This is a genomic window from Roseomonas sp. TF40 (assembly GCF_057219975.1).
On sequence record NZ_JBXVVR010000004.1, the window covers coordinates 1 to 377,981 of the forward strand.

Consider the following 377,981-nt stretch of genomic DNA (forward strand, 5'->3'; position numbering starts at 1 on the left):
ATCAACCCTTCGGGCCAATAACCAAAAGATCAGAAGAACAACCTTCTTCCCTCAATCAGATGCACAGCTTGAATGAACACCGGGGACAAAAATCACCGTGACCCTTGGAGGCCTCGGTGTGTTTGATCCCGAACCCGCTACTCGGCGGGCCAAAGAACCTAGCGACTGTCTCGCTTCGGATCAAGTGGCCACCGCGTCTCGGTGGCGGGTTTCTATGCGGGGACGGCCCCCCTGTCAAACCCCCCGCCGCACCGCGTGACAGACGCGTGAAACTGCTCGAAATCGCCTTGTTTCTCAGAGCCTTGATGAAAACCGGGGCGGCAAAGGCGTCGCCGCCCCGGCAAAAATCTTCGACAAAATCCTGTGGATAAGCCGCGATCAGCTGTCCGCCCGGATGTTGTTCTGCCGGATCACGTTGCCCCAGCGCTCGATCTCATTGGCGACGAAGCTGCGCGCCACCTCGGGCGTCGAGGCGACGATGTCGCAGCCCTGCTCCTCGATCCGCGACTTCACCTCGGGCTCGCGCAGCACCTGGGTGATGGCGGCGTGCATCCGGTCCAGGATCGGCTGGGGCGTGCCGGCGCGGCCGAACAGCGCCCACCAGGTGGGTGCCTCGAAATCGCCGAAGCCCTGCTGCGCGAAGCTCGGCGCGCCCGGCACGTGCCGGCTCTCCGTCCGCGTGGTGACACCGAGCGGGCGCAGCGTGCCGGCCCGGATGTGCTGGGAGACGATGACCACATTCGTCATGAACAGCGGTACTTCATTCGCCACCGCCGCCGTCACGGCCGGCCCGCCGCCGCGATAGGGCACATGGGTCAGGCGGAAATTGTTCTGCTGCTGCAGGAGCGTGGTCGCGATATGCGCGAGGCCGCCGGTGCCTGAGGTCGCGTAGTTCCAGCGGTCGGGCTCGCGCCGTGCGGCCTCGACCACGTCGCGGAAGGAGCGGAAGGGGGTCGAGCTGTGCGCCACCATGGCCAGCGGGCCCGTCGCGGCCAGCGTCACCGGCACGAAGGCGTCCAGCGTGCGGTAGCTCAGGCGCATCAGCGTCTGGTTCGGACCCTCATTGTCGTACTGGAACATCCAGGTGTAGCCGTCGGGCGCCGCGCGCGCCGCCTCGGCCGCGCCGATGGCGCCCGAGGCGCCGCCGCGGTTCTCGATCACGATGGGCTGGCCCAGCGTGGCGCCAAGCCGCTGCTGGAAGAGTCGCGCGATGGTGTCGGTCGAGCCCCCCGGCGCCCAGGGCACAATGAGGCGCACCGGCCTCTCCGGCCAGGCAGTCTGCGCCCGCAGGATCGAGGGCGCGGCGATCCCGGCCGCGGCCAGGCCGAGCAGAAGGCGGCGTTCCATGTGTATCTCCCCTTGTCTTGGTGCGGCGAGCAAGTGCCTTCACCCCACCAGGCCTGCAAGGCCCCTGTCCGCCCCGCCCCCCGTTCAGCTCTCGGCGCGGATGTTGTTGTCGCGAATCACCGCGCCCCATTTCTCGATCTCGGCCCGCACGAAGGCCTCGGTCTGGGCGGGGGTCGAGGCGACGATGTCCGCCCCCTGGTCGTTCATCCGGGCCTGCACGGCGGGGTCCTGCAGGGCGAGCGCCACCGCCTGCTGCATGCGCGCCACGATCGGCGCCGGGGTGCGGGCGGGGGCGGCGAGCAGCCAATAGGTCAGCGCCTCGAAATCCGCGAAACCTTGCTGCGCGAAGGGCACAACGCCCGGCAGGAAACGGCTTTCGGTCTTCTGCGTGATGCCGAGCGGACGCAGGCTGCCCGCCCGGATGTGGTTGAGGATGATGACGATGTTCGACATGAACAGCGGCACATGGCCGGCCAGCGCATCCTGCAGCGCCGGTCCGCCGCCGCGATAAGGCACGTGTTCGAGCTGGAAACCGCCGCGCTGCTGCAACAGCACGGTGGCGATGTGCGCCCCGCTTCCTGCCCCCGTGGTGGCGTAGGTCAGGGCGTTCGGCCGCGCCCGGGCGGCGGCGACCATCTGCTGGAAGTTCTGGAAGGGCTGCTGCGGATGCGCGACCAGCGCATAAGGACAGGTGCCGATCACGGTGCAGAAGGCGAAGGCCTCCATCACCCGATAGGGCAATTGCATCAGCGTCTCGTTGGTCGCCAGCGCGTCATTGGCCAGCAGCCACGTATAGCCATCCGGCGCCGCGCGCGCGACTTCCGTGGAGCCGACCGAGCCCGAAGCGCCACCGCGATTGTCGACCACGACGGTGCGGCCCAGCAACTCGCTCAAGCGCGGCTGGAGGATGCGCGCCACGGTGTCGTTGGAGCCACCGGGCGGGAAGTTCACGACAATGCGGACGGAGCGATCGGGCCAGGTACCCTGTGCCCGGGCGATCCCTGGCATCGCGAGTCCGGCCAAGCCGGCGCCGAGCAGTGACCTGCGTTCCATCGCGTGATCCTCCTTGTCCGTTTGGTGCCATTGCGGCACGGCGCGGGCGCAGGATCAAGCAGCTTGCGACAGGCCCTCCGCGGCGCGGGCGAAACCTTCCGCGATGTGGCTCGCCAGGGCATCGGCCGCGGGCACGCCCAGCGCGGCTTCGTGGCGCAGCAGCAGGATGCCCATCTCCGGCAAGGGCGGCAGGCCCTCGGCCTCGCCGAGCCAGGCCAGCCCCTGCGGCAAGGTGGTGGGCGTGCTGACGGTGAGCGCGAGGCCGGCCAGCGCCACCGTGAAGCAGCCGGTCTGGGTCGCCGAATTATAGGTGACGCGCCAGGCCCGCCCGGCCCCACGCAGCGCGCCGAGGGCCGCGTTGCGCCAGGGGCAGGCGGAATCGGGCAAGGCGAGGGCGAGCGGCAGCGGGTCACGCCGGTGCAACCCGTGGCGCGGGCTGCCCACCCAGCGCAGCGGGCCGCGCCAGATTCGCTGCGCCAGCACGCCCGGCGCCTCATGCCCCTCGGTCATGAGCGTCATGTCGAGCCGCCCGTCGCGGAAGCGATCGGCCAGGGCGTCGGAGTTGAGGCAGGTGACGTCGAGCTCCACAGCCGGATGCGTCTCGGCGAAGCGGGCCAGGATGCCGGGCAGCCAGTTCAGCGCGTAGTCGTCCGGCGTGCCGAGCCGCACCGTGCCGACCATGGGTGGGGCACGGAAATTGGCGATGATCTCGTCATTGATCGCCAGCAGCGCGCGCGCGCGCTCGAGCAGCCAGGCGCCCTGCGGCGTGGTCTGCACGCCCTTGGGGGTGCGCGTCAGCAGCGGGTGTCCCAGCACCTCCTCGAGCCGTCGGATCTGCATGGAAATGGCCGATTGCGTGCGACCGACGCGTTCGGCGGCGCGGGTGAAGGACCCGCCCTCGACGATCAGGACGAAGCTGCGGAGCAGATCGGCATCGAGGCCGGGGGGAAGCGGCAGGGGCATGGCGCCGAACATCAGTGATGTTGATGCCCAACGTCAATACAACTCGTTTTACTGATGCCACACACTCGGCGAAGCTGCGTGCGTTCCCACAGACGAAAGGATTGGAACCCATGTCCGGATTCACCCTCACCCCCGGCTCCCTGCGGCGCAGCATCGGCGCCACGGCGCCGCGCGGCCGTGTCGAGGGCGCGCAGATCGGCGGCTGGCTGGCCTGGATGGCCACGGCGCTGCGGACCATCAGCACCCGCCGGGCCCTGGCGGAGATGGATGAGCGCATGCTGAAGGACATCGGCGTGTCGCGTGGCGATGCCCTGGTCGAGGCCTCCCGCGCCCCCTGGGATCTCGGCCAGCCCTGCCACCGGCGATAGGGCAATAGCGTTCAGATGGGTCGCGGCGCTGCCGCGACGCTGAACGCATTTCTCGCCCTAAATTCAATAACTTATAGAGCACGAGCTGCGTTCATCAGAACGCAGCGTGCTCTAGAGCAATATGCGTTCAGATGGGTCGCGGCGCTGCCGCGACGCTGAACGCATTTCTTGCTCTAGATTCAATAACTTCTAGAGCACGGGCTGCGTTCATCAGAACGCAGCGTGCTCTGGGGGCTGTCCGCCCCGTCGGACGGATCTCGCGCCCCGTGGCCTGCTGTTTCCAGCAGGCTGCGGGCAAAGCGGGATGGCGAGGATGGGCGAGCGAATGTTCGGGGAAGACAGGTCGGCGCGCCGCCACGATGTGGTTCATCGTGGCAAGTCGCCGGACGCCTCTTGCGCGGAAAGGCGCCGCGAAGCCGACCCATCCCGCCTTTCCGCAGCCTGCACGAGCTCGGACGATCCGGCCGGATCGATCTCGTGCTCTGGAGGCCGTTGATTCTACGGCATGACATCAGCAGTCACGGCATCGATGCCTGCTGATGGCGCTGCCGGCCGGCCTCAGCCGCCGATCTCACCCCCGTCGCGCTTGACGATGGCGATGATGGAGGGCCGGGGCGGCTGGCCGGCGATGAAATCCGGCCAGCGGGTCGAGGGCCGCTCATAGGTGCTGCCGGGATCCTCGCCGGGGTGCTGGATCGCCAGGAACAGCGTGCGGTCATCGGGCGTGAAGCAGGGACCGCAGACCTCCGCCCCGGTCGGCGCCTGGTAGAACAGCCGCGTCAGCCCCCGCCCATAGCCGGCCGTATCCGCCGCCCAGATGCCATCCGCGATGCCGGCCGCCGCCGGCGCGCCGTCCGTCGAGATCCAGGCGCGGCCCTTGCTGTCGAAGGCCACGTTGTCGGGGCAGGAGAGCCAGCCGCCGGTCTCGCTGGTGGCGCGGTGATAGCGCGTGCCCGGATCGATGCCGGGCTTGCCGGCGGCGATGAAGACCTCCCACCGCGCCTCGGTCGCGGCGTGGTCGACCTGCGCGGTGCCCGCGCCGGGCGGGATCACCTCCACCACATGGCCGTGGATGTTGGCCGCCCGCGGATTGGCCGGGCCGGCCTGCGCGGCCGTGCGGGAGGAATTGTTGGTGAGCATGACATAGACGCGCCCGTTCACCTTATTGGTCTCGACATCCTCGGGCCGGTCCATCGGCGTCGCGCCCAGCAGCGTTGCGGCCCGCCGCGCCTCGATCACCACATCGGCCTGGCTGGCAAAGTTGTTCTCCGGCGTCAGCGGGCCCTGGCCGAAGACCAGCGGCAGCCAGCGCATCCGCCCCTGCTCGGCGAATTGCGCGACATAGAGCGTGCCCTCATCCATCAGGTCGCGGTTGGCCGCACGGTCATTGGGGTTCCAGGGCCGGGCGGTGACGAATTTGTAGAGGAACTCCATCCGCTCATCATCGCCCATGTAGAACACGACGCGGCCATCGGCGCTGATCGCATGCGTCGCGCCCTCATGCTTGAAGCGGCCCAGCGCGGTGCGCTTCACCGGCACGCTGTTGGGGTCATAGGGGTCGAACTCCACCACCCAGCCGAAGCGGTTGGGCTCATTCGGTTCGCTGTCCAGGTTGAAGCGCGCGAAGTGGCGGTGCCAGGCATAGGTGGGTTCGGCGCGGATACCGTAGCGGCGATAATTCGGCGCCTCGGCGCCCGTCGTGGCGGCGGCGCCACCGAAATAGTTGTTGAAGTTCTCCTCGGCCGTGATGACCGTGCCCCAGGGCGTGTTGCCGCCGGCGCAGTTGTTCAGCGTGCCGAGCACGCGCGTGCCGGTCGGGTCGGCATTGGTGCGCAGGCGCGGATGGCCGGCGGCCGGGCCGGAGATGCGCATCGGCGTCTCCATGGTGATGCGCCGGTTCATCGCGCCGCCGGGCACGGCGCGCCAGGTGCCGCCCTCCTTCTTCACCTCGACCACGGTCATGCCATGGGCGGCGATCTCGATGGCGGCCTGGGCCGCGTTGGTGCGGCCACGCGAGGCGCTGCCCGAGCCGAGCCCGGGGAACATCAGGTTGGTGTTGGTGTATTCGTGGTTGACGCAGAGCAGCCCGTGCTCGCTGTTGCGGCTGCCGGCGGGCAGCGGCCAGTAGTCGAGATAGTCGTTGTTGTAGCCGAACTGCATCGCCTGGCGCTCGGCGCTCTGGGCGCTGGGGTCATAGGCGGGCGCGCCGGCCAGCACCGGGTCGCCCCAGCGGATCACGACCTGCTTCTCATAGCCCTCGGCCACCGAATCGGTCTGGCTGAGCTGGTGGCGCAGCTCGGGGAAGGTGAGGCTGGAGGGCCCGCCCGTCATCGGCACCGCCATCTGCGCCGCGGCTTCCTGCACCAGCGTCTCGGTCAGCGCGACGGCGGCCCCGGCCCCGGCCAGGCCGCGCAGGGCGGCGCGGCGGGTCAGCCGCGCCGCGATCATGCTGCCGAGGCTCGGGCCGGGATCGGGATTCACCCCGATATCCTCGAGCTCGACACCCTCCGGCAGGGGCGTGGCGGTATGGTCGGTCATCGCGTTTCCCTCCATCGCCTGACACGGAACTGTCATGGCTTTGTCACATTGCACGGCCAGCGCGCCGCGCGGTCAAGCGGATGCGTGGGGGCGCCGGCACATGTCATCGCGCCGTCACATCAGTGACCGCCGCGTGACATGGACGATTGGTAACGGTCATCCGGTACCTATTGCCTGCCAGGAAAGACGCCCATGCCCGACGACCTGAACCGCCACAGCCCCGACGACGTGTCCGGCGACGAACCGCTCTCCAACACCTCCGCCAACGCCTATTTCGGCGACATCCTGGCCAGCCGCCGCGCCCTGCTGGCGGGCAGCATCGGCACCGCCATCGCCGGCTTCCTCGGCACCGCCGACAAGGCCGAGGCCTTCACCCCCGCCCAGCCCGCCCCGGGCGGCCCGACGATGGGCTTCAAGGCCATCCCGGTGAACAACGCCGATACGGTGGTGGTGCCCGAAGGCTACCGCGTGCAGGTGATCCTGCCGCAGGGCACGCCGCTCGATGGCTCGGTGCCCGCGCGCGCCCTGCCCGACCAGACCGGCGCCGACGCCGCCCTCACCGTGGGCGCGCATCATGACGGCATGCATTTCTTCCCCATCGAGGGGCGTGAGCCCGACCAGGGCAGCAACACCGACGGGCTTCTGGTGCTGAACCACGAATACATCGAGCCGCGCTTCATGCATGCCCGCGCGCGCGGCCTGTCGCTGAACAGCGGCCGCATGCCGCTGGTCGCCGGGGCCAAGCCGGCCGATGAGGCGCTGAAGGAGATCCACGCCCATGGAGTCTCCATCGTGCGCATCGCGAAGCAGCCCTCGGGCGACTGGGCGATCGTGGCCGACCCGCGCAACCGCCGCGTCCATGGCGCGACGCCCATGGAGATCGCCGGGCCCGCCCGCGGCCATGCGCTGCTGCGCACGAAGTACAGCCCCGAGGGCACGCGCACGCGCGGCACGCTGAACAATTGCGCGCATGGCGTGACACCCTGGAACACCTACCTCACCTGCGAGGAGAACTGGGCCGGCTACTTCGTCAACCGCGACCAGCGGGAGGGCCGCCCTGCCCTGCCGCGCGAGCATGCCCGCTACGGCGTGCCCACCGGCCAGTCGCGCTACAACTGGGACCAGGTGGCCGGCGAGGAGGACCAGTTCATCCGCTTCGATGTCTCCACCAAGGCCGCCGAGGCGACGCAGGATTACCGCAACGAGGTCAACGCCTTCGGCTGGGTGGTCGAGATCGACCCCTTCAACCCGGCGGCCATGCCGGTGAAGCGCACCGCGCTCGGCCGCTTCGCGCATGAGGGCGTGGTCTTCGCCCCGGCGCGCGAGGGCCGCCCCGTGGTCGCCTATGCAGGCTGCGACAGCCAGTTCGAGTACATCTACAAATTCGTCTCCGCCCGGCCCTTCAGCCGCGCCACGGCGAATGGCAGCCTGCTGGATGAGGGCACGCTCTACGCGGCGAAGTTCAACGCCGACGGCACGGGCGAGTGGCTGCCGCTGGTACAGGGCCGCGGCCCGCTGACCGCGGCCAACGGCTTCGCCGACCAGGGCGAGGTGCTGGTGAACACGCGCCTCGCCGCCGATGCGGTGGGGGCGACGAAGATGGACCGGCCGGAATGGGGCTCGGTCGATCCGCGCAACGGCATGGTCTATTTCACCCTGACCAACAATTCGCGCCGCACGGCCGAGAATGCCGAGCCCGCCAACCCGCGCGCGCGCAACATCTTCGGCCACATCATCCGCTGGCGCGAGGCGGGCGACGACCACGCCGCCACCAGCTTCCGCTGGGACATCTTCCTCTTCGCCGGCGACGAGGCGAGCGGGCGCATCGCCGACCGCGCGCTGACGGCCGACAATATCCATGGCTGCCCCGATGGCTTGTGGTTCGACGCCGCCGGGCGCCTGTGGATCCAGACCGACATCGGCGAGGCCGAGCAGAATCGCGGCCCGCACGCGGTGTTCGGCAACAACCAGATGCTCTGCGCCAACCCCGATACGGGCGAGATGCGCCGCTTCCTGGCCGGGCCCACGGGCCAGGAGATCACGGGCGTCGTCACCACGCCGGACATGCGCACCATGTTCGTCAATGTGCAGCACCCGGGGGCGACCACGACGGCCGCGGATTGGGCGGCCGGGCGCACCAACAGCAGCTTCCCCGGCGGCGGCACGCCCCGCTCGGCGACGCTGGTCATCACCAAGGCGGATGGCGGCATCATCGGCAGCTGAGGCCGAGACGCCGGTGCGGCTGGGGCGTGGCCCTCAGCCGCCGACGGGCGGGCCCGCCGTCCGGCCCAGCACCACCACGGCGCTGCGCGGCGGCGTGCGCGGCTCGAAGGCGGGCCAGCGTGTCGCCGGGCGATCGAAGCTCGCCCCCGGCTCGGCACCCGGCGTGCGCACCACCACCAGCGCGGCGTCGCCCTCCGGCGTCAGGGCCACGCCGCCGATCCCCGCCGCGCGCGGGGCGCCATAGACCGGCATCGGCAGGCCGCGCCCCGGCCCGTCCAGGTCGCAGACGAAGAGCGCGTCCGGCTGGCTGCCCGGCTGGCCGCGCCGGTCCGTGCCGATCCACAGCCGCCCGCGCGCATCGGCCATCAGCGTCGTGGGCTGGCGCGGCAGCGTGCCGGTCACCGGCAGGTTGCGCCCGTAAAGCCCGCCCTCATTCACCTGGCCCGCCAGGAACAGCACCTCGCCGGGCAGGCGCGGCGCGGCAAGGTCGCCGCTGAACTCCAGCACGAAGCCGGGCGAGGTGCCGGCCCGCGCATGGAAGAAATCGAGCTCCCCCGGCCCGCGCTGCCCACCGCGGCTTGCCAGCAGCAGGCGCGGCCGACGCGGATCGAGGGCGAGGCCCGCGATGTTGTCGAAGGCACTCGCCCCCAGTGCCAGCGCCGCCCCCTCGGGATCCAGCGCCGCGCTGGCCGGCAGGTCGCGCCAGAGAAGGGCGTTGTCCTCAATCCGCGCGACGCTGAGCGTGCCGGAATCGAGCGCGCCGGGCTCCGCCGCCGGCCCCGCCGAGAGGAAGCGGTAGAGCCGCCCGCGCGGGCGCCCATCGGCCAGGAACACCACGGCGCGGCCGCTCGCCGTCACCCCCGCCGCCACCGCCTGCGCGCCGATGCGGCCCAGCGCCGTGCGCTTGGCGGGCACGCTCTGCGGGTCGAGCGGGTCGAGCTCCACCACCCAGCCGAAGCGCGCCGGCTCGCGGAAGCGCTGGTCGAGCGAGGCGAGGCGATCGAGCCAGGGGCCGGGGCTGGGCTCGGGCAGCAGCAGGCTGCCCCAGGGCGTGGCGCAGCCACCCGCCGGGCCGACCAGCCCCTGCACGCTGGCCCCGCCGCCGCCGCTCGCCGCCGCGATGGCGGAGACGGCCGGGCCGGTGACGCGGCAGAGCGTGTCGATGCCGATGCGCCGGCTCTGGAAGCCGCCATCCACCAGCACCCAGCGCCCGCCTTGCTGTTCGAGGTTGAGGACCGAAACCCCCGCCATCGCCGCCGCCAGGGCCGGCCGGTCGCGCCCCGGCGGGACGGCCATGGCGCCATCCACCTCGGGATGCGCGATGCCGAGCACGAGCCGCCTGACCCCATCCGCCGCCAGCGGCGGCGCCACCAGGCCCGCGAGGCGCGCATCCCAGCCGAACTGCGCGGCCGCGGCCTCGGGCGTCGGGCTGCGCGGTTCCCAGGGGGGCGCGTCGAAGGTCACGCGGTCGCCCCAGCGGATCAGCATCTCCCGCCGATGGCCGGGGGCGACCCAGTCATCCGGGCGCAGCGGCAGGACGGCCGGGCGCAAATCGAGGGTGGTGATCTGCGCCTGCGCCGGCAGCGCCAGCCCCGCGGCGCCCAGCGCCAGCAGGGCGCGGCGCGGCAGGGCGCTCACGGGGCCTGCGCGCCGGGCGGCGGCGCGTGCACGGTGACGGGCGGCAGCGGGCCTTCCCAGGCCGCGATCTCCACCAGGCAGGATTGCGCCGCCGAGCCCTGGCCGAGGCGCGAGGTGCCGACATCCTGCGTCAGCACATTCGGGTTGCCATGCAGGCAGGCGCTGTCGGTGGCGCCGGGCGCGGCCGGGTTCCACCAGGCGCCGGTCGCCATGGCGACGACGCCGGGGCGGATCTCATCGGTCACGCGCAGCCCGGCGGCGACGGCGCCGCGCGCGTTGAAGACGCGCACGACCTGCCCATCGGCAAGCCCCCGCGCGGCGGCATCGGCGGGGTTCATGCGGATCGGCTCGCGCCCGTCGATCTTGTCGGCGGCGGCGACGCGGCCCGGGTCAAGCTGCCCATGCAGGCGCGTCGCCGGCTGGAAGCTGAGCAGATGCAGCGGGTAGTCCTTGGCCAGCGGCGCGCCGAGATATTCGGTCGGCTCGTGCCAGACGGCATGGCCGGGGACCTCGGCATAGCCGAAGCTGGCGATGGTCTCGGAATAGATCTCGACCTTGCCGGAGGGCGTGTTCAGCGGGTTCGCCACCGGGTCGGCGGCGAAATCGGCGAATTGCACATAGGGCTCGGCCGGCGCGGGGATCTCGACGAAGCCGCGATCCCAGAACTCGGCGAAATCCGGCACGGCGATGTCCTGCGCCGCGCAGGCCTGTCGCCAGCGGCCATAGAGATGCTGCAGCCAGGCCATCTCGTCGCGCTGCTCGGTGAACTGGGCGCGGAAGCCCGCGGCCTCGGCGAGGTCGGCGAAGATGTCCACGTCGTTGCGCGCCTGGCCGACCGGCGCGATGGCCTGGTGCATGGCGCGCACGAAGCGATCGCGCGAGGCCGAGCCGATATCGTTGCGCTCGAGCGTGGTGGTGGCGGGCAGCACGATGTCGGCATGGCGCGCCACCGCGGTCCACCAGGGCTCCTGCACCACCACCGTATCGGCGCGGTTCCACCCCCGCAGCAGCCGCCCCAGATCCTGGTGGTGATGGAAGGGGTTGCCGCCGGCCCACCAGATCATGCGGATGTCGGGCAGCAGCAGGTCGCGGCCATTGTATTGCAGGATCTCGCCCGGGCGTTCGAGCAGCTCTGTGACGCGCGAGACGGGGATATAGGCGCCGCAGGGATTCTTCACCGAGGGCCCGCCGACCGAGGGCACCTCATGCCGTGGCGTGCCGATGCCGTTCATGCTGCCATAGCCGAAGGCGATGCCCTGCCCCGGCTTGCCGATGCCCCCCAGCATCGCCGCGAAGGCGGTGAGCGCCCACCAGGGCTGCTCGCCATGCTCGGCGCGCTGGATCGACCAGGTGGCGGTGCACATGGTGGGCTTGGCCGCGGCCTCGATGGCAAGGCGGCGGATGGTCTCGGCCGGGACCTCGGTGATGGCGGCGGCCCATTCGGGCGTCTTGGGGATGCCGTCCGTGAGGCCACGCACATACTCGGAAAAACGCTCATAGCCGACGGTGCAGCGGGCGAGGTAGGCGCGGTCCTCCAGCCCCTGCTCGATCAGCACATGGGCCATGGCGAAGACCAGCGCGGCGTCGGTGTTGGGGCGGATCGGCACCCATTCCGCGCCAAGGAACTCCGCCACATCGCCGCGGAAGGGCGAGATGTTGACGAAGCGCACGCCGGCGGCGGCGGCGGCCTTCATCAGCGGCACATATTCATGCCCGCCGGCGCCGCCCGACGTCACCAGCCCGTTCTTCAGCGGCAGGCCGCCGATGCACAGCATCAGCTTCGTGTGCTTCGCGATGCTGCCCCAATCCGTGACCGGGCCCTGGATGACCTCGTTGGTGCCCAGGATATGGGGCATCAGCGTCATGCCCGCGCCGTAGGAATAGTTCGTCACCTGCGCCGTGAAGCCGCCCGCCATGCCGAGGTAGCGGTGCAGCTGCGTGCGCGCATGGTGGTAGCGCCCGGCCGAGGACCAGCCATAGGACCCGCCCAGGACCGAGGCCGCGCCATGCTCGGCGCGTATCCGGGCGGATTCCTCGGCGACAAGCCGGATGGCGGTATCCCAGGGGAGCGGCACGAAATCATCGCCGCCGCGCGAGCTTCCGCGCCGCTCGCCGCGCAGCCAGCCGGCGCGCGCATAGGGCTGGTCCACCCGGACCTTGGCGTGCACCACATCGGGCATGGAGGAGAGCAGCGAGCCCGGGAAGGGATCGCGCGCGAAGGGACGCGCCTCGACGAAGCGGCCGCGCTCCACCACCGCCTCGAAGGCGCCCCAATGCGAACCCTGCGGCTTGATCTCGGTCATGGCTGGTATCCCGGCGAAGCAACGCGCCCATTTGACGCTTTCGCGCGCTGATCGCAACTGCGGCCGCGCCCCGCTTACATGCCCGCGAAACTGGTCTAGGCTTCGCCCGACACCCCGCCGTCGAGGAAGAGAAGCGCGCCATGACCCCCCCCCGGAATTCCAACGCCGCCCGTGACATCGCGAACGTACTGCATCCGTATACCGACCATCGCGCGCATGCGAAGAACGGTCCGCTGGTGATCAACCGCGGCGAGGGCGTGAAGGTCTGGGACGACCAGGGCAAGGAGTACATCGAGGCCGTGGCCGGGCTGTGGTGCGCCTCGCTCGGCTTCGACAACAAGCGGCTGGTCGAGGCCGCCTACGCGCAGATGAAGAAGCTGCCCTTCTACCACTCGTTCACCGCCAAATCGAACGAGCCGATGATCGACCTCAGCGAGATGCTGATCGAGCGTTCGCCCTGCCCGATGAGCAAGGTGTTCTACGCCAACAGCGGGTCGGAGGCGAACGACACCGCGATGAAGATGATCTGGTACTACAACAACGCGGTGGGGCGGCCGAACAAGAAGAAGATCATTTCGCGGCTGAAGGCCTATCACGGCATCACCATCGCCTCGGGTTCGCTCACCGGGCTGCCGGTGAACCACAAGATGTTCGACCTGCCGATCGCGGGCGTCATCCATGTCTCGACGCCGCACCACTACCACAGCGCGCTGCCCGGCGAGTCCGAGCAGGAATTCTCCACCCGCCTCGCCGCCGAGTTGGAGGAGACGATCCTTCGCGAAGGCCCCGAGACGGTGGCCGCCTTCTGGGCCGAACCCGCCATGGGCGCGGGCGGCGTCATGCTGCCGCCAGAGGGCTATTTCGAGAAGATCCAGGCGGTGCTGCGCAAGTATGACGTGCTGTTCGTGGCGGATGAGGTGATCTGCGGCTTCGGGCGCACGGGCAACTACTGGGGCTGCCAGACCTTCGGGATCACGCCCGACATCATCACCTGCGCCAAGGCGCTCTCGGCCAGCTTCCTGCCGATCAGCGCCATCATCATCAATGACCGCATCTTCCAGGGCCTGGCGGATGGCAGCGCCACCATCGGCACCTGGGGCCATGGCTTCACCTATTCGGGCCATCCCGTGGCGGCCGCCGTGGCGGTCGAGACGCTGAAGATCTACGACGAGATGGACATCGTCAGCCATGTCCGGAAGGTCGGTACGCGGATGCAGGCCGGGCTGCGCGCGCGCTTCGCGGACCATCCGCTGATCGGCGAGGTGCGCGGCATCGGCATGGTCGGCGCGATCGAGTTCGTGGCCGACAAGGCCAGCCACAAGAACTTCGACCCCGCCCTGAAGATCGGCCCGCGCATGGTGAAGGCGGGCGAGGAAGCCGGCGTGATCCTGCGCGGCCTGGCGAACGACACCATCGCCTTCTCGCCGCCGCTGATCATGACCGAGGCCGAGGTGGATGAGATGATCGATCGCACCGGCCGCGCGCTGGATGCGCTCACGGTGCAGCTGCGCCGCGAGAGCCTGACGCTGGTTTAATCCCTCGCAGGCCGCACCGCCCCTGGCCGGGGGCGGTGCGACCCGGCAGCCCTGCCTGAAGGTGCGTGCGGGCTTTCGCGCAAGGCAGGACCGCGTGCCACCAGAATCCGGCCCATCCCGACACGCCGCCGAGCCCTTCTTGAGTGGGGCCACCGCGCCGCCGGCCCCCCCTTTCTCCGAAGCCAGGCTTCCGGCCGTCCGCCGCAAGCTCGGCCACCGGCTGGTCGGCGCCGGCCTTGTCGTCCCTCGGCATGATGGTCGTTGCCAATTCCGTTCGCGCAGCGATAGGCTGCATGCCAGATCACCAAAAACGATCGGCCAATTGGGAAACATTATTTCTTTTCCTGCGACTTCACCTTCCACCCGCTCGGCTGGTCATGACGGAGACCGCGCATGCCCACCATCAGCGACATCACCGTCACGCCGCTTGGCCCGCTGGAGGGGCCGCATCACCTGCGGGTGTCCTCCAACCGCGACGGGACCCAGAACGGCAACGCGCTGGGCGGAGACATCTCGGCCGACGGGCGCTTCGTGGTGTTCATCAGCACCTCATCGAACATGGTGGCAGGCGACACCAACGGCACCGCCGACATCTTCCGCAAGGACCTGCTGACAGGCGTCGTGGAGCTGGTCTCCTGCACCGCGGCGGGCGTGATCGGCGATGGGATCAGCGGCCTCGCGGCCGGCCCGACCGGCGTGGGTGCCAGCAACTGGTCCATGCCGACCATCTCCGAGAATGGCCGCTATGTCGGCTTCGTCAGCGCCGCGCAGAACCTCCCCGGCGCCGTGGCGGGCGTCATCAGCGGCTATGTGAAGGACATGGCGCTCGGCACGGTGTTCAACCTGTCGCAGCCACTCGGCATCTCGATCGGCCAGCCGAGCCCGAGCATCAGCACGGTCAGCATGGGGGCGGATGGGCGCGCGCGGGTCCAGCTGGAGAATGTCCCCCTCGGCACGCCGGAGTTCTGGCAGCTCAACGTCGCGCCCGGCTACGCCTATACGGTCGGGCCGCTGCCGCTGAATCCGGGACTTCCGCAATTCTTCGGCAATTACGGCCATGGCCGGCCGGCGCCGACGCTGGGCGGGGCCATCGGCGTGGTGGCCGGCTGGGACGTGCCGACGGCGCATCTGCTGTCCTGGACGCTCGAAAACATTCCCGCGCTCGGCGACAGCAACGGGCTCGGCGACGTGATCCTCACCGGGCCTGCCGGCGCGCGCGTCATCTCCCGCCAGCTCAGCGGACCCGGCGGCGGCCCGCCCGCGGAGTCCGACCAGGTCTCCTATCCCGGCTTCCTCTCCATCGACGGGCGTGTCGCCACCTTCTTCACCGATGCCACCAACATCGACGCCGGCGCCGCGGCAGCGGGCGGCGGTGGCGTGATCGTGACCGCGCCGAGCACCGTCTGGGCCTATGTGGCGCCGAGCGACGCCGCCATCGCCGCGCGCGACGATGCCATCGCCGACAACCGCACCGCCGCCCTCTCCTTCGGCCTCACCGACGCCACGCGCTTCCGGGCAAGCTGGGGCGATGGCACCGTCATCACCGGCTCGACCGGCGATGCGAACCAACTCCGCCTCGAGAAGACCTACGCGGCGAATGGCAGCTACTTCGTCTCGGTGCGGCTCGACGGGCCGGGCGGCATGGTGATCGAGAGCACCCGTCTGCACCTGCTCGACCGCGCGACCGCGCAGACGCTGATCGGCACCAACCACCGCGACATCGTCTTTGCCGGCGATCAGAGCGACCAGATCGAGACCCGCAACGGCAATGATGTGATCCATGCGGGCGCAGGGAACGACACCATCATTGCCGGCGCCGGCGCGGACACGGTCTTCGGCGGCGCGGGCGACGACACCTTCGTGGATGGGCGGGGCCTCTCTTTTCCCGACCACTACATCGGCGGCCTCGGGATCAACCGCGTGACCTACGCGACCACGCGCGAGGCCATGCAGATCTACCTGGACGGGGAACCGCTCGCCCACGGGGCCGCGGTCGCCGGACGGGCCACGGTCCTCACGCCCGGCGGCCCTGTCACGGACAGGCTCTATGACATCCAGAACGTCAACGGTGGCGACGGCGAGAACCTGATCTTCGGCTCCGAGGCCGACAACGTCATCATCGGAGGGCGGCGCGGCGACTACATCGAGGGCAAGGGCGGGGATGACAGCCTCGTCGGCCTTGCTGGCAACGATGTGCTGCGCAGCGGCACGGGCAATGACACGCTGGACGGTGGCGAGGGCAACGACCTGCTGATCCTGACCGGCGGACAGTCGGTCGCGCGTGGCGGTGCGGGCGCCAACGCCCTCTTTTTCGACTATGGCGGCAGCGTGGACGACAATGCGGTCTGGGTCGTCGATCTCTCCGCCGGCACCGCGACGCGCGCAGCGGATGGCGCGCTGATCACCCTGAGCGGCACCTTCGAGGAGATCGGGGGGCACCGAGGGCTGGAGGTGCATGGGACCGCGGCGCGCGAGACCTTCCTGCTCAGCTCCTATGCCTCCGTCTTCCACGGCAATGGCGGTGTGGACACGCTCTCCGCCCGTACCATCACCAACGGGGTGCTGATCGACGCCAGCACGGCGATCGGCACGGCGGAACTCGTGTGGGGCGGTCGGGAAGGCGGCGGGCCGACGCAGTTCACGGGAATCCGGATCCTGGAAGGCGGAGATGGCGACGACACGCTGATCGGCTCGGCCGCGGGCAACCGGCTCGCCGGCGGCCTCGGCAATGACGTGCTCGAGGCACTGGGTGGTGCGGATCGGCTGGAGGGTGGATGGGGCGCCGATGCCTTCGTGCTCGGGCTCTACGCGACCCCCGACCTGATCGCGGATTTCGCCTCCGGCACCGACCAGCTCTGGCTCTACGCAGCCGATTTCGGCCTTGCGGCGGGTGGGCTGGATCCGGCCTTGCTCACCTTCGGGGCCGTGGCGGTGGGGGCGCAGGCGCAATTCGTCTTCGATGGCGCAACGCGCCTGCTCTCCTGGGACGCGGACGGAGAGGGCGCGCAGGCTGCCACCCATCTTGCTCTGCTGCAGCCTGGAGCAACCCTGGCGGTGGGCGACTTTCTCATCATCTGAGAAGGGTTTCGCCACCTGCCGCAAGCGCACCTGCCGCCGTGAGGAGGCTGCAGCGCCGCGACTGCCTCACGGTGGTTTGATCGCTTGCGCGGAGCAGCGCTGCGCGTCGGAGCGGTGCGAACCATGGGACTCATTTACAGGCGTGGCGCGGGGTAGCAGGCTCCCTCCGGCGTGGAGGCGAGCGGCGCACCCCTTCGAATGCCGCACTGCCTGTTGGAGTTGAGCCATGACATCCTTCTTCCCGTCGGATCCTCTGGCGCCGGAACAATGGCATTTGTTGCGACTGGGGAATATACAACGCATCTGGTCGGAGTTCACGGGGCTTGGCGTGCTGGTCGGCGTCTATGACGACGGCATCCAGTTCACGCATCCCGACCTCAATGAAAATTACGACCCGACGCAGCATGTGACGATCGGGGCGACCGTCTACGACGGCGTGAATGTCCTGCCCATCGACGGCCATGGCACCGCCGTGGCGGGCTTGATCGCGGCCGAGAACAATGGCGTGGGCACGGTCGGCATCGCCTTCGGCGCCAAGGTCACCGGCGTCAACATCTTCGATAACGCCAGCGATCTGTTCATCAATGCCGCCACCCCGACCGGCTTCTACGAGGCCATCGCGCAGTCCACCCGCTTCGACATCGTGAACAATTCCTGGGGTTCCCAGCCGGGCTTCGCGGCTTTTCAGAGCCTGGACGTCGCTGGCAGCTTCGCCGCGCTGACCAATGCCGGCTGGGCGAGTGCGGCCGCCACAGGGCGCGGCGGGCTTGGCACCGTCGTCGTGAAATCCGCCGGCAATGACAGCAGGGACGCGCAGGGCGATGGACTCAACGCCGGTCGCTTCACCATCACAGTCGCTGCGCTGGGCGACAGCGGCTTCGCCGCCTCCTACTCCAACCATGGCGCCAATGTGCTGGTTGCGGCACCGGGCAACGAGTTCGCCAGCAATGGCGGCCTGGGCATCGTCACCACCGACCTGCTGGGCACGGATGGCTACAATCTGCGCGCCGACAGCCTCGCGAATGCGGATTACACGGATGATTTCGGTGGCACCTCGGCCGCCGGGCCCATCGTCGCCGCCGTGGTGGCGCTGATGCTCGACGCCAACCCGAACCTGGGCTGGCGCGACGTGCAGAACATCCTGGCCGCCTCCGCCACCCATACCGGCAGTGGCTTCAACGCCGCCAGCCTCACCGGCACCTTCGAGAACGGCTTCTGGTACTTCAACAAGGCCGACACCTGGAACGGGGGGGGCATGCACGCCCATGCCAATTACGGCTACGGCGCGCTCAACGCCTACAACGCCGTGCGCATGGCGGAAGTCTGGACCCTGTTCGGCCCGGCCCAGACCTCGGCGAATGAAGTGTCCGTGACCAGCGGCCTCCTGACCGGCCCCGTCGCACTGCCAGACCTCACCTCGGTCCCCATCTCGATCGCCGTGCCGGGCGTGATCGAGATCGAGCATGTCAGCCTGACCGTCACCTTCACCCATTCGAACTTCATCGACCTCGACTTCTACCTCACCTCCGCCGAGGGCACCGTGGTGCGGCTGCTGGATGGCACGGCCGGCTCCACCACCAGCGCATCCACCGGGCTGACCTGGACCTTCGGCATCGACACGCTGCGCGGCGAGATCTCGAACGGCAGTTGGACCCTGACCGTGGACGATGTCGTGGGCGGCAATGCCGGTGTGCTGGCCTCCGTGTCCTTGACCGCCTATGGCCGCGACGTGCCGGTGCACGACGTGTTCCACTTCACAGATGAGTACGCCGCCCTCGCCTTTCTGGACGGGCAGAACACCCGGCGCACCATCACCGATGCCGATGGCGGGACCGACTGGGTGAATGCGGCGGCCGTCAGCACGGGCAGCGTCATCAACCTCAATCCGAACGCCTATTCCTCGATCGCGGGCGGCAGCGTGCGGACCGGCGCGACCGGCCTCCTCGAGAACGCGATCGGCGGCGACGGCAACGACCTGATCATCGGCAATGCCGCGGCCAACGAACTGCGCGGCATGCGCGGCAAGGACACGATGCGTGGCGGCCTGGGCAACGACATCTATGTCGTGGACGACGCCGCCGACGTGGTGACTGAGGTCGCGGGCGGCGGCAGCGACACGGTGCGCAGCAGCGTCAGCTACACCCTCGCCGCCGATACCCTCATCGAGCGGCTGGAGACCACCGATTCGCTCGGCGGCGCGCTCATCAACCTGAGCGGCAACAATTTCAACCAGACGCTGGTCGGCAACTCCGCCGGCAATACGCTGAACGGCTTCAACGGGCGTGACGTGCTGCGCGGCCTCGCGGGGGATGACAGCCTCGATGGCGGCGGCGGCAATGACGACCTCATCGGCGGCACGGGCAACGACACGCTGATCGGCGGCGCCGGCGCCGATGATCTGCGCGGCGAGGCCGGCACGCGCGACGTCGCCTCCTACGCCGGCGCGACGGCGGTGCAGATCGCCCTCGATGGCAGCCTTGCCTTCACCAATGACGCGCTTGGCGATGTCCTGACCGGTATCGAGGACCTCTGGGGCTCCGGCCTGGGCGACACGCTGGTGGGCGATGGCGGGGCGAACCTGCTTGCCGGCTTCGACGGTGCGGACCTGCTGCGCGGCCAGGCCGGCGACGACACGCTGCAGGGCGGCCTGGGTGCGGATACGCTCACCGGCGGCCTGGGCAAGGACCTTCTGGCCGGCGGCGAGGGGGCGGACCGCTTCATCTGGACTGCCGCGAGCGAGAGCGCGCCGGTGTCCACGAGCCGCGACGTGGTGGCTGATTTCACGCTGGGCGACCTGATCGATTTCTCCGCCTTCGATGCCAATGCGCTGCTGGGCGGCCTGCAATCCTTCATCTATCGCGGCGTCACTGCCAACCTCGCCAATGCCAATGCGCAGGAGCTGTGGTCCTACAGCTTCGGTGGCAGCAGCTATCTCATCGGCGGCATCGATGCGGGCGCGACCCGCGACTTCCAGATCGAGTTCAGCGGCCTGGTCAGCTTCTCCGCCGCGAGCTTTCTTGGCGTGAACGCCCAGCTTCAAGGCAGCGGCACGCGCGACACCATGCTCGGCGCGGCGGGTGCGGACACGCTGGACGGCGCGGGCGGCGACGACGTGCTGCGCGGCGGCGCGGGGGCGGATTCGCTGGTCGGCGGCTCGGGCCGGGACACGATCACAGGGGGCGAGGGCAAGGACCACATGGCCGGCGGGCTCGGCAATGACGTCTTCGTCTGGACCGCGGTGACCGAGAGCCAGCCCACCACGACGGGCCGCGACGTGATCACGGACTGGGCCCTGGGCGACCTGCTGGACCTCTCTGCCATCGACGCCGATGTGTCGTTGGCTGGCAAGCAGGATTTCGTCTTCGCCGGCACCACCAGCACGCCGAGCGCGGCCGGGGCGGGGCAGATCTTCGTCTTCCAGTTCGCCGGCAACACCTTTGCGAGTTGCGGCATCGATGGCGATGGCGTCCGCGACATGTTGATCGAGCTGACCGGCCTGCACACGCTGACCGCGGACAGCTTCATCGTCTGAGGCCCGCGCGCCACCGCGGGCGGGTGGCGCAAGCTACCGCGCGCGGCTGATGCAGAACTCGACGATGCCGGCGAGCGCGCGGCGCGGCGCGCCATCCGGGAAGAGCTCCAGCCCCGCCAGCGCCGCATCGCCATAGGCGCGCGCGCGCTTGACCGTATCGGCGAAGGCGCCGTGCTTCTGCATCAGCGCGATCGCGCGCGGCAGGTCTGCCTCGTTCTGCTCCCCCTCTTCCAGCGTGCGACGCCAGAAGGCGCGCTCCTCCTCGTCGCCACGCTGGAAGGCGAGCAGCACGGGCAGGGTGATCTTGCCCTCGCGGAAATCGTCGCCGACGGTCTTGCCCAGGCTCTCCTGCGTCGCGGAGTAGTCCAGCGCGTCGTCGATCAGCTGGAAGGCCACGCCGAGATTATGCCCATAGGCCCGCAGCGCCTTCTGCTGCGCGGGCGCGCAGCCGGCGACGATGGCGCCCACCTCGGCCGAGGCGGCGAAGAGCGCGGCGGTCTTGCCCTCGATCACCGCCAGGTACTGCTCCTCGGTGCTCGAGGTGTCGTTCTGGGTGATGAGCTGCAGCACCTCGCCTTCCGCGATGGTGGCGGAGGCGCCGGAGAGGATGCCCAGCACCTCGAGCGAGCCGTCCTCGACCATCAGCTCGAAGGCGCGGGCGAAGAGGAAATCGCCGACCAGCACGCTGGCCTGGTTGCCGAACAGCGCGTTCGCGCTGGCCTGGCCGCGGCGCAGCGCGCTTTCATCGACCACATCGTCATGCAGCAGCGTCGCGGTGTGGATGAACTCGATGCAGGAGGCGAGCGCCACATGCCGCTGGCCCTCGGTGTAGCCGCCGAGCTTGGCGGCCGCGAGGGTGAGCAACGGGCGCAGCCGCTTGCCGCCGGCGGCGACGATATGCGCGCCGATCTGCGGGATGAGCGCGACGGGGCTGTGCATGCGCGCCACGATCAGCCGGTTGCAGGCCTCCAGATCCTCCGCCACCAGCGCCATCAGCGCGGCGAGGGCATCCTCGCCAGAGGCCTGGCTGGTGGTGGCAGGGGCATTCGGCGCTTCGGACAGCGGCACGCGATCTTGACCTCGGTTCAGGGGACGGCAACTTAGCTACCGCTCCAGATGGGGACAAGCTGGCGGGGGGAAAGCGCCTGGCATGCGCGTGCTGCTCGCCACCACCAACCCGATCCGCCTGAGCTTCCTGGTCGCGCTGCTGCGCGATGCGGGCTTCGCGCCCGTGGTGCTCGACCAGCACATCAGCGCGCTGGAGGGCGGCATCGGCGCCTTCCCCCGCCGCCTCGCCGTGCCGGAGGACGAGTTCAGCCGCGCCTGCCGCGTGCTGCGGGACGCCGGCGAGTCGGAGGGGCTCCTTTGACTGGCCTTGAGTACAGCGAGGACCGGCTGCTCGGGGGCCGCGTGCGCCTGCGCCAGCCCCGGGAAGGCCTGCGCGCGGGGCATGACGCCGTGCTGCTCGCCGCCGCCGTGCCGGCGAAGCCCGGGCAGGTGGTGCTGGAACTCGGCTGCGGCAGCGGGGCGGCCTTTCTCTGCCTGATGGCGCGCGTGCCCGATCTGCGCGTGGTGGCGGTGGAGCGCGCGCCGCTTCTTGCCGCCCTCGCACGCGAGAATGCGGCGCTGAACGGCGTGGCGGAGCGGGTGCAGGTGATCGAGGGCGACATCGCGGACCCGGCGCTCCGCCGCGCCCTGCCGCGCGTCGCGCATGGTTTCGCGAACCCGCCCTATTGGCCGTCCGGCACCGCCCCACCCGAGGCGCTGCGCCGCGAGGCGACGCATGAGGGTGAGGCCGCGCTCGCGGATTGGGCGGCCTGCCTCGGCGCCACCGTGGCCCATGGCGGGAGCGCGACGCTGGTGCTGCCCGCGGCGCGCTTCGCCGAAGGGCTGGCCGCCCTGACCGCGGCGCGCTTCGGCAGCCTCGCGCTGCTGCCGCTCTGGCCCAGGCCGGGCACGCCCGCCAAGCGCGTGCTGCTGGCCGGGCGCGCCGGCGGCAAGGGGCCGGCGCGGGTGCTGCCGGGGCTGACCCTGCATGGCGATGCGCAGGCCGAGGCGGTGCTGCGCGAGGCCGCGGCGCTGGCATTTTAACTCACCCGCATCCGCCCCGCCGCATGGCGCGCAAGCCCCGGCGCGAGGCCCACGCCCGCCACCAGCAACCCCGGCGCGCGGCCGATCAACGCGGCGATCCCGCCGGCGAGGCGCATCGGTCCCGCCACCCGCGCCGCCCAGGCCGCCCCCTGCCCGGCCTCCTCGCCCGCCAGGATCGCCTCGGCCGCGCGGATGCCGGAATCGAGCGCCATGGCGATGCCGTCGCCGCAGAGCGAAGGGATCACCGCCGCCTGGTCGCCGAGCCGCATCAGGCCCGGCGGCCCGCCGCCCGGGTGGCGGTAGCCATAGGGCACCCCCGCCACCGCCAGCGGCCGCGCCAGACCCGGCACCGCCCCCGCCAGCATGCGCCGCGCCAGCGCCGAACCCGCCCGCACATGATCCAGAAATCCCGCGGAATCCCGCGCCAGACCGGCGAAGCCCGGGTCGAGCGCGGCGCAGAGATTGGCCCCGCCGCCGGGGCGCGGCTGCAGCCCGGCATAGCCCCCCGCGCAGGCCAGCAGCAGCACCGCACCCCCCGTCTCCACGCCGCGCAGCGGCAGTTTGAGGCCGAGCGCCCCGCCGCGCGGCCCGCGCGCCAGCCCGCGCAGCTCATGCTTGCCGGTGGCGAGCAGCACCCGCGCCGCCTGCATCTCCCGCCCATCGACAAGCCGCACATGCCAGCCCGGCCGCGCCGCCAGCGCCGCCACGCCGCGCCGCACCTCGGCGCCCGCGGCCTCGGCCGCCCGCAGCAGCGCGGCATCCAGGGTCAGGCGCGGCAGGCCCAGCGCGGTGAAGGGCAGCGCGAAGCCGGCCTCGCGCTGGCCCGATGCCAGCCGGCCCGCGGTGATCGGCACGCCGCCCAGCGCCGCCGCATCCAGGCCAAGCCGGGCCAGCAGCGCCTGCGCATCGCCGCCGAGGAATTCGCCGCAGACCTTCTCGCGCACCTCGGCGTCACGCTCGATGAGGCAGACAGGGTGGCCGGCGCGGGCCAGGGTGATCGCCGCCGCGCAGCCCGCCGGGCCGCCGCCGAGGATCAGCGTCGGGCTCATCCCGAGCCGGGACCCGAGACCGCCCAGCGGAAGGGGAAGGTCCAGCGCACCTCGGCGTCCATCCCCGCCGCGCCGAGCAGCCGCGCCCAATCGCCCCGCGTGAAGGCGCGGTTCACCGAGACCGGGCCGTCATGGCTCACCATCGGATGCATCCGCAAAAGCCGCGTGCCGGCCCAGACCACCGCCCAGACGAACCAGTTGCGGTGCAGGTCGAGGATCAGCCAGCCCTCCCGCGCATGGCGGCGCAGCCAGGGCAGGAAGCGCAGCATGGCCGCATCATCCAGGTGATGCGCGAAGAGCGAGCAGATCACCACGTCGAAGCGTTCCTGCTCCGGCAGGTCGAAGAGGTCGCCGGTGATCCAGCGGCCGGGCGTGCCGGCGGCCTTCGCATAGGTCTCGGCCCAGGGGCTGATGTCGAGCCCGCAGAGTTCCACCGCGATCCCGCGCCGCGCGCCCCAGGCGGCGATGCCGCGCAGCGAATCCCCCCCACCGGCGCCGACATCGAGCACGCTGAGCCGGGTCAGCCCCCGCGCCGCCACGAGCCGGTCCAGATAGGCGTCGAGCGGCCGCTGCGAGCCCGCCCAGCGATTCATGCGCGAGAGATCGGCCAGGGCCGCGGCGAAATCGGCCTCGCTGTTCGCGGGGTCGTCCATGATCTCGGGGGCCATGTTGCGCGGCATGGTCAGGCAGCCGTGAAGCGCATGGCCTCGGCCGAGAGGCCGGGGCCGAAGGCCAGGGCGCAGCCCGCGCCGGGCCGGCCCGCGCGCAGCATCCGGTCGAGCACGAAGAGCACGGTGGCAGAGGACATGTTGCCATACTCTTCGAGCACGGCCCGGCTGGTGGCAAGCATGCCCTCGGGCAGGCTCAACCCGTGCTCGACCGCATCGAGGATGCTCCGCCCGCCCGGATGCACCGCCCAATGCGCGATGTCGGCCACCGCCGCGCCGGCCAGCATCTCGTCCTGCCAATCGGGCAGCGCATGCGCGAGCGTGAAGGGCACCATGCCCGAGAGCGTCATGTCGAAGCCCTGGTCGCCGATGCGCCAGGTGATGTGCTCGGGCGTGGCGGGCAGGATGACGGAGGCGAAGCCATCGAGCCGCAGCCCCCTGGGCTCGGCGCTGACGATCGCCGCCGCGCAGCCATCGGCAAACAGCAGGAAGCCCAGCAATTGCTCCAGCGCCGCCGTGTCCTGCAGATGCAGCGTGCAGAGCTCCAGGCAGACCACCAGCACCCGCGCGCGCGGCGCGCTGCGGGCGATGTGCCAGGCGAGCTTCAGCGCGTTGAGCGCCGCCTGGCAGCCCATGAAGCCCACCATCGTGCGCTCGACGCGGGGCGAGAGGCCGAAGCGCGCGATGATGTGCCGATCGAGCCCCGGGGCGAGCAGCCCGGTGCAACTCGCCACGATCAGATGGGTGATGCGCGGGGCTTCGGCCGCGATGTCGAGCGCCAGAAGCGCGGCTTCGGCGAGGCCCGGCGCCTCGGCCTCATAGCGCTGCATCCGTGCACGCGTCGTGGGAAAGGCCCCACCCTGCCGGTAGAAGCCGCAGACCGTGCCCGAACCCTCGGGTGCGGAGGGCGCCAGCACCGAGAAGCGCGTGCGGATATCGGCGCGCCGCTCCAGCCGCGCGAAGGCCAGCGCGTCGCGCGGCGGCACCTGGGCGCGCGCGAAGGCGCTGAAGGCGCCATGCACCTGATGCCGGGGCACCGCGGTCGCGATGCGGTTGAGGAACACATCGCCCATCCGCGCAGAAGTGGGGGCCCGGCCCCGCTTGCCAAGCGCGCGCGAAGCCGCTTGAAGGCTGCCCCCTCCCCTTCCGGCATCCCCATGCGCCCCGTCATCGGCATCGACTTCGGCACGACCAACAGCGTCGTCACCGCCTTGCGGCCGGATGGCAGCACGGTGGTGCTGCGCCATGCGACGGAGGATGTGTTCCGCTCCGTGCTCTGCTTCTGGACCGACGCGCAGGGCCGCACGCGCCAGGATGCCGGGCCGCGGGGCATCGAGGCCTATCTGGAGGACCCGCTGGGCAGCCGGCTCATCATGTCGATGAAGAGCTACCTGGCGCAGCGCAGCTTCAACGAGACGCGCATCTTCGGCCGCGCCTATGCGCTGGAGCGGCTGGTCGGGCTGTTCCTGCGCGACCTGCTGGCCCCCTTCGCGGCCGAATTGGCGGAGGCACGCATCGTCGTGGGCCGGCCCGTGCGCTTCGTCGGCGAGAGCGCCGAGGACGCGCTGGGCGAGCGCCGGCTGGTCGCGGGCTTTGCCGAGGCCGGGCTGCCCGCCGTGCAACTCGCGCTGGAACCCGCCGCAGCAGGGCATCGTTTCGCACGCGACCTCGACCATCCGGCGACCGTGCTGGTCGCGGATTTCGGCGGCGGCACCAGCGATTTCTCGGTGCTGCGCTTCACCCCCGGCGCGCCCGCGCGCGTCGCCGCGCTGGGCCATGCGGGCGTGGGCGTGGCGGGGGATGCCTTCGACTACCGGATCATCGATCGCGTGGTCTCGCCGCTGCTCGGCAAGGGCGGCAGCTACCGCGTGACGGGCACGGATCTGCCCATCCCGCCCGCCTGGTACACCAGCTTCGCGCGCTGGCATCTGCTGTCGCTGATGCGCGCGCCGAAGGTCCTGCGGGATATCGAGACGGTGGCCCGCACCGCCGATCATCCCGAGCAACTGCACCGGCTGGTACGGCTGGTGAAGGATGAGGCGGGCTATGCGCTCTACCGCGCCGTCTCCGCCGCCAAGGCGGATCTCTCGCGCGCGGAGCACGCGACGCTGCGCTTCCACCACGCCGATTTCACCGTGGAGGCGGAGATCGCGCGCCACGATTTCGAGGGCTGGATCGCCCCGGAACTCGCGCGCATCGGCGCGGCGGTGGAGGCCGCGCTGGCCGACGCGGCCACCCCGGCCGAGCGCATCGACCGCGTCTTCCTCACCGGCGGCACCTCGCTCGTCCCTGCCGTGCGGCGCCTCTTCGAGCAGCGCTTCGGTGCGGCGCGCGTGACGGCGGGGGGCGAGTTCGTCTCGGTCGCGGAAGGCCTCGCCCTGATCGGCGCGGCGGAATGAGCCGGCCTCAGCCCGCCTTCTCGAGATGCCGGGCGAGGAATTCCAGCCGGTCCTGGCCCCAGAAGATCTCGCTGCCGACCACATAGCTCGGCGCGCCGAACACCCCGCGCGCCAGCGCCGCGGCACTATCCGCCGCCCGCCGCTCGGCCCAGCGCGGCTCGGCCCCCAGCGCGAGCAGCGCGGGCGCATCGAGCCCGACCTCGGCGATCAGCGCGGCCAGCGTCGCGGGCTCGCCTGGGTTCGCCCCTTCCTCCCACAGCGCGCGCAGCACGCGATGCGCCAGCGCCACGGCCGGCGCATCGCCGATCGTCTCCCGCGCCGCGATGACGCAGGCGGCGGCGAGGCCCTCATCGAAGGGCGCATAGGGCGGGGCGATGATGATCGGCACGCCGAGATGTTCGCGCCAGCGCGCCAGTTCCTGCAGCCGATAGGCCTGGCGCTGCGGGCTGCGCTGGTTCACCGGCAGGCCGCCCGAGGCCGGGAAGATCGTCGCGCGGTAGTCGCAGGGAAAGACGCGCAGCCTTGCGCCATGCTGCGCCGCAAGCGCTTCAACGCGCGCCGCGCCCAGATGCGTCCAAGGGCTGTTGAGCGTGATGTAGTAGTCGATCTCAACCATCGAGCAGCTCCGCGAGGAAGCGGCCGAGCGCCGGCGCGCCGATGCCCACGGGATTGCCCGAAGCGAGCCAATCGCCGCTGTCGAACTCATTCGTCCAGCAGCCGGCCTCCCGCGCGATGGCGAGCGCGCCGCAGGCATCCCAGGCGTTGATGTGCAGTTCGAGATAGGCGTCGAGCCGCCCGACCGCGCACTCCACCAGCCCCAGCGTGCCCGAGCCACCCACACGGATGCCCGCCCCGGCGGCCATCGCGCGCTGCGCCATGGCGTGGAAATCCTCCAGCGGAATGCGGCGCGACCAGCCGAGTTCGAGGATGGCGCGGGTGACATCGGTGGTCGCCGCCGCGCGGATCGGCTTGCCGTTCAGCGTGGCGCCACAGCCGGTGGCACCGCTGAACACCTCGGCCGTCGCGTGGCGGGCGATGGCGCCGAGCGCCGCACGGCCACCCAGCGCCATGCCGATGGAGACACACCAGCGATCGCTGCCGCGCGCGAAATTCGCCGTGCCGTCGATGGGGTCGAGGATCCAGATCGGCCCGTCGCCGGAGACTGCGCCGCCCATCTCCTCGCCCAGGATCATCTCGCCCGGAAAATGTTTTTCGAGGCGCTCCCGCAGGAAGCGTTCCGTCGCGCCATCGGCCTCGGTGAGGAAATCCTGCGCGCCCTTCATGCGCGCCACGCCCATCCCATCCTCGCGCATCTGCCAGGCCAGGCCAGCGGCTTCGCGCGCGAGGCTGGCCGCGATGTCGCGGCGGGCGGCGAGTTCGGCGGGGGTCATGTATAGGCACCCATCACGTTCTGGTCGAAATCGATCAAGGCGCCGGTCATCATCTCGGCGGCGTCGGAGAGCAGGTATGTCGCCAGCCCCGCCACGTCGCGCGGGCGGATCAGCCGGCCGAAGGGCTGCGTCGGCGCGGCGCGTTCCAGCCAATCGGGCGGGTTGCCGTCCGATTGCTGGATCGCGTGCTCGCCCGGCGTCTCGGCCCAGCCGAGATTGATGCCGTTCACGCGCAGGCGCTGCGCGCGCAACCCCAGCGCGGTGTTCTTGGTGAAGGTCGCCAGCGCGCCCTTGGAGGACGCGTAGCCGGTCAGGAAGGGCTGCCCGCCATGGCTCGACATGGTGATGATGTTGACGATGGCGCCGGGCTTTTGCGCATCGCGCAGCCTTCGCGCCACGGCCTGCGTCAGCAGGAAAGGCGCGCGCGCATTCACCGCGAAGAGCTTGTCCCAGAGTTCCACCGGCGTGTCGTGGATGGTGCCGCGATCGGTCAGCCCCGCCGCGTTCACCAGCCCATCCACCAGCCCGAGGGCGGCCTCGGCCTCGGCGACGATGCCGGCGGTGGCGGTTGCATCCGCGAGGTCGGCGGCGACGAAATGCGCCGCAGCGCCCAGCGCCCGCAGCGCCGCGACCACGGCGGCGCCGCGCGCGGCGCTGCGCCCCGTGATGCACACGGCCCGCGCGCCGGCCTCGGCGGCGGCAAGCGCGATGCCCTCCCCGATCCCCTGCGTGCCGCCGGTGACGAGGATGCAGCGCCCCGCCAGCGAAACCTTGGGAAGGTGGCTCATGCCAGCGTCACCACCCGGCCCTCCTGCATCGAGCGCAGCGCGGCGTCGGCCAGCACCAGCGCTTGGCGGCCATCCGCGGCGCCAACGGGCATCGGCGTGCCCGCCGCCACCGCCGCGATGAAGGCGTCGAGTTCGATGCGATAGGCGGCGGCGTAGCGTTCGAGGAAGAAATGCAGCGGCTTGTCGGTGCTCACCGCCTGCGCATCGGCCTGCTCCACCGTGCTGCCCACGCGGTTGCCGGCGATCAGGCGCCCGAGGCTGCCATGCACCTCCACGCGCTGGTCATAGCCATAGGCGGCGCGGCGCGAGTTGTTGATATGCGCGAGTCGCCCGCTCGCGGTCTTCAGGATCACCATGGCGGAATCGACATCCCCCGCCGCGCCGATGCCGTGGTCCACGAGGTTCGCGCCCTGCGCGAAGACGGAAACCGGCTCCTCGCCCAGCATCCAGCGCGCCATGTCGAAGTCGTGGATCGTCATGTCGCGGAACAGCCCGCCCGAGACCTTGATGTAGGAGACCGGCGGCGGGCCCGGATCGCGGCTGGTGATCACCACCTGCTCCACCGTGCCGATGGCCCCCTTGCCGATGCGCGCGTGCAGTTCGGCGAAATCGGGGTCGAAGCGGCGGTTGAAGCCGACCAGCATCGGCACGCCGGCGGCCTGCACGGCGGCGAGGCATTCATCGACGCGGGCCAGCGAAAGGTCGATCGGCTTCTCGCAGAAGATCGCCTTGCCCGCGCGCGCGGCGGCGATCACCAGATCCGCATGGGTGTCGGTGGAACTCGCGATGATCACGGCCCCCACCTGGGGATCGGCCAGGGCGGTCGCGGTGTCGGAGACCTGCGCGCCATGCTGGGCGGCAAGCGCGGCGGCGGCGGGGGCGTGCACATCCACCACATGGCGCAGCCGCGCGCCCGGATGGCGGGCGAGATTGGCCGCATGGATGGCGCCGATGCGGCCGGCGCCGAATTGAGCGAAGTGGAGCATGGCGTGTCCTGATGCTGTGCCGCTTGTGGCGCGGCTGATCCCTTCGTAACACTGCACCCGCCAGCACCCAATATCGAGGCCACAAGGCCCAGGATGATTCCCCATGGCCATGCTCCGCCTGACGGCCGCCGAGGCCACCATCCGCTACCTGAGCGCGCAGATGACCGAGATCGAGGGTCAGGCGGTGCCGCTCTTCGGCGGCGTCTTCGCCATCTTCGGGCATGGCAATGTCGCGGGGCTCGGCCCGGCGCTGCACGCCCATCGCCGCACCCTGCCCACGCTGCGCGCGCATAACGAGCAGGCCATGGCGCTGGCCGCCATCGCCTATGCCAAGACCCAGGCGCGCCGGCGAATGATGGCCTGCACCACCTCCATCGGGCCGGGGGCGACGAACATGGTCACGGCGGCGGCGGTGGCGCATGTGAACCGACTGCCGCTGCTGCTTCTCCCTGGCGATGTCTTCGCCAATCGGCGGCCGGACCCGGTCCTGCAGCAGATCGAGGCCTTCGGGGATGCCACGATCTCGGCCAATGACTGCTTCCGCCCCGTCTCGCGCTATTTCGACCGGATCATGCGGCCCGAGCAATTGCTCGCCGCCCTGCCCGCCGCCTTGCGCGTGCTGACGGACCCGGCGGAATGCGGCCCCGCCACCATCGCCTTCCCCCAGGATGTGCAGGCGGAATTCGGCGAGTTCCCGGCCGAGTTCTTCCGCAAGCGCCTGCATCGCATCCGCGCGCCGGAACCCGATGCGCAGGAATTGCGCGAGGCCGTGGCCGCGCTGCGCGCCGCGCAGCGCCCGCTGATCATCGCCGGCGGCGGCGTGAAATATGCCGGCGCGGAAGCGGCGCTGGCCGCCTTCGCGCAGCGCCATGGCGTGCCGGTGGCCGAGACGCAGGCGGGCAAGGGCAGCCTCGCCTGGGACCATCCGCGCAATGCGGGCGCGATCGGCGTGACCGGAAGTGCCGCGGCGAATGCGCTGGCGGAGAAGGCGGACCTCATCCTCGCCATCGGCACGCGGCTGCAGGATTTCACCACCGGCTCGCGCCGGCTCTTCGCGCAGGCGCCGCTGCTTGCCCTCAACGTCGCGGGCTTCGATGCGGCCAAGCACAATGCCCAGCCGCTGCTGGCGGATGCGAAGGCGGGGCTCGCCGCGCTCACCAGCGGTCTCGGCCGCTGGGCGGCGCCGCGCGCCTGGCAGGAGAAGGCCGTGACGGCGACGGCGCGCTGGCATCGCAGCGTGGAGCGCATCACCGCCGCGCCCAAGCCGAAATCCACCGCCCTGCCCTCGGATGCGCAGGTGCTCGGTGCGGTGAACCGCGCCCTGCCCGCGCAGGGCATCGTGGTGGCGGCCGCGGGCGGGCTGCCGGGCGAGTTGCACAAGCTCTGGCGCGCGACGGATGGCGCCTCCTACCACCTCGAATACGGCTATTCCTGCATGGGCTACGAGATCGCGGGCGGGCTGGGTGCGAAGCTCGCAGCACCCGAGCGCGAGGTCGTGGTGCTGGTGGGCGATGGCAGCTACCTGATGATGAACAGCGAGATCGCGACCTCCGTGGCGCTGGGCCTGCGGCTGACCATCGTTGTGGTGGATAATCGCGGCTTCGGCTGCATCGACCGGCTGCAGGGTGCGACAACCGGCCTGTCCTTCAACAATCTGCTCGCCGCCGCCGCGCCGCGCGTGGATTTCGCCGCCCATGCCAAGGCGCTCGGCGCGCAGGCGGAGAAGCTCGACAGCATCGCTGGCCTCGAGGCCGCCCTGCCGCGCGCCTTCGCGGCCAAGCGCACCACGGTGCTCGTCATCGACACCGACCCGAAGATCAGCACCGCCGAGGGCGGCGCCTGGTGGGATGTGCCAAGCGCCCCACGCACCGCGCCGCGCGCCGCGACAAAAGGAGCCTGACATGCCCATCCGCCTCGGCATCAACCCGCTGACCTGGACCAATGACGACATGCCCGAGCTGGGGGCCGAGACCCCGCTCGAGACCTGCCTCGCGGAGGCGAAGCTCGCCGGCTTCGCGGGGGTCGAGCTCGGCAACAAGTTCCCGCGCAGCGTCGCGGCGCTGCGCCCGATCCTGGAACGGCATAGCCTGGCGCTGGCCTCGGGCTGGTATGGCTCGCGCCTGCTCGAGCGCGACGTGGCCGAGGAGATGGCGGAGGCCGAGTCCCATATCGCACTCCTCGCCGGCATGGGCTGCACGGCGATGGTGTTCTGCGAGGTCACGGCCAGCGTGCATGGCGACAAGGCCACGCCGCTCTCCCGCCGCCCCGTGCTGACGGAGGAGCAGTGGCGGCGCCTGCTGCCGCGCCTGTCGGAGATGGGCAAGCGGCTGCGCGATCGGGGACTGTCGCTCGCCTATCACCACCACATGGGCACGCTGATCGAACAGGAAACCGAGGTCGACCGGCTGATGGCGGAGACGGGGCCGGAGGTCGGGCTGCTGCTCGACACCGGGCATTTGACTTTCGCCGGCGGCGACCCGGTGCGCGCGGCGAAGAACCATGCCGCGCGCGTGGTGCATTTCCATGCCAAGGACATCCGCCGCCCCGTGATGCAGGAGGTGAAGGCGCGCAACCTCTCCTTCCTCGATGCCGTGCTGGCGGGTGTGTTCACCGTGCCGGGCGATGGCTGCGTGGATTACGCGGCCGTGCTGCCGCCGCTGGCCGCCGCCGGCTATGCCGATTGGCTGGTGGTGGAGGCCGAGCAGGACCCCGCGATCGCGCATCCGCTGACCTATGCGCGGATGGGGCATGACAACCTCGCCCGCTTCGCCAAGGCGGCGTTCGGGTAGGGCACAAAGCGGGTAAGCCCACCACCTGCGGACCGCAAAGCGGTCCGAGGCGCCGAACGGCGCCCGCCGCAAGTGCGGCGAAGCCAAGGCTGCGGATGCAGCCGCCCGGCGTTTGAGGGCGCAAGAACGCCATACACTTCGTGACGCGCGGCGCGCTCCCCCCGGGAGCGTGATTCGGGTAAGGGCTGGTCGCCCGTGCCCGAACCGCCGTCCCACCTGCGCCGCCCGCGTCCGATGACCCGCTTCGCGCCCCGGCGAAGCCCGGCGGCGCGGCGCGACCCCCTGCCGCCCTCGCTGCGCCCCGCTCCCGCCGGGCGCGAGCGCATGGCGCCGGCGCGCCGTTTCGCGGGGCTGAGCCTGCGCGGCTGGATCATCGGCTCGCTGCTGCTGCATCTGGCGATGCTGGCGGTGCTGCTCTACAGCCCGGCGCGCCGCACGCCGGACCAATTGCCCGCGCCGAGCTTCGACATCGTCTTCGAGGGCGGCCAACCCGCCCGCCCGGAGGCCGAGCCGCCGCCGGGCATCGAGGCCCCGCCGACCCCACCTGCCCCGCCCCAGGCCGGCGGCGTGCCGAGCCCGCCCAGCGCGCCCAGCGCCCCGCCGCCGCCGGCTCCGGCGCCGCCCATCGCACCACCGGCCCCACCCGCGACTCCCGCGCCCCCCGCGCCGAGCCCGCCCCTGCCGGCGCCGCCGCGGCCGATCCAGCCGCCGCCGCCGCTCACCGCGCCCCCCGCCCCGACCCCACCGGCACCGCCCCGCCCGGCCGAGCCGTTGCGCGAAGTGCCGCCGATCCAGGCCGAGCCGATCCTGCCCTTGCCGCCGCGCCCCGCCCCCCCGGCGCCGCGGCCCGAGCCGGCACAGCCCGCCCCCCCGCCACCCCCCCCACGCCCGCCGACACCGCCACCGCCGCGCCCGGCGCAGCCCACCCAGCCCGCGCCCCAGCAGCCGGCCCAGCCGGCGCAACCCGCGCCGCGCCTGCCGCCGGGGACCATCTGGGCGCCGCAGGGGCTGCAACTCGGCCAGCCCTCCACCCCCACGCCGCCGGCCGGGCGGCCGCAATCGCGCGGGCTCGACCTCACCGTCGATCCGCGCATCATCGAGGGGCAGGCGCGACCGGACCCGAACCTCAACGTCACCGGCGCGCGCGTCGGCGCCGATTGGCGCGCCGCCTTCCGCGCCTGGCTCGACCAGAACATGCGCTATCCGACGCGCGCCATCGAACTCGGCGAGCAGGGCAGCGTGCGCGTGCGGGTGATGGTCGCGCCCGATGGGCGGGTGCGGGAGGCGCGGGTGATCTTCCCCTCCGGCTCGCCCTCCTTGAATCTGGGCACGGTGATGCCCTTCAACGGCGCGCAGCTGCCCGCCTTCCCGCCGCCGGTGGACCCGAACGGCGTGACCATCGACTTGACCGTGAACTACCGGCTTATTCGGCGGTAGCGGCTAACGCCCGCGCTGGCGCTGCTGCGCCGCCATGCGCGCCGGCGCGTTGGCCGCGCCGAAGCCGCCATAGCCCCCCTGGCGCTCGGCGATCTCGAAGAAGAAACGCTCCTGGAAGGCCGCCGTATAGGCGTGGCGGAAGCGCCCGCTGCCAGCATCCTGATCGTGCAGCAGATGCCGGCGCTGCAAATCCGCCAATTCCCCATCGCCCAGCGGGAAACGCGCCGCGAGGTCCTCATAGTAATTGTCCGCGATCTCCAGCAGCGGCGCGCCGCGCGCGGCCGCGGCATCGACCTCGGCCGCCGCGTCCCGCGCGGCGAAGGCGATGTGGTGCACCCCCGCCCCCGCCAGCGCCGAGACGAAGCGCCCCGTGCCGGTGCGCGTGCTCTCCGAGACATTGAGCGGCAGGCGCACATGCCCCTCGCCGTCGGTGAAGGCGCGCGAGCGCACCAGCCCGTAGGGGTCCGGCAATTCCCAAAGCGGATCGGGCGAAAGGCCGAACAGCGCGCGGTAGAACAGCACGAAGCTGTCCACCATGCCCGGCACCAGCGCCTGCGCCACATGGTCGATGCCCGTGAGGCTGCCGGCCGGCACGCCGGGCACCAGATGGAAATCGTCCTCCCAGAGCGGCGCGGCGCCGGGGGCGGGCGCGCGGACCAGATAGACCAGCGTGCCGTCGGGCGCGCGCACGGCCGGGATGCGCCGCTCCCCCGCGCCGATGCGCTCGCGCCAGGTCGGGCAGCGCAGCGCCTCCGCCCGCGCGATCACACGATCGGGGTCGTCCACGCGCAAAGCCATGGCGCAGACGGTGGGGCCGAGCTGCTCGAAGCGCTCGGAGGCCGCGCTGTCCGGCTCGCTGTTCAGGATCAGGTTGGCCGCGCCGTTGCGCCACAGCTCCACCGCCTTGGAGCGATGCCGCCCGGCGAGCCGGAAGCCCAGCGCGGCGATGAAGGCGGCCAGCTCGGCGCGCGCCATCTCATCCACCGCGAATTCCACGAATTCCACGCCATCGAGCCGCGGGGCGGCCGGCAGCGGCGCGATGCCCGCCTGCTCACCGAGCCAGACCAGGCTGCGCAACCCGTCGCGCGCGATGCGCCGGGAGGGCGCGGCGCGGAACTCATCGTTGAAGATCTCGAGCGAGAGGGGGCCCTTGTAGCCCGCCGCCAGCACATCGCGCAGGAAGCCCGCGACGGGCAGCTCGCCCTGGCCGGGGAAGCTGCGATGGTGGCGCGACCAGGAGAGCGGGTCCATCGACAGGCGCGGCGCATCGGCGAGTTGCAGGAAGAAGAGCTTCTCCGCCGGCACGGCCTGCGCGAGGCCGGTGAGGTCGTCGCCCAGGCAGAGCGTGTGGAAAGAGTCCAGGATCAGGCCGAGTGCCGGGTGGTCGGCGCGTTGCACGATGTCCCAGGCCTGGCGCCAGCGATTGGTGTGACGGCCCCAGGCCAGCGCCTCGAACCCCACGCGCAGGCCGCGCCTCGCCGCGCGCTCCGCCATCTCGCGCAGATCGGCGGCGGCGCGGGCGGGATCGTCGAGGGTCGCTTGCTGGACGTTGGAGCAGACGAGCACGAGATCCGTGCCCAGCGCCTGCATCGTGTCGAATTTCCGCTCGGCGCGGTCGAGGTTGCGCGACCGCGCGGGCTCGGGCATCGCCTCGAAATCGCGGAAGGGCTGGAAGATGGTGACGGCGAGGCCGAGATCGGCCGCCATGCGCCCGGCCTCGGCGGGCGAACCCTCGAAGGCGAGGAGATCCTGCTCGAAGATCTCCACCCCCTCGAACCCCGCCGCGGCGGCGGATTCCAGCTTGTCCGGCAGCGAGCCGGAGAGACAGACGGTGGCGATGGAACGCTGCATGTCTGCCCCTTCGATCCCGCGTAATGACCCGCTTACTGAAGGGTGATGTTGCGCGCGCGGATGATGCCGCGCCACTTCTCATTCTGCGCCGCGAAATAGGCGGGCCACTCTTCCGGCGTGCCGACCACCGGCACGACGGCGAGAGCCGCGAGGCGCTGGCGCGTCTCGGGCGCTTCCAGCGCCGCCTTCGCGATGGCGTTGGCCCGCGCGATGATCGGCTGGGGCAGGCCGGCAGGGCCCTGCAGCGCGATATGCTCGAACACCTCGAAACCGGGGAAGCCCTGCTCGTGGAAGGTCGGGATCTCCGGCGCCACCGGGCTGCGCTCGCGGGACGAAATCGCCAGCGCACGCAGCTCGCCCGACTGGATCAGCGGCAGCACGCCCGAAGCCGCCTGGATGATCATCGGCGTCTCATTCGCCAGCACGCCCTGCACCGCCGGCGCGCCGCCGCGATAGCCGATGTCGCGCAGCCGCAGCCCGGCCTCCTGCAGCCACAGCTCGGTGGCGAGGTGCGTGGAGGAACCGACGCCGGAATTGGCGAAGGTGATGTCCGCCCCCGGGCGCTTCGCGAGTTCGACGAACTCGGCCAGGGTGCGGGCCGGGAAGTTGCGGTTCACGCACAGGATCATCGGCATGGCGGCGAGCAGGCCGATGCCGACGAAATCGCGTTCGTTGTTGTAGGGCAGCTGCATCATGTGCGGCGCCATGGCGTAGGTGCTGACCGTGCTGACCAGCAGCGTGTAGCCATCCGGCCGCGCGCGCGCCACCGAGTTGAAGCCGATGGTGCCGTTCGCCCCCGTGCGGTTGTCCACCACGAAGCTGCGCCCGGTATCGGCGGACATGCGCGCCGTCATGATGCGCGCCACCGCATCGGTCGAGCCACCGGCCGCCCAGGGCACCACCATGGTGACGGGCCGGCTCGGCCAGGCCTCCTGCGCTCGCGCAAGGCCGGGCAGCAGGGGGATGCCGGCCAGGGCGGCCAGGCTGCGGCGGGTGATCATGGGGCGGCTCTCCGTGTGTTTCCTCAGGGTCGCGGCTTGGGGCGCCACGTATGCGGGCAGGTAACGGAATGGCCGGGGGGACCGCAAGGGTGGCAGGCCCCTCGACGCCACGCGCCGTGGCGGCTACGCCAGACGGGTGCAGGAGATCACGATGTCCGATCCGCTCGCGAAATTCGGCCTCGGCCAGCCGGTGCGCCGCATCGAGGACCAGCGCCTGCTGCGCGGCCTGGGCCGCTACACCGACGACATCCGCACGCCCGAGGCGCTGCACGTGGTCTTCCTGCGCGCGCCGCACGCGCATGCCCGGATCGACGGAATCGACACCACCGAGGCCGCTTCCATGCCAGGGGTCGTTGCCATCCTGACCGGGGCGGATTGGCTGGCCGACGGGCTCGGTGGCCTGCCCTGCGCCGTGCCGCGCCAGCGCCCCGATGGCAGCCCCATGCCGCGCCCGCCCTACCTGCCGCTCGCCGCCGGGGTGGCGAAGCATGTGGGCGATCCCGTCGCCGCCATCATCGCGCGCAGCAAGGCTGAGGCGCGCGACGCGGCGGAGGCCGTGCTGGTGGCGTGGGAGCCCCTGCCCGCCGTCACGGCCGCCGCCGCCGCGCTGGCCCCCGGCGCGCCCGCGGTCTGGCCCGGCCTGTGCGACGACAACATCTGCTACCGCTTCACCCAGGGCGACGAGGCCGCCGTGGCGGCCGCCTTCGCCCGGGCAGCGCATCGCGTCTCGCTCGATTTCCGCATCTCGCGCATCGCCGCCAACACGATGGAGACGCGCGGCGCCATCGCCGAATGGGATGCGCTGGAGGGGCGCTGGACGCTGCGCGCCGGATCGCAGGGCCCGCACGCGCTGCGCGACGTGCTGGTGCCGGTGCTGGGCGAGACCTCCTCCGCGCTGCGCATCGCCGCCCCCGAGATGGGCGGCGCCTTCGGCCTGCGCAGCCACCCGACCCAGGAACAGGCGGTGCTGCTCTGGGCCGCACGCAAGCTCAACCGCACGCTGCGCTGGACCGCCGACCGATCTGAGGCGCTGCAATCGGACGCTCATGCGCGCGACAATGATTCCACCGTGGAGCTGGCGCTCGATGCCGAGGGCCATTTCCTCGCGCTCAGGATCCGCACCATCGCCAATCTCGGCGCCTATCTGGCGCTCCTCGGGCCGCATTCCTCGACCAACAATCTCGGCGGGCTCGCGGGTGTCTACCGCACGCCGGCGATCTTCGCCGAGGTGCTCGGCGCCTTCACCAACACCCAGCCCACCGCGCCCTATCGCGGCGCCGGCCGGCCCGAGGCGACCTATGCGATCGAGCGCGTGATCGATGTCGCCGCGGCACGGCTCGGCCTGGATCGCGCCGAGATCCGCCAGCGCAACCTGATCGCGCCCACACAGATGCCGTTCCGCACGGGCCTCGTCTTCACCTATGACAGCGGCGACTTCCCGCGCGGCATGGCGATGGCGATGGAGGCCGCCGACTATGCCGGCTTCCCGGCGCGGCGCGCGGCCGCGGCGGCGCGCGGCAAGCGGCTCGGCCTCGGTATCGCCAATGCCATCGAGATCAGCGCCGGCCCGCCGAAGACGCCGATGGAAGAGGGCGTGGAGATCCGCTTCGCCGCCGATGGCGGCTGCACCCTGCTGCTCGGCACGCACAGCCATGGCCAGGGGCATGAGACGGTGTTCCGCCAGATGGCGGTCTCCATGCTCGGGCTCGACATGGCGAAGATCCGCGTGGTGTTCGGCGACACGGACAGCCTGCCGCATGGGCGCGGCACCTTCGGCAGCCGCTCCATCGTCGCGGGCGGGGCGGCGATGACCAAGGCCGCCGCGCGGATCATCGAGCGCGGCAAGCATGTCGCGGCCCTGATGCTCGAAGCCGCCGAGGGCGATATCGACTTCGCCGAGGGCCGCTTCAGCGTGGCCGGCACCGACCGCGGGGTGCGGATCGAGCAGGTGGCGCGCGCCTGCTACATCCCCGGCGGCCTGCCGCCCGGCGAGGAGAAGGGCTTCTATGCCTCCGCCGTCGTCTCCCCCGACGACGCGACCTTCCCGAATGGCTGCCACATCTGCGAGGCCGAGGTGGACCCGGAGACGGGTGCCGTCGCCGTCACGCGCTATATCGTCGTGGACGATGTCGGCGCGGTGGTGAACCCGCTGCTGCTCAAGGGCCAGATCCAGGGCGGCGTCGCGCAGGGGCTCGGCCAGGCGCTGATGGAAGAGGCGCGCTTCGACGCGGAAAGCGGGCAGCTTCTGGCGGCGAGCTTCATGGACTACGCCATGCCGCGCGCCAGCGACATGCCGCTCGTGGACGTGCTGGGCAACCATTGCCCGACCAAATCGAACCCGCTGGGCGCCAAGGGCGCGGGCGAGGCCGGCACGGTCGGCGCGCTGCCGGCGGTGATCTCGGCGGTGTGCGACGCGATCGGGGTCGCGCATCTCGACATGCCGGCGACAGCCGAACGCGTGTGGCGGGCAATGCGGGGGTAAGGCTGGGCCCGCCCCCGCCCCAGGGTTGCAAAAAGGACAAGGTGGCGTAGCTTCGCGCGGTCCATGCTTTCGAACCGGCGATGGTCCGGCCCGGAATGCGACGCCGGAGGATGTCTGCGTGCAGCTGATCTCGGGCCTCGCCCCATTGGTGACCTTCGCCGAGAGCGCGGTGAACGCCGCGCCACAGCTGCTGGATGCGGACATCACCTTCACCAGCAGCACGCCGCTCGACGGCTACAGCCTGGTCGTGGCGGGGCTTTCAGCCGAGGATCGCGTCTCGGTCCTGCATGACGGCGACGGCGCCGGGCAGATCGGCGTGGCGGGCGAGGCGATCAGCTTCGAGGGGGTGGTGATCGGCATCGCCGCGGGCGGCGAAGGCGGCGACTTCACCGTCACCCTTACCGCGAATGCCACCGAAGCCGCGGTCGATGCGCTGATCCAGCGCCTTGCCTATGGCACCCTCAGCGACGCGCCGGCGGCCAGCCGCACGCTGACGCTGGCGGTCACGGCGCCGGGCGTCACCAATCCCTTCTTCGGGCTCAGCACCGGCTATGCCAGCAGTCCTGTCTTCGCGGATTGGGACGGGGATGGCGATCTCGACCTCGTCTCCGGCGAGCGCTACGGCAGCCTCCTGGCGTGGCGCAATACCGGCAGCGCGGCCACACCGAGCTTCACGCCGCTCACCGATGGCACCAACCCCTTCGAGGGCATCGACGGGGGGTATTTCAGCGCCCCGGCCTTCATCGACCTCGACGGCGATGGCGATCTCGACCTCGTCGGTGGCGCCTATGGGCAGCTGCTGGCCTGGCGCAACACCGGGACGAGCACGGCGCCGAGCTTCGCGCCGCTCTCCGACAGCGAGAATCCCTTCGCGGACATCGGCGTCGTCTACCGCGCGCGGCCCAGCTTCGTGGACCTGGATGGCGATGGCGACCTGGACCTCGTCGTCGGGGCGAGCGACGGGCTGCTGCGGGCCTGGCTCAACACGGGCCCCGGCACGGCGCCGATCTTCACACCGCTCAGCGGCAGCGACGATCCTTTCGCCAGCATCGATGTCGGCGAGGAGAGCGCGCCGGCCTTCCTCGACTTCGACGGCGATGGCGACCTCGACCTCGTCTCCGGCGCGCGCTACGGCGGCATCCTCGCCTGGCGCAACACAGGCACCACGGCGGCGCCGGTCTTCAGCGCGCTGACGGGTGACGCGAATCCCTTCGCCGCGGTGAATGCCAATGCGCTCAGCACGCCCACGGCCGTGGACATCGATGCGGATGGGGATCTCGACCTCGTCGTGGGCGGGAATGACGGCGCGCTGCGCCTGCTGCGCACCGCGCCCGCGCCGACCAGCATCACCGTCGCCATCACGGCGGAGAACGACGCGCCGGTCATCACCTCGGCCGTCACGGCCGATGTGGTGGAGGGCACCACCGGCATCGCCTACCAGGCCATCGCCGTGGACCCCGATGGGACGACCAGCTTCACCTGGAGCCTGGGCGGCGCCGACGCGGCGCTGTTCACCATCGATGCGAACGGCGCCGTGCGCTTCCGCATCGCGCCGGATTTCGCGGCGCCGGGCGATGCCGGCGGCGACAATGTGCACGACATCACCATCGGCGTCTCGGACGGCACGGCCAGCGTCACGCAGGATGTCGCGATCACCGTGACGAACTTCCTGGCGGGCCCTGCCCTGTCGGGCTTCAGGGCGGCGGCGAGCTTCACCGAAGAGGCCGTCAATGGCGGCCCGCAGTTGCTCGATACCGACGTGACCTTCACCGCCGAGTCGCTCCTGGATGGCGGCCTGCTCGAGGTCAGCGGCCTGCTCGCGGAGGACCGGATCTCGGTGCTGCACCAGGGTGACGGTGCGGGCGAGATCGGCGTCTCGGGCAGCACCATCAGCTTCGGCGGCATCGCCTTCGGCACCGCGGCCGGCGGGGTGGGCAATACCTTCAGCGTCACCTTCAACGCCGATGCCACGGCCGACGCGGTCGACGCACTGATCCAGCGCCTTGCCTACGCGAATGTCAGCGACACGCCGACCAGCACGCGCAACCTGACGATCGATGTGCGGGACAGCGCCGGGGCCCGGCTTGGCGAAATCGGGCTGGTGACGCCGCTGGCGAGCAGCGCCAGCCCGCTCGATGGCGTCGATGTCGTGCTGTACGGGGCGCCGGTCTTCGTCGATTGGGACGCGGATGGCGACCAGGATCTCGTCGCCGGCACGCTCGATGGCACGCTGCTGGCCTGGCTGAACACCGGCAGCAGCGCCGCGCCGAGCTTCACCGCGCTGAGCGGCACCGCAACCCCCTTCGCGCTGGTGGATGCCGGCGACCGCAGCCGCCCGGCCTTCCTGGACCTGGATGGCGATGGCGACCTCGACCTGGTCCTGGGCGGCGCCGACGGCACGCTGCAGGCCTGGGAGAACATCGGCAGCAGCGCGGCGCCGGTCTTCTCGCTGCTCGGCGGCACGGCGAACCCCTTCGGCGGCTTTGGTCTGGGCTCGCACAGCGCGCCCGCCGCCATCGATTTCGATGGCGATGGCGACGACGACCTCGTGGCCGGGGAGCGTGACGGCCGCCTGTTCACCTGGCGCAACGAGGGCGCCGGTGCCACGCCGCGCTTCAGTGTGCTCAGCGGCTCGGCCAGCCCGTTCCACAGCCTCGATCTGGGCATCTATGCCGCGCCCGCCTTCGTGGACCTGGACGGCGATGGCGATCTCGACCTGGTCTCGGGCGAGAGCGAGGGCCTGATCCGCGCCTGGCGCAACACGGGCACCACCGCCCTGCCCGTCTTCGTGGCCCTGACCGGCCCCGCCAACCCCTTCGAGCGCCTCGATGCCGGCAAGGGCAGCGCGCCCGCCTTCCTCGACCTGGACGGGGATGGCGTGCGCGACCTCATCATCGGCGCCGATCGCGCCGCGCTGCAGGCCTGGCGCATCAACCCGCCCACCCCGCCGCCGGCCATCGCCATCACCGTCACGGCCGAGGACGACGCGCCACGCATCACCTCCACCACCACCGCGCGTTTCGTCGAGACCACGATCGGCATCGCCTACCAGGCCACCGGCATCGACCCCGACAGCCCCATCGCCTGGTCGCTCGGGGGTCTGGACGCCGCGCTGTTCAGCATCGATGCAACAGGCGCGGTGCGTTTCGTGGCCGCACCGCGCGTCGCCCTGCCGGGCGATACCGGCGGCGACAATGTCCATGACATCACCGTCAAGGCCTTCGATGGCACGACGACGGAGATGCTGGATGTCGCGATCACGGTGACGCCACTGCTGATCGGCCCTGCCCTGGCAGGCCTCACCTCGGGCTTCACCGTGGCCGAGGATGTGGTGAATGCGGCGCCGCGCTTTCTCGACACCGAGGTCGCCTTCACCGGCAGCACGCCGCTTGCCGGTGGCCTGCTGCGCGTGGCGGGGCTGCTGGCGGAAGACCGCGTCGCGATCGCGCATGAGGGCGATGGCGCCGGGCAGATCGGCGTTGCGGGCGGCGTCGTCAGCTTTGGCGGCGTGGCCTTCGGCACCGCCACGGGCGGCGAGGGCACGCCCCTTATCGTCAGCTTCACCGCCGCGGCCAGCGCGGCGGCGGTGGAGGCGCTGATCCAGCGCCTGACCTATGCCAATGTCAGTGAGACGCCGACCACCCGGCGCGACCTGACGATCAATGTCGCGGATGCCGCCGGCAACAACCTGGTCGGGTTGGGCGGCCTCACGCCCCTCACCGGCACGGCCGATCCCTTTGCCGGCTTCGACACGGGCACGGCCAGCGCGCCCGTGTTGCTGGACCTGGACGGCGATGGCGACCTCGACCTCGTCTCGGGCAGCGGCGGCGGCACGCTGCTGGCCTGGCGCAACACGGGCACCAGCCTTGCGCCGGTCTTCTCGCCGCTCAGCGGTTCAGCGGACCCCTTCGCCACCGTGATCGTCGGCAATGTCAGCGCGCCGGCCTTCGTCGATTTCGATGGCGATGGCGACCGCGACCTCGTGCTGGGCGCGGCGGATGGCCAGTTGCTGGCCTGGCGCAACACGGGCAGCGCGGCGGCACCGGTCTTCACGCGGCTCAGCGGCACCGCCAGCCCCTTCAACGGCATCGACACGGGCGATGACAGCCGGCCTGCCTTCCTCGACCTGGACAGCGATGGCGACCTCGACCTCGTCGCCGGGGCGCTGGACGGCACGCTGTGGGCCTGGCGCAACATCGGCGATGCGACGCTGCCGCGCTTCACGGCGCTGGCCGGCAGCGACAACCCCTTCGCCGGCATCGATGTGGGCGATGCGAGCAGCCCGGCCTTCCTCGATTTCGACGGCGATGGCGATCTCGATCTCGTCGCGGGCGAGTCGGAGGGCACGCTGCTCGCCTGGCGCAATGGGGGCGGCGTGGCCGCACCCGCCTTCACCGCGCTGGCCGGCACGGACAATCCCTTCCACGGGATCGATGTCGGCAAGGGCAGCACGCCGGGTGTCGCGGATCTCGATGGTGATCTCGACCTCGACCTCGTGGTGGGCGAGGTCACCGGGCCGATCTTCGCCTGGCGCAACGAGGCCGCGCTGCCGACCGTCACCGTGCTGGTCACCGCGGAGAACGACGCGCCGATCGTCACCGGCGGCCCCGACCCCAGCTTCGCCGAGAACGCGCTGGGCATCGTCTACCGCGCCCGGGCGAGCGACCCCGAGGGACTGACCGACTTCGACTGGTCGCTCGGCGGCAGCGACGCGGCGCTGTTCAGCATCGATGAGCGCGGCGATGTGCGCTTCCGCGCCGCGCCGGATTTCGAGGCGCCCGGCGATGCCGATGGCGACAATCTCTACGCTCTTACCATCCGCGCCTCCGACGGGGTGTCGGTGGGCACGCGCGACGTCGCCGTCACGGTCACGAACCGGATCGAGGGCCCTGCCCTCTCAGGTCTCGCCGCATCGGCGAGCCTGACCGAGAGCGAGGCGAATGCCGCCCCGCGCCTGCTCGACGCAGACGTGGCCTTCACCGTCGAGACGGCGCTCGCCGGCGGGCGGCTGGTGGTCGGCGGGCTGCTGGCGGAGGACCGCGTCTCCGTCCTGCACCAGGGCGATGGCGCGGGGCAGATCGGTGTCGCGGACCATCTCATCAGCTATGCGGGCGTGGTGTTCGGCACCGCGGCCGGCGGGGTGGGTGGCGATTTCAGCGTCACCTTCAACGCCGCCGCCACGGCCGAGGCGGTGGACGCGCTGATCCAGCGCCTTGCCTACGCCAATGCCAGCGACACGCCCACAACCACGCGCAGCCTGACGGTCAATGTGCTGGACGGCACCGGGCTGGGCATGGGCCGCGATGCGATCGGCGGCCTCACCGCGCCGGTCGGCACCTTCAATCCTTTCGGCATCATCGATGTCGGCGATGTCAGCCGCCCGATTTTCGTCGATCTGGACGGGGATGGCGATGGCGACCTCGTCTCCGGCCGGCAGGACGGCACGCTGTTGGCGTGGCGCAACACCGGCACCGCCGCGGTGCCCGTCTTCAGTGCCCTCACCGGCACCACCAACCCCTTCGATGGGATCGATGGCGGCACCGGCAGCGCGCCCGCCTTCCTGGATCTGGAGGGCGATGGCGATCTCGACCTCATCCTGGGCAATGCCGACGGCACGCTCGGCGTCTGGCGCAACACGGGCGGCACGGCGGCGCCTTCGTTCACGGTCGTGGGCGCCAGCGACAACCCCTTCCAGGGCATCGATTTCGGCAATTACAGCCAGCCGACGACGGTGGACCTCGACGGCGATGGCGACCTCGACCTCGTGGCTGCCTGGGCCTCCAACGCGCCGGGGTCGCCCTATGCCGTCCTGCGCGCCTGGCGCAACGACAATGAGGTCGCGCCGCAGCGTTTCACCGCGCTGACCGGCACGGCCGATCCTTTCCAGGGCATCGATTTCGGCCTGGGCATCTCGCCCGCCTTCGTGAATTTCGACGGCGATGGCGACATGGACCTCGTGCTGGGCGGCCAGGACGGCACGCTGATGGCCTGGCGCAATACCGGCACGGCCAGCGCGCCGGCCTTCACCGCGCTGACCGGCACGGCCAATCCCTTCGACGGCATCGATGCCGGCGAAAGGGCCAACCCGACCTTCGGGCATCTGGATCGCGACGGCGATCTCGACCTCGTCGTGGGCGAGTTCTTCGGCCGGCTGCGCCCCTGGCTCAACACGGCGCCGCTGCCTGGCATCACGGTCACCGTGACGGCGGTGAACGACGCGCCGGTCATCACCTCCGCCGCCACGGCCAGCTTCGTGGAGAACGACCGGGACTTCGTCTACCAGGCCAGCGCCACCGATGCGGATGGCACGACGAGCTTCACCTGGTCGCTCGGTGGCACGGATGCCGCGCTGTTCACCATCGATGCCGACGGCGCTCTGCGCTTCCGCCCGACCGCCTTCATCAGCGCGCCCGATTTCGAGCGGCCGGGCGATGCCGGTGGCGACAACATCCATGATCTGATCCTCACCGCCAGCGACGGCACCACCAGCACCAGCCAGGCGCTGACGATCACGGTGACGAATGAGGAAGAGCCGCCGACCCTGCTCACCAACGACCCGGCGCGGGTTGCCGAGAACAGCACCTTCGTCGACTACCTGCGCTACGCGAACGATCCCGAAGGTGTCGCCCTCGTCTGGTCGCTGGCCGCGGTGGGCGACCATGCGCTCTTCAGCATCGATGCCGCCACTGGCGCGCTGCACTTCCGCGACCTGCCGGATTTCGAGACGCCAGCGGACGCCGACGGCGACAACCGCTACGAGCTTCAGATCGTTGTGAATGACGGCGCGAACTGGATCCTGCCGGTGACGGTGGAGGTGACCGACCTGACCAGCCCGCTGCTGCTGGAAGGCACCGCCGCCGCTGATACCTTGCGCGGCGAAACGGGTGCGGACACGCTCAAGGGCGGCCTCGGCGCGGACATCCTCATCGGGCAGGAGGGGGACGACACCTATTGGGTGGACGATCCCGGCGACGAGACGCGTGAGTCCGTTGGCGGTGGCCATGACCGTGTGATCGCCACGCTCCACTGGGTGCTGGGCGAAGAGGTCGAGCGCCTGAGCCTGTTGGGCCGCGCCGACCTCAATGGCACCGGCAACGCGCTGGCCAACCGCATCGACGGCAATCCGGGTGCCAATACCCTCTCGGGCGGCGAAGGCAGCGACTCGCTCTACGGCGGCGATGGCCGCGACACGCTGCTGGGCGGCGCAGGCGCGGATCGTCTCGATGGCGGCACGGAGGCGGATAGCCTCGTCGGCGGTGCGGGCGACGACACCTACATCGTCGATGCGGCGGGCGACGCCGTGCTCGAACTGGCGGGCGGCGGGTACGACCGGATCGCAGCCACGCTCGACTGGACGCTGGGCGAAGAGGTCGAGCGCCTGAGCCTGTTGGGCAGCGCCGACCTCAACGGCACCGGCAACGCGCTGGCCAACCGCATCGACGGCAATGCGGGCGCCAACAGCCTCGCGGGGGCTGTGGGTGATGACACGTTGTTCGGCGGCGCTGGCCGCGACACGTTGCTGGGCGGCCAAGGCGCGGATCGTCTCGATGGCGGCACGGAGGCGGACAGCCTCGTTGGCGGTGCCGGCGACGACACCTACATCGTCGATGCGGCGGGCGACGCCGTGCTCGAACTGGCGGGCGGCGGGCATGACCGGATTGCAGCCACGCTCGACTGGACGCTGGGCGAAGAGGTCGAGCGCCTGAGCCTGTTGGGCAGCGCCGGCCTCAATGGCACGGGCAACGCGCTGGCCAACCGCATCGACGGCAATGCGGGCGCCAATATCCTCTCGGGCGGCGAAGGCAGCGACTCGCTCTACGGCGGCGAGGGCCGCGACACGCTGCTGGGCGGCGAAGGCGCGGATCGTCTCGATGGCGGCACGGAGGCGGACAGCCTCGTTGGCGGTGCCGGCGACGACACCTACATCGTCGATGCGGCGGGCGACGCCGTGCTCGAACTGGCGGGCGGCGGGCATGACCGGGTTGCGGCCACGCTCGACTGGACGCTGGGCGAAGAGGTCGAGCGCCTGAGCCTGCTGGGCAGCGCCGACCTCAACGGCACCGGCAACGCGCTGGCCAACCGGATCGACGGCAATGCGGGCGCCAATATCCTCTCGGGCGGCGAAGGCAGTGACTCGCTCTACGGCGGCGCTGGCCAGGACACCATGCTGGGCGGTGCGGGCGCTGACCTGCTGGACGGCGGGGCGGGTGCCGACAGTCTCGTGGGCGGGGATGCCGCCGATGTCTTCCTGCTGCGCAGCGCGGCCGAGGCGAATGGCGATGTGATCGCCGATTTCAGCGTGGCGCAGGGCGACAGGCTCGACCTGCGGTCCATCGATGCGAACGCCCTTGTCCTGGGCAACCAGGCTTTCAGCTGGATCGGCGCGAGCGCCTTCGGCGGCCAGGCCGGGCAGCTTCGCTTCGATAACGAGATGCTGGAGGGCGACCTGGACGGCGACGGCGGGGCCGATTTCCGGCTTGGTCTCGAAGCGCTGGGCTCGCTCAGCGCGTCCAGCATCTGGCTGTAGGGCATTATCCGATCTGACGTCGCGGCAGCGCCGCGACCAGTCAGATCGGATGTCTTGCCCCATGGACAGCGATTTGTAGCGCGAGAGGCCCGTCCAACCGGACGGATCGCGCTGCGGGATCCGGCCGTCAGGGCGGCACCACCGCCAGGGGGAAGCTGCGCGGCTCGCGGCCTGCCGCGCGGAACACGACCTCCTGCCGGTGGCCTCGTTCGGCCGCCAGTGGCGGCACGCGGCGCATCACCCATTCGCCGAGCGTCAGCGCGCTGACCCGGCCCTTGCCATCCGCACCGCCGCGCCCCGTCAGCGCCTCACGCACCGCCTCGGCGAAGGCGCCGCTGCGGTTGTCATCGCCGGCACGGCCTTCGCGCGTCGCGGTCGAGGCGGCGAGCAGGAAGCGCCCCGTCTCGTTCCCCAGCGCGGAGAGCTGGTCGACCGCCGGCTGCCCGGCATGGCTCGTGTCGAGCAGCAGGATCGCGTCGCGCGCGCGGATGCCAGCAAGGGCGGCCACCAGCGTGGTGTCCTCGATGCCCTGCTGGCGCAGGGTCGGCGCGTCGCTGGCGGTCGCGTCTTGCGGCAGGAAGGCGAAGCGCTGGTCAGGCCCGGTGCGCAGGGCCTGGCCGGCCATGTAGAGCACGAAGGTGTCGCCCGGCGCGGAGTCGCGGCCCGCCTGGGCCAGGGCGTCGAGCACGCCGCGGCGCGTCGCGTCGGCATCCTTCAGCACCGTCACGCGCACCTCACGGAACAGCGCGCCGGCCTGTTCGCGCAGCGTGCTGGCCACGAGTTCGGCGTCGGGCGTGGCGGTGGGGCGGTTGACGGCGGGCATCGCATGGCTGTCCACGCTGATCGCGAGAACCACCAGCCGCCCCGGCACGGCGGGTTCCTCCGCCCCGCCGGCACGGCCCGGCACCATGCCCGGCCCCTCGGCGAACATCGTGCGGTCCTCGGCATGGAGCCGCGTGGCGATTCGGTTCGGCCCTGGGTCGAGCGGCACTTCGACGATGCTCTCGCCGGCCGCGTTCTCGTTGCGCGCGACGAGGCGCTCATTCACCAGCACGTCGAGCGGGCCGATCCCCAGGCCGCGTTCGGCGGCGAAGAGGCCGATGCGCAACGCCGTCGCCCCCGCGGGGATCTCCGGCGCATCCCACCGCAGCGCGGCGCAGCCATGCGCGGTGACCGCGCACAGGCCGCGCGGGCTGAGCTGCGGCAGCTGCGCGATGCGGGCGCGCAGGTCACCGAACTCAGCCAGGCGCGCCTCGGCGGGCTTGGCGTCCCCGGCCAGCTGCGCGCGCACGGCCGCGGGCGAGAACAGCGCGCGATAGGCCTGCTGGAAGCTCGCCCATTCGGGCGTCTGCGCGCGGCCATGATTGACCTGGATCCCGGCCAGCTCCTGCCCGCCGCCCGGCGCATGGTCGAACAGCCCCTTCGGCGTCCAGAGCACCCAGCGCAGCGTCTCGGCATGGATGAACAGCGCCGCCTGCTCGGTGATGGTGCCGCCCGAGAGGGCGAACCAGCGGATCGTCCCGTCGCCGAGCGCGGCCACGGCGCGGTCTGGCGCCAGGGCCAGACCCCAGGCCGCGGCCGGCAAGGCCAAGGCCGCCAGCGGCGTGCCGGCGGCGTCGAACAGGCGCAGATGCGTATCGGTGCCCAGCAGCAGGCCGCGATCCTCGGCGAGGAGCGCGAGGCTGCGGGCGAACTCGCCCTCGTTGAGGCGCAGCACCGCCTGGCCCAGGCGCGGGCGGGCGGCGTTGCGCCACTCCCCCGGCTGCAGCCGCGCACTGCCCGTGCGCGCCGTGGCGTAGGCCTCGCTCGTGGCATCGGCACGGGTGAGCTGCCCGGCCTGGGCGTCGAAATGCAGCGCCGGCTCACCGGGGCGCAGGGCAAGGCGCAGCCGCATGCCGTCGGCGGAGACGGCGAGCCCTGGCCCCGTGGCGCGCAGATCACCCCCCGCCGGGCGCGGCGCGACGGCAAGGCTGCCATCAGTGGCTAGACGCCCCCAGCCCGGATCGGCCGCGGCAAAGGCCAGCCCCCCCCCAGGCAGGGCGAGGAGATGGATGATGGCGTCGCGCGCGGCCGGAATGTCCGTCGCCGGACCCAGCCCGAAATCGGCCCAGCGGCGGATCACCACCTCACGCGAGGCGGTGCCGGATCCGGGCGGCCCGCCGGGGGTCAGGCGCGCCCCCGGGACCACGCCGCGCAGGGCGCCGGAGGGTGCCCGGCGCACCGGACCCGCGGCGTGAAGCTGCATCCCGCCCCGCCCATCACCGGCCCAGGCGACCGCCGGCAGCCCCTCTCCCACCAGGCCGGCGACATCGGGGGAGAAGACGCTGCGCAGATCGGACCCGGCCAGGATCTCCACCCGCAGGCGGTCCTCGAATCCCAGGGCGAGCAGCGTGCCATCGGGCGACCAGGCCAGGCCATAGGGCCGCGCGCCCAACACCGGCGCGCGCTCCGCGATCTTGCGGCCATGGCGGTCATAGATCCGCACGCGGCCGTCGGCACCGCTGGCGGCGAGCTTCTCCGCCCCGGCCTCGCCCGGGGCAAAGGCCACCATGCGCGCGGGCGCGGTGAAGGCTGAATCGTCCCAGAGCGGCTGGCCGCTGCGCGCATCCCAGACGCGAACACCCGCCCGCCCCCCCAGCGCGGCCGCCAGGCGGGTGCCGTCAGGCGAGATGGCCAGGTGCTGCACGGGCGCCGGCAGTCCGGGCAGCCGGGCGAGCATTCGCTGCGTGCCGACGTCGAAGACGTAGATGGCAAAGCTGCGATCCCAGCTCACCGCCGTATGCCCGGCCGCGAAGGCGCGCCGCCCATCCGGAGAGAGGGCCACGGCGTAGAGCTCGCCCTCCTCCTCGGGGCCGATCGGCGGGCGCAGCACCCCGCGCGGCGTGCCATCGGCCAACGACCAGAGCCGCAACGTCTTGTCCCTGGACACCGTGGCCAGCAGCCTCGCATCGGCATCGGTCGCGAGGCGCGCGACCGGCGCCACATGCGCCGCCGGCTCGATCCGCAGGAAAGGCTGGCGCGGCGGCTCCCCCGCTCCCACCGGTCCGGCCAGGGCCAGCGCCGCCAGGACCAGGGCGGCGCAGCGGGTGATCAGGCGGCAGGGCATCGGGTCAACCCGCCTCATCGGCACCCGGGCCGGGCGGCGCGGCGCAGGGGCGAGGACGGAGGCTCTCGATCATCGACCTGGGGGGCGCCTGGACTGGTTGCGGGGGAACGGGCTGTGGCGGAAGAAAGAACCAGTGCAGGAAAGGATAGAGCCCCGAACGCCCGCCCGCCACACCGAAATGCCCCGTCGCATCGCGACGACGCCGGGCGGCGTTGCCAAAGGGCCGAACCCGACCCTATCGTGCAGTGCACCATAATGGCGTCGCGTGCCCGCCCTGCCACAGGGGATAAGGCCACGGCCCCCTGGCTGACCAGTGACCTCTGAGGAAGCAACAGCATGACCGCAACGCCGAACGGCACCGTCACCTTCACCCTCGATGGCACCAACCGCAGCACCAAGCTGCCGGTGCTCAAGGGATCCGTCGGGCCGGATGTCGTGGACATCCGCAAGCTCTACGCCGATCTGGGCGTTTTCACGTTCGACCCCGGCTATGGAGAGACGGCCAGCTGCGAGAGCCAGATCACCTACATCGATGGCGATGAGGGCGTGCTGCTCTATCGCGGCTACCCCATCGAGCAACTGGCCGAGCACAGCGACTTCATCGAGGTCTGCTACCTGCTGATGAATGGCGAGCTGCCGAACGCCAAGGAGCTCGTCGAGTTCCGCAAGGGTGTGACCTACCACACCATGGTGCATGAGCAGATCCGCCGCTTCTTCGACGGCTTCCGCCGCGACGCGCACCCGATGGCGGTGATGTGCGGCGTGGTCGGCGCGCTCGCCGCCTTCTATCACGACAACCTCGACATCAACGACGCCCGCCAGCGCGAGATCGCGGCCTTCCGCCTGATCGCGAAGGTGCCGACCATTGCGGCCATGGCCTACAAGTACTCGCTCGGCCAGCCCTTCGTGTATCCGCGCAACGACCTGAGCTACGCGGCGAACTTCCTGCACATGCTCAACGCGGTGCCGGCCGAGCCCTACAACGTCTCGCCCACCCTGGCGAAGGCGATGGACCGCATCCTGGTGCTGCATGCGGACCACGAGCAGAACGCCTCGACCTCCACGGTGCGCCTCGCCGGCTCGACGGGGGCGAACCCCTTCGCCTGCATCGCCGCCGGCATCGCCGCACTCTGGGGCCCGGCGCATGGCGGCGCGAATGAGGCCGTGCTGAAGATGCTGGCCGAGATCGGGCATGTGGACAACATCCCGGCCTTCATCGAGAAGGTGAAGGACAAGAACTCCGGCGTGAAGCTGATGGGCTTCGGCCACCGGGTCTACAAGAACTTCGACCCGCGCGCGAAGATCATGCAGCAGAGCTGCCACGAGGTCCTGGCCGAGCTCGGCATCAAGGACGAGCCGCTGCTGGACATGGCCATGGCGCTCGAGAAAGTGGCGCTGGAGGACGAGTATTTCGTCAGCCGCAAGCTCTACCCGAACGTCGATTTCTATTCGGGCATCATCCTGAAGGCGATGGGCATCCCGACCTCCATGTTCACGGTGATCTTCGCCGTGGCGCGGACCGTGGGCTGGGTCTCGCAGTGGAAGGAGATGATCGAGGATCCCTCCCAGCGCATCGGCCGTCCGCGCCAGATCTACACCGGGCCCTCGACGCGCGACTACAAGCCGCTGGGCGCCCGCGGCTGAGGCCACCCCCCTTCCCCGCAACACCCCGCGTGGCGCGAGCCCCGCGGGGTTTTTTGTGGCCCGGGCGCAGCCGCGGGCGGGCGCGGCGCGGACACATCGCCGCAAGTCCTCATCCACGAGCATGCAATTGCCGTCAGCCCGGCTGCAATTGCGGGCCGCCGGGCCTGCAATTGCGGATGGCCTGCAAGCAATTGATCTATTGGGGAAAACCTCGGTCGCGCAATTGCGGCCACCGGGAGCGGGTTGGAACGTAAGGTGATTCGGCGGATTTTCGCTCTGCGACGGCCCCGGGATTCTACAACCTATCCGCGAAATTCATGGGCCAAAGGTAAACAATCCCCTTGAATTCGCGCCTCACTCGGGGAATCAATCTACTCAGGGTTGATATCCACAGGGGGAGTTTGCACTTCATGCGAGAAGTTCAGCGAGTCATCGGCGGCAAGGTCCTGGACGAGCTGGTCCGCAACCGCCTGCGCGCCTGGCCTCAACGCCCGCCCGGCGCCGTCCGCACGCCCAAGCAGCCCGGCACATGGCTCCGCGGCAGGCCCGGCGAGCCGAGCCGCGAGGCGACACCCGCCGCCGCCCCCTTCCTCAAGCTGCCGGGCAGCGCGACCTACCGCACGCTGCCCGACGGGCTGTGGCTGCATTTCAGCCCCGACCCGGCCGACCGCTACGCCGACATCCTCTGCATCGAGGCCTGCGGCTCGGTCGCCAACCTGCAGGACAAGCGCGCGAGATTTGCACCTTCGACGACATCCTTGCTGGTGGTCTGCCCGCTGCGCTGGTTGCTCGAGCCGGTGGAGCCCAACGACCCCACCCAGCGCTGGCGGCTGATCCGCCTGCTGCGCGCCGAACCGCGGGAGGCGCTGGTGCTGCCGGTGCGCGATGTGCGCGTGCTCTACGGGCTGAAGGAGCGCGACTACCAGGGCTTCGCCCGGCACCAGATGCCCCAGCCACATGAGTATTTCTGCCCGATGGGCGCACTGACTGCCGAGCGCAGCCACGAGCATCCGGACATGACCGCCCTGATCGGTCGCGCCAGCGCCACGGCGAACTTCATGACACCGCCTTGACGGGGCACCGACACAGGAAGTTCACACTCCCCCCCTGCCCGCCGCGCCCGCGCGCCGCTAGATCGTGCGGAACGTGACATCGCCTTGAGGGGGAAGACAATGCGCAGGCGTGAGATCGGCATGGCGGCGATGGGCCTGGCGGCGGCAATGATCCGCCCCGCGGCCGCGCAGGAGGTTTCGGGCAACCTCGTGCTCTACACCTCGCAGCTCGAACCCGACGCCGCCGGCACGGTCGAGGCCTTCCGCCGCCGCCACCCTGCCGTGCAGGTGGAGTGGATCCGCGGTGGCACGGGCCAGATCATGACCCGGCTTCGGGCCGAGATCGCCGCCGGCGCCCCACGGCCGGACGTGCTGCTGCTCGCCGATACCCTCACCTTCGAGGGGCTGAAGGCGGAAGGCCGGCTGCGCGCCAGCCCCGAGGTACAGCTCGGCGGCACGCCCGCCGCGCAGGTCGATCCGGCGCGGGCGCATTTCGGCACCAAGCTGATCACCACGGGCATCATGCACCATGCCCGCGCCCCCTTCGTGCCGCGCCGCTGGGCCGACCTGGCGGAGCCCCGCGCGCGCAACCAGGTGGCCATGCCCTCGCCCGCCGTCTCCGGCGCGGCGGCCATCCACATCCTCGCCCTGGCACAGAACCCCGCCCTCGGCTGGCCCTATATCGAGCGGCTGGTCGCCAATGGCGTGCAGGCGCGCGGCGGCAACGGCCCGGTGATGCAGGCCGTGGCCGGCGCCGAGCGCGCCTTCGGCATCGCCATCGACTACCTGCCGATCCGCGAGGCGCGCAACGGCGCGCCCGTGCGCTTCGTCTTCCCCGAGGATGGCGTCTCGGCCATCACCGAGCCGGCAGGCATCCTCTCCACCGCCCGCAACGTGCCGGCGGCGATCGCCTTCGTGAACTTCCTGCTCTCGCGGGAGGGGCAGGAGCTGGCCTCCCGCCAGGGTTTCCTGCCGATCGACCCGGACGTGGCCCCCCCGCCGGGCTTCCCCGATCCGAAGTCGATCCGCGTGATGCCGCTCGATTCCGCGCGCGCGGCGGGCGAGCAGGCGGCCGCCCTGGCGCGCTTCGCGCAGCTCGCGGGCGGCTGACAGGGGCTTGATCGGCACGGCGGAGACCGGCGGCGCCGGGCCGGGCCGGCTCGTGCTGGGCCTTGGCCTGGTCTGGGTGCTGCTGATCGGCGCCCTGCCCCTGGCGCGGCTGCTGGCCGAGGCGCTGGGCGGGTCGGCGATCGCGCAGGTCCTGGCGGAGCCCGCGGTGTGGCGCGCGGCGGGGCGGACGCTGGTGGTGGCGCTCGGTGCGGCGGCGCTCGCGACGCTGATCGGCGCCGCCCTCGCCTGGGCGCTTCTGCTGCGCGGCCTGCCGGGGCGCGGCGTGCTGATCTTCGCCGCCATGCTGCCGGTGCTGATCCCGGCGCAGATCATGGCGCTGGGCTGGATCCAGGCGGGGGGCCCGGCCTCGCCGCTGCTGCTCGCCCTCGACCTCGCCCCCCCGATCGGCACGCCCAACCCGATCTACGGGCCGGGCGGGATGATTGCGCTGCTCGGCGTGCAGGGCGCGCCGCTGGTGCTGCTGGCCCTGGCCGCCCTGCTGCGGCGCGTGCCGGGCGAGGTGGTGCTGGCCGCGCGCGGCCTCGGCGCGGGGCCGGAGGCGGCGCTGCGCCGCGCGGTGTGGCCCCTGCTCGCCCCCGGGCTGCTGGCCGGGGCGGGGCTCGCCTATGTCGCCGCACTCGGCAATTTCGGCGTCGGCGCGCTGATCGGCATCCCGGCGCGTTTCACGGTGCTGACCGTGGTGATCTGGCAGCGCCTGTCCAGCGGCGGGGCGGCGGCGCTGGAGCAGGCAGCCGCGCTCGCGCTGCTGCTGGCCGTGATGGCCGCCCCGGCGCTGGTGCTGCAGGCGCTGGCGGCGCGGCGCGCGCCGGGCGGCGGGCGGCAGGCCTTCGCGCCCCTGCCGCTCGCGCGCGGGCAGGGCTTCGTGCTGGCGGGCGTGCTTGCCTATCTCTTCGTCGTGCTGGCCGTGCCGCTGCTGGCGCTGCTGGCCGCGGCGCTGGTGCCGGCGATGGGGGTGGAACTCTCGGCCGCCACCGCCACGCCCCGGCATTTCCTGGCCGCCCTGGCGCCAGGGGCGCATACGGCGCCCGCCTTCGGCAATTCGCTGCTGCTCTCCTTCGGCGCGGCGGCGCTGCTGGCGCTGGCGGCGCTGCCGCTCGCGCTCGGGATGCGCGCGCGGGCGCTGCGCGTGGCAACGACAGCGCCGGATTTGGCCTATGCGCTGCCCGGGGCGATCACCGGCGTGGCGGCGATCCTGGTGGTGCTCGCCCTGCCTGGCGGGGGGGCGATCTATGGCACGCTCGGGCTGATCCTGTTTGCCTATCTGATGCGCTTCCAGGCGCTGGCGCTGCGCCCGGTGGCCGCCGCCGCCGCGCGGCTCGACCCCACGCTGGACGACGCGGCGCGCGGCATGGGCGCGGGGCCCTGGCGGCGGCTGTTCCGCGTGCACCTGCCGCCGCTTGCCCCCGCGCTGGCGGCAGGCGGGATCCTGGTGGCGCTGACGGCGGTGAACGAGGTGACGGTCTCCGCCCTGCTCTATGGGCCGGGCACGCAGACGCTGGGCGTGCTGGTCTTCGGCCTGCAGGAGAGCGGGCAATCGCCGCTCGCCGCCGCGGTTTCCTGGCTGGCGCTGCTGCTGATGGCGGGGCTGATGGCGCTCGCCACCCTCGCCGCGCGCCGCCTGCCCGCCGGGACCCTGCCCTGGCGGCCGTGAGTCACGTTGCCAGGCTCCAGAACATCCGCAGCACCGTCAGCCCCAGGAACACCGCGAAGCAGCGCTTGAGCAGCAGCGGCGGGATGGCATGCGCCAGCTTCACGCCCCAGGGCGCGGCGAGCAGGCTGGTGGGCACGATCAGCGCGAAGCCGATCAGATTCACATAGCCCAGGCTGAGCGGCGGCAATTCAGGGTTGCCCCAGCCGCCATAGACGAAGCCGATCGTCGCCGGGATCGAGATGATGATCCCGAAGGCGCTCGCGGTCGCCACCGCGCTGCGGATCGGCGCGCCGAACATGGAGAGGATGGGCACGCCCACCGTGCCGCCGCCAATGCCCATCATCGCGCTGACCGTGCCGATGAAGCCGCCGATGCTGTGGCGGCGCTTGCCGGTGGGGAAGCTCTCCCGCAGCCGCCAATCCACCCCCGTGAAGCCCATGTTGATCGCCACCGCCAGCGCGATCACCGCGAAGACGGCGGTGTGCACGCTGCCCACCACCACTATGCCCAGCAGCGTGCCCAGCAGCACCCCTGCCGTGATCGAGGGCACGAGCGAGGTCAGGAGCGGCACATCCATCGTCCCCTTGGCGAAATGCTTGCGCGCCGACTGGATCGAGGTGGGGATGATGGTGGCGAGCGAGGTGCCCACGGCGAGCTTCATCTGCACGCTCTCCGCGATGCCGAAGAGCGGGAAGATGCTGAACAGCACCGGCACGATCACGATGCCCCCGCCCACGCCAAGCAGCCCCGCGAGCAGGCCGGAGGCGAGCCCCGTTCCGGCCATGGCGGCGGCCAGCCCAAGAAGCCACAAACTGTCAGTCATACCGGGGATGCGCCTCTGACCATGTCGTGCAATGCTGCGGTGCAATACACGCCCAGGCGCAGGATGCCAGCCCAGCATGTCGATCATTGCCGATCCCTGGTTCTGGATCCTCGCCATCCCCGCCGTGCTGCTGAGCGGAATCTCCAAGGCGGGATTCGCCTCCGGGGCGGGGAATTCCATGATGCCGCTGATGTCGCTGGTCATCCCGGCGCCGCAGGCGGCCGGCATCGCGCTCCCGCTGCTCTGCGCAATGGACATCGCCTCGCTGCGGGCCTGGTGGGGGCGATGGAGTGTCGCGGAGCTGAAGGTGATCCTGCCCGGCGGGCTGCTGGGCGTGGCACTCGGCGCGGCGGTGTTCGGGCTGATGTCGGATGCGGCGGTGAAGCTGATGGTGGGCGTGATCGCGCTGGTCTTCCTCGCGCGCAGCCTCTGGCAGGGCCGGCCCGGCCGCGCCACGCCGCCGCCGGCCCCGAGCAGCCGGGCGCGGGGCGGGTTCTGGGGCATGGTCTCGGCCCTGACGAGCACCATCGCCCATGCCGGGGGGCCGCCGCTCGCGGTCTATCTCTACCCGCTGCGGCTGGATCGCGCGGTGCTCGCGGCGACCACCGTGGTGTTCTTCGCCGTGCTGAACTACCTCAAGCTCATTCCCTATTTCCTGCTCGGGCAGCTTTCCCTGCCCAACCTGCTGACATCGCTGCTGCTGCTGCCGCTGGTGCCGCTCGGCGTGCGCATGGGCATCTGGCTGCAGGCGCGGATGAGCGACCGGATCTTCTACCGCCTGATCTATGCCATGCTGGCCGTGACCGGCACGAAGCTGGTCTATGACGGGCTGCGGGGGTTGGCGTGATGGCGGAGAAGATGCTGGGCGTGCTGGGCGGCATGGGACCGCTGGCCTCGGCGCAGTTCATGGCGCGGCTGACCCTGCTCACCCCCGCCCTGCGTGACCAGGACCACCTGCCGGCCGTGCTCTGGTCCGACCCGCGCGTGCCCGACCGCACGGCGGCACGCCTGGGCGGCGGGGCGGACCCGCTGCCGGCGCTGCTGCGCGGACTCCGCGGGCTGGAGGCCGCGGGCTGCGGCGCCATCGCCATCCCTTGCAACACGGCGCATGGCTGGTTCGACGCCATGCAGGCGGCCACGCCCCTGCCGATCCTGCACATCGTCGATGCGGCGGAGGCCGAACTCAGGCGCCTGGGCGTCGCGCCCGGCCCGATCGGGCTGATGGGCACCGCCGCCACCCTGGCGATGGAACTCTACCAGCAGCGCCTGGCCCCGCGCGGCTGGACCTGCCTGACGCCCATGCCGGCCGAGATGGCGGAATTCGTCACCCCCGCCATCGCCCGGGTGAAGGCCAATGACGTGCACGGCGCCTATCCGCCGCTGGCCGAGGTGGCGCGCCGGCTGCACGCGCGCGGCGCGCGGGCGGTGGTGCTGGGCTGCACGGAGATCCCGCTCGGCATCGCCGCCGGCCCCGCGCTGCCCTTCCCGGTCTGCGACACGATCGATGCCCTGGCCCGCGCGGCGCTGGCCTGGGCCGGCTTGCCTCAGACGCCTTCGGGGTCGAACAGGTAGCCCACGCCGCGCACCGTGCGGATCGCCATCGGCCGCGCCGGGTTGCGCTCGACCTTGCGGCGGATGCGCATGACGCGCAGGTCGATGGCGCGGTCGAAGGCCTCGGGCTCGTCCTCGCCCGAGATGCGCTCCAGCAGCCAGTCGCGGTGCAGCGCCTTGTTGGGGTTCTCGGCGAGCAGCTTCAGCAGGGTGAACTCGCCCTCGGTCAGCGTGTCCTCGCGCCCCTCATTGGTCACGAGCAGGCCGCGCTTGAGGTCGAGCACCGCCGCGCCGATGCGCACCCGCCCGGGCGGCAGGGCGGCGGGCGCGGCCGGGGCGGCGGCCGCCCCCGGCTCGGCGCCCGCGCGGCGCATCACGGCGCGGATGCGCGCGAGCAGTTCGCGCGGCTCGAAGGGCTTGATGATGTAGTCGTCGGCGCCCGATTCCAGGCCGAGCACCCGGTCCACCAGGTCGCCCGCGGCGGTCAGCATGATGATGCCCATGGTGGGCGATTGCCCGCGCAGCCAGCGCGCGAGCGCGAAGCCATCCTCCCCGCCCGGCAGCCCGACATCGAGCAGCGCCGCATGGGGCAGGCCCGCGGCGACCGCGGCGCGGCAGGCCGCGCCATTCGCGACGCCCTCCACCGCGAATCCCTGATTGGTCAGGTAGGCGCAGACCGTCTCCCGCTGGAACGGGTCGTCCTCGACCACCAGAAGGTTCGTCTGGTCCCCTGACATGCCCAAGCCACCCTTTCTGCGGGCCGGAGAGTGCCGATGGCCGCGAGTCCCGTCAAACGACATCGCGAAACAGATGAAACAATTCAGCCACGCCGTGAAATACGGAACCATCAGCAACCGTGCATGATGCCGCCATGCTCGCCCTATCTCCGGCGCCCGCCGACCTGGCGCCTGTCGACATCGCTGCCCTGCAGGCGGAGGCGCTGGCCAATCTGGCCGGCCCCTTCGCGCTGTTCGCCGCCGATGGCCGCCTGGTCTCGGCGAATCGCCAGATGGCCCGGCTGCTGCCCGCCGAGGACCCCGCCTTCGGCCCCGGCGCGACCCTGGCCGGGCTGCTCGCCGCGCTCAGCCGCCACGGCGCCGGCCAGAACCAGAGCCTGCCGGACCCGACCAGCTGGATGCCCGGCCCGATGGAGACCGAGCGCGCCGCCACCTGGCGCGGCGCCGATGGCGTGTGGTTCCGCGTGCATCTGCGCCGGATGGAGCGCGGCTTCGTGCTCTCCGGCGCCGAGGTGACGGAGTTCAAGCAGCAGGAGGAAGAGCTCTCCGCCGCGCGCACGACGCTCGAGACGGTGTTCGACCACATGACCGACGGCGTGGTCATGTGGGATGCCGAGATGAAGCTGCAGTTCTTCAACAAGGAGACGCTGCGCGTCGGCGAGTTCCCGCTGCACATGGCCTACAAGGGCGTCGATGTGCGCGAGGTCATGCGCTACCAGGACCGGCGCGGCGAATTCGGCCCGCCCCCGAAGGACGAGGCCGAGCTCGAGGCGCGGGTCGCCTACCGCGCCAACCTGCTGAACCGGCCGGGCGGCGTCTCCTACATCCGCCAGACTCCCTCGGGCATGTGGCTCGAGGTCAAGACCATCCCCGTCGCCGGCGGCGGCACGGTGCTGATGTATCGCGACGTGACCACGCTGAAGCAGCGCGAGCAGGAACTGGCAGCCGCGCGCGCCATGCAGCAGCTCATCCTCGACAGCATGACCGATGGCGTGGTGCTGCTCGACCGCGACCTCACCTTCCTGCTCGGCAACGAGGCCGCGAAGCGCTTCCATGACCTGCCGGAGGAGCTCGCCACCCCCGGCGCCTCGGCGGTGGAGGCCATGCGCTACCGCGTCCGGCGCGGCGAGTTCGGCCCGCCGCCTACGGACGAAGCGGCCTTCGACGCGCTGGTCGACCGCCTGCTGCACATCGCGCGCAACCCCGGCGGGCCGCCGCAGCAGCGCCGCGCGGCCAGCGGCGACTGGATCGAGGCCTCCTCCGTCGCCACGCCCGATGGCGGCACGCTGGTGATCTATCGCGACATCACCGCGCTGAAGCTGCGCGAGGAGGAATTGCAGGCCGCGCGCGCGACGCATGAGCTGGTGCTGGCCAGCATGAATGACGGGCTGATCCTCTGGTCGCCCGATTTGCGCGTGCGTCTCGCCAACCGTCAGCTTGCCGCCTTCTACCTCATCCCCGAATCGCTGAGCCAACCCGGCACGGATGGGCGGGATATTCTGCGCCTGATGATCCGGCGCGGCGATTACGGCCCCCCGCCCGCCGAAGGCGCGGCGCTGGAGGCGATGGTGGAAGCGAAGGCCGCCGCCATCCTCAACCCGACCGAGGAACCCGACATCCGCCGTTCCCCGGCCGGCTTCTGGATGGAGATCACGCGCCAGAAGCTGGCGGATGGTTCCGTGCTCTCCTCCTACCGCAACATCACCCGCCTGCGCGCGCGCGAGGAGGAGCTCGCCATCGCGCGCGACACGGCGAACGAGGTCAGCGCCGTGCTCTCCGCCACCATCGAGCACATGGCGCAGGGGCTGATGGTGCTGGACCCCGACCAGCGCGTGCAGGTGCTGAACCGGCGGGCCCAGGAATTGCTCCGCCTGCCGCCGCACCTCGCCCGCGTCGGGGCGACCCTGGCGGAGATCGCGACCTGGCAGCTCGCCCAGGGCGAATACAACCTCACCCCAGAGGCGCGCGCCCGGGCCGAGGCGGTGGCGCGCGGCGGGCAGATGCAATCCGCGCATTACGAGCGCGAGCGCCCGGACGGCACGGTCATCGAGATCAACGCGGTGCGGATGCCCGATGGGCGCAGCGTGCGCACCTTCACCGACGTCACCGAGCGCCGCCGCCAGCAGGCCGCCCTCGCCGCCGCGCGCGATGCGGAGAAGGCGACGGGCGATGCGCTGAGTGCGACGATCGAGCACATGGCCCAGGGGCTCGTGATGATCGCGCCGGACCGGACCGTGCGCGTCATCAACCGCCGCGCCATCGAATTGCTGAAGCTGCCGCCCGAACTGGCCCACCCGGGCGTGACCTTCGCGGACCTCGTCGCCTTCCAGCACGCCCGCGGCGACTATGAATTCTCCCCCGTGCGCATCGCCGCCGCCGAGCGCGCCATCGCCGGCCTGCCGCTGGAGGAGGAACGCTATGAGCGCCCCCGCCGCGACGGCACGGTGATCGAGGTGCACGCCCGCCACATGGAGGATGGCGGCGCGGTGCGCACCTATTCCGACATCACCGAAAGGAAGCGCCAGGAACAGGCGCTGGCCGCGACGCGCGACGCGGCGGAGGCCGCCAACCGCGCCAAATCCGCCTTCCTCGCCGCGATGAGCCACGAGATCCGCACGCCGATGAACGGCGTTCTGGGCATGATCGAGGTGCTGGAACGCACGCCCCCCGGCCCCGCCCAGGCGCGCTGCGTGGCGGTGATGCGTGAGAGCGCCGGCGCGCTGCTGCGCATCATCGACGACCTGCTCGATTTCTCGAAGATCGAGGCCGGGCGGATGGAGCTGGAATCCCTGCCCTTCTCGCTGCGCGGGCTGGTCGAGGGCGCGGTGGACACGCTGGCGGTGGAGGCCAAGCGCAAGGGCCTGCTGCTCTTCGCCGACCCGCTCGGCCCGCCCGGCCCGACTTCGCCGGACATGCTGGCGGGCGACCCGGTGCGGGTGCGCCAGATCCTGTTCAACCTGGTCGGCAACGCCATCAAGTTCACCGATATCGGCTTCGTGCGCCTGCGCGCCTCCGCCAGCCGCGAGGGCGATGCGGTGGTCGTGACGCTGATGGTCGAGGATAGCGGCGTGGGTATGACCGAGGAGCAGCTCGGTAAGCTCTTCCAGCCCTTCGTGCAGGCCGATACCTCCACGACGCGGCGCTTCGGCGGCACGGGGCTGGGCCTGTCCATCGTGCGGCGCCTCGCGCAGCTCATGGGCGGCGATGTGGGCGTGGAGAGCACGCCCGGCCGCGGCAGCCGCTTCACCGTCACGCTGCGCCTCGCCGCCGCCGAGCACCAGGAAGCGCTGCCGCCCACCCCGATGACGGTGCTGGCCGCCCCGGCCGAGGGCGAGGCCGCGCCGCGCCTGCTGGTGGTGGACGACCACCCGGTGAATCGCGAGGTGCTCGCCCGCCAGCTCGAACTGCTCGGCTGCACCGCCGAGATGGCGGAGGATGGCGCCCAGGCGCTGGCGCTGTGGCGCACGGGCCGGCACCGCGTGGCGCTGGTGGATCTGCACATGCCGGTGATGGATGGGCTCGACCTCGCCCGCGCCATCAGGCGGGAGGAAGCCGCCACGCCCGGCGCGCCGCGCACGGCCCTGATCGCGGTGACGGCCAATGCGCTGAAGGGCGAGGATGAGCGCTGCTATGCGGCGGGGATGGATGCCTTCCTGCCCAAGCCGCTGGCGCTGGAATCGCTGGCCCGCACGCTCGGCCGCTTCCTGCCGCGCGAGGCCGCCCCCGGCGAGGCGCCGGCGGCCCCCGCCGAGACCGCGGCGCTGTTCGACCCGGAGACGCTGCGCCAATTGTTCGGCGCCGACCCGGCGCGGCTCTCAGGCCTGCTGCGCAGCTTCCGTGAGGGGCTGCAGCGCGATTCGGAGGCCGTGGCCACAGCCCTATCGGTGGGCGACCTTGCGGCGGCGGCGGCGGCGGCGCATCGGCTGAAGGGGGCGGCGCGCATGGCCGGCGCCCGGCCGCTCGCTGATCTGCTCGCCCGCGTCGAGACGGCGGCGCGCGGGGGTGGCTTCGAGGAAGCGGCGCGCGTGGCCGCCGACCTGCCGGCGCTGTCGGAAAAGACGCTCGCCGCCGTCCAGGCGGCGGGCTGAGCGGTCAGTCGCAGGCGCAGCCGGGCGCGGGGCTGCGCTCGGCACGGACCACATGGTGGTCGATCCACTCCGCCACCAGGCGCCGAGCCTCATCCACCGAGGCCTCGGGGTGGTGGATCCGGTAGAGCGTGGTGCAGGCGGTGAAGGCCGGCAGATCCGCGCTGCCGCCCTCCCGCAACTCGCGATAGGCCGTGACCACGGCGCGCTCGCAACGGCGGGCGATGTGGCTGTAATCGCGACCCATGCTGTGCCGACCTCCTCGGGGATGCGTCAGTTGAGAACCGTTCTCATCTGACGCCCTGTTATACGCTGCGCCCCCTGCCCGCTTCAAGAGCGCGCGGCGGGTCAGCCCCGCGCCACGGCCTCGGCGATGGCGCGGCCCACATCCTCGGTGCCGGCATTGCCGCCCATGTCGCGGGTGCGCGGCCCGCCCTCGGCCAGCAGGCGCTCGATGGCGTCGGTGATGGCATCGGCCGCGGCCTTCTCGCCCAGATGCTCGAGCATCATCGCCCCCGACCAGATCTGGCCGATCGGGTTGCAGATGAACTTCCCCGCGATGTCGGGCGCCGAGCCATGCACCGGCTCGAACATCGAGGGCGCGGTCTTCTCGGGGTTGATGTTGGCACTCGCCGCGATGCCGATGGAACCCGCCACGGCCGGGCCGAGGTCGGAGAGGATGTCGCCGAACAGGTTGGAGCCCACCACGACGTCGAACCAGTCCGGGTGCTGCACGAAATGCGCGCAGAGGATGTCGATGTGGAACTGGTCGGTCGTGACCTCGGGATAGGACTTCGCCATCGCCGCGAAACGCTCGTCCCAATAGGGCATGGTGAAGGTGATGCCATTGGACTTGGTGGCACTCGTCAGCTTCCGGCGCGGGCGCGTCATCGCCAGGTCGAAGGCGTATTTCAGGATCCGGTCGGTGCCGATGCGCGTCAGGATCGATTGCTGGGAGACGAATTCGCGGTCCGTGCCCTCGAACATGCGCCCGCCGACGGAGCTGTACTCGCCCTCCGTGTTCTCGCGCACGACGTAGAAATCGATCTCGGCCGGGGTGCGGTTGGCGAGCGGCGTGCGCGCACCAGGCAGCAGCTTGCAGGGGCGAAGGTTCACATACTGGTCGAAGCCGCGCCGGATCGGGATCAGCAGGCCCCAGAGCGAGACATGGTCCGGCACGCCGGGCCAGCCCACGGCACCCAGGAAGACGCTGTCCGAGCGGCGAAGCTGGTCGAGCCCATCCTCGGGCATCATCCGCCCGGTCCGGGCATAGGTCTCGCAGGACCAGTCGTAATGGGTGAGTTCGAGGTCGAAGCCGAAGCGCCGCGCGGCGGCATCCAGCACGCGCAACCCTTCGGGTACGGTTTCCTTGCCGATGCCATCGCCGGGCAGGACGGCGATGCGGTGCTTGCGGGTCATGGGGCGTTCCTCTGTGGCGTGGGCCGCAGAGTGCCTTGCCCGCCTTCAGGCGGGAAGCCGGCCGGGGGGTGGAAAGCGCCCCCGGCCGGTATCCGTCAGCGCGGCGCGGCGGGCTGGCGCAGCGGCGCGGGCATGCTCTCGCGGAAGAAGCGGAAGAACTCGCTGTCCGGGGAGAGCAGCAGGCGGGTCTCGCCCCCCTCGCCGAAGGCCTCGCGATAGGCCTGCATGGTGCGCCAGAACTGGAAGAAGTCCGGGTCGCGCTGGAAGGCATCGGCGAAGATGCGGATCGCCTCCTGCTCGCCCTGGCCGCGCAGGATGTCGGCCTGGGCCTGGGCCTCGGCGATCAGCACGGTGCGTTCGCGGTCGGCACCGGCGCGCACGCGCGCGGCGACTTCCGCACCCTCGGCGCGGGCCTCGCGCGCCACGCGCTCACGCTCGGACTGCATCCGGTTGAGGATGGCCTGCGTGTTCTCATCCGGCAGGTCGGCGCGGCGGATGCGTACATCCGTCACCTCGATGCCGAAGCGCCGCGCCTCCTCGTTCACCTGCCGGCGGATCTCGGCCATGATTCGCGTGCGGTCCGTGGAGAGCACGGAGAGCAGCGGCTCATTGCCCAGCACGCGGCGGAGCGAGGAGGTGACGATGGAGTTCAGCCGCGCGCGGATGCCCGCCTCGCTCGCGCCCGCCGTCTGGAAGAACAGCAGCGGGTCGGTGATGCGGTAGCGGGTGAAGCTGTCCACGATCAGCCGGCGCTGGTCGCCGAGAATCACTTCCTCGCCCGGCGCGTCATAGTCGAGCAGGCGGCGGTCGAAGGTGATGACGGACTGGATGAAGGGCACCTTCACCTGCAGCCCCGGATCCCGCACCACGCGAATCGGCTGGCCGAACTGCGTGATCAGCACCTGCTGCGTCTGGTGCACGGTGAAGAGGGAGGAGGAGGCGATGACAAGGCCGACCGCCACCACCATCAGCGCAATCAGGGCGCGGTTCATCGAACGATCCCCTGCGGGCGGGTGGGTGCGAAATTGCTGGCCGGCGGCGGGGCCTGCGGCGCGGGCAAGGGGCGCACCGCCTGCGTGGCCGCGGCGGCCGGGCCGCGTGCGGCGTCGTTGAGGTTGAGCAGCGGGATCACGCCCTGCAGCCGGTCATCGACGATGACCTTCGGGTTGCGACGGAGGATTTCCTCCATCGTCTCGATGTAGAGGCGCCGGATCGTGACATCCTGCGCCGCCTGATAGGCGGTGAGCACCGAGACGAAGCGCTGCGCCTCACCGGTGGCGCGCGCCGTCTGGCTTTCGCGGAAGCCCTGCGCTTCCTGCACCATGCGCTCGGCCTCGCCGCGCGCGCGGGGGATGATGTCGTTGCGGTAGCTCTCGGCCTCGTTGCGGGCGCGCTCGCGGTCGGCATTGGCGCGCTGCACGTCGCGGAAGGCATCCACGACGGTTGCCGGCGGGTCCACCTTCTGCAGCTGCACCTGCGCGATCTCGATGCCCGCGCGGTACTGGTCCATGATGCCCTGCAGGCCGGTGCGCACATCCTGCTCGATCTGCGCGCGCGCCTCGGTGAGCGCGGGCTGGATCGGCGTGCGGCCGATGATCTCGCGCATCACGCTCTCGGCGGCGGATTTCACCGTCTGCTCGGGGTTGCGCGTGTTGAACAGGAACTCCCCGGCATCGCGGATGCGCCAGAAGACGGCGAAGTCGATGTCGATGATGTTCTCGTCGCCGGTCAGCATCAGGCTTTCGGCCAGCACATCGCGCGAGGCGACGACACGCTGGTTCTGCCCCGGATCGGCGGCGCCGACGAAGCCGACATCGACGCGGTTGATGCGCGTCACGCGCGGCGTGGTCACCGTCTCGATCGGCCAGGGGATGTGGTAGTTCAGGCCGGGCGGCGCCGTGCGGTCGAAGGCGCCGAAGCGCATCACCACGCCCTGCTCATCCGGGTTCACGCGGTAGAAGCCCGAAGCCGCCCAGACGCCCACCAGCACGAGGCCAATGAGGGCCAAGCCCTTGCCGCCCGCGCCGCGCGGCAGGTAGCGCCGCACCGCATCCTGCGCCTGGCGGATCATGTCATCGATATCGGGCGGCCCGCCGCGTCCACCGCCGCCACCGCCACCGCCCTGGCCACCACCGGATGGCGGCTGCGGCGACCCCCAGGGCCCACCCGGACGGGGATTACCCCATGGGCTCGGACCGCCGCTGTTGTTCCACGCCATCGGGCTGAAGGCCTCCTTGAATTCGTTCTGGTCCTTTGCCACGCCTTCTCCCGTTCGGGGAGGGGTGCAGCGCGCGTCGCAAACCGCCATATGAGCGTTCTGTCACGCGGTTGCGGCCGATGTCGGGGCCACAAGGGGATATTTCAAGCGATGAGCGAGAAGCTGGAACAGGCGGTGCGGGCCGCGCTGCAAGGGGTGCGCGACCCGGCCACGGGCCGCGATGTGGTCAGCGCCGGCATGGTGGAGGGCCTCACGGTCAAGGCTGGCATGGTGCAATTCGCCCTGCAGGTGCCGCGTGAGCGGGCGCGGGAGAGCGAATCGCTGCGCGCGGCGGCCGAGCGCGCGGCCGGCGCGGTGCCGGGCGTGCTCTCCGCCACCGTGGTGCTGACCGCGCATAACCCGGCCGCGCCCCCGCAAGCCAAGGCTGAGCCCGCCAGGAAGGGCCCGCCCGGCCAGGGGCCGATGCTGCTGCCCGACGTGACCTCCATCGTCGCCGTCGCTTCCGGCAAGGGCGGCGTCGGGAAATCCACCACCGCGGTGAACCTCGCCGTGGCGCTGGCGATGCAGGGGCTGAAGGTCGGGCTGCTCGATGCCGACATCTACGGCCCCTCCCTGCCCCAGATGCTGGGCACCAAGGAACGCCCGCGCGCCGATGGCCAGCGCATCCAGCCGCTGACCCGCTGGGGGCTCAAGGCCATGTCCATCGGCTTCCTGGTCGAGGAAGAGACGCCGATGATCTGGCGCGGGCCGATGGTGATGGGCGCGCTGGAGCAGCTGATGGGCCAGGTCGAGTGGGGCAGCCTCGACATCATGATCGTGGACATGCCGCCGGGCACGGGCGATGCGCAGCTGACCATGAGCCAGCGCGTGCCGCTCGCGGGCGCGGTCATCGTCTCCACGCCGCAGGATGTGGCGCTGCTGGATGTGCGGCGCGGGGTGAAGATGTTCGAGCGCGTCGGCGTGCCCGTGCTCGGCCTGATCGAGAATATGAGCTTCTTCTGCTGCCCCAATTGCGGCCACCGCACCGACATCTTCGGCCATGGCGGGGCGGAGGCCGATGCGGCGCGGCTCGGCGTGGAGTTCCTCGGCGCGCTGCCGCTCAAGCTGGCGATTCGCGAGCTGGCCGATGCCGGCACCCCCATCGTCGCCGCCCTGCCCGAGAGCGAGGAGGCCGCGATCTACCAGAAGATCGCCACCAGCCTGCGCGGCAAGCTCGCCGAACGGGCGGCGGCGGGGCCGAAGATCGTTATCGAGTGAGCAGGAAGGCCGCCGTCTCCGCCTTATCGGGGTAGGAGGGGGCGGCGCCCGGCCGCGTGCAGGCCAGCGCCGCCGCCGCCGCGGCGCGGCGCAGCGCGGCGGGCAGGTCCATCCCGCGATCCAGCGCACCGGCCAGCACGCCGCACCAGCAATCGCCCGCGCCGGTCGTATCCACCGCCGTGACCGCGAAGGCCGGCGCGGCGACAAGCCCCGTGGCGGTGGCGACCACCGCCCCCGCCTCCCCCATCGTCACCGCCACATCGACGCCGAGCGCGCCGCGCAGCGCCCCCGCCGCCGCCGCCACGCCGAGACGATCCGCGAGGACCCCCGCCTCATGCTCATTCACCACCAGCAGGTCGAGCGCACGCAGCGCCTCCGGCGGCAAGTCGCCCGGCGGGGCGAGGTTGAGGATCACCCGCGCCCCGCGCGCCCGGGCGCGGTGGATCAGCGCGGCGATCTCGGCAGGCGGGACCTCCATCTGCAGCAGCAGCGTGGTGCCGGGATGCAGCGCCGCGTCCTCCACCTGCGCGGCGCGGGCCTCGGCATTCGCCCCGGGCGCCACGGCGATCTGGTTGCGCCCCGCGGCATCGACGCAGATGGCAGCCGAGCCGGTGGGCTGCTCCACCTCGATCACGCGGGAGAGATCGACCTCGGCCTCGCGCAGCGCCTCGGTCGCGATGGCTGCGAGGGCGTCGCGGCCGATGCAGCCGGCGAAGGCGACCTCCGCCCCGTCGCGCGCCGCCGCCACGGCCTGATTGGCCCCCTTGCCGCCGGGCAGCGCGCGCATCCCCTGCCCCAGCACCGTCTCGCCCGGGCCGGGCAGCGCGGGGACGGCGAAGACGAGGTCGGCATTGGCCGAGCCGAAGACGAGCACGGTCATGGCGCGGGAGGCGCGAACATGTCGCCGCGCCGGGCGCGGGCGTAGAGCGCCTCGATCAGCGCGTCGAATTCGGGGGCGACGGCGCGGGCGCGGTCCATGCGGCCGCGGGTGCGCGCCTCGGCCACGCCCTGCGCCTTCCAATGCCCGCCGCTGAGGATGCCCTGGAGGAAGCCCTGGGCGCGGTCGCAGGCCATGGCGAAGCGCGCCTCGGGCGTCTCGCCGGCCTCGAATTCCTCCCACAAGGCGCGCAGCCTGGCGCCGAGATCGGGCGGCAGGGCGCCGAAGACGATGTCGGCGGCGGCCTGCTCGCGCGCCGCCTGGGTCAGCACATGCGCCTCGTCATAGGCGAAGGTGTCGCCGGCTTCGATCTCGACCAGGTCGTGCACGGCGATCATGGCCAGCACATGCGCGAGGTCCGGCTTCTCGGCCACCTCGCCCTGCAACAGCAGCGCGACGAGGGCGACGTTCCAGCAATGCTCGGCGGAATTCTCCTGCCGGCCGGTGCCGTCCGGGCCACGGGTGATGCCGCGCCGCTCGATATGCTTCAGCCGGTCGGCCAGGGCCAGGAAATCGATCATCGACTCGATGCGCGCGGGGTCCATCCGCCCTCCCTATTTCGCGGTCCAGCGGCCGAGCAGGAAGCCGAACAGCACCGCCCCGCCAAGCAGGGCGACGACCTCCCCGAACAGGGCATGGGCCAGCGGCAGGCCGATGGTGACGAGCACCACCAGCAGGGCGACCTTCCACCAGCGCTCGAGCCAGGCGAAGCGCGGGCCGGACTTGCCGCGCGCCTTGGTGCCGCGCTTGGCGGTCGCGCTAGACGGCACGCCCCAGCGTCTCCATCAATTCGCGCCATTCGCGCTTGGACAGGCCCGAGCCCTCCTGCGTCACGGCCTCGCCCGCCAGCATCCGCCGCACGATGCCGAGCATCTGGGCGGAGAGGGTGACCGCGCCCAGGCGATAGTCGCGGAAGGCGGCATAGGCGGCGGGCACCCAGGCCTCGACGGTCCTGAGCATGGCCTCGGCATAGACGCGGATCTCATATTGCGCGTGAGAGTCGGCACGCAACGATAGGAAATGAAACAGATTGTGGAGGTCGGTCTTCCAGTACCACTGGGTATAGGCGTTGAGCGTCAGGTTCATCCGCGCCAGTTCGCGCGCCAGGCCCGCACGGGTGGGGTCGGCGGGGTTGCCCTGCTCGTCCTCGTTCAACATCTCGACATAATGGTCGTAGTTGCGCGTCGCATCCTCGCGCAGCAGGTCGAGCACGCGCGCGGCCTCCGCACCTTCCAGGATGGTGCCGCGGCCCTGGCGGTTCATGGCGGATTGCGCCGCGAGGTTCTCGGGCGCGGGGATGTAGAATTCGCGGTCGAGGATCGAGTAGCGGGCCGAATACTCGTTCACATTGGCCGTGCGGTGGCGGATCCATTGCCGCGCGACGAAGATCGGCAGCTTCACGTGATACTTGATCTCGCACATCTCGAAGGGGGTCGAGTGGCGGTGGCGCATCAGGTAGCGGATCAGGCCGCGATCCTCATTCGCCGCGCGCGTGCCGCGGCCGTAAGAGACGCGCGCCGCCTGCACGATGGCGGCGTCATCGCCCATATAGTCCACCACGCGCACGAAGCCATGGTCGAGAACGGGCAGCGCCTCGAAGAGCATCGCCTCCAGCGCCGGCACGCTGGGGCGGCGCGTGCGGCCTTCGGCGGCGCGCGCGGCCTCGATCTCCTGCTGCTGCTCCGGCGTCAGAGCCATGTTCCTGCGAGTCCCCGGCGGTGGAAGGCCGGCGGTCTTACCGCGCAGCGGCACGAAAGGGCAGCCCCCTCGCAATGCCGGCCCCGATCGCCTATATCTCCGGCTGCCGGCTTGCCGGCTATGGCGATAAACACGACCTGGAATAAGCGTTGCGGACCCGGGGGCAGTGCCCGGCGCCTCCACCAACCTCTGAACGGGGTGTCATGGGGGCGAAACAGGCTCGACGTGCGTAGTAAAGGGGTCGCTTTTGCCCGGCATTGTACCGCCGTTATCGGGCTAATCTCTAAGTGCGAACGATAACAGCCGCGAGGCTGTCGCACTCGCTGCCTGAATAAGGTAAGCGCGGTTCGGGGGGCACCGGGCAACAGAAGCCCCCTACTTTCCCGGATCGGCCCGGAACCCTATTGTCCCGCCGAGCAGGGGTAGACCGCATGAGCGACGACGCCGGCCCGGCCCAAGGGCAGATCCCGTATGAACGCTGGACCGACGAGGCCCTCTACGAGGTCGTGGCCCGCGCGCTCGACCTGGCGGCGACCGAAGGCCTGCCGGGCGAGCACCACTACTACCTGAACTTCCGCACCGACCATCCGGGCACCAAGGTGCCGGGGCATCTCAAGGCGCGCTACCCGCAGGAGATGACGATCGTGCTGCAACACCAGTTCGAGGCGCTGACTGTGAACCGCGCGGCGCGGCACTTCTCGGTGCGGCTGCATTTCGGCGGCGTGCCCTCGACCCTGGTGATTCCCTTCGGCGCGCTGACCGGCTTCGCCGACCCCTCCGTGCGCTTCGGCCTGCGCTTCCAGCCCTCGATGACGGAGCCCGAGGCCCCGGCACCCGCCGCGGTCGAGGAGAAGCCCGCCAAGGCCCTGGCCCCGGAGGCGCCTGCCGCCGAGGCCCAGGCCCCCGAGGCGCCTGCCCAGGTCGTCAGCCTCGACGCCTTCCGCCGCCGCCCCGCGCGGGACTGACCCGCCGTGACACCCGACCGGCGGCCCCGCGCCGCCTGAAGAGACCACCATGACAGCGCCCCTCGCCAAGACCGCCGCCCGCCCCGAGAATTTCCGCTACAGCCCGATGTTCCCGCTGGGCGAGGACACCACGCCCTGGCGCAAGCTCGACATCGCCGGTGTCAGCACCGCCACCTGCGACGGCCAGACCGTGCTGAAGATCAAGCCCGAGGCGCTGGAGCAGCTTGCCTTCATCGCCTGCAAGGAGGTCTCACACCTGCTGCGCCCGGCGCATCTGCAGCAGCTCGCCAACATCCTCAAGGACCCCGAGGCGAGTGCGAATGACCGCTTCGTGGCCCTCGATCTGCTGAAGAACGCCTCCATCGCCGCGGGCGGCGTGCTGCCCATGTGCCAGGACACCGGCACCGCCATCGTCTTCGGCAAGAAGGGCCAGCGCGTCTGGATCGAGGGCGATGAGGAAGAGGCGCTGAGCTACGGCGTGCATCGCACCTATACCGAGACCAACCTGCGCTATTCGCAGATGGCGCCGCTCTCGATGTGGGACGAGGTGAACACCGGCAACAATTTGCCGGTCGAGTTCACCATCCTCGCCAATCCGGGCGAGCACCATGCCGATGAGCTGCATCTGATGTTCGTGCTCAAGGGCGGGGGTTCGGCCAACAAGACCTTCCTCTACCAGCAGACGCGCGCCGTGCTCAGCCCGGCCAAGCTGCTCGCCTTCCTCGAGGACAAGGTGAAGTCGCTCGGCACCTCCGCCTGCCCGCCCTATCACCTGGCGGTGGTGATCGGCGGGACGAGCGCCGAGGCCACGCTCAAGACCGTGAAGCTCGCCTCCACCAAATGGCTCGACAGCCTGCCGACCGAGGGATCGAAGGCCGGCCACGCTTTCCGCGACCTCGCCTTCGAGCGCGAGGTGCACAAGCTGACCCAGAATCTGGGCATCGGCGCGCAGTTCGGCGGCAAGTATTTCTGCCACGATGTCCGGGTCGTGCGCCTGCCGCGACATGGCGCCTCGCTCCCCATCGGCATCGGCGTGTCATGCAGCGCGGATCGCCAGATCAAGGCGAAGATCACGCCCGAGGGCATCTTCCTCGAGCAGCTCGAGCACGACCCGGCGCATTACCTGCCCGAGGCGACGGATGAGATCCTCGGCGGCGACGTGGTGAAGATCGACCTCAACCAGCCGATGAGCGCGATCCGCGCGACGCTGTCGAAATACCCGGTCAAGACGCGCGTCTCCCTGACCGGCACGGTGGTGGTCGCGCGCGACATCGCCCATGCCAAGCTGCAGGAGCGGCTCGACCGCGGTGAGGGCCTGCCCGACTACATCAAGAACCACCCGGTCTATTACGCCGGCCCCGCCAAGACCCCCACGGGCTATGCCACGGGCAGCTTTGGCCCGACCACGGCCGGGCGCATGGACAGCTATGTCGAGGCCTTCCAGAAGGCCGGTGGCTCCTTGGTGATGCTCGCCAAGGGCAACCGCAGCAAGGCGGTGCTGAACGCCTGCAAGACCTATGGCGGCTTCTACCTCGGCTCCGTCGGCGGCCCGGCCGCGCGGCTCGCGCAGGACTGCATCAAGAAGGTCGAGGTGCTGGAATACCCCGAACTCGGCATGGAGGCGGTCTGGCGGATCGAGGTCGAGGACTTCCCCGCCTTCATCGTCGTCGATGACAAGGGCAACGACTTCTACGAGGGGCTGGAATAGGCCCCCAACGGCCGCTTCCAGCGGCGCGTTGGTCTTTTTTGGCGCCCTCAAGCGCCGGGCGCGGCCATCCGGCCGCTTGGCTCGCCGCATAGGCGGCGGGCCGCATTCGCGGCCTCGGACCGCAGAGCGGTCCGCCTTGAACTACCGGGGCCGGATCTGGATCGCCTGCACTTCCTCATCCGCCCGCGCGTTGAAGCTCAGCGCCGCGGTGCCGGCATTGACCGAGCGCAGGATGCCAACGCCGATGATGATCGCATCATCGGTCATGTGCCGCACGAGATCCGCCAGCATGCGCGCCCGCGCCGTGTCGTCCATCGTGCCGCGCGCCTGCTGGATCAGCGCATCCGTCTCCGGCGTGCCCGCCCCCGTGAAGTTCAGCGCGCCCAGGCCCTGCACGACGCCCACGCGGTGCAGCTGCGAGCCCACCTGGTAGGAGGTCTCGCCGGTCAGCGAGCCGAAGACGGTGACGAAGACGCCGTAGTCGCGCCGGTTGCGGCGTGGCAGGAAGGTCGCCTGGGGCACCACCTCGACCGTCGTGCGGATGCCGATGCGCGTCCAGGCGGCGGCGATGGCCTGGCAGACGCGCGGCGTCCGATTGGGCGAGCAGAAGAGGTTCAGCCCGAAGCCCTGCCCCCAGCCGGCCTCGGCCAGCAGGGCGCGCGCGCCCTCGATGTTCTGCGCCGGCACGGGGCGGTCGGCGATGGCGCCGAAGATGAAGGGCGGCACGGCCTGGTCGGTGGGATCGGCGAAGCCTTCCAGGATCTGCCGCGCGATGCCCTCCCGGTTCAGCGCCATCGACATGGCCCGGCGCACGCGCACATCCTTCATCGGGTTGCGCCCGCCGGCCTCGATGCCCGGCGCGTTGTCACGCTCGACATCGGGATAGATGTTGATGGCGTAGATGGAGGGCCCGGCGAAGAGCGCGAAGCGGCGATCGCCCTGGATGCGGCCGGTATCCTGCAGCGGCACATTGTTGATGAAGTCCACATCCCCGGCGAGCAGGGCGGCCACGCGCGCGGCATCCTGCGGGATGGGGGTGAAGCTCACGCTCTCCCACGGCACGGCGCCCCCCCACCAGTTCTCGTTCCGCCGCAGCACCAGCGGCGCATTGGTGGACCAGGAGCCGAGGCGGAAGGGCCCGGTGCCGATCGCGGCCTCGCCCGTGTTGAAGGGCCCGTTGCCCATCCCCGCGACGGAGGCCGGCACGATGAAGATCTGCGTGAGGTTGGTCGGCAGGTTCGGCGCCGGCCCATTGGTGCGGATGCGGAAGGTGAGGTCATCCACCACCTCCACCCCCGTCACGCCGGCGAGGTAGATCGTGTACGGATTGGGATTGCCGGGCACGTTGGGCACGCGATGGAAACTCGCGGCCACATCGGCCGAGGTCAGCGCCGCGCCATTGTGGAAGCGCACGCCCGGGCGCAGCTTGAATTCCCAGGTCGAGTCATCGACCACGCGCCAGGATTCCGCGAGGCCCGGGCGCAGCGCCATGCTCTCATCGCGCATCACCAGCGTGTCGTAGATGTTGCGCAGCGCGCCGGTGTTGGAGAGGTTCAGCAGCCAGTGCGGATCGAGCGTGGAGGGCGGCGCCTGCATGCCCACCCGCAGATGCTGCGCCATCGCGGGTGCGGAGAGCAGCAGCGAGGCGCCGAGGGCGAAGCGCGCGAGAAGGCTCATCGGGCAATTTCCTTGTGCCGGACCACGGTGCAGGCCACCCATGTTGCCAGCTTCGGGCGCCCCGTCCACAGGCTTGTCGCCGATCCGCGCAAAAGAGAGCCCTTCCGGCCGTCCCGCGCCTGCGATATGGCTGCCGCGCCCACCCCCGCCAAGGAACCCTTCGCCGCATGGCCCGCCAGCGCATCTCCTCCGGCAGCACCTTCGAGGACCAGATCGGCTATGCGCGCGCGGTCGTCGATGGCGAGTGGATCTTCGTCTCCGGCACCACCGGCTATGATTACGCCACCATGTCGATCGCCACCGACGTGGCAGCGCAATGCGAGCAGGCCTTCCGCAACATCGAGGCGGCGCTGAAGCAGGGCGGCGGGCGGATGGATGACGTGGTGCGCGTCACCTACATCCTGCCGCGGCGGGAGGATTGGCCGGCCTGCTGGCCCGTGGTGAAGAAGTGGCTCGGCCGCGCGCGGCCCGCCGCCACCATGCTCGTCGCCGGGCTGCAGAGCGTCGACATGCTCATCGAAATCGAAGTGACGGCGCGCATGCGCCGGCGCGAAGGGGAAAAGTAGCGCCATGCGGTTCGTCGTCGATCGCCTCGACCACCTCGTCATCACCTGCCGCGATGTCGAGACCTCGGCCGGCTGGTACCAGCGCGTGCTCGGCATGGAGCGCGAGGAATTCGGCGAGGCCCGCCGCACCGCGCTGAAATTCGGCGGCCAGAAGATCAACCTCCGCCCGCGCGAGGCGACGCAGGAGGCCTGGTTCTCCTCCGTGGTGGCGGAACCCGGCACGCAGGATCTGTGCTTCGTCGTGACCGTCGCGGCCGAGGACATCGTCGAGCATCTGCGCGGGTGCGGCGTGAGCGTCGAGCTCGGCCCGGTCACCAAGCAGGGCGCGCTCGGGCCCATCACCTCCGTCTATTGCCGCGACCCGGACGGCAATTTGATCGAGGTGGCGACCTATGGCGACCGCTTCGGCCAGTAGGGACACCACGCCGCGGCACCTGCGCAAGCGGTCCTTCCGCCTCGCGGGGCACCGCACCTCCGTGGCGCTGGAGCCCGAATTCTGGGCGGCGCTGGAAGCCCATGCGGCACGCGAGGGAAGCAGCCTCGCCGCCCTGGTCGAGGCGGTGGACAGTGCCCGCACCGACCCGACCGCGCCACTGGCCAGCGCGCTCCGGGTCTTCGCGCTCAGGAATCGGTAGCGGAGGCCCGGAAGGGCAGCGCGATCCAGGCGCGGGCGCGAAGGGCGCCGCGCCGCGTCAGCACGCGCAGGCGCACGAAGCGGTAGAGCGGGCCCTCATAGCGGTGCAGCGCGCGCACCGCCGTGGCGTCGAGGCGCAGCACCAGCCCCCTCACCTCGCCCCTCATCACCCCCTGGGCGCGGATCAGCGTGGGATAAGGCGCGGCGCGCAGCCGCACCCGGCGATAGCCCGGCAGGCGCGCGGGGATGGCGCGGCGGTGCAGCCCGCGCCGCCCCGCCATGCGCGCCAGCACGCCCGGATCGCGGAGCGTGCCATAGACGAAGACTGGCTCAGTGCCCGGCATTCGCCCCGCTGAAATCCGGCGCGGCGAGGCCCGAGGCCTGCAATTGCCGGGCGATATCGGCCTTCAGCCGCTCGAGCCCCGCCTCGCTGCTCGCCTCCGCGCGCGCCACCAGCACCGCCTGGGTGTTGGAGGAGCGCAGCAGCCACCAGCCATCCTCGGTCAGCACGCGCACGCCATCCACATCGTCCACGCGCGCACCCTCGGCCGCGAGGCGCGCCTTCACCTCGGCCACGACCTCGAACTTGCGGGTATCGGCGCAGTCGAAGCGCAGCTCGGGCGTGTTGATCACCTGCGGCAGGGCGGCGCGCACTTCGGAGAGCTTCTGGCTCATCCGCGCGACGATGCCGAGCAGCCGGACGGCGGAATAGGGCGCGTCGTCGAAGCCGTACCATTTGTCGGCGAAGAAGATGTGGCCCGACATCTCGCCGGCCAACGGGCTGCCGGTCTCGGCCATCTTGGCCTTGATCAGGCTGTGCCCGGTCTTCCACATCAGCGGCGCACCACCGGCCTTCGCCACCTCATCGAACAGCACCTGGCTCGCCTTCACATCGGCGATGATGGTGGCACCCGGGCGCGCCTTCAGCACGTCACGCGCCAGCACCACCAGCAACTGGTCGCCGAAGAGCATGTGGCCTTCATTGTCCACCACGCCGATGCGGTCCGCATCGCCATCGAAGGCGATGCCGAGATCAGCCCCTTGCTTCGCCACCTCGGCGATCAGCTGCTCGAGGTTCTTGGGCACGGTCGGGTCGGGGTGATGGGCGGGGAAATTGCCGTCGATCGTGCCGTTGATGACGTAGTGCTGGCCCGGCAGCTTCGCCGCGAGGCGCTTCGTGATCTCGCCGCCCGAGCCATTGCCCGGATCCCAGACCACCTTCAGCGCGCGGTCGCCACCATCCCAATCGGCGAGCATGCGCGTGATGTAGTCTTCCGAGACATCGACGGCGCGATCCGTGCCCACCGCATTCGGCACCACATCGCCGGTCGCGGCCATGCGGCCGATCTGCTGGATCTGCGGGCCGAAGAAGGGCTTCTTGCCCAGCATCATCTTGAAGCCGTTGTAGTTCGGCGGGTTGTGGCTGCCGGTCACCATCACCGCGCCATCGGCCGCCAGCGCATAGGAGGCGAAGTAGAGCATCGGCGTCGGCCCGCAGCCGATGCGCAGCACCTCAAGCCCGCAGGCGCGCAAGCCCGCGACAAGCTGGGCCTCCAGCTCGGGCGAGGACAGACGCCCATCATAGCCCACCGCCACCTTGTGCCCGCCGCCGCGCACGACGATGGAGCCGAAGCAGCGGCCGATGGCGAAGGCGTCTTCCGGATGCAACGTCTGCCCGACGATGCCGCGGATGTCGTATTCGCGCAGCGAGGTCGGGTCGAAGCGGTGGTGGAAGGCGGTCATGCGGCGTCACTTTCCCTAGCATCGATTGACGGGCAACACGCCGGCGGCCCGCAAGGCGGGACGAGCGGCCGAATGGCCGGCGCGGCAAGTGCCGCGAAGCCAAGCGGCGCGGAGGCGCCGCGCCCGGCGTTTGAGGGGCATCGATGCTCCGGCATCGATGCGCAAATCAAGAATACTTCTTCAGGATCGACTGCATCGCCGGCGCCATGTCCGGGCGCGCGAGCGCGAAGGCGACCTGCGCCTCCAGATAGCCGGCCTTGTCGCCGCAATCGAAACGGCGGCCCTCATAGCGCACGCCGTGGAAGGGCTGGTGGCCGATCAGCTTCGCCATGCTGTCGGTGAGCTGGATCTCGTTGCCCGCGCCGCGCTCCATCTTCGACAGATGCGCGATCACCTCGGGCATCAGCACGTAGCGGCCGATGACGGTGAGGTTGGAGGGCGCTTCCTCCTGCTTCGGCTTCTCGACCAGGCCCTTCACCTCCACCAGGTTGCCGCTGGTGGCCCCGGGCGCGATGACGCCATAGGAGGAAACGCGCGCCATCGGCACTTCCTCGATCGCCACCACATTGCCGCCGGTCTGGTTGTAGGCGTCGGCGAGCTGCTTGGTGCAGGACACGTCGCAGAGCATCAGGTCGTCGGGCAGCAGGATGGCGAAGGGCTCATCCGCGATGAAGGCGCGCGCGCACCAGATGGCATGGCCGAGGCCGAGCGGCACCTGCTGGCGGGTCGAGACGATGGAGCCCGGCGGCAGCGCCTGGGCATGGAGCATCGCCAGCTCCTTGGTCTTGTTGCGCTCGGTCAGCGTGCGCTCAAGCTCGTAGGCGACGTCGAACTGGTCCACCAGCATGGTCTTGCCGCGGCCGGTGACGAAGCAGAACTGCTCGATCCCGGCGGAGCGGGCTTCCTCCACCGCATACTGGATCAGGGGCTTGTCCACGACGGGCAGCATTTCCTTCGCCATCTGCTTGGTGGCGGGCAGGAAACGGGTGCCGAGGCCTGCAACGGGCAGAACGGCCTTGCGGAGGGGCTTGCGCACGGGGCTGATCTTCCTGGTCGGTTACGGGCCGCAGAAGTGCCACGCCGCGCGAATCCCGTCCACCGGTCCGAGGGCGGCGCCTCAGTCTGGGATGAGAATATCCCGCGCCTCGTTCAACCGCGCCGCGAGCCAGTCGGACCCGCCCTGGTCCGGATGCGCGCTGCGCATCAGGCGGCGATAGGCGGCCTGGATCGCGGCTTCATCGGCCCCTTCGCTCAGGCCGAGGATGGCCAGCGCCTCGGCGCGCGTCATGCGCCCCTGGCCGGCGCGCGGCGTCTCGGGCGCGGCGGCGCGCCACTCCGGCAGGGCGCGGTCCAGCCAGGCCTCCAGCAGCGGCACCGAATCCGGGTCCGCCGCCGTCACCTCCGCCAGCAGGTCGAGCAGCGCCGGCAGGTCGAGATCCGCGAGGTCCCGCCCCGCGAAGCGCCCCTGCTTCACCCGCCCCGTCATCCGCCCGCTGTCATGGTCAAGCGCCATGGCGAGGAAGGCGGTCTCCACATCGCTCGCCTGTCCGGGTGAGGCCGCGCCACCGCGCGCGAAGGTCCGCGCCGCGCGCCAGGAGCGATAGGCCCGCACCACCGCCGGGCCGAAGAGAACCCCCGCCCAGAGCGCCTGCGCGCCGCGGCCGGAGATGAGCAGCGCGGCGAGCAGCACCGCGCCAAGCGCCCCCCCACCCCAGATCGCGGCCGTCTTCACCTGGGCCGGCCTGGCATCCGCGAAGGCGCGCAGCAGCCACAGCAGCAGCACCAGCCCGAGCAGGCCGAGCGCGACATAGACGATCATCGCGCGGCCGGGGCGGGCAATTGCCCGGCGATGCCGCGCGCGGCGCTGCCCGGCAGGCGGGTGAGCGCGGCGCGCCCACCGGCGGCGAAGACCGCGACGGCGCGCAGCAGCTCCGCCAGCGCCGTCGCGCTGGACGAATCGAAGGGTGCCCAGGCCCCGCCCGAAAGCTTCGCCACCTGCTGCAGCGCGTTGCGCGCGATGGGGTCCGCCCCCTCCTGGAAGCAGAAGACCGGGGTGCCGCGCAGGCCCAGTTCGCCCGCCGTATGGCAGGCGGCATCGACATCCTCCTCGAAGGCGTCGCCGATGAAGACCAGGGCATGGACACGCTCGCGGATCGTCTCGGCCAGGGCATGCTTCAGGGTGCGGCCGATCTGGGTCTGCCCGCCGAGGCAGGTGACGCCCGTCATGCGCCGCGCGACCTCCTCACCCGAGGTCAGGAAGGGGGTGGCGGCGAATTCCTGGAAGCCGCGGAAATAGGCCAGCGACACGGCCAGCCCACCGAGGTCCCGCACGGCGCGGAACATCTCGGCCTGATGGTGGCAGGCGCGGTCCCAGGTCGGCTGGCGGCTGGCCGTGGCGTCGATGGCGAAGATCAGGCGCCCGGCGCGGCCGGAGGCGGGGGTGACGGCCGGCAGGCTCGCCACCTTCTGCAGGAAGGCCGCGACGGCGGCGGAGCTGGGCTTGGCCGGCAGGTTGCTCATGATGCCGATGTGGCCCCGGATGGGGCGCACCGCCAGCCCCCCGCTTTGCGCCCCGTGCCGGCATGGCGATACTCGGACCGGACAGGCAAGGATCGACGCCGTGGCGGAGTGGCAGCAGGTGGCGCCGGAACAGGCCGAGGCGCATCCCCTCTATGGCATGCGCGGCTGGCTGCGGATCCCCTCCATCTTCTTCGTGCTGACGCTGCTGGGCAGCGCGGTGATGCTGATCCGGGGCGAGGCTCTGCCCGCGCGCTGGGGAGCCTGGGAGGTACTGGGGGGAGTCCTCGTGCTGGGCGTGCCCCTGGCCGCACTTCTGTGGTTCCGCCGCTGGCGCCATTTCCGGCCTGCCTTCCTGGCCTATGCGCTGCTCTCGGGCGCCTATGAACTGGCCGATGTGGCCAAGGCCGCGCCGCGCGCGGCCGATCCGGGCGGCGAGGTCGCATTGGTGGTGATCTCCCTGGCGCTGGACTTCGCCTTCATCCTGGCGATGCAGCGCAGCCGGCGCTTCCGCGTGACCTTCGAGCATCGGCTGCGCGCTTCGGACGCGTGAAGGGCGGCGGGGTCGCCCCCGCCGCCCAGCACCTCCCGCCCCTTGCGGTCAGAGGATGAAGTCGCTCGCCGCCAGATTGGTCACACCCATCACGGTGAGGGAGAAATCCGTGATGCCGTCGCCGTTCACGTCGCCATTCACCGTCGAGCCGAGCAGCCCCACGGAGACGGTCAGGTCGCCCGGCGAGGCGAAGAAGGGCGCGGCGCCGACGAAGCTGAAGGCCTGGTTGCCAGCCAGCGTCGTGTTGGCGTCGATCAGCGACAGGTCGATCCGGTCCACCCCCTTCACGAAGTCGTAGATGATGTCGCGGCCCATGGCGGTGTTGCTCTCGGCCGTCGAGCCGTAGATGAAGATGTCGGCCCCGGCATCGCCGTAGAGCTTGTCCGCGCCCTCGTTGCCGCGCAGCCGGTCATTGTCAGAACCACCGCGCAGGATGTCGTTGCCCGTGCCGCCATAGAGCGTGTCGTGCCCCGTGCCGCCGATCAGCGTGTCGTTGCCGGCATCGCCATAGATGATGTCCGAGAAGGCACCGCCATCGGCCAGGTCGTTGTCGTCGCCGCCATAGAGGTAGTCCATGTCGTCGCCGCCATAGAGGCTGTCATTGCCCGCCTCGCCGCGCAGCTGGTCGATGCCCCAGAGGCCCGAGAGGGAGTCGTTGCCGGTGCCGCCCAGCACCGTGTCATTGCCACCGAAGCCGTTCACCGTGTCGTTGCCGTCCAGGCCGCGGAAGAGGTCGGCGCCGGAGGTGCCGTCCATCTTGTTGTTCAGCGTGTTGCCGTTGCCGGTGATGCCGCTGCCCAGCGCGTTCAGGTTCTCGACATTGGCGCCGAGCGTGTAGCTCGTGAGGGAGGTGTAGACGGTGTCGATGCCGGCATTGGCACCCTCGACCACCCGATCGGTCGTATCGAAGACGTTGTAGTGGTCATCGCCCGCACCACCGATCATGCTGTCCGCGCCACCATTGCCGGCGAGCGTGTCATTGCCCGCGCCGCCCTGCAGCGTGTCCGCGCCATTGCCGCCGATCAGCAGGTTGTTCAGCTCATTGCCGATCAGCCGTCCATTGCCCTCGAACTGGTAGGTGGCGTTCTCGACATTGGCGTGCAGCGTGTAGGTGGCCTGGCCGAGCACCAGGACGGTGTCCGTGCCCTCGCCGGCCGATTCCTCGATCGTGTCGGCGCTGCCCAGGTGGTAGAGGTCATTGCCCTTGCCACCCGCCACGACATCGGCGCCGTTGCCGCCGATCAGGATGTCGTTGCCGTCATTGCCGACCAGCGTGTCGTCGCCCTCACCGCCGAGCAGGCTGTCATCGCCACCGCCGCCGTAGAGCGCGTCATCGCCGTTGCCACCGTCGAGCGTATCGGCATGGCCTTCGCTCTCACTGTTCCAGCGGTCGCCAATCAGCAGGTCGTCCTCATCCATGCCGATCAGGCGATCGCTGCCCAGGTTCCCGACAAGGGTGTCTTCGTTCCAGGAGGCCCCGAGGGTGTCATTGCCCCTTCCGCCCGAGAGGTGCCAGATCACCTCACCAGGAATGATCCAGTCATTGACCTCGGAGAGCCAGGTGCTGTCGTCCTTGACGAAGTACTTCTGGTCCTGTTGCGACCAGCCGAAGTCCCGGCTGAGAGTGCGGTCGATATAGCTGAAATCGATGGCGTAGGCGTGGTCACCTGGGAGGCGGGGGACGGGCATGGGAGTGTCTCCGGTTCAGATGCCGCGGCGGGATGCCGTCTGGCGTGGGGACACTCTCTCCTCGGCCCATTACCGGCCGACGTTGCGCAGGTTTCCATTGTTGCCGGATCGGCTGCAATCGTTGCACCGCCACACCCTTGCGGGCGTGGCGCGTGAAACACGGGCGCGGGGGCGGGTTCAGCCCCCCGCGCGCAGCCCGTTCGCCTGGGCGGCGGCCAGCGCGGTGAGATTGACGATGCCGCGCGCGGTCACACTCGGCACCAGCACATGGATGGGCTTGGCCATGCCGAGCAGCATCGGGCCCACCTGCAGCCCCTCACCTGCCGCCTTCAGCAGGTTGAAGGCGATGTTCGCGGCATCGAGGCTGGGCATCACCAGCAGATTCGCCGAATCGGTGAGCCGGCTGTCGGAGACGGCGCGCGCGCGGATCGCCGGCACCAGCGCGGCATCGGCATGCATCTCGCCATCCACCTCGAAATCCGGGTTGCGTTCGCGCAGCAGGCGCAGCGCCTCGCGCATCCGCCGGGCCGAGGGCGCGCCGGAGCTGCCGAAGCTCGAATGGCTCAGCAGCGCGGCCTTGGGCGTGATGCCGAAGGCGCGGATCTGCTCGGCGGCCAGCAGCGTCATGTCCACGATCTGCGCCGGCGTGGGCTCCACGGTCAGGTGCGTGTCCACGAAGAACAGATGCCCGTTGGGCACGATCAGCGCCGACAGCGCATAGACGCGCGCGACCTCGGGCCGCTTGCCGATCACGTCGAAGACCTGGTGCCAATGCGCGAACCAGTCGCCCGTGCCGCCGCACAGGCAGGCATCGGCCATCCCGGCTTCCAGCAGCAGCGCGGCGGCGACGGTCTGGCGCGTGCGGACGTTGCGCTCGGCCTGTGCGGGGGGAATGCCGCGCCGGCCGACCTTGCCCTGGTAGAGGCTGACCAGCGGCGCGAAGGCCGCCTCATCCACCGCCGGGTCCAGCACCCGCACCGATTCGGAGAAATCCATGCGCAGCCCCATCTCGGCCGCGCGGGCAAGGATCACGTCGCGCCGGCCGATCAGGATGGGCTCGGCCAGCCCCTCATCCAGCACGGTCTGGACGGCGCGCAGCGTGCGCTCATCCTCGCCCTCGCTGAACACCACGCGCTTGAGGCTGGTGCGCGCGGCCTCGAAGACCGGGCGCATGAGGTTGCCGGAGCGGAAGACGAAGCGCTCCAGCTCGTTGCGGTATTTGTGCAGATCCGCGATGGGCCGGCGCGCCACGCCGCTGTCCATCGCCGCCTTGGCGACGGCCGGCGCGACTTCCAGGATCAGCCGCGGGTCGAAGGGCTTGGGGATGATGTAGTCCGGCCCGAAGCTGAGCGAAGCCCCACCATAGGCCGCGGCCACGACCTCGCTGGCCTCCATGCGCGCAAGTGCTGCGATGGCGTCGGCAGCGGCGACCTTCATCTCCTCGTTGATCGTGGTCGCACCCACATCCAGCGCGCCGCGGAAGATGAAGGGGAAGCACAGGACATTGTTGACCTGGTTCGGGTAGTCCGTGCGCCCGGTGGCGACGATGGCGTCCGGCCGCACGGCGCGCACCGCCTCGGGCAGGATCTCGGGCTCGGGGTTGGCCAGCGCGAAGACCAGGGGCTTGGGCGCCAGCCGGGGCAGCCATTCGGCCTTGAGGATGCGCGGGGCCGAGAGGCCCAGGAAGATGTCCGCCCCCTCCAGCACCTCTTCCAGCTTCCGCGCGCTGGTGTCTTGCGCATAGGCGGCCTTGAAGGGATCGGTGTTGGGCCGGCCGGCCCAGACCACGCCGTCGATGTCGCAGATGGTGACGTTCTCGCGCTTCAGGCCCATCGCCACCAGCAGGTCGAGACAGGCGATGGCGGCGGCACCACCGCCGCTGTTCACCAGCTTCACATCCTCCAGCCGCTTGCCCTGCAGCACCAGGCCGTTGCGCACGGCGGCGGCGACGATGATGGCGGTGCCGTGCTGGTCGTCATGGAAGACGGGGATGTTCATACGCGCGCGCAGCGCACGCTCGATCTCGAAGCACTCCGGCGCCTTGATGTCCTCGAGGTTGATGGCGCCGAAGGAGGGCTCGAGCACGGCGACCGCCTCGATGAAGGCGGCCGGGTCGCGCTGCTCGATCTCAAGGTCGATGGAATCGATGCCGGCGAATTTCTTGAACAGAACCGCCTTGCCCTCCATCACCGGCTTGGAGGCCAGCGCGCCGATGGCCCCCAGGCCCAGCACCGCCGTGCCATTGGTGATGACGGCGACGAGGTTGCCCTTCGTCGTGTAGTCCCAGGCCAGGGCCGGGTCGCGCGCGATCTCCACGCAGGCGGCGGCGACGCCCGGCGAATAGGCGAGACCGAGGTCGCGCTGGGTTGCCATGCGCTTGGTCGGCTCGATCGTGAGCTTTCCCGGCCGTGGCAGGCGGTGATAGTCGAGGGCAGCCTTGCGGAAATCGTCGTCCATAGTGGGAGACTAGCAAGGCGCGCGCGTGAGCGCGATGGGGCGGGTGGATGGTGCGGTCGAGAAGATTCGAACTTCCACGGGGTTGCCCCCACCAGCACCTCAAGCTGGCGCGTCTACCATTCCGCCACGACCGCAAACCGGGTAGAGGCGGGGCGTATAACCGATGACCCCGCCCCACACAACACCACCCCGCGCGCCTTCCGGCGCGACTTCACGCCGCGCCCTGGAATGGCGCATCAGCGAGGGCCGCACCCCCTATGCCGAGGCCCTGGCCACGATGGAGGCGCGCGTGGCCGCGATTCGCGCCGGCACGGCAGCCGAGCAGGTCTGGCTGGTCGAGCATGAACCCACCTACACCGCCGGCACCTCCGCCCGGCCCGAGGATCTGCTGGAGACGCGCTTCCCCGCCGTCGCCGCCGGGCGTGGCGGGCAATGGACCTATCACGGCCCCGGCCAGCGCACCGGCTATGTCATGCTCGACCTGACCGAACCGCATGGCCAGGTGCGCCCGCGCGACGTGCGCAGCTTCGTCCAGGGGCTCGAGGAATGGCTGATCCGCGCGCTGGATCGCTTCAACATCAAGGGCGAGCGCCGTGAGGGCCGAATCGGCATCTGGGTCGTGGACCGCGCCACGGGCAGCGAGGCCAAGATCGGCGCGCTGGGGGTGCGCGTCACCCGTTGGGTAAGCTGGCACGGCGTGGCGCTGAACGTGGACCCGGATCTGAGCCACTTCGCCGGCATCGTTCCCTGCGGCATCGCGGAACACGGCGTGACGAGCCTGCACGCCCTGGGCGTGCTCGCCACGATGGAGGAGGCCGACGCAGCCCTCATGGGGGCCTGGACGGAGGTGTTCGGCTCCTCCGGCTGATCCTCAAGCGGGAGTGGCGACGCGGCCTTGGGCCGGGCCGGATGGCGTTTCGGGCGCGGCCGTCAACGGGTGGGAGGCCAGGCTTTCATGCCGCGCCGCCGGCCGCGGCCTCCGAGCCGGCCTTGCTCAGGCCGAGGGTGCCTCGGCCGAAGGCTCGCCCATCGGCTCGGCCCCATGCGGCTCATCCTGCGTTGCGCCGGATCCTTCCCGCCAGCCCTTGCGCTCTTCCCACAGGCGGCGGGCGAGCAGCGCGGCGCCCACCGTCCCGGCCGTGACCGCGAGGCCCGCGACAAGGGCGGAAGCCACGAAAACGCCGCCGACACTGCGGGCCGCACAACGGATCAGCATCACATCACTCTCCCTGGGTCCCGCCAGAGATGGGCCGAGGCGGAACTGGCACAAGGCGCGGCCGGACCGGCAGTTCCGGCAGGGCGCGCTCAGCGGCGCAGGAACACACGAGGCTGCCATCGGCAAGGCGATTGGGCAGCGTCGGCTCCTCGCAATAGGGGCAGGCGATGACCTCCGCCGCGCTCATGCCGGTGGGTCCAGCGGCAGCAGCGCGGTGATGGCCCGGACCTCGGGCATGTCGCCCGCCTCGGCCGCCGCCTCGATCGTGGCGAGGGTCACCGCCAGCGCCGCCCAGCCGGCATTGGCCGCAAGCCCGCGCAGCGCATGCGCGGTGGCACGGGCCGCGGGGGCATCGCCATCCGCGGCAGCGGCGGTCAGGCGCGGCAGGCGCGTGCGCCACTCCGCCGCAAAGGCGGCCAGCAAATCGGGGTCAGGACCGGGTCCGGGCGACGTCACGATGGGCGTGTAGAGCGTGACGAAGCCGCCACCCGGCAGGGCGGAGCGGCGCAGTTCGACAAGCGAGCCATCCGGGCGCTCCCGCCGCGACCGGGCCGTGAGCGGACCGGCACGCAGCAACGCCATCCGGCGCGCGACCTCCCTGTCGGGGTCCACCAGGCCGAATTCGCCGGCCTCGGCCTGCAGGCGCAGGATCTCCTCCATCGGCATGCCGATGCGCAGCGCCCGGCGCGGCACCCCCGCACATTCGGAGAAGCGGGCATTCCAGCCAGCCAGGCGCAGATCGCCGTCCATGACCGCGACGCCATCCGAGAGCGAGGCCAGCACCCCATCCAGCAGCCGCGCACGGCCTTCAGCCAGCGCCACGGCGTCCCGCGCGGCCGCCACCTCCCGCGCGGCCGCGGCCAGACGCGCCTGCGCATCGCGCGCCGCAGCGTGGCGCATCCATAGCAGCAGGCCCAGCGCGCCGAGCGCCACCAGGTTCAGCAGCGCCACAAGCAGCTGGGTCAGGCCAGGGGGCATGAGGACCCTTGCGGGGGGTTGCAGGCAGGCCCCGCCTTCTACGTCCGCGCGAGCCAGCGCGGCAAGGCCGGCGCCCCACGCCCCCTTGCGTTGTCCCGGAATCGCACCATGGGCTTGCCCCCGGAGGGTCCGGTTGGCATGTTCCGGCCTTCCCCGGGGTCGGGCGCGATATCGGCGTCCCGGGCCGCGCGGACGGCAAGGAATGAGGCATGGCAAAGATCAAGGTAAAGACCCCCGTCGTCGAGATGGACGGGGACGAGATGACGCGGATCATCTGGGGGTTCATCAAGGACCGCCTGATCCTGCCCTACCTCGACATCGACCTGAAGTATTACGACCTCGGCGTCGAATACCGCGACCAGACCGATGACCAGGTCACGGTCGATGCGGCGCTCGCCACCAAGAAGTACGGCGTGGGCGTGAAGTGCGCCACCATCACGCCGGACGAGGCGCGGGTGAAGGAATTCAACCTCAAGAAGATGTGGCGCAGCCCGAACGGGACCATCCGCAACATCCTCGACGGCACGATCTTCCGCGAGCCCATCATCTGCTCCAACGTGCCGCGCCTGGTGCCGCACTGGTCCAAGCCGATCGTGGTGGGCCGCCATGCCTATGGCGACATCTACCGCGCCGCCGAGACCAAGATCCCCGGCGCCGGCAAGGCGACGCTGACCTGGACGCCGGCCGATGGCTCGGCTCCGGTCGAGCTGGAGGTCACGAACTTCCCCGCCGGCGGCGGCGTGCTGATGGGCATGCACAACACCCGCGCGAGCATCGAGGGCTTCGCCCGCGCCAGCCTGAACTACGGGCTGAGCCGTGGCTATTCCGTGTACTTCAGCCACAAGAACACGATCCTCAAGGCCTATGACGGCGAGTTCAAGGACATCTTCCGCCGCGTCTACGACACGGAATTCGCCGAGCGCTTCAAGGCTGCGGGCATCACCTACGAGGATCGCCTGATCGACGACATGGTGGCCTGCGCCCTGAAGTGGGAAGGCGGCTATGTCTGGGCCTGCAAGAACTACGATGGCGACGTGCAGTCCGACATCGTGGCGCAGGGTTTTGGCAGTCTCGGCCTGATGACCTCCGTGCTGCTCTCGCCCGATGGCGCGACGGTGGAGTCCGAGGCCGCGCACGGCACGGTGACGCGCCACTACCGCGAGCACCAGAAGGGCCGCGAGACGAGCACGAACCCGATCGCCTCCATCTTCGCCTGGACGCGCGGCCTGCAGTATCGCGGCAAGTTCGACGGCACGCCCGACGTGGTGGATTTCGCCAATGCGCTCGAGCAGGTCTGCATCGAGACGGTGGAAGCCGGCGACATGACCAAGGACCTCGCCATCCTGATCAGCAAGGACCAGCCCTGGCTCAACACCCAGGCCTTCCTCGCCAAGCTGGATGAGAACCTGAAGAAGAAGATGGCCTGAGGCCTTCGGCTTCTGTAGCGAAGGGGGGCCGCCGGTGGGAACGCCGGCGGCCCTTTCTTCTTGAGGGCCCCTGACGCGCATGTACGGCTTCACCCTGTTCGACGGCCTGGCGCTGCTGGTCTTCGCCGCCTGCTGGCTCGGCTACGCCACGGTGGTGGACCGCATTCCGGCCATCCGCGCGCGCAGCGTCATCGCCGCGATGGACGAGCACCGCCGCCGCTGGACGCGCGCGATGCTGGAGCGCGAGAACCGCATCGCCGACATCGCCGCCATCGGCAACCTGATGAACAGCACGAGTTTCCTCGCCACCACCTCGATCTTCATCCTCGGCGGCCTCGTGGCGCTGCTCGGCGCGCCCGAGCTTGGCCAGCGCGTGGTCGGCGCCCTGCCCTATGCCGAGGTGCCGACGCTGGTGGGGTGGGAGGTGAAGATCGCGCTGCTGCTGGTGATCTTCGTCAACGCCTTCTTCGAGCTCACCTGGGCGCTGCGGCAGTTCAACTACACCTCGATCCTGGTCGGCGGGCTGCCCGCGGGCGCGCCGACCGAGCATGGCATCCGCCAGGCGGCGGCCGCCGCGCGGGTGCTGAACCGCGCCGCGCAGCATTTCAACACGGGTCTGCGCAGCTACTATTTCGGCCTGGCGGCGCTGGCCTGGATCATCCACCCGGTGGCGCTGATCGCGACCAGCCTCTTCGTGCTGCGCGAATTGCACCGCCGCGAGTTCAAATCCGCGGTGCGCGAAGCGATCACGCCGACGGCCTGAGCGCCATGACCCGATCGAGCGGCAGCGCGCGGCCCACCACGCGCCGGCCGCCGAGGCGGCTTTCGATGGTGGTCGCCATGGTCAGCGCGTTCAGCACCGCCTCCTCCGTCGCCTCGATGGCGGCGACGAACAGGGGCGACATCTCGGCATTGGGCAGGTCGGCGAAGCTGCGCCGGCCTTCCGTGCGGATGACCTCCGGGTGGGTGGCGAAGGCAAGCGCATAGTCGCCCGAGCCATCGCTGAACGCCGCCCCGGTGCGCGCGATGCCCGCCATGGCCCGGCGCGCGAGGCGCTGCAGGTTGCGGTCCGAGAGCGGCGCATCGGTGGCGAGCACCACCATCACGGAGCCATCCGCATCGGCCTGCTGCGCGAGGTGCTCGGCCAGGTAGTATTTGCCGAGCAACTGCCCCACCGGCAGCCCATCCATCACCAGCGCACCGCCGTAATTCGCCTGCACCAGCGCGCCGACCGTGAAGCCACCGAGTGCCGCGGGCAGCAGGCGCGAGGCGGTGCCGATGCCGCCCTTCCAGCCGAAGGCCATGGTGCCCGTGCCCGCGCCGACGCTGCCCTCCGCCACCGGGCCCTCGGTCGCACCGTCCAGCGCCGCGCGCATATGCGCCGGCGTGACGCCGCGGGCGCGGATGTCGTTGAGCCGGCCGTCATTGGTCTCGCCCACCACGGCGTTGACGCTGCGCACGGCCTCATTGCCCGGCTGCGCCAGCGTCCAATCCACCAGCGCCTCCACCGCCCGGCCGACGGCCAGCGTGTTGGTCAGCAGGATCGGCGTCTCCAGCTCGCCCAATTCCTGCACCTGCGTCACGCCCGCCATCTTGCCGAAGCCGTTCATGGCGAAGAGCCCGGCGGGCACGCGGTGGGTGAAGGGGTTGTGGGGCGTGGGCAGGATGGCGGTGACGCCGCTGCGCGTGCCCTCCCCTTCGATCACCGTCACCTGCCCGACCCGGACGCCCGCAACATCGGTGATGGCGTTGCGCGGCCCGGTGGGCAGGATCCCCGGCGCGAAGCCGAGCGCGCGGGCGCGCATCAGCCGGCCAGGAGTTGCCGCACCGCCGCCAGCGCCTCTCCTGCCTTGTCGGCTTCCGGCCCGCCGGCCTGGGCCATGTCGGGCTTGCCCCCGCCGCCCTTGCCGCCGACGGCCGCCGCGGCGGCGCGCACCAGCGCGACCGCATCGGCCTTGCCCTTCGCGGCCTCGCCGAGCGCCACGACGATGCTCGCCTTGCCCTCGGCGGTGGAGACGACGGCCACCAGATCCGCCGTGCCGCCCGCCAGGATCGCCTCGGCGATGCCCTTCAGGTCGCGCGGCGGCATCTCGCCCAATTCGCGCAGCGCCACGCGCAGGCCGGCGATCTCCTCCACCGCCGCGGCCGCACCACCGGTGGCGAGCTTCTTGCGCAGTTCCGCCACCTCGCGCTCCAGGCGCTTGCGGTCCTCGAGCAGGTTCTCGATGCGCTCGGCGAGTTCCGCCGGGCGGGCCTTCAGCACGGCGGCGGCGGCGTTGAGCTGGCCGTCGCGCTCCTCGAGCAGCTTCAGCGCGGCCTCGCCGGTCACGGCCTCGACGCGGCGGATGCCGGCCGCGACCGCGCCTTCGGAGACGATGCGGAACAGGCCGATATCGCCAGTGCGGCGCACATGCGTGCCGCCGCAGAGTTCCAGCGAATAGACGCCATGCTTCTCGACCGCGTTCGGGTCATGGCCCATGGAGACGACGCGCACCTCCTCGCCATATTTCTCGCCGAACAGCGCCATCGCGCCGATGGCGACGGCGGCGTCGGGCGTCATCAGGCGGGTGACGACCTCGGCATTCTCGCGGATGCGGGCATTCACCTCGGCCTCGACCCAGGCGAGGTCGGCGTCCGAGATGGGCGTGGGCTGGGAGACGTCGAAGCGCAGCCGGTCCGGCGCGTTCAGCGAGCCCTTCTGGGCCACATGCGTGCCGAGCTTGCGGCGCAGCGCCTCATGCAGCAGGTGCGTGGCGGAGTGGTGGGCACGGATGGTGCCGCGGCGGGCGTGATCGACCTCCGCCACCACGGGCAGGCCGAGCTTCGCCTCGCCATGCGCGACCACGCCGTAATGGACGAAGACATCGCCCAGCTTCTTCAGCGTGTCGCGCACCACGATGCGGCAGGCCTCGCCGGCGGAGATCAGGCCGGCATCGCCCACCTGGCCGCCGCTCTCGGCGTAGAAGGGCGTCTGGTTCAGCACTACCGCGACCTCGGTGCCGGCGGGCGCGCTCTCCACGGCCTTCCCGTCCACGATCAGGGCCTGGATCGCGCCCTCGGCGCTTTCGGTGGCATAGCCGAGGAACTCCGTGGCGCCGATCTTCTCGCGCAGGTCGAACCACACCGTCTCGGTCGCGGCCTCGCCGCTGCCGGCCCAGGCGGCGCGGGCGCGGCGCTTCTGCTCGGCCATGGCGGCGGCGAAGCCCTCCGTGTCCACGGTCTTGCCCTCGCCGCGCAGCGCGTCCTGCGTCAGGTCGAGGGGGAAGCCATAGGTGTCGTAGAGCCGGAAGGCGATCTCGCCGGGCAGCGTGCCGCCCTCACCCAGCTTGCCGGATTCCTCGGCGAGCAGGCCGAGGCCGCGTTCCAGCAGCGAGCGGAAGCGCGTCTCCTCCAGGCGCAGCGTTTCGATCACCAGGGCTTCAGCGCGGAGGATCTCGGGATAGGCGGCGCCCATCTGGCGGGTCAGGGCCGGCACCAGGCGGTGCAGCAGCGGCTCGCGCGCGCCCATCATGTGGGCGTGGCGCATGGCGCGGCGGAGGATGCGGCGCAGCACATAGCCGCGCCCCTCATTGGAGGGCAGCACGCCATCGGCCATCAGGAAGGTGCCAGCGCGCAGATGGTCGGCGACCACGCGGTGGCTGCTGCGCCACTTGCCGTCGGGCTCCTGGCCCGTGGCCTCGGCGCTGGCCAGGATCAGGGCGCGCAGCGTGTCGGTGTCGTAGTTGTCGTGCTTGCCCTGCAGGATGGCCGCGAACCGCTCGAGCCCCATGCCGGTGTCGATCGAGGGGCGCGGCAGGGGCACGCGCACGCCGGGCGGGCCTTCCTCGAACTGCATGAAGACCAGGTTCCAGATCTCGATGAACCGGTCGCCATTCTCGTCCGGGCTGCCGGGCGGGCCGCCGGCGATCTTGTCGCCATGGTCGAAGAAGATCTCGGAGCACGGGCCGCAGGGGCCGGTATCGCCCATGCGCCAGAAATTGTCCGAGGTCGGGATGCGGATGATCCGGCTGTCGGGCAGGCCCGCGACCTTCTTCCAGTAGACGGGCGCTTCCTCGTCTTCCGAGAACACCGTGACCAGCAGGCGCTCCTTCGGCAGGGCGAAATCGCGCGTCAGCAGCGTCCAGGCATGTTCGATCGCCTGTTCCTTGAAGTAGTCGCCGAAGGAGAAATTGCCCAGCATCTCGAAGAAGGTGTGGTGCCGGGCGGTGTAGCCGACATTGTCGAGGTCGTTGTGCTTGCCCCCGGCGCGGACGCATTTCTGCGCCGTGGTCGCGCGCTGGTAGCCGCGCTTCTCCTGGCCGGTGAAGACGTTCTTGAACTGCACCATGCCGCTGTTGGCGAACATCAGCGTGGGGTCGTTGCGCGGCACGAGGGGCGAGCTCTCCACCACCTCATGCGCGTTGCGCCGGAAGTAGTCGAGGAAGGTCGCGCGGATGTCGTTGCTGCTGGTCATCGCCTGGTCGCTGCCATTCTTGGTGCCGGAGTGGCACGGCGGCCGCACGGGCCGCCGCGAAAGGCGCGAGCCTTAGCGCGGGCGGCCAGAAGCGCCAAGAGTGGGGCGCCGGGGGGGGGCCGGGCGCTACTCGGCCGCCGCGTCATCCCCCTCGCCGGCCAGCATGGCGCTGGCCAGGCCGGAGGCCTGGGCGCGGATGCGCTTCTCCACGCTCTCGGCCATGGCCGGGTTGTCGCGCAGGAACTGCTTCGCGTTCTCGCGGCCCTGGCCGATGCGCTGGCTGTCGCAGCTGAACCAGGCGCCCGACTTCTCGATCACGCCGGCCTTCACGCCGAGGTCGATCAGCTCGCCCACCTTCGAGATGCCCTCCCCGTACATGATGTCGAACTCGACCTGCCGGAACGGCGGGGCCATCTTGTTCTTCACCACCTTCACGCGGGTCTGGTTGCCGGTGGTCGTCTCCCGGTCCTTGATGGCGCCGATCCGGCGGATCTCCATGCGGATCGAGGCGTAGAACTTCAGCGCATTGCCGCCCGTGGTGGTCTCGGGGTTGCCGAACATCACGCCGATCTTGAGGCGGATCTGGTTGAGGAAGATCAGCAGCGTGTTGGAGCGGCTGACCGAGCCGGTCAGCTTGCGCAGCGCCTGGGACATCAGACGGGCATGCAGGCCGACATGGCTGTCGCCCATCTCGCCTTCCAGCTCGGCGCGAGGCACCAGCGCCGCCACGCTGTCCACCACCAGCACGTCGACCGCGCCCGAGCGCACCAGCGTGTCGCAGATCTCGAGCGCCTGCTCGCCCGCATCGGGCTGGCTGATCAGCAGGTTGTCGATATCGACGCCGAGCTTCTTGGCGTAGCCGGGGTCGAGCGCGTGTTCGGCGTCGATGAAGGCGCAGGTGCCGCCGCGCTTCTGCGCCTCGGCGATGACATGCAGCGCCAGCGTGGTCTTGCCCGAGCTTTCCGGCCCGTAGACCTCGATGATCCGGCCCTTCGGCACGCCGCCGATGCCCAGCGCCAGGTCGAGGCCAAGCGAGCCGGTGGAGATCACCTCCACCTCATCGGTCGCGGCCTTGTTGCCCATGCGCATGATCGAGCCCTTGCCAAAGGCGCGTTCGATCTGGCTCAGCGCGGCATCAAGAGCCTTGTTCTTGTCCATCAGGCTCACTCTCCCCATTCCCGGGACACAACCCACGGGCGCAATCCCCGGCAGGACCTTCGCCTGCCGATTACCCCCGGACCCAATCTGGACCATGCGGCTGCCCGACTCCAAGCGCCACACAACCAAGGGTCAACGCCGACTCATATGCCCCAGCGCGGTCCGGACGACAAGAACATTTAGGAAACTTTTGCGGGCAGACCCGGCAGGATGGCCTGCAACTCGGCCACCAGGTCGCTCAGGCTGTAGGGCTTGGGCAACAGCCGCAGCCGCTCCGCCGCCAGGTCGCGGCCGAGCGCGGCCTCGGCATAGCCCGAGACCAGCAACACGGGCAGGTCCGGCTCGGTCGCGCGCAGCCTGGTGGCGAGTTCGAGCCCGTCCATCCCGGGCATCACCACATCCGAGACGAGCGCCTCCGGCCGCGGCCCGCCGGCCGCCATCAAGTCCAGCGCCTCTTCCGCCGAGCCGGCGGTGAGCACGGTGAAGCCCGCGCGCCTGAGGGCCCGCTCGGCCAGGCGCAGCAGCGGCACCTCATCCTCCACCAGCAGCACCAGCGGCCCGCCATCATTGGCTGTGGCAGGCGCCACCGGCGCGGTGCGGCGCTCAGCCGCCGGTGCGCGCGGCGGGGCGAGCAGGCTCGCGGGCAGTTCCGGATCCGCCGGCCCGTCATGGCGCGGCAGCCAGATGCGGAAGGTCGTGCCCTCGCCCTGCTTGCTCTCCACGGCGATGAAGCCGCCGGATTGGCGCACGATGCCATGCACGGTGGACAGGCCGAGCCCCGTGCCGCCCTGGTCGCGGCGCGTGGTGAAGAAGGGTTCGAAGATGCGCGGCACCACCTCGGCCGGGATGCCCGCGCCGCTGTCCGCCACCTCGAGCATCGCCCAGCGGCCGGGTGGCAGGAGCTCGGTGCCGATGGGCTCGGGGCGCAGCACCACGGCATGGCCGGTGCGGATGGTCAGCGTGCCGCCCTCGGCCATCGCGTCGCGCGCATTGAGCGCGAGGTTCATGATCACCTGGTCGAGCTGGGTGGGGTCGATCTTCACCCGCCGGCCGGGTTCCTCGACCTCCACGGTCAGGCGCACGCGGCTGCCGAGCAGGCGCTTCAGCAGCTCGGCCATGCCGTTCACCGCCGCGTTGAGCTCCACCACGCGCGGGCGCAGCGCCTGCTGGCGGGCGAAGGCGAGCAGCTGCTTCACCAGCGCCGCGCCGCGCCCTGCGCTTTCCAGCACCTGCTGCAGTTCCGGCGCCGCATCCCCGCCCGGCGCACGAGCCAGCGCGGCCTCCGCACTGCCGGCGATGGCGGTGAGCAGGTTGTTGAAATCATGCGCGATGCCGCCCGCCAGCGCGCCCACCGCGCGCAGCCGCGCCGCGGCCGCCTGGCCTTCTTCCTCCGGGGGCGCCTCCACCGGGCGGGTCAGGCGCAGCACGGCGCCGGTCTCGGGCGCGCGAACGGGGCGGCGCTCCATCTCCACCCGCGTCGCCTCGGGGCTCGCCAGCGGCACGGTCAGGCGATGGCCGGCGGTGAGCAGCGTGGTCAGCGTCTCCCGCGCTTCGGGGGCGACGAGGCTGACCAGCTTCAGCCCCGGCCGCAGCGGCAGGCTGGGCCCGGTGATGGCGGCGAAATCCGGGTTCCAGGCGACCAGCGCTTCCTCCGCATCGAGCAGGGCGAGGCCCGCCCCGGCGGAATCCAGCACCGTGCGCAGCGTCGCACTCGCGCCCTGGTTGCGCGGCCGCGCCCGCAGGCGGAACCAGGCTTCGATGCGGCGCCGCGCTTCAACCATTGCGTGAGTCTCCGCCATGCGGGGGGGCCTCGTCCAGTGTTCGTGCGGGGGGCAGGCCCTGGCCGCGCCGCTTCCAGACGAAGGCGATGATCTCCGCCACCGCCTGGTAGTGTTCGGCCGGGATCTCGGCATCGAGGTCGAGCCGGTGCAGCGCGCGCGCCAGGGGCGGGTTGGCGACCAGCGGCACGCCCGCCGCCTCGGCCGCCGCACGGATGCGCGCGGCCATGGCGTCCACCCCCTTCGCCACCAGCCGCGGCGCGGCCTCGCCACCGCTATAGGCCAGCGCCACGGCGTAGTGGGTCGGGTTGGTGATCACCACCGCGGCGCGCGGCACGGCGACCATCATGCGGGTGCGGGCCATGCGCTCGCGGATCTGGCGACGGCGGGCGCGAAGCATCGGGTCGCCCTCGCTTTCCTTCGCCTCGTCCTTCAGCTCCTGCTTGCTCATGCGCAGCATCTGCTGATGGCGGAAATGCACCCAGAGCAGGTCGAGCACCGCCACGCCGGCGAAGGCGATCAGCGCCGCCATCATCAGGCGCAGCCCCGCCCCCGCCGCCTGGACGATCAGCGCGCCGGCGGGCTGATGCAGGCTTCCCTGCAGGCTGCCGAGGTCGCCCACCGCCCACCACAGCGCGGCGCCCACGACCGCGATCTTCACCAGCGTGCGCAGGAACTCCGCCAGCGCCTCCGGCCCCACCAGCCGCTTGAGGCCTGCCCAGGGGCTGATCTTGTTGAGCCGGGGCGTGAGCGGCTTGGCGGAGACCAGAAAGCGCGTCTGCACCAGCGTCGCCGCCGCAGCGCCCAGCGCCGCGGCGCCGGCCACGGGCAGCACCAGCCACACCCCCGCGACCGCGAGCGCGGCCAGGACCTCCGTCATCTCGAGCCGATGCGCACTCTCCAGCGTCACGCGCATGGCGCGCATCAGCGCCACGCCCTGGGTCTGCAAGGCGATGCCGGCGGCGAGGGTGGCGAGAAGCAGCGCCACCCAGCCCGCCGCCTCCCGCGACAGGGCGACCTGCCCTTCCTGCCGCGCGCGTTCGATCCGCCTGGGTGTGGCGGCTTCCGAACGATCGGCGCCGTCCTTCGCGTCATCGCCCTCGGCCATCGCTCAGCGCGCTCCGGGCAGGGCGAGGAGGCTGGCGCGCACCGCCGCTTCGAAGGCCATCAGCATCGGCGCGGCGAGCAGCATCAGCAGCGCCAGCCCGGCCAGGATCTGCCCTGGCACCGCGATGAAGAAGGTCTGCACCTGCGGCGCGAGGCGCGCGAGCAGGCCGAGTGCGACATTCAGCACCACGGCGCCCATCACGAAGGGCGCGGCCAGGCGCAGCGCGAGGTCGAAGGAAGCCCCCCCCGCCATCGCCACCGCCTCGGCCGCCGCGCCGACGGGAAAGGGATCGCCCACCGGCAGCACCGCATAGCTCTCGGCGAGCGCGCGCAGGGCAAGGCCATGCAGGCCGGTGGCAAGCACGAGTGTGGCCGCCAGCAGCCCGAAGGCGCGGCCGAGCGCGGTGCCCTGCGGGCCGAGCGCGGGGTCCGCCACCAGCATCCCCGCCAGGCCCACCATGGCCGCGATCGCCTGCCCCGCCATGGACAGCGCGAGCACGATCAGCCGCGCCAGCGTGCCGAGCCACAGCCCGGTCGCGATCTCCATCGCGAGCAGGGCCAGCGCGTCGAGCGGCGCCTCGGGCGGGCCGGGCAGCAGGGGCGCGAGCGCCGGCAACAGCAGCACCACCAGCGCAAGCGCGATGGCCAGGCGCAAGGGGGCCGGGATCTCCGCCTCGCCCAGCCCGGGCATCAGCATCAGCGCGCTGCCGACGCGGCAGAACAGCAGCACCGCCTGGAAGGCGAGGCCGGGCAGCGCCTGCAGCAGCGCGAGGTCCGCCCCGCTCACCCGGCGCCGCCGATCGCGACCATCCGGTCGAAGAGCCGTTCGGTGAAGCCGCGCATCACCGCCAGGGTGAAGGGGCCGAGCAGCACCATCAGCAACCCGCCAACCAGCAGCTTCGGCAGGAAGGCGAGCGTCGCCTCCTGCACCTGGGTCAGCGCCTGAAGCAGCGAGATGACAAGCCCGATGGCCAGCAGCGCGACCAACGGCGGGCCCATGACCTGCAGGGAGACCCACAGCGTCTCGCGCAGGGATTGGGCGAGGGCCTCCTCGGCCGACATGGAATTCTTCCCTCTTCGCGGGGCATCCTGCCCCGTCGCCGCGCGAGCCCCCTGGCCCGCGCCTCAGATCGGCATGCGCATCACGTCCTGATAGGCGGCCACCACCCGGTCGCGCAGCGAGACAGCGGTCTGCAGCGCGAGTTCGGCGCGCGAGATGGCGAGAACCGCCTCCGTCACGCCCCCCTGCCCGGTCAGCGCCTGGGTCGAGGCGGCTTCGGCGGTGCGGCTGATCTCGATGCCGGCCTCCATGGCGCGGGCGACGAGCCCGCCGAAGCCGGCCTGCTCCGTCGCCGCGCCCGGGCGTGCACCGCCGATCGCGGCATAGGCCGCCGCAGCCCCCGCCGCCCCGACGCCGCCCATCGCCATCAGCGCAGCGCCTCGATGGCGCGGGTCAGCATGCCGCGCGTGGTCTCGAGCACCGAGAGGTTGGCGCTGTAGCTGCGCTGCGCCTCGCGCATGTCCATCACCTCGACCAGGCTGTCCACGTTGGGCGTCTTGACGTAGCCGCGCGCATCGGCGGCCGGGTGGCTGGGCTCATAGCGCGTCGGGAAGTCGCCCGGCGCGGTGCCGATGCGGCTGACGGTGACGGATTCCACCCCCATCGCGCGGTCGAGCCGATTGGCGAAGCTCACCGTGCGCCTGCGATAGGGGTCCGCCCCCGGCGCCTCACCCGTGCTGTCGCGGTTGGCGAGGTTCTCCGCCACCACGCGCAGCCGCGTCGATTGCGCCACCATGCCGGCGGCCGAGATGCGCAGGGCACGATCGAGATCCATGGCCAGCCTCCTTCAACACATGCGCGCTCAGCCACCGCGGCCGAGCGTCAGGCGGAACATCCCGGTGAAGCTGCGATGCACGGCCATGGCGAGCGCATGCGCGGTGTCGGTCTCGGCGATGCGCACCGCTTCCCGGTCCAGGGAGACGGCATTGCCATCCGGCGCGGCCTCGGCCACGGCACGATCGGGCTGCGAGCCCGCCTGCGAGGGGCGCGAGGGCGCGAGATGCCCCGGCTGGGTGCGCGCCAGCGTGGGGCCGAGCTGCCCGGCCAGATGCTGGCGGAAGCTCACGACATCGCGCGGCCGATAGCCTGGCGTGTCGGCATGCGCGACATTCTGCGCCAGCACCGATTGCCGCCGGTCCAGCCAGCCGAGCCGGCGCTCGGCCAGCGCGACGAGGCTACCCTGGGGAGCGCCCGGGGGTGCGCCCTGGGGTGCGGCGGCGCCAATCCTGTTGCGGGGGATGTCCATGCCTCCACCCTGCCGCGCCAAGGTGAACAAAGCGTTGCCGCGCGCCCCGGGGCGGATCCGTCGCGCCGCAAGGACTCTGTTAACCCCGGCTGGGCAATACCTGCCGCATGCCCGATCCCCGCCATGCCGAGGCCGTGCGCGCCGCCATCGACCAGATGGGCGGCACGGTCGCGATCGCCCGCGCCCTGGTGGAGGGCGGGCGCGACGTGGACCTCGAAGGGCTCGACCAGGACGCCAAGGCGCTCTGCGCCGCCGTGATGATGCTCGAGCGCGCGGAGGCCCGCAGCCTGCGCCCGGCGCTGGAGGCGCTGCTGCGGCAGGTCGATGCGCTGGCGGCGGAAGTCGCACGGGCCTGATGTCTTCCCTCACCGCCTCTCCAGGATGGAGCGCGCATGCAGGAACTGGCGGGCTGGACGCCCACATGGCTCACCGCGGTCGCCGCGCTGGCGGGCGTGATCGGCGCGCTGGTGCTGGTCGCCCGCGGCGCGCGCGCGGCGGGGCTGGGCCTGCGCACCGGCAAGCGGCTGGCGATGCAGGAGGTGCTGGCGCTGGATGGCCGGCGGCGGCTGGTGCTGCTGCGCTGCGACGGGCGTGAATTGCTGCTGCTGACCGGCGGCGCGCAGGATGTGGTGGTGGGCTGGCTCGGCGAAGCCCCGCCGGCGCCTGAGGCCCGGGTGGTCCGGCCATGAGGTGCGCGCTGTGGCTGCTCGCGCTGCTGGCGCTGCCAGGGGCGGCCCTGGCGCAGAGCCTGAGCCTCGATCTCGGCGGCGCGGCCGGGCCGGCGGGCACCACCTCGCGCCTCGTGCAGCTCACCGCGCTGGTGGGCCTGCTCTCGCTCGCGCCCTCGCTGCTGGTGATGATGACGGCCTTCGGGCGCATCGTCATCGTGCTGGCGCTGCTGCGCAGCGCCATCGGCGCGCCCGCCATCCCGCCCAACCCGGTGCTGATCGGCCTTGCGCTGTTCCTCACGCTCTTCGTCATGGAACCGGTGCTGATGGCGAGCTGGGAGATGGGCGTGCGCCCCATGGCCGAGGGCCGGATCGGCGAGATGGAGGGCCTGGCCGCCGCGGCCGAGCCCTTCCGCAAGTTCATGGCCGCCCAGGTGCGCGATTCCGACCTCGCCCTCTTCCTGGACCTCGGCGGGCTGCCCGCCGCCCCGGCCGAGCAGGCGCCCTGGCGTGCGCTGACGCCGGCCTTCATGGTCAGCGAGCTGCGCCGCGCCTTCGAGATCGGCTTCCTGATCTTCCTGCCCTTCCTGATCATCGACCTGGTGGCGGCGAGCCTGCTGATGTCGCTGGGCATGATGATGCTGCCGCCCACCGTGGTGGCGCTGCCCTTCAAGCTGGCCTTCTTCGTGCTGGTGGATGGCTGGCGGCTGGTCGCGGGCTCGCTGGTGCAGGGCTTCGCCGTGAGCTGACCGCCCGCGCGCGCAATCGTGACGCGAAAAACCCGCCAACCACTCTACCGTGATCGCGCAACGGGCGCGGGCGGGCATCATGTGGCGGGCAATGATCGGCGGGCTGATCTGGGTGCTGTTGGCCCTGCCCGCCTGGGCGCAGGCGCCGCCCGAACTCCCGGCCTGCACCTTCGAGGACAACAGCGCCCTCGATGCCCCGGCGCTGCTCGCGCGCAGCTTCGACAGCCGCGGCCAGGCCGGCGCCACACCGCGCCTGCTCACGCTCAGCATCGACCCCCAGGCGCGGCTGTCGGCCAATTCCGTGCATCTGCTGCTGGCGCCGGGTGAGCGCGACACCATCGAATGGGCGAAGATGCGCCTGCTGGGCGCGGCCCGCACGGTCGAGCATGTGACGCGCGAGGACGGCACGCGCGGCTCCGCCCATGCGCCGATCTTCGCGCGGCTGCACGGCCATGCGGGCGGCGTGGCGCGCATCGAGCTCGATCTGCCGCAGCGCCCGGGGCTGCGCTTCGCGGAGCTCTGGCATGGCGTCGTCGCCGTGTGCAACGGCGCGGACAACCGCATCATCGCCTATGGCGCGATCGATGTGCGGGTGCATTCGCGCCTGTGGTCGAGCGTGCTCTCAGGCGGGCTGCTGATCGGCGTCTATGTCATGCTCGCCGCGGTGGCGCTGCGCATCAACGCCCGCCGGCTGGATGCCGCCGCCGCCACCCGCGCCGCGACCCTCGAGGAGGGCCAGGCCCCGCCCGGGCCGGCCTGGCGCTGGCGCCAGGCGCTGAACCCGCTCTTCATCACGCAGGACGCGGCCGGAATCGGCAGTCTCTCCCGCCTGCAATTGCTGGTCTTCACCCTCGCCGTCGTCTTCGTCTACGCCTATGTCCTGGCGCGCACCGGAGAACTCGCGGCACTCTCACCCGATGTGCTGGCGCTGCTCGGCATCACGGTGCTGGGCTCGGGCCTGTCGCGGCTGGTGGGGGATGCGGGCTCGGTCAGCCCCGCCAACCGATCCTGGCTCAAGGCGCGGGGCTTGCTTGTGCATCGCGCGGATCGCCTGCCCAGCCTCGCCGATCTTGTCTGCGCGGATGGCGAGCTGGAGATAGCGCGCGTGCAGGCGATCATCTTCTCTTCCATCACCGTCGTCGCGCTGCTCATCAAGGGCCCGCGCGACCTGGGCGGCTTCGAGATCTCGGCCGAGACGCTCTACCTGCTCGGCCTGAGCCAGGCCGCCTTCGTCGCCGGCAAGGCGATCCCGGCCGAGGGCGTGCGCCGGCTGAATGCCGAGATCGCCGCGATGCGCACGGCCGAGCGCGACTGGCACGACGCGCAGCAGCAGCCGCCGGGCAGCCTCGGCGCCGAGGCACTGGCGCGCGCGCGCTCCACCTGGAACGGCGCGCTCGCGGCGGCCGAGGACACGCTGGTCGATGTCTTTGGCGCGACGCTGAACCGCGCCCGGCTCAGCGCGCTGCGGGCGTGAGCCGCGGCAGGTGCCGCGCGATGTAGGGCGGCAGGGTGAAGGCGCCGACATGGATCTCGGGCGACCAGTAGCGCGTCGTGTCCAGCACGCCGGCGACATCGGCGCGGCGGCGGATCTCCTCCACCCCCACCTGCCGGCAGGCGGCGTCCTTGGCCGCCCAGCCCAGCGTCATGAAGCCGCCAACATAGGTCGGCACGGCGGCGACATAGGCGAAGACGTCGGGGAAGGACTTCGCGCGGCGCAGCGAGGTCTCACGCAGCTCGTCGGCCTGCATGAAGGGCACGCCGCACTGGTTCACCACCAGGCCGCGCGCCGTCAGCAGCCGGGCGCAGTTGGCGTAGAACTCATCGGTGAACAGCACCTCGCCCACGCCGATCGGATCGGTGCTGTCCACGATCACGACATCGAAGCTGCCCTCTTCCGCCTGGCGGACATAGTCGATGCCATCGCCCACGATCACCTCGGCGCGCGGGTCGGTCCAGGCATCGGCCCCGATGCCGGGCAGGTGTTCCTTGGCGAGGCGGATGACCTCGCCATCGATCTCCACCATCACCGCCTTCTCGACCGTGCGGTGCTGCAGCACGCGCTTCAGCACGCCGCCATCGCCCGCGCCGATGATCAGCACGCGCCGCGCCTCGCCATGCGCCAGCAGCGGCACATGGGCCAGCATCTCCTGATAGACGAACTCATCCGCCTCGGTGATCTGCACCACGCCGTCGAGCAGCATGACGCGGCCATGGGTGTGGCTCTCGAAGACCAGGATGTCCTGGAAGTCGGACTTCACATGCGCGAGTTCGCGCTTCACCAGGAAGCGCTGGCCCCACTCGGCATAGAGGGTTTCGTTCACCCAGGCGTCGGTCGTCATGGCGGTTCCTTGAAGGCGTAAAAAAGGGGCGGACCCTGCGGCCCGCCCCCTACAATGTTCGGCGCGCGCCGGAAAGCTCAGCCGATCAGGCCGCGCTTGTGTTCGGCAAGCTGCACGCGCTCGGCCTGGAAGCCCTTCTTGAGCGCCGGCAGCGCCTTGTAGGGATCGCATTCGCCGCAGACGAAGATGTCCAGCGCCGCATAGTCGCGCTCGGGCCAGGTGTGGATGGAGACATGGCTCTCGGCCAGCACCAGCACACCCGACACGCCGCCATTGGGCGAAAAGTGGTGGAAATGCCCGTGCAGGATCGTCGCGCCAGTGGCGAGCGCGCCTTCCCGCAGCACGGCATCGATATGGTCGGGGTCGTCGAGATTCGTCGCCCCCCACAGATCGATGATCAGGTGGGTGCCCGCATAGCGGACGCCGTTCCGGTGGATGAAGTAATCCTTCGTGTCCGCCGAGCGGTTCTCATCATTCTGGGCGTCGCTCGGCATATCCGAGACCATCCCCAGTTGGACGAGAGCTTCCATGGTCAGGGCTCCTTCCAGCCAGCAGATGACCGGGTTGATCGAACATCGATCGGGTCAACGGGGGCGGCGTATGGGGCATGGGGGGCAAGGGCGCAAGCGAAATCGGACCCCTTTTGCCGCAAAAAACGCATGTCACCCCCCGGGGGGGTCCGGCAAAGCCGCGCGTCCCCCCCCGGGGGGGTCCGGAACTTCACCTTGCGATGGGCGCTCCCGCCCGCAAGGACTCCAGACGCTCGGGCAAGGCGCGGGCGAGTTCCAGCTCCTGGCGCAGGCGCGGCAGGTCGCTCACCTGCTCGATCCCCGCCCCGGTGATGAGCGCGAAGGCCTCATGCAGCGGGCCGTCGGCCATGCGCCCGGCCTCGGAGTCGCGCAGCAGCGCGAGGCCCGATTCCTGCCCGGCCAGCGCGAGCAGCGCCGCGGTGCGCACCACGAGGCGGCGCTCCGGCTCCTGCAGGGCAGCGGGCGGGGCAGGCAGGCGCGCGGCCAGCAATTCCTGCATCGCGCCCGCCGCCCCGGCCCAATCCTGCCGTTCGGCCAGGGCCTCGGCGAGTTCGGGCAGGCCGGCGACCCCGGCCTCCCGATAGCGCGCGGCGGCGGCCTCGTGCTGGCCCAAGCGGCTCAGCGCCCGCGCATCCACCAGCGTGCGTTCCAGATCAAGCGCCGGCGGCAGGCCGGGCACGGCGGTCTCGGCCAGCGCCTCGCGCGCCCTGGCGCCATCGCCGGCACCGAGCGCGAGATTGGCCAGCCGCAGGCCGATCCGCGCCCGCGCCTCATCCCCCGCCGCGCGGCCCAGCGCCTGGCGCAGCACGAATTGCGCCCGCTCCACCAGATCGAGCGCGGCCAGGCGATCCGCCAGCGCGGCAAGCGCCGATTCGCTGGCCGCGCCGGCCGGCAGCAGTGCGCGATGCGCATCGAACAGGGTCACCGCCGCGATCGGCGCTTCCCGCGCCAGCGCGCCGAGCAATGCCTCGGCCTGCAAGGGGCGGAGCTGCGGCGCGAGTTCCGGGAACAGCGCCTCCGCCTCCCGCAGCTGGTCGAAGGCGCCGCGCGGGTCCTCGGCCTGCAGGCGCAGCGCGGCGACGCGCAGCCGGGCCTCGCTCTCCAGCGCATCGCCGCGCCAGGCGGCGAGCGTCGCCTCCACGGCGGCCGCGGCCCCGGCAGCGTCCAGCCGCCCGGTGGCGAGGCGCAGCTCGGCCGCGCGGCGCAGCGCGATGGCCCGCGCGCGCCGGTCGCGCCCCTGGGCGACGGCGGCATAGGCGGCCAGGGCCGGCTCCACCGCACCCTGGGCTTCCTGCAGCCGCGCGCGCGCCAGGGCGAGGCTCGGCGCCTCCTCGGGCCGGGCGCCGAGCAGCCTTGCGGCGGCGGCCACCTCCCCGCCTTCGAGCAGGGCCTCCGCGGCCGGGGCGATCAGCCGGTCGCGCAACGGCTCGGGATAGGCCAGCAGCAGCGGCAGGCCGGCGGCGATGGCGGCGGCGGCGGCGGTACGGTCGCCCCCCTCGCGCACCGCATCATGCAGGCCCCGCCAGAGCAGGGCTTCGTCCGAATGGGGCAGGCCGGGCATGGCGAGGCCCTGCGCCTCCGCCACGCGGCCGGCGACCAGGGCAGCGGCGCCGTGCAACGCCTGGGCGCGGGGTTGCTCGGCCAGGCGAGGATCCTCCCGCATCGCCAGCGCCGCCATGGATTGCGCTTCCTGCGGCAGGCCCAGCGCCAGCAGCGCCTCGGCGGTGCGCAGCCGGGGCTGGCCGCGCCCGAGCGGCGGGGCGGCGGCGACGGCCATGGTCGCGTTGCGCAGGCGTTCCGAAAGCGCGGCGATGCTCTCCGCCGGCAGGTCGAAATGGCGCGACATGGCCGCCGCATCCACCGCCACCGGCCCCGCCGCATCGCCGAGCGCGAGCGCCGCGCCCGGCGCGGCCTCCAGCAGGAAGCGATCCTCGGCGATGCGCAGGCGCAGCGTGTCGGCGCGCGGCAGGATGGCGACGCCGAGGCGCGTCGGCAGGATCTCGAGCGTCGCGCTGCGCCGACCCATCGGCGTGGCGGCCCCGCCTTCGCGCTGGGTGCCAACCAGCAACACGCCGCCCGTCTCGGGGTCGAGCACCGCCAGGGTGCTGGCCGGCGCGGCACTGCGCAGGACCAGGCGCATCGGCGGGCCGGGCTCGACCTCTGGCAGGATGGAGCGCAGCGCGGCGGGCGGATTCGGCGCCTCCAGCAGCCAGGCAGGCCCGTCGCGGCGCAGGGAGGGCGCAGCGAAGGCGGCGGCGGGCAGGCGGAGCGTCGTGGCCGTGGCCCCGCGCGAGAGCTCGACCTGCCCCAGCACAGGGTGCTGCGCGATGGGCGCGAGATCGAGCGGCAACGGCGCATCGAGCACCAACAGCCAGGCATCGCCGCGCCGGAACAGGGCGGCGCCGGTCTCGGCCGGGGCCGGAATGGCGAGCCCCCCGCCGGGCAGGGATCGCACCAGCACCGGGCGCGGCGCTGGGCGCGGCACGGCGGGGGCGCCAGCGACCGGCGCGGCGGCGGGTGGGGCTGGCACAGGCGGGGCCGCGCCGGGCGGTGGCAGTGCGGCGGTCTCGACCGGGACCAGAGGCGCGGCCTGTACCGGCAAGGCCGGGCCGGGTGGCGCGGCGGGGCGTGGCACGGTGGCGTTGCGCGGTGCGGGTGCGGGCGTGGGCGGGGGTCGGGGTTCGGCACGGGCCGGCGCAGCACGCGCAGCGGGTGGCGTGGCAGCGGTGGCGGGCTGGGGGTCGGCCACATCCAGCACGATGCGGTTGCCCAGGCGATAGACCCGCGGCCGCGCGGCAGCGGCGATGGTGATTTCCGCGCTTTCGCCCGTGGCGCGCAGTGCGGTGACGTTGCGGGGCATGCGGCTGGGCATGGTCTCGAAGGCACCCGGGGCGGCGAAGCGCAGCGTCACCCGCCCTTCGGCCTGTTCCACGCGAAAGCCGACATCGCGTGGCCAGTCGAACACGACCCGCCCGAAGCCGGGATGGTCACCGACACGCACGCCCACCCTTTCCTGCGCCAGCGCCGGCACGGAGATCAGCGACAGGCAGAGCGGGAGTGCGAGGCGTCGCATCAGTCGAAATCCGCCAGCAGGCGATCGATGTCGGCCTGGCTGACGCCGGCACCGGGCAGTTGCGGTCCCTCCGCAAGGCGGCGGCCCTCGGTCACGGGCTGCGCGGGCTCGGCCTCGGGCGGGGGCGGGCCATCATTGGCGAAGCGGGCCGTCACGGCGGCGACGCGCGCCTCGATCGCCTTGAGCGCCTGCACCACCTTGCCGATGCGCTGGCCGGTGATGTCCTGGAAGCTGCAGGCCTCGTAGATGCGCGTCACCGCCTCGCCGAGCCTCTGCGCCTCCTCGCCACCCACCTTCGCGGCCACGCCTTCCAGCACCTCGCAGCAATCGAGGATCTCGTTGGTCGCCTGGGCGGTGTGGCCGACGATCGCGTCGAGTTCATCCGTGGCACTCGGGATGTGGCTCTCGGTGATGTCATCGACGCGCAGCGAGGCGATCTCCTGCTTCGCTCGCGCCACGGTGCGGCCGAGCCCTTCAAGCTCGGCCAGCAGCGCGGCCTCTGTGGCGCTGAGATCGCCCGCCATGCTGTCCAGCACGGCGCGCACGGCGGCCTGGATGCGCGCATCCTCGGCCGCCGCGGCGGGGTCGAGGACCGGGGTGACCGCGGGAGGACCGGTGAGACCGTCAGGCATGCACCATCACCTTCTCGATCTTCTCGCGCAGCGTCTCGGCGTTGAACGGCTTGACGATGTAGTTCGACACGCCCGCCTGCTTGGCCGCGACCACGTTCTCGGTCTTGCTCTCGGCGGTGATCATGATGAAGGGCGTGGATTTCAGCCGCGCATCGGCCCGCACCTCCTTCAGCAGGTCGAGCCCCGTCATCGGCGCCATGTTCCAGTCGCTGATCACCAGGCCGAAATTGCCCGCGCGCAGCTTGGCCAGCGCTTCCTGCCCATCCGTCGCTTCCTCGACATTCTCGATGTCGAGCTGCTTGAGCAGGTTGCGGATGATCCGCAGCATGGTCTTGTAGTCATCCACGATCAGAACGTTCGTGCTCTTGTCCATCGGCCTTCAGCCCCTGTCGCCATTGCGCCCGCCATCCTGGCCTGCCTCATCGCGGCGCCGGCCGTCCTGGCCGTGCCGTAGCCCCTGTGGCCGCATCAGCGGCTTGCCACCCGTTCGGCCCGCAGCCGCGCGAGCTCGGCGGTCAGTGATCGCGCGCGCTCGGGCTTCATCGCGCCGATGACGGGCGAGGCCTTGGCCTCGCGCATCCGGTCCACGATGCTGACCAGCACGGGCATGTCGAGTTCGTCGAAGATCGTCGCGGCATCGCGCGGGCGCATGCTTTCATAGAGCCGCACGAGGCCGCGCAGGCCCGCCTCCTCCCGCGCCGCGCGGTCCCTCTCCAGCGCCTCGAGCCGCTGCTGCAGCGCGGTGAGTTCGGCCACGCGCTGGCCGAGCCGTCGCTCGGCGGCGCTCACCACCTGCTCGCGCGCTGCGGCGGATTGCTCGCGTGCCTCGATCTCGGCGCGGCGGGCGCGCAGCGCTTCCAGCACCGCGCGCTCGGCCTGAGCCTCCGCGCTGGGTGCGGCGGGCGCGGGGGCCGGGGCGGCGGCGGGGGTGGCGGCGGGGGCGGGGGTGGGCGCGGGGCCTGGCGCTCCCTGGGCCTGGGCAGCCGCGACCACCGCCGCCGGCCTGCCCCCCTGCCCGCCCCCGATCGCGCCCGAGACCAGGCGCTCGACCTTCGTCACCGCAAGCAGCGCGGCAAGGCCCATCAAGGCCGGCAAGAGGCGCAGCCGGCGTGGCCATCTGGCCCAAGGCAGGGCGCGCCGGGGCATCAACGCTCACCCCGCAGCGCACGGAGCAAGTCGCGCTCGGCCTCGCTGCGCAGCGCCGCCGCCGGGCGGGGCGTGGGGGCTGCGGGCGGCGCATCGACGGCCAGGGGGCGGCTCGCGCGCACCAGGGCGTCCAGCCGGTCCGCCAGCGTCTCGGCCCGTTCGGTGAGGAAGCGCAGATCCTCGCGCAGCGGCTCGGCCACCGCCACGCGCTCGGCCACGCTGCGGCCGGCCTGCTCGGCGGTGGCGCGCAGCCGGGTGAGCGCGGCCTCCGCCGTCTCGCTGGCCTGCACCACCTGCTGCGCGCCGCGCTCCAGCGCCGCGCCCTCCTGGCGCAGGGCGGCGATCTGGCGTTCGAGCCGCCAGGCGAAGGGGATGGCCAGGGCGAGCAACAGCAGCAGCGCCCCCTGCGCCGCCCACTCCAGCAGACCCATGGCGTTCTCGCTCAGCAGCGGGCTCATGGCGTGGCTTCCGCATGGGCGCGGTTGCGAAGCATGTCCTGCTCGATCCGCACGGCCAGTCGGTTCTCCCGCCGGCCGAGTTGCGCTTCGAAAAGGTTCACCTCACCGCAGCGCAGCTTCACCGGCGCGCCGGCGGGCGAGGAGAGCAGGATGCGATCGCCCACATTCAGTCGCAGCACCTGGGAGAGCGACATCATCTGTTCATCCAGCACAACCTCGAGCGCCACGTCGGTCTGGCGCAGTTCCTCCGCGAGGTGGGTTTCCCAGATGCTGTCGCGGCCGAAGCGCTCGCCCATGAATTGCTGCAGCAGCAATTCACGCACGGGCTCGAGCGTGGCGTAGGGCAGCAGCACCTCGATCTTGCCGCCGCGGTCCTCCATGTCGATGCGCATGCGCGCCAGCACGGCGGCGTTCGACAGGCGCGAGACGGCGGCGAAGCGCGGGTTCACCTCCAGCCGGTCGAAGCGGAACTCGACGGGGCAGAGCGGCTCGAAGGCGGCGCGCAGGTCCGACAGCACCACGGCGATCAGGCGCTCGACCAGCGTGCGCTCGATGGTGGTGTAGGGCCGGCCCTCGATGCGCATCGCCGCGGTGCCGCGCCGCCCGCCCAGCAGCACGTCCACGATGGAGTAGATCAGCGAGCTGTCCACCACGATCAGCCCGTAATTGTCCCATTGCTCGGCCTTGAAGACCGCGAGCATGGCGGGCAGCGGGATGGAGTTCAGGTAGTCGCCGAAGCGCAGCGAGGTCATGGCGTCGATCGACACCTCCACATTGTCGGAGGTGAAGTTGCGCAGCGTGGTGGACATCAGCCGCACGAGCCGGTCGAAGACGATCTCGAGCATCGGCAGGCGTTCATACTGCACGAGCCCGGCGGAGATGATGCGCTCGATCCCGGTCTCGGCGCGGTCGCGTGCCGGGCCGCTCTCGAAGCCCAGCAGGCTGTCGATCTCGGCCTGGTTGAGCACGCGCGCCGCATCCACCGGGGGCGCGCCGGCCGGCGCCGCGGCCTCCTCCTCCAGCGAGGCGCCCCAGGCGGCGGCGAGGTCCTCTTCCTCCGAGCCGCTCATTGCACGAGCATCTCCAGGAAGAGCACGTCGGTGACGCGCGCCGGCGCGACGGCGACCGAGGCGCGCGCGATCAACTCCTCCCGCAGGCGATGCGTGCCCGCACTTCCACGCAGTTCCTCGGGCCGCACCTCCCGCAGATAGGTCTGGAACAGGTCGAGCAGCCGCGGCATGGCGGCCTGCACCGCGGGCTCATCCGCAGCGCGGCTGATCTCGAGCTTGGCGCGCAGCCGCACGAAGCTCGCGCGCCGGCCGGGCGCGTTCAGGTTGGAGACGATCTCGGGCAGTTCGACGAAGGCGGGCGGGCTGCGCGGCGGTGGCGCGGGCTCGGCCGCCTCGGCGGTCTGCTCGGCGGGCGGCGGGTTCATGCCGAGCAGGCCGGGCAGGATGCCGGTGAACCAAAGCCCGGCGCCACCACCACCCAGCAGCAGCACGGGCAGCAGGATGAGCAGCAGCTTCTTCTTGCCGCCGCCCTTCTTCGCTGCGTCGCCCTGCGCCTCCGCTGGTGCTTCCGCCTTGGCTGCCGCCGCCATGACCCTGTCCGCGTCCTTCTGCCGCCGGCCCCCACAACCGGGCGCCAGGGGCGAAGATGCGCCGGCAGGGCTTAAGGAAGGATTGCACCGGCGGCGGGGGACAAGGCCCGGCGCCCGCGCCGGCCGGCGGTGACTGCCGCACCCCGGCAGGGCTTGCCGCCCGCCCCGGCAAGGCGCGCCGCCTGGCCGCCCCGGGGGCTGGCATGGGGCTTGCGCTGGGCATCACGGCCCCCTTCGGCCGCTTGGAGCAGACTGGCATGGACAGCCCCGGCTACATCGTTCTCTCACGGCTGATCGCGCAGAGCCGCGCCACCGCCGTCACCGCGAACAACGTCGCCAATGCCGACACCCCCGGCTTCCGCGCCGCGCGCCCGGTCTTCGGCGCGGTGCTGGAGCGCCAGATGGGGGTCGAGGCCCCGCGCGGCGGGCGCGAGCTCGCCTTCAGCCAGGACCGCGCGACCTTCCGCGATGCCACGCCCGGCTCGCTGGCCACCACCGGCAATCCGCTCGACCTCGCGCTGTCCACGCCGGAGGGCTATTTCGCCGTCGAGACGCCGCGCGGCGAGCGCTACACCCGCGCCGGGCGCTTCTCCCTCGATGCCGAGGGGCGCGTGGTGGACCCCGACGGCCATGCGCTGCTCGGCACCGATGGCCGCCCGCTGCGCATCGCCCCGGGCGAGAGCCGGATCGAGGTGCAGGGCGATGGCACGCTGCGCACCGAAAGCGGGCCCACCGGCACGGTGCGGGTGGTGCGCTTCCCCAACATCCAGTCCCTGACCGGCGAGGGCGACCGGCTCTTCGCCGCCCCCGACACCATGCCGGCCGAGCCTGTCGCCAATCCCGGCCTGGTGCAGGGCGCGGTCGAGGGCAGCAATGTGCGCCCCGTCATCGAGCTGACGCGCATGACCGAGGAGATGCGCCAGTTCCAGTTCGTGGCCCAGATGGCCGAGCGCGAGGGCGAACGGTTGGGCAGCGCTGTCGAGCGCATCCTGAAGCGGCGCTGAGCGGAGGGATAGGACATGCGCAGCCTGCACATCGCCGGCGAGATCATGAGTTTTGTGCCGGCGACGGCGAAGGGAGGCCCTGACCATGCGTAGCCTGCACATCGCCGGCACGGGCATGATGGCCCAGCAGACCAACGTCGAGGTCATCTCCAACAACATCGCGAATATGAGCACGACGGGCTACAAGCGCCGCCGCGCCGAATTCCAGGACCTGATCTACCAGAATCTCCGCCGCGTCGGCTCGCAGAGCGCCGATACCGGCTCGGTCCTGCCCTCCGGCGCGCAGGTGGGCCTCGGCGTGAAGACCGGCGCGGTCTATCGCATCTCCGAACAGGGCAGCCTCTCGCAGACGGAGAACCGTTTCGATCTCGCGATCCGCGGCAATGGCTATTTCCAGATCACCCTGCCCTCGGGCGAGACCGCCTATACGCGCGACGGCACCTTCGCGCTGAGCCCCGAGGGGCAGCTGGTGACCGCCGATGGCTATGTGGTGCAGCCGGGCATCACCATCCCCGCCGCCGCGCGCGACGTGACCATCAACGCCACCGGCGAGGTGCTGGCCAAGCTCGACGGGCAGGTGGAGCCGCAGAATGTCGGCCAGATCCAGCTCGCCATCTTCGCCAACGAGACGGGGCTGGAGGCGATCGGCGACAATCTGCTGCTCGCCACCCCCGGCTCGGGCGCGGCCCAGGCCGCCGCCCCCGGCTCGCCCGGCTATGGCCAGGTGCTGCAGGGCTTCGTCGAGACCTCGAACGTGAACGTGGTGACCGAGATCACCAACCTCATCACCGCGCAGCGCGCCTATGAGATGAACAGCCGCGTGATCTCGGCGAGCGACGAGATGCTCTCCACCCTCTCGCGGCTGCGGTGAGCGCGATGCGCTGGCTCTTGTTGCTGCTGCTGGCAGCGCCGGTGCAGGCGCAGGACCTGCCCGGCATCCGCCCCTTCGTCACGGTGGAGGAGCCCATGGTGCGGCTCTCCGACCTCTTCGAGGGCGCGGGCCCGCGCGGATCCACCGTGCTCGGCCCCGCCCCCGCGCCCGGCCAAAGGATGGTCATCGAGGCCGCGCAACTCGCCGCCATCGCGCGCCAGCAGGGCATCGCCTGGCGCCCCGTGGGGGGGGCCGAGCGCGTGGTGCTGGAACGCCCCGGCCGGCCCGTGGCGCGGGAGGAGGTGATGGCCGCGCTCCGCGCCGCGCTGCGCCAGCAGGGGATGGAGGGCGATGCGGAGCTTGAACTCACCAGCTTCGCCCCGCCGCTGGTGCCCCTCGCCGCGCTGGTGCAGGTGGCGATCGAGCAGGCGAGCCTGGAGCCCCAGGCCAGCCGCTTCGCCGCCACCCTCGCCATCACGGCCGAAGGCATGCCCACGGCGCGGATGCGCGTGGCGGGGCGCGTGGTGGCGACCCTGCCGATGCTCGTCGCCGCGCGCCGGATGCAGGCGGGCGATGTGGTGCGGGAAGGCGATGTGCGCGTCATCCGCGTGCCAGCCGCGCGGCTGCGCCCCGGCGTGGCGGATCGTCCGGAGCAGGTGGTGGGCCTCGCCCTGCGCCGCCCCGCCGCGGCCGAGCAGCCGCTGCTGGTGGCCGACATCCAGCAGCCGGTCGTGGTCGATCGCGGCGGCACGGTCACGATGCTCTACGACATGCCCGGCCTGACGCTGACCGCGCAGGGCCGCGCGATGGAATCCGGCGCACGCGGCGCGGTGGTGCCGGTGATGAACACCGCGAGCCGCGTGGTGGTCGAGGCGCAGGTGATCGGCCCGGGCCGCGTGCGCGTCGCGGCCGCGCCGCGATGAGGAGACAGACCATGCGCCTGCCTGCCCTGCTGCTGCTGCCCGCGCTGCTCGGCGCTTGCGAGCGGCTGTCCGAACTGGGCCGCCCGCCGCAACTGGCCGCGATCGAGAACCCGACCGCCGATCCCGCCTGGCGGCCGGTCTCCATGCCCATGCCTGCACCGCAGGAACCCGCGGCGCATGGGAACAGCCTTTGGCGCGGCGGCAGCCGCACCTTCCTGCGCGACCAGCGCGCGGCCTCGGTGGGGGACCTCGTCACCGTCCTGGTCAGCATCCAGGACACGGCGCAGCTGCAGAACACGACGGAGCGCGAGCGCACGGGCAGTGACGCGCTGGGCCTGCCGCGGCTGCTGGGGCTCGATGCCTCCTGGCTGCGGATCTTCCCCAACACGCTCGATCCCTCGCGGATGGTGGAGACCTCCGGCTCGCAGAACAGCCTTGGCTCGGGCACGACGCGGCGCAATGAGACGATCACGCTGCGCGTCGCGGGCACGGTGACGCAGGTGCTGCCGAACGGGAACCTGGTGGTGGCGGGCCGGCAGCAGGTGCGGGTGAATGCCGAGCTACGGGACCTTCAGGTCAGCGGCATCATCCGCCCGCAGGACATCGCCTCCGACAACACGGTGCGGCACGACCGGCTGGCGGAGGCGCGCATCGCCTATGGCGGGCGCGGCACGATCAGCGACCTGCAGCAGCCGCGCGTGGGACAGCAATTGCTCGACATCGTGCTGCCCTTCTGAGGGCAGCGCGCCGGGGGGGTCTACGGGGGGGTATCCCCCCCGTTCCGCCATGCAGGTAGGGTTGGTGTCGCGGCTACCTGCATGGCGGACCAAGATGTGCGGACGATACTTCCTGCAACGCGACCCGGCGCGGCTGGCGAGCTATTTCGAGGCGGTGAACCCCACGCCGAACCGGCCGCCCTCCTGGAACATCGCCGTCACGCAGGACTCCCTGGTGCTGCGCCGCCACCCGGAATCAGGCGATCGGCACCTCGATTCCCTGCGCTGGGGCCTGGTGCCGCGCTGGGCCGCGGACACCAAGGACGCCGCGAAGCTCATGAACGCCCGCGCCGAGGGCCTGGCCGAGAAGCCGAGCTTCCGCGACGCCTTCGCCAAGCGCCGCTGCATCGTGCCGATGGATGGCTTCTATGAGTGGCGCAAGGCCGAGGATGGCAGCAAGCAGGCCTATGCCGTGGCGCTGGACAGCGGCGAGCCGATGGCCGTCGCAGGGCTGTGGGAGGGCTGGAAGCAGCCTGACGGGCTCTGGCTGAAGACCTTCACCGTCATCACCACCGAGGCGAATGAGAAGCAGGCGCTGGTGCATCACCGCATGCCGGTGATCCTGCCGCCCGAGGTCTGGGACGCCTGGCTCGGCGCCGAGCCCGCGACACCGGACGAATTGCTGGAGTTGCTGCTGCCCTGCCCGGCCGAGGAATTGCGCATCTGGCCGGTGGACAACCGTGTCGGCAAGGTCGCCGAGAATGACGCGAAGCTGCTGCGCCGCGACAAGCAGGCCGCGCCGCCGCCCGAGCTGGATGACCCGCCACCCGGTTGGGTGACCTGAAGGATCTGCCGGGGCGCGCCCGCCGATGCGCCCCGGCCGAAGCCGTCAGTCAGACATCCTCAATCGTCGCGGTGCACGCGCTCCATCCGCTCGTGGCGCTCCTGCGCCTCGATCGAGAGGGTCGCGATGGGCCGCGCCTCAAGCCGGCGCAACCCGATGGGCTCGCCCGTCTCCTCGCAATAGCCGTAGGTGCCGTTCTCGATACGCTCCAAGGCCTGGTCGATCTTGGAGATCAGCTTGCGCGCCCGGTCACGGGTCCGAAGCTCGAGGGCGCGGTCGGTCTCGACACTCGCCCGGTCCGTCAGATCCGCTTCCACGATGCCGCCCTGGCCCATGGAGGAGAGCGTCTCGCCCGCCTCCCGCACCAGATCGCCGCGCCACCGCAGGAGCTTCTGCCGGAAATACGCTGTTTGTAATGGATTCATGAACTCTTCGTCGCTGGTCGGACGATAGTCCGGCGGCAAAGTCACGAGCATGGCACACTTCCCCAACCCCCACCGGCCAAAGCCCGGCGCCCGGCTGGCGGAAGCGGCCGGACCATAGTGGCGCCCCCCCGGCCACCGCAAGGGGTCCTTTCACCCAAGCGCCTGATCTGCGGCACTTTTCATACCGCCGACGCAGAACGACGCCGGGCCAGTTCGATGCGCGCGCGCAGCGCCACTTCCTGAAGGATCGAGGCCAGTGCGGGATCCGCGCCTTCGGCCTCGGCCTCCGCCAGGGCCTGCAGCCGGGTGAGCCGCGCCGGGTCGGCCGCCCCGCCGAGCATCTCCATCTGCAGCCCCGTCAGCTCCCGCAGCGCGGCCGAGGCACGCCGGCGGGCCCGCGACTCGGCCGGCTCGGGCGCCATGGTTTCCTGCAGCGCCAGCAGCCCGCTGAGGCCGGCGGCCAGGGCCGGCCCGCTGACCGAGGCCGCAGCACTCTCCTCCTCCGGCAGGGCGAAGCCGCGCCCCCGCTTCACCGCACGCGGGCCGGCGATGCTGCCCGCCGACACCGGCCTGACCGGGCCCATCCGCAACCTCCTCCATCGCTTCCTGCCGGGCGCCCCGGCCAGGCCTGCCGCCCCCCGGCAGGATCTGCCGCCGCGGCCGCCCGCGGCGCTGGCACGCGCCTTGCGATGCCCAGGCCACGGACCGCCAAACCAGGATGGCCGGCGGAACGGAGGAGAGCGTGGCGACAAAACATTGCCCGAGGATGAGCGTGGCGCGGTTGTTGATCGCCGCGATGCTGCTCATCCTCCTCGCGCCCCCTGCCCTGTCGCAGGTGCGGATCAAGGACATCGCGGACCTCGAGGGGGTGCGCGACAACCAGCTCGTCGGCTACGGCCTGGTGGTCGGGCTGAACGGCACGGGCGACCGGCTGCGCAGCGCCGTCTTCACCCGCCAGTCGCTGATCGGCGTGCTGGAGCGCCTTGGCGTGAACACGCGCGACCAGGAACGCCAGCTCGATACGCGCAACGTCGCCGCCGTGGTGGTGACGGCGAACCTGCCCCCCTTCTCGCGCGCCGGCAGCCGGATCGACATCACCGTCTCCACGCTGGGCGACGCCACCAACCTCACCGGCGGCACGCTGCTGGTCACCCCGCTGCTCGGCGCGGATGGGGAGGTCTATGCGGTCGCGCAGGGCGCGGTGGTGACCGGCGCGGTCTCCGCCCGCGGCGCGGCGGGGTCCGTCACGCGCGGCGTGCCGACGGCCGGGCGCATCGCCAATGGCGCGACGGTGGAGCGCGAGGTCGCCTTCCGCTTCGCCGCCACCGAGACGCTGCGCCTGGCGCTGCGCAACCCGGACCTGACCACCGCGCGGCGCATCGCCGCCGTGATCAATCGCGCCGCGGGCGGCGCTGTCGCCACCGCGACGGATCCGCGCACCGTCTCGCTCCGCCTCGCGGGGCGTGAGCCGGTGGGCTTCCTCGCCGATATCGAGCAGCTGCGCGTCACCCCCGACCAGGTGGCGCGGGTGGTGGTGGAGGAAGCCTCGGGCACCATCGTGATGGGCGCCAATGTGCGCGTCTCCACGGTCGCCATCGCGCAGGGCAACCTCACCATCCGCGTCACCGAGACGCCGCAGGTCTCCCAGCCCAATGCGCTGGCGGGCGGCGAGACGGTGGTGGTGCCACGCACCAACATCCAGGTGGATGACCAGAATGAGCGGCGCCTCGGCGTGCTGCGCGGCGGGGTCACGCTCGATGAGCTGGTGCGCGGGCTGAACAGCCTGGGCGTGGGCCCGCGCGACCTCATCACGATCCTGCAGACCATCAAGGCAGCCGGGGCGCTGCAAGCCGAGCTGGAGGTGCGCTGACCATGCAGATACCCGCGATCAACCCCCTGGTGCAGCCGCGCGGCGATGCTGCCGCGCGCCGCACCGCCCAGGATTTCGAGGCGCAGGCGCTGGGCGCGCTGCTCGCGCCGATGTTCGAGGGGCTGGACACCAGGGGCCCCTTCACCGGCGGCAGCGGCGAGGCGCAGTGGCGCCCGATGCTGGTGGACGCCATCGCCCGCGACATTGCCCGCGGCCCCGGACTCGGCATCGCCGATGCCGTGCTGCGTGAGATCAACCGGCTGCGCGAAGCCACCCAAGGAGACAATGCCGCATGATGAAGCCCCTTCTGCTCGCCGGCCAGCGCCTGGCCGAGGCGCTGCGCGCCGAGAATGAGGCGCTGGCACGGCTCGACCTCAACCAGGCGGCCGCGCTCTCCACCGGCAAGCGCCAGGCTTCGGATGCCTTCGCCGCCGCCTTCGACGCCGCGCAGCGCACCGGAGCCAAGGCCGAGGGGCCGGAGCGCGCGACGGCGGAGGAGATCTCCGGCCGGCTGCGCGAACTCAGCGCCGAGAACCGCCGCCTGCTGGAACGCGCCATCGACCTCCAGTCGCGCGTGATCGAGACCATCGCCGGCGCGGCGAAGGCGCCCGGCCCTGGCACCTATGGCGAACGCGGCGACCGGCGCGCGGCGCGCACCAACCCGCTCTCGCTCTCCTCGCGCGCCTGAACCGCGCCTCGCTGTTGCGGGGTGACCGGGGGTTGGGCATAGCTGGCGGCGCATGGATGATGTCGCCGAAGATCCGAGCTGGGCCGCGCTGCTCGCCGCGCGCGTCGGCGGGCCCGTGCCCGCGGGCGCGCTGGGCGATCTCTTCGCGCCCCTCTTCATGCCACCGCGCGCGGCCGATGGCTGCGTGGTGGTGGGGCGGCTGGCGCAAACGCTGGACGGGCGCATCGCCACGCGCAGCGGCTCGAGCCAATGGATCGGTGGCCAGGGCGACCTGCTGCACACGCACCGGCTGCGCGCGCTGTGCGACGTGGTGCTGGTGGGCGCGGGCACGGTCGCGCATGACGATCCGCGCCTGACCACGCGGCTCGTCACCGGGCCGAACCCGCTGCGCGTGGTGCTTGACCCCGGGCGGCGTCTGGGCGCGCAGCATCGTGTCTTCACCGATGCCAGCGTGCCCACACTGCTGGTCACGGCGGTGCCGGGGCCGGCGACGCAGGGCCATGCGGAGGTGCTGCATCTGCCGCGGGAGTCGGGTGGGATCGACCTGCTGGCGCTGCTGCGCGCCCTGGCGGCGCGGGGCCTCACGCGCATTTTCGTCGAGGGCGGCGGGCGCACCGTGTCGGATTTCCTCGCCGCCGGCTGCCTGGACCGGCTGCACCTGACCGTGGCGCCGGTGATCCTGGGCTCGGGCATCCCGGCCTTCACCCTGCCCGAGGCGGCGCGCATCGATCAGGGGCTGCGCTTCCACTGGGCGGCGCATCCGCTGGGCGAGGACATGCTGTTCGACGTGGCGCTGGATCGGGCGCGGCCGGGGGTCTGTTCCGCATGAAGGCGCAAGGGTTGTGGACCGTGGCCCCGGGCCTCGCCGAGTTGCGCGCGCACGACCTGCGCGACCCCGGCCCGGAGGAGGTGCTGGTCGAGACCCGCGCCAGCGGCATCTCGCGCGGCACGGAGCGCCTGGTCTTCGAAGGCCGCGTGCCCGAGAGCCAATGGGCGGCGATGCGCGCGCCGCTGCAATATGGCGACTTTCCCGGCCCGCTTTCCTACGGCTATGCGGCGGTCGGCGTGGTGCGCGCGGGGGCCGCGCCTCTGCTGGGCAAGCGCGTCTTCGTGCTGCACCCGCATCATGACCGCTTCATCGCCCCGGCGGCGATGTGCACGCCCGTGCCCGACGCCGTGCCGGATCGCCGCGCCGTGCTCGCCGCCAACATGGAGACGGCGGTGAATGTGATGTGGGATGCCCGGCCCCTGGTGGGGGAGCGCGCGCTGGTGATCGGCGCCGGCGTGGTCGGGCTGCTCGTGGCGTATCTGCTGGCGCGGATCCCGGGGATCGACCTGCATGTCTGCGACCCGGATGCGACGCGCGGCGACTTGGTGCGCGCGTTCGGCGCGCGCTTCTGCGCGCCGGATGAGGCGCCGGGCGAGCGCGACCTGATCATCCACGCCTCCGCCAACCCGGCCGGGCTTCGGCTTGCGCTCAACTGCGCGGGCTTCGAGGGCCGCATCGTCGAAGCCAGCTGGTTTGGGGCCAAGGAGTGCGCGCTGCCGCTGGGCGAGGCCTTCCATTCCAAGCGGCTCGCGCTGATCTCGACCCAGGTGGGGCATATCGCGCCTTCCATGCGCGGGCGGCGCGTCTATGCGGATCGGCTCGCGCTTGCACTTTCGCTGCTCGCCGATCCGGCGCTCGATGCGCTGCTGGGCCCCGACACCATCTTCGCGAAGCTGCCGCAATCCATGGGCAGCCTGCTGTCGCCCCCCCCGGGCGCGGCGCAGCCGCTCTGCCCCGTCGTCACATACATATAGAGAGTGAGAGCACACCCCGCATGTTCAGCCTGACCGTCGTCGACCACATCATGATCGCGCACAGCTTCCGCGGCGCCGAATTCGGCCCCGCGCAGCGGCTGCACGGCGCGACCTTCATCGTGGAGGCCGAGTTCCGCGCCCCGCAGCTCGACCACCTGCACCTGCTGGTCGATATCGGCCTGGCGAAGGATCACCTGCGCGCCATCCTCGCCCCGCTCGACTACCGCAACCTCGACAATGAGGAGGTCTTCGCGGGCAAGAACACCACCACCGAATATCTCTGCCTGCACATCCACGGCCTGCTGGCCAAGGCCTGCCGCGAGGGCGTGCTGGGCGAGGGCGGCAAGGCGGTGACGGGCCTCAAGATCCTGCTGCGCGAGAGCCACATCGCCTGGGCGGCCTTCGAGGGGCCCGTCTGAGCTTGCTGATCCACTTCCTCGTCCCCGCGCCGTTCGACACGATCTCGGGCGGCTATGGCTATGACCGGCGCCTGGTCGCGGGGATGCGCGCGCTGGGGCATGAGGTGCAGGTGGTGGAGCTCGCCGGGCGCCACCCGCTGCCCGACGCCACCGCGCTGGCCGCCGCGCGCGCCGCGCTCGAGGCCGTGCCGGCGGGGGCACGCCTCGTCATCGACGGGCTCGGCCTGCCCGCCTTCGCGCCGCTGGTCGAGACGCTTGCGGCGCGCGGCGCGATCGGGCTGATCCATCACCCGACCGCGCTCGAGCACGGCAATCCGGGTGAGGTGCGCGACGCGCTGCGTGCCGCCGAGCAGGCGATCTTCCCGCGCCTCGCGCGGCTCATCGCCACCAGCCCGCTGACCGCGCGGCGGCTCGAACCCGAATTCGGCGCCGATCCGGCACGCATCGGCGTGGTCGAGCCGGGCACGGACCCCGCCCCGCGCAGCGCGGGCTCGGGCGGTCCCGGCTGCGCGATCCTGAGCATCGGCACGCTGGTGCCGCGCAAGGGGCATGACGTGCTGCTGCGCGCGCTCGGCACCCTGCCCGACCTGGACTGGAGCCTCACCATCGTCGGCCCGCCGCGCGACCCGGTGCATGCCGAGGGTCTGCTCGCCCTGGTCGAGCAACTGGGCCTGTGCGCGCGCGTGACCTTCGCGGGCGAGATGGTGGATGGCGCGCTGGAGGCGCTCTGGACGCAGGCGGATCTCTTCGCCCTGGCCACGCATTGGGAGGGCTATGGCATGGCCGCGGCCGAGGCGCTGGCGCGCGGCGTGCCGGTGGCGATCACCGCCGGCGGCGCCATCGCGGAGGTCGTGCCGGTGGGCGCGGGCGTGATCTCGCCGCCCGGCGACGTGGTCTCGCTGGGCAAGGCGCTGCGCCGGGCGATCTTCGATACCGAGTTGCGCGCCGAGATGGCCGAGGCCGCCTGGCAGGCCGGGCAGCGCCTGCCGCGCTGGGAGGACCGCGCCGAGAGCTTCCTGCGCGAGATCGAGAAGGCATCCGCATGACCGAGCAGTTCGAGGGCGATTGGCTGGATCTGCGCGAGCCCTTCGACGCCGCGGCACGGGATGTGCGCCTGCCGCTGCTGCTCGCCGGGCAATTGCCGGCGCGGCCGCGCATCCTCGATCTCGGCGCGGGCACGGGCTCGCTGCTGCGCTGGCTCGGCCATTTCATCGGCCGCGCCCAGGCCTGGACGCTGGTGGATGCGGATGCCGCGCTGATCGACCGCGCCTTCGGCACCATCGCCGAGCGCGCCGTCGAGAATGGCTGGGCCGCCACCTGGCCGAACCGGCGCACGCTGCTGGCCCATGCCCCGGGCGGGGCCTGGCGGGTGGAGGGGCTGGTCGCCGATCTGCGCGAGGCCCCGGACAATCTGCCGCTCGGGCAGGTCGATGCCGTGGTGAACACCGCGCTCTGCGACCTCGTCTCCGCCGATTGGGTTTTCCGAATTGCCGCGGCCTGCGCCGCGCATGGGCTGCCCTTCTATGCCGCGCTGAACGTGACGGGGCGTGAGCGCTTCATGCCCGCGCATCCGGCCGATGCGCTGGTGGCGCGCGGCTTCGCCCGCGACCAGCTGCGCGACAAGGGGTTCGGCGGCATGGCGCTGGGCGCGAAGGCGCCGGGCGTGATCGAAGCGGCCTTCCTCGCCCATGGCTACACGGTGCATCGCGCGCCGAGCGACTGGGTGATCTCCCGCCGTGATCCCGAAATGGCGGTCGCCCTGGCCGATGGCCATGCCCGCGCGGCCATGGCGCAGGAACGGCGCGGGCGCGCCAAGATCCTCAACTGGGCGGTGGACCGCCGCGCCCAGGCCGGCCTGCAGCGCCTCTCCGTGCGCGTCGGCCATCAGGATGTCCTCTGTCTCCCGCCTCTTTCTGGCGTGCGTTGATGCAGGCGCATCAACGCCCCTCAGACGCGTCGTGCCAAGGGCACGCCTCTGGCATGACGCGCCGCGCATCCACGCGGCTTGGCTTCGCGGCATCAGCCGCGGGCCGCATTCGCGGCCTCGGTCGGCGTGAAGAACGCCGACCGCCCATGAAGGATTGATCCCATGCCCCTGCTGCTCGGCTGCATCGCCGACGACTTCACCGGCGCTACCGACCTCGCCTCCATGCTCGTGCGCAACGGCATGCGCACCGTGCAGGTGATCGGCGTGCCGACCGGTCCGCTGCCAGAGGCGGACGCCATCGTCATCGCGCTGAAGTCGCGCACCATCCCGGTGGCCGAAGCGCGCGCGCAATCGCTGGCGGCGGCCGAGGCGCTGCTGGCGGCGGGCGCGAAGCAGCTCTTCTTCAAATACTGCTCGACCTTCGACAGCACCGATGAGGGCAATATCGGCCCCGTCGCGGATGCGCTGCTGAAGCGGCTCGGCGCGGGCTTCGCGCTGGCCTGCCCCGCCTTCCCGGCCAATGCGCGCAGCATCTACCAGGGCCACCTCTTCGTCGGCGGCAACCTGCTGAACGAGAGCGGGATGGAGAACCACCCGCTGACGCCGATGAAGGACGCTAATCTCGTGCGCGTGCTGGGCCGCCAGACCGAGGGCGCGGTCGGCCTCGTGCCCTTCGCCGTGGTCGCGCAGGGCGCGAACGCCATCCGCGATGCGATGACGCGCCTGGCCGAGGGCGGGCGGCGCTATGCCATCGTCGATGCGGTGACGGATGCGCATCTGATGGAGATCGGCGCCGCCGCCGCGCAGCACCCGCTGATCACGGGCGGCTCGGGCGTCGCCATGGGCCTGCCGGAGAATTTCCGCCGTGCCGGGCTGCTGCCCGAACGCGCCGATGCCGCCAGCCTGCCGCCAGTGCAGGGGATGTGCGCCGTGGTGGCGGGCAGCTGCTCGCGCGCCACGCTGGGCCAGATCGGTTTTGCCCGGGATCATGCCCCGGTATTGGAACTGGATGCACTCGCCACCCCCGATGCCGCCGCGCTGACCGCGCAGGCACTCGAATGGGCCGGCGACAAGCTCGCCGCCACCCGCCCCATCGTGATCGCGGGCAGCGGCACGCCGGAGAAGGTGGCGGCGCTGCAGGCGAAGCTCGGGCGCGATGCGGCCGGCGCGCTGGTGGAAGAGGCGATGGCCAGCATCGCCGCGGGCCTCGTCGCGCGCGGCGTGGGGCGGCTGGTGGTGGCGGGCGGCGAGACCTCGGGCGCGGTCGTCTCGCGGCTCGGCGTCGCCTCCTTGCGCATCGGGGCCGAGATCGACCCCGGCGTGCCCTGGACCTATGCCGATCCGCAAGGGCTGCACCTCGCGCTGAAGTCCGGCAATTTCGGCGCGCGCGACTTCTTCCTGAAGGCCTTCGCCGATGCATGAGGCGCAGGCGCGCGAGCAGCTCGCGCAATTGGGCGCCTCGCTGTTCGACCGCGGCTATTCGGTGGGCTCGGCCGGCAACATCAGCGTGCGCCTCGCCGATGGCTACCTGATGACACCGACCAATTCCTGTCTCGGCCGGCTCGATCCCGCGCGGATCAGCAAGCTCGGCCCGGATTGGTCGCATCTGTCGGGCGACAAGCCCTCGAAGGAGGTCTTCCTGCATCGCGCGGTGCTTACGGCACGGCCCGAGGCAGGCGCTGTGGTGCATCTGCACTCGACCTACGCCACCGCCATCTCCTGCCTTGCGGAAGAGGGCGGGGAGGCGCAGATCCCGCCGCTCACGCCCTATTTCGTCATGCGCATCGGCCGGCGCCTGCCCTGCGTGCCCTATTACCGGCCCGGCGATGCGGCGATGGAACCCGCCGTGCACGCGGCGGCGCGTGAAGCGCGCGCGCTGCTGCTCGCCAACCACGGCCCGGTGGTGAGCGGGGCGAGCCTGACGGATGCCGTCTATGCCGCCGAGGAGCTGGAGGAAGCCGCGCGCCTCGCGCTGCTGCTGCGCGGCGTGCCCGGCGTGCGCGCGCTGGATGCGGCGCGGGTGGATGATCTGCTCAAGACCTTTGCCGCATGAGTTGAGGGGGGCAAGGCGCAATGCCACCGGACGGAACGCGCCTCTTCGACCCCGACATCCTGGTTCCAGCGGCATGGCGATCGCCAGATGGCGGCGCCCTCTGCATCCGTGACGCCGCCATCCACCGCCATGGCACGTCGCTGCTGCTGGCGACGGAAGGGGCAGAGGGGCGCATCGCGCTGTGCCGGCTCGATGACCGGTTCCACCCCATTCCCGGCTCGCTGCTGTCGCTTAGCGATCACCTGACCTTTGCCGATGGTGGGCGGACGCCCGACCGGCCGAGCGCCTGTCCGGGCGAGCCGCGCTTCGTCTCCTTGGGCGAGCGGCTGTTTCTCTCCCTGCTGTGCGAGCGCCCACCATCACCCGCGCGTCTCCACCTGCTGGAACTTGACCCGGTCCGCCTGCTCCCGCTGGGCCCGGCACGGCCCCTGCGGCGGGAGGGCCCGAATGACGACCCCGCTGTGCCCTGGACCCTCTTCGCCGAGGGCGCCGATCTCTACGCGATCGCGTGCTTCGTCCCGCTTGTCATCCTCAAGGCCGCGCTCGACCAGCCGGACCATGTGCCGTGCCGGGATGGCTTCCTGCATCGCTGGGACGCGGAGGGTTATGTGCACACCTATGGCGCATTGCGCGGTGGCGCGCCCCCGGTGCGGCATGGTGCGCGCCTCTACCTGCTGCCGCAATCGGCCTTCGAGACGCGAGCCGGGCCGGTGATGGACGCGCCGGCTCGCCGGCATACGGTTGTCCCCGCTCTGGCGCTGCAGGCCCACCCGCCCTTCGCGCCCGTCGCACTCTCGGCCCATCCGGTGCTGCAGGCCTCGCCCGTGGAGGCACAGGCGCCCGTCCTGCCAGACACCCACCCGGCGGAGGAACTGCGCCCCAGTGGCGCCGTGGCGGATGGTGAGAACCTCATCGTCTCCATCACTCTGCACGGTCGAAGCGCCGGGTTGCATCGCTTTGCCTTCGCGGGACTCGACGCAGCGATGCAGCCCGCGCTCCTCATGCCGCACCTGCCAGCCATGGTGAAGGCACCGCCGGGCGAGGCTGCGCCTGCGACCAGTGCGGAGGAACTTGCCGCCTTCGAACTGCGTAGCTTCTGGTGGCTCGGCCATACTGCCTCCTGCCGCGATCCGGCACTGGAGCAGAATCGCCCGCGCGGCCATTTCGCCTTCGGCAATTTCGGCGACATCACGGCCAGGCACCTCCTCGCGCGCCTCGTTGGCGTGACGCTGCACCACCTTGCGGCGGAGGGCCGGCGATTGCTCACCGTGGGTTCCATCCTCGGCATTGCGCGGGATGGCGACGTCATCTGGGGCAGCGGCTGCAACGGGGCGCGCGCCACGCTGCGCCACGCGCCACGGCACCTGCACGTCTATGCGACGCGCGGCCCCATCTCCCTCGAACTGTTGCGCCGGCACGGCATCGACACCCGCGGCGCGACCCGCTTCCTCGATCCGGCGAGCCTGCTGCCCCACCTTTTCGCGCCCGAGATCGCGGCGATGCGTGCAGCAGCCGCTGCGGCGCCGCGCGAGCCCTTTGTCATCATCCCGCATTTCCGCGACCAGGCGGCCATGCGCCAGCGCTATCCCGAGCACCTGTCCCGGATCCAGACACCCGATTGCGCGGTACTCGACATGGTGGCGCGCATCCTTCGCAGCGAACTGGTCGTCTCCTCCTCACTGCACGGGCTGATCCTGGCGGAGGCGCTCGGTGTGCCGGCCATCTGGCATCGTCCGATGAAAGGCGAGGACGAGCTGAAGTTCACGGACTACTACCTCGGCACCGATCGCTGGCGGATCCTCCGGGTAGACACGCTGGCCGAGGCGATCCGCGCCACCCCGATGGAACTTCCCCGGCTCGATGGTCCGGCGATGCTCGCGACCTTTCCCAGCATGGCGGCGCTGCAGGCGCATGGCGTGCTGCTGCGCCGCCCTTCGGCGCCGCTGGAGGCGCCCTGCGCCATCACCACGCGCCAAGGCGCCTGGATCGGCCTTCTGATGGGCTGGGAGACGCCACGGGCAGATGGCGCCTGGACCGACGGAAGGCAGGCACGGCTCGCCCTGCATCTGGGCGAGCGGGCGCCGGAGGAGTTGGAGGCCGTGCTCACGCTGCGCCCGATGCTGCCCGGCCCAGGCCGGCCGCAGGTGGTCACCGTGCGCACGAAGAAGCGCGAACTGGCCGTGCTGCGCCTGACCGATGCCGCGATGCAAACCCTGCGCGTCCCCCTACGCGGCGCGGTGCTGGAAGCAGGCGCGCTGGAACTGATCCTCGACATTGCCGAGCCCACGAGCCCGCCCAGGCCGGGTGGCAAGCCGGTGGGCGCGCGCGCGCCGCGCGCCCTCGGCATATTCCTGAGCAGCGTGATGCTGACCCGCACACCCTCAAAGGGATGAGGCCGGGTCGAGGCGGATGATGTAGCTGCGCCACTCGGCGCGCAGGGCGATGCGTTCATAGAGCGCGATGGCGGCGGCGTCGCCCTCGGGTACGAACCAGCGCAGATGGCTCCACTGCCGCGCACGGCCGAGTTCGCAGAGCGCCTCGATCAGCGCGCGCGCGATGCCCTGGCCGCGCGCCTCCGGCAGAACGAAGAGATCGTCGAGTTGCCCGCAGCGGCGCGCGAAGACAACCTCCGGCAGGTCGAGCAGGATGGCGAAGCCGAGCCATGTGCCGTCGCGTTCCGCCACGAGCACCTCGGCCGCAGGGTGGCGCGCGAGCAGCGTGGCCTGTGCCTCGGGTGTAGCGATGGCAGCGCCTTGCAGCACCGCGCGCATCTCGGCCGCATAGGCGGCGAAGAGCGGCGCCAGGGCGAGCCGCCCCTCGGGCGGAACGGCACGGATCGACAGGGTCATCGGGGCATCCCGAACATGAAAAGGGCGCCGCCCGCCTGCGCGGACGACGCCCCTTCCGATGGACTGGCCGGGATTACGAAGACGTCTCGGTCGCGGGCGCAGCCGGAGCGGCGGCAGCGGCCTTCTTCGCGGCGCGCGTGGCGGCAGCCTTCTTCGCGGCCTCGACGCGCTTCGGATCGGCGGCCTTCTTCGCGGGCGCGGCCGGGGCGGCAGCGGCCTTCTTCGGCGCGGCCTTCTTGGGGGCAGCGGCCTTCTTGGCAGCCGGCTTCTTCGCGGCGGCAGCCTTCTTCGGCGCGGCCTTCTTGGCAGCCGGCTTCTTCGCGGCGGCGGCCTTCTTCGGCGCGGCCTTCTTGGCTACGGCCTTCTTGGGCGCAGCCTTCTTGGCAGCGGCCTTCTTCGGCGCGGCCTTCTTCGCGGCGGGCTTCTTGGCGGGCGCAGCCTTCTTGGCGGCCGGCTTCTTCGCAGCGGCAGCCTTCTTCGGCGCGGCCTTCTTGGCAGCCGGCTTCTTCGCGGCGGCAGCCTTCTTCGGCGCGGCCTTCTTCGCGGCGGGCTTGCGCCCGGCGGTGGAAGACTTGCGCGCGGCCTTGGCGCGCGGCGAGGCCATCGCCATCGCCTGGGCGCGCGGCGCGGCTTCCTCGGTCTCGGCAGTGAGCTTGGTGTCGGTCATGTTCGTCAGGATCTCCGTCTTTTCCGGTGCTTGGTGTTCCGATGGTGGCGCGCCTTCGCGGCAGTCACCGCGCAACGCACAACGCTGCGGGCGGGGGCGTGCGGATTGGCCTGGTTCGCGCGGATCCCGTCTCGCGCCGAACCGGGCCATCCGCAGTCCGTCTCACGCAGCCGCCGGAGAATTGCACGAGGCTCGCGGCGTCTCGCCGCGTCGCACGCTTCCTGGCCTCTCTCCCGCGCGCATCGGGCACCCATCCGGTGCCAGGCGGCGGTGCGGAACGCGGCGTGCGCTGCACGATCCCTCGCTCCACGAGACTGCGGTCCATGAACCGACCCTTCCCGTTGTCGCCCCGCCGGCGTGATGCGTATCGTGTGGTGTCTGTTTTCGACAACGACGATGCGCGAATCGCGTCAAGCGGTGCGAGCGATGCAACGCTATCCGTTCATGCAACGTCAGTGTCAAACATATTCGCACAGCGATGGTGCGCATTGTGCGCAGAGGATGTGCGGCTGCACAGTCCAGGCGCAGTGCCGGATGCAGGAATGCGCGTGCTGGCAAGCAGACTTCACATCCGCCCGCGCGCGCGGCGCGGGCGGATGTGCCGCGCCTCAGCGCGCGCCGATCGGTGGCACCGGGCGCTGTTCGGCGCCGACATAGTGCGACAGCGGGCGAATCAGCCGGTTGTCCGCCGCCTGTTCGAAGACATGCGCGGCCCAGCCGGTGATGCGCGAGCAGACGAAGATGGGGGTGAACATCGGGATGTCGAAACCCATCAGGTAGTAGGCAGGGCCTGCGGGGAAATCGAGGTTGGGGTGGATGTTCTTCACCCGCAGCATCTTCGCCGCCAGGACGCGCGAGGTCTCCATCCAGCGCCGGTCGCCCACCACCTCCGCCATCTTCTCGGCATATTTGGTCATCGTCGGCACGCGGGAATCGCCGTTCTTGTAGACGCGGTGGCCGAAGCCCATGACCAGCGCCTTGTGGTCGAACTTGCCCTCGAGCCAGGCTTCCGCCGCCTCCGGGCTGCCCACTTCCTTGAGCATGTGCATCACCGCCTCATTCGCCCCGCCATGCAGCGGGCCCTTCAGCGCGGCGATGGCGGCGGCGATGGCGCCGTGCAGGTCCGCCCCTGTCGAGGTCACCGTCCGCGCCGTGAAGGTCGAGGCGTTGAAGGTGTGCTCGGCGTAGAGGATCATCGAGACGTCGAAGGACTTGATGACCTCGGGCGCCGGCACCTTGCCGAAGACCAGGTGGAAGAAGTTCTCGCAGAAAGGCAGCGAGGGATCGGGCGCGATGGGGGCGAGGCCCTTCGACAGCCGGTTGGTCGCCGCCACCGCGGTCGGCAGCTTGGCCAGCAGGCGCATCGCCTTGCGCCGCTGCGCGGCGTCGGAGACATCGCCCGCTTCCGGATCCTCCGCCCCCATGAAGGAGACGGCGGTGCGGATCGCATCCATCGGGTGGGCATTGGCCGGGATCTCGGCCAGCACCCGCAGCAACGCGGGCGAGAGGGCGCGGTTCGCGCGCTCCTCCGCCTGGAAGGCGGCGAGCTGCGCCGCGTTCGGCAATTCGCCATGCCAGAGCAGGTAGGCCACCTGCTCGAAGTCGCTCTCCTCGCACAGATCCTGCACGGCATAGCCGCGATAGGTCAGGGAGTTGGTCTCCGGCATCACCTTGGAGACGGCGGAGACATCGGCGTAGACGCCAACGAGGCCCTTGTAGAGGGTGGGGGTCGCTTCGCTCATCTGCGTGCCCCTCCCTCAGAAGATGCCGGGCTTGGCGTCGGCCAGCGCGCCGGCCGGCAGCACGACGTTGAGCGCGCCCAGCTCGCCCGCCGGGATGTTGGCCAGGTCCTCGGCCGCGGCGATGAAGCGGTTCTGCTCGCGCGCCGTCAGGATGCCCTCCGTCAGGATGCGGAACTTGTTGATGTACTGCGCGCGGGCGAAGGGGCGCGCGCCGTTCGGGTGGGCATTGGCCACGCCGAGTTCATCCACCAGCTTCGTGCCATCCTTGAAGAAGATCTCGACCCGCCCGCCGAAGGCCAGCGTCTCGGGATCCTTGGAGTGGTAGCGCGCGGTCCAGGCCGGGTCCTCGCGCGTCTCGATCTTGTGCCAGAGCCGCACCGTGTCGGGCCGCGCGGCGCGCTTGGGCGCGTAGCTGTCCACATGGTGCCAGCGCCCGTCCTGCAGGGCGACCGCCAGGATGTACATGATGGAGTGGTCGAGCGTCTCGCGGCTCGCCTTCGGGTCCATCTTCTGCGGGTCGTTGGCGCCGGTGCCGATCACGTAGTGGGTGTGGTGGGAGGTGTGCAGCACGATTTTCTCGATCGCCTCGAAATCCTTGATGCTCTCGCGCATCCGGAAGGCGAGGTCGATCAGCGCCTGGGACTGGTACTCGGCCGAGTGTTCCTTGGTGTAGCTGTCGAGGATGGCGCGCTTGGGCTCGCCGGCCTCGGGCAGCGGGACCTCGTAGTACACCGGCTCGTAGACGGTCTTGCGGCCCTTGCTGTCGGCCTGCGTGCGGCCCGAGAGCACCCAGGCGATCACGCTGTCCTCGCCCTCATAGATCGGGCTCGGCGCGCCCTCGCCGCGCATGCAGCGGTCCACCGCCTCGATCGCCAGCTTGCCGGCATGGGCGGGGGCATAGGCCTTCCAGGAGCTGATCTCGCCCTTGCGCGACTGGCGGAAGCTGATCGAGGTGTGCAGCGCCTGCTGGATGGACTGGAACACCACCTCCCGCTTCAGGCCGAGCAGCGTGCCGATGCCCGCCGCCGCCGCCGGGCAGAGATGGGCGATGTGGTCCACCTTGTGCTCATGCAGGCAGATGGCGCGCACCAGGTCGATATGCAGCTCATAGGCGGTGGCGAGGCCGCGGATCAGGTCCTTGCCCGACTTGCCCATGGCCTGCGCCACGGCGAGCACGGGGGGGATGTTGTCGCCGGGGTGGGAGTAGTCGGCGGCGAGGAAGGTGTCGTGCATGTCGAGTTCACGCACCGCCGTGCCATTCGCCCAAGCCGCCCATTCGGGGGAGACGGTGGTGGCGGACTTCACGCCGAACACCGTGGCCCCGCCCGCCTTCTTCGGATGGCCCAGCGCCATGCCGCGCGCCGAGACGACAGGGCGGCGGTTGATCGCGGCGATGGCGACCGAGGCGTTGTCGATGATGCGGTTGATGATCATCGCCTGCACGTCCTTCTGGACGGCCACCTTGTCCACCGCGACGCCGGCCATCTTCCAGGCCAGCTGTTCCTCACGCGGCAGCAGCGCCTTCGAGGCGTGGACCTTCACCGGATGCAGCTTCATTCTTCTCTTCCTCACCAAAAAAAGCCGTGATGCGCTGTTTTGCGCCGCGCGCGCGTGATCGTCCATTCCGATTGGCGCGGTGGCGCGATATGGTTTTCGTATGGATTTCCGTCTGGTGCGCCGTCTCGGGCATTTTCTCGCCGTGGCCGAGGAAGGTCATTTCGGTCGCGCCGCCGCGCGGCTCGGCATCTCGCAACCGCCGCTGACCGCGCAGATCCAGGCGCTGGAGCGCGAGCTTGGCGTGCAGTTGCTGGAACGCACCGGCAAGGGCGCGCGCCCGACCCGCGCGGGGGAGGCGCTGCTGCCGCTGGCGCGACGCATGGCGGAGGATGCCGGCCAGCTCGAATCCCTCGCGCGTGACCTGCGCGCGGGGCGCAGCGCGCCGGTGGCCCTCGCCTGCGTCACCTCCGCGCTGTTCGACTACCTGCCGCCGCTGGTGCGCGCGCTGCAATCGGCGCGCCCTGCCTCCGCCATCAATGTGCGGGAGATGGACACGGCCGATGCGGTGGAGGCGCTGCGCCGCGGCGAGGTGGATCTCGCCCTGCTGCGGCTCGAGCGCGATCGCGCGCCGATTCGCCTGCGCCCCCTGGGGCGCGACGTGCTGGCCGCCGCCCTGCCGCTGGAACATCCCCTCGCGCAATCCGCCGCGCCGCTGCCGCTGGCGGCCCTGGCGGATGAGCCGATGCTGGTCTTGCCGCGCGGCATCAGCCCCGCCTATTCCGACGCCATGGTCGCCGCCTGCCGCGAGGCCGGCTTCACCCCGCGCGCGGTGCGGGAGGTGAGCAGCGCCATGGCGCAGCTCGGCTTCGTCGCGGCGGGGCTGGGCGTGGCGCTGGTCAGCACCGGCATGGCCCGGCTGCGCCCGCCCGGCGTGGCCTTCCGCGACCTCGAAGGGGCGATCCCGGCCGTGGGCGTGGCGCTGGCCTGGAACGCCGAGCGGGAAAACGAGGCCACGCGCCTGGCCCTGGAACTGACCGAGGGGCTGTTTCCCGCCGCTTGCTCCGGGGCGGAGGATTTGCCCGCCCGCCCCTGATCAGATAAACTATACGTAATTATTTGCTGGGTGTGGAGCATCGGGCGTTGAGCAACCGGGACCCGAACTGGACCGAAAGCGACGCCGCGCGCGTGCTGGCCAGCGCGGCCTGGCGCCAGCCCGAGGCGACGCTCACCTTCCGCGCCGAGCCCGCGCTGCTCATCGCCGACAATGCCGGCTTCGTGCTGGGCGATCTGGGCGAGGCCTATCGCAACGCCTTCGTCACGGTGACCCTCACCGCCGGCAATCTCTACCATTTCTGGGCCGAGACGGCGCAGAACATGCCCGGCACGCCCACCCTCGAGATCTATGACAGCGCGGGCTACCGCCTGGAGGCGATCGATGCCGACGACCTGCAGCCCGGCGCCGATGATGCCGACACGGATTCGCTGATCCTCTTCGCGCCCGAGGTCTCGGGCACCTACTACCTCAACATCCGCTACGCCACTTGGCCCTTCCTCAGCGGCTTCGCGCTGGAGGGGTGGGAGGATCTCGGCGCGGATTTCGCTAACCGGCTGCGCCCCGCGCCGAGCAGCGTCACCCTCTCCCCGGCCAGCCTCGCCCTGGTCGAGGGCGATGCGGGCAGCACGCGCTACAGCTTCACCCTTACCCGCAGCGGCGATCTCTCCCGCGAGCAGAGCGTGGGCTGGTTCGTCGCCGGCAGCGGCGAGAACCCGGCCGATGCGGCGGATTTCGCCGACCCCGCGGCGCTGTCCGGCCGGGTCACCTTCGCCGCCGGCCAGGCGAGTGCCACCATCACCATCGAGGTGCGGGGCGACACGCAGATCGAGCAGGCGGAGAGCTTCGAGCTGCGCCTGCATGCGCCGAGCCCCGGCCTCGGGATCGGCACCGGCAGCGCCACCGGGATCATCGCCACCGACGACACGGGCTATCGCCTCACCCTCTCCGCCGCCACCGTGGTCGAGCGCGCGGACGGCTCGGCGGCGCTCATGGTCACGGTGACGCGCAGCGAGGGCCTCGACTCCGTCTGGCGCGGCAGCTGGAGCGTCGGCGCGGCCGAGAGCGGGGCCAGCGCCGGGCCGGCCGATTTCACGGGCGGCGTGCAGCCCTCGGGCCGCATCGTGCTGCGCGAGGGCCAGGCCTCGGCCTTCTTCTTCATCCCCATCGCCGCGGACACGCTGGAGGAAGGGCGCGAATCCTTCACCATCTCGCTCTGGTCGGGCGAGGAACAGCAGCCGGAACAGCTGGTCGCGCGCGCCAGCGCCAGCATCCTCGATGCGCCGCCACCGGGTGGCGGCGGTGGTGACCCCGCCTGGCGCATGTGGATCGACGCGGCGAGCCTGGAAGCGCGCGAGGGCACGGGCGCGGGCGGCAGCTTCACCTTCACCCTGCGCGCCGACCTCCAGGGGGAGGAAAGCTTCTCCGCCCGCTGGCTGGTCCGCCCCGCCAGCGCCGAGCCCGGCGCGCCGGCCACGGTGGATGCGGCGGATTTCGCCAATGGCGAATTGCCCGGCGGCTTCGTGCGCTTCAGCGCCGACAGCGCGGCCTTCACCATCACCGTGACCTTCGCCGGCGATGCGGTGGAGGAGGCGAACGAGGCCTTCCGGATCCTGCTGGAGCCGGTCTTCGCCAATGCCACCCCCGCCAGCCTCACCGCCACGCTGCGCGACGACGATGCGAATGTCATCTCCATCACCGCCCCGCCCGGCCCGGTAGTGGAGGGCAGCGGCACCGGCACCACCCTCACCTTCCGCGTGGACCGCGTGAGCGCGACCACGGAGCAGGTGGTGGATTGGGTGGCGAGCGGCATGAGCGCCGCGGATTTCGCCTCCGGTCACGTCCCGAGCGGTCGCCTGGCCTTCGGCCTCGGGGAGACCAGCAAGTCCATCCATATCCAGCTGCGCGGCGACGCCGTGGTCGAGCCGACGGAGAGCCTCACCGTCACGCTCTCCGCCCCCTTCGGTGGCGTGGACTTCGCCACCCGCAGCGCCACGGTCGCGGTCACGGATGACGACGCCCTGCTCTCGCTGTCCGGCGACACCCGCATCACCGAGGGCGATGCCGGCGCGCGCCTCGTGACCTTCACCCTGACGCGCGAGGGCAACCTCGCCCCGGCCGCCAGCGTGCACTGGCGCGTGGCGACCGAGGCCGCGCTCACCGCCCCGGTGGATGGTGCCGATTTCGTCGGTGGCGCGCTGCCCAGCGGCATCGCCACCTTCGCCGCCGGCGCGGCGAGCACGACGGTGACGCTGCAGATCGCCGGTGACACGCGCTTCGAGCCCGATGAGCAACTGCTGCTGCGCCTGTTCAACCCCTCGGCCGGCCTGGGCCTGGGCATCGACACGGCGCAGGTCGTCATCGCCAACGACGACACCCAGGTCTCGCTCACCACCACCCCGCTGCACCTGCATGAAGGCCATGCAGGCGCCACCGACTTCGCCTTCACCGTGACGCGCGAAGGCGCGCTCGACCGGGTGCAGGGCGTCAGCTGGGCGACAGTGACCGCCAGCGGCCAGTCCCGCCCCTCGGATTTCGTCGGCGGCGTGATGCCCGGCGGCAGCCTCACCTTCGGTATCGGCGAGGCGAGCAAGACCATCGTCGTCCCCGTTGCCGGCGACCTTTTCCTCGAGCCGGACGAGGATTTCTGGGTTCAGCTCAGCGCCCCCACCAACGGCCTCACCCTCGGCAATGCCAGGGCCAGCGCGCGCATCCTCAGCGATGACAGCCGCATCGGCTTCACCGGCGCCCCGCTCAGCGCCGCCGAGGGCCAGACGGGTGCGACGCGGCTGACCTTCACCCTGGCGCGAGAGGGCGCGCTCGGCCTCAGCCAGACGGTGGATTGGGTGCTGGAGGGCGCCGGGCTTAATCGCGCCGATGCGGCGGATTTCCTGGGCGGCGTGCTGCCCTCGGGCCGCGTCACCTTCGCCCCCGGTGAGGCGACCGCCACCATCGGCATCGACATCGCGGGCGACCTCGCCGTGGAGACGGAGGAGGGTTTCCAGCTGCTGCTGCGCAACCCGGGCAGCGGCGTCGTGCTCGGCACCGCGTCCATGCAGGGCAGCATCCTCAACGATGATGCGCGGCTGCGCGTGACGGCGCTGGAGCCCTCGAAGGCCGAGGGCGCGGCGGGCTTCACGCCCTTCACCTTCCAGATCACGCGCGACGCCAGCACGGCGCAGGCCCAGGCGGTGGAGTGGTCGGTCTTCGCGCCGGGCGGGCGCGGCCAGGCGGGGGCGTCGGATTTCCGCGACGGCATCCTCCCCGCCGGCCGGGTGGAGTTCCTGCCCGGCGAACTGACGCAGCTGGTCACGGTGGAGGTGCGCGGCGACGCCGCGGTGGAGCCGGCCGAGACCTTCGCGCTGCGCCTCGCCAACCCCACAGGCGGGCTCAGCATCGCCACGGGCAGCGCGGGTGCGACCATCCTGAACGACGACAGCCAGGTGGCGCTGACACCGCGCGCCGCGACGCGCGCCGAGGGCGGCATCGGCGCCACCACCAATTTCCTGTTCGACCTCACGCGCACGGGCCTGCTCGCGGACGGGCAGAGCGTGGATTGGGCGGTGGTGGCCGGCGGCGATGCCCCGCGCGCCAATGCGCTTGATTTCGTCGGCGGCACGCTGCCGGCGGGGCGCATCACCTTCGCGGAAGGCCAGGCCAGCGCGATCATCAGCGTGCCCGTCGCCGGCGATGCCCTGGCCGAAGGGCAGGAGCAATTCCTGGTGCGGCTCTTCACCCCCAGCGCCGGGCTCAGCCTCGGCACGCGCGAGGCGCGGGGCACCATCCTGAACGACGATACCGCCGTGGCCATCGCCGCGCCTTCCGCCCCGCTGGCGGAGGGCGATTCGGGCAGCACCGCCTTCACCTTCACCCTCAGCCGCACCGGGCGGCTCGATGCGGCGCAGGAGGTGAGCTGGGCGGTCGCGGGCATCGGCGCCGTGCGCGCCACTGCGCAGGATTTCGTGGGCGGCGTGCTGCCGGCCGGGCGAATCGCCTTCGCGCCCGGCCAGGCGAGTGCGGAGATCAGCGTGCTCGTCGCCGGCGATACGGCCGTGGAAGGCGCGGAGCAATTCCTGGTGCGGCTTTTCGCGCCGAGCAGCGGCCTGCGCGTGGAGGTGCCGCGCGCCATCGCCACCATCGCCAATGACGACGCCCCCGCCCTGCCGATGGCGGCCTCGATCTGGGAATTCTAGGGGCGAGAGTTGGCGCGGCGCCCGGCTGGGCCTAGCCTCCCCTGGACGCCAGTTGGAGAGAGAACCCGCATGTCCGACACCGCCGCCCCCTATGATCTCGTCATCCTCGGTGATGTCGTCCTGTCGGATCGGGTGATCGCGGGCGGCTATGTCGCGGTGCGGGGAGAGACGGTCGCGGCGATCGGCGCGGGCGCGCCGCCGCCCGCCAGGCGCCTGGCCGATCATCGCGGCAAGCTGCTGATGCCGGGACTGGTGGATGGGCACATGCACACGTCCAGCAGCACCGGCTGGCCGGGGATCGAGGGGGCCACCATGTCCGCCGCCGCGGGCGGTGTGACCACCGTCTGCGACATGCCCTATGACGTGCCGAACCCCGTCACCACCGCCGCCATCTTCGCCGACAAGGTCGAGGCCGTGCATCGCTGGGCGCATGTGGATATGGCGCTCTACGCCACCATCAAGAAGACCGGCGGGGCCGACGACATCGCCGCGCTCGCCGAGGCCGGGGCCTCCGCCTTCAAGGTCTCCACCTATGAATATGACGCCCACCGCTTCCCGCGCATCGACCACCCCACCATGCTCGGCGCCTTCGCGGAGATCGCGAAGACCGGGCTGATGGTGGGCGTGCACAACGAAGACCAGGAGCTGGTGGTGAAGCTGACCGAGGCCGCCAAGGCCGCCGGCAACACCTCCCCCATCTGGCACTGCAAGACCCGCCCGCCGATCACCGAGACCATGGCCGATCTCGAGATCTTCGAGATGGCGCTGGAGACAGGGGCGCATGTGCACATCGCCCATTCCTCCCTCGCCCGCGGCTTCGAACTCGCCAAGCTCTACCGCGCGCAGGGGGCCAAGACCTCGGGCGAGGCCTGCATCCAGTATCTGTGCATGACGGAGGAGGACATCGTGCGCCTCCAGGGCTTCGGCAAATGCAACCCGCCCTTCCGCAGTGCCGAGGAGGTGGAGCGCATGTGGGGGGCGATGCGCGACGGCATCGTCGCCTATGTCTCGACCGACCACGCGCCCTGGCCGAAGCCCAGGAAGGAATATGCGGGCGACATCTTCGCGGTCGGCGCGGGGCTGACCGGCATGCAGTCCTTCGCGCCGCTGATGTACACGCTGCTGGTCGAGCGCGGCCTGCCCGCGAGCGTGATGGCGAAGCAATGCTCGGAGGATCCGGCGCGCTTCCACGGGCTCGACCCCAAGAAGGGCGGCATCCGCATCGATGGCGATGCCGATATCTGCGTGCTGGAGACGGGCGACTTCATCTTCGATGAGCGCATCATCGTGGACCGCGAGGATGCGCGCTGGTCGCCCTATCACGGCCGGCCGATGAAGGCGCGCGTGGCGGCGACCTATCTGCGCGGCGTCGAGATCTGGGACGGGGCCGAGGTGAAGGCGAAGCCCGGCAGCGGCCGCTTCGTGCCGCGCCAGCATCGCCGCTCGGCTTTGGACGCATGAGCCACGACTATTATGTGAAGCATCTGGCGGTCGACCTGCCACTGAAGGTGGCGGAGGTGATCGCGGATGCCACGCTCGCCGCCGGGCGCGGCGCGGGGCTGCTACCACTGACGGTGGTGGTGCTCGACGCCGGCGGGCATGTGGTGGTGCTGAAGCGCGAGGATGGCTCGGGCATCCTCCGGGCCGAGATCGCGCGCGGCAAGGCGCATGGCGCGCTCGGCATGGGCATCGGCAGCCGCGTGATCCGCGACCGGCTGCGCGAACGCCCGGCCTTCCAATCCGCCATCGCCGCGGCGAGTGAGGGGCGCTTCATCCCCGTCCCCGGGGGCGTGCTGATCTGCCGCGCGGATGGGGCCGTGATCGGCGCGGTCGGCGTCAGCGGCGATGCCTCCGACAAGGATGAGTATGCGGCGATCGAGGGCGTGCGCGCCGCGGGCCTGACGCCCCACCCCGAAGCCCCCGTGGAGACTTGGAAAGATGCTGGACTTTAGCGCGCCCTCAGGCGCCGGGCGCGCGCTCCGCGCGCTTGGCTTGCGCGCCGACGCGCTGGTTCACCCAGCCCAACAGCCGGTCTGCGCGCGCGGTCGCTGCGCGACCGAAGGCGCTGCGCCTTCCCTCTCTCGGCGCATGTTCCTCGCAACCGGCGCCACGCTGCTGGCCGCGCCCGCACTCGGGCAAAGCTTCCCGACCCGTCCGATCCGGCTGGTGATTCCTTTCCCCGCCGGCGGGCCGACCGATGTCTATGCGCGCTTCTACGCCGACCGCCTGGGCCGCGAGCTTGGCCAGGCGGTGGTCACCGAGAATCGCGGCGGCGCCGCGGGCGCGATCGGCGCGCAGGAAGTGCGCCGCGCGGCCCCCGATGGCACCACGCTGCTGTTCGGCACGGCCTCCACCCATGCGCTCTACAACCTCGTCACCCGCCAGCCGCAATATGACGCGGTGCGCGACTTCGTGGCGGTGGCGGAACTCGGCGGCGGGCCGCTCTGCTGGCTGGTCAATCCGAGCCAGCCGGGCACGCTGAGCCAGTTCCTGGTCGCCGCGCGCGGGGCGAACCCGCCGCTCTCCTACGGCTCGCCCGGCACGGGCACGCTGATGCATCTCGCCACCGAGATCCTCAAGCGCGAGGGCAATGCCGGGACCATCACCCATGTGCCCTATCGCGGCGCCGCGCCGGCGATGAACGACCTCGTCGCCGGCACGCTGGCCATGGCGGTGAACACGCTGGGCGCGGGGCTGCCGCTGCACCAGGCGGGACGCGCGCGGATGCTCGCCGTCGCCTCCGCTGCGCGCGCGCCCCAGGCGCCCGAGGTTCCCACCGCGGCCGAGGCGCTGGGCCGGCCGGGGTTCACCGCCGTGCTCTGGCATGCGGTCTTCGCCCCGCCCGGCATCCCGGCGCCGATCCTCGACAGGCTGTCGCAGGCGACCAACGCCGCGCTCGCCGACCCGGCCTTCCGCGCGCAACTCACGGCCGCCGGCATCGAGGCCTCGCAGCCCGGCACGCCGGCCAGTGCCGCGGCCTTCATCGCGGCCGAGACCGAGCGCTACCGCCCCATCGTGGACGCCATTCGCCCCGAACTCGAAGGCTGAGCCATGCCCAACCCGGCCATCGCCCCCCTGCCCCGCGACGAGATGACGCCGCGCTGGCGCGCCGTGGCGGAGACCGCCGAGGCGGTGCGCGGCGAATCCACCCTGATCGAGGTGCTTGCCCAGGCGCCCGAGCTGCTCGGCTGGTATTATGACGGGTTCTACGCCGAGGTTTTCTTCAAGGGGCGGGTCGAACGCCGGGTGAAGGAGCTGCTGCGCCTCAAGCTCTCGACGCTGCATGGCTGCGCCTTCTGCAACAAGGGCAACACGAAATCGGCGCGCGAGGCCGGCGTGACCGACGCCCAGATCGACGCCATCTGGGACAGCGAAAGCCCGCTCTTCGATGCGCGGGAGCGCGCGGTGCTGCGCCTCGCCGAGCAGATGGCGCTGGCCAACATGCAGGGCGAGGTGACGCCCACGCACGCGGCCGAGTTGCATGCGCATTTCTCCGCCGCCGAGGTTGTGGAACTGGCGATGGTGGCGGCCGTGCTGACCGGCATGGCGAAGATGCTCTTCACCTTCGACCTGGTGAGCCGGGAGGCGAATTGCCCGATCGGCCGCGACGCGGCATAGGGCGCGCATGAAGCCGCCCGAGATCCGCCGCGCCGAGCCGCGCCGCCCGCCGAGCCAACGCTGGATCAAGCGCCCGCCGCGCCCCTCGCGCGCCGGTGCGGCGCCGCTGGTCCTGCCCAAGCGGCGCAAGCCGGGGATGGAGCCGATCCTGATGGCGCTGGGCACGGGCATCGCCTGCGGCATCATCGCGGCGGTGCTGACCCCCTTCGTGACGCAGCGCCCGGGCATGGCCGGGCTGTTCACCGGGCTCGGCTTTTCCGGTGGCTTCATGGTGATGTGGCGCGGGCTCGGCTATCGCCTGCAGGACCTGCGCGAGGTGTTCAAATGAGCCGCAAGCTGATCATCGCCGGCGCGCAGATGGGCCCGACCCAGCGCGCCGATGCCCGCCCCGCCACGCTGGCGCGCCTGGTCGCGCTGCTGGAGCAGGCGGCCGCACGGGGCGCCAAGCTGGTGGTCTTCCCCGAACTCGCCTTCACCACCTTCTTCCCGCGCTGGCCGATGGAGCGCGACGCGCCGGAATTGCTCGGCAGTTTCGAAGCCGCCATGCCGAACCCCGCCGTGCAGCCGCTGTTCGACCGGGCGCGCGAACTCGGCGTGGGCTTCTATATCGGCTATGCGGAGCTCACGCCTGAAGGGCAGCGCTTCAACAGCGCCATCACCGTGGGGCCGGACGGGGCGATCCTGTTCAAGTACCGGAAGATCCATCTGCCCGGCTCGGATCATGTGAAGCCCGGCCAGCGCTACCAGCAGCTCGAGAAGATGTATTTCGAGTATGGCGACCTCGGCTTCCCCGTGCAGCGCGGGCCGGAGGCCTGGGGGCGCCCGGTGCTGGGCATGCTGGTCTGCAACGACCGCCGCTGGCCCGAAGGCTGGCGCTGCCTCGGCCTGCAGGGGGTGGAGCTGGTGATGGTCGGCTACAACTCCGCCGCCTATGACCCGAATGGCGGGGATGGGGAGAGTGCGGAACTGCGCACCTTCCACTCGACACTCGCCGCGCAATCCAACGCCTACATGAACGCGACCTGGGCCATCGCGGTGGCCAAGGCGGGCGTGGAGGATGGCGCGGGGCTGATCGGCGGCTCCTGCATCGTCAGCCCGAATGGCGAGATCGTGGCCCAGGCCAAGACCACGGCCGATGAGGTGATCACGGCCGAGATCGATTTCGACGCCTGCGCGCAGGGCAAGGAGAAGATGTTCAACTTCGCAGCCCACCGCCGCCCGCAGCATTACGGGCGGATCGTCGAGCAGGTCGGCGCCGTTGCGCCCGAATAGGGCCTACAGTCGCCGCCGATACCCGATCGTCAGCACGTTCGAGCCTTCCCACACCCCGTTGAAGATGCCGAAGACGCCCGAGCGGTGCGCGTAGCGGATCGCCACCTCATGCTCGAGGTGGTTGGGCAGGGCGAAGGTGATCTCGGGCGAGAGGTAGTGCAGCACCTTGCTCTGGTTGGGCTCGGGCTGCGCCGCCGTGCCGGTCTCGCTTTCAGGCAGGTTGTTCATCCAGTGGATGCCGGTCGAGAAGGCGATCGAGGTGTAGAGCCGGTTGCGCCAGGGGAAGCCGTCATAGCGGCCATAGAGCGCGACCCAGGCCTCGGGCGAGTTGGTGTCGCCGGCGCGGTAGCCGCCGCCGCCCTCGATATCCACCGCGATGTCGGTCCACAGCCGGCCAAGACGCTGGCTGAAGCTGACGCCGTAGAAGACATCCGCGCCCCAATCGGCGTTCCAGGGCTGGGTCGCGATGTCGCGCAGGATGCCATCCTTCGCCGCCGAGCCGACCCAGAAGGTGACGGCGGTGGGGCGCAGGTCGATCTGCACGCGCACATCGTCGAGGGCGAGCCCGCGGCGCTCGGCCAGCACCTCGGCCGCGCTTCGCGGCAGCACGGCGCCGGTCAGCGGGGCCGCGCCCGTCGCCACGGACAGGGGCGCATCGGCGCCGGCGAGCATCACACGGCTGGGCACGAGCGGTTGCCGATCGAGTGCCGGCAGGGCGGTGAGGTCCGGCAGGCGCTGCAAGGTCAGGCGCAGGGGCACCTGCGGCGGCGGGAGCTCCGTCGCCAGCAAGGCAGGCAGGGCGGTGGGCGGCGCCGGGTCCGCAACAGCCTCGGGCGGCGTCTCGGCAGGGGCCTGCGCGAGGCGGAGAGGCTCGGCGTCAAGCTGGTCGGGAATCTCGGCGGGAAGATCGGCGAAGGGCACCGGCATCGGCTCGGCGCTGCGTGGGAACTCCGATGTCGCCAGCAATACCGGCGCCGCAAGGATCGCGCCGAGCACCACCCCCATCGCCGTCGTCTCGCGCACCCCGGCCATACGGCGGCCCCTTTCCCTCAAATCCTTGTGTAACGGACCTAGCCTGTGCAGCGCCTGCGGGCAACGCCCCCGCCCGCCGAGGGCTGGCGCCCTGCCTCCGCCTCTGGCATCTGGCGCGCGCCACGCTTGGAGAGTGCCGCCATGTCCCGCCGCCTCGTTGTCGCCGCCGCGCAGATGGGCGCGATCCAGAAAGCCGAGGGGCGTGATGTCGCCGTCGCGCGCATGGTCGCGCTGATGGAGAAGGCGGCGCGCCGCGGCGCGGAGGTGGTGGTCTATCCCGAACTCGCGCTGACCACCTTCTTCCCGCGCTGGTACCATGAGAACCTGGCCGAGGCGGACCATTGGTACGAGCACGCCCTGCCCTCGAACGAAACGGCACCGCTGTTCGAGGCCGCGCGCCGGCTGAACATCGCCTTCCACCTCGGCTATGCCGAGAAGACGCCCGACGGGCATCGCTACAACACCGCCGTCTTCGTGCATCCCTCCGGCGAGATCGTGCTGAAGTATCGCAAGGTGCACCTGCCCGGCCACGCGGAATACGACCCGATCCGCAAGGTACAGCACCTCGAAAAGCGCTATTTCGAACCCGGCGACCTGGGCTTTCCCGTGGTGCGCGCGCCGGTCGGCAATGCGGGGCCGGTCAATGTCGGCATGATGATCTGCAATGACCGCCGCTGGCCGGAATCCTGGCGCGTGCTGGGGCTGCAGCAGGTCGAGCTGGTGATGCTCGGCTACAACACGCCCTCGCTGAACATGGAGAACCGCGGCTTCGAGGCGCATCACCTGCGCGTCGCGCACAGCCATCTCTCGATCCAGGCGGGCTGCTACCAGAATGCCTGCTTCGGCGTCGGCGTCGCCAAGGCCGGCACCGAGGACGGGCACGAGCTGTTCGGCCACTCCATCATCGTCAACCCGCAGGGCGAGATCATGGCCATGGCGACCAGCTGGGAGGATGAGGTGATCGTCGCCGAGTGCGACCTCGGCATGTGCGAATTGGGCCGCACCACCATCTTCAACTTCGCCCGGCATCGCCGGCCGGAGCACTACACCCGCATCACGGCCCAGACCGGCAGCGAGGCGCCGGCGGTCTGGACGCCGAAAGCCTGAGACCCGATTGGCGCGGCCCCCCTGCCCGCGCTACACAGCCGCGCCCCTCCTTCGAAGGCCAGCCGCATGACCGAGCCCTCCGCCTACCCTGTCCTCTACCGCGTGGCCTCCGCCACCGAGCTGCGCGAGGAGCCGAGCCTCGACCACAAGGCGGTCCGTGGCCTGCCGCTGGACCAGGTGGTGGTGCTGGTGGGCGAGGCGCCCGAGGGCTGGCTGCAGGTGGAGGCGCCTTCGGGCCAGCGCGGCTATGCGCCGGCGCGCAACCTGCGCCGCCAGGTGGCCGGGGCGAAGTCGCCGCAGCACGTCACCGAGACCTTCCCCTGGCGCAATGTGGATCGCGTGAACCGCGACCCGAAGATGCTGCACCCCGCCTTCCGCAACAAGGCGCTGCGGGTGGTCGCACGCCTCAATGCCGAGGGCATGCCCTTCGGCATCTATGAGGGCATGCGCGGCCCCTGGCGGCAGAACAACCTCTACGCCTCGGGCCGTGGCCGCATGGGCCGCATCCTGACGCCGGTGCAGGCCTGGGAAAGCCTGCACCAATACGGCCTCGCCGCGGATTTCGTGCTTTCGCTGGAGGGCCGCTGGTCCTGGGATGGCGATGACGCGCAGGCGCATATGTGGGACCGCCTTGAGGTCATCGGCCAGGAAGAAGGCCTGGTCTCGCGCCCCGGCGAGCGCCCGCATCTGCAACTCGCCGGCTTCGACGCCGCGACCTTGAAGGCGGGCGGCGTACCGCCCTGCGACGACCCGAGCTGGACCAGCGCCTTCACCTGGATGGTGGCAAGCTGGGACGGCAAGCCGGGCGCGCCCAAGCTGCCGTGACCGTCAACGCTGGCGCGCGATCTCGCGCGCCAGCGTCTCTCGCTCCGGGCAGAAGGCGCAATGCGTCGCCAGCACGGCGAGGTTCGCCTCCGCCCGGCCGCGCTGCCCCAGTTCCAGGAAAAGGCTACCCTGATAGGCCAGGGCGCCCGCATGCAGCGGGTCGCGGGCCAGGGCCTCGTTGTAGCTGTCCATCGCGGCGTCCCGGCGCCCCAGGCGGCGTTCCGCGAAGGCGATGTAGACCAGGATGTCAGGGTCGCCGGGCAGGCGTTCCAGCGCGCCGCGCAGCAGGGGCAGGCTGAGTTCGTAGCGCCCGGCCTCCTGCATCCGGGCGGCTTCCATCACCTGCGCATCGTCGCTCGCCCCCGGCGGCAGGGCGCGGGCCGCGCCGGCGAGCAGCAGAAACGCGGCCAGCGCCGCCCTCATTCAGCCGCCTGGGCCAGGGGGGCGCGCGCGGCCAGCACCGCCTGAAGCGCGAGGGCCGCGGCCGCCTGGCAGGGCTCGATCACCGGCAGGCCCACCGCCGCCTCCACCGCCGCGCGGTGCCCGGCCATGCCGGCGCAGCCCAGGATCACCGCCTCCGCCCCCGCGGCCTTGATGCGCTGCGCGGCCTCGATCAGCGGCGCGCGGGCGGCGATGGGGTCGGTCAGCGTGTCCATCGAGAGGTTCAGCGGCAGATGCCCGGCGACCCGCCCCTCCACCCCCATCGCCGCGAGGGTGCGGCGCTGGCGCTGGATCGAGGGATCGGCGAAGGCGATGATGCCGAAGCGGTCCGCCCGCGCGATGGCAGCGGCGATGGCGCTGCGCAGCGGGCCGAAGACCGGCGCGCGCGTGACCGTGCGCAGCGCATCCACGCCAGGGTCGGAGACGCAGGCGATGATCCAGGCATCGGCCCGCTCGCGCTCGGCCATCTGGCAGAGCGGCTCGGCCACGCCGGACCAGTCGCGCCAGGTGATGATGGCGGGCGGCCCGCCGTCGAGCTGCGTCACCTCGAAGCGGGGCAGGCCCGGCGCGCGGAAGCCGGCCAGGGCCATCTCGATCCCCTGCGTGCAGCTGCGCGTGCTGTTGGGGTTCACGACCAGGATGCGTTCGCTCATGCCGCTGAGCATGGGCCGGGCGGCGCCGGCATCGCAAGCCTTGATCCGTGACGGCGACAGTCTCATGATGCAGCGCACAACGGCAGCGGGACTGCCGAAAGGAACGCCTGCCATGCGCTGGGAGCCCGATCGCTCGGCACCCGCTTTGCCCTATGCCAAGCCGGAATCCTTCTGGATCGCGGCCTCTCGTGGTGCGACCAATCGCTGCCCGGCCTGCGGGGGGGGCCATGTGTTCAGCGGCTATCTCCGCGTGGTGCGGGCGTGCAGCGCCTGTGGCGCGCCGCTGGGGCGCCTGCGCGCGGATGACGCACCGCCCTATTTCACCATCTTCATCGCCGGGCACATCCTGGTGCCGCTGGTGCTGATGGTGGAGCGCCATTGGATGCCGCCGATGTGGCTGCACATGGTGCTCTGGCTGCCGCTGTTCACCATCATCTGCATCCTGCTGCTGCGCCCGATCAAGGGCGCGACCCTCGGCTGGATGATGCGGCTCGGCATCACCGGCGCCGAGCACGGGTCGGAGCCGGAGCCGCCCCTGGCGCCCGCCGTGCTGCCGGTGCGCAAGCCCGACCCCGGCCATGGCTGAGCGCGACCTGATCGGCGTGGTGCTGCCCGATGCGCAGCCCCTGCCCAGCCCCTATGCCGAGGCCGACCGCAACCAGGCGGTGGCCGATCTGCTCGCCGGCAACATGTTCCGCCCCAAGGGCCTCGCCGGGCCCTTCGTGGTCGCCATCGCGGTGCGCGACGGGCGGCTGATCCTGGACATCCGCAACGCCGAGGATCAGCCGCTGCATGCGCTGGTGCTGGCCCTGGGCCCCTTCCGACGGCTGATCAAGGACTATCACCTCGTGGTCGAAAGCCATGAGAAGGCCGTGGCCGAGGGCGGGTCCGAGGTGCGGATCCAGGCCATCGACATGGGACGGCGCGGCCTGCACAACGAGGGCGCCACCCTGCTGACCCAGCGCCTGGAAGGGCGCATCGAGATCGATTTCGAGACGGCGCGCCGGCTCTTCACCCTGGTCTGCGCGCTGCACCAGCGCATCTGAAGGCAGCACCCGCCATGAAGATCCCGCCCCTGCCCTTCACCGTCACCGACTGGTCGAAGGTCGAGCCCACGCTGCACCCCGGCGAGACCGGGGAGGCGCGCTGGCGCACGCTCAACATCGGCGAGCTGCGCGTGCGGATGGTGGAGTATTCGCCCGGCTACCTTGCCGACCATTGGTGCGACCGCGGCCATGTACTGTTCGTCGTGGCCGGGCAACTCGACACCGAGTTGCGGGACGGCCGGCGCTTCACGCTGACGCCGGGGATGAGCTACCAGGTCTCGGATTTCGGCGACGCCGCGCATCGTTCCTCGACCGCCACCGGCGCCACGCTGTTCATTGTGGATTGACGGACGGATGAAGATCGACGGCATCGCCTACCGCAGCATCTGGCTCGACAGCGATGGCTGGTCGGTGCGCATCTTCGACCAGACGAAGCTGCCCTGGCAGGTCGAGAAGCTGCGCCTGACCGATGCGGCGCAGGCGGCGCATGCCATCCGTTCCATGCAGGTGCGCGGCGCGCCGTTGATCGGCGCGGTCGCGGCCTATGGCGTGGCGCTGGAGATGCGGACCAACCCCGGCAACCTCGCCCCCATCGCCGCCATGCTGGGCGAAACCCGCCCCACCGCGATCAACCTGCGCTGGGCGCTGGAGCGCATGGTGGCGGCCCTCGCGCCGCTGCCCGAGGCCGCGCGCGAAGCGGCCGCCTATGCCGAGGCCGCGGCGATCTGCGACGACGATGCCGAGACCTGCCGCCTGATCGGCCAGCACGGCCTGCCCCTGCTGCAGGAGATCGCCGCGCGCAAGGGCCGGGTGAACATCCTCACGCATTGCAATGCCGGCTGGCTCGCCACCGTCGATTACGGCACCGCGCTCTCACCCATCTACCAGGCGCATGATGCGGGGCTGGACGTGCATGTCTGGGTGGATGAGACGCGCCCGCGCAACCAGGGGGCGGCGCTGACCGCCTTCGAACTCGGCGCGCATGGCGTGAAGCACACCGTCATCGCCGACAATGCCGGCGGGCATCTGATGCAGCATGGCGAGGTGGATATCGTCATCGTCGGCACCGATCGCGTCACGCGCACCGGCGATGTGGCGAACAAGATCGGCACCTACCTCAAGGCGCTGGCGGCGGCCGACAATGGCGTGCCCTTCTGGGTGGCGCTGCCGCATTCCACGCTCGACATGCGCGTGCGCGACGGGGTGAGGGAGATCCCGATCGAGGAACGCTCGGGGGCGGAGGTCACGGACCTCACCGGCCGCACCGCCGAGGGGCGGATCGAGACGATCCGCGTGGTCGCCGCCGGGAGTGGCGCGGCCAACCCGGCCTTCGATGTCACGCCCGCGCGCCTCGTCACCGGGCTGATCACCGAGCGCGGGCGCGCGCCCGCGACGGAAGAAGGCATCGCCGGGCTCTACCCCGAGAAGGTGTGACGCCCCGCGCTGGGCTCGATCCGCCACAGGCCCAGCACCAGCAACAGCCCGCCCAGCCCCGCGAGGCCTGCCGTCAGCAGCGGCGGCACGCGGCCCGTGAGGTTCGCATCGCCGAGCACCAGCACGACGGTGGCGAGGATGGCGAGCAGGCCGAGAAAGACGGAGAAAAGGGCAAGGCGGGGCATGGTTCCCGGTCCGGATGCGATGGCGTTGACCCGGTTGATAGGCCCGCGATGCGGCGCGGCCTTGCCCCCCGCAAGGCACAAATGTGGCAGTGCAACAGATGACACGAAGGTCTGACACAACAGAAACGCATGGCCGATTGCACCGCGCGGCCGGCGCGGCCCAAGCTGCGCCGCCCCACCCAGGTGCCCGCCCATGCCCCGCCCGCCCAACTGGACTCCCTCGCTCGGCCTGAATCTCGCCGGCAATGTCGATTGGTCGGGCGATTTCCCGCTGCTCGACCGCTTCCTCACGTCCCGCGAATGGGTGACGAACACCGAGACGCAGTGGAACAGCGGCGTGCCCGTACCGCTGGACGCCAATAACTGGCCGACCGCGGTGCCGCCCGGCACGGTGCTGACCACGGTGCTCGGCGCCGACCCGCATGGCGCCAACCCCACGGGCCGCTACCTGATGACCTGGGAGGGCACGGGCGAGGTCGATGTCATCCTCACCGCCGCCATCGTCGAAGGCGACAGCACCGGCGGCAGCGCGGTGATCATCTGCCCGGGCACGCCGGGCGAGGATTACAACCCGCTCTTCCTCTCCATCCGCGCCTCCGACCCCGATGACCCGGTGCGCCACATCCGCGTGGTGCGGGAGGACCAGGCGCATCTGCTGGCCGCCGGGGAGACCTTCAGCCCGGACTTCCTCGAGAAGATCCAGGATTTCCGCTCCCTGCGCTTCATGGATTTCGGGCTCACCAACAACTCCACCATCACCGGCTGGGAAGGCCGGCCTGAGCCCACCGACGCTTCCTGGGCGTGGTCGGGCGTGCCGATGGAGGCGATGGTCGAGCTTGCCAACCGCACCGGCACCGATCCCTGGTTCTGCATGCCGCATCTGGCGGATGCCGATTACGTGCGCCGCTTCGCGGAATATGTGCGCGACAACCTGGACCCGCGCCTGGTCGCGCATGTCGAATTCTCGAACGAGGCCTGGAACTGGCAGTTCCAGCAATCGCAGGACGCGCTGCGCCTGGCCAATGAGCGCTGGGCCGTGGATGCCGACGGCAATGGCAGCATCGAGGGTGCCGAGCATATCGGCGATGGCTGGATGCAGTGGAACGGCATGCGCGCCGCCCAGAATGCGCAGATCTGGACCGAGGTCTTCGGCGACGAGACCGCCACCCGCCTCGACCGCGTGGTGGCGACGCAGACCGCCTGGTTCGGGCTGGAGGATCCGCTGCTGAACGCCCCGCTCTGGGTGGCGGAGGGCAATGCCGCGCCGCATACCTTCTTCGACAGCTACGCCATCACCGGCTATTTCAACGGCAGCCTCTACGAGCCCGAGAACCTCGCCACCGTGCTGCAATGGGCGGGCATGGGCGCGGCGGGCATCGACCTCGCCTTCGAACAGTTGCGCCATGCCGACCTGCTGCCCGGCAGCTTCGGGCTCGACGACATCCCGATCCTCTACAATTACCACGCCGCCATCGCCGACCAGTACGGGCTGCGCCTCTACGCCTATGAGGGCGGGCAGCACCTGGTCTCGACCTCGGCGCCGGCGCTGACCGATTTCTTCACCGCGCTGGTGAACGACCCGCGCATGGGCGCGCTCTATGTCGAAAACCTCGAGCTGTTCCGCGCCGCGGGCGGGGCCTTGTTCGAGCTGTTCTCCTCTTTCGGCGGGCCTTCGGTCTTCGGCCATTGGGGGATGCTCGACACGGTCTATGAGTCGCGCTCGGCGCGCTGGGATGCGATGCAGGCCTTCAACGACGCCAACCCCGCCTGGTGGGAGGCGCGCGACCCGCTGGCCTTCGCCAATGGGCGCGTGATGCTGGGCGGGGCGGCGGGTGAAACGCTCAACGGCAGCCAGGGCGGCGACCGCATCCTGGGCGGCGCGGGCGATGATGCGCTGACCGGGCGCGCCGGCTCCGACACAATGATGGGCGGCGATGGCGCGGACCGGCTGAAGGGCGAGGCCGGGGCCGACAAGCTGGAGGGCGGCGACGGGATCGACCGCCTCTGGGGCGGGGCGGATCGCGATACGCTGGCGGGCGGCGCGGGCAATGACCATCTGCTCGGCGGCGCGGGGGCGGATCTGCTGATCGGCGGCGCGGGCGCGGACCGGCTGACCGGCGGGGCGCAGGCCGACATCTTCGCCTTCCTCGCCACCTCCGACAGCCCTTTCCAGCCCGGCGCCGCGCGCGACGTGGTGCTGGATTTCGCACGCGGGCAGGACCGGCTGCGCTTCGACTTCGACGCCAATGAGACCCTGGCCGGAATGCAGGATTTCGTGCTGGTCACGGGCCCCTTCGCCGCCAACCGGCCGGGCGAGCTGCGCGTGGTGGGGATCGACGCCACGCGCTGCCTCCTCTTCGCCAATACGGATGCCGATGCCACGGCCGAATTCGCCGTGCAGATCCGCGGCGCCGCCACGCTCGATCTTGCGGATCTGCTGTTGTAGCGCCCGCTCCGGCATCACCGGTTGCGCGCGATGGCGCCAGCCGGGCTGCCCTGCGCGCAATTTTCGACCCGCACGGGGTGGCGCCACGACGCGGAGGGTGGGAGGCTTGGGTAACGCCACCCCGAACCCGGAGACCCGCATCATGCGCTCCCTTCTCGCCGCCGCCGCCCTTCTCGCCCTCGGCGCCACCTCGGCCCAGGCGCAGGCGCCCGCGCCGCTGCGCTGCGCCGTGGACGGCACCTTCGCCCCGCATGCCTTCCCCACGCTGCAGGGCGGCGTGCAGGGCTTCAACATCGACCTCTTCCGCGAGGCCGCGAAGCGCATGGGCCGCGAGCTGACGGTGGACAGCGCGAGCTTCTCGGGCCTCATCCCCGCGATGAATGCCGGGCGCTACGACTTCCTCTGCGCGCCGGTCACCGCAACCGCCGAGCGCGCACAGAACATGCTCTTCACCGAGGGCTATCTCTACACCGCCTTCCAGTTCGGCATCCGCCGCGGCTCGGCGCCGATCCGCTCGGTCGATGACCTGCGCGGCAAGGCGATCAGCGTGAACAAGGGCAGCGCCTATGACGCCTGGGCGCAGGCCAATGCCGCGCGGCTCGGCTTCACGGTGCAGACCTATGACACCCAGACCGATGCGGTGCAGGCCGTGGTCTCGGGCCGCGCCTATGCGAATCTCGGCGGCAACACGGTGGTGCGCTACGCCGCCACGCGCACCCCGCAATTCGTGCCCGATTTGGTGATGACCGACACCCGCGCGCATTGGTCCGCCGTGCTGCCGGTGGGGGCGACGGCGCTGCGCGTGGAGCTGGAGAACGCGCTGGAATGCATGAAGCGCGACGGCACCATCGCGCGCCTTTCCCAGCAATGGTTCGGCGTGGCGCCCACGGCCGACGACGCCGAGAACACGGTGTTCCCCGGCACCGGCGTCCCCGGCCTCAATGGCTACGACCCCACCCCCCGCGCCCCGCGTTGCTGACGCTAGCCCCACAGAAATCGGCCGGCGCCCCGTCGCGCCGGCCGCTCGCCCAAAGGGCGGCCGCGCACAGAGCGCCCTTTTGCCCCCGCGATTCAGCGCGTAGGCGCGCAGCCAAGCCCGCGGATGCGGGCGCCGGCGATTGAGGCAAACACAGTGTCCGGCTGGGACGGCTTCGTCTTCTCCTTCTTCAATGCGCGCGTCGCGGCCGAATACGCGCCGAAGATCGCCGAAGGCCTGCTGCTGACCATCTGGCTGGCGCTGCTGGTCGTGGTCAGCGGGTTGTTCCTCGGCCTCGTGCTCGCCGTGCTGCGCGCGGCGGGCCTGCGCGTGCTGAACTGGGCGATCATCTTCATCGTCGACCTGTTCCGCGCCCTGCCGCCGCTGGTGCTGATCGTGCTGATCTATTTCGGCCTGCCCGCCGCGGGGGTGGATCTCTCGGGCTTCGGCGCCACCTGGCTCGCGCTCACGCTGGTGCTCATGGCCTTCGCGGAGGAGATCTTCTGGGCCGGCATCTGCGCCGTGCCCAAGGGCCAGTGGGAGGCCGGGCGCGCGCTCGGCCTGCGCTTCCTGCCCACGTTGCGGCGGATCGTGCTGCCCCAGGCGATTCGCATCGCCATCCCGCCGCTGACCAACCGCACCATCGCCATCACCAAGGGCACCGCGCTCGGCTCGGTGGTCGCCGTGTCCGAGATTCTCGGCGCGGCGCAATCGGGCATGGCCTTCTCGGGCAACCCCACGCCGCTGACGCTGGGGGCCATCGCCTACCTCATCCTGTTCCTGCCGGTGGTGGTGGCGGGGCGCTGGGTCGAGACGAAATTCGCGTGGAAAAGATGAGCGCAACCGCGCGTCTCAGGCACGCCATGCGGCATACGCCCTTCGCGTATGCCGAGGCCGCGAACGCGGCCCGCGGCAAGTGCCGCGAAGCCAAGGCCGCGGATGCGGCCGCCCGGCGCCTGAGGGCTCAGAAATGAGCGAGTTTCTGGACGCCTTCTTCAATCTGGAGATCGCGCTGGCCGCCTCGCCCATCCTCTGGATGGGCCTGGTGCAGACCATGCTGCTGGCGCTGATGACCGTCCCACTCGGCATCGCCGCGGGGCTGGTGCTGGCCATCCTCTCCGCACAGCCGAGCCGCTGGGTGCGCTGGCCGCTGATCGGCTTCGTCGATTTCTTCCGCGCGATCCCGCCGCTGGTGCTGCTGATCTTCCTCTATGCCGGCCTGCCCTTCGCGGGGCTCGACCTCGGCGCCTGGGGCGCGGTGGCGCTCGGCTTCCTGCTGAACACCGGCGCCTACTACGCCGAGATCCTGCGCGCCGGCATCGAAAGCGTGCCGAAGGGCCAGGCCGAAGCCGCGCGCGCGCTCGGGCTGCGGCGCTGGCAGGTGTGGATCTTCATCGTGCTGCCCCAGGCCGTGCGCAACGTGCTGCCCGACCTGGTGAGCAACACGCTGGAGGTGGTGAAGCTCACCTCCATCGCCTCTGTGGTGGCGCTGCCGGAATTGCTGTTCCAGGCGCGGCAGGCGCAGAGCGTGACCTTCAACGCGACCCCCATCCTGGTCGCCGCCCTCGCCTATTTCATCCTGCTCTGGCCCTGCGTGCGGCTGCTCTCGCGGCTCGAGAATCGTCAGCTCGCAGGCCGGCGCTGAAGCGCGAGCCGCTGCGGCCCCTCCTCAACCCGTGCGGCGGCGAACTGCGCCAGCGTATCCTCCGGCCAACCCGCCACGCGCCGCGTGGTGAGATCCACGCAGAGGAACAGCACCTCATTCTCCGCCGAGAGAAAGCCCTCCTCGGCGTGGTAGAGCCGGTGGCGGAGCAGCATGCGCTTCGCATCGAAGCCCAGCACCGCGCTCTCCACCGCAAGCGGCGCATCGAGCAGCACCTCCCGCCGATAGCCCTGCCAGGATTCGACCGCGAAAGTGCCAAGGCCCCGCGCCCTGAAGGCTTCGCCCAGGCCAAGCCGGGGCCACAGCTCATCGGTCGCGAGGTCGAAGGCCACCAGGTAATAGGCCAGGTTCATGTGCCCGTAATGGTCGACCCATTCCGGGCGCACGCGACACAGCGTTGGCCTCAATGAATCTCATCCATCCGCGCGATCGCCGCATGCAGCTTGGCGACGTTGAAGTCCGGATCCTTGCAGATGTCGAGGATCACCTTCTCCCGCCGCGAGAGCAGCTCGATCGCCGCCGGAATCTGGCGTACCGCGGCATGGGGCACCACCACCGCGCCGTGGCGGTCGGCGTGGATCACATCCTCATGCACCACATGCATGCCATGCACCGTCACCTCCTGCCCATAGGCCACCAGATGGCCATAGGCGTGGCTCGGGTTCACGACGCCGGCGATGAGCTGGAAGCCGGGGGCGAGCATGTCGAGGTCGCGGATCGAGCCATTCGTCACGCCGCCCTGCGCGCCCAGCGCCTTGTGGACGTTGGAATGCACCTCGCCCCAGAAGGCGCCGATGCCGGGGGTGTCGTCCAGATCCTGGATCACCACCACGGTCGGCAGCGCGGCCTTGGCGACATATTCGTACCAGCCGAGCCGGATGGCGCGGTCCACCTCCTTCGGCCGGCCGGAGGGTGCTGCGGCGCGGTAGCTGCCGGTGCGCGCCAGCCCGCAGATCGGCGGCAGCTTCGGATCGGCGGCGACCATCGGGCGCACGGTGAAGCCATGCCCGCGCCGCTGCGGCACCACGATCTCCAGCGCATTGCAGATGGTGGGCGTGTCCCATTGGCGCAGCGCCTCGAGATCCGCCGCGTTGAACGGGTGTTCGGCCATGTCGTTTCTCTTCCCTTGCAGAGGCGCGCAGTCTCACGCCGGCGCGGCCCGCCTGTCCATCCCGCGGCGCTTGTTGCGCGGGCGGGCGGCCTGTAGCCTTCAGCCCCGTCAGAAGGATGGCCGGACCCACGCATGGCAGGACAAGGCTGAACATGGCCGAGGGCGCTTCGCAGGCCGCGACCCCGCAGAATGGCGGCGGCCTAGCCGGCTGGCTGGGCCGCATCGGCGTGCGCGCCGGGCTCATCAGCCTGCTGATGCTCATGGTGGTCGGCCTGCTGGCCGGCTCGGCCATCATCATCTCCGCCCGGCAGGTCGTGATCGTCGAGCAGCTCGGCCTGCGCGACCGCGCGGCGGATGCGGCGGTGGATGAGCTCGCGCTGCATGTCTCGGATTTCTCCTCGGCCTTCGCCTCGGTCATCGCCGGCGTGCTGCAGCCCGGTCCCACCGCCCAGCGCATGGTCCGCAATGGCGAGCTGGTGCTGGAAGCCTTCACCCAGATGCAGACGCTGCTGGCCGCCAACATCGACCCCATCGTGCTCGGCGGCGCGGTCGACATGTCCCGCCGCCTGCCCGACTTCACCGAGCAGGTACGCGCCGCCTTCGCCGCCCGCCAGCGCGCGCAATTCGCCCCCCTGCATGAGGAATGGCTGGATTTCGCCACCGCTTTCCACAACGTGATCAGCGCCGCGCGCGTGGAAGTGAAGCGCCGCTCCGACGCCTCGCTGGCCGAGGCGCATGCGCTGCAGGCCCAGGCGCGCAGAATCGTGCTCGGCGCCGGTGCCGCGGGGCTGGTCGGCTGCGCCCTGGTCTGGGTGGTGCTGGTGCGCCTGATCGCGCGCCCGATCTCGCGCCTCGCCGGATCGATGGAGCGCCTCTCGCGCGGCGCTGTGGAGACCGAGGTGCCGGGCGCGGAGCGCGCCGACCAGGTGGGCGAGATGGCGCGCGCCGTGCTGGTCTTCCGCGAGAACCTGATCGCCACGCGCAACCTGACCGAGACGGCGCTGGAGAATGCGCGGCGCACCGCCATCGCCACCACCCAGGCGTCCGAGGCCATCGGCCAGGTCTCCGATGGTGCGATGACCCAGCTTGCGGAGCTGCGGCAGGTGGAGGAAGCGCTCGACCAGACCGAGGATGCGGTGCGCGAGGTGGGCCGCACCACGCAAGATAGCTCCGACCGCGCCGATGAGGCGAAGAAGCTGCTCGCCACCAGCCTTGTGCAGCTGCGCAGCCTGATCGAGCTGGTCGATGCCGTGGCCGAGGACACCGAGCGCGTGACGCGCATCGCCGGGACCATCGCGAAGATCGCGACCCAGACGAACATCCTCGCCATCAACGCCGCCATCGAGGCCGCCCGCGCCGGCGAACATGGCCGTGGCCTCGCCGTGGTGGCCGAGGAGGTGCGCGCCCTGGCCGCCAGTTCCGAGACGCTGGCGCAGGAGATCGCCGATGTCGTGCTCGTCGCCGGGCGCCGCACGCGCGAGGGCAGCGGCACCGCGGCGGCGGTGGGCGAGGCGATGGACGAGCTCGAATCCCTCGTCACCGAATCCGCGCGTCTCGCGGGCGCCATCGCGGTGGCGATGGAGGAACAGCAGGCGACCGTCGCCTCGATCGCGGATCGCGTCAGCACGCTGTCGCGCATCGGCCAGTCCAACGCCACCGCCGCCGAGGAAATCACCGTCACCATGATCGACCTGTCCAAGCTCGCCACCGAGACGCGCAGCGCGGTGGAAAGCATGGCCGGCGAGAAGGGCCGCGCATGAGCACCAGCCTGACCGACGAGAAGGTTGCGATCCTCGTCGTCGACGACAGCAGCTTCAACCGGCTCGTGCTGAAGCGCCGGCTGGGCGAACTCGGCTACGACAACGTGACCATGGCCGAGGATGGCCTGCAGGGCCTGGCCGCGCTGGAGCGCGGGCGCTTCGACGTGGTGCTGCTCGACCTCGAGATGCCCAACCTCGATGGCATCGGCGTGCTGGAGCAGTTGCACGCCACGCGCGGCGCCGCACCGCCGGTCATCGTCATCTCCGCGCTGACGGAGATGGAGAAGATCGTGCGCTGCATCGAGCTCGGCGCCGAGGACTACCTGCCGAAATCCTTCGACCCGCCGCTGCTGCGCGCCCGCCTCGGCGCGGTGCTGGAGAAAAAACGGCTGCGCGACCTTGCCGATGCGCGCCTCGCGGCCCTGGAGGCCGAGCTGGAATCGGCGCGTGCCGCGCAACTCTCCCTGGTGCCGCGGGATTTCGGCGCGGCCGCCACGGGCCGGCTCAGCGTGCATGCGGCGATGGTGCCGGCGCGGCAGGTGGGGGGCGATCTCTATGACTGCCTGCAGCTCGATGCGCGGCACCTGCTGTTCTGCGTCGCCGATGTCTCGGGCAAGGGCGCGCCCGCCGGCCTCACCATGGCGCGCACCCTCGGCCTGATGCGCGCCGCCGCCAAGCGCCTGACGCCCGAGGACGGGCCGCCCGACCCCGGCGCGATCCTGGCCATGACCAATGACGACCTTTCGGCCGACAATGAATCGCAGACCTTCGTCACCGTCGTGCTCGGCGTGCTGGATGGCTCCACCGGCCAGGGCCGCATCGCCGTCGCCGGGCATGACCTGCCCGTGGTGCTGGGCGCGGGCGCGCCCCGCCTGCTCGGCCCGATCCGCCGCCAGCCCGCGCTGGGCGTGATGGAAGGCATCGAATACCGCGCCGATGACTTCGCCCTCGGCGCCGGGGAGACCCTGTTCTGCTACTCGGACGGTGTGTCCGAGGCCGAGGACAATGCGGGCGGTTTCTTCGGCCAGCCGCGGCTGATGAGCGCCCTTGCGCAGGCTGGCAGCGAACCGCAGGCCGTGGTCGAGGCGGTGCTGCGCGCCGTGCACGGCTTCGCGGACGGCGCGCCTCAGGCGGACGACATCACGGCGCTCGCGGTGCGTTACGCAAGCTGAAACGCCGGGACAGCGCCCCCCCGTCCCGGGGCGGGCCGCCCGGCAAGCAGCGGCGCGAGGCCCGCCGGCACAACCGGATGACGCCGTTCGCGCGCAGGGCGGTTTCACCTTCGTGCCGCTCCGGCATCCGGCCGGCTGCGGATCACGCAAATGGAGAGTCTGCGGGACACCGGATCGCGGACGCCAGCCGCCCCGCACAGCCTGCACGATATGTCGAGGCGGACGCCTGCGCAGACCTGGGCTCATCACGCCCGTGATCCATGGGGCTCGGCCCGAATTCAGTCGGGTGCGGCCTGCTCGAGGGGTTGCAGCCCGAGGCGCCGGCGCACGGCATCGACCGGCGCTGGCCGACCGAAGAGGTAGCCCTGGGCGATGGTGAAGCCCTCGGCGGTAAGCCAGGAAAGCTGGGCCTCGGTCTCCACCCCCTCGACCGTCGCGGTCATGCCAAGCGCGGTGCAGAGATTGGCCACCGCCCGCACGATGGCACCGCTCGCATCCCCCCCCACCCCGGCATCGGAGACGAAACTGCGGTCGATCTTGACCAGGTTGAACGGGAAGCGACGCAGTGTCGCCAGGGAGGCATAGCCGGTGCCGAAATCGTCCAGCGCGATGGAGACACCGACCGCCCGCAGCCGATGGAGTGTCGCGAGCATCTCCGCGCTGTCGTGCAGCAGCACCGTCTCCGTGATCTCGATCTCGAGCCGCTCCGCCGGCAGGCCGGTTTCGCGCAGGATCGCGATGACGCTGTCGGCCAGCCCAGGGGCACGAAACTGCGCTGCCGAGATGTTCACCGCCACCTTGATGCCGGCCGGCCAGCCGGCCGCCTCCGTGCAGGCGGTGCGAAGCACCCATTCGCCGATCGGCACGATGAGCCCGATATTCTCCGCGAGCGGGATGAAGTCCGCAGGCGCCACCAGGCCACGCGTGGGATGACGCCAGCGCAGCAGCGCCTCGAAGCCGATGGGCTGCCGGCCTGGGATCCTGACCAGCGGCTGGTAGTGAAGCTCGAACTCCTGCGCCGTGATGGCGTGGCGCAGATCCATCTCCAGCGCGTGGCGCGCCTGCATCTGCGCGCCGATCTCGGCATCGAAGAGGCAATAGCCCCCCCGCCCATTGTCCTTCGCCCGGTAGAGGGCGAGGTCCGCGTGCTTGAGCAGGGTATCCGGGTCATCGCCATCCGCCGGCGGCATGGCGATGCCGATGCTCACGCCCACGGCCACCTGGTGGCCCCCGATGGCGTAAGGCTCCGAAATCAGCCTGACGAGACGCTCGGCAAGCGAGGTCGTATCCTCCGGCTGTCTCACGGAGGTCTGGATGATGGCGAACTCGTCGCCACCGAGGCGCGCCACCGTGTCCAATTCGCGCAGCGCCGAGCGCAGCCGCTCGGTGACGCAGCGCAACAGCGCATCGCCGATCGGGTGGCCCAGCGTGTCATTGACGGATTTGAAGTCGTCCAGGTCGAGGCACAGCACGGCGCACAGCGCGCCGCGCCGCGCGCCGGCCAGCGCCTCTTCCAGCTTCTGGCGGAACAGCACGCGGTTCGGCAGGCCCGTCATCGCGTCATGCAGCGCCATGTGGGTGATGCGGGCCTCCGCCCGCTGCAGATCCGTCACGTCCTCGAAGACCGAGACCCAGCCCCCATCCGGCAGCAATTGATGGCGGCTCGCCAGGATCACGCCCGAGGCGAGCTGGTCGAGGTGGCGCACCCCGGCCCCGGCGCGCACCTGCTCGCGCCGCCTGGCATAGACCTGCTCGGCCATCTGGGACGGGAAGTAGCCTGCATCCGCGAAGGAGGAGGCCATCTCCCGATAGGTCATCCCGCGCCAGACCATGGCAGGGCTCGCGCCCGTCAGCTCGTAGTAGCGACGGTTGACGACAACCAGCCTTTCCTTGCCATCCCACATGGTGATGCCGTGGGACATGTTGTCGAGCGCGGCGTCGAAAAGCAGGTTCTGGGTCCGCAACTCCGCATCCGCGCGCCGCAACTCGGCGATCCGCCGCTCGCTCTTCGTGACATCCTGATAGACCGCGACCCAGCCGCCCTTGGGCATGGGCCTGTAGGTCGTCTCCAGCGTGCGCCCGTCGCCGAACTGCGTGAGCAGGGAGGCCGGCTTCCCGGCGGCGAAGATGGCAAGTCGCTCGGCGAGGATGTCATCCACCGCCCGCCCCGGATGTTGCCCATGGGCGACGGCGCAGGCGATCACCTCCCGCAGGCTGACACCGGGCCGGACCGCATGCGCGGGCAGCCGCAGCATGGTCCGATAACGGCTGTTGGAGAGAATGAGGCGGACATCGCTGTCGAAGAAGGCGAGCCCGAGCGGCATGTGCTCCACCGCCGCGGCCAGATTTTCGCCGGCCAGATGCAGCGTCCCCCGCGGCACCGGGGCAGCTTCGGTGGCAGCGGCCGCGTGGTCGCAGGCGGCAGCCCCGAGGCTACCGGACAGGTCATCGCCCTGCTGGGTCATTGGGCGCGCCGGCAGGTGGTGACCAGGAGGGTGGCTGGCGGGCGCTGCGGCACCCCCCCTGCCCAGCAGGACAGCACCCGAGCCTGCTGGCCGTGCTTGTCCCTTCGACGCATAGGCCTCCTCATCGTCTTACGCCACCCGACGGTCCCGCGGCGCGGCCTTGATCCGCACAGCGTTGCGAGATCGCAAGACACCAGGGCCGGCGCCCGGGCCCTACCCAGGCCTGCGGATGGGGCGTTCGGGGCGTGAAGCCCGGCAAATTTGCGCGCGGTTGTGCTGATGCCGCCTTTCTCCATTGAATGAAGGTGCCAGGATCGTCAACACATCTTTACCCGGCAGCCGGGCGGGCTGCGACCTTCGAGGATGGAAGACAATGAGCTACATCTCACCAGTGGCGTCGCCGATCACGCTGCGTCGCGCAAGGCTGGATGACGCAAGGGCACTCGCCGACCTCCTCTGCCCCGAGATCGGCTGTTGGCTTGCCGAGTGGCCGCAAAGCATGGATGAGGCCTTCGCCCGCCAGCGCATCGGCCGCGAGTTGGCGGAAGCGGCGGACGGTTCCTCGCTGCCGATGGTCATCGAGGTCACGGATGAAGGGTGCGACCCGGTGGTCGCAGGCTGGTTCCGGCTCCGCCTGGCCCCCGATGATCGTGACCTCGCCTTGATGACCTGCTGGATCGGGACCGCGTTCCAGGGCCGCGGCGCCGCCAAGGGCGCGGTCGCCGAGGCGCTGCGCATCGCCTGGCCCGAATTGGGGGCGCACCGGGTCGGGGCCTACGCCATGCAGGGGAACAAGCGGTCGATCCGCGTTCTTGAGGAATGCGGGCTTGGCTTCGTGGGAGAGCGCGCGGTTCCCGTACCGGCCAAGGGCCGGATCGAGGTCGTCTTCCTCTTCGAATGCCTCGCTGAGATGCAGGGCCAGCCTTTGCACAAGGCGCCCCTGCCGCTTCCGATCGCGGCCTGAGACCAAGCGCAGGAAGTTCCGACCTGCGGCCAGAGGGCCGAGCGCGCGAAGGCGCGCCGCGGCCCGCGGGGTCGTGTCGCCGCCGCATGCCCGCCGAAGCCGAGGGTCGCACCCTTCATGGCAGGAACCAGGCCGCCGCCACCGGGGGCCGGTGCCGTGGGGCGGAACAGCAGCGGGTCTTGGACCCGGTCCCGCTCGCGCTCGAGGGCGTTGCGCCCGACCGCGCCGTTGGCGGTCTTGCGGAACTGGCTGTCGCAAGCCTCGGGCCGGAAGGTGCCATGGGCGATGCGGCAGACGCGCGCGATCTCGGTGATGTCGAAGCGCAGGTTCAGCGGCGGACCTTCGCTGTGGTGGGTGTTGCTGGACACCTCGATGTGGTGCGCGCCGGCCGGCAGCACGCCGGCCTCGGCCCCGCCGGTGTTCCGGCCAATGCCGGCGATGTTGCAGTTCCACGCCCACCGGTCCGGAAGGCGCTCCCCGATGAGGCTTGGCCGATGCCCCCCAGACGGCCGAGTCGGTATCCAGGGTGAAGGGGATCAGGGCAGAGGTGCCCGCCTCGACGCGGGCCTCCGGGGTGTAGCGGCGGGCGCGATGCCCCCACCGGGCGCAGGCCGGCCCCGTCATCGGCGCGCATGTTGCGCACCGGGCGCGCCGAGCAGGGCGGTCTGGGCCGCGGCGTCGCTCGGCGCGTCGGCGACGGCCTCGGCAGCGGCTACCAATGCACCATCGGCAGCCCTGCGATGGGCGAGCGGAAGCAGGGGATCCGCGTCCCGCGAAGCGAGCCGACATAGACCGTCCGCAGGTCGGGACCGCCAAAGGTCACGCTGGCGAACCAGGGTGCGATCGTTCCGCCGGCCGCGAGCATGAGGTCCGGCGTCGCCGCGTCCTGCGCGAAGGCGGCCATGAGTGCCCTGCCCGCCACGCTGCCTCGATCGTCGTCGAGCAGGATGCGCAGATCGCCATCGGGCGTGATGGCGAAGATGCGATCCGTCATCACATGCGTGCCCCAGAGATTGCCGTGCGCGTCGAAGGCGATGCCATCGATGAAGGCGCCATGATCCTCCGGACCGAAGGTCTCGCGGTCCGTCAGCTCGCCATCGGCACGCACCCTGAGGCGCGTGACGCGCCGCGCGCAGGTCTCGGCGACGTAGAGCCACTCCTCGCGCGCATCGAGGCGGATCTCGTTCGTGAAGGCGAAGCCGTCGGCCACGATGCGCAGCCGCCCCTTGTCGTACAGCGCGACGAAGCCATCGCGGATCGCGGGGCTCATCGCCCGCATCCAGTTCTTCGTCCGCGTGGAGATGGTGAGCCAGATCCGGTCCTGGCTGTCGCGGAGCACGAAATTCACCTTGCCGATCGGCTGCCCGTCCAGCGTATCGGCGATCACGCGGGTCTCGCCGGCCCGCGTCATGCGCTCAAGGCGATCCGTGCCGAAATTGGAGATGAGGAAATCGCCGTTCGATGCGAAGGCCAGCCCATTGGGCAGCGTGCCCGAGACGTAGCGCGCCGCCTCGTCGGCGGCTTCGGCGAAACCTGTTTCGGCGCGTTGGGCGACCAGACCCTGCGTGCCGTCGGGGCGGATATGCATCACCCCGCCCCGCGCATCGGCGGCCCAGAGCGACCCATCGCGCTCCGCCAGGATGCATTCGGGACGCTGCAGACCCTCCCCCACATAGCGGATCCTTGCGGGGTCAACGACGAATCCGTCGAGTGGATTGGCGGCCATGGCGCTACACGACGCTCCTGTTGTTGCCCTGCGCGACCTCGGCCCCAGAAGCGTCCCGCCTCTGCGCCGCCGCCGCGGCCCTCGCTTCACCCTCTCGGTTGCCCTGCATGCACTTGCTCTTCCCGATCCGCTGGGCGGTTCGACCCTAGAGCACGCTGCGTTCTGATGAACGCAGCTCGTGCTCTGGAAATCCTTGAATCTAGAGCGAGAAATGCGTTCAGACGATTCCATCTGAACGCATATTGCTCTAGGTCGCGGGCTTCACGATCCTGCCGCGTTCGGGCCCGGTCAAGCGCGACCGGGCGGCCCCGCCGCGAGCCCCCGCGATCACCGCGGCCTCAGGCGATGATCGTCAGGTCCGCCGCGTCGAGCGCCGGCGCGCCGGTGAGCACCGCGACCACCACGCGGCCCATGGCCCCCGTGCCGTCCCCATCCCAGGAGAGCCGGCCGAGCGCCTGCTCGTAGAGGAACTGGCCATGCGCGGCCGTCGCCGTGGCGCCGAACACCAGCAGGTTGCCGGCCGCCACATCGGCCCCGGCCACCAGCATTCCGCCGAAGCCTGCTGCCGAGACGGCGATGGTGTCGTCCGGCGCCGCGAAATCGTAGATCCGGTCGGCGGCATCCGGCAGCGCAGCGAAGCGGAAGACATCCGCCCCGGCCCCGCCATAGAGCTTGTCGGCGCCCGCGCCGCCCTCGAGCGTATCCGCGCCATTGCCGCCCTTCAGCACATCCGCCCCTGCATCGCCGAGCAGCACATCGTCGCCATCCAGGCCCGAGAGCACGTTGACCCCGGCCGTGCCATAAAGCGTGTTCGCGGCGGCATTGCCGGTGCCGTTCAGGGCGCCGCCTTCCAGGCGCAGCACCTCCAGCTCCGCGCGCAGCGTCAGGCTGATGGTGCTGATCACCGTATCGATGCCGCCCCCCGCCGCTTCCAGGATGCGGTCGAGCGCGTCATCCACCCGGTAGGTGTCGTCGCCCGCGCCGCCCGCCATGCTGTCCGCGCCAAGCCCGCCATCGAGCGTATCCGCCCCCAGCCCGCCACGCAGCGTGTCGCGCCCGTCGAGGCCTTCCAGCCAGCCGCCCGCATCCGTGGTGGCGAGCAGGTTGGCCCCGGCATGGCCGATGCCATGCACGGCACCACCGCGCAGCAGCAGCGTTTCGACCTCGGCCTCCAGGGTCCAGTCCACCCAGGCCTCAACGCGGTCATTGCCGCCGAGCGCGTCCTCGGCGATGTCGTCCCCGGCATCCTCGACGACGTAGCAATCATTGCCGGCCCCGCCGACCAGCGTATCGGCGCCCGCGCCCCCCACCAGGCTGTCATCGCCGTCCCGGCCCTCGAGCGCATTGGCGGCGTCATTGCCGCGCAGCGTGTCGGCGCCGGCCCCGCCCCAGGCATCCTCGATGCTGGTGCGCGTCACGGCGGTGAGCCCGGCCGTGATGGCGGCAACGACGTTGGAACTGTCGGCGCTGAGCGTCACCTCCGCACCCCGGCCGAGCTGCGTGACCAGGGCCTGGTAGGCCGCGTCATTGCCGCCGGCGACGCAGAAGATGGGGATAATGTTCGCCGCCTCCAGCGCCGTGCGGAGTTGCGCGATGGCAGGGTAGTCCTCGCCCGTGCCCGGCGGCGTGCCGTCGAGCACGCCATCGCCATTGTTGGGCGTGAGAATGCCCGCCGCCGCACCATCGCCCGCGCTATGGAAGGGCGCATCGGTGAACAGCACGACGAAGCGCGCGGAATTGGTGCGGAAGCCAATATCGGCGACATGCAGGGAAAGCTGCATCAGCGCCTCGATCTGCGCCTCCGGCCCGTCATTGCCATTGGCGGCGGACATGGCGGTATAGGCCGCGGTCAGCGCGGGGATATTCTTCGATAGCGCGGCATCCTGCCGATAGACCCAGTCGCCCACGGAGCCGAAGGCGCCGATGGGCTTGTCGCGGAAGGTGGAGACGCCGAAGGTGCTGTCGGGCTGCACCGTGGTCAGCGCCGTGACGATCTGTGGCACCAGCGCGCGCACCGTCGCGATGTCATCGGCGAAGGAGCCGGTGAGGTCCTGCAGGAATTGCAGGTCGAGCGGCCCGGCGGCGCTGCCGCCCTGGCCGAAATCGCAGATCTCCAGCTCGATCTCCGACTCCGTCTCACCGGAGAGATCGATGTAGCTGTTGCCCGCGGCATCCGAGGCGTCGATCGTGTCATGCCCGAGGAAATCCTCGACATGCGCGCGCCCGCCATGCACCTCGAAGCGGTCATCGCCCGCCCCGCCCGAGAGCGTGTCCGCGCCCGCGGCGCAGATCAGCACGTCCTCGCCATCGCCGCCCAGCATCACGTCGTCGCCGTCGCCGCCATCGAGCGTATCGGCGCCGGCATTGCCGCTGAGCAGGTTCGCCGCCGCATTGCCGGTGAGGTGATGGCCCGAGCCCAGCAGCTGCACGGCCTCGATATGCGTCGCCAGGGTCCAGTCGGTGGAGACGATGACGGTGTCGAAGCCGCCCGTCGCGCCTTCGATCACGCGGTCGCCGGGGTCGGTGATGACATAGGTGTCGTTGCCCGCGCCGCCGGCCATGGTGTCCGCGCCCGCGCCGCCATCGAGGGTGTCGGCGCCGGCCATGCCATCCAGCCGGTCATCGCCCGCGCCGCCGCGCAGGCTGTTGTCGCCGGCATTGCCGATGCCGCGATGCGCCGCGCCCGCAAGCTCAAGATGCTCGACCTCGGCGGCGAGCGTCCAGTCGAGCGTCGCGACCACCGTGTCGATGCCGCCGCCCGCGGTCTCGATGGTGCGCTCGCCGAGCGTATCGACCAAATAGCGGTCATCGCCCGCGCCCCCTGCCATGCTGTCCGCCCCGAGGCCGCCCTCCAGCAGGTCGTTGCCCAGGCCGCCGAGCAGCGTGTCCGCGCCATCGAGGCCCGAGAGGCTGTCATGGCCGTCGCTGCCGGTGATCCGGTTGGCCTGGGCATTGCCGGTGCCCTGCCGGGCCGCGCCGGTCAGCACCAGCGCCTCGAGCTCCGCGCCCAGGGTCATGTCGAGGGCGGAGATCACCGTGTCGCGGCCGCCACCGGCCAGCTCCACCACGACATCGCCGGCGGAATCGATGATGTAGGTGTCGTGGTTCGCGCCGCCCAGCAGCGTGTCCGCCCCGCCGGCGCCGTCCAGCGTGTCCGCACCGCTCGTGCCCTGGATGCGGTTGGCCTGCGCATTGCCCGTGCCGCGCCGGGCGGCGCCGGTCAGCACCAGCGTCTCGACCTCCGCGCCCAGCGTATGCGCGACCGAGGCGACCACGGTGTCGGCGCCGCCGCCGGCCAGTTCCGTGACGCGATCCAGCGCGTCATCCACCAGGTAGCGGTCGTCACCGGCACCGCCCAGCATCGTGTCCGCGCCAAGCGCGCCATCGAGCGTATCGTTGCCCAGCCCGCCGACCAGCAGGTTCGCGCCCGCATTGCCGGTGCCGCGGTGCGCCGTGCCGGTCAGCACCAGCGCCTCCACCTCGGCGGTGAGCGTCATGTCGATGCCGCTGAGGATGGTGTCCGCACCGCCGCCGGCGGCCTCCACCACCACGTCGCCGGCCTCGTCCACGACATAGACATCATTGCCCGCGCCGCCCAGGAGGCTGTCCGCGCCGAGACCGCCCTCCAGCCGGTCATTGCCGGCATCGCCGAGCAGCGTATCCGCCCCGCCCGCGCCGCGCAGCGTATCGGCGCCGGTGCTGCCGAGCATCGTGTTGGCGCCGTCATTGCCCGTGCCGATGCGCCCGGCGGTGGTCAGGCGCAGCGCCTCGATCTCGGCGCCGAGCGTGTAGCTGGCCCCGGACACCACCGTGTCCGCACCTTCGCCCGCAGCCTCGATGACCACATCGAGCGGCGAGTCCAAAACATAGAGGTCGTTGCCCGCGCCGCCCGCCAGCGTATCCGCGCCCTGGCCGCCATCGATCACATCGTCGCCAGCGCCGGCAAAGACGGAATCCGCGCCATCCAGGGCGTAGATGCTGTCGGCCCCCGCGCCCACGACATGCAGGCCGCCATAGCCGAGATCGATGATGTCCGGATCATTGGTGCCGTAGATGTTCGCATCCGGCTGCCAGGCGAGCGGCGCGTAGAGCACGCTCACCGTTTCGGTGCCCGCACCGGGCGCGCCGATGAGGAGATCCGCGGCCGCATCGCCGTTCATGTCCGCGACCACGGCCACGCTGGCGCCCGTGCCGCTACCGGCCGCGCCCACGATCTTCGCCCCGCCGGCGCCCATCGCCACGGCGGAGAGATCCACCCGCGCGCTCGCGCCGCCCCAGACGACATAGACGGCCCCGGCCTCGCCGCCGCCCTCGTCGTTGTGGCGCGCGCCGATGACGAGGTCGTTCACGCCATCGCGGTTCAGGTCGCCGCCGCCCGCCACCACCATGTCGAGCATGTCGCCCGGCGCCTCGGCGCGGATGTCGTAGCCGCCGATGCCGTCGCGCACCTTGGAGAGCTTGATCTCATCCGTGCCGGACTGGCCGAAGACGACGAAGGCCTCCTCGCTGGCGGTGATGAGCATGTCCGCGAGGCCATCGGCGTTGACATCGCCCAGCGCGGCGACGCGCATCCCGGCAAGGTCGCCCGCGCGCGCGCCGGTGATGCGGAAGCCGCCGACGCCGATCGCGACGTCGTCGAGATTCACCTCCGTCCCGCTGGCCTTGCCGAAGACGACATAGGCCGCGCCGGCCTCCCGCCCGCCCGCATCATTGCCCGGCGCGCCGAGCAGGATCTCGCCCAGACCGTCGCCGTTCAGGTCGGCGATGGCCAGGATCGAGGTGCCCGCGGCATCGCCCGCCGCCTCGCCACGGATGCGAAAGCCCGCGGTGCCGGCGGTGGCGGCGCTGAGCAGCACGGGGCTGTCCGTAGCCCGGCCCCAGACGACATAGGCGGCCCCGGAATCGGCGCCCCCGGCGTTGCTGCCCGCCGCGCCGACCAGGATCTCCGCCCGGCCATCGCCGTTGAGGTCGCCGATGGCCGCGAGGGCGGCGCCGGCCTTGTCGCCCGCCGCCTCGCCGCGGATCACGAAGCCCTCGCCGGAGCCGGCGCTGCCCAGGTCGTTGAGATCGACGCTCCCCGGCGTGGCGCTGGCGAAGACCACATAGGCGGCCCCGGCATCCACCAGCGTGCCGCGCTCGGCCAGCGGCACGCCGATCAGCAGATCGGGCAGGCCATCGCCATTCTGGTCGGCGATGCCGGCGACGGCGAAGCCGACATGGTCGCCCGCCACCGCACCGTCGATGCGCATCTGGCTCAGCGCGTCACCCAGGCCGATGGCACCGCCCCCGGAGGCGCTGCCGAAGGTGATGTAGACCCGCCCGCCGCCCGGCGACTGGTCCGAATTGCCGGGCACGCCGGCGACGATCTCGGCGATGCCATCCCCGTTCAGGTCACCCATCGCCGCGACGAAGACGCCCATGCCGGGCAGGGCGAAGTCGCCACCTTCCTGCGGGAGCAAGGTGTAGCCACCGACACCGGTCGCAGCAGCGGCAAGGAAGATCTTGGTCACGGGGATGGGCATCGGGCAGTCTCCAGCAGGCGGTGCGAGCGCGCCGCACCTGGTGCCGGGGTAGGCCGCCTAGCTGACGCCAGACTGACGGAAGTGTCGTGTCTGCGTTACACTTGCGCCATGGCGGGGACATGAGACGCGGATGCGTATCTTGCTGGTCGAGGATGACGCGGCGCTGGGCGGCGGGGTACAGGGGCACCTCTCCCTCGCGGGCCATGCCGTCGATCTTGTCGGCAATCTCGACGAGGCCGAGGCGGCGCTGGCCACGGTGGAATACGGGCTGCTGCTGCTCGATCTCGGGCTGCCGGATGGCTCGGGCCTGACGCTGCTGCGCGCCATGCGCGGGCGCGGCGATTGGCGGCCCACCATCGTGCTGACGGCGCGCGACCAGATCACGGACCGCATCGCCGGGCTGAAGGCGGGCGCCGATGACTATCTGGTGAAGCCCTTCGACCTTGATGAACTCGCCGCGCGCGTCGATGCCGTGGCGCGGCGCGCGCGCAGCCAGGCCGCGCCCTCCGTCATGCTGGGCGAGGTCGAACTCAACCTCGCCGACCGCCGCGCCAGCGTCGCCGGCCAGGACGTGCCGCTGACCGGGCGGGAGTGGGCGATCATGGACCGGCTGCTGCGCCGGCCCGGCGCGATCGTCTCCCGCGAGCAGATCGAGCAGGCGCTCTACGCCTATGGCGAGGAGGCGGAGAGCAACGCGGTGGAGGTGCGCATCAGCCGCATCCGCAAGAAGCTCGGCTCCGGGGTGATCGATACGCTGCGCGGCGTCGGCTATCGGGTGCGGACATGATGCCTCGGAGCATGGCGGGGCGGCTGACGCTCTCGCTCGTCGCCGGGCTCATCGCGATGTGGCTGGTCGCGGTGGTGGCGGCGATGTGGGCGGTGCGTAGCGAGGTGGATGAGGTCTTCGACTCCATCCTGCAGGAGACCGCGCAGCGCCTGATGTCCGACATCACCGCCCGGCAGTCGGAGCAGATCGCCGCCCTCCGCCCCGGCGACGGCCCGGTGGTGACCGAGGCGCTGCCGCATGACGAATACATCACCTACCGGCTGTTCGACACGTCCGGGCGGGTGCTGCTGCGCTCCCACAGCACGGCGGCGGCGCCGCTCGCCACGGCGCCCGCGCCGGGTTTCTCGGATGCGACGGGCACGCGCAGCTACACCGAGCCCTCGGTCGATGGGCGCTGGCTGCTGATGGTGGCCGAGCCGCCGGACCACCGCGACCACACCATGGAGCATACGGTCGAGCAGCTGATGCTGCCGCTGCTCGGCCTGACGCTGCTCTCGATCCTCGGCGTGCCCTGGGCGGTGCGGCGGGGCTTCGCGCCGGTGGCGAAGCTGAAGGCGGAGATCGCCGCGCGCGGGGGAGCGAACCTGGCGCCGATCGAGGATCCGGGCCTGCCGGCCGAATTGCTGCCGATCCGCGACGACGTGAACCTGCTGCTGCGCCGCCTGCGCCAGGCGCTGGAGACGGAGCGCAACTTCAGCGCCACGGCGGCGCATGAACTGCGCACGCCGATCGCCGCCGCGCTGGCGCAGGGGCAATGGCTCGCGGCCCGCCTGCCGCCGGGCCATGACGGACAAGCCCAGGCCGAGGCGATGATCCAGGGCCTGCGGCGCCTTGCCCGGCGCATCGAGAAGCTGCTGCAGCTCGCCCGGGCGGAGGCCGGCGTGGCGCTGCGGCTGGAACCGGTGGACCTGCTGGTGCCGCTGCATCTGGTGGTGGAGGAATTCGCCGCGCAGGTCGATGTCGGAGAGCGGCTCGACATCGACGATGGCGGGCTGGAGCGACTGATGGTGGCCGGGGATCTCGACACGCTGGCGATCCTGCTGCGCAACCTGGTGGAGAACGCGCTGACGCATGGCCCGGCCGATGGGCGCGTCGAGGTCTCGGTGACGGCGCAGGGCGTCCTGCGCGTCAGGAATGGCGGCCCCGTCGTGCAGGCCACGCGGCTTGCGCATCTCGCGAAACCCTTCGTCTCACATGGCGGCAGGGGATCCGGGCTTGGCCTGTCCATCGTGCAGTCCATCGCCGGGCAGGTCGGCGCGCAGCTCACGCTCCGCTCACCCGTGCCGGGGCGCGACGATGGCGTGGAGGCGGAGTTGCGCTTCAGGACGCTGGATGGGTCGCTGGGCGACGCCAGACCTCGCCTGACCTGACCGCCCGCTTCTCCCGGCGCCTCGCCCGGGCAGGCACCCGACACGCGGGCGCCGGAAGCGATTGCGGGCCTCCTCCGCGGGCGTGTCCCGGACGCCGCGGCGCCAGACGACCCGACCTGTCCCGCGCAGCCGCTTCCCCACCGGAGGCGGTCATGCCCGGGGCGCAAGGACCTGACGACCAAGGCGGGAAGCCTCTGGGCGGCGCGTGCGGGGACTCTGGACGGGTCTGGCTGGTGGGCGCTGTCGGGCTTGAACCCGCGGCCCGGCGCCCAGGCCGATCGGCGCGACGCCACCACCTGCCACCGGCATCCGGCGGCCAGGGCCACCTGGACCCGGCCCCCCTCAGCGCCCCGCCCAGGTCGCGGGGGGCAGACATGGGCCGTTCAACGCCTTCCGACGGGTAATTTATTGATAACAGGACGCCTCGGCATGTAATCTTCTGTTTCCCTGTGAAGATACCGCGATGAGCAATGCACCACCGACCAGCATCCTACTGAGCAACACGGCCCTCGCGGCCCGGGAAGGCGGGAGATTGATCGGCACCCTGTCGGGCACCGACCCGCAGGGTGATGCCCTGACCTTCTCGGTCACCGACGCGCGTTTCGCCGTGGTCGACAACAAACTCTACACCACGGCGCTGTTCGACCTTGGCAATGCGCCGCCGCCTTCCCTCAACCTCGCCATCACGGCAACGGACCCGGGCGGACTTTTCCTCACGACCAACTTCACCCTGACGGTCGCGCCGAGCGCGCTGCTGCGCGATGTCGTGCTGGGCGGCGCGCCGGCGGGGACCGGAAACCTTGCGATGGCGCCAGCCGCCTTCCCCCATGTCGACGGATCGACCCTCGCCGACAGCCTCTCCTACACGGTGCATGCCGTGGGCGCCGAGGGCGCGGGGGGCAGCTGGGGCGGCACAGGCGCAGCAGGCGGCAGGGGCGCCGACGGCGATGCCGTCACTGGTCTCATCGATGGACTGGGCTTCGATCTGCGCCAGGCGGCCAGCGACACGCTGACGCTGGTGGCAAAGGCGCAGGGCGGCCAGGGCGGCCGGGGCGGCGAAGGCGGCGAGGGGAGCTGGGGCAGCGATGGGATGGATGGAGACATCTATTACGACTTCGACTTTGATGAGTGGATCGTCTTTTCCTACCCCGAGCCGGGTGGCGATGGTGGCGATGGGGGTGACGGCGGCGACGGCGGCGACGGTGGCGGGGCAACCTCCTCGATCCTGAACACGACCATTTCGCTCGGCCACGGCAGGGTGACGCTGAAGGCCGAAGCGATCGGCGGCAATGCCGGCGCGGGAGGCTGGGGCGGCCTGGGCGGCCAGGGCGGCCGGGGCGGCTATGGCTTGGGTCCTGTCGACGATGCCCCATTTGGCTCTGACGGGGCATACGGGAACGATGGATCCGAAGGTGACGTGGGCGGGGACGCTGTCGCCTTCGTCGACGTCAACACCATCATCGCGACAGGGGCGCTCGACCTGCGCCTCGAAGCCATCGCCGTCGCCGGCACGGGCTTCTTGAGCGACGGGCGGGCCAGCGCGACCATCGCGTTCAACACCGTCCAGGGGGCACTCCTGTCCGGCGGCTTCGCGGACAAGGTGGCGATCTCCTTAGGCGTGACAGGCACGCCCTTCAACTCTGGTTCGGGCGCGATCTCCAACAACGCGATCGACCTGGGTGCGGGCGACGACCTGCTGTCGCTCACCCTGCTCACCAGTGGTTCAATCCGCATCACAGCCAACACCTTCAGCGGCGGCGCGGGCACCGACAGGTTCGATGTCTCCGGAATCGGCGACCGCGACGTGCTGATCGACCTCCGCAACGGCAAATTCGCTGTGGCGGGTGGCCTGGTGAACAGCCTCATCGGCTTCGAGGTTGCCATCGGCGGCGCCGGTGACGACACCCTCCTCGGCGGTGCCGGCAGTGAAACGCTGGATGGCGGGCTCGGCGCCGACACGATGAGCGGCGAAGCCGGTGACGACACCTACATCGTGGATAATTCCGGTGACCGCGTGATCGAGGCGAGCGGCGCCGGCACCGACCTCGTGCGATCCTCGGTGACCTTCTCCCTCGCAGGGCAGTACATCGAGAACCTGACGCTGACCGGCAGCGCGGCCATCAATGGCACTGGCAACTCCCTCGCCAACACCATCCTCGGCAATGACGCTGCCAATGCGATCAATGGCGGGCTCGGCGCCGACACCATGCGCGGCGGGGACGGCAACGACACCTACATCGTGGACGATGCCGGCGACCGCGTGATCGAGGCGACCGGGGCGGGCACCGACCATGTGCAGGCCTCGGTGACCTTCAGCCTCGCCGGGCAGCACATCGAGAACCTCACCCTCACCGGCACGGCGGCCATCAACGGCANGGGCGGGCACCGACCATGTGCAGGCCTCGGTGACCTTCAGCCTCGCCGGGCAGCACATCGAGAACCTCACCCTCACCGGCACGGCGGCCATCAACGGCACCGGCAACTCCTACGCCAACAGCATCCTCGGCAATGCCGCAGCCAATGTGATCAATGGCGGGCTCGGCGCCGACACCATGCGCGGCGGGGACGGCAACGACACCTACATCGTGGACGATGCCGGCGACCGCGTGATCGAGGCGACCGGGGCGGGCACCGACCATGTGCGCGCCTCGGTGACCTTCAGCCTCGCCGGGCAGCACATCGAGAACCTCACCCTCACCGGCACGGCGGCCATCAATGGCACGGGCAACTCCTACGCCAACAGCATCCTCGGCAATGGCGCGGCCAATGTGATCAATGGCGGGCTCGACGCCGACACGCTCAGTGGCGGGCTCGGCCATGACACGCTGACCGGCGGGGCGGGCGCGGACCGCTTCCTCTTCACCACCGCAGCCGGCGCGGCGAATATCGACCAACTCACCGACTTCACGGCGGTGGACGACACCATCGTCCTGTCCGCCGCGGTCTTCGGCGGGTTGGGTGTCGGTGTGCTGGCGGCCGCTGCCTTCGTCACCGGCTCTTCGGCCACCACTGGCGCCAGCCGCATCATCTACAACAGCGCGACCGGCGCATTGTGGCATGACGTGGACGGAACGGGCGCGATCGGGGCCGTGCAGTTCGCCACCCTCACGCCCGGCCTCGGCGTGACGGCGGCGGACTTCCTGGTGATCTAGATCCGGCCGCCAGAGGGCGTCGCCCGCCGCGCGCGCGACGGCCCCAACCCTGAACCTGACGTGCCAGTGACCCTGCCCCCTAATTGCCCTCGTTCCTAAGCAGAGCAGGTTCTGCATTTGCCTCGATGCGGGGCGGCTTGCAAAGGCTGCTGGGGTGAGCCCGTTCAGGCTCGTGTGTGGGCGGGTCGTGTTGTAGTCGCTCCTCCATGCCTTAATGATCCGGCGCGCCGCGGGCGGGCTGCCGAACAGGTGCTCGTTCAGGCACTCGTCGCGGAACCGGCCATTGAAGCTCTCGACGAAGCCGTTCTGCTGTGGCTTGCCCGGCGCGATGTAGTGCCAGCCGACGCCACGCTCCTGCTGCCAGCGCAGCATCGCGTGCGAGGTCAGCTCGGTGCCATTGTCACTGACGATCAGCGCCGGACGGCCGCGCAGCGCCATGATCCGGTCGAGCTCACGCCCGACGCGCAGCCCCGACAGCGAGGTATCCACCACCAGCGCCAGGCACTCTCGGGGGAAGTCGTCCACGACTCCCAGCACGCGGAGCCTCCGCCCGCAGGCCAGCGCATCGGAGACGAAGTCCAGCGACCAGCGTTGGTTCTTCCCCTGCGGTACTGCCATCGGCGCCCGCGTGCCCAGCGCGCGCTTGCGTCCGCCGCGCCGCCGCACCCCGAGGCGTTCCGCCCGGTACAGGCGGAACAGCTTCTTGTGGTGCAGCCGTTGTCCCTCCCGCGCCAGCAGGGTTCGATCCACTGGATCGAACCAGGCGCCGGTAGCCGAACCGTCGACGCTCATTCGCCAGCGCCCGCAGCCGAACGCGGACTTCGCCGTCGTCAGCGCGTCGCGAGACATAGCGGTACGTCTTCGGTGCCATACCGACGAGTTGGCAGGCGCGCCGCTGCGAATAGTCCTTCTCCTCGATCGCCCAGATCACGGTTTTCCTCCGCGAGCCGGGCGTCAGAAGTTTTTCGCCAACATCTCCCGCAGCGTCGACACATCGAGCATGGATTCCGCCAGCAGCTTCTTCAGCCGCGCGTTCTCCTCCTCAAGGCTCTTCAGCTTGCGGGCATCCGACACCTCCATGCCCCCGTACTTCGATCGCCAGGCGTAGAACGTCGACTCGCTGATACCGTGCTTGCGGCACAGCTCCGGCGCCGTCGCTCCCACCTGGTGCTCCTTCAGCACCGCGATGCTGTTGATCCGCTTTGCGGCTCAACCCTGCGTAAACCTCGATCGCTTCATCATCCGTCTCCATCCGACGGACCCTAGCTCATTCCGGGGGCATCCAAGGGGCAAGGTCATCACCAGCAAGACCGTCCGCTATTCCGACAGCGCGGTGGATGCTTTCGTCGCAGGTGCGGTGCGGCAGAACACATCGCAGGCCTGAGGCGAGGCGCCGGCTGAGCGTGCCACACGGCACGCTCGCCTACGCGATCACGACGATGTCGTGGTGTCCGAAGCCGCCGGTGGAACCGGATATCGTCGCGATCAAGACACCGCCAACGCCGCCGGTGCCGTCCACATCCCACCACAGGCGCTGAGCGTCGGTCACATACACGAACTGCCCAACCCCGGCGGTTACCGCCGCGCCGGTATCATTCATGAAGAAGCGACCCGTCAAACTCAACGACATGCCAAGGACCAGTCCGCCGCCGAAACCGCTGGCCGAAACCTCGATGGTATCCTCTGCCGACAGATACCCCGTGATGACATCGCCCCCTTCGGACGCCGCGCCGTAGCAGAAAATGTCGCTGCCTCCTCCCGGCCCGTCGCCGTTCAGCGTGTCCGCGCCACCGCCACCGATCACCGTGTCGTTGCCAGTGCCGCCGTTGATGACATTCGCCGCGCCATTGCCGGTGATGCGGTTGGCAAGCTCATTGCCGGTGCCGTTGATTGCCGCCGCGCCGGTCAGCGTCAGGTGCTCGATCGCCTGTCCCGCAAGGCTGAAGGTGGCGGAAGACTGCACATGATCGATGCCGGCACCCGTCGCTTCCACAACGCGGTCGCCGGCATCGTCCACGACATAGGTGTCGGCGCCCAGCCCGCCGTCGATCACATTCGCCGCGCCATTGCCGATGATGCGGTTGGCCACCGTGTTTCCGGTGCCGTTGATCGTCGCCGCGCCTGTCAACGTCAGGTGCTCGATTTCCGTTCCCGCCAAATTGCAGGCAATCGAGGACAGCACATGGTCGATCCCGGCGCCCGCTGCCTCGACCAAAACATCACCAGTGCTGTCGACGACAAAGGTGTCGTCGCCGAGCCCGCCTTCCATCGTGTCGGCGCCCTGCCCGCCATCCAGCGTATCCGCACCGTCGAAGCCCCGCAGCAGGTTATTCCCAAGGTGGCCGATGATGCGGTTCGCCAACTCGTTGCCGAAGCCGCCGAACGCCCCCACGCTGGTCAGCGTCAGGTGCTCGATGGCCTGCCCCGCAAGGGAGTAGCCAACGGAGGACAGCACATGGTCGATGCCGGCGCCCGGCGCTTCCACCACGCGGTCGAAGGCAGACTCGACGAAATAGGTGTCGTCGCCGGCGCCCCCCTCCATCGTGTCCGCGCCCGCCCCCCGTCGATCACATTGGCCGCTCCATTGCCGATGATCCGGTTGGACAGCTCATTCCCCATGCCGTTGATCGCCGCGGCGCCGGTCAGCGTCAGGTTCTCGACGGCAAGCCCCACAAGGCTGAAGGCAAGGGAGGACCGCACCTGGTCGGTCCCGGCGCCCGGCGCTTCCACCACACGGTCGCCGGCATTCTCGACGAGATAGGTATCGTCGCCCGCCCCGCCCTCCATCGTGTCGGCGCCCAGCCCGCCATCCAGCGTGTCCGCGCCGTTCAGCCCACGCAGCAGGTTCGCCGCGCCATTGCCGATGAGGCGGTTGGCGAGCCCGTTCCCCGTGCCGTTGATCGCAGACGCGCCGGTCAGCGTCAGGTGCTCGATGGCCTGCCCCGCAAGGGAGTAGCCAACGGAGGACAGCACATGGTCGGTGCCGGCGCCCGCCGCTTCAACCACGCGGTCGCCGGCATTCTCGACGACATAGGTGTCATCGCCCGTCCCGCCCTCCATCGTGTCCGCGCCCAGCCCGCCATCCAGCGTGTCCGCGCCGTCTAGGCCCTGCAGCAGGTTCGCCGCGCCATTGCCGATGACGCGGTTGGCGAACTCGTTCCCCGTGCCATTGATCACGCCCGCCCCAGTCAGCGTCAGGTGCTCGATCGCCTGTCCCACGAGGGAGAAGGCAAGCGAGGACCGCACATGGTCGGTCCCGGCGCCCGCTGCCTCGACTACGCGGTCGCCGGCATTCTCGACGATATAGAGGTCGTCGCTGAGCCCGCCCTCCATCGTATCGGCGCCGAGCCCGCCATCCAGCGTGTCCGCGCCGTCGAGGCCCTGCATCAGGTTCGCCGCGCCATTGCCGATGAGGCGATTGCCAAGCTCATTGCCCGTGCCGTTGATCGCAGACGCGCCGGTCAGCGTCAGGTGCTCGATGGCCTATCCCACAAGGCTGAAGGTCACCGAGGACTGCACAAGGTCGGTGCCGGCGCCCGCCGCATCCACCACACGGTCGCCGGCGTTCTCCACCACATAGGTGTCGTCGCCCGCCCCGCCCTCCATCGTGTCGGCGCCCAGCCCGCCATCCAGCGTGTCCGCGCCGTCGAGGCCCTGCATCAGGTTCGCCGCGCCATTGCCGATGAGGCGGTTGCCAAGCTCATTGCCCGTGCCGTTGATCGCAACCGCGCCGGTCAGCGTCAGGTGCTCGATGGCCTGCCCCACCAGCGAAAAGGCAACCGAGGACTGCACATGGTCGGTCCCGGCGCCCGTCGCCTCGACCACGCGATCGCCGGCATTCTCGACGACATAGGTGTCGTCGCCCGCGCCCCCCTCCATCGTGTCGGCGCCCAGCCCGCCATCCAGCGTGTCCGCGCCCGCGCCGCCCAGCAGGCTGTCGGCCCCATCAAACCCGGCCAGGCTGTCGGCGCCGATCGTGCCCACCAGCGTCTCCGCCTGCGCCGTGCCAAGGAAGGTATCGAGCACCGGCGTGACATTGATCGCGACCTGCCGCGTCACGGTCGTGGTGCCGTCGCTGACGCTGTAGCGGAAGGCGCCCGCAGTGCCGGAGGCATCCCGCGCGGCGATGAAGACAAGCCCGGCGACGCTGGCGGCATCGAGTCGGGCGCCGACCGCGAGCGCGGTCACGCCATCGGCGAGGAAGACCCTGCCGATGGTCGGGTCCGGGATCGCGAGGACGGTGATGGCAAGCGGCGCGTTCTCGACGTCGGTCGGCGCCCCGAGACCGAGCGGCGTGGCCGCGGCGTCCTCGGCCAGGGTGAGGGTGGCATCGTTCGACAGGACGGGCGCGTCGTTGACGGGCAGCAGATCGAGCGTGGCCGCTCTCGTCACTTCGAACTCGCCATCGCTGACGGTGTAGAGGAAGCTCACGCTGCCATCGTCGTTCGGCGCGCCGCGGAAGCTCCAGGTGCCGTTGCCGTTGTTCGTCAGCGTGCCGGGTGCGCCTGAGAGCTGGACCAGCTCCGTGACCGAGAGCGTGTCGCCATCGCTATCCGTCCAGCCCGCCAGCAGTTGGGCAGTGGTGATCTGCCCGGTCGCGTCCTCGGGCAGCGCCGGAAGGGCCGTGGTGCGGGGGCCGGTCGGTGCGTCCGTCTGCGGGAGAACGCGGACCGAGATGTCAACCGTCCGGGGTGTCGTGTTGATCCAGGTGACGAGCTGCCCTCGGCTATTGCCGATGACGACGTCATACAAGCCGTCATTGTTGATGTCGCCCAGCGCGAACTCGGAGCTGTTCCCCGCGCTGAAAGGCGTGAAAGAAATGACATCGTACAAGGGATTTTCGGCGGCTGAGAGCCTGTTGAACTGAAGTCCGTCATTCAGCCACACGCTCATCCGCGTCTGGCCTGCTTCGATACTGGAGGCGACGAAATCAATCAGGCCGTCATAGTTCACGTCATGAAAGAAAATCGGCCGGAATTCATTTGTAAGGGCTATCGTCTGCAGGATGCTGCCGGCTGTGGAGAAGGGAATGTCCAGGCCAAGACTATCACGGAGATAGCCGGATCCTGTGTTGTGATACCACACCTGACCTATCAGCGCATCCGTTCTTCCGTCCTTGTCAACGTCGAAAAGACGGGACGGGGAAGAAAAACCGATATTCGGTCCCTGAACTTCTCGGATCAGATAATCCGTTGATTCGACAAATCCCGAATCGGTCTTCAGAAAAATCCTGTTTGCTACATCAAGATCCAGCCTGCCGTCGTTGTTGAAATCCAGCGCAACGGCTCTTGTCGCGGTGAAGACAAATGGCCCCGGCAAGCCCGGAACCGGGGTGGTCAGCTCGGTGAACCCGGTGCCGGTGTTGCGGTAGATGGGCAGGTTATTGAGGCTGGTGGTATCGCCGCTGGCGAGAACGAGATCGAGCAGGCCGTCGCCTGTCACGTCGATCAAGGCCGGCCTCGCGAAGCTGTCGGCGCTGATGGCGCCGAAGGGATTCGCCGCGCTGAAGGTCGGCCGCGCGGTCGGCACGAGCCCCTCGCCCGCGCCATCCACGATGGCGAGGCTGAGCGTGCGGCTGGCCGTCGGCGTGTTGCTGACGTTGCGATAGGCGAGGTTCTCGACCAGCGCCTCGATCGCCGCCGCCGTGGCCGCGTCGTTCAGCGTGACCGTGAAGGCTTCCCCACCCCGCCCGAGGCCGTGCCAATGGCGACCCCGCCATAGCTGATCGTGCTGCCGGAGACGCCGATCTGGCCCAGCCCGTTGCCGGTGTGCAGCACAGAGACACGGTCCTCGGCCAATAGCCCGCTCAGGCTGATCCGTCCGCCAGTCCAATCGTTGCCTATGGCGGTGAAGGTCACATCGCCATCCAGTCGCTGTGGCCGCGCATTGGCCGAGTTCTCGGCGAAGGTCAGGGTCGGGCTGAAGCCGGTAAGGCGATGCATGATGCGCGTTTCCCCCTTCTGCTGCGTCCAGCAGAGGAAGCAGCGCCCTAATTGCTGAAAAAGTGATGGTAACTGGCACGCTTGATCAATGCGAGGCCAGCGCTGACCCGCCTTCAGCCTAAACCGCGCTTGCCGCGGTTTGGCGGCTGCGCAGGCCCGTTGCGATGAACCTGCAATGCGCTAGGGCCCGTCGACCGGATGGTTACGACAGGCCCGCGGTCCTCCACGAGTCTGCCATCGGTACGCACGTGATTGCGCACAACGCCGAGCGCGTGAAGAGGAAACTGTCGGCTCCGTCCGCTGGCTCCGCCCCGAGTTCCCGGCGCCGGAAGAGACCTCCCGCAAGTCCATGCAGACCGCGTTGGCGGTGGCCGAAGCCACCCTGTCCGGCGCCGCGCCCTGGTCAAAGGACGTGCCTTCCGCATCCATCCTCAGCGCTTCGCGCTCACCAGCGGCCCCGCCACTGCATAGGACGTCGCCCGCCGATTGACGGGCGCGCTACGGAGCGAGAAGATGGCCGAAATGCTCGCCGCCCTCGCCGCACTCGGCCATGCCCGGGCCGTCGGCGTCGTCGGCTTCATGGCCTGACCACTTCGGTCGCCGCTAGAGCGCGCTGCGTTCTGATGAACGCAGCTCGTGCTCTGGAAATCATTGAATCTAGAGCAAGAAATGCGTTCAGATGATTCCATCTGAACGCATATTGCTCTAGCCGGCAAGGCGCGCGTTCCCCCGGCGTCCACCGCCGGATGTCGGCGTCGAAAAAGGGGAATGGCAGGGGACGCGCGCTGCGTCTCGCCGGGCCAATTGCCAAAATCTGAAGTGTTGGATGGTGGGCGCTGTAGGGCTCGAACCTACGACCCGCTGATTAAGAGTAGGTGTTTCGGCTAGGCCCGCCGTGGCATCGGAAGCGAGAAATTGAGGCATTTCCTGGATTTATCGCCGCCAGAAGCCTCCCCAAGCCTCCCCTGACCTCCCCACACCGCGCGATATTTTTGCCCCCGACTTGCCCCCGGCGACTCTCGGGGGCAAATTCGGGGGCAACGGCAATCAGTGGATGGGCCATGAAGCACGACCTCAACGACGCCTGGCTGCGCACGGTGAAGCCCCCGGCCAAGGGGCGCATCGAGCTCCGCGACACCCGCACCAAGGGCCTGGTGCTGCGCATCACTTCGACCGGCGCCGCCACATGGAGCCTTCGGACCCAGACTGCGGACGGCAAGCACACCCGCCCCAAGCTCGGCACATGGCCCGCCATGGGCATCGCCGATGCACGCAAGGCCGCGCGGGCCGCTCTGGCGGCGGTGGAGGGCGGCGCCGATCCGATCCAGGCGAAGCAAGAGGCGCGGGCAGCGCGGAAGGCCGAGGCTGCCGCCCTGAGCGTCGCCGATGCCCTCGCCGCCTGGCAGGCGCATGGCGTGACCCGCACCAAGGAACCGTGGTCGCCGCGCTACGCCGCCGAGGTGGCGCGGATAGCACGGCGCGATATCGAGCCGGCCCTCGGCAAGCGGAAGCTCGGCGAGACGACGCGCGAGGATTGGACCGGCCTTGTTTCGGGCAAGGCGAAGCGCGCGCCTGCCATGGCGGCGCTGCTCTACCGCGTGGCCTCCTCCTTCATCGGGCACGCCGAGGCCATGGGCTGGGTGGGTGAGGCGCTGTTGCCCCGCAAGGGCTCGGCGAAGATCGCCCCGCCCCCGGCGCCGCGTGAGCGGGTGTTGAGCGATGCCGAGCTCGCCGCCGTGTGGAAGGCGGCGGATCGTGAGGCTCCGAAGCTGCGCGCCTTCATGCGGCTGTTGATCCTGACCGGCGCGCGGGAGCTTGAGGTTGCCGATATCGCCGCCGGCGAGCTCGACCTCGATGCCGGCCGATGGGCGATCCCCGGTGCGCGGACGAAGAACGGCATCGGCTATACGGTGCCACTTTCGCCGCTGGCGGTGGCCGAGCTCCGCGCCGTCTGGCCAAGCGAAGAACCGGCCGAGGATCTTCGATTGCTCGGGCGCGTGCAGGGAAGCGGGTTTCGGGGCTTCGGCAAGCTCAAGGCGCGGGTGGATGACGCCACGAAGCTCCCCGCCTGGCGCTGGCATGATCTGCGACGCACGGCGCGAACCGGCATGACCCGGCTCGGGGTGTCGCGCGACCATGCCGAGGCCGCGATCAATCACGTCTCGGGCCGCTCCAAGCTTGAGCGGACCTATGACCGCCACGACTACGCGCTGGAGGTTATCGCCGCTCTCAAGCTCTGGCAGGGGCATGTGGCGGGCCTGGTGGGGCGCGCGGCCGAGGTGGTGACGCTAGCGGGCCGCAGACGCGGCGGCGCCGGCGAGTGATCCGCGCCGGGGCGGTTTCCCCGGCATCGAAGGGCAGCGGGCGCGGGTGCTGGAACACCCGGCCCGCCTGACCCCATACACGGAAGGGTGATTCCATGTCTGAGGCTGAGACCACGATGCCGGCGCGTGTGCCGGAACTGCAACCCGATGGAGCATTGATTGCTGCTGCCGACCTGCACGCCGGGCGCATCGCCCTGGTGAACGCGGACGAACTCGACGGCGAAGGCTACTCCGCTGCAATGGAGGCATATAACGCTTCCGCCGACCTGATCAGCGATGCGCGGCCCGTGACGCTGGCCGGAGTGCTGGCGAAATGCCGCGCCGCCAAGGCCGAGGCTGTCGGGCTCCACGGCGACGATAATCCGCGTGGCAGCATGGCTGAGCCTTGGGCCTGGGACGTGGTGTGCGATCTGCTCCGGCTCTTTCCAGGTGGCGAGGCTTCGCTGAAGGCGTGACCAGATCGGCGGGGCTAGGCTGGCCCCCGAACGCCCGGACCCTCCGCGCCGGGTTGCCCCGCCGACTATCGCCGCGGAGCGTGCGGAGGCGTGATTATGGAAGAGGAAACCCCATCCGGTCTGGATCGAAAGTGGCTGCTTCCGGGCTTCGGTCTGGCCACAGAGGACGATATCCGGCGGCTGAACGAAGCTGAAGCAAGGGCAGTCGAGGCAATTCGCGCTCTTGCGGCCATATCTGCCCCCAGAGCATCAAGCCTGCTGGCTGAAGAAGCGGCGCGGCTTCCCAAGGACGAAGCTCCGCCTATCGGACGCCGCCCCATACCCGCCGCGGTAGAGCTCGATTTCCTGGTGATGCTTTTCTTGATCGATATGGCATTCCCTGATGAGCCGGCGCCAAAGGTGGCGGAGCGCATGTGGGAAATCGTCCGCGACACGTATTCACCCAACACCGATGCCCTACGGCAACGGATTGTTCGGGCACGGCGCGATGGGGGATTCGCTGGCAGCAAAACAGGCAAGTTGATTCTGCGACATGCGCTTGATGATTGCTTGAGACGGGGGGCGAGCGATGAGGCGCGAGTGATTCGCGCTCTAATCGACAAGAGATTTCGTGACCTCAGCGAGCCGGACAAAGCTCTGGCGGACCTCATCCTCAAGGGCATGATGAGCGGGCTGCGGGAATAGAACGCAGGCGCCAATGATCTGTCTCGCGAGACAGAATGCAACGCCGACTTTAGTCTCGTGCATTCCCGCAATCCATGTGGATGATCCGAAAGCACCGCAACCGCTCTGAGGTGCTTTCATGCTCCACCATGCGAACCCCGACCCGCTTTTGATTGCAGAAGATGCCGCCGCCGAGGTGGGGCTTTCCCTGCCGGCCTTCTGGCGCGCCGTCTCCTCCGGCCGGCTTCCCTCCCCGCTCTACCCGGCGCCGCGTGCGCCGCGGTGGCGCCGTTCCGAGTTGCACGTCGCGCTTGAGGCCACGCGCGCCCTGCCGGCCGAGGCCAAGGCGGCGCGACGCGCCGCGAAGAACGCCCGCGCGGCCTGACCCGCGCCATGCCCCCCCGTGCGAATCCTGCGGCGCCTAGCGCCGCAGCGATGACTTTCCGTGCCGATCTGCGCGCGCTCGCCGCTGATCTGGCCGCGACCCCTCCCCATCCCTACGAGGCGCCGCATATCCGCGCGGCGCGGCAGTTGATGGAAGCGGCCGAGGATTGGTCCCTGGAAAACCGCTCCGCGATCCGTCGCCTTGAGCGGCGGCTTGTGAAGCTGTTGTTCAAGACACTGACCAGGGGTGACGCAACCCGCAATCTGCCCCGGCAAGTGCTGGTGCGCCGATGACGGAATCGGCACGCGAGCTCGCCGAGCGGCTTGGGCTAAAGCGGGCTGCTGGTGGATGGATCGGGCCTTGCCCCGCCTGCGGCTACAGAACCGGCCTGCGGCTGTCTGAGAAGGCCGGCCGCGCCCTCTGGTGGTGCGCATCCTGCCGCGACCAGGCCGCCGTCACATCGGCGATCCTCGGCGCTGCGGCGCCGGCTCCGGTGGTGGGGCCTTCGATCCAAGGCGATGATGTGGCGGATCGGAAGGCCGCTGCGCTGCGGCTATGGGAAAGCGGCCTGCCCTGGCAGGGGACGCCGGTCGCCGCCTATCTCGCCAAGCGCCTGCCGGGTGTCGTGCTCGATGGCGTCGCCGATCTGCGCTTCATGCCGCAGGCGAAACACCCGAGCGGCGCGCGCTTCCCCGCGATGCTGGCGCTGCTGCGCGACGCCGAGGGCCGGCCGGCTTCCCTGCATCGCACCTTCCTGGCCCCCGGAGGCGCCGGCAAGGCGCGGGTGGAGCCGGCGAAGATGACCCTCGGACCGGTGCGCGGCGCCGCCCTGCGGCTGCACCAGGCCGGCGCGCGGCTGGTGATTGCCGAGGGCATCGAAAGCACCCTCGCCGCCGCTGCAATGCTGCGCGCGTCGGGTTGGGCTGCCGTCTCGGCCGGCAACATGCGCGACACGCTCACGCTGCCCCCTGCGGTGCGCGAGGTGGTGATCGCCGCGGACCACGACGCCGCAGGCATGGATGCCGCGACCAAGGCGGCGGCGCGCTGGCGTGCCGAGGGCCGCGTTGTGCGCATCGCCAAGCCGCAGCGCGAAGGCGCCGACTTCGCCGATCTGATCATGGAGCGCGCGCGCCGTGGATGACGGAGAAGGCTTCACGATGGACGATGGCGAGGCCGCCACGCCAGCCACAGGCAAGGCGCCGCAATCTCGGCGCCGGGACAAGCTGGCGCTGCTGTTGAGCGATTGTGACCTCTGGCGCTCGCCCGATGGCGTGCCACACGCAAGCGTGCCCTTCGCGCGGCACCGCGAACACATGCGGATATCCAGCCGCGACTTCCTCGCCTGGCTGGTGGCGAGGTTCTACACGCAGCACGGCGCGGGCCTGTCGGGACAGGCGAAGGGCGAGACGGTAGCGCTGGCCGAGGCGCGGGCCATGACCTCCGGGGAGGTGCGCAAGCCGTGGCGCCGCTTCGCGCTTGAGGATGGCGCGGTGTGGTGGGACCTCGGCGGCGGTGATCCTGCCGGCGAGCGGCGCGCGGTGCGCATTGATGCGCATGGCTGGCGCGTGGTGGAGGCGGCCGAGGTGCCGGTTGCCTTTCTGCGCGCGGCCGATGCGCTGGCCTTGCCGGAGCCGGAGGCCGATGCGGCAAAGGCTGCTGACCTATGCCGTTTCGTCAATGTCGAGGATGACGATGCGCTGGCGCTGCTCTGGGCTTGGCTACTCTGCGCAGCGCGGCCTTTCGCCGAGGCCGGCGCGTATCCGATCCTGCTCCTGCATGGCGAGCAAGGTTCCGGCAAGACCGGCGCGGCGCGGGCCATGCAAGCCTTGCTTGACCCTTCGACGCTGACCGGCCGCGCGTTGCCCCGCGAGGAACGCGACGTGTTCATCTCGGCAATGAACCGTCATGTTTTCGCCTGCGACAATGTGAGCTCCATCGGCGATGGATTCAGCGATGCGCTGTGCCGCATCGCCACATCTGGCGGTTTCTCGGCGCGCGCGCTGCACACAGACGGCGACGAAGTGATCTTCACGGTTACTCGGCCGCTGCTGTTGAACGGCATCCCCTCCACCATCCTCGGCCGGCCTGACCTCGCCGACCGGGCCATCAATGCCGAGCTTCGCCCGCTGCGCGTGCGGCGCGAAGATGCCGAGCTCGCCGCCGATTTCGCGCGGCTGCGGCCTGGATTGCTCGGGCTGCTCTGCGATGGCCTGGCAAGCGCGCTGCGCAATGTCGCAACCACGAAGATCCCCGATCCGCCGCGCATGATGGATGCGTGCACATGGGCCGAGGCTGCGGCGCCGGGGCTCGGCATCGAACCGGGCCGCATCGCCGCCGCATGGCGCGCGAACCGGAACCAGGCGGATCGCGCCGCGCTTGAGGTGGATGACGTGGCGCAAGCCATTGTCGCACTGCTCGCCGAGATGGAGGCCGAGGGCCGAGGCGCCGCGTGGAAGGGCTCGCCGCAAGAGCTCTATCGCAAGCTGTCCGACCAGGCCGGCGAGCGCATCGCGCGCGGCAGACTGTGGCCACAGAACCCGTCCGGCATGGGAACGAAGCTGCGGCGCATCGCGCCGGGGCTGCGCGCGGTTCACGGCATCGAAGCGGCGCACGGCAAAGGCGGCGCTGATGGCAGCCGCTGGTGGAGCGTCAGGAGACTCTAGGACCATGCACCAAGCGCAGCGCACGGGCTCGGCAACAATCGCCGGGGCAAGCGTTCCCGACTTCCCATCCGCTCCCCTTCCGGTGCTGTTGAGCGATGCGCAGGCCGACTTGATCGCCTCCGTCGCCGGTGGCGTGAGGCTGGCCGGCGCGGATGCGGCCCGGTGGCGTCTGGACCTTCGCCGCCTTGGCGACGTGGCCGTGTTCGTGCCGGTCACCCGCGGGCCGGCAACCGCCGCGCAGCGTGGCCGATGGATCGCCGCCTTGATCGAGCTCGCCGAGGCTCAGGCGGATATGGCCCGCAGGGAGGATGCGCCTCCGCCCCTTCCTGCCGTGTGGATCGACCAGGCGCGGCGCTGGTTGAGGGCACCACGCCCAGTGAACCGGACAGGCGCAGCCTTGCCGCTGGTGATCGCGGGCGAGTTGGCCGCGCTCTATTGGCGCGGCTTCGGCAGGCCGCCGAGCGGGCAGGAGAACGGGCGCGCGCTGCGCTTTGTCATGGCCTTTCACGATACGCTCGCCGATCTGCCGATATCGCCGCGCTACAACCCGCCGACGCTGGAAGCCGCGCGCCATCGGCTGCGCGCCGTGTTGCGCGGGTGGCAGAACGCACCCGATTTCTCGGGTGGTTCCGCCCAAGAATTGCCCGCAGCGGATCGCGCAAAAGGGATGGCATGAGCGCATCCCCCCTCCCGCCCACCGGCCGGCTGCTGATCCTGCACCCGGACGGAATCGAAACGGTCGAGCATGAATTGCGGGACCTTCACGGCATCGGCATTGATAGCCTCGGCCGGCTGTCCCTCTCCCTCGATGGGCGCGGGATGCGTGCCACCCTGAGCCTGGACCAGATGGCGAGCCTTGCCCTGCTGCTGGCCTATGCGGTCGAGCATCTCGGGCAGGATATGGCGAAGGCTGCCACGACCGCGGCCGACCAACTGGCGCAAATCTGCGCGTCGCAGGGCGCCGCCGATGCGTGAGCTGCGGCTTTCGGGCGAGATCACCAACGGCACGCCGAGCGAAGTTGCCAGCTTCCTGAGCGCGGCAAGGGGCGCGCCGGTGCGCCTGGTGGTCAATTCGCCGGGTGGAAGCGCCTTCGCTGGCGCCGCCATCTATGGGCAGCTTCGCGCCCATAAGGGCCAAGTTACCGCCATCATCGAAGGCGTGGCCGCGAGCGCGGCCTCGCTGATCGTCATGGCGGCTTCGGAAATCCTGATCCATCAGGGATCGTTCCTGATGGTTCACAACGCATGGTCCGAGGCGACGGGCAATGCCGAGGATCTTCGCCAGCGCGCGGACCTTCTGGAAAAAGTCTCGGCAACCTTCCGCCGCGCCTATGCCGAGCGCAGCAAACAGCCCGATGAGGTGGTCGACCGATGGATGGCCACGGAAACGTGGTTCTCGGCCGATGAGGCCGTCGCCGCCGGGCTGGCGGATCGCGTGCTGGCGCCGCTGCGCATCGCCGCCTGTCTCGACCTTTCCAAGTTTCTCAACCCCCCCGCTGCGCTGGTCGCGGCATCAACGGAGAATCGTATGTCTCAGCCTCCCGCGGACCCGAGTGGTTCCGCTGTCCCGACGATCCAGGCCGCGAGCTTGAGCGAGCTGGAACGCATCGCGGCGCGCGCCGAACTCGGGCCGGACTTCGTGCTGGACCAGCTCCGCGCTGGCGCCGGGATCGAAGCGGCGCGCGATGCCGCCATCGACATCCTCGCCGCGCGGCGCGCCCCGGTGCAGAACTCCACCGTCACCATCGGGCGGGACTACACCTCGCCGCGCTTCATCGCGGACCGCATGTCTGCCGCGGTGGTTGCCCGGTTCCACCGGCGCGAGCCGGAGCCGATGGCGCGGGACTTCGCCGACATGACCCTCGCCGGCATGGCCGAGACGCTGCTGAAGGCGCGCGGGATGGTGCCTGCAGGCCGTCGCATGTCGGACGCGCAGGCCATCAACATGGCCATGACGACCAGCGACTTCCCGCAGCTTCTGCGCAGCGCCTCGCAGCGGATGCTGAGCGAGCGGATGCAGGCCGAGCCCGGCGCGGCCCGGATGCTCTGCGTGCCCCGCACGGTGCGGGACTTCAAGAGCTTCACGATGCTGCAATTCGCCGGGGTGCAGAACCTGGACGAGACCGCCGAGGGCGGCCCGATCCGCTACGCAGCGCCGGCCGAGCGTGGCGAAGCCTCGGCCGTCAAGACCTTCACGCGCGGCATGCGCTGGACGCGGCAGGCGCTGGTGAATGACGACCTCGACGCGCTGACCCAGGTCAACCTTCTGGGTAATGCCATCATCGCCACGGAAGGCGCCGAATTCGTGAAGCTCTTCGCCGCGAATGGCGGCGGCTTCGGCCCGACGATGAGCGATGGCAACCCGCTCTTCATCGCGGCGCATGGCAACGTGGCAACGGGTGCGATGGGCACCGCGGGCCTGGGTGCGGCACGCCTGGTGATGCGCGGGCAGCTCGACGCGGCGGGAACGCTGATTGCCCCCGCGCCGCGCTACCTGCTGGTGTCGCCGGCAAACGAGACCGCGGCCGAGCAGGCGCTGAACCAGCTTTCCGTGGCCACGGCCGAGAGCTCGAGGCCGGTATTCGGCAACCGTCTCGAGATGCTGCTCGAGCCGCGCCTCTCGGGTGTCCCCTACTTCCTGTTCGCCGATCCGGTGCAAGCGCCGATCGCCGCCTTCGTCACCCTGGAAGGCGAAGGCGGCGGGACGCGCTTCAGCGAGCATGAGACGGGCGGCTTCGATGGTGTCGAGATGAAGCTGACCCATGACTTCGTGATTGCCCCGACGGGCTGGGTGGGGGCCGTGCGCTCCACCGGCGCCTAGGCACAAAGGCGCGCGGCTGCGGGCGCTGGGCCTGTCCGGCTCCCTCCGCAGTGGACCAGCCGGCGGTGTCCACAACAACACCGGCAACATGGGCTCGGCGACCTCTCCGGGCGACCATGTGCAGCCGCTCCATGGCCTTGGCGCCATGGGGCGGCTTTCGCTTTGGAGGGGCATCATGGCCTCCCGCTTCCCCTCCCGCGCCCTGCCCTGGTTGAGCGCACGCTCGCCCGCAGAGGATCGGCGCCGGCCGCTCATCCGCGCCGCCGTGGCCTCGGGTCCTTCCCCGCCTCCAGCACATACGGTGAGCGCAAGCGCTCGACATAGGTAGTGATCCGGACCTATTCGGGTGCAACGGGCGCAACGCCATTCCGGCTTCGCGCGCCCCGCGCGTCTCGGCACATCGCGGCGTGTCCCGCTCCGCGCGCCCCTCACGCAACCGCCGCAACACGCGCTCCCCTCCGGAGTGTCTGCCGCCTGCCGGCCGAGTTGCGGATCGGCCCGGCTTCGCGAGGGCTGGCGGGGACGGGCGCGGGGCTGGCGCGGGTGCCACCCTCGGCAACCCCTAGAGATCGGCCGGTTACGGTCGCGCTGGCGCGGCTGGCGCGGCTATCCTTTCAAAAAGACAGGGCGACAGAGAGGGGCGCCAGAGGGCGCCGGCCGCAAGGCGTTGTCTGGCAGTAGGGAAAACCGCGTCAGGCGCGTCAGGCGCGTCCGGAACCCGCGGAAAGCCTAGGGTGGGGGCTGGCGGGGACGGGCGCGGGCTGGCGCGGTTCTGACGGCAGGGGCGCCGATCTGTTGCCGGTCGCCTTCGGCGAGCCGGTCGAGGGGTGCGGCCCGCAATTTTGCCCCCGGCTTGCCCCCGTCGATTTTCCGGGGGCAACGGTTCGGGGTGCATTTCGGCTAAGTGATTGATCCGGATGGTGGGCGCTGTAGGGCTCGAACCTACGACCCGCTGATTAAGAGTCAGCTGCTCTACCAACTGAGCTAAGCGCCCATCCGGGAGGCGCCGTTTAGAAGGGACCGGCGCGCTTGTCCAGCCCCCCTCAGGGGCCTTCCTGCGCCGCGCCCATTTCTGCGTCGCGATGCACATGCGCCGACAACAACAGGCCGAAGCCCAGCATCGTCGTCAGCATCGCCGAACCGCCATGGCTGATCAGCGGCAACGGCACGCCACCCACCGGGATCGAGCCCGTCACCATCGCGATGTTGACGAAGACGTAGAGGAAGTAGTTCGTCGCCAGCCCCACCGCCAGCAGGCGGCCGAACTGGTGGCGGCTGCGCAGCGCCACCAGGAAGCCGAAGGCGATCACCCCCGCCAGCAGGCCCAGCACCGTCAGCGCACCGACCAGGCCGAATTCCTCGGCCAGCATGGTGAAGATGAAGTCGGTCTGCTTCTCGGGCAGGAAGTTCAGGTGCCCCTGCGTGCCCTGCAGGAAGCCCTTGCCCCAGAAACCGCCCGAGCCGAGGGCGATCTGCGACTGGATGATGTTGTAGCCCGCCCCGAGCGGGTCGCTCTCGGGATCGAGGAAGGTGGTGATGCGCGCCCGCTGGTAGTCGTGCAGGTGGTCGTAGACGATGGGCGCTGCCACCGCGGCACCGCCCAGCAGCAGCGCGAATTTCCAGAAACGCACGCCGGCGGCGAAGAACACCGCGCCGCCGATCATCAGCGTGATCAGCGCCGTGCCGAGATTTGGCTGCTTGAAGATCAGCCCTGCCGGGATCAGGACCGCGATCAAGGGCGGGATGAGGAAGAGCGGATTGCCGATCCGCTCCCAGCTTGCCTTGTGGAACCAGGACGCCAGAGCCACCACGAGCATGATTTTCATCAGCTCCGAGGGCTGCAATTGCAGCGGGCCGATGTCGATCCAACGCTGCGCGCCCTTGCCGATATTGCCGTGCATCGCAACCAGCACCAGCAGCCCGACGCCGCCCACATACCCCACCCAGGCGAAGCGGGCGATCACGCGGATATCGACCAGCGCGATCGAGAGCATCAGCACCACGCCGAAGCCGAAGCGGATGGCGTGCCGCCCCGCATAAGGCTCGGGCGAGCCGCCGCCCGCGGAATAGAGCGCCACATAGCCCACCGTCGCCACCGCGCAGAGCAGCAGGACGAAGAGCCAAGGGATCTGCCAGAGCTTCTCGAAGACGCCCGCGCCGCGCTCGCGCGTCAGCAATCGCCGCTCGAACTTCATGGCGCGCTCCTCATGGCCGGGGCGCTCCCGCGCTGCGCGGCGGTTCCGCGGCCGGGCGCGCGGCCTCGGCGATGCGCAGGCCCCCTGCCCCCGGCCGCAGCCGCTGGAAGGCCTCGGCCAGCACGTCGCGCGCCAGCGGCGCCGCCGCGCCGGAGCCGGAGGTGCCATGCTCGACGATCACCGAGACGGCGAAGATCGGGTTGTCATGCGGCGCGAAGCCGACGAAGAGCGCGTGTGGGCGCCATTCGCGCGGCAACTGCTCCACCCGGAAGCCGCGCTCACGCTGCTCGCGCGAGACGCGGCGCACCTGCGTCGTGCCGGTCTTGCCGGCCATCTGCGCCCCCACCTCGTTCGGCAGGCGGGAGGTGCGGGCCGTGCCGCCGGCCTCGTTCACCACCGCCCACATCGCCTCGCGCACCAGGCGGAGGTCGCGTTCGGGGATGCCCAGGCTCGGCCAATCCTCCGGCCGGCCACCGCGCACGGGGCGGCCGCCAATGGTGCGCGTCAGATGCGGCTGCACGGCGCGCCCGGTGGCGAGTCGCGCCGTCATGGTCGCCAGCGCCAGCGGCGTGAGCTGGTAGAAGCCCTGGCCGATGCCATGCACCACGGTGTCGCCCAGCGCCCAGGGCTTGCCCTGCGCCTGGCGCCATTCGCGCGTCGGCACCAGCCCGGCGCGCGTGCCCGGCAGCTCGATGTCGAGCGGCACGCCCAGGCCGAAGCGGCGCGACATGGCGGCGATGCGGTCCATGCCCACACGCTTGGCCATCTCGTAGAAATACACGTCGCAGGAGACCTTCAGCGCCGTGCGCATGTCCATCCCGCCATGGCCCGGGCGGTGCCAGCAATGGAAGCGCGCATCGCCCAGATCCATGTGCCCGGGGCAGTTCACGCGCTCACCCGGCGTGGTCACCCGCGCCTCGAGGGCGGCCAGCGCGACCACCATCTTGAAGGTCGAGCCCGGCGCGTAGAGCCCGTTCGTCGCCTTGTTGATCAGCGGCGTGGCGCGGTTCGCCGTCCATTGCCGCCATTGCGCGGCGGAGACGCCGGAATTGAACACGTTGGGGTCGAAGCTCGGCTGCGTCGCCATGGCCAGCACCTCGCCATTGCGCGCATCCATCAGCACCACGGAGGTGCCTTCCTCGATCTTGCCGCGGATGGATTTCTGCAGCTCGGCATCGACGCTGAGCTGCACATCCTGGCCCTGCACGCCCTCGCGCCGGTCAAGCTCGCGGATGACGCGGCCCACCGCATTGACCTCGAGCTGCACCGCGCCCGCGCGGCCGCGCAGCGCGAGGTCGTGGTGCCGCTCGATCCCCGCGCGCCCCACGCGGATGCCGGGCAGTTCCAGCAGCGGGTCGCCATCCATGTCGCGCTCGGCGGGCGGCGCCACATAGCCCACCATATGCGCGAGGTGCTCGCCCTCCGGGTAGATGCGGGTGGTGCCGACATCGACGCTGATGCCCGGCAGGTCGGGCGCGTTCAGCTCGATGCGCGCCATCTCCTCCCAGGTGAGGAATTCACGCACCACCACGGGCACGAAGCGGCGGCGGCGGCGCACCTCGCGCTCGATGCGCGTGCGCTCCTGCTCGGTGAGGGGCACGATCCGGCTGAAGGTCTCGAGCGTGGCGGCGACATCGGCCGTCTGCTCGGCCACCAGCAGGGCGCGCCAGTTGAGCTGGTTGCCCGCGATGATGCGCCCCTGGCGGTCCAGCACGCGCCCGCGCGGGGGGGCCAGCAGCCGGGCGGAGAGGCGGTTCTCCTCGGCCAGCGTGGCGTAGCGCTCGCCCTCCTCCACCTGCAGCTGGTGCAGGCGATGGGCGAGGAAGCCCAGCAGCCCCATCTGCCCGGCGCCGAGCAGCAGCGCGCGGCGGGCGAAGATGCCGCGGACGCGTTCTTCCTCGCGCTGCTTACGGGACATTTTTCTTGGCCCTCAGGCGGCCGGCGCCGGCATCCGCCGGCTTGCCTTCGCGCCGTCGTGCCGAAGGCTCGCCTTCGGCGTGACGCGCTGATGCGCCGTGGCAAGCATCCGGTCTGTGCGCGGGGGCCGCCATGCGGCCCCAAGCATTGTGTCGCGCGGGCCGCCTCACAACGTCTCCTCCGCCCGCGTCATCATCGCGTGGGCGCGGCCCAGCAGGAAGGCGAAGGCAGGGTAGAGGCCGGCGGAGAGGGCGGCGTGGTGCAGCGCCGGCGGCAGGGGCGGCACCTGCCAGGACAGCGCCGCGGTCAGGACATAGCTCAGCCCGGCCACCCCCACGGCGAAGCCGCAGAAGCCAAGCCAGACGAAGAGGAAGCTCTGCCGCGCCAGGGTGCGCCGCCAGGCCACGGCCAGGCCATGCGCGACCAGCAGCGTCACCACGCCGATGCCCAGCGGCGCCAGGGTCAGCAGATCCTGCAACGCGCCCAGCGCGAAGACCGCCGGCGGCGGCATCGCGCCGGGGCGGAAGAGCGACCAGAAGAAGACGCAGGGCAGCGCGGTGGCCGGCACCAGCGCCGGCACGCCGGTCGGCCCCGCCGCCAGCACCAGCAGCAGCGCCGTGGTGAAGGTGGGCAGCGCCGCGCGGGCCAGGGCGTCGATCCGCCGCAGCAATCCGGGCGAGGGTTCCGGCCGCCCGACCATCAGGCTCACCGCCGCGCCCGCGGCTCGGGCCGCGCGATGGCCTCCGGCGGCAGGATGCCGCCCAGGCCGAAATCGAACAGCCGCACCACGTCCAGCCGGTCCGTGCGCGCGAAGAGTTCCACCTCCGGCACGCCGGATTCCGTCCAGCGCACCACGCCGATCGGCAGGCCGGCGGGGAAGGCGATGCCCTCGGCGCTGGTCACCACGCGCTCGCCCTCCTCGGGGCGGCTGCCCTCGGACCAATGCTGCAGGCGCGGGCGTGCGCCATTGGTGCCGGCCAGCATGGCCCGCGCGCGGGAGCCCTCCAGCGTCACCGGAATGCGGCTGTTCATGTCGGTGGCGAGCAGCACCCGGGCCGAACGCGCGCCGACCTCCGTCACACGCCCGACGAAGCCGCGCTCATCGAGGGCGATCTGCCCGCGCCGCACCTGGATCTCGGGCGGGACGGCCAGCAGCACCGCGCGGGCATAGACCCCCCCGCCATCGGCGATCACGCGCGCGGTGTGGAAGGCGGGGGCGCGCTCCGGCACGTAGGACAACTGCCGGCGGAGCATGGCGTTCTCCGCCTCCAGCGACAGGGCGGCGGCCTGCCAGCGGCGCAGGCGCTCATTCTCCTCGCGCAGGCGCTGGTTCTCCTCGCGGATCACCAGCAGATCCTGCGCATCCGCGATCAGGTCGCGCACCGAGCGCGCGGGCTCGGCGAAGGCGGCGTAGAAGGGGGCGAGCGCATCGGCCAGCAGGGTGCGGGCGCGCTCGGCCAGCATCGCATCCGCCTTGCCGAGCAGCATGGTGCCGAAGGCGGCCGCGATCAGCACGGGCAGGGTCAGCCGGGCCAGGGCCTGGCGCAGGGGGATGCTGAGACGAATCACGCCGCGACCTCCCGCACCCGATCACTCCCCTGCCCGAAGCTTCCTATCAATACATGGAGGAGAGGACGTGGCGAAGGCGCTTCATCTCTTCAAGCGCCCGCCCCGTGCCGAGGGCAACGCAATCCAGCGGGTTTTCTGCCACCACAACAGGCAGGCCCGTCGCTTCGCGCAGCACCCCGTCGAGCCGGTGCAGCAGCGCGCCGCCGCCGGTCAGCACGATGCCCTTGTCCACGATGTCGGCGGCGAGTTCGGGCGGCGTGTTCTCGAGCGCCACCTTCACCGCCTCGACGATCGCGACCACGGGCTCATAGAGGCTCTCGGCCATCTGGCGCTGGCTGACGATGACCTCGCGCGGGACGCCGTTCATCAGGTCGCGGCCCTTGACCTCGGTCATCGGGCCTTCCTCGCCATCGGGCGGCGGGGCGGCGGCGCCGATCTCCATCTTGATGCGCTCGGCCGTGCTCTCGCCGATCAGCAGGTTATGCTGGCGGCGGATGTAGCTGATGATCGCCTCATCCATCTTGTCGCCGCCCACGCGCACCGAGCGCGCATAGACGATGCCACCCAGCGAGATCACCGCCACTTCCGTGGTGCCGCCGCCGACATCGACCACCATCGAGCCCGAAGGCTCGGTCACCGGCAGGCCGGCGCCGATCGCCGCCGCCATGGGTTCCTCGATCAGCAGCACCTTGCGCGCGCCGGCACTCTCGGCGCTTTCCTGGATGGCGCGGCGTTCCACGGCGGTGGAACCCGAGGGCACGCAGACGATGATCATCGGCGAGGCGAAGGAGCGGCGGTTATGCACCTTGCGGATGAAGTGCTTGATCATCTCCTCCGCCACCTCGAAATCGGCGATGACGCCGTCGCGCAGCGGGCGGATGGCGGAGATGTTGCCCGGCGTGCGGCCGAGCATGAGCTTGGCTTCCTCCCCCACCGCCAGGACCTGCTTCTTGCCCCGGAAATCGGAGATGGCGACCACCGAAGGCTCGTTCAGCACGATCCCCCGCCCCTTCACATAGACGAGCGTGTTCGCGGTGCCGAGGTCGATGGCCATGTCGGCCGACAGGAAGCCGAACAGGCGGGAGAACATGGGGCGGCGGACCTTCCGTAGGCAGGGCGTATCGCGCCCTGGCAGCACCGTTCTGCCCGGCGACATCGCGCCCGGCGAAGGGTTCGATGCTCCGTTCGGGCCGAAGGCTCCGCGAGGGGCGCGAGGGTGTGGCGCGAGGGGGGGTGCTTAGCCCTCCCCCGCCCCTGGCTCAAGCCCTGTTGGGTCTCAGGCTGCCGAGACCTCCGCCGGTGCGGTGCGGGCGCGCTTGACCAGCAGCTTGTTCAGCGCGTGCACATAGGCCCGGGCCGAGGCGACGATGGTGTCGGTATCCGCCCCCTGCCCGTCCACCAGCTTGCCTTCCTCCTCCAGCCGCACCGTCACGCGCGCCTGGGCGTCGGTGCCGCCGGTCACGCTCTGCACGGCGTAGAGCTTGAGGTTGACCTCATGCGGGAAGGCCGCCCGCAGCGCCGCGAAGGTGGCATCCACCCCGCCATCGCCCCCGGCCACCCCTTCCTTCACCTCGCCATCCACCTCGAGCGCGATGGAGGCGATGGGGCGGGTGTGCATGCCGGTGGAGACACTGAGGCCGGTCAGCTTGATGCGGTCATTGGCGCGCACGACCTCGTCATCCACCAGGGCGACGATGTCCTCGTCGTAGACCACCTTCTTGCGGTCGGCGAGGTCCTTGAAGCGCTTGAAGGCGTCGTTCATGGCGTTGTCGCCGACCTCGTAGCCCAGCGCCTTCAGCTTGTCCTTGAAGGCGGCGCGGCCGGAATGCTTGCCCAGCACCAGGGAGGACTTCGTCCAGCCCACGCTCTCGGGCGTCATGATCTCGTAGGTCGAGCTGTCCTTCAGCATCCCGTCCTGGTGGATGCCCGATTCATGCGCGAAGGCGTTGCGGCCGACGATCGCCTTGTTCGGCTGCACGTCGAAGCCCGTGATGGTCGCCAGCAGGCGCGAGGTGCGCAGGATGTTGGGCGTGGCGACGGCATTGGCATAGGGCAGCGCGTCATGGCGCGTGCGCAGCACCATCGCGATCTCCTCGAGGCTCGCATTGCCCGCGCGCTCGCCGATGCCGTTGATGGTGCACTCCACCTGCCGCGCGCCGGCGCGGATGGCGGCGATGGTGTTCGCCACCGCCAGGCCCAGGTCGTTGTGGTTGTGCGTGGAGAAGATCACGCGGTCCGCACCCGGCACGCGCTCCCGCACCGTGGCGAAGATGCGGTGCATGTCCTCGGGCACGGCGTAGCCGACCGTGTCGGGGATGTTGATGGTGGTCGCACCCGCCTTGATCGCGGCCTCCACGCAGCGGCAGAGGAAGTCGATCTCGGTGCGCGTGCCGTCCTCGGCCGACCACTCCACATCGTCGGTCGCGTTGCGCGCCGCGGTGACGGAGGAGGTCACCAGTTCCAGCACCTGCGCCGGTTCCATGCGCAGCTTCACGCGCATGTGCAGCGGGCTGGTGGAGACGAAGGTGTGGATGCGCCCGCGTGCGGCCGGCTTGATGGCCTCCGCCGCGCGCGCGATGTCGCCCGGCGCGGTGCGCGCCAGGCCGCAGACCACGGGGCCGTCCTTGCTGAACTTCTGGGCGATGGCGTGCACGCTCTCGAAATCGCCGGGGCTCGCGATCGGGAAGCCCGCTTCCAGCACGTCGGCGCCGAGTTCGGCCAGCGCCTCGGCCATGCGCAGCTTCTCCTCGAGGTTCATCGAGAAGCCGGGCGATTGCTCGCCATCACGCAGGGTGGTGTCGAACACGATGATGCGGTCGGGGTCCATTTGCCCGAAAGAGGGATGGATGATGGCCATGGGGGCGTTCCTTCGTTGTCACTGTGCCATGCGCGAGGGCAAGCCTGCCCTCAGGGTCCCCTGAGCGAGTCCGGCCTTGCGCGGCCGGGCGTTACGCCCAGGGGTGGCTAAGTCGAAGAAGGAGAAGCGCGCGCGCGGGCAGCCGGCCCCGGAGGGCGGCGGACAGCTCGATACGGGGCGCGCGGGGCGTCATGGCTGCCCCGAACCTAGCCGGGCTGCGGGCGGGCCGCAAGCACTGGTGCTGCGCGCCGTCCCTGGGCACCCTGCGCGCCTCACGAAGGAGAGATTCCGCATGGTCTGGCGCGTTGTTCTGGGCCGCAAGCTGCCCGAAGCCGGCATGTCGCTCTTCGCGGCGCGGCCGGATGTGGAAGTGGTGCAGCTCGCCGATCCGGGCGTGGCCGAATGGCACGCGGCGATCGCCAATGCCCATGCCACGCTGTGCTGGCTCGAGCGCATGGACCGCCCGGCGCTGGCCGCCGCGCCGCATCTGCGCGTCGTCTCGCGCATCGGCGTGGGCTACGACACGGTCGACATCGCCGCCTGCACGGAGCGCAACATCCCCGTGATGGTCGCGAACGGCTCGAACGACCTCTCGGTGGCCGAGCACGCCATGATGCTGCTGCTGGCGGTCGCGCGGCGCGCGGTGGACATCGACCAGCATGTGAAGGCGGGCGGCTGGTGGCCGCCGGGCGGCCTGCGCATGGTCGACCTCGCCGGGCGGCGGGCGCTGGTGGTGGGCTATGGGCGCATCGGCACGCGCGTGGCGCAGTATCTGAAGGCCTTCAAGCTCGACGTGGCGGTGATGGATCCGGGCTTCTCGCCCCAGCGGATCGCCGCCGACGGCTTCCGCCCGGCGCGCGATCTGCACGCCGCCCTGGCCGAGTCCGATGTGGTGACGCTGCACTGCCCGCTCTCGCCGGCGACGCATCATTTAATGGATGAGGCCGCCTTCGCCGCGCTCAAGCCGGGTGCGATCCTGGTCAACACGGCGCGCGGGCCGGTGGTGAAGCAATCCGCCCTGGTCACGGCGCTGGAGAGCGGGCGGCTGATGGGCGCCGGGCTCGACGTGCTGGAGGTGGAGCCCGCCACGCCCGGCAACCCGCTGCTCTCCCTGCCGAATGTGGTGATCAGCCCGCATTCGGCCGCGAGCACCGAGGAAGGGCTGAACCGCATGGCGAGCTTCGCCGCGCAGAACATCCTCGATGCGCTGGATGGCAGGCCGGATCCCTCGATGATGGTGAATCCGGAAATCCTGCGGACGAACAGACCCTAACCGCAGCCGATCTGCGCGACCCGGCCGTCCCGCACCAGCCCGGTGACGCGGTCGGGGCGCAGATCCATCGTGGCGGGCTGGTTGGGCGCAAGCAGGCGGATGGTGCGCACGCCGGGCATCGTGGCAAGCGCGGCGCGCGCCTCGGCCTCGGTCTTGCCGACCAGCGCCGCGATGGCCTCCCGGTGGTCCTCGCAGGTCGCGCGGTTCTGCGCGACGGCGGGCGTGGCGAGCAGCAGCGCGCCGAGGACCAGGCGGATCATTTGGGCGGGTGCTCCTTCCACCAATGCCGCGCGATGTCCGCGCGGCGGCAGACCCAGACCTCCTCACGATGCGCCGCGACATGGGCGAGGAAGCGCTGCAGCGCCCGCGCCCGACCCGGCCGGCCCACGAGGCGGCAATGCAGGCCGACCGACATCATCTTCGGGCTGCCCGCGCGGCCTTCTTCCAGCAGCAGGTCGAAGGCGTCCCGCAGATGCCGCTCGAACCCGTCCGGGTCGCCGAAGCCGGGGGGCACGGCGAACTTCATGTCGTTGTTGTCGAGCGTGTAGGGGATGATGAGCTGCGGCCTGCCCTCGACCTGCACGTAGTGCGGCAGGTCGTCGTCATAGCTGTCGCTGTCGTAGAGGAAGCCGCCATGCCGGGCGACGAGCCGGCGCGTGCGCGGGCTGAAGCGGCCGGTGTACCAGCCGACCGGGCGCGTGCCGGTCAGGCGCTCGATGGTCTCGACACAGCGGGCGATGTCGGCGGCTTCCTCGGCCTCCTCCATGCGGTGGTAGTCGAACCAGCGCCAGGCGTGGGAGGCGACCTCATGCCCGGCATCGGCGAAGGCGCGCGCGACATCGGGGTTGAGCTCGAGCGCCCGGCCCACGCCATAGACGGTGAGGTTGAAGCGCTGCTGCGCGAAAAGCCGCAGGACACGCCAGACGCCGGCGCGCGCGCCATAGTCGAACTGCGTCTCGACGCTGCGGTTGCGCTCGCCGAGCGTCGGGCTGCCGCCCGGCACCTCATGCAGATAGAGCTCGCTGCCGGCATCGCCGTTCAGCACGGTGTTCTCGCCGCCCTCCTCGTAGTTCAGCACGAAGGAGAGGGCGAGCTTCGCCCCGCCCGGCCAGCGCGGGTCGGGGGGGCTTGCGCCATAGCCCTTGAAGTCGCGCGGATAGCCGGAGCCGTCATCGGGGATCATCATGCGCGAAGGCTGCCCAGCCGCGCGCGCGCGGTCAACCGCGCGGCTGGACGGGTACGGCCACCTCGTTGCGGCGCAGCGCGGGGAGGGTCCAGGGCGGGTCGTAGAACCAGGAAACCGGCTCGCCCACCGGCTGCCAGGGGCCGGTGGCCAACGCGGCGAGCAAGGCCGCGCGCTGCTCGGCCACGGCGGCCGGACCGGTGGAGCCGGTGAAGCGCAGAACCGCCATGGTCTCGGCCGGCACGGTCACGATCACCACGCGCGGGTCCCGCGGCCGCGGCGGATGGCGCAGCGTGGCCGGGAGGAAGAAGCGGATGCGATGCCCCTCCCCGCTGGTCGCCTGGGCGACCGGGGCGGTCATGGCGATGCGCATCGGGTCCTGGGCCACCGGCGCCGTCATGGCAATGCGCGACGCGCCCTCATTGCCCCCGAAGATGTAGCCGGCGAGACGCGAAAAACCCTCGCTGCGGCTGGCCATCTCATCGCCCGCGACCTCGGTCTCGGCGGCGAGGCGCGCGGCGTAGCGGCGGATCTCCACCGCGCCCTGCATGGCCAGCGCCTCGAAGGCCGGCTCCTCGGTGCCGGATCTCACGCCCACCACCGAGCAGGCGCCAAGCAGCAGCGCGGAGAAGCCAGCGGCCAGGCGGTGCAGCATCGGGAACTCCTCATGCGGCACCTATCTGGGGCGGGGCGCGGCCGGTGCCAGCCCGGCACGAAAAAGGGGCGGCAGGTTGCCCCGCCGCCCCTTCCCTTCGGCGCGCTGGCGCGTGCCTCAGTTCTTCGCCTTGTCCACCAGCTGGTTCGTCTTGATCCAGGGCATCATGGCGCGCAGCTTCTCGCCCACTTCCTCGATCGGGTGCTCGGCGAGGCGGCGGCGGGTGGCCTTGAAGCTCGCCTGGTTCACCTTGTTCTCCAGCATCCAGTCGCGCGCGAAGCGGCCGGACTGGATGTCCTCGAGCACGCGCTTCATCTCGGCCTTGGTGGCGGGCGTGATGATGCGCGGACCGGTGACGTATTCGCCATACTCGGCCGTGTTGGAGATCGAGTAGTTCATGTTGGCGATGCCGCCCTCGTAGATCAGGTCCACGATCAGCTTCACCTCATGCAGGCACTCGAAATACGCCATCTCGGGGGCGTAGCCGGCCTCGCACAGCGTCTCGAAGCCCGCCTTGATCAGCTCGACCAGGCCGCCGCAGAGCACGACCTGCTCGCCGAACAGGTCGGTCTCGCACTCTTCCTTGAAGGTCGTCTCGATCACGCCCGAACGCCCGCCGCCGATGGCCGAAGCGTAGGAGAGCGCGATCTCGAGCGCATTGCCCGACGGGTTCTGGTGCACGGCGACCAGGCAGGGCACGCCGCCGCCCTTCTGGTACTCGCCGCGCACCGTGTGGCCGGGGCCCTTCGGCGCGATCATGAACACGTCGATGTCGGCGCGCGGGTCGAGCAGGTTGAAGTGCACGTTCAGGCCATGCGCGAAGGCGAGCGCCGCGCCGGGCTTGAGGTTGGCGTGCAGGTGCTCGCGGTAGAGGTCGCCCTGCAGCTCATCGGGGGTCAGCACCATGACCACATCGGCCCACTTCGCCGCGTCCGCCGGGGACATCACCTTGAAGCCGGCCGCTTCGGCCTTCTTCCAGGACCCGCCGGGGCGGAGCCCGATGACGACGTCGGTGACGCCGCTGTCGCGCATGTTCTGCGCATGGGCATGGCCCTGGCTGCCGAAGCCGATGACCGCGACCTTCTTGGCCTTGATCAGATTCACATCCGCATCGCGGTCGTAGTAAACGCGCATCGCTGGCGCACTCCCCTCGTTGGGTCTTGAAGAAAAATTCAGGCGGCGAGGCCGGCCGGCCCGCGCGCGATCGCCACTGCCCCGGTCCGGCACACTTCCGCAAGCCCGATCGGGCGCATCAGGGCACAAAAAGCGTCGATCTTGTCGGCATTGCCGGTCATCTCGAACACGAAGCTCTCGGTGGTGGCGTCCACGACCCGGGCGCGGAAGGCGTCCGCCAGGCGCAGCGCCTCCACCCGGTGCTCGCCCCGGCCGACCACCTTGATCAGGGCGAGTTCGCGCACGAGGTGCGGCCCCTCCAGCGACAGGTCGCTGACCTTGTGCACGGGCACGAGGCGGTCGAGCTGCGCCTTGATCTGCTCGATCACCATCTCGGTGCCCGAGGTGACGACCGTGATGCGGCTGATCCGGCCCGTGTCGTCCACCGGGGCGACGGTCAGGCTGTCGATGTTGTAGCCGCGGCCGGAGAAGAGGCCGATGACGCGGGCGAGCACGCCGGCCTCATTCTCCACCAGCACCGCGATGGTGGCGGTGCGGAACGCGTTTCCTGCTTCGGACATGATGTTCTGCTTTGACTGTCAGGTGACGGAAAAGGGCGAGTTCGGGTCAGGGCCTCAGACGAGGACCTTGCCCTCATCCGTCACGCCGGCGACGCCACCTTCCTGGCCGGGGGCGAGGATCATCTCATTATGCGCGGCGCCTGAGGGGATCATCGGGAAGCAGTTCTCATCCTTGGCGACGCAGATGTCGGCGATGACGGGCCGGTCGATCGCGATCATCTCGCGGATCACGCGGTCGAGGTCATCGGCCGAGGTCGCGCGCATGCCCACGCCGTGGAAGGCCTCGGCCAGCTTCACGAAATCAGGCAGCGCTTCGGAGTAGCTCTCCGAGTAGCGGCCGCCATGCAGCAATTCCTGCCACTGGCGCACCATGCCCATGTATTCGTTGTTCAGGATGAAGACCTTCACCGGCAGGCGGTACTGGCACAGCGTGGCCATCTCCTGGATGTTCATCAGGATCGAGGCCTCGCCCGCGATGTCGATGACCAGCGCGTCGGGGTGGGCGATCTGCACGCCCATCGCCGCCGGCAGGCCATAGCCCATCGTGCCGAGACCGCCCGAGGTCATCCAGCGGTTCGGCTTGTCGAAGCCGAAATACTGCGCCGCCCACATCTGGTGCTGGCCGACCTCGGTGGTGATGAAGGTGTCGCGCCCCAGCTCCTGGGTGATCTCGAACAGGCGCTTGACCGCATGCTGCGGCTTGATGATCGGCCCTCGCTGCGTGTAGGCGAGGCAATCCTTCGCGCGCCACACATCGATCTGGCGCCACCAGCCGGCCAGCGCCTCGCGGTCCTGGGCCTGGGTGTCCTCCTTCCAGGCCTCGATCATCATGGCGAGCACGCGCGCCGCATCGCCCACGATCGGCACGTCCACCTTGACGTTCTTGTTGATCGAGGAGGGATCGATATCGGCGTGGATCTTCTTCGACCCGGGCGAGAAATGGCTGAGCTTGCCGGTCACGCGGTCATCGAAGCGCGCGCCGATGTTGAACATCACGTCGCAGCCATGCATCACGAGGTTGGCCTCGTAGGTGCCGTGCATGCCGAGCATGCCGATGAACTGCGGATCGCTCGCCGGGAAGGCGCCCAGGCCCATCAGCGTGTTCGTGCAGGGGAAGCCCGTCATGCGCACGAAGTCGCCGAGCAGCTTCGAGGCCTCGGGCCCGGCATTGATCACGCCGCCGCCGGCATAGACCACCGGCTTCTTCGCCGCCTTGAGCAGCGCCACCGCCTTGCGGATCTGGCCCATCTCGGGCTCGGTGCGCGGGCGGTAGCTGCGATGCGGCTCGCTGGCCGGCGGCGCTTCGCGGTACGGCGCCTTGTTGATCAGGATGTCCTTCGGCAGGTCGATCACCACCGGGCCGGGGCGGCCCGAGCGGCAGACATGGAAGGCCTCATGCATCACGCGGGCGAGGTCGTCGCTGCGCTTCACCAGGTAGTTGTGCTTGGTGGCGGGGCGCGTGATGCCGGTGGTGTCGGCTTCCTGGAAGGCGTCATTGCCGATGAGATGCGTGGGCACCTGGCCCGTCAGGCAGAGCACCGGGATGGAATCCATCAGCGCATCCACCAGGCCCGTCACGGCGTTGGTCGCGCCGGGGCCGGAGGTCACCAGCACCACGCCCACCTTGCCGGTGGAACGCGCATAGCCCTCGGCCGCATGCACCGCGGCCTGCTCATGCCGGACCAGGATGTGGCGGATGGCGTTCTGCTGGAAGATGGCGTCGTAGATCGGCAATACCGCGCCGCCGGGATAGCCGAAGATGACCTCGACACCCTGGTCCTTCAGCGCGCGAAGGACAACCTCGGCACCCGTCATGGTCGGGGTGGCGGTGTCGGCGTGCTGGGCGGAGGCGGACATGGTTGCGAGATCTTCCCTGGAATGGACGCAATATTCCCGCCCGGAGGCCGCGCGGGGCGCCCCTCTTAGCCCCGCTGCTGCACCGCGTCAACGCGCCAGGGCAAGAAAATCCGCGCAATAATCGAACAAACTTTCTGAATATTGCTCGTTGTTGAGGTATCGCGCATCGAATCTCCGCGCCCAGGGCGCCTCCGCCAAGGCGTGATGGCGGAACCAGGTCGCCTGGCGCTTCGTGTACTGCCCCGTGTTCAGCACCGCCCGCGCCGAGGCCTCCTCCAGCCGCATCCGCCCGGCGAGATGCGCGAGCAGTTCCGGCACGCCATGCGCGCGCATCGCCGGCAAGGCAGGGTCGAGCCCCTGCGCGCCCAGCGCGCGCACCTCCTCCAGCGCGCCCGCCTGCAGCATCGCCGCCCAGCGCGCCGCGATCGCCGCGCGCAGGGTGTCGCGCGGGGGGTCGAGCCAGATGGCGGCGAAGCGCCAGGGCGCGGGCCCCTCCCCGCCCGCCGCCAGCCAGGCGCGCAGCCCCTGGCCGGTGCCGCGCAGCACCTCATAGGCGCGGGCGATGCGCTGGCTGTCGGAGGGGCGGATCGTCGCCGCCGTCTCGGCATCGAGCGCCGCATGCAGCGCCGCCGGCCCCTCGGCGGCAAGGCGCGCGCGCGCTTCCTCCCGCGCCCAGGGCGGCACGGCGGGAATGTTGGCAAGGCCCTGGGTGAGCGCCGCGAAATACATCCCCGTGCCGCCGCAGAGGATCGGCAGGCGCGCCTTCGCCATCTCGGCCAGGGCCGCGCCGCGCCACCAGGCCACCGTGCCCGCCTCGGCCGCCGGGCGCACGCCATAGAGCGCGTGCGGCACGCGCGCTTCCTCCTCGGGCGTCGGGCGCGCGGTGATGATGCGCAACTCGCGATAGACCTGCATGGAATCGGCGTTGATGACCGTGCCGCCGAAGCGCTCGGCCAGGGCCAGCGCCAGCGCGCTCTTCCCGCTCGCGGTCGGGCCGGCGATCAGGATCGCGCGCGGGCGCGGATCGGGTTGCCTATCGCTCATGCGGATGGCACAGGCCGCACACCATGCCCCATGTCCTGACGCTGATCGCGCCGCCCGGCGCGCTCGACCCCGCCCTGCCCGCCCAGATCCGCACCGCGATGGCCGCGATCGGCGCCACCCCCGGCACGCCGGACTGGCTCTCCCCGCAGGAGGCGGTGGACATCCCCTTCACCGGCGCGGCGCCGGAACTGATCCACGCCGCGATCCGGGGTGCGATCGGCGGCGCGCCGGTGGATGCCATCGCCCAGCCCGTGGCGGGCCGGCGCAAGAAGCTGCTCGTCGCCGACATGGACAGCACCATCGTCACCTCCGAGACGCTGGACGAGCTGGCCGCCTATGCCGGGCTGAAGGAGAAGATCGCCGCCATCACGAAGCGCTCGATGAATGGCGAGCTGGATTTTCGCGCCGCCCTGGTCGAGCGCGTGGGCATGCTCGCCGGCCTCGAGATCGCGGCGCTGGAGGCGACCTGGGAAGCGACCGAGATGATGCCCGGCGCGGCGACGCTGGTGGCGACCATGCGCGCGCAGGGCGCCGTCACCTGCCTGGCCTCGGGCGGCTTCACCTTCTTCACGGGCCGCGTGAAGGAGAAGCTGGGTTTCGATCACCACGTCTCGAACGAGCTCCTGGTCGCCGATGGGCGCCTGACCGGTGGCGTAGGCGAGCCGGTCTTCGACCGCAACGCCAAGCTCGCCACGCTGACGCGCCTCGCCAGCGAGAACGCCCTGCCGATGAGCGCCACCCTGGCGGTGGGGGATGGCGCCAATGACCTCGACATGATCGGCGCGGCGGGGCTCGGCGTGGCGTTCCGCGCCAAGCCGGTGGTGGCCGCCGCCGCCCGGGCGCGGGTGGATCATTGCGACCTGACCGCGCTGCTCTTCGCCCAGGGCTACCGGCGCGCCGACTTCGCCTGAACCGGAGTTACCCGGTCAGGAAGATGTCCGCGGCCGTGACGGTCGGGCGCGCGGAGAACTGCATCATCGCGACACCCGCGCCGGCCCCGCTGCCATCGGCATCGAACCAGAGCAGGCCGGAATCGGTCTCGTAGATGAATTGCGGCATGCCGGACGCCGCATTCGCCGCGCCGGTGGTGTTCGAGGTGAAGTTGGCCGCCCCCAGCGCCCCCGCCGCGAGGTTGCCGAAGCCCGTGCGGGCGAATTCCAGCCGGTCCACCAGATGCTCGAAGCCGAGCACGCGGTCGCCCTTCGCCTCCGCCACGCTCGCCCAGCGGAAGCTGTCGGCGAAGCCCGCCGCGCCCGTCAGGCGATCCTCGCCCGCGCCCCCTTCCAGCGTATCGCCGTCGCCGCCGGCCGTGAGCAGGTCATTGCCCGCGCCCCCCTGCAGCAGGTCGGCGCCGGCCTGCCCGTTCAGCACGTCATTGCCATCGCCGCCCTGCAGCGTGTCCGCCCCACCAGCGCCGTTCAGCGTGTCATTGCCGCCAAGCCCGGCAAGCAGGTTATGCCCGGCATTGCCGAGCAATTGGTTCCCGCCCGCATTGCCGGTACCGGTGAGGTTGGAACTGCCCAACAGGCGCAGGATCTCCACCTCCGCCGCCAGGGTCAGGCTCAGCGACGCGCGCATCTCATCGCGCGTACCCCCGCCCGCCACTTCCACGACGATGTCGAGCAGGTCGCGGATGACGTAGACATCGTCGTTGGCCCCGCCCACGAGGCTATCCGCCGCGCCCGTGCCGCCATCGAGCGTATCGGCGCCGATGCCGCCCAGGAGCGTATCCGCCGAATCCCCGCCAATCAGCACATCGGCGCCGCCGAGGCCGGTGATCAAATTGGCCAAGGTATTGCCCGTGATGGTGTTGCCGCCGTCATTGCCCGTGCCGTTCACGGCGCTGTCCAGCAGGACCAGCCCCTCGAAGCCATTGGCCAGGGTGAAGTCGATGCTGGAGCGCACCGTGTCCACCCCGCCACCGCCGGTCTCGCTCACCACATCGCCGGCGTCGTCAACCGTGTAGCTGTCATCGCCGAGCCCGCCGAACATGCGGTCCACGCCCGTGCCGCCATCCAGCACATCATCGCCATCGCCGCCCAGCAGCCGGTCATTGCCGGTATTGCCCTGCAGCCTGTCATTGCCGAGCCCGCCATCCAGCGTATCGGCCCCCGAATGCCCGACGATGAAGTTCCCCGCGGCATTCCCCGTGCCGGTGGCGTTCGCGCCATCGAGGAAGATCAGGTTCTCCACATCCGGAAGCGCGGCAAGGCTGTAGCTGGCGAGGAAGGTGAGCACCGCATCCACTTCGCTGCCGGGCACTTCCACCACCTGATCGCCCGGGTCGTCGACGTAGTAGAGATCGGTGCCCGCCCCACCCACGAGGCTGTCCGCGCCCGCGCCGCCATTGAGCGTGTCTGCGCCATCGAGCCCGATCAACGTGTCGGCCAGCGCCGTGCCCGTCAGGCCATCGGGGCCCGCCGTGCCGGTCCGCACCACAGCCTCCAGCACGTCGCTGACGCTGATGGTGAATCGCTCCTGCCGCGACAGGCCGCCCGCATCGGTCACGGTGATGTCGAGGGCCACGCTGGCACCGGCCTCGAAATCGAGGCTGACGCCGGGCTTCAGCCGCAGCGTGGTGCCGGAGATCTCGAAGCGCGCGTCGGAGACGGCCCAGCTATGGGTATCCCCGGCATCGGGATCGACCACGCCGAGCGTGCCGATCACGGCGCCGGCCGCGTTCTCGACCACCGTCGTGGCCGAGAGGGTGATGTCACTCGGCACGGTATTCACCGGTGGGGCGAAGCGGCCGAAGAACACGCCAAAGCCGGAACCGTCCTGCGCCCGCGACTGCCAGGCCACCACCGCATCGCCATCCGAATCCAGCGCGACGGCCGGGTTGGTCTGGGTGTCGGCCGTGGTCACGTTGACCCGGAACTCGCCCCCCAGCGCGCGCCCGTTCGCGGCGTAGCGCTGGCCATAGATGCCGCCACTCGAACCATCCTGGCCCTCGGACACCCAGGTGACCAGGAAGTCGCCATCCGCCTCCATCGCCACCGCGGCCGTGGACTGGCTGCCCCGCGTGGTGGTGTTGACGCGGAACTCTGCCCCCTGCGCCACACCCGCGGCGTTGAAGCGCTGGGCATAGACCCCCTGGCCCGAGCCATCCTGATAACCCGACTGCCAGATGACGACGAAGTCGCCATCCGCATCCATCGCCACCGCCGGGATGCGCTGCTCGCCGGCGGTGCGGGTGTTGACCAGGAACTCGCCGCCCTGCGCCACGCCGGCGGCGTTGTAGCGCTGCGCGTAGATGCCCGCGCCGTTGCCATCCTGGCCGATGGATTGCCACACCACGACGAAGTCGCCATCCGAATCCATCGCCACGGCCGGGGCAAATTGGTCGTTCGCGGTGGTGGTGTTGACGCGGAACTCCCCCCCCTGTGCCACACCGGCGGCATTGAAGCGCTGGCCATAGGTGCCCTCGCCTGAGCCATCCTGGCCACGGGACTGCCACACCACGACGAAGTCGCCATCCGAATCCATCGCCACCTGGGCCAACATCTGGGTATCGGCGGTCGTCGCGTTGACCCGGAACTCGCCCCCCTGCGCCACGCCGGCCGCGTTGTAGCGCTGTGCGTAGATCCCGTAGAGCGCGCCGTCCTGGAGCCCACCCTGCCAGACGACGACGAAGTCGCCATCCGCATCCATCGCCACCTGCACCTGGCGCTGTTCGCTCAGGATGGTCGTGTTGATCCGGAACTCGGTGCCCTGCGCCACGCCGGCCGCGTCATAGCGCTGGCCGTAGATCTCGAAGCCCTCCGATTGAACCGGGCCACGCGACTCCCAGACGACGACGAAATCACCCGACGCGTCCATCGCCACGGATGAATTCTGCTGGTCGTTCGCTGTCGTGGTGTTTGCCTGGATCTCGTCCGCCACCGCCCTGTCCCTTCCCTTTCTTGTCAGCCGATCGCCGCCCAGAAACCCTGGTCGGGCAGCGCCAGCGCGCCGCGATGCGCTGCATCCGTATGGTTGAGAATCCCGTGTCGCCCCTGGCCCGGCAGCAGCGCGAGATCCGAGATCTCCTCCGCCCCGCCCAGAAAGGTCAGCCGGCCCAGTAGCCGCCCGCTGGCGCGATCCAGCGCGCTGACGCCGCAGAGCAGCGCCTGCCCCCCGGCCTCCACCGCCAGCGGCGCCTCCCCCGCGCCGCGCCGGTCGCGCAGGCGCGAGGTGCCGACGAAGAGAATGTCGCCCATCGCGGCCAGCCCGCGCACATAGCCGGGCAGCCGTGCCAGCACCTGCGCCGTGCCGCGCGCCGCATCGACGCGCAGCACCTCGCCGGCGCCCGAATTGAGCAGGTAGAGCGCATCGCCCAGCAGGCGCGGCGAATGGGGCATGTTCAGCCCGCCCAGCACGACGCGCCCCTCGGGCACCGCGAGCAGCACGCCCCCGCTGGCGCGCCCGTCTCGCCAGCCCTCGGGCGTATCCGTCGCGCCGAGCGCGGTGGCGAAACGCGGCTGGCCGGCCCGGTCCAGTGCCATGCCGTTCAGGTGGCAGCGATCCTCGGGCACCAGGTCGGTCAGAAAGGGCGGGCGCCAGAGCGGCGTGAAGCTCGCATCGTCATCCAGCCGCGCGATGCAGCCGAAGCGCGTCGCCACGCCCAGCACGCCGGCGGGGGCGAAGGCGATGTCATGCAGGTCGATCTCGCCGGTGAAGGAGACACGGCGCGGCAGCCACAGCCGGGCATAGCGCCCCGGCGCGCGGGGATAGCCGGGGGCGAGGCTGTCCGCGGCGGCCAGCACCACCAGCTCGTTGCGCGTGGCGATGGCGAGGCGCCCGGCGGCGCAGGCCACACTCATCGGCTTGTCGAAGGCGCGCGGGAGCACGGAGACTTCGCCGCCCGCCACCGAGACAAGAATGACGCTGCCTGCCTGGTAGCTGGCCAGGGCGAGGGTCACGCCGAGCCCGCCGAGCAGGCCCGCCATCTCGCCTTCGATCCGCACGGCAAAATCGCCTTGCGGGGCGCGCCGGGGGCTGCCGTCCACCCCCGCCTTCGGCATATCCATGCCGGTACCGCCTGCTGGCCCCACGCCCCCCGACGGGGCGCAGGTTGGAACGCCTCACAATCCTGTGAAGCGTTCCTTTACATCATCGCCCTTCGGCAGCGTCAAGCGAGGCGCAGGGATCAGCCCGGCGCGCCGCGCTGGGCGGGCGGCGGGCTGAGGCGCAGCGGCACCCAGCGCTGGCCCTGCGCGCTTTCGATCAGCAGCAGCGCCGTGGCCCGGCCCTGGCGGCGCAGGCGTTCCAGCCGCTCCTGCACCTCGGCCGGCGTGCTCACCCGCTCCTGCTGCACTTCCACGATCACGTCGCCCGCGCGCAATTCGCGCTCGGCGGCGACGCTGTTCGGCGTCACCTCGGTGATGACCACGCCGCGGCTTTCCGCGCGCAGCGAGAAGCGGTCCCGCATCTCGGGCGTGATCGGGCCGACGGTGAGACCGAGGCCGGAGAGTTCAAGCGTGGAGGGCCGCGCCGCCGGGGTGGGCGTCACGGCGGCCTGCTGCGTCTCCGAGGGCAGTTCCGCCACGGTCACCGTCACCGTCTGCTCGCGCCCGTCGCGCCAGACCACGACCGGGACCGAGGTGCCGACATTGGTGTCGGCCACGATGCGCGGCAGGTTGCGCATCTCCCGCACCTCGGCGTTGTTGAAGCGCAGGATCACGTCGCCATTCTGGATGCCGCCCAGCGCCGCCGGCCCGCCTTCCTGGGCGCGGGCGACCAGCGCGCCGCGCGCGCCCCCCCGCAGGCCGAGGCTCTCGGCGATCTCGTCCGTCACCTGCTGGATGTTCACGCCGAGCCAGCCGCGCCGCACCCGGCCCTGGTCGCGCAGCTGCGCCGTGATGTTGCGCGCGAGGTTCGAGGGGATGGAGAAGCCGATGCCGATCGACCCGCCCGAGGGCGAGTAGATGGCGGTGTTGATGCCCACCACCTCGCCGGCCAGGTTGAACAGGGGCCCGCCTGAATTGCCGCGGTTGATGGCCGCGTCGGTCTGGATGAAGTCGTCATAGAGGCCCTGGCGGATGTCGCGCCCGCGCGCCGAGACGATGCCCGCGGTGACCGAGCCGCCGAGGCCGAAGGGGTTGCCGATCGCCAGCACCCAGTCGCCGACCTGGGCAGTGTCGCTGTCGCCGAAGCTCACGAAGGGCAGCGGGCGCTCGGGGGTGACGCGCAGCACGGCGATGTCGGTGCGCGGATCCGCGCCCACCAGGGTGGCGCGCAGCGTGGTGTTGTCCTGCAGCACCACGTTGATCTCGTCGGCGCCCTCGATGACGTGGTTGTTCGTCACCACGATGCCCGAGGCGTCGATGATGAAGCCCGAGCCGAGCGACTGGCCGCGGCGCGGCGCGGGCTGCTGCGGCCGGTTGGGCTGGTTGGGCTGGGCTTGGCCGGGCGGGCGGTTGCGTTCGAGGAAGTCGCGGAAGAACTCCTCGAAGGGGCTGCCGGGCGGCGCCTGGGGCACATCCGGCGCGTCCGGGCGCTGGCCGGGGCGCGGCGCGGCGGCCGGGGCGGTGGTGGTCTGGATGTTGACCACCGCCGGCAGCAGGCGCTGGGCGAGCGGCGCGAAGGAGGAAGGCGCGCCGGGCGGCGGGATCTGGGCCAGGGCCGGCGCCGGCGGCGCGAAGCTCAGCGGCGCGGCCAGGAGGGCAGCCATCAGGGCGGGGGCAAAGCGCAAGGGGGCAACCTTCTTGAGGGAGGAGGCATCGGGGTCGTGGGCGACCCTTACGCCCTACATTGGCATGGCTGGGGCCGGGGGGAAGGGTGCCGGCGCGTCACGCTGTGTCACGCCGTGCTTCGGGTTGCCTTGGCACCTGCGGGTATTCCAGGATCAAGGAGCCCCGCCGCGCTGGTCAGGGCGGGGAGTCACGGAGGCGACAGCATGGCCACTGAACCCGCGGCCGCGCCGCCCTGGCTGCGTCTCCTGCGCTTTCCGCTGACCCGGGTGATGCTGCTCGGGACGCTGATCCTGTTCCTGATGGGCTGGACCGAGAGCCGCATCCAGGCCTTCGCGGATCGCCCCGCCCTCGGGCTCGGCATCGCCATCGCCATGGCGCTGGCGGTGCTGGCGGCCTATGGCGCCTGGGCGCGCTTGATCGAAGGCCGCGCCGTGACCGAACTCGCCTTGCCGGGCGCGTGGCGCGAAGGGGCGATCGGCGCGCTGATCGGCGCGGGGCTCTACACGGGCTGCGTCGTGCTGCTGATGCTGCTCGGCATGTATCGGATCGAGGGGCTTAACCCGATCACCTACATGATCCCTGCCGCGGCGATGGCGGTGAAATCCGGGGTGTTCGAGGAATTGCTGTTCCGGGGCGTGCTGTTCCGCTCGGTCGAACAGATGGCCGGAAGCTGGATCGCGATCATCGTCTCCTCCCTGGTCTTCGGGCTGCTGCATCTGATCAACCCCGGCGCCACACTGGCCGGCGCGATCTACATCAGCATCGAGGCCGGGCTGTTGCTGGCGGCCGCCTATCTGGTCACGCGGCGGCTGTGGATCGCCATCGGCTTCCACATGGCGTGGAACTACGTGCAGTCGGCGGTGTTCTCGGGGATCGTCTCGGGCGGCGTGGCGCTGCCGGGCCTCTTCCAGGCGCGGATCGACGGGCCGGCCTTCTTCACCGGCGGCAGCTTCGGCATGGAGCAATCGGTGTTTGCGCTGGTGCTGTGCACGGGCGCGGGGGTCGTCATGCTGGCGATGGCGAAGCGCCGCGGCCACCTGCTGCCGCCGCCGTGGCAGCGCGGAGGATGAGCGGCGGTGCCTTTCGGCCCGTCACTCCCACTCGATCGTAAATTGAGCATTCAGGAATTTGATATAATTTACCTTTTTCGGTCGACATTCGCCCAATACCGTCATCGATACCGTCACCTACACTGGCTGACGACGCATGATGCCAGCGACGGTATCACACAAAGCGCCATGCCGAGGGTATCGACAAAGGAAGTCGCTCTGAAGCCCTGGACGGATAACGCGCGAGCCCGTGCCGTTCGGGTGCAGCGCACACGCCTTCGGATACAGGGTCACGATGTGTCCTATCATTCCAAGGCGTGGAACCGTCGCGCGACGATGCGCGTGGATGCCAACCCGCTTCTTCCGGCAGAGCCGAGGGCATCGTCGTCGGACCTTGAGGCTTCGCCATAAGCGATACGTCGCGCGGCCATCGGAGGAGTCCTTCACCTGCGACATTCTGCGACGCTCAGCGAAACCTTTGTCATGCGCCTGTCGCCCAGGAGCAAAGCGGGCAGGTCACCTTCCTCCCATCGCCCATGCACCGGGCGAGAAGGAGAACGCCTTGACGCAAACCCTGAACCGCAACTCCCGCTTCGCCCTTGGCGCCACGACGGCGCTCGCCATCCTCGGCGCCATCGCCACGACCGCGAAGGCGGACGGTCAGCCGGTGGTGTCGCTTGAGCCCGTCTTGCTCGGGCGGACTGGCTTCATGATCTACTCCGACCGGCCGTCCTCGGTCGTGACGCTTCCGGTCCGGCGCGTCGTCACGAACGGCGAGAACGTCGAGGTCGAATACGACACCTCGGCCGCCCCGCGCATGGTGGTGTCCCGCCCGGTCGCGCGCATCGTGGGCAGCGGCGAAAACATCAGCGTGGAATACGATGACGCTGCCGGCGCGAACATCCCGCATGCCATGCCCAACGTCGGCGGTGGGCACAACGCGGCCCTGTGGAACCTCAACTCGCTGCCGCGTTCCCTCCGGTGAAGGCGGCGATGCCCGAGCGTTGATCGCTCGGGCATCGCCGACGCGGATCACGCTGCTCCCGCAGGAGCGCGCGGATTGGTCTGGATCAACGCCCTCCGCCCATGTGCCGGAGGGCGTCGTCGCATGCGCGGCCTGGCTCAGCCTTGAACCGAGAACTCGGTCATCATGCCCGTCGCGAGATGCGGCATGTGATGGCAATGGAACATCCACCGCCCTGCCGTGGCGAATTCCATCGCGAGCGTTACGCGCTCCATCGGCGGGACCTGGACCGTGTCGCGCATCGCGCCGGCGAAGCGCTGCGAGCCCCATCCCACGACCTGGAACACCGTGCCGTGGATGTGCATCGGATGCGCCATCATCGACGCGTTGGTCATCGTCAGCTCGACGCGCTCGCCACGGCGTGCCTCCAGCACCCGGTGCCGCCCCCAGGGACGCTCGTCGATGGACCAGGCATAGGGCGCCATCCCGCCATTGAGCGAGACCGACAGGCTGCGGTCGGCGCGGCGAGAGGGCAGCGGGTTCGTGGCGTGCAGCCCGAGCTCCTGCCGCCCGTCGAAGGCCGGCGCCGATACGTCGGCATCCTTTGCGATCCGCGCGACGGAGGCGCCGGCCGTCGCGAGGATCAGCCCGGTGCGCTCGCGCGCGCCTTCCCGCAGCGCGAGGATGGGGAAGGCGCCGCCCTCGCTGGGCAAAGCGAGCAGGAGGTCGACGCGCTGCGCCATCGCGAGCGCGAAGCGCGTCGTGGACTGCGGACGGAGCGGGTGGCCATCGACCGCGATCACCGACGCCGGCAGCATCCCGGTATCGATCCAGAACACCGTCGCCGCCGCGCCGTTGATGATGCGCAGAAGCACGCGGCCGCCGCGCTCGACCCGAACAACCTGGGGATCGGACAGAGTCCGATCGTTCGCGAGGTAGGCGTCGAAATCGATGTCGTTGAGGTCGGGCGCCCCCATCGGCATGCCGGCATGCGGTGCCGGGCTGGGCTGCATCCCCGCGTGCGGCGCGCCGCCCATTGCGTGGGGCGCGGCACCGCCCGCCCCGAGCCGCGCCAGGATCTCGGCCAATGGGGCGAAGGAGAAGTCGTGCAGCATCATCACGACTTCCTGGCGGTCCGCACGGGCATCCTCGGTGCTGCGCACGATGTGCGGTGCCGCCAGGAGACGCATCTCCTGGTCCGGCACATGGGCGTGCATCCAGTGGGTGCCCGTATTCGGGACAAAGTCGAAGTCACGCGCCGCACCTGCCGCGATCAGCGGCAATGGCGCGTCGGGCACGCCGTCCTGCGCGAAAGGCGGTGTCTGGCCATGCCAGTGTATGATCGTGCGCTCCGCCAGCCTGTTCTCAAGACGTACTCGGAAGCGCTCGCCCGGCTGCTGAACGAGGCCGTGCCCGCCATCGGCGCGCAACAGGCCCAGGACCGTCGCGGCGCGGCCGTCGATGTCGAGGGTGCGGGTGGTCGCGCGGATGACCGTGGGCTCGGTGGCGGCCTGCAAGGGGCGGCCAGGCGCGCTCCAGGCGGAGAATGTGAGTGCGGCGCCTCCGCTCATCAGGGCGCGTCGGGAGAGGGTCATGTCTTGGCTCCGTTGGACAGCGGCCCCAGTGTGTCCATCGTCAGAAGACCCGCAGTTGAACGGCCTGCTACAAAGTGTTGCGCCTCGCGGCGCCGCATCGGCCGGCCGTCGGCGCCGAGCCAGCGTCCGGCACAGAGCCAGGGCCCCGAGAGCCCTCCCGGCCCTGAGGCCGAAGCCCGCCATAGAGCATCCGAAAAAGGAACTCATGCCAAGCGTCGCGTGCCTCGCGCCCGGCCTTCAGGACCTGCGTCACCGCCGCAAGCGTATCCTGCTCGGCACGCCGCATCGCCGGCGCCACATCGCGCCTGGCCCGTATGCGCCCTTGCCGCACCGCGTCCGCCACGAGGGCGAGGCCCCCCATCCAGGGTGCGAAGCGTTCCGAGAGCAAGTAGCGGCTCGTGCGCATCGGGTGCAGCCAGCGCGCCATCGCAGCGCCCGCGGGATTCGCCGCCACGCGCATCCATGGCGCGACGAAAGCGCCGTAGGCGGCGTCGCTCCATGCCGAGACCTCGCGCACGCGTTCGAAAGCTGCCGGCGGCGGATCGAAATGGAGATCCTCCACCCGGCGCTCGAGGAAGCCGACTGCGTATTGCGGCCGGCGGCAATCGGGATCGCCCGTCGGATTGTCGATCGTCAACTCGTAGCGCCCCGGGGCAAGCCGCGCCACATCGTCGAGCGCCTCAAGGATCGCGCGATGCTCGAACCGCGCCACGGCGGCGGAGACGAAGATGCCCAGATGGCCGACCTTCGGGTTGAGCAGATAGACGATGCGCTGCCCCGCTCGCTTCAGATCCCCGGTGTCGCGGTAGACGCGCGTGATCCATCCGAGTGCCTGGTGCGGCGGCGTGATGTTGTCGCCCTCCGATGCGAAGACGACCAGCGGGCTGCTCAGCGCCCGCAAGTCGAGCTGGACGCCATCACCGAGGTCGAGCACGCCGCGTTCGAGATCGTTTCCGATGAAGAGCCGCCGGACGATGGCGGTGATCTCCTCGCGGCTCAGGGCATAGAACGCGTTCCACCAGCGCTCGAAAGTCAGGAACCGGTCACGTTCGCCTTCGGGGTCGAGAAACAGCGGGAGGTACTTCTCCCACAGCGCGTTATCGGGCTTCAGCCCCTCGAAATTCTGCACGAGCCAGGCACCATCGAACTGGCCGTCGCCGAGATCGGCGAGCAGCCGCACCGGCCAGAGGCCACCGGAAAGGCCGCCCGCGAGGCGCATGGGGTTCACGCCTGGCTCCCCTGACCAGTAGGACAGCGGCGATCCGTTCAGGACGATGGGTCCGAGCGGTCCCTCGCAGTGCAGTGCCACCAGCATCGCCGCCCAGCCACCCTGGCAATTGCCGTACAGGATCGGCGCCCTGCCGGCGTGCCGCGCCGACACGGCATCCACGAAGCGGCGCAGCGCGTGCAACACGTCGATCAGGGTCTGCCCCGGACAGGGTGCGGGAAAGAAGCTCACGAAATAGACCGGGTAGCCCTCGTGCAGCGCGAGACCGAGTTCGGAGTCGCGCCGCGTCCCGCCGATGCCCGGGCCATGACCGGCGCGCGGGTCGATCACGATCAGCGGCGGCTTGGCGGGGTCGAGGCAATGGTCGGCCTCGTCCTCGCCATAGGCCGTGATGCGCAGCAGGGCGTAGTTCGCCGGGCGATCGAAGCGCCGCGCATCGAGCAGCGTCTCATGGCGGAAGGCCAGGATGTCGGGCGCGCCAGCACTCATCTGCCCGAGAATGTCGTTGGCGCGCTCGCGCAGCACGTCCCAGAACAGGATGGTTCGCTGCCACGCATCGAGCGCGTAGCCGACCGCATCCGCGAGGCTGGCGACCGTCGGCGCCTCGCTCGGGGCAGTACTGTCGAGGTCTGCCATCAACGCGCCCTTCCGTTCCTGGCGACGCCCCGCGCAGGTGGCTGCGCCGTCACCGCCCCATCGCGCCCGCCATCGGGCCGGGGCCGTTTCCCGGAATGACGAGCCAGGCGAGCGCATCCACCGTGCGCCGCTGTGCCTCGTCGAGCGCGGGCAGGAGCGCGCCGGCCGCCTCCCGGCAGGTCCGCGCCCGCTCGAGCTCGGCCGCCAGGCGCGATTCCGCCGCGGCGAGGCGCCCCTCGAGCCCGGCGGTGGGGCCGGGCATGCGCGCGATCGCTTCGCGGTAGCGAGCCGCGGCGTCGCGGATGCGCCCGCTGAAGGCGTTCCAGGCCGCTTCCTGCTCGGACCGGATTCGCAGCTCGGCGCGCAGGAACGCCAGTCCGCCCTCGACGCGTTCGGCGAGCATTTCGTGAAGCGGGCCAGCCATCGCGGCCGCACCGCCCATGCCCGCCATCCGGCCCATGGCCGGACCGCCCTGCATGCCGCCGGGCATCGCGCCGCGCATCATGCCAGGACCGGGCGCGCCGGCCGGACGATCGGCATCCTCGACCTGGAGATGTATCCCGGGTCCAACATTGATGATGACATTCATCGGCGCGCCAGAGGCGCCATGGTGACGCATCATCCCCATGGCGGGCGGACGCCCCTCGCCGCCCATCATGCCCATCATCCCCATCATGCCCGTGCCCCCGGGCGCCGCCGGCGCCGGCGCGGGGGTCGATTGCGCCGATGGCGCGGTGGCGGCGGGAGGCGAGCCCGAAGGGTGGTGGGGATCAGCGGGCGGCGCCTGTTGGGCGACAGCCGGCACGGCGAAAATCAGGGCCGTGATGGCGATGGCGGCGCGGACTGGGTGGTTGGTCATGGTGTATTCCTTCTCTCTGAAGCCGCGCGCTTTCTCTGGCGCGGGACTGGCGGACCCGGCCGATCCGGGTTCGGGCGCGTGTACAGGCTGGACGAGCGGATCATCGCCTGCCCGCCCGGCCGCCCAGCGCCCGGCGCGCGGCCAGCAGTGCGAGCGGTGGCAGGACAATCCATTGCAGCAGCGGGGCAAGGCCTGTGCCGACCACGGGCAAGCGGGGCATCGCAGCGGCATAGGCCCAGTTGCCGCGGATCTCGACGTTCAGCCATTCGCTGTAGACGGTGTAGGCGACCCCGATCACCAGAGTAGCCGCCAGAACCCGCCCGAAGCCCTGGTCCGGCCAGTTCGGTTCGCCGGCAAGTACGAGAGACGAGGACAGTGCCGCGATCACGATCAGCGCGTCCCCGGCCGTACAGTGCAGCACGGCGAAGGCGATCTCGCGCGTCGTGCCATCGCTCCAGAGCGTGTAGAGCGGCAATTGAAGCAGTTCCCACGCCAGCATTGCGGGCACGATCCGGACGAGCGTCGCGCGCATCATGGCCAGCCAGCCCGGCGCAGGCATGGCCGCTTGGTGGTTCGACATCGCCGAATGCCCGTCCGATCATGACGCCGCGGCGCCGCCACGCGCGACATCGGCCCGCAGCGCGGCCAGCCGCCGTTCCCCCTGTCGGCCCAGCAGGCGCGCATTGATGGCGACCACGACGGTCGAGAGCGACATCAGCGCCGCGCCTATCGCGGGCGTCAGCAGCACGCCCCAAGGCACGCCGATGCCGGCCGCGAGCGGGATCGCCACGACATTGTAGCCGGTCGCCCAGGCGAGGTTCTGCGCCATCCGGGCATAGGTCGCGCGCGCCAGTGCCAGGATCGCGACGACATCGCGCGGGTCGTTGCGCACCAGCACGATGTCGGCGGCCTCCGCCGCCACATCCGTGCCTGCACCGATCGCGATACCGAGGTCGGACTGCGCCAGCGCCGGCGCATCATTCACGCCATCCCCCACCATCGCGACGGTCAGGCCGCGGGCCTGGATGGACTGCACGACCTCGGACTTCTGGTGCGGCAGAACCTCGGCACGCACTTCGTCAAGGCCAAGCGCGCGGCCGACCTGCTCGGCGACAGGCCGCGCATCGCCCGTGAGCATCATGCAGCGCAGCCCGAGTGCGCGCAGCTGGCGCACTGCTTCGCGGCTCTCGGGACGAACGACGTCGGCAAGCGCGACCGCGCCGGCAAGAGCCCCGTTCGCCGTGACGAACACCACCGTCCGGCCCGCGTCCTGCTCCGCCGTAACGCGGGCATCCCCGATCTCCACGCCGCGACGGCGGAGCGTGCCGGGGCTGACAACCTCGACCTCGATGCCCTCGATCGTCGCCCGGGCGCCTTCGCCGGGCAGGTTTCGGAAATCGGTCGCTGCGGGCGGCACGATGCCGCGCGCCTCGGCGCCGCGCAGGATCCCCTTTGCAATGGGATGCTCGGATGACGATTCGAGCCCGGCCGCGAGACGCAGCACCGCAGCCTCATCGAATCCGGCAGCGAGTGGGATTACGGCCGCGACGCCGAAGCGGCCTTCCGTCAGCGTACCGGTCTTGTCGAACACAACCACCTGAAGCGCTCGGGCCCGCTCGAAGGCCGCGCGATCACGGATCAGCAGGCCGTTGCGCGCGGTGAGCTCAGTGCTCACGGCCACCACCAACGGCACCGCGAGGCCAAGCGCATGCGGGCAGGAGATGACCATCACTGTCACCATCCGCTCAAGCGCGAAGGCCAGCGGTGCGCCGAACAGCAGCCAGATGACGAAGGTTCCGCCGCCCACCCCGATCGCCACCCAGGTCAGTATGGCGGCCGCGCGGTTGGCGAGGTCCTGCGTGCGGGACCGCGTGGCCTGCGCCTGCTCGACCAGACGGATCACCTGCGCCAGATAGGTCTCCCCGCCGGTGCGCTCGATGCGCACGGTCAGGGCGCCCTCGCCATTGACCGCACCGCCGACGACACGCGCGCCCACAGCTTTCTCAACCGGGCGGGATTCGCCGGTCAGCATGCTCTCGTCCATCGAGGACCGACCCTCGGTGACGACCCCATCGGTCGGAACCTTCGCACCAGGCCTCACCAGTACGAGGTCGCCCGGCCGGAGTGCCGCAATCGGCACCTCCTCCTGTGTGCCGCCATCGCCAAGCCGTGGCGCCGTCGCCGGCATCAGGCGCACCAGGGCCTGAAGCGCACCGGAGGCGCCCAGCACCGACTTCGCCTCCAGCCAGTGACCGAGCAGCATCACCAGGATGAGGGTCGCGGTCTCCCAGAAGAAGACGTCGCCCGGCAATCCGGCGAGCACCGCGAGCGAATAGACGTAGGCGGAGACGATGGCGAGGCTGACAAGCGTCATCATGCCGGGCTTGCCGCGCCGCAACTCCCCCGACAGGCCAGCGAGGAACGGCCAACCACCGTAGAAGAAGACCGCACTTGCCAGCCCCGCCTCGACCCAGACGCTGCCAGGGAAGGCCACGATGCCAGGCAGGCCCACAAGCATCTGGATGTGCTGCGACAGCACCACGACCGCGGCGGTCAGTGGCAGGCATATCCAGAAGCGACGACGAAAATCGGCGACCATCGCGCCGTGGTCGTGACCAGCCTCGCCATGGCCGGCAAGACTGCTGTCCGACGCAGGATGCGCCGAGTGGTGGTGGTGATGCGTTGCGTGATCGTTCATGCCCGATCCACCGTTACGTCGGTTGTGCGACATCCCCGTCATGGCGCGGTCCGCGATCCGGACGCAGTGTTCTTCCACCTCGGGATCCACGCCGGGACGCGCCGCGCCCAGGCTGCGTGCTGGGCGCCAAACCGGGCTGCGGCCTGTGCCTCCTCGCGTGAAGCGAGGCGGAGGTACATGACGAGCAGCACCGGATACATCGCCAGCGTGAGGAGCGTCGGCCACTGGAGAAGGAAGCCGGTCATGATCAGGATGAAGCCCGCGTATTGCGGATGGCGAAGTCGCGCATAGGGTCCGGCGGTCGCGAGCGTGCCAGACCGGACCGCCCGGTACAGAACCGGCCAGGCCGCAGCGATCAGCCAGAACCCGAGGACGATGAGCACCGTGCTGAGCACGTGGAACGGACCGAAATGCGGGTTGATGCCGGGGCCCGCCACCATCTCGAGCAGGTGGCCGCTGTCATGGCTGAACCAGTTCACCTCCGGCCAGCGTGTCTGCAGCCAGCCCGCGAGCAGATAGATCGTCAGGGGGAAGCCGTACATCTCGGCGAACAGGGCGATGATGAAGGCCGAGAACGCGCCGAAGCCGCGCCAGTCGCGCACGTCAAGCGGGCGTGCGAAGCTGTAGGCGAAGCCGATGAACACCGCCGCATTGACGGCTGCCAGGAGCCAGAAGCCGTACTCGGTGGGCGGAACCATCACGGCTTCCCCGCACCGCCGCCACCGCCGTGGCCGCCGTGTCCCCCATGCATGAAGATGTGCATGAGAGGGCACAGCAGGATCAGCCCGAAGGGCAACCACTGCAGCACATGCGCGGTGTGGCTGAACAGCAGGTAACCGGCGACCGCGACCGCGAATATGCTGAAGGCCAGACCCGTGCGGGTGCGCCAGAACGATTCCGCGGTCGGTTGGCCGGCGGGTCCATGCGAATGCTGCGGCATCTCTCTCACTCCGATCGTTGCGCGGGCGCCGGCTGCCCGGATGCGCCGGCTGAATCGCCAGCGCGTGGCGGACGCTGCGTCACCTGCCTGTCGGTGGGGCCGGCCCGGACCGCTTGGCCCGCCGACGGCTGGACCGCCGGCGCATGACCCGGGATGCGCGCCTGCGGTTCAGGGATTCCCTGCGCCGCCGCCTTGAAGGGCGCGGCCGCGGCATTCAGCAGGCTGGCACAGCATTCCATTTGGATGGCCATGACCGCGAGTGGATGTCGCGCTTCCGCGATCTGGCTGCCGTAGGCGGCAAGCCGATCGAGCGCGCGCTGCGTCACGCCGGCCTGCGCGTCTGAGAATGCCGCAGTCATGGTCTGGAGCCGCGCGGCAATGTCCAGCGTCAGCGCAAGCGGATCGAGATGCCGGAGATCACCCGGCGCTGCTGGCAACCTCGGTTCCTGCTGCATCATGCACACTCCCTTCCATCACAGGGCCGGCAGGAGCATTGCCGGGCCACAGTGGAACAGACGGTGCCGGGACCGCTTCCTTACACGTTCCGTTCGGCAGGCGAAGGACAGGCCCAAGGGTCGAAATGTCCGTTGTCCGAACAGGCGTCGCAGTGCGCGAGGAGCGCCGCCCGCAGGGCCGCCCGCGCACGGTGCAGCCGCACACCGAGTGCATTCGTTGTCACGCCGAGACGCTTCGCCTGCGTAGCGCGGTCATCTCCGTCAAGATCGATCGCGCGCAGGAGCGTGCGGTCCTCCGGCCGCAGCCGTCCGAGGACATCGTGGAGGCAGTCGCAAGGCTCCTCACGACGAAGCGTCGGATCCTGCGGCAGCGTGTACTCGCTCCGCTGCGACAAGGTGCACGGATCATCCGACCGAAATCTACGGCGGTCAGCCGCTGCCGAGCGCCAGTGATCGGCGACCGTGTTGCGCAGAAGGGTTGCCAGCCAGCCACGCACCGCCTCGACATCGCGGAGTTGTGGTGCCCGAGCGAGCGCGCGAAGGCAGAAGGCAGCCATGATCTCGCCGGCAGACTGCGCATCGCCTTCGCAGCGACGCGCTACCCACCGGCGGATCTTCTCGAAGTCGGCAACGAGTACCTCACGCACGGCGGCGTCCGCGGTGGGCGGTGCGGCCAAGTCCGTCAGCCGATCTTCGAGGGCGTACATGGGCCGTTCGCGTCCGGTCAGCGCGCCGGCAGCCGTGCCAGCATCGCACGCATTTGGGCGATCTCGCGCTCCTGCGCGGTGACGATCTCCTGCGCCAGCTGCCGGATCTCGGGATCCTGCCCGTGCTGGAGCACGATCCGCGCCATGTCGATCGCACCCTGGTGATGCGGGATCATGCCCGCGACGAAATCGCGATCGGCGTTGCCGCTGTACTGGATCGCCATGTCGCGGTGCATCTTGTCCATGGCAGCAGCGAAGGCCTGCGAGGACGGCGCGGACGCACCCGGACCCGCCGGCTGCATGCCCTGCTGCATCGGCATCTGGCCGTGCTGCATGCCAGGCATCATCTGCCCGCCAGGCATGCGGTGGCCAGGCGGCATGCCTTGCGCGAGCACATAACCAGCGCCACCGCCGGCAAGGGCAGCGACTGCCGCCGCGGCGAGGATGGAACGACGCATCTCGAACTCCTTCATGGTCTCGGCACCTGATCGGTGACCCCCTGAAGGTCGGCCCCGCGCATGTCCTGCGCATCAACACAGTGTGACAAAACATGAATGCAGCGCGCCGGCCGACACCGGATGTTGGACGGCAGGATCGACGCCTGATCAGGGTGAGCGCGGCAGTTCCACGATGACTGTCAGCCCGCCGCTCGGTCTGTTCGCGAGCATGATCGTTCCGCCATGCTGCGAAATCACCTGGCGCGCGATCGTCAGCCCCAGCCCGGTTCCGCCCGTACCGCGATTGCGTGACGTCTCAAGCCGGCGGAACGGCTCGAAGACCACCTCCATGTCGGCTTCCGGTATTCCGGGCCCGTCGTCATCGATGCGAACGCGGATTCGCGATGGAACGTCATCGAGTTGCACACGGGCAGCCCTGCCGTATTTCACGGCATTTTCGATGAGGTTCGCGAAGGCCCTCTTGATCGCCACCGGGCGGCAGGTCAGCCGCGCCTGCCCGGGTCCCTCGTAGCTTGCCTCCGCGCCGGCATCGGCGGCCGCGTCGCACAGCGTCTCGAGCATGGCGACGATGTCCGTCGGCCGCTCGGGCTCGAGCTCCTCCTCGCCTCGCAGATAGGCGAGCGTGGCGCCGATCATGGCATCCATTTCGTCGAGATCGGCATCGATCTGGCGCTGCGCCTCGGGATCGTCGAGAAAGCCGGCGCGCAGCCTCAGCCGCGCGATCGGCGTGCGCAGGTCATGGCTGACCGCCGCAAGCGCCTGCGTGCGATCACCGATCAGCTTGTTGATACGCGCCTGCATCCGGTTGAACGCGAGCGCCGCGTGACGCACCTCATGCGGCCCTGTCTCCGGCATGCGTACGGTGATGCCCGGCATGCCGATGCGATCGGCGGCATCCGACAATTGCCGCAGCGGGCGGCCGATTAGACGCACGACGAACAGGCCGAGCAGCAGGATTCCCGCTGCCATGGCGCTGGTGGACAGCAGGCTCGCATGCTCGGCCGTGGGTGGCCGGAACAGGCCGGCGGAAAAATTCAGCCAGGACCCGTCGGGCAACTCGACGGCACCGATGATCACATGGCGAAACTGGTCGCCCCCGGGCATCGGCGAGTTTCCATCCTCCGCATAGCCCAGCCGGAGGCCGGTGGTCCGGAGTTCGGGAACCAGCTCGACAAGCCGGGCGCGCAGCGCCTCGATGCGCGGGCTTGTTTCCTCGATCAGACGGACTGTCGGTGCCGGCGTCCAGTGCATGTCGAGGCTGGCGGAAGACAGCGCATGTGCCGTCCTGTCCCGGTCGGCGACCGGAAGCTCCGCCACGGCACGCTTTGCTGCGGCGAGCCGCTCCGCAGTCTGTCGCTCGCGCGTAGAACCGATCAGGGCGTCCGTTCCAACCTGGTGAAGCCAGAGGCTGCCGACGTGGAATGTCAGCAGACCCACCAGGAGGACAAGGACGATGCGCCCGCCAAGGGTGTCGGGGATCAGGCGCAGCCGGAACCGGCCTGGTGAACCGTCGCTCACCCGCGCATGACCGCGGGCACGAACATGTAGCCGGCCCCGCGGATCGTCTTGATAATGGTCGGGCTGTCCTCGGTCGGCTCCATCTTTCGTCGCAGTCGACTCACCATCACGTCCACGGTCCGGTCAAGAGTGTCGGAGACACGGTTGCGCGCGAGATCGAGCAGTTGGTCGCGGCTCAGGACGCGCTGAGGGTGCTCGCAGAAGGCGAGCAGGAGATCGTATTCGCCGCCGGACAGATCGACCGCGACCCCATCCGGCGCGGTGAGATCCCGCCGGCGCGTGTCGAGCGCCCACCCGGCGAACAGCAGGCGATCGGCGACAAGGCCTGATGTCCGCTGCTCGTTGCCCTGCGCGCGGCGCAGTACCGCCCGGATACGTGCCAGAAGCTCGGGGCGCGAAAACGGCTTCGGGATGTAGTCATCGGCGCCGAGCTCGAGTCCAAGCACACGGTCGGTCTCGTCGCCGCGTGCCGTGACCATGATGATCGGCACCTGGGTCTTCGCACGCAGCGCACGCGTGAGGTCGAGGCCCGACTGGCCGGGCAGCATGACGTCGAGCAGGATCAGATCGACCTGCGCGTTCGCCAAGGTCTCCCACATTTCGCGCCCGTCCCGCGCGCCACTGACGCGGTAGCCGTTCTGGCGAAGGAACTTCGCGATCAGCGTGCGCATCTCGCCATCGTCCTCGACGACGAGGAGATGCGCCTCGGGTGCAAGAAGGTCCGGCGCCATTCGCTCCTCCTCCCACTCACCCCTGATCGCGCGGCGTGAAGCGCCCTTGTGCGGGGCGCTGGCCCGGCATGGTCAGGGTGACCACGACCCGCATGCCGGGTGCCGCGGCGAAATCGCCCTGTCCGCGCAGCATGTCGGTGCCCGCCGGTGCCAGAGCGACGGTGGTCTGCCGTCCGCCGGCCAGCACAACCGCCTGGCCGCTGGCGCCCTCGGCTGAGCGCGGACGATACGCGTTGTCGCTCAGGTAGAGGCGGAGTTCGTTGCCCTCGGCGACAAGCTCGGCATGGCCGCCGGCAAGGTCGATCCGCTGCCCACCATTGGGGCCGCGCGTGATGCTGGCACGTGCCCGCGGCGCTGCGATGGGCAGAAGCGCGGCTGCGGCAATGAAGATACGTCGGTTCATGCGTGGCGTCCTTTCGTCCATTCAATAGGCCTCGGCGACCTTCATTTCCTGCTGGCGGTCCATCAGGCTCACAAGCGCGGGCCGCCCGAAGCGATGAAACAGCAGCGGCGTGAGGAAGGTGTCGAGCAAGGTAGCCGTGATCAGCCCGCCGAAGATGGTGACCGCGACGGGGTGGAGGATCTCCTTGCCGGGTTCGCTTGCGCCGATCATCAGCGGAATGAGAGCGAAGCCGGCCGAGAGGGCTGTCATGAGCACTGGCGTCAGGCGTTCGAGGCTGCCGCGCACGACAAGCCCAAGACCCCAGGGTTCTCCCTCGAGCAGGGCGAGGTTCAGATAATGGCTCACCTTCAGGATACCATTCCGGGTCGCGATACCGGCAAGGGTGATGAAGCCGATCATGGAGGCGACGGACAGCGGCTGCCCCGCGATCCACAGCGCGGCGATCGCGCCCACCAGTGCCAGCGGAACATTCCCCATGATGATCAGGGCCAGGACTGCTGATTTGTAGCGGCTGTACAGCACCATGAAGATCAGTGTCAGCGAGACGAGCGACAGCAGGGCGATCAATCGGGAGGCCTCTTCCTGCGCCTGGAAGGTGCCCTCCAGCGCGAAGAAATATCCCGGCGGAAGGGGTGCATTCGCCATCTCTGACCGGATGCGTTGAACGATCGCGGCCGTGTCGCTGCCGTCCGTATTGGCCAGGACCACGATGCGACGCCGTCCATTCTCGCGCAGGATCTGATTCGGGCCGTCTGTGTCGCGGACCTCGGCGAGCAAAGAAAGGGGAACGCGCCCGCCCGGGGTCTCGATCATCAGCGACGACAGCCCGCTGCCCGTGCGGTCTTGGTCGGCGAGGCGCATCACGAGATCGAAGCGGCGCGCACCGTCGACCACCTCGCTGACGACCTGGCCCCCGGACATGTCTTGGACGGCCTGACCGATGGTTGCTGCCGAGACGCCGTGCAGCGCCGCGCGTTCGTGATTGACGGTCACCTGCAGCTGCGGCACGCGCACCTGGCGCTCGATCTGGAGGTCCCGCAGGCCGGCCACCGTTCCAAGGCGCTGCTGCATTTGATCTGCGATCGTACGCAGCGTATCGAGATCATCGCCATAGATCTTGAGGGCGATCTCGGCCCGCACGCCCGACAGCATGTGGTCGAGCCGGTGACCGATCGGCTGGCCGATATTGAGGCTTCCTGGAATGATCCCAAGGCGGGCGCGGATGTCGGCGGCGATCTCCTGCTTGCCGCGGCTGGAAGGATGCAGCGTGACGTCGATCTCCGAGGAGTGGACGCCCTCGGCATGTTCGTCGAGCTCCGCCCGGCCCGTCCGCCGGCCGACCGAGCGCACCTCGGGCACCTGCATGATCAATCGCTCCGCGGCGGTACCCAGGCGGTTCGCCTCGGCCAGGCTGATGCCTGGCTGGAACTGCAGACTGATGGTCAGCGTGCCTTCGTTGAAGGGCGGGAGGAATGCGCGCGGCAGGAAGGGCAGCGTCGAGACGGCAATGGCAACGGCACCGCCGGCCAGGACATACATCAGGCGCTCCCGCCGGAAGGCCCACAGCAGCGCACGCTGGTTGCCAGCCTTCAGCTTGCGCACCATCCAGCCGTCGCCGTGGTCCATCCGCTTCATTCGCGGCAGCAGGTAGTAGCAGAGCACTGGCGTGACGGTGATCGACACGATCAGCGACGCCATGATGGACACTATGTAGGCAACACCAAGCGGGGCGAAGAGCCGCCCCTCGATGCCGGACAGCGCGAACAGCGGCACGAAGACCAGGATGACGATCATGGTCGCATAGACGATGCCGGACCGGACCTCCTGGCTGGCCTTCGCAACGACCGTGAAGACCGGCAGTGGATTGCCTTTCTCCCGGTTCTCGCGGAGGCGCCGGAAGACGTTCTCGACATCGACGACGGCGTCGTCCACCAGCTCGCCGATCGCGATCGCAAGCCCGCCCAGGGTCATGGTGTTGATTGACAGGCCCAGCAGATGGAACACCACCACGGTGATGAGCACCGACAAGGGGATTGCCGTCAGCGAGATGAAGGTGGTCCGCACGTTCAGCAGGAACAGGAACAGCACGACTGCGACGACCGCGACAGCCTCCAGAAGCACGGTCTGGACGTTGCCGATCGACGCCTGGATGAAGTCGGCCTGGCGGAACTGCACATTGTCCGCCGTCACTCCGGCCGGCATGACCCGCTGCAGATCGCGTAGCGCTTCCTCCACCGCGCGGGTGACGACAACCGTGTCGGCATTGGGTTGCTTCTGGATGGACAGGATGACCGCCGGCCTGCCCATGCTTCCGGCCTCGCCGCGCCGCAGGCGTGCCGCAAAATCGACCTCGGCGACCTGGCGCAGCAGGATGGGCTGGCCGTTGCGCAGCGTGATCGGGGCGTTGGCGAGATCCTCCAGCCGCGTCGTGCGCCCGATGTTACGGATCAGGTATTCACGTCCGGCCTGATCCACGTAGCCACCGCCGCTGTTCGCGCCGAACTGCCGCAAGGCCGTGACGATCTGCTCATGCGTGATGTCGAGCGCATGCATCCGCGCCACGTCCGGCGTGACGCGATACTGCTTCACCTCGCCGCCGATCGGGATCACCTGGCTGACGCCTGGGATGGTCAGCAGCCGCGGTCTTACGACCCAATCGGCGAGTTCGCGCAGCTGCATTGGGCTCGCGCGGCCGTCGGTCGACATCGCCACGAGCATGATCTCGCCCATGATCGAGGAAACGGGTGCCATCTGCGGCACGACATTCGGCGGCAACTGCGAGCGTACGAGCGACAGCCGTTCACCGACCTGCTGGCGATTGATCCAGATGTCCGTACCCCAATCGAATTCCACGAAGACGATCGACAGGCCGACCCCCGAGACCGACCGAACCCGTGTCACGCCAGGCATGCCGTTCAGCGCGGTCTCGATCGGGAACGAGACCAGCAGTTCGACCTCCTCCGGCGCGAGGCCCTCGGCCTCGGTCAGCAGCGTGACGACCGGCTTGTTGAGGTCGGGAAACACATCCACGGGCAGTTGACGCAACGTGAGCGATCCATAGACGACGAGGATCGCAGCCGCGGCGAGCACGAACAGCCGGTTCCGCAGGCTTGTGGAGACAAGGAAGTTGAACATCCGCGGCGGCCCTCAGCGGATCTGTGCGATGAGGCTGGCGGCCTCGGTGACGACGCGCTTGCCGGGCTCGAGGCCAGCGACGACGAGGACGTTGCGCCCGTCAAGCGGCTGCACGCGCACGGGTCGTGGCACGAAGCGCTCGGCCGTCGTCATCTCGAAGACGATGGGCGGCCCCTCCGCGCTGCGGATCACGGCTTCGCCGGGCAGCACGATGCCTGCCGCGCGTCGGTTCGTCTGCACGGTGACGGTCACGGGCGTTCCGACCGACAGGCCGGGCGGCGCGTCGAGGATGCGGAACTGCAGCGGAACCGCCTGCTGGCGGAGGGCGAGACCCCGCCCAAGGAACGCCAGCTCCAGGCTCGTCCCTGCCGAGGTCGCCGCCCTCGCCCCGCTGATCTCCGCGACCATCCCGCCATCATAGGCGACCGCTTCGACCCAGAGCCGCGTCGGTTCGACGATCTCAAAGAGCGGCTCGCGCGCATCCACGATCTGGCCCCCGACAGCCGCAACCACGCTGATGAAGCCCGATGCGGTGGCCTGGACGGCCAGCCTGCCATTCAGCCCCTCGGCTACTGCCGCGCGACGGGCACGCAAGCCCTCCAGCTCCGCTCGGGCTTCCCCGATCTCCCGCGCCGAAACGCTGCCGGCGAGGCCCGCGAGTCGCTGCGTGCGCTGCTGCGCGATGCCGATCTGCGAGTCCAGTTCGGCGAGTGTTGCCTGCACGCCGCTGCGTTCCTGCGCGCCGAGGACCGGCACCACATACGCCAGCGTCTGGCCGCGTTCAACGCGGCTCCCGAGGGTCGGAAAGCCAGACGGCGGTGCTTCCACGCGGCCGGCCTGCGGCGCCTGCACGCGACCCGACGCGTTCGGGTCGGCGATGACCTGTCCCACCAGCTGGAGCGCGACAGGGGCGTCCGCGCGATCCGCGATGGCGGCGCGCACGCCAAGCAGCCGCTGGGTCGGCTTCGGCACGAAGACGCTGCCATCCGGCTGGCGGCGCGGCTGGTCCATCGGCTGCGCAGCAGCGGGAAGTGCCATCAGTGCGAGAACCACGGCCATTGGCGCGGCTGCCGCGCGCGCCGGCACCCGCCCGGCGGACGCCTTGTGCGAAGGCTCGGACGGGGCCTCGGCTGGCGACTTCACGGGGATCGCATCCGCCGCGACCAGGGGCGGGAGGTTGCGCGGCGCCGCAACCCGCCCGATCAGGACGCCCAGCAGCAGCAGCGCCAGGCCGGCTGCCCAGATCACCGGCTCGACGGCGGCACGCATGGCCGTTTCGCGCCAACCCGATGTTGCGACTGAAGCGGCCGCAGCGGCCGTGACCTCGATGTCCAGCGGCAGCAGGTCCATGTCTGACCCGGCCGTAACGGTCAGGATCAGGCTGCGCGGACCGGCCTGCCCGAGAAGGGGATGGGAAATGACGTAGGTCGCCTCGGCGTTCCGGGTGACAGGCACGGCCTGCCCGTCGAGGGTTGCCGTGATCTCTGCGTTGTCGACGGGCTCGGCGGACGGGTAACGGTCGAGATAAAGCCAAAGCCGCGCATCGGGGCCAAGCACGCCAACGACGTCGAAGATGTCCGAATGCGCAATGCCGCGCGGCGCCGCATTTGCAGGCGGCGGCGCTTCATCCCCGTGGCCGGGATGGGCAAGCGCTCCCGGCGCGGCAGCGAGCAAGCCGAATGCGGCGGCGAGGACGAGGCGACGGATCTTGGACGCGGGCTGCTTCACGGTTCGACCCCGATCGCTTGGTTGTAGCGGGAAATGGCCTGGCGGAGCGCCACCTGCGCACGCCGACGTTCGGCGTCCGCTGCGGTGACGATGGTACGTACCCGCAGCGTCTCCGCGAGGGTCGCCTGACCTTCGCGAAAGGCGCGCTCCCCAAGGGAAGCGGCCTCGGCAAGTGCCGCATGGCGCTGGTCAGCGAGGCGGGCGCCTGCCCGCGCGTCCGCAAGCGCCGCCCGCGCCCGATCACGCTCTGCTGCCACGAGGCGTTCGGCAGCCCCGGCTTCGGCCGTTGCGGTCGTGAGTTCCCCCTGTGCCGTCGCGCGTCGCTCCGCATTTCGCGGCGGATGCGCCAGCGGGATCCGAACACGCACTCCGAAGCGGGTATCCCACCCGGAGTCGCGGTCGTCGCGCTCCTGACGCATGAAGGCTGCGATCTCTGGGCTCTCCCGGTCCTCGACCTCAGCGATCCGGATGCCGGCACGCGCGACATCCAGGCCGAGCCGGGCCGCGACGACACGCGGATGCTCGCTGGGCGCGGCGCCGTCCCGCAGAGTTTCTTGCCATCCGGGCGCGGGGTTCCGGCCGGTCAGAGCGCGAAACGCGAGTTGAGCGTCCCGAGCGGCAGCCTCCGCTTCGCGGAGAGCGCCTTCGCTCTCCCGCGCATCCGCGGTCGCGAGCAGCTCCTCTGCTCGCGACACCTGACCTGCCCGCGCCTGGCGCGCGACATCGCGCGTCAACGCCGCGGTGCTCGACGTTCGTGCGCGGGCTGCCGCAAGGGCGGCGTCCGCCGCGGCCCAGGCCCAGTATGCGTCACGCACCTCGGCAGCCACGATGAGGCGCCGCGCCGCGATCTGCGCCGCGAGACGTGTGCCTTCGGCGTCGGCGAGACCGCGCTGGGCGCGCGACTGCCCTGGCAGCCAAACGGGGACCCCGACCTCGACCTCTGCCTCGCGGAACCCACGGTTCTGGGTGAAGCGATCGGTTGTGTAGCCAAGCCCGACGCTGGGGGCGCCTGGTGTCAGGGCGTTGGCGCCGCGAAGCCGCGCGTCTATGGCCGCACGCTGTGCCTCGAGTGTCCGCAATTCGGGACTCAGCGCAGCAGCCGCCTCGAAGGCGTCTCGCAGGGGGCCGGCATGTGCCGATGCGACGCCGCCCGCCAGGATGGCGATCAATACCAACCGGATCAGCACTGGAACCCCTTCCGCATCGCCCCTGACCGCTTGGGTATGACCATCGGACGCGAACGGGTCTTTTCCGGATCATGACAAAACATTGCAGCGGGCGGCTTGGCCGCTGACGGCGGCACGGGAAAGCGACGCGAGCTCCTTGTGGCAATGCGTGACGATCCGTGGCTTTTGCGGCGGCAAACCCATGCGGCGGGCCGATCAAATCATCGCCGTTGACCTGCCTTGGATCGCTCGCGCGGGCATCCAGGTTGAGAATTCGCTTGACCCTCCCAACGTTGGAGGGGTGACTGAAGCGTCTCCCGCAACGCTGCGACAGGAGACAGAGATGCAGCACTTCGACATTCCGGACATGACCTGCGGCCACTGCGTGAAGACGATCACGCAGGCCGTGCAGGCGATCGACGCGAAGGCGCAGGTGCAGGCGGACCTCACTGCGCACAGCATCAGCGTGACCAGCACCGCGAGCACGGCGAGCCTCTCGGCCGCCATCGCCGCCGCCGGCTACGCGAACATCGCCAAGGCCTGAGGCAGGAGCACGCGCGATGGCCCCCGACACCAACCTCAAGGAATGGATGCCAACGCTCGCGGCCTCCATCCCCGCTGCGCCGGACGCCACGCTCTCGGTCCCGATCGAGGGCATGACCTGTGCCTCCTGCGTCGGCCGCGTCGAGCGCGCGCTCAAGGCTGTGCCCGGCGTCGCCGCCGCCGCGGTGAACCTCGCGACCGAGCGCGCCGAGATCCGCTTCGACGGCGCGCCGGACCTGCCGGCTGTGATCGCCGCGGTGAACCACGCCGGCTACGGCGTCGGCACCGAGGCGACCGACCTCGCGATCGAGGGCATGACCTGCGCCTCCTGCGTCGGGCGCGTCGAGCGCGCGCTCCGTGCCGTGCCCGGCGTGACCGATGCCGCGGTGAACCTCGCGACCAACCGCGCGCGCGTCGCGCACCTGCCCTCCGTCGATGCCGCGGCGCTGATCGCGGCGGTGCTGGCCGCCGGCTACGGCGCCGAGCGCATCAGCGCGGAGGCCCCGGCCGACCGCGGCGACCGCGAGCGCGCCGCCCGCGCGGCCGAGATCCGCGGCCTGGCGCGCAGCCTCGGCCTTGCCGCGCTACTGACCCTGCCACTGGTGGTGCTGGAGATGGGCGCGCATCTGTCGATGGCGCTGCACCATGCCATCCGCGACAGCATCGGCTTCGCCATGAGTTGGAAGATCCAGTTCGTGCTGGCCGCGCTGGTGATGTTCGTCCCCGGCCTGCGTTTCCAGACCAAGGGCTGGCAGGCGCTGCTGCGCAGCGCGCCGGACATGAACTCGCTGGTCGCGATTGGCACGGGCGCCGCCTTCGCCTATTCGACCGTCGCGACCTTCGCCCCCGCCCTGCTGCCCGAGGGCGCGCGCCACGTCTTCTTCGAGGCGGCGGCGGTGATCGTCACGCTGATCCTGCTCGGCCGCTGGCTCGAGGCACGGAGCAAGGGTCGTACCTCGGAGGCCATCAGGCGGCTGATGGGCCTGCAGCCGCCGACCGCGCGCGTGCTGCGCGACGGGCAGGAGCAGGAGATCCCGGCCGCGCAACTCGTCGCTGGCGACATCGTGCTGGTCCGGCCCGGCGAGCGCATCCCCGCCGATGGCGAGGTGACCGAGGGCGCCTCCTTCGTGGACGAGGCGATGATCACCGGCGAGCCCTTGCCGGTGGAGAAGACCAACGGCGCGCAGGTAACGGGCGGCACGGTGAACGGCACCGGTGCCTTCCGCTTCCGCGCGACTGCGGTTGGCGGGGAGACGGTGCTCTCCCAGATCGTGCGCATGGTCGAGCAGGCACAGGGATCGAAGCTGCCGATCCAGGCGCTGGTGGACCAGGTGACGATGTGGTTCGTCCCGGCGGTGCTCGCCATCGCGGCGCTGACCTTCGGCGTGTGGCTGGTGTTCGGGCCGGATCCCGCGCTCGCCTTCGCGCTGGTCAACGCGGTCGCGGTGCTGATCATCGCCTGCCCCTGCGCCATGGGCCTGGCGACGCCGACTTCGATCATGGTCGGCACCGGCCGGGCGGCCGAACTCGGCGTGCTGTTCCGCAAGGGCGAGGCGCTGCAGGCCCTGCGGGACGTCGAGGTGGTCGCGCTCGACAAGACCGGCACGCTGACGGAGGGCCGTCCGACCCTGACCAACCTCGCGGTCGTGCCGGGCGAACAGGAGGAAGCGGTCCTGGCGCTGGTCGCCGCGGTCGAGGCGAAGTCCGAGCACCCCGTCGCCCAGGCGATCGTCGCCGCGGCACGGACGCGTGGCCTGATCCTGGCCGAGGCGGCTGCCTTCGAGGCCGTGCCCGGCTTCGGCGCCACGGCGCTCGTGGATGGGCAGCGCGTCTCCGTCGGCGCCGACCGCTACATGGCGCGGCTCGGTCTCGATGTCGTGCCCTTCGCCGCCACGGCGGCCGCGCTCGCCGACCGGGGCTGCACGCCGCTCTATGCCGCGGTGGATGGGCGGCTCGTTGCCGCGCTGGCGGTTGCCGATCCGGTCAAGCCGGGCACGCCGGCAGCCCTCGCCGCGCTCAGGGCACAGGGTCTGCGCATCGCTATGGTGACCGGCGACAACCGGCGCACAGCGGAAGCGATCGCCCGCAGCCTGGGCATCGAGGAGGTGGTCGCCGAGGTGCTGCCGGACGGCAAGGTCGCCGCCGTCGAGGGCCTGCGCGCGGGCGGGCGGAAGGTCGCCTTCGTGGGTGACGGCATCAACGACGCGCCGGCGCTCGCCGCCGCCGATGTCGGCCTCGCGGTCGGCACTGGCACGGACATCGCGATCGAGAGCGCCGATGTCGTGCTGATGTCGGGCGACCTCGGCGCGGTGGCGACGGCCTTCGGGATCAGCCGGGCGACGATGGCCAACATCCGGCAGAACCTGTTCTGGGCCTTCGCCTACAACGTTGCCCTGATCCCGGTCGCCGCGGGCATACTCTGGCCCTTCGGCGGCACGCTGCTCTCGCCCATGCTGGCGGCGGGGGCGATGGGGCTCAGCAGCGTCTTCGTGCTGGCGAATGCACTCCGGCTGCGGCGGTTCCAACCCGCCGCGGCCACCAGGCGGGAGGGACGGTGATGAACATTGGCGATGCGGCGAAGGCCTCGGGCGTCTCGGTGAAGATGATCCGCCACTACGAGGCGATCGGCCTGCTGCCGGCGGCGACGCGGACCGAGAGCGGATACCGCATCTATCGGCCCGAGGACGTGCACGCGCTGCGTTTCATCCGCAACGCTCGTGATCTTGGCTTCCCGCTCGCCGAGATCGAGGAATTGCTCGGACTTTGGCAAGACAAGGAACGAAGCAGCGCGGAAGTGAAGAACTTGGCCCTCGTCCATCTCGCGACGATCGAACAGAAAGCCCGGTCGCTGCAGGCGGTCGGCGACACACTGCGACATCTCGCGAATGCCTGCCATGGAGATGGCCGGCCCGAGTGTCCGATCCTGGAGGGTCTTTCCGAACAAGACCCGCCAGCGGCGCCCTCGGCGAGGCGCGCAGAACGGCGTAGAGAAGGGCTACGTCACAGAGGGATCGGCGCTGAAACGCGCGGGTGAAGATGTCGGCGGTGTTTTTTCCGAAGTTGAAATAGCGGACAGGGTTCCAGCGCTGCGGCGAGTACCGCAGCAGCGGGCCGAGAGCGGATGATCTCGGGCACGGCTATGTCATCTCGTTTGTCATTGCACGCGGGCAATTGAGTTCGGCATGCTCCCGTCATCGTAGAAGAGAGGGCCGGTCCTGCGCGCCTGGAGCGCGCTCCAAGGCTCGCGCACGACCGGGATCGGGGTCGGCCGGCATTGGAGGCTGGGCCAGGTGCCGCGACGGCTACAGCGGCCGAAACGAGGCGAACCACTTCGGGGCGAAATCGACCTGCGTGGAATGTCGCTGGCGATTTTGGTCGCACGCACCGGGAGCATCCGTTTGGCGGCACGCGAGGCGGGCAGAACTGTTTCGGCCGTCAGTCGCAGCATTCGGGCACTTGAGGACGGGCTCGGGGTGTCGCTTTTCGAGCGGCGCCCGTCAGGAATGAAGCTGACGGCCGCCGGCGACGAGTTTCTTGCTGAGGCAACCCGCGTACTCGGCGGATTGCAATCTGCCGTATTGCGTGCGCGGGAGGCTGGATCGGCTGCGACGGGCCGACTGGTGATCGGCACATATTTCTCGGCTTCAATGGGACAGTTCCGAGAGGAGTTGATGCGGTTCGTGGAGCAGAACCAGGGCATCGAGATCTGGCTTCGCGAAGGAAGCCGCGATGAGCTCCTGTTGACACTGCGCGGCGGCGAGGTGGATCTCGCACTGTTGCTAGGGCCGATGGATGAGTCGGCGCTTGACCGCTTGGCGCTTTGGCAAGAGGCCGGCATGGTCGCCTTGCCAGAACGCCATCCCCTCGCGGACGCCGACTTCGTGCAATGGCGGGACTTGGTGGACGAAACATTCATCGTCACGTCACGCGGTTCAGGACCGGAGGCCCGCGTCACGGTTCAGGGACTGCTTCCGCCTGGGGCGACAGCTCGCTTCGCAGCGCATCATGTCAGTCGGGAGGGCATGTTCAACTTGGTCGGCGCCGGGTTCGGCATCGCCGTGCTCGCGGAGTCTGCCTCAGGTGCGTCCTATCCAGGCGTCGTATTTCGGCCCGTCGGCAATGAGACCGGTCCGACGATGGTGGAGGCTGCGGCGTACTGGGACCCCAAGCGCGACAACCCGGCCCTGCGAAGGTTCCTGGCGCAGCTGCGTGCGCGTCAGGCGGCGGGTTCACGCGGCGGCGGCGCTGGGTGAGAATTTCGCGCGCGCGATCGAGGCGCGGGCCGGCGTGCCGAGCGAAAGCCCCGGTCGCTCGCGAGGAACCGCGCCAACATCGGCGCGACGAGCTTCGTGGGCTCGACCTGCTGCCCCGTCTCGCGTGAGAGCGCCTCCGCGTAGGCGACCAGGTCGCGGTGCAGCTCCGCCGGCAGTTCCACGGTGAGCTTCACCGGACGGTCATCAAGGATCGGACCGAGCTTCAGCTTCGGCATGGGTCAGCCTCCGTAGGGCTCGAGCACGAGGTCGTGGTGGACGATGACGCGCACCGGAAAGCCGGGGCGCACGGTCAGCGTCGGTGGGACGGAAAGCTGCCGGCGGACGATCTCCTCGCCGGCGCGGCCGACGGTGTCCGGGCCGCTTTCTCGGATGGCGCGGGCGATGTCGCTTTCGTCGTCGCGGCCGAGTTCCAGGCCGAGGTTCAGCAGCGTCGCGAGACCCGCGGCGAGGAAGAGCCGCCCCCAGTGGTAGTTCACGCCGTCCTCCAGCCCGGCATAGCCCGCCTCGTCCGCGCCCGGCATGCGTTCCAGCACGATGGATCGGCCATTGGGCAGGATGAGCCGGGTCCAGACAAGCAGGATGCGCCGCTGCCCAAAGCTGATGCGGCTGTCGTAGGCGCCGATCAGGCGCGCGCCCTGCGGGATGAGCAGGTGCCGCCCCGTCGGGCTGTCGAAGACGTTCGCCGTGACCTGTGCCGTGATCTGCCCCGGCAGGTCGGAGCGGAGGCCGGTCAGCAACGCCGCGGGGATGACACTGCCGGCCTGGATGACGAAGGGGCTGGCGGGCGCCTGGAGCCGATCCGGCGAGGTCGTGCGGCGGTCTGCCGGGCCACCCAGGAAGGCGAGCCGCCGGTCGGTTGCATCGGGACCGATCGGCATCGCGCCCGGATCCGCTGCCAGCGATCCGGCGGGGGCAGCACCGCGCGGCTCGCCGCGTGCCTCGACCTGCACGAAGAGCCGGCTGGTGCGGGCCGCCTCGATCTCCTGCATCCGCCGCTGCTCTGCGGGATCGGCGGTCGTGGGCGTGGCCGGCGCCACCACCGGCTGTCCACGCTCCTGTGCTCGTACGATCGGCCGGCCAAGATCGCCCGGTAGCGGCGGTCCCAGCTGCGGTATGCCAGCATAGTCACGCGGCAGCGTGGCGAGGCCATCGGCCTGCGGGTTCCGATCGGTGCTGTAGAGTTCGCGCGGCCCCTCGCCGCCGCTCCGGCCCTGGAGGGCCAGGATCAGCGCCGCCCCGATGCCGAGCCCAGCCACGACGCCGAGCCCGATCAGCACCCGACGGGAGAGTCGCACCACCCGCGGCGGATCGGGGCGCAGGCGCAGCGCCGCGGCGATGTCGCGCTCGCTCCCGCCCCGTTCCGGCGCCGTCCCGCTCATCGCGCCCGGCCATCGGTGCGCACGATGCGCACGCGCTGCTGCCGGTCGCCAAGGCGCAGTTCGGCCGCAGCAAAGAGCCGGTCGACGATCACAAAATTCTGGCGGACGCGGTAGTTGACGAGCTGCCCCTCGCCCTCCGGCCCGATCACGAAGAGCGGCGGCATCTCGCCCTGGCCGATGCCGCGCGGGAACTCGATGAAGACCTGCCGCCCGTCGTCGAAGGCGCGCAGCGGCCGCCAGGCCGGGCTGTCGCCCTCGATGTCATAGCGGAAGCGCAGCCGCGCGAGATCCAGCCCCTGCTCGACGAGTGCCGCCGCGTTCTGCCGGCGCAGTGCAATCAGCGCATCCTGAGGATACTGCCAGGAGACGGACGCCATGTACGTCTGTTCGGTCGAGCGCAGTTCCAGCAGGTAGGTGCGGCGGTCGGTGTTGATGATGAGGTTGGTGGTGAGGTCGGGCCGCGTCGGCTTGACGATGATGTGCACGCGGCGCGTGGGGCCGGTGCCGCTCTCGGTGTCGCCGATGATCCATCGCACGGTGTCGCCGGCGGCGACGGGACCGTTGCCGACCAGCGTCTCGCCCTCCTGCAGCATGATGGCGGTGACCTGCCCTGGCGCGGTATAGACCTGATAGAGCGCGCCGGGCGTGAAGGGGTAGACCTGCACCGCGTTGATGAAGCCCGCGCGGACGGGCTGCACGCGCGCAGCGGCATTGGCCTGGTTGACCCGCACGGTGGGATCGGGGGGCTCCGACGTGCGGCGCGAGGGCGGGACGCGCTGAAGCTGGCCCGGCAGGGGCAGTGGCGTCGGCACCTCCACGATCTCGACGGGGCGCGGCGGCTCGGGGAGCTGCGTCGCCTGGATCGGCTCGTCGTCGTAGCGGATCTCGGGAGGGCGGAAGGCGCAGGCCCCGAGGCCGAGCAGGACGAGCGCCACGGTGGGGTGTGCGTGCCTCATTGCCCGAGCTCCCGCGACCAGTTGATGGCGTGGACGAAGATGCCGAGGGGGTTCTTGCGAAGGCGCTCGGCGTCGCGCGCCGGCTGGACGACGATCGTCAGGATCGCGGTCCAGCGCTCGGTACGCGCGAGCTGACCGTTCTCGTAGGTCCGTTCGATCCAGGCGACGCGGAAGCTGTCTTCCGAGGCGCGGATGACGCTGGAAACCTCGACGGCGACCTGCTGGCGGCCGACGCGGCCGAAGGGATCGCTGGCGCGGGCGAAATCGTTCAGCGCCAGCGCGCCGCGGTCGGTCGCGAAGTCATAGGCGCGCAGCCAGTTCTGGCGGACGATGATCGGGTCGGCGGCGATGCCGCGCACCTGCTCGATGAAGCGCGCGAGGTGCCAGGCGATCTGCGGGTCGGTCGGGCGGAAGTTGGCGATGGCGGGGGCGACCGCCTGCGCCTCGCCGAGCCGGTCGACCTGCACGACCCAGGGCACGATGGTGCCGCGGGCGGACTGCCAGACCAGGGCGCCGGCGAGGCCGGCGATGAGGAAAAGCTCGCCCAGCGCCATGAGCCGCCAGTTGCGCGCCTGGACGCGCGCGGAGCCGATGCGCTCGTCCCAGGCCTGGGCAGCGCGCTGGTAGGGCGTCTCGGGCTCCGGCGTGCGGCCGTAGCGGACGGAGGGACGGCGGAACATCAGCGATCCTCCGAAAGGCGAATGGAGGAGCCGGCGCCACCGCCATCGCCGGAGCGGATGGCGTGGCCGAGGGTGGTGACGCCGTGGCTCAGCGCCTGGCCGCGCCGCATGCGGCGGGCCCAGGCGGGGGCACCGGAGGAGAGCGGCGGGTCAGCCGGTGGCGAGGCGCCGCCGGAGACGGCCGCACTGCCGGCGGCGTGGCTCGCGCGAAGGCTGCCCGCCGCGCTGCGCAGCGGGCTGGCCGCGGCGGAGCCCGCGGCCATCGCCACGCCAGACGCGCCGCCGCTGCGATACGCGGTGCTGGTAGCGCCGAGCGCGTAGGCGGAGCCGCGCGCGCCGGCGCCGATGGCCGAGCCGGCCGCGCCGACCGCCGCGGCACCCGTGCGCGCGGCTGCGGCGCCGGCGACCATGGCCCCGCCCGCAGCGAGACCTGTGCCGACCGCCGCGCCAGCGCCGAGCTGCGGCCCACCGGAGATCAGCCCGTTGGCGATGCCCGGCCCGAAGATCCCGAGCGCCAGCAGCGCCAGCGCCGCGAGCACGATGGACATCGCCTCGTCGATGGTCGGCTGGTTGGCGCCGAACCCCGCGGTGAACTGCGCGAAGAGCGTCGAGCCGATGCCAATGATGACGGCCAGCACCAGCACCTTCACGCCGGAGGAGACAACGTTGCCGAGCACGCGCTCGGCGAGGAAGGCGGTCTTGCCGAACAGTCCGAAGGGTACCAGCACGAAGCCGGCCAACGTCGTCAGCTTGAATTCGATCAGCGTCACGAAGAGCTGGATGGCGAGGATGAAGAAGGACAGCAGCACGACCGCCCAGGCGAACATCAGGATCGCGATCTGGACGAAGTTCGTGAAGAACGAGATGTAGCCCATCAGTCCGGAGACGGCCTGGAGCAGCGGTCGCCCGGCATCGAGGCCGACCTGCGCGACCCGGCCCGGCTGGAGCAGCTGTTGCGCCGTGATGGTCGAGCCCGAGGCGACCAGGCCGAGGCCGGCGAAGCTGTCGAAGATGACCTGGGCCAGGAAATTCCAGTTGCCGATGATCCAGGCGAAGACCCCCACGAAGAGGGTCTTCTTGATCAGCCGGGCGATGATGTCGTCGTCGGCCCCCCAGGCCCAGAAGAGCGCGGCGAGCGTGATGTCGATGACGATGAGCGTCGCGGCGAGGAAGGCGACCTCGCCGCCGAGCAGCCCGAAGCCGCTGTCGATGTAGCGGGTGAAGACGTCGAGGAAGCGGTCGATGACGCCGGTGCCGTTCATGGCACGTCCCGAGATGTGCGGAGATGCGGCGCCACGACCACCGCTCAGCGGCCATGGAACATCTGCGCCGAGCCCGGCTGGTAGCCGGCGCCCGGGGCGAGGAAGCGCTCCAGCTGCTCGCGGGCCTGCTCCTCGCCGCTGGCAACACGAGCGGCCTCGAGCGCCTGGGCGCGGCCCTGCGCGGCGAGCAGCGCGGTGAGGTCGGCGATCTGCTGGGACTGAAGGGCCAGCAGCTGGTTGCCCGCCTGCGCCGCCTGGAGCGCGCCGGTGGCACCCTGGCTCTGGCCGATCAGCGCCTCGATCTCGGCGCGCGTGCCGGTCAGGTTGCCGACCACGGTCGCCTGGGTCATCAGCGCGTCCTGGAAGCCGGCCACCGAGGTCTGCCAGCGGTCGCGGGCGTTGGCGAACATCTGCTGGCTGGAGCCGAGCGAGGCGGCGCTGCCGTAGCCTTGCGTGAAGGCGCGCTCGATGTCGGTGACCTCGTAGGCGAGGCGCTGGGCGCGGGCGATCAGCTGCTGCGTCCGCGCAAAGGACTGCTGCAGCCGCATGAGCGAGGAGTAGGGCAGGCTCGCGAGGTTGCGGGCCTGGTTGATCAGCATCTGCGCCTCGTTCTGGAGCGAGGCGATCTGGTTGTTGATCTGGTCGAGCGCGCGGGCGGCGGAGAGGATGTTCTGCGCGTAGTTCCACGGATCGAAGACGGTCCACTGCGCCTGGGCGGGCGGGATCGCGACCGGGACAGGAAGGCCGATGAGGGCGGCGCCGAGCAGCGCGGCGCGGAGCGGGCGGCGGATCATGGGGCGGTATCCTCCGGAGGGTCGGGCAGGAGCTCGGCGGCCCAGTCGAGGCCGCGGCGCAGCAGCCAGGCGCGCGCGAAGCCGGCGCGGCCGTGGGTGGCGAGCGTCTCGGCGATGGCGGCCTGGTCGGTCTTGGAGGAGGCGGCGCAGAAGGCCAGCGCGACCTCCGACAACCCCAGCTCGAAGAGCCGGTTGCCGCGGCGGGACTGGCAGTAGTAGTCGCGCTTGGGCGTCGCCCGGGCGAGGATTTCTACTTGGCGGTCATTCAGCCCGAAGCGCGCGTACATGGCGGCGATCTGCGGATCCAGCGCCCGCTCGTTCGGCAGGAAGATTCTGGTCGGGCAGCTCTCGATGATGGCCGGCGCGATGGCGGACCCGTCCACATCCGCCAGCGACTGCGTCGCGAAGACCACCGCCGCGTTCTTCTTGCGGAGCGTCTTGAGCCACTCGCGCAGTTGCGCGCCGAAGGTGGCGTCGTCCAGCGCCAGCCAGCCCTCGTCGACGATGATCAGCGTCGGCCGACCATCGAGGCGGCGGCCGATGGCGTGAAAGAGATAGGCCAGCACGGCGGGTGCGGCGGCGGTGCCGATCAGCCCCTCGGTCTCGAAGGCCTGTACCTCCGCCTCGCCGAGCCGCTCCGCCTCGGCGTCCAGCAGTCGGCCCCAGGGGCCGGCAAGGGTATAGGGCTCCAGCGCGCGCTTGAGGGCCTGGGATTGCAGCAGGACGGCGAGGCCGGTCAGCGTCCGCTCGTGGGGCGGTGCCGAGGCGAGGCTGGTGAGCGCGGACCAGAGATGATCCTTCACCGCGGGGTCGATCGCGACGCTCTCCCGGGCGAGCAGGCCCGCAATCCACTCCGCAGCCCAGGCGCGTTCCTCCGGCGCGTCAATGCGGGCCAAAGGCTGGAGCGCGACCGGCTCGGCCAATTCGCCCGCCAGCGCGCCGCCAAGGTTGTGCCAATCCCCGCCCATGGCGAGCGCGGCCGCGCGGATCGAGCCGCCGAAGTCGAAGGCGAAGACCTGCGCGCCGGCGTAGCGGCGGAACTGCAGCGCCATCAGCGCCAGCAGCACCGACTTGCCCGCCCCGGTCGGGCCGATGACCAGCGTATGCCCGACATCCCCCACATGCAGCGAGAAGCGGAACGGCGTCGCGCCCTCCGTCCGCGCATGGAAGAGCGGCGGCCCGCCGAGATGCGCGTTCCGCTCCGGCCCAGCCCAGACGGCCGAGATCGGCACGATGTGCGCGAGGTTCAGCGTCGAGATCGGCGGTTGCCGGACGTTGGCGTAGAGATGCCCCGGCAGGCTGCCGAGCCAGGCCTCGACGGCGTTCACCGCCTCGCGGATGACGGTGAAGTCGCGGGACTGGACGACTTTCTCGACCAGGCGGAGCTTGTCGTCCGCGGCGCGGGCGTCCTCGTCCCAGACCGTCACGGTTGCGGTCACATAGGCCCAGCCGGCGATGTCCTGGCCGAGCTCCTGCAGCGCCTCGTCCGCGTCGGCGGCCTTGTTTGCGGCGTCGCTGTCGAGCAGCACGCTCTGCTCGTTGGTCATCACCTCCTTGAGGATGGCGGCGATGGACTTGCGCTTGGCGAACCACTGCCGGCGGATGCGCGTGAGCAGCTTCTGCGCATCGGGCCGGTCGAGACAGATGGCGCGGGTGCACCAGCGGTATTCGAAGGCGAGCGCGTTCAGCTCGTCGAGGATCCCGGGGAAGGTCGCGCTCGGGAAGCCGATGATGGTGAGCACGCGCAGATGCGCGTCGCCGAGCCGCGGCGCGAGGCCGCCCACCAGCGGCTGGTCGGCCAGCAGCGCGTCGAGATGCATCGGCGTCTCGGGGACGCGGATGAGGTGGCGGCGGGTCGAGACCGTCGAGTGCAGGAAGGTCAGCGTCTCGGCATCGTCAAGCCAGCGCGCCTCCGGCACGAAGGCCTCGATCTGGTCGAGCACGCGGTCGGTGCGGTCGATGAAGTTTCTAAGCGCCTCGCGGCCGGTCGCGGCGTCGACGCCCTGCGTGCCCTCGTACAGCCACCCCTCGGCGCGGGCGGCGTCGTCGGCTGGCGGCAGCCAGGCGAAGGTGAGGACGTAGGCGCTCTCGAAATGCGCGCCAGCCTCTTCGAATTGGGCTCGGCGCTCGGCGTCGACCAGGGCCGAGACGGGGTCGGGAAAGGTGCTGGCGGGGTAGCCTCGGGCCGGGACCCGCTGCGCCTCCGCGAAGACCGCCCAGCCCGAGCCGAGGCGCCGCAGCGCGGCGTTGAGCCGCGCGGCGGTGGCGGCGAGCTCGGCCGGGGTGGCGCTGTCCAGGTCCGGGCCGCGGAAGCGTGCGCTGCGCTGGAAGGAGCCGTCCTTGTTCAGCACCACGCCCGGCGCCACCAGCGCCGCCCAGGGCAGGAAGTCTGCGAGCGTCTGGGACTTCCGGCGGTACTCGGCGAGGTTAAGCATGGCCGCCTCACGCGCGCAGCCAGGCCGGGTAGCGCAGGTGCCGGCGCACGACCTCGACGAACTGCGCGTCCCGCCGCGCAGCCCAGACGGCGGCGAGGTGGCCGACGAGCCAAATCAGCACGCCCGCGATCCAGAGCCGCAGCCCGAGTCCGATCGCCGCGGCGAGCGTGCCGTTGGCGATGGCGACCGCGCGCGGCGCGCCGGCGAGCAGGATCGGCTCGATCAACGCGCGGTGCACCGGTGCCGAGAAGCCCGGAACCGGATCGGCCGGCACGGCCATCAGATCAGCGCCCCGCCGCCGAACTGGAAGAAGGACAGGAAGAAGCTCGACGCCGCGAAGGCGATCGAGATCCCGAAGACGATCTGCACCAGCCGCCGGAAGCCGCCCGATGTGTCCCCGAAGGCGAGCGTCAGGCCGGTGACGATGATGATGATCACCGCGATGATCTTGGCGACCGGCCCCTCGATGGACTCCAGCACCTGCTGCAGCGGCTGCTCCCAGGGCATGTTGGAGCCGGCGGCATGGGCAGGCGCCGCGAGTACCAGGCAGAGCGCGAGGGCGGCCGCGCCGGCGAGGCGCGTGCGCAGCGTGGGCGTCATGGGGTGTCTCCTGCTGGGGTGAGGTCGTAGTCGCCGGTCGGGGTCAGGCCGCGGACCTGTGCGAGCTCGGCGAGCCGGCGGTCGGCGCCGCGGCCGGCGAGAACGGCGATGACGTCGATCGTCTCGGCGATCAGCGCGCGCGGGACGGTGACGACGGCTTCCCCGATCAGCTGCTCGAGCCGGCGCAGCGCGCCGAGGGCGGAGCCGGCATGGATGGTGCCGATGCCGCCGGGATGGCCGGTGCCCCAGGCCTTGAGGAGGTCAAGCGCCTCGGCGCCGCGCACCTCGCCGATGGGGATGCGGTCGGGGCGCAGGCGGAGCGCGCGTCGGACGAGTTCCGACAGCGAGACGACGCCGTCCTTGGTACGCAGCGCGACCAGGTTCGGTGCGCGGCACTGGAGCTCGCGCGTGTCCTCGATCAGCACGACGCGGCCGCCCTCGCGGGCCACCTCGGCGAGCAGCGCGTTGGTCAGCGTGGTCTTGCCGGTGGAGGTGCCGCCGGCGACGAGAATGTTGCGACGATCGGCGACTGCGCTGCGCAGCGTGGCGGCCTGGGCGGCCGTCATGATGCCGGCGGCGACGTAGTCCTCCAGCGTGAAGACCGCGACGGCAGGCTTGCGGATCGCGAAGGCCGGGGCCGCGACGACGGGCGGCAGCAGGCCCTCGAAGCGCTCACCCGTCTCGGGCAGCTCCGCCGAGACGCATGGGCGGTCCGCATGCACCTCGGCACCAACATGATGCGCGACGAGGCGGATGATGCGCTCACCGTCGGCGAAGGTGAGGCGCTGCTCGGTGTCAGCTAGGCCGCTTGCGAGACGGTCGATCCACAGCCGGCCGTCGGGGTTCAGCATCACCTCGACGACGGCCGGGTCCTCAAGCCATCCCGCGATGCCGGGGCCGAAGGCCGTACGCAGCATCCGCGCGCCACGCGCGGTCGTCTCGGCCTTGAGCGGATGCAGCGACATGCGGTCCCCGGGTTTGTGCCGCGGCAGAGGCGCCGCAGCGGGCGGGGACGATTAGAGAGCGGCAGATCGGGGCGCGTTCAACAAGCGAGACGGAGGCGTAGTGGCCTGGGGTGCAGAGAGAAGCGGGCGCGTCGATCCGTCCTCAGCTGGCTTCGTCGCCTTCGCTCGCAGTCGCGTCCTGCTCCCCGCCGATCATGTCGATGGATACCTCGCGCAGTAGCGTCGGACCCTTCGACAGACGGCGGCCGAGTGCTTCGAGGAACCGCTCATACCGCTCGCGCCCCTTGGCCTGCGCCGCGGCGTAGTGCGCTTCGGACGGCGCCGGCACCGCGACCAGCCAGTGCCGAATGAAGAGCGCTAGTGTCTCCAGGCTGACGCCGGCGTCACGGTTCAGGCGCTCGAGCTGTCGGCCGATTCGGTCGAGGCGCTTCGTGAGCACAGCCTCCATCCTGTCGGACGCGTCGGGTGAGAGGAACGACGCGATGGATGCTTCGGCGACCACGGAGAGTGACCGGCGCCGCTCCTTCGCGTAGGCTTCAAGCTCCTTCGCGAGCTTTGGATCGAGATAGACGGAAAGGCGGACCTTCTTCACGGCGATGCCTCAAAGGGCCATGCCATCGTCAGGATCAAGCGCCGCCTGGCGCGCCAGGCGTCCGGACCGGATGCGGTGCGCGCGAGCCCGAGTTGCGTCGTCCTCCTGCTCCTCGTCGAGCAGCGGCAGCTCCTTTTCCGCGGACGGCGAGCCCAGCTCGGGCGCGATCTGCTCGTGCTCCGGCAGCGCAGGTTCGCGCCTCACCCCTCCGTCCTGGTCGTCGCTCGCTGCCGATGTCGCCGAGGGTTCTGGTGGTGTCTGTGACGGTGGAGTCAGACTACTCCAGTCGTCGCCGTGGACGGCGATGGGCTCGCTGGGCCGCAACTCCGTCGGCGCCACCACGCGCGCGCGAAGCTGCCGGTCCTCGTAGTAGCGTGCCTTCCGCGCCCGGATCGGCGGGCAGCCCGACACCAGGACAATCTCATCGGTTGGTGGCAGCTGCATCACCTCGCCAGGCGTCAGCAGCGGCCGCGCCGTCTCCTGGCGGCTGACCATTAGATGACAGAGCCACGGGGACAGGCGATGCCCAGCGTAGTTCCGGCTGTCGCGGATCTCAGTCGCCGTGCCGAGCGCATCGGAGACGCGCTTGGCCGTACGCTCGTCATTCGTCGCGAAGGCAACGCGGACGTGGCAGTTGTCCAGGATCGCGTTGTTCGGGCCATAGGCACGCTCGATCTGGTTCAACGACTGCGCGATGAGGAAGGACCGGATGCCGTAGCCCGCCATGAAGGCGAGCTGGCTCTCGAAGAAGTCGAGCCGCCCGAGCGCGGGGAACTCATCGAGCATCAGCAGCAGCCGATGGCGCCGCCGCTCGTTCTCCAGCGCTTCGGTCAGGCGGCGGCCGATCTGGTTCAGCACGAGCCGCACCAGCGGCTTGGTTCGCACGATGTCAGAGGGTGGGACGACGAGGTAGAGCGTGACCGGCTCGCGCGCCTCGACCAGGTCGGCGATCCGCCAGTCACAACGGCGGGTGACCTGCGCGACGACGGGATCGCGATAGAGACCGAGGAAGCTCATCGCGGTCGAAAGCACACCGGACCGTTCGTTGTCCGACTTGTTGAGCAGCTCGCGCGCGGCCGAGGCGACGACGGGGTGCGGCCGATCGCCGAGATGCGGCGTGGTCATCATCGCGGCAAGAGTCCGCTCGATCGGACGCCGGGGATCGGAGAGGAAGCCCGCCACGCCGGCCAGCGTCTTGTCCTGCTCGGCGTAGAGGACGTGCAGGATGGCGCCGACCAGCAGCGAGTGGCTGGTCTTCTCCCAATGGTTTCGCCTCTCCAACGCGCCCTCCGGATCGACCAGGATGTCGGCGATGTTCTGCACGTCGCGGACCTCGCTGTCACCGCGGCGGACCTCGAGTAGCGGGTTGTAGGCAGCGCTCGCCGGATTGGTAGGGTCGAACAAGAGCACCCGGCCGAAGCGCGCCCGCCAGCCGGCGGTGAGGTGCCAGTTCTCGCCCTTGATGTCGTGGACGATGGCCGAGCCGGGCCAGGTCAGCAGCGTCGGCACGACGAGGCCCACGCCCTTGCCGGAGCGGGTGGGCGCGAAGCACAGCACATGCTCCGGCCCGTCGTGCCTGAGGTAGCGCTGCGCGAACCAGCCGAGCACGACACCATCGGGGGCGAGCAGCCCGGCGTCGCGCACTTCGCGCTCCGTCGCCCAGCGGGCCGAGCCGTAGGTGGTGACATCCCGCGCTTCGCGGGCGCGCCAGACGGACATGCCGATGGCGATGCCGATCGCCGCGAAGCCCCCGGCCGCGGCGATGATGGCGCCCTCGTAGAAGACCCGTGGCGCGTAGGCGTCGTACCAGTACCACCACAGGAAGAAGGCCGGCGGCGGGTAGACCGGCACGCCGGCCCAGACGTCCATCGGCTGCCCGAGCTGCGGTTGGTAGCCGAGGCGCCAGGCGACCCACTGCGTCGCGCCCCAAACCGCGGCCAGCACGATCAAGAAGACGACCAGGACCTGGCCCCAAAGAATCTTGGTGGCTGTCATGGGCACATGGGGAGCAAAGTGAGCATGTCGCGGGACGTGCGCGATTTCGGTTCGCGATCTCAAGGCGGGCGCGGCGCGCGGTGCAGAACCGGCGGCGATGTCGCGCAAAACGGCGGAGCGTGCGTGTTGCACGCGGCCCCACTTTGGTGCCGGCTACAGGTGGGAGCGATGGGTGCCCCTTCGCCCGCGACTGACCTGCCGCGAGCGCGCTGCAACGATCGCCGGATGCAGGCTCGTCACGAAGCCAGAGGCCTCCGCCATCATTCGAAAGCAGTCAGAGACTGGTCGGCGATGCGGGCTCCCGCCTACGGCGTCGGGCGATAGCCGCGCAGGCGCGCGTAGGCTTCGCGCTGCGACGCATCCAACGCGTCGCGCATGTCGATATGCGTCGCGAGGTGCACCTCTCTCAACCGTCCGCTTAATGCCCCCAGCGCCGTCGTGATGGCCGCCAGGCGCCCGGCGTCGGCAGCAGCGCCCGCGAATAGCTCGTCCAACTCATCCTCCAGCACAACGATGCGTGCGCCGAGCACGCGGGCTTCGGCCAGCATCCGGGCGCGCAGCATCTCGGCGGTCGCACGCTGCGCGGCGGTAAGCCCAAGCGCCTGCGCAAGCTCCAGGACGTGCATGGGACCCGGGTAGCCGTTGAGTTCCGCGGCGAGAGCAAGCGCCATGCCTCGCCCCGCGCGCAGATCGGCCTCGCGCTCCGCCGAGAGCGCCTTGATGCGCCGCTCCTGCAGTCCCGCATAGGGTCCCACGGGCGGCGCGCCATGGCCCGGCCCGTGGTGAACGGGTGGCGGAGCATGCTGCGCGGACGCGGGCGCGCCGCACAGCGCCAGGACAATCATGGCCAAGGCGAGACGCATCGGAACCTCCAGCGCAGGTTCCAGTAGCGTGCCGGGCATATGCCCGCGTATGATCTTGATCATATGTCGCCGGACCTGCTTGCCGCCTTGCCGAAGGGCCAGGACCGCCTGCTCACGGCGGGGGAGGCCCTGTTCCGTGCCGGCGATCGCCCGATCGGCCTCGCACTCGTCCGGCATGGCGCCGTCGAACTCCGCCGTGTCTCGGCCGAAGGTCGGCTGTTGATCCTGCACAGGGCCGGACCTGGCGAAAGCTTCGCCGAGGCCTCCCTGTTCGAGCCGCGCCACCATTGCGACGCCATCGCCATCGCGCCGAGCCTCGTCACGGTGCACGCCGCGACCGCGATGCGTCGTGCCGCGGCGGCGGACCCGTCGATCGGCTGGCGGCTCGCCGCGCATCTGGCGGCGCGGCTTGTCGCGGAACGGGCGCGCGCGGAACGCCTTGTGCAGCCGCGCGCCGCCGACCGCCTGCTGGACGCGCTGCATGCGCTGCCTGTGCACAACGACGGAATGCGCCATCTGGGAGGGTCCTGGAAGGCGCTCGCGGCTGAACTTGGCCTGACGCACGAGGCGACCTATCGCGCGCTCGCGCGGCTGGAGCGCGAGGGGCTGGTGCGGCGGGAGGGGCGCGGGGCCGTGCGACTCTTGGCCCGCGCGGGGTGCTGACCGGCGTCGGCGCATTGCGGCTCGCGAAAACGATGGTCGGCCGATCGCGATTGCCCGTTGGCCTGCGCAGACGATCGGCGGCGCATCGTCACCCGCGGGCCGGATCGGGCGGGCGCCGCACCGCGAAGAACGTCAGACAGGTCCGCCTTCCCCGCCATGGGTCGGGTCGTCACAATGCCCGTGCTCGAAATCGGCCAGCGTCTCGATGATCCGGCATTCTCCGATCACCCCACCGGCGCAGGTCGCGGCCATCCGATCCAGCTCGGCGCGAAGCGCTTCGAGCCGGCGCAGGCGGGCATCGATCTCGCGCATCTGTGCCGTCGCCAATCGGTGCGCCGCGCTGCAATCGGCCTCGGGGTGATCGGCGAGGTCGAGCAGGGCGCGGATCGCCATGCTGTCGAAGCCGAGCTCGCGCGCGTGTCGGATGAAGCCGAGGCGGCGCAGATGCGACTCGGAATAGGCGCGGTGGCCGCCCTCCGTGCGGGCGGGCGACGGCAGCCAGCCCTCCTGCTCGTACCATCGGATGGTGGTGGCCTTGACGCCGGTCGCGCGCGCCAGGTCGCCGATCGAGTAGGCAGCGCTCATCGGCCCTTCCTCTGTTGCCTTTCAAGAAAACGGGCGAAGGCGGCCAGCGCCTTCTCGCTGGCATGGTGCTCGAGGCCCTCGGCGTCGGCCTCGGCGGTCTCCCCATCCAGGCCCACGGCGATGAGAAAGCGCACGACAAGCTCGTGCCGCGCCTTTGCCCGTGTGGCCAGGTTCGCTCCGGCCTCTGTGAGGAACAGGCCGCGATAGGGCCTGGTCTCCACCAGACCGTCGCGCTGGAGGCGGGCGATCGTATTCGCGACGGTCGCCTGGGAGACGCCCATGCGCCGGGCGAGATCGACCGCCCGCGCCTCGCCCTCGGCGCGGAGCAGGTCGGCGATCAGCTCGACATAGTCCTCGGCGACGGCGGTCCGGTCCGCCTCGCGCTGGCGCGCGAAACGGGCGGCGTGATCATCCTCGGACGGCAGTCGCTCCAGGGCGGGCGTGCGTCGCATGCGGCGTTCGGGTCTCCGGGCTCGGCGCTCTTGATAGCCGCACAATCACTCTATAGCCTATGCTAAGTTTTGGAGGCGTGCCATGAACCCACCCCCGGATACCGCCGCCGCGCCCGCGACGGGCACGCCGAGCCTGCCGGAGGTCCATCGCAGCGTCGCCGTGCCGAACGCGGGCGGCTTCCTGCGCAAGATGTTCGCCTTCATGGGGCCGGGATACCTGGTTGCGGTCGGCTACATGGACCCGGGCAACTGGGCCACGTCGCTCGCCGGCGGATCGGCTTTCGGCTACACGCTGCTCGCCGTCGCGCTGACCTCCTCGCTCATGGCGATCCTGCTGCAGGCGCTCTGCGCGCGGATCGGCGTCGCGACGGGGCGTGACCTCGCGCAGCTCTGCCGGGACCGCTTCCCGAAGCCCGTCGCCTATCCGCTGTGGTTCTTCGCCGAGGTCGCGATCTGCGCGACCGACCTGGCCGAGCTGATCGGAACGGCGATCGCGCTCGAACTCTTGTTCGGCATTCCGCTTCTCTACGGCGTGATCCTGACCGCGCTCGACGCGTTCCTCATCCTCTGGCTGCAGAACAAGGGCGTGCGCTGGCTCGAAGCGCTCATCTTCGGCTTCATCGTGCTGATCTTCGGCTGCTTCGCGGTGCAGATCGCGCTGTCCGACCCCGAATGGGGCGCGGTGCTGCGGGGCTACGTGCCCGCCGTCTCGATCGTGACGAACGAGACGCAGCTCTACATCGCCATGGGCATCCTCGGGGCCACGGTGATGCCGCACAACCTCTACCTCCACACCGCCGTGGTCCAGTCGCGCGCCTGGACGCTCGACGAGCCGGGCAAGCGGGAAGCCATCAAGTTCGCGACCATCGACAGCACCATCGCGCTGACTCTGGCGCTGTTCATCAACTCGGCCATCCTCATCACCGCGGCGGCGACCTTCCACACCGCCGGCAACACCGAGGTCGCCGAGATCGGCGAGGCGTATCAGCTGATGGCGCCGCTGCTCGGCAGCGTCCTCGCCGCCAAGCTTTTCGCGATCGCGCTGCTGCTGTGCGGCCTCAACGCCACGGTCACCGCGACGCTGGCCGGCCAGGTGGTGATGGAGGGCTTCCTGCGCTTCCGCCTGCCGCCGGTCCTGCGCCGCCTCGTGACGCGGCTGATCGCCATCATACCGGCGATCGTCGTGACCTGGCTCTACGGCGCGTCCGGCACGGCGCAGCTGTTGATCCTGTCGCAGGTGATCCTGTCGGTGCAGCTGCCCTTCGCGGTGATCCCGCTGATGATGTTCGCATCCGACAGGAAACGCTTCGGCACCTTGGCCGCGCCCGCCTGGCAGCTGGCACTCGGCTGGCTGATCGCGGCGGTGATCGTCGGCCTCAACCTCAAGCTTCTCTTCGACGCGGCGTTCGGAGACTGACGTGCGGATCTTTTGCGGGAGATTGCAGATGACGCACCGCAGACGCCTTGTGGCCGGACTTCTTGCCGTTGCTTCGCTGATGGCCGCACGACGGGCGTCCGCGGCAGGCGATCTGTCGCGCCAGGAGCCCATCGTGGTGACGGTCGAGCTCGGCCGCCCCGACGGGCGTCATGCCTTCGAACCCAACCGGCTGCGCTTCGAGACCGGCCGGCTCTACCGGCTGGTCCTGCGCAACGTCAGCCGCGATCCGCACTACTTCACATCGGACGAATTCGCCGCGCGCGTCTTCACGCGCAAGGTCCAGGTCACGCAGCGCCAGCCCGATGGCCGGGAGGTCACGCTCGCGGAATTCAAGGGCAGCATCCGGGAAATCGAGGTCTATCCCGGCCATGCCGCGGAATGGTGGTTCGTGCCGGTCGCGACGGGACGCATCACGGACCTGCGCTGCGGCATCGTCGCCGCCGATCGTCGCACCCATGCCGAGCACGGCATGGTGGGCGAGATCGTCATCGAGTAGAAGGGCATTCCAGCGGAGGATCGGAGCGCGCCCATGACCACCCGCCGTAGCCTGCTCGCCACGATCTGCGTTGCGGTCCAGCCGATTGCGGCTTTGGCGCAGGCGGGGCCGCGCGTCAGCGTCTGGCGCGACCCGAACTGCGGCTGCTGCTCGGGCTGGGTCGCGCATCTGCGCGCCGAAGGGTTTGCGGTGCAGGATCAGGTGGTGCCCTCGGTCGCGCCGGTCCGGCGGCGGCTCGGCACACCCTCCGACCTGCTGTCCTGCCATGCGGGCGAGGTCGAGGGCTTCGTGCTCGAAGGGCATGTTCCCGCCGCCGCAATCCGGCGCCTTCTGGCGGAACGTCCTGCCGGCATCCGCGGCCTTGCCGTGCCGGAGATGCCGGTCGGCTCGCCCGGCATGGAAGTGCCCGGCGCACCGGTCGACGCCTACGACGTCATCGCCTTCGGCCCGGGTCCGCACCGGCCCTTCATGCGGTTCCGCGGACCGCATCCCGTCTGAGGCCAGCGCCGCCGCGCGCGATCCGCGCGGGGCCGGAGCCGGGTCTCACGCCATCGCGCCGGGCGTGAACAGGATGCCATGCGGCGACCGCCCGACCCGCGTCGTCTGGACCGCGCCACTGCGCGGGTCGAGCTTCGCGATACGGCCGGTCCAGCGCAGCGTCGCCCAGATCGATCCGTCCGCATCGAAGGTGAGGCAATCGGGCCCGCCGCCGATCTCGTGGACGCGCCTGACATCGAGGGTCACGGGATCAAGGGCGGTGATCCGGCTGTCGACGCGCGATGTGACATAGATCAGGCCATCCTGGGGGGATTCGAACACCGCATGGGCGCCGCGGCCGACAGGGATGCGCCGGTCGGCCTGTCGCGTCGCCGCGTCGATGACGGTGACGAAGTCCCCGCCCATCACGCCGACCAGGATGCGGCCGCGATGCCAGAGGATGCCGGCGGGCTCGCGCCCGACATCCGCGCGCCAGACCTCGGTCCGGGTTTCGAGGTCGATGGCGATCGCCGCATCGTCGCCCTGCAGCGTGACGAAGGCATGACGGGAATCCGGGGAGAAGGAGACATGGCTCGGCTTGCGGCCCGCGAGCAGCCGGCCCTCGAAACCGAGCGCCGTGCCATCCCACCGGTAGACGTCCACCTGGTTCCGCCGCAGGCTGGTAACGACCAGCCGCCGCCCGTCAGGCGTGAAGCCGAGATTGTAGGGGTTGCTGATCGCCTCCCGCCGCCGCACCTCGCCGCTGCGCGGGTCGATGAGGAACATTTCGTTTCCCCCCGAATCGCCGACCAGGATGAGGTCTCGCGCCGGCGTCAGGACGAGGTGGTGCGGCTCGCGCAGGACCGGGACTCGGCGCTGCTCGCCGGTGCCCGCAGGGTCCAGCACCTGCACGTTCGCGTCCAGCGAGTTCAGCACGAACAGCGATCCGGCCTGCCGCGGAAGCGGCAACGACGCTGGCGTCTGGCCGCCTGCTGCGCGCGATGCCGCAACCAGCGGCGCTGCGAGCGCAGCGCCGATGACGACACGGCGACGCAGTGCGGAGTCAATTGAAGCGAAGCGTGGCATGGCACATGCCCTATGCCCTGGAGGTGGGGGGAGATCAGGGGGGACATTTCTTGTCCCAAACAACGCGGCGAACGCGCAAGGGGGAAAACCCGCGCGGTCCGATGCGCCCGCCGGTCCGCTGATCGTGTGCCCCGATGATCGGAATGCCTCTTGAACCTCCAGTGGCTGGAAGTTTCATAAGTCCGGTTGGCAACGGTTTGGACGGGCATCATGGGCGCAGCGCCGAAGCTGACCTGGCGGGTGGAGGGCATGGATTGCGCCTCCTGCGTCGCCAAGGTGACCAGGGCGGTCGAGCGCCTTCCGGGCGTCTCGGGCGTCGAGGTCAACCTCATGGCCGAGCGGCTGACCCTGCAACTCGGCGTCGACGGCAGGGCGGACGCGGTCGAGGCTCAGGTTGCGGCGCTCGGCTACGCGACGACGCGGCTCGACGGCGGCGGGGCGCCAGCGCCGTCCGGCGAGCCGCAAGGCGCGTCCGGGCACGTGCATGCGCATGATCATCATCATGAGCATGACCACCAGCACGGCCACGACCGCAACGGCGCCGCCGCGGCCGCGGCCGAGGCGGCCGCACCCGCCGGGCATGCCCACAGCCATGCCGACCACGACGACCCGGCCGATGCCGAGAAGGCCTGGTGGGCCACCGGCAAGGCGCGGCTGGTCTGGATCCTGTGCGGCCTGGTGCTCGGTGCCTACGCCCTCTCACTCGCCCTGCCGGAGCGGCTGACCTACCCGCTCTTCCTCGCCGCGACGCTCGTTGCTCTCGTGCCTTTCGGGCGCCGCGCGATCGCGCTGGCCCGAGCCGGCAGCCCGTTCAGCATCGAGACGCTGATGTGCACCGCCGCGATCGGCGCCGCAATCATCGGCGCGGCCGAGGAGGCGGCCGTGGTCGTGCTGCTGTTCGCGGTGGGCGAGCTGCTGGAGAACGTCGCCGCCGGCCGCGCCCGGGCCGGCATCCGCGCACTTGCCGGCCTGATGCCGCGCAGCGCGCTTCGGCTGCGTGCCGACGGCACGACGGAACAGGTCGGGGCCGACCGGCTTGCCGTCGGTGATCTTGTTCTGGTGCGCCCCGGCGACCGCGTGCCCTGTGACGGGGTGATCGAGGAAGGCACCTCCGCCCTCGACGAAAGTCCGGTGACGGGCGAAAGCGTGCCGGTCGCGCGCGGCCCCGGTGAGGACGTGCTGGCCGGCAGCATCAACGCGGAGGGCGCGATCCGCGTGCGCGTCACGCGCGCCGCGGCCGACAACACCATCGCCCGCATCATCCGCATGGTCGAGGACGCGACCGCCTCGCGCGCGCCGACCCAGCGCTTCATCGAGCGCTTCTCGGCCTGGTGGACGCCGGGCGCGATGATCGTCGCACTGCTGGTGATCTGCATCCCGCCCTTCGCGCTGGGCTGGGACTGGTGGACGAGCCTCTATCGCGGCCTCGCGGTGCTGCTGATCGCCTGCCCGTGCGCGCTGGTGATCTCGGTACCGGCGGCGATGGCCTCCGGATTGTCGGCGGGCGCTCGGCGTGGGCTGCTGATCAAGGGCGGCGCGGCGCTGGAGGCCATCGGCAGCGCGCGGACCGTCGCCTTCGACAAGACGGGCACGCTGACCGAAGGGCGCCCGCGCGTGACCGACGTGCTTCCGGCCGAGGGACGTGGTGCGGAGGAGGTGCTGGCGCTCGCCGCCGCGGTCGAACAGGGGTCCGCCCATCCGCTGGCCAAGGCCATCCTGGCGGAAGCGGCCGCGCGCGCCGTCACCGTGCCGGCGGCCGAGGCGCAATCCGCCGTCCCCGGGCGCGCTGTCGTCGGCACCGTCGCGGGGCTGCGGGTCAGCGTCGGCAGCCCGCGCCACGCGCGCGAATCCGGCGCTGATGGCGGTGCACTCGTGCCGTCTCTCGAACGTCTCGAAGGCGAGGGCAAGACGGTCTCGGTGGTGCTGGCGGGTGGCGTGGTCGTCGGGCTCATCGCGCTGCGCGACGAGCCGCGCGCGGATGCCGCCGCGGGCGTGGCCGCGATCAGCGCGCTCGGCGTCCGGCCAGTGATGCTAACCGGCGACAATCGCCGCACCGGCGAGGCGATCGCCATCTCCCTCGGCCTCGACGCCAAGGCCGAGCTGTTGCCCGACGACAAGCTGCGCGAGATCGGCCGGCTGCGGGAACGCGGCGCCGTCGTCATGGTCGGCGACGGCATCAATGACGCGCCGGCGCTCGCCGCGGCCTCGGTTGGCGTCGCGATGGGGGGCGGCACCGACGTGGCGCTGGAGACCGCGGATGCCGCCGTCCTCAAGGACCGCGTGACGGGCGTGGCCGAGCTCGTCTCGCTCTCCCGCGCGACCATGGCCAATGTGAAGCAGAACGTCGCTGTCGCGGTCGGGCTCAAGGGCGTGTTCCTGGTGACGACGATGCTCGGCATCACCGGCCTGTGGCCGGCGATCCTGGCGGATACCGGCGCGACGGTGCTGGTGACGCTGAACGCGCTTCGGCTGCTGCGGTGGTCGCCGGCGGTGCCGAGGCCACCCGCCTGATGCCTGGAACCTGTGACGGCTCGCGACCCGGGCCGCCGGGCGATGGCGTGCCCCGCGGCGCGGGCAGGCGGACGCGGGCCGGCGCCGCCATGCGTCGGCGCTGGCTCATGCCTGCGCTGGTCCTTTCCTGGCGGCTCCTCGCATCGAACCCGTCGACGGCGCAGGACATCCAGGCCGGCGGCCTCCTCCTCACCGGTGCCTGGGCGAAGGCGGAAGCAGCCGACCAGCGCCTGTCCTTTGCGTTCCTGACGATCCGCAATCGCGGGCCCGAGGCCGATCGGCTGCTCGGCGCCTCTTCCGCAAGTGCCGCGGTGGAGTTGCGCGAACCGGATGCGTCGGCACGCGGCGGCGCCCGTGCCGTCACCGAGGGTTTCGCCATCCCGGCCGGCGGGCTGCTGGCACTGGAACCCGGCGGGCTCCATCTTCTCCTGCGTGATTCGCAGGTCCCGCTCGGACTCGGCGACGAGATCCGCGTGACGCTGCGCTTCGAGCGGGCGGGGATGGTGGTCGTCCCGTTCCGCGCGCATTGGCACTGACGATGGTCCGCAGGGAAGAGGCGCCCTGCGCTCGCGCGCCGGCATCACAGGCCGCGCCGGCGTGGCCGCCAGCGGTCGCTCGGGCGCCTATCCCGGGCTTCAAGCGACGTGCCGCCACGGGCGCCGCGGCGGTCGGGCTCGGTGCCCTCAGTGCCACGGCGCTGGCGCCGCTGCACGTCGCACCGGCGGTCCTCGTCGCCTTCGGCGTCCTGTGGCTGCTGCTGGAACGAACAGCTTCGCTGCGCGGCGCCTTCCTGCTCGGCTGGCTGTTCGGCCTCGGTTCGTTCCTGCTCGGCCTGTCCTGGATCACCGAGGCCTTCAGCGTGGACGCAGCGCGCTTCGGTGCGCTTGCGATGCCCGCACTGCTCGCGCTCAGCGCCGGCCTTGCGCTGTTCCCGGCGATCTCCCTGGCCGCCGCGCGTCTCATCGCCGGGCCGGCCGGCGGATTGCCGCTCGCTCTGGCCCTGGCAGCGGCCTGGGTGGCCGGCGAGTGGCTGCGCGGCACCATCCTGACCGGCTTTCCCTGGAACATCGCCGGCTATGCCTGGGGCGTCAGCGATTCGGGTCTGCAGGTGGCGGCGCTGATCGGCGTCCATGGCCTCGGCCTGCTGGCCGTGCTCGCGGCGGTGCTGGCCGCCGTCGCCCTGCGGCAGCGCCGCGTCGGGCCCGCCGCCGCGAGCGCGCTGATCCTCGCGCTGCCCTGGCTCTGGGGCGCAGCGCGGCTGGCGGATACCGCACCGGCGCAGGTGCCGGGCGCAAGGCTGCGCCTGGTGCAGCCGAACATCGCCCAGGACCTGAAATGGGCGGAGGGCGAGCGCGACCGCATCCTCGCCCGGCTGCTCGCGCTCAGCGCGACACCGCCGGCCGACGGCCCGGCGCCGACGCATATCGTGTGGCCCGAGAGCGCGGTGCCCTTCCTCCTCGCGGAAGCGCCGGCGATCCGCACGGCGATCGCGCGCGTCATCCCGCCCGGCGGCGTGCTGCTGACCGGCGCGGTCCGCCGCACGCGGACGGCCGATGGCACGCCGGCGCTGCTCAACAGCCTGCTCGCGCTCGACGATGCGGGCGGGATCGTCGCCGCCTACGACAAGGTGCGCCTGGTGCCGTTCGGCGAGTACCAGCCGCTGAGGGCGCTGTTCGCGAGCCTGCCGAAACTCACCGTCGGCACCGTCGACTTCATTCCGGGTCCGCCGCGCCAGCCGGTCCGGGTCGCGGGGGTGCCGTCCTTCTGGCCGCTGATCTGCTACGAGGCGGTCTTCCCGGGCCCGCTGCCCGTGGACGCGCCGGCGCCGGGCTGGATCCTGAACGTGACGAACGACGCCTGGTTCGGCACCTCCTGGGGTCCGTACCAGCATGCGCTGGCTGCCCGCCTGCGCGCCATCGAGCTCGGCCTGTCGCTGGTGCGCGTGGCGAACAGCGGCATCACGCTGGTGACGGACGCGATGGGACGCGAAGATGCGCGACTGCCGCTCGCGACCGAGGGGGTGCTCGATGTGTCGCTGCCGGCGGCGGCGGCCGGCAGCACAGTCTACGCCCGGCACGGCGACCTGCCTTTCGGCCTGGGCGTTGCGGCGCTGGCGGGGCTCGCGGTCGTCGGGCGGCGTCGCGGGTGACGCTCGACTTCACCCTGTTCGGGCTGTTCCTCGCCTTCGGCGGCGGGCTCGTGTCCTTCCTTTCGCCCTGTGTGCTGCCGCTGGTGCCGGGCTACGTCGCCTGGGTCGCGGGAACCGACCTTGCCACGGCACGCGCCGAGCGCTGGCGGGCGCTGCGCCTCGCGGCCTTTTTCGTGCTCGGCTTCGGGCTGGTCTTCGTGCTGCTCGGCCTGGGCGCCACCGCGCTGGGCGGCCTGCTGCGGCGCTGGTCGTATGAGCTGACCATCGCCGGCGGCCTGCTGATCGCGGCGATGGGTCTCGTGCAGATGGGCCTGCTGCGCCTGGCACCCCTGATGCGCGACCTGCGCTTCAGGCCCCCGGGGGAAGGCGGCGGTCCGGCCTCCGCAACGTTGATCGGCATCGCCTTCGGATTCGGCTGGACCCCGTGCATCGGACCGGTGCTGGCCGGCGTGCTGGCGGCCGCCGCGGTCACGCCTGGCGCGGGGGCGGGACTGCTCGCGGCCTATGCGCTCGGCCTCGGCGTGCCCTTCCTGCTGGCGGCCTTCTACCTGCCGGCCGCCATGGCCCGGGCGCGGCACCTGGGACGGCTCGGACGCATCCTCCAGGTCGTAAGCGGTGTGGTCATGCTCGCCGCCGGCCTCGCCATCGCAACCGGCGAGATGACGCGTCTCGCCATCTGGATCCTGGAGGCCTTCCCATGGCTGGCACGGCTCGGATGACCGCGGTCGCCGACGGCCCGGCGCGACGCTTCGGCCTCGTCGCGGCGCCGATCGCCGCGGTCATCGACCAAGCCAGCAAGGCGTGGGCCCTCGATGCGCTCTGGCCGCCCTACAGCGAGGGCGTGGTGCTGCTGCCGGTGCTGAACCTCCGGCTCGGCTTCAACACGGGCGTGACCTTCGGGATGTTCGCCGACAGCGCGGCCGGCGCGGTGTGGCTGCTGGTCGGCATCAAGGTCGCGATCGTCGCCTGGCTGCTGCACTGGCTCTGGCGCGCCACGTCGCGGATCGAAGCCTTGGGGATCGGCCTGATCATCGGCGGCGCGTTCGGCAACATCCTGGATCGGCTCCGCATTGGCGCGGTCACCGACTTCGTCGATGTTCACTACAAGGGCTGGCACTGGCCGACCTTCAATCTCGCTGATGTCGCCATCGTCGGCGGCGTCACGCTGCTGGTGCTCTTCAGCTTCCGCGCAACGGACCGGCAGCCGACACCCTCGTGATGACCATCTCAACGCAGGAGGAACCAACGATGCCCCATGCCATTCAACGCCGTACGGCCATTGCCGCCGGACTGTCCCTTCCAGGCGCGGCCGCGCTGGCGCAAGCGCCCGGAGCCCAGCCCTTCGAGCCGACCGCGCCCGGCCCGGACACGCCGCGGCCGCTGCCCGGCGAGCGCATCATCGGCCGCGCCGACGCACCGGTGGCAGTCATCGAGTACCACTCCCTCACCTGCGGAAACTGCGCGCGCTTCCACACCGAGATCTTTCCGCGCATCCGTTCGGCCTTCATCGAGCCGGGCCTGGTCCGCTTCGTGATGCGGGACTTCCCGCTCGACCGCGTGGCACTTGAGGCCGCCGCCATGGTCCATTGCGGTGGGCCCGAGCGCTACGAGGCGCTGATCTCCACGCTCTATGCAAATAAGGAGAGCTGGGCGCACAGCCCGGATGCGCGCGCCTGGCTGCGCCGTGCCGGCACCGTGGCGGGCATCCCGGCCGCCCGTATCGATGCCTGCATGACCGACCGCGGCTTCACCGACCCGATCCTGCTGATGCGGCTTCAGGGAGAGCGCGAGTTCCGCGTCGACGCCACGCCGTCCTTCGTCATCAACGGGCAAGTGCACCGCGGCGTGCAGAGCTTCGAGCGCTTCTCCGCCCTGGTGCGGCCGCTGCTGCCGGCCGGCGCCGTCCCTCGTGGCTGAGCGCCGGTGCTTGCCTCCCGCCGCTCGTCGGGGCAGAGGATCGCGCATGATCCGACACCGCATGATCCTCGGCGCCCTTGCGGGCGTGCTCGCCGCTCCGTCGGCCGTCGTCGCCGCGCCATGCCCGGCGGCGTTGCCGGTTGCGGGGGAGTTCTCCTCGGGCTTCGGGATGCGCCATGGGCGACCGCATCCGGGCGTCGACATCCGCGCGCCGATCGGCACCCCGGTCGAGGCGGCAGGCAGAGGTGCTGTCGTCTTCGCAGGTCGCTATTTCGACTATGGGTTGATGGTTGAGATCGAGCACGCCGACGGATCGCGCGCGCGCTATGCCCATCTCGCCCGCTTCGCGCCGGGAGTCGTGTCGGGCGCCGCGGTACGCGCCGGCCAGCGCCTCGGCGATGTGGGCCGCACGGGACGCACGACGGGCGCCAACCTCCATGTCGAGCTGCGCCGGGACGGGCGCGCTGTCGATCCCTGGCCCTGGCTCACCGCCATCGCCTGCGTACCCATGATGGAAGTGGCGGAGGCGCCGCCGCGCCGATGAGGTCGTTGGCGATCTTCGTGGCCGCGGCCGTGACCGAGATCGCTGGATGCTACGCGTTCTGGGCGTGGCTGCGGCTGGGAAAGCCAGCTATCTGGGCCGCCGCTGGCGTCATCTCGCTGATCGCCTTCGCCTGGTTGCTGACGCTGGTCGAGGTGGAGCACGCCGGCCGTGCCTATGCCGTCTATGGCGGGGTCTACATTGTGGCGACGCTCGCTTGGTTGCGCATGGTCGAGGATTTCGCCCCGGATCGTTGGGACCTGATCGGTGGCGCGGTGGCGCTGGCCGGTGCGGCAATCATCCTGTGGGGGCCGCGCAACGCATGAGGCGCGCCTGGACCGAGTTGCGTACGCCGGTCTCCGTGCTCGTTCTGCTCGGCCTTTTGGCGCGGCTGCTGGCGCCGCTGCCAGCACTCGCGGCGGTGGAAGGGGCGGCCTTCGACGCTGCACTCCGCGCCAGCCTGTGCCTGCCCTCGGGCCTTCCGGCGCCGGATGCGCCCAACGAGGCGCCGCAGACGGCGGCCGGCGCGCATTGCCCCCTGTGTCGGCTGCCCGATGCCGCGGATGCGCCGCCTGCACACGCGCATGTCCTGCCTGCTATCGCCTGGACCGCGCTACCCGCGCTGCGTGTCGTCATTGCCGATGCGGCGCCGCCGTTATCGCCGCGCACGCCACCGCCAGCCCGTGCCCCGCCTGCCGCTCCGAACCTCGACTGAGACGTCTCCCGCTTGTGCGGGGCTGCGCCATTCCTTGTCGGAGTTTCTTTGCATGCGTCGCAACATCCTGCGCGCGGTCCTCGCGACCGGCGTCGCCTTCATCTCGCTGCCCAGCTCTCTTGCCGCGCACGAGTTCCGTGTCGCCGACCTTCTGATCGAGCATCCCTGGACCCGGGCGGTGGGCGAGCGCGCGCAGACCGCGGCCGGCTACATGGTCATCCGCAATGCCGGTGCTGCGCCGGACCGGCTGATCGCCGCGGAGACGCCGCGCGCGTCGCGCGTCGAGCTCCATGAGATGTCCGTTACGGACGGCATCATGCGCATGCGCCCGATCACGGACGGCATCGCCCTGCCACCTGGCGCGGAGGTACGCCTGGCGCCGGGCGGCCAGCACCTCATGCTGATCGCGCCGCAGGGTGGCTTCGCTCAGGGTGCTCGCGTGCCTGTGACGCTGGTCTTCGAGCGCGCTGGACGTGTGGAGGTCGAACTTGCGGTCGAGGCTGGGGGCGCGCGCGGCCCCGCGCCGCATCAGGGCCATTGAGGCGAGCGATGCTGCGAACCATCCGCTGGCTGGCCTGGGGTGCCGTCGGCATCCTGGGCTTCGTGCTGCTGGCGACCACCGGTGGCTGGCTGGTGTCGGATGGGCCGCTGGGACCGCGGCGAGTCGCGACCGGACCGCAGTCGCTGGCCATCGGCGGCCCCTTCAGCCTGACCGATCACCGTGGCCGCGCCGTCACCGAGCGTGACTTCCGCGGCCGTCCGATGGCGGTGTTCTTCGGCTTCACCTACTGCCCCGATGTATGTCCGACGACACTGACCGAAATGGCGGGCTTCATCGAGGCGCTTGGCCCCGACGCCGACCGCATCCAGTGGGTCTTCGTCAGCGTGGACGCCGAACGGGATACGCCGCAGGCCTTGGCCAGCTACCTGGAGGCGTTCGACCACCGTATCACCGGGCTGACCGGTACCGAAGAGCAGATCGCCGCCGCTGCGCGCGCCTTCCGCGTCTATTATCGTCGCGTGCCGCTTGAGAGCGGGAGCTACACGATGGATCACGCGGCCAGCGTCTTCCTGCTGGACGCCGAGGGGCGATTCGCGGGGACGCTGGACTACAAGGAGAGTGAAAGGGTGGCGCTGGAGAAACTGCGGCTGCTTCTGGGTCGCGGCTGATGTGAATGCCGGCCGGATGGTGGGGTGGCGCCGGCCCGGCCGGCGGCGACGCCGGACCTGGACGATGCGGCACCGTCTAGATGGACAGCTTGCGGGCACGCGGTCGCTGCATGTCCGGCAGGGCGAGCGCATCGTGGCGCGCGCGCTGTCTGCGCTGCCGCTCTCGTTCCATCGACGGCTTCCAGGGCACCAACTGGAAGCCGAGCCCGTCGTCGATCATTGCGAAGCGACCCGACGCCAGGTCCAGCCGCCGGGCGAACACGCCAGAGACAGGTGCACCATCATGCCTCGGCCGCCATGTCTTCCCCGTCGCCGCCGTCACTTGTGCCGCGGCCACCGTCAGCTCGCGTTGGCGCAATGTCTCCAGGAGGTCGCGCGCGAAGGTTAGGCGCGCGCCCTCACGGCGGGCGAGGCCCTCCGAGACAAGGTGCTCGGTCCTTGCCGCCATGGCGGCGCGAACCTCGCCGCCGAAGCCGTCCCCATCGACGACACCAGTTGCTCCATCAAGAAGGCGGCGGTCGAGCCATGTTGCTCCCTGCGCCGTGACCTGCGCCTCGATCGGTAGATCGGAGCGAATTGCAAGCGCAGAACGCTGCCGGCCCCTGACGTCGGTGAAGTGCCGGAGCTCGACCACGGCGCCGGGTGCTGCGTCGCCTGTGTCATCCAGATCGCCGAAGCGAAGATGGTGTGCCCTACCGTCGACCCCATCGACGATCGCAAAGGCCGTGCCGGTGAGTTCGTCATCAAAGCCGCGTGCGACCAGCCGCCCGACGATGGTGCTGCGCTCGGCGTCAAGCACATAGCGTTCGGCGCCGCGATCCCATCCTCGACTGGTTAGCTCCCGGTGCATGCGCTTGATGATGTCTCCGCTTTCGCCGAGCGCGCGGAGGCGCGGCTCAAGGTCGTCGGCAAGGCGCCATTGCGCCGGCCCGACCGGTTCGGCGAGGCCGAGGCGTTCCAGCGTTCGAAGGCGGCCGATCCGGCGTGCGGAGTCGGCCCGACCGCTGGCGCCCGGCATGGGCCGAAGGTCGACCACGCGATCGGTCGCATATCGCGTCAGGTCGCGGTCCAGGCTCGTCCACCGCTCGGCCTGGGTCTCACGCTCCATGCTTCGACGGATATCCTGTTCCGTCCTCGGACCCAGCTCCAGGGTGGCGAGGTCCGCGGCGCGGGCGCGCAGCCCGTCGCTGATGTAGTCGCGCGAGATCACCAGGTTCTCCCCGTCGTCGGCCCGACCACGGACGAGAACGTGGATGTGGGGATGCTCCGTGTTCCAGTGGTCGACGGCGACCCAGTCGAGCTTCGTGCCGAGGTCACGCTCCGCGGTCGCCATCAGGTCGCGCGTGTAGGCTCGGAGGTCGGCCAGGTCGGCGGCATCCCCGGGTGAGACGATGAAGCGGAAGTGGTGGCGGTCACCCTCGCAGCGCTCGGCGAAGGCGCGGTGGTCGGCCTCGCCGGTTGCGTCGAACATCTGTCCTGGCGCGCCGTCGCGCGTGACGCCGTCGCGCCGGAGGTACGAGAGGTGGGCAGAGAGAGGCGCGGCGCGGGCGCCGTGCCGGACGACGCGTGCCTTGATGGCGACGACGCGGCTGTGAAGTCGCAGCCGCGCGCGGGCCTGCACGGTGGCGGCGCGGCCGCGGCCGAAGGTGCTGCGGCTGGAAGTCCGACGTTCGCCGCCGCGCTGGAACCCGCCGGCCTTCTCTGTTGCCGCGAGCGCCTGAGCGAGGAAGGTCCGTGCTCGTCGCGGTGGCTTCGCGTCGCGGATGCGGCCGGGTCGGACGTGCAGGTCATCGTCGCGGGTCATGTGCGTGTCGCCCGCACATCGCGCGAAGTCCTGGCGGCGCAGTGTCTGGGGAAATCGCGGAGGCTGCGCGTCCTAGGCGCACCTCGCGCGAGAGCGCGGTGTTCCGTGCCTCCGTTGCCCCGACCGCCGACCCGCACATCGCGGCCTTTATCTTGCGATCTGCGGTCGGGGTTCCTCGGTTCGCCGCCTCCTCCGCTCTGGTGGTCGGCCCTGGAGTAGCCGGCAGCACGAAAGAAGCACCCGAGCATGCGCGCACGTGCGACATCGGAGAGACTACAGGGCCGCGCGATGCCCTGCATCCCAACGCAGTCGCTCACGGTGCACCAGCCGAGCTGCGACGGATGGAGAAGATAGAGCCGTGATGGACCGCATGACCCTCGGCCTCGCGCGCCTCGGCTGCTCGGGTTCGGTCGACGAATGGCTGCGCGGCTGATGTATCGCCTGCGGTTGTCGCACCGGCTAACGGCATGAAGAGTGACCGCGTCGAGGCCGTATCGTCACCGCCGAGCCGCGCGAAGATGCTGTCCGCGTTGCGCGCAGTACGCACCGCAAGCTGGCTAGGCGCAGCGGTGCCGCCGTCACCGGTGAGCAGTGGCGCGAGGGCTGCGACGTAGGCCCGCGTCTCCGCCGGCAATGGCTGACCCGTCGCCAGATGCGCCTCTACCCGACGCGGCCCCGCGTTGTAGGCCGCCAGCATGACAGGCACCGATCCGAACCGGTCCAGCATCTCGCGCAGGTACGCGGTGCCCGCCAGGATGTTGTCCTGCGGCGCGAAGGGATCGGCGCCGAGGCCGTGCTGGGCGCGCAGGCCCGCCCAGGTCGTCGGCATCACCTGCATCAGCCCCATGGCGCCGCGGTGCGACACGGCATGCCGATCTCCGGCGCTCTCCGCGCGCATCACCGCCCTGATCCAGGGCTCCGGAATGCCGAAGCGCTGCGAGGCAGCTGCGATCTCGGCAGCGTGGATCGTCTGCGCCGCTACCCCGGACAGCGGAAGGCTGACTAGTAACAGCACGGTGGCGATGCAGGACCATGACCAGGACGGGAGGAAGAGTGCGTGTGGTCCGCGGCGCTCTGCCTGAGCATCGCGTGCCATCGGCGTGCCCGCGTGGATGGAACTCGTCGCGCTCATGGTCCGCGCTCCGTGATCCAGACAGGACGCAGGCGGGCGACGATGCTCGTGCGCGGTAGAGGCCCGAAGTAGCGGCCGTCGAGGCTGTCCGGCTCGGCCGCATTGAGGAGGAAGACCTCGCCAGATTCGAGCCCGTGGCACCCTTGCCAGGCGGGCAGTACTCGGCCCAGGCGGTCAGCCATGCGACGGTGTGCCACCGTCTCGCCGTCGACCATGATCGCTGTGCCCTCTGCGCACACCACCTGCGGCGGCAGGGCGGCGACATGCTTCAGCAACGGCACGCCGTGCGCGACATAGCCTCGCTCGGCGAGCAACACCGCAAGCGTCTCGGGCGGGCGGACGAGGACCAGATCGCCCAGCGAGATGTCGTTAGCCGGTGCCGCGGCATAGACGCCGAGCGGCACGCTCGCCGATGCGTTCCAGATGATGCGCGGCTGCCAACTCGTGACCGCTGAAACAGCAATCAGGCCTAGCCCGGCGAGCATCGCTACGACCGGCACCGCACTCCGTCTCCGCCGCGCCGTCATGCGTCGATCCTCCGCCGCAGCAGCCAGGCGCGGTGGCGCTCGCGTGTGTAGGTCCTAGGCTGCTCGCCGGCCGCGAGCCGGTTCATCACGTGCCGCCAGTGGTCGGGGCAGGCCTCCTCCGGCGCGACGCCGGTCTGATCGAGAGCGTCGATCGCGCGCAGTACCTCGTTGACCTTCGGCCAGCCGGAGATGCGCAGCAGGATCTCCGCCCCCGGCTCCACGAAGCCGATCGTGCTGTAAGCCTCGCCGGGCGCGACCGCGCGCAGGATGTCGATGCGGCTGACCACAGTTCCGTAGCCGTTGGACGCCCAGCGGACGAAGGCGAAGATCTCGCCGGCGGCGAAGGCGACGACGCGGCGGCGGCGGTCGAGGATCGTCTCCTCGGCGATCCGCCCGAAGCGGATCCAGCGCTCGACGCGACCCTCGAGCCACAGCAGCTCGACGCGGGTCAGAGCCGCCATGGCGCCGCCCCCCGCTCCCCGTCCCGGTCGCGTTTTCCACCGACCGGACTGGGCCTGCCTTCATTAGAATTAGACTCAATTAGAGTCTTTACGGGCCAGAATTCCGTCTGTGCTGCAACGGCTTGCGGGTGATTCGTGCGCCTGATCTGCCGTGTCGGCTGCGCCTGATCTGCCGAATCCTCTGCGCCTGATCTGCCGTGCGGCTCCACAGGCCTGCACAAGTTATCCACAGAGCCGGCGTTGCGGCTGCACGGCGTGATCCGCAACAGTTCGGTGCCGCCGGCATCGCGGCGGATGGCGAGCCGATAGCCTGGCAGGCTCTGCCGGACGGCAATCCGGCGGAGGTCGAGCGCGAAGTCGGCGAAGCGCGCCAGACTGCCGGACTTGGCGTGCAGGTGCCGGAACTCGAACGCCCAGCCGGACGGCTGATGGCCTGCGTGCTTGCGCGCAACACGGTACAGCCAGCGCTCGATGCCACCCGACAGGCGGAAGTACGCCGGGTCTATCGTCAGCAGCAGCTGGCGGTCGAGGACGCCGCGGTAGAACCAGTCCGGTAGCACGAACTCCATGCCGTCGGCGCGGCCGGAGGCGGCGACCCGCTCCTCCCATTCGTTGATCCAGGAGAATTGCTGGCGCCGCCAATGCGCGCCGTGGCGGATCGTGGTGCGGATGACGGTGGACTGGAGGCGGGCGAGCGCCGCCTTCAGCAGCAGGTACTGGTGCTGACCGGCGCCGCGCCCGATGGCAGTCAGTAGCTGGTGGGGCGCGAACCGCATGAACCGGGAGGCTGCGAGCCCGCGGTCGGCGGCCTCGACGATCTGCGAGCCGGCCCAGATCAGCACGTCGGCGTCCCAGATGGTGGCCATGCCATGCTCGGGGACGGCATGGACCTGCACCTCGATGTCGCCGGCGCGGTAGAGGATCGGCGCGACGCGACGACCCTTTGCCAGCGAGAAGAACGGCCGCTCCATGAGATCCCGCTGGTCGCGGCGCGGCGGTCCCTCGTCCGGCAGGGCGTCGAACGGGCTCAGCCTGAGCCGCTCGCTGGGGGTTCGCTCGCCGTGCATCGTCGGGTCAGCGCCGTGCTGCGCCGGCATAGGCCGGCGAGATGGCAGCATGACGCTTGGCGGGCAGCACTGTCTCGCCAGTGTCGTCGCTGGTCGAGGCCTTTGTGCCGCGGTTCACCCAGGCCTGGAGGTCGGTGACGGCATAGACGACACGGCCACCGAGCTTCGAGTAGCGCGGGCCGGTGCCGTAGGTGCGGTGCTTCTCGAGGGTGCGGCCGGAAAGGCCGAGGAAGCGCGCGGCCTCGGGCGTGCGAAGGTAGCGCGGCGGCAGGCCGGCATTCGGGTCGGGCATCGGGAGCCTCCGGTGATGCTGTCGGATGCCGCGCATGGGGCGCGGCGGTCGCATCGGAGGCTGGCGAAGCGGGGTCGCGACGGGGGAGTCCGAAGACTGCAGCGGAGAAAGCGGACCCCCTGTGCGGAGGTCAGAGCCGGACGCTTGGCCCCGCCGTCAGCAACACCCGGTAGCCGCCATCACGCAGCGCGCGGGCGGTGGCGAGGAGGCGCAGTGTGCGGCTGCGCAGGTCGTGGGCCTCCCACGCAGGGCCGTCAGGGACGCGATCGGCGCCGAACAGCCCGCGCGCCAGGTCGCGGAGGGTCGTACCCTCGGCGTGCCCATCCAGCGCGCGAAGCCGGAGGATCAACTGCCGCCGCTGGTCGCGCGTCATGCCGCGCTCTCGCTCGGGACGGCCATGCAGCGCGTGCCACAGGCGCAGCGCGGCAGCCATCCGTCTGGGCGCCAGGTCATCAAGAGGGATGAGGATGCCAAGCGGCGCGTCGGGCGGAGGATCGCCTACCTGCCAGACCGGCTGCGACTGTGTCCCAATGACGCCATGCAGGCCGTCACTCGCCTGGCGCGGCGAGTTCACAGGCGGCAGGGCAGCCGGAGAGCGTAGCGAGAATGACGGCGGCAAGGCCGAGAGCGCCACGGTGGCGGTGCAGAGCGCCGGCATCCAGACGACGCCCGCTGTGCGTGCGTCGAGTTCCGGATCGGCCGGGAAATTGCAACCCCCAGCGCTCGGCGACGGCGTCGGCCGCGTCATCGGGCCGCCGGTCGTCGAGCTGTTCCCAGTCCCGCACGTAGCGCGGGTTGCGCCGGAGGAACTCCCAGGCGAGATCGCGCGCCGAGGCGTTCTCCAGCTCTGCGTAGGCGGCGGCCGACCGCCAGTCTCGCGACGGCATGGCAAGGCTCCGGCACAGGGCGGAGCGCACGCTCCGCGCGCAGCATGCCGAGATATGCGTCTATTCGGTGTGTTATGGAGGCGCGCGCCGGGCAACACGTGTTGCCGTCGGCGCAACGCCGGTCAGCTGGTCGAGCCCTGCCGCAGCAGGTCGCGGTAGCCGGATTCGGTCATCCAGCGGGCGCGGGCGAGATGGCTGTCGTGGATTCGCCGTGCCTGGTCAGGATCGCGATCAGGGTCGAGGCCGAGGACGATGCGTGCAACTTCCCGCCAGTCGGCCCCCTCGGCCGCGGCATCCAGCAGGCGGAGGTAGAGGATCTTGTGGGCCAGGTCATAGGACGTGACGCGCGGCTCGTCGGGTGGGGTCTCGAGGATCCTCGCGGCGGTCATGCGGGCGCCCCCTCTGCCGGCGTCTCATCGCGCTGTCGCCGCAAGGTCACCCATCCGGGCCGCGAGCGCCAGACGGTGCGTTACATGGGAGCGCGGGCGTCCGATTTACACACTATAGAAGATAAACTCAAAGTATGTAACAGCCCAACCGTGCCGGCATGGACATGCGCCGGCTGGTGGGGAGGAACGTGCGTCGGATCAGGCTGGAGAAGGGCCTGACGCAGGAGGCGTTCGCCGAGCGGTCCGGATTCAGCCAGCAGTATCTGAGCAGCCTGGAACGCGGCCGCCGTAACCCGACCATCGTCACACTCTTCGAGTTGGCGTCCGCCCTGGGCGTCAGTCACGTCGCGCTCGTCGCGCCGGACGGCGAAAGCGGCGCGGCCGCACCGCTTCGCCGTGGGGGTCGCTCAAGAAAGACTACGACCGCACCTGAGTGCCCGTGACGTTCCAACATCGAAGGCGACGTGCCGCGACATAGGTTCCGCTTGACGCATCGGTGTTTCAGGAATAGCTATCTGTGAAACGTCGATGTGTGGGGTGTGCATTGGCTGCCCAGATCCTCCCTTTCCCGAAGCCCGCCGCGGTACCGTCGTCGCCCATCGCGACCTATCTTTGGGTCGGTGAGGCCCATCGGAAGCTGGCGGATCTGCACGCCGCAGGCCATTTGCCGGCCCGCCGGCTGGTCGTTGAAGCCTCCCGCCTACGTCATCAGCGAGAGATCATCGCCGCGGTCCGAGACGCTGGTGGCGAGATCGTCCTCGATACCGAGGTGGCGGAGCTTGCAAGCCTCGGGAAGCATGCCGGGCGGGCTCGGGGTGCACCGTGGGCACTGCCAGAAGGCACCGGCCCCCTCGGCCCCGATCATTTCCGGGCGGACGCGGCGACCGACGTCATCGGCCAGATCGCACGTTTGGCGGTGTCGTCCGGCGTCACCGCTGTGTTGTCCCCGGCGCATCATCTCGGTGACCCGGGGTTCCGCGACTGGCTGAGCGTCGATTCCGAAGCGTGCATCGCCCTGCGGCGCACGCTGGACCGCGAGGGCGGCCAGGGCATTCCGATCGACTACCCATTGATCGTTCCGAGCGCGATGCTGAACGACCCGAGCCAGCGGGGATTGCTGGTTGCGATGCTTGGCAGGCTACCCATCGACCACGTCTGGCTGCGGGTCGTGGGTTTGGGCGCAGATGCCGGCCCCTTGCAGATGAGCCGCTACCTCTCGGCCGTGGCAGGGCTGCACAATCTCGGCAAGCCCGTGATCGCGGATCACCTGGGCGGGCTGCCAGGCCAGGCTGCATTGGCGTTCGGCGTGGTCTCGGGAATCGCGCAGGGCATCGGCGAACGCGAGCGCTTCGATACGGGCGACTGGCACAAGCCAGTCAAACCACGGACCGACGACGCGAAGTTCGGCCGCGCCGTCCGGGTTTCGATATCCGGCCTCAACCGCACGCTCACACGCGCCGAGCTCGACGTGCTCGCCAGCGCGAAGAATGGCCGCCGCATCTGCGGGTGCGCTGATCGCGCGTGCTGCAAACATGGCTACGACAGCATGGTCGCCGATCCGCGCGGGCATGCGGCGCGACAGTTCTTCAGCAGCATCGCGAGGCTGGAGGCCGTGCCGGACCTTCGGCGCGAGACGTTTTTCCTCGGCCACGACGGTCCCATGGCGAAGGCGGACAGGACGGCGCGTGAGATCAAGGCTCTGCGGCCAGACGCCGCTGAAGCGGCGCGCCACAACGTCGACCCGAAAGCCCTGATGAAACGGCTCGCGGACCACAGCCGGACGACCGAGAAGATACGCACGACCTTGGAAACAATTCACGAGACCCGTGGCAACGACGTGCCACGCGCGCGCGTGGCCACCCTTCGAAGTGGAGGCGTACCCAAGTCGGCAACGGGGAAGCCATGAACGCACGCTCAGGGGCGATGCCCCGCTACATCGAGGATCTGAACGCGCTCGGCGGCCTGTCAGGCACCGACATCGCCAATATCGCCGATGTCTCCAAGGCCACCGTCTCTCGCTGGAAAGCCGGCACCGTCAAGCCGCAGCCGGACACGCAGCTGGTGCTGTCCGACCTGCACTTCATCGTCCAGCGTCTCACCGAGTACTACAGCGCAGATGAAATCCGCACCTGGCTCTACGCGCGTCATCCGCAGCTCGATGGCCAGCGCGCCATCGACCTGATCAACCAGAACCGGTCCGAGGACATCCTGCGCATCCTCGATCGGCTGGATTCGGACGTGTATCTCTGACGCATGGCCGCGGCTCGCTCCCCCCGCGACAACCACCTGCTCGACGCCGTCGAGGCGCTGCCGCGGGAGGCCTGGAGCGGCCCGGTCTGGCGCGTCGTGCGCGAAGGGCGCGACCCGACGCAATGCAGCGCGGTGGGCGGTCGTTGGGACGATCGCAGCTTCGAGGTTCTCTACACCTCGACGCATGAGGACGGCGCACGGGCGGAGATGTTCTTCCATCTCAGCCGCGGCCAGCCCGTGATGCCGTCGCAGGTGCGCTACGGCCTGCACGAGCTTCGCGTCACGCTCGATGCCTGCGTTCGCATCGCCTCGCTGGAGGTGCTCGCGAGCCTGGGTCTCAAGACCAACGCGTTCGGTCAGCTGTCCTACAGCGAACGGCAGCTCGAATATCCGCGCACGCAGGAGATCGCCGAGGCCGCGCATTTCCACGGCCGCGACGGCCTGTTCGTGCCGAGCGCGCGCTCCACCCATCCCAACCTAGTCGTGTTCTGCGGCGTCGCCGGACCGGAGGCGGTCGAGGCCGTGCGCGACCACGGCATCGTCGACTGGACGGCCTGGCGCAACGCGCAGCGCAACGGCTGAGCGGCGCGCCGTCAGCGCGTCAGGGGTCGCCGCCGCCCAACAGATCGCCCTGCGCCGCGACGCGGCGGCGACCGCGACGTGCAGCGGGGGCCTTCGCCGCTTCAGCCGAAACCGCGGCCTGCAGTGCCGACGCGGGCAGCGTCGGGCCGTTGCAGATGCGCTCCAGGAGGTCGGCCTGCGCGCCCTCAAGCGCCACCAGGCCGCCAAGCACGTTCAGCACGTTGAGCAGTTCCGCCGTGTATTCCGGCAGCCAGCCGAGCGGCTGGATGTCGCCGAGCGGCGACGGCTTGCGGCGGTCGCCGATGATCGGGCGCGAGCGGTCGCGGCCGCGATAGCTGAACCATTGCGTCAGCACCTGCTTGCCGGAGACTTCGTAGTCCCAGACGGCACGCGAGACATTGTCCACATGGCCCTGGCCGACATGCAGCCGGCGGGTGGCGTCGTCATAGCGGATCGCGTCCGGCATTGCCGCAGGGTCGGTCGGGATGGCGCCGTCTTCCGGGATGGTCGGGCGGTCCGCGGCGGGCAGGCGCGGCGCGCCGGCGGGGCGGCCCTCGGCCGCATCGACGAAGCGCTCGCCGAAACTGTGAAGCCAGATGACGCGGCTGCCGAGGCGTGCGGCCTCGGCAAACAGCGCGGCGTCGGTGGCGAGCGGGATGCGCAGGCCGGGCTGCACGAGGTCGGGCGCGAAGCGGGTGACATAGGCCGGGTGCGCGGCCACGGCGGCGATATAGGCGAGGAGGTCGGGTGCGGAGACGGGAGCGGCAATCGCCGAGGAGAGCGCGGCCAGCACCGTGGCATTGATGTTTGGCGTTGCCGCAGCGCTGTCGGCCCAAAAGGGAAAGGCGCGACCGCCGCGACCATTGTAGTGGTGCAAATCGGGGATGAGCGAGCAGAAGGTCACTGCCGGGCCTCCGCTCGGCGTGCGGTCATGCGGCGCGGTGAGGTAGACCTGCTTCTCCGAGTGCACGCGCCAGAGGTTCGGATTCGGCCGGTTCAACAGTCGATTGTCAGGGATGATCCACTGGCGATCGAAGGACCGAAAGCCGTAGCGCGTCGGCGGGACGACAGGCCCCTTGTCCTTCGCGATGGACAGCGGGCGATTGTCGTACCCGGGCAGCCCCTCGGTCAGAACCTTGCCGGTGTGGCGATCTCCTAGATCTTCCTCGGTCCCGTGCGGATGAAACAGCACTTCCTTCCGCTCGGGATCGCGCTCGGCAACGAGCCGCTTCCAGCGTTCCTCCAGTGACCAGCGATCCGGCGCGATCACCCAGGTGCGCCCCGGCATGACGCCCGAGCCGTTGTAGTCGAACAGCGCATCGAGCGTCGGATAGGTCGCCCACCCACCGGTCGCGGCAGGCAGGAACGCCGCACGCGCCTCCTCCGGACACTCGATCCAGCTTGCGCCGTCGAGCGTCAGCTGCGCCAGGGCCTCGAACTTCACTTCCCGCCGCCCGACGGGCAGCGCGCGATACCGCACACGGGCAGGCTTCTTCGCATCCGCCTTGCCGGTCCGCGCCACCAGCACGATGCACACAGGCTGCTGCACGCCCTGGAAAATGCGCGAGCCGACGGCGGGCTGATGCCCCTCCGGCGAGCAATCCACCACCCAGATCTCATCCCCCGTCCGGCGCAGATCGGCGCGCATCGCCTGGAAGCCCGGCCCGTTCAGAAACCCCGCCACGGTGATGAAGCACACGATGCCGCGCCGATCCGCCCGCGCCTGCGGCGCGGCCGTCGCATCGCCAAACACCTTCCACGTCGCCCAGCGCCAGAAATAGACATAGAGGTTGCGCAGATGCTTGGAATGCGCGCCGACGCCCCATTCGGGCGGCGGCATCCAGCGCGCGAGCGGCGCGGCCTCAGTCGCATTCGCGCTGCCGGCCTCGACCCAGCCGCCGCGGCCCTTCGCCTTCTCCTTGTAGGGCGGATTGCCGATGACGACGGTGATCGGCTCCTCGCGCTTCACCTTGTTCGCCTCGCGCCGGGATTCCGCGAGCGGCTTCAGGATCTGCGGGATGTACTCCTCATCGGCATAGGGATTGCCGAGGGTGTCCGTGACATAGAGGCGCAGGTGCACGTCGGACGGCACTGTGCCCTTCACCTTGAGCAGGTCGGCGACCTCGGCCAGCAGGCGCAGCTGCGCCACGGCGAAGGGGCCGAACTGCAACTCGAAGCCGATGATGCGCTTCAGCGCGGCGCGGATGACGCCCGGCACGGTACCGGCGCCGTCGGCCCGCGCGGTCTCCGCGATGCGCCGCAGGACGCCGAGCAGGTACGTGCCTGTGCCGACGGCCGGGTCCGCCAGCGTGACCTCGTTCGAGGCGAGGCCCTCCGGCTGCCCGAAGCGCACCGGGTCACGCAGCACGTCATCCACCAGGCGCACCATCGCGGTGACCACCTCGGGCGGCGTGTAGTAGGACCCGGTGAGCTTGCGCAGGTCGTTGTCGTAGGCCTCCAGGAAGTGCTCGTAGAAATACAGCCAGGCCTCCGGGTCGCCCTTGCCGATGGCGGCCCAGTCCACGGCATCGAGCACGCGCGTCAGGGTGCCGAGCGACGTCTTCAGCGCTTCCTGCCCGTCGACATCATCGGTCAGCACACGGAAGGCGCCACCGATCACGGTGTTGGTCTTGGCCAGCGCCCGGGCGACGCGGTCCAGGCCATCGGCGAGCACGATGCCCTGCGCGCGCGCCATCAGCAGGCCGAAGGTGACGGCCTGCGCGTAGCCGTCGGCGAAGTCCTCGTCACTCGCTTCGGGGAACAGCAGCCGGCGCCAATCCTCGGCGAGACCGGTTAGCGCCAGGACCTTCTGTTCGAGTTGCTCGGTGACTTCGTCCCGCAGCAGGCGACACAAGCGGGCGCTGAGCGCGGCGAGCGCGCGCGCATTGGTCGGCGGGATGGGTTCCCACCGCAGGAAGTCGCCGAACAGGCGCGTCAGCGCGTCCGGCGCGGTGAGCGCGGCGCCGGCGTTTTCCACGTCGCCGGACAGCCGCACGATCTCGCCCTGAAGCACGCCATCGCGCCAAAGCGAGAAGGCGTTGCCGTCGGTGTAGATGAGGTTCGGGAGCGACTTGAGCTTAGTCCACTGGTCCCGGTCGTGCTCGTCCTTGAAGCGGCGCGGGTCGGCACCCTTGCCAGGGGCCTTGACCTCAATGAAGCCGACAAGGGCGTTGCGCGCGCGCACGGCATAGTCGGGACGGGTCTTGAGGGAGGCGAGTGTCGTCTCGCCGATGGCAACGACATCCCCGCCCCTGAACAGCAGGATCGCCGCGAGGTCGGTGATCAGCGTCTCCAACGGCGCGCGAAGCTGGTCTTCGGGCGCGCCAACGGCGGCCTTGCCGGAGAGCTTGGCTTTCAGCGAGGCACCGAAGCGGGAAACGGCGTCGGCGAGCGTCATCACGGGCACGCGCGGGGAACCTCGGCTATTGTTGCTATCCCGCCCAGGCTAGGGGACCCGGTGGCCGATTGCCAGCACCGCAGCCGAAACTCGGCTCAGGTCGGCGCTGCGAACCGGAACAGGACGAGAGGCTGTCCACCAGGGTCGGCCGGCGACAGCCGCAGGTCCCAGTCAGTGATGGCGACATCCCCACTTCCAGTCCCGCCGGAAGTGATCTTGCCGGTTGAGATGTCGACATCGCGCGACCCCAACCGCATGCCCCCGCGCCGTCGAGGCACGCGCAGGACGACGCCGGATCGGCGGACGATCAGGCAGCCCTCGCAGCTACGGCCGGACGCCGCGAGCCGGATGCGAGGACTTGTCGGGTCGAAGTGGAAGCGGACAGCGGCGCCGAACGAGAGGACGGACGACGCCTGAAGCCCATGCGGCCAAACAAACTCGGGCAGGCCGTCTGTGCTGCTGTTCAGCAGGACGAGCAGCGCGCCGTCCGCTATGGCTCCACCCGCAGCGTCCTGCGCGCAGAAGCCCACGGCGGGTGATGGCAGGTCGACCAATAGGAATGCGTCGCCTGGGGAGAGTTCCTCGATGGGACGGAGAGTCACGGGCGGCCAGAAATGCATGCGCTGCCTTTCATGCTACCGATGGGCGTCCTACCCTCGTCACCGCCGCATATCGCGCAGGAAGAGCTCCCAGTACGCCTCGGCAGCCGCCTGCGGCATGAGACGTGCCGCATCCTGGCTGCGAATGTTCATGCCGATCGGACGCCAGAACAGGCCGTGTTCATCAGCTTCGACGTTGAGGATTTCATTGTAGCTGTTGCGAGCTTGGCTTTCTGACGACGAATAGGCAATTCCGTCCGGCAGCTTTCCAAGGAAGATGTGGCAGGATGCCGCCTTCTTTCCGCCGCGGTACAGCGCCGCCGTGAACGCTTCGGCATCAATGCGCTTGAAGCGCGCCTCGACGTCGGGGTGTCGCTGCGCCAACTCATTCAAGGAGTTTTCGAAGAAGGCGGCAAAGAACTCGAAGGTTTCGTCACGGAAGCGGTCACGATCGATATCGGTGAAGCGTCGCGGCAACCCAAGATTGCTGGATCTGGGTGCCGGGCGAACGGGCTGTTGTGGGTGCGGCTTGGTCGCCGTCCGGCTCGGCGGCGCCGGCGGCGCAGTCGGCGCGCTGGCTTGCAGGGCCCGCCGGATAGCGCGCACAACCTGGAGAAAGCCTTCGTCCATATCGGCGAACGACCGGACTGGCTTTCCGTCATCCGGTGTTGCAGCGATCTTGCCGAACGGCGTGCCGTGCCAGTCGCAAGGACGCAGGATGACAGGGATGACCCGCGCCTCCCTTGCCGCATGTCGCTCCATGGCGCGGCGCATCTCGATGTCGAAGCAGTATCTCGAAGCGAGGAAATCCGCGCTGACGAGAAGCAGGATGACATCGGCGCGCTCAAGTTCGGCACTGATCGCGTCGTCCAAAACATCGCCGGCTGGGATGCGCCGATCGTGCCAGGTTTCGACCAGGCCCTCGTGCTTGAGCGCAGACAGATGTTTCTCGAGCTGATCGCGCAGTGCCTCGTCAGCGTGGGAGTAGGAAAAGAAGATCGTCGCCATGATGTCCCAGCAGGCCGCTGGAAGGGGCGCACCGTGTGTCGACACGGGCACGCTGGGCGGCGCTTTCATGGATCGGATAGCACGATGCGGCGATTCGGGCTGGCGGTAGCGCGACTGTGGCGGGTGGGGGGCGCCCCGCCCTCCCGGGCGGGGCGCCGTTGGCCGTTCACTCCCTGCTGCGGTTGCCGTTGGGGCGGGACCAGATCAGTTCGAACTCGCCGCCCTCCATCTCGAAGAGGTTCGCCAGGATCGGCGCGGGCAGCGACGGGTCGTCGAGCTTGACCGAGAGGTAGTCGCGGCCCTCGTTCGAGGTCTTCTTCCACGCCGCCCCGATCTCGGCGCGGCCGGCGAAGATGCGGAAGTCGGGGGCCTTGTCGCTGCTCTTCTCGGCCGGCCGGACCTGGACCTTGGCGTCGAGGGTGAGCGTTGAGACGGTGCCGGTGTAGCCGTTCTCGGTGCGGGTGAAGGTGCCGATGGTCGCCATGATGGTCTCCTGTCTGTTGGCCGGGCCGCGCCCATCGCGGCCTCGGTGGCGATCGTCCGGCCGGGGGCGGGCGCCGACGCACCCGCTTGCGGGCCGCAGCGCAGCGGAGGACGGGGCTGGGAGACTTTCTTGCCTCGCGAGGAATGCGCGGCACGCGCAGGGGAAGAAAGTCGCACCGGCGCCGTTGCGGCCGAGGCGCCCGAGGCGTCAGCCGTCCGTCGGCCAGATCAGGCCATCCGAGGCAGCGTGGCAGCGCGACACCGGACGGACCACGGAGACAGCAGTCGACTGTCGCTGCGCCCGGCACAAGGGCGATGAACCAGTCATCGCGGTCCCGGCGCCCATGACGTGCACAAGGGAGGATCCGGCCGGAACGGGGGAGGCGAGATGCTGGACAGGTGACCCATCATCCCGGCTCGGTGGGACGTGGCGTGGATGTTCCCGCCGAGGGCCGCCCTGCTTCGGTTCAGCCGCGCGATTCCGATGACGGCGCGGGCAGGCGTGCCGCGGAGGGGGATGGCAGGCGAGGCTGATCCGGTCCCGCCCCTTCAGCGAACTCGGCGTCGGGACGGCCAACGGTGACCTGCCTCGGCTGGGCGCCGGCGCCCGCGAACGCAGCCAGCTGCACTGCCGCAGAGACACCCACGGCCAGGCCGCCGATCGCCGCAAACACGTGCCGCCAGGCTTCCGACGGCACGAGCATCGCCGAGATCCCCAGCACTGCGTGGTAGCCGGCGACGGCTGCCGGTGCGGCAAACAGCAGTGCGATGACGGCCCGCAGCGCAAGCGAGCGGACGGACGCGAACAGCACCTGAGCGGTGACCAGAGCGACCGCGCCGGCAACAAGCCCGACCAGCACGGCGCCGATCACGCCCGCGCCCGTCTCGAACGCCCACATGCCGACCGTCAGCCCGACGAAGAACGGCACCGCGTAGATGGCGAGCGTGAACAGCAGCACGAGCATCGTGCCGAGGCCGAACAGGCTGACGATGACACCGAGCGTCATGCGACCCTCCCCGGTCGAGGCGCGATGATGCGCCGCGATTGTAGCGGATCGCGGGCGCGCAGCGGTTCGCCTTTGCGCGAGCGCATTGTCGTGCGGGGGGCGTTACCCGCCGCCCCCGCGGAAGTCGAAGAGCGGGATGCCGAGGCGTTTCGCCTTGTCGGCCAGGTTGTCGGTGACGCCCGAGCCGGGGAAGACGATGACGCCGATCGGCAGGGTCTCGAGCAGCGCGTCGTTACGCTTGAAGGGGGCGGCCTTGGCGTGCCGGTGCCAGTCCGGCTTGAAGACGATCTGCGGAACCTTGCGCTGGTCGGCCCAGCAGGCGGCGATGCGCTCGGCGCCCTTCGGCGTGCCGCCATGCAGCAGCACCATGTCGGGGTGCTTCGCATGCACGCGGTCGAGCGCGGCCCAGATGCGCTGGTGATCGTTGCATTCGACGCCGCCAGCGAAGGCGATGCGGACGCCCGGGGGCAGCAGCGGCTCGGTCTCGGCGTGGCGCCTGGCGGCGAGGAAATCGCGGCTGTCGATCATCGCCGCAGTCATCGTGCGGCGGCTGACCATCGAGCCCGCGCGCGGGCGCCAGGCGGAGCCGGTGTGGTGCTCGAAATGCTCGGCGGCGGCATCGCGGAGGAACTCGAAGGCGTTGCGGCGCTCGATCAGAGTGAGGCCCTGGGCGAGGAGGCGTTCCAATTCGACGGAGCGGACCTCGGAGCCGTCCTGCTCGCGCTGGGAGCGCTGCTGCGCGGCCTCGTTGGTGTCGAGCTCGCGGCCGATGCGGTCGATGCCGCGATGGAAGAGGTTCACGAGCGACCAGAGCAGGTCGGGCAGATCGGGCTCGAGGCGCGTCTCGCCGAGGCTGGCGACGAAGGCGTCGACGATGTCGGCGACGGCGCCGGAGAGGCGGTCGGGATCGGGCAATGGCCGCGGGTCGGGCTCGTCGGCGAAGGGGCGGTAGCCGTGGAGCTGGAGCTCGTCGAGCAGATGCGCGGTGGCGGAGGCGGCGTGGGTGGGTTCGGCGGCGTCGAAGCGGTCGGTCATGGCCGGGTCCTCGCTGTCACGGGCCGCGCCCATCGCGGCCTTCGTGGCGATCACCCGGCCGGGGGTGGGACGGACCTGCACCCGCAGGCGAAGCCGGAGGGCCGCAGCGCAGCGGAGGACGGCGGCGCGCGGCTTTCTTGCCTCGCGAGGAAGCGGCCCGTCAGGGCCGCGGGGAAGAAATCCGCGCGACGGCGTTGCGGGGAGGGACCGGCTCCGGCCCGATCGCCGGAGAGAAGGCCGTGGACGCGGTCATGTACGAGGAGAGCCGCTTGGATGAGTTCAGCGCGCAAGAATTCCGAGTGAGCCCCAGGCATCCGAGCATGTCTATCGCGTCGACGTTCGCGCCTTGCCGCAATTGAACGGCTGCTTCTGGCGGAGACTGGACAGTCCGCCTATTCGCGCTGGGCCGCCTCTATACGGACATCGCCTCATGCGGGCGTGAGTCGGTTATGTCGCGAACAGATGACCAGGCGCTTTGCGCCGCGTGTCATCGCGACGTAGAGATGCCTGCGGTCCATCTCGGCGGGATCGAGGACAACTGCGACATCCGCCTCAAGTCCTTTGAGCAGCAGCGTGCTGCCGACGGTCCGTCGCGCCAAAGGTCGTCCGACCAGCCGCGATCGCTCGCGCTCCTGAACCGCTGCTTCGGCAGGAGCCAAGGTGGCGTCGTCGCTGCAATTCTTGAGCATGCGCAAAGCGCCGCGTAGGATTGCTGGCCGGTGGGTACGGACGCCGGCCTCCTTGCCGATTTCGACCAGAAGATCCGCAGCGGAGCGGTAGCAGGGCGCTTCCGCGAATCGCACAGCAGCGGCTTCGGCCGGCGAGGCCGGTTTACGCTCGCGGCCCTGGCGCAGGGTGGCCACGCGCGCGAGCAGGTTGGTACCCCCGGTGTTGGTCATTACATTGCTGGCAAAATTTATGACATGCTCCAGGGCCCCCGGCGAGGCAAGATCGAGCCCTTCGCCGAATGCGACGAGATCGCGCATATCGACGTTCTCGACCGCGACCGCCCCAACAATCTGGCTGGCGAACTGGCGCTGGCCAGCCGGGTTGCGCGAGTCGGCGATGATCAGAACCTTTTCGCCCTCGGCTGCCGCTATGCCGCCTGCACGCAAGCGTTCCTGATGGTCGCTGGCGCCGTCGAGACGGATCCAGGAAACATTTCGTGGTGCTGCCGCGAGATCGATGCCTTGCCCTGCGATCAGCGCGCGGCGAACATCGAGAAGATAACGGCCGAAGCCCTCCTCCCCGACATTGATCCATCGCCAAGGCGTATCGAGTTCGGCTGCAATCGGAAAATACGCGCAGACATGCTTGTCCCAGTCTGCGAGCGCATTGCCTTGAAAGCCAAAGATCGCCTGCAAAGGGTCACCGAGAACACAGGTGTCGAGACTTCGCGCCGCGAAGGCCACGATGGCGTGCTGGATGTCCGAGCAATCCTGATATTCGTCGACGATAAGCCGAGCGTACGTCGCGGCGAGCACATCGGCGACATGGCCGTCGCGCAGCACGATGGCCGCTGCGCGGCGAATTGCCGGATAATCAGTGCGCGGATTCTGAATCGACAGGATCGCCGGATCGTGCCCACCCCGCTTGGGGAACATGGTCAGCAGGCGAATGCACCAGCCGTCGATGGTCGACAGCCGGTACTGCGACGGCCTGACCCCCGCGTAGTCGAGCCGCGCGCGGAGAGCCGCCACACCGGCGTTGGTGTGCGTGAGGACAAGGATTGGCTTCGAGCTCTCGTGGCGCGCGAGCGCCTGAGCAATCAGATGTGTTTTCCCGCATCCAGCGGGCGCCGTCACGGTGCCACGGGCGATCGAGAGAAGATCGACCTCAGGCATCCGCACACCAGTTGAACACGGCCTCGATCGCTGCGCGAAACTCGGGGCGCGCATTCGGCAGGTCCGGGCCGATGATGTCGCGCGCGGCCTCTTCCATGCAGCTCACTGTCTTGAACCAGCTGTTCTTCTTGTACTTGGCGGCGTCGGCGAGGGTAGTCCTGATAAGGTCTGTCATCGGTCCGCGGCAATCCGCGAGGCTCATGATCCCAAACGAGGTGGTATCAATGTGCGCGGCGATCAGCTCCTCGCCGTGGATTTCGACCGCCCTTTCCAGCAACAGGTGGACCCCATTGTCGCTAACTCCGGCGAACAGCGCCTGTTCCAGCGCCTGCCCGTCCTGCCATTTGAACAGATCACCGCCCGCAACCTCGAAGACACCTTCCTCGCCCGCGTCGGGTTTCACGTCGTCGTCGCGTAGCACTGCAACACGGTAACCGAGCGACGCTAGCGCGTTCGCGCGGACGTAGATCTTGGTAACGCCGCCCGCGTCGACCAGCGCGACGCCATGGGCATTAAGGGATACTTGGCCTGCGGTCGTTCTGTGCAGATCGAGACCACGAAGGAGCCCGACCTCGCTGGCACCTTCACAGATGAGCACCGATCGCGCGAGAAAGGCATCAGGCTGCACACGAATCGTTCCCTGGATCGCATCCTCGGTGCCGACTAGCTGTAGGTGGTGGAAACCCGGACGCTTCCTCGCCACCCACAGTTGATCACCGCTAAGCTCTCGAAGGGCGACAGGCGAATGGGTCGTCACGAACGCTTGGATTGGCGCGGGCTTCTCCTTGGCGCCTATTGCTCCGAGCAAACGGATGATGCGATGCGGCTCAAGGCCGTGCTCGAGTTCATCGACGAGCAGAACGCTGGATTCCTTTGCAGCTTGACGCTGCAGGCCAGCGACCAAAAGACGTGTCGAACCGACACCAAGCGCGCGCAACGGCACGCCATCGTCGCCATGCAGCGCGATCGTGCCGCCGCTGAACGAAACGGAGTGGGCGTCCAGCATCGCTTTCAATTTGTCGCCGACGGGAATTCCCAGTTCGCGCGCTGTCTCGGCGACGATCTTGAGAGTCTCGCCCAACTGCTTATCGGCGAGATCACCAAATGCAGATCGCGCGTCACGCGCCGCGCTCGCCAGCGCTGCAGCAGTGTCCGCCTTCTCGTCCGTCAGGCGGTTGAGCACCGAGCCGCGCCGCCACGCGAGATTTTGGTCTGCAAGGGCGCCGATCCGCGTCGGCGAGAGGCGAACCCGGTCGCCCCAAGTCAGATTGCGCGACTGGCCCTGGGCCCGAGCGCGATCGGACACCAAGCTCCAGACCGGGTCGAGATCGCTGCCGATTCTGAGCTCGATCGTGAGCACTGTCTCCTTGCCCGCTTCAGGTTCGTCGTCGATCGTCTCGCTTGCGGCATCGAAGCTGCGGACGTAAGCGCCGTAGGTCTCCATGCTCTTGAGCGCGTCCGAGAGGTCACCGATGGTGATGCGAATTTGGATCGGCTGTGACACGTCGAGAGCGTTGAAGTCGGCATCGCTCAATTGAATGGTGCGGCGCGCGCCGAGGCATAGATCAATCGCGTCGAGGATCGATGACTTGCCGGCATCGCCGGGGCCGATCAGGCAGTTAATACCGGGAGTGGGATGCCATTCGAGTTTCTCAATACAACGAAAATGAACAATCTCGATGTGGCGAATTTGCGCCATTGTATCCTCCGATTATTCTTGGGCGAGAATAGCTAAGCGGGAATGTTCTGACCAGCGTCAGGGGGCGAGATAGTCACCGTAAAGTGCCACCGATCCGGACTGGGCAGGGACGGGCGCGAAGCAGACGAGAGCGGTCGAGCCGCTACACTGAATGCCTTGGGTTAAGTCAGGCGGTGCCGCTAGCCAACAAGTAGGCTGCATCCTCGGGTGCAAGCTGGACGCGCACCCGAGCAGCCAACTCCGTACGGGCGATCTGGCGCAGATCTTCGTTGAAGTCGTCCGAACGCGGGCTCAGCAACACGGGCTCCGTGCCGGCTCGCCCTGTCCTTTCGGCCAGCACTATGGCAGCGCGGGTTCCAGCGCGATCAGTATCTTGGGCAACGTAGATTCGGCGGAGACTAAGCGGCAGCGAGAGCGCGACGAGGTGACTCGCCGACAGCGCGGCGATCATTGGGAGCCTGGGCAGCAAGCACCGCAGCGCCAGCACCGTCTCGATGCCCTCGCCTACTGCGACGACGTCCTGCACAACGCCAAACCGCACACCATTCCCAAGGAGCCGCCCCATCGCGCGCCGCGGCGTAGCGATCGGCGCCTTGCCGCGGCCGTCGCGCGCGAGCCAAGTGCGATGCACGCCGGTGATCGTGCCGTCGAGATCCGTCACCGCGGCGAGCATCGCGGGCCACGTCTCGACCGGCGCGTTCTCGTCCGCGCGGTAGTAGCAGCGCGGGTGGAAGCGCAGCGCGGGCAGGTCGTCCACGTAGGTGATGCCGCGCGCGCGCAGATAGGTCTCGGCCAGCGTGCCCTTGATCGGCAGCCCGGCGTGGAACAGCCGGCGCGCCGCATCCGGCGAGCCGGCAGCGACAGGCGCGCGCGGCTCAGGCCGCTGCGGCGGCGGCAGGCTGAGGAACCGACGCGCTTCCTCCAGCACGTCGCGCAGGCTGTCGAGGCCGCGCGCCCGGGCGATCAGGTCCAGCAGGTCACCATGCTCGCCCGTCGCGGCGTCGGTCCACTTCCCGGCGGCGCCGCGCCCCGCCTCCGGCCCGTGCAGCCGCACGAACAGGCTGCGCCCGGGCGTATTCGCGACATCGCCAACAGTCCACCAGCGCCCCTCGCGCCGGCCGTTGGAGAGGTAGTGGCGGCAGACCGCCTCGGTGTTGCGGGCCAGGCGGCGCGCGAGCGCGGCGGCATCCTCGCGCATCGGTCCCTCCATGAAGATGCGGGCCCGCCTTGCGACGGGCCCGCGAGGTGCAGGGAGGACGGTTACTCGGCGGCGATCGCGGCGGTGGGGATCGCCGCCGCCTCAGTGTCCTCGGCCGGCGGCGCCGAGGCGATGGCCGGTTCGCCGCCATAAGCCGCCGACTCCGCTTCGCCCTCCGGCGTGGCCTCGGTCTCCGGCTCCACCGCCGCGAAGACCTGGCCCGGCGTGCGCAGCGGCTCGGGCACCCAGCCGGTGCCGGCGAGCAACTCCTCGGCGGCCGTCGCCATCTCCGCCTTCTTCAGGCTGGCGATGCGCTCCGCCGCCCGCGTGCCGCGCGCCTCCCGCACGGCGGCGAGGATGCGGCCCTTGGTGACGCGGCCGAGATAGGCCTCCGCCGTCGGCCGCCAGCCGACCGCGGCCATGTCGAGGCTGATCGCCTCGGCGATGCGGTCGGCATGCGCGATCGCCTTGGGCCGGCGGTTGTAGGCCTCGTGCACCGCGTTGACCGTCAAGCCGACGCAGTGCGCGAACAGCGCCTCGCGGCTGTCGGCGTCGAAGCCGGCGAGGACCGGCCAGAGCTCCCCAGGCTCCGTCGGCATCTGCGCCTGCCAGCGCGCGTGGCGGGCCTCGATGGCGCGCGCGGAGGCGGTGTCGGCCAGGCCCGGCGCCTGGGCGGAGAACAGCGCGCTCTTCGGCTCGATCTCCAGGCAGGAGTCGAGGCCGTAGCGGTAGAACAGCCGCAGGCAGAGCGCGTGCAGCGCGGCGAGGAAGGCCGTCTGCGGATCGGCGGCGAGCGCATCGCGCAGCGCGAGGGTGCGGTGCGCGGTGAGTTCGGTCAGCAGCCGGTCGGGCAGCGGGCGGATGCCCTCGTCCTCCTCCGGCGGCTCGGCGGGCGGGGCAGTCGGGTCGGTATCGGTCTCGGGCTCGGCCGTGGTCTCGCCCTCCGGCTCCGCACCGGCCTGGGGCTGGTCGGTCTCCACCTGCTCCTGCTCCGGCTCGCCCGCGACCGGTGGTTCGTCCTCCGGCCGGACATAGCCGCGCTCGACGCGCAGCGCGCCCGAGCCATCGATGCTGACGAAGACACCGGCGCGCGCCATCTCGTCGGGATCGTAGGCGACGGGCCGGTCCTCGAAGGCGGCGAGCGCCTCCTCGATCTCGGCGAGGCGCCGGTCGGTCTCCTCCGGCACCTCGTCGGCCTCCGCGCACTCCTGCTCCAGCCGGTCGAACTCGGCCTGGAGCGCCTCGCGCCGCGCCGTCTCCTCCTCGCTCAGCGGCTGCGCCTCGCCGGCCAGGCGGCGCAGGCCGTAGGTGTGGCCGTAGGGGAAGTCGGGCGCGGCCTCGGCCCAGCGCCAGCCCTCGGCCCGGATCGCCTCGGCCTCGCGCTCCAGCCGCTCGCGCGCGAGCCGGTCGAGCAGCCCGGCATCCTGCCACCAGCCGCCGTCGTCGGGCTGGAACAGGTCGCGCAGGATCAGCCCGCCCGCCGCCTCGTAGGCTTCGGCGCCGACGAAGCGGGCGCGCTTGTCGGAGGCGCGGACGGCGCCCTCGGTCAGCAGGCGGCGGATCTGGTAGGGCTCCTTCGTGTAGGAGCGCTGCAGCGCCTCCCACACCTGCTCCTGGCGCTCGTGGTCGGGGCTGACGGTGAAGGCCATCAGCTGCTCGAGCGTCATGCTGTCCTCGGCGTAGAGGTCGAGCAAGCGCGGAGAGACGGCGGCGAGGCGCAGCCGCTGCCGGACCACGCCGACCGAGACGAAGAAGGCCGCGGCGATCTCCTCCTCCGAGCGGCCGCGTTCGCGCAGGGCCTGGAAGGCGCGGAACTGGTCGAGCGGGTGCAGCGGCGCACGCTGCACGTTCTCGGCCAGGCTGTCCTCCTCGGCGATGCCCTCGGTGCGGATGATGCAGGGGATCGGCGCGGTGCGGGCGAGGCGCTTCTGCTTCACGAGCAGCTCGAGCGCGCGGTAGCGCCGGCCGCCCGAGGGCACCTCGAACATGCCGGTCTCGCGGCCGTCATCGTCCAGTACGCGGCGGACGGTGAGGCTCTGCAGCAGGGTGCGGCGAGCGATGTCCTCGGCCAACTGCTCGACGGCGATGCCGGCCTTGATGCGCCGGACATTCGCCTGGCTGAGCACGAGGCGGTTGAAGGGGATGTCGCGCGAGGCGGAGAGCGCGACCTTGGGGACGGACTTCGACATGGGGGTTCTCCATGACGGGCCGGCCGGGAGCCTCTCTCCCGACCCTCAACCCGTCACGAAGACCGCCTCGGCCCTCTCACTCTCTGCGCGCCGTTGGAGCCGCAGCGGGGATGTTCCACACCTCCGCGCCGGCCGCGCGATAGGCATCCGCGACAGCCGCGAGTGGCGCATAGGAGAAGGCACCCCAGGGCGGCGGGCTGGGGGGCTCGCCGACCGCGACCATCGGGCCGCGCACCGCGAAATCGCAGACGACCTCGAAGGCGAGCGCGCGGCTGTCGATGACCGGTAGGCCAGCGGCGATGCAGGCCGTCTTGATGGTCTCGCAGTCGTGCCCGCTGAGATATGCACCGCGGGCGAAGTACAGGGTGAAGCCGCCGCGGCCGATGGCGAGGTGGCCACCCTCTGTGGCCAATGCTTCGCGGATGTAGTGGCCGTAGCGCTCCTCCGCCTCTGGTGCGATGAGCGGAGCCGTGGCGTTGCTCTGACGGGTCACGACAGAGCCTCCGCTACATCAGCTTCATCGGTGACTGCTTTGGCCTCGGGCGCGAAGGCGAGCAGGAAGTCGGCCGCCCTCGACGCGGCGCTCGCCGCGCGGACGATCGCGCGATTGTCCTCGCGCAGCACCTCCAGCCAGGAGCCGATGTAGTCGGCATGGCGCACCGTCGGCACGATGCCGAGGGGGGCGCAGGTGAAGGCTGCCGTCATCTCGGCGACCAGCTCCTCCTGCGCGTATTTCTTTGAGCCGAAACTGTTGGCGATCTCGCGGCCGAGGCGCGACGCATGCCCCGTCCAGTGGCCGAGCTCATGCAGCGCGGTCCGGTGCCAGTCGATCGGCTTGAAATAGGCCTGCGGCGGCGGCACGCGGATGAAGTCGCCGAGCACGTCGTAGTAGGCGCGTTCCCCGCCAATTCGGAGGTCGGCGCCCGATCTTGCGATCAGCGCCTGCACCTGCGGCTCGATGAGCGACGTGTCAGCGGGCGGCGCCGTCGCAGCGAGCTCGGGCGGCAAGCCGTCGCACTGCTCGACGTTGAACACAGTGAAGCGCTTGAGGAAGTGGATCGCGCGGGCGTCCTTCCCCGTCTCCTTCGCGCGCTGGCGTTCCTCGCCGGGGATGAAGCGGTCGGCATAGACGACGGTCGTGCCGCGCTCGCCCTTGCGCACGCTGCCGCCGAGCGCGAGCGCCTGGCAGAAGGTGAGCCAGCTCTGGCCGGCGTAGCCGCGCTGGACGACGGCGCCCCAGAGGATCAGCACGTTGATGCCCGAGTAGCGCCGGCCGGTCGCGGCGTTCTTCGGCAGGGCGAGCGGTGCGGCGACACCTGAGGTTCCCCAGGGCTGCACCCAGGGCAGGTGGCCGGCTTCGAGTTCAGCGATGATCCTGTCGGTGATCTCGTCGTAGAGATTTGCGCGGTCACCCGAGGCTCGGCCGCTCGGGGCCGGCCGCGTCGCGGAGCGGGTCATGGCGGTTCTCCATGACGGGCCGGCCGCGAGCCTCTCTCTCGGCCCCGAAACCCGTCACGGCGACTGCCGCCAAACTCTCACTCTCGCCGGCGCGGTCAGACGCTCACCTCGCCAGCGTCACGTCATCCGATTTGCGCGCAGCGACGCGACGCAGCACTACGGCATTCACTCTCGTCTTTTCTCTGCTCGATAGATGCCGCTGCATGGCGATAGCGATCGTCACGGAGCGGCACATGTCCGGAAATCAGCCCAGCATTCCCCCCCTTCGCCGCACTCTTCGCCGGCACGAGCTAAGGGAGCTCGTCCCGCTATCGGACACGACGATCTACGAGATGGAGCAGCGGGGCGAGTTTCCACGACGCTTCCACCTGACGCCGCGTTGCGTGGCCTGGGATTACGCAGAAATCGCAGCCTGGCTCGCGGAGCGGCGGTACGGCGCTGACAGTGGCCGATCAACGCGCGCGCCCATACCCGATGTCAGGATGCGGAGGACGCGGCCTGTGAAGGTATGACGTCCTTGGGTCCAAGCTGCATCGCCGGTGGATAGAGCGTGGGCACCCGCTTCTGGCCGCTGCACCATGCGTCGATCATGTCCGCCCACTCCTGGAGCATGTGTCGACGCTGCGGCTCATACTCCGCCTTATTGTAGACACCGCGCGACGATCGATTGTCCTCGTGGGCAAGGCTTTTCTCGATCCAGTCGCTGTTGAAGCCGAGCTCGTTCAGCAACGTCGCGCCAGTCCGCCGCAGGTCGTGCACCGTGAAGGCGCCCAACGGCAGCCCGCTGGTCTTCGCACGCCCGACAACCGCGTAGATGACGCGATTGAAGGTCGCACGAGACATCGGCTGGTCGGCCTCATAGCGAGAGGGCAACACATAGGGCGAATTGCCAGCGCAGGTTTTCAGCGCGACCATGATGTCGAGTGCCTGTCGCGCGAGATAGACGTTGTGTGCACGCGAGCGCTTCATCCGCTCCTTCGGAATGGTCCAGACAGCGTTCTCGAAATCCACCTCGTCCCAGGTTGCATCGAGCAGCTCGCTCTTGCGCACCATGGTCAGGAGAATTAGGCGGAGCCCGAGCCGAATGGTCGGCAGGGTTGCGACGTGTTTGATCTGGTCGAACAGGATGCGGATTTCCGATGGCGAGAGCGCGCGATCCTTCGGCATGAAGGTGGCGATTGATGCCGGCCCCACTTCGTCGGCTGGGTTCGCAACCTTCTCGCCATGCAGGATCGCGTGGCCGTAGATCTGTTTAATGATGTCGCGGACATGGATCGCGGTCGCGGGCGCGCCGCGCTCCTTCACCTTAGCGCAGAGCCCGCGCAGATCGTCGGGCTTGATCTCCGACAGGAGCCTGTTCTTCCACGTCGGCAGGATGTCCCGGTCGAAGATCGCCTTCCGCATCGCTCGCGTGCTCTCGGCCATTCGCGCGCCCTCGAACCAGCGCTTTCCGGCCGCCGCGATGGTGAGTGCTTCTGCGGCGCGGCGCTTCGCGCGCTGCTTCTCCTGCGCGGGCGACTGTCCGCCCGCAACGGTCTTCCGAGCAACGAGGCAGCGCTCGCGGGCTTCGCCGAGCGTCAGTCCGCCAGGTCCGTAGGCGCCGAGGGTCAGCGTTTCGCGGCGCCCGTTCAGCCGATAGTCGTAGCGGAACGAGATCGCTCCTGACGGCAGGACCGCGACATACATACCGTCACGGTCAGCAACCTTGTACGATTTCTCTCTTGGTTTCAGCCGCTTGATGGCGATATCGGTGAGCATGACGCCCTCCTCAGCGCGTACGGTAAGCCCTCTTCAGAGGCTCAGATACCGTCGAACAGGATACCGTCAGTCGTGCAGAAATGACCAATCAATTCAGCGTATTGGGTGCGAAAAGCGGGATTGCCGTTGATGGACCTCCAGGCGGGCAAATCCGAGATTGCCGGCGCTGCCTGGAAGACGATACCGTCGGTTATGCCGTCAGATCAACGCGCTTGCGCGCGATAGACCGCGAAGCACTACACCAGCGATATTCAATAATTTTAGATAGTTAGTTCAGTTCGAGCAATAGATGGCGAACCATGCCGAAGCCTATCGCATCACTCCCACTCGATCGTCCCCGGCGGCTTGGAGGTGATGTCGTAGGTCACGCGGTTGATGCCGCGCACCTCGTTGACGATGCGGTTCGCGACGCGCGAGAGGAATTCCATGCTGAAGGGGTAGACATCCGCCGTCATGCCATCCGTGCTGGTCACGGCGCGCAGCGCGCAGGCCATGTCATAGGTGCGGCCATCGCCCATCACGCCCACGGTGCGCACCGGCAGCAGCACCGCGAAGGCCTGCCAGATGGCGTCGTAGAGCCCGGCGGCGCGGATTTCCTCCAGGTAGATCACATCCACCTTGCGCAGCAGGTCCGCCTTCTCGCGCGTCACCTCGCCGGGGATGCGGATGGCCAGGCCCGGCCCCGGGAAGGGATGGCGGCCGACGATCTCCTCGGGGATGCCAAGCTCACGGCCCAGCACGCGGACCTCGTCCTTGAACAGGTCGCGCAGCGGCTCCACCAGCTGCATGCGCATGCCCTCGGGCAGGCCGCCGACATTGTGGTGGCTCTTGATGGTCACGCTGGGTCCGCCGGTGGCCGACACGCTCTCGATCACATCGGGGTAGAGCGTGCCCTGGGCGAGGAAATCCGCCCCACCCAGCTTGTTCTGCTCCTCCTCGAAGACCTCGACGAAGAGCCGGCCGATGGTCTTGCGCTTGATCTCGGGGTCGGTGACGCCGCTGAGCTGGCCGAGGAACAGGTCCGACGCGTCGCGGTGGATCAGCTTGATGTTGAAACGGTCGCGGAAGGTGCGGACCACCTGCTCGGATTCATTCGCGCGCATCAGCCCGTGATCGACATAGATGCAGGTCAGCTGGTCGCCGATCGCTTCGTGCAGCAGCACCGCCGCCACCGAGGAATCGACCCCGCCCGACAACCCGCAGACCACGCGCCCGCTGCCGACCTGGGCGCGGATCTTCTGCACCATCTCGGCGCGGAAGCCGCCCATGGTCCAATCGCCGGTGCAGCCGCAGATGCCATGGGTGAAGTTGCGCAGCAGCGCCCCGCCATGCGGCGTGTGCACGACCTCGGGGTGGAACATCGTGCCGTAGTAGCGGCGCGCATCATCCGCGATCAGCGCGAAGGGCGCGCCCTCGCTGCTGGCGACCACGCGGAAGCCGGGGGGAAGCTGGGTGATGCGGTCGCCATGGCTCATCCAGACCTGCTCGCGCGCACCCTTGGCCCAGAGGCCCTGGGTGATGGCGCAGTCGCCGGTGACGTCGATGAAGGCGCGGCCGAATTCGCGCGCATGCCCGCCCTCGACGGTGCCGCCCAGCTGGTGCGCCAGCGTCTGCTGGCCGTAGCAGATGCCCAGGATCGGCAGGCCGGAGGCGAAGACGTAGTCCGGCGCGCGGGGGCTCTGCCCCTCGGTCACGCTGGCGGGCCCGCCGGAGAGGATGATGCCCTTGGGCGCGAAGGCGCGGATGCGCGCCTCGGGGGCGGCGTTGAAGGGCCAGATCTCGCAATAGACGCCGCTCTCGCGCAGCCGGCGCGCGATGAGCTGGGTCACCTGGCTGCCGAAATCGAGGATCAGGATCCGGTCATGCCGGGCGGTCGGGGCGTGCGTCATGGCGGGCTATGACCACAACGCGCCCGCCCGCACAAGTCGCAAGTCCCTGTCAGGCGGTCCGATTCAGATCTCCGGGCCCTACGGCCCTGCGATCATCGGACCTGTCAGCCGGTCCGATTCAGATCTCCGGGCCCTACGGCCCTGCGATCATCGGACCGCTCAGCTCTCCTTCACCGGCGCGGTCGCCGCCAGCAGCGTGTCGATCGGGTCCCACAGCACCGCGATCTGCTCCACCCCCTGCCCGGCCACGCGGATCGCCTCATGCATCGCGGGCCGGCCGCCGAGGTGGCGGTAGAAGAAGCGGGAAGGGTTGTCCTGCAGCACCCAGGCCATGGCCGAATTGCAGCCGATGGCGCGCAGATGCGCCGCCATGGCACGCATCAGCCGCCGGCCCACGCCGATGTCGCGGTAATCGTCCAGCACATAGAGGGTCTCGACCTCGCCCTCGCCCAGGCCGCGGCGCCGGGCGCGCCCGCCCGAGGCGAAGCCCACGATCCCGGCTTCGGGCCCCGGCTGGTCACCGGGCTGGTCCTGCCCCGCGGCGGTGGCGACGAAGACCGCATGGCCCTCCCGCCGGTCGAGGATGGCGCGCTGGTAGAAGGCGGCGAGTCGCGTCTCCGACAGGTTGGAGAGGTAGTGATCCTCCAGGATGCCCGCATAGGCGCTGCGCCAGGCGGCGACATGCACGCGCGCGATCGCCAGCGCATCGCCCGGCCGGGCGCGGCGGATGGAGATCATCGCGCGGCCCCGAGGCCTGCGGGCGTGGGCATGGTCATGCCGCCCGTCTCTCGAGCACCGCGGCGAAGAAGCCGTCCGTTCCATGCCGCGCCGGCGACAATGCCATGAAGGGCCCCTCTCCCGGCGCCGCGACGCCGGGCACAAGCCGCTCCCACAGCGCCGGCAGCGGTACCGGCGCGAAGTCGGGGTGACGCAGCAGGAAGGCTTCGACCTGCATCTCGTCCTCCTCCGGCAGGAGCGAGCAGGTAGCGTAGACCAGTCTGCCGCCGACGCGCACCAATTCTGATGCGTCCTCGAGAATCATCGCCTGCTTCGCCACCAGCTCGGCCAGGTCGCGCGGCGTGGTGCGGATGCGCGCATCTGGGTTGCGCCGCCAGGTGCCGCTGCCGGTGCAGGGGGCATCGACCAGCACGCGGTCGAACTTCCGGCCCTGGCGCTTGCGCCACTTGTCGCCGGGCTCGAGCAGGTGGCGCTCGGCATTGTTCACGCCCGCCCGGCGCAGCCGCCGCACCGCGCCTTCGAGCCGCGTGGCGGAGACATCGCAGGCGACGATATGGCCCTTGTTCTCCATCGCGGCGGCCAGGGCGAGCGTCTTGCCCGCCGCGCCGGCGCAGTAATCGGCCACGCGCATGCCGGGCCGGGCCTCGGTGAGCAGGGCGATGAGCTGGCTGCCCTCATCCTGCACCTCGATCAGGCCGGTCTCATAGGCGGCGGTGGCGGTGACGGGGCGGCGGTCGGCGACGCGCAGGCCCCAGGGCGAATAGGGCGTGGCGGTGGCCGGGATGCCCGCCGCCGTCAGCGCCGCCAGCGCCTCTTCGCGCGGCCCGCGCAGCAGATTGGCGCGCAGGTCGAGCGGCGCGGCCTCTTCCATCGCGGCCGCCTCGGCGGCGAGGTCGGCGCCGAAGCGCCTCCGCAGGCCGGGCAGCGCCCAGTCGGGCAGGTTCAGCCGCGGCCCCTCGGGCATGTCCGGATGCAGCAGCGGCCGGCCGGCCAGGCGCTCGAGCAGCGCCTTCTCGCTCGGCAGCAGGGGTGTGGGGGCGAAGCGCTCGCCCGAGTAGTTCTGCTCGACACCGGCCAGCACCCAGCCCTCGGCCAGCAGCAGATGGGCGGCGAGCAGCAGGCGCGCCGAGGGGTTGGGCTCGCCGAGCGCGGCGAAATGCCAGGCGAGGCGCAGCCGCTGGCGGATCGCGCCCCAGGCACGTTCCGAGACGTTGCGGCGGTCCGAACTGCCGATGAAGCGGCGGGCGCGGAAGAAATCATGGGCGATGGCGTCCGCCGGCCGGCGGGGCGCGGCCTCGACCGCGGCCAGGAGCTCGATCGCGGCGGCGAGCCGCGCGGCGGGGGTCATGCAGGGATCCGATTCAGGTCAAGCAGGCGGCACAGGTGGGGCGGCCGGGCGCGGGGTGCCACCGCGGCCGGCGGGGGCCTGCCATGCGTCGCATGTCGGGGTGGTCACGGCAGGCGCTGGCATGATGCGGCGAAATTCCTTATGCGGAGGGGATGCTCGCGCCGACGCTCTGGTTGCGCAAGCCGAGCCCGCGGAGCGACTGCATGGGCGTCAGCGCCATCCGACCCGGTCCGAGCCTTGGCCTCCTGGCGTTGCTGGCGGCCTGCACCGTGGACGGGCAGGCGCCGGTGCTGGGTTCGGCCGCCACGGCGCCAGTGGAACGCGGTGTGGAACGCATGGTGATGCCCCCCGCCCTGCCCGGCCGCCTCGCCGCGCTGAACCTGCCCGATCTCAGCCAGCCCCCGCCGCGCCCGGAGCCGGCGCCCCCGCCGGTGACACTGCCGGTCGCAGCGCCGCCGCCCGCGCCGGAGCCCGAGCCGATCGCGCCGCCTGCCCCCGCCCCTGCCCCGGTGGCCACTGCGGTGGCCGCTGCCCCCGTCGCCGTTCCGCCCGCGGCCAACAGCCCTGTGGCCGTCGCCCCGGTCATCGTCGCGGCTGTCGCCCAGGCCCCGCCGCCACCGGACCCGGCCCCTGTCACCGAGGCGCCCGCACCCGCGCCTGCCCCCGCGCCCGCACCGGAACCCCCGCCCGCCCCGCCCATCGTCGTCGCAGTTGCGCCGCCGCCCGAACCGGCCCCGCGCCCCCTCGCCACGCCCGTACCCGCCCCGCCGCGCGAGGCACGCGAGGGGCCGCGCGTGCAACTGGTCGCGGCCGGCAGCGAGGCCGAGGCGATGCGCCATTGGGCGCGCCTCACCCAGCAGGTGCCGGAGCTGACGGAGGGGCGCACGCCCCTTGTGCTGACGCTGGAACGGCCGGACCAGCCCACCATCTTCCGCCTGCGCCTGGGCGGCTTCGCCTCGGTCGAGGCGGCGCAGGCCTGGTGCGCGGCCCTGCGCGCCCGCGGGCCGTCCTGCTGGGTCTCGGGGTAGCGCCTACCCTTCCAGGCGGTAGTTCGGCGCCTCGCGCGTCACGGCCACATCATGCACATGGCTCTCGCGCAGCCCCGCATTGGTGATGCGGCGGAAGCGGGCGTTCTTCTGCAGGTCGGCGATGGTGGCACTGCCGGTATAGCCCATCGCCGCGCGCAGCCCGCCGACCATCTGATGGATCACCGTGCCGACCGGGCCCTTGTAGCCCACGCGGCCCTCCACACCCTCGGGCACCAGCTTCAGCTTGTCCGCGACCTCGGCCTGGAAATACCGATCCGCCGAACCCCGCGCCATCGCCCCCAGCGAGCCCATGCCGCGATAGGATTTGTAGGAGCGGCCCTGGTAGAGGAAGACCTCGCCCGGCGCCTCATCCGTGCCGGCGAAGACGCTGCCCATCATCACGCAATCAGCCCCCGCCGCGATCGCCTTGGCGACATCGCCGGAGGACCGGATGCCGCCATCGGCAATCGCCGGCACGCCGCGCTCGCGGCAGGCGGCGGCGCTCTCCATCACGGCGGTAAGCTGCGGCACGCCGACGCCCGCGACGATGCGCGTGGTGCAGATGGAGCCCGGCCCTATGCCGATCTTCACCGCATCCGCCCCGGCCTCGATCAGCGCGAGCGCGCCCTCGGGCGTGGCGACATTGCCGGCGATCACCTGCACGGCGTTGGACAGGCGCTTGATGCGCTCGATGGCGCGCAGCACGCCGCCGGAATGGCCATGCGCGGTATCGACCACGATCACGTCGATCTCGGCCTCGACCAGCAGGCTCGCGCGGCGGTAGCCATCCTCGCCCACGCCGGTGGCGGCGGCGACGCGCAGGCGGCCCATCGCATCCTTCACCGCGTTGGGGTTGGCCTGCGCCTTGTCCATGTCCTTCACCGTGACGAGGCCGACGCAGCGGAAGGCGTCATCCACCACCAGCAGCTTCTCGATCCGGTGCTTGTGCAGCAGGGCGCGCGCGGCGTCGGGCGTCACATCGGCATGGGCGGTGACCAGGTTCTCGCGCGTCATCAACTCATAGACCCGCAGATTCGGGTCGGTGGCGAAGCGCACGTCGCGGTTGGTGATGATGCCGACCAGCCGGCCCGAGCCGCGCTCGACCACCGGGATGCCGCTGATGCGCTGGCTTTCCTGCAGCGCGCGCACCTCGGCGAGCGTCTGGTCGGGATGGATGGTGAGCGGGTTCACCACCATCCCGCTCTCGAACTTCTTCACCCGGCGCACCTGGGCGGCCTGGTCCTCCGGCGAGAGGTTCTTGTGGATCACGCCGATGCCGCCCGACTGCGCCATGGCGATGGCCATGGGCCCTTCCGTCACCGTGTCCATCGCCGCGGCGATGAGCGGGATGTTGAGCGAGATTTCCCGAGTGAGGCGCGTGCGGGTCTCGGTCTCGCTCGGCAGCACGGTGGAATAGGCAGGCACCAACAGCACGTCGTCGAAGGCGAAGGCTTCCTCGAAGGTGATGCGGCTCGCCCGGGCGTCCGTGGGGGCATTCGTGGTGGCGGGGGCGATGCTGTCGGGGGCCATGGCGCGAACCTCGTCGGGGGATCGGGGCGCGCCGGGGACACGCCGCCTTGGCGGCCCTCCCTAGACCCGATGGCCCCAACCGGGCAAGCGGCGATCGCGTGAAAGGGGGCGCTGGCCTACGCCACGATCGCGATCTCGCCGATGCCGAAGCCGCTCGGCAGGGAGAAGCTCGCGATCACCACCGCCGCCGCCCCACCCGCGCCATCCGCATCCCAGCGCAGGATCCGCGCATCGGACTCGTAGATGAACTGCGCCGTGCCATCGAGCGCATTGGCCAGGCCCGTGGTGTTCTCGATATAGGTCTCGCCCATCACCAGCGCCTCGCCCGCCACCAGGCCCCCCCCGAAGCCGGCGGCGGAGATGGCGATGCCATCCTGCGCGCCTTCGTAGCGGATGATCAGGTCGCCGCCTTCGGCCGCGGCGGCGAAGAGGAAGATGTCCGTCCCCTCATTGCCGATCAGCCTATCCGCGCCGAGCCCGCCCTGCAGCGTATCGGCGCCCGGCCCGCCACGGAGCACATCCACGCCCTCCCCGCCGTCGAGCCAATCGTCACCCGCTTCGCCTTCGATGTCGTCGTCCTCGGCCTCGCCGCGGATCGTGTCGCCCCCGGCGCCGCCGCGCAGCACGTCGAGCCCCGCGCCGCCCTCGATCAGGTCGGCATCGTCGAGGCCGAAGACCTGGTCGTTGCCCGCCCCGCCCAGCAGCGTGTCGGCCCCCGCGCCGCCATTGAGCATGTCCTGCCCGTCCCGCCCCTCCAGCCGGTCCGCGCCGGCCCCGCCGACAAGCCGGTTGTCGAGCGCATTGCCGATCACGGTCGCGGCGCTGGCGCCGGCCACCACCAGCGCCTCGATCGCGTCCGGCAGGGTGAAGGCGCCGATGCCGGCGATGGTGACGCGGTCATAGCCCTCGCCCGCCAGTTCGATCACCCGGTCGCCGAGGTCGTCGAGCTGGTAGTAATCGTCGCCCGCCCCGCCGGCCATGGTATCCGCGCCCGCACCGCCCAGCAGCGTGTCGTTGCCCGCCCCGCCCTCGAGGTGGTCATCGCCGAGATCGCCGCGCAGCGCGTCCTGGCCCTCGCCGCCGCGCAGCGTGTCATCGCCCTCCCCGCCATCGAGCCGGTCCTCGCCCGCCTCGCCGGCCAGGAGGTCGGCGCCGGCCTCACCGAGCAGGCTGTCGGCCTCACTGCCGCCGAGCAGCGTGTCGGCCTCGCTGCCCCCCAGCAGCGTGTCCCGCCCCGCAGCACCCAGGAGCAGATCCGCCCCCGCCCCGCCCCAGGCGACATCCTCGCCCGCCCCGCCATCGAGCGTATCGGCGCCGGCCTCGCCCAGCAGGCGGTCGCGGTCGTCCCCGCCCTCCAGCACGTCATTGCCACCGCCGCCGCGCAGCGTGTCCTGGCCCTCCAGGCCCCGCAGCACATCCGCGCCCGCATCGCTTTCGATCAGGTTGGAGGCCGCATTGCCGGTGCCCTGGAAGCCGGTGCCGCCGACAAAGAGCAGGTGCTCCACCGCCGCGGCCAGGGTGAAGGCGGCCAGGCCCGTGACGCGGACCTTGTCCGTGCCCTCGCCGGCGCTCTCCACCACCTGGTCGCCGGCATCGTCCACATTGTAGAAGTCATCGCCCGCGCCGCCCTGCATGACATCCGCGCCGGCGTTGCCGTTCAGCACATCGTCGCCCGCGCCGCCTTCGAGCTGGTCGGAGCCCGCGCCGCCCAGCAGCGTATCCGCCCCCTCCAGCCCCATCAGCCGGTCCGCACCCGTCCCCCCGGTCAGCACATTGTCGAGGCCATTGCCCACGCCGAGGAAGGCGGCCACGCCCACCACCAGCAGCGCCTCGACATGGGCGGGCAGGATGAAGGAGGCGAGGCCGGTGACGCGCACCGTATCGAAGCCCTGCCCCGCCTGCTCGATCACCGAATCCCCGGCCTCGGCGAGGTTGTAGTAGTCGTCGCCGAGCCCGCCCTCCATCCGGTCGGCCCCCGTCTGGCCGTTGAGGATGTCGTTGCCCGCCCCGCCCTCGAGCACATCGTCGCCGGCGGCGCCGAAGAGCGTGTCATGGCCATCGCCGCCGGCCAGCGTGTCGGCCGCCGTGCTGCCGCGCAGCGTATCGGCCAGGGGGGTGCCGAGGATGACGGGCATGACGCGGACCTCCTCTCCCGGCGCCACGGCGCGGGGACAGGGCGGAGGTTAACCAGCCTGAAGCGAAACGGAAACCAGAAGTTGAAAATGGGGCAGGCTCTGCGCGCTTGCCCTGTGGCGATGCCGCCCGCTCAACCCGGCGGGCGTGGCTTCAGCCCCGTCGCCACCACATAGAGCTCGGCCGAATCCTTGCGGCTGGCCGGCGGCTTGGCGTGGCGCACCACGGCGAAGCTACGCTTGAGCGTATCCAGGAAGGCCTTCTCCGACCCGCCAGCAAAGACCTTGGCGACGAAGCCGCCCCCGGGTGCGAGCACGCGCAGCGCGAAATCCAGCGCGATCTCGGCAAGGCCCATGATGCGCAGATGGTCGGTGGCGGCATGGCCGGTGGTGTTGGGCGCCATGTCGGACAGCACGAGGTCCGCCTGGCCATGGAGGGCCGCGATCACCCGCGCCTCCTGCTCGGGGTCCTGGAAATCGCCCTGCAGCAGCGTCGCACCCGCGATGGGTGGGATCGCCAGCAGGTCGATGCCCACCACGCGCCCACGCTCCCCCACCTTCGCCAGCGAGACCTGCGTCCAGCCCCCCGGCGCGGCGCCGAGATCGACCACCCGCCCGCCGGGCTTGAGCAGGTGATACTTGGCGTCCAGCTCCTCGAGCTTGAAGGCGGCGCGGGAGCGGAAGCCGCGCGCCTTGGCTTCCTTCACGTAGGGGTCGTTGAGTTGGCGCTCGAGCCAGCGCTGGCTCTGCGGCGTGCGCGCCTTGGCGCTGCGCAGGCGCTCGGCGAGCGGACGGTTGCCGGAAGGCTTGGGGGGCTTTGTCATCAGTCGCGCGCTTCTGCCTGATCCGCCTCTGCCGGGCTAGGGCCTGTGGACAATTGGTTTACGGGCGCATCCGGCGGCGCTTTTTCGCGCTGGGTGCGTTGGCCATGCTCGCCGATGGATAGCCATCGGCTCCGCTGTCCGCCTTCCCAGCGCAAAAAATCCCTCGCCGGCCGCATCCCGGCCCCAACTGTCCACAGGCCCTAGAGCAATATGCGTTCAGATGGGTCGCGGCGCCGCCGCGACGCTGAACGCATTTCTTACTCTAGATTCAACGATTTCTAGAGCACGAGCTGCGTTCATCAGAACGCAGCGTGCTCTAGACACGCGCCACGGTGCGCCGCGGCGGGGCGGCGCGCTCGGCGCGCAGCAGGCGCATCAGGATGCCCTCGCGCAGGCCGCGATCGGCCACGGTCAGCCGCGGCACCGGCCAGATCCGGCGGATGGCGGCATAGACGGCGCAGCCGGGCAGAACGAACTCCACCCGGTCCTGGCCGACGCAGGGATGCGCCGCCAGCCCCTCCCGCCCCAGGGCGAAGAGCTCCCCCAGCGCATGATCGGCGGCGGTGGCCTCCAGCGTCTGGCCATCGACCAGCGGGCGGCGGTAGCGCGGCAGCGCCATGGCCACGCCCGCCAGCGTGGTGACGGTGCCCGAGGTGCCCATCAGCCGCACCCCGCCGGCCCGGATCTCCTGCGCGATTCGGTGGACAGCATCGAAATCCGCGAGCCGGGCGGCGACCTCATCGACCACGGCGTGGAAGCCGGCCTCGGTGAAGCAGGAGGGCCCGCCGCGCTCGGAGAGCGTGACCACGCCCACAGGCACCGAGATGTAGCCCACCAGTTCCGGCACGGCGGCGCCCGGGGCGCGGCGGATCCAGGCGATCTCGGTGGAGCCGCCGCCGATGTCGAAGAGCAGGGCGCGCCGGTCCTCGGGGCCGAGCAGCGGGGCGCAGGCCTCCATGGCCAGCTCCGCCTCCTCGCGCGGCGAGATGACGCGCAGGCGCAGCCCGGTCTCGCGCGCCACGCGATCGAGGAAGGCCGGCCCGTTCTCGGCGCGGCGACAGGCCTCGGTCGCCACCGCCTGCAGCGCACGGACGGGGCGGCGGGCAAGCTTCTGGGCGCAGGCCTGAAGGGCGAGCAACGCACGCTCCTGCGCGGCTTCGCTGAGCCGGCCGGTGGCGGCCAACCCCTCGCCGAGGCGCACGATCCGGCTGAAACTGTCCACCACGCGAAACCCACCGCCCGAGGCGGGCACGCCCATCAGCAACCGGCAATTATTCGTGCCGAGATCCAGCGCAGCCAGAACCTGCGCGCACGCGCTGGGCGTCACGGCAGGGCAAGCGGTCGGCGGCGCGGCATCGTCAGGCATGGGATTTCCCAGGGGCCAAGGCCCCCCGAGCGCCATGATTGGTCGCGCGCGTGCCGCGAGCAAGCCATTTCGGACGGATCGATGACAGGCGACACCGCAGGGCGCCCCCTCTTGCCTGCCACGGGCGAGCATGGTAGCTCCCGCCTCCCGCGCGGCCCGGTGGCCTGCTGGGGGATAGTTTAACGGTAGAACTACCGACTCTGACTCGGTCAGTCTTGGTTCGAATCCAGGTCCCCCAGCCACCGCCGCCGATCCGGCACAGTCCACACCTTGTTTTGAGCGTCGCGGGCCTGAAGCGCCTCAGGCATCCCTACCGAATGCGCGCGGCGCGCGCGTCAGCGGCTGGTCCAGCCGGGTGTGGGAAAGGGCGCGGCGGCGACCAGCGCCTCGACATCGATCGGCCGCGCCGGGTTGTCCACGCAGGACGCGGCGAGTTCCGTGGTGATCTCCTGCAGGGGCCAAAGATCCAGCGGCTCGGGACAATCCCGCCCGACCGAGAGGAAATAGTCCTGGAACTTCAGCCCATCGCCCGCGATCTGCCCGGCCGAGCCGCTGGAGGTCGCGAAGCGCACGGGAATCCCATAGGCATGCGCGATGATGACTCCGTGCAGCGAGGTTGAGATGATGGCCTCGCAGCTCAGCATCTGGCGGATGAACTTCTCGATCTGCGCATAGCCGCAACGCCGGATGGAGATCTGGTGCACGCCCCGGCCGATGCGGGCCGGCAGGTCCTCATGCACGTGGTGCAGGATCAGCCCCAGACGATGGCGCTTGGCGACCGCCGGCGCGTAAAGGCGCGGCAACAGCCAGGCGAGGTCGCCATAGACCTCCGGGCAGTTCGCCCCGCTCGCCAAAACGATCTTGCGGGTCAGCGGGCCGCGCACCGCGCAGAAGCGTGCCTGGGGGCTGACCTCGGTCGCCTCGCGGGAGGCGCCGGCGCCATAGACCGTGGCCTCGGCATCGGCAAACTTGATGATGGAGCCCACCGCCAACAGCCGCTCCCCCTTCGCCACGAAGCGCGGCGGGCGGCCATTCAGGCGCTCGATGATGTAGGGGTTGATGATGTCGCCGAGATTGCCCGGATAGGGTGTCTCCATCCACCACATCGCCACACGATCGGCATCCGTCAGCCCGGCGCGCGCGGCACGGAAATCGAGGTCGGCGCGCACCATGCGGCTTTCCATCCGGGGCAAGGCGGCGGACTTCTCCTGCTGCGCCAGCTTGAACAGCCGCTGCGTGCGCCCCTCGTCACCCGCCTCGATGGCCGCGCGCAGGCGCATCTCCTCCGCGATGGCGCGCAGCCCCGGCGAGTCGAGGCCACGGCGGACCAGATGCGTGAAGCGCCGCTCGTCGCGGTTGCGCAGCAGGATCGAGAGCACGCGCTCATAGGCGGGCGCATCCTCGGGGTCGATTGCGAGGATGCGCCGGTAGAGCGCCAGCGCTGCGTCGCGGTCGTTGGACTTGGCGGCGGCGCGCGCAGCCTCGGCCAGGAGCGCCTTCTGCCGGCCGAGTTCGAACATCGGGGCGCTATGTTGCAGCGCCTGGTCACGGAACTGGCCGACATTGCCGCTGTGGCCGAGTGCGACGAAGGCCTCCGCCGGCGCCACGTAGGGCGGGCCATAACCCATATCGACGTCGCCCGGCCGGAACAGCGCGAAGCGCAGCCGCGGCCCGAAGCGCTTCAGCGCCTCCTGGAACACCCAGTCGTCGGTGACCTTGCCGGCCTCCTGCGTCGCGATCTCTTCCGCCAGGGCAAGGAAGGCGCGCGCCGGTTCGGTATAGCCAAAGCCCAGCACGCTCGGCACCAGAAGCCGCGGGCGCAGCACCGGGTCGAACTCCGGCAGGTAGGCACCCTGGCGGAGCAGCCCGAAGAGGTCGATGCCGGCGCCGAAGGACATCTCCGGCGCGCGCAGGATCTGGCAATCCACATCCACCCAGAGCACCGGGCGGCGATGGGCGTCCAGCATGGCGCGCATGAAGGCAACCTTGCGGCGGCAGATGTCGAGCCAATCCTCGCCGGGGTCCGCCGTCAGTTCGCGGATGTCATGGGCAATGCCCAGCGCCGTGCACTGCGCACGCAGCCGAGCGGCCGACTCATGATAGTAGGCAGCACCCGCATAGAAGCTGACGATCACGGGAAAGCCGCCCGCCGGCGCCTCGGTCTGGCCTGTCTCTTCGGTCACGGCGTCACCCATCTCGTATGCGGCCCACCTGTTCCCATGGCGTGATTGACGAAGCTTGAGCAGGCCGGTGCGGCCAGCGTCCCGCCGGGACAGCTTACCAGATCGCGGCGCAAGCGGGAGGATGCGGCCTGGCAGCCCGATCGGCACGCACCGGAGCGGTGTCTGCTGACCCCGCCCCCTTCAATCACTTGCTGATGCAGCACGTCGCGTTCAAGTGAACCCCGCTTCTGCACCTGCCAGCAACTTCTGCCGCCTGCCTGGGCAGGCCTGCGTTGCTCGGGAGCAGAAGGGACCGGGTCCCGGATCTGCGGTTGTATTGCCCCCTCGACTTGCCTGGATCACCCCCCTATGAGGTCGCTCCGCTAAGGCATGGCGATTGGCGCCAGCACACAGAGACGGTGCCCTGGATGATGTCTGGTCCCGACAAGGCCCTCTACAGCTTCGACAAGGCAGATCTGGTCCCCGAGGCCTGGCGCCATCACGTGCCGAACGGGCAACTCGTCTTCAACCCGACCCTGGTCGAGCGCCCGGGCGGCTATGCCATGTGCTACCGCATGGCCCCGCCGGATGGCAGCTTCCGCGGTCTCGCGACCTGCCGTCTGGATCAGGAGATGCGCGTCGTGCCCGGCTCGGTCGTGGCGCTGAGCGAGCACATCACCTTCGCGCGGACGGAAGGCCTGAACGAACGGTCCCTGACCTGGCACGCGGACCCGCGCTACCAGCGGCTCCAGGGGCGGCTCTACGTCACCTGGAACGATGGCGGCAACCGCCCGATCAACCGTCAGTTCATCATGGAGATGAACGAGGACGGCACCACCCCCGCCGGCCCGGCGCGCGAACTGGTGCTCTATGGCATGGACCGCCGCTCGACCGAGAAGAACTGGATGCTCTTCGAGGCCGATGGCCGGGTCTATGTCGTCTACTCCATCTGGCCGCATGTCGTGCTGCTCGCCGACCTGTCGAACCCCGCGGAAGTGCCCTGCCAGCCGGTCGCTGATCTGGACTGGGAGAACGAGTATTCCGACATCTTCGGCGTGATGCGCGGCGGTGCGCAGCCGGTGGCCTACACCCGCCCCGACGGCCGGCGCACGATGCTTTCGGTCATCCATTCGAGCTTCAAGCTGCCCGAGGGCCGCCGCTACGAGATGGCGGTCTATGAATTCAGCCCCGAGGCGCCCTTCAAGGTCCTGCGCAGCGTCTCGCGCCCCATCGAGCTCAGCATGGCCGGGATCGAGGGATTCGAGTTCAAGCCGCTGAACAAGGAGGTCTACTCCGTCGTCTATCCCTGCGGCCTGGTGCTGGAGGGCACAGACGCCGTCATCTCCTACGGCATCAACGACGAGAACCTGGCCATCGCCCGCATCCCGCTGGCGACCATCGAGGCCGAGCTGAAGCCGGTGCAGACCGGCGCGCTGAGCCTTCAGATGACGCCGGTGGACTACCGCCCGCCGGCCGAGGGCCTGTTCGGCAAGCATGAGGCCGTTGGCGTGCCGCTGTTCTGGTGGGACACGCGCGACAAGCGCTTCGACGGCGATGCTGGCTCACGCCGCTTCAAGACGGGGAATTTTGGCGACATCGCCTCCCGCGACATCTTCGAGCGCGTCGGCGGGGTCAAGACCTCGGAGCCCGCGGCGGGCCGGCGCAAGGTCGTCTCCATCGGCTCGGTGCTGCACACAGCGCGCAATGGCGACGTGATCTGGGGCTCGGGCGTCAAGGGCACGGCGCGCGCCATGCACCCCTCCGTCAAGACGCTCGACATCCGCGCCGTGCGCGGCCCGCTGACGCTCGATTTCCTGCGCGAGGCGAAGTTCGACGTGAGCAAGGTGGTCGAGGTGTTCGACCCGGGCTGCCTCGTCAAGCAGCTCTACGCCCAGGAAATCGCCGCCTATGACGTGGCGCGCAACCAGCGCATGGGCCCCTTCCGCATCATCCCGCACTACCGCGACGACCTGCTGATGCGGCGCATCTACAAGGACCTGCACCACTGCTTCCTGACCGTGGACTGCACGCCACAGGAAATGGTGGAGCGCATGCTGGGGGCGGAGGCGGTCTATTCCAGCTCGCTGCACGGCGTGATCTTCGCGGAAAGCCTCGGCATCCCGGCCTATTGGCTGAAGTCGATCGGCGGCGAGAACGACTACAAGTTCTACGACTACTACTACGGCACGGGCCGCTACCAGGTGAAATGCTTCGACACCGTGCAGGATGCGATGCGCGGCACGCCGATGCCGCTGCCCGTGCTGCGCCCCGATGCCTATCTGGCGACCTTTCCGCATGACGCACTGGCAGGCCTGACGGTGGAGGCCTTCGGCCTGCGCGCGGGCAACGAATACCTGCCGGTGCGCGGCAGCGAGGTGCCGGTACCCAACATCATCGGCTGGCGCGAGGGGTCGGGGCGCATCGGCTCGGACGGTTTCTGGCTGCTCGGCCGCGAGTCCGGCTGCGGCCTGCGGGTGGCGCTGGACGGGGCGAAGGGCATGAGCCTTGCGCTGACCGTGCGCCCCTTCAACCACCCGAGCCTGCCCAGCCCGCAGCAGATCGACCTGACCATTGCGGGGCGGATGCAGTTCAAGCTGCGCTGGGCGAAGGGCGACGTGGAAAGCCGCGTCGTGCGCGTGCCGATCGATGAGAGCTTGCTCGAGGACCATTTCCTGCGCATCGAGTCGGTTGCGAAGCATGCGGTCTCCCCGGCCTCCCTGAATGTCGGGGTGCTGGAGGATCCGCTCACGGTCTGCATCCAGTCCATCCAGGTCGTCGCACCTGGCAAGCCTGGTGCCGGCGATGCCGGCCGCAAGGGCGAGGAGGATTGAGCGTCCGCACGGCGCAAGGCGGGCTTGGGTGAGCACGCCTCCCGTCGGACCGAGCGCGGCCGGCATCTCGCCCGAGGAACGCGCGCGCCTGCTCAACCTGATCGCCACGGGCCAGAGCGATATGGCGCGATGGTCCACCGCGCCGCCGGCACGCATGGCCTGGGATCACCGGGCGCGATGGGCCGCACGCCTCATACGACCGGGCAGCCGGGTGCTCGACCTCGGCTGCGGCACGATGAGCCTGCGGCATTTCCTGCCCGAGGGCTGCACCTACATCCCGGCGGATCTCGTCAAGCGGTCCGAGGACACACATCTGATCGACCTGAACCAGGGGCTCTGGCCGGCGGTGACGGCCGATGTCGTGGTGGCGCTGGGGCTGCTGGAATACATCCATGACGTGCGGGCCTTCATGGCGGGCACGCGGCGCTGCGGACCGGAACTGATCTTCACCTACAGCGTGAGCGCCCAGTCGGGCGCAACCAGCACCGAGGCGCGGCTTCGCATGGGCTGGCTAAGCGACTTCACCCTCTCCGGGATCATGGCCGCCATGGAGGAAGCCGGCGGCACGCTGCTGCGCCTCACCACGACCGGGTCGAAGCGCAGCTTTACCCCTTACATCGGGCAGATCACCTTCCCGCCGCCCGCAGGCTGAATCAGGATCACCGCATGGGAACGCTGCCTTCGAAGACGCTCGCGCAGGTGGTGGAACGCCTCGCGGCACGATACGGCCTCGACAGCTTCATCGAGACCGGCACCTGGCGTGGCGACACGACCCGCTGGGCAGCCGAACGCTTCGCCCGGGTGGAGAGCATCGAGATCGTGCCGGAGACGCATGCGGCGACCGGCGCGGCGCTGCGGGACCTCAGCCATGTCACGCTGCATCTCGGCGACAGCCGTGCCTGCCTGCCGCCGATCCTGGCGATGACGGACCGCCCCGCGGTCTTCTGGCTCGATGCCCACAAGGGCGGGGGCTATTTCGGCGCGGGCGATGACTGCCCCCTGCTCGAGGAACTTGCGGCGATCAATCGCTGGGGTCTGCCGGCGCTGGTGCTGATCGACGATGCGCGCGGCTTCCTCTCCCCCCCGCCGCCGCCCTTCGATTGGCGGCTCTGGCCGGACCTGCAGACGGTGCTGCGTCACGCCTGCACCGCTCCTTCACGCTTCGCGGTGGTGTTCGACGATGTGATCCTCTGCGTACCCCCCGATTGGCGGGACGCGCTGCGCGAGGAACTACACCGCGCGCGGCCTAAGCTTTGATGGCTCCTTGGCGCGCGGCCAGCCAAGCCGCGGCGCCCGGCCTTGCCAAGGGCCCGCAAGCGCCCTTATGCCAGAATCGCGGTCCGGCGCCGTGCGGAGGAATCGATCATGCGGATCCTGTTCTATGGAGGCTGTCACGCCTCCGCCCTGCGGCGCATCTTCGAGGAATTCGGCAAGGATGTGGAACAGGTCGCGCATCTGACCAACTTCCGCCTGATCCGCGACCGGATCCCTGTCCCCTATGAGGACTTCAAATCCTTCGACTGGGTGATCTTCAACCCGATCCTCAACAAGGAGGATTACAACACGACGCATCTCGAGGCCTTCCTCAAGGCGCATGGCGTGAAGTTCCTCAAATACCCCTGGCTGCAATGGGAGGGGTATTTCCCGAAGTTCACCAAGGCGATCTTCCCTTGGTACACTGGGTGGTGGCCGAGCAACCTCGAGGGCCTGCCCGGCGCCACCGATGATTTCGAGCGCTTTCGCGAGGCCGTCTTCCAGGGCGAGGCGCTGGTCGAGCAGGCGCAGGAACACCTGGACATGACGAACAGGTTCCTCCGTCGGCTGGAGGCCGATGTCGACCTGCCCGTCTCGGACTACATCCTGGCGAATTACCGGCAGCGGCGGTTGTTCCGTACACCCGACCATCCCTCGACGCCGCTCTACCAGTATCTGGTCCGGATGATCGAATCCGCGATCGGCTGCCGGGTGGACCATAGTTTCTACGAGACCGCGCAGGAGGTTCAGCCGGGCCTTCAACTGCCCATCCTTCCCTACGTGGCGCGCGCCCTCGGCCTCGAATTCCGCTCCGGCGATTTCGAGGCCGTGTCACTCACAGGTGCGAACATGATCCCGCTCGGCGACTGGATGAAGCTGCATTTCTACAAGACCGACCTGAGCTTCGCGACCGCACGCGCCGGGACGCGCCTTTTGCGGGACGGCAAGGCAGTCAGTGCGGCTGTCGGCACACGGCTGTTGCTGCGCCGGCTGAAGGGTGATGACCGCCCGCCCTATCGGCGCTTCGAGGTCCTGGGCGCGATTGCCGGCTCTCCCGGTGTGCAGAAGCTGCGCGGCAAGGCCGTGGAGATCTATCCGCCGCACTGGACATTGACGCAGAACCTCAGAGCCAGCGCCGATGACGAGGCGACGAGCATTGCACAATACAAGGCCGTGGCCGCGATCACCGACCCGCCCCCGCCGGCATCCGATCCCCCCCCAAAGTAATAGTGGCCTTTCCGATGAGATGGTGTGGCCCGATCAGGGTTTTTCAATAAAAACAATGTTATATATGACAGGCCGTCTGCCCGGCAGGGCAGACAGCGCTCCGGGATCTGGGGACAGCCGGAGCCGGAAGGTCACCGGCGAAAACCATTCCGGGCCGTCAAGGCAGGAAACGGAGTCGATGGCACCCCATCGGCGTGCATGGCCAAAGCGTCGGGCGCGTCGTCAGACGCCCAGCCGCTCCGCCAGCCTCTCGAGCATCAATGCGCCGAAGCGCCGATTGGCGTGCCAGGGGTCGCCCTCCCGCCCATAGGCGCGCTGCAGGAAAAGCCCGGCCGCCAGCGTCTCGGTCGGGCTGCGCAGCGCTTCCAGCCGCGGCGAGAGAGCGGCCAGGGCGGCATGGAAGACCTCTTCGCTCAGGGCGAGGAACTCGCCCATCACCTCGGGCGTGGCCGCGCCGTAGCGCCGCGCCAGCAGCCAATCCTGCGTCACCACATCCTCCGAAGGCCGGGGCACGGGCTCGACCAGCACGCGGCCCGGAAAGGCGGCGGCCAGGTCGCGGCAGGCGGCATAGGCGCCGCCGCGGGCCACGCTCTCCAGCAGCAGCGCCTTCATCATCTGGCGCGAGATCGGCCGCGGCGGTGGCCCCTCCCCCGCCGCCTGCACCGGCCAGCCGAAGCAGGTCGCCTGCCCCAGCGGATGCAGCCCGCTCGCCAGATGCGCATCGCGCGCGGCGATCACCCCCAGGGCGATGACGGCCACCGCATCGAACTGGGCGAGCGCGATCCCCTCGCGCTCCGCGCCAGGGACGGAACTGCGAAAGCGAAAGTCCGGGCGCGCCGGCAGCAGCCGGCCGTCCCGCACCAGCACCTGCGGCGCCATTCGGCCGGGATGGACGTAGAACTCAACCGCCAGGCGACCCTGCGGCGGGGCCGCCCGGCAGGCATTGACCAGACAACTCGCATGGGAATTGCCGACAACCAGCAGCCGCATCACCGCTCCCCGAAGGCTTCCAGCATCGCCTCCTCGCAAGTCACGTCCTCGGCGCCGGCCTCTTCCGGCTCCACGGGCCGGGCGGCACGGGCGGGTGGCCCCGCGGCGGCAGGCTCGGCAGCCGGCTGCACGCCCATGCCGGCGAAGAAATGCGTCATCACGAACTCGACACCCTTCACCGACACCTCGCGCGCATTGGGCAGGTAGAACATGCCGCGGAAACAGGGGGCGGTGATGATCTCGTAGGAGGGGAAGTAGTCGACGAAATCGTGGTCGTCGCGCAGGTCCCCCGCGACGCCGCGCAGCACGGACTTCGAGTAGGTGGTGGCCACCAGCACATGCGCGCCGCTGGCCGTGGCGGTCAGCGGCACGGGCGATACGGTGAGCAGGAAACGCAGGCGCGGGTTGATCTGCCGCGCAAGCCGCAGCACGGCGCCCATGTCGGCCATGATCTCGCCATGCCGGTAATTCCGGAAGCGGTGCACCGCCGGGTCGAACACCCCGGCCAGGGTACCCGGGCACATCGGATAGACCACGCCCGTGGCCGCGTTCTGCCACGCCTCGGTGAGGCCGAGCGTGAAGACGAAGATGCTGGCCTGCTCGATCGCGGCGCGGATCGCCGCCAGCGTCACCTCCCGCGCCGCGCGCATCTCGGCAAGTGAGGCGAAGCCGCCAGGCTCGATCGCCGGGCGGAAGGGATCATGGAAGCGACCCTCGGCGCACCAGTACTCGTCCGGCTGGGGCCGCTCGCCACAGGCCCACTCGACCCACTGGCGCAGCAGCGCCGCGGTGTAGATGTTGCCTGTCCGGAAGGAGAACACGCCGTAGCCGAACTTCCGGTTCAGCGCTTCCTGCCCCGCGATGCCGGGCTCGGCGTCGATCCAGTCGAAGCCGTTGTGCACCAGCGCGCGGCTGATGTGCTGGGCGAAGCAGGACCCGGCCGTCACGAAGCGGTCGGCGCGCGAGATCGGCGCCCGCGCCGCCCAGAGATCACTGATCTCGAGCGGATTGCGCGCCCCCACCGCGGGGCGCCAGAAAGCCGGCGGAGGGAGCGCATCGTAGGGGTTGGCCATGGCGGTGCCCGCCTTTCGAAGATCCGCCGGAGGCTACCACGCCCCCACCCATGGCGCGAAGCCGCGCCGCCGCCCGGGGCGCTCAGGGCATGAGGGCGCGGGCGACGAATTCCTGAAGGCGCTGGCGTTCCTGCGCGAGGTAGCCGCGCACATGCGCGAGATCGAGTTGCATCGCGAGTCCGCGCAGCGACTGGCGGGTGATGGCAGGCCCTAGCCGGACCGTGCAATCGGGCTTGCCGATGCGGCGGAACAATTCATCGATCTTGGAGGTGACGGTGCGGCTGCGCAGGCTGAGCCCGACACAGGGCACGCCCGCCGTCAGCGCCAGGATGCAGCCATGGTAGCGTTCGCTCACCACGAAGGCATAGCGCTGCGCCTTGGCCTGGAAATCCTCGGCCGAATCGAGCGGAACAACGCTGTCGCCGAAGACGTCGGGGAAGCCGCTGCGCCGGTCCGTCTCGGGGTTGAGCGAGACGATCAGGTCGCTCCGGGGCGCCAGCAGGCGCAGCATCAGGTCGTCGTAGAGCGGCACGGTGCCGGGCACCAGCTTGCCCGGCACCCACAGGATGCCGCGTCGCTCGGACGCGGGTGCCAGCGGCTCACTGCTCGGCCCGGCCAGCAGGATCGGGTCCATCACGATCTCCGCATCCGGGCGGATCTCCGCCACCGCGGCCTGGGAGAATTCGTCGCGCACCGACACCATGCGGCATTTGCGCAGGAAATCCGCCGTGAGGCCGGGCGTGTCGCCCGCCGCGCCGATCGCGACCGTCACGCAGGGAAGCTTGAGCCCCGCCACCCACTCGGGATCGTTGAGCGGGCGGTGCGGCGCGGCAACCAGCCCGCCGCCGCCCACCAGCATCACATCGAAGCTGTTGATGTAGTCATGGTCGAAGGCGCCGTTCGCCGGGCCCGCGACGTGGTTGCGCGTCGGGTAGCCGCTGGCGCGCGCGGAAGGCGAGACGGAGACGACCTCCGCATCCGGCCGGGCGGCCAGAACCAGGGTGGCCAGGGCTTCCGCCTGCGCCATGTCCCCGACATTCCCATTGGCGTAGGCGCCAAGGCACAGAACCCGCAAGCCCATCTCGCTTCCCTAACCCCCCTGACGCAGTGTGAGACTATCGCACCGCGCCCGGCGACGAAACGCCCCAGCCGCGCCCCTATTCCGCCCGCAGGCCGTGGCGCGCCATTTCGGCCAGGACATGGTCGAGCACGCGCGGCAGGGGCAGTTCCGCGATGCAGCGGCATTCCCCGGCGTGGAATATCGGCCTGCCGGTCGGCGTGATCTCGCACGGCGCGCAGGCCTTCTCCAGCGCCAGCCACGAACTGCTGGCCCGCAGCGGCCCGCGGGTGGCCGGGTTGGTCGGCCCGAACAGGCCCGTCACCGGAATGCCGAGGGCATTGGCGATGTTCATCAGCCCGCTGTCGTTCGAGACGAAGTAGCTGCAGGTCAGCATCTTCTCGATCATCTCGGCGATGCTGCCGCCGGTGAGGTCCAGCGTGCCCTCGACATATTCGTCATCGATGCCGAAAGAGGCCACCTCGAAGCCGCGCGCGCTGAGCGCCTGGGCGAGTTCCGGGTAGCCCGGCCAGCGCTTGCTGGTCCAGAAGCCCTCCTTCGAGCCGCCATGGAAGCCCACGCGCCGCCCGCCCGGGGGCGGCGTGTAGCGAAAGTCACACACGAAGTAGCCGAGCGTATCCTCCGGCGCGTATGGCACGCCGAGCAGCGCTTTCGCCGCCTCCAGGTTGAAGATCGTCTCATGATGCGGCCCGCCCGGCTCGAAACGCATCCAGTCGCGCGAGTTGAGGACGCTGCGCGCCTCGAAGCGCACGCGCGCCTCGCCGAAGCAATGGGTGAGGAAGACCAGATCGTAGGGCTTGCGCAGCACCTGCTGGCGCAGCGCGTAGGTGGCGTTCACGTAGTCGGGGTTGTGCAGCAGGAACAGGCTCCGCTCGTGGTCCTCGGCCACGACGATATCGACGGGGCTGCCCAGGCGGCGCGCGATGTTGCGGATCATCGGCCCGGCATGGAGCATGTTGCCGATGCCGGAGCCGATCCCGATGAGAATGCGCGACGTGGCGGCGCCGACCACATGGGTGAGCGCGCGGCGCTGCCCGTCATAGGCGTAGTCGTCCGAATTGCGCCGGGCGCGGGCGGCGAGGTCGGCCGCATAGTCGCGATCAGTGTAGATGCGCTGCAGTTCTTCCGCCCAGGCCTCCGGCTGCTCGGGCAGGATCACGCCCGACCGGCGCAGCAGGTAGGGCACATTGCCGCGGTCCGAGCCGAGCACGGGCTTGCCGAAGCGCTGGGCCTCGATGCAGACGCGGCTGAAGGTCTCGATGAAGCGGTAGCTCGGCACTGCGACCACGCGCGCCCGCTGGTAGAGCAGCTCGATGCGGTCGGTGCGCGGCAGGATGGTGAAGTTGCGCAAGCCGGCGACCGCCGCCTCGGCCTCGCCGCGTTCGGACTGGCTGGCAATGGCGACGAAGGGGATCTCCGGGCAGCGTCGCGCGGTCTCGACCAGCAGGTCGAAGCCCTTGTCGCCCTTCGCATTCACCAGCAGCACGAAATCGGCGAGGTCGCCGAACAGGGCCTGCGCCTCGCGCTCGCGCACGGGTTCCTCGTCCTGGCGGACCGCGCGGGGCAGCGAGTAGAGGATCGGCGTGCGGATCTGGAAGGCTTCCTCAAGCACCTCCCGCGTGAATTCGGAGTTGCTGTAGACCACGGCGGCGCGCTGCACGACGTAGCGGAAGGTCGGCTTGGGGATCGGGTCGCGGTCGAGATTGGCGAAGAAGCCCTGCGCGTCCTCACCGAGGCCCAGGCAGTCGCGCCAGAAATGCACCCCGTAGACGAAGGGAATGTTGAGGTAGTCGAGCGCGGCGGCCACCTGCATGCCCAGGCCCGAGAGCACATGCACCAGCACGGGCCGCGCCTCGAGGAAGTAGCGGCGCAGGGCGGCGGGCGACTCATCGATGAAGACGAAGTCGCGCCCGCCCTCGGTGCCGGAACGGCCGAGCATTTCCGGCCGCGTGCCTGCGATCACCACGCGATGGCCCATCGCGCCGTAATGCTCGGCCATGCTGTCCAGGAACTGCTCGCCGCCGCCGAACTTGACGATGCCGTGGCGCGACATCGCCACCACCAGCCCCGTGCGCGCCCGACCCGCACGGGCAGCCGCCTTGGCGAAGGTCCAGGGTGCAGACGCGGCCATGTGCCAGGTGGCGACCACATCGGCGTGCGCCTCCAGCCGGGCCGGAAGGCTCGCGAAACCCTCCAGCAGGCCGCTCTCCTGCAGGGCCTGGACCAGGTCCCGCCGCCACAGTTCCAGCGTACCGGACTCGGGCAGAGGCAGGATGAGGCGCCCGCACCAGCCGGGAACGGCCTGGCGCGCCCGGTGCAAGGTCGCCCTCCAGCCTTCGGTCTGCGCCGGCGTTGGCAGCGTCGGGGCGAAGGCGATCCACTCCCCTGCCTCGCGCTCCAGGAAGCGCGACAGGTCCAGCGACCCGGCCGGGTCCTGCTGCACCGCGTGCGCCTGCAACGCGTCGTCCGTGACATCGAGCCGCAGCCGGGCTGCCGCGCCTGTCCCGTCGGAAAGGACGATCAGCGTGAGGGTGAAGGCGCGCGCATCGCCTTCGCCTTCGGCCAGGCTTCGCAGCGTGCGCAGCTGGAAGCGCGCGCCCTGGTGCGCCGGTTCGCGCGCGCAGATCTCTTCGGCAACCCGCAGCGCCTCGGTGATGCGGTTCAGCCCCAGCAGCGCCTGGCCCCGCAGCATGAGCAGATCGACCGAGGCGCCGCTGCGCGCGATGGCCGCATCGACATGCGCCAGCGCCGGGCCGGTCTGGCCCAGGTCGAGCAGGTTGCGCGCGATGCGCGTGTGGGCGCGCGGGGCGAGGTTGGGATCGCGCTCCAGCGCCGCCATCCAGTCGGCGTTGCTCGCCTCCAGCAGCGCCTCGCGCGCTGGCGGATCACTGGCGCGCTCGCCGGCGAGGCGGCGCTGGATGTCGGCGGATTCCGCCAGATACTGCGCGCTCTCGGGCTTGAGCCGGATGGCGGCGCGCAGCAGCGCCGATGCCTCGGCGAGGCGACCCATGCGGCCCAGCGCGACGGCGGCGTAGAATTGCACTTCCGCATCGCGGGGCGCGTCCTCGGCCAGGCGGGTGAGCAGCCGCGCGGCCGAGGCAAAGTCCTTCACATAGATCTGCGCGCGGCCAACGCGCTTGATCATCTCCCGCCGCCCTGCATCGGCCTTCTCGGCCCGCTCGAACATTGTTGCCAGTTCGGGCCAACGCTTCGCCTGGAACAGCAGGCGCGCGCGTTCGAACAGCAGTTGTTCCTCCAGCGTGCGCCAGGCCGAGAGGAACTGATCGGTCGGCAGCTGGGCAAAGATCTCCTTCGCCTGGCGGATCGCCTCCTCTGGCGTGCGCGCCGACATGTCGGGAACCGCCGCGTCGGGCGCCGGGCGCTGGCGAAGCAGGGTCTGGACTTCCTCCTGCCGCTCGGCGCGCAGCAGCGCGGGCCCCGCCTCGGGGTCGAGGAAGATGGCGGCGATCAGGTCTTCCCAGCGCCGTGCCCCCTGCAGCGCGGCGATGGTTTCGGCGTCGGGGCGGAGCACCTCGATCACCCACGCCACCAGTTGTGCCGGCGGCTCGGGCGCGCGGGCGGCATGCGGCAGAACGTCACCGGCCGCGATCCGGGCGATCGTCGCCCTGAGGAATTCGTCGGAGGCCGCGATGCGCCGGAGCAGCGCCTGCGGCTCCATGCGCGACATCTCCTCGACCACCCGTGGCGGGCTCGGCGCGCGGCCGAGCAGCAGCAGGAAGGCCCGGCCGACCATCGTCGCACAGAGTTCGGCCGCCTGGTCCGTCACGCGAGAAGAAGCCATGTCCTCGATCTGCGCTCCCGGTGGATCGGCGCGTTACGCACCCGCGGCGCGCAGCCTATCCGCCGAAGACGCTCCCGAATCAACCCCGCCCCACCGCTACTCGACCCGGGTCATGCGCTGAAGGCTGGCGCGGAGCATGGCGATCGATTCCCGCATGATGGCGACCAGCACAGCCTTCTCCTGCGGGTCCTGTACGCCCGTGACATGGCGGGTGGCCTCGGCGATGGTCTGCTGCAACTCGAGTGCGGCGAGCCTGGCGCGCAGGGCGGGGGCGACGGCGCGGGCGGAGACATAGGCGTCGAATTCCTGACGTTCCTCGGCCGAGAGCTGCGCGAGCAGGCTTTCCGGGACCTTCAGGGGCGTGATGGAGAACGACCCCAGCGCCACCTCCTTCACGCGATCGGCGCCGGTCGGGTCCTCGACGCGGACGATCTGGATGGCCGAGCCCTTCAGCCGGAAGCGGATGCCCATCTATTCTCTACTCCACAGGTCGTGCCGGTCATGCGCGAAATCCGATCCACCAGCAAGCGCCGGCAAGTCATGACGAAGCCGGCAGGATCGTGAAGGATCTCCCTGCCGCCCGGGCCATCCAATGTCGCAACGAAAGGCCGCCGGCCTGCCCCTGGCCGAGCCTTGCGCCCAAGGGTTGCTCGCTGCCCGCCTTGCCCGGCACCGGGCAAGGTGTAGTTTCCGGCGCCGCTCCGGGCCGGAGATGCAGGGCGCGTCGCTGGCCGGGCCGGGCTCAGGGCGCGCCCGGGGGACCAATAGCCGAGACATACAACCCCGGAGACATCGCCGGGACTGGAGGCTTCGCATGGCACTGGTTCGGGTGATCGGGCGCTCGCCCTGGCTCGCGGTCTGGCGGTCGGAGCCCGACGCCGCGCGCGGCCTGGCCGAGCCAGCGCCGGACCAGGACAACGCGATTCGCTTCGACGCGGAAGCCTGCGAGGGCAGTTCCCGCCTGCTCTTCCCCCTCGATGCGCTGCTGCGCGACGCCGCGCAGGCCATCGCCGGCGAGGCCACGCTCGAGCTGACCCTGAGCGCCGCTCGGGTGGCGGAGAGGCGCCCGGTGGAGTGGGTGGCGCTGCTGCACGGCGCCACGGCGCGCAGCCTTACCTTCCTGAAGCGCCTGGAGAGCCTGCCGGTCTTCGGCACGCGCCCGCGCCAGCGCAGCTGGGTGGTCCCGCTGGCGGAGTTGGGTGCCTATCAGGGCCGGCTCTTCTTCGCGCTGCAATTCCTGCCCCAGGCACCAGCCTGCACCGTGGCGCTGCGGCTCTCCTGCGATGGCGCCGGGGCCGCTCCGGCGCCCGCCGCCGCCGAGCCCCCCGCCGCGCCGGCGCCCGCCGCGCCGCCGCCGGAACCGCCAACGGCCTCACCCGCGCCGCGACCGGAAGCGCCGCCGGCATCCGCCGGGCGCGCCGATCGGCTGAGGGCATTGCCCGACGGCGCCCTGCTGCTGTTCAAGACGGCCGCCGACGCCAAGGCGTGCCACTGGGCGGAGGAAGCGGCGCAGGACGATGCGCCGTATCGGATCGCCATCGACCTGCGCGGCTGCAAGGGCGAGGTGCGCCTGCTCCGCCCGCTGCCCGATCTCGCGCCCCGGCTGCACAGCCTGCCCGAGGGGCTGGCCCTGCCGCTGCGGCTCAGCCTCGACATCCCGGCGGAGTCCCGCCCCGGCCTGCTCTGGGCCGCGCTGACGCAGGGCACCTCGCCCTTCGACGTCGCGCTGCACAGCTGGATCGCCAAGCGTCTGGCCGCCACGGCGGGCGCGGCGCGGTGGGATGCCGCGGTCATGCCGCCGATGGCCGAAGACGCGGTCGCTTACCTGACCCTGCAATTCGCCCCCGGCGCGGGGCTGGTGCGCCTGGGCCGCAGCGAAGTCAGCCTCGGGGCGCATCTGGGGGCCTTCGAGGCCTGCGACAGCCTCGCCGGGATCCTGGCGCGGCTCGCCCCCGGCACGCGCGGCGCCACGCTGGCGCTCCGCCGGGGCGATCGTCACTTCACCGTCCCGGCCTTCCAGGAGACCCTGCCGGGCGGCGAGACCCGGCTCGGCCTGGAGCCCATGCGGTTGGGGCGCTTCCTGGTCGAGGCGGGCCTGGCGGACGGCGCGCCTTTCGACGTGCTGCTGCTGGCAGGGTCGCTCCTGGTGGAACGGCGCAGCCTCGCCTGGGTTGTCCCTGACGTCGCCGGCGCGCTGGAGGAGGCCTCGCCCGCACGCATCCGCGGCTGGGTCGCGCCACCGGTGGCGGTCGAGGTCCTGGTCAATGGCCTGCCCCTGCTGACGCTGCCGGCCGGGCTGCCGCGGCTGCACCCGCAGGGCGCGGGTGGCTTCGAGACGCAACTCCTGGTCGGCTCCGGCGCCGAAGCCGAGGTCGTGGCCCTGCGTGAGGCGGCCACCGGCAGCGCGATCGGCGAACCACGCCGCCTCGCCGGGCTGCCGGCGCGGCGACAGGACCGACACCGCGCGCGCCTGGCCCGCAGCCGGCTGCGCCAGGCGCCGGCGGTGAGCCTGGTGCTGCCGCTCCGCGATGAGACCGCCACGGCCGCCGCGGCCTGCCTTGCGGCGCTGGCGCGCCATACACGCATGCCCGCGCGCCTTATCCTGCTCGACCAGGGCTGCACCTCGCCCGCCGCCGAGGCCCTGCTGGCGCAGGCCCTGGCGCGCCCGGGCACGCAGCTGCTTGCCGGCGCCGACCTCAATGCGGCGATCGCCGCGGCGGGCGCGGATGATGTGGTGCTGCTCGACCCCGCCAGCCTGCCGGGCCCCCGCTGGCTCGAACGCCTGCGCTTCGCCGCGCTGGCCGAGGATCGCGTCGGTTCGGTCAGCGCCCTGCCCGCCACCGCCCTGCCGCCCCTGCCTCAAGACTGGCCGGCCGAGGCGGTGGCGCGCTTCGTCGCCCAGGCGGCGCCAGGGCTGTTGGCGGACACCCCGGTGATGGGCGCGGGCTGCGTGTATCTGCGGCGGGAGGCCCTGACGGCGGTCGGCCCCTTCGACCTGGAAGGCCTTCCCGGCACCGCCGCCTGGCGCGCGGACTGGTCGCTGCGCGGCCTCTATCTGGGCTTCCGCCACCTCGTCGAGGAAGGCTGCCTGGTCGATCGCGCGCCGCCGGCTGCCGACGCCGCACCGGCCGACCTGCTCGGCCATCGCTACCCCGAACTGCCGCGCCTGCTGGCAGCGCAAGCGGCCGATCCGGCCCCCGCCACCATCGCCCATCGCCTCGCGATGCGCGCCGCCGGAGCCCCGGCACCGCGGCCGCGCGCGCTGTTCGTCATCAGCTCCCGCACCGGGGGCATGCCGCAGACCAATGCCGACCTCATGCGCGCGCTCGGCACGACGCATGAGACCCTTCTGCTGCACAGCGATTCACGGCTGCTCACCCTCGCGCGGGTGGAAGCGGGGGTGGAGACGGTGCTGGAAACGCATGAGCTGGCCGAGCCGGTCAACATCCTGCACCACCGCTCCCCCGCCTATGACGCGGTGGTGGGGGAATGGCTGAGCGCGCATGCCATCGAGCTGGTGCATCTGCGCCACCTCGCGCGGCACGGGCTTGGCGTGGCGGAGGCGGCGCGCGCGCTGGGCATCCCGGTGCTGCTGTCCTTCCATGATTTCTACACGCTCTGCCCCACGGTGAAGCTGCTGGACGCCGAGGGCACGCCCTGCGGCGGCGTGTGCACCCAGGGTCCGGGGGAGTGCCGCGCGGAGTTGTGGCCGCGGGAAGGCGTGCCGCCGCTGCGCAATCGCTGGGTCGCGAACTGGCGTGCGCTGATGCAGCCCGCGCTGGACGCCTGCGACGGCTTCGTCACCACATCGACCGGAGCCAAGGCATTGCTGCAGCGGGGCTTCCCGGGCCTGGCCAGCCGCCCCTTCCCGGTCATCCCGCATGGGCGGGACCTGCCGGAGCTTGCGGCGCCGCTGGTCGCCACGCCCACACCGGGCGAAAAGCTGCGTCTGCTCGTGCTGGGCAATATCGGCCCAGCCAAGGGGGCCGAGCTGCTGGCCCGGGTGCTTGAGCTGGATACGGAAGGGCGGATCGAGCTGCATGTCGCCGGCGAGATCGGCGCCGAGCTGCGCGCCGCGCGCGCCTTCCTGCACGGCCCCTATGCGCGGGAGGATTTCGTGCAGGTGGTGGCGCAGGTGCGCCCGCATCTGGGCGCCGTGCTCTCGCTCTGGCCGGAGACCTATTCCCACACCCTGACCGAGCTTTGGGCCTGCGGCATTCCTGTGCTGGGCTTCGAGCGCGGCGCGGTGGGGGAGCGGCTGCGCGAGACCGGCGGGGGCTGGCTGCTGGACGACCCCTCGCCGCCCGCGGTGCTGGCGGCGCTGCTGGCGATCGGGGCCAACCCGCAGGACCACGCCGCGCGGGTCGCCGCCGTCGAGGCCTGGCGGCTGGGCGAGGGCCGCCGCTGGGACGTGGCGGCGATGGCCGAGGCCTACCGCGCCCTCTACGCCGCGATCGGCGCATGAGCGCGCCGCCCGCGCCGACCTGCCCGATCTGCGGCGGCCGCGAATTCGGCACCTATAATCGCCGCCCCCTGGCGCGCTGCATGGGTTGCGGCGCGGTGGAGCGCACGCGCAAGCAATGGATGGTGCTGCGCCATCTCGGCCTGCCGCGGCCGGGCAGCCGTATCCTGCACCTGGCCCCCGAGCGCAGCCTGGGCGAGCGCTTCCACGCGGCGAGCGGGGCGCTCTACCATCCCTGCGACCTCACTCCCGCGCTCTATCGCAGCAAGGCCTACCGGGTCTTCGAGCTGGATGCCTGCCGCGATCTCGCACGGATGCCCAGCGCCTGTTTCGACCTGATCCTGCACAACCACGTCCTGGAGCACCTGCCCTGCGCGGTCTCAGCGGTGCTGGACGAGTTCGACCGGCTGCTCACACCCGGCGGCTGGCACCTTCTATCCGTGCCCTTCCGCAACGTGGCGCGCACGGATGAGGATCTGGGCGAACTGCCGCCGGAGGAACGCACCCGCCGCTTCGGCCAGTCCGACCATCTGCGGATCTTCGGCCGGGATTTCGATGCGATGCTGGTGGCGCGCGGCTTTCGCGCCTTTCGCGGGCCGGAACTGTTCAGCCCGGAGGAGCTTGCCGGCGCCGCCGTGCCCCCGCCCCCGGCGCTGCCGGATGGCGCCACGATCTTCGCCCGGCAACGCCCTGGCTGAGGTGGCGCCGGATATGGCCGGATACCCCCATCTGACCGGAACCTGCCTCAGGAGCCTTTGTGCAGGCGCGCCTGCAGCCCCGCCAACAAGGCAAGGCCACGCGGCTCCGTGGGCTGAAGGGCCAGCGCCGCCTCCACCTCCTGCAGCGCCGCGGGCAGGTCGCCCGCGCGATTGAGCGCCCGCGCCAGAGCCAGGCGGGCGTCGAACTGGTCGGGCGCGCGGCGGGCCACGCGCGCGAAGCTGTCCACCGCCCGGGCCGTATCCCCGATGCGCAGCGCCATCTGCCCGCGCGCCTGGAGGAAACGCTGGTTGCCCGGCGCCAGCGCCACCGCCCGCTCCGCCGCGGCCATCGCCTGGTCGAGCCGACCGCGCGCCGCCAGCGCGCGCGAGCGCTCCACCCAGTAGACACCGCTGCGCCCCCGCGCGCGCCGCACCAGGCCCTGATAGGCCGGCAGGCGCTCCGGCCGGCGGATCAGCCCGAGCACGATGCGCGAGACCAGCCGAAGCTCGCGCAGCATCTCGCCTGCCGGATGGCCGGCAAAGGGCAGCGCGAAGGGGGTGATCGGGCGATGCCGGCGCAGCAGCTCCACATGCTGGCGGTCCAGGTGCAGCGGGTCGTAGATCACGACGATCCCGGCCTCGGTCGAGAGCCCCTCGGCCAGGGAATGACGCCAGACCATGCCGGCGGCGGCCTCGGCCTGCCAGCGGGTCTCGAAGGGCACCTGGGCGCCGATCGCATATTGCGGGGAGATCGCGATCACCCCCGTGGCCCGCAGCGCGCGCGAGAAGGCCAGGGCAGCGAAGGCGCCCATGCTGGAGCCATAGGTGATCCGGCGCCGATAGGCTGCGGCGACGGCACCGATCGCGGCCAGGGCCGACGGCATCTCGGCATACTGGTACCAGGCATTGTCGGCGCAGGTGACGAAGACGGCGTCGATCCCGTGTTCGGCGAGGAAGCTTTCGCCGAAGCCCTCCACGTCCAGCGCGGGCTTGCTGCGCCAGGGACCGAAGCTGATCACCAGCGTGCCCCGGCCGGCGTGACGGAGGTGGCGCACCAGCAGGTTGGCCGAGCGGAAGATCTCCACCGGCTCAACCATGCGCGGCGGCCAACCGCTCAAGCACGGCGGCCTCCACCGCATCGACCGCAATCTCGCCGATGCAGCGGCAGGTCTGGCGCCCGAAGGGGCCGGCCATCCCTGCCAGCTCGCAGGGCGCGCAGGGCTTGGCCAGGGCCAAGGTCAGGCTTGCGGGGCCAAGCGGGCCGCGGGTGCGCGGCTCGGTTGGCGCGAACAGTGCTACCAGCGGCAGGCCCAGCGCATTGGCGACATTCATCACCCCGCTGTCATTGGCGACGAAGGCGCTGCAGCCGGCCATTGCCTCGGCCATCTCGATGATCGTGCCACCGGTCATGTCCCGCGTGCCGGGCACGTATTCATCCGCCGTGCCGAAGGAGGCGACGGTGATGCCCCGCGCCGTCAGGCGTGCGGCGAGGTCCGCGAAATGCGGCCAGCGCTTGGCGGCCCAGATGCCGGTCTTGGAGCCCGCATGCAGCCCGACCAGCGGCACCGCCGGGGGGGGGCGGCGCGTGACCTCGCCGACATGGCAGGCGCGCACATCCGCGGCGTCATACGGCACGCCGAGCAGCGCGGCGGCGGCCGCAAGGTTGAACTCGGCCTCATGCAGCGGATGGCCGGCGTGGAAATTCGCCCAGTCGCGGGAACGCAGCACGCGCTCCGCCCGGAAGGGGGGCACGAGGTCGCCGAAACTGTGGGTGAGGAAGACGCTCTGGTAGCGCCGGCGCAGCACCATGTCGGTCAGCGGGAAGACGTGGCGCACATGGAGCGGATGGGCAACCACCGCCGCGGCCCCCGGCTGGTCCCCCGCCACGACCACATCCACCGGCCGGCCAAGCCGGCGCGCGAGGTTGCGCAGCAGCGCCGTCGCGTGGATCACGTTGCCCAGCCCCGAGCCCACGCCGACCAGGATCGGCGCCTCCAGCCCCGCGACCAGGCGTTCGAGCCGCCCGGCCTGGGGGGCGAAGCCGCTCCGGGCGGCGGCATGGCGCGCGCGCGCGGCACGGGCGCGCCAATAGCCAGGCTCCTCGAACAGCCGTGTCAGCTCCGCGGCCCAGGCCACCGGATCGGGCGGCAGGCTGACGCCGCTGCCGCGCAGCAGCAGCGGCACATTGCCGCGGTCGGAACCAATCACGGGCACGCCCTGGCGCTGCGCTTCCACCACCACGCGGCTGAAGGTCTCGACGAAGCGATAGCTCGGCACAAGCACGGCGCGCGCCTGCGCGTAGAGGGGGGCGAGGTCGGGCACGCGCTCCCGCACCTCGACATTGGGCAGGTGCGCGGCGGCGGCGCGGGCCTGGGCGGCGTTGGACTGGCTGGCCACCGCCACGAAGCGCCGCCCCGGGCAGAGCGCCGCCAAGGCGAGCATCAGGGTGAAGCCCTTGTCGGCGCGGGCATTGGCCAGGAGCACGATCTCCCGCCCCTCGGGCTCGGCCGGCGGCGGCGCCGCGAGATCATCGGGCAGCGAGGGAACGACCGGCGTGAGCGGCCCGAAATGCGTGGCCATCACGCTGCGGGTGAAGGCTGAGTTGCTGTAGATCGCGTCCATCTCGGCCAACAGCAGTTCGAACTCCGGCCGGCGCGCATGGCCCTCGGGGCAGTCGGGGAAATAGCCGGGGTTGATGGTCGGGGCGTGGAACATCTCGCGCCAGAAATGCGCGCCGAAGACCAGGCGCACATCGAGAAATCGCAGCGCCAGCGCGACCTCGTAGCCCAGGCCCGAGACGACATGCGCGATCGCCGCACGCTCCTCCCAGGCGAGGCGGAACAGGGCCTCGGGTGTCTCGGGCACGAACGCATAGTCGATGCCCTCCGCCACCCCGCGCTCCCCGGCGCGCTCGGCGCGTGTGCCAAGGATCAGCGGTACATGGCCCATGTCGCGATACAGCTGGGCCATCTGGAACACGAAATGCTCGGCGCCGCCGAACCTCTCCACCCCGAAACGGGAAATGAGCAGCACGCGCCGTCCGGCGGGGGGGGCGGGCGGCAGGGCGTGCAGCGCGCGGCCCGGGTGGTGGACCAGCGGGTGGCGCTGCGCCGCGGCGAGCAGCGCGGCCCGCCCGGCCTCGGGCGCGACGACGCCGCTGCCGAGGAGTTGCGCCAGATAGGCGCGCCGCCAGAAGGGCGGCACGGGGTGGCCGCGCAGGGCGGAGAGGTCCAGAAGCGCGGCGCGCTCCGGCACGCGGTCGAGCAGGCCCGGCGCTGGCAGTTCGGCAGGGGCGAAGGCCAGCCAATCGGCCGTCGTGCCGGCAAGGCCTGGCAGGGTGGCCAGCGGGTCCGGCACGGGGGTGCCCGGCATCGGGCGGCTAGTCCTCGGGGCCGATGATGGCGGCCGAGAAGGGGCCGGCACGGCGCGCCTCCGCCCAGCGTTCCAGCAGGCGCACGGCGAAGGCGGCGCCGTCACGCTGCGGCTCCCGCGCCAGGGCGGCACGGGCTGCCGCCAGCGCCGGCTCCAGCCGGCCCAGCCGCGTCAGGGCACGCGCGAGGTCAAGCTGCGGCACGGCCTGGTCCGGGGCCAGGGCGCCCGCCCTTTCCAGCGCCGCGATGCCTTCTTCCACAGCCTCGGTCTGCAGCAGCAGATGGCCGAGTTCGCGCCAGGGACGAGGATCCTCCGAACTCAGCACGGTGGACCGCCGCAGCAGGGCAAGCGCCTCGGGCAGCAGCTCCGGCCGGGGTTCGAGCGCGCCATAGTCGCCGTTCACCAGCCGCACGGCGACGCGCGCGGCTTCCAGCACGTAGCGTGGCTCATCCGGCTGCAGGGCCAGGCAGGCGGCGAAGACGGCCCAGGACTCCTCCAGCCGCTGCAGCCCGGCCAATGCCTGCGCCAGGAAGAACAAGGCGAGGTGATGCTGCGGCATCCGCTGCTGGAACCAGGCCAGGGTCTCGGCCGCCTCGGCAAAGCGCCGCTGGTAGAGAAAGGCACGGCCGCGCAGCGACACCATGCGGTGCTCGGCGCGCGGGCCGAGATCGCGCACCGCCCGCTCGGTAAGGTGCAGGACCAGGGACCAGTCGCTGGCCTGGAAGGCGGCCTCGACGGCGCTGCGCAGGGCCACGGGATCGGTTGGCACCGGGACCACGGGCGCGACGGGATCAGGGGCGCTCACCGGGGGCGGCGGCGCCGGCGGGCCGGGCACGGGCTGGATGTGGGGCAGCACGGGCGCGGCCTGCGCCGGCGCCGCCGTCACCGCACGGGCCAGGACCCGCCCACTGCCCGGCTCAATCAGGTGCACCTCGTCCAGCAGGCCGGGCAGCCCGGCGGCCAGGTCGGGCGGGAGGTGCACGGTGAAGCCATGGCGGCCCTCACCCAGGGGCTGGGCCGCGGTGCAGCGCAGCAGGCAGCCTGCCCCGCGCATCAGGGCGAAGCTGACCGGCCAGAGCGGGCGCGCCGGATCGCGCAGCCAACCCTGGACACGCCCACCGCCCGCCCAGCCGAGAGTGCCCTCAAGCGGCGGCAGGAGCGCACCGGCCATGGCCGGGGCCCAGCCCGGGTTGCCCGGCGCGCTCATGGCCGGCGTGGTGGGGCGAAAGCGATCATGCGCCCCTCAATACGGGTTATAGGATTTCACCTCGACCAGGTCGGAGCCGAAGGCGGCGTTCAGCTCGCGCTTCAGCCGCGCGCGCTCGTCATTCGTGATGTAGACGGCGCGGGCAAGCTCAACGAATCGAGGGCCGAAATCGCGCTGGCGCTCGCAGTCGCGGATGTCGTCCTCGATGTCCCAGAGCTGACGATTCACCGCGGCGAGAGCCGCGACCAGGGGCGCGAAGGGCCCGTCGCGGGTAACGCCGAGCCCGGCGAGCACGCTGCCCAGCAGATCGAGTTCATGGTGGACGTGCGCACGCTTCTCGGGCGCGGTGATGAGGCTGGCCTTGATCTCGAGGATGGTGATCTTGTCGAGCAACTCACCGAAGGAGGTCGGCACGAGGATCTGGGCGGCATCGCGGGTCGGGGGGCTCATCGAGGCATCTCATGCATGAGTGCAAGACAGTAGCGGAAGCCGGCCTGGGCCGGAACCCGCAGCGGTGGTCGCGGCACGGGCGTCATTCCACGGCCCCGTCGAATGCCGTAAGCTCGGGCAATGAGCAGTTCCTCCATCGCCCCGCGGATCGCTCGCGGCGGCAAGGCGATCTATGGCGCGCCGCTCGGCATCCTGATGCTCGAAGCGCGCTTCCCGCGGATTCCCGGCGACATGGGCAACGCCGCCACCTGGCCCTTTCCCGTGCTCTACCGGGTGGTGCGCGGCGCCTCGCCCGAGCGGGTGGTGCTGCAGGGCGCGCCCGGGCTGCTGCCCGACTTCATCGCCGCGGCACGTGATCTGGTGGATCTCGGGGCCGAGGCGATCACCACGAATTGCGGCTTTCTCAGCCTCTTCCAGGGCGAACTCGCGGCCGCGGTGAACGTGCCGGTGGCGACCAGCAGCCTGATGCAGGTGCCTTGGGTGCAGGCGACGCTGCCGCCCGGACGGCGCGTGGGCGTGATCACGGTCAGCCGCGGCTCGCTGACGCCTGCGCATCTGGCCGCGGCGGGAGTGCCGGCGGATGTGCCGGTCGAGGGAACGGAAGGGGGGCGGGAGTTCTTCCGCGTGCTGATCCGCGCCGAGAAGCCGGACATGGATGTGGCACTGGCGGAGCAGGACATCCTGGAGGCCGGGCAGCGGCTGAAGGCGCGGCACCCTGAACTGGGCGCGGTGGTGCTGGAGTGCACGAACATGCCGCCTTACGCGGCGGCGCTGCAGGCGGCGCTGGGTCTGCCGGTCTATGACATCTACACGCTGGTGAGTTGGTTCCACGGCGGCCTGCGGCCGGCCCGCTTCGGCTGAGACCTGCCCCGACAGCGTCCTGCGGGCGGGGCACGGCGCCCGCCCCGCGCAGCTTCTGCGCGCCGTGACGAGGGCCGCATCAGCAAAGCCTGAACCTGCGCTTGCCGATGCCATGCCGGAGATCCGTCCGTGCCCGGTGCGCGACACGGATCCGGGAGGATCGATTTCGTGCGCCGTGACTTGTTGTTTCTTCAGCACGAGATCCGTTCTGACGGGTCGCGGCACCGCAGCGACATCAGAAGGGATATGGCTCAGGAGCCGAGAATGGACTGGCGCCGAAGAAGGTGACGCAGGCGCCGGGCCTCGCTGGCCGGCTCGGCATCGGCGATGCAGGGCAGTTCGCCCATGCCGTCCTCGCGCGGGTCGCCCGCCTCGGCTTCGCCCAACACGCTGTCGAAGGCACGGTCGATGGCAGCGCGCAGCTTCGGCAGGTCGCCGGCGGCCAGGGCGCGTTGGGCCGCGATGACCACGATGCCGGCCAGGGCGGCGGTCAGGCTGGCGGTGCCGGAGGGGGCGCGCCCGGGTGTCAGGTCCGGAGTGCCCGGCAGCACGCTGCTTGCGTGGCAGGCCCCGCGCTGGGAGGCGAGGCTCCCGGCAACCAGGCGTTCCGCCCAGCCAAGGCCGGCATCGAGCCCGGCAAAGGGCCAACCCTGCGGCAGGGCGATTTCAGGCAACGCTGAGGAAAGTGGGGACATGGCCGATGGCCTCTTCTGGCGGGACGCGTCGAACCGGGCTCGACACGCCCACACTCCGCCCTGCGAGGTAAACGATCAGTTAATGCAACAGCCGGCTTGGCCGGCACCGCGCGGAATCTCGTTTACCTTTCACAAAATTCGATCGCCAGGGGAGCAGACCGCCCAAGAAAAACCCCGGCTGCCCTGCGGCAACCGGGGTTCATGACGGAAGGCGGCGCCGCGGCGCCGATCCTTATTCCTTCATGCTCACGGCCTGGCGGCCGCGCTGGCCGTCACGCACGTCGAGCGCGACCTTCTCGCCCTGCTGGACATCCGCCTTGCCGGCGCGCTGCAGGACGGAGGAGTGCAGGAACACGTCCTGGCCACCATCGTCCGGGGTGACGAAGCCGAAGCCGCGCACCTGATCGAACCACTTCACCGTGCCATTGACGGCATAGGTCGGCCCCCCTTCATCGCGCCCGAAATCGCGACGCGGCGGACGGTCGCCGAAGCCACCGCGCGGGGCGCCGAAGCCGCCACCCGGCGGGCCGCCGAAGCCACCACCGCCGAAGTCGCGACGCGGGGGACGATCGCCGAAGCCACCGCCGCCGCCGCCGAAATCACGGCGCGGGGGACGATCGCCGAAGCCGCCGCCGCCGCCGAAATCCCGGCGCGGGGGACGGTCGCCGAAGCCGCCGCCGCCACCGAACTCACGGCGCGGGGGACGATCGCCAAAACCGCCCGGACGCTGCGGGCGGTCGCCCATGCCGCCACCGGCGCCACCACCCGGTCCCTTGATGACCGCGTAGATGCGCGTGACGAGGCGCCGGCCCTGCCGGTCCGTCCCGATCTCACACGTCAGCTTGTCGCCGGTGTCCGGCGGTTCGATTCCCGCCTCGGTCAGTGCCGAGGCGTGGAAGAAGACGTCCTGCCCGTCGGGACCAAGGACGAAGCCGAACCCCTTGCGGGCGTTGTACCACTTCACTTCGGCCTCGACGGACCCGGCGCCGCCCTGTTCGTTATCGGGAAACACGATGATATTCGATCCGTAACTGTGGACACGACCCGACACGATGCAGGGCCGCCACTTTTCAATGTGGCACCTTGGTGCAAGGAAAACCAGAGGAAAAGCTAAGCGCCGAATCGCGAAGGGTTGAACGGCGCCACATCGATCTCCGGCGGGCGGCCCTGCAGCATGGCCAGGACCACCCGCGCCGTGCGCGGCGCGGCCACCAGCCCGACATGGCCATGCCCGAAGGCCAGCAGCACGTCGCCACTCGCCGCGGCCGGGCCGAGGCAGGGCAGGCCATCGGGCATGGAGGGACGATGGCCCATCCACAGCTTCACGCGCTCGGCCGGCAGGTCGCGTGGCAGGCCGGGGAAGCTGCGCAGCAGATGGTCCCGCAGGATTTCGGCACGCTTCCAATTGGGCGCCGCTTCAAGGCCCGCGATCTCCACCTGCCCCGCGCAGCGCAGCCCGCGATCCGTCCAGGTGACCGACATCTTGCCATCATAGGGCATCATCGGCGTGCGCGGCCCGGCCTCCGCATCCGCCACCATCGCGTGGTAGCCGCGCTCGGTCTCGAGCGGCACGGGCGAGCCCGCGGCCGCGGCCAGCGGCTTGGAGTAGGCGCCCGCGCAGATCACCGCGCGATCGGCAAGGATCTCGCCCTGATCAGTGGATACGGCCTTGAGCCGCCCCCCCTCGATCCGGAAGCCGGTGGCGCGCGCGGCCTGCAGTGCCGCGCCCTCGGCCTGCGCCTGGGCGACAAGCGCCGCGACATAGGCGCCGGGGTCGCGGCAATGCCCACCCTCCTCGACCAGCGCGCCAAAGGTGTAGCGGCGGTCGAGGTCGGGCTCGCGCTGGCGCATCTGGTCGGCATCCAGCTCCAGCCATTCGATGCCGACCTTGCGGCGGATGCGCCAGGCCATGGCCTCGCTCTCGAACTGGGCACGGTTCTCGTAGGTGTAGATCAGGCCGCGGCGCTCGATCAGGTGGCCCACCCCGGCCTCCTCGGCCAGCGCCTTGTGCAGCGCCGGCGCGTCGATCAGCAGCGGGCGCAGCGCGCGGGCCGCCGCCTCGACCTTCGCCTCGGTCCAGCCGGCCCAGAGATAGCGCAGCAGCCAGGGCAGCACGCGCGGCAGGTAGGACCAGCGAATGGCGAGCGGGCCGAGCGGGTCGGCGAGGAATTTCGGCACCTTCTTCCACAGGCCCGGCCCGGCCGGCGGGATCACCGACATCGGGCTCAGCCAGCAGCCATTGCCGTAGCTCGCCGCCTGCTCGCCACCCGGCGGGCCGGGTTCCAGGATCGTCACGCGGTAGCCCGCGCGCAGCGCCAGCGTCGCTGTCGTCGCGCCGACGATCCCGGCCCCGATCACCACCACATGCTCACCCATCGGCAGACCCCCCCCGTGCAGGGCCGCAGTCTGCGTCCGACCGGTCGGCACGCCAATGGGGCGAGCAAGAGCAAACCGAGACTCAGCCGGGCAGCCCCGCCACGAGGCTCCGCAGCCCGGAATCCGAGACCGCGAAAGGCACCAGCTGCAGCGCCGCAAGCTCCATGAAGGCCGGGGCGGAAGCGGCGGCATTGCTGCCGATGCGCAGGGTGGTGAGACCGCTGGCCGGCCCGCCGGTTGCCGCCTGCACCGTGCCGGCATTGAGGCAACCAGCGATGCGACCGGTCCCGTTCATGGTGATGCCGAAGCGGAACGGCAGGCCGACCGTCAGGCTGCCCAGGGCCGGCGCGTCCGTCGCCTGCCCGGCCAGCACATCCCCGGCGAGCAGCGTGGTGCCCCCGGCCGGGTTGCGCAGGAGGAAACGGTTGGTGTCGCTGCCGCCATCGATCTGCAGGATGGTCTGCTCGGCCCCGGCCGGCGCGGCCTGGCCGAGCAACACCGTGCCGAGCACCGTGCAGGCCCCATTGCCGCCAACGCCAAGGCTGGCAAGCGTGGCACTCAACTGATCCGCGCCGCGCGTGCTGGACGCCGGGGCGCCCAGGGCAGGAAGGATCGGTGTCGAGGGGAAGCTCGCGATTTCCGATTGTGGCCAGCCGATGCGCAGGGTGACGTTGATCGCCGCGCCTGACGCATAGCCGAAGGAGATGCCGACCTGGGCGGCGGTGGCGCCCGCCCCGGCCGTGACACCAGCCGCCGGCACGAAACGCCGGAAGGTGCCATCGAGACCCAGCGACAGCAGGTTGCTGGAGGCACTGCCGCTGCCACCCGAGATGACGGTACGCAGATTGATCGAGCTGAACGCCGCCGTGCTGCCGCCGACGACCTGCGCGAAGACCTGGCTGCGGATGACGTCGCCGGCAAGCACGGGAAAACTGTCGAAGAAGAACGAGCCGCTGGTGCTGCTGGTCGTCCCGCTGATCAGGACGTCCCAGCAATCCACGCCATTGACCTTGCCCGCAGCGGCGTAGGTGGCGGTCAGCCCCGGCGCGACGAGGGCTATCGCGTGGGTCGGCGCGGCGCCACCGGCAATGCCCTCGCCACGCGGGTTACGGATGGCGTTGGTACGCTGGCCTTCCAGCAGCAGCCGCCGGGACGCGCCGCTGAAGCGGGCTGCATTGGCGCCCAGGTCCGTCCAGGTCGCGCCATCCCCGCCCAGCACGGTGCTGCGGGTGCCGATCTGGGCCCGCTGCAGCGTGATGCCGCCGAGCAGCCGGCCCGGCTCCACCAGCGCCCGGCCAGGCCGCTGCAGGGCACCCATCGCGGCAAGCACGGCGGTCATCGGCCTTCTCCTGCGGCGAAGAAGGCTTGGCGGATCTGGAGCAGCATGGCGTTCATTCCTATCCTGGTTGGGGGATGGGCGCAGGCCGGCGCCGCCTGCGGCAGGCGTGGCTGCCGGGCTGAAAGTTCAAGAAATTTCTGGCACGAACGATGTATGAAGGGGGATGTCCCAGGGCGCACCACGAAAGACGGCCCGGCCTCGTCAGCCGCAAAAAGGGAAATTACTCCCGTCGGCAGTGATCATCTAGCCCGAACTCCGGGCGAATACAAGCATTTTATCCTATAGCGGCACAGATGCGGTCGCCCAAGGAGCGCGCCGCGGTCGCCATCCCGAAGGATAGCAATGGTCAATCACAGCAGGTCAGTCGCAAGAGGCGGCTACCACGAGTCGATCTGGACGCTTTTTTCTATTTATTTTCAATTATTTACAGGCATCGGCACCTTCCTGTGAACGCGGCGTGGCCGGGGGCCTGTGGACAGTGGGGGCCGGGATGAAGCCGGCGAGGGATTTTTCGGGCTGGGAAGCAGGACAGCGGGGCCGATGGCGATCCATCGGCGAGCATGGCCAAGGCACCCGGCGCGAAAAAGCGCCGCCGGATGCGCCCGCAACCCGATTGTCCTCAGGTTCTAGATCCCCGCGGCAGCGGCGAGTGTCTCGGCACTGAGAACGCCGAGCAGGCGGGCGCTGCCAGCCGGGCCCGGGGCGAAGACCGCAAGCCCACCCTCCGGGAACTCCGCCTGGGAAAGGCTGCGCCCTAGCGCCATGCCGAGCGGCACGATGTGGCCCACCAGCACATCCGTGACACCCGGCGCGGAGGGGCGGCCCGCGCGTTCGCGCAGCCAGGCGATCTGGCGGGCGAGTTGCGCCGGATCGGGCGTGTAGTCATCGGCGGTGAGCAGCGGCTCCACCGCCGCGCGGGCGCCGAAGGCGAGTTCCGCCGTGTCGCGGGCGCGGAACACCGGGCTGGCCAGCACCACGCCCAGCGGGATGCCGAGCGCGGCGAAGGACTGCCCAAGCCGGCGCGACTGCGCCCGCCCGGCCTCGCTGAGGTTGCGCTGGCCAGCGCGGTTGGCGAGGTCGCCGGTATCGACCTGGCTGCGATCGGTGATGCCGTGGCGCAGCACCACCACCACGCCGCCCGCGCGCAACGCCGCGACCAGCGCGGCGGCCGCTTGCCCTTGCGCGGTCGCGGCGCGGGCGGGCCGCGCCAGCAGCAGTGGGGCGGCGAGCAGGAGACGACGGCGCATCAGCCGAGCGTGAAGGCCTCATGCACCGCAGATTTGATGCCGCCACCCACCACCGGCCCACCACCCGCGACATAGATGTAGTCGCCGATCGTCACCGCCCCCATGCCGTGGCGCGGCGTGGGCATGGGCGCATGGTGCTGCCAGGTGTCGGAGACCGGGTCGTAGCTCTCCATCTGGCCATGCACATGGCCGGTCAGCACGCGGTTCACGAACCAGCCGCTCTCCCCACCCATGGCGAAGAAGCGGCCGCGATAGACCACGAGGCCATGGCCCGAGCGCGCGGTGGGCAGCGGCGCGCGCACCTCCCACTGGTCCTGCGCGGGCAGGTACACATGGTGCAGCGGCGTGTTGTACTCGAAGGTGTTGAAGCGCCCGCCCACGATGTGGATGCGCCCCTCATGCACCACCACGCCGGCATGGTCGCGCGCGCCGGGCAGCGCCTTGCGGCGTTCCCAGCGATCGGTCTGCGGGTCATAGACCTCATGCCAGCCGACCGAGGCGCGCTCGGTATCCGGGTTCGAGGCGCCGCCGATATGGTGGATCTTGCCCTCCACCACGGCCAGCGCGCCGGCACCGCGCGGGCGCGGCATGGGGGCGATGGCGTCCCAGCGATTGGCCGCGATGTCATAGGCGAAGGCCAGCGTATCGGCGTCGCGGTTCTGGTTGGAGAAGCCGCCGAAGGCATAGACCTTCCCGGCCGCGGCAACGACGCCGACATGGTTCGCCCCGCGCGGCAGGCGGGCGAGTTCGGTCCAGCTGTCGGTCACCGGATCATAGGCATGGTTCCAGGTGTTGTTCACCTGCTGCTCGGCATAGCCGCCCACGACATAGAGCTTGCCGGCCCATTCGGCGGCCCAGGCCATCTCGGTGCGCGGCAGGGGGAGCGGGGCGCGCTGCACCCAGCGCCCTGCAGGGCCGGCCGGGGCGGGGCTGTCCACGAAACGCTGCGCGTATTGCGCCGGGGTGAGCTGCACCGGCCCCGCCCCGCGCAGCGGCGCCATGCGCTCGGGCGGGATGGGCAGGCCGTGATGCGGCACGGTCTGTGCCCGGGCAAGGCCCGCACCGCCCAAGAGCGCTGCGGCACCGCCAATCATGGACCTGCGATTCATGAGCGATCTCCTGCAAGGGACCCCGGGGAAATAGCAAGGCGGTAACCTTTCGGAAAGCCGCGCCGCGGCTGGCGGATAATTGCCTTGCCCTGCTCCGGCGACCTCGTTAACTCGCTCCACATGACGTTTGCACACAAGCAACGAACGGATCCTGACGCCCGCGCGGCCACGCCCGCCGCGGCGCCCGCCGCCGTGCCCGCGCCCTGCCTGGCCTTCTCGACCGACGCCCTGCCCCGGCGCGACCGGCTGGAGGCCTGGAACGCCCAGTTCCGCGGCCTGAACACGGTGCGCGTGGCCGATCCTGCCGCCAGCCCCCTCACCTGCCGCAACGAGAACTGGCTGCTCAGCGGCCTGCTGTTCAGCTGGAACGACGTCAGCGCCTGCCGCTTCGAGCGCACGGCCCAGCATGTGCGCGCCAGCGCCGTTGACCATTGGGTGATCCGCGTGCTCCGGCGCGGCGAGAACCGGGTCGCGCAACGCGACCGCGCGGACGTGCTGGCGCCCGGCCAGCCCTTCCTGTTCTCGCTGGACCGCGACTGGACCAGCGAGTGGTCGGAGGCCGAGTGGCTCTCCCTCTGCCTGCCGCGCGACGCCTTCCCGGATCTCTCGGCCGGCCTTGCCGCGCTCGGCCCGGGGCCCCTGCGCGGCCCCGGCGCGCCGCTGCTGGCCGACTACATGTTCATGCTCGAGCGCCATCTGCGCGCCACCACCGCCGAGCAGCGCCCCCTGCTCGCCGAAGCCACGCGCGCCATGGTCGCCGCCTGCCTGCTGCGCGACGTGGCCCCGGGCCGGGTGGGCGAGGCCGATATCGGCGTCGCCCAGCTGGAGCGCGTGCGCGCCCTGGTGCGCCGGCACATCGCCTCCCCCACGCTCAACGCGCAGCGCCTGGCGCGGATGGCGGGCATGTCGCGCTCCTCGCTGTATCGGCTGATGCAGCCGCATGGCGGCGTGGCGCACTACATCCAGACGCTGCGGCTGAACCTCGCGCATGCGCTGCTGGCCGACCCCGAATTGGCCGCCCTGCCCGTCGCCACCCTGGCCGAGCGCGCCGGCTTCTTCGACGCCTCCGCCTTCAGCCGCGCCTTCCGCAGCGGCTTCGGCTACACGCCGAGCGAGGCGCGCGCCTCCGCCCTGGCCGGGCGCGGCATGGCCGCGGTGCCGGCCTCGAGCGAGCCGACGCGGCGGGAGGATTTCGACGCGCTGCTGCGCCGCATCGGCAGCAAGGCCCCCTCAGGCGCGCTCAGCGCCCACTGAAGCCCGCCGCTCAGCGCCCGCGCAGCACCCGGCCGAGGGCGCGGAAGCCCTCGATCTGCTGGCGCAGCCAGCCACCCGTCGCCAGGCTCTCCGGCGCCTCGGGGTCGCCCGTGCGCGGGTAGTGCTTCCGGTCGAAATCGGCGGTGCCGAAGATCCAGTCCCAGACCGGCAGCAGCACCGCGTAGTTGCGCCCATGCTGGCCGGCCGAAAGCTCGCCATGGTGCAGGCGGTGGAAGCGCGGGCTGACGATCAGCCGCTCCCCCACCGCGCCGTAATCGAGGCGCGCATTGGCATGGCTGAGGCTCTCGGCCAGTTGGCGGACCATGACGATCAGCACGAACTGCACCGGCGGCACGCCGATCAGCAGCGCCAGCGCGCCGAACCAGGCGGCGGCGATGAGATCATCGAGCAAATGGTTCCGGTCATCGGTCCAGAAGGTCATCTGGCGCTGCGCGTGGTGCACGCTGTGCAGCGCATACCACCAGGGGAACATGTGCTGGAAACGGTGGCGCCAGTATTCGCCGAAATCGAGGATCACGACATAGAGCAGCAGCGCCAGCCAGGGCGCCTCCCGCAGGCCGGGGATCAGCGTCTCGAGCGTGGGCGGCACGATCCCGGCATCGGCGAGCACGCCGTTGAACCAGCGCTCGGCACTCGAGAGCAGCACGAAGGCGATCAGCGGCAGCAGGCCGAGCCGGGCGATCAGCGTGTAGATCACATCGGTCCAGACCGCCTTGCCGTCGGTCACGGCCTCGACCGGGCGCAGCCCCTCGAGCGGGCGGCAGACGGCATAGACCAGGGCGATCTGCACGATGCCGAGCAGCGCGAAATCGAGCCATTCCTGCGTGCGGTCGGCATAGTTCATCAGCCCGGCCCAGTAGAGCGCGGGCTGCACGGCGGATTCATAGATCTCGCCCGAGACATCGACCCAAAGTCGCATGAGGAAATCGAACATCAGGCGCTGATACCACCAGCTGGCAGGGTTTCGAAGCAGAAGCCCCGCGCCAGCAGCCCGGCGACGAGGTCATCCATGATCGCCCCGAAGGGCTCGCGCCGGCTGCCCACGCCCCAATGCATCACCAACACTTCCCCGGCGCGGATATTGGCCAGGTTGCGCCGGAGCAGGGCGGCGTTGGGGTGGGCGGCGCTGTCGAGCTCATCGCCGAGGAAGCCGTTGCGCGTCCAGCCCTGGTGGCGCAGGCCGCAGGCGGCCGCCATGGCCCGTGCATTGGGCGTGGTGATGCCCCCCGGCGCGCGCCAGAGCGGCAGCACCACGGCCTCGGGCACCATGCGGCGCAGCGCCTCCACCGGGCGGGCGAGCTCGGCGCAGAGCGCGGCCTGGTCCAGCACCTCCTGGCCTTCGTTGCGGCGGGAGCGGTAGGTGGTGCGGCCCGGCGCGGGATCGCCGACGAAATACCAGTGCCGCCAGGTATGGGTGGCGAAGACATGGCCCTCAGCCGCCCGGGCACGCCAGAAGGGCGCCCAGCCCTCCGTCAGCTGCCGGTCGCCGCGGAAGGTGGGTTCGTTGGCGATGAACAGCGTGGCGCGCACGCCGCGCCGGCGCAGCACCTCCGCGATCTGCTCGGCCTCCCGCGACCAGCCGGTGTCGATGGTCAGATAGAGCGGCCCAGCGCAGCGCGCGGGGGTCTGCGCCAGGGCCGGTGCGGCGAGGCCAGCCAAGCCACCCGCCAGAAGGGCGCGGCGGCGCAGCCTCATGGCAGGCGGCGGAGCGCGGCCGGCGTCGCGGGCAGGGGCACCACCTGCAGCGCGGGGGCGGCGGCATTGCGGGCCGGCGCGCCCGCGCCACCGGCGACGAGCGGCGCGGGCAGCGGACGGCTGCCGGAGACGGCGCCGGGCAGGAAGCTGGCGAAGTCGCCGCCCAGATTCTCGCGGCGCGGCTTGAAGAAGATGCCGTGCGGGCTGCGCCCGACGCGGATGGTCTGCACATCGCCGCTCTGCGGGTCGAGCATCGCGACGCGCCCGGCCCAGCGCAGCGTCATCCACACCCGCCCCTCGGGGTCGAAGGTCAGGCAGTCCGGCCCGCCGGAAATCGGCCAGACGCGGCGCACCGCCAGCGTCTCGGGGTCGATCTCGGCCAGGCGGCTGTCCACCCGGCTGGTCGCGTAGAGCGCGGTGCCGTTGGGATGCGGATAGATGGTGTGGGCGCCGCGGCCGAGCGAGAAGGCGCGCGTCACCTCCCGCGTCTCGGGGTTGAGGGAGACGAAATAGTCGCCGCCCATGATGCCCACGATCAGCCGGCCGCGATGCCAGATGATGCCGGCGGGCTCGGGCCCGACCTCGGCGGTCCAGATCTGCTGGCGCGCTTCGAGGTCGAAGGCCACCACGGCGCGGTCGCCCTGCAGCGTGACATAGACGAAGCGGCTGTCGGGGCTGAAGGCCACGTGGCTCGGCATGTCGCCCGGCGCGAAGCGGCGGATGAGCTGCATCGAGGCCGCGTCGTAGAGGTCCACCTGGTCGCGGCGCAGGCTCGCCACCACCAGGAAGCGGCCATCGGGGCTGTATTCCAGGTGATAGGGGTTGGAGACCCGCTCGCGCCGCAGCACCTCGCCGGTCTTGGGCTCGACGAAGAGCACCTCATTGCCCCCTGAATCCGCGATGACGAGCTGCTGGCCATCGGGGGTGAGCACCAGGTGGTGCGGCTCGCGCAGCATGGGGATGCGCCGCGCCTCGGTGCGGGTCGTGGCGTCGATGACGCTGACGGAGGCCTCGCCGGAATTGAGCACGTAGAGCAGGTCAGCCCGCGCGGCCGAGGGGCCGAGCAGGGCAGGCAGCAGGACTGCCAGAACCGGAAGGATACGCACAGCGTCTAGGCCTTGCAGCGGGCGAGGGCGAAGGGCCGGGCGAGCCCCCCGCCCGGCCCCCCCTTTTCCACCGGCTTCATGGCGCTGTGAAGGCGCTATTCGGCGGGCTCGAACCGAAGCGCGACGCCGTTCATGCAGTAGCGCATCCCGGTGGGGGGCGGGCCGTCGGGGAAGACATGGCCCAGATGGCCGCCGCAATTGGCGCAATGCACCTCGGTGCGCGTCATGAAGAAGCTGCGGTCCGTGGTGGTGGCGATGCCGCCGGGCAGGGCCTGGAAGAAGCTCGGCCAGCCCGTGCCGCTCTCGAACTTGGTCGAGCCGGCGAACAGCTCATGCCCGCAGCCGGCGCAGGCGAAGGTGCCCGGCCGCTTCTCGGCGTTCAGCGGGCTGGTGCCCGGGCGTTCCGTAGCGTGCTGGCGCAACACGCGGAAGGCCTCGGGCGAGAGGGCGGCGCGCCACTCGGCCTCGCTCTTCTGCACGGGGAAGCTCTCTTCCGCGGGCCTGGTCTTGCCGAAGATGCTCATCGTCTCCCCCTCAGGCCGCGGCCGGCTTCAGGCGCGCGGCGAAACTCTTGCGGAACTTCGCCACCTTGGGCGCGACCACCACGCGGCAATAGCCGGACCAGGGGTTGCGGGCAAAGTAGTCCTGGTGCTCGGCCTCGCCGGGCCAATAGGTGGTGAAGGGCACCACCTCGGTCACGGCGGGGCGGCCCCAGATGCCGCTGGCGTCGATCTCGGCGATCACGGCGCGGGCCGTGGCTTCCTGCGCGGGCGAGTGGTGCAGGATGATGCTGCGGTATTGCGGGCCGACATCATTGCCCTGGCGGTCCTTGGTGGTGGGGTCGTGCAGGGTGAAGAAGATGCGCAGCAGGTCGGCATAGCTCAGCACGGCGGGGTCGAATTCCACCTGCACCACCTCGGCATGGCCGGTGTTCTTGGCGCAGACCTGTTCATAGGTCGGGTGCGCGAGGTGCCCGCCGGCATAGCCGGAATGCACGCGCGTCACGCCCTGGAGGTCGCGCAGCGCCGCATCGATGCACCAGAAGCAGCCACCACCCAGCGTGGCGGTCTCGAGGTTGGGGGTTGGCGTGGTCATGGCCGGTCTCTCCTTGCTGCGGGTCACATGGTCCCTTCGCTGCCGGCTTGCAGGGGGTTCCGCGCCGATCGTGCGGGGCGGGCTTCACCCGCGGCGAGTCCTTGCGCATGGTGGCGCGCATGGATTCAGGAGGCGGGATGACGCCAGCGCCGCGATGGCCCCGCCAGGACGAGCCCCTCACCCGGCCTCCCGGCCTGCTGCAGGATTTCGACGAGGTTCCGCCGCGGCTGCAGACCCTGCTGCTCGCGCTGCAGCAGATCGCGGTGCAGGCCATCTACCTGATCCTGCCGGGCGTGCTGGGCGTGCAGGCGGGGCTGCTGGCCCTCGACCTCGTGACCTTCCTGGCCCTGTCGGCGGTGGCGGTGGCGCTGGCGGGGCTGTTGCAGATGGCGACGCAGGGCCCGCTCGGCTCGGGCTATCCGGTGGCCTCCATCCCCTCCCCGGTCTTCGTCGCCGTCTATCTGCTGGCGGTGCCGCAGGGCGGGCTGGCGGCGGCGGCGGCGCTGAGCATCGCCACCGGCCTGGCTGGCCTGCTGCTGGCGGCGCGGCTGAAGCGCCTCGCGACCCTCGTGCCGCCCGAGGTGGCGGGCGTGGTGGTGTTCCTGATCGGCGCGAGCCTGCTGCCGCGGGCCTTCGCGGCCGCCAGCGCGCCGGAGGCGGCGATGCGCCTGCCGCAGGTGGGCCTCGCGCTGGCGACGCTCGCGGTGATGATCGGCGTGGCGCTGGCGGGCGGGCGCGCGGCGCGCTTCGCGGTGCTGATCGGCGCGGCCTTCGGCACGGCGATCGCGCTGCCGGCGGGCATCGGCACGAAGGAGGCCGCGCTGCTCCATGCCGCGCCCTGGCTGTCCCTGCCCATCCCGCAACTGCCCAGCGCCCTGCCGCCGGCCGGGCTGCTGCCCGCCTTCCTGGTGGCGCTGCTGGCTTCCTTCGCCTCCTGGACCGGCGATCTCGTGGCGATGCAGCGCGCGGCGGATGCGCAGTGGCGACGGCCCGATTCCGCCCCCCTCCGGCGTGGCCTGGCCGCGCAGAGCCTGGCCGTGGTGCTGGCGGGGGGGATCGGCGCGGTGCCGCCCGGCACCTCCTCGGCCTGTGTGGGCCTCGCCATCGGCACGCGCGTGCTCTCGCGCCGGGTCGGGCAGGTTGCGGCGGGGCTGCTGCTGGCGCTGGCCTGCTGCCCCAAGGCGCTGGCGCTGCTGCTGCTGCTGCCCGCCCCGGTGGAGGCGGCGATGCTCGGCTATGTCTGCTGCTTCATGATCGCCGCCGGCTGCCAGCTGATGGCCAGCCGCATGCTGGATGCGCGGCGCACCTTCGTGGTGGGCATAGGGATCGCGGTGGGGCTTGGCGCACTGCTCGGCGTCTCGGTGCTGGAGGCGGATTTCCCGAACCTGCTGCGCTCGCCGGTCACGGGGGGTGCGCTGGTGGCGATCGCGCTGCACCTGCTCACCCTGCCGCTGGTCGCCCAGCGCGCCAGTTTCACCCTGGCGGCGGACGCGACGCTGCCGGATGCCGTCACCGCGCGCTTCGAGGCGCTGGGCGGCGCCTGGGGTGCGCGCCCGGCGATGATCGCGCGCGCCACCCATGCCGTGCTGGAGGTGGGCGAGGTGCTCGCCGCACGCGGCGCACCGGCGCTGGAGGTGGCGGCGCGCCATGGCGAGGACAGCACCGAGATCCTGCTGCGCTGGCAGGGCGCCCCCCTGCCCGCCCCCGCCGCCCGGCCCGAGGCCGCGGATCTCGAGGGCAGCATCGAGGCGCAGGAGCGTTTCGCCCTCTGGCTCGCCACCCGCGGCGCCGTGCGCGTGGAGCGCGGCACCGAGCCGGGGCGGCCCAGCCTGCGGCTGGTCTACGCCGATTAGGCATGGGGGGTTCCGCTGCCGCCGACAACTCGGCAGGCTGGCGGCATGACCCAAGCCACCCTCGCTGACGCCATCGCCTTCGCCCAGGCGCATGAAAGCCCCTTCCCGCGCGACCTGCGCGCGCATCTGGAGAGCGGCTATTTCGAGGCCCCGCCCGACAATGCGGTGATCGGCCCGATCTTCCCGCGCGGCGCGCCGAACGGGCTGATCCTGCAGGACGGCAAGCGGATCGGCGCCTGGGGCGATACGCGCCAGGCGGACATGACCTTCAGCGTGGCGAAATCCTATCTCTCGCTGCTCACCGGCATCGCCGTGGCCGATGGGCTGATCCGCGACCTCGACGCGCCGGTGCGCGACCTGATCCGCGATGGCGGCTTCGAGAGCGACCAGAACGCGCCCATCACCTGGCGCCACCTGCTGACCAACACCTCGGAATGGGAGGGCGAGCTGTTCGGCAAGTCCGACCGCATCGACCGCGGCCGCGACCTCTCGCGCGAGGGCACGGCCAAGCGGGGGGAGCGCGTGCTGCAGGCGCCGGGCACCTATTGGGAATACAACGATGTCCGCGTGAACCGGCTCGGCCTTTGTCTGCTGCGCCTGTTCCGCCGCCCGCTGCCCGAGGTCTTCGCCGAGCGCATCCTGGACCCCATCGGCGGCAGCCGCGACTGGGTCTGGTATCCCTATGAGACCTCGATCGTGGAGGTGGAGGGCCAGCGCCTGCCCTCCGTGCCGGGCGGGTCGCATTGGGGCGGCGGCATGCGCATCCATGCCGAGGACCAGGCGCTGGTCGGGCAGTTGGTGCTCCAGGGCGGCGCCTGGGGCGGCAAGCAGCTGGTGCCGGCCGACTGGATCGCGCACTCCTTCGCGCCCTGCGCGCTGAACCCGAGCTACGGCTTCCTGTGGTGGCTCAACGGCGCCGATCGCTGGCCCGGCGCGCCGCGCGACAGCGTCTTCGCCATGGGCGCGGGCGGCAACGTCACCTGGATCTGGCCCGAGCGCCGCGTGGTGGCGGTGCTGCGCTGGATCGACCCGGATAAGGTCGGCGGCTTCTGCGCGAAGGTGGCCGCGGCCCTCAAGGGTTGAGGGCGCGCCACACCTTCTCCGGCGTCAGCGGCATGTCGATATGCGTGACGCCCAGCGCGTCGCAGGCGGCCGAGATGATGGCCGGCGGCGCGCCGCAGGCCCCACCCTCCCCCGCGCCCTTCACGCCGAGTTCGTTCACCGGCGTGGGCACGATGTTGAAGCCGATGGCGAGGTCCGGCAGGTCGCTCGCCCGCGGCATGGCGTAGTCCATGAAGCTCGCCGCCATGAACTGGCCGCTCTCGGGGTCATAGACGGCGTTCTCGAGCACCGCCTGGCCCAGCCCCTGCGCGATGCCGCCATGCGACTGGCCATGCACCAGCATCGGGTTGATGACGTTGCCCACATCGTCCACGGCGGCATAGCGCACGACTTCCAGCACGCCCGTCTCGGGATCGATCTCGACCTCCGCGACATGGCAGCCATTGGGGAAGTTGCACTCCGTGTCGCGCTTGTAGACGACCTTCTCGTCCAGCCCCGGCGTCTCGCCCGCGGGCAGGCGCGCGGGGTCCTTCGCGGCCGCGACCACCTGCTTCCAGGTCACGCCGAGATCGGTGCCGGCCACACGGAAGCGGCCATCCTCGAGCTCGATATCCGCCACGCCGGCTTCCAGCAGATGGGCGGCGATGCGCCGCGCCTTGGCCAGCACGGCATCCGAGGCGCGCAGCGTCGCCACGCCACCCATCTGCGAGGAGCGCGAGCCCCCCGTGCCGCCGCCCATCTCGATCACCAGGCTGTCGCCCTGCACGAGGTCCACCGCCTCGAAGGGAATGCCGAGCCGGCTGTGCACGATTTGCGCGAAGGCCGTCTCATGCCCCTGGCCGTGGCTGAAGGTGCCGACGCTGAGTTGCGCGCGGCCTTCCTCGGTCATGGCGAGCCGCGCCCATTCCTGCGGCGCCCCACCCGAGGCCTCGATGAAATAGCCGATGCCGATGCCGCGCTTCCTGCCGCGCGCCTCGGCCGCCTTGCGACGCTCGGCGAAGCCCTCCCATTGCGCGAGGTCGAGGGCGAGCTTCTGCGTGCCCGCGAAATCGCCGCTGTCGAGCGCGTTGCCGACGCAGTTCACATAGGGCATCTGGTCGGCGCGGATGTAGTTGCGGCGCCTTATCTCATCCTTCGTCAGGCCGAGCTGCGCGGCGCCGACATCGAGCAGCCGCTCGATCGTGTAGGCGATCTCGGGCCGCCCTGCGCCACGGTAGGCGTCGGTCGGGCAGGTGTTGGTGAAGACGCAGCGCACCTGCATGTTCACGGCCTGCAGGTCATAGACCGTGCCGGCGATGCGCGCGCCGGCCACGGTCGGGATGCGCGGACCGAAATCGCACAGATAGGCGCCCATCGCCGCCGTGGTGCGCACGCGCAGGCCCAGCGCCTTGCCCTGCGCGTCGAAGGCCATCTCCGCCTTGGTCACATGGTCGCGCCCATGCGGGTCCGACAGGAAGGTCTCGGTGCGGCCCGAGCGCCACTTCACCGGCCGGCCAAGACGCCGTGCCGCCCAGAGCACCATGCCGGATTCGACGAAGCACTTGCTGCGCAGCCCGAAGCCGCCGCCCGTGTCCGGCGACATCACGCGCAGCTTCTCCGGCGGCACCTTCAGCACGTCCTTCGCCATCGGATCGCGCACGCGGAACACGCCCTGGGAGGGGCTGGTGAGTTCGTAGCGCTCCTCGGCCGCGTTCCAGTAGCCGATGGCGACGCGCGGCTCCATCGGGTTGCCGACCACGCGGTTCTGCACGAGCTCGATGGTCGCGACATGCGCGGCCTTCGCGAAGGCGGCGTCGGCCTCGGCCTCGCGTCCATTGGTCCACTCGACGCAGAGATTGCTGCCGCGCTCGGGCCAGATCACCGGCGCCGCGGCATCGAGCGCCCGGCCCGTCTCGGTGATGGCGGGCAGCATCTCGTACTCGATCTCGACGAGTTCCAGCGCATCCTCGGCCTGGGCGCGCGTCTCGGCGACGATGGCGACCACGGGATCGCCCACGAAGCGCACCGCCTCGGTCTGCAGGATCGGGCGCGGCGGGCAGTAGAGCGGTGGCGTGCCGGCGCGCGCGGGCACTTCGATCTGCACGCGGAACAGGCCGATGCCGTCGGCGGCGGCATCATGGCCGGTCAGCACCGCGACCACGCCCGGAGCACCACGCGCGGGCTCCACATTCAGGGAGGCGATGCGCGCATGGGCATGCGGGCTGCGCAGGATGGCAAGATGCGCCTGGCCGGGCATGTCGATGTCGTCGGTGTAGCGCCCGCGGCCATTGAGGAAACGCACATCCTCCTTGCGCCGCACCGGCTGGCCGATGCCGAATTTTTCCGAGTTCACGCGCGCACGCCCCCCACTTCCGCCGCCGCCGTGCCAGCGATCCGCCCCAGCGTCACGGCCGTCAGCAACCCATTGCCCGAGAGATAGCCCGAAGCCTCCGGCCCGCTCACGCCGCAGGCCGCGCCCCCGGCCGCGAAGAGATTCGGGATGATCCCGCCCGCCGCAAGGCGCACCCGCGCCCGGTCATCCACCGCGAGCCCACCCTGGCTGTGGAACAGCGCGCCGGTGACGCGCACCGCGCAGAAGGGTGCCTCAAGCTGCGCCACGCCCGCCCAGTTGCGGCCGAAGGAATCCTTCACCCCGTCGCGCTTGAACGCCGCGACCTTCGCCATCGTGGCGGCAAGCGGCAGCCTGGTGATGCGTTCGAGCTCCTCGACGCTGTCGGCGGTCAGCACCGCGCCCTGCGCCTCGGCCTGGCGGAAATCCTCGAATTGCCGCGTGATGCCCGCGATGCGCGCGTCGAAGATGTCCCAGGCGACGCTGCCGGGCTGGCCCATCACGGCGACGCCCGCCTCGGAATAGCCGCTGCTCTCGTTCCAGAAGCGCGCACCGGCGTTGTTCACCTGGAAGCCGCCTTCCATGATGACGGCCCAGGAGACGAGGATGCCCTGCGGATGCGCGACCGAGCCATGGCCCTGGTGGCCGGTCATGTCGCGCAGTTCGGCCTTGAGCTCCTCGCCCCAGAACAGCGCCTCGCCCTCATTGCCCGGATGGCCGAAATAGACAGCCTCGGCGAGGTCGGGGATGTAGCGGCGCACCAGCGCCTTGTTGCCCGCATAGCCGCAGCAGGCGAGCACGATGGCGGCGGCGCCGATGCGCTCCGCGCTGCCATCCGGGCGCTCGGCGATCAGGCCGCGCAGCGCACCCTGCGTGTCGCGGATCAGCGTGGTGACGCGCGCCTCGGTCAGCAGCGGCACCTCCGCCGCCTCGGCCGCCGCGCGCAGACGGTCCACAAGCTCCGCGCCGCTGCGGCTGGGCAGCCCATGCATGCGCCGGTGCGTGTGGCCGGGATAGCTGAAATCGTGCACCACGGAGAAGGCGAGGCCGAAGCGGTCCGCGAGCCACTCGATGGCCGGCCCGGCCTCACGCGTCACCGTTGCGACCAATGCGGGCTCCGCCTGGCCATGCGCCTTGCGCTGCACATCGGCGGCGAAGGTGGCGGCATCGTCGATGATGCCATGCGCACGCTGGAAGCGCGTGCCGGCGGCCGGGATCAGCCCGGCGGAGAGGCTGGTCGAGCCCCGCGGCACCGCGTCACGCTCCAGCAGCAGCGGCTCCACGCCCGCCTCGCGGCAGGCGAGCGCCGCGGTGAGGCCCGCCGCACCAGCGCCGATGATCGCGACAGGAACTTCAATGTCGAAGACCGGATCCGCCTCGACCAGGATGCGTGGCGTGCTCATCCCAGCGCCGCAAGCTCGGCCGCGACATTGCTGATGCGCGCGACGGGGCGCAGCGCGGCGATGGCGGTGTCGTGCAATTCCTGCGTGAAGGCAGCACAGCCATCCTCGAGCACCGTCACCTGGAATTCGCGCACATGCGCGCCGCGCACCGTGCTCGCGACACCGCCATTGGTGACGATGCCGGCGACGAGCAGCTTGCGGATGCCGACCTTGCGCAGGATCCACTCCAGCCGCGTCGCATAGAAGGCATCATAGCCCACCTTCTCCACCGGCAGGTCGGAGGGCGCGAGTTCCTCGACCACCTGATGCCCCCAGCTTCCCTGCACGAAATCGCCGCGCTTGAGGAAGGGGCGCATCGCCTTGAGATGCGGATCGATGAAGGGCTCGCCGCCCTTGCCGGTGAAAAGCGTGAAATGGGTGGAGGCGATCCAGCCGCCCTTCGCGCGCATCGCCTCCGCCAGCGGCTTCAGCCGCGCCGGCAGGGCGGCGATGGAGGCGGCGGACTGCCCCGCGCGGCCATAGGCGCCTTCGGGATGGATGAAGTCGTTCTGCAGATCGCAGAGCAGCAGGGCGGTCTGGCTGATCGGGATGTCCTGCATCATTCGCGCTCGATGATCAGATTGCCGAAACGATCGACGCGCGCGACGAGGTCGGGATCGACCACCACCGTCGCGTCGGGCTGTTCGAGGATGGCCGGGCCATGCACGCGCGCGCCCACCGGCAGGTCAAGCCGCGACCACACCCCGGCCGCTTGCCAGGCACCGTCGAACCACACCTGCCGCGCGCCGCGCGCCGCCGCTTCCAGCGTCGCGCCGGGCGGCGGCGCCAGCGCCGCGAGGTCGAAATCCGGGCGGATGCCGATGGCAGCTGTGCGCAGCGTCACGATGCGCACGGGCAGGCCGGGCAGCAGGCGCGAGAAGGCGGTCTGGTAGGCGGCCTCGAAGGCAGTGCGGATGATCGCCTCGCTCACGCCCGTGCTGCCGCCGATGACATGCAAAGGCAGCGGCACGCCCACGGTGTGCGTCTGCCCGGCATAGTGCATGTCGAGCTCGAAACGGATCTCGATGCGCTCCACCGGCAGGCCGGCGGCCTCCACCACCGCGCGGGCGGCGGTGGCTTCCTCGACCATGCGGCGGTCAAGCGCCGTGGCGTCCACGCCCTCGAGCGAGAGGTTCAGCGTGCGCACCTGGTCGTGCCGCACATCGGCGATGACGCAGCCCAGCGCGGAGGTGACACCCGGGAAGCGCGGCACCAGCGCCGCCTGCAGGCCGACTTCCTTGATCAGCGCGCCGACATGCAGCGCGCCCCCGCCGCCGAAAGGCAGGGCGACGAATTTCTGCGGATCATGCCCGCGCTCGATGGAGACGAGCCTGATGGCACCGGCCATCTTGGCATTCGCCACGCGCACCACGGCCTCCGCCGCGGCCATCGCATCAAGCCCGAGCGGCGCGCCGACATGCGCCAGCAGCGCCGCCTTCGCCCCCTCCACATCCAGCCGCGCCAGCGCGCCGCCGATGGGCTTGTCCGCATTGATGCGGCCGAGCACGACGTTGGCATCCGTCAGCGTGGGCCGCGTATTGCCCTGCCCGTAGCAGACCGGCCCGGGCCGGCTGCCGGCACTCTCAGGCCCCACCTGCAACAGCCCGCCGCGATCGACATGCGCGATGGAACCACCGCCCGCGCCGATGGTGGTGATCTCGATCATCGGGCTGCGGATGACGAGGCCGAAATCGATCGTCGCCTGCGCCGCCAATTCCATGCGCCCGCGCGAGACCAGCGAGACATCGAAGGAGGTGCCGCCGAGGTCGCAGGTGATGGCGTTCTCGAAACCCGCCGCGCGCGCGATGGCCGCCGCCGCGATCACCCCTGCTGCCGGGCCGGAGAGCGCCGTGCGCACCGGCACGCCGCGCGCCGTGGCGGTGGACATGATGCCGCCATTCGACTGCACGATGTGGAATCGCCCGCCGAATCCCGCCGCCGTCAGCGCATCCTCGAGCTTGCCGAGGTAGTTCGCGACACCGGGCTGCAGATAGGCATTCAGCGCGGTGGTGGAGGCGCGTTCGAACTCGCGGATCTCGGGCAGGATCTCGCTGCTGACGGAGACATGCGGGTTGGGCCAGATCGCGCGCACCGCCTTCGCGGCCGCACGCTCATTCGCCGCATTGGCGTAGCTGTTGATGAAGACGATGGCGCAGGCCTCGGCGCCGCGCGCGAGCAGGTCGCGCGCGGCGGCCTGGACGGCGGCGATGTCCACCGCCTCGCGGATCGTGCCATCGGCGAGCACGCGCTCGGGCACCTCGACGCGCAGGTCGCGCTCCGTCACCGGGAGGAAATCGCCCCAGAGGCCCCAGGTGTGGCGGCGGTCGCGGCGGCGCATCTCGAGCACGTCGCGGAAGCCCGCGGTGGTGATCACGCCGAGCCTCGCCCCCTTGCGCTCCAGCAGCGCATTGGTGCCCACCGTCGTACCATGCACGATGGCCTCGAAGCCGGCCGGCCCGCCGAGCGCGCGCAGCCCGGCCATGAAGCCCACCGCCTCATCGCCGCGGTTGGAGGGCACCTTCGCGGTGCGGAAGGCGCCCTGCGCCGGATCGAAGAGAAACAGATCGGTGAAGGTGCCGCCGACATCGACGCCAACGATAGGCTTGCTGCTCATGCCGAATATCCATAGTCACGCGCCGCGCTTTCGGCGCTGACGAAGCCGAGCCGGATGTCGCGCGCCACGGCCTCGCGCGGGCGCTGCCGCGCATCGCCCCAGCCGCCGCCGCCCGGACTCTCGAGCCGCAGGCGCTGGCCGGCCTGCAGCTTCACGCCGACGATCTTGCTCGCCATGGGCGGGCTCTGCCAGCCGCCCTCGGCTTGCCAGGCGAAGCTGTTGAGCGCGCCCGAGGCACCGCCCGACACGCCGAAGGGCGCGAAGCGGCCACGCTCGCCGAGCAGCGCGACTTCCGTCGTACCCGGGGAGAGCGCCTCGATCTCATAGACCGCACCCACACCGCCGCGATGCAGCCCCGCACCGCCGCTGTCCGGGCGCAGCGCCCATTGCGTGAAGATCACGGGATAGGCGGCCTCCATGATCTCGGCCGGCGGGATCGTCGCGGTGGAGATCGGGTTGTTCGCGTGGTGCAGCCCATCGGTCTCCGGATTGCCGCCGAGCCCGCCGCCGAAGAAGGAGAACATCACCCAGCGCGTGCCATCCTGGCGCTGGCCCGAGAGCGAGAGCGCGTTGATCGTGCCGAAGGGCGCGGCCGTCGCGCGTTCGGGCACGGCCTTGCCGAGCGCGCCGAAGATCACGCCGATCAGCCGCAGGATCGTCTCGGTATAGCCCGCCACCGGGCGCGGTGGCCCGACGCCGAGCAGCGAGGTGTTCGGGATCACGAAGTCGATCGGCCGCAGCACGCCCGCATTCGCCGGCACGTCGGGGAAGGCGTGCTTCAGCGCGACATAGCAGGCGGCGACCGTGGTCGCCTCGCTGATGTTGATCGGGCCGAGGCAGGCCGGCGAGGAGCGCGAGAAATCGAGCTGCATGCGGCCATCGCGCACCGTCATGTCGAGCGCGATGGTCAGCTTCTCATCCACCACGCCGTCATTGTCGAGGTAGTCCTCGAAGGCGTAGTCGCCCTCGGGCAGGGCCGCGATCTCGGCCGCCATCAGCGCCGCCGCGCGATCGGCGAGCGCGGTGAAGGCGGTGGCCACCACCGCATCGCCAGTATCGTCGAGCAGTTCGAGCAGCCGCCGCTCGCCCAGATCCAGCGCGTTGAGCTGCCCGTTGAGGTCGCCCCAGTTGGATTGCGGCACGCGCGAATTGGCCGCGAGGATATCGAGGATGTCCTGCTGCATGACGCCCGCGCGGATCAGCTTCACCGGCGGGATGCGCACGCCCTCCTGGTGGCTCTCCGTCGCGCGCGGATTGTAGTTGCCCGGCACATTGCCGCCGATGTCGAGCCAATGGCCCACACTCGCCAGCCAGCAGAAAAGTTCGCCACCGCGGAACACCGGACGCACGAGGCGGAAATCGTTGAGATGCGTTCCACCTTCATAGGGATCGTTGAAGAGGAAGGTGTCGCCAGGTTCCAGCCCCGCGCCCTGTGCGACGCGCCGGATCACCGCCTGCACGGCGAAGGACATGGCGCCCACGAAGATCGGCAGGCCCTTGGTGCCCTGCACCAGCGTCGCCCCCGTCTCGGCATGGTAGAGGCCATGGCAGGCATCGCGCGCCTCGGCGATGATGGGGTTGAAGGCGCTGCGATAGAGCGTCGCGTCCATCTCGTCGGCGATCTGCTCGAGCCGCCCCTTCAGAACGGCCAGCGTGACAGGGTCGAGCGTCATCGGGCGAGCAACTCCACCAGCGCGCTGGACTCGCGATGCGGGGCCAGCGCCAGCACCGCCTCCTCGATCGCCGCGGCGCGGGCGCGGCCATAGACCGGTTCAGCCAGTTCGTGGAACTTGGCGCGCACCTCGGCCGGGGAGAAGGGATCCTCGATGTCGCCGCGATTGGTGGTGACCTCGGCGGTATGCACGCTGCCATCGGCGAGTTCCACGCGCAGCCGCGCGGGGCGCAGGCCGGGCAGCATCGCGGTCAGCGCCGCGTCCTCGTTCACCGTCACGCGCGCGGCCAGCGCCTGGATCGCCGCATCCTCACGCGCTGGCCCGCGGAAGGCCGGCACCGTCGCCGCGCCATGCGCCACCAGCGTGGCGAGGGCGAAGGGAATGCTGAACTTGGCGGCGAGCATGTTCGGCGCCGCCGGGCTGTCGAGCTGCGCGGCCCAGACATAGGTGTCGACCGAAATGGCGCGCACCTGTTCGGGGGCGAGCTTGCCTGTTCTGGCCAGGATCAGCGCCATCGCATCCAGCGCGCCATGGGTGTAGCGGCAGGCGGCGTGGCGCTTGAAATAGTTGCGGGCGATCTCCCAGCGCATGCCGAGATCGAGCGTCATTTCCTCGGGCCGGAAGTCGTTCGCGCTGACATGGCCGAAGATCGTCGCCACACCATCGCGCTCGCCCTCGAAGCCGGCGCGCACCAGGTCCCAGCAGGTGAGACCGAGCATGTTGGACACGCCCGCATAGGTGTTGCGCACCGTGCCCCCCTCCAGCATCGTCTTGCGCGAGGTGGCGAGGCCGAGCGTGCTGGCCATGGTGATGGCCTGGGCGAACTCGCCTGCAGTGGCGCCATGCATCTTGGCGATGCCGATGGCGGCACCCAGCGTGCCCCAGGTGCCATGCGGATGCATCGCGACGTTGAGCTTGCTCGCGATGCCCACCCGCGCGCCGATCTCGTAGCCGAGGCAGAGCGCGGTCAGCAGCGCGGCGCCATCGGCGCGCGGGGCGGCGAGCAGCGCAGGCACCACATGAATCGCCGGATGGCCGCGCGCATACTGGTTGCCCTCATCCAGCTCCAGCATCGTGCCCGCTGTGCCGTTGAGGAAGGCGGCCGTGCCCGGCCGCGCCGCCATGGCGAGGCCGATGACCGGCGCGTCGCCGCCGCCCTCGCGCGCAATCATGCGCGTGGCGAGCGCGGCCACCTCGGCCTCCTGCGCGCCGGCGGCGATGGCGCCGATGCAGTCCAGCAGCACCAGCCGGGCATGCGCGGTGACCTCGGCCGGAATGTCGCTGTAGCGCAGGCGCGCAGCGAAGCCGGCCCATTCGGCGAGCCAGGCGGAGGGCGGGGCGGCGAGCAGGGTGGAGGCCGGCTCGACCCCCGCGGTGACCATGGCCATGGCGTTTCCCCTTGTGTTTCTACAGGCCCAGATAGGCTCGGCGCAGCGCGGGGTCCTGGCGCACCGTCGCCGCATCACCCGCCAGCACGAAGCCCCCATGTTCCAGCACATAGGCGCGATCGGCCAGGTCGAGCGACTGCGCCACGTTCTGCTCGACAAGCATGATCGCCAAGCCCTCTCCGTGCAGCTTGCGGATCAGGGTGAACATCTCCTCCACCAGCAGGGGCGAGAGGCCGAGCGAGGGCTCGTCCAGGATCAGCATGCGGGGCTCGGCCATCAGGCCGCGGCCGATGGCGAGCATCTGCTGCTCGCCGCCCGAAAGCGTGCCGGCGGCCTGGCCCACCCGCTCCCGCAGCCGGGGGAAGGTTGCGAAGACGCGCTCGAGGTTGCGCGCGCGGTTCGCCTTGGCGCGGCGATAGGAGCCAAGCTCGAGATTCTCGCGCACCGTGAGGTTGGGGAAGATCTTGCGCCCTTCCGGCACCTGGATCAGCCCGCGCGCCATCACCTCGGCCGGCGAGAGCCCGGTCAGGCGCTCACCGCCGAAGCGCACCTCGCCGCGGCGTGGGCGGACAAGCCCGCTGATCACCATGTTCAGCGTGGTCTTGCCCGCACCATTGGAGCCGAGCACCGCGACGATCTCGCCCGCACCCACATCGAGCGACACGCCTTCCAGCACGCTGGTCAGGCCATAGCCGGCGACGATGTCACGCACCTCAAGCATGCGCGCCCCCCGCAAGCCGCGTGGCCGCGCCATGGCCGAGATAGGCCTCGATCACCGCGGGGTCGGAGACGACCTCGGCCGGCGTGCCGCTCGCGATGATGCGGCCCTGCGCCAGCACATGCACGCTCTCGCACAGGTTCATCACCGCCTGCATGACGTGCTCGATCATCAGCACGGTGATGCCGGAATCGCGGATGGCGCGCACCACGGGCACGATGTCGCGCACCTCGCTCGGGTTGAGGCCAGCCAGCACTTCATCGAGCAGCAGCAAGCTGGGCTGGGTCGCCAGCGCCTTGGCGAGTTCCACGCGCTTGCGCCCGGCCACGGTCAGCGCCGCGGCGGGCTTGTCGAGCTCCTCGGTCAGGCCGACGCGCGCGGCCACCGCCTCGGCCACCGCGATCGCCTCGGCGCGCTTGGCATGGCGCAGGAAGGCGCCCACCGCGATGTTCTCGCGAATGCTCAGCCCCGCGAAGGGCTGAACGATCTGGAAGGTGCGCGCGATGCCGGCCTTGGCGAGCAGATGCGGCGGCCGGCCGGTGATACGCTCGCCACGCCAGCGTATTTCGCCGGTGGTGGGCGATTCGAAGCCGGAGACGATGGCGAAGAGCGTGGTCTTGCCGGCGCCGTTCGGCCCGATCAGCCCGGTGATGCTGCCCTCTTGCACCGTGAAGCTGGCGTCGGAGACAGCGAGCAGCCCGCCAAAGCGCTTCGACACGCCCTGGACCTCGAGGAAACTCATCGCCGCCTCCAGGCGCGGATCAGGCCGGGAATGTCGCGCGGCGGAAAGCGCACGACCAGGATCAGCAGCACGCCGAAGATCACGAGATCCACGCCCGGGATGCGCCCGACCAGGGATTTCGTGAACTCGCTGAGGCTGTGCAGGATCACGCCGCCCAGGATCGGGCCGAACACCGTGCCCGCGCCGCCGATGATCGGCGCCAGCAGGGCCTCGACGCTGATCCAGGTGCCATAGGCGATGTTGGCGTCGAGATAGAGGAAGTACTGGGCATAGAGCGCGCCCGCCGCGCCGGTGATGGCGGCCGAGAGCGTGATGGCGGAAAGCTTCACGCGCAGCACGTCCACGCCCAGCGCGCGGGCCGCGTTCTCATTCTCCCGCACCGCGACGAGTTGCGCGCCCAGGCGCGAGCGTTCCAGCGCGCGGGTGATCACCAGCGCGAGCGTGACCAGCGCCAGCGCGACCCAGAAGAAGCTGCCGCGCGAGGCGAACTGGAAGTTCTCCGGCCGCACATCGAGCCTGATGAGGAGCCCCGCCGCGCCGCCGGTGAACTCCGCCGCATTCGCCAGCACGCGCAGCACCTCCGCGAAGGCCAGCGTGACAAGCGCGAAGTAGCTGCCGCGAAGCCCCGAGCGGAAGGAGAGGAAGCCGATGATCCAGCCGATCGTCGCCGCGGCCGCGATGCCCGCGAGGAAGCCCGGATAGGGGTTGATGCCGAAGCGCGTCTGCAGGATGGCCGCGACATAGGCGCCGGTGCCGAAGAAGGCGGCGTGGCCGAAGCTGTACTGCCCGCCATAGCCGCCCAGGATGTTCCAGCCCTGCGCGGCGAGGCACAGGATCAGCGTGAAGACCGCGAAGTTCAGCCAGGTGCCGGCGGTGACGAAGACCGGCAGCAACGCCGCGAGCGCGGCGAAGATCGCGATCGGCAGCAGGTCCTTCGCGCTCATGCCTTCGCCCCGAACAGGCCGGTGGGACGGAACAGCAGCACGAGGATGAAGATCACGAAGATGCCGAGCTGGCCGAGACTGTCGCCCAGATAGAGGCCGGAGAGGCTTTCCACCACGCCGATGAACAGCCCGCCCAGCAGCGCACCGGGCACGCTGCCCATGCCACCCAGCACGACGATGGTGAAGGCAACCAGCACGAAGGCGTTGCCGACGCGCGGGCTGACATAGAAGGAGGGCAGCAGCAGGCAGGCAGCCACGGCAAGGCAGGCCGCGCCGATGCCGAAGGTCACGGCATAGACGTGGCTGACATCGATGCCGACCAGTGCCGCGCCGGTGCGTTCCTTGGCCACGGCGCGAATGGCGCGGCCGGTGTCCGTCATGGTCAGCACCACGAACAGCACTGCCGCGACGATGAAGGCCACGCCGAAGCCGACCAACCGCGGGAAGGAGAGCAGCATCGGCCCGGCCTCGATCACCTCCATCGCATAGGGCACCTGCACCGAGAGCGTGTCCGAGCGGAAGATGGCCAGCATCGTGTTCTCGATGACGATGGACAGCCCCAGCGTCACCAGCAGGATGTTCGAATCCTCGCCCCGGCTCGCCGGGCCGATGACGAAGCGCTGCACGCCGTAGCCGAGCGCGAAGAACAGCGGCACCAGCGGCAGGATCGCGACATAGGGGTCGAGCCCGAAGGCGCTCCAGGCCACCCAGGCCGCGTACATGGCGAGCGTCAGCAGCGCGCCATGCGCGAAGTTGATGATGTGCAGCACGCCATAGACCAGCGTGAGGCCCAGCGCCACCAGCCCATAGACAGCCCCGGTGAGGAGGCCGTTCGCCACGGCCTCCAGCACGATCTCAAGCGGAAAGGAACGCAAGATCTATCAGACGGGCCAGGGGAAGACCGGGCGCGCATTGGCGAAGTCGGTGGGGAAGATCACCTTGATGTCGTTGTCGATCACCTGGGTGTTCACCGCCTGGCCCGCCTGGTTCTGGCCATTGACGAAGCGCGTCGGGCCATAGGGCATGATGTGGCGCGTGAAGGCGCCGTCGGTCGCCGCCAGCGCCGTGATCACGGCGTTGCGGTCGGCACGGCCGGCGCGCTCGAGCGCATCGGCCACCAGCATCACCGCGGAGTAGTTCAGCGGCGTGTTGTAGAGCCAGAAGCGGTTCTGCGCCTCGACCGCCGCGCGCAGCTCGGCGGTCTTGGGCTTGCGCGGATCGGCCCAATGGTTGACGTCCATCACCAGGTTCGCGGCGTCGGGGAATTCGCGCACGAAGCGGAAGTTGGACGCCGCGCCGTTCAGCACGCAATAGATGCCCTTGGGGCGGATGCGGCGCTGCTGCAGCGTGCGGCTGAGCAGCACGAACTCGGCATAGTAGCTGGAGGGGATGATGAGGTCCGGGTTCAGCGAGCGGATGCGCAGCGCGATGTTGGACATGTCGCGCGCCGGCGTCGGGTGGCTGATGCTCTCCAGCACCTCGAAGCCGCGCTTGGGCAGTTCGGCCGCCATCAGCCGCGCCATGCCCGAGCCGAACAGCCCGTCCTCATGCACCACGACGACGGTCCGGGCCGGCTTGCCGGCGGCATCGTTGAGCGCCACGAGGTTGTCAAGCGCCGCCGAGGTCACCGCGCCGAAGCCCGGGCCGAAGCGGAAGGTGTTGCGCAGCCCGCGCGTGACGATGCTGTCAGCCACGCCGACATCGACCACATAGGGCAGGTCATAGCGCGACGCAGCCTGGGAGGCGGCAAGGCAGATCGGGCTGGCGAAGCCGCCGACCACGGCGACCACGCCCTCGCTGTTCATGCGCTCGACCTCGGCGGTGCCACCCTCGGGGTTCGAGCGCGCATCGCCGAACACCATCTGGATCTGCGCCCCGCCCATGGAGCGGATGCCCCCCGTGGCGTTGATTTCGGCGATGGCGAGCTCGGCGCCGAGGCGGCCATACTCGCCATCCTGCGCCAGCGCACCGGTGACGGGCTGCAGGATGCCCAGGCGAACCGGTGCCGGCTGGGCACGCAGCACGGCGGGCGCGGCCAGCGCACCGGCTGCGCCCAGCAGAACGGCGCGGCGCGAGGGGGTGAAGGCGGTCGGCATCATTGTCGGTCTCCCGGTTCGTCCCTGAGGCTCCTAGATGCGCCGTGGCGTCGATTTGGGCAAGGGATTGTCCGGACAACCGCGCACCACTTTGCGAAGAGACGCGCCAGGCCGGCGACGTTGACCTTGGCGCCGCGCACCCCTAACCCGGGTGCAACACAACCTCGCCGGGAGGAGTTTCGCGATGCGTTCGCATGAAGGCCAATTTTCCGACAACCGTCCCATCCGACGCAGCCCGCAGGAGAAGAAGCGCCTGCTGGCCGAGCTGAAAGAGACGCTGGCCGGGCTCAAGCCCCATCACTCGCCCACGTTGCGCACCACGCTTGTGGCCCGCATCAAGGAGCTTGAGAGCGAGTTGGCGGCCGAGCGCCGCTGACCCGCTGAAGCGGCGTGGGCCCGCCCGAATCCACCCGCAGCCGCGCCCTTACGGGCATGGCGCTCATGCTGGCCTGCTGCCTGTTCTTCGCCGGCATGGGGGCCTGCTACCGGGCGGCGATGCTGGAAGGGCTGCCGGTGCCCCTAGTGCCCTTCGCGCGGGGGCTCTTCACGGTGCTGGTCATGCTGCCCTGGGCGCTGCAGGCCGGTCCCCAGGCGCTGGCGACGCGCCGGCCCGGCGCCCACGCCTTTCGCTGCGCTGCCGGGCTCGCCGGCTTCCTGATCCACATGCTGGCGATCCTGTGGATGCCGCTGGCCGATGCCGTGGCGATCCTGCATGCGCGCCCGCTCTGGGCACTGCCGCTGGCTTTCCTGCTGCTGGGCGAGCGCATCGGCTGGGACCGCGCCATCGCGGCGACGGTGGGCTTCGCCGGCGTGATCGTGATCGCGCTGCCGCAGGGCGCCTTCCAGACTACCCCCTCCCCGGGCCTGATCGCGGCGCTGGCAGGGGGGTTTTCCGGCGCCCTGGCGCTGATCGCGGTCAAGAAGCTTTCGAGCACCGAGCCGCCCGCGCGCGTGGTGTTCTGGTACGCGGTGGTCAGCGTGATCGTGTGGGGGCCGATCTCGGCGCTGGTGTGGCAGACGCCGAGCCTGACGGCGGCAGGTTTCCTGGTGGCTGGCTCCGTGCTCGCGATCCTGGGCGATTTCTGCGCCTCCTGGGCGACACGGCGTGCTCCGGTGGGGCTGCTCGCGCCGATCGAATATGTGCAGATCCCGGCCTCGGCGCTGATCGGCTTCCTCGCCTTCGCGGAGACGCCGGGCTGGGCGCTGCTGTGGGGCACGCTGATCATGGTGGGCGCCACGCTCTACCTGGCCCGCGGGGCGGGGCGCTGAGGGAGGGCGCGTGACAGGGGCGGATTGTGCGCTATTCTGCCCGCTCTGCGCTTCATGCCCCTCCCCAGGAAGGATTTTGCGATGATCGCTCGCCGCACCCTGCTCGCCGCCAGCACGGCGGGGCTCACCCTGCCCGCCATCCGCACGGCGCAGGCGCAATCCCCGCTCCGCTTCACCCTCGATTGGGCGCTGCAGGGCAATCACGGCATGTGGGCGCTGGCCGAGGATCGCGGCATCTTCCGGCGCGAGCAGCTCAATGTGCGCATGGATCGCGGCTTCGGCTCGGGCGATGCGCTGGTGAAGGTCGGCTCGGGCGCCTATGACATCGGCTTCGCGGATTTCTCCGGCGCGGTGAAGTTCAACGCCGAGAACCCGCAGAACCGCCTGGTGATGCTCTATCCGGTGTTCGACCGCACGGCGGCCGCCATCGTCACGCTGCGCGGGCGCAACATCAACCGGCCGCAGGATGTCGCCGGCCGCAGGCTCGGCGCGCCGGAGGGCGAGGGCTCGCGCCTGCTCTTCCCCGCCTTCGCGCGCGTCGCGGGCATCGACACCAGCCGCGTGCAGTGGACCTCCATGGCGGCGAACCTGCGCGACACCATGCTGCGCACCAACCAGGTGGACGCCGTCACGGGCTTCCTCTTCACCGTGCATTTCAACCTGGTGGGCCTGGGCATCGCCGAGGACCAGATCCTGAGCTGGCCCTACGCCGAGCATGGGCTGGATCTCTACGGCTCGGGTGTCTTCGTGCGCGCCGCCTGGCTGGAGCAGAACGCCGATGTCGCGGCGCGCTTCGTGAAGGCCTCGATCGAGGGGCTGAAACTGCTGCTGAACGACATCCCCGGCGGCATGGCCGCGCTGAAGCGCCGCGAGCCGCTGTTCGACGAGGCGCTGGAAGCGCGCCGCTTCGCGATGACGCGCGACCGCTCGATCATCACGCCCAACAGCCGCGCCAATGGCCTTGGCCATGTGGACATGGCGCGCGCCGCGCAGCTTGTCTCCGTCAACGCCGAGGCGCTTGGCGTGGCCAATCCGCCGAGCGTCGAGAGCATGTTCACCGACCGCTTCCTGCCGCCGCGTTCGGAGCGGATGCTCTGAGCGTGCGGCGTCTCCTGCTGAAGGGCGCGCGGGTTCTTGCCCCCGATGCGCTCGCCGCCCCCTTCGCGGAGATCCTGATCGAGGACGACACGATCCGCGCCGTGCTGCCGCCCGGCAGCACGGTCGAGGATGCGCAGGGCTTCGACGCCACGGGCCGGCTCATCATGCCGGGCCTCGTCAACGGCCACACGCACAGCCATGGCGGCCTCGCCAAGGGCAGCGGCGACAAATGGGATCTCGCGCTGCTGCTGACCCATGGCGGGTGGATCAGCGGCGGGCGCGTGCTGCAGGACAAGTGGCTTTCCACCGCGCTCAATGCGGTGGAGAACCTCAGGAAGGGCTGCACCGCGGTCTATGACCTGCCGGTCGAACTGCCCGCCCCCACCGTCGAGGGGCTGGGCGCGATGGCCGAGGCCTATGCCACGGTCGGGCTGCGCGCCGTGCTCGCGCCGATGGTGGCGGACCTCACCTTCTTCCAGGCGACGCCGGGGCTGATCGAATCGCTGCCCGAGCCGCACCGCGCCCGCGCCGCGGCGATGCGCACCGCCCCTGCGCAGACCACCATCGATGCCATCGCGGGCGCCGCGAAGGCGTGGTCGCATGAATCGCGCGGCATCACGCTGGGCTGCGCGCCCACGATTCCGCTGCACGGCACGGATGATTTCCTGCGCGCCTGCCGCAAGCTCGCCTTCGACTACGACCTGCCGATGCAGACCCATGTCGGCGAGGCGCGCTACCAGGCCGCGGGCGGGGAGATCCGCTATGGCGGGGCGACGCTGCTCGAGCATATGGACCGCCTCGGCCTCGTCGGGCCCTGGTTCAGCGTCGCGCATGGCGTGTGGCTGACCGAGGGCGACCTCGCCCTGCTCGCGGATCGCGGCGGCGGGCTGTCGCATAATCCGGGCGCAAACATGCGCCTCGCCTCCGGCATCGCGCCGGTGCGCGCGGCGATTCGCGCGGGTGTCACGGTGGGCATCGGCACGGATGGTTCCTCCTCCTCCGACAACCAGAACATGTTCGAGGCCATGCGCCTTTCCGCCTTCGCCTCGCGCCTGTGGGAGGATGCGGCGGAGGCGGATTGGCTCGGCACGGCCGAGACGGTGCGGCTTGCGACCCAGGGCTCCTCGAAGCTGCTGGGGCTCGAGGGCGGCACGATCGAGGCCGGCAAGCAAGCGGATCTCGTGCTGCTCGACCTCGCCCACATCAACTGGATGCCCTTCAACGATGCGGCCAACCAGCTGGTCTGGACCGAGGATGGCAGCGCGGTTGTCGACGTGATGATCGGTGGCGAGTGGAAGCTGCGCGACCGCAAGGTGCTCGGCCTCGATGAGGCGAAGCTGATGCGCGACGCGCAGGCGGCCGCCGACCGGCTGCGCGAGGTGAACGGGCCGGCCCGGCAATGGGCGCATGAGGTCGCCCCGCATGTCGCCTGCCATTGCCGCGCGCTGGCCCGCGGCTGGACACGCTCGAAGCGCCTGCTGCGCGCGGAATAGGGAAGAGACATGCTGCTGAAGGATCGCGTGGTGGTGGTGACCGGCCCCGCCAAGGGCATGGGGGCCGCCTGCACCCGTCTGCTGGCCGAGCACGGCGCGGATCTCGCGCTGGTCGGGCGCGATACGGCGGCGATCGAGCCCGTCGCGGCGGAGGTGCGCGCCATGGGCCGGCGCGCCGAGATCTTCGGGTGCGACCTGATGCAGGCCGCGAGCGTCGCCACGATGGCAGAGGCCGTGCTCGCCAGCTTCGGGCGCTGCGACGCGCTGGTGAACATCGCCGGCGGCCGCGGGCCGCTCGGCAAGACCTTCTGGGAGACGACGCCGGAGGAGTTCGACGAGATCCTGCGCCTGAACGTCACCGGCTGCTTCCTGACCATGCGCGCCTTCGCGCCGGCGATGATCGCCGCCGGGGCGGGCAAGATCGTCAATGTCGGCGGCACCTTCGGCATGCGCGGCCGGGCCGGGCGCTCGGCCTATTCCGCCAGCAAATGGGGGCTTCGGGGCCTGACGAAATCGGCCGCGCTGGAACTCGGGCCGCACAACATCAACGTCAATTGCGTGGCCCCCGGCATGGTCGAGGGCGACCGCTTCGAGAATGTGCTGGCCACCATGGCGCGCAAGGAAGGCATCGACATCGCCGCGGCGCGCGTGAAGCACGCTTCCGAATACGCGCTTCGGCGGATCAGCACGGATGTGGATGTGGCGAATGCGGTGCTGTTCTTCGCCTCCGACCTGTCACGGCAGACCACGGGGCAGGATTTCACCGTCGATGGCGGCTGGGTGATCTGACGATGAGCGACACTGCTTTCCTGGCCGATCTCCTGATCACCGGCGGCACGGTGGTGAACGAAACCGGTCGCTTCGTCGCCGATGTCGCGGTGAAGGATGGCGTGGTCGTCTTCGTCGGCCACGCGGCCTTCGCACCCAAGGCGCGCACCACCATCGAGGCGCGCGGGAAATACGTGATCCCGGGCGCGATCGACGTGCACACGCATATCCGCGAACCCGGCATGGAGCAGAAGGAGGACTGGACCACCGGCACGCGCGCCGCCGCGGCGGGGGGTGTCACCACCGTCTTCGACATGCCCAACACCGAGCCCGCCATCGCGACCGTCGCGGCGCTGGAAGCCAAGAAGCAGGCCGCCGCGCGCCAGGCGCATGTGAATTACGGGCTGTATGGCATCCTCGATGAACGCTCGCTCGACCATCTCGGCGCGCTGGCCGCGGCGGGGGTGATCGGCTTCAAGCTCTTCCTCGGCAACACCACCGGCAACAACCCCGCCCCCAATGATGGCGCCGTGCTGGAAGGCTTCGAGATCCTGGCCGAACTCGGCCTGCGCTGCTCGATCCATGCCGAGAACTCGCCCATGCTCTTCTGGCGCGAGAACCGCATGAAGGCGGCCGGGCGCGACGACGCCTTCGCGCATCTCTCCGCCCGCGCCGACATCGTGGCGATCGAGAGCCTGCAGCGCTCCATCGTGCTCAGCGAGTGGACGGGCGCGCGCATCCACATCGTGCATGAGAGCTGCATGCGCTCCATCCCCATCATCCGCGACGCCAAGGCGCGCGGCGTGCCGATGACGGTGGAGACCTGCCCGCAATATGTCCTGCTCGCCGCCGAGGATCTGACCGGCGACAAGGGGCGCATCGCGCGGCTCAACCCGCCGATCCGCGAGGGCCGGCAGCGCGAGCCGATCCTCGAGGCCTTGCTGGATGGCACGATCGACATCCTCGGCACCGACCACGCACCGCATGCGATGGTCGAGAAGCAGCAGGAGAGCTTCTGGGACAATGCCTGCGGCTTCCCCGGCGTCGAGACCTCCATGCGCCTGATGCTGACCCTGGTGCATGAGGGGCGCATGACGATGGAGCAGTATGTGCGCATGGCGGCCTCCGCGCCGGCCCGCGCCTTCGGCCTCTATCCGCGCAAGGGCGTGGTGCAGCCCGGCGCCGACGCCGATCTGGTGGTGGTGGACCCGAATGCGCGCGCCGAGATCCGCGGCGAGGAACTGCACAGCGAGCGCAGCCGCTTCACCCCCTTCGAGGGCATGGTCACGGTGGGCCGCCCGGTGGTGACGGTGGTGCGCGGCCGCGTGGTGATGCAGGACGGCGTGGTACAGGACGCGCCGGGCTGGGGCCGGCTCGAGCGGCCCGAAATGCCCGCCCCCGCGCCGCGCAACCTGGCGACCACGACCAAGGCGATCCTCAAGCCGGAGGCAAAGCCCTGGTAGGCCGCCTCAGGCGCGGATCAGTCAGGCGCGGATCAGCGTGCCCGCGCCCTCATCGGTGAAGAGTTCGCGCAGCACGGCGTGCGGCACGCGGCCATCGAGGATGACCGCCCCCTTCACGCCGCGCTCCACGGCATAGATGCAGGTCTCGACCTTCGGGATCATGCCGCCGGAGATCCAGCCCGCGGCGATGCCCGCGCGCACCTCGGCCACGCTCATCTCCGGGATCAGCTTCTTGTCCGGGCCGAGCACGCCGGGCACGTCGGTCAGCATCAGCATCCGCTCGGCGCCCAGCGCGCCGGCGATGGCGCCCGCGGCGGTGTCGGCGTTGATGTTGTAGGTCTGCCCATCCGCGCCCACGCCGACGGGGGCGACGACGGGCACGATGTCGGCGCCGATCATCAGGCGCAGCACGCGCGGATCCACATGCTCGGGCTCACCCACGAAGCCGAGGTCGAGCACCTTCTCGATGTTGCTGTCGGGGTCGCGATAGGTGCGGTTGAGCTTGCGCGCGCGGATCAGCCCGCCATCCTTGCCCGAGATGCCAACCGCCAGCACGCCCGCACGGGTGATCGCCTCCGCCACCTGCTTGTTCACCGGCCCGGCGAGGACCATCTCGACGACGTCGAGCATCTCCTCATCGGTCACGCGCAGCCCCTGCACGAAGGTGGACTTCACGTTGAGCCGCTTGAGCATGGCATTGATCTGCGGCCCGCCGCCATGCACCACCACGGGGTTGACCCCCACCTGCTCGAGGAGCGCGATGTCGCGCCCGAAGCGCAGCGCCGTCTCCTCCTCGCCCATGGCGTGGCCGCCGTATTTCACCACCACGGTCTGGTCGTCATAGCGCTTCAGGAAGGGCAGCGCGCCGGCGAGGATCGCCATCTGGTCGAGGGGAGCGTCGGTCATGGCGTGGTTTCCCTGGAACGGGGCGCGGATAGGGGCGCGGCGCGCGCGGGTCAAGCCGGAGCGGCCGGCTCGGCGAGGCTTGCGATCTCGGCGCGCAGCTCCGGGATGCCCTGGCCGGTCTGGCTGCTGGTGACGATCAGCAGCGGATGCGCGGCGGTGCGCTTCTTGATCAGCGCCTCGACCTCCGCCACGCGCTTCGCCAGCTGCGCGGGCTTCACGTCATCCGCCTTGGTCAGCACGAGCTGGTAGGTCACGGCAGCCTCGCGCAGCAGATCCATGGCCTGGCGGTCGGCGGGCTTGGTCTCGACACGCGCATCCATCAGCAGCATCACGCGGCGCAGCGTGGGTCGGCCGCGCAGGAAGTCGAACATCAGCCCCTGCCAATCCTCCTTCACCGCCTTGGGCGCCTGGGCGTAGCCGTAGCCCGGCATATCCACCAGCGACAGGCGCTGGTCGAGGGTGAAGAAGTTCAGCTGCCGCGTGCGACCGGGCGTGTGGCTGACGCGCGCCAGCGCCTTCTGCCCCGTCAGCGCGTTGAGGATCGAGGACTTCCCCACATTGGAGCGGCCGCAAAAGGCCACCTCCGGCCCCGCCACGGGCGGCAGCTGGTCGATCCTCTGCGAGGCATAGAAGAAGGCGCAGGGCCGGGCGAAGAGCAGCCGCCCGGCCTCGATCAGCGCCGCACGCTCTTCCTCGTTGCGCGCCTCAAGCAGTCCGCCAGAGGTCACTTCCTCGTCTTCGCGACCGCTGCCGGCTTGGGCGGCGGCGGTGCGGCGGCCGCACGCGCCTGGCGGTTCCGGTCGATCTTCATGATCCAGGCCTGCTGGCCGATGGAGAGCAGGTTGTTCCAGGTCCAGTAGATCACGAGGCCGGCGGGGAAGGAGGCCAGCATGAAGGTGAAGATCAGCGGCATCCAGGCGAAGATGCGCGCCTGGATGGGATCGGGCGGCGTGGGGTTGAGCTTGAACTGAAGGAACATCGTGATGCCCATCAGGATCGCCCAGACCGGCATGTGGAACAGCGCCGACCACTGCATGGGATCGAAGGGCAGCAGGCCGAAGAGGTTGAACAGATTCGTCGGATCCATCGCGGAGAGGTCGCGGATCCAGCCGAAGAAGGGCGCGTGGCGCATCTCGATGGTGACGAAGAGCACCTTGTAGAGCGCGAAGAAGACCGGGATCTGGATCAGGATCGGCAGGCAGCCCGAGGCCGGGTTCACCTTCTCCGTCCGGTAGAGCGCCATCATCTCGGCCTGGGCCTTGGCCGGGTCGTCCTTGTAGCGCTCGCGCAGCTCCGTCATTTTCGGCGCCAGCACCTTCATGCGCGCCATCGAGACATAGGCCTTGTTGGCCAGCGGGAAGAAGGCCGCCTTGATCGCCAGCGTGAAGACCAGGATGGCCACGCCGAAATTGCCGAACAGCACGCCCAGGAAATGCAGCGCGTGGAAGAAGGGCTTGGTCAGGAAGTAGAACCAGCCGAAATCCACCGCCTTGTCGAAATCGACGATGCCGTAGCGATCGGCGTAGGAGTCGAGCAGGTTCACTTCCTTCGCGCCGGCGAAGAGCCGCATCGCCAGCGTGCCTTCCGCGCCCGGCGCGATCACCTGGGGCGTGGGGGTGGCCATGTCGATCTGCCAGCGATCCTGCCCGCCTTCCGCAATGTGGCGGTAGGCGGAGCGCACGCGCGTCGCCTGGTCCACCGGGGTCAGCGCGGTGAGCCAGTACTTGTCGGTGAAGCCGATCCACCCGCCCGTGCTCTCGGTCTCGAAGGCCGGGCCGCGGGTCTTCTGCGCCTGCTCGCGCGCGTCGCTGTAGGTCCATTCATGCAGGCGGCCATCGAGCACGCCCGTGAAGCCCTCATGCAGGATGAAGAAGCCCGCGAGTTGCGGCGTGCGGTCGCGGCGCACCCGTGCCCAGGGCAGCAGCTGCACCGGCGCGCCCGTGTTGTTGCGCACGCTCTGCGTCACGTTGAGCATGTAGTCGGCGTCGATCTCGAAGCGCAGGCGGAATTCCAGCCCCGCGCCATTGTCCCAGCGCAGCGTCACCGGGCTGGTGGGAGAGAGCGTGGTGCCCTCGGCCGTCCAATCCGTCTCCGGCCCCGGCACGACCGTGGCGGGGTCGGCGGCGGTCCAGCCCCATTGGCCGAAATAGGGGTCGGTATGGGTACGCGGGGCGAGCAGGCGCACCAGCGGGCTGTCGCGCTCCACCGTCTCGCGGTAGTCGCGCAGGGTGATGTCATCCACCCGCGCACCGCGCAGGTTGATGGAGCCCTTCACGCGCGGCGCATCGATCTCCACGCGCCGTTCCGGCGCGGCGGGCGGCGTGGCGGTGACCGCGGTGGCACCCGGCGCGCCCAGCGCCGCGGCCCCGGCGCTCGGCGCCAGCGGCACCGGCGCGGCCGAGGACGGGGCGGGCGTGGCGGCCTGCTGCGCCTGCTGCTGCTCGGCGATGCGGGCGCGCTCGGCCTCCTTGGCGGGGCGGTTCCACAGCTCGAACATCAGCAGGATGCCGATGGAAAGGGCGATGGCGGCGAAGAGGCGCTTCTGGTCCATGACAGCCTTGATTCAGCCCAGGCCGGCGCTGGTGTCGCGCGGCTGGGCGGGGGTGCATGCGAAAGGCGTCCGGGGCGGCACGGGATCGAAGCCGCCGGGATGCCAGGGGTTGCAGCGCAGGATGCGCCGGCCGGTGAGCCAGGCGCCCTTCAGCGCCCCGTGCTCGGCCACCGCTTCCAGCCCGTACTCGCTGCAATGCGGGTAGAAGCGGCAATTGCAGCCGATGATCGGGCGCAGCGTAAGCTGATAGGTGCGGATCGCGCCGCGCAGGAGGTATTGCTGAGGCGTCACGGTGCGGGCTCCAGCGGCAGCCCCGCCTGGCGCAGCGCGCCGCGAAGATCGCCGAGCAGCGTCTTGAAGGGCCTTGTGCGGGTGGCGTCGCGGCCGATCAGCACGATCTCATGACCCGGCGGGGCATCGGCCAACAGCAGGCGCGCCGCTTCCCGCAACCGCCGCTTGGTGCGGTTGCGTACCACGGCGTTGCCGAGCTTCTTGGTGGCGGTGAAACCAACACGCAGCGGCGCCTCCGGCACGGCCAGCGCCTGCACGGTCACGCCGGGTCGCGACGCGCGCTGACCCCGCGCGGCAACACGCTGGAACTCCCGACGGCGCTTCAGACGCGGCGGGCGCGCCGGCATGACAATGCCCTCGCCCGCCCGCGCGTCAGGCGGAGAGGCGCTTGCGGCCCTTGGCGCGGCGATTCGCCAGCACCCGGCGGCCACCGACGGTCTCGGTACGGGCGCGGAAGCCATGGCGGCGCTTCCGGACGAGCTTGGACGGCTGATAGGTACGCTTCACGACAAAAAACTCCCGCGCGGTCCTGGCAATCCTGCCAGCGCCGGCGCCCCGGCTGCGATCTGGTGACATAAGCCTGAACGCACCTCGGGGGTAACCCCGGGGCGTGCCCTGGCGAAGGCGGCGACGTATAGGGAGGGCATGGCCCCCCCGTCAACCGCGGCGGTAAGGTGCCGCGCCCAAACGGACCCAGGCAACGGAACCTCTTCATGCCAGACTTCGACGTGGTGGTCATCGGCGCCGGCGCCGCCGGGCTTTCGGCAGCCGCCCTTTCGGCCGCGCTCGGCCTGAAGGTGGCGCTGATCGAGCGCGGCGCGATGGGGGGCGACTGCCTGAACTATGGCTGCGTGCCCTCCAAGGCCCTGCTCGCCGCCGGCCATGCCGCCGCCGCCGCGCGCCGGGCGGGGCGCTTCGGAATCCGCCTGGGCGAGCCGGAGGTCGATTGGGCGGCGGTGCGGGCGCATGTGCAGGGCGCGATCGCGCGAATCGCCCCCACCGACTCCGCCGCGCGCTTCCGCGCCATGGGGATCGAGGTGATCGCCGCCCGGGCGCATTTCGCCGCCCCCGACGTGGTCGAGGCCGCCGGGCGGCGCATCTCCTTCCGCCGCTGCGTCATCGCCGCCGGCTCGGCCGCCGTGGTGCCGGACATTCCCGGCCTCGGCCCCGTGCCCTGGCTGACCAATGAGACCATCTTCGAGTTGGAGGAGAAGCCCGAGCACCTGGTCATCCTGGGCGGCGGGCCGATCGGGCTTGAGATGGCGCAGGCCCATGCGCGCCTCGGCGTCCAGGTCACGCTGCTCACCACTGGCACCATCGCCGCGCGCGAGGACCCCGAACTGGCCGAAGGGCTGCGCCGCACCCTGCTGGCCGAGGGGGTGGTGCTGCATGAGGGGGTGGAGGTCACGCGCTTCACCGCCGCCGGTGGGGGGCTGATCGCCTGGCTGGCGGATGGGCGGACCATCGGGGGCTCGCATCTGCTGCTCGCCACTGGCCGGGCGCCGCGGCTCGCCGGGCTCGACCTCCAGGCCGGGCAGGTCGCCTTCACCGCGCGGGGCGTGACCACCGATGCGTCGCTGCGCTCCACCACCAACCGCCGCGTCTATGCGGTGGGCGACATCGCGGACCCGCAGGGCATCGGCCCGCGCGCCTTCACGCATGTCTGCTCGCAACATGCGGGCATCCTGGCGCGGGCCATGCTGTTCCGCCTGCCGGCGAAGGTCGATTACGCCGCCCTGCCCCGCGTCACCTATACCGAGCCGGAATGCGCCCAGATCGGCCTGACCGAGGCCGAGGCCCGCGCCGCCGGCCATGCGGTGCGCCTGCTGCGCTTCCCGCTCGGCGAGACCGACCGCGCCATCGCCGAGGGCGTCGAGGCCGGGCTGGTGAAGCTGGTCGCCACCCCCGATGGGCGGCTGCTGGGTGCCTCCCTCCTCGCGCCCCATGCCGGCGAGATGGCGGGGCTCTTCGCGTTGATGATCAGCAAGCGCATGAAGCTCTCGGCACTGGCCGGGCTGGTCCTGCCCTATCCGACGCTGGCCGAGGCGGCGAAGCGCGCGGCGAGCGATTTCTACGCGCCGAAATTCCTTTCCGCGCCCGTGAAGCGCCTCGTCGGCTTGCTCAAGCGGCTGCCCTGAGCAAGGCTCCGCCGCACAAGCCATCGTGGAAGACTAACATGACCAGAATGTTGGAAGGGCGCGTCGCCCTCGTCACCGGCTCGACCTCGGGTATCGGGCTCGCCATCGCGCGCGGCTTCGCCGAGCAGGGCGCGAAGGTGATGCTCAACGGCTTCGGCACCGCCGAGGAGATCGCCGCCGCCCGCGCCGCCGTCGGCGCGCTGATGGGCGTGGCGGAGGCCCCCTATTCCGGCGCCGACATGAGCAAGCCGGAGGAGATCCGCGTCATGGTCGCCGCCTGCGAGGCGAGCCTCGGCGCCTGCGACATCCTGGTGAACAATGCCGGTGTGCAGTTCGTCTCCCCGGTGGATGAGTTCCCCGAGGCGCAGTGGGACCGCATCATCGCGATCAACCTCTCCTCCAATTTCCACGCCATCAAGGCGGCGCTGCCGGGGATGAAGGCGCGTGGCTATGGGCGCATCATCAACATCGCCTCCGCCCACGGCCTGGTCGCGAGCCCCTTCAAGACCGCCTATGTCAGCGCCAAGCACGGCGTGCTGGGGCTGACGAAGTCGGTGGCGCTGGAAGTGGCGAAACTGCCCATCACCTGCAACGCCATCTGCCCCGGCTTCGTGCGCACGCCCCTCGCCGAGCGCCAGGTGAAGCCCCTGGCCGAGAAGCACGGCGTGAGCGAGGCGGTCGCCCTCACCGACCACCTGCTCGAGCGCCAGCCCTCCAAGCGCTGGATCGAAGTGGAGGAGATCGCCGCCGCCGCGCTCTACCTGGTCGGCCCCGTGAGCGGCGGCATCAACGGCACCAGCCTCTCCGTGGATGGCGGCTGGATCGCGCAGTGAATTTATTTGCCCTCAAACGGCGGGCGCGCGCTCCGCGCGCTTGCCTTGCGCGCCGACGCGCTGGCGCACTGGTGCCATCGGGTTCGCTGTGCGCGTGCCCGCTTCGCGGGCTTTGGAGTAGCGCTTCTTGATCGAGCATGAGTTCAAGGCCGAAGCGGCCGAGACGCTTGCCGCTGGCACCGCCCCGCTCGCCCGCCCCGCCGTCGCGCGGCCGACCACCCGGCGCATCAGCCTCGCGCTTCAGGGCGGCGGCACGCATGGCGCCTTCACCTGGGGCGTGCTCGAGCGCCTGCTGGAGGATGAGCGGCTGGAATACGATGCCGTCTCCGGCACCTCGGCCGGCGCGGTCAACGCCGCCGTCTTCGTGCAGGGGCTTTGCGAGGGTGGGCGCGATGGTGCGCGCGCCGCGCTCGATCGCGTCTGGCGCGACGCCGCCGCGCGCCTCGCCGTCTCGCCGCTGCAGAACACGCCCTTCGAGAAGGCGATCTGGGGCCATGACCTGACCTGGTCTCTGGCCTACCAGACCTTCGAGACGATGACGCGCATCCTCTCCCCCTACCAGATGAATCCCACGCCCTATGAGTTCAATCCGCTGCGGGAGGTGATGGCGGCGGCGCTGGATCCCGAGGTGCTGCGGAATGGCAAGGGACCCAAGCTGTTCATCTCCGCCACCTCGGTGCGCACCGGCAAGCCGCGCGTCTTCGCCCGCAACGAGGTGACGGTGGATGTCATCCTCGCCTCCGCCTGCCTGCCGCAATTCATGAAGGCGGTGGAGATCGACGGCGAGGCCTATTGGGATGGCGGCTATCTGGGCAATCCCGCGCTCTGGCCGCTCTATGAGCAAGGGGGCGCGCCGGATCTCGTGCTGGTGCAGCTCAACCCCATCGTGCGCGACGAATTGCCCACGCGCCCGACCGAGATCGTGAACCGGTTGAACGAGATCAGCTTCAACGCCTCGCTGATGGCGGAGATGCGCGCCATCGACTTCGTGCAGCGCCTGCTCGATGCCGGGCGGCTGGAGCAGCCGCGCTATCGCCGGCTGTTCCTGCACTGCATCGAGGACGAGGACCGGATGCGCAACTTCAAGCTCAGCACGAAGTTCAACGGCGACTGGGACTTCCTGATGATCCTGAAGCAGTACGGGCGCGAGGCCGCGGACCGCTTCCTGGCGCAGAGCTTCGACAAGCTGGGCCGCGAAAGCAGCGTCGATATCCGCGAACGCTTCCTATAGGCAGGCCCGATCCGCGCCATCGGCACTTCCCGCTGGCGGCCGGGGGCGCAACGGTGGTTTGCTCACGAAGACGAGACCACCAGCCTGGAGGCCCGACCCCGATGAGCACCCCTCGCACCCCCGGCGCCCCGATTGCGCTCGACCTTTCCAGCCTTGAGCGCGTGTCAGGCGGGTTCGACCGTCCGGGCCGCGATGGCTCCCCGCCGCCCGAGCCGGGCAAGGAGATCAACGGCTCCGACCAGGCCGACTGGATCTCCGGCGGCCGGGGCGATGACACGATCAACGCCGGCGCCGGCGACGACTATGTCAGCGGCGGCCTGGGCGCGGACCAGATCGACCTCGGCGCGGGCAATGACCGCATGAACTGGAGCCCCTACGCCGGCAACGACACCGTCCTGGGCGGCGACGGCATGGATACGCTGATCCTGCAGGGCTACGACATCTCGCTCGAGGACCTGCTGGCGGCGATCCAGCCCGATCCGGGCAGCCCGGCGCCCTACATGAATGAGGACGGCATGATCGTGCTGGACGGCGTCTCCGGCACCATCACCATCGGCGACAGCACGCTGACCTTCTCGGGCTTCGAGCGGATCTTCGTGAACGCCTGACGCGCCACGGCGCCGGAGAGGTAGCATGACCACCAGCCAGGCCCCTCGCCCGCTCAACCCCGCCGCGCTCGACCAGGTGAGCGGCGGGGGGCAGATCTGGGGCACCACGGGGCGCGACATGCTCTCGGGCGGCGAGGGCAATGACACGATCAATGCCGGCGGCGGGAATGACCTCGTCGCCGGCGGCGGCGGCGACGACATGATCCATCTCGGCTCGGGCGATGACCGGGTGATGTGGTCGCCAGGGATGGGCAACGACACGGTGCTGGGCGGCGATGGCACGGATTCGCTGGTGATCAGCGGCCCGCCGATGTCGCTGGAAGACCTGCTCGCCGCGATCCAGCCCGGCCCGGGCAGCCCGGCCCCCAGCATCGATGCGACCGGCGCGCTTTCGCTGGCGGGGGTCAGCGGCACGCTGACCATCGGTGGGAACACGCTCTACTTCACGGGGATGGAGCGGATTCTCTTCACCGGGTGAGGCCCAGCAGCCGGGCGGGCCGGCTGAGCCGCAACAAGCGCGCCGGCCGGCTAAGCCGTAACAGGCGCGCCGGCCGGCGCGGCGCTACCAGCACGATCGCATGCTGGCGGAAGCGCCGCGCCAGCACGGCAAGGCGGCGTGGGTCACCGGCGGCGAGCAGATGCTGCTCCGCCCAGCCCTGCCCGCGCCCCCAGCCTTCGGCGATCACGCGCCCGCGCAGCGCCCCGCGGAGCCTGTGCTGCATGCGCCTGTTCCAGCCCTCGGGCATGCGCCGGCTGAAGGGGTTCCAGGCGGTGAGGAAGGCCGCCGGGCCGGCCAGGGGCAGGTCATGGCGCGCGCCGATTCGCGCCACGCGGCCCGCCGCCTCATAGCGCGTGGCGCGGAAGGCACGCTCCAACCGCGGCGTCATCGCAGGTGCAGCAGCAGGCCCTTGAGATAGGCGCTCTCGGGCAGGGCCGGATGCACAGGGTGGTCGGGGCCGGCGCCGACGGTGGCGAGGATCCGCGCCTCGCGCCGCGCCTTGTGCACGCCCCAGGCCACGGCCTCGGCGAAGTCGGGCACCGCGACATGGTGCGAGCAGGAGGCGATGAAGAGCACCCCCTCCGGCGCCACCAGCCCGGCCGCGAGGCGCGCGAGCTTGGCATAGCCGCGCAGCGCCGCCGGCTGGTCCTTGCGCGTCTTGGCGAAGGCCGGCGGGTCCGCCACCACCACGTCGAAGACCCGCCCGCTCGCGGCCATCCGTTCCAGATGTTCCAGCGCCTCGGCCTTGAGCGGTGTCACGCGATCCGCGAAGCCCGCCAGCCCTGCGGCCTGCATCGCGAGGTCCAGCGCATGTTCGCTGCGATCCAGCAGCGTGACCGAGGCCGCCCCCGCCGCCGCCGCCGCCAGGCCGAAGCCGCCGGTGTGGCAGAAGGCATCCAGCATCGTCCGCCCGGCGCAGAAGCGCGCCACCAGGGCGCGGTTGGCGCGCTGGTCGAAGAACCAGCCGGTCTTCTGCCCGCCCAGCAGATCGACCGGGAAGCGCAGCCCGTTCTCCTCCACCAGCGCGGTGCCGTCGCTGCCGTGCAGGGCGACGACCTCTCCCGCCAGCCCCTCCAGCTTGCGCACGGGGCTGTCGTTGCGCGCCACCACGACGCGCGGCGCGATCAGGGTCTGCAGCGCCTCGAGGATCGCGGGGGTGGCGCGCTGCATCCCCGCCGTATTGGCCTGCAGCGCCAGTGCGTCGCCGTAGCGGTCGATGATCAGCCCCGGCAGGCCATCGGCCTCGGCATGGACAAGCCGGTAGAAGGGCGCGTCGAACAGGCGCTGGCGCAGCGCGAGGCAGGCGCCGAGGCGCGCGGTGAACCAGCCGGCGTCGCAGGGCGCGGCGGGGTCGGCGTCCAGCCGGCGCGCGGCGATCAGGCTGTGCGGGTTGAAGTGCCACGCCCCGTGCTTCACGCCGTCATCACCCTCGAGCCGCACCACGGCGCCGGGCGACAGCGCGCGCAGCGCGGGGGTCATGGCGATCTCGTTGGAGAAGGCCCAGGGGTGGCCGGCCTTGAGCCGGCGGTCGGCGCCTGGGTTGAGTCGGATCAGCGGGCGGGTCTCGGACATGCCCCCCCTATGCAACGCCGCTCAGCGCAGCGCCAGCAGCACGCCCGAGACAGTGAGGCTCAGCGCCAGCACCTCCCGCCAGCCCAGCGGCTCGCCCAGCAGCAGCGCCGCCGCCAGCACGCCCACCACCGGGGTGAGCAGCGTGCCCGAGGCCGCCGCCGCCGCCGGCAGGCGCTTCAGCGCGCCGAACCAGGCCAGGTAGCAAAGCCCCAGCGGCGCCACCCCGCCATAGACCAGCAGCCCCCAGCCCAGCCCCGAGAGGCCCGCCAGGTCCGGCCGCTCCACCAGCGCGGCGCCCAGGCCAAGCGGGGCGATGCCGAGCACGATCTGCCAGGTCGCACTCGCCGCCGGCGGCAGGCCGAGCGGCCAGCGCTTGCCCACCACCGTGCCGAGCGAGAACAGCGTGGCGGCCGCCAGGGCGAAGCCCACGCCGGGCAGGCTTTCCATCCCCGCCTGCCAGCCGCGGCCGAGCACAAGCACGGCGAGGCCGCTGAGGGCTACGGCCAGGGCGGCGAGGCGCAGCGGGCTCGGCCGCTCGCCCAGGATCACCCAGGCGAAGAGCCCGGCCCAGACCGGCATGGTGTAGCAGACGATGGTCGCCTCCCCCGCCGCCAGCCAGAGCAGGGAGAAAGAGGCAAGGCCCATCCAGGCCGTGACGTTGAGCAGGCTCGCCAGCATCAGTCGGCCCCAGAGGGCCCGCGGCACGGCGAGGGATTCGCGCCGCGCGAGGGCGATGGCGAGCAGCACCGCCGCGCCCAGGCTGCCGCTGAGGATGCGGATGGAGAAGGGCGGCAATTCGCCCAGCAGCAGTTTCATCGCCGGCCAGTTGAGGCCCCAGCCGGTCACGGTCAGCAGCAGCAGGACCAGCCCAAGTGGATCAAGCCGGGCCTGACGCAAACTCACTCACAGAAATCCGGCTCGTCCCGCAGCAGGATGCGCTTGATGCTCTCCAGGTGCAGCCGCGCACTCTCGCCATCGCCCAGCCGCATCTGCGCCGCCGTCTTGGCCGCGACTTCGGGCCGCACGGGCTTGAGCGGGCGCCCGGTGGAGAGTGCGAGGCGCTGCGCCTCCGCCGCGCGCTCCAGATAGTAGAGGTCGTCCCAGGCCCGCGCGCAGTCCGGGCCCACCACCATCACGCCATGGTTGCGCATGAAGACGATCTCGGCCTCGCCGATGGAGGCCGCGATGCGGTCGCCCTCATCGGTGTCGAGCGCGAGGCCGTTGTATTCGTCGTCCACCACGGTGCGGCCGAGGAATTTCAGGGCACTCTGCCCGGCATAGAGCAGCGGCTCGCCCTCGGTCATCGCGAGCGCGGTGGCGTTTGGCATGTGGGTGTGGAAGCAGGCCTTGGCGCGCGGCAGGTTCTTGTGGACGCGGGCATGGATGAAGAAGGCCGTGTCCTCCGGCACGCCCTGCCCGGCCACGACCTTGCCCTCATAATCGCAGATCAGCAGGCGGCTGGCGGTGACCTCGCTGAAGGCCCAGCCATAGGGGTTCACGAGGAAGAGGTCGTCGCGCCCCGGGACCACCAGCGAGAAATGGTTGCAGATGCCCTCATGCAGCCCGAGCCGCGCAGCCATGCGGAAGCAGGCGGCGAGGTCGATGCGCGCCTGGCGCACCGCGGGGGCGTCGAGGTCCGAATTGCGCAGCAGCGCCGGGGCGGCGGTGGCGGCCTGGGCCTTGGCCATGGGCGAACTCCTTCAGCGTCGCCGCCTGCATCGCAAGCCCCGGCCGATCCGGCAAGCCGCCGCGCGCTACAGGATGAAGTCCGAGGCCCCCAGCGGATGGATGCCGCTCAAGGTGATGCGCATCTCCGCCGCGCCACCATCGCCGATGTCGATCGAGACCAGGGTGGTGCCGCTGCTGACAGAAACGCGCACGGATCCCTGCCCGCCGCCCACGAAGCCGGAGGTGCCGCGCCACAGGAAGGCCTGGTCGCCGCTCGCCGTGCCGGCATCGATGGCGGAGAGGTCGATCCGGTCCAGGCCGCGCTCGAAATCCGTGATGCGGTCCCGCGAGGCGTCGGGACTGTCCTCGATGCGCAGATAGACGAAGTGGTCCGCCCCCGCGCCCCCTGTCAGCACATCCCCCAGGCGCCCGCCGATCAGCGTGTCGTTGCCGGCGGCGCCACTCAGCGTCTCCTGCTGATCGGCGAGGGTGACCAGGCGGTTGTCGAGCGAATTGCCGGTCAGCCGCGTTCCGCTGCTGCTGAGATTCTCGATGTGCCGAGCGAGACCATCGCGCAGCGCGTAATCGTAGTTGACGATAATCGTGTCGATACCGTATCCTTCCTGCTCGATGACATCATGCTGCAGATCGTCGGTAAGGTCGTAGGTGTCGTCGCCTTCATCGCCATACAGCGTGTCCAGGCCAAGTCCGCCCCGGAAGAAATCGTTGCCTCGGGCGCCATAGAGGGAATCGGCACCATCCCCACCGATCAGGGTATCGCCATGCGAACTGCCACTGACGGCCTCGATGCCGAAGAACTGGTCGCCCTCGGCCTCGCCGCCTGAGGCCGTGCCGAGGAAAAGATCGATATGCACCCCAGCCGTAGAAACGCCGTACTCAATAACGTCAAAACCCTCCCCACCATCGAGGATATCGGCGCCCAGCCCGCCTCTCAGCCGATCATCGCCTCCGCCGCCGATCAGCACGTCGTCGCCGGCCTCGCCGTGCAACCGGTCATTGCCGGCGCCCGAGGCATCGTCGCCGAGCAGCTCGTCATCGCCCTCCCGGCCGTAGAGCTCGTTCGCATCGCCATTGCCGATCAGGATATCGGCGAAGTCGCTGCCGATGATGCCCTCGATGTTCAGCAGCAGATCACCGGCGCTGCTCTCGACGTCCGGGGTGAGTTGCACGAGCACGCCCTCGGCCGCGGCTGAATAGGAAGCAATGTCAGATCCCTCCCCGCCATCGAGCGTATCGAAGCCCCCGCCGGCGATGCCGATGCCGTGGCCCGCCACGATCCTGTCGTTGCCCGCGCCGCCGAGGATCAGGTTGGCGAATTTGTCGCCGCCCAGGATGTCGTTATGCGCGCTGCCGACCAGACCCTCGATGCCGATATAGACATCGCCGTTGGCCTCGCCCCGCAGGCTGGAACGATCGCCTTCCGGGTCTGCCAGCAGGGCCGTCACCCCCGCATCCGCCAATTGGTAGGAGGCGAAATCCAGCCCCTCCCCGCCCTCCAGCGTATCGGCGCCCGCCCCGCCGATCAGCGTATCGACGCCGAGCCCCGACCCATGCCCGCGCAGATGGTTCCGGCCCGCATCGCCCACCAGCAGATCGGCGTGGTCGGTACCCTCCAGATGCTCGATCGCGACCAGCGTGTCGCCCAGCGCCGCACCGGCATTGACGATGAGGGGGTTGAGCGAGGCGATGACCCCCTGATCCGCCCCCCGCCAGCTCGCCCAATCCTGGCCATCGCCGCCTTCCAGCCGGTCCGCCGCCGTGGCGCCGGGCGCATCGGCGCCGCTCAGCGTGTCATCGCCCGCGAGGCCGGAGAGGACATCGGCCCCCGCGCCGCCCTCCAGCCGGTTGCCGATGGCGCTGCCGATGAGCGTATCGGCACCAAGACCGCCCTGCAGGTTCTCGATGCTGGCATAGCGATCACCCGCCGCCTCGCCGGTATTCTGCGCGGGTCGGGTGAGGCTGGCGAGCAGGCCCGTCGTCGCCCCGGCATAGCTCGCCGTGTCCGAGCCCAGTCCGCCGGAGAGCATGTCCGCCCCGCCACGCCCGATGAGCACATCATCCCCCTCGCGGCCCAGCAGCGTGTCCTGACCGTCTCCGCCGAGCAGCGTGTCCGCCTGACGAGTGCCGTAACGTTGCATACGGATTCTCCCGAATTCGTGAACAATTCTGAGCAGGGCTTGCCCGGAGATCAAGCGCCGCCATGATGCCCCGCGCAGGGGGACCATCGCGCATGTCAGGCACCAACCAGCGGATCGACGGGGCGCGGCTCTGGGACAGCCTGATGGCGATGGCCCGGCATGGCGCCACGCCGAAAGGGGGCGTGCGGCGCCTGACGCTGACCGAGATCGACCGCGCGGCGCGCGAGGATTTCCGCGCGCAGTCCGAAGCGCTCGGCCTCACGGTGCGGGTCGATGCCATCGGCAACATGTTCGCGCGGCGCGAGGGGCGCGACCCGGCGCGCAAGCCCGTGCTGTTCGGCTCACACCTCGACAGCCAGCCCTCGGGCGGGAAGTACGACGGCGCGCTCGGCGTCATGGCGGGGCTGGAGGTGATGCGCACGCTGCACGACCTCAACATCACCACCGAGGCGCCGCTGGAACTGGTCAACTGGACCGATGAGGAAGGCAGCCGCTTCGGCCTCTCCCTGATGGGCAGCGGCACCTGGGCGGGGGTCTATCCCCTCGCACGTTCCTACGGGCTGCGCGACACGGAAGGGGTGAGCGTGGAGCAGGCGCTGGACGCCATCGGCTATCGCGGCCCCGAACCCGCTGAGCCCTTCCCGGCCGATTCCTATTTCGAACTGCATATCGAGCAGGGCCCGATCCTGGAACGTGCCGGCAAGCGCATCGGCATCGTCACCGGCGCGCAGGCGCAGGTCTGGTGGGATGCGCGGATCGAGGGCCAGGACAGCCATGCCGGCACCACGCCGCCCGAGACGCGGCGCGATGCGCTGGTGGCGGCCGCGCAGGTCATCGCCCTGGTCGATCGCACCATGCGCGCGCAGGGCGCGGAAGGCCGCGGCACGGTGGGCTTCCTGCAGGTGCTGCCGAACAGCCGCAACGTGATCCCGGGCGAGGTGCTGTTCAGCATCGAGTTCCGCCACCCCGACAGCGCCGTGATCGCCACCCTCGCGCGGGACTTCCCCGCGATGGCCGCCGCCGCTGTGGCGCCGAGCGGGTGCCGCCTCACCCTCACCCCCGTGCTGCACTACGACGCGCAGCCCTTCGACGCCGATTGCGTGGCCCTGGTCGAGCAGGCCGCGGCGCGGCTCGGCTTCTCCGCGCAGCGCATGGTCTCGGGCGCGGGGCATGACGCGGTCTATGTCGCGCGGCGCATCCCGGCGGCGATGATCTTCACCCCCTGCAAGGACGGCCTCTCCCACAACGAGGCCGAGAGCATCGAGCCGGAGGAGGCCGAGGCCGGCTGCCAGGTGCTGTTCGAGGCGGTGGTGGCGCGCGCGAACCGCGCGCCATAGAGCAATATGCGTTCAGATGGGTCGCGGCGCTGCCGCGACGCTGAACGCATTTCTTGCTCTAGCTTCAATGATTTCCAGAGCACGAGCTGCGTTCATTAGAACGCAGCCTGCTCTAGGTGTTTGATCCCAGGGTTTGATGGTGCAGTCTTTTCCCAGGCATGGAAGGACGCGCTATGGGCCAGGTTCTTCA

Annotated in this window: 330 protein-coding genes, 3 tRNA genes, 1 other RNA gene and 4 pseudogenes; 140 read left to right on the forward strand and 198 right to left on the reverse strand. The window is 70.6% G+C overall.

Annotation, left to right across the window (positions count from 1 at the left end):
• Window positions 1-378: 378 nt before the first annotated feature.
• From AC2D9U_RS13295 to AC2D9U_RS13305, 3 genes are all read right to left on the reverse strand, one after another.
• A complete protein-coding gene (locus AC2D9U_RS13295; RefSeq protein ID WP_484749704.1) occupies window positions 379-1,347 on the reverse strand; it encodes a tripartite tricarboxylate transporter substrate-binding protein in 969 nt (322 codons plus the stop codon).
• A gap of 84 nt (window positions 1,348-1,431) precedes the next feature.
• Entirely contained in the window at window positions 1,432-2,400 is a 969-nt protein-coding gene (locus AC2D9U_RS13300; protein ID WP_484749705.1) for a tripartite tricarboxylate transporter substrate binding protein, read from the reverse strand.
• A gap of 54 nt (window positions 2,401-2,454) precedes the next feature.
• Complete coding sequence (locus AC2D9U_RS13305; RefSeq protein ID WP_484749707.1) at window positions 2,455-3,363, reverse strand: LysR family transcriptional regulator; 909 nt, start codon at window positions 3,361-3,363, stop codon at window positions 2,455-2,457.
• Window positions 3,364-3,473: 110 nt separating this feature from the next.
• On the opposite strand from AC2D9U_RS13305, the gene AC2D9U_RS13310 reads away from it, so the two are divergent.
• Entirely contained in the window at window positions 3,474-3,731 is a 258-nt protein-coding gene (locus AC2D9U_RS13310; protein ID WP_484749709.1) for a DUF1127 domain-containing protein, read from the forward strand.
• 558 nt (window positions 3,732-4,289) lie between these two features.
• On the opposite strand, the gene AC2D9U_RS13315 is transcribed toward AC2D9U_RS13310, so the two are convergent.
• Entirely contained in the window at window positions 4,290-6,269 is a 1,980-nt protein-coding gene (locus AC2D9U_RS13315; protein WP_484749711.1) for a PhoX family protein, read from the reverse strand.
• Between the two features lie 192 nt (window positions 6,270-6,461).
• On the opposite strand from AC2D9U_RS13315, the gene AC2D9U_RS13320 reads away from it, so the two are divergent.
• Window positions 6,462-8,492, forward strand: a complete 2,031-nt coding sequence (locus AC2D9U_RS13320; protein ID WP_484749713.1) for a PhoX family protein — start codon at window positions 6,462-6,464, stop codon at window positions 8,490-8,492.
• Between the two features lie 33 nt (window positions 8,493-8,525).
• Here AC2D9U_RS13320 and AC2D9U_RS13325 read toward each other — a convergent pair whose 3' ends face one another.
• Window positions 8,526-10,130 carry a PhoX family protein gene (locus AC2D9U_RS13325; protein ID WP_484749715.1) on the reverse strand — a complete coding sequence of 535 codons (1,605 nt, stop codon included), beginning with the start codon at window positions 10,128-10,130 and terminating at the stop codon, window positions 8,526-8,528.
• Window positions 10,127-12,433 carry a molybdopterin-dependent oxidoreductase gene (locus AC2D9U_RS13330; RefSeq protein WP_484749717.1) on the reverse strand — a complete coding sequence of 769 codons (2,307 nt, stop codon included), beginning with the start codon at window positions 12,431-12,433 and terminating at the stop codon, window positions 10,127-10,129. The genes AC2D9U_RS13325 and AC2D9U_RS13330 overlap by 4 nt, the downstream gene beginning before the upstream one ends.
• A 140-nt stretch (window positions 12,434-12,573) precedes the next feature.
• On the opposite strand from AC2D9U_RS13330, the gene AC2D9U_RS13335 reads away from it, so the two are divergent.
• The 3 genes from AC2D9U_RS13335 (at window position 12,574) to AC2D9U_RS13345 (ending at window position 20,578) form a co-directional block, all read left to right on the forward strand.
• Entirely contained in the window at window positions 12,574-13,968 is a 1,395-nt protein-coding gene (locus AC2D9U_RS13335; protein WP_484749718.1) for an aspartate aminotransferase family protein, read from the forward strand.
• Window positions 13,969-14,361: 393 nt separating this feature from the next.
• On the forward strand, window positions 14,362-17,046 hold the full coding sequence (locus tag AC2D9U_RS13340) for a hypothetical protein (RefSeq protein WP_484749720.1): 2,685 nt from the start codon (window positions 14,362-14,364) through the stop codon (window positions 17,044-17,046).
• A gap of 274 nt (window positions 17,047-17,320) precedes the next feature.
• Window positions 17,321-20,578, forward strand: a complete 3,258-nt coding sequence (locus AC2D9U_RS13345) for a S8 family serine peptidase (protein WP_484749722.1) — start codon at window positions 17,321-17,323, stop codon at window positions 20,576-20,578.
• A gap of 33 nt (window positions 20,579-20,611) precedes the next feature.
• Here AC2D9U_RS13345 and AC2D9U_RS13350 read toward each other — a convergent pair whose 3' ends face one another.
• Window positions 20,612-21,571, reverse strand: coding sequence for a polyprenyl synthetase family protein (locus tag AC2D9U_RS13350; protein ID WP_484750301.1), 960 nt, complete (start codon window positions 21,569-21,571; stop codon window positions 20,612-20,614).
• Between the two features lie 157 nt (window positions 21,572-21,728).
• Between AC2D9U_RS13350 and AC2D9U_RS13355 the strand changes: the two genes are divergently transcribed.
• On the forward strand, window positions 21,729-21,947 hold the full coding sequence (locus AC2D9U_RS13355) for a putative signal transducing protein (protein ID WP_484749724.1): 219 nt from the start codon (window positions 21,729-21,731) through the stop codon (window positions 21,945-21,947).
• On the forward strand, window positions 21,944-22,669 hold the full coding sequence (locus AC2D9U_RS13360) for a tRNA1(Val) (adenine(37)-N6)-methyltransferase (RefSeq protein ID WP_484749726.1): 726 nt from the start codon (window positions 21,944-21,946) through the stop codon (window positions 22,667-22,669). The genes AC2D9U_RS13355 and AC2D9U_RS13360 overlap by 4 nt, the downstream gene beginning before the upstream one ends.
• Here the strand turns inward: AC2D9U_RS13360 and AC2D9U_RS13365 are convergent.
• From AC2D9U_RS13365 to AC2D9U_RS13375, 3 genes are read right to left on the reverse strand one after another with little or no spacing between them, the layout of a single operon-like run.
• Complete coding sequence (locus AC2D9U_RS13365) at window positions 22,666-23,718, reverse strand: NAD(P)/FAD-dependent oxidoreductase (RefSeq protein WP_484749728.1); 1,053 nt, start codon at window positions 23,716-23,718, stop codon at window positions 22,666-22,668. The two genes, AC2D9U_RS13360 and AC2D9U_RS13365, sit on opposite strands and share 4 nt — an antisense overlap.
• Window positions 23,715-24,386: a methyltransferase domain-containing protein gene (locus AC2D9U_RS13370; RefSeq protein WP_484749731.1), complete on the reverse strand. Its 672-nt coding sequence runs from the start codon at window positions 24,384-24,386 to the stop codon at window positions 23,715-23,717. The genes AC2D9U_RS13365 and AC2D9U_RS13370 overlap by 4 nt, the downstream gene beginning before the upstream one ends.
• 14 nt (window positions 24,387-24,400) lie before the next feature.
• Window positions 24,401-25,459 carry a type III polyketide synthase gene (locus AC2D9U_RS13375; RefSeq protein ID WP_484749733.1) on the reverse strand — a complete coding sequence of 353 codons (1,059 nt, stop codon included), beginning with the start codon at window positions 25,457-25,459 and terminating at the stop codon, window positions 24,401-24,403.
• Between the two features lie 84 nt (window positions 25,460-25,543).
• Between AC2D9U_RS13375 and AC2D9U_RS13380 the strand changes: the two genes are divergently transcribed.
• The gene (locus tag AC2D9U_RS13380) at window positions 25,544-26,785 is read left to right on the forward strand and encodes an Hsp70 family protein (protein WP_484749735.1); all 1,242 of its coding nucleotides are present in this window, start codon (window positions 25,544-25,546) and stop codon (window positions 26,783-26,785) included.
• A gap of 7 nt (window positions 26,786-26,792) precedes the next feature.
• On the opposite strand, the gene AC2D9U_RS13385 is transcribed toward AC2D9U_RS13380, so the two are convergent.
• From AC2D9U_RS13385 to iolG, 4 genes are read right to left on the reverse strand one after another with little or no spacing between them, the layout of a single operon-like run.
• Window positions 26,793-27,401, reverse strand: a complete 609-nt coding sequence (locus AC2D9U_RS13385; protein ID WP_484749736.1) for a DsbA family protein — start codon at window positions 27,399-27,401, stop codon at window positions 26,793-26,795.
• The gene (locus AC2D9U_RS13390; RefSeq protein ID WP_484749738.1) at window positions 27,394-28,176 is read right to left on the reverse strand and encodes an inositol monophosphatase family protein; all 783 of its coding nucleotides are present in this window, start codon (window positions 28,174-28,176) and stop codon (window positions 27,394-27,396) included. The genes AC2D9U_RS13385 and AC2D9U_RS13390 overlap by 8 nt, the downstream gene beginning before the upstream one ends.
• A complete protein-coding gene (locus tag AC2D9U_RS13395; protein WP_484749739.1) occupies window positions 28,173-28,964 on the reverse strand; it encodes an SDR family oxidoreductase in 792 nt (263 codons plus the stop codon). Before AC2D9U_RS13395 ends, AC2D9U_RS13390 begins: the two co-directional genes overlap by 4 nt.
• Window positions 28,961-29,950 carry an inositol 2-dehydrogenase gene (gene iolG, locus AC2D9U_RS13400; protein ID WP_484749741.1) on the reverse strand — a complete coding sequence of 330 codons (990 nt, stop codon included), beginning with the start codon at window positions 29,948-29,950 and terminating at the stop codon, window positions 28,961-28,963. The genes AC2D9U_RS13395 and iolG overlap by 4 nt, the downstream gene beginning before the upstream one ends.
• A 103-nt stretch (window positions 29,951-30,053) precedes the next feature.
• Here iolG and iolD point away from each other — a divergent pair, with 103 nt between their 5' ends.
• The 3 genes from iolD to AC2D9U_RS13415 all read left to right on the forward strand — a co-directional run bounded on the left by iolD (window position 30,054) and on the right by AC2D9U_RS13415 (window position 34,176).
• The gene (gene iolD, locus AC2D9U_RS13405) at window positions 30,054-31,850 is read left to right on the forward strand and encodes a 3D-(3,5/4)-trihydroxycyclohexane-1,2-dione acylhydrolase (decyclizing) (RefSeq protein WP_484749742.1); all 1,797 of its coding nucleotides are present in this window, start codon (window positions 30,054-30,056) and stop codon (window positions 31,848-31,850) included.
• A 1-nt stretch (window position 31,851) separates the two neighbouring features.
• Window positions 31,852-32,739: a myo-inosose-2 dehydratase gene (iolE, locus tag AC2D9U_RS13410; RefSeq protein WP_484749744.1), complete on the forward strand. Its 888-nt coding sequence runs from the start codon at window positions 31,852-31,854 to the stop codon at window positions 32,737-32,739.
• Window positions 32,740-32,973: 234 nt separating this feature from the next.
• The gene (locus tag AC2D9U_RS13415) at window positions 32,974-34,176 is read left to right on the forward strand and encodes an energy transducer TonB (RefSeq protein WP_484749746.1); all 1,203 of its coding nucleotides are present in this window, start codon (window positions 32,974-32,976) and stop codon (window positions 34,174-34,176) included.
• A gap of 3 nt (window positions 34,177-34,179) precedes the next feature.
• Here AC2D9U_RS13415 and AC2D9U_RS13420 read toward each other — a convergent pair whose 3' ends face one another.
• Both AC2D9U_RS13420 and AC2D9U_RS13425 read right to left on the reverse strand, forming a co-directional pair.
• Window positions 34,180-36,027, reverse strand: a complete 1,848-nt coding sequence (locus AC2D9U_RS13420; RefSeq protein ID WP_484749747.1) for a bifunctional sugar phosphate isomerase/epimerase/4-hydroxyphenylpyruvate dioxygenase family protein — start codon at window positions 36,025-36,027, stop codon at window positions 34,180-34,182.
• A 32-nt stretch (window positions 36,028-36,059) separates the two neighbouring features.
• Window positions 36,060-37,028 (reverse strand): Bug family tripartite tricarboxylate transporter substrate binding protein, encoded by a 969-nt coding sequence (locus AC2D9U_RS13425; RefSeq protein WP_484749749.1) that lies wholly within the window; start codon window positions 37,026-37,028, stop codon window positions 36,060-36,062.
• 151 nt (window positions 37,029-37,179) lie between these two features.
• On the opposite strand from AC2D9U_RS13425, the gene AC2D9U_RS13430 reads away from it, so the two are divergent.
• Window positions 37,180-39,510 (forward strand): xanthine dehydrogenase family protein molybdopterin-binding subunit, encoded by a 2,331-nt coding sequence (locus AC2D9U_RS13430; protein ID WP_484749751.1) that lies wholly within the window; start codon window positions 37,180-37,182, stop codon window positions 39,508-39,510.
• Window positions 39,511-39,628: 118 nt separating this feature from the next.
• Window positions 39,629-48,037 carry an FG-GAP-like repeat-containing protein gene (locus AC2D9U_RS13435; protein ID WP_484749753.1) on the forward strand — a complete coding sequence of 2,803 codons (8,409 nt, stop codon included), beginning with the start codon at window positions 39,629-39,631 and terminating at the stop codon, window positions 48,035-48,037.
• A 127-nt stretch (window positions 48,038-48,164) separates the two neighbouring features.
• Here the strand turns inward: AC2D9U_RS13435 and AC2D9U_RS13440 are convergent, their stop codons facing one another.
• On the reverse strand, window positions 48,165-51,143 hold the full coding sequence (locus AC2D9U_RS13440; RefSeq protein ID WP_484749755.1) for a hypothetical protein: 2,979 nt from the start codon (window positions 51,141-51,143) through the stop codon (window positions 48,165-48,167).
• 336 nt (window positions 51,144-51,479) lie between these two features.
• Between AC2D9U_RS13440 and gltA the strand changes: the two genes are divergently transcribed.
• The 4 genes from gltA to AC2D9U_RS13460 all read left to right on the forward strand — a co-directional run bounded on the left by gltA (window position 51,480) and on the right by AC2D9U_RS13460 (window position 56,621).
• The gene (gene gltA / locus AC2D9U_RS13445) at window positions 51,480-52,787 is read left to right on the forward strand and encodes a citrate synthase (RefSeq protein ID WP_484749758.1); all 1,308 of its coding nucleotides are present in this window, start codon (window positions 51,480-51,482) and stop codon (window positions 52,785-52,787) included.
• A gap of 410 nt (window positions 52,788-53,197) precedes the next feature.
• Window positions 53,198-53,860 carry a hypothetical protein gene (locus AC2D9U_RS13450; RefSeq protein WP_484749759.1) on the forward strand — a complete coding sequence of 221 codons (663 nt, stop codon included), beginning with the start codon at window positions 53,198-53,200 and terminating at the stop codon, window positions 53,858-53,860.
• A 99-nt stretch (window positions 53,861-53,959) separates the two neighbouring features.
• Window positions 53,960-54,949, forward strand: a complete 990-nt coding sequence (locus AC2D9U_RS13455) for an ABC transporter substrate-binding protein (RefSeq protein WP_484749762.1) — start codon at window positions 53,960-53,962, stop codon at window positions 54,947-54,949.
• Window positions 54,950-54,956: 7 nt separating this feature from the next.
• Window positions 54,957-56,621 carry an ABC transporter permease gene (locus AC2D9U_RS13460; protein WP_484749765.1) on the forward strand — a complete coding sequence of 555 codons (1,665 nt, stop codon included), beginning with the start codon at window positions 54,957-54,959 and terminating at the stop codon, window positions 56,619-56,621.
• A gap of 1 nt (window position 56,622) precedes the next feature.
• Here the strand turns inward: AC2D9U_RS13460 and AC2D9U_RS13465 are convergent, their stop codons facing one another.
• Complete coding sequence (locus AC2D9U_RS13465) at window positions 56,623-57,444, reverse strand: sulfite exporter TauE/SafE family protein (protein ID WP_484749769.1); 822 nt, start codon at window positions 57,442-57,444, stop codon at window positions 56,623-56,625.
• 76 nt (window positions 57,445-57,520) lie between these two features.
• Between AC2D9U_RS13465 and AC2D9U_RS13470 the strand changes: the two genes are divergently transcribed.
• The gene (locus AC2D9U_RS13470) at window positions 57,521-58,291 is read left to right on the forward strand and encodes a sulfite exporter TauE/SafE family protein (protein ID WP_484749771.1); all 771 of its coding nucleotides are present in this window, start codon (window positions 57,521-57,523) and stop codon (window positions 58,289-58,291) included.
• On the forward strand, window positions 58,291-59,016 hold the full coding sequence (gene cuyB / locus AC2D9U_RS13475) for a cysteate racemase (protein WP_484749772.1): 726 nt from the start codon (window positions 58,291-58,293) through the stop codon (window positions 59,014-59,016). The genes AC2D9U_RS13470 and cuyB overlap by 1 nt, the downstream gene beginning before the upstream one ends.
• On the opposite strand, the gene AC2D9U_RS13480 is transcribed toward cuyB, so the two are convergent.
• Window positions 58,989-59,732 carry a response regulator gene (locus AC2D9U_RS13480; RefSeq protein WP_484749774.1) on the reverse strand — a complete coding sequence of 248 codons (744 nt, stop codon included), beginning with the start codon at window positions 59,730-59,732 and terminating at the stop codon, window positions 58,989-58,991. The genes cuyB and AC2D9U_RS13480 overlap by 28 nt on opposite strands.
• A 134-nt stretch (window positions 59,733-59,866) precedes the next feature.
• Here AC2D9U_RS13480 and AC2D9U_RS13485 point away from each other — a divergent pair, with 134 nt between their 5' ends.
• Window positions 59,867-63,820, forward strand: a complete 3,954-nt coding sequence (locus AC2D9U_RS13485) for a PAS-domain containing protein (RefSeq protein WP_484749776.1) — start codon at window positions 59,867-59,869, stop codon at window positions 63,818-63,820.
• 4 nt (window positions 63,821-63,824) lie between these two features.
• Here AC2D9U_RS13485 and AC2D9U_RS13490 read toward each other — a convergent pair whose 3' ends face one another.
• The 4 genes from AC2D9U_RS13490 to hflK form a co-directional block, all read right to left on the reverse strand.
• On the reverse strand, window positions 63,825-64,064 hold the full coding sequence (locus AC2D9U_RS13490) for a hypothetical protein (protein WP_484749778.1): 240 nt from the start codon (window positions 64,062-64,064) through the stop codon (window positions 63,825-63,827).
• A gap of 101 nt (window positions 64,065-64,165) precedes the next feature.
• On the reverse strand, window positions 64,166-65,236 hold the full coding sequence (locus tag AC2D9U_RS13495; protein ID WP_484749780.1) for a tartrate dehydrogenase: 1,071 nt from the start codon (window positions 65,234-65,236) through the stop codon (window positions 64,166-64,168).
• Window positions 65,237-65,331: 95 nt separating this feature from the next.
• Window positions 65,332-66,228 (reverse strand): protease modulator HflC, encoded by an 897-nt coding sequence (gene hflC / locus AC2D9U_RS13500; RefSeq protein ID WP_484749781.1) that lies wholly within the window; start codon window positions 66,226-66,228, stop codon window positions 65,332-65,334.
• Entirely contained in the window at window positions 66,225-67,307 is a 1,083-nt protein-coding gene (gene hflK / locus AC2D9U_RS13505; RefSeq protein ID WP_484749783.1) for an FtsH protease activity modulator HflK, read from the reverse strand. Before hflK ends, hflC begins: the two co-directional genes overlap by 4 nt.
• Window positions 67,308-67,604: 297 nt before the next feature.
• On the opposite strand from hflK, the gene AC2D9U_RS13510 reads away from it, so the two are divergent.
• The gene (locus tag AC2D9U_RS13510; protein ID WP_484749784.1) at window positions 67,605-68,711 is read left to right on the forward strand and encodes an Mrp/NBP35 family ATP-binding protein; all 1,107 of its coding nucleotides are present in this window, start codon (window positions 67,605-67,607) and stop codon (window positions 68,709-68,711) included.
• Here AC2D9U_RS13510 and AC2D9U_RS13515 read toward each other — a convergent pair.
• The 4 genes from AC2D9U_RS13515 to thyX are packed head-to-tail and all read right to left on the reverse strand — an operon-like array spanning window position 68,701 to window position 71,346.
• Window positions 68,701-69,591, reverse strand: a complete 891-nt coding sequence (locus AC2D9U_RS13515; protein ID WP_484749785.1) for a ribokinase — start codon at window positions 69,589-69,591, stop codon at window positions 68,701-68,703. The two genes, AC2D9U_RS13510 and AC2D9U_RS13515, sit on opposite strands and share 11 nt — an antisense overlap.
• On the reverse strand, window positions 69,588-70,193 hold the full coding sequence (locus AC2D9U_RS13520) for an HD domain-containing protein (RefSeq protein WP_484749786.1): 606 nt from the start codon (window positions 70,191-70,193) through the stop codon (window positions 69,588-69,590). Before AC2D9U_RS13520 ends, AC2D9U_RS13515 begins: the two co-directional genes overlap by 4 nt.
• A 9-nt stretch (window positions 70,194-70,202) precedes the next feature.
• Window positions 70,203-70,418 carry a hypothetical protein gene (locus AC2D9U_RS13525; RefSeq protein ID WP_484749788.1) on the reverse strand — a complete coding sequence of 72 codons (216 nt, stop codon included), beginning with the start codon at window positions 70,416-70,418 and terminating at the stop codon, window positions 70,203-70,205.
• Window positions 70,408-71,346 (reverse strand): FAD-dependent thymidylate synthase, encoded by a 939-nt coding sequence (thyX, locus tag AC2D9U_RS13530; RefSeq protein WP_484749789.1) that lies wholly within the window; start codon window positions 71,344-71,346, stop codon window positions 70,408-70,410. Before thyX ends, AC2D9U_RS13525 begins: the two co-directional genes overlap by 11 nt.
• 65 nt (window positions 71,347-71,411) lie before the next feature.
• On the opposite strand from thyX, the gene ssrA reads away from it, so the two are divergent.
• From ssrA to AC2D9U_RS13545, 3 genes are all read left to right on the forward strand, one after another.
• Window positions 71,412-71,726: a transfer-messenger RNA gene (ssrA, locus tag AC2D9U_RS13535) on the forward strand.
• Window positions 71,727-71,777: 51 nt separating this feature from the next.
• Entirely contained in the window at window positions 71,778-72,311 is a 534-nt protein-coding gene (locus tag AC2D9U_RS13540) for an SspB family protein (RefSeq protein WP_484749791.1), read from the forward strand.
• 49 nt (window positions 72,312-72,360) lie between these two features.
• Window positions 72,361-74,019: a fumarate hydratase gene (locus AC2D9U_RS13545; protein WP_484749792.1), complete on the forward strand. Its 1,659-nt coding sequence runs from the start codon at window positions 72,361-72,363 to the stop codon at window positions 74,017-74,019.
• A 141-nt stretch (window positions 74,020-74,160) separates the two neighbouring features.
• Here the strand turns inward: AC2D9U_RS13545 and AC2D9U_RS13550 are convergent, their stop codons facing one another.
• Window positions 74,161-75,696 carry an ABC transporter substrate-binding protein gene (locus AC2D9U_RS13550; RefSeq protein WP_484749794.1) on the reverse strand — a complete coding sequence of 512 codons (1,536 nt, stop codon included), beginning with the start codon at window positions 75,694-75,696 and terminating at the stop codon, window positions 74,161-74,163.
• 167 nt (window positions 75,697-75,863) lie between these two features.
• Here AC2D9U_RS13550 and AC2D9U_RS13555 point away from each other — a divergent pair, with 167 nt between their 5' ends.
• The 3 genes from AC2D9U_RS13555 to AC2D9U_RS13565 are packed head-to-tail and all read left to right on the forward strand — an operon-like array spanning window position 75,864 to window position 76,897.
• A complete protein-coding gene (locus AC2D9U_RS13555; protein ID WP_484749795.1) occupies window positions 75,864-76,262 on the forward strand; it encodes a RidA family protein in 399 nt (132 codons plus the stop codon).
• Between the two features lie 4 nt (window positions 76,263-76,266).
• Window positions 76,267-76,677: a VOC family protein gene (locus AC2D9U_RS13560; protein ID WP_484749797.1), complete on the forward strand. Its 411-nt coding sequence runs from the start codon at window positions 76,267-76,269 to the stop codon at window positions 76,675-76,677.
• A complete protein-coding gene (locus AC2D9U_RS13565; RefSeq protein ID WP_484749798.1) occupies window positions 76,655-76,897 on the forward strand; it encodes a ribbon-helix-helix domain-containing protein in 243 nt (80 codons plus the stop codon). Before AC2D9U_RS13560 ends, AC2D9U_RS13565 begins: the two co-directional genes overlap by 23 nt.
• Here AC2D9U_RS13565 and AC2D9U_RS13570 read toward each other — a convergent pair.
• The 5 genes from AC2D9U_RS13570 to AC2D9U_RS13590 form a co-directional block, all read right to left on the reverse strand.
• Window positions 76,884-77,240: a gamma-glutamylcyclotransferase family protein gene (locus AC2D9U_RS13570; RefSeq protein ID WP_484749800.1), complete on the reverse strand. Its 357-nt coding sequence runs from the start codon at window positions 77,238-77,240 to the stop codon at window positions 76,884-76,886. The two genes, AC2D9U_RS13565 and AC2D9U_RS13570, sit on opposite strands and share 14 nt — an antisense overlap.
• Window positions 77,227-78,639 (reverse strand): phosphoglucomutase/phosphomannomutase PgmG, encoded by a 1,413-nt coding sequence (gene pgmG / locus AC2D9U_RS13575; RefSeq protein WP_484749801.1) that lies wholly within the window; start codon window positions 78,637-78,639, stop codon window positions 77,227-77,229. The genes AC2D9U_RS13570 and pgmG overlap by 14 nt, the downstream gene beginning before the upstream one ends.
• A gap of 166 nt (window positions 78,640-78,805) precedes the next feature.
• Complete coding sequence (gene galU, locus AC2D9U_RS13580) at window positions 78,806-79,675, reverse strand: UTP--glucose-1-phosphate uridylyltransferase GalU (RefSeq protein ID WP_484749803.1); 870 nt, start codon at window positions 79,673-79,675, stop codon at window positions 78,806-78,808.
• Window positions 79,676-79,756: 81 nt separating this feature from the next.
• Complete coding sequence (locus tag AC2D9U_RS13585) at window positions 79,757-80,458, reverse strand: J domain-containing protein (protein ID WP_484749805.1); 702 nt, start codon at window positions 80,456-80,458, stop codon at window positions 79,757-79,759.
• The gene (locus tag AC2D9U_RS13590) at window positions 80,455-81,159 is read right to left on the reverse strand and encodes a VWA domain-containing protein (protein ID WP_484749807.1); all 705 of its coding nucleotides are present in this window, start codon (window positions 81,157-81,159) and stop codon (window positions 80,455-80,457) included. The genes AC2D9U_RS13585 and AC2D9U_RS13590 overlap by 4 nt, the downstream gene beginning before the upstream one ends.
• Window positions 81,160-81,259: 100 nt before the next feature.
• Here AC2D9U_RS13590 and AC2D9U_RS13595 point away from each other — a divergent pair, with 100 nt between their 5' ends.
• Window positions 81,260-81,709: a hypothetical protein gene (locus tag AC2D9U_RS13595; protein WP_484749808.1), complete on the forward strand. Its 450-nt coding sequence runs from the start codon at window positions 81,260-81,262 to the stop codon at window positions 81,707-81,709.
• Between the two features lie 48 nt (window positions 81,710-81,757).
• Here the strand turns inward: AC2D9U_RS13595 and AC2D9U_RS13600 are convergent, their stop codons facing one another.
• From AC2D9U_RS13600 to AC2D9U_RS13610, 3 genes are all read right to left on the reverse strand, one after another.
• Window positions 81,758-83,398, reverse strand: coding sequence for a calcium-binding protein (locus AC2D9U_RS13600; protein WP_484749809.1), 1,641 nt, complete (start codon window positions 83,396-83,398; stop codon window positions 81,758-81,760).
• A gap of 177 nt (window positions 83,399-83,575) precedes the next feature.
• Window positions 83,576-85,855: an NADP-dependent malic enzyme gene (locus AC2D9U_RS13605; protein ID WP_484749811.1), complete on the reverse strand. Its 2,280-nt coding sequence runs from the start codon at window positions 85,853-85,855 to the stop codon at window positions 83,576-83,578.
• 48 nt (window positions 85,856-85,903) lie between these two features.
• Window positions 85,904-85,989 (reverse strand) — tRNA-Leu (locus tag AC2D9U_RS13610).
• A 29-nt stretch (window positions 85,990-86,018) separates the two neighbouring features.
• Between AC2D9U_RS13610 and lipB the strand changes: the two genes are divergently transcribed.
• The gene (lipB, locus tag AC2D9U_RS13615) at window positions 86,019-86,723 is read left to right on the forward strand and encodes a lipoyl(octanoyl) transferase LipB (protein WP_484749813.1); all 705 of its coding nucleotides are present in this window, start codon (window positions 86,019-86,021) and stop codon (window positions 86,721-86,723) included.
• A gap of 126 nt (window positions 86,724-86,849) precedes the next feature.
• Here the strand turns inward: lipB and AC2D9U_RS13620 are convergent, their stop codons facing one another.
• Window positions 86,850-87,071, reverse strand: coding sequence for a hypothetical protein (locus AC2D9U_RS13620; RefSeq protein ID WP_484749815.1), 222 nt, complete (start codon window positions 87,069-87,071; stop codon window positions 86,850-86,852).
• A gap of 183 nt (window positions 87,072-87,254) precedes the next feature.
• Window positions 87,255-88,049 carry a PAS domain-containing protein gene (locus AC2D9U_RS13625; RefSeq protein ID WP_484749817.1) on the reverse strand — a complete coding sequence of 265 codons (795 nt, stop codon included), beginning with the start codon at window positions 88,047-88,049 and terminating at the stop codon, window positions 87,255-87,257.
• A 209-nt stretch (window positions 88,050-88,258) separates the two neighbouring features.
• Here AC2D9U_RS13625 and AC2D9U_RS13630 point away from each other — a divergent pair, with 209 nt between their 5' ends.
• Entirely contained in the window at window positions 88,259-89,476 is a 1,218-nt protein-coding gene (locus AC2D9U_RS13630) for an NADP-dependent isocitrate dehydrogenase (RefSeq protein ID WP_484749821.1), read from the forward strand.
• A gap of 79 nt (window positions 89,477-89,555) precedes the next feature.
• Entirely contained in the window at window positions 89,556-90,239 is a 684-nt protein-coding gene (locus AC2D9U_RS13635; protein WP_484749822.1) for a DUF599 domain-containing protein, read from the forward strand.
• On the opposite strand, the gene AC2D9U_RS13640 is transcribed toward AC2D9U_RS13635, so the two are convergent.
• The 10 genes from AC2D9U_RS13640 to AC2D9U_RS13685 all read right to left on the reverse strand — a co-directional run bounded on the left by AC2D9U_RS13640 (window position 90,223) and on the right by AC2D9U_RS13685 (window position 100,278).
• Entirely contained in the window at window positions 90,223-91,281 is a 1,059-nt protein-coding gene (locus AC2D9U_RS13640) for a DmpA family aminopeptidase (RefSeq protein WP_484749825.1), read from the reverse strand. The two genes, AC2D9U_RS13635 and AC2D9U_RS13640, sit on opposite strands and share 17 nt — an antisense overlap.
• Window positions 91,281-93,929: an alanine--tRNA ligase gene (gene alaS / locus AC2D9U_RS13645; RefSeq protein WP_484749827.1), complete on the reverse strand. Its 2,649-nt coding sequence runs from the start codon at window positions 93,927-93,929 to the stop codon at window positions 91,281-91,283. Before alaS ends, AC2D9U_RS13640 begins: the two co-directional genes overlap by 1 nt.
• Window positions 93,930-94,055: 126 nt before the next feature.
• Window positions 94,056-95,087 (reverse strand): recombinase RecA, encoded by a 1,032-nt coding sequence (gene recA, locus AC2D9U_RS13650; protein ID WP_484749829.1) that lies wholly within the window; start codon window positions 95,085-95,087, stop codon window positions 94,056-94,058.
• A gap of 179 nt (window positions 95,088-95,266) precedes the next feature.
• Complete coding sequence (locus tag AC2D9U_RS13655; protein ID WP_484749832.1) at window positions 95,267-96,868, reverse strand: ATP-binding protein; 1,602 nt, start codon at window positions 96,866-96,868, stop codon at window positions 95,267-95,269.
• Window positions 96,861-97,973: an EscU/YscU/HrcU family type III secretion system export apparatus switch protein gene (locus tag AC2D9U_RS13660; RefSeq protein ID WP_484749835.1), complete on the reverse strand. Its 1,113-nt coding sequence runs from the start codon at window positions 97,971-97,973 to the stop codon at window positions 96,861-96,863. The genes AC2D9U_RS13655 and AC2D9U_RS13660 overlap by 8 nt, the downstream gene beginning before the upstream one ends.
• Before the next feature lie 3 nt (window positions 97,974-97,976).
• On the reverse strand, window positions 97,977-98,759 hold the full coding sequence (locus AC2D9U_RS13665; protein ID WP_484749836.1) for a flagellar biosynthetic protein FliR: 783 nt from the start codon (window positions 98,757-98,759) through the stop codon (window positions 97,977-97,979).
• Window positions 98,756-99,034, reverse strand: a complete 279-nt coding sequence (locus tag AC2D9U_RS13670; protein ID WP_484749837.1) for a flagellar biosynthetic protein FliQ — start codon at window positions 99,032-99,034, stop codon at window positions 98,756-98,758. Before AC2D9U_RS13670 ends, AC2D9U_RS13665 begins: the two co-directional genes overlap by 4 nt.
• Window positions 99,035-99,097: 63 nt before the next feature.
• Window positions 99,098-99,400 (reverse strand): flagellar hook-basal body complex protein FliE, encoded by a 303-nt coding sequence (gene fliE, locus AC2D9U_RS13675; protein ID WP_484749838.1) that lies wholly within the window; start codon window positions 99,398-99,400, stop codon window positions 99,098-99,100.
• A complete protein-coding gene (flgC, locus tag AC2D9U_RS13680; RefSeq protein WP_484749840.1) occupies window positions 99,400-99,807 on the reverse strand; it encodes a flagellar basal body rod protein FlgC in 408 nt (135 codons plus the stop codon). The genes fliE and flgC overlap by 1 nt, the downstream gene beginning before the upstream one ends.
• A 27-nt stretch (window positions 99,808-99,834) precedes the next feature.
• Window positions 99,835-100,278, reverse strand: a complete 444-nt coding sequence (locus AC2D9U_RS13685; protein WP_484749841.1) for a flagellar basal body rod protein FlgB — start codon at window positions 100,276-100,278, stop codon at window positions 99,835-99,837.
• 107 nt (window positions 100,279-100,385) lie between these two features.
• On the opposite strand from AC2D9U_RS13685, the gene AC2D9U_RS13690 reads away from it, so the two are divergent.
• The 4 genes from AC2D9U_RS13690 to AC2D9U_RS13705 are packed head-to-tail and all read left to right on the forward strand — an operon-like array spanning window position 100,386 to window position 103,169.
• On the forward strand, window positions 100,386-100,634 hold the full coding sequence (locus AC2D9U_RS13690) for a hypothetical protein (RefSeq protein ID WP_484749843.1): 249 nt from the start codon (window positions 100,386-100,388) through the stop codon (window positions 100,632-100,634).
• Window positions 100,635-100,670: 36 nt separating this feature from the next.
• Window positions 100,671-100,967, forward strand: coding sequence for a flagellar biosynthetic protein FliO (locus tag AC2D9U_RS13695; RefSeq protein WP_484749844.1), 297 nt, complete (start codon window positions 100,671-100,673; stop codon window positions 100,965-100,967).
• A complete protein-coding gene (fliP, locus tag AC2D9U_RS13700) occupies window positions 100,964-101,695 on the forward strand; it encodes a flagellar type III secretion system pore protein FliP (RefSeq protein WP_484749846.1) in 732 nt (243 codons plus the stop codon). Before AC2D9U_RS13695 ends, fliP begins: the two co-directional genes overlap by 4 nt.
• Window positions 101,696-101,744: 49 nt before the next feature.
• Complete coding sequence (locus AC2D9U_RS13705; protein WP_484749848.1) at window positions 101,745-103,169, forward strand: hypothetical protein; 1,425 nt, start codon at window positions 101,745-101,747, stop codon at window positions 103,167-103,169.
• Here the strand turns inward: AC2D9U_RS13705 and speE are convergent.
• From speE to AC2D9U_RS13750, 9 genes are all read right to left on the reverse strand, one after another.
• Window positions 103,150-104,034 (reverse strand): polyamine aminopropyltransferase, encoded by an 885-nt coding sequence (gene speE / locus AC2D9U_RS13710; protein WP_484749850.1) that lies wholly within the window; start codon window positions 104,032-104,034, stop codon window positions 103,150-103,152. The two genes, AC2D9U_RS13705 and speE, sit on opposite strands and share 20 nt — an antisense overlap.
• A gap of 77 nt (window positions 104,035-104,111) precedes the next feature.
• Window positions 104,112-104,564 carry an adenosylmethionine decarboxylase gene (gene speD, locus AC2D9U_RS13715; RefSeq protein WP_484749852.1) on the reverse strand — a complete coding sequence of 151 codons (453 nt, stop codon included), beginning with the start codon at window positions 104,562-104,564 and terminating at the stop codon, window positions 104,112-104,114.
• Between the two features lie 190 nt (window positions 104,565-104,754).
• Window positions 104,755-107,637, reverse strand: coding sequence for a hypothetical protein (locus AC2D9U_RS13720; RefSeq protein ID WP_484749854.1), 2,883 nt, complete (start codon window positions 107,635-107,637; stop codon window positions 104,755-104,757).
• Window positions 107,637-108,269 (reverse strand): protein phosphatase CheZ, encoded by a 633-nt coding sequence (locus tag AC2D9U_RS13725; protein ID WP_484749856.1) that lies wholly within the window; start codon window positions 108,267-108,269, stop codon window positions 107,637-107,639. The genes AC2D9U_RS13720 and AC2D9U_RS13725 overlap by 1 nt, the downstream gene beginning before the upstream one ends.
• Complete coding sequence (locus AC2D9U_RS13730; RefSeq protein WP_484749858.1) at window positions 108,262-108,642, reverse strand: chemotaxis response regulator CheY; 381 nt, start codon at window positions 108,640-108,642, stop codon at window positions 108,262-108,264. The genes AC2D9U_RS13725 and AC2D9U_RS13730 overlap by 8 nt, the downstream gene beginning before the upstream one ends.
• A 95-nt stretch (window positions 108,643-108,737) precedes the next feature.
• Window positions 108,738-109,352 carry a MotE family protein gene (locus tag AC2D9U_RS13735; RefSeq protein ID WP_484749860.1) on the reverse strand — a complete coding sequence of 205 codons (615 nt, stop codon included), beginning with the start codon at window positions 109,350-109,352 and terminating at the stop codon, window positions 108,738-108,740.
• A gap of 62 nt (window positions 109,353-109,414) precedes the next feature.
• Window positions 109,415-109,873, reverse strand: coding sequence for a DUF6468 domain-containing protein (locus AC2D9U_RS13740; RefSeq protein ID WP_484749863.1), 459 nt, complete (start codon window positions 109,871-109,873; stop codon window positions 109,415-109,417).
• A complete protein-coding gene (gene fliM / locus AC2D9U_RS13745) occupies window positions 109,870-110,943 on the reverse strand; it encodes a flagellar motor switch protein FliM (protein WP_484749865.1) in 1,074 nt (357 codons plus the stop codon). Before fliM ends, AC2D9U_RS13740 begins: the two co-directional genes overlap by 4 nt.
• Complete coding sequence (locus AC2D9U_RS13750; protein ID WP_484749867.1) at window positions 110,940-111,473, reverse strand: flagellar basal body-associated FliL family protein; 534 nt, start codon at window positions 111,471-111,473, stop codon at window positions 110,940-110,942. The genes fliM and AC2D9U_RS13750 overlap by 4 nt, the downstream gene beginning before the upstream one ends.
• Window positions 111,474-111,730: 257 nt before the next feature.
• On the opposite strand from AC2D9U_RS13750, the gene AC2D9U_RS13755 reads away from it, so the two are divergent.
• The 5 genes from AC2D9U_RS13755 to AC2D9U_RS13775 all read left to right on the forward strand — a co-directional run bounded on the left by AC2D9U_RS13755 (window position 111,731) and on the right by AC2D9U_RS13775 (window position 115,831).
• Window positions 111,731-112,477 (forward strand): flagellar hook basal-body protein, encoded by a 747-nt coding sequence (locus tag AC2D9U_RS13755; RefSeq protein WP_484749869.1) that lies wholly within the window; start codon window positions 111,731-111,733, stop codon window positions 112,475-112,477.
• Between the two features lie 85 nt (window positions 112,478-112,562).
• Window positions 112,563-113,348: a flagellar basal-body rod protein FlgG gene (flgG, locus tag AC2D9U_RS13760; protein ID WP_484749871.1), complete on the forward strand. Its 786-nt coding sequence runs from the start codon at window positions 112,563-112,565 to the stop codon at window positions 113,346-113,348.
• A 5-nt stretch (window positions 113,349-113,353) separates the two neighbouring features.
• Entirely contained in the window at window positions 113,354-114,271 is a 918-nt protein-coding gene (flgA, locus tag AC2D9U_RS13765; RefSeq protein ID WP_484749873.1) for a flagellar basal body P-ring formation chaperone FlgA, read from the forward strand.
• An 11-nt stretch (window positions 114,272-114,282) separates the two neighbouring features.
• On the forward strand, window positions 114,283-115,008 hold the full coding sequence (flgH, locus tag AC2D9U_RS13770) for a flagellar basal body L-ring protein FlgH (protein WP_484749875.1): 726 nt from the start codon (window positions 114,283-114,285) through the stop codon (window positions 115,006-115,008).
• A gap of 94 nt (window positions 115,009-115,102) precedes the next feature.
• Entirely contained in the window at window positions 115,103-115,831 is a 729-nt protein-coding gene (locus AC2D9U_RS13775; RefSeq protein ID WP_484749877.1) for an SOS response-associated peptidase, read from the forward strand.
• Between the two features lie 59 nt (window positions 115,832-115,890).
• Here AC2D9U_RS13775 and dksA read toward each other — a convergent pair whose 3' ends face one another.
• Together dksA and AC2D9U_RS13785 are read right to left on the reverse strand one after the other, a co-directional pair.
• On the reverse strand, window positions 115,891-116,307 hold the full coding sequence (dksA, locus tag AC2D9U_RS13780; protein ID WP_484749879.1) for an RNA polymerase-binding protein DksA: 417 nt from the start codon (window positions 116,305-116,307) through the stop codon (window positions 115,891-115,893).
• A gap of 128 nt (window positions 116,308-116,435) precedes the next feature.
• A complete protein-coding gene (locus AC2D9U_RS13785; RefSeq protein ID WP_484749881.1) occupies window positions 116,436-116,840 on the reverse strand; it encodes a flagellar assembly protein FliX in 405 nt (134 codons plus the stop codon).
• A 212-nt stretch (window positions 116,841-117,052) separates the two neighbouring features.
• Between AC2D9U_RS13785 and AC2D9U_RS13790 the strand changes: the two genes are divergently transcribed.
• The 11 genes from AC2D9U_RS13790 to AC2D9U_RS13840 all read left to right on the forward strand — a co-directional run bounded on the left by AC2D9U_RS13790 (window position 117,053) and on the right by AC2D9U_RS13840 (window position 127,409).
• Window positions 117,053-118,126 carry a flagellar basal body P-ring protein FlgI gene (locus AC2D9U_RS13790; protein ID WP_484749883.1) on the forward strand — a complete coding sequence of 358 codons (1,074 nt, stop codon included), beginning with the start codon at window positions 117,053-117,055 and terminating at the stop codon, window positions 118,124-118,126.
• A gap of 2 nt (window positions 118,127-118,128) precedes the next feature.
• A complete protein-coding gene (locus tag AC2D9U_RS13795; RefSeq protein WP_484749885.1) occupies window positions 118,129-118,422 on the forward strand; it encodes a rod-binding protein in 294 nt (97 codons plus the stop codon).
• Window positions 118,419-118,814, forward strand: a complete 396-nt coding sequence (locus tag AC2D9U_RS13800; RefSeq protein ID WP_484749887.1) for a hypothetical protein — start codon at window positions 118,419-118,421, stop codon at window positions 118,812-118,814. Before AC2D9U_RS13795 ends, AC2D9U_RS13800 begins: the two co-directional genes overlap by 4 nt.
• A 52-nt stretch (window positions 118,815-118,866) precedes the next feature.
• Complete coding sequence (locus AC2D9U_RS13805; RefSeq protein WP_484749889.1) at window positions 118,867-119,643, forward strand: RibD family protein; 777 nt, start codon at window positions 118,867-118,869, stop codon at window positions 119,641-119,643.
• A gap of 20 nt (window positions 119,644-119,663) precedes the next feature.
• Window positions 119,664-120,617, forward strand: a complete 954-nt coding sequence (locus AC2D9U_RS13810) for a zinc-dependent alcohol dehydrogenase (RefSeq protein ID WP_484750302.1) — start codon at window positions 119,664-119,666, stop codon at window positions 120,615-120,617.
• Between the two features lie 20 nt (window positions 120,618-120,637).
• Window positions 120,638-121,036, forward strand: coding sequence for a 6-pyruvoyl trahydropterin synthase family protein (locus AC2D9U_RS13815; protein ID WP_484749891.1), 399 nt, complete (start codon window positions 120,638-120,640; stop codon window positions 121,034-121,036).
• A 2-nt stretch (window positions 121,037-121,038) separates the two neighbouring features.
• Window positions 121,039-122,082 carry a glycosyltransferase family 4 protein gene (locus AC2D9U_RS13820; RefSeq protein ID WP_484749893.1) on the forward strand — a complete coding sequence of 348 codons (1,044 nt, stop codon included), beginning with the start codon at window positions 121,039-121,041 and terminating at the stop codon, window positions 122,080-122,082.
• Window positions 122,079-122,963, forward strand: a complete 885-nt coding sequence (locus tag AC2D9U_RS13825; RefSeq protein ID WP_484749894.1) for a class I SAM-dependent methyltransferase — start codon at window positions 122,079-122,081, stop codon at window positions 122,961-122,963. The genes AC2D9U_RS13820 and AC2D9U_RS13825 overlap by 4 nt, the downstream gene beginning before the upstream one ends.
• 162 nt (window positions 122,964-123,125) lie before the next feature.
• Window positions 123,126-124,385, forward strand: a complete 1,260-nt coding sequence (otnK, locus tag AC2D9U_RS13830; RefSeq protein WP_484749898.1) for a 3-oxo-tetronate kinase — start codon at window positions 123,126-123,128, stop codon at window positions 124,383-124,385.
• Window positions 124,378-125,016 (forward strand): 3-oxo-tetronate 4-phosphate decarboxylase, encoded by a 639-nt coding sequence (otnC, locus tag AC2D9U_RS13835; protein WP_484749899.1) that lies wholly within the window; start codon window positions 124,378-124,380, stop codon window positions 125,014-125,016. The genes otnK and otnC overlap by 8 nt, the downstream gene beginning before the upstream one ends.
• Window positions 125,017-125,036: 20 nt before the next feature.
• Window positions 125,037-127,409 (forward strand): polysaccharide pyruvyl transferase family protein, encoded by a 2,373-nt coding sequence (locus AC2D9U_RS13840; RefSeq protein WP_484749901.1) that lies wholly within the window; start codon window positions 125,037-125,039, stop codon window positions 127,407-127,409.
• On the opposite strand, the gene AC2D9U_RS13845 is transcribed toward AC2D9U_RS13840, so the two are convergent.
• The 4 genes from AC2D9U_RS13845 to AC2D9U_RS13860 all read right to left on the reverse strand — a co-directional run bounded on the left by AC2D9U_RS13845 (window position 127,398) and on the right by AC2D9U_RS13860 (window position 131,831).
• The gene (locus AC2D9U_RS13845; RefSeq protein ID WP_484749903.1) at window positions 127,398-127,865 is read right to left on the reverse strand and encodes a GNAT family N-acetyltransferase; all 468 of its coding nucleotides are present in this window, start codon (window positions 127,863-127,865) and stop codon (window positions 127,398-127,400) included. The two genes, AC2D9U_RS13840 and AC2D9U_RS13845, sit on opposite strands and share 12 nt — an antisense overlap.
• A 73-nt stretch (window positions 127,866-127,938) precedes the next feature.
• Window positions 127,939-128,532: a hypothetical protein gene (locus AC2D9U_RS13850; protein WP_484749905.1), complete on the reverse strand. Its 594-nt coding sequence runs from the start codon at window positions 128,530-128,532 to the stop codon at window positions 127,939-127,941.
• Window positions 128,533-129,140: 608 nt separating this feature from the next.
• Window positions 129,141-130,274, reverse strand: coding sequence for a bifunctional 2-methylcitrate synthase/citrate synthase (locus tag AC2D9U_RS13855; protein ID WP_484749907.1), 1,134 nt, complete (start codon window positions 130,272-130,274; stop codon window positions 129,141-129,143).
• Window positions 130,275-130,289: 15 nt separating this feature from the next.
• Window positions 130,290-131,831, reverse strand: coding sequence for an MmgE/PrpD family protein (locus AC2D9U_RS13860; protein WP_484749910.1), 1,542 nt, complete (start codon window positions 131,829-131,831; stop codon window positions 130,290-130,292).
• A gap of 100 nt (window positions 131,832-131,931) precedes the next feature.
• Here AC2D9U_RS13860 and AC2D9U_RS13865 point away from each other — a divergent pair, with 100 nt between their 5' ends.
• From AC2D9U_RS13865 to AC2D9U_RS13900, 8 genes are all read left to right on the forward strand, one after another.
• Window positions 131,932-132,864: a LysR family transcriptional regulator gene (locus AC2D9U_RS13865; RefSeq protein ID WP_484749912.1), complete on the forward strand. Its 933-nt coding sequence runs from the start codon at window positions 131,932-131,934 to the stop codon at window positions 132,862-132,864.
• 47 nt (window positions 132,865-132,911) lie between these two features.
• Window positions 132,912-137,015: a Calx-beta domain-containing protein gene (locus AC2D9U_RS13870; protein ID WP_484749914.1), complete on the forward strand. Its 4,104-nt coding sequence runs from the start codon at window positions 132,912-132,914 to the stop codon at window positions 137,013-137,015.
• Between the two features lie 69 nt (window positions 137,016-137,084).
• Complete coding sequence (locus AC2D9U_RS13875) at window positions 137,085-138,476, forward strand: dihydroorotase (RefSeq protein WP_484749916.1); 1,392 nt, start codon at window positions 137,085-137,087, stop codon at window positions 138,474-138,476.
• Window positions 138,473-138,967, forward strand: a complete 495-nt coding sequence (locus AC2D9U_RS13880; RefSeq protein ID WP_484749919.1) for a GlcG/HbpS family heme-binding protein — start codon at window positions 138,473-138,475, stop codon at window positions 138,965-138,967. Before AC2D9U_RS13875 ends, AC2D9U_RS13880 begins: the two co-directional genes overlap by 4 nt.
• 136 nt (window positions 138,968-139,103) lie before the next feature.
• Window positions 139,104-140,063, forward strand: coding sequence for a Bug family tripartite tricarboxylate transporter substrate binding protein (locus tag AC2D9U_RS13885; protein WP_484749923.1), 960 nt, complete (start codon window positions 139,104-139,106; stop codon window positions 140,061-140,063).
• Window positions 140,064-140,066: 3 nt separating this feature from the next.
• Entirely contained in the window at window positions 140,067-140,633 is a 567-nt protein-coding gene (locus tag AC2D9U_RS13890; RefSeq protein ID WP_484749925.1) for a carboxymuconolactone decarboxylase family protein, read from the forward strand.
• A gap of 7 nt (window positions 140,634-140,640) precedes the next feature.
• Window positions 140,641-140,961 carry a hypothetical protein gene (locus AC2D9U_RS13895; RefSeq protein ID WP_484749927.1) on the forward strand — a complete coding sequence of 107 codons (321 nt, stop codon included), beginning with the start codon at window positions 140,641-140,643 and terminating at the stop codon, window positions 140,959-140,961.
• Window positions 140,958-141,905 carry an N-carbamoyl-D-amino-acid hydrolase gene (locus AC2D9U_RS13900; RefSeq protein ID WP_484749929.1) on the forward strand — a complete coding sequence of 316 codons (948 nt, stop codon included), beginning with the start codon at window positions 140,958-140,960 and terminating at the stop codon, window positions 141,903-141,905. Before AC2D9U_RS13895 ends, AC2D9U_RS13900 begins: the two co-directional genes overlap by 4 nt.
• Before the next feature lie 3 nt (window positions 141,906-141,908).
• Here AC2D9U_RS13900 and AC2D9U_RS13905 read toward each other — a convergent pair whose 3' ends face one another.
• Window positions 141,909-142,937 carry a hypothetical protein gene (locus AC2D9U_RS13905; RefSeq protein WP_484749931.1) on the reverse strand — a complete coding sequence of 343 codons (1,029 nt, stop codon included), beginning with the start codon at window positions 142,935-142,937 and terminating at the stop codon, window positions 141,909-141,911.
• A gap of 141 nt (window positions 142,938-143,078) precedes the next feature.
• Between AC2D9U_RS13905 and AC2D9U_RS13910 the strand changes: the two genes are divergently transcribed.
• Both AC2D9U_RS13910 and AC2D9U_RS13915 read left to right on the forward strand, forming a co-directional pair.
• Entirely contained in the window at window positions 143,079-144,044 is a 966-nt protein-coding gene (locus AC2D9U_RS13910; RefSeq protein ID WP_484749933.1) for an N-carbamoyl-D-amino-acid hydrolase, read from the forward strand.
• A gap of 66 nt (window positions 144,045-144,110) precedes the next feature.
• A complete protein-coding gene (locus AC2D9U_RS13915; protein WP_484749935.1) occupies window positions 144,111-144,869 on the forward strand; it encodes an SH3 domain-containing protein in 759 nt (252 codons plus the stop codon).
• Between the two features lie 3 nt (window positions 144,870-144,872).
• Here the strand turns inward: AC2D9U_RS13915 and AC2D9U_RS13920 are convergent, their stop codons facing one another.
• Together AC2D9U_RS13920 and AC2D9U_RS13925 are read right to left on the reverse strand one after the other, a co-directional pair.
• Window positions 144,873-145,292 (reverse strand): tetratricopeptide repeat protein, encoded by a 420-nt coding sequence (locus AC2D9U_RS13920; RefSeq protein WP_484749937.1) that lies wholly within the window; start codon window positions 145,290-145,292, stop codon window positions 144,873-144,875.
• Window positions 145,289-145,963: an aspartate/glutamate racemase family protein gene (locus AC2D9U_RS13925; RefSeq protein ID WP_484749939.1), complete on the reverse strand. Its 675-nt coding sequence runs from the start codon at window positions 145,961-145,963 to the stop codon at window positions 145,289-145,291. The genes AC2D9U_RS13920 and AC2D9U_RS13925 overlap by 4 nt, the downstream gene beginning before the upstream one ends.
• Before the next feature lie 112 nt (window positions 145,964-146,075).
• Here AC2D9U_RS13925 and AC2D9U_RS13930 point away from each other — a divergent pair, with 112 nt between their 5' ends.
• Genes AC2D9U_RS13930 through mtnA form a run of 4 tightly spaced genes read left to right on the forward strand, consistent with a single transcriptional unit; the run spans window position 146,076 to window position 148,443 of the window.
• Window positions 146,076-146,549, forward strand: coding sequence for a DUF983 domain-containing protein (locus AC2D9U_RS13930; protein WP_484749941.1), 474 nt, complete (start codon window positions 146,076-146,078; stop codon window positions 146,547-146,549).
• Window positions 146,542-147,009 carry a UPF0262 family protein gene (locus tag AC2D9U_RS13935; protein WP_484749943.1) on the forward strand — a complete coding sequence of 156 codons (468 nt, stop codon included), beginning with the start codon at window positions 146,542-146,544 and terminating at the stop codon, window positions 147,007-147,009. The genes AC2D9U_RS13930 and AC2D9U_RS13935 overlap by 8 nt, the downstream gene beginning before the upstream one ends.
• Before the next feature lie 14 nt (window positions 147,010-147,023).
• Entirely contained in the window at window positions 147,024-147,356 is a 333-nt protein-coding gene (locus AC2D9U_RS13940; RefSeq protein ID WP_484749945.1) for a DHCW motif cupin fold protein, read from the forward strand.
• Between the two features lie 7 nt (window positions 147,357-147,363).
• Window positions 147,364-148,443, forward strand: coding sequence for an S-methyl-5-thioribose-1-phosphate isomerase (gene mtnA, locus AC2D9U_RS13945; protein ID WP_484749946.1), 1,080 nt, complete (start codon window positions 147,364-147,366; stop codon window positions 148,441-148,443).
• Here the strand turns inward: mtnA and AC2D9U_RS13950 are convergent.
• Entirely contained in the window at window positions 148,425-148,628 is a 204-nt protein-coding gene (locus tag AC2D9U_RS13950; protein WP_484749948.1) for a hypothetical protein, read from the reverse strand. The genes mtnA and AC2D9U_RS13950 overlap by 19 nt on opposite strands.
• 193 nt (window positions 148,629-148,821) lie before the next feature.
• Here AC2D9U_RS13950 and AC2D9U_RS13955 point away from each other — a divergent pair, with 193 nt between their 5' ends.
• The 4 genes from AC2D9U_RS13955 to AC2D9U_RS13970 all read left to right on the forward strand — a co-directional run bounded on the left by AC2D9U_RS13955 (window position 148,822) and on the right by AC2D9U_RS13970 (window position 153,695).
• The gene (locus tag AC2D9U_RS13955) at window positions 148,822-151,074 is read left to right on the forward strand and encodes a M10 family metallopeptidase C-terminal domain-containing protein (RefSeq protein WP_484749950.1); all 2,253 of its coding nucleotides are present in this window, start codon (window positions 148,822-148,824) and stop codon (window positions 151,072-151,074) included.
• Between the two features lie 142 nt (window positions 151,075-151,216).
• Window positions 151,217-152,053: a transporter substrate-binding domain-containing protein gene (locus AC2D9U_RS13960; RefSeq protein ID WP_484749952.1), complete on the forward strand. Its 837-nt coding sequence runs from the start codon at window positions 151,217-151,219 to the stop codon at window positions 152,051-152,053.
• A gap of 153 nt (window positions 152,054-152,206) precedes the next feature.
• Window positions 152,207-152,887 carry an amino acid ABC transporter permease gene (locus tag AC2D9U_RS13965; RefSeq protein WP_484749954.1) on the forward strand — a complete coding sequence of 227 codons (681 nt, stop codon included), beginning with the start codon at window positions 152,207-152,209 and terminating at the stop codon, window positions 152,885-152,887.
• A 133-nt stretch (window positions 152,888-153,020) separates the two neighbouring features.
• Complete coding sequence (locus AC2D9U_RS13970) at window positions 153,021-153,695, forward strand: amino acid ABC transporter permease (RefSeq protein ID WP_484749956.1); 675 nt, start codon at window positions 153,021-153,023, stop codon at window positions 153,693-153,695.
• Here the strand turns inward: AC2D9U_RS13970 and AC2D9U_RS13975 are convergent.
• Window positions 153,674-154,099, reverse strand: coding sequence for a thioesterase family protein (locus tag AC2D9U_RS13975; protein ID WP_484749957.1), 426 nt, complete (start codon window positions 154,097-154,099; stop codon window positions 153,674-153,676). The two genes, AC2D9U_RS13970 and AC2D9U_RS13975, sit on opposite strands and share 22 nt — an antisense overlap.
• A 17-nt stretch (window positions 154,100-154,116) precedes the next feature.
• Window positions 154,117-154,824 (reverse strand): RraA family protein, encoded by a 708-nt coding sequence (locus AC2D9U_RS13980; RefSeq protein ID WP_484749959.1) that lies wholly within the window; start codon window positions 154,822-154,824, stop codon window positions 154,117-154,119.
• A 116-nt stretch (window positions 154,825-154,940) separates the two neighbouring features.
• Between AC2D9U_RS13980 and AC2D9U_RS13985 the strand changes: the two genes are divergently transcribed.
• Window positions 154,941-156,584, forward strand: a complete 1,644-nt coding sequence (locus AC2D9U_RS13985; protein WP_484749961.1) for a methyl-accepting chemotaxis protein — start codon at window positions 154,941-154,943, stop codon at window positions 156,582-156,584.
• Complete coding sequence (locus AC2D9U_RS13990; RefSeq protein WP_484749963.1) at window positions 156,581-157,756, forward strand: PP2C family protein-serine/threonine phosphatase; 1,176 nt, start codon at window positions 156,581-156,583, stop codon at window positions 157,754-157,756. The genes AC2D9U_RS13985 and AC2D9U_RS13990 overlap by 4 nt, the downstream gene beginning before the upstream one ends.
• 278 nt (window positions 157,757-158,034) lie before the next feature.
• Here AC2D9U_RS13990 and AC2D9U_RS13995 read toward each other — a convergent pair whose 3' ends face one another.
• Window positions 158,035-160,221: a putative bifunctional diguanylate cyclase/phosphodiesterase gene (locus tag AC2D9U_RS13995; protein WP_484749965.1), complete on the reverse strand. Its 2,187-nt coding sequence runs from the start codon at window positions 160,219-160,221 to the stop codon at window positions 158,035-158,037.
• Window positions 160,222-160,516: 295 nt separating this feature from the next.
• Between AC2D9U_RS13995 and AC2D9U_RS14000 the strand changes: the two genes are divergently transcribed.
• Entirely contained in the window at window positions 160,517-161,185 is a 669-nt protein-coding gene (locus AC2D9U_RS14000) for a GNAT family N-acetyltransferase (protein WP_484749967.1), read from the forward strand.
• Between the two features lie 712 nt (window positions 161,186-161,897).
• On the opposite strand, the gene AC2D9U_RS14005 is transcribed toward AC2D9U_RS14000, so the two are convergent.
• Together AC2D9U_RS14005 and AC2D9U_RS14010 are read right to left on the reverse strand one after the other, a co-directional pair.
• Window positions 161,898-162,911 (reverse strand): SMP-30/gluconolactonase/LRE family protein, encoded by a 1,014-nt coding sequence (locus AC2D9U_RS14005; protein ID WP_484749969.1) that lies wholly within the window; start codon window positions 162,909-162,911, stop codon window positions 161,898-161,900.
• Window positions 162,912-163,249: 338 nt separating this feature from the next.
• Complete coding sequence (locus tag AC2D9U_RS14010) at window positions 163,250-168,433, reverse strand: hypothetical protein (protein ID WP_484749971.1); 5,184 nt, start codon at window positions 168,431-168,433, stop codon at window positions 163,250-163,252.
• Window positions 168,434-168,563: 130 nt separating this feature from the next.
• Here AC2D9U_RS14010 and AC2D9U_RS14015 point away from each other — a divergent pair, with 130 nt between their 5' ends.
• From AC2D9U_RS14015 to AC2D9U_RS14030, 4 genes and pseudogenes are all read left to right on the forward strand, one after another.
• Complete coding sequence (locus tag AC2D9U_RS14015) at window positions 168,564-169,220, forward strand: response regulator (protein WP_484749973.1); 657 nt, start codon at window positions 168,564-168,566, stop codon at window positions 169,218-169,220.
• Window positions 169,221-169,231: 11 nt separating this feature from the next.
• Window positions 169,232-170,590 (forward strand): ATP-binding protein, encoded by a 1,359-nt coding sequence (locus AC2D9U_RS14020; protein ID WP_484749974.1) that lies wholly within the window; start codon window positions 169,232-169,234, stop codon window positions 170,588-170,590.
• A gap of 1,090 nt (window positions 170,591-171,680) precedes the next feature.
• A pseudogene (locus AC2D9U_RS14025) lies at window positions 171,681-172,811 on the forward strand (calcium-binding protein); the annotation flags it as partial.
• 430 nt (window positions 172,812-173,241) lie between these two features.
• Window positions 173,242-173,742, forward strand: a complete 501-nt coding sequence (locus tag AC2D9U_RS14030) for a calcium-binding protein (protein WP_484750304.1) — start codon at window positions 173,242-173,244, stop codon at window positions 173,740-173,742.
• A gap of 132 nt (window positions 173,743-173,874) precedes the next feature.
• Here the strand turns inward: AC2D9U_RS14030 and AC2D9U_RS14035 are convergent.
• A pseudogene (locus AC2D9U_RS14035) lies at window positions 173,875-174,939 on the reverse strand (IS3 family transposase); the annotation flags it as partial.
• Here AC2D9U_RS14035 and AC2D9U_RS14040 point away from each other — a divergent pair.
• A complete protein-coding gene (locus AC2D9U_RS14040) occupies window positions 174,929-175,126 on the forward strand; it encodes a hypothetical protein (protein ID WP_484749976.1) in 198 nt (65 codons plus the stop codon). The pseudogene AC2D9U_RS14035 and the gene AC2D9U_RS14040 overlap by 11 nt on opposite strands.
• Window positions 175,127-175,165: 39 nt before the next feature.
• Here AC2D9U_RS14040 and AC2D9U_RS14045 read toward each other — a convergent pair whose 3' ends face one another.
• From AC2D9U_RS14045 to AC2D9U_RS14060, 4 genes and pseudogenes are all read right to left on the reverse strand, one after another.
• Window positions 175,166-176,284, reverse strand: coding sequence for a calcium-binding protein (locus AC2D9U_RS14045; protein ID WP_484749978.1), 1,119 nt, complete (start codon window positions 176,282-176,284; stop codon window positions 175,166-175,168).
• 230 nt (window positions 176,285-176,514) lie between these two features.
• A pseudogene (locus AC2D9U_RS14050) lies at window positions 176,515-177,222 on the reverse strand (calcium-binding protein); the annotation flags it as partial.
• Between the two features lie 3 nt (window positions 177,223-177,225).
• The gene (locus AC2D9U_RS14055) at window positions 177,226-179,295 is read right to left on the reverse strand and encodes a cadherin-like domain-containing protein (RefSeq protein ID WP_484749979.1); all 2,070 of its coding nucleotides are present in this window, start codon (window positions 179,293-179,295) and stop codon (window positions 177,226-177,228) included.
• 104 nt (window positions 179,296-179,399) lie between these two features.
• Entirely contained in the window at window positions 179,400-179,684 is a 285-nt protein-coding gene (locus AC2D9U_RS14060; protein WP_484749981.1) for a hypothetical protein, read from the reverse strand.
• 1,061 nt (window positions 179,685-180,745) lie between these two features.
• On the opposite strand from AC2D9U_RS14060, the gene AC2D9U_RS14065 reads away from it, so the two are divergent.
• The 11 genes and pseudogenes from AC2D9U_RS14065 to AC2D9U_RS14115 all read left to right on the forward strand — a co-directional run bounded on the left by AC2D9U_RS14065 (window position 180,746) and on the right by AC2D9U_RS14115 (window position 188,995).
• A complete protein-coding gene (locus AC2D9U_RS14065; RefSeq protein ID WP_484749983.1) occupies window positions 180,746-182,008 on the forward strand; it encodes a tyrosine-type recombinase/integrase in 1,263 nt (420 codons plus the stop codon).
• Between the two features lie 95 nt (window positions 182,009-182,103).
• A complete protein-coding gene (locus AC2D9U_RS14070) occupies window positions 182,104-182,463 on the forward strand; it encodes a hypothetical protein (RefSeq protein WP_484749985.1) in 360 nt (119 codons plus the stop codon).
• 96 nt (window positions 182,464-182,559) lie between these two features.
• Window positions 182,560-183,147, forward strand: coding sequence for a hypothetical protein (locus AC2D9U_RS14075; protein ID WP_484749986.1), 588 nt, complete (start codon window positions 182,560-182,562; stop codon window positions 183,145-183,147).
• A 118-nt stretch (window positions 183,148-183,265) separates the two neighbouring features.
• Entirely contained in the window at window positions 183,266-183,511 is a 246-nt protein-coding gene (locus AC2D9U_RS14080; protein WP_484749988.1) for a helix-turn-helix transcriptional regulator, read from the forward strand.
• Window positions 183,512-183,561: 50 nt separating this feature from the next.
• A complete protein-coding gene (locus AC2D9U_RS14085) occupies window positions 183,562-183,804 on the forward strand; it encodes a hypothetical protein (protein ID WP_484749990.1) in 243 nt (80 codons plus the stop codon).
• A pseudogene (locus tag AC2D9U_RS14090) lies at window positions 183,801-183,941 on the forward strand (hypothetical protein); the annotation flags it as partial. The gene AC2D9U_RS14085 and the pseudogene AC2D9U_RS14090, both read left to right, overlap by 4 nt.
• 93 nt (window positions 183,942-184,034) lie before the next feature.
• A complete protein-coding gene (locus tag AC2D9U_RS14095; RefSeq protein WP_484750305.1) occupies window positions 184,035-184,652 on the forward strand; it encodes a DUF7146 domain-containing protein in 618 nt (205 codons plus the stop codon).
• A gap of 16 nt (window positions 184,653-184,668) precedes the next feature.
• A complete protein-coding gene (locus tag AC2D9U_RS14100) occupies window positions 184,669-186,174 on the forward strand; it encodes a hypothetical protein (protein ID WP_484749991.1) in 1,506 nt (501 codons plus the stop codon).
• Between the two features lie 4 nt (window positions 186,175-186,178).
• Window positions 186,179-186,850: a hypothetical protein gene (locus AC2D9U_RS14105; protein WP_484749993.1), complete on the forward strand. Its 672-nt coding sequence runs from the start codon at window positions 186,179-186,181 to the stop codon at window positions 186,848-186,850.
• Window positions 186,847-187,149 carry a hypothetical protein gene (locus AC2D9U_RS14110; protein WP_484749995.1) on the forward strand — a complete coding sequence of 101 codons (303 nt, stop codon included), beginning with the start codon at window positions 186,847-186,849 and terminating at the stop codon, window positions 187,147-187,149. Before AC2D9U_RS14105 ends, AC2D9U_RS14110 begins: the two co-directional genes overlap by 4 nt.
• Window positions 187,142-188,995 (forward strand): head maturation protease, ClpP-related, encoded by a 1,854-nt coding sequence (locus tag AC2D9U_RS14115; protein WP_484749997.1) that lies wholly within the window; start codon window positions 187,142-187,144, stop codon window positions 188,993-188,995. Before AC2D9U_RS14110 ends, AC2D9U_RS14115 begins: the two co-directional genes overlap by 8 nt.
• Before the next feature lie 918 nt (window positions 188,996-189,913).
• On the opposite strand, the gene AC2D9U_RS14120 is transcribed toward AC2D9U_RS14115, so the two are convergent.
• From AC2D9U_RS14120 to AC2D9U_RS14150, 7 genes are all read right to left on the reverse strand, one after another.
• Window positions 189,914-189,989 (reverse strand) — tRNA-Lys (locus tag AC2D9U_RS14120).
• Window positions 189,990-190,038: 49 nt separating this feature from the next.
• Window positions 190,039-191,190 carry a rod shape-determining protein RodA gene (gene rodA / locus AC2D9U_RS14125; RefSeq protein WP_484749999.1) on the reverse strand — a complete coding sequence of 384 codons (1,152 nt, stop codon included), beginning with the start codon at window positions 191,188-191,190 and terminating at the stop codon, window positions 190,039-190,041.
• A gap of 10 nt (window positions 191,191-191,200) precedes the next feature.
• The gene (mrdA, locus tag AC2D9U_RS14130; protein ID WP_484750001.1) at window positions 191,201-193,108 is read right to left on the reverse strand and encodes a penicillin-binding protein 2; all 1,908 of its coding nucleotides are present in this window, start codon (window positions 193,106-193,108) and stop codon (window positions 191,201-191,203) included.
• A 165-nt stretch (window positions 193,109-193,273) separates the two neighbouring features.
• Entirely contained in the window at window positions 193,274-193,807 is a 534-nt protein-coding gene (gene mreD / locus AC2D9U_RS14135; protein WP_484750307.1) for a rod shape-determining protein MreD, read from the reverse strand.
• Window positions 193,808-193,812: 5 nt separating this feature from the next.
• Window positions 193,813-194,676, reverse strand: coding sequence for a rod shape-determining protein MreC (gene mreC / locus AC2D9U_RS14140; protein WP_484750003.1), 864 nt, complete (start codon window positions 194,674-194,676; stop codon window positions 193,813-193,815).
• A gap of 46 nt (window positions 194,677-194,722) precedes the next feature.
• Window positions 194,723-195,766: a rod shape-determining protein gene (locus tag AC2D9U_RS14145; RefSeq protein ID WP_484750005.1), complete on the reverse strand. Its 1,044-nt coding sequence runs from the start codon at window positions 195,764-195,766 to the stop codon at window positions 194,723-194,725.
• Window positions 195,767-195,952: 186 nt separating this feature from the next.
• On the reverse strand, window positions 195,953-197,533 hold the full coding sequence (locus AC2D9U_RS14150; RefSeq protein WP_484750007.1) for a 2-isopropylmalate synthase: 1,581 nt from the start codon (window positions 197,531-197,533) through the stop codon (window positions 195,953-195,955).
• A gap of 292 nt (window positions 197,534-197,825) precedes the next feature.
• On the opposite strand from AC2D9U_RS14150, the gene AC2D9U_RS14155 reads away from it, so the two are divergent.
• Entirely contained in the window at window positions 197,826-198,806 is a 981-nt protein-coding gene (locus tag AC2D9U_RS14155) for an NAD(P)-dependent oxidoreductase (RefSeq protein ID WP_484750009.1), read from the forward strand.
• Here the strand turns inward: AC2D9U_RS14155 and AC2D9U_RS14160 are convergent.
• The 7 genes from AC2D9U_RS14160 to miaA form a co-directional block, all read right to left on the reverse strand.
• Window positions 198,803-199,066: a hypothetical protein gene (locus AC2D9U_RS14160; protein WP_484750011.1), complete on the reverse strand. Its 264-nt coding sequence runs from the start codon at window positions 199,064-199,066 to the stop codon at window positions 198,803-198,805. The genes AC2D9U_RS14155 and AC2D9U_RS14160 overlap by 4 nt on opposite strands.
• Window positions 199,063-199,992 (reverse strand): allantoinase PuuE, encoded by a 930-nt coding sequence (gene puuE, locus AC2D9U_RS14165; protein ID WP_484750013.1) that lies wholly within the window; start codon window positions 199,990-199,992, stop codon window positions 199,063-199,065. Before puuE ends, AC2D9U_RS14160 begins: the two co-directional genes overlap by 4 nt.
• A 31-nt stretch (window positions 199,993-200,023) precedes the next feature.
• Entirely contained in the window at window positions 200,024-200,644 is a 621-nt protein-coding gene (locus AC2D9U_RS14170; protein ID WP_484750015.1) for an SOUL family heme-binding protein, read from the reverse strand.
• Between the two features lie 117 nt (window positions 200,645-200,761).
• The gene (ilvC, locus tag AC2D9U_RS14175) at window positions 200,762-201,778 is read right to left on the reverse strand and encodes a ketol-acid reductoisomerase (protein WP_484750016.1); all 1,017 of its coding nucleotides are present in this window, start codon (window positions 201,776-201,778) and stop codon (window positions 200,762-200,764) included.
• A gap of 38 nt (window positions 201,779-201,816) precedes the next feature.
• A complete protein-coding gene (gene ilvN / locus AC2D9U_RS14180) occupies window positions 201,817-202,338 on the reverse strand; it encodes an acetolactate synthase small subunit (protein ID WP_484750017.1) in 522 nt (173 codons plus the stop codon).
• Between the two features lie 54 nt (window positions 202,339-202,392).
• Complete coding sequence (locus tag AC2D9U_RS14185) at window positions 202,393-204,195, reverse strand: acetolactate synthase 3 large subunit (protein WP_484750018.1); 1,803 nt, start codon at window positions 204,193-204,195, stop codon at window positions 202,393-202,395.
• Between the two features lie 87 nt (window positions 204,196-204,282).
• Complete coding sequence (miaA, locus tag AC2D9U_RS14190) at window positions 204,283-205,239, reverse strand: tRNA (adenosine(37)-N6)-dimethylallyltransferase MiaA (protein WP_484750019.1); 957 nt, start codon at window positions 205,237-205,239, stop codon at window positions 204,283-204,285.
• A 23-nt stretch (window positions 205,240-205,262) separates the two neighbouring features.
• On the opposite strand from miaA, the gene serB reads away from it, so the two are divergent.
• Window positions 205,263-206,150: a phosphoserine phosphatase SerB gene (gene serB, locus AC2D9U_RS14195; protein ID WP_484750020.1), complete on the forward strand. Its 888-nt coding sequence runs from the start codon at window positions 205,263-205,265 to the stop codon at window positions 206,148-206,150.
• 7 nt (window positions 206,151-206,157) lie between these two features.
• Here serB and AC2D9U_RS14200 read toward each other — a convergent pair whose 3' ends face one another.
• From AC2D9U_RS14200 to AC2D9U_RS14210, 3 genes are all read right to left on the reverse strand, one after another.
• Window positions 206,158-209,121 carry a hypothetical protein gene (locus AC2D9U_RS14200; protein WP_484750021.1) on the reverse strand — a complete coding sequence of 988 codons (2,964 nt, stop codon included), beginning with the start codon at window positions 209,119-209,121 and terminating at the stop codon, window positions 206,158-206,160.
• A 23-nt stretch (window positions 209,122-209,144) separates the two neighbouring features.
• Complete coding sequence (locus AC2D9U_RS14205; RefSeq protein WP_484750023.1) at window positions 209,145-210,248, reverse strand: TIGR03032 family protein; 1,104 nt, start codon at window positions 210,246-210,248, stop codon at window positions 209,145-209,147.
• 119 nt (window positions 210,249-210,367) lie between these two features.
• Complete coding sequence (locus AC2D9U_RS14210; protein WP_484750025.1) at window positions 210,368-211,891, reverse strand: DegQ family serine endoprotease; 1,524 nt, start codon at window positions 211,889-211,891, stop codon at window positions 210,368-210,370.
• Window positions 211,892-212,116: 225 nt separating this feature from the next.
• Between AC2D9U_RS14210 and AC2D9U_RS14215 the strand changes: the two genes are divergently transcribed.
• On the forward strand, window positions 212,117-212,983 hold the full coding sequence (locus AC2D9U_RS14215) for a CPBP family intramembrane glutamic endopeptidase (RefSeq protein WP_484750027.1): 867 nt from the start codon (window positions 212,117-212,119) through the stop codon (window positions 212,981-212,983).
• A 541-nt stretch (window positions 212,984-213,524) separates the two neighbouring features.
• Window positions 213,525-213,947 (forward strand): hypothetical protein, encoded by a 423-nt coding sequence (locus tag AC2D9U_RS14220; RefSeq protein WP_484750029.1) that lies wholly within the window; start codon window positions 213,525-213,527, stop codon window positions 213,945-213,947.
• 137 nt (window positions 213,948-214,084) lie between these two features.
• Here AC2D9U_RS14220 and AC2D9U_RS14225 read toward each other — a convergent pair whose 3' ends face one another.
• The 16 genes from AC2D9U_RS14225 to AC2D9U_RS14300 all read right to left on the reverse strand — a co-directional run bounded on the left by AC2D9U_RS14225 (window position 214,085) and on the right by AC2D9U_RS14300 (window position 232,204).
• Window positions 214,085-215,521, reverse strand: coding sequence for a multicopper oxidase family protein (locus AC2D9U_RS14225; protein WP_484750031.1), 1,437 nt, complete (start codon window positions 215,519-215,521; stop codon window positions 214,085-214,087).
• Between the two features lie 67 nt (window positions 215,522-215,588).
• Window positions 215,589-217,385, reverse strand: a complete 1,797-nt coding sequence (locus tag AC2D9U_RS14230) for a DUF3141 domain-containing protein (protein ID WP_484750033.1) — start codon at window positions 217,383-217,385, stop codon at window positions 215,589-215,591.
• 49 nt (window positions 217,386-217,434) lie between these two features.
• Window positions 217,435-218,049 carry a Spy/CpxP family protein refolding chaperone gene (locus AC2D9U_RS14235; RefSeq protein WP_484750035.1) on the reverse strand — a complete coding sequence of 205 codons (615 nt, stop codon included), beginning with the start codon at window positions 218,047-218,049 and terminating at the stop codon, window positions 217,435-217,437.
• Between the two features lie 295 nt (window positions 218,050-218,344).
• Window positions 218,345-218,824, reverse strand: a complete 480-nt coding sequence (locus AC2D9U_RS14240; RefSeq protein ID WP_484750036.1) for a hypothetical protein — start codon at window positions 218,822-218,824, stop codon at window positions 218,345-218,347.
• A gap of 18 nt (window positions 218,825-218,842) precedes the next feature.
• A complete protein-coding gene (locus tag AC2D9U_RS14245; RefSeq protein ID WP_484750038.1) occupies window positions 218,843-221,032 on the reverse strand; it encodes a heavy metal translocating P-type ATPase in 2,190 nt (729 codons plus the stop codon).
• Complete coding sequence (locus tag AC2D9U_RS14250; RefSeq protein ID WP_484750039.1) at window positions 220,981-221,640, reverse strand: methyltransferase family protein; 660 nt, start codon at window positions 221,638-221,640, stop codon at window positions 220,981-220,983. The genes AC2D9U_RS14245 and AC2D9U_RS14250 overlap by 52 nt, the downstream gene beginning before the upstream one ends.
• Entirely contained in the window at window positions 221,640-221,882 is a 243-nt protein-coding gene (locus tag AC2D9U_RS14255) for a DUF2933 domain-containing protein (protein WP_484750041.1), read from the reverse strand. The genes AC2D9U_RS14250 and AC2D9U_RS14255 overlap by 1 nt, the downstream gene beginning before the upstream one ends.
• A 5-nt stretch (window positions 221,883-221,887) precedes the next feature.
• On the reverse strand, window positions 221,888-222,340 hold the full coding sequence (locus AC2D9U_RS14260) for a hypothetical protein (RefSeq protein WP_484750043.1): 453 nt from the start codon (window positions 222,338-222,340) through the stop codon (window positions 221,888-221,890).
• A 77-nt stretch (window positions 222,341-222,417) separates the two neighbouring features.
• Window positions 222,418-223,044 carry an RNA polymerase sigma factor gene (locus tag AC2D9U_RS14265; RefSeq protein WP_484750045.1) on the reverse strand — a complete coding sequence of 209 codons (627 nt, stop codon included), beginning with the start codon at window positions 223,042-223,044 and terminating at the stop codon, window positions 222,418-222,420.
• Between the two features lie 17 nt (window positions 223,045-223,061).
• Complete coding sequence (gene copM, locus AC2D9U_RS14270) at window positions 223,062-223,517, reverse strand: CopM family metallochaperone (RefSeq protein WP_484750047.1); 456 nt, start codon at window positions 223,515-223,517, stop codon at window positions 223,062-223,064.
• Between the two features lie 132 nt (window positions 223,518-223,649).
• Window positions 223,650-225,020: an ATP-binding protein gene (locus tag AC2D9U_RS14275; RefSeq protein ID WP_484750049.1), complete on the reverse strand. Its 1,371-nt coding sequence runs from the start codon at window positions 225,018-225,020 to the stop codon at window positions 223,650-223,652.
• Window positions 225,017-225,751, reverse strand: a complete 735-nt coding sequence (locus tag AC2D9U_RS14280; RefSeq protein WP_484750051.1) for a response regulator transcription factor — start codon at window positions 225,749-225,751, stop codon at window positions 225,017-225,019. Before AC2D9U_RS14280 ends, AC2D9U_RS14275 begins: the two co-directional genes overlap by 4 nt.
• Before the next feature lie 16 nt (window positions 225,752-225,767).
• Entirely contained in the window at window positions 225,768-226,154 is a 387-nt protein-coding gene (locus tag AC2D9U_RS14285; protein ID WP_484750053.1) for a hypothetical protein, read from the reverse strand.
• Window positions 226,155-226,175: 21 nt separating this feature from the next.
• Window positions 226,176-229,289 carry an efflux RND transporter permease subunit gene (locus tag AC2D9U_RS14290; RefSeq protein ID WP_484750055.1) on the reverse strand — a complete coding sequence of 1,038 codons (3,114 nt, stop codon included), beginning with the start codon at window positions 229,287-229,289 and terminating at the stop codon, window positions 226,176-226,178.
• A gap of 12 nt (window positions 229,290-229,301) precedes the next feature.
• A complete protein-coding gene (locus AC2D9U_RS14295) occupies window positions 229,302-231,017 on the reverse strand; it encodes an efflux RND transporter periplasmic adaptor subunit (RefSeq protein ID WP_484750057.1) in 1,716 nt (571 codons plus the stop codon).
• Complete coding sequence (locus AC2D9U_RS14300; RefSeq protein WP_484750060.1) at window positions 231,014-232,204, reverse strand: TolC family protein; 1,191 nt, start codon at window positions 232,202-232,204, stop codon at window positions 231,014-231,016. The genes AC2D9U_RS14295 and AC2D9U_RS14300 overlap by 4 nt, the downstream gene beginning before the upstream one ends.
• A 322-nt stretch (window positions 232,205-232,526) precedes the next feature.
• Here AC2D9U_RS14300 and AC2D9U_RS14305 point away from each other — a divergent pair, with 322 nt between their 5' ends.
• The 4 genes from AC2D9U_RS14305 (at window position 232,527) to AC2D9U_RS14320 (ending at window position 236,979) form a co-directional block, all read left to right on the forward strand.
• Complete coding sequence (locus AC2D9U_RS14305) at window positions 232,527-232,727, forward strand: heavy-metal-associated domain-containing protein (protein WP_484750062.1); 201 nt, start codon at window positions 232,527-232,529, stop codon at window positions 232,725-232,727.
• 16 nt (window positions 232,728-232,743) lie between these two features.
• Window positions 232,744-235,284: a heavy metal translocating P-type ATPase gene (locus tag AC2D9U_RS14310; RefSeq protein ID WP_484750064.1), complete on the forward strand. Its 2,541-nt coding sequence runs from the start codon at window positions 232,744-232,746 to the stop codon at window positions 235,282-235,284.
• A complete protein-coding gene (cueR, locus tag AC2D9U_RS14315) occupies window positions 235,284-235,760 on the forward strand; it encodes a Cu(I)-responsive transcriptional regulator (protein WP_484750066.1) in 477 nt (158 codons plus the stop codon). Before AC2D9U_RS14310 ends, cueR begins: the two co-directional genes overlap by 1 nt.
• Window positions 235,761-236,082: 322 nt before the next feature.
• Window positions 236,083-236,979 carry a LysR family transcriptional regulator gene (locus AC2D9U_RS14320; protein ID WP_484750068.1) on the forward strand — a complete coding sequence of 299 codons (897 nt, stop codon included), beginning with the start codon at window positions 236,083-236,085 and terminating at the stop codon, window positions 236,977-236,979.
• Here the strand turns inward: AC2D9U_RS14320 and AC2D9U_RS14325 are convergent.
• From AC2D9U_RS14325 to AC2D9U_RS14385, 13 genes are all read right to left on the reverse strand, one after another.
• Complete coding sequence (locus AC2D9U_RS14325) at window positions 236,943-237,215, reverse strand: DUF2274 domain-containing protein (protein ID WP_484750070.1); 273 nt, start codon at window positions 237,213-237,215, stop codon at window positions 236,943-236,945. The genes AC2D9U_RS14320 and AC2D9U_RS14325 overlap by 37 nt on opposite strands.
• 3 nt (window positions 237,216-237,218) lie before the next feature.
• Entirely contained in the window at window positions 237,219-238,379 is a 1,161-nt protein-coding gene (locus AC2D9U_RS14330) for a TraB/TrbI/VirB10 family type IV secretion system protein (protein ID WP_484750071.1), read from the reverse strand.
• Window positions 238,376-239,335, reverse strand: a complete 960-nt coding sequence (gene trbG, locus AC2D9U_RS14335) for a P-type conjugative transfer protein TrbG (protein WP_484750073.1) — start codon at window positions 239,333-239,335, stop codon at window positions 238,376-238,378. Before trbG ends, AC2D9U_RS14330 begins: the two co-directional genes overlap by 4 nt.
• Window positions 239,332-240,015 (reverse strand): conjugal transfer protein TrbF, encoded by a 684-nt coding sequence (gene trbF / locus AC2D9U_RS14340; protein ID WP_484750075.1) that lies wholly within the window; start codon window positions 240,013-240,015, stop codon window positions 239,332-239,334. The genes trbG and trbF overlap by 4 nt, the downstream gene beginning before the upstream one ends.
• Window positions 240,015-241,277, reverse strand: coding sequence for a P-type conjugative transfer protein TrbL (gene trbL, locus AC2D9U_RS14345; RefSeq protein WP_484750077.1), 1,263 nt, complete (start codon window positions 241,275-241,277; stop codon window positions 240,015-240,017). Before trbL ends, trbF begins: the two co-directional genes overlap by 1 nt.
• A gap of 44 nt (window positions 241,278-241,321) precedes the next feature.
• A complete protein-coding gene (gene trbJ, locus AC2D9U_RS14350) occupies window positions 241,322-242,071 on the reverse strand; it encodes a P-type conjugative transfer protein TrbJ (protein ID WP_484750078.1) in 750 nt (249 codons plus the stop codon).
• Window positions 242,068-244,506 (reverse strand): conjugal transfer protein TrbE, encoded by a 2,439-nt coding sequence (gene trbE, locus AC2D9U_RS14355; protein ID WP_484750080.1) that lies wholly within the window; start codon window positions 244,504-244,506, stop codon window positions 242,068-242,070. Before trbE ends, trbJ begins: the two co-directional genes overlap by 4 nt.
• A 7-nt stretch (window positions 244,507-244,513) precedes the next feature.
• On the reverse strand, window positions 244,514-244,786 hold the full coding sequence (locus tag AC2D9U_RS14360) for a VirB3 family type IV secretion system protein (RefSeq protein WP_484750083.1): 273 nt from the start codon (window positions 244,784-244,786) through the stop codon (window positions 244,514-244,516).
• Complete coding sequence (locus AC2D9U_RS14365; RefSeq protein WP_484750085.1) at window positions 244,786-245,106, reverse strand: TrbC/VirB2 family type IV secretion system protein; 321 nt, start codon at window positions 245,104-245,106, stop codon at window positions 244,786-244,788. Before AC2D9U_RS14365 ends, AC2D9U_RS14360 begins: the two co-directional genes overlap by 1 nt.
• Window positions 245,103-246,071: a P-type conjugative transfer ATPase TrbB gene (gene trbB / locus AC2D9U_RS14370; RefSeq protein WP_484750086.1), complete on the reverse strand. Its 969-nt coding sequence runs from the start codon at window positions 246,069-246,071 to the stop codon at window positions 245,103-245,105. Before trbB ends, AC2D9U_RS14365 begins: the two co-directional genes overlap by 4 nt.
• A gap of 142 nt (window positions 246,072-246,213) precedes the next feature.
• Window positions 246,214-246,663, reverse strand: a complete 450-nt coding sequence (locus AC2D9U_RS14375; RefSeq protein ID WP_484750088.1) for a CopG family transcriptional regulator — start codon at window positions 246,661-246,663, stop codon at window positions 246,214-246,216.
• 9 nt (window positions 246,664-246,672) lie between these two features.
• Window positions 246,673-248,658 carry a conjugal transfer protein TraG gene (locus AC2D9U_RS14380; protein WP_484750089.1) on the reverse strand — a complete coding sequence of 662 codons (1,986 nt, stop codon included), beginning with the start codon at window positions 248,656-248,658 and terminating at the stop codon, window positions 246,673-246,675.
• 305 nt (window positions 248,659-248,963) lie between these two features.
• The gene (locus AC2D9U_RS14385) at window positions 248,964-249,584 is read right to left on the reverse strand and encodes a hypothetical protein (RefSeq protein WP_484750091.1); all 621 of its coding nucleotides are present in this window, start codon (window positions 249,582-249,584) and stop codon (window positions 248,964-248,966) included.
• Here AC2D9U_RS14385 and AC2D9U_RS14390 point away from each other — a divergent pair, their 5' ends adjacent.
• Window positions 249,585-250,184, forward strand: a complete 600-nt coding sequence (locus tag AC2D9U_RS14390; protein ID WP_484750093.1) for a Crp/Fnr family transcriptional regulator — start codon at window positions 249,585-249,587, stop codon at window positions 250,182-250,184.
• Window positions 250,185-250,316: 132 nt separating this feature from the next.
• On the opposite strand, the gene AC2D9U_RS14395 is transcribed toward AC2D9U_RS14390, so the two are convergent.
• Window positions 250,317-250,769: a MerR family transcriptional regulator gene (locus AC2D9U_RS14395; RefSeq protein ID WP_484750095.1), complete on the reverse strand. Its 453-nt coding sequence runs from the start codon at window positions 250,767-250,769 to the stop codon at window positions 250,317-250,319.
• Window positions 250,766-251,221 (reverse strand): manganese-binding transcriptional regulator MntR, encoded by a 456-nt coding sequence (gene mntR / locus AC2D9U_RS14400; RefSeq protein ID WP_484750097.1) that lies wholly within the window; start codon window positions 251,219-251,221, stop codon window positions 250,766-250,768. Before mntR ends, AC2D9U_RS14395 begins: the two co-directional genes overlap by 4 nt.
• Before the next feature lie 82 nt (window positions 251,222-251,303).
• Here mntR and AC2D9U_RS14405 point away from each other — a divergent pair, with 82 nt between their 5' ends.
• The 3 genes from AC2D9U_RS14405 to AC2D9U_RS14415 all read left to right on the forward strand — a co-directional run bounded on the left by AC2D9U_RS14405 (window position 251,304) and on the right by AC2D9U_RS14415 (window position 253,653).
• Window positions 251,304-252,638 (forward strand): Nramp family divalent metal transporter, encoded by a 1,335-nt coding sequence (locus AC2D9U_RS14405; RefSeq protein ID WP_484750099.1) that lies wholly within the window; start codon window positions 251,304-251,306, stop codon window positions 252,636-252,638.
• Between the two features lie 79 nt (window positions 252,639-252,717).
• Window positions 252,718-253,155, forward strand: coding sequence for a cupredoxin domain-containing protein (locus AC2D9U_RS14410; protein ID WP_484750101.1), 438 nt, complete (start codon window positions 252,718-252,720; stop codon window positions 253,153-253,155).
• Window positions 253,156-253,188: 33 nt separating this feature from the next.
• Window positions 253,189-253,653, forward strand: a complete 465-nt coding sequence (locus AC2D9U_RS14415; RefSeq protein WP_484750103.1) for a DUF411 domain-containing protein — start codon at window positions 253,189-253,191, stop codon at window positions 253,651-253,653.
• Window positions 253,654-253,698: 45 nt separating this feature from the next.
• Here AC2D9U_RS14415 and AC2D9U_RS14420 read toward each other — a convergent pair whose 3' ends face one another.
• Entirely contained in the window at window positions 253,699-254,718 is a 1,020-nt protein-coding gene (locus tag AC2D9U_RS14420) for a YncE family protein (RefSeq protein ID WP_484750106.1), read from the reverse strand.
• 210 nt (window positions 254,719-254,928) lie between these two features.
• Here AC2D9U_RS14420 and AC2D9U_RS14425 point away from each other — a divergent pair, with 210 nt between their 5' ends.
• From AC2D9U_RS14425 to AC2D9U_RS14475, 11 genes are all read left to right on the forward strand, one after another.
• Window positions 254,929-257,229 (forward strand): heavy metal translocating P-type ATPase, encoded by a 2,301-nt coding sequence (locus tag AC2D9U_RS14425; protein WP_484750108.1) that lies wholly within the window; start codon window positions 254,929-254,931, stop codon window positions 257,227-257,229.
• 107 nt (window positions 257,230-257,336) lie between these two features.
• Window positions 257,337-257,765, forward strand: a complete 429-nt coding sequence (locus AC2D9U_RS14430) for a copper chaperone PCu(A)C (RefSeq protein WP_484750109.1) — start codon at window positions 257,337-257,339, stop codon at window positions 257,763-257,765.
• Between the two features lie 2 nt (window positions 257,766-257,767).
• Window positions 257,768-259,378, forward strand: coding sequence for an apolipoprotein N-acyltransferase (gene lnt / locus AC2D9U_RS14435; protein WP_484750110.1), 1,611 nt, complete (start codon window positions 257,768-257,770; stop codon window positions 259,376-259,378).
• Complete coding sequence (locus AC2D9U_RS14440) at window positions 259,375-260,097, forward strand: cytochrome c biogenesis CcdA family protein (protein WP_484750112.1); 723 nt, start codon at window positions 259,375-259,377, stop codon at window positions 260,095-260,097. Before lnt ends, AC2D9U_RS14440 begins: the two co-directional genes overlap by 4 nt.
• Entirely contained in the window at window positions 260,094-260,597 is a 504-nt protein-coding gene (gene lspA / locus AC2D9U_RS14445) for a signal peptidase II (protein WP_484750114.1), read from the forward strand. Before AC2D9U_RS14440 ends, lspA begins: the two co-directional genes overlap by 4 nt.
• A gap of 29 nt (window positions 260,598-260,626) precedes the next feature.
• The gene (locus tag AC2D9U_RS14450) at window positions 260,627-261,295 is read left to right on the forward strand and encodes a thioredoxin domain-containing protein (RefSeq protein WP_484750116.1); all 669 of its coding nucleotides are present in this window, start codon (window positions 260,627-260,629) and stop codon (window positions 261,293-261,295) included.
• 46 nt (window positions 261,296-261,341) lie between these two features.
• Window positions 261,342-261,839 carry a M23 family metallopeptidase gene (locus AC2D9U_RS14455; protein ID WP_484750118.1) on the forward strand — a complete coding sequence of 166 codons (498 nt, stop codon included), beginning with the start codon at window positions 261,342-261,344 and terminating at the stop codon, window positions 261,837-261,839.
• Window positions 261,836-262,162: a YnfA family protein gene (locus AC2D9U_RS14460; protein WP_484750120.1), complete on the forward strand. Its 327-nt coding sequence runs from the start codon at window positions 261,836-261,838 to the stop codon at window positions 262,160-262,162. Before AC2D9U_RS14455 ends, AC2D9U_RS14460 begins: the two co-directional genes overlap by 4 nt.
• Entirely contained in the window at window positions 262,159-262,551 is a 393-nt protein-coding gene (locus AC2D9U_RS14465) for a hypothetical protein (RefSeq protein ID WP_484750121.1), read from the forward strand. The genes AC2D9U_RS14460 and AC2D9U_RS14465 overlap by 4 nt, the downstream gene beginning before the upstream one ends.
• A 52-nt stretch (window positions 262,552-262,603) precedes the next feature.
• Entirely contained in the window at window positions 262,604-263,092 is a 489-nt protein-coding gene (locus AC2D9U_RS14470; protein WP_484750123.1) for a copper chaperone PCu(A)C, read from the forward strand.
• Between the two features lie 8 nt (window positions 263,093-263,100).
• Window positions 263,101-263,721 carry an SCO family protein gene (locus AC2D9U_RS14475; RefSeq protein WP_484750125.1) on the forward strand — a complete coding sequence of 207 codons (621 nt, stop codon included), beginning with the start codon at window positions 263,101-263,103 and terminating at the stop codon, window positions 263,719-263,721.
• 76 nt (window positions 263,722-263,797) lie between these two features.
• Here the strand turns inward: AC2D9U_RS14475 and AC2D9U_RS14480 are convergent, their stop codons facing one another.
• From AC2D9U_RS14480 to AC2D9U_RS14520, 9 genes are all read right to left on the reverse strand, one after another.
• The gene (locus AC2D9U_RS14480; RefSeq protein WP_484750127.1) at window positions 263,798-265,525 is read right to left on the reverse strand and encodes a relaxase/mobilization nuclease domain-containing protein; all 1,728 of its coding nucleotides are present in this window, start codon (window positions 265,523-265,525) and stop codon (window positions 263,798-263,800) included.
• 313 nt (window positions 265,526-265,838) lie between these two features.
• The gene (locus tag AC2D9U_RS14485; RefSeq protein WP_484750129.1) at window positions 265,839-266,657 is read right to left on the reverse strand and encodes a lytic transglycosylase domain-containing protein; all 819 of its coding nucleotides are present in this window, start codon (window positions 266,655-266,657) and stop codon (window positions 265,839-265,841) included.
• The gene (locus AC2D9U_RS14490) at window positions 266,654-267,157 is read right to left on the reverse strand and encodes a S26 family signal peptidase (RefSeq protein WP_484750131.1); all 504 of its coding nucleotides are present in this window, start codon (window positions 267,155-267,157) and stop codon (window positions 266,654-266,656) included. The genes AC2D9U_RS14485 and AC2D9U_RS14490 overlap by 4 nt, the downstream gene beginning before the upstream one ends.
• Window positions 267,158-267,180: 23 nt before the next feature.
• A complete protein-coding gene (locus AC2D9U_RS14495) occupies window positions 267,181-267,645 on the reverse strand; it encodes a DUF2840 domain-containing protein (RefSeq protein ID WP_484750133.1) in 465 nt (154 codons plus the stop codon).
• Window positions 267,633-268,742, reverse strand: coding sequence for a replication initiator protein A (locus AC2D9U_RS14500; protein WP_484750135.1), 1,110 nt, complete (start codon window positions 268,740-268,742; stop codon window positions 267,633-267,635). The genes AC2D9U_RS14495 and AC2D9U_RS14500 overlap by 13 nt, the downstream gene beginning before the upstream one ends.
• The gene (locus AC2D9U_RS14505; protein ID WP_230165369.1) at window positions 268,720-269,004 is read right to left on the reverse strand and encodes a helix-turn-helix transcriptional regulator; all 285 of its coding nucleotides are present in this window, start codon (window positions 269,002-269,004) and stop codon (window positions 268,720-268,722) included. Before AC2D9U_RS14505 ends, AC2D9U_RS14500 begins: the two co-directional genes overlap by 23 nt.
• Window positions 269,005-269,134: 130 nt before the next feature.
• The gene (locus AC2D9U_RS14510; RefSeq protein WP_484750138.1) at window positions 269,135-269,662 is read right to left on the reverse strand and encodes a DUF2285 domain-containing protein; all 528 of its coding nucleotides are present in this window, start codon (window positions 269,660-269,662) and stop codon (window positions 269,135-269,137) included.
• Window positions 269,553-269,921: a transcriptional regulator domain-containing protein gene (locus tag AC2D9U_RS14515; protein ID WP_484750140.1), complete on the reverse strand. Its 369-nt coding sequence runs from the start codon at window positions 269,919-269,921 to the stop codon at window positions 269,553-269,555. Before AC2D9U_RS14515 ends, AC2D9U_RS14510 begins: the two co-directional genes overlap by 110 nt.
• A gap of 92 nt (window positions 269,922-270,013) precedes the next feature.
• Window positions 270,014-270,280: a DNA -binding domain-containing protein gene (locus AC2D9U_RS14520; protein ID WP_484750142.1), complete on the reverse strand. Its 267-nt coding sequence runs from the start codon at window positions 270,278-270,280 to the stop codon at window positions 270,014-270,016.
• A 164-nt stretch (window positions 270,281-270,444) separates the two neighbouring features.
• On the opposite strand from AC2D9U_RS14520, the gene AC2D9U_RS14525 reads away from it, so the two are divergent.
• From AC2D9U_RS14525 to AC2D9U_RS14540, 4 genes are all read left to right on the forward strand, one after another.
• Complete coding sequence (locus tag AC2D9U_RS14525; protein WP_484750144.1) at window positions 270,445-270,723, forward strand: helix-turn-helix domain-containing protein; 279 nt, start codon at window positions 270,445-270,447, stop codon at window positions 270,721-270,723.
• 101 nt (window positions 270,724-270,824) lie between these two features.
• A complete protein-coding gene (locus tag AC2D9U_RS14530; RefSeq protein ID WP_484750146.1) occupies window positions 270,825-272,186 on the forward strand; it encodes a hypothetical protein in 1,362 nt (453 codons plus the stop codon).
• 17 nt (window positions 272,187-272,203) lie between these two features.
• Entirely contained in the window at window positions 272,204-272,530 is a 327-nt protein-coding gene (locus tag AC2D9U_RS14535; protein ID WP_235907590.1) for a helix-turn-helix domain-containing protein, read from the forward strand.
• A 3-nt stretch (window positions 272,531-272,533) separates the two neighbouring features.
• Window positions 272,534-273,112 carry an RES family NAD+ phosphorylase gene (locus tag AC2D9U_RS14540; RefSeq protein WP_484750149.1) on the forward strand — a complete coding sequence of 193 codons (579 nt, stop codon included), beginning with the start codon at window positions 272,534-272,536 and terminating at the stop codon, window positions 273,110-273,112.
• Between the two features lie 19 nt (window positions 273,113-273,131).
• Here the strand turns inward: AC2D9U_RS14540 and AC2D9U_RS14545 are convergent, their stop codons facing one another.
• From AC2D9U_RS14545 to AC2D9U_RS14600, 12 genes are all read right to left on the reverse strand, one after another.
• Complete coding sequence (locus AC2D9U_RS14545; protein ID WP_484750151.1) at window positions 273,132-276,509, reverse strand: type ISP restriction/modification enzyme; 3,378 nt, start codon at window positions 276,507-276,509, stop codon at window positions 273,132-273,134.
• 95 nt (window positions 276,510-276,604) lie between these two features.
• Window positions 276,605-277,129, reverse strand: coding sequence for a hypothetical protein (locus AC2D9U_RS14550; protein ID WP_484750153.1), 525 nt, complete (start codon window positions 277,127-277,129; stop codon window positions 276,605-276,607).
• 39 nt (window positions 277,130-277,168) lie between these two features.
• Window positions 277,169-278,116 (reverse strand): toll/interleukin-1 receptor domain-containing protein, encoded by a 948-nt coding sequence (locus AC2D9U_RS14555; protein ID WP_484750155.1) that lies wholly within the window; start codon window positions 278,114-278,116, stop codon window positions 277,169-277,171.
• 166 nt (window positions 278,117-278,282) lie between these two features.
• Entirely contained in the window at window positions 278,283-278,600 is a 318-nt protein-coding gene (locus tag AC2D9U_RS14560) for a DUF736 domain-containing protein (protein WP_484750157.1), read from the reverse strand.
• A gap of 466 nt (window positions 278,601-279,066) precedes the next feature.
• On the reverse strand, window positions 279,067-279,606 hold the full coding sequence (locus tag AC2D9U_RS14565) for a hypothetical protein (protein WP_484750159.1): 540 nt from the start codon (window positions 279,604-279,606) through the stop codon (window positions 279,067-279,069).
• A gap of 102 nt (window positions 279,607-279,708) precedes the next feature.
• Window positions 279,709-280,641, reverse strand: a complete 933-nt coding sequence (locus AC2D9U_RS14570) for a DUF2493 domain-containing protein (protein ID WP_484750308.1) — start codon at window positions 280,639-280,641, stop codon at window positions 279,709-279,711.
• Between the two features lie 428 nt (window positions 280,642-281,069).
• On the reverse strand, window positions 281,070-282,485 hold the full coding sequence (locus AC2D9U_RS14575) for a UvrD-helicase domain-containing protein (protein WP_484750161.1): 1,416 nt from the start codon (window positions 282,483-282,485) through the stop codon (window positions 281,070-281,072).
• The gene (locus tag AC2D9U_RS14580) at window positions 282,478-284,184 is read right to left on the reverse strand and encodes an ATP-dependent nuclease (protein WP_484750163.1); all 1,707 of its coding nucleotides are present in this window, start codon (window positions 284,182-284,184) and stop codon (window positions 282,478-282,480) included. Before AC2D9U_RS14580 ends, AC2D9U_RS14575 begins: the two co-directional genes overlap by 8 nt.
• A gap of 166 nt (window positions 284,185-284,350) precedes the next feature.
• The gene (locus tag AC2D9U_RS14585; protein WP_484750165.1) at window positions 284,351-285,382 is read right to left on the reverse strand and encodes a DUF7146 domain-containing protein; all 1,032 of its coding nucleotides are present in this window, start codon (window positions 285,380-285,382) and stop codon (window positions 284,351-284,353) included.
• A 62-nt stretch (window positions 285,383-285,444) separates the two neighbouring features.
• Window positions 285,445-287,571, reverse strand: a complete 2,127-nt coding sequence (locus AC2D9U_RS14590; protein ID WP_484750167.1) for a ParB/RepB/Spo0J family partition protein — start codon at window positions 287,569-287,571, stop codon at window positions 285,445-285,447.
• 76 nt (window positions 287,572-287,647) lie between these two features.
• A complete protein-coding gene (locus tag AC2D9U_RS14595; protein WP_484750169.1) occupies window positions 287,648-288,064 on the reverse strand; it encodes a hypothetical protein in 417 nt (138 codons plus the stop codon).
• Complete coding sequence (locus AC2D9U_RS14600) at window positions 288,061-289,029, reverse strand: ArdC family protein (protein ID WP_484750171.1); 969 nt, start codon at window positions 289,027-289,029, stop codon at window positions 288,061-288,063. The genes AC2D9U_RS14595 and AC2D9U_RS14600 overlap by 4 nt, the downstream gene beginning before the upstream one ends.
• 233 nt (window positions 289,030-289,262) lie before the next feature.
• Between AC2D9U_RS14600 and AC2D9U_RS14605 the strand changes: the two genes are divergently transcribed.
• Entirely contained in the window at window positions 289,263-289,541 is a 279-nt protein-coding gene (locus tag AC2D9U_RS14605; protein ID WP_484750310.1) for a helix-turn-helix transcriptional regulator, read from the forward strand.
• On the opposite strand, the gene AC2D9U_RS14610 is transcribed toward AC2D9U_RS14605, so the two are convergent.
• The 4 genes from AC2D9U_RS14610 to AC2D9U_RS14625 form a co-directional block, all read right to left on the reverse strand.
• The gene (locus AC2D9U_RS14610; protein ID WP_484750173.1) at window positions 289,507-290,787 is read right to left on the reverse strand and encodes a tyrosine-type recombinase/integrase; all 1,281 of its coding nucleotides are present in this window, start codon (window positions 290,785-290,787) and stop codon (window positions 289,507-289,509) included. The genes AC2D9U_RS14605 and AC2D9U_RS14610 overlap by 35 nt on opposite strands.
• 317 nt (window positions 290,788-291,104) lie before the next feature.
• Window positions 291,105-292,676: a glutamine-hydrolyzing GMP synthase gene (gene guaA, locus AC2D9U_RS14615; RefSeq protein ID WP_484750175.1), complete on the reverse strand. Its 1,572-nt coding sequence runs from the start codon at window positions 292,674-292,676 to the stop codon at window positions 291,105-291,107.
• A gap of 159 nt (window positions 292,677-292,835) precedes the next feature.
• Window positions 292,836-293,414, reverse strand: coding sequence for a GNAT family N-acetyltransferase (locus AC2D9U_RS14620; protein WP_484750177.1), 579 nt, complete (start codon window positions 293,412-293,414; stop codon window positions 292,836-292,838).
• 34 nt (window positions 293,415-293,448) lie between these two features.
• Complete coding sequence (locus tag AC2D9U_RS14625; protein ID WP_484750179.1) at window positions 293,449-294,762, reverse strand: RsmB/NOP family class I SAM-dependent RNA methyltransferase; 1,314 nt, start codon at window positions 294,760-294,762, stop codon at window positions 293,449-293,451.
• Window positions 294,763-294,965: 203 nt separating this feature from the next.
• Between AC2D9U_RS14625 and AC2D9U_RS14630 the strand changes: the two genes are divergently transcribed.
• Entirely contained in the window at window positions 294,966-295,790 is an 825-nt protein-coding gene (locus AC2D9U_RS14630; protein ID WP_484750180.1) for an SPOR domain-containing protein, read from the forward strand.
• Between the two features lie 3 nt (window positions 295,791-295,793).
• On the opposite strand, the gene guaB is transcribed toward AC2D9U_RS14630, so the two are convergent.
• The 4 genes from guaB to AC2D9U_RS14650 form a co-directional block, all read right to left on the reverse strand.
• On the reverse strand, window positions 295,794-297,320 hold the full coding sequence (gene guaB / locus AC2D9U_RS14635; protein ID WP_484750182.1) for an IMP dehydrogenase: 1,527 nt from the start codon (window positions 297,318-297,320) through the stop codon (window positions 295,794-295,796).
• Between the two features lie 116 nt (window positions 297,321-297,436).
• Window positions 297,437-299,455, reverse strand: coding sequence for a calcium-binding protein (locus AC2D9U_RS14640; RefSeq protein ID WP_484750184.1), 2,019 nt, complete (start codon window positions 299,453-299,455; stop codon window positions 297,437-297,439).
• A 131-nt stretch (window positions 299,456-299,586) separates the two neighbouring features.
• The gene (locus tag AC2D9U_RS14645; protein WP_484750185.1) at window positions 299,587-300,276 is read right to left on the reverse strand and encodes an RlmE family RNA methyltransferase; all 690 of its coding nucleotides are present in this window, start codon (window positions 300,274-300,276) and stop codon (window positions 299,587-299,589) included.
• 316 nt (window positions 300,277-300,592) lie between these two features.
• Entirely contained in the window at window positions 300,593-301,603 is a 1,011-nt protein-coding gene (locus AC2D9U_RS14650) for a Ppx/GppA phosphatase family protein (protein ID WP_484750187.1), read from the reverse strand.
• Window positions 301,604-301,810: 207 nt separating this feature from the next.
• Here AC2D9U_RS14650 and AC2D9U_RS14655 point away from each other — a divergent pair.
• Window positions 301,811-301,884 (forward strand) — tRNA-Gln (locus AC2D9U_RS14655).
• A gap of 93 nt (window positions 301,885-301,977) precedes the next feature.
• Here AC2D9U_RS14655 and AC2D9U_RS14660 read toward each other — a convergent pair.
• Window positions 301,978-303,825 (reverse strand): polysaccharide pyruvyl transferase family protein, encoded by a 1,848-nt coding sequence (locus AC2D9U_RS14660; protein WP_484750189.1) that lies wholly within the window; start codon window positions 303,823-303,825, stop codon window positions 301,978-301,980.
• Between the two features lie 410 nt (window positions 303,826-304,235).
• Here AC2D9U_RS14660 and AC2D9U_RS14665 point away from each other — a divergent pair, with 410 nt between their 5' ends.
• The 4 genes from AC2D9U_RS14665 (at window position 304,236) to AC2D9U_RS14680 (ending at window position 309,116) form a co-directional block, all read left to right on the forward strand.
• Window positions 304,236-306,635, forward strand: a complete 2,400-nt coding sequence (locus AC2D9U_RS14665) for a polysaccharide pyruvyl transferase family protein (RefSeq protein WP_484750191.1) — start codon at window positions 304,236-304,238, stop codon at window positions 306,633-306,635.
• A gap of 28 nt (window positions 306,636-306,663) precedes the next feature.
• A complete protein-coding gene (locus AC2D9U_RS14670) occupies window positions 306,664-307,287 on the forward strand; it encodes a class I SAM-dependent methyltransferase (RefSeq protein ID WP_484750193.1) in 624 nt (207 codons plus the stop codon).
• Between the two features lie 14 nt (window positions 307,288-307,301).
• On the forward strand, window positions 307,302-307,892 hold the full coding sequence (locus AC2D9U_RS14675; protein ID WP_484750195.1) for a hypothetical protein: 591 nt from the start codon (window positions 307,302-307,304) through the stop codon (window positions 307,890-307,892).
• A gap of 108 nt (window positions 307,893-308,000) precedes the next feature.
• Window positions 308,001-309,116 carry a WcbI family polysaccharide biosynthesis putative acetyltransferase gene (locus AC2D9U_RS14680; protein WP_484750197.1) on the forward strand — a complete coding sequence of 372 codons (1,116 nt, stop codon included), beginning with the start codon at window positions 308,001-308,003 and terminating at the stop codon, window positions 309,114-309,116.
• 222 nt (window positions 309,117-309,338) lie between these two features.
• Here AC2D9U_RS14680 and AC2D9U_RS14685 read toward each other — a convergent pair whose 3' ends face one another.
• From AC2D9U_RS14685 to AC2D9U_RS14705, 5 genes are all read right to left on the reverse strand, one after another.
• Window positions 309,339-310,106, reverse strand: a complete 768-nt coding sequence (locus AC2D9U_RS14685) for a hypothetical protein (RefSeq protein WP_484750198.1) — start codon at window positions 310,104-310,106, stop codon at window positions 309,339-309,341.
• Window positions 310,106-311,179, reverse strand: a complete 1,074-nt coding sequence (locus AC2D9U_RS14690) for a GSCFA domain-containing protein (RefSeq protein WP_484750200.1) — start codon at window positions 311,177-311,179, stop codon at window positions 310,106-310,108. Before AC2D9U_RS14690 ends, AC2D9U_RS14685 begins: the two co-directional genes overlap by 1 nt.
• An 82-nt stretch (window positions 311,180-311,261) precedes the next feature.
• Window positions 311,262-312,206, reverse strand: a complete 945-nt coding sequence (locus AC2D9U_RS14695; RefSeq protein WP_484750202.1) for a polysaccharide pyruvyl transferase family protein — start codon at window positions 312,204-312,206, stop codon at window positions 311,262-311,264.
• A gap of 130 nt (window positions 312,207-312,336) precedes the next feature.
• Window positions 312,337-316,059: a glycosyltransferase family 9 protein gene (locus tag AC2D9U_RS14700; RefSeq protein ID WP_484750203.1), complete on the reverse strand. Its 3,723-nt coding sequence runs from the start codon at window positions 316,057-316,059 to the stop codon at window positions 312,337-312,339.
• Window positions 316,060-316,155: 96 nt separating this feature from the next.
• On the reverse strand, window positions 316,156-316,530 hold the full coding sequence (locus AC2D9U_RS14705; protein ID WP_484750205.1) for a hypothetical protein: 375 nt from the start codon (window positions 316,528-316,530) through the stop codon (window positions 316,156-316,158).
• Window positions 316,531-316,873: 343 nt separating this feature from the next.
• Here AC2D9U_RS14705 and AC2D9U_RS14710 point away from each other — a divergent pair, with 343 nt between their 5' ends.
• Both AC2D9U_RS14710 and AC2D9U_RS14715 read left to right on the forward strand, forming a co-directional pair.
• Complete coding sequence (locus AC2D9U_RS14710) at window positions 316,874-320,524, forward strand: glycosyltransferase (protein ID WP_484750207.1); 3,651 nt, start codon at window positions 316,874-316,876, stop codon at window positions 320,522-320,524.
• On the forward strand, window positions 320,521-321,219 hold the full coding sequence (locus AC2D9U_RS14715; protein WP_484750209.1) for a methyltransferase domain-containing protein: 699 nt from the start codon (window positions 320,521-320,523) through the stop codon (window positions 321,217-321,219). The genes AC2D9U_RS14710 and AC2D9U_RS14715 overlap by 4 nt, the downstream gene beginning before the upstream one ends.
• 47 nt (window positions 321,220-321,266) lie before the next feature.
• On the opposite strand, the gene AC2D9U_RS14720 is transcribed toward AC2D9U_RS14715, so the two are convergent.
• Genes AC2D9U_RS14720 through AC2D9U_RS14735 form a run of 4 tightly spaced genes read right to left on the reverse strand, consistent with a single transcriptional unit; the run spans window position 321,267 to window position 326,248 of the window.
• The gene (locus AC2D9U_RS14720; RefSeq protein WP_484750211.1) at window positions 321,267-322,316 is read right to left on the reverse strand and encodes a tetratricopeptide repeat protein; all 1,050 of its coding nucleotides are present in this window, start codon (window positions 322,314-322,316) and stop codon (window positions 321,267-321,269) included.
• A complete protein-coding gene (locus tag AC2D9U_RS14725) occupies window positions 322,309-324,591 on the reverse strand; it encodes a glycosyltransferase family 9 protein (protein ID WP_484750213.1) in 2,283 nt (760 codons plus the stop codon). Before AC2D9U_RS14725 ends, AC2D9U_RS14720 begins: the two co-directional genes overlap by 8 nt.
• Window positions 324,592-324,598: 7 nt before the next feature.
• The gene (locus AC2D9U_RS14730; protein ID WP_484750215.1) at window positions 324,599-325,798 is read right to left on the reverse strand and encodes a tetratricopeptide repeat protein; all 1,200 of its coding nucleotides are present in this window, start codon (window positions 325,796-325,798) and stop codon (window positions 324,599-324,601) included.
• Between the two features lie 36 nt (window positions 325,799-325,834).
• The gene (locus AC2D9U_RS14735) at window positions 325,835-326,248 is read right to left on the reverse strand and encodes a DUF6165 family protein (RefSeq protein ID WP_484750217.1); all 414 of its coding nucleotides are present in this window, start codon (window positions 326,246-326,248) and stop codon (window positions 325,835-325,837) included.
• Between the two features lie 120 nt (window positions 326,249-326,368).
• Between AC2D9U_RS14735 and AC2D9U_RS14740 the strand changes: the two genes are divergently transcribed.
• The gene (locus tag AC2D9U_RS14740; RefSeq protein WP_484750219.1) at window positions 326,369-327,109 is read left to right on the forward strand and encodes an aspartate/glutamate racemase family protein; all 741 of its coding nucleotides are present in this window, start codon (window positions 326,369-326,371) and stop codon (window positions 327,107-327,109) included.
• Between the two features lie 251 nt (window positions 327,110-327,360).
• On the opposite strand, the gene AC2D9U_RS14745 is transcribed toward AC2D9U_RS14740, so the two are convergent.
• The 6 genes from AC2D9U_RS14745 to AC2D9U_RS14770 form a co-directional block, all read right to left on the reverse strand.
• On the reverse strand, window positions 327,361-327,783 hold the full coding sequence (locus tag AC2D9U_RS14745; RefSeq protein WP_484750221.1) for a hypothetical protein: 423 nt from the start codon (window positions 327,781-327,783) through the stop codon (window positions 327,361-327,363).
• A gap of 253 nt (window positions 327,784-328,036) precedes the next feature.
• A complete protein-coding gene (locus AC2D9U_RS14750) occupies window positions 328,037-328,855 on the reverse strand; it encodes a cold-shock protein (RefSeq protein WP_484750223.1) in 819 nt (272 codons plus the stop codon).
• Window positions 328,856-328,914: 59 nt separating this feature from the next.
• Window positions 328,915-330,180, reverse strand: coding sequence for an NAD(P)/FAD-dependent oxidoreductase (locus tag AC2D9U_RS14755; RefSeq protein WP_484750224.1), 1,266 nt, complete (start codon window positions 330,178-330,180; stop codon window positions 328,915-328,917).
• Between the two features lie 82 nt (window positions 330,181-330,262).
• A complete protein-coding gene (locus tag AC2D9U_RS14760) occupies window positions 330,263-331,519 on the reverse strand; it encodes a hypothetical protein (protein WP_484750226.1) in 1,257 nt (418 codons plus the stop codon).
• Between the two features lie 626 nt (window positions 331,520-332,145).
• Entirely contained in the window at window positions 332,146-332,766 is a 621-nt protein-coding gene (locus AC2D9U_RS14765) for a histidine phosphatase family protein (RefSeq protein ID WP_484750228.1), read from the reverse strand.
• Window positions 332,766-333,875 carry a Kelch repeat-containing protein gene (locus AC2D9U_RS14770; RefSeq protein ID WP_484750230.1) on the reverse strand — a complete coding sequence of 370 codons (1,110 nt, stop codon included), beginning with the start codon at window positions 333,873-333,875 and terminating at the stop codon, window positions 332,766-332,768. Before AC2D9U_RS14770 ends, AC2D9U_RS14765 begins: the two co-directional genes overlap by 1 nt.
• A gap of 120 nt (window positions 333,876-333,995) precedes the next feature.
• Between AC2D9U_RS14770 and AC2D9U_RS14775 the strand changes: the two genes are divergently transcribed.
• A complete protein-coding gene (locus tag AC2D9U_RS14775) occupies window positions 333,996-335,129 on the forward strand; it encodes a helix-turn-helix domain-containing protein (protein WP_484750231.1) in 1,134 nt (377 codons plus the stop codon).
• Window positions 335,130-335,139: 10 nt separating this feature from the next.
• Here AC2D9U_RS14775 and AC2D9U_RS14780 read toward each other — a convergent pair whose 3' ends face one another.
• From AC2D9U_RS14780 to msrA, 5 genes are all read right to left on the reverse strand, one after another.
• Complete coding sequence (locus AC2D9U_RS14780) at window positions 335,140-336,084, reverse strand: sterol desaturase family protein (RefSeq protein WP_484750233.1); 945 nt, start codon at window positions 336,082-336,084, stop codon at window positions 335,140-335,142.
• A complete protein-coding gene (locus AC2D9U_RS14785) occupies window positions 336,084-336,845 on the reverse strand; it encodes a polysaccharide deacetylase family protein (RefSeq protein ID WP_484750235.1) in 762 nt (253 codons plus the stop codon). Before AC2D9U_RS14785 ends, AC2D9U_RS14780 begins: the two co-directional genes overlap by 1 nt.
• Window positions 336,842-337,951: a YVTN family beta-propeller repeat protein gene (locus AC2D9U_RS14790; RefSeq protein ID WP_484750237.1), complete on the reverse strand. Its 1,110-nt coding sequence runs from the start codon at window positions 337,949-337,951 to the stop codon at window positions 336,842-336,844. Before AC2D9U_RS14790 ends, AC2D9U_RS14785 begins: the two co-directional genes overlap by 4 nt.
• A gap of 95 nt (window positions 337,952-338,046) precedes the next feature.
• Window positions 338,047-338,475 (reverse strand): peptide-methionine (R)-S-oxide reductase MsrB, encoded by a 429-nt coding sequence (msrB, locus tag AC2D9U_RS14795; RefSeq protein WP_484750239.1) that lies wholly within the window; start codon window positions 338,473-338,475, stop codon window positions 338,047-338,049.
• A 10-nt stretch (window positions 338,476-338,485) separates the two neighbouring features.
• Window positions 338,486-339,046 carry a peptide-methionine (S)-S-oxide reductase MsrA gene (msrA, locus tag AC2D9U_RS14800; protein ID WP_484750241.1) on the reverse strand — a complete coding sequence of 187 codons (561 nt, stop codon included), beginning with the start codon at window positions 339,044-339,046 and terminating at the stop codon, window positions 338,486-338,488.
• A gap of 137 nt (window positions 339,047-339,183) precedes the next feature.
• Between msrA and AC2D9U_RS14805 the strand changes: the two genes are divergently transcribed.
• Window positions 339,184-340,899 carry a solute carrier family 23 protein gene (locus tag AC2D9U_RS14805; RefSeq protein ID WP_484750243.1) on the forward strand — a complete coding sequence of 572 codons (1,716 nt, stop codon included), beginning with the start codon at window positions 339,184-339,186 and terminating at the stop codon, window positions 340,897-340,899.
• Between the two features lie 45 nt (window positions 340,900-340,944).
• On the forward strand, window positions 340,945-341,982 hold the full coding sequence (locus AC2D9U_RS14810; RefSeq protein WP_484750245.1) for a serine hydrolase domain-containing protein: 1,038 nt from the start codon (window positions 340,945-340,947) through the stop codon (window positions 341,980-341,982).
• On the opposite strand, the gene AC2D9U_RS14815 is transcribed toward AC2D9U_RS14810, so the two are convergent.
• From AC2D9U_RS14815 to AC2D9U_RS14865, 11 genes are read right to left on the reverse strand one after another with little or no spacing between them, the layout of a single operon-like run.
• On the reverse strand, window positions 341,972-344,293 hold the full coding sequence (locus tag AC2D9U_RS14815) for a xanthine dehydrogenase family protein molybdopterin-binding subunit (protein ID WP_484750248.1): 2,322 nt from the start codon (window positions 344,291-344,293) through the stop codon (window positions 341,972-341,974). The two genes, AC2D9U_RS14810 and AC2D9U_RS14815, sit on opposite strands and share 11 nt — an antisense overlap.
• Window positions 344,290-345,693: an FAD-dependent oxidoreductase gene (locus AC2D9U_RS14820; RefSeq protein ID WP_484750250.1), complete on the reverse strand. Its 1,404-nt coding sequence runs from the start codon at window positions 345,691-345,693 to the stop codon at window positions 344,290-344,292. Before AC2D9U_RS14820 ends, AC2D9U_RS14815 begins: the two co-directional genes overlap by 4 nt.
• Complete coding sequence (locus tag AC2D9U_RS14825; protein WP_484750251.1) at window positions 345,690-346,292, reverse strand: cysteine hydrolase family protein; 603 nt, start codon at window positions 346,290-346,292, stop codon at window positions 345,690-345,692. The genes AC2D9U_RS14820 and AC2D9U_RS14825 overlap by 4 nt, the downstream gene beginning before the upstream one ends.
• Window positions 346,292-348,346, reverse strand: coding sequence for a hydantoinase/oxoprolinase family protein (locus tag AC2D9U_RS14830; RefSeq protein ID WP_484750253.1), 2,055 nt, complete (start codon window positions 348,344-348,346; stop codon window positions 346,292-346,294). The genes AC2D9U_RS14825 and AC2D9U_RS14830 overlap by 1 nt, the downstream gene beginning before the upstream one ends.
• Window positions 348,343-350,019 (reverse strand): hydantoinase B/oxoprolinase family protein, encoded by a 1,677-nt coding sequence (locus tag AC2D9U_RS14835; RefSeq protein ID WP_484750254.1) that lies wholly within the window; start codon window positions 350,017-350,019, stop codon window positions 348,343-348,345. The genes AC2D9U_RS14830 and AC2D9U_RS14835 overlap by 4 nt, the downstream gene beginning before the upstream one ends.
• Window positions 350,016-351,407 (reverse strand): MmgE/PrpD family protein, encoded by a 1,392-nt coding sequence (locus AC2D9U_RS14840; RefSeq protein ID WP_484750255.1) that lies wholly within the window; start codon window positions 351,405-351,407, stop codon window positions 350,016-350,018. Before AC2D9U_RS14840 ends, AC2D9U_RS14835 begins: the two co-directional genes overlap by 4 nt.
• Before the next feature lie 19 nt (window positions 351,408-351,426).
• Complete coding sequence (locus tag AC2D9U_RS14845) at window positions 351,427-352,128, reverse strand: ABC transporter ATP-binding protein (protein WP_484750257.1); 702 nt, start codon at window positions 352,126-352,128, stop codon at window positions 351,427-351,429.
• The gene (locus AC2D9U_RS14850) at window positions 352,121-352,867 is read right to left on the reverse strand and encodes an ABC transporter ATP-binding protein (protein WP_484750259.1); all 747 of its coding nucleotides are present in this window, start codon (window positions 352,865-352,867) and stop codon (window positions 352,121-352,123) included. The genes AC2D9U_RS14845 and AC2D9U_RS14850 overlap by 8 nt, the downstream gene beginning before the upstream one ends.
• Entirely contained in the window at window positions 352,864-353,811 is a 948-nt protein-coding gene (locus tag AC2D9U_RS14855; protein WP_484750260.1) for a branched-chain amino acid ABC transporter permease, read from the reverse strand. Before AC2D9U_RS14855 ends, AC2D9U_RS14850 begins: the two co-directional genes overlap by 4 nt.
• On the reverse strand, window positions 353,808-354,650 hold the full coding sequence (locus tag AC2D9U_RS14860; RefSeq protein WP_484750262.1) for a branched-chain amino acid ABC transporter permease: 843 nt from the start codon (window positions 354,648-354,650) through the stop codon (window positions 353,808-353,810). Before AC2D9U_RS14860 ends, AC2D9U_RS14855 begins: the two co-directional genes overlap by 4 nt.
• Before the next feature lie 42 nt (window positions 354,651-354,692).
• Window positions 354,693-355,910: an ABC transporter substrate-binding protein gene (locus AC2D9U_RS14865; protein ID WP_484750263.1), complete on the reverse strand. Its 1,218-nt coding sequence runs from the start codon at window positions 355,908-355,910 to the stop codon at window positions 354,693-354,695.
• Window positions 355,911-356,091: 181 nt separating this feature from the next.
• Between AC2D9U_RS14865 and AC2D9U_RS14870 the strand changes: the two genes are divergently transcribed.
• From AC2D9U_RS14870 to AC2D9U_RS14895, 6 genes are all read left to right on the forward strand, one after another.
• Window positions 356,092-356,283 (forward strand): hypothetical protein, encoded by a 192-nt coding sequence (locus tag AC2D9U_RS14870; RefSeq protein ID WP_484750265.1) that lies wholly within the window; start codon window positions 356,092-356,094, stop codon window positions 356,281-356,283.
• A gap of 56 nt (window positions 356,284-356,339) precedes the next feature.
• Window positions 356,340-357,176 (forward strand): DMT family transporter, encoded by an 837-nt coding sequence (locus AC2D9U_RS14875; protein ID WP_484750266.1) that lies wholly within the window; start codon window positions 356,340-356,342, stop codon window positions 357,174-357,176.
• Between the two features lie 81 nt (window positions 357,177-357,257).
• Window positions 357,258-358,274 carry an ABC transporter substrate-binding protein gene (locus AC2D9U_RS14880; RefSeq protein WP_484750268.1) on the forward strand — a complete coding sequence of 339 codons (1,017 nt, stop codon included), beginning with the start codon at window positions 357,258-357,260 and terminating at the stop codon, window positions 358,272-358,274.
• 2 nt (window positions 358,275-358,276) lie between these two features.
• The gene (locus AC2D9U_RS14885) at window positions 358,277-359,767 is read left to right on the forward strand and encodes an amidohydrolase family protein (protein WP_484750270.1); all 1,491 of its coding nucleotides are present in this window, start codon (window positions 358,277-358,279) and stop codon (window positions 359,765-359,767) included.
• Window positions 359,768-359,776: 9 nt separating this feature from the next.
• Window positions 359,777-360,556 carry an SDR family NAD(P)-dependent oxidoreductase gene (locus AC2D9U_RS14890; RefSeq protein ID WP_484750271.1) on the forward strand — a complete coding sequence of 260 codons (780 nt, stop codon included), beginning with the start codon at window positions 359,777-359,779 and terminating at the stop codon, window positions 360,554-360,556.
• Window positions 360,557-360,558: 2 nt separating this feature from the next.
• Window positions 360,559-361,998 carry a dihydroorotase gene (locus AC2D9U_RS14895; protein ID WP_484750273.1) on the forward strand — a complete coding sequence of 480 codons (1,440 nt, stop codon included), beginning with the start codon at window positions 360,559-360,561 and terminating at the stop codon, window positions 361,996-361,998.
• 21 nt (window positions 361,999-362,019) lie between these two features.
• On the opposite strand, the gene argB is transcribed toward AC2D9U_RS14895, so the two are convergent.
• Genes argB through rpmH form a run of 6 tightly spaced genes read right to left on the reverse strand, consistent with a single transcriptional unit; the run spans window position 362,020 to window position 366,253 of the window.
• Window positions 362,020-362,904 (reverse strand): acetylglutamate kinase, encoded by an 885-nt coding sequence (argB, locus tag AC2D9U_RS14900; RefSeq protein WP_484750275.1) that lies wholly within the window; start codon window positions 362,902-362,904, stop codon window positions 362,020-362,022.
• Between the two features lie 50 nt (window positions 362,905-362,954).
• The gene (yihA, locus tag AC2D9U_RS14905) at window positions 362,955-363,632 is read right to left on the reverse strand and encodes a ribosome biogenesis GTP-binding protein YihA/YsxC (protein WP_484750277.1); all 678 of its coding nucleotides are present in this window, start codon (window positions 363,630-363,632) and stop codon (window positions 362,955-362,957) included.
• The gene (yidC, locus tag AC2D9U_RS14910) at window positions 363,629-365,455 is read right to left on the reverse strand and encodes a membrane protein insertase YidC (RefSeq protein ID WP_484750279.1); all 1,827 of its coding nucleotides are present in this window, start codon (window positions 365,453-365,455) and stop codon (window positions 363,629-363,631) included. The genes yihA and yidC overlap by 4 nt, the downstream gene beginning before the upstream one ends.
• A gap of 12 nt (window positions 365,456-365,467) precedes the next feature.
• On the reverse strand, window positions 365,468-365,746 hold the full coding sequence (gene yidD, locus AC2D9U_RS14915; protein ID WP_484750281.1) for a membrane protein insertion efficiency factor YidD: 279 nt from the start codon (window positions 365,744-365,746) through the stop codon (window positions 365,468-365,470).
• On the reverse strand, window positions 365,743-366,093 hold the full coding sequence (gene rnpA, locus AC2D9U_RS14920) for a ribonuclease P protein component (protein WP_484750282.1): 351 nt from the start codon (window positions 366,091-366,093) through the stop codon (window positions 365,743-365,745). Before rnpA ends, yidD begins: the two co-directional genes overlap by 4 nt.
• Before the next feature lie 25 nt (window positions 366,094-366,118).
• Window positions 366,119-366,253, reverse strand: a complete 135-nt coding sequence (rpmH, locus tag AC2D9U_RS14925; protein WP_484750284.1) for a 50S ribosomal protein L34 — start codon at window positions 366,251-366,253, stop codon at window positions 366,119-366,121.
• 206 nt (window positions 366,254-366,459) lie between these two features.
• On the opposite strand from rpmH, the gene AC2D9U_RS14930 reads away from it, so the two are divergent.
• The 5 genes from AC2D9U_RS14930 (at window position 366,460) to AC2D9U_RS14950 (ending at window position 371,034) form a co-directional block, all read left to right on the forward strand.
• Window positions 366,460-367,884 (forward strand): dihydrolipoyl dehydrogenase family protein, encoded by a 1,425-nt coding sequence (locus AC2D9U_RS14930; RefSeq protein WP_484750285.1) that lies wholly within the window; start codon window positions 366,460-366,462, stop codon window positions 367,882-367,884.
• Window positions 367,885-367,922: 38 nt separating this feature from the next.
• Window positions 367,923-368,717: a 3-hydroxybutyrate dehydrogenase gene (locus AC2D9U_RS14935; RefSeq protein ID WP_484750287.1), complete on the forward strand. Its 795-nt coding sequence runs from the start codon at window positions 367,923-367,925 to the stop codon at window positions 368,715-368,717.
• A gap of 127 nt (window positions 368,718-368,844) precedes the next feature.
• Entirely contained in the window at window positions 368,845-369,948 is a 1,104-nt protein-coding gene (locus AC2D9U_RS14940) for a patatin-like phospholipase family protein (RefSeq protein WP_484750288.1), read from the forward strand.
• Window positions 369,949-370,049: 101 nt separating this feature from the next.
• Window positions 370,050-370,556, forward strand: a complete 507-nt coding sequence (locus AC2D9U_RS14945; protein WP_484750290.1) for a calcium-binding protein — start codon at window positions 370,050-370,052, stop codon at window positions 370,554-370,556.
• Between the two features lie 25 nt (window positions 370,557-370,581).
• Window positions 370,582-371,034 carry a calcium-binding protein gene (locus AC2D9U_RS14950; RefSeq protein ID WP_484750291.1) on the forward strand — a complete coding sequence of 151 codons (453 nt, stop codon included), beginning with the start codon at window positions 370,582-370,584 and terminating at the stop codon, window positions 371,032-371,034.
• On the opposite strand, the gene AC2D9U_RS14955 is transcribed toward AC2D9U_RS14950, so the two are convergent.
• The 5 genes from AC2D9U_RS14955 to AC2D9U_RS14975 form a co-directional block, all read right to left on the reverse strand.
• Window positions 371,024-371,443, reverse strand: coding sequence for a DUF3293 domain-containing protein (locus AC2D9U_RS14955; protein WP_484750292.1), 420 nt, complete (start codon window positions 371,441-371,443; stop codon window positions 371,024-371,026). The genes AC2D9U_RS14950 and AC2D9U_RS14955 overlap by 11 nt on opposite strands.
• A complete protein-coding gene (locus AC2D9U_RS14960; RefSeq protein ID WP_484750294.1) occupies window positions 371,440-372,627 on the reverse strand; it encodes a class I SAM-dependent rRNA methyltransferase in 1,188 nt (395 codons plus the stop codon). The genes AC2D9U_RS14955 and AC2D9U_RS14960 overlap by 4 nt, the downstream gene beginning before the upstream one ends.
• Before the next feature lie 21 nt (window positions 372,628-372,648).
• Complete coding sequence (locus AC2D9U_RS14965; RefSeq protein WP_484750296.1) at window positions 372,649-373,530, reverse strand: DMT family transporter; 882 nt, start codon at window positions 373,528-373,530, stop codon at window positions 372,649-372,651.
• Window positions 373,527-374,315: an aldolase gene (locus AC2D9U_RS14970; protein ID WP_484750297.1), complete on the reverse strand. Its 789-nt coding sequence runs from the start codon at window positions 374,313-374,315 to the stop codon at window positions 373,527-373,529. The genes AC2D9U_RS14965 and AC2D9U_RS14970 overlap by 4 nt, the downstream gene beginning before the upstream one ends.
• 66 nt (window positions 374,316-374,381) lie before the next feature.
• Window positions 374,382-376,454 carry a calcium-binding protein gene (locus AC2D9U_RS14975; protein WP_484750299.1) on the reverse strand — a complete coding sequence of 691 codons (2,073 nt, stop codon included), beginning with the start codon at window positions 376,452-376,454 and terminating at the stop codon, window positions 374,382-374,384.
• A 92-nt stretch (window positions 376,455-376,546) separates the two neighbouring features.
• Between AC2D9U_RS14975 and AC2D9U_RS14980 the strand changes: the two genes are divergently transcribed.
• The gene (locus tag AC2D9U_RS14980) at window positions 376,547-377,791 is read left to right on the forward strand and encodes a Zn-dependent hydrolase (RefSeq protein WP_484750300.1); all 1,245 of its coding nucleotides are present in this window, start codon (window positions 376,547-376,549) and stop codon (window positions 377,789-377,791) included.
• Window positions 377,792-377,981 lie beyond the last annotated feature (190 nt).

Excerpts from the sequence above, each read along its gene's own strand:
- AC2D9U_RS13295 (WP_484749704.1), bottom strand. The coding sequence starts at position 1,347 with ATGGAACGCCGCCTTCTGCTCGGCCTGGCCGCGGCCGGGATCGCCGCG.
- AC2D9U_RS13300 (WP_484749705.1), bottom strand. The coding sequence starts at position 2,400 with ATGGAACGCAGGTCACTGCTCGGCGCCGGCTTGGCCGGACTCGCGATG.
- AC2D9U_RS13305 (WP_484749707.1), bottom strand. The coding sequence starts at position 3,363 with ATGCCCCTGCCGCTTCCCCCCGGCCTCGATGCCGATCTGCTCCGCAGC.
- AC2D9U_RS13310 (WP_484749709.1), top strand. The coding sequence starts at position 3,474 with ATGTCCGGATTCACCCTCACCCCCGGCTCCCTGCGGCGCAGCATCGGC.
- AC2D9U_RS13315 (WP_484749711.1), bottom strand. The coding sequence starts at position 6,269 with ATGACCGACCATACCGCCACGCCCCTGCCGGAGGGTGTCGAGCTCGAG.
- AC2D9U_RS13320 (WP_484749713.1), top strand. The coding sequence starts at position 6,462 with ATGCCCGACGACCTGAACCGCCACAGCCCCGACGACGTGTCCGGCGAC.
- AC2D9U_RS13330 (WP_484749717.1), bottom strand. The coding sequence starts at position 12,433 with ATGACCGAGATCAAGCCGCAGGGTTCGCATTGGGGCGCCTTCGAGGCG.
- AC2D9U_RS13335 (WP_484749718.1), top strand. The coding sequence starts at position 12,574 with ATGACCCCCCCCCGGAATTCCAACGCCGCCCGTGACATCGCGAACGTA.
- AC2D9U_RS13340 (WP_484749720.1), top strand. The coding sequence starts at position 14,362 with ATGCCCACCATCAGCGACATCACCGTCACGCCGCTTGGCCCGCTGGAG.
- AC2D9U_RS13350 (WP_484750301.1), bottom strand. The coding sequence starts at position 21,571 with ATGGCGCTGGTGGCGGAGGATCTGGAGGCCTGCAACCGGCTGATCGTG.
- AC2D9U_RS13355 (WP_484749724.1), top strand. The coding sequence starts at position 21,729 with ATGCGCGTGCTGCTCGCCACCACCAACCCGATCCGCCTGAGCTTCCTG.
- AC2D9U_RS13365 (WP_484749728.1), bottom strand. The coding sequence starts at position 23,718 with ATGAGCCCGACGCTGATCCTCGGCGGCGGCCCGGCGGGCTGCGCGGCG.
- AC2D9U_RS13370 (WP_484749731.1), bottom strand. The coding sequence starts at position 24,386 with ATGGCCCCCGAGATCATGGACGACCCCGCGAACAGCGAGGCCGATTTC.
- AC2D9U_RS13375 (WP_484749733.1), bottom strand. The coding sequence starts at position 25,459 with ATGGGCGATGTGTTCCTCAACCGCATCGCGACCGCGGTGCCCCGGCAT.
- AC2D9U_RS13380 (WP_484749735.1), top strand. The coding sequence starts at position 25,544 with ATGCGCCCCGTCATCGGCATCGACTTCGGCACGACCAACAGCGTCGTC.
- AC2D9U_RS13385 (WP_484749736.1), bottom strand. The coding sequence starts at position 27,401 with ATGGTTGAGATCGACTACTACATCACGCTCAACAGCCCTTGGACGCAT.
- AC2D9U_RS13390 (WP_484749738.1), bottom strand. The coding sequence starts at position 28,176 with ATGACCCCCGCCGAACTCGCCGCCCGCCGCGACATCGCGGCCAGCCTC.
- AC2D9U_RS13395 (WP_484749739.1), bottom strand. The coding sequence starts at position 28,964 with ATGAGCCACCTTCCCAAGGTTTCGCTGGCGGGGCGCTGCATCCTCGTC.
- iolG (WP_484749741.1), bottom strand. The coding sequence starts at position 29,950 with ATGCTCCACTTCGCTCAATTCGGCGCCGGCCGCATCGGCGCCATCCAT.
- iolD (WP_484749742.1), top strand. The coding sequence starts at position 30,054 with ATGGCCATGCTCCGCCTGACGGCCGCCGAGGCCACCATCCGCTACCTG.
- iolE (WP_484749744.1), top strand. The coding sequence starts at position 31,852 with ATGCCCATCCGCCTCGGCATCAACCCGCTGACCTGGACCAATGACGAC.
- AC2D9U_RS13415 (WP_484749746.1), top strand. The coding sequence starts at position 32,974 with ATGACCCGCTTCGCGCCCCGGCGAAGCCCGGCGGCGCGGCGCGACCCC.
- AC2D9U_RS13420 (WP_484749747.1), bottom strand. The coding sequence starts at position 36,027 with ATGCAGCGTTCCATCGCCACCGTCTGTCTCTCCGGCTCGCTGCCGGAC.
- AC2D9U_RS13425 (WP_484749749.1), bottom strand. The coding sequence starts at position 37,028 with ATGATCACCCGCCGCAGCCTGGCCGCCCTGGCCGGCATCCCCCTGCTG.
- AC2D9U_RS13430 (WP_484749751.1), top strand. The coding sequence starts at position 37,180 with ATGTCCGATCCGCTCGCGAAATTCGGCCTCGGCCAGCCGGTGCGCCGC.
- AC2D9U_RS13440 (WP_484749755.1), bottom strand. The coding sequence starts at position 51,143 with ATGCCCTGCCGCCTGATCACCCGCTGCGCCGCCCTGGTCCTGGCGGCG.
- gltA (WP_484749758.1), top strand. The coding sequence starts at position 51,480 with ATGACCGCAACGCCGAACGGCACCGTCACCTTCACCCTCGATGGCACC.
- AC2D9U_RS13450 (WP_484749759.1), top strand. The coding sequence starts at position 53,198 with ATGCGAGAAGTTCAGCGAGTCATCGGCGGCAAGGTCCTGGACGAGCTG.
- AC2D9U_RS13455 (WP_484749762.1), top strand. The coding sequence starts at position 53,960 with ATGCGCAGGCGTGAGATCGGCATGGCGGCGATGGGCCTGGCGGCGGCA.
- AC2D9U_RS13465 (WP_484749769.1), bottom strand. The coding sequence starts at position 57,444 with ATGACTGACAGTTTGTGGCTTCTTGGGCTGGCCGCCGCCATGGCCGGA.
- AC2D9U_RS13470 (WP_484749771.1), top strand. The coding sequence starts at position 57,521 with ATGTCGATCATTGCCGATCCCTGGTTCTGGATCCTCGCCATCCCCGCC.
- cuyB (WP_484749772.1), top strand. The coding sequence starts at position 58,291 with ATGGCGGAGAAGATGCTGGGCGTGCTGGGCGGCATGGGACCGCTGGCC.
- AC2D9U_RS13480 (WP_484749774.1), bottom strand. The coding sequence starts at position 59,732 with ATGTCAGGGGACCAGACGAACCTTCTGGTGGTCGAGGACGACCCGTTC.
- AC2D9U_RS13485 (WP_484749776.1), top strand. The coding sequence starts at position 59,867 with ATGCTCGCCCTATCTCCGGCGCCCGCCGACCTGGCGCCTGTCGACATC.
- AC2D9U_RS13490 (WP_484749778.1), bottom strand. The coding sequence starts at position 64,064 with ATGGGTCGCGATTACAGCCACATCGCCCGCCGTTGCGAGCGCGCCGTG.
- AC2D9U_RS13495 (WP_484749780.1), bottom strand. The coding sequence starts at position 65,236 with ATGACCCGCAAGCACCGCATCGCCGTCCTGCCCGGCGATGGCATCGGC.
- hflC (WP_484749781.1), bottom strand. The coding sequence starts at position 66,228 with ATGAACCGCGCCCTGATTGCGCTGATGGTGGTGGCGGTCGGCCTTGTC.
- hflK (WP_484749783.1), bottom strand. The coding sequence starts at position 67,307 with ATGATCCGCCAGGCGCAGGATGCGGTGCGGCGCTACCTGCCGCGCGGC.
- AC2D9U_RS13510 (WP_484749784.1), top strand. The coding sequence starts at position 67,605 with ATGAGCGAGAAGCTGGAACAGGCGGTGCGGGCCGCGCTGCAAGGGGTG.
- AC2D9U_RS13515 (WP_484749785.1), bottom strand. The coding sequence starts at position 69,591 with ATGACCGTGCTCGTCTTCGGCTCGGCCAATGCCGACCTCGTCTTCGCC.
- AC2D9U_RS13520 (WP_484749786.1), bottom strand. The coding sequence starts at position 70,193 with ATGGACCCCGCGCGCATCGAGTCGATGATCGATTTCCTGGCCCTGGCC.
- thyX (WP_484749789.1), bottom strand. The coding sequence starts at position 71,346 with ATGGCTCTGACGCCGGAGCAGCAGCAGGAGATCGAGGCCGCGCGCGCC.
- AC2D9U_RS13540 (WP_484749791.1), top strand. The coding sequence starts at position 71,778 with ATGAGCGACGACGCCGGCCCGGCCCAAGGGCAGATCCCGTATGAACGC.
- AC2D9U_RS13545 (WP_484749792.1), top strand. The coding sequence starts at position 72,361 with ATGACAGCGCCCCTCGCCAAGACCGCCGCCCGCCCCGAGAATTTCCGC.
- AC2D9U_RS13550 (WP_484749794.1), bottom strand. The coding sequence starts at position 75,696 with ATGAGCCTTCTCGCGCGCTTCGCCCTCGGCGCCTCGCTGCTGCTCTCC.
- AC2D9U_RS13555 (WP_484749795.1), top strand. The coding sequence starts at position 75,864 with ATGGCCCGCCAGCGCATCTCCTCCGGCAGCACCTTCGAGGACCAGATC.
- AC2D9U_RS13560 (WP_484749797.1), top strand. The coding sequence starts at position 76,267 with ATGCGGTTCGTCGTCGATCGCCTCGACCACCTCGTCATCACCTGCCGC.
- AC2D9U_RS13565 (WP_484749798.1), top strand. The coding sequence starts at position 76,655 with ATGGCGACCGCTTCGGCCAGTAGGGACACCACGCCGCGGCACCTGCGC.
- AC2D9U_RS13570 (WP_484749800.1), bottom strand. The coding sequence starts at position 77,240 with ATGCCGGGCACTGAGCCAGTCTTCGTCTATGGCACGCTCCGCGATCCG.
- pgmG (WP_484749801.1), bottom strand. The coding sequence starts at position 78,639 with ATGACCGCCTTCCACCACCGCTTCGACCCGACCTCGCTGCGCGAATAC.
- AC2D9U_RS13585 (WP_484749805.1), bottom strand. The coding sequence starts at position 80,458 with ATGATCGTCTATGTCGCGCTCGGCCTGCTCGGGCTGGTGCTGCTGCTG.
- AC2D9U_RS13590 (WP_484749807.1), bottom strand. The coding sequence starts at position 81,159 with ATGAGCAACCTGCCGGCCAAGCCCAGCTCCGCCGCCGTCGCGGCCTTC.
- AC2D9U_RS13600 (WP_484749809.1), bottom strand. The coding sequence starts at position 83,398 with ATGCCCGTCCCCCGCCTCCCAGGTGACCACGCCTACGCCATCGATTTC.
- AC2D9U_RS13605 (WP_484749811.1), bottom strand. The coding sequence starts at position 85,855 with ATGGACGACGATTTCCGCAAGGCTGCCCTCGACTATCACCGCCTGCCA.
- lipB (WP_484749813.1), top strand. The coding sequence starts at position 86,019 with ATGACCCCGCCCCACACAACACCACCCCGCGCGCCTTCCGGCGCGACT.
- AC2D9U_RS13620 (WP_484749815.1), bottom strand. The coding sequence starts at position 87,071 with ATGCTGATCCGTTGTGCGGCCCGCAGTGTCGGCGGCGTTTTCGTGGCT.
- AC2D9U_RS13625 (WP_484749817.1), bottom strand. The coding sequence starts at position 88,049 with ATGCCCCCTGGCCTGACCCAGCTGCTTGTGGCGCTGCTGAACCTGGTG.
- AC2D9U_RS13630 (WP_484749821.1), top strand. The coding sequence starts at position 88,259 with ATGGCAAAGATCAAGGTAAAGACCCCCGTCGTCGAGATGGACGGGGAC.
- AC2D9U_RS13635 (WP_484749822.1), top strand. The coding sequence starts at position 89,556 with ATGTACGGCTTCACCCTGTTCGACGGCCTGGCGCTGCTGGTCTTCGCC.
- AC2D9U_RS13640 (WP_484749825.1), bottom strand. The coding sequence starts at position 91,281 with ATGCGCGCCCGCGCGCTCGGCTTCGCGCCGGGGATCCTGCCCACCGGG.
- alaS (WP_484749827.1), bottom strand. The coding sequence starts at position 93,929 with ATGACCAGCAGCAACGACATCCGCGCGACCTTCCTCGACTACTTCCGG.
- recA (WP_484749829.1), bottom strand. The coding sequence starts at position 95,087 with ATGGACAAGAACAAGGCTCTTGATGCCGCGCTGAGCCAGATCGAACGC.
- AC2D9U_RS13655 (WP_484749832.1), bottom strand. The coding sequence starts at position 96,868 with ATGGTTGAAGCGCGGCGCCGCATCGAAGCCTGGTTCCGCCTGCGGGCG.
- AC2D9U_RS13660 (WP_484749835.1), bottom strand. The coding sequence starts at position 97,973 with ATGGCCGAGGGCGATGACGCGAAGGACGGCGCCGATCGTTCGGAAGCC.
- AC2D9U_RS13670 (WP_484749837.1), bottom strand. The coding sequence starts at position 99,034 with ATGTCGGCCGAGGAGGCCCTCGCCCAATCCCTGCGCGAGACGCTGTGG.
- fliE (WP_484749838.1), bottom strand. The coding sequence starts at position 99,400 with ATGGCGATGGGCGGCGTCGGGGCGGCGGGGGCTGCGGCGGCCTATGCC.
- flgC (WP_484749840.1), bottom strand. The coding sequence starts at position 99,807 with ATGGATCTCGATCGTGCCCTGCGCATCTCGGCCGCCGGCATGGTGGCG.
- AC2D9U_RS13685 (WP_484749841.1), bottom strand. The coding sequence starts at position 100,278 with ATGGACATCCCCCGCAACAGGATTGGCGCCGCCGCACCCCAGGGCGCA.
- AC2D9U_RS13690 (WP_484749843.1), top strand. The coding sequence starts at position 100,386 with ATGCCCGATCCCCGCCATGCCGAGGCCGTGCGCGCCGCCATCGACCAG.
- AC2D9U_RS13695 (WP_484749844.1), top strand. The coding sequence starts at position 100,671 with ATGCAGGAACTGGCGGGCTGGACGCCCACATGGCTCACCGCGGTCGCC.
- fliP (WP_484749846.1), top strand. The coding sequence starts at position 100,964 with ATGAGGTGCGCGCTGTGGCTGCTCGCGCTGCTGGCGCTGCCAGGGGCG.
- speE (WP_484749850.1), bottom strand. The coding sequence starts at position 104,034 with ATGACGACCGACGCCTGGGTGAACGAAACCCTCTATGCCGAGTGGGGC.
- speD (WP_484749852.1), bottom strand. The coding sequence starts at position 104,564 with ATGGAAGCTCTCGTCCAACTGGGGATGGTCTCGGATATGCCGAGCGAC.
- AC2D9U_RS13720 (WP_484749854.1), bottom strand. The coding sequence starts at position 107,637 with ATGCGACGCCTCGCACTCCCGCTCTGCCTGTCGCTGATCTCCGTGCCG.
- AC2D9U_RS13725 (WP_484749856.1), bottom strand. The coding sequence starts at position 108,269 with ATGCCTGACGGTCTCACCGGTCCTCCCGCGGTCACCCCGGTCCTCGAC.
- AC2D9U_RS13730 (WP_484749858.1), bottom strand. The coding sequence starts at position 108,642 with ATGGACAAGAGCACGAACGTTCTGATCGTGGATGACTACAAGACCATG.
- AC2D9U_RS13735 (WP_484749860.1), bottom strand. The coding sequence starts at position 109,352 with ATGGGCCTTGCCGCGCTGCTTGCGGTGACGAAGGTCGAGCGCCTGGTC.
- AC2D9U_RS13740 (WP_484749863.1), bottom strand. The coding sequence starts at position 109,873 with ATGAGCCCGCTGCTGAGCGAGAACGCCATGGGTCTGCTGGAGTGGGCG.
- fliM (WP_484749865.1), bottom strand. The coding sequence starts at position 110,943 with ATGAGCGGCTCGGAGGAAGAGGACCTCGCCGCCGCCTGGGGCGCCTCG.
- AC2D9U_RS13750 (WP_484749867.1), bottom strand. The coding sequence starts at position 111,473 with ATGGCGGCGGCAGCCAAGGCGGAAGCACCAGCGGAGGCGCAGGGCGAC.
- AC2D9U_RS13755 (WP_484749869.1), top strand. The coding sequence starts at position 111,731 with ATGGACAGCCCCGGCTACATCGTTCTCTCACGGCTGATCGCGCAGAGC.
- flgG (WP_484749871.1), top strand. The coding sequence starts at position 112,563 with ATGCGTAGCCTGCACATCGCCGGCACGGGCATGATGGCCCAGCAGACC.
- flgA (WP_484749873.1), top strand. The coding sequence starts at position 113,354 with ATGCGCTGGCTCTTGTTGCTGCTGCTGGCAGCGCCGGTGCAGGCGCAG.
- flgH (WP_484749875.1), top strand. The coding sequence starts at position 114,283 with ATGCGCCTGCCTGCCCTGCTGCTGCTGCCCGCGCTGCTCGGCGCTTGC.
- AC2D9U_RS13775 (WP_484749877.1), top strand. The coding sequence starts at position 115,103 with ATGTGCGGACGATACTTCCTGCAACGCGACCCGGCGCGGCTGGCGAGC.
- dksA (WP_484749879.1), bottom strand. The coding sequence starts at position 116,307 with ATGCTCGTGACTTTGCCGCCGGACTATCGTCCGACCAGCGACGAAGAG.
- AC2D9U_RS13785 (WP_484749881.1), bottom strand. The coding sequence starts at position 116,840 with ATGGGCCCGGTCAGGCCGGTGTCGGCGGGCAGCATCGCCGGCCCGCGT.
- AC2D9U_RS13790 (WP_484749883.1), top strand. The coding sequence starts at position 117,053 with ATGCTGCTCATCCTCCTCGCGCCCCCTGCCCTGTCGCAGGTGCGGATC.
- AC2D9U_RS13795 (WP_484749885.1), top strand. The coding sequence starts at position 118,129 with ATGCAGATACCCGCGATCAACCCCCTGGTGCAGCCGCGCGGCGATGCT.
- AC2D9U_RS13800 (WP_484749887.1), top strand. The coding sequence starts at position 118,419 with ATGATGAAGCCCCTTCTGCTCGCCGGCCAGCGCCTGGCCGAGGCGCTG.
- AC2D9U_RS13805 (WP_484749889.1), top strand. The coding sequence starts at position 118,867 with ATGGATGATGTCGCCGAAGATCCGAGCTGGGCCGCGCTGCTCGCCGCG.
- AC2D9U_RS13815 (WP_484749891.1), top strand. The coding sequence starts at position 120,638 with ATGTTCAGCCTGACCGTCGTCGACCACATCATGATCGCGCACAGCTTC.
- AC2D9U_RS13825 (WP_484749894.1), top strand. The coding sequence starts at position 122,079 with ATGACCGAGCAGTTCGAGGGCGATTGGCTGGATCTGCGCGAGCCCTTC.
- otnK (WP_484749898.1), top strand. The coding sequence starts at position 123,126 with ATGCCCCTGCTGCTCGGCTGCATCGCCGACGACTTCACCGGCGCTACC.
- otnC (WP_484749899.1), top strand. The coding sequence starts at position 124,378 with ATGCATGAGGCGCAGGCGCGCGAGCAGCTCGCGCAATTGGGCGCCTCG.
- AC2D9U_RS13840 (WP_484749901.1), top strand. The coding sequence starts at position 125,037 with ATGCCACCGGACGGAACGCGCCTCTTCGACCCCGACATCCTGGTTCCA.
- AC2D9U_RS13845 (WP_484749903.1), bottom strand. The coding sequence starts at position 127,865 with ATGACCCTGTCGATCCGTGCCGTTCCGCCCGAGGGGCGGCTCGCCCTG.
- AC2D9U_RS13850 (WP_484749905.1), bottom strand. The coding sequence starts at position 128,532 with ATGACCGACACCAAGCTCACTGCCGAGACCGAGGAAGCCGCGCCGCGC.
- AC2D9U_RS13855 (WP_484749907.1), bottom strand. The coding sequence starts at position 130,274 with ATGAGCGAAGCGACCCCCACCCTCTACAAGGGCCTCGTTGGCGTCTAC.
- AC2D9U_RS13860 (WP_484749910.1), bottom strand. The coding sequence starts at position 131,831 with ATGAAGCTGCATCCGGTGAAGGTCCACGCCTCGAAGGCGCTGCTGCCG.
- AC2D9U_RS13865 (WP_484749912.1), top strand. The coding sequence starts at position 131,932 with ATGGATTTCCGTCTGGTGCGCCGTCTCGGGCATTTTCTCGCCGTGGCC.
- AC2D9U_RS13875 (WP_484749916.1), top strand. The coding sequence starts at position 137,085 with ATGTCCGACACCGCCGCCCCCTATGATCTCGTCATCCTCGGTGATGTC.
- AC2D9U_RS13880 (WP_484749919.1), top strand. The coding sequence starts at position 138,473 with ATGAGCCACGACTATTATGTGAAGCATCTGGCGGTCGACCTGCCACTG.
- AC2D9U_RS13885 (WP_484749923.1), top strand. The coding sequence starts at position 139,104 with ATGTTCCTCGCAACCGGCGCCACGCTGCTGGCCGCGCCCGCACTCGGG.
- AC2D9U_RS13890 (WP_484749925.1), top strand. The coding sequence starts at position 140,067 with ATGCCCAACCCGGCCATCGCCCCCCTGCCCCGCGACGAGATGACGCCG.
- AC2D9U_RS13895 (WP_484749927.1), top strand. The coding sequence starts at position 140,641 with ATGAAGCCGCCCGAGATCCGCCGCGCCGAGCCGCGCCGCCCGCCGAGC.
- AC2D9U_RS13900 (WP_484749929.1), top strand. The coding sequence starts at position 140,958 with ATGAGCCGCAAGCTGATCATCGCCGGCGCGCAGATGGGCCCGACCCAG.
- AC2D9U_RS13905 (WP_484749931.1), bottom strand. The coding sequence starts at position 142,937 with ATGGCCGGGGTGCGCGAGACGACGGCGATGGGGGTGGTGCTCGGCGCG.
- AC2D9U_RS13910 (WP_484749933.1), top strand. The coding sequence starts at position 143,079 with ATGTCCCGCCGCCTCGTTGTCGCCGCCGCGCAGATGGGCGCGATCCAG.
- AC2D9U_RS13915 (WP_484749935.1), top strand. The coding sequence starts at position 144,111 with ATGACCGAGCCCTCCGCCTACCCTGTCCTCTACCGCGTGGCCTCCGCC.
- AC2D9U_RS13920 (WP_484749937.1), bottom strand. The coding sequence starts at position 145,292 with ATGAGGGCGGCGCTGGCCGCGTTTCTGCTGCTCGCCGGCGCGGCCCGC.
- AC2D9U_RS13925 (WP_484749939.1), bottom strand. The coding sequence starts at position 145,963 with ATGAGCGAACGCATCCTGGTCGTGAACCCCAACAGCACGCGCAGCTGC.
- AC2D9U_RS13930 (WP_484749941.1), top strand. The coding sequence starts at position 146,076 with ATGCGCTGGGAGCCCGATCGCTCGGCACCCGCTTTGCCCTATGCCAAG.
- AC2D9U_RS13935 (WP_484749943.1), top strand. The coding sequence starts at position 146,542 with ATGGCTGAGCGCGACCTGATCGGCGTGGTGCTGCCCGATGCGCAGCCC.
- AC2D9U_RS13940 (WP_484749945.1), top strand. The coding sequence starts at position 147,024 with ATGAAGATCCCGCCCCTGCCCTTCACCGTCACCGACTGGTCGAAGGTC.
- mtnA (WP_484749946.1), top strand. The coding sequence starts at position 147,364 with ATGAAGATCGACGGCATCGCCTACCGCAGCATCTGGCTCGACAGCGAT.
- AC2D9U_RS13950 (WP_484749948.1), bottom strand. The coding sequence starts at position 148,628 with ATGCCCCGCCTTGCCCTTTTCTCCGTCTTTCTCGGCCTGCTCGCCATC.
- AC2D9U_RS13955 (WP_484749950.1), top strand. The coding sequence starts at position 148,822 with ATGCCCCGCCCGCCCAACTGGACTCCCTCGCTCGGCCTGAATCTCGCC.
- AC2D9U_RS13960 (WP_484749952.1), top strand. The coding sequence starts at position 151,217 with ATGCGCTCCCTTCTCGCCGCCGCCGCCCTTCTCGCCCTCGGCGCCACC.
- AC2D9U_RS13970 (WP_484749956.1), top strand. The coding sequence starts at position 153,021 with ATGAGCGAGTTTCTGGACGCCTTCTTCAATCTGGAGATCGCGCTGGCC.
- AC2D9U_RS13980 (WP_484749959.1), bottom strand. The coding sequence starts at position 154,824 with ATGGCCGAACACCCGTTCAACGCGGCGGATCTCGAGGCGCTGCGCCAA.
- AC2D9U_RS13985 (WP_484749961.1), top strand. The coding sequence starts at position 154,941 with ATGGCCGGACCCACGCATGGCAGGACAAGGCTGAACATGGCCGAGGGC.
- AC2D9U_RS13990 (WP_484749963.1), top strand. The coding sequence starts at position 156,581 with ATGAGCACCAGCCTGACCGACGAGAAGGTTGCGATCCTCGTCGTCGAC.
- AC2D9U_RS13995 (WP_484749965.1), bottom strand. The coding sequence starts at position 160,221 with ATGACCCAGCAGGGCGATGACCTGTCCGGTAGCCTCGGGGCTGCCGCC.
- AC2D9U_RS14005 (WP_484749969.1), bottom strand. The coding sequence starts at position 162,911 with ATGGCCGCCAATCCACTCGACGGATTCGTCGTTGACCCCGCAAGGATC.
- AC2D9U_RS14010 (WP_484749971.1), bottom strand. The coding sequence starts at position 168,433 with ATGCCCATCCCCGTGACCAAGATCTTCCTTGCCGCTGCTGCGACCGGT.
- AC2D9U_RS14015 (WP_484749973.1), top strand. The coding sequence starts at position 168,564 with ATGCGTATCTTGCTGGTCGAGGATGACGCGGCGCTGGGCGGCGGGGTA.
- AC2D9U_RS14020 (WP_484749974.1), top strand. The coding sequence starts at position 169,232 with ATGGCGGGGCGGCTGACGCTCTCGCTCGTCGCCGGGCTCATCGCGATG.
- AC2D9U_RS14040 (WP_484749976.1), top strand. The coding sequence starts at position 174,929 with ATGCTGTTGATCCGCTTTGCGGCTCAACCCTGCGTAAACCTCGATCGC.
- AC2D9U_RS14045 (WP_484749978.1), bottom strand. The coding sequence starts at position 176,284 with ATGGAGGGGGGCGCCGGCGACGACACCTATTTCGTCGAGTCTGCCTTC.
- AC2D9U_RS14060 (WP_484749981.1), bottom strand. The coding sequence starts at position 179,684 with ATGCATCGCCTTACCGGCTTCAGCCCGACCCTGACCTTCGCCGAGAAC.
- AC2D9U_RS14065 (WP_484749983.1), top strand. The coding sequence starts at position 180,746 with ATGAAGCACGACCTCAACGACGCCTGGCTGCGCACGGTGAAGCCCCCG.
- AC2D9U_RS14070 (WP_484749985.1), top strand. The coding sequence starts at position 182,104 with ATGTCTGAGGCTGAGACCACGATGCCGGCGCGTGTGCCGGAACTGCAA.
- AC2D9U_RS14075 (WP_484749986.1), top strand. The coding sequence starts at position 182,560 with ATGGAAGAGGAAACCCCATCCGGTCTGGATCGAAAGTGGCTGCTTCCG.
- AC2D9U_RS14080 (WP_484749988.1), top strand. The coding sequence starts at position 183,266 with ATGCTCCACCATGCGAACCCCGACCCGCTTTTGATTGCAGAAGATGCC.
- AC2D9U_RS14085 (WP_484749990.1), top strand. The coding sequence starts at position 183,562 with ATGACTTTCCGTGCCGATCTGCGCGCGCTCGCCGCTGATCTGGCCGCG.
- AC2D9U_RS14100 (WP_484749991.1), top strand. The coding sequence starts at position 184,669 with ATGGACGATGGCGAGGCCGCCACGCCAGCCACAGGCAAGGCGCCGCAA.
- AC2D9U_RS14105 (WP_484749993.1), top strand. The coding sequence starts at position 186,179 with ATGCACCAAGCGCAGCGCACGGGCTCGGCAACAATCGCCGGGGCAAGC.
- AC2D9U_RS14110 (WP_484749995.1), top strand. The coding sequence starts at position 186,847 with ATGAGCGCATCCCCCCTCCCGCCCACCGGCCGGCTGCTGATCCTGCAC.
- AC2D9U_RS14115 (WP_484749997.1), top strand. The coding sequence starts at position 187,142 with ATGCGTGAGCTGCGGCTTTCGGGCGAGATCACCAACGGCACGCCGAGC.
- rodA (WP_484749999.1), bottom strand. The coding sequence starts at position 191,190 with ATGAAGTTCGAGCGGCGATTGCTGACGCGCGAGCGCGGCGCGGGCGTC.
- mrdA (WP_484750001.1), bottom strand. The coding sequence starts at position 193,108 with ATGTCCCGTAAGCAGCGCGAGGAAGAACGCGTCCGCGGCATCTTCGCC.
- mreD (WP_484750307.1), bottom strand. The coding sequence starts at position 193,807 with ATGGTCGGGCGGCCGGAACCCTCGCCCGGATTGCTGCGGCGGATCGAC.
- AC2D9U_RS14145 (WP_484750005.1), bottom strand. The coding sequence starts at position 195,766 with ATGTTCTCCCGCCTGTTCGGCTTCCTGTCGGCCGACATGGCCATCGAC.
- AC2D9U_RS14150 (WP_484750007.1), bottom strand. The coding sequence starts at position 197,533 with ATGGCCATCATCCATCCCTCTTTCGGGCAAATGGACCCCGACCGCATC.
- AC2D9U_RS14155 (WP_484750009.1), top strand. The coding sequence starts at position 197,826 with ATGGTCTGGCGCGTTGTTCTGGGCCGCAAGCTGCCCGAAGCCGGCATG.
- AC2D9U_RS14160 (WP_484750011.1), bottom strand. The coding sequence starts at position 199,066 with ATGATCCGCCTGGTCCTCGGCGCGCTGCTGCTCGCCACGCCCGCCGTC.
- puuE (WP_484750013.1), bottom strand. The coding sequence starts at position 199,992 with ATGATGATCCCCGATGACGGCTCCGGCTATCCGCGCGACTTCAAGGGC.
- AC2D9U_RS14170 (WP_484750015.1), bottom strand. The coding sequence starts at position 200,644 with ATGCTGCACCGCCTGGCCGCTGGCTTCTCCGCGCTGCTGCTTGGCGCC.
- ilvC (WP_484750016.1), bottom strand. The coding sequence starts at position 201,778 with ATGCGCGTTTACTACGACCGCGATGCGGATGTGAATCTGATCAAGGCC.
- ilvN (WP_484750017.1), bottom strand. The coding sequence starts at position 202,338 with ATGTCCGAAGCAGGAAACGCGTTCCGCACCGCCACCATCGCGGTGCTG.
- AC2D9U_RS14185 (WP_484750018.1), bottom strand. The coding sequence starts at position 204,195 with ATGTCCGCCTCCGCCCAGCACGCCGACACCGCCACCCCGACCATGACG.
- miaA (WP_484750019.1), bottom strand. The coding sequence starts at position 205,239 with ATGAGCGATAGGCAACCCGATCCGCGCCCGCGCGCGATCCTGATCGCC.
- serB (WP_484750020.1), top strand. The coding sequence starts at position 205,263 with ATGCCCCATGTCCTGACGCTGATCGCGCCGCCCGGCGCGCTCGACCCC.
- AC2D9U_RS14205 (WP_484750023.1), bottom strand. The coding sequence starts at position 210,248 with ATGGATATGCCGAAGGCGGGGGTGGACGGCAGCCCCCGGCGCGCCCCG.
- AC2D9U_RS14210 (WP_484750025.1), bottom strand. The coding sequence starts at position 211,891 with ATGGCTGCCCTCCTGGCCGCGCCGCTGAGCTTCGCGCCGCCGGCGCCG.
- AC2D9U_RS14215 (WP_484750027.1), top strand. The coding sequence starts at position 212,117 with ATGGCCACTGAACCCGCGGCCGCGCCGCCCTGGCTGCGTCTCCTGCGC.
- AC2D9U_RS14225 (WP_484750031.1), bottom strand. The coding sequence starts at position 215,521 with ATGACCCTCTCCCGACGCGCCCTGATGAGCGGAGGCGCCGCACTCACA.
- AC2D9U_RS14230 (WP_484750033.1), bottom strand. The coding sequence starts at position 217,385 with ATGGCAGACCTCGACAGTACTGCCCCGAGCGAGGCGCCGACGGTCGCC.
- AC2D9U_RS14235 (WP_484750035.1), bottom strand. The coding sequence starts at position 218,049 with ATGGGCATGATGGGCGGCGAGGGGCGTCCGCCCGCCATGGGGATGATG.
- AC2D9U_RS14240 (WP_484750036.1), bottom strand. The coding sequence starts at position 218,824 with ATGTCGAACCACCAAGCGGCCATGCCTGCGCCGGGCTGGCTGGCCATG.
- AC2D9U_RS14250 (WP_484750039.1), bottom strand. The coding sequence starts at position 221,640 with ATGGTTCCGCCCACCGAGTACGGCTTCTGGCTCCTGGCAGCCGTCAAT.
- AC2D9U_RS14255 (WP_484750041.1), bottom strand. The coding sequence starts at position 221,882 with ATGCCGCAGCATTCGCATGGACCCGCCGGCCAACCGACCGCGGAATCG.
- AC2D9U_RS14260 (WP_484750043.1), bottom strand. The coding sequence starts at position 222,340 with ATGATGCAGCAGGAACCGAGGTTGCCAGCAGCGCCGGGTGATCTCCGG.
- AC2D9U_RS14265 (WP_484750045.1), bottom strand. The coding sequence starts at position 223,044 with ATGTACGCCCTCGAAGATCGGCTGACGGACTTGGCCGCACCGCCCACC.
- copM (WP_484750047.1), bottom strand. The coding sequence starts at position 223,517 with ATGAAGGAGTTCGAGATGCGTCGTTCCATCCTCGCCGCGGCGGCAGTC.
- AC2D9U_RS14280 (WP_484750051.1), bottom strand. The coding sequence starts at position 225,751 with ATGGCGCCGGACCTTCTTGCACCCGAGGCGCATCTCCTCGTCGTCGAG.
- AC2D9U_RS14285 (WP_484750053.1), bottom strand. The coding sequence starts at position 226,154 with ATGAACCGACGTATCTTCATTGCCGCAGCCGCGCTTCTGCCCATCGCA.
- AC2D9U_RS14290 (WP_484750055.1), bottom strand. The coding sequence starts at position 229,289 with ATGTTCAACTTCCTTGTCTCCACAAGCCTGCGGAACCGGCTGTTCGTG.
- AC2D9U_RS14305 (WP_484750062.1), top strand. The coding sequence starts at position 232,527 with ATGCAGCACTTCGACATTCCGGACATGACCTGCGGCCACTGCGTGAAG.
- AC2D9U_RS14310 (WP_484750064.1), top strand. The coding sequence starts at position 232,744 with ATGGCCCCCGACACCAACCTCAAGGAATGGATGCCAACGCTCGCGGCC.
- cueR (WP_484750066.1), top strand. The coding sequence starts at position 235,284 with ATGAACATTGGCGATGCGGCGAAGGCCTCGGGCGTCTCGGTGAAGATG.
- AC2D9U_RS14320 (WP_484750068.1), top strand. The coding sequence starts at position 236,083 with ATGTCGCTGGCGATTTTGGTCGCACGCACCGGGAGCATCCGTTTGGCG.
- AC2D9U_RS14325 (WP_484750070.1), bottom strand. The coding sequence starts at position 237,215 with ATGCCGAAGCTGAAGCTCGGTCCGATCCTTGATGACCGTCCGGTGAAG.
- AC2D9U_RS14330 (WP_484750071.1), bottom strand. The coding sequence starts at position 238,379 with ATGAGCGGGACGGCGCCGGAACGGGGCGGGAGCGAGCGCGACATCGCC.
- trbG (WP_484750073.1), bottom strand. The coding sequence starts at position 239,335 with ATGAGGCACGCACACCCCACCGTGGCGCTCGTCCTGCTCGGCCTCGGG.
- trbF (WP_484750075.1), bottom strand. The coding sequence starts at position 240,015 with ATGTTCCGCCGTCCCTCCGTCCGCTACGGCCGCACGCCGGAGCCCGAG.
- trbL (WP_484750077.1), bottom strand. The coding sequence starts at position 241,277 with ATGAACGGCACCGGCGTCATCGACCGCTTCCTCGACGTCTTCACCCGC.
- trbJ (WP_484750078.1), bottom strand. The coding sequence starts at position 242,071 with ATGATCCGCCGCCCGCTCCGCGCCGCGCTGCTCGGCGCCGCCCTCATC.
- trbE (WP_484750080.1), bottom strand. The coding sequence starts at position 244,506 with ATGCTTAACCTCGCCGAGTACCGCCGGAAGTCCCAGACGCTCGCAGAC.
- AC2D9U_RS14360 (WP_484750083.1), bottom strand. The coding sequence starts at position 244,786 with ATGGCCGTGCCGGCCGATCCGGTTCCGGGCTTCTCGGCACCGGTGCAC.
- AC2D9U_RS14365 (WP_484750085.1), bottom strand. The coding sequence starts at position 245,106 with ATGACGCCCACGCTGCGCACGCGCCTCGCCGGCGCGGCCGCCCTCGCG.
- trbB (WP_484750086.1), bottom strand. The coding sequence starts at position 246,071 with ATGTCGCTGCATCCGCTCAAGGCCGAGACGACCGCGCGTGGCGCGCGG.
- AC2D9U_RS14380 (WP_484750089.1), bottom strand. The coding sequence starts at position 248,658 with ATGACAGCCACCAAGATTCTTTGGGGCCAGGTCCTGGTCGTCTTCTTG.
- AC2D9U_RS14385 (WP_484750091.1), bottom strand. The coding sequence starts at position 249,584 with ATGATCAAGATCATACGCGGGCATATGCCCGGCACGCTACTGGAACCT.
- AC2D9U_RS14390 (WP_484750093.1), top strand. The coding sequence starts at position 249,585 with ATGTCGCCGGACCTGCTTGCCGCCTTGCCGAAGGGCCAGGACCGCCTG.
- AC2D9U_RS14395 (WP_484750095.1), bottom strand. The coding sequence starts at position 250,769 with ATGAGCGCTGCCTACTCGATCGGCGACCTGGCGCGCGCGACCGGCGTC.
- mntR (WP_484750097.1), bottom strand. The coding sequence starts at position 251,221 with ATGCGACGCACGCCCGCCCTGGAGCGACTGCCGTCCGAGGATGATCAC.
- AC2D9U_RS14405 (WP_484750099.1), top strand. The coding sequence starts at position 251,304 with ATGAACCCACCCCCGGATACCGCCGCCGCGCCCGCGACGGGCACGCCG.
- AC2D9U_RS14410 (WP_484750101.1), top strand. The coding sequence starts at position 252,718 with ATGGCCGCACGACGGGCGTCCGCGGCAGGCGATCTGTCGCGCCAGGAG.
- AC2D9U_RS14415 (WP_484750103.1), top strand. The coding sequence starts at position 253,189 with ATGACCACCCGCCGTAGCCTGCTCGCCACGATCTGCGTTGCGGTCCAG.
- AC2D9U_RS14420 (WP_484750106.1), bottom strand. The coding sequence starts at position 254,718 with ATGCCACGCTTCGCTTCAATTGACTCCGCACTGCGTCGCCGTGTCGTC.
- AC2D9U_RS14425 (WP_484750108.1), top strand. The coding sequence starts at position 254,929 with ATGGGCGCAGCGCCGAAGCTGACCTGGCGGGTGGAGGGCATGGATTGC.
- AC2D9U_RS14430 (WP_484750109.1), top strand. The coding sequence starts at position 257,337 with ATGCCTGCGCTGGTCCTTTCCTGGCGGCTCCTCGCATCGAACCCGTCG.
- lnt (WP_484750110.1), top strand. The coding sequence starts at position 257,768 with ATGGTCCGCAGGGAAGAGGCGCCCTGCGCTCGCGCGCCGGCATCACAG.
- lspA (WP_484750114.1), top strand. The coding sequence starts at position 260,094 with ATGACCGCGGTCGCCGACGGCCCGGCGCGACGCTTCGGCCTCGTCGCG.
- AC2D9U_RS14450 (WP_484750116.1), top strand. The coding sequence starts at position 260,627 with ATGCCCCATGCCATTCAACGCCGTACGGCCATTGCCGCCGGACTGTCC.
- AC2D9U_RS14455 (WP_484750118.1), top strand. The coding sequence starts at position 261,342 with ATGATCCGACACCGCATGATCCTCGGCGCCCTTGCGGGCGTGCTCGCC.
- AC2D9U_RS14460 (WP_484750120.1), top strand. The coding sequence starts at position 261,836 with ATGAGGTCGTTGGCGATCTTCGTGGCCGCGGCCGTGACCGAGATCGCT.
- AC2D9U_RS14465 (WP_484750121.1), top strand. The coding sequence starts at position 262,159 with ATGAGGCGCGCCTGGACCGAGTTGCGTACGCCGGTCTCCGTGCTCGTT.
- AC2D9U_RS14470 (WP_484750123.1), top strand. The coding sequence starts at position 262,604 with ATGCGTCGCAACATCCTGCGCGCGGTCCTCGCGACCGGCGTCGCCTTC.
- AC2D9U_RS14475 (WP_484750125.1), top strand. The coding sequence starts at position 263,101 with ATGCTGCGAACCATCCGCTGGCTGGCCTGGGGTGCCGTCGGCATCCTG.
- AC2D9U_RS14480 (WP_484750127.1), bottom strand. The coding sequence starts at position 265,525 with ATGACCCGCGACGATGACCTGCACGTCCGACCCGGCCGCATCCGCGAC.
- AC2D9U_RS14485 (WP_484750129.1), bottom strand. The coding sequence starts at position 266,657 with ATGAGCGCGACGAGTTCCATCCACGCGGGCACGCCGATGGCACGCGAT.
- AC2D9U_RS14495 (WP_484750133.1), bottom strand. The coding sequence starts at position 267,645 with ATGGCGGCTCTGACCCGCGTCGAGCTGCTGTGGCTCGAGGGTCGCGTC.
- AC2D9U_RS14500 (WP_484750135.1), bottom strand. The coding sequence starts at position 268,742 with ATGCCGGCGCAGCACGGCGCTGACCCGACGATGCACGGCGAGCGAACC.
- AC2D9U_RS14505 (WP_230165369.1), bottom strand. The coding sequence starts at position 269,004 with ATGCCCGACCCGAATGCCGGCCTGCCGCCGCGCTACCTTCGCACGCCC.
- AC2D9U_RS14510 (WP_484750138.1), bottom strand. The coding sequence starts at position 269,662 with ATGCCGGCGCTCTGCACCGCCACCGTGGCGCTCTCGGCCTTGCCGCCG.
- AC2D9U_RS14520 (WP_484750142.1), bottom strand. The coding sequence starts at position 270,280 with ATGACCGCCGCGAGGATCCTCGAGACCCCACCCGACGAGCCGCGCGTC.
- AC2D9U_RS14525 (WP_484750144.1), top strand. The coding sequence starts at position 270,445 with ATGCGCCGGCTGGTGGGGAGGAACGTGCGTCGGATCAGGCTGGAGAAG.
- AC2D9U_RS14535 (WP_235907590.1), top strand. The coding sequence starts at position 272,204 with ATGCCCCGCTACATCGAGGATCTGAACGCGCTCGGCGGCCTGTCAGGC.
- AC2D9U_RS14540 (WP_484750149.1), top strand. The coding sequence starts at position 272,534 with ATGGCCGCGGCTCGCTCCCCCCGCGACAACCACCTGCTCGACGCCGTC.
- AC2D9U_RS14545 (WP_484750151.1), bottom strand. The coding sequence starts at position 276,509 with ATGACGCTCGCCGACGCCGTTTCCCGCTTCGGTGCCTCGCTGAAAGCC.
- AC2D9U_RS14550 (WP_484750153.1), bottom strand. The coding sequence starts at position 277,129 with ATGCATTTCTGGCCGCCCGTGACTCTCCGTCCCATCGAGGAACTCTCC.
- AC2D9U_RS14555 (WP_484750155.1), bottom strand. The coding sequence starts at position 278,116 with ATGGCGACGATCTTCTTTTCCTACTCCCACGCTGACGAGGCACTGCGC.
- AC2D9U_RS14560 (WP_484750157.1), bottom strand. The coding sequence starts at position 278,600 with ATGGCGACCATCGGCACCTTCACCCGCACCGAGAACGGCTACACCGGC.
- AC2D9U_RS14565 (WP_484750159.1), bottom strand. The coding sequence starts at position 279,606 with ATGACGCTCGGTGTCATCGTCAGCCTGTTCGGCCTCGGCACGATGCTC.
- AC2D9U_RS14570 (WP_484750308.1), bottom strand. The coding sequence starts at position 280,641 with ATGACCGACCGCTTCGACGCCGCCGAACCCACCCACGCCGCCTCCGCC.
- AC2D9U_RS14575 (WP_484750161.1), bottom strand. The coding sequence starts at position 282,485 with ATGCCTGAGGTCGATCTTCTCTCGATCGCCCGTGGCACCGTGACGGCG.
- AC2D9U_RS14580 (WP_484750163.1), bottom strand. The coding sequence starts at position 284,184 with ATGGCGCAAATTCGCCACATCGAGATTGTTCATTTTCGTTGTATTGAG.
- AC2D9U_RS14585 (WP_484750165.1), bottom strand. The coding sequence starts at position 285,382 with ATGCGCGAGGATGCCGCCGCGCTCGCGCGCCGCCTGGCCCGCAACACC.
- AC2D9U_RS14590 (WP_484750167.1), bottom strand. The coding sequence starts at position 287,571 with ATGTCGAAGTCCGTCCCCAAGGTCGCGCTCTCCGCCTCGCGCGACATC.
- AC2D9U_RS14600 (WP_484750171.1), bottom strand. The coding sequence starts at position 289,029 with ATGACCCGCTCCGCGACGCGGCCGGCCCCGAGCGGCCGAGCCTCGGGT.
- AC2D9U_RS14605 (WP_484750310.1), top strand. The coding sequence starts at position 289,263 with ATGTCCGGAAATCAGCCCAGCATTCCCCCCCTTCGCCGCACTCTTCGC.
- AC2D9U_RS14610 (WP_484750173.1), bottom strand. The coding sequence starts at position 290,787 with ATGCTCACCGATATCGCCATCAAGCGGCTGAAACCAAGAGAGAAATCG.
- guaA (WP_484750175.1), bottom strand. The coding sequence starts at position 292,676 with ATGACGCACGCCCCGACCGCCCGGCATGACCGGATCCTGATCCTCGAT.
- AC2D9U_RS14620 (WP_484750177.1), bottom strand. The coding sequence starts at position 293,414 with ATGATCTCCATCCGCCGCGCCCGGCCGGGCGATGCGCTGGCGATCGCG.
- AC2D9U_RS14625 (WP_484750179.1), bottom strand. The coding sequence starts at position 294,762 with ATGACCCCCGCCGCGCGGCTCGCCGCCGCGATCGAGCTCCTGGCCGCG.
- AC2D9U_RS14630 (WP_484750180.1), top strand. The coding sequence starts at position 294,966 with ATGGGCGTCAGCGCCATCCGACCCGGTCCGAGCCTTGGCCTCCTGGCG.
- guaB (WP_484750182.1), bottom strand. The coding sequence starts at position 297,320 with ATGGCCCCCGACAGCATCGCCCCCGCCACCACGAATGCCCCCACGGAC.
- AC2D9U_RS14640 (WP_484750184.1), bottom strand. The coding sequence starts at position 299,455 with ATGCCCGTCATCCTCGGCACCCCCCTGGCCGATACGCTGCGCGGCAGC.
- AC2D9U_RS14645 (WP_484750185.1), bottom strand. The coding sequence starts at position 300,276 with ATGACAAAGCCCCCCAAGCCTTCCGGCAACCGTCCGCTCGCCGAGCGC.
- AC2D9U_RS14665 (WP_484750191.1), top strand. The coding sequence starts at position 304,236 with ATGTCTGGTCCCGACAAGGCCCTCTACAGCTTCGACAAGGCAGATCTG.
- AC2D9U_RS14675 (WP_484750195.1), top strand. The coding sequence starts at position 307,302 with ATGGGAACGCTGCCTTCGAAGACGCTCGCGCAGGTGGTGGAACGCCTC.
- AC2D9U_RS14680 (WP_484750197.1), top strand. The coding sequence starts at position 308,001 with ATGCGGATCCTGTTCTATGGAGGCTGTCACGCCTCCGCCCTGCGGCGC.
- AC2D9U_RS14685 (WP_484750198.1), bottom strand. The coding sequence starts at position 310,106 with ATGCGGCTGCTGGTTGTCGGCAATTCCCATGCGAGTTGTCTGGTCAAT.
- AC2D9U_RS14690 (WP_484750200.1), bottom strand. The coding sequence starts at position 311,179 with ATGGCCAACCCCTACGATGCGCTCCCTCCGCCGGCTTTCTGGCGCCCC.
- AC2D9U_RS14695 (WP_484750202.1), bottom strand. The coding sequence starts at position 312,206 with ATGGCGCAGGCGGAAGCCCTGGCCACCCTGGTTCTGGCCGCCCGGCCG.
- AC2D9U_RS14700 (WP_484750203.1), bottom strand. The coding sequence starts at position 316,059 with ATGGCTTCTTCTCGCGTGACGGACCAGGCGGCCGAACTCTGTGCGACG.
- AC2D9U_RS14705 (WP_484750205.1), bottom strand. The coding sequence starts at position 316,530 with ATGGGCATCCGCTTCCGGCTGAAGGGCTCGGCCATCCAGATCGTCCGC.
- AC2D9U_RS14710 (WP_484750207.1), top strand. The coding sequence starts at position 316,874 with ATGGCACTGGTTCGGGTGATCGGGCGCTCGCCCTGGCTCGCGGTCTGG.
- AC2D9U_RS14715 (WP_484750209.1), top strand. The coding sequence starts at position 320,521 with ATGAGCGCGCCGCCCGCGCCGACCTGCCCGATCTGCGGCGGCCGCGAA.
- AC2D9U_RS14720 (WP_484750211.1), bottom strand. The coding sequence starts at position 322,316 with ATGGTTGAGCCGGTGGAGATCTTCCGCTCGGCCAACCTGCTGGTGCGC.
- AC2D9U_RS14725 (WP_484750213.1), bottom strand. The coding sequence starts at position 324,591 with ATGCCGGGCACCCCCGTGCCGGACCCGCTGGCCACCCTGCCAGGCCTT.
- AC2D9U_RS14730 (WP_484750215.1), bottom strand. The coding sequence starts at position 325,798 with ATGAGCGCGCCGGGCAACCCGGGCTGGGCCCCGGCCATGGCCGGTGCG.
- AC2D9U_RS14735 (WP_484750217.1), bottom strand. The coding sequence starts at position 326,248 with ATGAGCCCCCCGACCCGCGATGCCGCCCAGATCCTCGTGCCGACCTCC.
- AC2D9U_RS14740 (WP_484750219.1), top strand. The coding sequence starts at position 326,369 with ATGAGCAGTTCCTCCATCGCCCCGCGGATCGCTCGCGGCGGCAAGGCG.
- AC2D9U_RS14755 (WP_484750224.1), bottom strand. The coding sequence starts at position 330,180 with ATGGGTGAGCATGTGGTGGTGATCGGGGCCGGGATCGTCGGCGCGACG.
- AC2D9U_RS14760 (WP_484750226.1), bottom strand. The coding sequence starts at position 331,519 with ATGACCGCCGTGCTTGCCGCGATGGGTGCCCTGCAGCGGCCTGGCCGG.
- AC2D9U_RS14765 (WP_484750228.1), bottom strand. The coding sequence starts at position 332,766 with ATGCGCCGTCGTCTCCTGCTCGCCGCCCCACTGCTGCTGGCGCGGCCC.
- AC2D9U_RS14770 (WP_484750230.1), bottom strand. The coding sequence starts at position 333,875 with ATGAATCGCAGGTCCATGATTGGCGGTGCCGCAGCGCTCTTGGGCGGT.
- AC2D9U_RS14775 (WP_484750231.1), top strand. The coding sequence starts at position 333,996 with ATGACGTTTGCACACAAGCAACGAACGGATCCTGACGCCCGCGCGGCC.
- AC2D9U_RS14780 (WP_484750233.1), bottom strand. The coding sequence starts at position 336,084 with ATGTTCGATTTCCTCATGCGACTTTGGGTCGATGTCTCGGGCGAGATC.
- AC2D9U_RS14785 (WP_484750235.1), bottom strand. The coding sequence starts at position 336,845 with ATGAGGCTGCGCCGCCGCGCCCTTCTGGCGGGTGGCTTGGCTGGCCTC.
- msrB (WP_484750239.1), bottom strand. The coding sequence starts at position 338,475 with ATGAGCATCTTCGGCAAGACCAGGCCCGCGGAAGAGAGCTTCCCCGTG.
- msrA (WP_484750241.1), bottom strand. The coding sequence starts at position 339,046 with ATGACCACGCCAACCCCCAACCTCGAGACCGCCACGCTGGGTGGTGGC.
- AC2D9U_RS14805 (WP_484750243.1), top strand. The coding sequence starts at position 339,184 with ATGACGCCAGCGCCGCGATGGCCCCGCCAGGACGAGCCCCTCACCCGG.
- AC2D9U_RS14810 (WP_484750245.1), top strand. The coding sequence starts at position 340,945 with ATGACCCAAGCCACCCTCGCTGACGCCATCGCCTTCGCCCAGGCGCAT.
- AC2D9U_RS14820 (WP_484750250.1), bottom strand. The coding sequence starts at position 345,693 with ATGAGCACGCCACGCATCCTGGTCGAGGCGGATCCGGTCTTCGACATT.
- AC2D9U_RS14825 (WP_484750251.1), bottom strand. The coding sequence starts at position 346,292 with ATGCAGGACATCCCGATCAGCCAGACCGCCCTGCTGCTCTGCGATCTG.
- AC2D9U_RS14830 (WP_484750253.1), bottom strand. The coding sequence starts at position 348,346 with ATGAGCAGCAAGCCTATCGTTGGCGTCGATGTCGGCGGCACCTTCACC.
- AC2D9U_RS14835 (WP_484750254.1), bottom strand. The coding sequence starts at position 350,019 with ATGACGCTCGACCCTGTCACGCTGGCCGTTCTGAAGGGGCGGCTCGAG.
- AC2D9U_RS14840 (WP_484750255.1), bottom strand. The coding sequence starts at position 351,407 with ATGGCCATGGTCACCGCGGGGGTCGAGCCGGCCTCCACCCTGCTCGCC.
- AC2D9U_RS14845 (WP_484750257.1), bottom strand. The coding sequence starts at position 352,128 with ATGCTTGAGGTGCGTGACATCGTCGCCGGCTATGGCCTGACCAGCGTG.
- AC2D9U_RS14850 (WP_484750259.1), bottom strand. The coding sequence starts at position 352,867 with ATGAGTTTCCTCGAGGTCCAGGGCGTGTCGAAGCGCTTTGGCGGGCTG.
- AC2D9U_RS14855 (WP_484750260.1), bottom strand. The coding sequence starts at position 353,811 with ATGAGCGCGAAGGACCTGCTGCCGATCGCGATCTTCGCCGCGCTCGCG.
- AC2D9U_RS14865 (WP_484750263.1), bottom strand. The coding sequence starts at position 355,910 with ATGATGCCGACCGCCTTCACCCCCTCGCGCCGCGCCGTTCTGCTGGGC.
- AC2D9U_RS14870 (WP_484750265.1), top strand. The coding sequence starts at position 356,092 with ATGCGTTCGCATGAAGGCCAATTTTCCGACAACCGTCCCATCCGACGC.
- AC2D9U_RS14875 (WP_484750266.1), top strand. The coding sequence starts at position 356,340 with ATGGCGCTCATGCTGGCCTGCTGCCTGTTCTTCGCCGGCATGGGGGCC.
- AC2D9U_RS14880 (WP_484750268.1), top strand. The coding sequence starts at position 357,258 with ATGATCGCTCGCCGCACCCTGCTCGCCGCCAGCACGGCGGGGCTCACC.
- AC2D9U_RS14890 (WP_484750271.1), top strand. The coding sequence starts at position 359,777 with ATGCTGCTGAAGGATCGCGTGGTGGTGGTGACCGGCCCCGCCAAGGGC.
- AC2D9U_RS14895 (WP_484750273.1), top strand. The coding sequence starts at position 360,559 with ATGAGCGACACTGCTTTCCTGGCCGATCTCCTGATCACCGGCGGCACG.
- argB (WP_484750275.1), bottom strand. The coding sequence starts at position 362,904 with ATGACCGACGCTCCCCTCGACCAGATGGCGATCCTCGCCGGCGCGCTG.
- yidC (WP_484750279.1), bottom strand. The coding sequence starts at position 365,455 with ATGGACCAGAAGCGCCTCTTCGCCGCCATCGCCCTTTCCATCGGCATC.
- rnpA (WP_484750282.1), bottom strand. The coding sequence starts at position 366,093 with ATGCCGGCGCGCCCGCCGCGTCTGAAGCGCCGTCGGGAGTTCCAGCGT.
- AC2D9U_RS14930 (WP_484750285.1), top strand. The coding sequence starts at position 366,460 with ATGCCAGACTTCGACGTGGTGGTCATCGGCGCCGGCGCCGCCGGGCTT.
- AC2D9U_RS14935 (WP_484750287.1), top strand. The coding sequence starts at position 367,923 with ATGACCAGAATGTTGGAAGGGCGCGTCGCCCTCGTCACCGGCTCGACC.
- AC2D9U_RS14945 (WP_484750290.1), top strand. The coding sequence starts at position 370,050 with ATGAGCACCCCTCGCACCCCCGGCGCCCCGATTGCGCTCGACCTTTCC.
- AC2D9U_RS14950 (WP_484750291.1), top strand. The coding sequence starts at position 370,582 with ATGACCACCAGCCAGGCCCCTCGCCCGCTCAACCCCGCCGCGCTCGAC.
- AC2D9U_RS14955 (WP_484750292.1), bottom strand. The coding sequence starts at position 371,443 with ATGACGCCGCGGTTGGAGCGTGCCTTCCGCGCCACGCGCTATGAGGCG.
- AC2D9U_RS14960 (WP_484750294.1), bottom strand. The coding sequence starts at position 372,627 with ATGTCCGAGACCCGCCCGCTGATCCGACTCAACCCAGGCGCCGACCGC.
- AC2D9U_RS14970 (WP_484750297.1), bottom strand. The coding sequence starts at position 374,315 with ATGGCCAAGGCCCAGGCCGCCACCGCCGCCCCGGCGCTGCTGCGCAAT.
- AC2D9U_RS14975 (WP_484750299.1), bottom strand. The coding sequence starts at position 376,454 with ATGCAACGTTACGGCACTCGTCAGGCGGACACGCTGCTCGGCGGAGAC.
- AC2D9U_RS14980 (WP_484750300.1), top strand. The coding sequence starts at position 376,547 with ATGTCAGGCACCAACCAGCGGATCGACGGGGCGCGGCTCTGGGACAGC.